Raw genomic sequence first — 461,373 nt, 5'->3', positions numbered from 1 at the left:
GCATGTCAAAGTTTTGTTATTTGCCGATTTTAAAACAATCATTTCAGTGCTTTTATGATGAAAGTTTCAAATGCAAGTTAGATGAAATAAATGAACTGCTAATCATCACCGGCGAAATGAGTTGCTTCATCTGAAACGGCATTTCGAAAATAACTGGCTGATTAGTAGCGGGTTACACAGAAAAGATGCAGTAAACCGATAGCGTTAGACCAGAAGCCTTACCTCTACAACCACAAAAAAAACGCCAGCGACGTTGGGTGAATGTAAAAGATATTTTTCATTCGCGGTCTCAGCCAACCTGAGCATGTTAACGAATAAGAAGGGTTACCTATGAAATTCAAAAAAGCGTTATTAACTTCCCTGTTAGTTTGCATGTTACCTGCCGCCGTGATGGCAAAAGACCTTCAGGTAGGCGTTTCTATGGCGCTGTTCGACGACAACTTCCTCACCATTCTGCGCACCGCAATGCAGAAAGAGATGCAAAAAGACAACATCAAAGGCCAGGTTGAAGACGCCAAAGGCGACGTGGCACAGCAGCTGCAGCAGGTGCAGAACTTCATTGGTCAGGGCGTTGACGCCATCATCGTTAACCCAGTGGATACCAACGCGGTGAAACCGCTGGTGGATGCCGCAGCGAAAGCCGGCGTGCCGCTGGTGTTCGTCAACCGTAAACCGGCAGGCGAGTTGAAAGACAAAATGGCGTTTGTCGGTTCGGATTCTGAACTGGCGGGGCGTCTGCAGATGGAAGCGCTGGCTAAAAAGATGAACGGTAAAGGCAACGTGGCGATTCTGCTGGGTGACCTGGCTAACGAATCCACCCGTGAACGCACCAAAGGTGTGGAAGCGGTGGTCGCCAAATATCCGGGCATTAAAGTTGTGCAGAAACAGACCGCCAAATTCACCCGTAATGATGCGGTGGACGTGGTGAGTAACTGGCTGACCGCGGGCGATGACATTCAGGCGATTGCCTCTAACAACGATGAAATGGCAATCGGTGCGCTGCAGGCGCTGGGTAAAAACCCGAATCACATCCTGGTAGCGGGTGTGGATGGGACACCGGACGCACTGCAGATGATTAAGAACGACAAAATGGTCGCCACGGTCTTCCAGGATGCGAAAGGTCAGGGCGAAGGCGCGGTACAAACGGCGGTCAAGCTGATTAACGGCGAGAAAGTGCAGAAAGTCGTCGATATCCCGTTCCAGCTGATTACCAAAGATAACTACGAAAAATTCGCCAGTCAGAACCAGAAATAAACCGTAACCGACTCAGCCGTACGGAGGTGATGTATGACCGCTTTTGCGCTTGAAGCCGAAGGCATCAGCAAGTTCTTCCCCGGAGTGAAGGCACTCGACAATGTCTCACTGCGTATTAAACCGGGGTCGGTACATGCCCTGATGGGTGAAAATGGCGCGGGCAAATCCACTTTAATGAAATGCCTTATCGGGATGTATCGTCCCGATAAGGGCACCATTCGCATTAAAGGGGAGCCGGTGCAGTTTCAGGACACCATGGATGCGCTGCGTTCCGGCATCTCCATGATTCACCAGGAACTCAATCTGGTGCCTTACATGACCGTGGCCGAGAATATCTGGCTCGGCCGCGAACCGATGAAGTACGGCTTTGTTGACCATGGCAAGCTGAACAAACAGACGCAGGAACTGCTGAACAAGCTCAATATCCGTTTAAAAGCCGATCGTCTGGTTGGCGAGTTGAGTATTGCGTCGCAGCAGATGGTGGAAATCGCGAAAGCGGTGTCATGGAATTCGGACATCGTGATTATGGATGAACCGACCTCCGCACTGACGGAAACCGAAGTGGCGCACCTGTTCACGATCATCCGCGACCTGCGTGAGCAGGGCAAAGCCATCATCTATATCAGCCATAAGATGGATGAGATTTTCACCATTACCGATGAGATCAGTATTTTCCGTGACGGATCGTGGGTCGGCAGCAACAGCACCAGCGAATACACGCGTCAGTCACTGATTACGCAAATGGTGGGCCGTGAATTAACCCAGCTGTTCCCGAAATTCAACGGTGAAATCGGTGGGGATGTGCTGACGGTGCGCAATCTCACCTGCAAAGATCGCTTCACCGACATCAACTTCACGGTGCGCAAGGGCGAAATCCTCGGCGTAGCGGGATTGGTGGGTGCCGGACGCAGCGAAGTGATGGAAAGCCTGTTCGGCATGGAGAGTTTCGACAGCGGTGAAATCCTGATTGATGGCGTGCCGGTCAAGATCGATTCGCCGTCAACGGCGATAGAGAAGGGCATGGCGTTCCTGACCGAAGACCGTAAAAAGTCGGGGCTGTTCCTGGTGTTGTCGGTGATGGAGAACATGAGCATCGTCAACATGCCCGATTACACCCATAAAAGCGGTTTTGTCAGCCACATCAAAATGGCGCAGGACTGCATGGATCAAATTCGCAAGCTGAACATTAAAACCCCCACCATGGATCAGATCATCAATAACCTCAGCGGCGGTAACCAGCAGAAGGTGCTGATTGCCCGCTGGCTGCTGGCGCAACCGAAGATCCTGATTCTTGACGAACCCACGCGCGGTATCGACGTGGGGGCAAAAGCAGAGATTTATCGCTTGATCAGTGAACTGGCGAATCGCGGCGTGGCCATCATCATGGTGTCGTCCGAACTGCCAGAAATTCTCGGCATGAGCGACCGCGTGATGGTTATGCACGGCGGACGTATAACCGGCATCCTCGATAAAGAAGAGGCCAATCAGGAATCCATTTTGTCGTTGGCATCCGAGTGAGGCGTGAGACACCTATGAGTAACGTAAAAATTACGGCCCCGCAGGCCGCAGAACAGAGTTCTTTCTTTGGCAATTTGCGTCACAAGTTGCCAAAAGACACCGGGATTTTTGTCGTGATGGTGGGCATTGCCCTGATTTTTGAAATTGCCGGTTGGTACGTGCGTGACCAATCTTTCCTGATGAACACCAACCGCTTAGTGCTGATTATTCTGCAGGTGGCGATCATCGGTATCATCGCGGTGGGCGTGACCCAGGTCATCATCACCACCGGTATTGACCTGTCATCCGGTTCGGTTATTGCCCTCACCGCGGTGGTGGCGGCCAGTCTGGCGCAAACTTCAGACAGCCTGTCGCCGATGTATCCCTCGCTGGTGAACCTGCCTGCGGTGATTCCCATCGTCGCCGGGATTGGCGTCGGGCTGCTGTGCGGCGTAATGAACGGCGTGCTGATCACCAAAACCGGTATTCCGCCGTTCATCGCCACGCTCGGCATGATGGTGTCGGCACGCGGTCTGGCGCAGTACTACACGCAGGGTAACCCGATTAGCTTCCTGTCAGATGGCTTCACCTCCATCGGCCAGGGCGCGATGCCGGTCATTATCTTCCTGGTGGTGGCGTTCCTGTTCCACATCGCACTGAAACACACCCGCTACGGCAAATATGTCTACGCGATTGGCGGCAACATGACCTCCGCCAAAGTGTCCGGTATCAACGTTAATAAGTACCTGATCATCGTCTACACCATCGCCGGTGCGCTCTCTGGCCTGGCGGGTGTAGTGCTGGCGGCGCGCGTTAGTAGCGGCCAGTCCAGCATGGGGATGGCGTACGAACTGGATGCCATTGCCGCTGCGGTTATCGGCGGCAGCAGCCTGATGGGCGGCGTGGGCCGCATCACCGGTACGCTGATTGGTGCGGTGATTCTTGGCCTGATCAAGAGCGGCTTCACCTTTGTCGGTGTCGATGCCTACGTGCAGGACATCATCAAAGGCATCATCATCGTCGCAGCGGTTTCAATAGATATGCATCGCAACCGTAAAAAACGCTAATACGCTTCATACTTCACGCTGTAGCGGCGTTGGCTGCGAAAATTCCCCCCGGTCACATAGTTAACTATGTGACCGGGGCTGAATTTTCTTGCCGCCTTGCTGCAGCGCGAATTATTTTGCGTAGTGACATTGTGCACGGTCGGTTCCCTCTCCCGCGCGCGGGAGAGGGTTAGGGTGAGGGACGACGCGCACCGCCCGCCACATAAGTTTTCCAACTGGCTAACCTCCTTCTTTCCCGCTCGTTTTGTTCTATTCCCGCCGTTTCTGTTCACTTTCTGTGTTTTCTGCACCAAACCTGCTCATCCAGTCATCACTTTTTTGCACGCCTGACTCGCATTTTCTGCCCCACGGCGGTGCATGCTGTTTAAAGCTCACGCGAATCACGTCATCGCCCACGCTTATTAACTCCTTAGAGGTAATCACAAACGCTTATTTTCCGTGCCGTTAGGAAAAATCTGGCAACGCAATTTTGCATCGCGAACAAACCTGGCCTGCATATTGCAACTTCATTCCCACAAGCCAGCAGGCTGAAACACCCAACTGGGTATTCGGGGATTGACGGAGGCAACATGAATTTAAGACGACTCAAATATTTTGTAAAAATCGTCGATATCGGCAGCCTGACTCAGGCAGCAGAAGTGCTGCACATCGCGCAGCCTGCGCTTAGCCAGCAGGTGGCGACGCTGGAAAATGAACTCGATCAGCAATTGCTGATCCGCACCAAGCGCGGCGTGACGCCCACTGAAGCCGGAAAAATTCTGTATGCCCACGCTCGCACCATTCTGCGCCAGTGTGAACAGGCGCAAACGGCGGTGATCAACGCCGGCCAGGCACTGAACGGCCAGGTTTCGATTGGTTTAGCGCCGGGCACCGCCGCATCTTCGCTCACCATGCCGCTGCTGCACACGGTGCGTGAGCAGTTCCCGGATGTGCTGGTGTATCTGCATGAAAACAGCGGCACCTCGCTCAATGAAAAAGTGATGAACGGCCAGCTGGATATGGCAGTGCTTTACGACCGTGCGCCAACGGCGGGCATTAACAGCATTCCCTTAATGAAAGAAGAGCTCTATCTGGTGGGTGCAACGGCGTGCCCGGGTGCGACGGTCGATCTGGCCGATGTGGCGCAGATGAGCCTGTTCCTGCCACGCGATTACAGCGCGGTGCGTAAACGTGTCGATGAAGCGTTCTCGCTGCGTCGTCTGAGCGCGCGCATCATTGGCGAAATCGAATCCATTTCGACGCTGACAGCGGCGGTGTCCAGCGGCATGGGCGTGACGGTGCTGCCGGAATCTGCGGCGCGGGCGCTGGTGAGTTCAACCCATGCGTGGATGGCGCGCATTAACAGCCCGTCACTCAATCTGCCGCTGTCGCTGAACATCTCGGCGCGTCTGCCGCTGTCGCCATCGGCGCAGGCCGTGAAGAATATTCTGCTGTCGCTGCTGAATAAGCCAGCGGTAGAGGACCGCGAATTGATGCTGGTGGGATGAGTTAAGCGCACTTTTTCCCTCACCCTAACCCTCTCCCATCAATGGGAGAGGGGACCGATCCAGCCTATATTAGCCAAATAAATCACCTTACCAACCAACCGCTCGATCAACTCCCTCGCCCGCTTGCGGGTGTACAGTCCGGGGACATGGTAGACAGGTGTTCGGGGACATGGTGAACACTTTTTAACATCCTTTACCCATGGTGATCGACTTTTTCTTCAGGTCGATCACCCCCACTTTTGTGCTGTACCACCATACCTCGTAGCACCCGTCTTCCTGCATCTCCTTCAGGCCAACGTGCTCTCCCCTGAACGCCTTGCCTGCCTTCAGACTCAGGCCTTTTATAGTCAGCTTCCCACTGATATCTACCTTCCTGACCATCACGCCCTCGTCGTATTCCGCTGACGTTACGCTGGCGCTGTACTGCCGAGCCGATGGCTGATAGCGCGACGCCGGCACCGCCATATCCAGCGCCTCATGCGGGCGTTCAAGGTTATAAACCGTCCGCCAGTGATCGAAGGCGCGCTGCAGCTCACCGTCGTCCGCGAACCACTTCCCCTGCAGCACTTCAGCCTTCAGGCTGCGGTGAAAGCGCTCCAGCTTGCCCTGCGTCTGCGGATGATAAGGCCGGGAGTGCCCCACCCGGATACCCTGTCGCATAAGCCACAGCTCGACGGCCGTCCAGGTCCCGGTAGTGTCGCCCCACGGTGAACCGTTATCCATCGTCATCCGGTCCGGCAGGCCGTAACGTTCAAAGACTCTGACCAGCTGCTTCTGCACCGTCTCACGCCGCTCATCAGCGCAGTGTACGAGGCAAAGCGAGAAGCGGGAGTGATCGTCAAGGAGGGTAAGCGGGTGGCAGCGGCCGCCGCCAAAGGGAAAATGCCCCTTGAAATCCATCTGCCAGAGCTGGTTCGGGGCCGCATGTTCAAACCGGCCCGTGGCCGGGACACCCGGAGCTGAGCCCGGCAGCAGGTCGTGGCGGGCCATCAGGCTGTGGACGGTGCTGAAGGCGGGCATGCGGTGTCCGCGGTCTTCGAGCCAGCGCTTTATCTTGCGCGCGCCCCAGTGCTGATGAAGTTCATGCGCCATACGAAGCAGGTCAGTGATGTCGTCAGACGAGCGGTTGGGAGAGTGATGGGGTATGCAGGGGCGGTCCTCAAGACCGGATTCTCCCTCTTCAGCCCAGCGGCGAAGCCACTTGTAGGCAGTGGCGGAAGAAATGCCGTAGTGACGGCAGAGTGCGCGAATGTTCGCCCCGTCTTGCGAGGCGAACAGAACAAACTCTTTACGTAATGACATGGTATCTCTCGCATCCCAGGACATAAGCGACTCCATAAACGGGTTCTTATGCCTTAGTTGTAAGTGTCTACCATGTCCCCGAACAAGTGTTCACCATGTCCCCGGACTGTACAGCGGGAGAGGGCGGGGGTGAGGGCGTCCTTCAAACTACCCCTTATTACTATTCCGCATAACACACGGTTTTTTATTATTTGTTGCGATGACATCAACTTCATAACATGGACGAAACAGGGGCAGGAACCAGGAGAAAAGGGTGTGAATTTCCAGCAACTTAAAATTATACGTGAAGCGGCCCGTTGCGAGTTCAACCTGACCGAAGTGGCAAATACGCTGTTTACCTCCCAATCCGGAGTCAGCCGCCATATTCGCGATCTGGAAGATGAACTGGGCGTAGAAATCTTTATTCGTCGTGGCAAGCGACTGTTAGGCATGACCGAACCGGGCAAGGCGCTGTTGACCATTGCTGAGCGCATCCTTGATGAAGCGGGCAAAGTACGCCGCTTAGCGGATGTGTTTACCAATGAAACCAGCGGCGTGCTGACCATCGCCACCACGCACACCCAGGCGCGTTACAGCCTGCCGCGCGTGATCAAAGCGTTTCGCCAGCTCTATCCCAACGTGCGCCTTGAGCTCAATCAGGGATCGCCGCAGGAGATCGTCGCCATGCTGCTGGCCGGTGAAGCCGATATCGGTATCGCCTCCGAGCAGCTAGTGAACAACAGCAGTCTTGCAGCGTTCCCGTGGTTTAGCTGGCATCACTCATTGTTGGTGCCGCACGATCATGAACTGCTACAGCAGCAGCCCATTACGCTCGCCAGCCTGAGCCGCTATCCGTTAATCACCTATCGTCAGGGCATTACCGGCCGTTCGCGGGTGGATCGTGCATTCCAGGCCGCCGGTCTGCGCCCGGATATCGTGCTCAGCGCACAGGATTCTGACGTGGTGAAAACCTACGTGGAACTTGGTCTTGGCGTGGGGATTCTCGCCGATCAGGCGTGCGATATTTACGAAGGGGAAGATCTGGTAAAAATCGACACCCATCATCTGTTCGATGCCAATACCGTGTGGCTCGGTCTGAAGCGCGGCCAGCTGCAACGCAATTACGTTTGGCAGTTCCTCGAACTCTGTAATGCCAACCTGTCGCTGGAGGAGATCAAGCGTCAGGCGCTCTCCTACGAAACCGAAAACGAACCGGCCATCGACTTCCAGATCTAAGCCAGCACGGTGCGGCGCAACCCAGCCGCACCGCCACGCAACCGCGTTCCCGCTTTCATCCCCGCCCTGAAATGTGCTAAAGACAAGGGCATTTCCCGCACATCAGGAGCAAACATGATCAGGCTACGCGCTATGACGCCACGCGACATCGATTCCGGCGTTGCCCTCACGCAGCAACTGCAATGGCCGCATCGCCGCGAAGACTGGCAGCAGGCGCTGACGTTCGGCGCAGGCACGGTGGCTGAACATCAGGGCGACTACGCCGGCAGCGCGCTGGGGTTTCGCTGGGGCGAGCAGGCAGCCACCATCGGACTCGTCATCGTCAGCCCACGCTGGCAAGGGCAGGGCATCGGCAAACAGTTGATGCTGGCGCTGCTGGAACAATTCCCTGATTACCGGCTGCGGCTGCACGCCACCGAGAGCGGCAAACCGCTGTATCAGAAACTCGGTTTTGCGGTGACGGGCCAGATCCTGCAGCATCAAACGCGCGCGCTGGCGGCGGTGCCGGCGTTAATGGTGCCAGCCGGTTTCACGCTGCGCCACGCGCTGCCCGCAGAGGCACAACCGTTGACCGCCTTCGATCACCAGGCGCACGGCCTGTGGCGCCCCGCGTTAATCACCCACCTGATTGCCGCTGCACAAACCCGGATATTGCTGGATGCGCAGCAGCGCGTGCAGGGCTTTGCCAGCCTGCGCCGGTTTGGTCACGGTTGGTCGATTGGCCCGGTGATTGCGTTGAATCTGGCGAGCGCGCAAACCTTGATTGCCGCCCTGATGCAGACGCTGCGCGGCGAGTTTGTGCGCATCGATACCGACGCCGCGTTACCGCTGGCGCCATGGCTGAAAACCCTGGGTCTTGAGCAGGTGGATGCGCCCACCATCATGGTGCGCGGCACGCCGTGGATGCCGCAGCCCGGCGCGATGCAGGCTTATGGGTTGATGACGCAGGCAATGGGGTGATGTCGGATGAAGAGGGGATCGCTGCCGCGGCCGTCGCGGCGGATGCGGTGTACCGTGACCACCGCACAACGTAGCGGCGCGATTTATCGCGCAATGCCAGCCGGTGCGCAATGCCCGCCGGGGCGCGGTGCCCGAAGGTTCTGAGTGGGTAAACAACAAAAAAAGCCACCGAATTTCGGTGGCTTTCCAGACAGATAATAGAGGATCTAACCGTTAAATCAGCTCGGTTTTCACCCCCTGCTGCACCAGCAGTTCCGCGTCATCGCCGTGGCTGTACACCTCGTACTCCACGCCCGCGACCGTCACCGTGCCCTGCTGATGCTGCCATTCGCTGATATCGCTGCCTTCCGGCAGAATATCTTTCAGCTGCACCACATCACCGGCATCGCCGTTCACCATCAGCTGGGTTTTACCGTCTTCGATAAACAGATCTTTTTCGCCGTAATGCAGCAGCGCATCAAGATCAATTTTCAGCTTATTATCCCCGCTACCGCGAATATCAAAGATCTCTACCGACTGAATCTCTGCTTTATGCTGAGATAAATCGAGCAGCTGATCTTTACCGGTTAATTGCAGGGTATCCACCTGGGTTTCACTGCCGGTGATGGGGTGATCGATTAACTCGTCGACGCCGTCGAGGAAGTGGACGATGTTTTCGTGGGCATCTATAATTTCATTTTGAGAAACACGAGGCTCTATAATGTTATATATATTATCTAAATATAAATCAGACATTCCTTCTTGAAAAGATATGTAAAGGCTATTATTCACTTCTTCGTCAAAGTTATGCTTATAAATATCTCTGCTAATTCTAATTGTTTCTCCAGGCTTTATAATAAATTGCGTTGTAAACCCCTTAACCTCTATTGAGAAAGTTGCATCATTCTTCCCATTATTAAAGACATCAAATCCACAATCCACTAACCTATGCTTACCACCTACTGCAATAGTAGCTCTCACGTAATTTGAAATGAAACAACGATCTCCAAAGAAATCAGGTGCTCCTTCAGGTTTAGATGCGATGTAACCATTTGGTATATATGGATTCAATACACCAAAACCAAAATCAGTTATATTGCCTTCGAAGCGATAACCAGTTGCGTACAGTGCGCCAATATTTTTATTTTCGAAGTCTAACATTCCTTTTGAACCTGAATATTCTTTTGTAATATTCAACTCGAATGCCTGACTCCAGTTTTCAGCTTCAGAATTTTTTACCTGGAAATCCCAGTCCCCCCTCGCTAGCGCCTTGTCTGGCGTCCAGCTCCACTTTCCATCCGCATCCGCCTTAACGCTGTAAGTTGTCTCACCCGACGAATGCTGCGCACGGATCATCACCACGCTGTCGGCCGGCGCGGTGCCGCGCAGGGTTGGCGTCTGGTCATCGGTGGTGTCGCCGCTGGCGAGGCTGCCGGTCTCGGCACCAAAATCATCAAACGCGTCGGTAATGGTCGGCGCGGGGTTGTTGTACTCCAGCACAAATTTCCCGCTCCAGTCGCTCTCAGCGCCGTCGAATCTGGCTGACGCCCGGAACTCCCAGGTGGTGTTATGGCTGAGCGCCGGCGAGGTCCACTCCCAGCTGCCGTCGGCTTTCACCACGGTGCTGCCGGCGTTTTCCCACGCGCCGTCCCACGTGCCGCTCTGGAAGTAAATCACGCTGCCTGCCACGCCGCGCCCGCGCAGGGTCGGCGTGCTGTCGTCGGTGGTATCACCGCTCGCCAGGCTGCCGGTCACCGCACCAAAATCGTCCCAGGCGCCGTCGATGCTCGGCTTTAGGTCCAGCGCCGGATCGATGGTGAGCTGGAAGCTGCTCCAGCCGCTCTGGCCGGCCTTCTGCACCTCGAAGGTCCAGCTGCCTTTCGCCAGCGCGGACGGCGTCCACGTCCACTTGCCTGCACTGTCCACGTTCACCGTGGTGGAGGCGTAGCTGCCGCCGTCCAGCTTGTAGCGCAGCGTGATGCTGCTGTTGGCCGGGCCGCTGCCGCGCAGGGTCGGCGTGGCGTCGTCGGTGCCGCTGCCGCTGCTCAGGCTGCCGGTGTTGGGGCCCGCGTCATCCCAGGCGCTGTCGATGGTCGGGTAGCGGTCGGCGCTGGAGTCAATGTTCAGCTCATAGCTGCTCCACTCATGCTGCCCCTCTTTTTTCACCTCAAAGGTCCAGTTACCGTCCTCCAGCTGTGGCGCGGTCCACGTCCAGTTGCCGCTGGCGTCCACTTTAATGGTGCCATCAAACAGGGTGGCCAGGCGGAAGTAGCGCAGCAGAATGGTGCTGTTCGCCGGGCCGGTGCCGCGCAGGGTTGGCGTGCTGTCGTCGGTGGTGCCGCCGTTGCTGATGAGGCCGGTGGTGGGGCCCACGTCATCCCAGGCGCTGTCGATGGTCGGTTTACGGTCCACGGTCGGATCGATGGTCAGCGTGAAGCTGCTCCAGCCGTTCTGGCCGGGCTTCTGCACCTCAAAGGTCCACTTGCCGCTGGCCAGCGCGGACGGCGTCCAGGTCCAGTTGCCGGCCGCATCCACGTTCACGGTGGTGGAGGCGTAGCCGCCGCTGCCGAGCTTGTAGCGCAGCGAAATCACGCTGTTCGCCGGGCCGCTGCCGTTCAGGGTTGGGGTGGCGTCGTCGGTGATGCCGCCGTTAGCGATAATGCCCTTAACGGTTCCAAAATCATCGTAGGCGCCGTTAATGGTCGCGTTACGGTCCAGCGTGGGATCGACGGTGAGCGTAAAGCTGCTCCAGTCGCTCTGGCCGGCCTTCTGTACCTCGAAGGTCCAGCTGCCTTTCGCCAGCGCGGACGGGGTCCACGTCCAGTGCCCGCTGCTGTCCACGTTCACCGTGATGGAGGTGTAGCCGCCGTTGCCGAGCTTATAGCGCAGCGTAATTTCGCTGTTCGCCGGGCCGCTGCCGCGCAGGGTTGGGGTGGTGTCGTCGGTGCTGCTGCCGCTGCTCAGGCTGCCGGTCACCGGGCCGAAGTCGTCCAGCGCGCTGTCGATGGTGGCGTTGCGGTCGGCGTCCGGGTTGATGGTCAGCGTGAAGCTGTCGTTCCAGCCGGACTGGCCCTGCGACTTCACGTCAAACGTCCACTGACCGGTGGCCAGGCTGACGCCCGGCGTCCAGCGCCAGTGGCCGGTGCTGTCGGCGTTAACCGTGACGGAGGCGGCCGCGCCGCCCGCCAGCGTGTAGCGAATCACCACCTGACTGTTGGCCTCCGCGCGGCCCTGGAAGGTCGGCGTGGCGTCATCGGTCATCGCGCCGTTTGCCAGCGGGCCGGTGACGGGGCCGAAGTCGTCCGTCACGGACTCAATGCGGGTGCGCTGGGCGATGCCGGCGGTGCCGGCGATTTCCAGTTCGAACAGCACCGAGGCGACCTCGCCGGTGCTGGCCTGGAACTCATAGCGGCCGTCCGACAGGTTGCTGCCCGGCGTCCAGCTCCAGCTGTCGCCGCTGACGGTGGCGGTGGCGCTGCCGGCCCAGGTCGGGCTGCCGGCGAGGCGGTAATAGACGATAACGGTGCTGCCGGCGGAGACTTCGCCGCGCAGGGTCGGGGTGGCGTCGTCGGTGAGCGCGCCGTGGCCGAGCGAGCCGGTGAAGCTGCCCGCGTCGTCAAGCGCGTCGGTGATGGTGACCCTGACGTCCTCGCCGGCAATCACGATGTCAAAGGCCGCTGAAGGCGTGCCGGCGCGCAGCTTTCCGCCGAAGGTCTCTTCGGCCATCAGGCGCAGGCTGTTAACGCCGTCGTTAAGGTCCTGAGACGGCTCCATCACCCACTTGCCGGTGACCTTGTCCGCCACCGCGCTGCCGATTTTTTCATTTTTGTCGTTGAGCAGGTAAACGGTGCTGCCTTTCTGCGCGATGCCGGTCAGCGTCGGGCGTTTATCGTCGGTGGCTTTGCCGGCGTCAAAGCTGCCGGTCACGGCGCCCTGGTCGTCGTAAAGGTTAATCAGGTCGGGCGCGGCCGGCGGGGTAGTGTCGACAATCACGGTGCCGAGGGTCGGCGTGCTGCGGTTGCCGGCGGCGTCAAAGTGGCGGATGGAGAAGCTGTATTCGCCGTCGGCGTAGGGCGTCGGCGCCTCCCAGCGGTAAAAGCCCTTGTCGTCCACCGGGACGCGGAAGGTGTCGGTGCCAATCACCAGCTCGATAAAGCCGCCGGGCTCGAGCGCGGTTTTGTTGCCGAACACCAGTCTGCCGTCGGCGCTTTCGCGATAGAACACCGGGCTGCGGGCTAATAAGTCATTCATAGGTATCGTCCATAATTGTGTTGTCAAAGGTGGTGCGGCGCGGACTGCGCGACATCGCACGGCGGCGGGAATGGTAGAGCAGCGCGTAACGGGCCCGTATCAAGAACCGTCTGCAAAGGAGGAAAATTCCTGGAGCGGCGCAGTGCCGGGCGGGGCGCAATGCCCAAACCCCTGAACGTGCTGATAAACGGCAAAAAAAAAGCCACCGAATTTCGGTGGCTTTCCAGACAAACCTGCAACGATCTAACCGTTAAATCAGCTCGGTTTTCACCCCCTGCTGCACCAGCAGTTCCGCGTCATCGCCGTGGCTGTAAACCTCGTACTCCACGCCCGCGACCGTCACCGTGCCCTGCTGATGCTGCCATTCGCTGATGTCGCTGCCTTCCGGCAGAATATCTTTCAGCTGCACTACGTCGCCGGCATCACCGTTAACCATCAGCTGAGTTTTACCGTCTTCGATAAACAGATCTTTTTCGCCGTAATGCAGCAGCGCATCAAGGTCGATCATCAGCGTATTATCCCCGCTGCCACGAATATCAAAGATCTCCACCGATTGAATCTCTGCCTGATGCTGAGACAAATCGAGCAGCTGATCTTTGCCGGTCAATTGCAGGGTATCAACCTGGGTTTCACTTCCGGTGACGGGATGATCGGTTAATTGGTTCACGTATTGTGTGGCATGATGATTTTCAACGTAAGTTATCTCACTTTCTGCTCCAGCTACTTCAGTGTGGTTTGATGTGCTGACAGATTTCTGTCCCCATTTTATATCGTCTATAGATAAACCCGCAGAATCTTTAGTCGAAAGTGTAACATACGCTATATTCTGACCTTCCATTGCGACATATCTATAATGAACACTCCCTATAGATGAAGGATCTGAGCCTAATGCTTTATCTGAGTGAATCTTTACGCCTTCCGCATTAAAGAAATCTATAACGAGCTCGCCATAATAATTACCGCTTCCGTCTCCCCAGCCTCCTATATCCATCTGGAAACTATCAATAACATTGTCTTTTCCAAAAGATAATTTAAAAAATTGATCGTTTAGTATTATAAGATATGGAGAAATAATTTTCCCGCCCGCTCCATTCGATTCTTGAATTCTTATTCCTTTAGGCCGAGTGGTTGTATCTTCGATAAGGAGCCCGCTGGGGAAATCCATATAAGCGCCATGTTTGCCAATTGCACTCGCATTAAAATTTTCTACTCCTTCAACAAAATTGACATCACCAGTAAAATTGATAATGAAATATGGTGAAAATTCACTCTGATTTCCTGCTTTATCAACAGCACTAACCCTAAAATTATGTATGCCAATGGTTAAGTCGTTACTAGGGGTGAACGTCCAGCTTCCATTTGCATCAGCTATGACAGTTCCTAATTCATTTACACCATCATATATCGTGATGACACAACCGGCGTCTGCTTTTCCAGACAATTCAGGGCGAGCATCATCGGTTTTGCCTCCATTACTTATCAAGCCCGTCACACTACCGACATCATCTACGATGCTTGTGATCACTGGTGTATTAGGCACTGCTGAAGCATATTCAAGCACAAATTTCCCGCTCCAGTCGCTCTCGGCGCCGTCGAGTCTGGCCATCGCCCGGAACTCCCAGGTGTTGCTGTGGCTCAGCGCCGGCGAGGTCCACTCCCAGCTGCCGTCGGCTTTCACCACGGTGCTGCCCGCGTCGTACCACGCGCCGTCCCACGTACCGCTCTGGAAGTAAATCACGCTGCCTGCCACGCCGCGCCCGCGCAGGGTCGGCGTGCTGTCGTCGGTGGTATCACCGCTCGCCAGGCTGCCGGTCACCGCACCAAAATCGTCCCAGGCGCTGTCGATGCTCGGCTTCAGGTCCAGCGCCGGATCGATGGTGAGCTGGAAGCTGCTCCAGCCGCTCTGGCCGGCCTTCTGCACCTCGAAGGTCCAGCTGCCTTTCGCCAGCGCGGACGGCGTCCACGTCCACTTGCCTGCACTGTCCACGTTCACCGTGGTGGAGGCGTAGCTGCCGCCGTCCAGCTTGTAGCGCAGCGTGATGCTGCTGTTGGCCGGGCCGCTGCCGCGCAGGGTCGGCGTGGCGTCGTCGGTGCCGCTGCCGCTGCTCAGGCTGCCGGTGTTGGGGCCCGCGTCATCCCAGGCGCTGTCGATGGTCGGGTAGCGGTCGGCGCTGGAGTCAATGTTCAGCTCATAGCTGCTCCACTCATGCTGCCCCTCTTTTTTCACCTCAAAGGTCCAGTTGCCGTCCTCCAGCTGTGGCGCGGTCCACGTCCAGTTGCCGCTGGCGTCCACTTTAATGGTGCCATCAAACAGGGTGGCCAGGCGGAAGTAGCGCAGCAGAATGGTGCTGTTCGCCGGGCCGGTGCCGCGCAGGGTTGGCGTGCTGTCGTCGGTGGTGCCGCCGTTGCTGATGAGGCCGGTGCTGGGGCCGACGTCATCCCAGGCGCTGTCGATGGTCGGTTTACGGTCCACGGTCGGATCGATGGTCAGCGTGAAGCTGTTCCAGCCGCTCTGGCCGGGCTTCTGCACCTCAAAGGTCCACTTGCCGCTGACCAGCGTGGACGGCGTCCAGGTCCAGTTGCCGGCCGCATCCACGTTTACGGTGGTGGAGGCGTAGCCGCCGCTGCCCAGCCTGTAGCGCAGCGAAATCACGCTGTTCGCCGGTCCGCTGCCGTTCAGGGTTGGGGTGGCGTCGTCGGTGATGCCGCCGTTAGCGATAATGCCCTTAACGGTTCCAAAATCATCGTAGGCGCCGTTAATGGTCGCGTTACGGTCCAGCGTGGGATCGACGGTGAGCGTAAAGCTGCTCCAGTCGCTCTGGCCGGTCTTCTGCACCTCAAAGGTCCAGCTGCCCTTCGCCAGCGCGGACGGGGTCCACGTCCAGTGGCCGCTGCTGTCCACGTTCACCGTGATGGAGGTGTAGCCACCGTTGCCGAGCTTATAGCGCAGCGTAATCACGCTGTTCGCCGGGCCGCTGCCGCGCAGGGTTGGGGTGGTGTCGTCGGTGCTGCTGCCGCTGCTCAGGCTGCCGGTCACCGCGCCGAAATCGTCCCAGGCGCTGTCGATGGTCGGATAGCGGTCCAGGTCCGGGTCGATGGTCAGCGTGAAGCTGTTCCAGCCGCTCTCGCCAGCGTTCTGCACCTCAAAGGTCCAGCTGCCTTTCGCCAGCGCGGACGGCGTCCACGTCCAGTGGCCGGTGCTGTCCACGTTCACGGTGGTGGAGGCGTAGCTGCCGCCGTCCGTTTTGTAGTGCAGCGTGATGGTGCTGTTCGCCGGGCCGCTGCCGCGCAGGGTTGGCGTGGTGTCGTCGGTGCTGCTGCCGCTGCTTAGGCTGCCGGTCACCGGGCCGGCGTTGTCCAGCGCGTCGGTGATGGCCGGCGCCTCCGCGGCGGTGTATTTAAGGATGAACTTGCCGGTCCAGGTGCTGTCGACGCCGCCGTGGCTGGCTTTGGCGCGGAACTCCCAGGTGCCGTTTCTGCTCAGCGCCGGCGAGGTCCACTCCCAGCTGCCGTCGGCTTTTACCACGGTGCTGCCCGCGTCGTACCAGGCACCGCCGGACGTGCCGCTCTGAAAGTAAATCACGCTGCCGGCCACGCCCTTGCCGCGCAGGGTTGGCGTGCTGTCGTCGGTGGCGTCACCGCTCTTCAGGCTGCCGGTCACCGCGCCAAAATCGTCCCAGGCGCCGTCGATGCTGGGCTTCAGGTCCAGCGCCGGATCGACGGTGAGCGTGAAGCTGCTCCAGCCGCTCTGGCCGGCTTTCTGTACCTCGAAGGTCCAGCTGCCTTTGGCGAGCGCGGACGGCGTCCACGTCCAGTGGCCTGAATTGTCCACGTTCACCGTGGTAGAGGCGTACTCGCCCGAACCCAGCTTATAGCGCAGCGTGATGGCGCCGTTCGCCGGGCCGCTGCCGCGCAGGGTCGGCGTGGTGTCGTCGGTGCTGCTGCCGCTGCTCAGGCTGCCGGTGACCGGGCCGAAGTCGTCCAGTGCGCTGTCGATGGTGGCGTTGCGGTCGGCGTCCGGGTTGATGGTCAGCGTGAAGCTGTCGTTCCAGCCGGACTGGCCCTGCGACTTCACGTCAAACGTCCACTGACCGGTGGCCAGGCTGACGCCCGGCGTCCAGTTCCAGTGGCCGGTGCTGTCGGCGTTAACCGTGACGGAAGCGGCCGCGCCGCCCGCCAGCGTGTAGCGGATCACCACCTGGCTGTTGGCCTCCGCGCGGCCCTGGAAGGTCGGCGTGGCGTCATCGGTCATCGCGCCGTTAGCCAGCTGGCCGGTGACGGGGCCGAAGTCGTCCGTCACGGACTCAATGCGGGTGCGCTGGGCGATGCCGGCGGTGCCGGCGATTTCCAGTTCGAACAGCACCGAGGCGACCTCGCCGGTGCTGGCCTGGAACTCATAGCGGCCGTCGGGCAGGTTGCTGCCCGGCGTCCAGCTCCAGCTGTCGCCGCTGACGGTGGCGGTGGCGCTGCCGGCCCAGGTCGGGCTGCCGGCGAGGCGGTAATAGACGATAACGGTGCTGCCGGCGGAGACCTCGCCGCGCAGGGTCGGGGTGGCGTCGTCGGTGAGCGCGCCGTGGCCGAGCGAGCCGGTGAAGCTGCCCGCGTCGTCAAGCGCGTCGGTGATGGTGACGTTGACGTCCTCGCCAGCAATCACGATGTCAAACGCCTGAGAAGGCGCGCCGGCGCGCAGCTTGCCGCCGAAGGTCTCTTCGGCCATCAGGCGCAGGCTGTTAACGCCGTCTTTCAGGTCCTGCGCCGGCTCCATCACCCACTTGCCGGTGACCTTGTCCGCCACCGCGCTGCCGATTTTTTCATTTTTGTCGTTGAGCAGGTAAACGGTGCTGCCTTTCTGCGCGATGCCGGTCAGCGTCGGGCGTTTGTCGTCGGTGGCTTTGCCGGCGTCAAAGCTGCCGGTCACGGCGCCCTGGTCGTCGTAGAGGTTAATCAGGTCGGGCGCGGCCGGCGCGGTGGTGTCGACAATCACGGTGCCGAGCGTCGGCGTGCTGCGGTTGCCGGCGGCGTCAAAGTGGCGGATGGAGAAGCTGTACTCGCCGTCGGCGTAGGGCGTCGGCGCCTCCCAGCGGTAAAAGCCTTTGTCGTCCACCGGGACGCGAAAGGTGTCGGTGCCAATCACCAGCTCGATAAAGCCGCCGGGCTCGAGCGCGGTTTTGTTACCGAACACCAGTCTGCCGTCGGCGCTTTCGCGATAGAACACCGGGCTGCGGGCTAATAAGTCATTCATAGGTATCGTCCATAATTATGTTGTCAAAGGTGGTGCGGCGCGGAATGCGCGACATCGCACGGCGGCGGGAATGGTAGAGCAGCGCGTAACGGGCCCGTATCAAGAACCGTCTGCAAAGGAGGAAAATTCCTGGAGCGGCGCAATGCCGGGCGGGGCACAATGCCAAAACCCCTGAACGTGCTGACAAACAACAAAAAAAAACCACCGAATTTCGGTGGCTTTCCAGACAAACCTGCAACGAACTAACCGTTAAATCAGCTCGGTTTTCACCCCCTGCTGCACCAGCAGTTCCGCGTCATCGCCGTGGCTGTACACCTCGTACTCCACGCCCGCGACCGTCACCGTGCCCTGCTGATGCTGCCATTCGCTGATATCGCTGCCTTCCGGCAGAATATCTTTCAGCTGCACCACGTCGCCGGCATCGCCGTTGACCATCAGCTGGGTTTTCCCGTCTTCGATAAACAGATCTTTTTCGCCGTAATGCAGCAGCGCATCAAGATCAATTTTCAGCTTATTATCCCCGCTACCGCGAATATCAAAAATCTCCACCGACTGAATCTCTTCCTGATGCTGAGTTAAATCGAGCAGCTGATCTTTACCGGTCAATTGCAGGGTATCAACCTGGGTTTCACTGCCGGTGATGGGGTGATCGGTTAATTCGTCGACGCCGTCGAGGAAGTGGACGATATTTTCGGGTTCGTCAGAATCCATTAAAGAAATGGGCATGGGGTGTTCAACCGTAAATATATTATCAAAATAAATTCCATCATGATAATTATTAATTTCCAACATGATAAATCTATAGAGAGTACTAGTGCCTAAATAATCTGCGCTGTCGAATGAAAAGCTTTCCCCAGCCTTGACAATAACATCAAATGCACCATCATTATTTATACCTTGGCCATAATAAACTGTAAATGTAGTATCCTGACTGCTACTATTCCAAATGCTAAATCCAAGCTCCGAAATTTTACCACTTTTCCATGATGGTTTTTCTAGCCAAGCGATCAATTCCCCTTTTCCTGAAAAATAAAGACATTGATCACCCCAGCCATTAGGTGCGTCGTCAGGTGTATTGACTATATGTGCAAAAAAATTTTTAGTGTCTCCGTCAGAGAATGTTATTTTGGAATTTTCATTGAAAGTCAACATTGACCCATGTCTAAAATTACTTTTTGGCAAATTTTCAAAATCAAGTATTCCCCAAACGCCTGAGTAATCTTTTGTGATATTTAGCTCAAATGATTCCTCCCAGTTCTCCGCTTCGGATTGTTTAACCTGGAAATCCCAGTCCCCTTTCGCCAGACCTTTATCCGGCGTCCAGCTCCACTTCCCATCCGCATCTGCCTGCACGCTGTAAATTGTCTCACCCGACGCATGCTGCGCACGGATCATCACCACGCTGTCCGCTGGCGCGGTGCCGCGCAGGGTTGGCGTCTGGTCATCGGTGGTGTCGCCGCTGGCGAGGCTGCCGGTCTCGGCACCAAAATCATCAAACGCGTCGGTAATGGTCGGCGCGGGGTTGTTGTACTCCAGCACAAACTTGCCACTCCAGTCGCTCTCAGCGCCGTCGAGTCTGGCCATCGCCCGGAACTCCCAGGTGGTGTTATGGCTCAGCGCTGGCGAGGTCCACTCCCAGCTGCCGTCGGCTTTCACCACGGTGCTGCCGGCGTTTTCCCAGGCGCCGTCCCACGTGCCGCTCTGGAAGTAAATCACGCTCCCGGCCACGCCGCGCCCGCGCAGGGTCGGCGTGCTGTCGTCGGTGGTGTCACCGCTCTTCAGGCTGCCGGTTACCGCGCCAAAATCGTCCCAGGCGCTGTCAATGGTCGGTTTCAGGTCCAGCGCCGGATCGACGATCAGCGTGAAGCTGCTCCAGCCGCTCTGGCCGGCCTTCTGTACTTCAAAGGTCCAGCTGCCTTTGGCGAGCGCGGACGGGGTCCACGTCCACTTGCCTGCACTGTCCACGTTCACCGTGGTAGAGGCGTACTCGCCCGAACCCAGCTTATAGCGCAGCGTGATGGCGCCGTTCGCCGGGCCGCTGCCGCGCAGGGTCGGCGTGGTGTCGTCGGTGCTGCTGCCGCTGCTCAGGCTGCCGGTGACCGGGCCGAAGTCGTCCAGTGCGCTGTCGATGGTGGCGTTGCGGTCGGCGTCCGGGTTGATGGTCAGCGTGAAGCTGTCGTTCCAGCCGGACTGGCCCTGCGACTTCACGTCAAACGTCCACTGACCGGTGGCCAGGTTGACGCCCGGCGTCCAGTTCCAGTGGCCGGTGCTGTCGGCGTTAACCGTGACGGAGGCGGCCGCGCCGCCCGCCAGCGTGTAGCGAATCACCACCTGGCTGTTGGCCTCCGCGCGGCCCTGGAAGGTCGGCGTGGCGTCATCGGTCATGGCGCCGTTTGCCAGCGGGCCGGTAACGGGGCCAAAGTCGTCCGTCACGGACTCAATGCGGGTGCGCTGGGCGATGCCGGCGGTGCCGGCAATTTCCAGTTCGAACAGCACCGAGGCGACCTCGCCGGTGCTGGCCTGGAACTCGTAGCGGCCGTCCGGCAGGTTGCTGCCCGGCGTCCAGCTCCAGGTCTCGCCGCTGACGGTGGCGGTGGCGCTGCCGGCCCAGGTCGGGCTGCCGGCGAGGCGGTAATAGACGATAACGGTGCTGCCGGCGGAGACTTCGCCGCGCAGGGTCGGGGTGGCGTCGTCGGTGAGCGCGCCGTGGCCGAGCGAGCCGGTGAAGCTGCCCGCGTCGTCAAGCGCGTCGGTGATGGTGACCCTGACGTCGTCGCCGGCAATCACGATGTCAAAGGCCTGAGAAGGCGCGCCGGCGCGCAGCTTTCCGCCGAAGGTCTCTTCGGCCATCAGGCGCAGGCTGTTAACGCCGTCTTTCAGGTCCTGAGACGGCTCCATCACCCACTTGCCGGTGACCTTGTCCGCCACCGCGCTGCCGATTTTTTCATTCTTGTCGTTGAGCAGGTAAACGGTGCTGCCTTTCTGCGCGATGCCGGTCAGCGTCGGGCGTTTATCGTCGGTGGCTTTGCCGGCGTCGAAACTGCCGGTCACGGCGCCCTGGTCGTCGTAGAGGTTAATCAGGTCGGGCGCGGATGGCGGGGTGGTGTCGACAATCACGGTGCCGAGCGTCGGCGTGCTGCGGTTGCCGGCGGCGTCAAAGTGGCGGATGGAGAAGCTGTACTCGCCGTCGGCGTAGGGCGTCGGCGCCTCCCAGCGGTAAAAGCCTTTGTCGTCCACCGGGACGCGGAAGGTGTCGGTGCCAATCACCAGCTCGATAAAGCCGCCGGGCTCCAGCGCGGTTTTGTTGCCGAACACCAGTCTGCCGTCGGCGCTTTCGCGATAGAACACCGGGCTGCGGGCTAATAAGTCATTCATAGGTATCGTCCATAATTGTGTTGTCAAAGGTGGTGCGGCGCGGACTGCGCGACATCGCACGGCGGCGGGAATGGTAGAGCAGCGCGTAACGGGCCCGTATCAAGAACCGTCTGCAAAGGAGGAAAATTCCTGGAGCGGCGCAGCGCCAGCCGGGGCGCAATGCCAAAACTCCTGAACGTGCTGATAAACAGCAAAAAAAAGCCACCGAATTTCGGTGGCTTTCCAGACATATGATAAAGGATCTAACCGTTAAATCAGCTCAGTTTTCACCCCCTGCTGCACCAGCAGTTCCGCGTCATCGCCGTGGCTGTACACCTCATACTCCACGCCCGCGACCGTAACCGTGCCTTGCTGATGCTGCCATTCGCTGATATCGCTGCCTTCCGGCAGAATATCTTTCAGCTGCACTACGTCGCCGGCATCACCGTTGACCATCAACTGAGTTTTACCGTCTTCGATAAACAGATCTTTCTCACCGTAATGCAGCAGCGCATCCAGATCGATTTTCAGCGTATTATCCCCGCTGCCGCGAATATCAAAGATCTCCACCGATTTAATCTCTGCCTGATGCTGAGATAAATCGAGCAGCTGATCTTTACCGGTTATCTGCAGGGTATCCACCTGGGTCTCACTGCCGGTGATGGGGTGATTGGTTAATTCGTCGACGCCGTCAAGGAAGTGGACGATGTTTTCGGGATGGTCATAATCCATTGAAGAGCCATAGATACCTTCTTCTAGCGAATATATATTATCAATATAAACTCCACCATAATAATCACTAAAATCGGTTAACAAATGTAACATCTTATATTGGGTATCAGTTCCAATATAATCTGCGCTATCGAATGAAAAGACCTCACCAGCCTTGACTATAAAAAGTAAAGTTTTCCCTTCGTTAAGACGTTCATCATAACCTAAAGTAAACTTAATATCGCGACCGGTACTATTCCAAATCTCACATCCTAACGCATAATATTTACCATCTTTTCCAGTTCCACTCTTGTTGTCCATAAGTGTTATACGTGCTGGTCGTGAAAAATATAGACACTGCTCACCCCAATTATCAGGCGCATTTTTAGGTTTTTTGACTACATGTGCGACTGGATCAGTGCTGGAACCTCCTAAGAACAATAAATTGGAGTTGTCATTTAAACTTAATACCGACCCACGTACGAGGTTCCGTTCTGACATATTTTCAAAATCCAGCTCCCCCCATTTTCCTGAGTATTCTTTAATAATATTCAGCTCAAACGATTCACCCCAATTCTCCGCTCCGGATTGCTTAACCTGGAAATCCCAGTCCCCTTTCGGCAGGGCTTTGTCCGGTGTCCAGCTCCATTTCCCATCCGCATCCGCCTGCACGCTGTAAGTTGTCTCACCCGATGCATGCTGTGCCCGGATCATCACCACGCTGTCCGCCGGCGCGGTGCCGCGCAGGGTTGGCGTCTGGTCATCGGTGGTATCGCCGCTGGCGAGGCTGCCGGTTTCGGCACCAAAATCATCGAAGGCGTCGGTAATGGTCGGCGCCGGGTTGTTGTACTCCAGCACAAACTTCCCGCTCCATTCGCTCTCAGCGCCGCCCAGTCTGGCCATCGCCCGGAACTCCCAGGTGTTGCTGTGGCTCAGCACCGGCGAGGCCCACTCCCAGCTGCCGTCGGCTTTCACCACGGTGCTGCCCACGTCGTACCACGAGCCGTCCCACGTACCGCTCTGGAAATAAATCACGCTGCCGGCCACGCCGCGCCCGCGCAGGGTCGGCGTGCTGTCGTCGGTGGTGTCACCGCTGTTCAGGCTGCCGGTCACCGCGCCGGCATCGTCCCAGGCGCTGTCGATGCTCGGCTTCAGGTCCAGCGCCGGATCGACGGTCAGCGTAAAGCTGCTCCAGCCGCTCTGGCCGGCCCTCTGCACCTCAAAGGTCCACTTGCCGCTGGCCAGCGCGGACGGCGTCCACGTCCAGTGGCCGCTGCTGTCCACGTTCAACGTGGTGGAGGCGTACTCGCCCGATCCCATTTTATAGCGCAGCGTGATGGTGCTGTTCGCTGGGCCGCTTCCGCGCAGGGTAGGCGTGGTGTCGTCGGTGCTGCTGCCGCTGCTCAGGCTGCCGGTGACCGGGCCGAAGTCGTCCAGTGCGCTGTCGATGGTGGCGTTGCGGTCCAGGTCCGGGTCGATGGTCAGCGTGAAGCTGCTCCAGCCGCTCTGGCCAGCCTTCTGCACCTCGAAGGTCCAATTGCCTTTGGCGAGCGCGGACGGCGTCCACGTCCAGTGGCCTGAATTGTCCACGTTCATCGTGGTGGAGGCGTAGCTGCCGCCGTCCAGCTTATAGCGCAGCGTAACGGTGCTGTTGGCCGGGCCGCTGCCGCGCAGGGTCGGCGTGGTGTCGTCGGTGCTGCTGCCGCTGCTCAGGCTGCCGGTGTTGGGGCCCGCGTCATCCCAGGCGCTGTCGATGGTGGCGTTACGGTCGGCGTCCGGGTTGATGGTCAGCGTGAAGCTGTCGTTCCAGCCGGACTGGCCCTGCGACTTCACCTCAAACGTCCACTGACCGGTGGCCAGTTCAGTGCCCGGCGTCCAGCGCCAGTGGCCGGTGCTGTCGGCGTTAACCGTGACGGAGGCGGCCGCGCCGCCCGCCAGCGTGTAGCGAATCACCACCTGGCTGTTGGCCTCCGCGCGGCCCTGGAAGGTCGGCGTGGCGTCATCGGTGATGGCGCCGCTGGCCAGCGGGCCGGTAACGGGGCCAAAGTCGTCCGTCACGGACTCAATGCGGGTGCGCTGGGCGATGCCGGCGGTGCCGGCGATTTCCAGTTCGAACAGCACCGAGGCGACCTCGCCGGTGCTGGCCTGGAACTCGTAGCGGCCGTCCGGCAGGTTGCTGCCCGGCGTCCAGCTCCAGCTGTCGCCGCTGACGGTGGCGGTGGCGCTGCCGGCCCAGGTCGGGCTGCCGGCGAGGCGGTAATAGACGATAACGGTGCTGCCGGCGGAGACCTCGCCGCGCAGGGTCGGGGTGGCGTCGTCGGTGAGCGCGCCGTGGCCGAGCGAGCCGGTGAAGCTGCCCGCGTCGTCAAGCGCGTCGGTGATGGTGACCCTGACGTCGTCGCCGGCAATCACAATGTCAAAGGCCGGTGAAGGCGCGCCGGCGCGCAGCTTGCCGCCGAAGGTCTCTTCAGCCATCAGGCGCAGGCTGTTAACGCCGTCGTTCAGGTCCTGCGATGGCTCTATCACCCATTGGCCGGTGACCTTGTCCGCTACCGCGCTGCCGATTTTTTCATTTTTATCGTTGAGCAGGTAAACGGTGCTGCCTTTCTGCGCGATGCCGGTCAGCGTCGGGCGTTTGTCGTCGGTGGCTTTGCCGGCGTCGAAGCTGCCGGTCACTGCGCCCTGGTCGTCGTAGAGGTTAATCAGTTTGGGCGCGGCCGGCGCGGTGGTGTCGACAATCACGGTGCCGAGCGTCGGCGTGCTGCGGTTGCCGGCGGCGTCAAAGTGGCGGATGGAGAAGCTGTACTCGCCGTCGGCGTAGGGCGTCGGCGCCTCCCAGCGGTAAAAGCCCTTGTCGTCGACCGGGACGCGGAAGGTGTCGGTGCCAATCACCAGCTCGATAAAGCCGCCGGGCTCCAGCGCGGTTTTGTTACCGAACACCAGTCTGCCGTCGGCGCTTTCGCGATAGAACACCGGGCTGCGGGCTAGTAAATCATTCATAGGTATCGTCCTTAATGTGTTGTCAAAGGTGGTGCGTTACGGTTTACACGACATCGCACAGCGGCGGGAATGGTAGAGCAGCGCGTAACGGGCCCGTATCAAGAACCGTCTGCAAAGGAGGAAAATTCCTGGAGCGGCGCAATGTTTTGCGCCATGCGGGGCGGGGCGCGGTGCGGCCGTCAGCATGCGCGATGAATCGCGCCGCAACGGAAGGTACGGTGATTTGCTACGGCGCTTAACTGATCGGCATTAAACCCTACTCACGCGCACTTCATTTAACGCCGCCCAAAAACAAAAAAGCCATGCAGCAAAGGCGGCATGGCTTGGTTAATACGGCTCTCACTTAATGCCGATTAAACGGCGTGTTGCACCAGTAATTCTGTCTCATCTGTGTAGTGGTAAACATCATATTGAACACCTGCAACGGTGAGGGTGCCTTGCTGCTGTTGCCAGCCGTCAATATCGTTGCCGGATAAAATATCCTCCAGCTTCACCACGTTACTGGCGTCGTTGTCCAGCATGTACTGCGTTTTACCGTTATCAATCAAAACGTCACTATCAACAACCGACAACAGGTCGCCAAAACTCAGTGACGTTAACCCGTTGCTGAACGCGTCATCACCGCTTGCCGTATCAGTCGAGGTATCAATGGTGATCGCGAAGCTCTGGCTCCAGCTCGGTGCGTCCTCCACCTGCACCTGGAATGTCCAATAGCCGTCTTTCAGATTCTGCCAGGGCGTCCAGCTCCAGTTGCCCTCGTTGTCGGTGAAGGTGCTGTTGGTGCGCACCTTGCCGCCATCGGTATACAGAATATCGATCAGCGTATTCGCCGGACCGGTGCCGTGCAGGGTTGGCAGCGCGTCGTCGGTGATGCTGCCGCTGAAGCGGTCGCCCTGATCGCTGCCGACGTTATCGGTGATATGGGTGATCTCGGCATCGCGCAGCGCGATACGGCCTTCCGGCGTATCAATGGTGATCGCGAAGCTCTGGCTCCAGCTCGGTGCGCCTTCAACCTGCACCTGGAATGTCCAGTAGCCGTCATTCAGATTCTGCCAGGGCGTCCAGCTCCAGTTGCCCTCATCGTCGGTGAAGGTGCTGTTGCTGCGCACTCTGCCGCCATCGGTATACAGGATATCGATCAGCGTATTGGCCGGACCGGTGCCGTGCAGGGTTGGCGTCGAGTCATCGGTGATGCTGCCGCTGAAACGCTCACCTTGCTCGCTGCCCACGTTATCGTGGATGTGGGTAATCAGCGCTTCCGGTGCCGCCGGAGTGTCGATGATCAACGTGAACGCATTGCTCCACGTCTCCTGGCCGTCGGCCTGAACGGTAAATGTCCAGGTGCCGTCGGCCAAATCGGCGCGTGGCGTCCAGCTCCAGTTACCGTCAGCGTCGGTTGTGATGCCGTTGTAGCGGGTTACGCTGCCGTTGGTGAACATAATGTCCATGTAAGTGTTGGCCGGGCCGGTGCCGCGCAGAGTCGGGGCGGCATCGTCGGTGCGGTTGCCGCTGGCGCGCATGCCTTGCTCTTGTCCAACGTCATCCCAGGCATAGCGAATAACCGGGGTGACGGCTTTTACGCCGTAAGCGTAGGACGAAGGCGGGTGCGCGTAGCTTACCGGTGTGTCACTGACGAGGCTTTCAGGGAGACTACTCAGGGATTTGGTGGCGGTTTGCTCAATCACATAAGTTGAATTATCGAGCGCGATATAGGCGGTTGAACCGTTTTCACGCGACGCGCGGTCGGTGTCGAGGGTGTAATCCGGATAGCGTGTTTTCATCTGTGGTTCCTTAACAGAGTAAAAGAAGGGATCGACGCCTGCTTAGCAGGCGCACAGACGAGAGAGTGGGTTAAACGCGTTAATCAGGGTACGAGAATGGTCCCGATGCGCATGTGGCTTTTCAATGCGTTAGCGAGAAAAGCGCGGCAGTCGGCGGCCGCCGCGCGGGGGCGTTAAGGGCGGGAAGCGGACGGCAACATGGTTAAAATGTCATCCAGCGGCACCGCGTGACTAAACAAATAGCCTTGCAGCTGATTGCAGCCTGCATCGGCCAGCGCGTTTTTCTGGCCTTCGGTTTCCACGCCTTCGGCAGTCACCGTTAAGCCCATCGCGTGACCCAACCGCACCACCGATTCCACAATCGCGGTAGAGTTCTGCGCCACGCCCAGCGACTGAGTAAACGAACGGTCAATCTTGATTTTGTCCACCGGGAAGCTGCTGAGGTAATTAAGGCTTGAATAGCCGGTACCGAAATCATCCAGCGCAATCCGGAAGCCGGCTTCGCGCAGCGCAATGATGCTGTTGCGCGCCTCGTGTTCATCTTCGATCAGCACGCCTTCGGTGATCTCCAGCTCCATGCGCTGCGGATCGGCACCTTCTTCCTGCACGATATGGATGATGCGCTCAACAAAATTCACCGCGCGGAACTGCACCGGCGAGACGTTCACCGCCACCACAATATCCGGCAGCTTGAGCGACGTTTTACAGGCTTCGCGCACCACCCATTCGCCGAGCGGGATGATCATGCCGGTCTCTTCGGCGATGGCGATGAAATCACCCGGTGAAACGTCGCCGCGCATGGCGTGATGCCAGCGCAGCAGCGCCTCCAGGCCCACCACCTGCTGGCCGCTAATATCCATTAGCGGCTGATACCACACCGCTAACCCGTCAAACTTCACCAGCGCCTGACGCAAATCCGCCGCCATCTGCTGACGGGTGCGCAGCGATTCATCCATCACTTTTTCGAACTGGCGATACTGGCCGCGTCCGTGGTTTTTGGCATCATAAAGCGCGATATCCGCTTTGCGCATCAGCTCCAGCCGATCAATGCCGTCTTTTGGCGCCAGCGCCAGACCGATGCTGACGCCCACCCACAGCTCGCTGCCCACCAGCTGATACGGCTCGCTCAGGCGGCTGATAATGCGTTTCGCCAACGATTGCACCTGACCAATATTCTCCACCTCCGGCATCACGATGATGAACTCGTCGCCGCCGATGCGGCCCACGGTGTCGCTGGTGCGCACAATCTCATTGAGGCGGCGCGCCACCTCAATAATCAACTCATCGCCGGCGTGATGGCCGTAGGTATCATTGATATTTTTGAAGCGATCAAGATCCAGCAGCAGCAGCGCCACGCGCTGATCTTGGCGTCCGGCCAGAGCCAGCGCCTGGGTTAAGCGATCTTCCACCAGGGAACGATTGGGCAAACCGGTTAACACATCATGAAAGGCCAGATGCTGCGCCTGCGCTTCACTGGCACCGAGTTTCAGCAGCGACTGCGACAGCTTGAGTGACGAGGTCCAGATGCGGCGCACCATCACCAAACACAGCACGGTAATCAGGATCACCGACAGCAAGGTAGACGGGCCGAGGGTGCGTAACATCTGAGCGCCGGGCTTATCGGGATTCCAGCTGAGATAACCGACCGGTTCGCCCTGTTGTGAATTCAGCAGATAGCGCGCTTTGGTTTTCCCCGCTGGCTCGCTGTCGCTGAAATGCAACTGACGCAGCTGGCTGCGATCGGCGAGGTTGCGCAGATAGCCATCATCGAGAAACTTAATGCTCACCAGACGATAGCGCCCGGCCTGTTTAGTACTGCTGATATCGCCCACCGCCAGCGCGGCGGCGCGTTGACCGATGCGCACGAAATCGGCGTGATCGGTGGGGCCCGCCACCACATCGCTGTTTTGCACCAGCGGACTGTTCAGCATGTCCTGCAGATAAGGGCCGATGCGCTTGTCCGGCACCGGCTGGCCGTTGCGCCACACGTTGATCAGCTGGTTGTCGCGGTCCAGCAGCACCACCAACTGGTGATCAAACATGTCATAGAGCCAGCCGCCGACATTTTGCGTCAGCCAGCGTTGATCGGGATGTGACGACGCCAGCTGATCGGCCAGCGGTGACCAGCGCGTCAGGCTGCGCAGCTGGCGCAGATGTTCCGTCAGGCTCTGGGTAAACGAAGCCTGGATCATGCGCTGTTGCTGATCGCGCGCTTCGTTATTGCTTAACGCTGTGCCCCAGAACAGACCCACGCCCGCGCCGACAAAGGTAAGAAGCAAAATTGCCAGCAGCGGCAAAATAACTTCACGCACAAAGTTGCGGCGAAAACCATCCGATAGTTTTATTGCGTTAATCATTTTAAAAGTTGGCCTGACAAGAAGGGTTCATCCTTTAACCTAGCAGAACATCCGCAGGCTGTATTCTGTAGGGGAGGTGAAAGCGTGATGTAAATTAGCGTTAATTTTTTGAATGCTGTCACAAACAGAACAGTTAAAAATAATTTATTAAAAATGCCGTCCGTTTCGCTGCAATTCTGCTGCCCTAAAACAAATTCATCCGCCCGTCATTGAGCCGTCACGGCGCTGTCATCTGACATGCGCAATGTAATCGCCATCCCGCAGCAAGCCCGCTGCGTTCCTCAACCAATGCGAATGAGGTATTGAGCGTGATGGAGATATCCAGACATCCGACCACTGTTTATCAGGCCGTTGCCGCCCAGCTGGAGCAGGCGCTGCAGGAGCGCTATCGCTGCGGTGATTATCTGCCTTCTGAACAGCAGCTGGCCGATCACTACGCAGTGAATCGTCACACCTTGCGGCGCGCGGTGGATGAGCTGGTCAACAAAGGCCTGCTGCAACGGCGTCACGGCGTGGGCATTTTGGTGCTGATGCGGCCGTACGATTATCCGCTGCATGCGCAGGCGCGCTTCAGCCAGAACCTGATGGAGCAGGGCAGCCATCCCACCAGCGAGCGTCTGCTGGCGGTGTTGCGTCCGGCGAGCAGCGATGTGGCGAGCGCGCTGGGCGTCAACGAAGGCGACAACGTTATCCACTTGCGCACGCTGCGCCGCGTCAATGGCGTGGCGGTGTGCGTCATTAACCACTTCCTGGCGCAACTCAGTTGGTGGCCGGCGCTGCAACAGTTCCACAGCGGTTCACTGCACGACTTTATGCAGCAACAGCTTGGCCTGAGCCTGACGCGCAGCCAAACCCGTATCAGCACGCGTCGCGCACAAGCCAAAGAGTGCAAGCAGCTGGAGATTGCGCTGCAGTCGCCGCTGCTGTGTGTGCGCACCCTGAATAAACACAGCGACGGTCAGGTAGCGGAATACTCCGTCAGTCTGACGCGTGGCGACATGATTGAACTGACTCTGGAGCACGAATGACACAGCAAACCGCCCGCCAGCATTGGCTCTCGGTGCTGGCGCACAGTGAAGCCAGCCAGCTTGAAGCGCACTGGCAGCCGTTACATATCAATACTGATTTTGAACGCATCCGTCCGGCAGAAACCGGCTTAACCCGCCTGCAGGCGCGCATGGGCGGCCGCGGTAAGCGCTTCGTGATGGGCGATGCCACGGTGACGCGTGCGGTGGTGAAGCTGCACGACGGTACGCTCGGCTTTAGCTACGTGCTGGGGCGCGACAAAGCGCACGCCGAACGCTGCGCGCTGATTGATGCGCTGCTGCAACAGCCGGAAACCCAGGCGCTGTTGCAGGAAAAATTGATTGCCCCGCTGGCGGCTCTGCGTGAAGAGCAGCGACAGCTGCGTGCGCGTGAAATCGCCAGCTCCAAAGTGGATTTCTTTACGCTGGTTCGCGGAGATAACTGATGACTTTACTGGCAAGTTTTACCCATCCGGTGGCCGATGCCCAACGAGCTTTCCGCCGCATCCTCAAAGCGATGAGCGAGCCGGGTGTGATGGTATCGCTGCCGCTGCAACAGGGCTGGGGCGATCTCTCGCCGGCGGCCACGGCGGTGCTGCTGACGCTGGTCGATCAGGAGAGCGCGCTGTGGCTGGATGGCCGCATCGATAATGACGTGGTACGCAGCAACCTGCGTTTCCACACTGGCGTGCCGATTGTCGATGAGCGCGATGCCCCCTTTGCGCTGACGCACGCGGCGGCCAATCCCGATCCGGCGCTGTTTGCTTCTGGCGACAACATGTCCCCGGAAAAAAGCACCACGCTGATTGTGGAAGTGCCGTCACTGAGCGGTGGCTTAACGCTGCGCCTGTCGGGTCCCGGTTTACGTGAGCCGCGCGCCATTGCGCCGCAGCTGCCGGAAGCGATTCTGCACTATCTGCGTGAGCGTCCGCATCCGTTCCCGCAAGGTGTGGATCTGATTTTCACCTGCGGTGAAGCGATGATGGCGCTGCCACGCACCACCGACGTGGAGGTGTGCTGATGTACGTTGCGGTCAAAGGGGGCGAAAAGGCGATAGCCAGCGCCCATCAGCTGCAGGCCGATCTGCGTCGTGGCGATCGCGAGGTCGCCGAATTGGGTTGCGATCAGGTGGCGCAACAGTTGGGTTTAGCTGTCGATCGCGTGATGACCGAAGGCGGCATCTACGATCCGCAGCTGGCGGCTTTAGCAATTAAACAGGCGAGCGGCGATCTGGTGGAAGCGATTTTCCTGCTACGCGCCTATCGCACCACGCTGCCGCGCCTCGCCGATAGCCTGGCGCTGGCAACCGATGAGATGCGCCTCGAACGCCGCATCTCAGCGGTTTACAAGGATTTGCCGGGCGGCCAGGTGCTCGGCCCAACCTACGATTACAGCCATCGTCTGCTCGATTTCACCCTGCTGGCGAATGGCGAAACGCCCGCCGCGCCGCGTGACGATCAGGCGCTGCCACAACGTTGTCCGCACGTGTTCAGCATGATGACGGCTGAAGGCTTGGCGGCACGCGAAGAGGATGACGGCAGCGAGCCGTGCGACATCACCCGTGAACCGCCAGGCTATCCGGCCACGCGCGCCGCACGGCTGCAACAGCTGGTGCGCGGCGACGAAGGTTTTCTGCTGGCGCTCGGCTACTCGACGCAGCGCGGCTACGGCCGGAACCATCCGTTCGCCGGTGAAATTCGTACCGGTTATCTCAGCGTGTCGATCTGCCCGGAAGAGTTGGGCTTTGAGATTGAGATTGGCGAAATCCTGCTGACCGAATGCGAGATGGTGAATGGCTTCACCACCGAAACCGACAGCGCGCCGCACTTTACGCGCGGTTACGGTTTGGTGTTTGGCCGTTCCGAGCGCAAAGCGATGGCGATGGCGCTGGTGGATCGCGCGCTGCAGGCGCCGGAGTACCACGAACGCATTGCCGGCCCGGCGCAGGATGAAGAGTTTGTGCTGTCGCATGCCGACAACGTCGAAGCGGCGGGCTTTGTCTCGCATCTGAAACTGCCGCACTACGTCGATTTCCAGGCGGAGCTTGAGCTGCTGAAACAACTGCGCCAACCGCATCAGGAGCAGAACCATGAGTGAGTTAACCGGCTACAACAACGGTTATCTGGATGAGCAGACCAAACGCACCATCCGCCGCGCCATTCTGAAGGCGGTGGCGATTCCCGGTTATCAGGTACCGTTCGCCGGACGCGAAATGCCGATGCCTTACGGTTGGGGCACCGGCGGCATTCAGATCACCGCCAGTATTATTGGCGATGCCGATGTGTTGAAAGTGATCGATCAGGGCGCGGATGACACCACCAACGCGGTATCCATTCGTCGCTTCTTCCAGCGCGTCAGCGGCGCGGCCACCACCGAAGCGACCCGTGATGCCACGCTGATCCAGACGCGTCACCGCATTCCGGAAACACCGCTCGAAGAAGACCAGATTTTGATTTTCCAGGTGCCGATCCCCGAGCCGCTGCGCTTTATCGAGCCGCGCGAGACCGAAACCCGCACCATGCACGCGCTGGAGGAGTACGGCATCATGCAAGTGAAACTGTATGAAGATATCGCCCGCTACGGCCATATCGCCACCACCTATGCCTATCCGGTGAAGGTCAACGATCGCTACGTGATGGATCCATCGCCGATCCCCAAATTCGACAACCCCAAAATGCACATGATGCCGGCGCTGCAGCTGTTTGGTGCCGGACGTGAGAAACGCATCTATGCGCTGCCGCCGTATACCAAAGTGGAAAGCCTCGACTTCGACGATCACCCGTTCAGCGTGCAGCAGTGGGAAGAACCCTGCGCGCTGTGCGGTTCGCGCCACAGCTACCTCGACGAGGTGGTGATGGATGACGCCGGTACGCGCATGTTTGTCTGCTCCGATACCGATTTTTGCCACCAGCAGCAGGAACAACAGCATGCACAGTGAACAGCCGCTGCTTGCGGTCAACCATCTCACCCACCTTTACGCGCCCGGCAAAGGGTTTGAAGAGGTGAGTTTTGAACTCTATCCTGGCGAAGTGTTAGGCATTGTTGGGGAATCCGGATCGGGCAAAACCACCTTGCTGCGCAGCCTGTCGGCACGCTTAGCGCCGCAGCAGGGCAACATTCTCTATCGCGCGCAGGATCTCTATCAGCTGAGCGAGAGCGATCGCCGCCGCTTGCTGCGCACCGAATGGGGCGTGGTGCATCAGCATCCGCTGGATGGTTTGCGTCCGCAAGTCACGGCGGGCGGCAACATCGGCGAGCGGCTGATGGCGGTAGGCCAGCGGCATTACGGTGATATTCGTCAAGAGGCGATGCGCTGGCTGCAGGATGTGGAGATCCCCGCCAATCGCATCGATGATCTGCCCACCACCTTTTCGGGCGGCATGCAGCAGCGTTTACAGATTGCGCGCAACCTGGTGACGCAGCCGACGCTGGTGTTTATGGATGAGCCAACCGGCGGGCTGGATGTGTCGGTGCAGGCGCGCCTGCTGGATCTGCTGCGCACGCTGGTACGTGAGCTGAATCTGGCGGTGGTAATTGTAACGCACGATCTCGGCGTGGCGCGTTTGCTGGCGCATCGCCTGCTGGTGATGAAGCAGGGGCGCGTGGTGGAGAGCGGATTGACCGACCGGGTGCTGGACGATCCGCATCATCCGTATACGCAGCTGCTGGTTTCATCGGTGCTTAACTAATGGCGGACATCACTATGCAATCTTTATTGCGCGTAGAGCATCTGAGCAAAACCTTTGTGCTGCACAACCAAAGCGGCGCCGCGCTGCCGGTATTGCAGGACGCCAATCTTGACGTCAGCGGCGGCGAATGCGTGGTGCTGCATGGCCGCTCCGGCAGCGGCAAATCCACGCTGCTGCGCGCGCTGTACGGCAACTATCAGGCCAACAGCGGTCACATCTGGCTGCAACATCAGGGCGAATGGATCGACATGGCCAACGCGCCCGCCCGCCAGATTCTGGCGATTCGCCGCCACACCGTCGGCTGGGTCAGCCAGTTTTTGCGTGTCATCCCACGCGTGCCCACGCTGGAGATCGTGATGCAGCCGCTGCTGGAGCGCGGCACCGAGCGCGCCTTCTGCGAAAAGCGCGCCAAAGAGCTGCTGACGCGCCTCAACGTGCCGGAGCGTTTATGGTCACTGGCGCCGTCCACCTTCTCCGGCGGCGAACAGCAGCGCGTTAACATCGCACGCGGCTTTATCGCCGACTATCCGGTGCTGCTGCTGGATGAGCCAACCGCCTCGCTCGACAGCGCCAACAGCGCTGCGGTGGTGGAACTGATTGAACAGGCGCGCGCCCGCGGTGTCGCCATTGTCGGTATTTTCCATGACGAAGCGGTGCGCGCACGCGTGGCCGATCGCCTGCACGTCATGCAGCCAATGCAAGCAGGAGCAGAAGCATGATCGTCAACAACGTCCAGCTGGTGCTGGAAAACGAAGTGGTAACGGGATCGCTGGAAATCCGTGACGGGTGCATCGCCAGCTTTAGCGACAGCGTCAGCCAACAGCCGGGCGCGCTGGATGGCGAAAACGCCTTCCTGCTGCCGGGTTTGGTGGAGCTGCACACCGATAACCTCGACAAGTTCTTTGCGCCACGTCCGAAGGTGGATTGGCCCGCCTATTCGGCGATGAGCAGCCACGATGCGCTGATGGCCGCCAGCGGCATCACCACGGTGCTGGATGCGATTGGCGTCGGCGACGTCCGCGATGGCGGCCATCGTCTGGATAATCTCACCAAAATGATCGACGCGATTCAGGACAGCAATCGCAAAGGGATTAACCGCGCCGATCACCATTTGCATCTGCGCTGCGAGCTGCCGCACAACACCACGCTGCCGCTGTTCGAAGCGCTGATCAACACGCCGGAGCTGTCGCTGGTGTCGCTGATGGATCACTCGCCGGGCCAGCGCCAGTACGCCTCGCTGGAGATGTATCGCACCTATTATCAGGGCAAATATCAGCTCAACGACGAGCAGATGGATCAGTTTGAGCGTGAGCAGCTGGCGCTGGCCGCCGAGTTCTCCACGCCTAACCGCAACGCCATCGCCAGCTTGTGCCGTTCACGCGGCATTCCGCTGGCCAGCCACGATGATGCAACGGCGGCGCACGTTGCCGAATCCCATGAAGTCGGCAGCGCCATCGCCGAATTCCCCACCACGCTGGAGGCGGCACGCGCATCACGCGACTGCGGCATGCAGGTGCTGATGGGCGCGCCCAACATCGTGCGCGGCGGTTCGCACTCCGGCAACGTGGCGGCGGCAGAACTCGCCAGCCACGGCCTGTTGGATATTCTCTCCTCCGACTACTATCCCGCCAGCTTGCTCGACGCGGTGTTTCGGCTGGTGGCCGATGAGCGCAACACGCTGACGCTGCCGCAGGCGGCCGCGCTGGTGACCCACAATCCGGCGCGGGCAATTGGCCTGCAGGATCGCGGGCGCATCTCCGAAGGACTGCGTGCCGATTTGGTGCTGGTGCATACCGATCATGGTCATTCGCACATTCGTCACGTCTGGTCGCAAGGCAAGCGGGTGTTCTGATGGCGCGCCTGATCTGGCTTACCGGGCCTTCGGGCGCGGGCAAAGACAGCCTGCTGAACGCGCTGCGCGAAGCGCCGCCGGAGAATCTGCTGATCGCCCATCGCTACATTACGCGCGCCGCCGATGCGGGTGGCGAGAACCATGTGGCGCTAAGCGAAGCCGAGTTTCGACGGCGCGAGGCGCTGGGGTTGTTCGCCGTCAGCTGGCAGGCGCACGGCATGTATTACGGGCTGGGCGAGGAGATCGATCTGTGGCTGGCGCGCGGAATGAACGTGCTGGTGAACGGTTCGCGCCTGCATCTGCCGATGGTGCAGCAGCATTACGGCACGCAGCTGCTGCCGCTGGTATTGCAGGTTTCACCAGCGGTGCTGGAGGCGCGTTTGCGGCAGCGTGGGCGCGAAACAGAAGCGGAGATCGCGCAACGGCTGGCGCGTGCCGCCGAACCGCTGCCCGCGCACTGTTATGCATTGAATAATGATGGTGCGTTGAGCGAAACACTGCTAACGCTGCGCCAGTTGCTGACCGATCCAGCCGCTGTCACCGTTTAATCATTTTACTGTCATCAAGCTTTCATCCGTTTTGCCCGTAATAGCGTGCAATTAACAGCTCAGAAGAGATGGAGTGCAACATGGCACAGGCATTACTGAAAACCGTTGTCGACAATCCCTTCCCGCACGTTAGCGGGCAGGGCAACAAGGTGCTGTCGGTGCAGGGATTGTGCAAAGCGTACGGTGCCAACCAGGTGCTGGATAATGTCAGCTTCGATCTGCATGCGGGCGAGCTGGTGGCGGTGATTGGCCGCTCGGGCGCAGGCAAATCGACACTGTTACACATGCTCAACGGCACGATCGGCGCTTCGCAGGGCGCGATCCTTAGCAATCGTCACGGCGAAGTGGATCGCGATGTGGTGACGCTGAACAGCCGCCAGATGCGTGAGTGGCGCAGCGAATGCGGCATGATCTTCCAGGACTTCTGTCTGGTGCCGCGCCTCGACGTGCTGACCAACGTGCTGCTCGGTCGTTTAAGCCAAACCTCGACGCTAAAATCGTTCTTCAAAGTCTTCTCCGCAACCGACCGCGCCCGCGCTATCGAACTGCTGCAGTGGATGAACATGTTGCCGCAGGCGCTGCAGCGTGCGGAAAATCTCTCTGGCGGCCAGATGCAGCGCGTGGCGATTTGCCGGGCGCTGATGCAGAACCCGCGCATCCTGCTGGCCGACGAACCGGTGGCGTCACTCGATCCGAAAAACACCAAGCGCATCATGGACGTGCTGCGTCAGGTGAGCGAGCAGGGCATCAGCGTAATGGTGAACCTGCACTCAATTGAATTGGTAAAAAGCTACTGCACCCGCGTGATCGGTATTCAGCGCGGCAAAGTGCTGTTTGATGGACATCCTTCCCGGTTGACCGACGGCCTGATGCATGAGCTGTACGGCGACGAAATTAACCAACTCCACTAACTCCCACGGCAAGAGAAAACCTAAGAATGAAACTGACTTCTTTAGCTTTACTGACTATTGCGATGGCATTTGGCGCAAACGCAGCGGATGCACCAAAAGAGTTGAACCTCGGGATTCTTGGCGGCCAGAACGCCACGCAGCAGATTGGTGATAACCAATGCGTGAAAGATTTCTTCGATAAAGAGCTGCAGGTGGAGACCAAACTGCGCAACTCGTCTGACTATTCAGGCGTGATTCAGGGCTTGCTGGGCAACAAAATTGACCTGGTGCTGAGCATGTCGCCAGCCTCGTTTGCCTCGGTTTACCTGCAGAACCCGAAAGCGGTGGATGTGGTGGGCATCGTGGTGGACGACAAAGACGGTTCGCAGGGTTATCACTCAGTGGTGATCGTGAAAGCCGACAGCCCGTACCAAAAGCTGGAAGACCTGAAAGGCAAATCGTTCGGCATGGCCGATCCGGATTCCACTTCCGGCTTCCTGATGCCGAACCAGGCGTTCAAGAAAGAGTTTGGCGGCACGGTGGACGATAAGTACAACAACACCTTCTCCAGCGTCACCTTCTCCGGCGGTCACGAGCAGGACATCCTCGGCGTGCTGAACGGCCAGTTCGAAGGCGCAGTAACCTGGACGTCGCTGATTGGTGACCGCGAAACCGGTTATACCTCGGGTGCCTTTGGTCGTTTAATTCGTATGGATCATCCGGATCTGATGAAGCAGATCCGCATTATCTGGCAATCGCCGCTGATCCCGAACGGTCCGATTCTGGTGAGCAACAATCTGCCCGCTGACTTCAAAGCGAAAGTGGTGGCCACCATCAAGAAACTGGATAAAGAAGATCACGGCTGCTTTGTTAAAGCGGTTGGCGGTGCCCAGCACATCGGCCCGGCTACCGTGGCGGATTACCAGAATATCATCGATATGAAGCGTGATTTGATGAAGGGTACGCGCGGTTAATTTAGTTGGGGTGCTTGCTGTCACCTTCCTCGGTCGGTGCTCGCTGTCCCCCTCCTCGGTCCTCCCCCACAAGTGGGGGAGGAAGAGGGTGCAAAATGCAGCTCTGAAGTCGCATGTGGCAGCATCTCCTTCCCCCACTTGTGGGGGAAGGCCGGGATGGGGGACAGCGAGCACCATCCCGCGAGCACCATCCAGCACGAACCCTCCCAACCAACAGGAATCCCCCCTTGACCGATTTCGAACACTACTACCAACGCATCCGCCGCCAGCAAAAGCGCGACTCGCTGCTGTGGTCGCTGCTGTTACTGGCGCTCTATCTGGCCGCGGGCAAGATGGCGGAATTTAACCTGCTCACCGTCTGGCAGTCGATGCCACACTTTTTCGATTACATTGGCGAAACGCTGCCGGTGCTGCATCTCCCGCTGCTGTTCGCCGATGGCAAAACCGAGGGTTCGCTGGCCTATTGGGGCTATCGCCTGCACTACCAGCTGCCGCTGATCTGGGAAACGCTCCAGCTGGCGCTGTCGTCCACCATCATAGCGGTGGCGGTGGCTGGCGTGCTGGCGTTCTTCGCCGCCGACAACACCCAAACACCGCGCAGCCTGCGCATGGCGATCCGCGCGTTTGTCGCCTTCCTGCGCACCATGCCCGAACTGGCGTGGGCGGTGATGTTCGTGATGGCGTTTGGCATTGGGGCCATTCCCGGCTTCCTCGCCCTGGCGCTGCACACCGTCGGTAGCCTGACCAAACTGTTCTACGAAGCGATTGAGAGCGCCTCGGATAAACCGGTGCGCGGCCTCGCGGCGTGCGGTGCCAGCAAACTGCAGCGCATGCGCTTTGCCTTCTGGCCGCAGGTCAAACCAACGTTTCTCTCCTACAGCTTTATGCGTCTGGAGATCAACTTCCGTTCCTCCACCATCCTCGGGTTGGTCGGTGCGGGCGGTATCGGGCAAGAGCTGATGACCAATATCAAACTCGATCGTTACGATCAGGTCAGCATCACGCTGTTGCTGATCATTGTGGTGGTGTCGCTGCTGGATACGCTGTCCGGCTGGCTGCGTCGCCGCGTAGTGGAAGGAGACGTATCATGATCGCCTTAGCGCCGGATGTCGCCAAACTCAAGCAGGAGCATGCCGCCCTGTTTGCTGCGCAAAATCGCTATCTGCGCCGCGTTGCGCTGGTGGCGCTGGCCATCGCGCTCTATTACCTGTTCTTTTTCGAGTTCTTTGGCATTGAGTGGAGCCGTTTTCTCATCGGCTGCCAGCAGCTCAGCCGCTATTTCCTGCGTATGTTTGTCTGGCAGGACTTCCTCAACTGGCCGTTTGCTTACTACTTCACGCAGGTCGGGATTACGCTGGCGATTGTGTTTTCCGGCACGCTGACCGCGTCACTGATCGCCTTGCCGGTCTCGTTCCTGGCGGCACATAACGTGATGCACGATCCGCTGACGCGTCCGATTGCGCTGGTGGTGCGTCGCGTACTGGATGTGCTGCGCGGCATCGACATGGCGATTTGGGGGCTGATCTTCGTGCGCGCCGTCGGCATGGGACCGCTGGCCGGCGTGCTGGCGATCGTGATGCAGGATGTCGGCCTGCTCGGCAAACTCTACGCCGAAGGGCACGAAGCGGTGGAGCGTTCGCCGAGTCGCGGCCTTAGCGCAGTGGGCGCGAACAGCCTGCAAAAACATCGCTACGGCATTTTCACCCAATCGTTCCCGACCTTCCTCGCGCTCAGCCTGTATCAGATTGAGTCCAACACCCGCTCCGCAGCGGTGCTGGGCTTTGTTGGCGCGGGCGGCGTCGGCCTGGTGTATGCCGAGAACATGCGTTTATGGAACTGGGATGTGGTGATGTTCCTGACCCTGATTCTGGTGGCGGTGGTGATGATCATGGATGTGGTCTCCAGCAAGCTGCGTAAACGTTACATCACGGGGAAAGGGGTGCCGTTGTGGCAGCCTGCCGCGCGCGACTGAGCCGTTCACTGCGCTGCCAGGCGCGTTCCAGCGCCTGCACCAGCTGCGCCTGATGCCAGGGTTTCGCCAGCCGCTCACACAGCGGCAGCGTCACCTGCGTCTGGCGCAGATCCTGGCCGCTGATCAACACCGTTGCCAGATGCGGCCACTGCGCCTGCGCCTGGCGAATCACATCCGCGCCGTTAATGCCGCCCGGCAGCATCAAATCACTGATTAACAGATCGATATCCGGCGTCTGTCGCAGCAGCCTCAGCGCGCTTTCGCCGTCGCCACACTCCAGCGTCAGATAACCCAGTTGATGCAGATGTTCGCACAGCGTTTGTCGCACCGTCGGTTCATCATCCAGCACCAACACCAGCCGATCGTTGCTGGCCTGCGGTACCAGCGGCGGCGGCACGCTGAGCGGTTGCGCCGCTTCGGGCGCGCGCGGTAATAACAGCCGCACGGTGGTGCCTTGTCCTGGCGCGGTTTCCAGCTCAATCTGGCCGCCGGATTGCCGCACAAAGCCATACACCATTGATAAGCCCAAACCGCTGCCGCTGCCGATGGCTTTGGTGGTGAAGAACGGCTCAAACACCTGTTCACGCACCTCGGCCGACATGCCGCAGCCGTGATCGATCACTTCAATGGTAACGCGATCGCGCTTGCCGTCGGCTTCCTGTTTACGCTGATTCCAGATACGCAGGCGGATTTCGCCGCTCTGCTGAGCCATGGCATCGCGCGCGTTGACCACCAGATTGATCAGCGCGTTCTCCAGCTGTCCGGCATCGATCCACGCTGGCCAGCCGGGTCGCTGCGCATCGATCACCAGTTGCTGGCCGGGCAGCAGCGCGTGCTGCAGCAGCGAATGCAGATTATCCACCAGCTCCACCACCGACACCGCGCGCGGATAGAGCGCCTGCTTACGTGAGAAGGCCAGCAAGCGCTGCGTCAGCTGCGCCGCACGGTCGGCGGCCTGACGCGCGCGTTCGATGCGGCTGGCGAGCGTGCCGGGCGGCAGCTGATCGACGGTTAACGCCAGGCTGCCAATGATCACCGCCAGCAGATTATTGAAGTCGTGCGCCAGTCCGCCGGTCAGCTGTCCCACCGCTTTCATCTTCTGGCTGTGCAGCAGCGCTTCCTCCAGCGCCTTGCGCGTGGTGCGTTCCAGCACGGTATTCACCATGCCGCGCCGTGGCACCGGACTGAAGCGCAACTCCAGCGTGCGTCCATCCGCCAGCCGCACTTCCTGCGCATCGGCTAATCCGTTGAGCTCGACATCAACGCGTTTTAATAGCTGCTGATAGTGCAAACCGCGGTGCAGTTCGCGCGGCGCGATGCCGAGCAGCTCGGCATATTGCGCATTCCACACCACCAGCTGACCGCTATTATCGAACAGCGCAAAGCCGTCGCGCATGGCGAGAAAGGTCGATTCCAGCTGGTTGCTTTTCTCTTTTAGCAGGCGCGAAGTGTGCGCCAGCGACGCCGTATTGCGGGCAAACACGTTAAAGGCGCGCGCCAGATCGCCCAGCTCATCGCGCCGCGCCAGGCCCGGCACGTTGACGCTCTTTTCACCCTGCGCCAGCCGCGTCATGGCGTGGGCGATGGCGGTCAGACTCGAACCGAGATTGCGGTAAATGTAGTAACCGGCGTAACCGGTGATCAGCAGCGCCAGCAACATAAACAGGCCGATAAAGCCGATGATCGAATCCAGCTCTTCATGCGTCACCGCGCTGCGTGCGTCACTCTGTTGCGCCACCAGCTGCACGTAATGGGTGATGTCATCGTTGAGCATCGCCACCAGCGCTTTGATGCGATAAGTCGCGTAGGCGATGGCGATATCACTCTGCTCCAGCTGCTGCGCCACCGGCTGCAAATCCGTGCTGGTGGCGATCAGCCGCTGCACCTGGGTATTCAGCGCGCCGTTGAGCCTTAACCCTTGCCACTGACGCAGCACCGATTGCAGCTGCTGCACCGCGGCCTGTGGCGCGCTGGATTGAATCGCCACGCTGAATAAGCTGTGGGTTTGCTGACGCAGCGCGGCAGAAGGGGAATCGGTGCGCGTAAGCAGGTCAATGCGATTGAGTAACAGCTGCGATTGCCACAAGCCGCTCAGCATCACGTTGCGCTGCAGATGGCGCTGATGCCCGGCGCGCAGCAATTGATTAATGGTTTGTTCCAGCGTCTGGCTGCGCTCACGAATACGCGCTAGCAGCTGCGGCTGCTGTGCCGCCAGCGGCGCACTTGCCAGCAAGCTCAGCGACTGTTGCAGTTCCCGCTGCGTTTGCTGCAGGCGCGCCGATTCGCTCTGATACTCCAGCGCGCCGACCACCTGCGATAACCGCACCGCCGCAATGGCCACATTGGCGGTGTCGCGCGCCAGCGCCAGGCTGCCGTTCATATCGGCCAGCGTTTGTGCCTGCGCCTGTTCCTGAATGTGACCTGCGTGGCGAAATCCAAAAATCGCGACCAGGCTCACCGCCAGCGTCACTGACATCACCAGCAGATTAAACAGCAGCAGGCGACTGCGCGCGCCCGCGTGCCAGTGCAGACTGTGACTCATAGCTGCCACTCCTTACCGCTCAACTGCTGGCGAGTATAGAAGCGCGATCGGGGCGAAATATGACAAATATGAATGGCCGCTGACATTTTCCATTTATCTAAGCAGGTTTTACTCGCTGCAACCTTTGCCAGCAGGAGTCTGTAAATGGATGCCACACCGATACTCTCCATGCGGGGAATCACCCGACGCTTCGGCAACTTCTATGCGCTCAAGGGCGTCGATCTCACGGTCTGGCCCGGTGAAGTGCATGCGCTGATGGGCGAAAACGGCGCGGGCAAAAGTACTTTGATGAAAATTCTGGCCGGCGCCTATACCGCCAGCAGCGGGGAAATTCTTATCGACGGCCAGCCGTATGTCATAAAAGGCCCAAAAGAGGCGTTGGCGGCGGGCATCACCCTGATTTATCAGGAGATCAATCTGGCACCCAATTTGACGGTGGCGGAGAACATCTTTCTCGGCAGTGAAATCACGCGTGGAGGCCTGGTGAAGCGTCGCCAGATGGCGGAAGAGGCGCAGCGGGTGATTGATCGCCTGGGTGCGCAGTTCAGCGCCACCGATCTGGTGAGCCGCCTGAGTATTGCCGAGCAGCAGCAGGTGGAAATCGCCCGCGCGCTGCACCGCAACAGCCGCATTCTGGTGATGGATGAGCCGACTGCCGCACTCTCGAACCGTGAAACCGAGCAGCTGTTTGCGCTGATTAAACGGCTGCGCAGCGAAGGTATGGCGATCATCTACATCAGCCATCGCATGGCGGAAGTGTATGAGCTGTCGGATCGCGTGAGCGTGCTGCGTGACGGGCAGTACGTCGGTAGCCTGACGCGCGAGCAGCTTAACGCCAGCGAGCTGGTGCGCATGATGGTCGGGCGGCCGCTCAGCGATCTGTTCAACAAAGACCGCAACATTCCGCTCGGCGATATCCGTCTCGCCGTCAATCACCTGTGCGACAAACACAAAGTGCGTCCCAGCTGCCTGTCGGTGCGTGCCGGCGAGATTGTCGGGCTGGCGGGGCTGGTCGGCGCCGGGCGCAGCGAACTAGCGCAGCTGATTTTTGGTGTGCATCAACCGAGCGGCGGTGAGATCTGGATCGACGGCGTGAAAGTGCAGATTCACTCGCCGCGCGACGCCATCGCACGCGGCATCGGTTTTCTCACCGAAAACCGCAAAGAGCAGGGTTTGTTCCTCGAACTGGCGGCGCAGGACAACATTGTGATGGCGACGCTGGAACGCGACGCCAGCTACGGCCTGCTCAATCGGCGCAAAGGGCAGAAGATTGCCAGCGAGGCGATTGATGCGCTGAACATCCGCGTGCCGCATGCGCAGGTGCGCGCGGGCGGCTTGTCCGGCGGCAATCAGCAGAAGCTGCTGATATCACGCTGGGTGGCGATTGCGCCGCGCATCCTGATTCTTGATGAGCCGACGCGCGGCGTTGATGTCGGCGCCAAGAGCGAAATCTACCGCATGATGCAGCAGATGGCGCAGCAGGGCGTGGCGATTTTAATGATCTCCAGCGAGTTACCGGAAGTGGTGGGCATGAGCGACCGCGTCTATGTGATGCGTGAAGGCGCCATCGCCGGTGAGTTGAGTGGGGCAGAGATTAGCCAGGAAAACATTATGACACTGGCCACCGGCGCGCAGCCGGTTCAGGCCTGAGGAGAGCGCAATGACCAGTGAATCCGCACGCGTAAAAAGTCCCACCCTCAAGCGCGCGTTAATGAGTGACCTGCTGCAAACCGTCGGCATCCTGCCGATTCTGATCCTGATCGTGGCGGTGTTCGGCTTTGTCACGCCGAACTTCTTCACCGAGGGCAATCTGCTCAACATTACGCGTCAGGCCTCGATCAACATCGTGCTGGCGGCGGGCATGACCTTTGTCATTCTCACTGGCGGCATTGATTTGTCGGTCGGCTCGATGCTCGGCACCACGGCGGTGGTGGCGATGGCGGTGTCGCTCGATCCGGCATTTGCGTCACTGACGATCCCGGCGGCGTTAGGTGCCGGGCTGATTATGGGGTTATTCAACGGCATTCTGGTGGCGTGGGCGGGGCTGCCGCCCTTTATTGTCACGCTTGGTACCTACACCGCGATGCGCGGCGCGGCTTATCTGCTGGCCAACGGCACCACGGTGATCAACTCCGACATCAACTTTGAGTGGATAGGCAACGGCTATCTCGGGCCGGTGCCGTGGCTGATCATCATCGCCTTTGCGGTGATCGCGCTGTGCTGGTTCATTCTGCGCCGCACTACCTTAGGCGTACACATTTATGCCGTTGGCGGCAACGTGCAGGCGGCGCGCCTGACCGGCATCAAAGTCAGCGTGGTGCTGCTGTTTGTCTACGCCATGAGCGGCTTGCTGTCGGGGCTGGCCGGATTGATGAGCGCCTCGCGGCTCTACAGCGCCAACGGCAACCTTGGCGTCGGTTACGAGCTGGATGCGATAGCGGCGGTGATCCTCGGTGGCACCAGCTTTGTCGGCGGCATCGGCACCATCACCGGCACGCTGATTGGTGCGCTGATTATCGCCACGCTGAATAACGGGATGACGCTAATGGGCGTCTCCTATTTCTGGCAGTTAGTGATTAAGGGCGCGGTGATCATTATCGCGGTGTTGATCGATAAGTACCGGACGCGGCATCACGTGGGTTGAGTAACAAGGTGCTGGCTGTTTTAGACCGTGCTTGCTGTCCCAGACTGTGCTGGCTGTCCCCCATCCCGGCCTTCCCCCACAAGTGGGGGAAGGAGACGCTGCCACATGCAGCTTCCACACTCACATTTTGCAGCATCTTCCTCCCCCACTTGTGGGGGAGGACCGAGGAGGGGGACACCGAGCACACCCCACCATAAAAACCAAAAAGCAGGAGAACATCGACTATGCGTTTTAATCCGATTCTAACCGGACTGCTGGCGGCTACGCTTCTGAGCGCGCCATTGGTGCAGGCCAAAGAGCTGAAATCCATTGGTGTGACCGTCGGCGATCTCGCCAACCCGTTCTTCGTGCAGATCACCAAAGGTGCGGAGCTGAAGGCACGTGAACTGGCGGGCGACAAGGTCAACGTGACGCTGGTCTCCAGCGGCTACGATCTCGGCCAGCAGGTGGGGCAGATTGACAACTTCATCGCCGCTAAAGTGGACATGATCATCCTTAACGCCGCCGATTCCAAAGGTATCGCGCCCGCGGTAAAACGTGCGCGTGATGCCGGGATTGTGGTGGTGGCGGTCGACGTGGCGGCAGACGGCGCTAACGCCACTATCACCTCCGATAACACCGCCGCTGGCGCCATGGCGTGTAAATACATCTCCGACCGCCTGAAGGCCAAAGGCAACGTAGTGATCATCAATGGACCGCCGGTTTCTGCGGTGCAGAACCGTGTTGAAGGCTGCATGACCGAGCTGAAAACCCATCCGGACATCAAGCTGCTCTCCTACAACCAAAACGCCAAAGGCAGCCGCGAAGGTGGCCTCGAAGTGATGACCGGCCTGCTGTCGGCCAATCCGAAGATTGATGCAGTGTTCGCGATTAACGACCCAACGGCGATTGGTGCCGATCTGGCGGCGAAACAGGCGCAGCGCAATGAGTTCTTTATTGTCGGCGTCGATGGATCGCCAGACGGTGAAGAGGCGCTGAAACGCAAAGGCTCGCTGTTCGTGGCCACGCCAGCGCAGGACCCGCAGGTGATGGCGGCGAAAGCGGTGGAGATCGGCTATGACATCCTGCAGGGCAAGCCCGCGCCAGATAAGCCGGTGCTGATTCCGGTGACGATGATCGATCGTAACAGCGTCAGCAGCTATAAGGGCTGGACGGTGAAGTAAGCAGCCGCTGTCCCTCACCCTAACCCTCTCCCATAAATGGGAGAGGGGACAAATAGCGCCCTCTCCTGCTGCGCGAGAAGGCTGGGGTGAGGGCCAGCGTGGAAAGGAGGAGAAGATGCAACGCTCAGAAGTGAATGCGATCCTACAACGCACCCGCGAATTCTTTATGCGTCAGGATGTGCATCTGCCGCCGTGGGCCGATTACGGCCTCAGCCAGTGGCGCGCGCTCGATAAACATGACGCCGATGAACTGCTGGCGCTGCATCTTGGCTGGGATGTCACCAGCTTCGGCGCTGACGATTTCAATCAAACCGGTTTAACCCTGTTCACACTGCGCAACGGTTCGCGGGGTGGACAGCCGTGGGCCAAACCTTATGCCGAAAAAATCATGCATGTGCGCGAAGGGCAGGTCACGCCGATGCATTATCACCCGCAAAAGATGGAAGACATTATCAATCGCGGCGGCGGCAATCTGATCGTCACGCTGCATAACCGTGCGGGCAATCAGCTGGCTGATACGGCGGTGAACGTCACGCTCGATGGCATCCGCCAAACCCACGCCGCCGGTTCGCAACTGCGTTTATCGCCGGGTGAAAGCATTACCTTGCTACCAGGCATCTGGCACAGCTTTTGGGGCGAAGAGGGCTACGGCGATGTGCTGGTGGGTGAAGTCTCGATGCCCAATGACGACGAACATGACAATGTGTTTCTCACGCCGCTGGCGCGCTTCAATCCGCTGGATGAAGATGAAGCACCACGCTGGCTGCTGTGTAACGAATATCACCGCTGGCTGGCCTAAAGGAGCCTGATATGGCACTGATTTCACTGGCGCAGGGTTTGGCCCATGCGCAACAGAACGGCTACGCGCTTGGCGCGTTTAACGTCCTCGACACCCATTTCCTGCGCGCGCTCTATCAGGCCGCTGAGCGGCAGCGCTCGCCGTTTATTATCAGCATCGCTGAAGTGCATTTTAAGTATGTCAGCCTCGAGCATTTGGTCGCCGCGGTGCGTACCGAAGCGGCGCTGCACGCTATTCCGGTGGTGCTGCATCTCGATCATGGCCTGCATTTTGAGGCGGTGATGCAGGCGATTCGCCTTGGCTTCACCTCGGTCATGTTCGATGGCTCGACGCTCAGCTATGAGGAGAACGTGCGCCAGACGCGCGAGGTGGTGAAGATGTGTCACGCGCTCGGCGTGTCGGTGGAGGCTGAACTCGGTGCGGTGGGCGGCGATGAAGGCGGTGCGCTGTTTGGCGAGGCCGACAGCGATAAATTTACCGATCCGGCGCAGGCCGCTGATTTTGTGCACTCCACCGGCATTGATTGCCTGGCGGTGGCGATTGGCAATGCGCACGGCAAATACAAAGGCGAACCCAAACTCGACTTTGACCGGCTGGCAGCGATTCGCGCGACGGCCGGCATTCCGCTGGTGCTGCATGGCGGTTCCGGCATTAGCGACGCGGATTTCCGCCGCGCCGTCAGCCTTGGCATCAACAAAATCAATTTCTATACCGGCATGTCGCAGGCGGCGCTCGGGGCGATTGAAGCGCAGATCGCCCAACGCGATGCGCGCTACGACGCCTTTGCTGAGTTGTTGATGGCGGTAGAGCGCGACATCGCCAACGTGGTGGCGCAGCAGATGCAGGTATTCGGCAGCGCCGGGAGGGCATAATCGCATGGTGCGTAACGGAATCATCGGTGCCGGCAGCATGCTGGTGGATCACGTGCAGCGCATCAGCCATTGGCCGGAACAAGGCTGGCTAACCGAGATTCAGCACAGCGAGAAGTGCAGCGGCGGCGCGGCGCTCAACGTGCTGTTTACGCTGGCGCGCATGCAGCTGAATCTGCCGCTGGCGGGCGTCGGCATAGTAGGCGAGGACAGCGACGGCGATTACATCCTGCAACTGCTGGATGATCATCACATTGACCGCCAGTTTGTGCAGCGCATCGCAAGCATCAATACGGCGATGACGCAGGTGATGACCACGCCGGATGGCCAGCGCACCTTCTTCCATGCGCGCGGCGCCAATGGCAAGCTCGATCTGGCGCACTTCGCCGACGTCTTCACGTCCCATCGCATCTTCCATTTCGGGTATTTACTGCTGCTGGATAGCCTTGATGTGCCGGACGATCAATACGGCACGCGCAGCGCACGGCTGCTGGCGCAGATGCAGCAGCGCGGCTATCTCACCTCCCTCGATTTGGTGTCGCGCGTGGGCGAATATCGACCGCTGGTGGTGCCTGCGCTGCGCTGGCTCGATTATCTGGTGATCAACGAACTGGAGGCGCAATCACTCACCGGCATCAGTTTGCGCACGCCGCACGGGCTTGCCGCCCCCGAAGCTTTTGCCGAGGCGGCTACCTGGCTAATGCAGCAAGGCGTACGTCAGCGCGTGGTGATCCACGCACCCGAAGGCGCGTGGGGCCAGCAAGCGGACGGCGAAGAGCGCTGGCAACCGGCGTGGTGCTTAGCGCCAGAAGAGATCGTTGGCAGCGTGGGGGCAGGCGATGCGTTTTGCGCCGGTGTGCTCTATGCCAGCCATGAAGGCTGGTCGCTGACGGAAACGCTGAAGCTGGCGCACACCTGCGCCTGTTTTAATCTGCATGCCGCCAACGCGCTGGACGGCACGCGGCCATTAGCCGAGATGCAGCGCTGGATGGATCAGGCGATTTGCGTTTCACGTGCCGAAGAGGCAGGACGCATCACGTCGGCGGAGAAAACATAGCCGAGACCGCGAATGGTGCGGATCAGGCTCGGTTGATGCGGATTGATTTCTATCTTGCGTCGCAGCCGCATAATCAGTACATCAATAGTGCGATCAAACACCTCAAGGCTTTCGCTGTGCGTCAGTTCGAGCAGTTGATCGCGGGTTAATACTTTGCGCGCATGCGCCACCAGCGCGCGCAGCAGCGTGTATTCACCTTGCGTTAGCGGCACGCTTTCACGCTGCGGATTGAACAGTTGGCAGCGCGCATCGTCGAGGCGCCAGCCGTTAAATTGCCAACCTTCATCTGCTAACGCTTCCGGCTGCGCCAGCCGTCCGCAGCGTCGCAGCGCCGCGCGTGCCCGAGCCACTACCACGCGCGGGTTGAACGGCTTGGCGATGTAATCATCCGCGCCCATCTCCAGCCCCACCACCATATCCGCTTCCGAACCCATGCCGGTCAACATGATCACCAGCAGATCGGGACGCTGCCGCTGCATCTGTTGCAGCACCAGCAAGCCGTTGGTGTCTGGCAGCATCATATCCAGCATCACCAGTGAAATTTCCGGGTGCAGCGCCAGCAGAGCCAGCGCATCTTTCCCCTGATGGCAGCAATAAACGGTAAATACATGTTCATTCAACACATCGTGCAGCAATTCGCACACTGCACGATCATCATCGACCACCAGAATCGCGGGCTTCATGGATGCGCCTCTTTTGTTACGAAAGGGTTAAAAGCAGTGTAACCCGATGTTTTTTACCTGCTGATTAAGGCAACAGAAACGTGAGCGCCATCGCCTGGCAGAGTGCGGAAGCGTGCAGTGCCGCACTCTTTTTGCCAAACCATCGTCAGGTAGGAAAACGATTGCGCGGCGCTGGTGCAATGCACCATAATCGCGCCTCATTCTGGTTCAGAATAATCTTAGCCGCAGCCGCAAATGAAAACGTAATCGATTGCGTAGGGGAGTGGCATAGCTATTGCTATATGGACAGGGGAAAGCGCAAGGTTTCACAACCTGTTGTCCAGTTTGCTTCGCTTTCAAAACAACAATAAGCATGTAAACCACATTGGCAAGGAGCGCGCGCATTCGTGCCGACTCCGCTCATGAGAGATGATGATGTTAGACAAACTCTTCAAACTAAAAGCGCACAACACCACGGTTCGCACCGAAATCATTGCGGGTATCACCACCTTCCTGGCAATGGCTTACATCCTGTTTGTTAACCCGAGCATTCTCGGCGCAACCGGCATGGATAAAGGTGCGGTCTTCGTGGCGACCTGTCTGGCGGCGGCGATTGGCTGTGTGTTAATGGGCCTGATCGCTAACTATCCGATTGCACTTGCACCGGGCATGGGCCTCAACGCCTTCTTCACCTACACCGTGGTGCTGCATATGGGTTACACCTGGCAAGTCGCGCTGGGCGCGGTGTTCTTGTCGGCGGTGATCTTCTTCGCCATGTCGCTTTTCAAAATTCGTGAGTGGATTATTAACAGCATTCCGCTGCCGCTGCGTGCCGGTATTGGTGCCGGTATCGGTCTGTTCCTGGCGATTATCGCGCTGGAAGGCGCGGGTATCGTGGTGGATAACCCAGCAACGCTGGTTGGCCTGGGCGACCTGACTAAACCGGGTCCGCTGCTGGCGCTGCTCGGCTTCTTCATCATTGTGGTGCTGGAAGCGCGTCGCGTTACCGGTGCGGTGCTGATCGGCATTCTGGTGGTGACCTTCATTTCTATGGGCATTGGCCTGACGCCGTTTGGTGGCGTGTTCTCCGCTCCGCCCTCTATCGCGCCAACCTTTATGCAGCTGGATATCGCCGGTGCCTTTAACGTCGGTTTGGTGAGCGTAATCTTCGCTTTCCTGTTCGTGGACGTGTTCGATAACACCGGCACCTTGCTGGGTGTGACCAAGCGCGCCGGTCTGGCAGATGAGCAGGGCAACGTGCCGAAAATGGGCCGTGCGTTGATCGCAGATAGCGCCGCCGCGCTGTTCGGCTCGCTGCTTGGTACTTCAACCACCACCAGCTATGTGGAATCTGCTGCCGGCGTCAGCGCCGGTGGCCGCACCGGCCTGACGGCGATTGTGGTGGCGATTCTGTTTCTGCTGAGCCTGTTCTTCTCGCCGCTGGCGGGCAGCGTACCGGTTTATGCCACCGCACCAGCGCTGCTGTTTGTGGCGGTGCTGATGGCGTCTGGCCTGGCGGATATTGACTGGAAAGATATCACCACCGCCGCGCCGGTAACCGTGACCGCGCTGACCATGCCGCTGACTTACTCGATCGCCAACGGTATTGCGTTCGGCTTCATCACCTGGACGGTGGTGAAACTGCTGAGCGGCCGCACCAAAGAGGTCAACCCGGCGCTGATCATTTTGTCGATTCTGTTTGTTATCAAACTGGGCTGGCTGAGCGCGTAAATGTTGCTTAACGGAAGCCCGCTCGGGCTTCCGTGTCTGCTGTTGCATCCCTTCGTTTATTTTCTGCGTGACACTTCGCAATCCTTTTTGATACTCACTTTCCTTACCTCTCAAAACAGCCCAGGCTGTGCGTGTTATTTGAACCTGCCCGCAAAAAATGTGCTGTGAATGGCGGGATCGTGGAATGTTAACGCTGCGCAAATCTGTTTCACTAACAGTGTGGTGGAAAGATTGAGCTGCGCGATGAAAGAGGATTCGGTGATGGATTACCCCATTAGCAATACAACTCGAGTGTTCCCACCGCTTATTTTTGACGTTGGTAACAAAGGAGATCATCAAATGGAACAACTCACCAAACGCGTTGAAGAGCTGGAAAAAACCACGCAGCAGATTCAGATGGATGTTGCTGTGCTAACCGCGCGTTCAGAGCATTTTGCGACTAAAGCGGATATCGAAAAGGTCAGAGCCGAGCAGGGCGTGATGCGTGTGGAGATTATGGGCGAGCTGGGGGCGCTTGAACAACGTCTCGATAAAAAGTTTGAGCGGATGGAAGACAAATTCGATAAAAAGTTCGAAAAGATAGATGAGAAGTTTGGAAAGATAGATGAGAAGTTCGAAAGAGTTGATCAGAGATTCAATCAGCTGGAAGATAAAATATCTGCCTTCAACAACAGCATCACCTGGAAAATCATGATACCGACCGGCCTTCTGGTGCTGGCGTGGTTTGTGCAGAATATCGTTTTGAAAATGTCATGACGCGCTTTACTGCACGGTTCCGGCCCTTCATGGGCCGGAACTCATCATGATTACCTAAACGGCGGCTCGTTAAAGGTTCTCAGCTTCCTCGAATGCAGCTTGTCGCCTTCAGCTCGCAGCAGTTCTACCGCGCAGATGCCAATCTGCAGGTGCTCAGAGATTGCGCCCTCATAGAAGCGGTTTGCCTGGCCCGGTAGCTTGATCTCGCCATGCAGCGGTTTATCGGATACGCATAGCAAGGTGCCGTAAGGCACGCGGAAGCGATAACCCTGCGCGGCGATGGTGGCGCTCTCCATATCAACCGCTACGGCGCGGCTCAGGTTGAAGCGCAGCGCCGAAGCGGAGTAGCGCAGCTCCCAGTTACGGTCATCGGTGGTGACCACGGTGCCGGTGCGCAGGCGCTGTTTAACTTCTTCGCCGGGCATGCCGCTGACCGCTTTGGTGGCGTCATACAGTGCGCGCTGCACTTCGGCGATGCTCGGGATTGGGATATCTGGCGGCAGTACGCTATCCAGTACGTGGTCGTCGCGCAGGTAGGCATGCGCCAGCACATAGTCGCCGATGGTCTGGCTTTCGCGCAGTCCACCGCAGTGGCCAATCATCAGCCAGGCGTGCGGACGAATCACCGCCAGGTGGTCACAGATTGTTTTGGCATTGGATGGCCCCACGCCGATGTTCACCAGCGTAATGCCGCGACGATTCGGTGATGTCAGGTGCCATGCCGGCATTTGGTGCTTCTTCCACGCCAGATCGGACATCATCGCCGTCGGGTCTTGCGTATCGGCGGTGATCACCACTTCACCGGCGCAGGCCAGGCTGTCGTAAGGCGTGGTGGGATCCTGCACCTGCTCAATCGCCCAGCGCACGAACTCATCGACGTAGCGCGTGTAGTTGGTAAACAGCACGAACGGCTGAAAGTGCTCTACGCTCGTGCCGGTGTAGTGGCGCAGGCGTGCCAGTGAGAAATCGGTGCGCAGGGCGTCAAAGTGCGACAGCGGGAAAATCGCATTGGCGTGGAACAGGCCGTCGGCGGTTTCATCACCGATTTGCGACAGTTCGGTGGTGGGGAAATGGCGTGCGATGCTGGCGCTCATTGAGCGGTCCAGTGACAAGCCGTCAATCACATAAGGATAAGGAATTTCCTGCTGTGAAGGCGCGACCTCAATCAGCACGTCGTACTCTTTCTCCAGCATCTGCAGCTGCTCGCTGAGATAGTGGCGCAGCAGCGCCGGGCGCGTGATGGTGGTGCTGTAGCTGCCGGTATGGGTAAAACGTCCCCACGCGCGGGTGCGATTTTGCTGCGGACCTTCACCCAGCCAGGTGATGCGCAGCTGCGGATAAACAAACAGCCCTTGCTGACGCGCGGCCTCATCCGGCAACTGTCCGGTGGCGGTAAAATCGCGAATGGCGTTGCGCAGCGCGTCAACGGCTGCGTCGTACAGGCGTTCTAGTTCGTCCAGCGCTTGCTGGCTGCTCAATCCGTTCCGTTGTGTATTCATGGGTTCTCCTTCAGAAACATGGACCGTTTTCACCAGAGCATAGCGGATAAACCCTTCGCTACGATGAAGAATCTGTGATCGACCGCATTCTGCACCATCACGGTGCTGGTGCGTGGCGTAACCGCGGCTATGTTTATGATCAGCAGGGATGTTACATCGCGTGTCTCCTGTTCTGGAGCGATGCCCGAGTAATAAATCGTCCACCTTCGCGGTATTGGCGAGCTTATTGCTTAGTTTTCAACCGTGGCCTTAATGAATCTATCCGGTTCTCAAAGCAGGTTGCCATAAATGGCGACTCTTCGGGTGTTGGAGGCCGCACTCTGTTCTGCCGAAGTTTCAGAAATTGATTTCTCCCAGGCCGTGGTATGGCTCCGTTCCTGACCCGTTGAGGATTGAAAGCATGTCTTTGAAATTCATAAAACACCCAATGAAGGTGGCGATTGCAGGTTGTTTAAGCGTGGCCTTTTACGCTCAGGCAGATATTAAAATTGGTGTGGCGGGTCCGTTCTCTGGGCCTAATGCGACGTACGGCGCGCAATACTGGAAAGGCGCAAGCCAGGCCGCGGAGGATATCAATGCGTCAGGCGGCATCAACGGCGAGAAAATCGTGCTGGTGCAGGGCGACGACGCGTGTGAACCGAAGCAGGCGGTATCCGTCGCTAACCGACTGGTCGATCAGGATAAAGTGATGGCGGTGGTCGGCCACTTCTGCTCCTCATCCACCATGCCCGCCTCGGAAGTCTATGATGAGGCCGGCGTTTTAGCGATCACGCCCGGATCCACCAACCCAAAAATTACCGAACGCGGCATGAAAACCCTATTCCGCATGTGTGGTCGTGATGACCAGCAAGGCGCCATCGCCGCGGATTACATCATCGACAAGCTGAAAGCGAAGAAAGTGGTCATCATTCATGACAAAGACACTTACGGCCAGGGTTTGGCGGATGCCACCAAAGCCTCACTTGAGAAGCGCGGCGTAAAAGAAGTGCTGTATGAAGGATTGTCTCGCGGTGAGAAAGATTTCAATGCGCTGGTAACCAAGATCGGCGCGCTGAAACCGGACGTGGTCTATTTCGGAGGCTGTCATCCCGAAGCCGGTCCGCTGGTGCGTCAGATGCGTGAGCAGGGCGTTAATGCGGCTTTCTTCTCCGGTGACTGCATTGTGACGGAAGAGATGGTGACGGCAGCAGGCGGCCCGCAATACACCAAAGGCGTCTACATGACCTTCGGCAACGATCCGCGCACCATCGCCGATGGCAAAGCGGTTATCGACAAATTCCGCGCCGGCGGATTTGAGCCAGAAGGTTACACCCTGTATGCCTACGCCTCCGTGCAGACGCTGGCCGCCGCTTACAAAGCAGCCGGTAAAGACAACGCCAAGGCCAGCGACTGGCTGAAAGCCAACAGCGTCGATACCGTCATGGGCAAAAAAGGCTGGGACAGTAAAGGCGATCTCAAGGTGTCGGATTACGTCGTGTATCAATGGGACGACAAAGGCAAGTATCACCAGCTGTAATGTGCCACGCGGCCCCGCGCAGTGCGGGGCCATTCGCGATTGCGCGCGAGGTGTGCGCTCCTATTGAGTACGAGACGACATTATGGACGCCTTTTTCTTACAGCAGCTGATCAACGGTTTAACGCTCGGTGCCGTGTATGGCCTGATCGCCATCGGCTACACCATGGTTTACGGCATTATCGGCATGATCAACTTCGCCCACGGCGAGGTGTATATGATCTCCGCCTATCTGTGTGCCATTGGCTTATCGCTACTCAGCTTTTTTGGCATTCACTCCTTCCCGCTACTGATATTCGGCACCTTAATCTTCACCATTATCGTTACCTCGGCTTACGGCTGGGCGATTGAGCGCATCGCCTATCGACCGCTGCGCAATTCGACGCGCCTTGCGCCGCTGATTTCAGCGATCGGCATGTCACTGATTTTGCAAAACTATGTGCAACTCAGTCAGGGGCCAAATCAGCAGGGCATTCCGACGTTGCTGACCGGCGTGTTGCGCATGGAATTTGATGGCGGCGTGGTGCAAATCACCTGGACCAAAATCTTCATCCTGATCGCGGCGTTTTGCGGCATGGCGCTGCTGACCTGGATTATCCAGTACACCAAACTCGGGCGTATCTGCCGCGCAGTGCAGCAGGATCGGCGCATGGCTTCCATTCTCGGCATCAATACCGATCGCGTTATCTCGCTGGTGTTTGTGATTGGTGCGGCGATGGCGGGATTGGCCGGCGTGCTGGTGACCATGAATTACGGCACCTTTGATTTTTACGCCGGATTTATCATTGGCATCAAAGCGTTCACCGCTGCGGTGCTCGGCGGCATCGGTTCACTGCCGGGCGCGATGCTTGGCGGATTATTGCTGGGCGTCGCGGAAGCGCAGTTCGCCGGGATGGTGAATTCTGACTATAAAGATGTGTTCTCGTTTTCGCTGCTGGTGGTGATTTTGATCTTCCGCCCGCAAGGACTGCTGGGACGACCGCTGGTCGCTAAAGTGTGAGGAAGCCCCGATGAATGCAATGACGCAAAATCCTGTGCGCCAGGCGCTGCTCGATACGCTGCTGGCGGGGTTAGTAGCGCTGGTGGTATTTGGTCCGATTGTTGGCGTGGTGCTCGACGGTTACAGCTTCAAACTGTCGCCACAGCGCGTGGCGCTGCTGGTGGCGGTGGTGATGGCGGGGCGTTTGCTGTTCAGTTTGTTTCTGCACGCGCCTGTTGGTCAGCGCATCATGCGCAAGTTTGCCAGCAGCGATGACGGGGTTTACGTGCGCGAGCCCGGCTATCGTTCGCGTTTGCGCTGGATATTGCCGCTGCTGCTGATCGTGGCGCTGGCCTTTCCGTTTCTCTCCAGTAAATATCTGCTGACGGTGGCGATTCTCGGCCTGATTTATGTGCTGCTCGGGTTGGGCTTGAATATTGTGGTTGGGCTCGCCGGATTACTTGATCTCGGCTACGTGGCTTTTTATGCCATCGGTGCGTACGGCCTGGCGCTTGGCTATCAATATCTCGGATTGGGTTTCTGGAGCATGCTGCCGCTGGCGGCGCTGCTGGCCGCTTTTGCTGGCGCGCTGCTCGGGTTCCCGGTGCTGCGCATGCACGGCGATTATCTGGCGATCGTTACGCTCGGCTTTGGTGAAATCATTCGTCTGGTGCTGACCAATTGGGTCGCCTTTACCGGCGGCCCGAACGGGGTTTCCGTGCCGTCGCCGACCTTCTTTGGCCTCGAGTTTGCCCGCCGCGCGCGCGATGGCGGCGTGCCGTATCACGAGTTTCTGCACGTCACTTACAACCCGAATATGAAATTTATCTTTATCTATGTTGTGCTGGTTCTGGTGGTGTTGCTGGTGCTGTGGATCAAGCATCGCCTGACGCGTATGCCGATTGGCCGCGCCTGGGAAGCGCTGCGTGAAGATGAGATTGCCTGCCGCGCGATGGGCCTTAATCATGTGTTGGTGAAGCTTTCAGCCTTTATGTTGGGCGCGTCAACCGCGGGCATCGCCGGGGTGTTTTTTGCCAGCTATCAGGGCTTCGTTAATCCCACCTCCTTTACCTTTTTTGAGTCGGCGCTGATTCTCGCCATTGTGGTGCTCGGTGGGATGGGATCGACGCTCGGCGTGGTGCTGGCGGCGTTTGTGCTGACGGTGGCACCGGAACTGCTGCGCAGCTTTGCCGAATACCGCGTGCTGCTGTTCGGCATGCTAATGGTGCTGATGATGATCTGGCGGCCACGTGGGCTGGTGCGCACCGCACGCGTTGGCGTGCCGCTGCGAAAAGGAGTGCGCCATGAGTGATGCCATCCTGCAAGTGGACAACCTGATGATGCGCTTTGGCGGCATCAAGGCGCTGAATGACGTCAGCCTGGCGGTGGAGCGCGGTTCGGTGACCTCATTAATTGGTCCTAACGGTGCCGGTAAAACCACGGTGTTCAACTGCCTGACCGGTTTTTATCGCGCCAGCGGCGGACGCATTGTGCTCAACGCCAATCAGCGCAGCACCGATGTGATTCAGGTGCTGGGGCAAAAAATTCACGCAGGTGACTGGATCAATCCTACACGGCTCGGCTCGCGGCTCTGGTACAAGATGTTTGGCGGCGCGCATTTGGTGAACCGCGCCGGGCTGGCGCGTACCTTTCAAAATATCCGGCTGTTCCGCGAAATGTCGGTGATTGAGAATCTGCTGGTGGCACAGCATATGCAGGTCAATCGTCAGCTGCTGGCGGGCGTGCTGAACACGCGCGGCTACCGCGAAGCAGAAAATCGCGCGCTGGATCGCGCTTTTTACTGGCTGGAAAACGTCGATTTGGTCGCCAGCGCCAACCGCCTGGCGGGCACGCTCTCTTACGGTCAGCAACGGCGGCTGGAGATCGCGCGCGCCATGTGTACGCGACCGGAACTGATTTGTCTGGATGAACCGGCGGCTGGGCTGAATCCGGTGGAAACGGAGGCGTTGAGCGCGATTTTGCATCGTCTGCGCGCCGACCATCGCATCAGCGTGTTGCTGATTGAACACGACATGCCAATGGTGATGCGCATTTCCGATCACATCGTAGTGCTCGATCATGGCGATGTGATTGCCCAGGGCACGCCGCAGCAAATTCGTCACGATCCCAAAGTGATTGCCGCCTATCTCGGCGCAGAAGAGGAGAGCGATCATGGCTGAACCGATGCTGGCTTTTGAGCAAGTCGATGTGTTTTACGGTCCTTTGCAGGCGTTGAAACAGGTGTCGTTGACGGTGAATCAGGGCGAAACCGTGGCGCTGATTGGTGCTAACGGCGCGGGAAAATCCACGCTGCTGATGTCGATCTTTGGTCAGCCGCGCATTGCCAGCGGCGAGATACGTTTGCGCGGCGAAGCGATCAGCCAGCGTTCGACGCACTTCATCGCCGCCAGCGGCATTGCGCAGGCTCCGGAAGGACGACGCATCTTTCCTGATATGACGGTGGAAGAGAACCTGCTGATGGGCACCATCGCTATCGGCGAACGTTTTGTTAAACAGGACAAAGATCGCATGTATCAGCTGTTTCCGCGCCTGCTGGAGCGGCGTAAGCAGCGCGCCATGACGCTCTCCGGCGGCGAGCAGCAGATGCTGGCGATTGCCCGCGCGCTGATGAGTCGACCTAAACTGTTGCTGCTCGACGAACCCAGTCTTGGCCTCGCGCCGATCGTGGTGAAGCAGATCTTTGGCATTCTGCGCGAGTTGACCCAGCAAGGCATGACGCTGTTTCTGGTGGAGCAGAATGCCCGCCATGCATTGCAGCTAGCCGATCGCGGCTATGTGATGGTGAACGGTGAGATTCGCCTGAGCGGCAGCGGCGCAGAGCTGCTCAATAATGACGACGTGCGCAGCGCCTATTTGGGCGGCGCAGCCGATCCTGCGGTGGTGGCGACAAAAAGTTTGTAATAATGATTAAATGGTGAGGGGAAACACTTTGCATAATTCTTAGTGGCCTATCATCATTATTACTCTTCTTCCTCTCCAAAGTGATTTGGTAATCCCTTGCAAAATCCTGGCGTAGCAGTGATGCGGGCGGTCAGAAACACGGCGTGGTATCCCAAGCGCCGCGCTTACCGTACGTTGTTCTGGCGAGAAATCACCCCATTAGCCGTGCCCATCTTTATCGAAAACCTCTGCGTGATGCTGATGGGCGTCCTTAGTACCTTTTTAGTGAGCTGGCTGGGTAAAGAAGCGATGGCGGGCGTCGGTTTGGCCGACAGCTTCAACATGGTGATCATCTCCTTCTTTGCCGCCATCGATCTCGGTACCACGGTGGTGGTGGCGTTCAGCCTGGCGAAACGCAACGGCAAACGTGCGCGAGCCGCCACCAGACAGTCGCTGGGATTGATGACCGCGCTGGCGTTTGTGCTGGTGATCGCCATCGAGTTTTGGGGGCATCTGATCATTGATGTGATTGCCGGCAGCGCCGATCCCAAAGTGAAAGAGCTGGCGCTGAGCTATCTGCAAACCTCGGCGTGGAGCTATCCTGCAGCGGCAATTGCGCTGATTGGCAGCGGCGCGCTGCGTGGCGCGGGCAATACTAAAATCCCGATGCTGATCAACGGCGGCATGAACATTCTCAACATCGTGATCAGTAGCGTGCTGATTTACGGCTGCCTCGGTTGGGAAGGTATGGGTTTTGTTGGTGCCGGATTGGGCTTAACCATTTCGCGCTATATTGGTGCGGCGGCGGCGATTTATGTGCTGTATCGCGGCATTACGCCAGCCCTGAAAATCTCCATCGCCAGCTATTTCCGGCGCTGGGATCGCAATATTCTGATGGAAGTGTTGGGCATTGGGGTGCCCGCCAGTATTGAATCGGTGCTGTTTAACGGCGGTAAGCTGCTGACGCAGATTTTTGTTGCTGGCATGGGTACCAATGAGATCGCCGGTAACTTTATCGCCTTCTCGATTGCTTCGCTGATTAACCTGCCGGGTAATGCGCTGGGTTCGGCGTCGACCATTATTACCGGCCGCAGGCTGGGGCTGAATCAGGTGATGCAGGCTGAACGCCAAATCAAACACGTGTTCTGGCTGGCGATGATTGGATTATGTTCGCTGGCGCTGATCACCGTGCCGCTTGCCGGAACACTCGCGCAGTTTTACAGCCGCGATCCGGAAGTCATTTCAGTTACCAAGCATTTGATTTGGCTGAATGCCGCCTTTATGCCGATCTGGACCGCTTCATGGGTGCTGCCCGCTAGCCTGAAAGGCGCGCGCGATGCGCGTTACACCATGTACGTGTCGATGTTCAGTATGTGGGGCGCACGCGTCGTAGCCGGTTATTTCCTTGGGATTGTATTGGGAATGGGCGTGATAGGCGTGTGGCTCGGCATGTTCCTCGACTGGACGGTGCGCGGCGTATTTTTCTGGTGGCGACTCAACAGCGGCAAATGGCTGAACAATTACCGCAAGATGATGGCGAAGAGCAGGGGATAGGGCATTGGCTGGTCCCCATTGTGGGCTTTACATATGCATTAATTGGCAAAGAAGCGCACAACTAATCGGTTTGGTTATAGGAGAGAATACGGTTTACTGTCAGCGTCAATCATTTGTGGAGAAGCTGACAATGAAACACCTCTTGCAGCAGTGGTTTAACCAACTGATCAATGGCGAGACTGGACCCGCAGAAGAGCGCGAATTCGATCTCAGTAATCATATCGACCTGCTGATTCCCATCAGCCAGCTGTACGGTGTTGAGTTCCATCCTTCGGTGTATCGTTACTATGAGAGATGAGCGCCTGCACCATGTCATCCGCTACAGCTACTGGAATGAGCTGTGCGCTGTTGAATAAAGAACCCGCTCTAGCCAGCGGGTTTTTTTATGCCTGAAATTTGACCCTTCGTTCAAAAAAATTCATCAGATTTTCACACTCTCTATCAATTGTCTTGATTCCGTAATTTTCTCGTAAAGAAATGTATTCCTAACTCGCGGCGTGCGTGTAAGATACAAAAGTAAATGATAACCATTGGCGTTATCATTTAGGTGTCACGCCAGCTCAACGCCTTGCCGCCGGAATGCTTCTGCGCCAGGGCATCCGCTGATGTGATGTGCGCGTCAATCATTACAAGAAACTCACTCCCTTAAAAATGGATAAAAATCGCACCCTGCCGTTTGGCAGCTTCAATTCGTTGACCCTGTTCACCGGGCTTTGCATTGGTATTTCTCCTGCTGCCGCATTAGCGGCAGAAAATTCCAACAAAAAATCTGACGATACCTTAGTGGTTGAAGCGCATACGCCATCACTGTATGCGCCCAACGCATCTGCCGATCCGAAATTCAATCGTCCGCTGGTGGATACCACCCGCACCATGACGGTGATTCCGGATCAGGTGATTAAAGATCAGGGCGTAACCAATCTTACCGACGCGCTGAAAAACGTGCCGGGCGTGGGCGCGTTCTATGCGGGGGAAAACGGCAGTTCTACTACCGGTGATGCGGTGTATATGCGTGGCATTGATACCTCCAACAGCATTTACGTTGATGGTATTCGCGATATTGGTAGCGTGACGCGCGATACCTTCAACACTCAGCAGGTTGAAGTGATTAAAGGGCCATCGGGCACCGATTACGGACGCAGCGCGCCGTCAGGTTCGATTAATATGATCAGCAAACAGCCGCGCCTCGATAGCGGGCTCGACGCCTCAGTCAGCGTTGGCAGCGCGTGGATGCGTCGCGGCACGCTGGATTACAACCAGGCGATCAATGACAACGCCGCGTTCCGCCTCAATCTGATGGGTGAGAAAACGCACGATGCGGCGCGTGATAACGTGCAGAACGAGCGTTATGGCGTAGCGCCATCGCTGGCGTTGGGTCTGGATACTGCAACGCGCTTGTACCTCAACTATCTGCATGTGCATCAAAACAATACGCCCGATGGCGGCATTCCAACCATTGGCCTGCCGGGCTATTCGGCGCCGAATGCGGCGACATCGGCACTGAACAATTCTGGCAAAGTCGCGACCAGTAACTATTACGGCACCGATTCTGACTTTGATAAATCGACCACCGACAGCGCCACCATACGCTTCGAGCACGATATTAACGACAGCACCACCATCCGCAACACCACGCGTTGGTCACGCGTGAAGCAGGAATATCTGCTGACGGCGGTGATGGGCGGCGCCACCAATATCACTGCGCCGAACCGGAACGATGTGAATAGCTGGAGCTGGTCGCGCCTGGCGAACACCAAAGACATCAGCAACCGCATTCTCTCCAACCAAACCAACATCACCTCGAAGTTTTACACCGGTTCGGTTGGTCACGATGTCAGCGCGGGCGTGGAGTTTACGCGTGAAAATCAAACCAACTACGGCGTCAATGCGATCACGCCGCCATCGGTTAATATTTACCATCCTATCAGCAGCATTTCGGTGGGTGGATTGGACAGGAATGGTGCCAATGCTAACGGGCAAACCGATACCGCAGGCATTTACGCCTTTGATACGCTCGCCATTACCAACAGTTTTGAGCTGAACGGCGGCATTCGTCTCGATAACTATCACACCGAGTATGACAGCGCGACCGCCTGTGGCGGCACCGGACGCGGTGCGTTGACGTGCCCAGCTGGCGTGCCGCGCAATACGCCGGTTACCACCGTGGATACCGCGAAATCGGGCAATCTGGTGAACTGGAAAGCCGGTGCGCTTTATCGTCTGACCGAGCAGGGCAACGTCTATGTTAACTATGCCATTTCTCAGCAACCGCCAGGTGGCAGCAGCTTTGCACTGGCCGCGGGCGGCACCGGCAACAGCGCCAACCGCACTGACTTCAAACCGCAGAAAGCCAAGTCCAGTGAAGTGGGCACCAAATGGCAGGTGCTGGATAAACGTCTGTTGCTGAATGCGGCGCTGTTCCGTACCGATATTGAAAATGAAGTCACCGCTAACGACGACGGCACTTATTCGCAAGCCGGTAAAAAACGTGTGGAAGGTTATGAGCTCTCAGCCACTGGCAACATCACGCCAGATTGGGAAGTGATCGCCGGCTATACCCTGCAGCATGCGTCAGTGACCGAAGGCGATAGCGTATCGCAGGATGGATCTTCTGCGCTGGCTTACACGCCGAAGCACGCCTTTACGCTGTGGACCAACTATCAGGCAACCGATGCGATTTCAGTCGGTGCCGGTGCGCGTTATGTGGGCAGTCTGCGTCGCGGCAGCGATGGTGCGGTCGGTACGCCGGATCACACCGAAGGTTATTGGGTCGCCGATGCTAAGTTGGGCTACAAGGTGAACAACAACCTCGATCTGCAGCTCAATGTGTATAACCTGTTCGATACCAACTATGTTGCGTCAATCAATAAGAGCGGTTATCGCTACCATCCAGGCGAGCCACGGACTTTCCTGCTGACGGCAAACGTGCATTTCTAAGTTAACGTCGTGGGGCGTGCGCGCCCCACAATTTTTGAGAGAACAACGCGATGATGTATCACATTCCTGCTGTACTGACGCCGGAAGAGGTAGCGAGTTTTAGCACGCTGCTGCAACAGGCCGAATGGATCGACGGAAGGGCGACGGTCGGCAGCCAGGGCGCGACGGTGAAAAACAATCAGCAGATCGATACCCGCACGCCACTGTACGATCAGCTGCAAACCGCGGTGATGCAGGCGCTGAACAACAACCCGCTGTTCTTTTCCGCTGCATTACCACGATCGATTTCCACGCCGCTGTTTAACCGTTATGAGCAAGGCGAAACCTACGGTTTTCATGTCGATGGCGCGGTACGCCATAACGGCGCGGCGGGCTGGATGCGAACCGATCTCTCCGCCACGCTGTTCCTCAGCGAACCTGAAAGCTACCAAGGTGGCGAGTTGGTGATTGAAGACACGTATGGTCAGCACAAGGTGAAACTGCCAGCGGGCCATCTGGTGCTGTATCCGTCGAGCAGCCTGCATTGCGTCACGCCGGTTACCCAGGGGGCGCGCGTCGCTTCATTCCTGTGGATTCAGTCGATGGTACGCGATGATAAACAGCGCGCCATGCTGTTCGAGCTGGATCGCAATATTCAAAGCCTCAAAGCGCGTCACGGTGATAGCGCAGAGCTGTTGTCGCTGCTGAACATGTATCACAACCTGCTGCGCGGCTGGACGGAAGTGTAAAAGCAAAAAGCCCGCTTAGTTTCCTAAGCGGGCTTCTCTAAATATGGCTCCTCTGACTGGACTCGAACCAGTGACATACGGATTAACAGTCCGCCGTTCTACCGACTGAACTACAGAGGAATCGTGTGAACGAGGCGAATATTAATGGCGCCCCTTGCAGGTGTCAACAGCTTAAAACACATTTGTATTCAACTGGCTAGCATTAGTACAAAGCGATCGCGATTTAAGCAGGTTCTGCTGTTAGCATCGCCAGTCGCGCCAGGGGATCCTGACGATAGAACTGCTGCAGATGGCGATACATCGCCGGGAAACGGTTAGCCAGTAAATCCGGTGCGCTGAAGAAATACTCCGACAGCACCGCAAAACATTCAGCCGCATCGCTGGAGGCGTAAGGATCGATGGTCGCCGCCTGTTCACCGACTAACTCAACTTCCGCTTCAATCTCCGCCATTGCCTGCAGCAGGTCTTTCTCCCAACTGGCGACATCGCGCAGCGCCATCACCGGAATGCCGCTGGTATAGCCGCTGCCGCGCGCGTCGAGTTTATGCGCCACTTCGTGGATCACCAGGTTAAAACCGGAGAGATCGAGCGAATCCTGAATATCCAGCGCATTCAGCACCACCGGACCTTGCGTCCAGCTTTGTCCAGCGTGCACCGCCGGCGCGTGATGCACCAGGCCGTTATCATCTTCCCAGCGATCGTCGACATTGAAAGGTTCAGGATAGATCAGCACTTCATGAAAGCCATCAAGCCATTCGAGACCGAGCTTCAACACTGGCAAACAGAACAGCAGCGCCAGACGCGTCAGTAATAGTTCATCGAGTTGCAGGCCTTGCAGCGGCGAGATTTTTTTCTGCTGCAGGAAGCGTTGCGCCAGCGTAACCAGCGCGGTTTTTTCATCAGGATCGAGCAGTGAAAAGATCGGCTGCGCCAGCGCCTGTTGCCAGGGCAGCGCCAGTACTGAAGTCTCTATTTGCGCATGCCACGGCCATTTGAACATTGCGTCACTCACTCTTCAGACGAAAACAGTATCCTGGCGCGGCAAAGGGGAAATTACCAGCGCGGAATCAAAGCCGGAGATTCAACCAGTTAATGGGGGATTTGTCTGTGATTGGCGTGGCAAAGCGGGAAAGTAAGTTTGCCTTCACCCCAACGCTCTCCCGCAGGCGGGAGAGGGAGCTTGCTGTGCAAATCTTCACGTGAACCCCCAAACTTCTACATCGCTAAGAACGGTTCCCTCGCCCGCCCGCGGGAGAGGGTTAGGGGGAGGGGACGTCTTATCGTTCAACCCGCTGGAACGCGATCACCCAAACCCACGGGTTCACTTCCCAGCTGGTGGCGCCGTACTGTTTCTGCCACGCTTTGCGGTACGCTTCTTTTGGCGATTCGGAATTCATATTCATGGTGAAAAAGTTATTCAGGAAGTGCGAATCGGTCTGCACGCCTTCCGCCATGATGTCATCTTCACTAATGTCCTGAATCTTCTCGGCTCGAACCGAGGTGATTTGCAGGTCGATGCGGCTGGCCCAGCGCGGCATATGAATCGCGGTTTGCCAGCCAAACTGCTCGGCATTCTGCATATTCTCATCCAGCTGTCCTAATTCATTACTGTCAGCGCGATATTGGCAGTAAGCCGCATTGCGGAACGGCAGAGGATCGCGTTCGTAATCCGCCAGCATCGCCTCCGGCACGATCGGGCCGCGCCAGGTTTCACGTACCCACAAACCATCGCCCGCCTGACCAAATGGGCAGTGCGAACTGACATCGGTCATCGACATCAATTTATAGCCGTGCAGATGATTGGCACTGACATCAAATGCGTGTACGCCTTCATGATGATCCTGACCCGGACCAAAGGCTTGAGTTTTCATAATGCGCCGGGTCTGCGTTTGCTGGCCAACCAGCAGGGCGCGTACCCGCTGTTCGGAAAAAAGAATCGGCCGTTCTTTCATTGCATACCTCTTAATGTGTCACAAACCCGGAAACTGCGAAGAATCCCCTAACATCCGTAGATGTGAGAGCTAGCATAATGGGTTTGAATCAGTTTGCTTAATAATTTGTCGACTTAGTATCAGGCTATTCTGGCAATTTTAGATGTAAAAAATGGTTCATAAGCAAAATGTGTGCTGAAAAGGACTTTGCAAGGGATCAGAAGCCATAAATTTTCCAGATACAGTACGTTATAAAGGCCATTATGGGAACCTTTTCAGATTATGCCGTGTTGATCTGCCTCTAAGAAGCCCCATTTATCAGCACAGATAACTGGAATTTATCCCTAAAGCGAAATTTGTTGATGACGCGAATATATTAAACCTATTGAACAGAGTTATTTAACTAAAACGCACTAAGGAAATACCGAAATCGCAATGGCTGCTGTGCAAGCGGCGTTAACAGCGTTATAACAAGATCGGGATCTCATTTTTTACGCCTGGCACCGCCTGGACGGATGTAAAAAAAGTGTCATGACCAGGCCGCTATGATGTCCGCAGGAACGTAGATAACAGCAATAACAGGAGAAGCACGATGTCACTTACTCACTGGCAACAACGCTACGAGAATTGGCTGCAGCTCAACTGGCTGCATGACGACAAAGCCCACGATATCGCGCACCTGCGCCGCGTCTGGATGAGTGCTAAGCGCATCATGCAGCACAGCGACGCCGATCCTATGGTCGTGATGACCGCCTGCTATTTTCACGATGTGGTCAACCTGCCGAAAAACCATCCCGAACGTCATTTAGCGTCAACTTATGCCGCGGAAGAGACGCGCCGCATACTGCAGCAAGATTTCCCCGACTTCCCGTTCGAACGGCTGGATGCCGTTGCGCACGCGGTGCAGGCTCATAGCTTTAGTGCGCGTATCGCGCCGCAAACGCTGGAAGCGAAAATCGTGCAGGATGCCGATCGTCTCGAATCATTAGGTGCTATCGGCCTGGCGCGCGTTTTCTATACGGCGGGCGCGTTAGGTCGTCCGCTGTTTGATAGCGAAGATCCGTTAGGAAAGGATCGCGAACTGGATGATGTGAAGTGGACCTTGGATCACTTCCAGAAAAAGCTATTGGGTTTACCGCAAACCATGCAAACCGAAGCTGGACGCCTGTTGGCGGAACATAACGCCGATTTTCTCGTCCACTACATGGGCAAACTTTGCGCCGAGCTGCAGGGCAATTTGACCTCCATCGATGAGTCGGTGTTAAGAGATTTCAGCCCTATACACTCGTAATATTAAATTTTTATGACAGTCTGTTAAGTTTCATCTGCTTCCGCTACGTTGTTGTAAATCAAAAGGGAGTATGAAAATGACCGAGACAGTTAACTTAACCATCAAAATTGACCCGGCACTGAAAGAGCACATCAAACAGTTAGCCGCCGATAACCAAATCTCCATGAGTCAGGAGATCGTTAATCGCCTGCAGGCCAGTTTAGATGCGGGTGCGCAACCGGCCATTGACAGTCTGGATACTCAGGAAGCGGTGGAAGATCAGCTCTCCGCTGCGGAACTGAAGCAGATTCGTGCACTGCTGAAGAAAAGTAAGAAGAAGAAATAAGCAGAAAACCCGTCACTGACGGGTTTTTTTATGCCTGCAGATTAAATACGGAACTGCTGCGCGCGCTGCGCCAGGCGGTCCGATAAGGCGCGCAATTGCACTGCCGATTGCACCTGATGGGCGTTAAGCGCTTCGTTCTGCTGCAGCTGTCCGCTCATCTCCACCACTTCCAGCGCAATCTTTTTCACCCGATGACTCTGCGCAGCACTGTTGTGCTGTAGCTCGTTCAACTGCGTCACCACGCCAGACACCGCGCTGCTGATCTGCGCGAATAGCACTTCCAGCGCTTTCACCTTATCGAAGCCAGCATGCACATGTTGCTGCGTATGCTGAATCAATCCGTCAATCTGGCGCGTCGAGGCACCGCTTTGCTGCGAGAGCAAACCCATCTCTTTGGCGACCACCGAGAAGCTGCGGCCGTAAGCGCCGGCATGTGCCGACTCGATCGCGGCATTTAGCGACAACAAACGCGTCTGCATCGACAAGTCATCCAGCATGCCAACAATCCCGGCGATATCATCCGACGCGGTGACAATTTGCTGCATCTGGGTTTCCATCTTATCGACTTCCAGTGCGCAGTTACGCATCAACGCATCGGCAGATTGCGCTTCCTGCGTCGCCTGCTGCGAGAACTGGGCACCAATCTCCACCTCTTCAGAGACGCGATCTAAGCGCTGCGACAGATGATGGAAGCTGGCATTTTGCTGCTGGTGTTGCTGCATCACTTTCTCATTATGCTGCTGCATATCTTCTGCGCCGGCGGCCACGCTGACCGCCACCGTGTTGATGTCGCGCACAATCTGCTGCAAGCCGCGTCGCATGGTCTCAATTGACTGGAACAGCTGGCGCGTTTCCAGCGACTGACGACGCGGAAGGTTTTGCGCATCGACCAGATCACCGGTGGCGATCTGTTCCAGCTGCGCATTGGCGCGACGCAGCGGCAACAATACGCCGCGCATCAGCAGGCTGGACGCCAGCACTAACAGCGTCATCAGCACCGCGCTGACCATCAGCGACAGATTGCGGCTCTGCTTCAAGGTGCTGAGGGTGTTTTGATTCACGCTGCTGAGCTGCTGATTGGCCTGCTCGATTTCACTGAACCAGGCATCATTAAACTGCTGTTGAAATGCCTGCATCGGCACCATAAAAAAGGCGTTGATGTCGTTGGCCGCTAATCCTTTCAGCTGCTCCTGCAATCCTGCTGCCAGCATGGCGAAGCCTTGCGCCAGCGGGCTATCCGCATGGGCGTGGTAGGCGGTGAACTGTTGTTGCGCATGCTTCAACGAGTCATCGGCTGCCGCCGCCAGACTTTTCCAGCTATCCACCGAGCCACTTTGTTGATCCTGCATCAGATAAATACCGGCGCGGTGGCTGTTATCACTGGCGGTGAGCAGTTCGATGCGCGCTTTATCCAGCAGGGCCAGACGTTCGCGCAGTTGATTCGCCTGCTGCAACGAGATCTGTGTCTGGTTAACGTGGGTGTTCAGTAGCAGCACGCCGGCAAACTGCAGCAAGCAGAACAGCGCAATGAACAGCAAAAACTGGCTACGTAAACTGGTGAGCCACAGCGGAATACGCGGGGAGAACCGCGCGCGTAACCGCAGCGGCAGAGTGATAACAGACAGGAGTGACATCACACGCCTCCAAAAAATAAAACAGGAGTATTGGCAGCACGCGTGACAGTTTGGTGACAGCGGGCGCGATTAGGCGGAAAACAGCATAAAGCGCGGCCCTAAATAAAATTGTGGTCCTGAATCGCTACGCCTTTTGCGCGGCATACTGTTCAATTAGCGGCAATAACAGTTGCGCCACCGCAGCAAATACCGGCACCACCACCGAGTTGCCGAACTGCTTGTAGGCCTGCGTATCGGAAACCGGAATGCGCAGTTTGGCCTCGCCCGGCGCTTCAAACCCCATCAGGCGGGCACACTCTCGCGGGGTTAAACGACGCGGACGGCGCGCCATATTCTCCGCCTGCTGGAAATCCGCTTCGCCTTGCGCGTGATTCCAGCCGCGATCGATGAGGATTTCCGAACCATCTTTGTAATAGCGCGCCGATAAAGTACGCACGCAAATGTTCAGATTACGCGGATCGTTAAGGCCAAAGCCGAAGCCGTTACCTTTGGCTTTATGCTTTTTCGCGTATTGATACAGATAGTTCCACAGCGTTGGCGACAGCGTATATTTTGCTTCTGGCTCGGGTTCCAGCAGGCTGTGTAACGACGGCACCTTTTGTGGATAGAGCGCGGGCAGGGCGCGCAACGAAAAACCGTTGCTGAGCCCGCTATCACGGCGAATGCCCACCAGCACGATGCGCTCACGATGCTGCGGCAGGAAGTGGCGCGCATCGATGATTTTCGCATCCGGCAAACCGCCGTCATTGGCATCGGCCACGTCATAACCGAGTTCATCCAGCGTGGCCATGATGATGGCGAAGGTGCGGCCTTTATCGTGGCTCTTAAGGTTTTTCACGTTCTCCAGCACGAAGAACGGCGGCTTCTTGGCGGCGAGAATGCGCGCCACATCGAAGAACAGCGTGCCTTGCGCTTCGCACTCAAAACCGTGCGCGCGACCCAACGCATTCTTCTTGCTCACGCCCGCCAGCGAGAAGGGCTGACAAGGAAAACCGGCCAGCAGCACCTGATGATCGGGAATGGTGCGATCGATATGCTGATAAATTGCCTGCTCATCGCTGATGCCCGCGGGCTGCGTTACCAGACGAATATCACTGTTGAAGTGATGCAACTGTGGATCGCTATACAGATTGGCTTTATAGGTGCGCACCGCTTCTTTATTCCATTCGCTGGTGAACACGCATTGACCGCCAATCTGCTCGAAGCCACGACGAATGCCGCCGATACCGGCAAACAGATCGACAAACTGGAATTTGGCGTCGTCATAGTGCGCCGGACGCTGCGGCAGCAAGGCCTGCAGGCTGGCCACTTCGCGGCTGGAGAGCGCCGGCGCGGCACTTTTACCGGCGCGGATGCGATTCAAACGCGGCACGCTCCAGTCGCGGCCACCGGCTTCAGTTAAGGTGATAACCACATCGCGTGCGGCATAGATATCGAGCACCTGCAGTAACAGCGACGTCGCGTCATCCTGATCGGCGGTTAACGGGGAGGGCGAGACGGGGTCGATAGCGAGCATGCGTTTTTCCTTAACAGTGAAGCGGCTATGCTAACACTCATCACGCAACGAGGAAATTGGCGTGCGGTGTGCTTTCGCTTTTGGCTTAAACCGCTAAAGTTGTAGAAGCGCTAATACAAGGAGACGCCATGGCAGACGTTCACTCGCAAGCCATTCGCAGCAAAAACATGCGCGCGATTCGCAATCAGGATACCGCGATTGAACAGCGTATTGCGTTGATTCTCAAAGATCGTGGCTTCACCTACCGCGTACAGGATAAAGCGCTACCGGGCCGCCCGGATTTTGTCCTGCCCGCCGAGAAAGCGATCATCTTTGTTCATGGCTGCTTCTGGCATCGTCATCACTGCTACTTATTCAAAATGCCGGCCACGCGTACCGAATTCTGGAGTGGCAAAATTAACAGTAACGTTGAGCGCGACCGGCGTTACGTCGAACAACTGCGCGAAGGAGGTTGGAAAGTACTGATTGTTTGGGAGTGCGCGCTGCGCGGCAAACTGCAGCTGCAGGACAGCGCGCTGATTGAACGTTTAGAAGAGTGGCTGCTGGCCGCAACCGACAGCAGCGAAATCGACCATCAGGGCTTGCATCACTATCGCGTTGAATAGTGCGAGATTGTTGCTTTTAGCCGCTATAACAGTTTAGATCTCCCTTTTCTCTGGGACGCGGAATTGAGCCATGAGCAGCATCAAACTTACCGTTAAGCGCCTGTATCAACTCCGCGATGAGCGGATGGTGACAACCCAAGCCACGGCGCGCATTTATCTTGGCGACCGGCTGGTAGCCACCGAAGAGATCAGCGGCATGACGGAAAGTCCGGTGAGCAAGTATTTGCACGCCGGGGATCTGACGGGGCCGTTACGCGTCGAATGGGACTGTGCGGGCATCGCCGATATGTCAGTAACGGCGATTGAGCGTTGCCCCTGTTGTCAGGATCACGAACCGGAATAATAAGGAATACCACTTTGGCAGGAACCAGTTTACTCACCCTTCTGGATGATATTGCAACACTGCTCGACGATATCTCGGTCATGGGCAAAGTTGCGGCAAAGAAGACCGCAGGCGTATTGGGTGACGATCTGTCGCTGAATGCGCAGCAGGTTAGCGGTGTCAAAGCCAACCGTGAATTGCCCGTTGTATGGAGCGTTGCAAAAGGCTCCTTTCTTAATAAATTCATTCTGGTGCCGCTGGCGTTATTGATCTCGGCGTTTGCGCCCTGGTTGATTACGCCGCTGCTGATGATTGGCGGTGCCTATCTCTGCTACGAAGGCGTGGAGAAAGTGCTGCATAGCCTCAATCACGATAAGGCCGAGCAGAGTCCGGAGGCGCGTCAGCAGCGTCTCGACAAACTGGCGCAGCAGGATCCGCGGGCGTTTGAAAAGGACAAAGTAAAAGGCGCAGTGCGCACTGACTTTATCCTCTCGGCGGAGATTGTCGCCATCACGCTGGGCATCGTCTCAGAGGCGCCGCTGCTGAATCAGGTGCTGATTCTCGCCGGTGTCGCCATTCTGGTGACCATTGGCGTGTACGGCATCGTGGCGATGATTGTTAAAATTGACGATTTGGGCTTTTGGTTAAAAGAGAAATCTTCCACGGTCGCGCAGGCCATTGGCGGCGTATTGCTGGCCTTTGCCCCCTGGTTGATGAAAGCCTTAACGTTAGTCGGCACGCTGGCGATGTTTTTGGTTGGTGGCGGCATTGTGGTGCACGGCATCACGCCGCTACATCACGCTATTACGGAATACAGCGCCGGATTCAACGGTTTGGTCTCGGCACTGCTGAGCAACGGCGCCAATTTGGTGATCGGCTTTATCATTGGGTCGATCGTGCTGTTGGGCGTAAATCTGATTGCTAAGCTGCGCGGCTAGCAGTTATAAAGCGCTGTAAATTTTTAATCACGGTCAGGAGAACGATGATGAACGACGATATGTTTGAATTTGATATCGATGCACAGCTGGAACAGGCTGAAGCCAAAGCGGCAGAAAAAGCCAACGAAGTGCCTGCGGATATCAGCGACGAAGCGGATTGCGAAGGCTGCAAAATCTAATTTTCCTGTCCAGGACGTGCTATCAAAGCCGACAATAAATTTTGTCGGCTTTTTTTATTTACAGAGTTTTTAACTGCTTATTCTGATTTAGTAGCAGTAATAGATTAATCGTATAGGAAAAAATCGGTCACAGCTGCTATACCTAAATTCGGTCATTTAACGATGAAAGAGGGAGGTGCGGTATGATCTTTGCAATCAGTGACGAAGTTCAGCACAAACAGGGCGGACCCACCATGGTGGTCACCGGCTATGCCAGCGGAATGGTAGAGTGTCGTTGGTATGATGGTTACAGCGTGCGACGTGAGGCGTTTCGCAGTGATGAACTCAGTCACGTATCGAGCGCGCAACAGCTGGCCAGTTAAAGACATTCGGGACGATGCCCGTCGTCCCGAATGTGGTTCAACCCTGCATTACACCTTGCCGTCGTTATCCTCTTCCACCGCCTGATAAATCCGCTGCAGAATATCCGGGAAAGCAGATTGCACGCGGCTCCAGCTGGGAATAAAGGGTTTCTCATTCGGACGCTCAATAAAGGCTTGTCCGGCGTCAAGAATCGCCTGAGTGAACATCTCTACCGCCGCTTCTTCGATGTGCTGATCAAACTTGAGGCCGTTCATGGTGGCCTCGTGGTTGTAGATCTCCATCATGTCCAGCGCATTACGGTAGTAAGTGGCTTTCAACACCCGGAACGAATCGCTGGTGAGCGGCACGCCCATGGTGGCCAGCTTACGCAGCAGTGACTGCACGATGTCATTGCTCATGCGTTTCAATCCGCCGGTACCATCATCTTCGGCCAGCGGCTGATGCTTGTGGTCGTAGTTATCGGCGATCTCAACCTGGCAGGTCTGACGCGTGGTGTAGTTACGATAAATCTCCGACAGCACGCCAATCTCTAATCCCCAATCGCCGGGAATCTTGATGCCGTTGAGCACATGCGTGCGCATGGCAAACTCGCCAGAGAGCGGATAGCGGAAGCTGGTGAGGTAATCGAGATATTCCGAGTGACCGTAGACTTTCTGCAAGGAGCGCAGCAGCGGACCGACCAGCAAACGCCCGACGCGGCCATTCAGCTTGCCGTCGGCGACGCGCGCGTAGAAACCTTTGCAGAACTCATACTGAAACGACGGATTGGCCAGCGGATAGAGCAAACGCGCCAGCATGCCGCGTTCATAGGTGACGATATCGCAGTCGTGCAGCGCCACGCACTGAGTGCGGTCGGAAGCCAGCGTGTAGCCAGTGCAGAACCACACATTGCGCCCTTTGCCGGGTTGGCTCGGCGATAAACCCTCTTTATCCAGTTCGGCATCCAGCGCTTTCAGGCGCGGCCCGTCATTCCATAAAATGCGATGGCGCTGCGGCAGGCGGGAGAAGAACTCACGCGCAAACAGAAACTGGTCGCGATCGGCGCGGTCGAGGCCAATCACAATCTCCTCCAGGTAAGGTACCTTCGCCAGTTCGTTAACGATATTATCCAGCGCCGGGCCTTCCAGTTCCGAGAACAGCGACGGCAATATCAGCCCCATTTTGCGTTTGCGTGAGAAGCGCACCATCTCTTTTTCCAGCGATTCGACGCTGCGGTGGGTGAGATTATGGAAATTAGTAATGACACCATTCTGGTAAAAATCACTCATCGTCTCATCCTTTTGGTTAAAGGCCGTTACTCATTCGGCGCAAGAAAATAGTCCAGACCTTCACGCCAGCCCTGCGGACCGACGTGCGCGGTGTGGTAAACGTTCTCAGTATCGGTGCGTTGCAACGCCACCGGCGTTTTACTGAAGCCTTTTATCACCACGGCATAATCAACGCGCTCCAGCATCGGCACATCGTTGGGGCCATCGCCCAGGCCGAGTGTGGTGCGCGCTTCTCCTTCCTGCGCGGCGAGATGCTGCTGAATGTCCGCCAGCGCGATACCTTTGCCGGTGCCGGCGGGCATCACATGCCAGAAACGCCCGCCCTGGGTTAACGCCAGATTGTGTTCGGCCAGCGCCGCGCGGAATTCCGGTAAACGCTGTTCGTCATCGCGCCACAACACCACTTCCGACGCTTCGCGCAGGCGGCTTTGGCTGGCTTCGGCAAGGGTTAAACCGGTAAAACGTGCGACTTCGGCATCACTAAATTCATGAAAGCCGTTGAAGCGAAATCGTGCCTGCAACGCCTGCAGCGTCTGGCACAGCGCATGATAGCTGGCGCTGGTTTCGATCGGCGGTGTATGTTCACCGCCCAATACCACGCGCGCACCGTTTTCAGCAATAAAAGGGGCACCGACAATGCCTAACTTCTTTTGTAGTGGAATAATCTCGGCCTCCGTTTTGCTGGAACAAATCACCAGCGGGATCTGATGTTGTTTCAGACGCGCCAGCCATTCACTGGCCGCATCCCAGTTATAGTCATGATGATCCAGCAATGAGCCATCCAGATCGGTAATGATCATCAGGGAAGAGTTAAGACTCAGCATCATCACACTCCTTACGCCAGTGGCATCCGTAAAGCGAAGAGTAATCAGTATAATAGCGGAATCGCGATCACACTTTTTCCCGCGACCCGGCCAGCGACATCCAGGATAATTCTTAAATGGCAAACGTGACGGAAGGCGCGATGCACATTTCGTGCACAGCTGAAACCAGCAGTGACGCGGCGCGTAGGACGATTCACATGAATGCTTATACAAAATTGTTCGATTTACATGCAGGGATGAGTCTTGTCTTAATCAGACTAAGGCGTAATCTGACAGGGTGTTAAGAATTCCCTGGTGTAACGAACTTACTGATTTACTTTACCCGGCCATCCCGCCGGGTATTTTTTTGAAATCGATTTCAGCGGTTAACTTCGCTGCTGGCGAAGTCGCGAATGTCGAGTTCGAAAGCTTCCGCTAGCTCGGAGTAAGAGTCATAGGCTGCGCCATTTACCGTAACGCGATGCGCGTCTTCGGCTTCCATAAACTCTTTTACCTCGCCCGACGTTCTCTTCTGAATCGCTTCCAGCAACGCATCAACATCGACATTCACTTCGCGCTGAACTCTCTCACTGTACTCTTTTGCAGTGCTCATGGCGGCCTCCCGGAGGCAATCGGATCTACACCAGTATAGTCGTTGGTGAAAAGAGGGCGCGGAGGGCAAAGGGCAGGCAAAAAAAAGCCCGCGCTGCGCGGGCAAAAATCCTTGTTACTTTTAGGTTGACTGCGCCTTTGGGGTTGGTGCAGTACTGAGAAGTGTACGAGCAGCCTGCGTCAAAAGTCTCTCTGCGAAACGTTAAGAAAGCGAAAAAGCGCATCTTGACAGAGTTTTACCTGCCTTTAAGTGCACAGTGCGTAACAGCGACTATGCTTAGCGATTGATTGTTAAGTGATATCAGGGAGTGAATATGGACTTTTTACGTATTGTCATCGCCATTTTGGTTCCACCACTGGGCGTATTCTTGCAAGTCGGTTTTGGTGGGGCTTTCTGGCTCAACATTCTGCTGACGCTGTGCGGCTACATTCCGGGCATCATACATGCGGTGTGGGTTATCGCCCGACGCTGATCGCGATCAGGCAGTGTTGATTATCTTCCGTTAAACTGTGTCGCAGGACAATTTGTGGAGAGTAATCAATGAAGGTGAACGATCGCGTTACGGTTAAAACCGACGGCGGCCCGCGCCGTGTGGGTACGGTGCTGGCAGTGGAAGCATTCAATGAAGGCATCATGTATCTGGTGGCGTTAGAAGATTACCCGCTGGGGATTTGGTTCTTTAATGAAAGCGATCATGCTGAAGGGGTTTTTGTGGAGCCGTATGAAGAGGCTTGATTAATTTTCCCCTCACCTTAACCCTCTCCCGTAAGCGGGAGAGGGGAAAGATCGGCGCAACATCCACTTCTTCGCCCATGTGTGGGAGAGGGCCGGGGTGAGGGGCTTCGCGCACTACCTCAAATCAAAATGTCTCCCAGTTATCATTCCCTGACGTCGCCAATGCAGGACGCGGCGCCAGATTTGGCGTACGCAACGCAGACTGCGCCGCTTTAGCCACGTGCGCCACCGGTGCGTCATTCAAACGGAACACCGCCACCGCCTGCGTCAATCTGCCGGCCTGATCTTCCAGCGAAGCCGCTGCCGAAGAGGCTTCCTCAACCAGCGAGGCGTTCTGCTGCGTCACGTTATCCATCTCGGTCACCGCCAGGCTCACCTGCTGAATGCCACGGCTCTGCTCATCCGACGCGGCGGCAATCTCCGCCATAATGTCCGTCACGCGCCGCACCGCTTCAACAATCTCGCCCATGGTATTACCGGCTTCACCGACCTGGCGTGAACCGTTGGTGATCAACCCCACCGATTCAGCAATCAGCGTTTCAATCTCTTTCGCCGCCTGCGCACTGCGTTGCGCCAGGTTACGCACTTCGCTGGCCACCACGGCAAAACCACGGCCTTGCTCACCGGCACGCGCCGCTTCCACCGCGGCATTCAGCGCCAGAATATTGGTCTGGAAGGCGATGCTGTTGATGACGTTGGTGATCTCGGCAATCTTTTTCGAGCTGCCAGAAATATTGTTCATGGTTTGCACCACGCCGCTCACCAGATCGCCACCGCTGCGCGCTTTGCCTGAGGCATCGGCGGCCAGCTGGCTGGCGTGATGGGCATTCTCGGCGTTCTGTTTCACCGTGGCGGTGAGCTGCTCCATGCTGGCGGCGGTTTGCTCCAGTGCGGAGGCCTGCTCTTCAGTACGCGATGAGAGATCGGTGTTACCGGCGGAAATCTCGCTGGAACCCTGATAAATCGCTACCGCGCCTTCTCGCACCGTACCGACGGTGCGCACCAGCGAGGCCTGCATTAGCTGCAGGTTATGCAGCAAGCTACCAATCTCGCTGCGGCCATAGGCTTGTTCCGGCGCGGTGAGATCGCCTTGCGCGATACGCTCGATGCGATCAACGGACTGACGTAGCGGGGTGATCACCACGCGACGCAGGAACACGAAGGTCAGCAGCACCAGCAGCAAGGCGGCAGCAAACGCCACCGCCATAGCAATAAAGCCAATGCGTGATTGATGCGCGGCTTCGGCATTAATCGCTTCAGCGCGGTCAGTACGGATTTTAATCGCCTTCAGCAGCACGGCATTATAGGCATCATCCAGTTTGCGCGTGACGTCAGTTTCCTGCGCCACAATGCCTTCGAAGCTGCCCTGTTTAGCCGATTCAATCATCGGCTTGAGACCTTTATCAATATAAGCATTGAAGCTGGCGGTCAGCGGTTCATCGAGGGCAATATCCGCCGGCGTTTTCGCCTTGCGATCCATATAGAGTTTAAAACCTTCGCGCGCTTGTTTAATACGCGTCTCGGTGCGCGCTAAATCGGCACGATAACCATCCATTTCACCAATACGCGCGGCGGCACCGGATTGCAGCACATTGAGTCGCGCAGTACGCAGATGGTTAGAACTGTTAGAGATGCCCATACGAATTTGAATTTCTTCGGTGGCATCGTTTAGGGAATTATTACTCTGAATCAAAAAGTAGCTGGCGAGTCCAATGCACAGGGCAAAAAGCAGCAGAATGCCACCAAAGATCATACTGAACAAAGGCATCAGGCGCAGGTTCTGCCAGATGCTGAGCTTATATTGCTCATCAATCGATGCTGTTTTCATATCCTTGCTCTCATGTAGGTAGGTGTTATGAGAATAAGCATCGGCAGGCAGGGAGAAAGGATTAGGCAGGAAAGTGGGATCAAACTCTCAAAACGTGAAAAGGGCCAATCAGATGATCAGCCCTTTTATTCACTGTAGGTAATTATCGCACGTTAACATAAATCCCTGAGGTGACATTATCAGTCAAACGGACGACATGATAAATAACCTGCTTATTATGGGTTTTAATTTTACGTTTAATATTACCTTTATGTGACGATACGGTTTTGGCTTTAATTTGCATGTTCTCAGATATCTGAATGGTGTCATGACCTGACATCCACATTTTCAGCATATTTGATTCAGTCTGACTTAATGTCAGTGGATGCACGTCGAGCCCGGCAGAAATACGCGGCGAAGCGTTGAGTTTCTTTTGCAAATAGGTGCCTAATAACGAATCCAACGTCGAAGTTTTTATCGATTTTGATGTAATAATCAGGTTCTTACGAACGTAGAGGTATTCCTCAAAATGGATATTCGAGATCGCCATGAAAATAAAGAATAAGGTATCAGGATGCTGCATGATAATAGCACGAATACGATCGCTAGAATCAGATTCGTGAATAAAGCACTCTTCGTTGATAAACACAACACCCGGCTTAATTTGCTCACATCTTTGTTGCAATTGGTCGATATCCGAGACAGGAGTAATATTTTTCTTTTTAACTCCTTTCGCAGACATATAGTCAGACAAACCCAGGCGTGTGTAATTACATGAATCCATAATAATCGTTGGCATTATAGCGACCCTCACCAATTTGTTATCCGTTTAAATCAACGATGAATACGCGTTTGCGGTACGAGAGAAATTTCCAAAGACACTTTTTTATTCTGCTCAGCAGATTGGCGATAGTTATCCATGCGCCATCATGACTCTTCCCTGAACCGTGCTGCGAAGTTTTTTTTATAGTACATCCACGTCACTCTCATCTCAGCCATAGTGGGAATGGCTGAGGATTTGCATTAAGTGTTTTATTCGCTCTGTTTTGAGAGCCCTGTCACTATCGCGCAGATCACAGACAAATCTGATAGGACAAATCTTAAAAACATTTGTGTGGCGAAAGTATGACGCTTCAGCGAGCGTTGACAATGCCGGAAAAAAGGGATTTAGACAAGAAAAATCGCTGTGAAATTTTTTTTGTTTAAAAACAGCCCTTTGAGCATTTAATCAACCGATTCAGCAGGTTTAACCCCTTAGGAATCGTCTGACTAAAATACGCGAAGCGCGGTTTAATAAGAATAATTTTCACCAAAAATGCGCACTTATCAGAATTTCCTCAGTTGATTTCTGAGAAATATGGTTCAGAAAATGCACTAACAGATTTTGAATGCTTAACTATTACTTAAGGGCGTCTACAGAATAGTTAATCAACGGGCGCGGGAAAGTTCTGACACAAACTGGGCGAGTAAATCAAAGACTTCGCTAAACAGATGTTCGCAGAAGGGAGCAAGCAGCGGCATCATCAACCCTACGCTGAGGATGCCCACCGTTAAGGTAATCGGGAAGCCAACCGCGAAAATAGAGAGTTGTGGTGAAACACGGTTTAACAAACCTAGTGCCATGTTTAGCGTGAGGAGCAGAACTATTAAGGGCAGCGCTAACATCATGCCATTAAGGAAAATTAATCCCGCTGATTTCACCAACGCCATAAAAGCATTGGCGTTGAGCGGCTGATCGCTGATTGGCAACGTATGAAAACTGTCCACCAGCAGTGAAATTAGCCACAGATGTCCGTTGAAGGTAAGAAACAGCAGCATGGCCAGCATATCGAGAAAACGAGCCAGCACCGGCATGTTCAGGCGGCTGCCCGGATCGAAGAAGGTGGCGAAGGACAATCCCATCTGCAAACCAATCACTTCCCCCGCCATGCGCACCGCCGCAAAGGCGAACTGCATGGTCAGGCCGATGCTCACGCCAATCAGCAGCTGTTGCAGTAGCAACCAAAATCCCGCGGGCGTAAACAGGGTCGCCTCCACCGGCGGTAGCACCGGCAGGATGATCCAGGTGGTCAATACCGCGAGGCCAATCTTGACGCGTTTGGGAATTGATTTTTCGCTCAGCACCGGCGCGCTGGCGAACAGCGCCAGCAAACGCACCATCGGCCAGAAGAATTGTGCGACCCAATGGATCAGCTGGCTGCTGTCGAGGTTAATCATTAGCCAATAATGTACGGCAGATTGCTAAACAGCGTGCGAATGTAATCCAGCATCAGATTAAGCATCCACGGACCTGCGATTACCGCCGTAGCGGCAACGGCCAGAATCTTGGGGATAAAGGAGAGCGTTTGTTCGTTAATCTGGGTCGCGGCTTGCAGCACGCTGATGATCAACCCGCTGATCAACGCCACCAGCAACATCGGCGCGGCCATCAGCAGGGCGACACGCATTGCTTCCTGGCCCATAACCATCACTGATTCAGGTGTCATGCTGCACTCCTCGAGAAAGAAAGGTGAGGGCAAACGCCACTCAAGAGTAGAAACTTTGCGCCAGTGAACCCACCAGCAGCTGCCAGCCATCCACCAGCACGAACAGCATCAGCTTGAACGGCAGGGAAATGGTCGCCGGCGGCACCATCATCATCCCCAGTGCCATCAGTACGCTGGCGACCACCAGATCGATGATCAGGAACGGAATGAACACGGTGAAACCAATCTGGAAGGCGGTTTTCAGTTCACTGGTGACATACGCCGGCAGCAGAATACGCATCGGAACCGCTTCCGGACCCTGAATCGGTGCGGTGTTAGCCAGACGGGCAAACAGCGCTAAATCGGCTTCGCGCGTTTGACGCAGCATAAATTCACGCAGTGGCTGAGCACCTTTATCGATCGCGTCCGCCATGCTGATTTTGTCCTGGCTGAACGGCAGATAGGCGTCGGAGTAAATCTTGTCGAAGGTCGGCGCCATGATAAAGAAGGTCAGAAACAGCGCCAGGCCGAGCAGCACCTGGTTTGGCGGCGCCGACGGCGTGCCGAGGGCGTTACGCAGCAAACCAAACACAATAATGATGCGCGTGAAGCTGGTCATCATCAGCAGCACCGCCGGAATAAAGGTCAGCGAGGTGATGAACACCAGCGTCTGTACCGGCAGCGACCAGCTCTGGCCACCGTTCGCCAGCGGCTGGCTGATTAAACCTGGCAGCTGCGCATGGGCAACCGGTGCCAGCAACAGCAGCGGCAGAAGAGGAAGTAATCGACGCATCATTGTGGTTTTCCGGGACGTTTAACCAGGTTCTGGAACAGCTGACGAAAATCCTGTGGCGCAGCGCTGTGATTTGCCCGTTCTTCCGGCGGCAGCGGCGGTAACGAGTGCAGATGGGTGATCTGCTGGGCGGTCACGCCCAACACCAGACGCGCATCGGCGGTATCGACAATGACCACACGCTCACGCTGGCCAACCTGCACCGTCGCGCTGACTTTCAGCGCCTGGCCGGTCACCGTTTTCGGTGCAAAGCCAAGGCGTTTGGCCAGCCAGCCGCAGCCGAGAATCAGCAGAACAATTACTGCCAGCACGCTGCTGACCTGGCCAATCACCGAACCGGTTGAGACCACCGGCTGGCTGGGTACCGGTTGTTCGGCTTGCGTGTGTTTTAACATGCTTAACGGCTCAGACGACGCATACGTTCAGACGGGGTAATGATGTCGGTGATGCGCACGCCATATTTGTCGTTCACCACTACCACTTCACCCTGCGCGATCAGATAACCGTTGATCAGAATATCCAGCGGTTCCCCGGCCAGGCCATCCAGCGCCACCACCGAACCCTGCGTCAAGCGCAGCAGCTCTTTGATGGTCATCTTGGTGCGACCCAGTTCCACGGTCAGTTTGACCGGGATATCCATGATCAGATCGATATCCTGCAGCGAGCCGCTGATGCCAGGATTTTCCAGCGATTTGAACACATTTTCAGTTGGATCTGGCGCGCTGGTGGTGGTTTGTTCGTTCATAGCTGCAGCCCACAGATCGTCCGCGGAGATGTCGTCGTCGGACGGTTTCTTGCTGTCACTCATCGGGCTGTTCCTCGTTCAGCGAATTCAAAATCGGGTTAATCAAATGTTCTACACGCAGCGCGTACTGGCCATTGATGGTGCCGTATTGGCTGGTCAGCACCGGCACGCTATCGACGTGAGCGATGATGCGGTCCGGCTTCTCAATGGGCAGGACGTCACCGGGTTTCAGCTGCAAAATACGTGACAGGCGCAGCGATGTTTCGGCGAAATGGGCAATCAGCTCCAGCTCCGAGTGCTGCACCTGTTTCACCAGATTGTCGCGCCAGTGATTATCTTCCCGGCGTGAGTTTTCCAGTGGGGGATTGACCAGCAGCTCGCGCAGCGGCTCAATCATCGAAAACGGAATACAGATATTGAATTCACCGACCAGGTTTCCAATCTCTACCTGGAACGGCGTGTTCACCACGATGTCATTCGGTGAAGTGGTGATGTTGGTGAACTTCACCTGCATCTCGGAACGCACATACTCCACTTCCAGCGGATAAATCGCTTTCCACGCGTCGCTGTAGCCATCCAGCGCCAATTTCAACATGCGGCGAATCACGCGCTGTTCGGTATGGGTAAATTCACGTCCTTCAACTTTGGTCGGGAAACGACCGTCGCCGCCAAACAGGTTATCGACAGCAATAAAAACCAGGCTCGGTGAAAACACCACCAGCGCCGTGCCGCGCAGCGGCTTCAGGTGAATCAGGTTCAGGTTGGTTGGCACCGGCAGGTTGCGGGCGAACTCGTGGTACGGCTGAATCTTGATCGCACCCACACTAATATCGGGGCTACGGCGCAGCAGGTTAAACAGCGCCATACGGAAATGACGGGCAAAGCGCTCGTTGATGATCTCCAGCGCCTGCAGACGCTCACGTACGACGCGGCGCTGAGTATTGGGATCATAGGGACGGATATCGCCATCGGTCCCTTTGGAACTGTTCTCTACTTCCGCACTGTCACTGTCGCCATTAAGCAGCGCGTCAATCTCAGCCTGGGAGAGAATGCTATCGCCCATTAAATCACCTCAAAATGAAGGCGGTAAACAGCACGTCATTGACAACCTGAGCCGGTTGACCTTTTACCAGCGGCGGCGCCAGCACCTGTTTGATCTGCTCAACCAGGGCCTGTTTGCCTTGCTCTGTAGCCAGAGCCGTCGCGCTTTGACGCGAAAGCAGTAACAGCAGACGGCTGCGCACTTCCGGCAGGTAATCGTTCAACCGACGACGGGTATCCTCATCGGGCAGACGCAGGGTGAAACCCACGTACAGCACACGGTCGGGATCGTTGTCAGGATTGACCAGGTTTACTGTAAACGTATCCATTGCAAAAAATACGGGAGCAGCCGGTGGCTCGACTTTCGCCGCGTCCGGTTGGCTGCCTTCGTGTTTATTCATCATTCGCCAGACTGCATAGCCTGCCACGCTGCAAGCGGCCAGCGTTACAATCAGTAACACCGGTAGTAGTAGTGAACGTTTGCGGCCTTTAGCTTTCGCGTTATCAGACATCTTGCAGTTACTTCCTGTGAATTATGGGCAAGCCTCTCGGCTTACCTGGACAGATTATCCCGCGTCTTAAGTCAAACAATGGGAAGAAAAGACGCGGGTTTTACGCTTACCTTCAGCGTTTAGCGGCTATCAGGCAAAGATATCGACAGCGCCGTTACCGGCCGCGCGCGCTTGAAGGGCTGCCGGGACGGCAATAGGCGTTATCTCGTTGTCACTGTCCTGGGAGAGGGTAAAGCTGCCGTGCTGTCCGTCACGACGTCCTTCCTGCTGGCCCTGATAACTCTGGCCCTGTGCGAAGGCGTCGCTGCTGACGTTACTCTGTCCCAGGTTTATTCCGCTCTCCGCCAGCGCGCTACGCAGCTGAGGAAGAGCCGCTTCCAGCGCGGCCCTCACTTGGCTGTGGCTGGAAACCATATTTAACTGTGCCTGATCCTTATCAAGGGTCAGGCTGATCTGGATAGCGCCCAGATCCTGCGGATGTAGACGCAACTCGGCGTTCTGCTGCCCGTTGCGGCTAAACATCACAATCTGCTGACTCAGCGCCTGCTGCCACTCGCTGCTGCCGAGCTGCGCATTCAGCATGGGCGTCGACGGCGTGGTGCTGGTCGAGGCGGTGCTGCTTACCAGCGAGCTGGTGGCGCTGAGCGGTGCGCTGGTGAATGGCGTCACCGGGTCATCACTGCTCTGCGCGGCGCTGCGCGCTTCCGGCTTACTCAGCGCATTCATCACCTGCTTAAAACTCTCATCCAGCGTCAACCCGCTGCTGTTACTGGCGGTGGTGCTGACGCTGCTGCTCTGCGTGCTGCTGGCCGTTTGCGTTAAGAGCGTTACAGCATCGCTGGATTTCTTCTGTGCGCCATCCGGCTGCGCGTGCTCTTCTTTTACTGCACCGTCCAGGGAACCCCTTAACAGTGCGGTATTAAGCGAAGCGCGAGTGTCGGTTTTCACTTCGCCTGCGCTACTACTTACGGTGGTTGGGCTGGTGCGGTTCTCTACCGCCACCGGCAACATGGCGAATAACGCCTGCACATTCTGTAAGTCGCTGGCAGTTAACGAACTTGCCTCACTCTTGTCTTTATCATCGGCTGATTTCAGCGTGGCTTTAGTGTTTTCCGGCTGTAAAAGTGCGTTTAACGCATCGGGTTTCTCCAGCGCCTGTAATAACGCGCTTAGCGAAGCCTTACTGACGTCTTTTTCATCAACTTCTGCTGTCAGATCAGTCGATTGCGTGTTAACAGCTTGTTGCTTTACCAGCGTCAGCAAGCGGTTGCCGAGTTCAGTAATAAATCCCTGCGGCAGCGACTCCGCGCCCTGCAAAACATCTGATGAAACTGAAGTGTCAGCGTCTCCCAAAACCGAGGTTTGCGTAGCAACTGTTGGCAGCGTAATCATTCGCCTTTCCTCAATGCGGCCCGTTGGGCAAATTCATCCATCCGTTTCTGATCGAGACGGTTTTCTTGTCGTAATGCGTTTTCCTCAGCGCGCGTAATCAGCGTTTGATAAGCATTGAGCCGCTTATGCTTTTCACGCCAGTTGCTCAGCGCGCTGTCGAGGCGCTGATTCCACTGGGAAAGCTGTTGGCGATGCTGTTCGATGGCTTTTTCCAGCGTCTGAATAAACTGGTGATAATTGGTCCAGCGCGTGCTGGCGATGCCGCCGGACATATCCTGATTGAGCTTGTTGCGATACTCATCCTGATAATCCAGCAGCATGCTGAGTTGTTCGTCGGCCTGCTGCACACCCCGGCGCATATCGCCAAGGTGAATCACCGCACTCTCCAGTTCCTGCTCCGCCATATCGCGTAGCTTGTTGATCGCACTGGCCGTTTTCATCACTTAACCTCGTTTGGCGTTAACCGAACATCGCCTGCAGATGCAAACAGGCATCGTCGTAATCGCTGCGTTCGAAAATGCCCTGATGCAGGAAGGCTTCCATCTCGGGATAGAGCTTGATGGCGCGGTCCAGCATCGGATCGCTGCCTGCGGCATACGCACCCACACTCACCAGATCGCGGTTACGCTGGAAGCTGGAGAGCAACTGTTTGAACTGACGCACGCGCGCGTAGTGTGTCTCATCAATTAATGAGGTCATGGCGCGGCTGATTGACGCTTCAATATCAATTGCCGGATAGTGGCCAGCTTCCGCCAGACGACGCGACAGCACGATGTGGCCGTCGAGAATGGCACGCGCCGAGTCGGCAATCGGGTCTTGCTGATCGTCGCCTTCGGTTAACACGGTATAAAAGGCGGTGATTGAACCGCCGCCGTGCGTACCGTTACCGGCGCGTTCCACCAGCGCGGGCAATTTGGCGAACACCGAAGGCGGATAACCTTTGGTCGCCGGCGGCTCACCGATGGCCAGTGCGATTTCACGTTGCGCCATGGCGTAGCGGGTGAGGGAATCCATAATCAGCAGCACATGCTGGCCGCGATCGCGGAAATCTTCAGCGATACGCGTGGCATAGGCGGCACCCTGCATACGCAGCAGCGGCGAGACGTCCGCCGGCGCGGCGATCACCACCGAACGCGCACGGCCTTCGGCACCGAGAATATTTTCAATGAACTCTTTAACTTCACGACCACGTTCACCAATCAACCCCACCACGATCACGTCGGCTTTGGTGTAACGCGCCATCATGCCGAGCAGCACGCTTTTACCGACGCCGGAACCGGCGAACAGGCCCATACGTTGACCGCGACCCACGGTGAGCAGGGCGTTGATGGCACGCACGCCGGTATCCAGCACATCTTCAATCGGCGTACGTTGCAGCGGGTTGAACGGCGCGGTGATCAGCGGGGCGCGATAGCCGGTTTCCGGCGCGGGTAAACCGTCGAGGGGTTTGCCGCTGCCGTCCAGTACGCGACCCAATAACTCCGGGCCCAGCAGCATCTGTTTGCCGCTGTGGCCGCTGTCGCCACTGACGCGCGCATAAACGCGTGCGCCCGGCAAAATACCGTCGACTTCTTCCAGCGGCATCATCAGCAGTTTCTGGCCGTTGAAGCCGACCACTTCACTTTCAACTTCAGTGATCTTGCTGCCATCGGTACGTTCAATAATGCAGGTAGCACCGAGCGGCAGCTGCAGGCCGGTGGCTTCCAGCACTAAGCCGGTGGCGCGCGTCAGGCGACCGTAACGACGCACGGTTTGTACCTGTGAAATGCGTTCTTCGAAGGCGTCGAGCGCGCCGAGCCAGCGTGAAAGGCGTGAGGAGGTCATTACAGTGTCCCCGGAGCGGCCAGGCGGCACAGCTCCTGCCAGCGCGTTGCCACGCTCGCATCAAGGTCGCCATCTTCGGCGCTAAGCTTACAGCCGCCAGGATGCAGCGTGCTGTCGGCCAGCAAGCGCCAGCCGTGCAGATCGAGCGTTGGACCCAGCGTCTGCTCGATGCGCTGCAGATCGTCCGGATGGACGCGCAGCTGCGGTTTGCCGCTGAACATCGGTTCCTGCTGAATCAGCTGCTGGATTTGACGCAGCAGGGCGGTGCCGTCCACCTGCGTGGCCTGGCCAATCACCGTGCGCGCGGCTTCCAGCGCCAGCTGCATCAGACGTGAAGCGATCACGCTGTCGAGCGCTTCGAGCGTGTGATGGAACTCGGTCACCAGCTGCTGCATGCGTGCCTGCAGCGGCGCTTGCTGCTGCTGCGCATCGGCTAAGCCTTGCTGGAAACCGGCGTCGTAACCGTTCTGTTGCGCTTCGGCGAAACCTTTCTGATAGCCTTCGCTGTAGCCTTGCGTCTGCGCATCTTTGCGCATCTGCTGCTGCATGCGTTCCAGCTGTTGCTGCTGTTCCGCTTCGGCGCTCAGTTCGACATCGATCTCCGGTTCATCTAACTGAGGTTCCGGTTCGGCACCGAACGGGCTGCCTAAATCATCAGGCTGCCAGCGCTGCCACGCGCGGGCGGAAAAGGCATCAGACATAGGTTTCCTCGCCACCACCAATCACCATCTCGCCGGATTCTGCTAAGCGGCGCACCACCAGAAGAATGGCCTTCTGCTCGTTCTCCACCGCCGACATACGTACCGGACCACGGTTGGCCAGATCGTCGCGCAGAATATCGGCCGCACGGGCAGACATGTTTTTGAGGAACTTCTCGCGCAGCGGCTGTTCGGCACCTTTCAATGCCACCAGCAACTGTTCGGATTCCACTTCCTGCAACAGACGCTGGATGCTGCGGTCGTCCACTTCCACCAGGTTTTCGAACAGGAACATCTCGTCGATGATCTTCTGTGCCAGCTCGCCATCGAAGTCGCGTACTGCTTCGATAACCGCTTCTTCCTGCTGGGTTTTCATCAGGTTGATAATTTCTGCTGCGGTTCTCACGCCGCCCATCTTCGCGCGCTTGAGGTTGGTGCCGTCGAGCAGGCCATTCAGTACTTCGGTCAACTCCGCCAGCGCCGCCGGCTGGACACCGCCGAAGGTGGCGATACGCAGCATCACATCGTGACGCAGACGCTCGTCGAACAGCGCCAGAATATCCGCCGCCTGACCACGTTTGAGGTGGACAAGGATGGTGGCGATAATCTGCGGATGCTCGTCGCGAATAAGGTCGGCGGCCGCCTGTGGCTCCATGAAGTTGAGCGTTTCCATGCCGCTGGTGGTCTCGTTTTTCTCGAGAATATCTTCCAGCAGGCTTGAAGCTCGCTCCTCGCCCAACGCTTTGATCAGCACCGAACGCAGGTAATCGTTGGAGTTGAGGCTCAGCGCCGCAAACTGTTCGGCATCGGCTTCGAACTCGCGCAGCACTTCGGTCAGCTGTTTATGTGAAACCTGGCGCATGTTGGCCATGGCACCACTCAGGTGCTGAACTTCACGCTGGTTAAGGTGTTTGAACACCTCCGCCGCGCGCTCTTCGCCGATGGTCATCATCAGAATGGCGCTTTTTTCTGTACCGGTCAGACTCATAGTTCTTTACTCATCCATTCGCGGATAACCAGCGCGACGACGCGCGGATCGTTTTCAGACATGTCGCGGATACGCTGGCTCATCACCTCGGCGCTCATGCGGTTAGTAGATTTACGCTCCTGATCCAGCTCGTCTTTGCTGAGCTGAACGTTAAAGGCTTCTTCTTCTTCCATGGCCGCAGAGCGTGCCGCCAGCGCTTCAGCCGCTGCCTTCTCCTGCTCTTTCTTACGCATCAGCTGTGGACGAACCAGCTTGCGATAGAGGATGAAGCCAACCAATGCCACCAGCAGCCAGCGACCGGCAGTCATCAGCTGATCGAAGAACGATTGCTGCTGCCAGAATGGCAGGTCGCCACCGCTTGGCTCGGTCATGTTGAACTGAGAGTTCACCACGTTGACGCTGTCGCCACGGGTTTGTGAATAGCCCATCGCTTCACGGGTTAAATCTTCAATCTGCTTGATCTGCTGCTCGTTAAGCGCCACCGCTTTGCCTTTACCGTCGTCGCGGTAGTTCACCACCACGGCAACCGACAGGCGCTGCACATCGCCGACGTTCAGCTTGGTATGACGAATGGTGCGGTCCAGCTCGTAGTTCACCGTGTCGTTGCGCGTTGAGCTGCTCGGACCAGAAGGCTGTGCGGTACTGGTGGTGCTGCCGTTATTCTGCGCATTGGCGGTTTGCGCGTTGGCGTTTTGGCCGTTGGCATTATTGTTGTTATTCGTTGGCGGATTGGTCACCGGCGCGGTATTGGCTGGCGCAGGCTGATTCGACAATGCACCCGGCACGCCGCCTGGATACGGGCTGCCATTCTGTTCGGAGTTGCTGGTCTGGCGTGAACGCACCGCGCTGTTGTTAGGATTGGCGTTCGGCTGGTATTTCTCGTCGGTCTGCTCGCTGCGGTCGAAGTTGATCTGCGCCGTCACCTGCGCATGCACATTGCCCTGACCGACAATCGGATTGAGGATCGCTTCGATACGCTGCTGGAAGCGCGCTTCCACTTCAGACGCATATTTCAGTTGCGCGTCATTCAGGTCGCGACCTTCGCTGTCAGAGCGGGTCAACAGACGACCGGCCTGATCGACAACGGTAACGTTGCCCGGCGGTAAACCGGCCACGCTGCTGGAAACCATATGCTGAATGGCCTGAATCTGGCCTTCATCTAATGCGCGGCCTGGCTGCAGGTTCAGCGTCACCGAGGCGGAAGGGGCTTTCTGCTCACGCACGAATAAGGTCGGTTTCGGCATTGCCAGATGCACGCGTACGCTCTTCACCGGACCGAGCGTTTCGATGGTGCGCGACAGTTCACCTTCCAGCGCACGCTGATAGTTGATCTGCTCGCTGAACTGGCTGATCCCGAACTTCTCTTTGTCCATCAGTTCGAAGCCAACGTTGCCGCCTTTCGGCAAGCCTTGTTGTGCCAGACGCAGACGCAGCTCATGCACTTTATCGGCGGGCACCATCAGTGCTCCACCGTTATCGGCGAACTGGTAAGGGATGTTCATTTGCGTCAGCTGCGTGACGATCGCGCCACCATCCTCATCGGAGAGGTTGTTATAAAGCACGCGATAGTCTGGCGCTTTTGCCCACAGCACCAACGCAAACACCACCGCGATAACCGCAGCAGCAGCGATAATTAAGGGAATACGCGGGTTGGCGCGCAGGCGGGCGAGAAGGTCATTGAAGCCTTTCTTAGCTGTATCCTGTGTAGCGGCTGCACTCGCATTCATGACCGATTCCTGCCTGACATTATTGATCGGGTGTGGTGTTGTGGTGACAAAACGTACTCCCTGAAGACTTCTCCCCTAAAATCGGGAGAGGAGAAAAATTAAATTCCACTTAATGGCAGGCATTATTTGTTGAAAGCCGCGACATCGATGGGTGGATAAGCCGGGTTTTTTGCGGTCATTTAGCGCCTTTGTCCTATTGACAGTGTGTTAACTTTCTCATCGTGAAAATTTAATCACTTCTTCATTAGGGGTCAGGCAATGTCAATTCAGGCGATTGAGGGTGTGCTGCAGCAGCTGCAGATGACGTCTCTGCAGGCCAGCGGTAAGCAAGCGGAGTCCACTAATCAGGTCGATTTCAGTGCCACCATGAAAGCAGCACTCGACAAGATCAGCGAAACCCAGACAACGGCCCGCGCTCAGGCGCAGGATTTCGAAATGGGTAAACCGGGCATCCAGTTAAATGATGTGATGGTCGATCTGCAAAAATCCTCTATTTCCATGCAGATGGGTGTACAGGTGCGCAACAAACTGGTGTCGGCGTATACCGATATCATGAGCATGCAGGTTTAGTTTCTTTCGGGTATTTCTTTCGGGTATAGTCCAGCGCGGTAATGGTGTTATATCAGGCGGGAAGGTTGCTGCATCACTGTGAGTACACCGCCAAACGCGCTGCCTTATTTTGAGAAGAGGATTCTCACGTGAAGAAAACCCTGCTGTTTTTAATCGCTATTGTCCTGCTCACGGGATGTGACAAGGATGACGCGACTTACTACCCGCAAATGAAAAATTTTGCCTATCTGTATCAATTCGAAGCGCTGCCCGGCAACGTCAAAACGACCCATCAAACGCTGTTTACCGCCGACGGCCAGCAGATCTTCGAAGTGAATGTCGATTTCGACCGCAACGGCTGTCCGACGCACGTGAAATCGATGCGCAAACAGGGCGAAGTGATTGATGTCACGCGCGATGGCGACCAATTAAAAGGCAGTGAAAACGGTCAGGACGTGGTGGTGACGCTGGATAAGAACTGCGCCATGGTGAAGAAAGTCACGCCGACCATGACCGTGGATATTGCCTATAACAAACAGGGTTTGGTTGAGCAGATCTCATCGCCCGCCTCCGATGCCGCGTTTCACCTCGCTTATAACAGCGCCGGTGAAATGGCGGTATTGAGTATTACCCAGGCCGGAACGGAAGTGTCGCGTGCTACCGCGGTGCGAGCAGAAGATAAGAAAAAGATCTCTGACGTGGTCACCACGGTGAAGCGAAATGACCAAATTAAAACCGTCAGCAATGTCTGCAAATACAAACATGACGTTCCCTATTATTGCGACATTATTAGCGTTGACGCGGCAGGCAACGTGATTGATAAGCAGTATGGCAATATTGAGGTAACGTATTACTGATTGGTGGGGTCGCCATGCATGGCGACCAACACTATTTAATCTCCGGCCACGCCACAGCCGGGAATCCATTCAGCAGCGGATAAGCAAACAGGAAACCCTGGAACTGGCTAATGCCTGCGGCTTCCAGCCACATCCACTCTTCAGCTTGCTCGACACCTTCGGCAATCACCGCAATCTCCAGCGATGCGCAGCACTTAATGATGGCGTGCATGATCGCCTGCTTCGGGCCGCTTTTGTGCACATCGCGGATCAGCTCGCGATCGATTTTGATTTTGTCCGGCTGGAATTTTGATAACAGCGACAAGCCAGCAAAACCGGCACCAAAATCGTCCAGCGCGAGGCTGATACCCGCCGCTTTCAACTTTCTCACTTCGGCAGCAAACTCATCTGAGCGCGAAATGATCTCATTTTCGGTCACTTCGACAATCACCTGTTGCGGCACCAGCCCGCTGGCGTTGATCTCAGTAAGCAGGAATTCCACCGCGTTTGGCACCGTCACCAGTGACATCGGCAGCAGGTTGATCGACAGACGATGCTCGCCAATGCCCAGTTTGTTCGCCACGCGAAAGGCCAGACGTTTCGATTTGATATCCGCGTGATAAATCGCTTCGCCGCCAAACGCGGAGAAATACTCATCGGGTGAGCCACCGTTTGGCGTGCGGATCAGCGCTTCAAACGAAGTGACGCGGCGCGCGAAGGGATCGATGATGGGTTGAAAAGCAAAGCGGCAATCCTGCAGGCTCTGATCGATACCCTCCAGATCGTTCTGCCATTCAATATCCGGAACAAATTCCCAGGTATTAGCTGGCGGGATCTCGAAGTAGTTCTCTTTGTCGCGCGCCACCACGAAGGTACGCAAAAACTGCAGCGCGCGATCTTTGTAGGTGAGCTGATAACGCGAGGTGCCTTTATCCAGCACTGCTTGCAGCACAGTGTCTTTGTCATGCTCGCGCAGATCGAACAGCTCCATGCCGACTTTGCCAAAACGGCGTTCAGGCGCGAAGTCGTGCATTAACTCCACCAGATTATGGTGGCGTGCGTCCTGACAAATACGCTTGTATATGCCCTGAACGGACTCGCGCGGTCCTTCCAGCAGCTGGAAGAAGTGCAGGCCGTCGAACAGCAGGATGCCAGTAACGTCGAAGTTTTTGTTTTTGCTATTGGCTTTAGCAACCATATCTTCGAGCGTTTTGATTGGCACGTGATCGTGCAGATGGCTGCGGTAAATAATTGTGGTGAGCATCGAGATTGTCCGGATAATTTATTATTTTGCGGCTAGATTAGCAGCCTTACCGCGGGGTCTGTCCATAGCTTCCCGCGATCAGGCTAAACTTTTTTTATTATAACAGCTTAAGCGAAGCGGCTAGCCGCTTCGGTAACGTCGCAACTCCATCAGCGTGCCGATAATTTCTAGCGCCGATTCCGCCGAATGCAGCTGCGGAAAATCATCATTCAACGCGCGCAATGTGAAGATCTGCTCATCCTGCTGTTGCGTTTGCAGGCGATAAATGCGCACTCGTGCCACGCCATCCACCAGCGCCAGCACCACATCGCCCGGCTGCGGCTGAACGTCAGGATCAAAAATCACTTTGTCACCGGGCCGGTAATCGGGCTGCATCGCCTGATCGTCTATCGTGACCGCCAGCGCGCCATCGCCCAACTGACTCTCGCTATAGAGAAAATGCGCAGCCTGCTGTTTGAGCAACAACCGTTCCTCGCTCAACCACGCTGACGCTTGCGCCAGGCTAATCAATGGCACCGCCGCAACCGGTGCGGCTTTGGCGTGGGTGGCAAACACTTCGCCATCCCCGTCGATAATCCATGCCGCCGTGCATTGCAGCCACTGCGCGAGCCGCAGCAAATTCTCGCCACGCGGTACGGTTTCCTCTTTTTCCCACTGCGATACAGCCACATGCGACACCCCAATGCTTTTGGCCAGCGCCTGCTGCGTCAACTGTAGTGCTTTACGTCGTGCCCGGATGCGCTCACCGGAAGATTCTTTTTTCATCATCTTGACATCTCCTGAAGTAACGACTTAAGTATACTTAAATTCATAAGTTAAAGTAAACTTAAATTCAGGCGTTGACCGCGAAGCTGGCAAGGGTGGTCAGCGTGCTTATGGGGCACATCCCTTGCCAGGGGTGAGAGGTGAAGCATGGAAAGTAGTTTAGTCACCAGCGTAGGTGCGTTGCTTCTCGGCGGCGGCGCAGCAGCTGTGTTCTGGAAACCGTTAATGGCGGGTATCGCCGCTATCGTCACCAGCAATCGTGCCGGTGGGGAGATCATCACCAGTTACAAAGAACAGGTGATGCTGCTCAAAGAAGGTCACGCCTTGATGCGCCAGGAAAACGATGAATTGCGCATCCGACATGACAAAAACCTGCGGCGTATCTCTTCGCTGGAAACCGATCTGCGGCTGATAAAAAACGCCCTGAGCATTTTGCTGGCCACCACGGAAGCCGAGCACAGCGATAAGTTTCGCAGCCAGGTTAACCAACTGATTACCACTCTGGAGGAGAGTCGTGATGATGCAGATAAACAGTGAGTACGTAGTGAAAAACCATCGGCGCCAACTGTTCTTCGGCGGCTTTTTGCTGATGTTGTCGTTGATGTGCGTGGCGATGACGGTGCTATTCCTGTTCGTCAGTAACAGCGCCAATCAGCGTGTTGAAGAGATTCGACAGCAATATCGAACCATATCGGAACGACGTGAAGCGCGCGTGGCGGAGCTTACCAGCCAGCTGGTGGCGCTGCAGAACAAGCTCGATGGCACCGTGAAGCACCCGGTCAGCAATCCGGCTGACAAAGGGAAACCGGCAGAAGGAGATAAGTCGCCACCTCAACCCAAGCGTTGAGGAGGGCATCATGCGAATTACCCCGTGGATTGCAGCCAGTCTTGCCCGACTGCGATCTTTATTCAGTAAGAAGGAGAGCATTATGAGCGATCAAACTGTCATCAATCCAACCAGCACCATCGCATCGTCACCAGCGGAAGATTTCGCCAACGAAGTCGCCACGCCCGTTGCTGCACCGACGACCGCCGTAGCACCTGAAGCGACGCCCGCCGTCGTCGCAGAAGCAGCACCTGAAGTTGCGCCCGCAGTGGTAGCGGCAGCGGCACCGGCTGAAGTACCACCGGCTATGGCACCCGACGCGATAACCGCTGCACCCGCGCAGGCGGCGGCCACTGCCGCGCCTGAGGCGGCAACGCCTGCGCCTGCCGAAGTTGCGCCGCCCAACGAACCGGACATCGCTGCTCCCGCTGCAGCCGATGCGCCGCCAGCCGCCACAACGGCGCAGAGCCACGACGGGACTCAGGCGTTCTCAGAAGGCGTGAAGGATTTCGTCAGAGCGTTTAGCTTTGTCGAGCAGGGCGTAATCAAACTGGGCGATGCCGCGAAGGATGAGCTGATTGATCTGGCGAGGAAGTATCTGTAATGCCTGACGACTCAGCATCGGGGGACCGGGATGTCCCCTGTTTACTAACAGGTTTTAGTCACTTCCGATTATTCCTAAGGCAGCTTCGATATTTTGCACTACCTTTAATCATTCAAGCGTTATTTAAATCGTCTTATTAAGCGAAAAGGAAGATAGCATGAGTGATACAGAAACTGTAAAAACCAAAACTGAATACTTGCGTGATGTCACCTCCCAGCTTAAAGAGATGCGCCACTACGCGCAGACCAACACTGAGACGCTATCTGCCCACTGGCTGGCGTTTGATGCGGGTGAGTATAAAGACACCGAATACGCGGGACGCTTCGACACCTTGCTGAACAAGCAGGGCAAGCTGCTGGATGACATTGATGAGGCGATTCAGGATCTCGAAATCGCCATCAACCATGCTGAGCAGGAAAGCTAAGCGCCTAGCGTACTGGTGGCCTAATCGGCCACCAGCCACATTTCTGCCTCATCGAACATCTCTTCAACAATCCGCGCAACTGTCGCTTTATCGTTCTTACTCATATCGGTATCTATCGCGTTACGCTCCATCGGTTTGACGCGCACCTCAATATCGGGAAAGACGCGCTGTACACGCTTTTCCAACTCCTGCAAAATCATCTCGCGTGCACCCGGTAATCCGGCCACGTTACGCTTATCGTAAATCAACTCCACAAACATCAGGGTCGTTCCATTCATTGGATCGGGTGCGATATAGTACTGTAAATAAAAACAGGGGTAAATATGCGCCAACTGGTTATCGATATCTTATTGAAAATGGCAAAAATGGATGTGGAAGCAAAAGAGCTGGTGGCGCAGGTAGAGGCGCAGTCGTTATTGATTGCCGCGCTGCTGATTCAGGCGAAAGAGAATAACTCGTTGACTATTTCCGATACGGTGCAGGAGGCGATTGTTACCGCTTCGCGCGCATCGCAGGAATTTTTACAGTCCGATGTTGATCTGCTGCTGACCCACGTCAATCGTCTGCTGGCGGTGGCAAGTTACATCGAAGTAAAAGGGATTGAGCGGGAAGGGTAAGAAAAAATATTACCTCTGGAAGTGGAAATCCAGCAACACTTCCAGAGGCGGTGCAACAGCACCATTCGTTCAAGGACAATCTACGACTGACGTCGTGATGAGTAAGTTATACAAGTTTTCTCAACTTGTACAACTTTTTCCTGAACATTTTGTGTGGTTGGCGATGTATCTTTGATGCCGTTTCAGTAAGTGGCCGATTACAACTCGTTTTTGATGCAGAACTCTTCCCACGTCATGCCTAAGGCTTCCGCGTGGGATTTCAGATACTTTTCAATGGCATCCGCGGCAACGGCTTTATCGGGTTCCGCCAGCTGAATGGAAAACAGCATGCCATCCAGCTTCTTCTGACGCAAAAAAGCGGCATAAATACGTTCTGCATGCCAGTCGCGTAACTGCGCTAATGACAGGTTCGCCTGGCGGGCATCGCTTTCGGTGAGTTCATCCAGTGCAGACTGGAAATCGGGGTGAGCGGCGAAAAACATCGTGCGCGCCTGAGCGTAATACTCTTCTGGGGTTTTCATTCGGTGTTCCTGCGTATCAACTTGCGCGCTAGTGTAACGCGCGCATGTGGCCTTGTCAGTTTCCGATCTTACAGAACATGGGCGTCGTAGCGGCGCAATTTATTGCGCGATAAAGCGCGCCGCTACGGTATGTGCAACTTGTGATCACAGCCTATCAATGCATCTGCTGATAAATCCGCGTCACATCTTGTTGGTTCTTTGCCAGCGTTTCATCCAGCGTCAGTTTACCGCTCAGCATATCCGCCAGATTCTGCCCGACGGCGTTACCCATCTGATCAAACCCGGGAATACTCACGTACTGCACGCCCTGATAAGGCACCGGATTGAGCGTCGGCTGCTCGACGGTGGCCGAATCAATCGCCGCACGCACCTGCGCGGCATACGGCGCCAGGCGCTGATAGCTCGCCTGCTGATACGTCGAATTGCGACTGCCCGGCGGCACCGCGCCCCAGCCGACGGTATCGGCCACTTGCTGGATATACTGTTTTGACGTCGCCCAGCTAATAAAGGCAATCGCCGCCTCGCGATTCGGCGTATTCGCCGGTACCGCCAGCGCCCACGACCACAACCAATTGGAGCCGTTGCGTGTAATACCGCCCGGCGCAGGCGCAAAGGCCAGCTTATCGGCGACTAATGAGATCTGCGGATTCACTAGCAAACCGGCTGCCACCGTACTGTCGATCCACATCGCGCATTTACCTTGCGCGGTCAGGCGCAGAATCTGGCCGAAACTGTTTTTCACCGTATCCGGCGGTCCATCCTGCTTCACCACCTGCAGATAATCACCCAGCGCCTCGCGCCACTCCGGCGAGTTGAGCGTCGGCTGCCAGGTTTCATCGAACCACTGCGCACCATAGGCATTCGCCATGGTGGTCATGAACGCCACGTTATCGCCCCAACCAGGCTGGCCGCGCAGGCACAAACCGTAAATCCCTTTTTGCGGGTCAGTCAGTTTGGCGGCGAAGTTTTTGATATCGGTCCAGTCGGGATTGTCGGGCATGGTTAACCCTTGCTGCGCAAACAGATCTTTGCGGTAGTAGGTCATGCTGCTTTCGCCGTAGAACGGCAGGGCGTAGAGTGTCTGCTGGAACGACAGTGCTTTGCGCACTGGCGCGATGAGATCATCGCTGTCGTAATCGGCGGGCAGCTTATTAAGCGGCGCCAGCCAGCCTTTTTCACCCCACAGCGGCGCTTCATAGGTGCCAACGGTGATGACATCGAACTGTGCCTGGCCGCTGTTCATCGCCGACAACACCGCCTGACGCAGCGCGCCATCGTCCATCACATGCCATTGCAGTTTAACGTCAGGATGCTCCTGTTCGTAGCGCGTGGCGAGCTGCTGCATGATGGTCATATCGCCGTTGGCGATGGTGGCGATATTCAGCGTGGTCGCCGCGTGGCTCAGTAGCGGCAACGCCGCCAATAGCGCGAGAAGTTTACGCATCATCTCGCTCCTTAGCGCTGTTGCAGGCGGAAGAAGGCCATCTTCTCCACCAGCAATCCGGCATGTTCGCTAACGGTCTGGCTGGCGGCGCTGGCTTCCTGCACCAGCGAGGCGTTCTGCTGCGTCGCGCCATCCATCTGAATCACTGCGGTGTTGACCTGCTCAATGCCGCTGGATTGCTGGCGGCTGGCCACGGCAATTTCACCGACAATGTCCACCACGCGCGCTACACCCTGATTGATGTCATTGAGCATTGCGCCGGAACGCTGCACCAGCGCACTGCCGGCTTCCACTTTACCCACGCTGGCATCGATTAACGCTTTGATCTCGTGGGCGGCCCCGGCGGACCGCTGCGCCAGCTGACGCACTTCGGACGCCACCACGGCAAAGCCGCGTCCCTGTTCACCGGCGCGTGCCGCTTCAACCGCTGCGTTGAGCGCCAGCAGGTTGGTCTGGAAGGCGATCTCATCGATCACCCGGTTGATATCCGCGATGCGCTTGCTGGAAGATTCGATCTCCTCCATAGCGCTGACCGCATCGCGCAGCACGCTGCTGCCACGTTCGGCCTGATGACGCACGTCGGTGGCCAGTTCGTTGGCCTGTGCAGCGTTATCGGCGTTGTGTTTCACCGTGGCGGTCATCTGCTCCATGCTGGCGGCGGTCTGTTCCAGCGAGCTGGCCTGCGAATGGGTGCGTTCAGAGAGATCGTCATTGCCATCGGCCATCTGACGCGCCGCATCACTCAGCGCAGTGGCGCTTTCGCCCACGTCGCGCACGATCTCCGCCAGACGTACATCCATGCGCAGCAGCGAATGCATCAGTTCGCCCATCTCATCGCGTGAAACGCTGCCAATATCGTGGTTCAGTTCACCGGCCGCAATCGATTCGGCCAGCTCGCGCGCCTGAGCAATCGAGCGGTTGATCGAGCGGATCAGCAGCCAGCCGAACACCAGCGCCACGCTCAGCCCGACCAGCAAAATGATAATCAGGCTGTTACGCGCCAGCTGGTAATCGCTATTGCTCTGCTGATAGGTGAGTTCCGCATGCTGGCGCATTAACGCATCAAGCTGATCGATGTCCTGTTGCAGCAGCTGACTGCCGCTGCGCAGGCGGGTTTCAATCACCACCAGCGCGCCGGACGGGTTGCCGCCCTTCAGCAGTTCACCGGCATCTTTCAGCGCGGTTTGCCAGCCATCGAGATGGCTGATGAATTGCTGGCTAAGCGGTTTGGTTTGCGCATCAAACGACAGCTGCTGCCAGGTTTGGCGGTCTTTGGCAATCTGCTCGCCGTACTGCGCGATGCGCGCCAGACGTTTCTCCACTTCGCTGCTGTCGGTCCAGTAGCGCAGGGCATCGAACAGGGTCGCGGATTGTTCCTGCACCATGCGGTACAGGCGGGATGAATACTGCAGCGGTAACAGCTCATTCTGGTAGGCGTTTTGCGCCCGTTGATCGGCGGCGCGCAGGCCGATGATTCCCCAGATGGCGGCAACAATCAGTAAAATGCACAGCAGGCCAACAATCGATGTCAGACGCGCGCGAAGGGTCAATCGCATAACGGGATTCTCCGTAACGAAGGTGAGTGTGTAATCGGTCATTATTGTTTTTACAGGCACTTTTAACTCCAGAAGAGTTATCGGCGCAGAAGTGAGCAGCTTGAGGAAAATCATGTGGCGCGCAGCAGATACCTTGCGCAACCCGCGGGAAAAATTATAACGTAGCCGCCATTGATGCGAGTGTAGGGACCGAGAATGAAAAAGTGGATGATAGTGGCCGCGCTGGCGCTGAGTGGCTGTGCGCAGATCAGCAATTATGACCAGGCGGTGAAAACCCCGGCGCCGCTGGAGCTGCAGGGCAACTGGCAAACCGTAGGGCCGCAAAGCAAGCTGATCAGCAAGCAAGCGATGGGCAGCCTGATTATTGGTGCCGAGGGCGACACGCTGGATTGCCGTCAGTGGCAGCGCGTGATTGCCAAACCCGGCAAATTAACGCGTCTGGGCGATGACTGGGTTAACGTGACGCGTCAGGTGCGCGTGATGCCGCTGGTGCTAGAGAACGGTGAGCTGCGTTACGATGGATTGAGACTGCGTAAAGTGGATCGCCCAACCGTTGAGTGCCAGCAGGCGCTGGAAGAAGTGGCGAAGCGTCCGAATGAGGCGGTGATTCAGAATATCGAGCCAGAGATTATGCGTCCGGTTTCGACGGCGACGCAGAAGTAGCTTTCCCTCACCCTAACCCTCTCCCAGTGGGAGAGGGAACCGATCGAGCCCATCAGGTATATTGCAGCATCTCCCTCTCCCTGTGGGAGAGGGCCGGGGTGAGGGCATCAGCGCGCAGAGTCCTAAATCTAACTCTGCGGCAAATACACGCTACCTTGCTTACCATACGCGCTCATCACCGATTTCTGCATCGATGACTGGCCCACCAGCTGAGTCAATTCGTCCATACGCAACTGCAACAGACGTTTCACTTCGCTCTCATTATCGAGAATATGGCGTAACACCGGACGCAGCTGCTCTTGCAGCTGGCGCGACGGTGCGGCGGCTGCGGTTGTTTGCGCCAGTCTTTGCACCGCACTGACATAGTCCACTTCCTTGGTGATCAAATCATCCCATTCGCCGTCTGCTGCCAAACGCAGCATTCCGTGGCTGAGGTCGAGTAACTGTTGGTAAACGGTAATCAGTGGCGGTGCAATATTCATTAAACGGCGTCCTGAAGGTGTTGAGGTTGTACGACTTCTTTCCAGGCATCAGCGATATTGCGCAGAAGACCTTCAACTTCTTCGAGGGCTTCGACATCATTTCGCAGATTAGCCTGAACCAGACGGCGAACCATGTAGGAGTAGAGTCCTAACAGGTTATCGGTCAGGTCATCGCCTGATTGCTCATCGAGGCCCTGCTTAAGTCCGCCCTCGATAATATTAATGGCCTTGGAAATCGAGTTACCTTTTCCCTGGATATTGTTGTCCTGCATAAACAGGCGGGCGCGGACCAGTGCGCTGATCGCACCGTCAAACAGCAGCGTAACCAGCTGTTGTTGATTGGCGCTCATCACTGAGCTCTCCACCCCGATTTTTGCGTAGGCTTGTGTGCCTGTAGCGCTGTACATGGTCACTCCTTACTATTTAGAACTGCTGCTCGAAGTCATGCTATCGAACTGCTGTGTCAGGTAATCGCTGGTGCTGTTCAGCGAGCTCATGGTGACGTCGAGTTGCGTGAACTGCGTCTTATAACGCGCAATCAGGGCGTTTATACGCGTGTTCATGTTGTTGTACTGCTCAGTCAGGTTATTCAGCGTCTTGCTGACGCCATCTTTCGCTGACTGAATGCTGCCGGTTGATGAGAGCCAACTGGTCAGGTTAGTCGCCAGTTTGGTGGTGATACCGGTAGTTTTACCGTCACCCACAATCATCTCTTTCACGCCCGCCGGATCTTTGGTCAGCTCGGTTTTCAGCTTGTCGGAATCCAGCGACAACTCACCGGTGGTTGGGTCGGTGGTGATACCGATTTGCGCCAGCGTTTTGTAGGTTGAAGAGCTGGCCGTGTTGGTAAGCAAACTTTTAATCTGGGTTTGAATGCCGCGCAGCGTGCTGTCGCCCACCAGCGCACCGTTGCTGGAGTCTTGTGTATCTGAGCCGACATCCACAGCGGTGTATTTGGTCAGGCTGGTGAACTGATCCAGCAGATTGTTGTAAGCATCCACAAAGTTGGAAATCGCGGTGGAAGCTTTAGAGGTATCTTGCGTGATGGTCAACGTCTGATTACCGCTGGTGACATCATTCAGATTCAGCGTAATCCCTTCCAGCGCATCGCTAATGGTGTTGGTGCTGCTGGTGATGGCGACGTTATTTACCGTTAACTCGGCATCTTGCGCGGCGACGCTGACGTCCAGCGGGTTGTCGGCATCGGTTTTAGTTGAATCAAAGCCGACAATGCCTTGCAGCGTGTCATCGCCAGTCACGGTAACGGAAGAAACCGCATTGGCCTCTCCGGTTTTCGACGCGGTTAGCGACAGACGATAAGCGCCATCACCGGTTTTGATAATGCTTGCGCTGACACCTGCATTGGCACCGTTAATCGCGTCACGCATGCCGGTTAGTGAGGTTTGTGCACTGGTCAGCGTAATGTCTTTACTGGTGCCGTCGGCCAGTTTGATCGACAGCGTGCGGCTGGCATCGGAGCTGCCCAGCGCAGTGGTGTTGCTGGTCTGTACGCCCGAAGTTAGCGTCTGTGCCTGTGCCAGTTGCGTCACGCTAATGCTGTATTTACCGGCAATGGTACTGCCAGACGTGGTGGCGCTGAACGCAGTGGTGCTGCTGGCTGCGCTGGTTGCGGTGAACAAATCAGCGCTGTTTAATGCCGTGTTGGCGGTTTGGAAGGTGGTTAACGCGCTCGACAAGGTGCCGTAAGCGCTCAGCTTCGCGGTATAAGCCGTCTGCTGATTAGAGATAGGCGTTAAAGACGCTTTCTCAGCCGTACTCAAGTTATCCAGGATGGTACTTAAATCGAGGCCTGAACCGATACCGAGGGTAGAAATGGTGGTCATGTTGTTTCCTTTCTATGTCGACACGGAGAATCAATACCGCGGGTTATCGGCTCTTTATGGGCAAAGTTTAGAATTATTTACCGGCGGGTAATAAAGCGAATAGCGTATATAGAGAAGGGTATTTCGGACGCTAGAAAAAAGATCAGGTTGGCCTAAAGAACACTGCGGGCAGGGCGATAAAGATAAACGTGACAGGTTGAAGGGAAAAATTTTCACCTGGTCCTAAAAAAAATCTAAAGGTTGTTTAAGGGCAGACGATAACAACATTGACGGCGCTGAAGCCGGCGGGTTGAAGCCCACACCTTAACCGAAAGACTTGATTAACAGGAAAATTATCATGGCCCAAGTCATTAATACCAACAGCCTCTCGCTGATCACTCAGAATAACATCAACAAGAACCAGTCTGCTCTGTCTACTTCTATCGAGCGTCTGTCTTCTGGTCTTCGTATTAACAGCGCTAAAGATGACGCAGCGGGCCAGGCCATTGCTAACCGCTTCCAGTCTAACATCACCGGCCTGACTCAGGCGGCGCGTAACGCCAACGACGGTATCTCTGCTGCGCAGACCACTGAAGGCGCGCTGTCAGAAATCAACAACAACTTACAACGTGTTCGTGAACTGACCGTTCAGTCTCAGAACGGCACCAACAGCCAGTCTGATCTGGACTCAATTCAGGACGAAATCAAATCACGTCTGGACGAAATTGACCGCGTATCGGGTCAGACTCAGTTCAACGGCGTGAACGTACTGTCTAAAGACGGCTCCCTGAAAATTCAGGTTGGCGCGAACGATGGCCAGACCATCTCTATCGACCTGAAGAAGATTGACTCTTCTACTCTGGGTCTGAACGGCTTCAACGTGAATGGCACCGGCACTGTTAACAACAAATCTGCGACTATCAGCGATTTGACTGCGCAAAAAGCTGTTGATAATGGTGATGGTACTTACAAAGTAACAACTAATAACTCTGCTCTGACCGCATCTCAAGCATTAGATAAGCTGAGCGATGGTGACACTGTAGATGTTCAAACCTACGCTGGCGGTACTAGCTCAACTGTTAGCTATAAGTTTAATGCAGCATCTGGCAACTTTAGCTATAACAACAAATCTAATGACACTTCTGCAAAAGCAGGCGATTTAGCTGATACCTTGCTGCCAGCAGCAGGCCAGACAAAAACCGGCACATATAAAGCTGCTTCTGGCGACGTTAACTTCACAGTTGATGCTACAGGTAACCTGACTATCGGTGGACAGCAGGCATATCTGACTGATGATGGCAACCTGACTACAAACAACTCAGGTTCTGCATCAGCTAAAGCCTCATTGAACTCACTGTTCACTAAAGCTGCTGATGGTAAATCCCTAGGTAACAACGGTACAGCTTCAGTTACTCTGGATAGCACCACTTATAACTTCAAAAACGCCGCTGATGTTACCGATGCTACTGCCGTTACTGCAGCTGAAGGCGTAACTTACACTGCGACCGCTTCAAAAGATGTTGTATTGGCTCAGGTTCAGTCTGCTAAACAAGCAGCTGGCGCTGCCGCCGCTGATGGTGACACCGTTGCTACCATTAACTACAACTCTGGTGTGATGACTGGTTCAGCCACCTTTGCTAATGGTAAAGGTACTGCAGATGGTGAAGCTGCTGATGCTGCAACTATTGCAACCGCTAAAGCTGTTTATGTTGACGGTAATAACGCTCTGACTTCAACCAAGTCTTATGACACTAATTATTCAGTGAATGCTGATACTGGTGCAGTCAAAGTGGTATCTGGAACAGGTGTTGGTAAATTTGCAGCAACGGCTGGAGCTGATGTTTATGTTAGCAGCGCTGGTAAACTGACCACCGACACCACCAGCGCCGGTTCTGCAACTACCGATCCACTGGCCGCTCTGGACTCAGCTATCAGCAGCATCGATAAGTTCCGTTCAAGCTTGGGTGCGATTCAGAACCGTCTGGATTCAGCGGTAACTAACCTGAACAACACCACCACTAACCTGTCTGAAGCACAGTCTCGTATTCAGGATGCTGACTACGCAACTGAAGTTTCAAACATGTCTAAGGCACAGATAATCCAGCAGGCGGGTAACTCAGTGTTGGCGAAAGCTAACCAGGTTCCACAGCAGGTTCTGTCTCTGCTGCAGGGCTAATCGCTCTAAGCTCCTTGCTTATCAAACCCCGCTTCGGCGGGGTTTTTTTTGGAGAGAATACAATGACTAAACTTCTGATCCCACATGTTGGTGAATTACTCACTTTTAAGGAGATTGATGATAAGTATCGTCAGGATATTAAGGACCAAACGGGCTTGCAGAATAGCGGGTTTCTCAGGCCCAACGGCAGACACAAATTACCTCGTGCCATTTTCGCGGAAGCTTCGCTGAACGGTGACATTGATGAACTGTTATTTGTTGGTGATGGTAAAGGTAACTATAGAACGAACTTTGTAAATCTTCTCACTAACAAAAAGAGTATTTGGGTTTTTCGCCGAACAAATTCACGGCAAAATAAATGGCGGGTTGCTGGCGAAGCCAGAGTGGAAGCATTATTAAAACCCGATGATGGTGAATTAAAGAAACTCTTAAAGAAAATAGGCCATAAGTTGATCGAACAAGATCAAGGCTGGCAGCTTATAAATGCGCAGGGCGAACCGCAGTTTAGTGCCGCCCGAGATTTCACTTATGCAGTGAAACTTATCTATAACCAACAGGTTGAAATGCCTGAAGAGGGGGATAGTGAGGATATTGGCAGACGGATTGAGCGTGAAGTTTTGGTAAGAATGGATCAGCAAAAGCTTCGGAACACATTACTCAACTATTATCCAGGCTGTGTGGTCACTGGGTTACCCCATAATAAACAAGCAGCCTCCTGGCTTGAAGCTGCGCACATCGTAGATGATAAAAATAACGACAAACATTTCCGTCACAATGGTCTGGACAATGGCTTGCTGCTGCGCAGTGATCTGCACCGCTTATTTGATGCAAAAATTCTCACCATTAATCCTGACAATGGTACGGTTGAACTGTTAACCCATGATGCCGCATTACTGAAAACATATAAAAAAATTAACGGTAGAATCTGTAAAAATTGGGATGAAATTAAATGTTTCGCCAAAATACCGTTTTTGAAGCGACACTATCTCGCTTGTCATGATAAATTTAAGAATTTGAGTTAAAGTTCATCCTTCTTTACTTGATAACTGTATATAAATAATATGCAGCTATAGTTGTTTTAAATAACTGTCACAGGACGTGATGTATGCGCATTCTTATTTTCGTAGTTCTGCTGTTGTCCGGTTGTGCCGCACCTAAACATCCACGTAATCATGTTAACGTTCCGCCGCCGCCAGTGGTGACCGATCTCCACAGCTATATCGTCGGAATCAACTATGCCATCACGACGCAGTTATTTGATGCCGATACCTACGCAGGCAAAACCTGTGATGTGCGACTTGATTTAGACGAGAAAGGACAACTGACGGGCTTGCATGTTCTAACCGGCGATCCCAGCTTATGCACGGCTGCCTCGGATGCCGTCAGAAATGCCAAATTACCGGCACCGCCGTCGCAAGAGATAAACAAGATGCTCATGCATCCGGTATTACATTTCGCGCCAGAGAAATAATCGGTCGTCATTTATGGTGATGCTGCCTACCGTGCGTCCGTTTGCACAAAGCCAAGTGCCGCGACAATTCCCAGCAGCATCCCAACGAGAAAGAGCTCACAGCACGCGGGTTGCTGAGCCCGTCGACCAAGCGGTTCTCTGCTTTTGGGCGCAACGCTCAAGTACGCAAAGAAGGGGGCAACGAATTGCGTGACCCAAACCCGCCACCGCCACCCATTCCCCTTGAAGCTTCCCCCGCTTATCGCTAAGGTAAGCGCGTTTTTTCACCGCCAGGAAACCTCATGACCACCATCGCGCTCATCGACGACCATGTGATCGTCCGTTCGGGTTTTGCCCAATTGCTGGGGCTGGAACCGGATTTCCAGGTTGTTGCCGAATGCGGTTCCGGGCGGGAAGCGCTCAATATGCTGCCGGGGCGCGGCGTGCAGGTGTGCATCTGCGATATCTCGATGCCGGATATTTCCGGGCTCGAGTTATTGAGCCAATTGCCGAAAGGCATGGCGACCATCATGCTATCGGTGCACGACAGTCCGGCGCTGGTGGAGCAGGCGCTGAATGCGGGCGCGCGCGGATTCCTCTCTAAACGTTGCAGCCCCGATGAACTGATCGCCGCGGTGCATACCGTGGCCAAAGGCGGCTGCTATCTGACGCCCGATATTGCTATGAAGCTCGCCTCCGGACGTCAGGACCCGCTCACCAAACGCGAACGCCAGGTGGCGGAGAAACTGGCGCAAGGTTTAGCGGTAAAAGAGATCGCGGCCGAACTGGGTCTGTCGCCGAAAACCGTTCACGTTCATCGCGCCAATTTGCTGGAAAAGCTCAACGTCAGTAATGACGTTGAACTGGCACGCCGCATGTTTGATGGCTGGTAATGCAGCCACTCTTTTCGCGGCTGATCGCCGTCATCGCCAGTTTTTGTATCTTCTCTGCCTCGTGGTTTTGCCTGTGGAGCATCAGCCTGCATCTGGCGGATCGCCCTGAGCTGGCGGTGTTGCTGTTTCCCTTTGGCCTGCGCCTTGGCCTGATGTTGCAATGCCCGCGCGCCTACTGGCCGGTGCTGCTCGGTGCCGAGGGATTGCTACTTTATTGGCTGTCGCGCGAAGTGGCGCTGGCGCATCTACCGCTGCTGATGCTGGGCAGCGTGCTGACGCTGCTGCCGGTGGCGCTGATCTCCCGTTATCGTCATCAACGCGACTGGCACACCTTGCTGTGGCAGGGCGGTGCGATGGTGTGCGCGGCGCTGCTGCAGGCATTGCCGTGGATCGCTGAACCCGCCGCGCTGAATGCGGTGCTGCTCACGCTCACCGGCGCGCTGACCGTGGCACCAACCTGTTTGGTGATCTGGCATTACCTCACCAGCACGCGCTGGCAGCCGCTCGGCCCGTCGCTGGTCGGTCAGCCGGTTAACTGGCGCGTGCGCCATCTGTTTGGTTATGTGCTGCTGTTTATGGTCAGCCTGTGGTTGCAGCTGGGTCTGCCCGCAGAGCTGTCGCGCTTCACACCGTTTTGTCTGGCATTGCCGATTATTGCGCTGGCGTGGCATTACGGCTGGCAGGGCGCGCTGATTGCCACACTGATGAACGCCATCGCGCTGATCGCCAGCCAGACCTGGCACGATCACGCGGTTGATCTGCTGCTCTCCCTGCTGGCGCAAAGCCTGACCGGGCTGCTGCTCGGTGCGGGGATTCAGCGTTTACGTGAACTCAACCAGTCGCTGCAAACCGAGTTGGTGCGCAATCGCCGTCTGACGGAGCGCCTGCTGGAGACCGAAGAGAGCGTCAGACGCGAAGTGGCGCGCGAGCTGCACGATGATATCGGCCAAACCATCACCGCGATTCGTACCCAAGCCGGGATCATGCAGCGCATCAGCCCGGAAAGTGGCGTGAAGCAGAGCGGCATGTTGATTGAGCAGCTGTCGCTGGGCATTTACGATTCGGTGCGCCGTTTGCTGGGACGCTTGCGTCCGCGCCAGTTGGACGATCTTTCGCTCGAGCAGGCAATCCGTTCGCTGATGCGGGAAATGGAGCTGGAAGGGCACGGCATTATCAGCCATCTCGACTGGCAGATTGATGAAGCGCGACTGAGTGAAGCGCAGCGCGTCACGCTGTTTCGCGTTTGTCAGGAAGGACTCAATAACGTGGTGAAACACGCCAGCGCCCGTGCGGTGACGCTGCAAGGCACATTGCAGGACGAGCGGTTGCAGCTGGTAATCGAAGACGACGGCTGCGGCTTACCGCTGGGTTCCCCGCAGCACGGTTTTGGCCTTGCCGGCATGCGCGAACGCGTGACGGCACTCGGCGGCTCGCTGGGGATCTCCTGCACCCACGGCACGCGCGTTAGCGTCACGTTACCGCTGCGCAAGGGATAACCAATATGATGTTCAGATTTCTCAAAGCGCCCGCCAGCGCGGAGCCGATCAGCGATAAAGCGGCCATTGATGCACGCTATCGCTACTGGCGTCGCCATATCATGATCACCATCTGGCTCGGCTATGCGCTGTTCTATTTCACCCGTAAAAGCTTCAACGCCGCGTCGCCGGAAATTCTGGCGGCGGGCGTGATGACGCGCACCGACATCGGCCTGCTGGCGACGCTGTTTTACATCACTTACGGCCTGTCGAAGTTTTTCTCTGGCATCGTCAGCGACCGCTCTAACGCGCGCTACTTCATGGGCATCGGGCTGATAGCGACAGGCGTGGTGAATATTCTGTTTGGCTTCTCCACATCGCTGTGGGCTTTCGCCGTGTTGTGGGTGTTAAATGCCTTTTTCCAGGGATGGGGATCGCCGGTCTGTGCGCGTCTGCTGACCAGCTGGTTTTCCCGCACTGAACGCGGCGGCTGGTGGGCGCTGTGGAACACAGCACAAAACGTTGGCGGTGCGCTGATCCCGATGATCGTCGGTACCGCCGCGCTGCACTATGGCTGGCGCGCTGGCATGATGATCGCGGGCGGACTGGCGATCGTCGCCGGTATTTTTCTCTGCTGGCGCCTGCGCGATCGCCCGCAAACCGTGGGTTTACCGCCGGTCGGTGACTGGCGCCACGATGCGCTGGAGATCGCCCAGCAGCAAGAGGGCGCAGGGCTGACTCACAAACAGATCCTTGCCAAATATGTGCTGCTCAACCCTTACATCTGGCTGCTGTCGCTGTGTTACGTGCTGGTTTACGTGGTGCGTGCCGCGATTAACGACTGGGGCAATCTCTATATGTCCGAGACGCTGGGCGTCAATCTGGTGACGGCCAACTCGGCGGTGACCATGTTTGAACTCGGTGGCTTTGGCGGTGCGTTAGTGGCGGGATGGGGATCGGATAAATTGTTCAACGGCAATCGCGGGCCGATGAACCTGATCTTTGCCGCCGGCATTTTGCTGTCAGTGGGATCGCTGTGGCTGATGCCCTTTGCCAGCTACGTGATGCAGGCTGCGTGTTTCTTTACCATCGGCTTTTTTGTCTTCGGCCCGCAGATGTTGATTGGCATGGCGGCGGCGGAGTGTTCGCACAAAGACGCGGCAGGCGCGGCGACCGGATTTGTTGGCCTGTTTGCCTATCTGGGCGCATCGCTCTCCGGCTGGCCGCTGGCGCGGGTAATCGATGTCTGGCACTGGAACGGTTTCTTTGCGGTCATCGCCTGCGCGGCGGGCATTTCGGCCTTGCTGCTGCTGCCGTTCCTGCATGCTCAAACGCCGCGCCAGCGCGAGGAAGTGTGATGCATCCCCGCTTTTTACCCTTACATCGACAAAACTAAGAAATTTTCCCGGTTGCGCCGGGCGGTTGTCTCAGGCCGAAACCGCTGCTGATTTTTACAATGCCTGCCATCACGCAGGTCATTAATCAGGAGCACTCCATGCTGGCTTTCTTAAATCAGGTGCGCAAGCCGACCCTGAATTTGTCGCTCGAAGAGCGGCGCAAGATGTGGTTCAAACCCTTTATGCAGTCCTATCTGGTGGTCTTTATCGGCTACCTGACCATGTATCTGATCCGCAAAAATTTCAACATTGCGCAGAACGACATGATCACCACCTACGGACTCAGCATGACGCAGCTGGGGATGATTGGGCTCGGCTTCTCCATTACGTACGGCGTCGGTAAAACGCTGGTCTCCTATTACGCCGATGGGAAAAATACCAAGCAGTTCCTGCCGTTTATGCTGATCCTCTCGGCCATCTGCATGCTGGGCTTCAGCGCCAGCATGGGCGCGGGCTCGGTGAGTTTGTTCCTGATGATCGCGTTTTATGCGCTGAGCGGCTTCTTCCAAAGTACCGGCGGATCCTGTAGCTACTCCACCATCACCAAATGGACGCCGCGGCGTAAACGCGGCAGCTATCTGGGGATGTGGAATATTTCGCACAACCTGGGCGGCGCAGGTGCGGCAGGTGTGGCGCTGTTTGGTGCCAATTACCTGTTCGATGGGCACGTGGTCGGCATGTTTGTGTTCCCGTCACTGATCGCGCTGGTGGTCGGTTTTATCGGTCTGCGCTACGGCAGCGATTCACCCGAATCTTACGGTCTGGGTAAAGCCGAGGAACTGTTTGGCGAAGAGATCAGTGAAGAGGACAAAGAGACCGAAGATCAGGCGATGACCAAATGGCAGATCTTTGTCGAGTACGTGCTGAAAAACAAAGTGATTTGGCTGCTGTGCTTCGCCAACATCTTCCTGTACGTGGTGCGCATTGGTATCGATCAGTGGTCGACGGTGTATGCCTTCCAGGAGTTAAAACTGTCAAAAGAGGTGGCGATTCAGGGCTTCACGCTGTTTGAAGTCGGGGCGTTAGTCGGCACGCTGCTGTGGGGCTGGTTGTCGGATCTGGCGAATGGTCGTCGTGCGCTGGTGGCATGCGTGGCGCTGGCGTTGATTATCGCCACGCTTGGTATCTATCAACATGCCAGCAATCAGTATGTTTATCTGGCGTCGCTGTTTGCCTTGGGCTTCCTGGTGTTTGGTCCGCAGTTGTTAATTGGCGTTGCCGCTGTCGGCTTTGTGCCGAAAAAAGCCATTGGCGCCGCCGATGGCATCAAAGGCACCTTTGCTTACCTGATTGGTGACAGCTTCGCCAAGTTAGGCTTGGGAATGATCGCCGATGGCACGCCCATCTTTGGCTTAACCGGTTGGGCCGGGACCTTTGCGGCGCTGGATGCCGCCGCGATCGGCTGTATCGCCTTAATGGCGATGGTGGCGGTGTTTGAAGAGCGTAAGATTCGCCGTGAAAAGCGTCTGCAACGGTTGAAAGCAGCATGATGTCTAGCCCCGGTTTTCACCGGGGCTTTTTCGGGCGATAAATCCTGCTGACCTAAAACAAATTCATACGCAGGGGAATGGACGATTTTAGCTGCTGCACTACTTCCTCAGAAAAGTAACCACCTTGTTACAGTCCTCGCGCAGATTGCCGATAACTCCCCTCAGAATCATTCCAATTTTTGAACCACATTTTTCCGTTTCTGGGGTGTCTATGCGCTTCAATTATGACTTGTTACCGGGTGAGCTACTGACCTTCGAAGAGATTGCCCTGCGCTACACGCAGCAGCATCCCGACGAGAAAGAGCTTACCGCACGCGGGTTGCTGAGCCCATCGACCAGCTTTCGCAATTTGGTGATCCGCGCGCTGTTCGCGCAGGAGGAGATCAACAGCCCGATCGAGGATCTGCTGTTTGTCTCGGACGACAACGAGCGCAAAAATTATCTGCGTCGCTTTGAGCACTACCTGAAAAACCAGCAGGCGTTTCTCTACTTCCGGCGCAACGACGAAGCGCGCAAAGAAGGGCGCTGGAAAGTGGTCGGCGAAACCCAGGTGTTCGCCATGCTCGATCCCAATTCAGCAGCGGCACAGAATCTGCTCAACAGCCGGGGCTTTAAGCTGGTGCTGATGCGGCAGACCGAAGAGGATGAGTATTGGCAGCTGTTCGATGCGCAGGCGCATCCGTGCTTCCCGCTGTCGCGCAAAATCCAGTTTCTGGTGGTGTTGAGCACGCCGCAATACAAAGTGCCGAGCGGCGTGATGCCCGGCACAGAAGTCGGACGCCGCGTAAAAGCTAAAGTGCTGCAGCGCTCCAGCCAGGCGGAGTTTACCTCGGCGGTAAAAGCGCGCTACGGCGCCTGCATTATCACCGGCACGCAGCTAACCGAACGTCACAGCTGGCCGTGGGTGGAAGCCTGCTACATCGACACGCAAGAGAACGAAGAGGGCTTTCTGGCGGATAACAGCGCCGATAACGGCTTATTCCTGCGCAGCGACCTGCAGCGGCTGTTTATCAACAAAATGATAAGCATCAACGCGGAAACCGGTCAGGTGCTGTTTAATCCTGCGCTGGAAACTGAAGCGTTGATTACCCCTTTTTATCAGGCACTTGAGGGCAAAGTTTGCGCATTATGGGACGCGGTGCCGCCTGGCACGCGGGAAAGACTGCGTAATTTGCGCTAACGCCCGCGCGGATGGCGGTGCGATCCACCGCCATCCATAACAAATTTGAAATAACCTCGCTTTTGCCCGCCTATTCTGCCAATCAAAACCCCTACAGAATTGGATAATCATGCCGATAACTTTACTAACGCAGGGTAGTCAACGTGAACGATCTCTATACCGCCGATGGCGTGATGGATAAACATTCGCTCTGGCAGCGCTACGTTCCTCTGGTGCGGCATGAAGCGCTGCGCCTGCAGGTTCGTTTGCCAGCCAGCGTTGAGCTTGACGATCTGCTGCAGGCCGGTGGCATTGGCTTATTAAATGCCGTGGAGCGCTACGATGCGCTACAGGGCACCGCCTTTACTACCTACGCCGTGCAGCGTATCCGGGGAGCAATGCTGGATGAGCTGCGCAGTCGCGACTGGGCACCACGCAGCGTACGCAGAAATGCGCGCGAAGTGGCAGGTGCCATGCATCAGGTAGAACAAGCGTTGGGGCGCTCGGCTACTGAGCAGGAAGTGGCTGAGCGACTGAATGTTTCGCTGGAGGAGTATCGGCAGATTCTGCTCGATACCAACAACAGCCAACTCTTTTCCTACGACGAGTATCGGGAAGAACATGGCGACAGTGCGGAGCTGGTGACGGAGGGGCATGAGGAAGCCAACCCGCTTCATCAGTTGTTGGAAGGAAACCTACGTGACCGCGTGATTGAAGCGATTGAGGCCTTGCCTGAACGTGAAAAACTCGTGCTCACACTGTACTACCAGGAAGAACTGAACCTGAAGGAGATTGGCGCGGTGCTGGAAGTGGGGGAATCCCGCGTCAGTCAACTGCACAGTCAGGCGATCAAACGCCTGCGTGCCCGATTATCGGGGGCGCGCTAACAGTCTCAGTTCCTGGCGATCGAAAAAAACAATAAAACCGGGGACTCAGCAATGGGAGCCAAAGTTAAAGCCAGACCGTTAAGTCGCTATCTTAAAGACTATAAGCACAGCCAAAGCAATTGTTCACACTGTGGCAAAGTTTTAGATCGTATGGCGTTAGTCTTTCGCGGCCAGATCATCAATAAAGAGGCCATCGCACGCATGGACCAAATGATTGACGATCAGGTGTGGATGAAACTCCAGCCAGAATTGACCGCCTTGTGTCGTTTCTGCAGCGATATATTTTGTAATACCCATCCGAATTACTTCGACATTATGGCGTTTAAGCAATACCTGTTTGAGCAGACCGAGATGAGCCACAGTACCATACGTGAGTATGTAGTCCGTTTGCGTCGGCTTGATGACATGCTGAAGGCGAAAAATTTCCCGGCCGATCGTTTACGGGGCAATAGCTGGCATGAATGTCTGGAGAACGATCTGCCTGATGCGGGCAATAACAATTACCGCATCGCACTGCGCAAATATGACCAGTTTTTAGGCTGGCAGCAGGGCTGAGGGAGATCCCACCCTTGTTGTTGTCGAGCATGACAGCAACAAGGGCAGCACGCGGTGAATTCCGGGTGCGACTTTTCTCATCTTCTGCAACACTGTATGGATAACTGCACATTGCCCGAATGGAGGCTGCATTGTCCTTACATCTTCTGCACCAGTTCCCCCGTCTTGAATTACTCGGTGCGCCTACGCCGCTTGAGCATTTGCCCCGGCTTTCTGACTATCTTGGTCGCGATATCTTTATTAAGCGCGATGACTTCACGCCGGTGGCCCTCGGCGGTAACAAACTGCGTAAACTCGAATTCCTGGCTGCGGATGCGCTGCGCGAAGGCGCGGATGTGCTGCTGACGGCGGGCGCCATTCAGTCTAACCATGTGCGTCAAACCGCCGCCGTGGCGGCGAAGCTCGGCCTGAAGTGCGTGGCGCTGCTGGAAAACCCGATTGGCACCACGTCAGAAAACTACCTCAGCAACGGCAATCGCCTGATGCTTGATTTGATGGATGTGGAAATCGTCATGGTTGATGCGCTGCACAATCCCACTGAACAGCTGGCCGCTCAGGCCGAACACCTCGAAGCGCAGGGATTCCGCCCGTATATTGTGCCGGTCGGCGGTTCCAATGCGCTCGGTGCGCTCGGCTACGTTGAGTGCGCGCAGGAGATTGCGCATCAAAGCGAAGGCGTGGTGGATTTTGCCGCGGTGGTGGTCGCTTCCGGCAGCGCCGGCACGCACGCGGGCCTGGCGGTGGGTCTGGAACAGCTGCTGCCCGAAACCGAATTGGTCGGCGTTACCGTGTCGCGCAAAGTTGAGGCGCAGTTGCCGGTGGTGGAGCGCATTCGCAGCGCGCTGGCTGAGCAGCTGGAAGTGCAGGCCAAAGCGCCGATCACCTTGTGGGATGATTACTTCGCGCCGCGTTACGGCGAGCCAAACGATGAGGGCATGGCGGCGGTGAAACTGCTGGCGCGCCTGGAAGGCATCATGCTCGATCCGGTCTACACCGGCAAAGCGATGGCGGGATTAATTGATGGCATTGCGCAAAATCGCTTCCGTCGTGAAGGTCCGTTGCTGTTCGTGCATACCGGGGGATCGCCGGCGTTATTTGCTTATCACCCTTCGGTCTGAGACAGAACGTAAAAACGGTTTATAATCCAGCGGTTATTCAAACGGTCGCCGTCGATGGCGGCCTGACAAAGCACACAACAACACATCACAATAAATGGGGTAAACATGACTTTCTCTCCAATTCGTCGCCAAATGGTGATGGGCATGATGGCGGTCGCGCTGGTCGCGGGCGTTAACGTTAAATCCTTCGCCGCAGAAGATTTGCTGGCAAAAGTAAAGAGTAAAGGCGAGTTGCGCGTCGGTCTGGAAGGCACTTATCCGCCGTTCAGCTTCCAGGACGAAAAAGGTAAGCTGACCGGCTTCGAAGTAGAGTTCGCTCAGGCGCTGGCTCAACACCTTGGCGTGAAAGCCGATCTGCGTCCGACCAAATGGGACGGCATGCTGGCGTCGCTGGATTCCAAACGCATCGACGTGGTGATCAATCAGGTCACCATTTCCCCTGAGCGCAAGAAAAAGTATGACTTCTCTACGCCGTACACCATTTCTGGCGTGCAGGCGCTGACGCTGAAGAAAAACGCAGCGACCGTCACCAAGCCAGACGATCTGGCCGGCAAGAAAGTCGGCGTCGGTCTCGGTTCCAACTACGAGCAGTGGCTGAAGGATAATGTGCCGAAAGCCGATGTGCGTACCTATGATGATGACCCAACCAAGTATCAGGATCTGCGTTCAGGCCGTTTAGACGCCATTCTGGTTGACCGTTTAGCGGCGCTGGATCTGGTGAAGAAAACCGGCGACACCATGGCGGTAGCAGGCCCGGCCTTCTCCCGTCTGGAATCGGGCGTGGCGCTGCGTAAAGGCAACGACGATCTGCTGAAAGCGATCGACTCCGCCATTGCGGACATGCAGAAAGATGGCTCGCTGAGCAAACTGTCTGAAAAATGGTTCGGCGCGGACGTCACTAAATAATGCAGGAAAGCTTACAACTGGTGCTGGATTCAGCACCATTTTTACTGAAAGGCGCGCTGTTCACGCTGCAGCTGAGTATCGGCGGGATGTTCTTCGGCCTGATACTCGGCTTCGTGCTGGCGCTGATGCGCCTGTCACACTTCTGGCCGATCAACTGGCTGGCACGCATCTACGTGTCGATTTTCCGTGGCACGCCGCTCATCGCCCAACTGTTTATGATCTATTACGGTCTGCCGCAGTTTGGTATCGAGCTGGATCCGATTCCGTCGGCGATGATTGGTCTGTCGCTGAATACCGCTGCTTACGCCTCTGAATCACTGCGTGGTGCGATTGCCGCGATTGAGCGCGGGCAGTGGGAAGCCGCTGCCAGCATCGGCATGACGCCGTGGCAAACGCTGCGTCGCGTGATCCTGCCGCAGGCCGCGCGCACCGCGTTGCCGCCACTGGGCAACAGCTTTATCAGCCTGGTGAAAGATACCTCGCTGGCCGCCACCATTCAGGTGCCGGAGCTGTTCCGTCAGGCGCAGCTGATCACCTCACGGACGCTGGAAGTGTTCACCATGTATCTGGCGGCCTCGCTGATTTACTGGGTGATGGCGACCGTGCTGTCGGCGTTGCAAAATCGCCTGGAAGCGCATGTGAATCGACAGGATCGGGAGGGCAAATGAGTGCAATTGAAGTCCGTCAGCTGGTGAAGCAGTTTCACGGCCAGACGGTGCTGCACGGCATCGATCTCGACGTGGCACCAGGCGAAGTGGTGGCCATTATCGGGCCAAGCGGCTCCGGTAAAACCACGCTGCTGCGCAGTATCAATTTGCTGGAAGTGCCGGAAAGCGGACGTATCAAAGTTGGCGATATTGCCATTGATGCGGCGCTCGGCCTCAACAAGCAGAAGCAGTTGGTGCGCCAGTTGCGTCAGCAGGTTGGCTTTGTGTTCCAGAACTTCAATCTGTTCCCGCACCGCTCGGTGCTGGAGAACATCATTGAAGGACCGGTGATCGTCAAGGGCGAGCCGAAGGCGGAAGCCATCGCACGTGCGCGCAGTCTGCTGGAAAAAGTGGGATTGCACGGCAAGGAAGAGAGTTTTCCGCGTCGTCTCTCCGGCGGACAGCAGCAGCGTGTGGCGATTGCTCGCGCGCTGGCGATGCGTCCGGAAGTGATTCTGTTTGATGAGCCGACCTCGGCGCTTGATCCTGAGCTGGTGGGCGAGGTGCTCAACACCATTCGCGCGCTGGCGCAGGAGAAACGCACCATGGTGATCGTCACCCATGAGATGAGCTTTGCGCGCGATGTCGCGGATCGCGCCATCTTTATGGATCAGGGACGCATCGTGGAGCAGGGCGCAGCAAAAGCGCTGTTCAGCAATCCTCAACAGGCGCGTACCCGGCAATTTCTCGACAAGTTTCTTAACCAATAATCCCAAGCGTCGCCTGATAAGGGCGACGCTTTTCTTATCTCTCCCGGTATTTTTCTTCTCAGTATTTTCCTAAAGTCAATTCGCCTGGCTTTAATAACCTTCTGAATTTTAACGTTTAAATTTCACCAGTATCCTGCGCGAACTAGGGTGATTTCTTATTAGGAAAGTCCCGATTGAGACATCTTTGTAAATATAAATAATTCTTTACAAATTCATGGCGCAATTAGGACATAGCAATGACAACTGCCAGGAAAGAGGTCCTCTGGATCAACACGCTCAAAGGGGGCTGCATTTTGATGGTGGTATTACACCACTCCATCATCACCACGTTCGCGCCTTCGCTGCATCATCTCACTGTTGGGCTGCTGCCAGCGCACTGGTGGGTGGCGTTTAACACCTATCTGTCGCCGCTGCGCATGCCGGCCTTCTTTTTTGTCTCCGGTTTGCTGGCTGCCAGTTCAATCACCAAAAAGAGCTGGAAAGAGGTGTTCACCAAGAAGTTCAGCAACATCGTCTATCTCTACCTGCTGTGGGGCGTCATTCAGTGGCTGAGCATTCACTACATCTCCACCCATCTCGGGGAACGGCTCTCCAGCACTAAAAACGCCGCCTATGCGGACACGCCGTTTGAGTTCGTTAAGCTGCTGATGACCTCAATGACGAGCCTCTGGTATCTCTACGCGCTGGCCGGATTCTTCCTGTTCACCAAGCTGTTCCACAAACAGAAGATGGCCTTGATGGCGCTGGCGATCGTCGCGACTTACGCCGCGCAGTTTAGCCTGATTCCCGGCTGGGGACCCGCCAGCGTGGCGCAGAACTATCTCTATTTCCTGCTCGGCGTGTTCTTCAGCCAGGCGTTGATCGAGTTGAGCGAACTGAAGCGTCAGCACTGGTTGATGCTGGGCGGCATTGCGCTGATTGGCCTGCTGCACCATGTCGGCGGCATCTATAAGAATCCGTTCTACAGCTTGCTGACCATCGTGTTTGGCATTGTGCTGTGCCGCTTGCTCAATGAACATTTCAATATGGCGTGGCTTAACTGGATTGGCCGTAACACGCTGCAAATCTACGTGCTGCACCGTATCTTTATTGAGCTGCTGGGGCTGAGTGCGATTGTGCTGGCGGTGCATTATGGCTGGTTTGACCATACCGTCTTTAGCTGGGCATGGGCGCTACTGATGCCAATTATCGGCGTTGCGTTGTGTACCAGTATTTCGCTGCTGGTGTGGACGCTGCTCAATCGTGGTCCGGGCCGCATGCTGTTTCTCTATCCGCGCCTGCTGCGCAAACCTGCGCTTGAAAGCAAAAGCGCGCCGCTGCAGTAATTCTTTTGGTCAAGCGCCGCACATTCCGTAGCGGCGCAATTCATTGCGCGATAAATCGCGCCGCTACGGAATGTGCGGTAATAAATCGCCTAGCACAACGCTAATATTCCTGCTTATCCATTTGCCACATTAAATAAACCCACACTTAGAATTTGAATTTAATCTGGCATAAGAAAGGGGGGATTGTTCTTAAATTCCCTGCGCGACAACGATCACACTTATTTTACTTAATTATCTTTTAGTGACTCAAATTAAGACAAATTTCCTTAGCCTACTCAGGGTTCTATTTTTGTCTGGATCTGTAAAGTATTGTTATATCAGGACCACAAAAAAACATTTAGGACTTTCGCTACATCATGCCCGCCCCGCCTGTTGAATAATCGTTTAATAATCATAAATGCTACAACGCTTATTTCCTCATCCTTCTTCTTTAAGACCTACACAGCAACAGCAGCGGGAGTCATCATATGAATAACGCCAGGAAAGAAGATATCGCATGGATAAATACCCTCAAGGGAGCCTGCATATTACTGGTGGTGTTGTATCACACCGTATTACCTGGATTCGAAGGCACGGTGAAATTATTGACGGCTGGTTGGATCCCGGCAGAAATATGGGTGCAGTTTAATACCGTATTATCGCCGCTGCGTATGCCGGCGTTTTTCTTTGTTTCGGGCTTATTAGCCACTAACGGTATTTTAAATCGGCCGTGGAAACAGGTGTTTACCAGTCGCATCACCAACCTGTTTTATCTCTATATTTTGTGGGGCTTTATTCAGTGGTGGTCGATTGTTGGCATCTCCACCGAGATCACCGGGCAGCGTATTTCACAGAACCTCAACGCGGCGTATGCCGGTTCGCTGCTGGAGTTCTTAAAGCTGACATTCCTCGCCATGAGCACCTCGTGGTATCTCTACGGCCTGGCGCTCTATTTCCTGTGCGCCAAGATCTTTAAACAGCAGAAAGTGGCGTTGCTGGTGGTGGCGATTGCGCTCAACTATCTGGCGGTGGAGAAGATCATTCCGTATTGGGGGCCACAAAGTGTGGCGCAGTATTTCCTGTTCTTCCTGCTGGGGGCGTTCTGGAGCCCAATGATGCTGCGTCTCAGTGAATGGCGTCGTGACAACATTGTGCCGTGGGCGATATTGGCGGCGGTCTCGGGCCTGCATATCATCTTTGGTCTGGATAAGAGCCTGTTCCTGTGCATCCTTGCGGTGCTGGGTAGCGTGGCGGCGTGTCGCTGGCTGAACGCGCGTTTCAAGATGAGTTATTTGAATTGGGTTGGGCGCAACACGCTGCAAATTTACGTGATTCACCGCATCTTCATTGAGTTCTTCGGTATGTCGGCGATTCTGTTCGCCCAGCGCCATCACCTGTTTGAGCAAGCATGGTTCTCCATTCTGTGGGCCTGTTTCTATCCGCTGGCGATTGTTGGCATCTGTTCGCTGTGTTCGGTGGCGGTGTGGCAGGTGACTAATCGTGGATTGGGGCAGTCGCTGTTTGTGTTTCCAACGCTGATCGGGTTGAAGCGGAATAAGTCTGCGGCCTGAAAATTCACGCGATGAATCGCGCCGCTACGAAGTCATGCACTGACTGTAGCGGCGCACTTTATTGCGCGTCTTAACCGATGGTCATCAAACTCGCATTACCGCCCGCAGCGGCGGTATTGACGCTGAGTGAACGCTCAATGAGCAAACGCTCCAGCAGCAGATTGGTTTCACCGCGGGCGAAGCCCTGCACCGAGACAATCGCGCCATCGCGTGCCGCGACCTGCTCACACAGGCTGCGCAGCTGATCGGCATCACCGTGATAAATCACCGCATCAAACTCCGCCGCCAGCGCATCCTTCACCAGCTTGACGTGCGCTTGCACTGCAGCAGGCAAAGACGTACGCAGCGCACGATGCAGCTCATCATCCTGCCAGATGGCCTGACTGCCGACGCTGGTCACCGCCGCCAGTTGCGTCAGCGCGTCTTCCGCGTTATCGGCGATGCACAGCACATGTTCGCGCGGCAGCAGGGTGAAGGTATTGCGCTCGCCGGTTGGGCCCGGCAGCAGACGCACCGTACCGGCCTGCGCCAGCTCGTCGTAACGCTGACACAGCGCCAGCAGCTCAGGCTTATCCTGCGCCCACTGCTGCAATGCCTGATGCGCACGCATCAGCTCGGCACGCACCGTGCTATCCACCGGGCGCTCGGCATCCTGACGATCAAAGGTGATACGCAGCGCGCCATCTGGACGGTTGGCCAGCAGGCGATAGAGATAGAGCGGACCGCCGGCTTTTGGACCAGTGCCCGACAAGCCTTCGCCGCCGAACGGCTGCACGCCGACGACCGCACCCACCATATTGCGGTTTACATACAGGTTGCCGACTTTAGAGCTCGCCGTAACCTGCGCGATGGTTTCGTCGATGCGCGTATGCACGCCGAGCGTCAGGCCGTAACCCGACGCATTAATCTGCTCAACCAGCTGCGGCAAGTTATTGCGCGAGAAACGCACCACGTGCAGCACCGGACCAAACACCTCTTTATCCAGATCGCTCACCTGATCCAGCTCGATCAGCGTCGGCTTGATAAAGGTGCCGCTGTTCCACTCTTTGCTGTCCTGCGGATTCTCCTGCGCCGCCTGATAGACGGTGAAGCCCTTATTGCGCAGCGCCTGAATGTGACGTTCGATGTTGGCTTTCGCTTCGGCATCGATTACCGGACCAATGTCGGTCGAGAGACGTTCCGGGTTGCCCATGCGGCACTCGGCCATTGCACCACGCAGCATTTTCAGCGTGTGATCGGCCACATCGTCCTGCACGCACAGCAGACGCAGCGCCGAGCAGCGTTGACCGGCACTATCAAAGGCCGAAGCCACGATATCCACCACCACCTGTTCGGTGAGCGCTGAGGAATCCACGATCATCGCGTTCATGCCGCCGGTTTCGGCAATCAGCGGCGTCGGACGACCCTGAGGATCGAGACGACCGGCCAGATTACGCTGCAGCAATGTCGCCACCGCGGTTGAACCGGTGAACATCACACCGCGCACGCGCTCGTCGCCGGTCAGTTGCGCACCCACGGTTTCGCCCTGACCCGGCAGCAGTTGCAACACGCCAGCCGGTACGCCGGCATCCAGCAGGATGTGCACCGCCTGCGCGGCAATCAGCGGCGTTTGCTCCGCCGGTTTTGCCAGCACGCTGTTACCCGCCGCCAGCGCTGCGGCAACTTGTCCGGTAAAGATCGCCAGCGGGAAGTTCCACGGGCTAATGCACACCACCGGACCAAGCGGACGATGGGTTTCGTTATCGAAATCGTCGCGCACCATGCCCGCGTAGTAGTAGAGGAAATCAACCGCTTCACGCACCTCGGCGATGGCGTTGTTGTAGGTTTTACCGGCTTCACGCACCAGCAGGCCAATCAACTGCTGCATCTGGCCTTCCATCGCTTCGGCGGCACGCTCCAGAATCGCGGCACGCTCCTGCGGTGGCGTCGCGAACCAGATTGGACCGGCATTGACTGCCGCATCCAGTGCAGCCGAGACTTCGGCTTCGGTAGCTTCACGCACGCTGCCCACCACATCTGTTGGTGCAGAAGGGTTAAGCACCGGGCGGCTGACGCCTTCGCCCAATTCACCTTCTACCAGCGGCTGGGCAATCCACGGCTGGCTGGCGCTGTTGAGCAGGGCACTGGAGAGCGACGCCAGACGATGTTCGTTGGCCATATCCAGACCGGCGGAGTTAGCGCGTTTGGCGCCATACAGATCGCGCGGCAGCGGGATTTTCGGATGCGGTAAACCAATCGCGCCTTCCGCAATGCCCATTTTCTCCACGGCGGCAACCGGATCGGCGACCAGCTCATCCAGTGGCAAGGTGTTATCAGCGATGCGGTTAACGAAGGAGGTATTGGCACCGTTCTCCAGCAGACGACGCACCAGATACGCCAGCAGCGTTTCGTGGGTACCGACCGGCGCATAAATGCGACACGGTCGGTTCAGTTTGCCATCGGCCACTTTACCGACAACCTGCTCATACAGCGGTTCACCCATGCCGTGCAGGCACTGGAATTCGTACTGGCCTGGATAATAGTTATTGCCCGCCAGCTGGTAGATCGCCGCCAGCGTGTGCGCGTTGTGGGTAGCAAACTGCGGATAGATCAGGTTCGGCACCGCGAGCAGTTTGCGCGCGCATGCCAGATATGAGATGTCGGTGTACATCTTGCGGGTATAGACCGGATAGCCTTCCAGACCTTCAATCTGCGCGCGTTTGATTTCGCTGTCCCAATACGCGCCTTTCACCAGGCGAATCATCAGACGGCGACGGCTGCGCTGCGCCAAATCAATCAGCGAATCAATCACGAACGGACAGCGCTTCTGATACGCCTGAATCACAAAGCCGATGCCGTTCCAGCCTTCCAGCTCCGGTTCAAAGCAAAGTTTTTCCAGCAGATCGAGCGACAGCTCAAGGCGATCGGCTTCTTCCGCATCGATGTTAATACCGATGTCATACGTGCGCGCCAGCAGCGTCAGGGATTTAAGGATCGGGTAGAGTTCGTCCATCACGCGCTCATACTGCGCGCGGCTGTAGCGCGGATGCAGCGCTGACAGTTTGATGGAGATGCCCGGACCTTCATAAATACCGCGACCGTTCGACGCCTTGCCGATGGCGTGAATCGCCTGCTGATAAGAAACCAAATAGGCTTTGGCATCGCTGGCGGTCAGCGCCGCTTCGCCCAGCATGTCGTATGAGTAACGGAACCCTTTCTCTTCCAGTTTGCGCGCATTGGCCAGCGCTTCGGCGATGGTTTCACCCGTAACAAACTGCTCGCCCATCAGGCGCATCGCCATGTCCACGCCTTTACGGATCAGCGGTTCGCCGCTTTTACCGATGATGCGATTGAGCGAGCGCGACAGATTAGCCTCATTATGGGTAGAGACCAGACGGCCGGTAAACAGCAAGCCCCAGGTGGCGGCGTTAACAAACATCGACGGGCTGCGGCCAAGATGCGATTGCCAGTTGCCATTGCTGATTTTGTCGCGGATTAACGCATCACGCGTCGGCTTATCCGGAATACGCAGTAGCGCTTCCGCCAGACACATCAGCGCCACGCCTTCCTGCGAGGAGAGTGAGAACTCCTGCAGCAAGCTTTGCACCATGCCGGCGCGGCCGGTTGCACCTTTCTGGTGCCGCAATTTATCGGCAAGGCTGTAAGCCAGCTGATGGGTTTTCTCGGCCAGCGGGGCAGGGAGACGCGCTTGTTCCAGCAGCATTGGCACCGCATCCGTTTCCGGACGACGCCATGCGGCGGTGATCGCTGAGCGGCTGACTGACTGCGGTAAAATATGTTCGGCGAAGTCGAGGAAAGGCTGCAGCGCCTCGTCGGGCACGCTTTCATCACCGGCGGCATCAATCAGCAACTGCGGAATTTCCGGCACGGATTCACCGGCTTCCAGCTGCTCCAGATAATTAAAAATGGCCTGCTTGATCAGCCAGTGTGATGTGCGGTCAAGCTTCTGCGCCGCCAGTTTAATGCGATCGCGGGTGGCTTCATCCAGCTTCACCCCCATGGTAGTCGTTCCCATGATGTCCTCGTCCTCAAAAGTAGTGATTCAACGCTTGCGTGGCAGCAATATCACCTATGTTGCAACTTTGTGCAACCAGGTTAAATGTGACCTCGGTTGCACGCTTTGAACCGCCGAAAGTGTTAAATCGATAAATGCGGCATGAAAATTGCTGCAAGAAACTCGCCAATGTTGCAACCGCCAGCAACAAGACGGTTCCTGAACCCGATGAGGTGCAACTCAAACTGTGAGCAGGCGCAACCTGCTGGCATTAAAAAAGCGAAGGAAGGTGAAACCGGTGTAACAGCTGTGTTAAATGCATTGTGCGCGCCGACCCTTTGCGGCAGGATACCGCGCCTTAAGAGAAATCGCTTTCTCTGGATGCGGTGAAACCAGGCTGCTGTCCCGTTCCGACAGCGCTGATCAAAAAGATTTCTCTTGATGGATCAAATAATAAGTGGAGAGACTCATGAGTGTAAGTACACCGATGTTGGTGACCTTTGTAGTGTATATCCTTGGGATGGTGCTGATAGGTTTCATCGCCTGGCGATCAACCAAAAGCTTCGATGACTATATTCTCGGCGGGCGCAGTTTAGGGAGCGTCGTGACCGCGCTCTCTGCGGGTGCTTCCGATATGAGCGGCTGGTTATTAATGGGCCTGCCGGGCGCCATTTTCCTGTCCGGGATCTCCGAAAGTTGGATCGCCATCGGCCTGATCATCGGTGCCTGGCTGAACTGGCGCATTGTAGCGGGCCGTCTGCGTGTGCAGACCGAGCATCACGATAATGCGTTAACCCTGCCAGACTTCTTCTCCAGCCGTTTCGAAGATAACAGCAAACTGCTGCGCGTTATCTCGGCGGTGGTGATTCTGATCTTCTTCACTATCTATTGTGCGTCTGGCGTGGTTGCCGGTGCGCGTCTGTTTGAAAGTACCTTTGGCATGGATTACCAAACCGCGCTGTGGGCAGGTGCTGCTGCCACCATTCTCTACACGCTGGTGGGCGGTTTCCTCGCGGTGAGCTGGACCGATACCGTGCAGGCCAGCCTGATGATTTTTGCGCTAATTCTGACGCCAATTATCGTGATTGTCGCCGTCGGCGGCCTGGATGATTCACTGGCGGTGATCAGGGCGAAGAGCCTCGAAAACCTCGATATGCTGAAAGGGCTGAACTTTGTCGCGGTGATTTCGCTGCTCGGTTGGGGACTTGGCTACTTTGGGCAGCCGCATATACTGGCGCGCTTTATGGCGGCCGATTCGCATCACACCATCCGCAGCGCGCGTCGTATCGGTATGATTTGGATGATCCTGTGCCTGGGTGGCGCGGTGGCGGTGGGCTTCTTTGGTATCGCCTACTTCGAGAACCATCCTGATCAGGCGGCGGGCGTAAGCCAGAACGGCGAGCGTATCTTTATCGAACTGGCGCGTATTCTGTTCAATCCGTGGATTGCCGGTATCTTGCTCTCAGCGATTCTCGCCGCGGTGATGTCGACCTTAAGCTGCCAGCTGCTGGTGTGCTCCAGCGCCCTGACCGAAGATCTCTATAAAGGCTTCCTGCGTAAAAACGCCAGCCAGAAAGAGCTGGTGTGGGTAGGGCGCTTAATGGTGCTGGTGATTGCCCTGATTGCTATCGCGTTGGCAGCCAACCCGGAAAACCGCGTGTTGGGTCTGGTGAGCTATGCGTGGGCAGGCTTCGGTGCCGCCTTTGGTCCGGTGGTGCTGTTCGGCGTGTGCTGGAAACGCATGACGCGCAACGGCGCGTTGGCCGGTATGGTGATTGGCGCGCTAACCGTACTGCTGTGGAAAGATTATGGCTACGCCGAGCTGTATGAAATCATCCCAGGCTTCGCGTTCGCCAGTATCGCGATTGTGGTATTTAGCCTGCTGGGTCGCGGCCCATCAGAAGCGGCACAGCAGCGCTTTGCCGCCGCCGAAGCCCAATACCACAGCAAGTAACCTCTATCGCCGTTGATGGCGACATGTTTGATGAACCCCCGGGTGCGCAGGAGTGCGCACCCTCTAAAACCCGCTCCCCCATCCGCAAAACAAAATTAATTTCCTGCAGTGACTTGTATTTCTCTCTTCAGTAATGATAATCACTATCGTTCGCACTTTACGTTTTTTTACCTAAGGTTTACCCTTCTTAAAATTCAAGAGGTTGGTGATGTTCGTTCCCTTTCTCATTATGCTGCGCGAAGGTCTGGAAGCAGCGCTCATCGTCAGCCTGATTGCCAGCTATCTCAAACGAACCCAGCGCACCCAATGGTTTCCCGCCATGTGGGCCGGCGTATTTATCGCTGCCGCGCTCTGCTTAGCGTTGGGCATCTTTATTAATGAAACTACCGGTGAGTTTCCTCAGAAACAGCAGGAGCTGTTCGAAGGCATTGTCGCGGTGATTGCCGTGGTGATCCTGACGTCGATGGTGTTCTGGATGCGCAAAGTTTCGCGCAATATCAAAGCCACGCTGGAAAAATCGGTCGATCAGGCGTTGCAGAAGCAGGGCAGCAGCGGCTTCCCGCTGGTGCTGATGGTGTTTCTGGCGGTGGCGCGTGAAGGGCTGGAATCGGTGTTCTTCCTGCTGGCCGCGTTCACGCAAGATGTGGGTTATGCGCCGCCGCTCGGCGCGGTGCTCGGCCTTGCAACCGCCGTGGCGCTGGGCTTTTTGCTCTATTACGGCGGCATTCGCCTGAACCTGGCGCACTTTTTCCGCTGGACCAGTTTGTTCATTCTGTTTGTCGCAGCGGGGTTGTCCGCCGGCGCCATTCGCGCCTTCCATGAGGCCGGTTTGTGGAATCACTTCCAGGATGTAGCGTTTGATATGAGCAACACGCTCTCAACGCACTCGGTGTTCGGCACGCTTTTGGAAGGGATTTTAGGTTACCAGGAAACGCCAAGCGTCAGCGAAGTGGCGGTGTGGCTTGCCTATCTCATCCCGGCGCTGCTGCTGTTTTTCTTCCCGGCCCGGCCTGCAGTCAACGCGGCACGTACCACACGCTGAAATTTAATCAGGCGCGATTGCGCGCCTGTTCTTCCATGTAACAGGGATATCACTATGACGATTCGCTTCCGCCGCAAGGCGCTGTTGGTTGCTATGCTGGCGCTTTCCGGTGCGGCTACTGCTGCCGTCCCGCAAGTCACGGTCACCGTGACGGACAAACAATGTGAGCCGATGTCGCTCAACGTGCAGGCCGGTAAAACCCAGTTCATCATCAAAAACAACAGCCAGAAAGCGCTGGAGTGGGAAATCCTGAAAGGGGTGATGGTGGTGGAAGAGCGTGAAAACATCGCGCCTGGCTTCAGCCAGAAACTCACCGCCAATCTGGAAGCGGGCGAATATGACATGACCTGCGGCCTGCTCAGCAACCCGAAAGGCAAGCTGGTGGTGAGCGGCGATGCGAAGAAAGCGGCAAACGGTAAACCGGATGTGCTGGAGCTGGTTGGCCCGATCGCCGACTACAAAGTCTACGTGATGAATGAAGTGAAAGAGCTGGTAGCGGGCACCAAAGCGTTTACCGATGCGGTGAAAGCCGGCGACATTGAGAAAGCCAAAGCGCTATTCGCACCTACGCGCGTGCATTACGAGCGTATTGAACCTATTGCTGAGCTGTTCTCAGATCTGGATGGCAGCATTGATGCGCGTGAAGATGACTTCGAGAAGAAAAATGAAGATCCGAAATTCACCGGTTTCCACCGCCTGGAAAAAAGCCTGTTCGCCGATAACACCACCAAAGGTGACGAAGAGTTCGCCAGCAAGCTAAATCAGGATGTGCTCGATCTGCAAACCCGCATCAGCGAACTGGCGTTTCCACCGGCGAAGGTGGTTGGCGGCGCAGCCGGTCTGATTGAAGAAGTGGCCTCCAGCAAGATCTCTGGTGAAGAGGATCGTTACAGCCGTACCGATCTCTCCGACTTCCAGGCCAACATCGATGGCGCGCAGAAAATCGTTGATCTGCTACGTCCGCTGCTGCAGAGAAACAACCCGCAGCTGCTGGCGAAAGTGGATGCTAACTTCAGGAAAGTCGACGGCATTCTCAGCAAATATCGCACCAAAGATGGCTTTGAATCGTACGAAAAACTGACTACCGCTGACCGTAACGCGCTGAAAGGCCCGATTACCACGCTGGCGGAAGATCTCTCACTGCTGCGTGGAACCTTGGGTCTCGACTGATCATGAGTGATAAAAATGACGCGGCGCAGCCGTCGCGTCGTCGATTATTGCAGGGATTAGGCATGTTGGGTGGCGCAGCCGCCCTCGGCGGCGGTTGTCCGTTCCATACCGCAGCCGCCGATAGCTTCTCTCCCGGCACGGTTGCACCCAACTCGCGCCAGCAGGCGCAACCTTTTTACGGCGCCCATCAGGCCGGTATCGTCACGCCGCAGCAGGCATCCATGATGCTGGTGGCGTTTGATGTGCTGGCGAGCGACAAAGCCGAGCTTGAACGTCTGTTCCGCTTGCTAACCGATCGCTTCGCTTTTCTCACGCAAGGTGGACCGGCGCCGGCGGTCACCAATCCGCAGCTGCCGCCGATGGATTCGGGGATTCTCGGTGCCGATATCGCGCCCGACAATCTCACCATGACGTTATCGGTCGGCACCTCGCTGTTTGATGAGCGCTTCGGCTTAAGCAAACACAAGCCTGCGCAGCTGCAAACCATGACGCGTTTTCCCAACGATTCGCTGGATGCGGAACAGTGCCATGGCGACCTGCTGCTCCAGATTTGCGCCAACACCCAGGATACGGTGATTCACGCGCTGCGCGACATCATTAAACGCACACCCGATCTGCTGGCGGTGCGCTGGCGTCGCGACGGTTTTATTGCCGACCACGCGGCGCGCAGCAACGGCAAAGAAACGCCGATTAACCTGCTGGGCTTCAAAGATGGTACCGCCAATCCCGATACGCATAATCTGGCATTGATGGATCAACTCTTGTGGGTCACGCACGAACAGCAGGAACCGGCGTGGACGCACGGCGGCAGCTATCAGGCGGTGCGTATCATCCGTTTTCACGTAGAGATGTGGGACCGTACGCCGCTCGGCGAGCAGCAAACCATCTTTGGTCGTGAGAAGTTATCAGGCGCGCCGCTGGGTATGAAAAACGAGCATGACGTACCGGATTACAGCCAAGATCCCGATGGCGATTTGATTGCGCTGGATGCGCATATTCGTCTCGCCAATCCACGCACGCCAGAAACCGACAGCAGCTTGATGCTGCGGCGCGGTTACAGCTATTCCAGCGGTATTACCGGCTCGGGTCAGCTGGATATGGGTTTATTGTTTGTTTGCTACCAGCATGATTTAACCAGGGGCTTTATTACCGTACAGCAGCGTCTCAATGGCGAAGCGCTGGAAGAATATATTCGCCCGATTGGCGGCGGATACTTTTTCGCGCTGCCGGGCGTGGCGGATAAAAACCATTATCTCGGGCAATCTTTATTGCAGGCCTGATTAATAAATGTGCAGCGCCTGCGATGGTCACCGCTTCGCAGGCGCATTTGTTAAGTCTTCCTTAAACTTTCCGCTGGAAGTAATCACTTCCGAATGTTCTTAAAAAGTTATGTTACCCGTTAATAAATCATCTATATGATAAACATGAGAAATTTAATTTAAGGTAAAAGACCTTAGGCTTCGCTTATCTTTTTTTCTTTACTGCTACGTAAAAATAATGTTGCAAACCACCGCAAATATGATGCACTTTATTCATAAGCGTTGTCAGTTGTGTGGCTAAGCCACTGGAGTTCGCGCATGATTCGTCTCTCTTTGGGACAGTTAAATAGTTTCACCACACGCAGTCCACTGCGGGGGATTTCTTCCCTCCAACGTAACCTCGCTACTTTTCAAACATCGTTCTTGTTCAATCTCATTTTCTCTACCGGTGCGCGCCTGCGTCTCGGCGCTGATGCACACCATTCTCACTGGCTCGACACGGCTTACAAGGAAGCCAACTAAACCTCTAAAGCGTTCAAGTCATCGCCGCGGGTGATCCGCCGCGATAAATGAAACCAACTGTAAGGTGCCACTATGGGAAGACAGAAAGCAGTGATCAAAGCACGTCGTGAAGCAAGACGCGTTATTCGTAGCGACTCTCGCAGTCACCGTCAGCGTGAAGAAGAATCGGTCACTTCGCTGGTGCAAATGGGTGGGTTGGATTCGATTGGTATGGCACGTGATGCACGTGACCGCGGGCCGATTGAAGCCAGAAATGAAGCTCAGGCACACTATCTCCATGCCATAGAAACGAAACAGCTTATTTTCGCCACCGGTGAAGCCGGCTGCGGAAAAACCTGGATTAGCGCAGCCAAAGCGGCTGAGGCCCTGATCAATAAGGATATCGAAAGGATTATCGTAACGCGCCCGGTTCTGCAGGCGGATGAAGATCTCGGTTTCCTCCCCGGAGATATTTCCGAGAAATTCGCGCCTTATTTCCGACCGGTCTATGACGTTCTGGTTAAACGTCTCGGCGCTTCCTTTATGCAATACTGCCTGCGGCCCGAAATTGCCAAGGTAGAGATCGCGCCCTTCGCCTACATGCGTGGACGTACCTTTGAAAATGCGGTGGTGATCCTTGATGAGGCACAAAACGTCACCGCCGCACAGATGAAGATGTTCCTGACTCGCTTGGGGGAAAACGTGACGGTTATCGTCAACGGCGATATTACCCAGTGCGACCTGCCATCCCACACCAGGTCTGGCCTTGCCGATGCGTTAGCGCGCTTCGAAGAGGATGAGATGATTGGCGTGGTGCGTTTCGGCAAAGAGGATTGCGTCCGTTCAGCGCTGTGCCAACGCACGCTGCACGCTTACAGTTAACCGTTTGATTGAGAATGTAGCTGAAGTAAAACCCGGCGCGAGCCGGGTTTTTTATTGTGTCCCCCCTCGGCTCGACACCATCCCCTGCGGTAACAATTAGCGCCATTGTATTATTGATACCTGTAAAAGTATTTTTGGTGATAAATGGCACTCCCGGTCAAAAATAATTTTAAGAACAATCCTAGTCACTTTATCAGGGTTCATCAGGGGCTTAACTCAAATCATAAGAAATTTCCTATATAAATCAGACCGCAAAGATCATCTCGCTTTATTGCCTTCCTAAAATTCCAGCTATATATTCGCGCGGTAACACACAGGGAAAGTGTGCCTACGCGTGCTTTCCGCGCCATTTTTACAAGGAGTAAACATGAGCAACTCTTACCAGAATGAAATCCCTAAAGCCCGTATCAACCTCAAGCTAGACCTGCACACCGGTGGAGCGGCGAAGAAAACCGAGCTCCCTCTCAAATTGCTGGTGACCGGCGATTTCAGTAACGGCGCGGAAGACCGCCCGCTGTCTGAACGCGAAAAAATCAACGTCAACAAAAACAACTTCAACAGCGTGCTGGCCGATATCGCGCCTGCGGTGTCATTTGCCGTGCCAAACACCCTGGCCGGTGACGGCAGCGAAGAGAATGTTCAGCTTAACTTCCGCGACATGAAGGACTTCGAGCCGGAGCAGGTTGCCCGCCAAATTCCTCAGCTGCGCGCCATGCTGGCGATGCGCAACCTGCTGCGCGACCTTAAATCCAACCTGCTGGATAACGTCACTTTCCGCAAAGAGCTGGAAGCCATCTTGAAAGATCCGGCACTCAGCGATGAACTGCGCAGCGAGCTGTCTGCGTTAGCCACCGATCAAGCCTGATCATCCCCGTAACGGACTATAGAGAGAGAATGCTGATGTCAGTTCAGAATGAAACCCATGCCAATGGTGCAACCACCGTGCTGGATCGCCCGGCTGCGGGCGGCGTCTACGCGTCGCTGTTTGAAAAAATCAACCTCAATCCGGTGTCAGAGCTGAGTGATCTCAACGTCTGGCAGGACAATCAGGCGATGTCTGATGCCACCGCCGACGAGCGCGTCACCGCCGCGATGCAGGTATTCCTGACGCGCCTGAAAATCAGTGGTGCGAAAGTGGAGAAGCTGGATAAAAACCTGCTGGATCACCACATCGCCGAACTGGACCGCCAGATAAGCCGCCAGCTGGACGCGGTGATGCACCACGACGAATTCCAGAAAGTGGAGTCGGCGTGGCGCGGCCTGAAGTCGCTGGTGGATAAAACTGACTTCCGCCAGAACGTGAAAATTGAAGTGCTCGACGTATCGAAAGACGATCTGCGTCAGGATTTCGAAGATGCGCCGGAAATCATCCAGAGCGGCCTCTATCTGCAAACCTACGTCGCCGAATACGACACGCCGGGCGGCGAGCCGATTGGCGCGGTGATTTCAGCATACGAGTTCGATGCGTCTGCACAGGACGTGGCGCTGCTGCGCAACCTGTCGAAAGTCGCGGCCTCTGCGCACATGCCGTTTATCGGCTCGGTCGGCCCGCAGTTTTTCCTCAAAGAGTCGATGGAAGAAGTGGCGGCGATCAAAGATATCGGCAACTACTTTGACCGCGCCGAATACATCAAATGGAAGTCGTTCCGTGACACCGACGACTCGCGCTACATCGGCCTGACCATGCCGCGCGTGCTCGGTCGTCTGCCGTACGGCCCGGACACCGTGCCGGTGCGCAGCTTCAACTACATCGAAGAAGTGAAAGGTCCGGATCACGACAAATACCTGTGGACCAATGCCTCGTTCGCCTTCGCCGCCAACATGGTGCAGAGCTTTATAAGCAACGGCTGGTGTGTGCAAATTCGCGGCCCGCAGGCCGGTGGTGCGGTGCAGGATCTGCCGATCCATCTGTACGATTTGGGCACCGGCAACCAGGTGAAAATCCCGTCCGAAGTGATGATCCCGGAAACCCGCGAATTCGAGTTCGCCAACCTCGGCTTCATCCCGCTTTCTTACTACAAAAACCGCGATTACGCCTGCTTCTTCTCGGCCAACTCAACGCAGAAACCGGCGCTGTATGACACCGCTGATGCGACGGCTAACAGCCGCATCAACGCGCGTCTGCCTTACATCTTCCTGCTGTCACGCATCGCGCACTACCTGAAGCTGATCCAGCGCGAGAACATCGGCACCACCAAAGATCGCCGCCTGCTGGAGCTGGAGCTGAATACCTGGGTGCGCACGCTGGTGACCGAGATGACCGATCCGGGCGACGAGCTGCAGTCTTCACATCCGCTGCGCGATGCGAAAGTGCTGGTGGAAGATATCGAGGACAACCCGGGCTTCTTCCGCGTTAAGCTGTTCGCCATCCCGCACTTCCAGGTGGAAGGCATGGACGTGAACCTGTCGCTGGTTTCTCAGATGCCGAAAGCTAAAGCGTAAGGCGCAGGAGGCGCGATGAAAATCTACCGACCGTTATGGGAAGACGGGGCGTTTCTGACTCCGCAGCAGTTTCAGCAGCAGTCACTGTGGGACGCCCACGTCGCCGACACCGTGGCGCGCATGGGCCTGGCGTATCCGTGGGGCGTATTACACGCGGAGTTCGACGACGGCGCGCTGGCGCTGTCTCGTCTTAACGCCACCCGCTTGACGGTGCGCTTTCCCGACGGGACGCTGACGGACACCGCGCTCTCCGACAACCTGCCACCGGCCTGCGACCTGTCTGTTGCAGCCGGTCAGGAACTGGTTGAAGTGGTGCTGGCTTTGCCGTTGCTGAGCGCCAATGGCGGTAATCTCGACGACGGCAGCGACAGCGAACGTCCGCGCCGCTGGGTGGCCGGTCGTGAAGAGGTGCAGGAGCTGGCGGGGCAGGAGCGCACCGGCATTGCCGTGCAGCGTTTTGCTCTGCGTCTGCGTCTCTCTAATCAGGAAAACGGTGCGTATCTCACCTGTCCGGTGGCGCGCCTGGTGCGTAACGCGCAGGGACAGTGGACACGCGACGCGTCATTCATTCCGCCGATGCTGTCGCTGTCGGCCAGTCCGGCGGTGCTGACTGCACTCGGCGATCTGCTGCATCGCCTTAGCGCGCGCCGTCAGCGGCTAATGGCGCTGCGACGCGAAAGCAACGAGCGCATGGCCGATTTTGCTGTCGCCGACGTCTCGCTGTTCTGGCTGCTCAACGCGCTGAACAGCGCCGAGCCGGTGTTGCTGGAGTTGTTCCAGTCGCCAACCCGCCATCCTGAACTGCTGTACCGCGAGCTGGCACGTCTTGCTGGCGGTCTGTTGACCTTCTCACTCGAACACGATGCCGGAGATATTCCGGCCTATCGCCACGACGCACCGGAGCAGGTGTTCCCGCCGCTGTTTGCGCTGCTGGATTCACTGCTGGAAGCCAGCCTGCCGTCACGCGTGGTTGCCATCGACCTCAGTCGTGAAGGCGTGCTGTGGAAGGGCCGATTCCACGATGCGCGGCTGCGCGAAGGGGCCGACTTCTATCTGTCGGTGCGCTCCTCGCTGCCGAATCACGAGCTGCAGAGCCGCTTCCCGCTGCTATGTAAGGCAGGCAGCCACGACGACGTGTCGGAGGTGGTCAACATCGCGCTTAGCGGCATGACCATCCGCCCGCTGCCGCACGTGCCTGCCACCATCCCGCTGCGCCTGGAGAACCAGTATTTCGCGCTCGACCTGTCAACGGGGGCTGCGCGCGCGATGCTCGACTCCGGCGGCTGCACCTTCTACACCCCGGAATCACTGGGCGAACTGAAACTTGAACTCTATGCGGTACTGCGCTCATGAACAGCAATAATGCGCTGACCGAACGCCTTTTCTTCGCTGGCTGGCTGATGGTCAGCCAGCTACGCTGCGGTCAGCAGATTGACAACGGCGATGCGCTCTACCGCCGCGCTACCGGCTGGGTAAACGACGCCCGGCAGGCGCTGACGGAGGCGGGTTTTAGCGAAGCCAATCGCGACCACATGCTTTACGCCTTTTGCGTGCTGCTGGACGAAGCGGTACTGAACCGTGGCCAGCAGGACGACGGCTGGCTGCGCTGGAGCCGAGACCCGCTGCAGGTGCGTTTCTTTAACTCGCTTAACGGCGGCGAAGCACTGTGGGAGCGCATTCGCGAAATGCTGCGCGAACCCGCAGCGGACGAGACCGTGCTGACCTGCCTGTATCGCACGCTGCAACTGGGTTTTGTTGGCCATTACCGCGCGCAGGATGACGAGCGTCGCGAGGACGTGGTGCGCGAACTGGCCGCACGCGTGCCACCGTTTGCCCTGGCGCAGGATGCGCCGCTGGTAGTGCGTCCGGCAGGCATGCGCACCGGACGCCGTTTTTACTGGATGAGCTGGGTGGCCGCCGCCGTGCTGCTTGGCGGCCTGTGGTTCGTCCTCGACGGCTGGCTGGCGCAGATGGTGTCCGGCATATCGGGGATGGGCAAGTGAGACGCGGCATCGGTAATTATGCGCTGATCGTGCTGGCCCTGGTGCTTACATTGTGGCTGATCCTCGGCTTCTGGCCGCTGTCTGGCATCACGGCAGCAGCACTGTGCCTGCTGGCGCTGCTGGTCGCCGGACTGATGCTGTGGCGGCAGTCACGCCAGCGTGATGTGGAAATCGCGGTGGCCGATGATCGTCTGCCGCCGGAAGATTTTCGCGGCGCGGTAGTGCTGGTGTGTGGCGACAGTGCATCGCTGTTCTCAGGCAACCAGCCGCGTGAAACCGCGCAGGGCTGGTATCTGCCGGTTGATGCACCCGGGCAACTCGCTGCGATGGCTGACTACATCACCACTCAGCGTCCGGCACTGCTGCCACAGGTCTCGCTGCTGCTGGCAGTGGTGCCGGAGCAGCACACGTCTGCTGAAGACTTCACTTCCCAATTTCACAGCTGGCAGCGTGCGCTGCTGCAGTGCCGCCGCGTGCTGAAGTGCGCGCCACCGCTGTGGACTGCATGCTGGGTATCACACCCGAACCACGAAGCTGAATGGTTCAGCATCATACCGGACCAGAGTGCGCTGCAGGCGTGCATCGTCGGCAACGACATGATGCCGCTGGCTGAATGGTTCCGGGAGCAGCCGCCACGCCTGGTGCAAATGCAGTGGCTAGACAGCCTGCTGATGTGGCAGGAAAAGCACATCACGCCACTGACGCAGATGAAGCCATGCCGCGCCGGGATTTGCCTGACGCCGGTAACGGCGCTTGCGGACAACCTGTGGGCGCAGCATCTTACTGGGCTGACCACGCTGCCTTATGCACCCGCAGGCACCGATGTCGCGCTGCCATTGCCGGATGCGCTGCTGGCTGGCTTGCCGCGCAGGCAGGGCGTCAGCCGATGCCTGAGGCTGGCGCGCGCGGCGGGCATGATTGTGGTGGTATTTCTGGCGCTGGCGCTGCTGGCGTCGTTCCTCAACAACCAGCGGCTGATCCGCACTATTGGTGACCACCTGACGCTGTGGGCACAGCTGTCTGGGGAACCGGCCGAGCCGAAGGTTCACGCGCGCGCGCAGTTAATCGCCGATCGCACACTGCTTGATGACTGGCAGCACGGCGGTGAACCGCTGCGCCTCGGCCTCGGACTGTATCAGGGCATGCGTCTGTTCGCGCCGGTCGACGCCGCCATCAACAGCTGGGCGCCTCCTCCGCCACCGCCGCCGGTTATCCAGCAGATTGTTGAAGGGCCGAAGACCGTGCGCCTCGACAGCCTGTCGCTGTTCGACTCTGGTAAATCCGAGCTGAAAACCGGCTCAACCAAAGTGCTGGTCAACGCGCTGGTCGGCATCAAGGCGAAGCCGGGCTGGCTGATTGTGGTGGCGGGTTATACAGACGATACCGGCAATCCGGCGCTGAACCAGCGCCTGTCGCTGAAGCGCGCCGAATCCGTGCGCGACTGGATGCGTGACACCGGCGACGTTGACGAAAGCTGCTTCGCGGTGCAGGGCTTCGGTCAGAGTCGCCCGATTGAAAGCAACGACACGCCGGAAGGCCGCGCGGTCAACCGGCGGGTAGAAATCAGTCTGGTGCCGCAGGCCGACGCCTGCCAGGCAGCGGACGCAATCCCTCCGTCATCACAGGATGGTGACGGCAATCATGAAGAAAAGGAGTAACAACATGGCAATTCCGGTTTATCTGTGGCTGAAGGACGACGGCGGTGCGGACATCAAGGGCTCGGTGGACGTGCAGGACCGTGAAGGCAGCATCGAAGTGGTGGCACAGCAACACAACCTGTACATCCCGACCGACAACAACACCGGCAAGCTGACCGGCACGCGCATTCACACGCCGTTCCTGTTCACCAAGGAAATCGACTCGTCCAGCCCGTACCTCTACAAAGCGGTTACCACCGGCCAGACGCTGAAGTCTGCCGAGTTCAAGTGGTATCGCATCAGCGACGCCGGCCAGGAAGTGGAGTACTTCAACACCAAACTGGAGAACGTGAAGGTGGTGAAGGTCAATCCGGTGATGCACGACGTTAAGGACCCGTCGAAAGAGAAGCACAACCATCTGGAGCAGATTGAGCTGCGCTACGAAAAAATCACCTGGACCTATAAAGACGGCAACATCATTCATTCCGATTCCTGGAACGAACGCGCCACCGCCTGATTACGCGTCATATTTCGCGCCGCAGGTGCGTTGGCTGCGCTCGCGCATCCCGGTCACTTACTTATGTAAGCTCCCGGGGCTGCACTCGCTTGCCGCCTTCCTGCGACACGAACTATTTAGCGTAATCCCTCCGCCGGGCTGTTTTTTTGCAGCCCGGTGGATGCTGGCAACAGGGATTGCAGGGCGCACATTCTGTAGCTGCGCAATTCATTGCGCGGTGTTGACCTTCAAAAATAACTGACGCTATGCGACCAAGCCAGATGCCTGGTGATTCCATCCGAAGCGGGTGAAATCACAAGTCATTTCCCATTTTTCTTGCTGCCTTATGCGCTTTGGTTCACGGCGACGGGCGGTAGCGTGCCCCCAATCAGGAGAATTTTGCTATGGACAGTCAGTCAGCCGCTTTACTGCGTCGCCTCAATCCGTTCTGCGCGCAGGCGCTGGAAGCCGCCGCGTCGCTGTGCCAGACCCGCGCTCACGCTGAAATCCAGCCGGAGCACTGGCTGCTTAAGCTGCTGGAGCAGGGCGAGGGCGACATCACGGTGATTGCGCGCCGCTACGAGTGGGATATGGATGCTATCTGGCAGGATTTGCTGGCGTTTCTCGACCGCCAGCCGCGCGCGGTGCGAGGACGTCCGCAGCTTTCCTCTTCGCTGGAAGCGCTGCTGAAGCAGGCGTGGCTAATGGCCTCCGCATCTGATAATTCCCCGCAAATTCGCAGCATCCATCTGCTGATGGCGCTGTCCGAGCAGCCAAAACTTGCACAGTGCGAAGGTCTCTGGCCGTTGCTGAGCCTGCGCATGAGCCAGCTGGAGCGTTTACAGCCGATGCTGGAAGCGCAGTCCGACGAGCGTGCCGAAGCGGAGCAGCCGGAGATGCCGGTCAGCACTATCGAACAACCTGCCACCGCAGGTGAGACCAAAGCCGCATCCATCGAAGCCCTGACCCGCTTCACCCGCGACGTCACCGCTGACGCGCGTAGTGGCAAAATTGACCCGGTATTTGGCCGCGATAACGAAATCCGCCAGATGCTGGATATCCTGTCGCGCCGCCGTAAGAACAACCCGATTCTGGTAGGCGAGCCGGGCGTGGGCAAAACCGCGCTGGTTGAAGGGCTGGCGCTGCGCATTGCCGAAGGCAACGTGCCGGACAGCCTGAAGCCGGTGAGCGTGCACACGCTTGACCTCGGCATGCTGCAGGCGGGGGCGGGCGTGAAGGGTGAATTCGAGCAGCGCCTGAAGAACATCATCACCGAGGTGCAGGCCGCGCCGAATCCGGTGTTGCTGTTTATCGACGAGGCGCACACCATCATCGGCGCGGGCAACGCAGCGGGCGGCGCGGACGCGGCTAACCTGCTGAAACCGGCGCTTGCGCGCGGCGAGCTGCGCACCATCGCGGCGACAACGTGGAGCGAATACAAACAGTACTTTGAGAAGGACGCCGCGCTGGAGCGCCGCTTCCAGATGGTGAAGGTGGACGAGCCGGACGACGACACCGCCTGCCTGATGCTGCGCGGCCTCAAGTCGCGCTACGCCGACCATCACGGCGTACACATCACCGACGCGGCGGTGCGCGCCGCCGTCACGCTGTCGCGCCGCTACCTTACAGGCCGCCAGCTGCCTGACAAGGCGGTTGACCTGCTCGACACCGCCGCCGCGCGCGTGCGTATGAGCCAGGACACCACGCCGGAGGCGATAACCCGCTTAAGAGCGAAGCTTGATGCGCTGAACATTGAGCAGCGCGCCATCCTTGACGATGAAGCGCTCGGCGGCGCCATCCCGCAGGAGCGGCTGGCAGAAATCGCCGGCCTGATTGCGGTAACCGATGAAGAGCTGGAGGCGCTGGAGCAGCGCTACGGCATCGTGCAGTCGCTGATGCAAGAGCTGCTGGAAGGCCGCAAAGACGCCAGCCAGCACAGCGCCATCGCACAGCTCCAGACCGACCTCGACGCGCTACAGCCTGGCGAGCCGCTGCTTACCGCCGACGTTGACGCGCGCATCGTGGCGGGCGTGATTGCCGACTGGACCGGCGTGCCGCTCTCCTCATTAATGAAGAACGAGCAGGCCGAACTGCTGGCGCTGGAAAGCCAGCTCGCCACCCGCGTGGTCGGTCAGGACGCGGCGCTGAACGCCATCGCGCAGCGCCTGCGCGCCTCGAAAACCGGACTCACCTCGGAAAACGGCCCGCAGGGCGTGTTTCTGCTGGTCGGCACCAGCGGCACCGGCAAAACCGAAACCGCGCTGGCGCTGGCCGACTTGCTGTACGGCGGCGAGAAATCGTTAATCACCATCAACCTCAGCGAATATCAGGAAGCACACACCGTTTCCCAGCTCAAAGGCTCGCCGCCGGGCTACGTCGGCTACGGCCAGGGCGGCATCCTCACCGAAGCGGTGCGCAAGCGCCCGTACAGCGTGGTGCTGCTCGACGAGGTAGAAAAAGCGCACCGCGACGTGATTAACCTGTTCTATCAGGTGTTTGATCGCGGCTTCATGCGCGACGGCGAAGGGCGCGAAATCGACTTTCGCAATACGGTGATTTTGATGACCTCCAACCTCGGCAGCGACGCGCTGATGCAGCTGCTGGAAGAAACGCCCGAGGCCACCGAGTCAGACCTGCAGGAGTGCCTGCGCCCGATCCTGCGCGACCACTTCCAGCCGGCGCTGCTGGCGCGCTTCCAGACGGTGATTTACCGCCCGCTGGCGCGCGAGGCGATGCGGATCATCGTGGAGATGAAGCTCAGCCAGGTCAGCCAGCGGCTGCAACGGCATTACGGCATCCGCACCACTATCGGCGATGGTTTGTATGAAATGCTCACCGACGCCTGTCTGCTTCCCGACACCGGCGCGCGCAACGTCGACAGCCTGCTCAATCAGCAGATCCTGCCGGTGCTGAGCCAGGTGATTTTGCAGCACCGCGCCAGCGGCACCTTAAGCAACATCCTGACGCTGGACACCAATGAAGAAGGCGAAGTGAGTTTTATATTCTGAACACGTGACGTTCTTTTTAATGACAAGGAGTGTGTATGAAAACCCAAAATATCCCCGTTTCACCCGCGTTTATCGCGATTTCATGGATTGCTATGCTCGGTGGCACATTGGTTTATCTGGCGGGCCTGTGGCGCGCAGATATGGAGCTGAATGAAAAAGGCTACTACTTCGCGGTGCTGATCCTAGGACTGTTCGCGGCGGTTTCGCTGCAGAAAACCGTACGCGACCGGCTTGAAGGCATCCCAACCACGCATCTGTATCACATGGTTTGCCTGCTGGCCTTAACCATTGCCGTAGTGCTGTTGCTTGCCGGTTTGTGGAACGCAACATTAATGCCGAGCGAGAAAGGCTTTTACGGCGTGTCGTTCTTTATGGCGCTGTTTGGTGCGGTGGCAGTGCAGAAAAACACCCGCGACAGCATGCACAGTGTGTCTGACAGCGCTGATGAAACCCCGCACGAACCTCAGGCCTGATATTCCCGAACTCTCCCGCTGCCGTCGCGGTGGCGAGAGAACGTTGACGCCATGACGGCGTTGTAATGGTTTTTGGTGAGTAAGCATGACAGATAAAGCTAAAAAAGCGGCTATTAAAGAGGGGAGCCTGCGCTTATTAACCTCAGGTGAGATTGCGCTGGCAAAATCTGTCTATGGTGAAAAGATCAATTACGGTAAGGTCTGGATTCATCACGACAGTTATTTGCCATTTGGCCTCCAGCATGAGCGTGTGGCCATGACACCACAGGGCGAAATCTATTACCGCACATATCTCTATAGAGATGATTATTCTAAAACCTCTTCAGGTGAACAACATACATTCATTCACGAACTCTGTCATGTCTGGCAACGAGACAGGGGAATGTGTGTTATCTGCCGAGGTCTTGTCAGCTGGATAGCATCTTATCGCTATATACTGGACGGGCGATTGCTGAGTGAATATTCGATGGAGCAGCAAGCTCAAATCGTCGCTGATAATTTTATTTTGCATGAATGGGGTTATGAATCATTTTTATGGTTGCATGGTAGAGAATCCGTGACGCTTGATGGCGAATTAAGTCTTCCTGTCATAGAACAACGCTATAAAAATGCACTCAGAGGATTTCCATGGTGAAGTTTTTTATCCTCAAAAAAACTGTAGCTATTTCCACTTTACTCGCAAGCTCGACATTTCTCACTGGTTGTCCGGGCGTTGGTGACAGAGGGTGGCATGATGAAACAACGGAAGCAGTGCGAGAAGGGCAAGAGATTTGCTTTCCCATAAAACAATCACAAGGGTATATCCCGACTTACCTGGCAATTAATCAAAGAGATACCCCGCGAACAGAGCAAAAAAACAGGATTGTTGGTGACGTTGTAATCTCAAATGGCATGCTATGTCTTCCCCCGGATGAGTTCACGCCTGTTGAAGGCAAAGAGTATGTAGTTAAATTTATTCTTAAAAACGGCGGTCGCTTTGAATCAATAAGAAGCTTTGTCATTGCTGTCAAAGTGGTTAATGGAAACGTGGGTAGCTTTCAGTTACAAGATTCTGAAATATCGCGAGGCTATCAATAATTTTGTGTTTGTAGCCAGCGCCTACAATGGCCACAGAGATAAATGGTTTTAATGGTGAAGCAAATGCGAAGCATGATGATCAGCATATTAATATGCTTGCTTTTGACCGGGTGTATGTTAGGGAAAGAGCAGGTTGGATTTGAGCGTGATACTAATGTAAGTCTGGTTGACGACATGCTTTGTATCAGCATGCCCCCAGAGAAAACGTATTATCTGAGCGTCATCTCGATAAAAAATAAGGATGATTCAGGATTTAGAGAAACATATGCGGGAAGTGAATTGTTAGACGTTAACGGCAAACGTTGCCTTTCACCATCACAGTGGTTTCTTGCAGAAAATCATGCCTATACTATTCATTACACTCTGCTGTCTACTTTAAAGATACGTCCATCTTTTAGAAAGGTCGCATCCATTAAGATAAGTAAAGGCCAGATAATATTTTTGCCATTGAATAACGCAGACTATCTTCCCAGCCTTATTCCAAATGATTTTTAGTGTTATAATTACAGATTGAAATCTATTTTATTCTTAAGTATTCATTTGAAAGAAACCATAATGAGATGCTATCAGTTTTATAAAGCAGGTGTTTACTCCACTCTAATAATGAGTTCCGTCTTTCTCACTGGCTGCCTTGGCGATAAGGTGACGTTTTCAGAAACGGCGAATATTACTCAAAGAGAAAATGCAGCATGCTTTGAAGTGCAAGGAGCCAGCGACTACACGCTAAAATCCATGAGTATATTCAGAAGGGGGCATGAAGATGATAGACAATCTTTAATGCCCAACAATACCAATTTAAAGGATGGGCGATTTATCTGTCTTTCCGAATCAGTAATTGACGAGTTTGGCGATGGAGAGTATGTGGTTAGATTTAGTTTGAAGCCAATTAAAAAGCGTCAAAATACAAGGGTGTTTTCAAATGCCATACAAATTGATGGGCTTCAGGTTAAAAACATCCCACTGCAGGAGAATGAAATTACGCATTACCTCGGTAACAATTTCTAAATTAATGGTAACTATTCGTGGTAATGCGGTCTCGTAATAGCATCAAAACAATTTATCCAGCCGCTGTCAGAGAACATTAATAAAGCCCAGAGAAAGTCGTCAACGTCCCCACCAGTGATAGAGACGTTGTGGCCGGCTGTCATCAAGGAGTGAATGACATGAACATAACTGATTTACTGCAAGGTGCACCCTCGTTAATAAACGGGACGTTGAACCGTTACAAGCTTTCTATCCCCTCATGCTCGTCCAGTATTGACGTCGAGAACTTTAACGGCACAGAAGCATTGAGTGAGAACTATCACTACGATGTGCTGTTCACCAGCCCGGATAAAGACATCACGGCCGCACAGATGTTGCGTAAACCAGCAACGCTGACCATGGGCACGGGTGAGTTGATGGTGCTGTCGGGACAGAAGATGGTGCATGGTTACATCACTGATTTTCACCGTCTGACGGGTTCTGCCGATCAGGTGACTTATCTGGTGGTTATTGAGCCACGCCTTGCATTGCTGGATAAGCAATATCGCTCGCACCGTTTCTTTGTGAATAAATCAGTTCCAGAGGTGGTGAGCCAGATACTGGATGAACACGGTTTTCAGGGCTGGGAATATGAATTCAGCCTGAAGCATGAATATCCCAAGCGTGAGCAGATAAACCAGTACCAGGAAAGTGATCTTCAGTTTATTCGCCGCTTGCTGTCGGAAGTTGGCATCTTTTACATGTTCACGCTCCAGCCAGATACCCAAACTGAAGTCGTCCGGTTTGGTGATGCTCAGTCTGCGCTTATTCAGGGTAAGCCGTTGCCACTTAACAGTCCTTCCGGCCTGGAAGATAACGGACAGGAATCTATCTGGGGACTGAATATCACCCACAAAGTGGTTGAAGCGGGGGTAGTCGCGAAAGATTACAACCATCGCGAAGCGCAACGTATTTTACGTTCGGTTCAGGCGGATATGTCGCGCGGCGATGGTGATGAGATCAACTACGGGCAGGTTTATCACTATCGTCCGCGTCATCCTGACGGCGGTGATAAATATGTGCCCGCGCCGGAGACTGCGAACTATTACGCGCGCCTCGATCACGAACGTTTTTTGTGCGGCCAGACGCTGATTACTGGCATAAGCAATGACGCATCGCTGGCTCCAGGTCAGGTGCTGACCATTATAGATGGTCTTTTGCCAACGCTGCCGGAACAGCTTCAGAGTCCGGTCGTCGTCACCCGCATCAACCTCAGTGCCAGCCGCAAGTCGGCGTTACAAATCAACCTTAATGGTGTGCCTTACAGCGAAACGCTGTGCTGGCGTCCAAGGTTGTTACCACGCCCAAAAGTCAGCGGCACCATGACAGCGCGTGTTACTAGCGCAAAAGACAATGATATCTATGCCTGGCAGGATGCCTCCGGTCTGTACCGCGTGGTGTTTGATGCAGATGAAGAGAGCAAAGATCGCGGCCAGGAAAGCATGCCGGTGCGCCTCGCCAAACCTTATGGCGGTGATATGTATGGTTTCCACTTCCCGCTGATACAGGGCACGGAGGTGGCGATCGCCTTCCGTGAGGGTGATCCTGACCAGCCCTATATTGCTCATGCGCTGCATGACTCGCGACACGTCGATCACGTCACAGAGAAAAACAGCACCCGCAACGTCATTCGGACCGCTGGGCTGAATAAGCTTCGCATGGAAGATAAGCGCGGTGAAGAGCACGTCAAGCTCAGCACGGAGTACGGTGGCAAGACGCAGCTTAATTTAGGCCACAACGTCGACGATGACAGGCTGCTCCGGGGAGAAGGCGCGGAATTGCGAACAGATGACTGGGTTGCCGTTCGCGGTGGCAAAGGTGTATTCATCTCGGCTGATGCACAACAAAGTGCACAAGGGCGCATGATGGATATGGAAGAGGCAATACGGCAACTTAAAAACGCGCTATCGCTAGCAAAAAGCTTAAACGAAATTGCTCAAAAAGCTGAAGCAACCCAAGGCGACTCAGATTCTCATGAAGAACTTAATAATGCGCTGGAAGATTTGAAGCAAGCAGGGATTTTGGCTCATGCTCCTGAAGGCATTGGAATTGTCAGCCCCAAATCAGTACGTATGGCTTCAGGTGGAGCAAGCGTTGGTCTGATGTCGGGGAAAAATACGGACATCAGTGCTGGAGAGTCAATCACGCTAGCGGCTACCAAAACTGTCAGCGTGTTTGCGCAGGGAGAGGGAATGCAGTTGATTGCTGGCGCAGGGAAATTGGATATCCAGGCTCAGAAAGGCGAGCTTAACGCAGCAGCACAACAAGACATCACGATAAGCAGCGCCGAAGGGAAAGTCACTGTAAGCGCTAGTCAGGAACTGACTATCACTTGTGGCGGAGCCTATATAAAACTCAGCGGTGGCAATATTGAGATGGGTGCGCCTGGAAATATTCTTTTGAAATGCGCCAATGCGCAGAAAATGGGACCAGCCACGCTAGACTCTCCACCACATACCTTCCCTAAAGGATACGGTGAAGGTTTTACATTAAAAGGTTCAGAAAGTGGTGAAATCCAACCCTTTACATTTTACAGGGTCACCACCGGAGAAGGTGAGGTGTATGAAGGCGTTTCTGATGAACATGGAAAAACAATGCGGATATTCACAGCTATGCCATCAGCATTGAAAATTGAGTTCCCGGATGAAGAAATGACCGATATCAAGGAAGAAAAATAATGAGCACAGCAACTACGTCTCTGGAATGCAAATATCCAGATGCCTGGACAGGTAAACAAAAAAAATACTGGGTTGAGATTCAGCTTCTGGATGAACGTGAAGAACCCATCCCTAATATGCCGTATGTGGCCGAAAATGCCGCTACACGTAGTCAGTGCGCTTCATATATCGGTAAAAGCGACGTCAGTGGCATCATTCGAATCGAGGGTTTACATCCGCTAGAGCTGATTTTACATATTGAAGCAAAGTCGCTTGCAGACGAGATGGAAAAAAGGGCATTGCGTCCCTTTGGACGTGCTGAGGATGATTCAACCGTAAAACCCAAAGCGGTTGTGGAAGGATACGAATATCGTTATCTAAAAATAGGTCATCTATGCGATAGCCTTCCTGATATGATGCCGGAATGGAAAGATAAAGCGAACCCACCGAAATATCACTTTCCGGATTTGCGCTTTTCCGGTCAAACGATAAAAAAGCTAAACTGTCGTTACGTTTTTGAAGTGTGTCCATTCCGGGCCTGGTCACTGATACTGCACCATCAAACAGATTACTCGATAGTTAATGCTTATAATCTAGGGATAATGGCCGATCTTTCTTATTCAACAGAAGAAAAGATCATTCAGTATTTCAAACAGGCATATATTGATCTATCCACGGCCCCAAAATTAAGTGATAAAAACGACTATTATGCCGTGGTTAAAGACGTCCCCTTCAGTCAGCGATACATCAACCCACGCTTCGTTACCACTGCCGGGAATATCATTCAGCATGATACTCAGTTATTTTATGTCTCAAATGATGAACATGTCGTTGTAGCTTGGCGTGGTACTCAAGAGTTGAGAGACTGGTTAACTGACATCACATTTAGCCCACAAAAGTGCCCGTCCTATCTTGCCCCGATGGGTAAAATCCACAAAGGATTTTTAGATGCTTTTGAATATGCTAAAAATAAGGGCAAGGCAAATTTTGAAGAATTAGATTCTTTAATTGATGATAAAGAGCACTTTCTTTGCGGACATAGTTTAGGTGGAGCATTAGCATTAATTCATGCTGCTGAGTTAAAATCGACAAAACCAATATTATACACCTATGGAATGCCGAGGGTTTTCACTGCTGATGCCACCTTACAGCTTTCGGAAGTTACTCACTACCGACACGTTAATGACTCAGATAGCATTACTAGCGTTCCGATGGATGTGAACCTGTATAACTGGTTTTATGAGATTTATGGCCCAGTTGGCACCATGCTGGGTTTTACATGGTCTGTAGCTGAGTTGCTTTCGCAGAAAATCTCTGGTGTAACCGTCGGCGACAGCTTTTGGCATCATGGTGATATTGTGCTGTTCTATTACACCACACAGGTGGTGGAAAGCCTGCAATGCGAAGGCTCTATGAGTGCTCCCAGATGTCGCAGAATAAAGTATAGATTACCTAAAAAAACAAAATATTATTTAATTCCTTCCCTGGCTGAAGATAAAAGTATTTCGGCAAGAAATCACAACTTGCAATTTATTCGATCATTAAATATTGAAAGCATGAAGAAGTTTTTCCCTAAAAATACCAATCCGGATCTGGATTCTATACTTACCGACCCTGGAAATCACTCTATGTCTTCAGCCTATCTGCCATATATTAACAATCAACTGGTGGAGTTGGTGTCTTATGATATCACTCTGAAACGAAAAGAAAGCAGGATCGCATTTGAGAAACAGATGTCAGATTCTGGTATTCCTGATGATGAAAAGGAAAGAAACCGGATGTTCTCTGCATTACAGGGTTTAGTAGCAGAAACCATCAGAGTAACAGAGCGGATGCCAGAGTCAGATGCTATTCTGGATCGTTTCGGCAAGACAAAAAAGGAATTAAACGAATGAATATGATAAATGTATTACTCTTACCATCATTATTATTACTAAACGGTTGTGTGTTTAGCGAAGATTTATCTCCTCCATTTGGAGGTAAGACTGTAAAAGTATCGGTAGTTAAACCTGCCGACGTGGATATTTTACCGATGGATGTTATTTACCGCTCTGAAAAATGCAGAGATAAAGTTTTCACCTCTGCGGGTTCAATAACTACCCGTGCTGGTTATCGCCTACTGACAGTCCCTTTTAAACAAGAGTTCGTTGATGATTTAGTGAGTGGCAATGTCTTCGTTAATGGTGGTGGTAGGTGTGAATGGAAACTCAGTAATATACGATTTCAGTTTAAATTTAGTGATGTGAAGAAATTTGGGGTTGATATTAAAAGTAATATTTCCAATGACATCGTTTTTGTTTTTGATAACAATCCTCCCCCCCCCGGGGAGATGGGCACTATATGAACGTGTCTGGCAACGTTGAAATAAGAGATGATTATTACCCACTCATCAGAAATGACCGCATGATAGACCATGCTAAAATCCTCAGGTTAATAAATGAAGATATGTTAAATTATAGAGTTAGTAATTCTGAACTTATTGTTTTCAAACCCAAGGTTCATTCTAAAAAGATTATTAATGTTTTAGGACCAGAGAAGTTTGGTGAGGACTCGATTACGACTTATCCTGATGGAACTCAAACGACCAATGCCAATGGACCTGACCCGATTAATTTTAAGAAACTAAATTTAATGAATTGAATTTATAAATGTCGAAAAATCACCCGCCACTCGTTTCATTACATTATTCTAAAAATAAATTAACCGGCTGTTTTGTACGTTGCACGGCTTAGTCGTGGGACACCTGAGAGTAACAGAGCAAATGCCTGATGGAAGAGCTGCCCTGGAACGTTTCTGTGCGAAAGTAAGGAATATGAGTAATGAAAATATTAAATATACTATGCCTGATGCCGCTCTTAATCCTGAGCGGCTGTTCGCGAGGCGAGGAACTATCCCCACCAACAAATGGTAAGACGGTTAAAATATCGGTAGTTAAACCAGTAGAGGTAGATATTTTACCAATGGATATAATTTACCGCTCTGAAAAATGCAGAGATAAAATATTCACTTCTTCGGGGGGGATAACGACCCGGGCAGGTTATCACCTTTTGACTGTTCCTTTTTATAAAGAAACGGGAAGCTACAAGGTAAGTAGTAGTATTGCCATAGATGGTGGAGGTAGGTGTGAATGGAAGTTGAGCAATATAAAATTTGATTTTCAATATCATAACATGAAACATTTTGGCGGAAATGTTAAGAATAATATACCAGCAGATATTGTTTTTGTTTTTGATAAAAATGCACCTCCTCGAGGGGATGGAAATTATGACAATGTCTATGGTGCCGTAGAAATTGAAAAAAACTACTTCCCTCTAATTAGGAAGAACTCTGCTGAAGGTACATTAACACTAACTATAAAAGGTCAACCAATGTTGACTTACCGTGTTTATGATGCGAATAGCATTGTTTTTAAGCCTACTTTCCATCCAGATATGCTTGTGACGGCTATTCCTCCTGCAAAAAAAGGAGAGGGTTTTACTCTCATCTATCCAAATGGTGAAAAAATCGTAGACCATCACTTTCCTAATTCAGAAAAAACAAAATATGATTTTGTGAAACAAAAGCTCGCTAAGTAATAAACTGTAAATTTTATGATAAGGAGATATATGTCCAAGGGATTTGTTTTGTTCGGCGATAAAACAACACATGGAGGTCAGGTTATATCGGCATCATCAACCATGATCGCCAATGGTAAAAAAGTAGCTCTCATAGGAGATGAAATAAGTTGTCCGGTAAAGGATCACGGTACTAATCAGATTATTGAAGGCTCTACGGAGTGGTTATCTGATGGTAAAGCGATTGTTGTGGACGGCTGCCATTGTGAATGTGGTTGCCAGGTTATTTCCAGTGCGCCGGATTGCGCAATAGGATAAGTGATGGGCTGGGAACGTCAGAAATCTAATGTTGCAGGTTTACCCAAAGAACCTTCACTTATCATGTGGCTTATTGTTGGTGTTTCTGCTCTAGTCACTGGAGTGCTGTTATTTGTGCTTCATGCTAACCAGATGTTAGGGGAAATCCAAAAGTATAATCTGTGGTTAGTTACTGCAGGTCCTTTATTTGTCTGGTTTGTCCTCATTTGCCTACGCGGTTGGCGTTATAATAATGTTCTTGATAAGTATCAATTTGAATTAGATGAAGCCAATTATGCCCAGCAACAATGGTCTACGTGGGCGAACCGTCATATCGCAGTGTTGCACCACGGTGCCATTCTCCCCCGCTACCTGACATCGGGAACTCTGCTTCAGGCATTTCCGGATGTCGAGCAATTTATTAAGCAAGCCATTCGCATCAATTTTCAGGAAAATACAAATGGGCTTTCTTTATTAATTTGCAGCGTTCGCGATGCGTTAGAAAAACTTCCAACTGATTTACCCCTTAATGTCACACTGTTAACTGATTCACAAAGTGAAGATCTATTGCTGCGGAAAAACTTCTCTGAAGCCTGGCAGAAAAATATGTCTTCTGTTCGTCCGGTTTCTGTGGTGAATATTTTGAAATCAAAGTCTTTTCTCTCTCTCGAAGAGCGGCTTAAATCGCCGACCCTGGATGTGGATCTGATTCTGGTTCATCAGACTCAGGGCAGGGATAAATACAGTGACGCGCTGGCAGCCCTCCTACTGACCTCTGATGATGTGGCTACAAAATACAGGCTTAGCCATCATGCGCGCTTGCTTCGGCCTATGTCGCTTGATACGGGCATAACATTGAAGGCAGAACTCGATACCTTTTTTTCCATTCAGTCACAGGCGATCACTACGGCTGCAATTGTGGGTGACAGCATGAAGTGGGGCGATGACTTTTCTACTCTCTTGGCCTGCGCCAACAAATATGAAGGCTCCTGGAGGCCAGAGCAATGCCACTGGCTGGAGAAGTACGCTGGACTTAGTGGCCCTTTTTCACCTTGGATTCTGGCAGCTGTCGCCGGCGATATTGCTGCGCTGACGAAAGAGAACTGCCTGATGCTTTCAAGGGATAGTGAGAAACGTTTTATAAATACCGTAACTATAGGAAATATGATGAATGGCGAAGGATAGTTCAGTGTGGCGTGGCAACTGGGGACGCCTTAGCCTTACTGTGTTGATTGCTGCGGCAATAGCGCTGGTCATCTGGACAAAGGGCGGGATGATCGGGCTTTACAGCATTGGACCAAAGCTGTTAGGAATTGCTGTAGCGCTGCTCCTGCTTCTGATCGTTTTTCATGGCAAAACAATCGGCCTCGCAATGAAATTACAGTGGTCACGGTTACAGGCAAAACGTAAAAATGTGTTACCCGCTGATGAAGGCCGCGTCAGGCAGACTCCGCCCCACAATGTCACCGTTGATACCATCCGTAACGCCATGCGTAACCTCTACGGTCGGCCCTGGGGACGTAAAACACGCATCCTGCTGATAACCGGTACTGCCGCTGAAGTGGAGCAACTGACTCCAGGTCTTACAACTCAGCTCTGGCAGGAAGATCGCGGCACATTATTACTATGGGGAGGCGATCCCGCATCCTCACTCGATGAAAATTGGCTGACGGCCCTCAAACGTCTGCGTCGTCGTCCGGCTGATGCGATGATCTGGGTTACCTCCGCCGTTGATCATCTTGCCGATACTTCAGTCGTACCTGCCACAGCATTACCTTCTGCCGCCGCGATGGATGCCACCTCCCACGCGTTATCGGCACGCTACGAGAAGCTGGGCTGGCGGTTGCCGCTTTATGTCTGGTCGCTGCATCCGCGCGCCGACAAGCAGCCGGGCCGCATGACTCAGGCGGTGGGCGTTCAGACTCTTACCACAGGCAAAATAGACAAGTTACTGGTGGAGTTGGCAGCGCAGCTCACCACCCAGGGCATTCAGCAGGCGGCAGGTTCGCCGCAGCATCGTTTCCTGCTTAGCCTGGCAGACCAACTGACGCGTGAACCTGAAACACTCAACGCGCTGATTGCACCACTGCAGAATCCGTATCGACCGCTTCCGCTGGCGGGGCTGGTATTTAGTCCACCGTCTGAAGGTGCAGAGCGCGCAGTACCCAATCACTGGGGCCTCGATAATCGCTGGGATGCGCTGCCGTCTACATTCACTTCGTTGCCCGCGCACCTGCGTCCGCAGCGTCGCGGCTTTTCCTGGTCGCGCCTGCTGGCATCCGTGGCGTGCCTGGCGGTGATTGCCTGGGGCGCGGGCCTGCTGGTGTCGTTCACCACCAACAGCAGCGTTATCAGCAACGCTCATACGCAGGCGATGCAGGCGGCCGATACTGGACAACCGCTGCAGCAGCGTCTGATGGCGCTTTCTGATCTGCAGAAAACCATGCAGCGCCTGCAACATCGTGCGGAGCACGGTACGCCTTGGTACAGCCGTCTTGGACTGAATCAAAACGACGCGCTGCTGGCAGCACTCTGGCCGCGTTATGCGCAGGCGGCGCTGCCGCTGCTGCGCGATGCTGCAGCCACGCATCTGCGTAAGGAGCTGCAGACGGTCGCTGACCTGCCGCCTGACAGCCCGCTGCGCGACACGCTCGCCAAACCGGCTTACACCCAGCTCAAGCTGTGGCTGATGCTGGTGCGCCCTGAACGCATGGATTCAGCATGGTTCAGCCAGGCGCTGATGCAGGACTGGGCGCAGCGCGCAGATGTGGCTACAGGTTACTGGCAGGGCACAGCGCCCGGCTTAATGGCGTTTTACGGCGCAGGCCTGGTTGCGCATCCTGAATGGAAACTAAAGGCGGACCCGGAACTGACCGGCCAGGTGCGCGCGCTGCTGGTGCGTCAGCTCGGCGTCAGCAACAGCGAATCGCGCCTGTATCAGCAGGTGCTGGCACAGGTGTCGCGCAACTATGCCGATATGCGACTGACTGATATGACTGGTGATACCGATGCGGCGCAGCTGTTCAGCACCGACGAAGTGGTGCCGGGCATGTTCACCCGTCAGGCGTGGGACGAGGGTGTGAAACCGGCGATTGAGAAAGTGGCCAGCGCGCGCCGCGAGGAGATGGACTGGGTGCTGGGCGATAATCCGCCCGCGACCAGCAAATCCTCCTCGCCCGACGTACTGGAAGCGCAACTCACTAGCCGCTACTTCGCCGATTACAGTGCGGCCTGGCTGAACTTCCTCAACAGCCTGCGCCTGCAGCCCGCGCCGACGCTGTCGGATGCCATTGACCAGCTGACGCTGATAGCCGACGTGCGTCAGTCGCCGCTGGTGGCATTGATGAACACGTTGAACGTGCAGGGGCGTACCGGTCAGACCGGCGGGGCGCTCGCCGACTCGCTGGTGAAGTCGGCGCAGAACCTGTTTAGCAAAGAGAAGCTGCCGGCAATTGATCAGAATGCCGGGCCGAGCGGTCCGCTGGATGCCACCTTTGGTCCGCTGCTGTCGCTGACCGAAGCGCAGGGCAGCTCGTCGTCAATGAATCTGCGCACTTTCCTCACCCGCGTCACGCAGGTGCGCCTGCGTCTGCAGCAGGTCACCAACGCCGCCGACCCGCAGGCGATGACGCAGACGCTGGCGCAGACGGTGTTCCAGGGCAAAACCGTCGATCTGACTGAAACCCGCGACTACGGCAGCCTGATTGCTGCTGGTCTGGGACAGGAGTGGAGCGGCTTCGGGCAGACAGTGTTTGTGCGCCCGATGGAGCAGGCCTGGCAGCAGGTATTAAGTCCGGCGGCGGAAAGCCTCAACGTCCAGTGGCAACAGGCGGTAGTGAGCGAGTGGAACAGCGCCTTTGGCGGTCGCTATCCGTTCAAAAACGTTAGCAGCGAAGTTTCTCTGCCGCTGCTGGCGAAGTATCTCAACGGTGATACCGGCCGCATCACCCGCTTCCTGCAAACCCGACTTAACGGCGTGCTGCACCGCGAAGGCACGCGCTGGGTGCCGGACAGCATCAATGCGCAGGGGCTGACCTTCAACCCGGCGTTCCTGAAGGCGATTAACCAACTTAGCCAGATTTCCGACGTGGTGTTCACCACCGGTGAAGCGGGACTGCACTTTGAGCTGCGTCCCGGCACGGCGGCAGGCGTATCGCAGACGACGCTGACCATCGACAGCCAGAAGCTGGAATATGTGAACCAGATGCCGGCCTGGAAGCGTTTCACCTGGCCGGCGGATACCGAAGCGCCGGGCGCAACGCTGAGCTGGGTCAGCACCGAGGCGGGTACACGATTATATGGCGACATGCCGGGTGGCTGGGGCTTGATTCGTTTGCTGGACAAAGCGCAGGTCACCGCTAATCCAGGCATCAGCAGCAGCTGGCAACTGAGCTGGGCCGCGCCCGATGGCCGCACGCTGAATTACATTCTGCGCACCGAAGCCGGTGATGGCCCGCTGGCGCTATTGCGGCTGCGCAACTTCACGCTGCCATCCGATATTTTTCTCCAGAGCGCCACAACTATCGCGCCGGAAGACCTTAACGTCACGGAGGACGAATAATGCCGCTTAAATCTCTTATCAGCGCCTGTGGTGAAGACGCTGAGACGCTGCGCGCCCAGGCAAAACAGCAAATCGCACTGTGGAATAACTGGCTGCAGCCGGTATCGGCGGACAATCCCGCCGGTGAGGACCCGACCTATCACGACGGTTTTCAGCAGATGCAGGAGGAGGTTAACCGCCTTTCCGGGGCGGACACCACGCTTATCTGCGAGCTGGCGGAGAATCTGCTCACCACCACTACCAAAGACATCCGCGTGGCGGCCTGGTATAGCTGGGCACGCCTGCAGCTTGATGGCGAAGCCGGGCTGGCTGATGGCTTGTCATTAATGGCCGGGCTACTGACGCAGTTTGGTAGCAGCCTGCATCCACAACGCGCGCGCAGCCGTGAAGCGGCACTGCGCTGGCCCGCCGGTTCGCGAATGCTCGACACACTTTCACTTTATCCAGAAGTCACCAAACAGGATGCGTTGCGTATCGCTGGCGCACTGTTGTTGATTGAGGACGCGAGCCTGGAGCACGGCGGTGCCGGGCTGGGCAGTCTGTATGCGGCGCTGGAAAATCGCCTGCTTAAAGCGGGTGGCCCGGATGCGGTGGTGCCACAGGCGGCGGGTGAGGGTGATAAGCATCAAACCAGCGGTCCGGCTGCGCCACAGATGGGGGCGATAGCCTCCGGACGCGAGCTGCTGGATCAGGCGCGCACGCTGTCGAAATACCTGCGTGATCAACCCGGCGGCTGGCTTGCTGCGCACCGTCTGATGAAATCCCTGCGCCACGATACGCTGCTGCAACTGCCGCCGCTTTCCGGCGACGGTAAAAGTCGTATCGAGCCGCCAAAAGCCGACCAGCGCGCGCAGCTTAAACGTCTTTGGCTGCAGCAGAGCTGGCAGGAACTGACCGAGCAGGCCGACAGCCTGTTTTCGCGTGGTGGTAATCATTTCTGGCTTGACCTGCAGTGGTACATCCATCAGGCGCTGACGCGCGCCGGCAACACCACGCTTGCCGCCATCGTGCAGGACGATCTTAAAGGACTGTTGTCGCGCCTGACCGGCCTGGAAACGCTGGCGTTCAGCGACGGCACGCCGTTTGCCGATGAGGTGACGCTCGGCTGGATACAGCAGCAGGTGATGAACACCGAACCCGGTTGGGGCGAAGGGTCGTCAGCTTCTCCCGGTGCCAGCAATGAAGATGACATTCTGCAACTGGAAAGCGAAGCCGTAGAGCTGGCCGACCGGGAAGGCATCGAAACCGCGCTGAACTGGCTGCAGCATCGGCCGGGAACTGCTTTACCGCGACAGCAGTGGCTGCTGCGTCTGCTGATGGCGCGCGTCGCTGAGCAGTTTGGCCGTCAGGAAATGGCGTTACATCTGCTTAGCGGGCTTGATAGCAGCGCAGATGACATGACGCTTGGCCAGTGGGAACCGTCGCTGCTGTTTGAAGTGAAATCAAGAAGGCTGAAATTAATGCGCGCCCGCGCTGGGCGCAGTGAAGCGGATAAAGCGCGAGTGCAGCCGGAAATGGAACAACTGCTGGCCGGGCTGGTTGATATTGATGCAGCGCGAGCTGTGGTGCTGTTGGGTTAATAATTCAAAAGGATGTTGCAATGTTATCTATTCGTGTACTCGCTCTGGTTATGGTGTGTTTATTAACCGGTTGTACTCAGCTCTTATGGACTTTAAATGACTATCAATCAAAAGGATATAACCGAGAAATAAAAATCGCAGACAGGGTTAATGGCATATTTAAATATAACAATATCAGCCTAACTGTAAGTGGTGGGGAAGGTGAAAAGGACATCATCAGACTACCAGAAAACGGTATTGGATTTGTGGGGGAGAAAAATATTTACTTCGTGACGGTCAATGGTAATGAGTTGCTTGCATTAGATGCGATCATAAAAAATATCCCATTGAAAATGAATAATCATGATAAATACATAAATATCGGCGTGAATGGCTATTATGATAAAAATGTTAATGCTGCCTTTCAGCAAGTAATGAATGTCATGACCAGACAGTCCGTGGCTGAATTAACGGCATCGCAAAAAATATTGCTGGAAAGCAATGGCTTTAAATCTTCTAATGGTTACTATCATCGACTGGTAAGCATCGAAGGAATTATCATAAACAGACAGCGCTTAGGAGATTCATTCCCGGATGCTTCATCTCTAAATGATAGTTATCAAGTCCGTTTTTACTCTGATTATTTGTCCAATAACGTTGATGCTGGAAAGCTGGCATTCAACCTTGCAATGACACCTGTTACTTTGATAGGTGATATCATTCTCAGTCCTCTTTATTTAATTTCAGTGATGCAGTGATTATCACTGTTAATTATTAAGTGTTATGTCTATGAGTTGGATTTGAAATGTTCAAAACCATTGTTCGATGTTACATTTCTGGCTGGCGCAATACCTTTAATTATAGGGGATGTGCGAGCAGGAAAGATTTTTGGATTTTCATTCTTGTTAATTTAATAATTTTGAACTTATATTCAGCAATAACTGGAATGCTGACTCTAACCGGAAGTAGCATAGTTGATGTCTTATTGTTCCTTTCGATGGGGTCTTCTCTCCAACTGTTATTTATAAGCATCCTGATCATCCCTGTAATCTCATTAGGCGTAAGAAGAATGCATGATATCGGCAGGAGTGGCAGGTGGTTTAGTAGCCTGCTACTCAGCAATATTTTTATTATTCCTGTATTTCTTGGTGCTATGGTCAACAGTATTGCAAATCACTTTTCATAGGATATCGCACTCTCAATATCTATCTGGGCAAGCCTGGTGTTGAATTTAAGCGTTATTTTTTACCTGACATATCTGTGCTGTAAACCTTCAGTAAGACCATCACCGCTTCCACATTAACGCAATAAAAAAACAATCAGAGTGCTGTAATGAAAGATCTCACCCTGCGCTATTACGACACCGAAATGCGCTAGCTGCATAATGCCGCTAAGGAATTTTCCGCCACGCAACCTGATAGCACTAAGAAGGACAAAATAGACCGGGCTGGCGCGCCGGATCCGATAGGTGGGTTAACTGTTAGGGATTAAATGATGAACGACCGCTTAGCGGAATGTTACGCCGGAGCCTGGCGTAAAACATTCGATTATAAAAACTGCGCCACGCGCAAGGAATTCTGGTCATTTATTCTGGTCAGCACGCTCCCATCTTTATGCTCAGGCGCCGTGCTTCTTATTGCTCTTATTAGGGTTGATTTATGGGTGGTTATATTTTGTGGAATTGGTCTTGCGACTGTTATGTCATTTTCCAGCGTAATCATTATTTTTCTTTTATGTCGCTGGGAATTCGACGCATGCACGATATTGGCCGCTCAGGTTGGTGGTTTGGCTTCCTGTTTATAGGAAGTGTTTTTTTCTTTCCTGTAAGTCTGTTTTTATTATACCTATGCAGTAAGCCTTTGCTCCATCTGCATCCGGTTTATCTCTGAATAAATAATTAGAGCTCTGTGTAAGATTTTTAAGATTCACTATTAAACTTAATTATTAGTATCTTTACGTCATGGAGGACATGATGAATACATCCGGTATTCTACAGAAAGTTTTGTCGGTCTCATTAAATCGCTATTATCTCGATTTACCGGGCAGCACCTTTAGTACTGATGTTGAAGAGATTGAGGGAAAGGAGGAGATGAGCGAACTGTATCGTTACACAGTTCGTTTCACCAGCGATGCTGGCGACATACAGCCTCAGCAGATGCTGCGGAAAAAAGTCTGGTTAAATATGCAAGCTACCTCAGATGAGCTGAAATCGGTATTGCCTGAAAAAATCGTTAAAGTCATACACGGAGTGATAACTCACTTTCGGCGATTGCAAGGTTCACGCGATCAAGTAAGCTATGAAATTATTATTGAGCCATTTGTTTCACTGCTAGGTAAACAATTCCACAGTCATCGATTTTTCGTCAATAAATCAGTGCCTGAAGTGGTAACGAAAATACTTACTGAACATGGTCTGGAAGCCTGGCAATACCAATTTAGCCTGAAGCAAAGCTATCCAAAGCGCGAACAAATTAATCAGTACCAGGAAAGTGATCTAAAATTTATTCAACGTTTACTGGCTGAAGTAGGAATTTTTTTCTACTTTCGCTTACAGGAGGATGCGCGCACTGAAGTAATCCATTTTGGTGACAGTCAGGTGTCATTTAATACTGTCAAATCGCTGCCGCTTAACAGCCCTTCAGGTATGGGTGATGGCGGAAAAGATTCGATCTGGGAACTAAATCTTAATCATCAGGTTGTGGAAGCTAGCGTATCCGCTAAAGATTATAACCATCGTGAGGCGCAATATATTTTACGGTCTGCGGAAGCGGATATGACACGGGGCGATGGCGATGAAACTAATTATGGCAAGGTTTATCATTATCGACCTCGCCATCCGCAATCTGGTGACAAGTACACACCAGCTGCAGAAACCGCAAACTTCTATGCACGTTTGGATCATGAACGCTTCCTCGCTAGCCGAACATCCATTACAGCAATAAGCACCGATCCCTCTCTGGCTGCTGGGCAAACGCTGATAATAACCGACAATAGTGTTCCTTCAACCTTGCCAGAGTTGCTGCATAACCCACTGCTAATTATAAAGTTGAAGTTCGTTGCCAGTCGGGAATCAGCCATGCGAGTGACGATTGGCGCCGTGCCATACAGTGAAACAATTTGCTGGCGTCCAGCAATGCTTGTACGCCCTAAAGTCAGCGGCACCATGACAGCGCGAGTCACTAGCGCAAAAGATAATGATATCTACGCCTGGCAGGACGCTTCAGGTCTTTATCGTGTGGTGTTTGATGCGGATGAAGAGAGCAAAGATCGCGGGCAGGAGAGCATGCCAGTGCGACTCGCCAAACCTTATGGCGGCGATATGTATGGCTTCCACTTCCCACTGATTCAGGGAACGGAAGTAGCGATAGCCTTCCGCGAAGGTGATCCTGACCAGCCTTATATTGCTCACGCGCTTAATGATTCGCGCCATGTCGATCACGTCACCGAAAAGAACAGCACACGCAACGTTATCCGCACCGCAGGTTCAAACAAACTGCGCATGGAAGATAAGCGCGGTGAAGAGCACGTCAAACTCAGCACCGAGTATGGTGGTAAATCACAGCTAAGCCTGGGGCACCTGGTTGATTCCTCGAGAGCCAAACGCGGTGAAGGTTTTGAACTGCGCACGGACAAGTGGGGCGGGATTCGTGCTGGAAGCGGTATTTTTATAAGTGCAGATAAGCAACCTGGCGCTGGTGCAGAAGTGCTTGAGATGCAGGATGCACTTAACCGCTTGCACAATGCAGGCAATCAAATGCAGCAGTTAGCTGATGATGGAAAAGCCGCAGGCGCAGAACCTGCGCAAGTGGAAACTCAACTTAATTTCATGCGCGAAGAGTTAGAACAGCTCAAGCAAGCAGTCGCACTGCTTAGTGCGCCGCAGGGAATCGCGTTAACCAGCGGTAAACATTTACAGCTTGCAGCGGCAAAGAACTTAATCGCCACCGCAGAGGCAGACGCTGATGTTGGCATCGTCAAACGCATGTTTATCGGTGTGGGCGAGGGACTGAATGTATTTGTGCGCAGGATGGGTATCAAGCTATTAGCAAATCAGGGGCCGGTTTCGATTCAGGCGCAGAACGATCAATTGCAATTGCTTGCAAGGCAAGGACTGGAAATTACCAGCACCGAAGAAGAAATTCATATCATTGCTAAAAAGAAAATCGTGCTGAATGCCGGGGGAAGCTACATTACGCTGGATCCGTGCAAAATTGAGTTGGGCACCGATGGTGACTTTGCGGTGAAATCAGCAGATTTCGCCTATAGCGGACCGGCAAGTATGACGGCGGAACATCCTGAATATCCCGAAATCCAATCCACCGCTAAGCAATTATTGAATCTCAAAGTACCAATGTCACCTGATGCAGAAGCCGGAAGCTGGGCTGGCATGCCGTATACGTTGTACGCCGATGGAGCAGCGATAAAACAGGGCGTGCTGGATAACACCGGCAATTTACCGGTTGAACATCAAACCGTGACGAAATCTTATCGCTTGGTAATGGCAAACGGTGTTAGCTACCAGATTCCCGTCGCCGCCACTTATCGCAATCCAGAGCAAGGTGTTCTAGCGAATCGCGGCATTCATCATCATCACTCGCAACCTGCAGAAGAAATTAATGCTCCGGATTCGCACACCGGGCACCGTTCGCTCTATGCCGCATTACTTGATGGTATTAATGACAGGGAAAAAGACGCATGAGTCAGTCAGATATCGTTTCACCTATTGCAACTGATATAACCCATCAATGTGTGATTACACCGCCGTGGTTTGTACAGGGCAGCGAATATCAACCTTTACCGGCGACCTATTTTCCGCTGATTAATGGTGAGGAAGCATTTGGTGCGGTGCATCATGCCATCGAAAATGCGCGAAAATCAGTGGATATTATTTGCTGGGGTTTTCAACCTTCAATGTATTTTGTGCGTGATGGTCAAGCCCCCTGTATTGGGCAACTATTAGAAGATCTTGCACAGAAGCGTGACATTGAAGTGAGGATCCTAGGTTGGGAAATGCCGTTTAATACCGCTGGATTTGGTGGTGAAGCTAATTTGCCGGGTAAATTTATTACTGGAGTTAAAAATAGAGCGGGTCAAACCTCGACTAATGATCAATTTTCTTTTGATCAGGATTGGTTTGAAAAATATGCGCTTGCTAACACCATTAAAGAGATATCGCGTGGAATAGGAACTACACCAAAAAAACTGCAGCAGTTCCCACAATTTGTCAGCCGTGGCTTTAATGTAGATGAGCGTGCGGAAATTGCTTATCAGATTAAGTTCAATAGCCTTGATAAAAATCTGAGCAATATGAGCACTGCTACTATGGCAGCGAGTGTTACACACCATCAAAAAACAGTGTTAGTGGATTATGAACTGCCGGAGAGAGCGGTTGGTTTTGTAATGGGTCACAACATGCTGGATGAATACTGGGACACAGACGCGCATTCAGCTGCTAATCGAGGTGAGAATAGACTCCCACCGAATAAAGGTGCGACTGGTGCACTGCCACGTCAGGACATTTCCAGCCGGGTAACCGGACCAATACTAGAGCATTTGCATCATAATTTCGCGACTGCATGGAAGAGAGAAACCGGGCAGGATCTCTTGTTGCAGCGTCACGCCAGTGAAGTGGCTAAAAAAATGAAGCCGCAAAGATCGCTTGGTGCTCCATTAATGGCACAATTGCTGCGCACTCAGGCGCAGGAAGGTAAGCGAGATATTGAGAAACTCTATTTGCAGGCAACAAACAATGCAACGCAGTTTATCTATATTGAGAACCAGTATTTCCGCTGGCCTCCACTGGCAGAATTGATCAAGAAAGTCGCAGCAGATCAGACTCGTGAAGGACGCGATCCAGGAAAACACGGATCACTATATCTTTTTGTTACAACCAATGTGAGTGAGCAGGGAATTGGGCCTGGCAAAGTGAATACGCAACGTATGCTCGAGAGTTTGGGGCGTGCTGATACTATACCTGGAATTACCAAATTAAGACGTAAAGAGATGTTGTGGAATGAAATGCCAACTCCACCATCTATTGATGCAACCTACGCTGATAAATTAAAATATATTCAGGGGCGAGATAAGAAAAAAGCTGAAATCAGAGCAAAAGAAAAGGAAGTTGATAATAGTGTGGTTGTTTCAGTAGAACATCCCGGGTTAAAAATTCATGTCTGCTCTTTAGTTGCACCTGACTCTGATCCAAATGATTGGATGCCAGTATATATTCACTCTAAGTTAATGATCATCAATGATGTATTTACCACGCATGGGTCGGCCAATATCAATACTCGAAGCATGCAGGTTGATAGTGAAATGAATATTGCTCATTGTAATACATCAGTAACAAAGGTGATGCGGAAGAGATTGTGGAATTTGCATACTAATAATTTAGGTGGGCAGGATGATGCAGGGGAAGCATACATAGAATGGGATAGATTAATTCAAAGTAATAAGGTTTTTGAAGGTGAACATCACCCTCCAGAAGTTTCTCTTATTGAGTTTTACTATGCTGAAACAAAGTTAACCGATTTGGATTAATCATGAAAAATATTTTGTGTTTTATTTTACTGCTTATTGCCTGCGATCAGAGCAGGGGACATGCTTCATTGATAGGTAAAGGCACCATGGATTCATTGTTAAATTTAAATTATAAAAAAGAGTTTGTTTGCAGCCGGCAAAAAATGATTGAGTCATCGCCTGATGCAGAGGTTATATTTAACTATGCGCGTTGGATGCAAAAAAATAATCAACTTAAACAAGATGAGAACGTGTACTCTCAAGTAGAACGCCTTTATCGTATTGCTTCAGAGAATGGTAATGCTAAAGCTAACATAAACTTACAAAATGGTTCACTTAGAGGATATTTTTATTTAAAAGATGATGAGCGTTTGCGTATGAGTCAGGAGTTAATTAATCATGGCATTGGTGCTGGGTATTATTTTGTTGCGATCTATCTTCAGCATGGTGTTGCAGGTTTACAGAAAGACCAAGAGATGGCTTTACGATATATGCGTAAAGCTGCTGATGAAGGAAATCCACAAGCGCAGGCTTATGTTGGTGATAAATTAGCACCAAAAGATATTGCTCCTGAGATTGGTTTACAACTCCGCCGTTGTGCAGCAGAGCAAGGAGAAGGAAGGTCTGCGCTTTCCTTAGGGATTTACTATCAATTAAACAAGCAATTTGAGGCTGCCATTGAAGCATTCCAATTAGGCGTTTCTGCAGGTGATGCAGCATCTGCAAGCTTCCTAAAACATGGTTTTGACGGTCCGACAATATCAGAAAAAATTAATTATTTAGGGCAACAAAAAGATACTGAACGTACTAAAAGATATGAAATTATAAGTACAATTCTGAATGATTATTCTTATGCAAACCCTTCCATTCCAGAAATAGATGAAATTGTGCCACTTCCACCCGCACCGTTACCCGCCTGGGATGGAAAATTGAAATGGCTGGAAGAAAGAGAAGCCAATATTCCACCTGAAAAGCCCAGTGAAGCACTGATTAACCAAATGGCACGAGATAAACAACTCGATCCTGCTACCGGCAAACCATTACCAGAGTCACCACATTTTGTTCGTGATGATTCCATCAAGCTATCATGCCGTAATGGTGAGGTGTGTCCCGTGAGTGGATATTGGGAAATGGAATGGTGGGATTACAATAGCCTTAATACTCAGAGGATAGTGCGTTTTAATCAGGGAGATATTCTGCCTGCTGACAGAGTACGGCGCGTGGTCACTCGTCCCTGGCCATTCGAGGACAAAATTGTGATTGAAGAGAAAATGATGGCGTGGCGTTTAATCGCTGAAGCTTAAGGTGTTCTTTTAAAAGTTCTGATGTTACCTAACTTTGACGTCCGAAGTCTGGCGGCATGCCATAAACGTTACATTTTAATTCTTCAGTAATAAAGAGGGTCATGCTGGCAAATCGCGGCATTCATCATCATCACTCGCAACCTGCAGAAGAAATTAATGCTCCGGATTCGCACACCGGTCACCGTTCGCTCTATGCCGCATTACTTGATGGTATTAATGACAGGGAAAAAGACGCATGAGTCAGTCATATATCGTTTCACCTATTGCAACTGATATGACCCAGCAATGTGTGATTACACCGCCGTGGTTTGTACAGGGCAGCGAATATCACCCTTTGCCAGCAACATATTATCCATTGATTAATGGTGAGGAAGCATTTGGTGCGGTGCATCATGCCATCGAAAATGCGCGTAAATCAGTGGATATTATTTGCTGGGGGTTCCAGCCTTCGATGTATTTTGTGCGTGATGGCAAAGCACCCTGTATTGGGCAATTGTTGATTGATATTGCTGAAAAGCGTGGCGTTGAAGTAAGAATACTGGCCTGGGAAATGCCGTTTAATACTGCCGGATTTGGTGATGAAGCAAACTTACCTGGAAAGTTTTTGCCGATTGTAAGAAACCGCGCAGGTCAGACTTCTACCGATACACAATTTGATTATGACTGCTGGTGGTTTAAAACCTCTGCGCGCTTTAATACCATGAAGGAGATGGTCCGGGGAAAAGAAACCACGCTTGAGAAACTTTATCCTTTTCCTCATTTTGTTAGCCGTGGTTTTAATGCGAGGGATCGTGCTGAAATTGCATACCAGGCAAAATTTCAGGCTCTTGATAAAAATCTGAGTAACTCAACGATTGCTACTATGGCAGGAACTGTCACTCATCATCAAAAAACCGTATTAGTGGATTATGAACTGCCGGAGAGAGCGGTTGGTTTTGTGATGGGACATAACATGCTGGATGAATACTGGGATACTGATGCACACTCAGCCAGAAACCGGGGTGCACATGCACCCGAACCGAATAAAGGTGCGACCGGTGCACTGCCACGCCAGGATATTTCAAGCCGGGTAACCGGGCCAGTCCTGGAACATTTACACCATAATTTCGCGACTGCCTGGCAGAAAGAAACCGGGCAGAATCTTCTGTGGCAGCGTAATGCCAGTGAGGCGGCTAAAAACATGCGGCCGCAAAATCACTTGGCACGCCGATTATGGCGCAATTGCTGCGCACCCAGGCGCAGGCAGGTAAGCGCGATATTGAGAAACTCTATTTACAGGCAACAAATAACGCCACACAGTTTATCTATATTGAAAACCAGTATTTCCGCTGGCCACCACTGGCAGAATTGATCAAGAAAGTCGCTGCGGATCAGACCCGTGAGGGACGCGATCCAGGAAAACACGGATCACTTTACCTCTTTGTTACGACAAATGTGACTGATGGCGGTATTGGAGCAGGTACAGTAAACACGCAACGTATGCTGGAGAGTTTAGGCCGGGCAGATACCATTCCAGGTATTACCAAATTAAGACGTAAAGAGGCGCTGTGGAATGAAATGCCAAGTCCGCCATCGATTGATGCCTCACTTGATGAAAAAATAAAATATATTAAGGAAAGGAAGGATAAAGAGGCGGAAGTCAAAGCGAAAATGCAGGAAATAGACAATAGTGCCGTTGTCCCCGTAGAGCATCCGGGATTAAAAATCCACGTCTGTTCGCTGGTGGCACCTGATTCAGAGGGAAATAACTGGATGCCAGTATATATTCATTCAAAACTGATGATTATCAATGATGTTTTTACCACCCATGGTTCAGCCAATATCAACACACGAAGTATGCAGGTCGATAGTGAAATGAATATTGCGCATTGTAATGCGCCAGTAACCAAGAAGATGAGGAAGCGATTATGGAATCTGCATACGAATAATTTGGGTGGGCAGGATGATGTTAAGGTAGCCTTTAAGCAATGGGAGGATTTAATGGCGCAAAATTCTGATCGAATTAAATCAAGTCAGCATGGCGAAGGCTTGATGAATCCATTATGCTCAATTATTGAATTTCAATACAATGAAAATACATTAAGCGATCTAGATTGATGATGAGACTAATTCTTTGTGTTGTTTTTTTTCTTACGGCATGTGATGAAATAAATATTAACTCAGCTTTCAATGAGACTAAGAAAATGAATGCATTAAGTTCAGTTAAGATGAAATTAGAATTCACATGTAAGCATCAGATGATTTCTGATTCAAAAAATGAATCAGAAAAATTGTTTGCATATGCTCGTTGGTTACAGAAAAATAATCAACTTAATCAGAATGTTTCAATTGAGGCTGAAGTATCTCGCCTTTATCGTATAGCATCTGAAAACGGAAATTTAAAAGCAAATATAAATCTTCAAAATGGTGCATTACAAGGCCGATTTATTATTAATGACGAAGAACGACTGCGTTTGAGCCAGCAGTTGATAGACGCAGGTGTAGGAGTTGGGTATTACTTTATTGCAATCTATCTTCAACATGGCATAGCTGGGTTGCAGCGGGATCAAGAGATGGCATTACGTTACATGCGTAAAGCTGCAGATGAAGGTAGCCCTCAGGCTCAAGCATATGTCGGAGAGAAATTAGCACCAAGTAATGTGGCACCTGATATTAGTATTCAATTTCGCCGTTGCGCAGCTGAGCAAGGTGAAGGTAAGACTGCTCGTAATTTAGGTATTTATTACCAGAATCGTGCAGATTTTAATTCTGCACTGAAATTTTTTCAACTTGGAGTTAAAGCAGGAAACTCGAGTGCAGCTAGCTTTCTATCAAGTGGTTTTGATGGGCCAGAGTTAAATAATGAACTTTACTATATGGGGCAGGAGATGGATAAGGAGCGAGTAAGGCGCTACGAAATAATATGGGATGTTCTTGAGAGATACTCCTATACCAATCCTACAGTCCCAGAAATAGATGAAATTGTGCCACTTCCACCCGCACCGTTACCCGCCTGGGATGGAAAGTTGAAATGGCTGGAAGAAAGAGAAGCCAATATTCCACCTGAAAAGCCCAGTGAAGCACTCATTAACCAAATGGCGCGGGATAAACAGCTCGATCCTGCTACCGGCAAACCATTACCAGAGTCACCACATTTTGTTCGTGATGATTCCATCAAGCTATCATGCCGTAATGGTGAGGTGTGTCCCGTGAGTGGATATTGGGAAATGGAATGGTGGGATTACAACAGCCTAAATACTCAGAGGATAGTGCGCTTTAATCAGGGAGATATTCTGCCAGCTGACAGAGTACGGCGCGTTGTCACTCGTCCCTGGCCATTTGAGGACAAAATTGTGATTGAAGAAAAAATGATGGCATGGCGTTTAATTGCTGAGATTTAAATATTATGGTTTGTTTTATTTAAATGTATTGCCGCAAAAAAATGTTGGCGTTTTCTCAGTTTAAAGGAGTGATTTAATGAAAGGAATTATCCGTTTAGGCGATAGCCATAATGGTGGCGGCACGGTGTTGGAAGGTTCAACCACAATGAAATTTTCTGGTATCGGCGCAGCACGTAAGGGGGATGCGGTTATTTGTCCTATTATTGGTCACGGTAAGAATTTTATTGCTGAGGGCCATGCTACGTTTAAAGATAATGGTGTGCCAGTGGCATTTCAGGGGCATCGGTGTGCGTGTGGTTGTGAATTAATCTCCAGCCTGACACAAGCTGTGGCAGAGTAATTATGGCAATCAACCTCAGGCAGGTACCTACTGCGCTCAAACAACCTGAATTACCAAGATGGTGGATCTGGCTATTATTACTCGCTCTGTTTTTGGTATCAGGCACCGCATATCAAATGTCAGTAAACCTGGAAAATAAAGCCATCGATGCTGAAGCCTTTTGGGAAAAAGCATTAGTGATTCCAGCCGCTATTTGGTTGACTCTGTTAGTCTTGCGAATGGTTTATTATTCCTGTGATATTGCAACAGTGGATAAACTGAATGCTAAAAGAGAAAAGGCTATTCAGCAACAAGTGCAATTGGGTCAGCGCTACCTCAACATCTTAGACGTCAGCCTTCATACTGCATTGCGTTTTCCTGATGATCAGGATGGTAAAAAACAATGGCAGGCGATCCAACAAAAACAGCAGGCACTGAAAACCCAGCCTTCATGGCAAAGCGAACGTGGTATTAGACATAGCCGGTTAAATGCCACGGCTGATCAATCGCCGGAGCAAATACTTAACCAAACAATGAGCGCAACAATTAATCAATTGAGTAAGACGTTAGCATCGTTTCCATCTGATTTACCGCTGCATCTACTACTGGAAAATCACATCGGCATGCCGGATATCAATTTTCAAAAAATGTGGCAGCAACATTTTAACGATGCTCACATCCAGCAAGCGATTGAATGGCTGCATGGTTCTGGACTTCAAGCTATCGATGAGTGGCTTGATCATCGCAGCAATAAATCCTCATTGCTTTTAGTATTAGCCGTCAATTTTTCCCCTATACAGCTGGAAGGATCGGCTGAATCGCTAGTTTATTTACTGCTGGCAAATCCGGGTTTGCCAGATTCGCCCAAACCGCTAGCGCAATTGCATCGACCTGAACAGGCTTACAGTGTGACTGAGGAGGATCTGAACTATGCGGTGCAACATGCTGCGCTGTGGGGAGATGCCACGACTGAACAAATCAAAAGCGGATGGTTGGTTGGCATACATTCTTCATGGCAGCAGAGGGTGGCAATGGCTCTTAAAGCGCTATCGTTACCGCTCAATATTGGACAGGATCTGCACGACATTAACAGCACGTTGGGTTATCCGGGGCCTGCTGCATGCTGGCTTACTATCGCTTGTGCCAGTTCCTCCTTAAATGAAGGCCCACAGATTATGCTGAGTGGAACGGGATTAGAAACCGAGCAATTGTGGGCCACGCTGATCGTGCCAGCTAAAGACCAAAACTCTAATACTTAACGCAACAACTCATGGCTCAATAATGAAAGATCTCACCCTGCGCTATTACGATACCGAAATGCGCTACCTGCGTGATGCCGCGAAAGAATTTGCCGCCACGCATCCCGATCGCGCTGCGATGCTTAACCTTGATCGCGCTGGCGCGCCGGACCCGTTTGTTGAACGTCTGCTGGAGGGCTTTGCCTTTTCCGTCGGTCGCCTGCGTCAGAAAATTGATGACGACCTGCCGGAACTGACTGAAGGGCTGGTCAGCATGCTGTGGCCGCACTACTTGCGCACCATTCCGTCGCTGTCGGTGGTGGCGCTGACACCAGACCTGCCAAAAATGAAAATGGCGGAGGTGGCGCCAGCCGGACTGGAGGTCTATTCGCGTCCGGTTGGCCCGAAAAATACCGTATGCCGCTACCGCACCACGCAGGCGCTGACGCTGAATCCGCTGGAAGTCGCTGGCGTGACAATGGCAACCGAGCCGGACGGGCGGTCGCTGCTGCGTATCCGCATCAACAGCAGCGGTCAGGCTGACTGGAATCAGACCGACCTGAGCCGCCTACGCTTCTGGCTGGGTGAAGACGTACCGGTCAGTAACGCGCTGCACCAGATGCTGACGCGTCGCCAGGCGGCGTTGTATATCCGCCTTGCGGGTCAGGAAGAGCGTGCGCGGCTCGACGGCTGGTTCAGCCCCGGCGGATTTGGCGACGATGACCGGCTGTGGCCTAAGGGCGACAGCGCCTTCAGTGGCTATCAGCTGCTGCTCGAATACTTCACCTTCCCGGAGAAATTCCGCTTTGTTCATCTCAACGGGCTGGAGAAAATCACGCTGCCGCCGGGCCTTGCATATTTCGATATTGAGGTGGTGTTTAGCGCGCAGTGGCAGAGCGATCTGCCGGTGACGGATGAGTCTCTGCGGCTGCACTGTGTGCCGGTGATCAACCTGTTCACGCTGGAGGCCGATCCGCTGACGGTGAGCGGACTGGAGAGCGAATCCCTGCTTCGTCCGAAGCGACTGCAGGACGGCCATACCGAAATCTACGCGGTGGATGCGGTTAACGGTTCGGGCATTGGCGGCAGCGCAGATTACGTGCCGTTCTCGAGTTTCCGCCACAAGGGCGGCATGATGCGTCGACAGGCACCTGAGCGCTACTTCCATACCCGCGTGCGTAAAGGCGTGAGCGGGCTACACGATACCTGGCTCATTCTCGGCGGCCAGCAATGGGAAGCGGGGCAGGAGCTGGCCAAAGATACGCTGTCGCTGCGCATCACCGGCACTAACGGTCAGCTACCGCGCCGGGCGCTGCAGAGCACGCTGCTGGATCGCTGCGAACAGGTATTACAGACGCCGGTAACGGTGCGCAACCTGTGTCGTCCAACGCTGCCCGCTTATCCACCGGCAGAAGATCGCTTTCACTGGCGCGTGCTGAGCCATCTCGGCTCTGGCTTCATCAATATGATGAGCAGTGCAGAAGTGCTACGCGGCACGCTTGCGCTCTACAACTGGCAGGATGACGAGCTGTGTAACCGCAAGCTCGACGCCATTCTTGACGTGCAGCATCACCGTCTGCAGCGCTTTGAAAACGGTTATCTGCTGCGTGGTCTCGAAGTGGAAATCACGTTGGACAGCAATGGCTTCACCGGTGACGGTGACATCAACCTGTTCGGCGAGATACTCAACCGCTTTCTGTCTCTTTACGCCGACATGAATCAGTTCATTCAGCTCTCCCTCATCATCCGGCCAGAAGGAAAATGCATCCGGTGGAAAGAGAATCACAGCCAGCGCCTGCCCGGCTAATTGCGCAGCTGGGTGACCGGCTGCCGTACATGAACTTTTACCGCTTCTGCCAGCTGCTTGAGCAAAGCGATCCCGACGCGCCAGTGTCCGGCAGCGGCTGGCAGGTGCGCCATGAGCCGGTGCGCTTCCGTCCGCATCCGGGCATGGGCTTCCCGGCGGGCGAAATCCGCGGCTATGAAAATCCTGCCCGTCCCGGTTTGCCGCCGACTGTGCGCGTCAACTTTATGGGGCTGTACGGCACCGAATCGCCGCTGCCAACGCGCTATATCGATGACATCGCTCAGCGCCGCGATGGCCATGAGGCGATGCAGGATTTTCTCGATATCTTTAATCATCGCCTGACCACCCAGTTCTATCGTATCTGGCGCAAGTATTCCTATCCGGCAACCTTCGCAGAAGGCGGTCGCGATAATACCTCGCAGTATTTGCTGGGACTGGCCGGACTCGGCATTAAAGGCTGTGCAGAAAACGTCGCCACGCCGGTATCGCGTTTCCTGGCGCTTCTGCCAGTGATGTTGCTGCCGGGGCGCACCGGTGAGGGTGTGAGTTCGCTGGTCACCCTGCTGGCGCCGGATACGCGAGCGGAGATAAAGCCTTGGGAGCCGCGCCGCATTGAGCAGCGAAACGTCCTGGCGATGAGTGTACGTAAGCCGGTGAGCATGAAGAATCGCCCGGTGATGGGCACGCACGCCACCGACGTCAACGGCCAGGTGCTGATTCGGCTGTTCACGCGCAATCGCGACGAAGTCAGCGGCTGGCTGCCGGGTGGACAACTGCACGGTGATTTTATGGCGATGCTGCACGTTTACCTCGGAGCAAAGCTCGATGCGCGACTGGAGCTATGCGTGGAGCGCAGCCTGCTACCCGATGCACAGCTAAGCTGCCGTGAAGCTGATGCAGTGCTGCTGGGACGCACTGCCGTGCTGCCCCAGTTGAGCGCATCACATTCTAAAAGAGATGACGTTATTACTATTCAGCTCGGCCGCTATGAGCGCGTCCGGGTCAACACATCAAGGATTGAGACCGATGAAGAAGGCGATTACCGCTGGTAAAACCCTGCTCCCTATAATATTCGCGCTGGCCGTCAGCGGATGCGGACTGACGCAGAAAGTGTCGGACGGCACTGTTTCGATGACCAGAGCCATTTTCTACAAACAGATTAAAACGCTGCACCTCGACTTTGTCGCGCGCGAAGGTGTTAACCGCAATGCTCAGGGCGCAGCGCTGACAACCGTGGTGCGCGTCTGGCAGTTGAAGGATCGTAAAGCGTTCGACAACTCGGACTATCCATCGCTGCTGGCCGCCGACAGCCAGGCGCTGAAGACCGATTTAGTGGCGGAGAAATCGGTGAGCGTGCGTCCCGGCGAGTCAGTGAGTATTGATGTGCCGATGGAAGAGAATGCAAAGTTTGTCGCAGTAGCGGGCATGTTTTTGTCACCGGACCAGCAGAATGAGAAATGGCGGCTGGTGCTAACGCGTGACGACCTCGATCCCGACAAGGCGCGCATTATTGAACTGGGCGACGGTACGTTGACGTTGCTGGCCGTGAAGAAGGAGTAATCATGACACCTTCACTTTACGACATTCTGTACGGCAATTTTGAAGGTGATCTGGAGCTGGAACGTGTTGGCGAAGAGAACCAAGTGATTTTGTCGGTGCTGGATAACATGCAGCGCATTCTCAACAGCCGCGCCGGTTCGCTGGCGCACCTGCCGGATTACGGCCTGCCGGATATGACGCGCATCCTGCAGGGCATGCCCGGCACCGCGCACCAGTTGATGCACACACTTTCCGGCGTGCTACTGAAATATGAGCCGCGTCTGAAGCGGGTTGACATTGTGATGTTGGAGCAAACGCAGCCCGGCGAATTGCGCTACGCGATTGATGCCGAGTTAAAGGAAGTAGGACTGGTGCGCTTCGGCACCGAATTTATGCCGGAAGGGCGCGTGATGATCCGTCACATGAAACAGCAGCAATATCTGGATGCCAGGGCATCTGTTTAATTTTTTTGCCTGATTAAGGCTTTTCGGAACACAGCAATGACTTCATCTCAACCTCGCTACGTTAAAACCGGCGGCGATCCACGTGCGTTTGCCGAATATGCCGCGCTGCGCCAGGAAATGCAGAAACTCACGCATCCGGCGCGTCCGGATGTCGATTGGCCGCACGTCTCCATGCTCTGTTTAACGCTGTTCGAAAAAAACGGTGTCGAGCTGCAAAGTGCGGTCTGGTACACGCTATCGCGCGCGAACACGGCAGGAACGGCAGGTATAACGGAAGGCCTGGCGGTGCTAGTAGCATTGATTACCCGCGATTGGCCGACGTTATGGCCGCAACCGGCACATTCACGTATCGAACTGCTGGCGGGACTGAGTCGTCGGTTGCAGCAATTCCTGCGTACTCAAACGATAACCGATGCAGACTTGACGGCGCTGAGCCAGGCGGCGCGCTTGCTCAGCGAAGCCGGCGATCATCTGCAACGTCTTGAACTGCGTCAGCTTAGTCAGATTGATCCGCTGCTGGACCGCATTCGCAGTGCGGTGGTGATGCTGGAACACTGCGATGTTTCAACATCTGATGCTGTGGCTAAGCTGCCTGAAGTCGTTCCGATTGAGAAGCCCGCAATGGCGTTAGCTAGTGCAGAAGTCAGTGGCTGGGTGTACGTTCCGTCTCCGGGTGTGCCTGCACAGGATGTGAGGCGGCTGCGCCGTCGGGCATTTGTGAGTGGCGTTGGCGCGACGCTGCTGAGCGTGTCACTCATCGTCGCCACTGGCTATTTCGTTGAGCAAAATACTGAGCAGGAATCTCCGTTGCAGCAGGCATTACAGGCTTCAGTATCACCAGTTGCTGCGCCTCTCACACCGGAAATGATGGCTGAGCTCCAGGCGAATCCCCCCGAATGGCTGAACGACGGAGCATGGCTGGAGCAAATGCAGCAGCAACTGAACTGGCTGCAGGGCGCATCGCCGGACTGGAATCTGCAGCATGGTAATGCGTTAGTGATGCAGGCCAGCCAGTTGTTGCCTGATTCGGATGCGGTTAAAACGATGAGCGCACGCTGGAACAAGCAGCTTAAAGCGGCAGCAATACCAGCAGATAAAATGCAGGGATGGCAACAGGGCATGGAGCAGCTCAACATGTTGTCGCAGCGCCTGAACGGACTTGACGAGCAGCGCGGCAAATACCTGACGGTGAGCGAACTGAAAACAGCGGTCTACAATATGACGCAGGCGTTCAACGGAACGGTGCCACTGGAAGAGGAACTGCGCGTGTTGCTGCAATCGGACGATGACGCTACACAGAATCAGCTATCACAAGCGGAAATGCACCTGAAGCAGCTTATCGCCAGTTACCAAACGACAGCTACATCGTCAAAAAAGCAGGACTAACAAAATCCGCAGCCAACCGGTATTCGCAGCTATCAAACTCTGCGGGGGTTTGAATCCCCCTTGCAGAAAACAGGCAAAAAAAAAGCCTGAACTTTCGTTCAGGCTCTTCTTTAGAATGTGGCGGTGAGAGGGGGATTCGAACCCCCGATACGTTGCCGTATACACACTTTCCAGGCGTGCTCCTTCAGCCACTCGGACACCTCACCACATTTTTTTTGTCAACCGCGCTGGGTCAACGGGGCGCTACTATAGGGAGATCGCTGAAAAGGGTCAAGCGCTATTTTCTCCTTTTGTTCTATTCGCTTAAGCTCTGAGCGTATTGCCGTTGGCCTGCTCATCATGGCGATTCTGTCATCAAATCATTCCCTCTCTGTCACAAAAATGTCACCGCACTGTCGCAGACTTGTCCGCGGAAACATTTGGTTATATCTATGGAAAAGGATGCTTATAAATGAAACAGATACCTCTCTTAACGGTTACTCTGCTGGCTTCTCTGGTCGCGACATCGGCAGTGGCAGACGATGCACACTATTCCCGCGCTGCTACCGGCGATGTCACCGAGCACGGCGGCGCGCGTCGTCTCACCGGCGACCAGACCGAAGCGCTAAGAGCGTCATTAAGTAATAGCACCGCAAAAAACGTGATTCTGCTGATTGGTGACGGCATGGGAGATTCGGAAATCACCGCCGCGCGTAATCAGGCGCGGGGCGCAGGCGGTTTCTTCCCCGGCCTTGATGCGCTGCCGCTCACCGGTCAATACACGCACTATTCACTGGATAAGAAAACCCACAAGCCGAATTACGTGACGGATTCCGCCGCGTCGGCCACGGCGTGGGCCACCGGCACCAAATCCTATAACGGTGCGATTGGCGTCGACGTGAACGGCAAAGATCAGGTAACGATTCTTGAGCTGGCGAAAGCCGCCGGTAAAGCCACCGGCAACGTTTCCACTGCTGAACTGCAGGATGCCACGCCAGCAGCGTTGATCGCGCACGTCACTTCGCGCAAATGCTACGGCCCGGAGAAAACCAGCGAATTGTGCCCGACTAACGCGCTGGAGCAGGGCGGTAAAGGATCGATTACCGAGCAGATGCTAAAAACCCGTGCGGACGTCACGCTGGGCGGCGGCGCGAAATCCTTTAGCGAAACCGCCAAAGCTGGCGAGTATCAGGGTAAAACCCTGCGCGAACAGGCACAGGCGCTGGGTTATCAGTGGGTTGATAATCTCGATGGCATGAACGCCATTCAGCAGGCCGACCAGAGTAAACCGGTGCTTGGCCTGTTTGCCGACGGCAATATGCCGGTGCGCTGGCAGGGACCGAAAGCCAGCTATCACGGCAACATTGATAAGCCGGTGGTGACCTGTGAAGTGAATAAAGAGCGTCCGGCTTCGGTACCGACGCTGGCGCAGATGACCAAAAAAGCCATCGATCTGCTAAGCACTAATGAGAAAGGCTTCTTCCTGCAGGTGGAAGGCGCGTCAATTGATAAGCAGGATCATGCGGCCAATCCATGCGGTCAGATTGGTGAAACCGTTGATCTGGATGAAGCGGTGCAGCAGGCGCTAGCCTTTGCGCGCGAACATGGCGACACGCTGGTGGTGGTGACCGCCGACCACGCGCACAGCAGCCAGATCGTGGAGAATGGCACCAAAGCGCCGGGTCTGACGCAAGCGGTGAATACCAAAGATGGCGCGGTGATGACCATCAGCTACGGCAATTCAGAAGAGGATTCGCAGGAACACACCGGCACGCAGGTGCGCATTGCGGCGTACGGCCCGCATGCGGCTAACGTGGTGGGCTTGACCGATCAGACCGATCTGTTCTTTACCCTGAAGGATGCGATGGGGTTGAAGTAGCCAGGATAACGGTCGCCATTAACGGCGACCGTTATACCTTATAACCCGCGTTTTGCCATCAACCGCGCTAAATCCACCAGACGATTGGAGAAGCCCCATTCGTTATCGTACCAGGCGAGAATCTTCACCAGATTGCCGCCAATCACCAGCGTAGAGAGACCATCAATAATCGATGAACGGGCATCGCCCTGATAATCGCTTGATACCAGCGGCTCGTCGCTGTATCCAAGAATCCCCTTCAGCGGACCTTCTGCCGCCGCGGCTTTAAACGCGTCATTCACCTCTTCTGCGGTCACGTCGCGTTTCAGCGTTACGGTCAAATCCACAATCGACACCACCGGCACCGGCACGCGCAGGGAATAGCCGGTCAATCGACCCTCCAGCTCCGGAATCACCCGACCGAGCGCCTTCGCCGCCCCGCTTGAGTAAGGCACAATCGACAACGCCGCCGCCCGTGCACCGCGCAGATCTTTCTCCGGCTGATCGTGCAGCACCTGGCTGTTGGTATAAGCATGCGTGGTGTTCATTAAACCGTGCTCGATACCAAACGCCTGGTGCAGCACTGCCGCCGCTGGCGCTAAGCCGTTGGTGGTGCAGCTGCCGTTACTCACCACAAAGTGCTGCTGCGGATCGTAACGTTGATCGTTCACGCCCAGCACAATTGTCAGGTCATCGTTTTTGCCCGGCGCGGAGATAATCACGCGCTTAGCACCGCCGCTGGTGATGTGCACTGCGGCTTTGTCGCGTTCGGTGAAGAAGCCGGTGGCTTCAATCACGATATCCACGCCGACATCGCGCCAGCGAATATTCGCCGGATCGCGCTCGCTGAACACGCGCACCGCTTTGCCATCAATGCGCAATTCGCCTTCACCGGCTTCCACTTCCGCCGGTAGCCTGCCGAGCAGGGAGTCGTGTTTCAACAGATGCGCGAGGGTTTTACTGTCGGTGAGGTCGTTAATGGCGACGATTTCAATATCATCGCTGCCCAGCGCTGCACGAAAAACGTTACGTCCGATACGGCCAAAGCCGTTAATGCCGATCTTAGTCATGATTGACTCCTTTTCCGAAGATGCTGGAGTCACTCTAAGCCGATGGTGTGATGGCGTAAACGCCAAAAAAGGATCACTTTACGCCAATTTCCGACAGTGGAAGCGCTGGCGATATTCGCCCGGCGTGAGATGCAGCTGACGCTCAAAGCTGCGGCGTAAATTGATGCTGCTGCCAAAACCGGTCTGTTGCGCGATGCGATCCAGCGTGTCGTTGCTTTGTTCCAGTTGTTCACGCGCGGCGGCGAGACGCGCTTCGGCCACATAGCGCGCGGGCGGCGCGCCGGTTTCACGGGTGAACACGCGGGTAAAGTTGCGCGGGCTCATGGCGACGCGCTCCGCCAGTTTCTCGACTGAGAGATCTTCGGCGAGGTTGGCGCGGATCCAGCGCTGCAGTTCACCAATCGGGCCAATGCCGCTCGGCGTTTGCAGATGAAAACGGCTGAACTGCATCTGTCCGCCGGGACGGCGCAGATACATCACCATGTCCTGCGCAATATCACGCGCCACGCTAAAGCCGAAATCCTCTTCCACCAGCGCTAATGTCAGGTCAAAGCCCGAGCTGACGCCGCCGGAGGTCCAGATCGGTCCGTCCTGAATAAACAGCGGACCGCCTTCCACCTGAATCGCTGGATAGCGCGATTGCAAGGTATCGAGCAAGCGCCAGTGCGTGGTGGCGCGGCGACCTGCCAGCAAGCCGGATTCCGCCAGCAGCATCGCGCCGCCACATACCGACACCACGCGACGCGCCTGCGGAGCCGCCAGCTTGATGAAATCGACCACCATATTGCCTTCTTCCACGCTGTCGCCGCGCCCGGTGATCATGATGGTGTCCCACGCAGTGCGCGGATCGAGATCGGCCAGTTTGAGGTCGGCTAATAGATTGAGGCCGGATTGGCCATGGATCACCTGATGCGATTGGGTGGTGGCGAGGCTGACGCGATAGCGCTGCTGATCGACGCCAACCGGCAGATGCTGATTGGCGCGCATCAGGATATCGGCGATACCCGCCGCTTCAAACAGCATGCCGCCGTCGGGCACAATAATCAGAAAGGTTTTCATGGCGTGAAATAGATATTTTGACAGGATGAGCCAGAGTGTCTCATGGCATCTGGATTATTTCCAGGCATAGCAGATCACGATATGCGGCAACTTTGATTAATGATTTTCCTCCCTGGCGCAACGTCATTTCACGCCATTATCTTCACAATCACATCCGCTAACATGGATGAATTCGATCTCGCTGGAATTCAACATGGATCACGCCTCAATGCGTACGTAATCCTTTACCGTCAAGTCGAGTGGTTTGCCGTTTATCCTCATTCTGAGTGGGTTAATGGTGATCACTTCGTTTTCCACGGATATCTATCTGCCCGCCATGCCGATCATGGCGCGCGAGCTGCACGGCGATGCGGAACTTACAGAGTGATTGTTGAACGTTATCCTGCTGCTCTGCAGGAGCGGGTTAGCGGCTAAGCCAGACTAACGTTTGCGGCGTGACGTTCAGCTGCCGCAAGCGTTGTATGTCGAAGCATTTTCGATTGCATCGACATTTTTTTGTATTTGACGTTTTTTTCTCAGTGGGTATGCTCAGCCACGTCAGGATCCCCCGGCCAGGGTTGGTTGAGACGATTACAGAGAGCCCATGAAAAACAGTAATGACAAACAGTTATGCGACATCGCGATTGGTGATGCGGTGATGGAATTATTTAACCAGGATGCGCCGGTTTCGCGTACCACGCTGCTCGCGCAATTAGAGAAGATGATACATGCGGGTGTGACGGCGGAAGAGGTACGGATCGCCAGACTGGCTTTAGAGCTGGTGACGAACAGCAGCACAGCAGACAAGGTCGAGCAATCGGAAGAGAACGTGATGAGCTTTAGGGCGAAAAACGTTTCGGCGGATGACTCAACGCAGCACTGATCGCTGTATGCCGGACAAAGGTTGTCCGGCATAACGGCGCGGCGTTACCAGCGGTACTTATTCGAATCTTCCCACTCTTTAACTTCTTTCTCCGCACGGTCTTTTTCATAACCGTAGCGTTCCTGGATTTTGCCGACCAGCTGATCGCGTTTTCCTTCAACCACGGTCATGTCATCATCGGTCAGGTCGCCCCATTTTTCCTTCACTTTCCCTTTGAACTGCTTCCAGTTGCCGCTAATACGATCTTCGTTCATGTTGATCTCCCTATTTCGTGGTGACTGTGTGCTGCCGTTCGCTGGCCTGATGCCAGCGGGTGAATTAATCCTGGCACAGGATTTGCGCTTTGCTTGCCTGAGCTGTGAGCTGACTCATAAATTTGCGATTGTGTGAGCCAGCGTGGAGAAAAAAAGCCGTTAATAGCAAAAAGTAATTCTCTAACTCTTTGCTATATAAGGAATTATGTTTGCCCGGCTATACAGGCAAGGGTGGGTTGCGATATAGTAACCGTCGATAAGACATTTCCGTCAACTTTTGGAAACCCGCATTCCCTGATGCCATCCGTATGAGTAAAACGCAACCCACCGACATGAAAAGCAGAGAACGTGGCCGCCCAAGAGAGTTCGATATCGAACAGGCTCTGGACAAAGCCATGATTGTTTTTCGTCAGAAGGGGTTTCATGCGGCTTCACTTAACGATCTGGGCGAAGCGATGGGGTTGACAGCGGGCAGCATCTACAAGGCTTTTAAAGATAAGCGCAGTTTGTTTCTGCTGGTGTTTGAACGCTATCTTTCGGTGCGCAATGCCGATCTGCGCCAGCGTCTGGCACAGTTCACCAGCGGCCGTGAGAAGCTAGGCGAGCTGCTGCAGTTTTACCTTGATTCCGCGCGGGCGGTGGAAGGTCGCACCGGCTGTTTAGTGGTGGGCAGCGCGGTGGAGCTGCAGGTGCTGGATGACGATCTTTCGCAACTGGTGAGTGAAGCGGTCATTCGTAATAAAAACTTCCTCGCCTCGCTGCTCAAACTGGGCCAGGAAGATGGCTCAGTGACGCCCAATCTGGATGTGGACACCGCTGCGGGATTAATCCTCTGCATCGCCTTTGGCATGCGCGTTGTGGGCAAGATCACCGATGTAAAAGATGAACCAGAAACCATCAAGTTAGTTATGAAGCTGCTGGACTAAAATTTGTCTAATTAGGAGTCGGATACTTCCTAAATAAGCGAAGCGTAAAGACGGAGGGCAAGTGAAAGACGAAGATTCAGATATTACGGAAGAGATTCGCGCATTGGTGGGCAGGGTAGTGACACGTATCCTGCGTCCTGATGAAGCGCTTACCGTTCAGGAACTCATAGGTGCGTTGTATCGCCTAAGTTTGCGCTCCACCGACAGCAAAACCAAAGTCGCCTGCGAGAAAGCCATTCGTATCCTGGCGAAAAAACTGCACTAATAGGGTCGCGCGTGCCGCGCCTTGTTGTTCTCCTCTGCAGAAGTCTGGCAATCCCTCGCCAAACACCTCTCTGATTAAAGCGGGCGATGCGCGGTCTCTTTCGCCTTCCACAGCGCAAACAGCGTGATCAGCAACGCCAGGCTGACATACAGCGATACCCACAGCGTGCTGCCCATCTCTTTATACAAGGTCGTGATGATCAGGGGCGCAAAGCCACCGCCAATGATTCCTGCCAGCGTGTAAGCCAGTGACGATCCGGCGTAGCGCACGTGGCTGGGGAACTGTTCGGTGACAAACGCCGCCTGCGGCCCGTACATCACCGCATGAATCAGCAAGCCGCCAATGACCGCCAGCACAATCAGCACCGGCTGCGAGCTATCCAGCAGCACAAAGAACACAAACGACCAAACGATTGCCAGCAGCGCACCGGCAATGTAGACCGGACGACGGCCGAGCTTGTCGGAGAGCGCACCAAACATCGGCACCGTAATCGCATTGCCAATTGCGCCGAGCATAGTGGCCATTAACGCCAGCGGACGCGGCAGTTGCAGCACGGTGGTGACGTAGGTGAGGGTAAACACCACCACCAACGCGTACAAAACGTCGGAGCCGATACGTGAACCGCCAGCGATCAGTAGCTCACGCGGATAGCGAACAAACACCTCTTTCAGCGGCGTATGCGTGGTTTTCTCCGCCTGCTGCATCGCGACAAAGGTTGGCGTCTCTTCTACGCCGCGACGCAGCCATAAGCCAAACATCACCAGCAGCAGACTCAGCAGGAATGGAATGCGCCATCCCCACTCCTGAAACTGCTCGCCGCTCAACGCTACCGTTACCAGCGTGATAAATCCGGTGCCAATCAAGGTACCGCACGAGGGACCTACCTGCGCAAACGAGGCGTTACGGCCACGTTTGTCGGCATCGCCATGCTCCATCGACAGCAACACTGCACCGGCCCATTCGCCGCCTAATGCAATACCCTGAATAAAGCGTAAGGCCACCAACAGCACCGGACTCCAGATGCCCCACACCGCATAGCCCGGCAGCAGGCCCATCAGTGCGGTGGTAACGCCCATAATCACCAGGGTGGTGATCAATACCGCTTTACGCCCGGCGACATCGCCGAGATGACCAAAGATAAAGCCGCCAACCGGACGGGAAATGTAGCCGACCGCATAGGTGGAAAACGCCAGAATGGTTCCGACCAGCGGATCAAAGCTGGGGAAAAACACGTGGTTAAACACCAGCGCCGCCATGATGTTGTAGACCGTGAAGTCATACCACTCCAGCGCGGTACCGATGGAGCTGGCCGCCGCGAGGCGACCGGTTTTGCTGTGGCTGGCGCGCGCGCCTGACGCGTGCGGCAACGTTGAATCGGTATTAGCCATGAGCCATCTCCTGTTGGGTTAACTGCCAGCTGAGGGAGTAGAGCTGTACGTCCGCGTTGAGTGCCTGCGCGGCATCGGCGGCGAGGGTTTTACACACCTGGGCGTCGCGGCAGGTCAGCAGCAGCATCGGATGCATTGGTCGCGTTGCGCTGGTTTCCCGTGGCAGCGGCGAGCTCAGCGTGGTGTCAGGCGTCAGCAAACGTGAGGCGATATAGCCGGGCGTTTGCTGTACGCTGCTTTGCCAGCTGCCCAGCGATGCAACATCTGTACCCGCTTTTAAGGTCAGCACCGCCAGATGGCTACCGGTGCCTTGTCCATGCTGATGCGATATGGCGCAGACGCGGCGCATCGGATTGACCATTTTGCTGAGGTTCTTCACCGACCATTCGGTCTGGCGCGTGAAGGCGGCGTGATAATCGGCGCTGGTAAAGGCTTCCAGCGATACGGTTTCATACAGGCCGAGGTATTTGCGTTCGGCATCCACCGCCTGATAACGCGTGCCGCTAAGAAAGCCGCTGATGGCCACGCGCTCTTCAACGTGTTCGTGGTCGTACCATTGGTTGAAATCCGCTTCATCTACAGCATCGATATTGGTGGCGACAAACAGCATGCCGTGGGGTTGAGTCATGATCAGCTACTCCGTTTCAGGGTGGTTTCAATCGCGGCAGCCCAGCTGAGTAATGCAGCATCGTTGCCATGGGTGGAAGAGAGCATCAGGCCAACCGGCGCAGCGCCGGGCTGATGGCAAGGCAGAGAAATTGAACAGCCATCCAGCATGTTGATCACGCTGGTGTTGCGCAGCATCAGCAGATTGACCTGCATATAACGCGCGGGATCCTCGAGCTCAGTCAGCGTGGGCGCGATCAACGGCACCGTCGGCATCAGGATGCCGTCGAAGGGCGCAACCGCCTGCTCGACGCGCTGTTTCCAGTCGGCGCGCAGTTGGTAAAGTTCGGCGGCATCCTCTTCGTTCAGTAAGCTGCCGCGATTAATGCGCGTCAGAACCTGCAGATCGTAGGCTTCTGGCTGGGATTGGGCGTAATGCTGATGCCATTGCCAGGCTTCCCACGCGGTAATGCCGCCGCGCGCGTTAATGGAGTCCAGTTCTGCCAGCTCTGGCAGCGGCAGCTCGGTGATTTTCACGCCCTGCGCGCGCAGCACATCGAGCGCATGCAGCCAGGCGGCGCTGACGTGTTCGTCAAGGTCAGCCAGCACGCGCGTCTGCGGGATGACGAAATGCGCTTCTGAAAGATTCCGCTCATCGATTGTGAGGGGCCGATCGGCGATCACGCTATCGAGCAACCAGCAGCTGCGCACGTCGTGAGCGATCACACCGATGCTGTCGAGCGATGCCGCCAGCGGCAGCGTTCCGCGTTGATCGATGCGGCTGGCGCTCGGTTTGAAGCCGGTTAAGCCGCACAGCGCCGCCGGAATGCGCACCGAACCGCCGGTATCGGTGCCAACCGCCGCCAGACACATGCCGTCGCTCACCGCGACTGCCGCACCGGAAGAGGAACCGCCCGGAATGCGCTGCTGCGCGCGCTGCCACGGATTGGCGGGTGTGCCGTAATGCGGATTGACGCCGAGGCCGGTGAAGGCGAACTCGCTCATATTGGTTTTGCCAACGATGACGGCACCGGCCTGCTGCAGCCGATCCACCATGCTGGCGTTCGCCGTGGCTGGGCTGGCGCTACTGAGCAAGCGGGAGCCGGCGGTGGTGACTTCTCCGGCGACATCAAACAGATCTTTAATGCTGATGGGCAGACCATCAATCGCGCTGCGTGGCTGTTGCTGCTGCCAGCGCGCGCCGGCTTGTGCGGCCTGCTGCTGCGCAGCAGCGGTATATACCTTGGTGTAGACGCGTTTGCCTTCTCCGCTTTCCGCTGCAATGGCACTCAGTGCATCCTGGGTCAGGGTTTCAGGGCTGATTTGCCCGGCGAGCAGCTGCTGGCTCGCTTGCCATAACGTTGTCATAGGGAACCTCAGGCGATAACCGGCAGCGAGCCAGTGATGTAGGTGTGTTCCAGCGTGCGGTTCAGCACCGGATCGTGCAGCGCCATACGGAATTCACTGGCAGGACGAATCCCGCCGATGGCGCTGAGCGTGCCGCACGACATGGCGAAACCTTCCTCAACCTGGCCCGCGGCAAAATAGCGGCTCAACAGATCGATCGGCGTCAGCAGCGAGGAGAGGGCGCCTTGCTGATAAGTCACCCAATCACCGTTGACGTTGATCCAGGCGCGCAGCTCCAGTTGATCCCAGTGCGCTTTGACGTCCGCCATGCGCCACGCGTGACCGGCCACCGGTTTGATGCACGCCTGTTTAGATAGCGCTACGCTGAACGTTTCCAGATGACGATCGGTATGATCAGAAATCAGCGAAACCCAATATTCGCCGCGATGGAAAAACACAAAGGGTTCAGCTTCACCGGACGTCTGATCGCCGACCACCTCCAGCTGAGTTTGCTGAGTTAATTGATTGGTTGCGACGCGATAAAACAGCGGCACTGCACCAGGAGCGGGCACGCCCAGCGCTTCCAGCTCCCTGATATGGTGCAGCACCGCTTTCTGATCGCGTCCTACCCAGCCCGCGATAACAAGTTGATTAATCTCAACATCCAGCACTGCCGCATCGGCGTAATCTGTTGTAAACCGTAATTGCATGGGATCGAACTCCAGGTGAGAAATGCGTGTGAAATTTCACTGTGATTTCAATCTAGCCATTTTCATGCCAGGTTTTTGTGTAATATGTCTCAGTTACCTAATAAGGATTTGCGTGATGAGTAATGTGATGGCTGAAAATGTGAGCTCGCCGACGACCCCGAAGAGCATTTCGCTTAACGAGCGCGCCTATCTGGCGTTCAAGCACCGGCTGATCACGCTGCGCTACAAACCGGGCGACTATCTCAATATCGCGCAGGTGATGGATGATCTTGAGATGGGCAGAACGCCGGTGAATCAGGCGGTGCATCGACTGGAGACGGAAGGGCTGTTGCAGATTATCCCGCGCAAGGGCGTGATGGTGTCGCCGCTGTCAATTGATGATGCGCTGGAGTTAATTGAGGTGCGTCTGGTGAATGAGGCGCTGTGCTTGCGGCTGGCTTCGCAGCGGGTCAATGCGGCGCAGATCATCTATCTGCGGGAGATGAATCAGCGCATTGCCAATGCCAGCGCCTCACGCGATCGCGAACAGATGATGCTGCTGGACCGCGAATTTCATCAGGTACTGGCGGACATCGCCGCCAACGGTCGGCTGGCCGATATTCTCAGCATTATCCACGCGCAGGCGCAGCGCTTCTGGGCCACCACGCTTTCCAGCGCTGCGCACATGAACGAAGTCATCGCCGAACACGAAGCGATCATTGCGGCGCTGGAGCAGGGAAATGCCGAGCTAGCGGAAGAGGCGGCGCGGGTGCATATCTATTCGTTTAAACAGGCGCTGCTGAATAATTAATATTCGGCTTCTTCACCCGGCAGCGGAATAGAGGGTTCCATGCCCTCAACCCCAGCGTAGAAAATAATCAGCTCGGCACGCTGATCCGTGGTGAAACCACGATGGGCAATGTCGATGGATTCATTAAAGGCTTCGCCAGCGTTAAACGTTTTAGTCTCGCCGCTGGCTTTGTCTTCGATAGTCAGCGATCCCGATAAAATATACGCGGTATTCGGCATAGGATGCGTATGCCACGGCAGCTCGGAATGTGCAGGAATGGTCATCTTCATCACCGTGATCTCGGGCTTACCGGCTGGATAGTGTTCAATATGCTGGCCATTCCAGGCTTGCCCGCTTTGCAGTAGCGTTTCTGCACTGTTTTCATGTGCGTTATCGGCGCTCATCTCATTCCCCTGAATCGTCATTAAAATCTCTACCGCACAGGATAGTGCAAATCAGCAAGGCTGCGCGTGCAATCACTGTCAGCCTAAGCCGTTCGGTGATGCTCGGGTCACTTGTAAAAGAATTGTGATCGGTCACCAGGAACTGTTTAAAGTAATCGATTACTTTGTTTCTCACTGTGGAATGTAATCGATTTCTTTTTGGCGCGAGGTCAGCATGGTTTCGACAACTACAGGTTCTGAGATCGCGGCGAGGCAGCAGCGTCTGCTGATTTCCCGCTTGTCATTGATGATGTTCATGCAGTTTTTCATTTGGGGAAGCTGGTCCGTAACGCTCGGGCTGGTGATGACGCAGCACAACATGTCATTGCTGATTGGTGATGCTTTCTCAGCAGGGCCGATCGCCTCAATACTGTCGCCGTTTGTGCTGGGCATGTTGGTTGACCGCTTCTTCCCTTCACAGAAAGTCATGGCGGTGATGAACCTGGCGGGCGCGGTGATTTTATGGTTTGTCCCGGGCGCGCTGGTGGCCGAAAACGGCGCGCTGCTGATTGGCTTGCTGTTTGGCTATACGCTGTGTTTTATGCCGACGCTGGCGCTCTCTAACAACATTGCCTTTCACAGCCTGGCCAGCAGTGACAAAAGTTTTCCGGTGGTGCGGGTGTTCGGCACCATTGGCTGGATTGTGGCGGGCATCTTTATTGGTGTTACCGGCATCGCCTCCAGTACCGCGATTTTCACCCTGGCCGCAATCTGCTCGGTGGCGTTGGCAATTTACAGTCTCACGCTGCCGCATACGCCTGCACCGGCGAAAGGCATGCCGCTAAAAGTGCGCGATCTGTTCTGCGCGGATGCCTTTGCGCTGCTGAAAATCCGTCACTTCTTCGTCTTTGCTCTCTGCGCCACCTTGATCTCCATCCCGCTCGGCACCTATTACGCCTACACCGCGTCCTGGCTGGCGGATGCGGGCGTGAGTAACGTCAGTACCGCGATGTCATTTGGTCAGATGTCGGAAATCGTCTTCATGCTGGTGATCCCGCTGCTGTTCCGCCGCCTTGGCGTCAAATACATGTTGCTGGTCGGCATGGTGGCGTGGTTTGTGCGCTACGCGCTGTTTGCCATGGGCATGAACGATGAAAGCCGCGCACTGATCTACATGGGCATTCTGCTGCACGGTGTCTGTTATGACTTCTTCTTTGTGGTGGGCTTTATTTACACCGACCGCATCGCCGGCGAGAAAGTGAAAGGGCAGGCGCAGAGCATGGTGGTGATGTTCACCTACGGTATTGGCATGCTGCTGGGTTCGCAGATCTCGGGCGCGCTGTATAACCGCCTGATTGCCGGACAGGGCACGGCGCAAAACTGGGCAACATTCTGGTGGATCCCCGCGATTGCCGCGGCGGCGATCGCCGTTCTTTTCCTCTTCACCTTTAAATACCGGGATGAAGCGGTTTGATTGACGGGAGGTGTAGGTGAAAACGTTAAAAGGACCGGGAATTTTTCTCGCGCAGTTTATTGGGCAACAGCCACCATTTAATTCGCTGGCAGGGTTGGCGCAATGGGCCTCTGCGCTCGGTTACAAGGCGCTGCAGATGCCTTGTAATCACCCGCTAATTTTTGATCTGCCGCGCGCCGCAACCAGTCAAACCTATTGCGATGAAGTGACGGGTTTGCTGGCCAACTACGGCTTGCAGATCAGTGAATTATCGACGCACCTGGAAGGCCAGCTGATTGCCGTCCATCCGGCGCACGATCGCGCCTTCGACGGTTTTGCACCCCCCGCTTTGCGTGGCGACAAAGAAAAGCGCACCGCGTGGGCGATTCAGACGGTGAAGCAGGCAGCTGCCGCGTCAGCCAACCTGGGATTGCAGGCCCACGCGACGTTCTCCGGTTCGCTGGCCTGGCCATATCTCTATCCGTGGCCGCCACACAATCCTCAGCTATTGAGTGAAGCTTTCTCGGAGCTGGCGCGGCGCTGGTTGCCGGTGCTGGACGAGTTTGAGCGCTACGGCATTGATGTCTGCTACGAGATCCATCCCGGTGAAGATCTGCACGATGGCGTGACGTTTGAACGCTTCCTGACGTTGGTGAACAATCACCCGCGCTGCAACATCTTGTTCGATCCCAGCCACTTGCACTTGCAGCATATCGATTATCTGCAGTTCATCGATATCTACCATCAGCGCATTAAGGCCTTTCACGTTAAAGATGCCGAATATCTGCCGAACGGACGTAGCGGCGTGTATGGCGGTTATCAGCGCTGGATAGATCGTGCTGGTCGCTTCCGCTCACCCGGTGACGGACAGATCGATTTTCCGGCCATTTTCAGCAAGCTGGCGCAGTACGATTATGCCGGGTGGGCGGTGCTGGAGTGGGAGTGTTGCCTGAAAGAGGCGGAAACTGGCGCGCGTGAGGGCGCCGACTTCATTCGTCGCCACATCATTCCGGTGGCCGATCGGGCATTCGATGACTTTGCCGCACAACCGCAGCAGGCGGCCAGCATCCGCGCCCAGTTGGGGTTAAATGCGGCAGATTCACATGATTAAGGCGGGCGCGAAATTATGCTAGCCTCCGTAGTATCTGACTGAGCAAGAGTTGCAAGCATGTCCATCCAAAAAATCGCCCGCTTAGCGGGCGTTTCTGTGGCAACAGTTTCACGGGTGCTGAATAACAGCGATACGGTAAAAGCGCTGAATCGTGAGAAAGTCCTGCACGCTATTAAAGCGAGTAATTACCAGCCAAATTTATTAGCGCGTCAGTTGCGTACTGCGCGTAGCTCAATGATTCTCGTGATGGTGTCGGATATCTCCAATCCCTTTTGCGCCGAGTTGGTGAAAGGCATTGAGGAGCAGGCGGAGAAAAACAGTTATCGCATTCTGTTGTGCAATTCTGGCTCAGACATCGAGCGCTCCCGCTCCAGTTTGCAATTGCTGGCCGGGAAAATGGTGGATGGCATTATCACTATGGATGCGTTCAGTAAGTTGCCAGAACTGGCGCAGCTGATTGGCGAAACGCCCTGGGTGCAATGCGCGGAATACGCCGATGCCGGTGATGTCTCCTGCGTGGGCATTGATGATGTGCAGGCATCAAAGCACGTCGTGGCGTTTCTGGCGGGCAGGGGACGACAGCGTATTGCCTTAATCAACCACGATCTCAGCTATAAATATGCGCAGCTGCGGCAGGCGGGTTATCAGCAGCAACTTATCCATGAAGCACGCAGCTGGCAGGCCATCACGTACGCCACCGAGCTGAGTTTTAATGCCGGTAAACAGGCGATGGAAGCCTTGCTGAGAGCGCCCGAGCGTCCAGATGCCGTGTTTGCCGTGTCGGATACCTTAGCGGCGGGCGCGCTGTCAGCCATTCACGCCGCCGGGCTGCGCGTGCCGCAGGATATAGCGGTGACGGGGTTTGATGGATCCGACCTCGCCGAAATGGTCACGCCGCCGCTGAGCACGCTGGCGCAGCCGTCGCGCGCTATGGGACGCAAGGCGTTTACCTTGCTGCTGAATAAGATCGATCAACCTGATTCGCCGGCTCAACGCATTATGATGGACTGGCACTTTGTGGCGCGCGCCAGTACTTAATCGGCGTTTACGAAGGTTGCGAAGTTGATGGTCTGATGATGTAAAGGTGCCGCTCAGAGCTTCAGGTCCGTATTTTTCAACCAAACAGGCGCTGGCGGTTTTGCGTCAGCGCGTGCGCCACATCAGGCAGCATCGGGAAAGAACTCTGACCGCCATATTTCTGGATTGAGCAGGAACTGATTTCAGCCGCGAAAGGAATCGCTTCTTCCAGATCGATGTTGTTCACCAGGCAATAGGCGATACCGCCAATAAAGGAATCTCCTGCGCCGGTGGTATCCACCACATCCGGACAGAACACGGCAGGATAATGTCTGGCACCGGCATCACCGGATAACACCGCGCCTTTCTCGCCCAGCGTGATAATCACCCGGCCATTCACCTTCTGCTGTAGCGCTGCCGCACAGGCCATCGCCTCTTTAACCGAAGTGACAGCGGTTTTACTCATAAAGCTGGCTTCGGTCTCATTCACCACCAGTAAATCGACCTGACTCAGCGCCTGCGGAGAGATTTCGCGCGCCGGCGCGTTGTTGAGCAAAATCTGGCAATCATGACGGCGTGCCACGCTGATGGCTCGTTCAACCACACGATCGGGAATTTCCGACTGCAGGATTAACAGAGGCCGATCGCTAAATAATCCATCGTGAATATCGGGTTCGCTAATCAGGTAGTTTGCGCCCTTAATAATGGTGCTGCAATAATCGCCGGATTCCAGAATCTGCACGATGCCAATGCCGGAGGTTTTTCCGCGCTGGCTAATGTTATCTACCGATACCCCGTTTTCATTCAGCGATTTTATGAGTTCGCTGCCATAAATATCATTGCCCACACAGCCCACCATATTGACGTTCAGCCCCAGCTTGGCGCACTGAACCGCCTGGTTTGCCCCTTTACCGCCCGGCATCAACATTAATTCGTTGCCGGTAAACGTCTCCCCAATTTCCGGCAGGCGATCCTGCTGGACAAGAATGTCGTAGTTAAGACTGCCAATAACAACAATATTATGTTTCATCATTTCGGCCCTTAATTGGCGGTGCGCTTGGACGCAACCGCATTTCTGGTGTTGTGTAAACTGGTCTGACTTTTTTCGCTGGTCTTGCTGGCGATAAGGGTAAAGATGGCATCCAGAATATTCAGATGCACAATGCGCGTGGTGGCGTTCTCTCCGGTAATTGGATTGTTTTTAACCGACGAGATAATCGAGTGCCGGGCAATTAAACTCAGTGGGCTGTTGGGATAATTGGTCAGGCAGATGGTTTCTGCGCCGTTCTCATTCGCCGCTTTTACCATCTGAATAATGTCCGTGGTTTGGCCGGAGTGAGAAATCGCCAGCAGGATATCGCCGGGTTGCATCAATGAGGCGGTCATCAGCTGCTTGTGGCTGTCACTAAACACCGACGAGAAGATGCCGATCTTCAGCAGCTTATGATTGAAGTCATCACAGATAGAACCTGAACCACCGCACCCGGCAATAACTATGCGTGCGCTTTCTGGTTTATTAATAAACAGATACGCCACTGCTTTTATCACGGCACTGTTAATCACGCTCAGGGAATCCTGCAGTGCCAGCACCGAATTTAAAAAGGTGCTTTCAATCACCTGCTCGACATATTTTTCTGAATCCGGGATTACCGGAATATCGATGATATCTTCCTGCGTGCTGACTTGCCGGGCGATATTGATTTTCAGATCGTGAAAACCGGTAAAACCGAGTTTCTTCGATACTTTAGTAATGCTCGAGACGCTAACATTCAGATAATTCGCAATATCAGTGATGCACATTTTAGATAAAGACTGCGGATTGTCGTCAATAAAACGTGCAATTGAACGTTCCTTTTTTCCCAGCTCAGGCGCAAGGGTACGAGCCAGCAGGAATATCTCATTGCCTTTAAGTCGATTATGCATTTTGCGCGCCCATTAAAAAAGTTGTCGCTAAGCTAGCATGGCATTTAGGGGAAAAGTGTTAACTGGATCACACACTGTAAAACGTTTTACTGATGCATTTTACTGTTAGTAAAATAAAAGTATCCTTATTGCGACTGTTATTTCATTAACAGTAAAATAGCTATTTAACATATTGTATTGCAATGATTTTTCTAGCAGTAAAATTTTTACTATTATAAATCTATCGTTTATTTTATTAGCGGTAGTATTTAGCTGATCGCATTTACCTGATGAATATTCTCATTTATAAGGAAATGGAAATCCCATTAAAGGTAATTTAAAAAATGAAATTCTCATCACGTATAAATTCATTTCGCTCCAGAGCCGATCTGTTTGCGGCGAAGAACAAAATGGATACTTGCGATCTTATTACGCGTATGGGTAGCGTTGCGGGCTTGACGCATATTGAGCTGAATTATCCGGAGCACTTTATTGGTCAGGATAAAGCGCTGATTAAACAGACCATCGCTGATAACAATTTGCAGGTGGGCGGCATCGCTCTGCGTTATAACAAAGAGTTCATCGAGGGTGAATTCACCAATCCTGATGCCGCACTGCGTAAAAAAGCGATCGAAATTACCCTCGAAGCCGCAGAGATGTGCAAATACCTCGGCGGCAATACCGTCACGCTGTGGTTTGGCTATGATGGTTACGATTATCCATTCCAGCAGGATTACTTCCGCGCCTATGAGTGGCTGGTCAGCGCACTACAGACCGTGACCCAGGCACACGCGGATATGCAATTCAGTTTTGAATATAAGCCGTATGAACCGCGCACCTTCTCCTTTATTGGTGATGTCTCTTCAACGCTGATGCTGATTGATGATGTAGGCTCCGACAATCTCGGTATTACCCTCGATTTCTGTCACATGATCATGAAGAAAGAGAATCCCGCTTTCTCACTGTTCCAGTCGGCACGCAAAAACCGTTTGGTGGGCTTCCACCTGAATGATGGTTATGGCCATTTTGATGATGGATTGATGCTGGGTTCCGTGCACCTGATGCAGACGCTGGAATACATCTATTACGCAAAACGCGTTAACTTCAGCGGCCTGATCTATTTCGATACCTTCCCAAGCCGTGAAGATCCGGTTGCCGAATGCGCGCAAAACATTCGCATGTATAAAGCGCTCTCCAGCTTTATTGATCGCCTGAGCATTGATGAAATCGATCAGCTGATTAAAAGCCAGGATGCGCTGAAAGTGCAGGGCATGCTGATGAAAATCATCGCTGAATAAAAACAAAATCAAAACTTACCTCTATTAACTACCACCAGTCAGTGTCTGACACGGGGGAAACTATGTTCGACAAAATAGGTTTGCCTAAAAACTTGCTTTGGGGCTATATCGGCCTCGCGATATTCATGATCGGCGATGGCGTAGAACAAGCGTGGATTGCCATCTGGCTGGTGGATAAAGGGCTGCCTGTCGCGCAAGCCTCTTATCTGATCACCGCATACGGTGTCACCGTGACGCTGGCGGCCTGGGTGACCGGCGTACTGGTGCAAACCCTCGGCCCGCGCAAAGTGATGCTGTATGGGTTGATCACCTTTGTTATCGGCAGTATCGGGTTTATCGGCGTTGGCCTCAAGACCATGCACATGGCCTGGATGCTGCCGTTTTATGCCATTCGCGGCATCGGTTATCCACTGTTTGCCTACTCGTTTCTCATCTGGATTAACTACAGCACGCCGGTGGAGCGCCGTTCTACCGCAGTGGGTTGGTTCTGGTTTACCTTCTCGCTGGGTTTGAGCGTCATCGGTCCGTTCTTCTCCTCGCTGGCATTGCCGGTGATGGGCGAAATTCATGTGCTGTGGGTCGGCATGGTATTTGTGGTCGTCGGCTCCGTGTTAGGCATTTGGGTGAACCGCGACGTGGTTCCGGCATCTGAAATTCATCCCTTCAGCGCGGCGGAGTTAATTAAAGGCATCACCATTTTGCAGCGTCCGGTGATTGCGATGGGATTGGTGGTGAAATCGGTCAACGGCATCGCCCAATATGGTCTGGCGACCTTCCTGCCGCTCTATCTGATCAGTTTCGGCTACAGCAAAACCGAATGGCTGCATATGTGGTCGGCGGTGTTCCTGGTGGCGATTTTCGCCAACCTGTTCTTTGGCTTTTTCGGCGATAAGTTTGGCTGGCGAACCACCATCATGTGGGTTGGTGGCTTTGGCTATGCCGCGGTGCTGATTTTGGTCTGGGCCGTGCCGCAGCTGCTGGGCCACAACTTCTATGCGATGGCATTGGTGCTGTGCCTGTGCGGTATTACCATGGCCGGTTATGTGCCGCTGTCGGCGCTGTTCCCACTGCTGGCCCCGGACAGTAAAGGCGCGGCCATGTCGGTGCTGAATCTGGGCGCAGGTTTGGGCGCATTTATCGCACCTGCCATCACCGCGCTGTTCTACTCATCGCTGGGCGCGGGCGGGGTGCTGGGGATTTATGCCGGGCTTTATGTTTTGAGCGGGGTATTGACGCCATTCCTGAAAACGCCTGAAGAGTTGGATGCGCGGGTGGCGATGACGGACAAAGCGGCCTGAAAGACGTGAGATTTTGGTTATAAAAAAAAGCCCAGTTAATTAACTGGGCTTTTTATTGCGGTTAAGAGATTAGACGTTGAACAAGAAGTTCATCACATCGCCATCTTTTACAATGTACTCTTTACCTTCTGAGCGCATTTTACCGGCTTCTTTCGCGCCTTGTTCGCCTTTAAACGCGACGAAATCTTCAAATGCGATGGTCTGAGCGCGGATAAAGCCTTTCTCGAAGTCAGTGTGGATTTTACCCGCCGCCTGTGGCGCGGTGGCGCCAACAGGAATGGTCCATGCACGCACTTCTTTCACGCCTGCGGTGAAGTAGGTTTGCAGGTTGAGCAGCGCATAACCGGCGCGGATCACGCGGTTCAGGCCCGGCTCTTCCAGACCCAGTTCAGCCATGAACTCGTCGCGTTCGTCATCTTCCAGCTCAGCGATATCAGATTCAACGGCAGCACACACTGGCACCACCACCGAACCTTCGGCTTCGGCAATCGCACGCACCTGATCGAGGTACGGATTGTTTTCGAAACCGTCTTCGTTGACGTTAGCGATGTACATGGTTGGCTTCAGCGTCAGGAAGCTGAGGTAGCGGATTGCCGCTTTCTCGTCAGCATCCAGATTCAGTGCGCGCAGCATGCCCGCTTCTGACAGGTGCGGCAGGCACTTCTCCAGCGCAGCCAGTTCTGCTTTAGCATCTTTGTCGCCGCCTTTGGCTTTCTTCTGGCAACGCTGAATCGCACGTTCGCAGGTGTCGAGATCCGACAGCGCCAGCTCGGTGTTGATCACGTCAATATCTTCCGCCGGGTTAACTTTACCCGCAACGTGGATGATGTTGTCGTTTTCAAAGCAGCGCACCACGTGACCGATGGCTTCGGTTTCACGGATGTTAGTCAGGAACTGGTTGCCCAGGCCTTCACCTTTGGACGCGCCTTTCACCAGACCGGCGATATCGACGAATTCCATGGTGGTGGGCACGACGCGCTGTGGCTTAACAATCTCGCTCAGCTGATCGAGGCGCAGATCGGGCATTGGCACCACACCGGTGTTTGGCTCGATGGTGCAGAACGGAAAGTTGGCTGCTTCGATACCCGCTTTAGTCAGCGCGTTGAACAGGGTGGATTTACCGACGTTCGGCAGGCCCACAATACCGCATTTAAATCCCATGGTCTGATTACCTTTCTCACTGAGTGCGCAGCGCTATTGGATAGCGCCGACAGATTCAAAAAATTTCGCGCATTATACACAGAATTGCCTTCTGCGGCGCGGGAATTGGCCTTAGCCCGCCTTGAACGCGTGCAGGCGGTTCATCGCCTTAATCTTGTCTTCTTTCAGCCACAGTTCGGTGCAGCGCACCGCTTCGTCTACGGCATCATCAATCAGCTTTTGTTCGCTGGCTGGCGGCTTACCCAGCACGAAACCAGTCACTTTATTGCGGTCGCCAGGATGACCAATACCCACGCGTAAACGGTGAAAATTATTGTTGTTGCCCAGCTTGCTGATGATATCTTTCAGGCCGTTATGGCCGCCGTGGCCACCACCTTGCTTGAATTTCGCCACGCCCGGCGGTAAATCCAGCTCATCGTGCGCTACCAAAATCTCTTCTGGCGCAATGCGATAAAAAGTCGCCATCGCCGCCACCGCTTTGCCGCTGAGATTCATAAAAGTGGTGGGCACCAGCAGGCGCACATCTTCTCCCGCCAGCGACAGGCGCGCGGTATAGCCATAAAACTTTGGCTCGTCTTTTAAGGACTGATTGTTGCGGCTCGCCAGTAAATCGACATACCAGGCGCCAGCGTTATGGCGGGTTGCGGCGTATTCAGCGCCGGGATTGGCCAGCCCCACAATCAGTTTAATGCTGCTCACGATGTTTATCCTGTCTTGCTGCGGAAAGGGCGATAGTTTACTGCCTGGTGGCACGGATGACAAAGGCCACGCGCCACAGATAATGTCTCTACGTGACTAATCATTTTCTATCGAAATCAAGGCGCTGGCGGTAAAGATTTGTCAAAGGTTGTGAAGGATATGTGATCCTGTACGCAATTTAAGCGGCAGGTATTGCCTAAGCTTATGGCTAGTTAACCATACGTGCTGTTTTGCTTTTAAAAGGATGGAGGTGGATCATGAAACGTCAAAATTGCCGCTTTGTAGGTAACGGTTTGATGTGTTTGGGTTTACTGACGATGGTATTAGGCGTCGGCTATTCCATTATCAACCAGCTTCCTTCACTCAACCTGCCGCAATTCCTTGCGCACGGTGCGATGTTCAGCATCTTCGTTGGCGCTTTACTGTGGCTGGTGGGCGCGCGCGTCAGCGGACGTGAGCGCGTGGAAGATCGTTATTACTGGTTACGTCATTACGGCGATAAGCGTTGCCGTCGCAATCACTCATCACATTAAGTGAGTACGGTTTGCTGCAGCGGCTGTAACTGCGCGAGATAACGTTCGATGCGGTTACGGCCGCTGGCTTTTGCACGGTACAATGCTTCATCGGCCAGCGCCAGCAACAGCGGGAAGGGTTCGCCAGGCTGCAGCGCGGTGGCATAACCGATGCTGACGGTATAACGCACGTCGTTGGGTTGCGACAGCTGTGTCGCTAAACGAATACGTTCACACACCCGCTGCGCCTGCTCGGCATCGCCGGGAATGATCGCCGCGAACTCCTCGCCACCCAAACGGGCAAAATGGCCACTCTCCGGCATCAACGCCTGCACCACCTGACAAAAATCGATTAATACCTGATCGCCTTGTTGATGGCCGAAACGGTCATTGATGCTTTTAAAATGGTCCAGATCGAACAGCACCGCGCTATAGACAAAGTGTTGTGACTGTCGCGCGCTGCGCAATATCATTTTATCGGCCTGCTCGAACAGCGCGCGGCGGTTCCACACGCTGGTGAGCGGATCGTGCATTGATGCTAGCTTGTGGGCGATTTGCGTGCGTTCGTTGACCATCGCCAGAATGGTGAAACTCAGGCCAATAACAAACAGGATCGATTCAAGAATCACATACACCGAGAAGCTGGAACCGCCAATCGCACCGCGCACCGGCGTCGCCACCGCATCGTCCAGAAAGATACGCGCCACGTGAAACAGCAAATGGATCCATAGCAGGATTTGCGCCGGCCAAAAGGTGACGGTCAACGACGCGCGCACGCGCCACAGCAAGCGGATTAGCGCGCCGGTATAGATGATGCACAGCAGGCAAACCACCAGCACGCGCTTCGGCTGGCTGTGATAAAACGCGGGGAACAGGCACAAAATCGCCCACAACAAACCGCCGCCTAACCAGCTGAGGCCAATTGCTTTTCCGCAGAAGATGCGGAAGGCATTGAGCAGATTGCCATAAGCCAGCAACAGCATGACGTTGCCGACCGCGACCGGTAAAAAATGGAATCCCGCACTGCGTAAGCTGCTAAGGAACACCGCCGCCAGGGTTAAAACCAGCGCCAGCGTGGTGCAGCCCAATACGCGATCGTACTGCGCACCGACCCAGGCAAAAATCAAAATGATACTCAAAAACCCCAGCACAAAGAGCTCGCAAACAAACAGCGTGTAGAGGTCGAGAGTCATAGTGGTCGGAGCTCGGGGAAAAAGTGGGAAGAAAATAGCATTAAACATTGGACCGCTAAAGGGCGGCAATGCGAGTCACCAGAAAAGAGTGGATGGCAGCGAGAATAGCGAGATTTAACGAAATTTATCGCGCAAATATCAATGGCGAAAGTGGCTTAATCGGTGAGTCAGATTGAGGGCAGGGTGCAAAGAAAAACCGGGCACGAGGCCCGGTTTCACGCGATGAATTAATGCTCAAACATCGCGGAGATTGATTCTTCGTTGCTGATACGACGAATCGCTTCGGCCAACATGCCAGACAGCGTCAGAGTACGCACGTTTGGCAGAGATTTCATCTCTTCAGACAGCGGAATGGTATCGCAGACAATCACCTGGTCAATCACCGACTTACGCAGGTTTTCCACCGCATTACCGGAGAAGATTGGGTGAGTAGCGTAAGCGAAAACACGTTTCGCGCCGCGCTCTTTCAACGCTTCAGCCGCTTTGCACAGCGTACCGCCGGTGTCGATCATATCGTCGACCAGTACACAGTCACGACCCGCAACGTCACCAATAATGTGCATCACCTGCGAAACGTTCGCGCGCGGGCGGCGTTTGTCGATGATAGCCATATCGGTATCGTTGAGCAGTTTGGCGATGGCGCGCGCACGCACTACGCCACCGATGTCTGGGGAAACTACAATAGGATTTTCCAGGCCAATTTGCAGCATATCTTCCAGCAGGATTGGGCTGCCGAAGACGTTATCCACCGGGACATCAAAGAAGCCCTGAATCTGTTCAGCATGCAGGTCAACGGTGAGAACACGGTCAACGCCCACGCTAGAAAGGAAATCGGCAACCACTTTGGCGGTGATCGGTACACGAGCAGAACGCACACGGCGGTCCTGACGCGCATAGCCAAAGTAAGGAATGACAGCAGTAATACGACCAGCAGAAGCCCGACGCAAGGCGTCGACCATCACAACCAGCTCCATCAGATTATCGTTGGTGGGGGCACAGGTGGACTGGATGATGAAAATATCACCACCGCGTACATTTTCGTTAATCTGTACACTTACTTCACCATCACTGAAACGGCCAACAGCGGCGTCTCCGAGGCTAGTGTAAAGGCGGTTGGCAATACGTTGTGCTAGTTCCGGGGTGGCGTTACCAGCAAATAGCTTCATATCAGGCACGAGAAGAACCTCAGGCTTGGCGTCCAGAGAATGAACGGCTCTAGAGTAACCGGCGAATACCAAAGAGCATGTTCATACGGGTGTGTTAATGCGCAACATGCAGTGTCTGGAACGGGTGACACTGTCACGTAGACGCTTTTAGCCCAGAAAGTGTGCGCTGCAACGGCGAGAGGTTAAGCCCGCGCGCCACAAATCCGCAAATCCATTTCGGGGCAAGCTCCAGCACCTGACGTGCGTCGGATTCGGTGTCAAATTCAGCAAACACACAAGCTCCGGTCCCAGTCAGGCGCGACGGCGCGTATTCTAGCAGCCAGGAAAGCAGCTCATCAACCTTACGAAAACGTTTTCTTGCCACAGCCTCACAATCATTGTGAAAAGGACGCTGTAACAGTTCATCTAATGTGCGGATTGGTGAATCGCGCGTCAGTTCGGGATCGCGGAACAGATCAGGCGTCGCGATGCTCACGCCTGGATGCGCCACCAGATACCATTTTTCTGCCGGTTCAGCCGGCTGCAATAGTTCGCCCACGCCTTCTGCAAAGGCCGCGTGACCTCCAATAAACACTGGCACATCCGCGCCCAATTTGATGCCAATCGTCGCCAGCTCAGCAACACTTAATCCGGTTTGCCACAGATGATTCAGCGCCACTAACACCGTTGCCGCATCTGAAGAGCCGCCGCCAAGCCCGCCGCCCATCGGCAAAAGCTTCTCCAGCGCGATGCTGGCACCGGCCTGCGCGGGCAAGGTGCCACGCGCAGCGGCAACGGTTTTTAACGCCTGCGCAGCACGCACAATCAGATTCTCGTCATCCGGCACGCCAGTCAGCGGCGTCAGCAGCGTTATCTTGCCGCTGCTGTCCGGTGTGATTTCCAGCGTGTCACCGTAATCGAGGAACTGAAACAGCGTTTGCAGATTGTGGTAGCCGTCAGCACGACGGCCAGTGATATACAGGAACAGATTCAGTTTTGCTGGCGCGGGCCACGTGGTGATCATTGGGTGGTCCAGCTATCCATGCGTAATTTGATGCGCTGACCGCCTTCAGACAGCTCCAGATTGGCCGGCAGCGGCGGATTCACTTTGCTGTCGTAATCAGAAATGTTCACTTTCCACTGCTGACCGTTGCGGCTGTAGTTAAGGCTTTGCAACTGGTAATTGTTATTCAGCTGATAATCGCTGGCATCGCCCGGCAACCCCATCATCCACTGACGCAGATTGGCGAGCGGGATATCCATGCCGGTAAGCTGTGAAATCATCTTCTCGGCATCGTTACTCACGTAGCGCTTGCCTTTGTTATCCACGATCTGCACCACGGATCCTTGTGCATCCAACTGCAATTCGGTGCTGCCAAGCGGATTGGTCAGCAGCAGGCGATAGCGATCCGCAGCGGTTTGCTGCCAGTTAAAGCGTGCATACACTTTTTGCTTATCCGACAGGTAAGCGAACGCACCGCGCGTCTGATACTGGCTGATTTTCGCCACGGCTTGCTGATGCTGCTGCCATTGCGGTGACGTGGTGCTTGGGCCCGGACCTTGTGGTTTGTTAATGGTACATGCAGCCAGTAACACGCTGGCAAGGGGTAAAAGGCGCAGTAACTTGCGCGGGGGCAAATGCATCACGTGGTCATCTCCTCAGACACGTTTTTACTTCGTAACCGGTAACGCTAACCATCCGCATGTAAGCCGTCAATGCTGTTATGGCAATAATTGCGCACGATCAGTTTAATCTTATTACTGTCATAGGCTTTGTATGGCTTTTCTTGACCTGTGGCATCTTGTAGAATGCGCTGCACAAAACCCTGACAACACTTGGGATATCCCAACCCGAATCACATGACGCTGCTTGCACTCGGAATCAACCACAAAACTGCACCTGTTGCGCTACGCGAACGCGTTGCGTTTACACCAGACACGCTGGAACTGGCGCTGAATAGCCTGCTGTCCCAGCCGATGGTGCAGAGCGGTGTGGTCCTTTCGACCTGCAACCGTACGGAACTCTACCTCAGTGTAGAGCAGCAAGCCGACCTGCAGGAGAAGCTGGTGCGTTGGCTGTGTGACTATCACGATCTGCGTGAAGAGGATGTGCGCAACAGCCTCTACTGGCATCAGGATAACGCGGCGGTCAGCCATCTGATGCGCGTGGCCAGCGGGCTGGATTCACTGGTGTTGGGTGAACCACAGATTTTAGGTCAGGTAAAAAAAGCTTTTGTTGATTCGTCACGCGACCACGCGCTGAGCAGTGAACTGGAGCGCATGTTCCAGAAAACCTTCTCGGTGGCCAAGCGTGTGCGCACCGAAACCGAGATTGGCGCCAGCGCCGTATCGGTCGCCTTCGCTGCCTGTTCACTCGCGCGTCAAATTTTTGAATCGCTCAGCACCGTTAACGTGCTGCTGGTCGGCGCTGGTGAAACCATCGAGTTAGTGGCGCGTCATCTGCGCGAACACTCCGTCAAGAAGCTGATGATCGCCAACCGCACCCGCGAACGCGCTCAGCTGCTGGCCGATGAAGTGGGGGCAGAAGTGATTGGCCTCGGCGATATCGAAACCCGTCTGGCCGATGCCGACATCATTATCTCTTCCACCGCCAGCCCGCTGCCGATTATCGGTAAAGGGATGGTGGAGCGCGCGCTGAAAGCGCGTCGCAATCAGCCGATGCTGCTGGTGGATATCGCCGTACCGCGCGATGTCGAGCCGGAAGTGGGCAAGCTGGCGAACGCCTATCTCTACAGCGTTGATGATCTGCAAGCGATCATCGAGCAGAACATGGCGCAGCGCAAAGCCGCCGCCGTGCAGGCTGAAAGCATTGTGGTGCAGGAGAGCGGCGAATTTATGGCCTGGCTGCGCGCGCAAAGCGCGGTTGAAACCATCCGTGAATACCGTTCGCAGGCCGATCAGGTGCGCGCCGAGTTACAGGAACGCGCGCTGGCCGCGCTGCAGCAGGGCGCTGACGCCGAAAAAGTGCTGCAGGAACTGGCACACAAGCTGACCAACCGTTTAATTCATGCACCAACCAAATCACTGCAGCAGGCCGCGCGCGATGGCGACAGCGAACGCCTGCAGATCTTACGTGACAGCCTCGGTTTAGAGTAATCTGGTCAGTCACGACCTATCACTGGGATACCCGCTATTACATGAAGAGCTCTATTGTTGCCAAGCTGGAAGCGCTCCAGGAACGCCACGAGGAAGTGGAAGCGTTGCTGGGCGATGCCGGCGTGATTGCCGATCAGGATCGTTTCCGTGCGTTATCACGTGAATATGCCCAGCTTAGCGACGTCACCCGTTGTTTCCGCGAATGGCAGCAGGTGCAGGAAGACGTTGAAACTGCCGAAATGATGCTGGAAGACCCGGAAATGCGCGAGATGGCGCAGGAAGAATTAAAGCTGTCACGCGAGAAGCGTGAAGCGCTGGAACAACAGCTGCAAGTGCTGCTGCTGCCGAAAGATCCCGACGATGAACGTTCGTGCTTTGTCGAAGTGCGCGCCGGTACCGGCGGTGATGAAGCGGCGATTTTTGCCGGCGATCTGTTCCGTATGTACAGCCGTTACGCCGAAGCGCGTCGCTGGCAGGTTGAGATCATCAGCGCCAACGAAGGTGAGCACGGCGGCTATAAAGAAGTGATCGCCCGCATCATCGGCGATGGCGCGTATGGCCGCTTTAAGTTTGAATCGGGCGGCCATCGCGTACAGCGCGTGCCAGAAACCGAATCGCAGGGCCGTATTCACACCTCGGCTTGTACCGTTGCGGTCATGCCGGAACTGCCCGAAGCGGAAATGCCGGAAATCAACGCCGGCGATTTGAAAATCGACACCTTCCGTTCTTCCGGTGCCGGTGGTCAGCACGTTAACACCACCGATTCCGCGATTCGTATCACCCACTTGCCAACTGGCATTGTGGTGGAGTGTCAGGACGAACGTTCACAGCACAAAAACAAAGCCAAAGCCTTGGCGGTGTTGGGGGCGCGTATTCACGCGGCGGAAACGGCAAAGCGTAATGCCGCTGAAGCTTCGACGCGTCGTAACCTGCTCGGCAGCGGCGACCGTTCGGATCGTAACCGCACCTACAACTTCCCGCAGGGCCGCGTCACCGATCACCGCATCAACCTCACGGTTTACCGTCTCGATGAGGTGATGGAAGGCAAGCTGGATGCGCTGATTGAGCCGATTGTGCAGGAGTATCAAGCCGATCAGCTGGCCGCGCTGGCTGGACAGGACTAATGATCATCCGTCGCTGGCTACAGCAGGCTGTGGTAGCGCTCTGTGGCGGCGACAGCCCGAAGCGCGATGCGGAAATATTGCTGGGTTTTGTGACGGGCAAAGCGCGCAGTTGGCTGATTGCCTTTGACGATGCGGAACTGGACGCGCAGCAGCTGGAACAACTGAATGCGCTGCTGGCGCGCCGCGTCAACGGCGAGCCGATTGCGCATCTGGTCGGCGAGCGTGAATTCTGGTCGCTGCCGTTGCGCGTCAGTGATGCCACGCTGATCCCGCGTCCGGACACCGAAGTGCTGGTGGAGCAAGCGCTGGCACATCTGCCGGCCGCCGCGACGTCTCTGTTGGATTTAGGCACTGGCACCGGCGCGATTGCGCTGGCGCTGGCCAGCGAACGGCCAGGCTGCCAGGTTATCGGCTGCGATCGCATCGCGGCGGCGGTGGAACTGGCGCAGGACAATGCGCAGCGTCTGCACATTGATAACGCCCGCTTCATCCTCAGCAACTGGTTTAACGATCTTCCCGCCCAACGTTTTGATCTGATTGTCAGCAATCCGCCCTATATTGATGCCGCCGATGAACATCTGCAGCAGGGCGACGTGCGCTTTGAACCGCGCAGCGCGTTGGTGGCGGACGATCAGGGTTTGGCCGATTTACGTTTTATCATTCACACCGCACCGCGCTGGCTGCACGCTGGCGGCTGGCTGCTGCTGGAACATGGCTGGCAGCAAGGTGCAGCCGTGCGCGCCATCATGACGCAGCACGGTTATCAGGCGGTGAGCACCGTTGACGATTACGGCGGTAATCCGCGCGTCACACTAGGACAATTTTTTAATAAGGAATAACGATGGCGAGCTGGTATCCCCTAATTAAACATTTTCACTTGCTGACCGTCGCGCTGACGATTTGTCTGTTTTTGCTGCGCTTCTACTGGCAAACCACCGGCTCAGCGATGCTGCAACGCCGCTGGGTGCGCATTGCGCCGCACGTTAACGACACCTTTTTGCTGTTAAGCGGTGCGCTGCTGGTGATGATTACGCATTTTTATCCGTTCACACCGCAAGGAAGCTGGCTGACGGAGAAGCTGTTAGCGGTTATTATCTACATCGCCTTAGGTTCCGTGGCATTGAGCCGTCGCCCACGTAAAATGGGGACACGTTGGATCGCCTTCCTGATTGCAATCGTAGCGTTGCTGTTTGTGATTAAGCTGGCGATGACCAAAATGCCGTTATTGGGGATTGTATGACCTCGCCAGAGCAACTCGATTACAGTAAAACACCGTTGAGTGAAGCGGTGATTGGCGCCACATGCGCCATACGCAATGATTTTTCCGCGCCTTCTGTGCAACAACAGTTGGCGGCGCTGGTAGATGAAGCCCGTGAGTACGTCAGCAGCGAACAGGACGCCGATTTGCAGCTGGGTAAGCTGCTGGAGCTGTTCTATCGTCAGTGGGGATTTGGCGGCGCCAGCGGCGTCTACAATCTCTCCGACGCGCTGTGGATCGACAAAGTCCTGAAGAGCCGTCAGGGCACGGCGGTGTCGCTGGGCGTGATCCTGCTGCACATCGCCGATGAGCTGGAATTGCCGCTGATGCCGGTGATTTTCCCGACACAGCTGATTCTGCGTGCCGACTGGTTAGATGGCGAAATGTGGCTGATCAACCCGTTCAACGGCGAAACGCTGGATACGCATACGCTGGAAGTGTGGCTGAAAGGCAACATCAGCCCAACCGCCAAGCTGTATAACGACGATCTCGACGAAGCCAAGACCATCAACGTGATGCGCAAGATGCTCGACACCTTGAAATCCGCGCTGATGGAAGAGAAGCAGATGGAGCTGGCGCTGAACGTCAGCAAAGTGCTGCTGCAGATCGATCCTGACGATCCTTACGAGATTCGCGACCGTGGTTTGATCTACGCGCAATTAGAGTGTGAACACATCGCGCTGAATGATTTGACCTATTTCGTTGAACAGTGTCCTGAAGATCCGGTCAGCGAGATGATTAAAGTGCAGATTCACGCAATTGAACAGAAACAGGTAACGCTGCACTAAGCGTTACCCGATAAAAGGAAAGGAAAGGGCATGACACAGAAAGTAGTGAATATCGGCGATATCAAGGTCGCAAACGATCTGCCATTCGTTCTCTTCGGCGGCATGAACGTGCTGGAATCGCGCGATCTCGCCATGCGCATCTGCGAACACTACGTTGAGGTCACCGACAAACTCGGGATCCCTTACGTATTCAAAGCCTCTTTTGATAAAGCGAACCGCTCTTCAATCAAATCTTATCGTGGTCCTGGCCTGGAAGAGGGCATGAAGATTTTCCAGGAGCTGAAGCAGGCTTTCGGCGTGAAAATCATCACCGATGTGCATGAAGCATCGCAGGCGCAGCCTGTGGCTGACGTGGTTGATGTGATTCAGCTGCCGGCCTTCCTCGCGCGTCAGACCGATTTGGTGGAAGCGATGGCGAAAACCGGCGCGGTAATCAACGTCAAGAAGCCCCAGTTTGTTAGCCCAGGCCAGATGGGTAACATCTACGACAAATTCGTCGAAGGCGGCAACGATCAGGTTATCCTGTGCGATCGCGGCAGCAACTTCGGCTATGACAACCTGGTTGTCGATATGCTCGGCTTCAACGTGATGAAGAACGTCACCCAAAATAGCCCAGTGATCTTCGACGTTACCCACGCGCTGCAAACGCGCGATCCGTTCGGCGCTGCGTCAGGCGGTCGTCGTGCGCAGGTCGCCGAGCTGGCGCGTGCCGGCATGGCGGTTGGCATTGCTGGCCTGTTCATCGAATCGCACCCAGAGCCAAACAGCGCCAAATGCGACGGTCCATCCGCGCTGCCGCTGGATAAGCTGGAACCCTTCCTGGTGCAGATGAAAGCCATCGACGATCTGGTGAAGAGCTTCCCAGAGCTGGATACCAGCAACTGATTGTTTTCAAATGTGAAAAAGGCGCCGATGGCGCCTTTTTTATTGGCTGGTCGCCATTAATGGCGATCCTACAACATGCACGATTTCCGTATGGTTGGCATTTATGCCGACCGCTAGTCTCACAGCATAATCGTCAACAAATACCCGGCAAACAGCGCCAGATGCGCGGCACCGTTCAACACGTTGGTGCGGCCCGTTGAGAACGAGATGTGACACAGGATCAGCACGGCGCTCATGATCACCATCTGCGGTGGCTCAAGGCCGAACACCAATTGCTGGTCGGTCAGGGTAGCGATGATGGTCACTGCAGGCACCGTCAACGAAATGGTCGCCAGCACCGAACCGAAGAACAGATTCATTGCGCGCTGCACCTGATTCATCAGTACCGCTTTGATTGCACCTAAACCTTCCGGCGACAGGATCAACAGCGCCACCAGGAAGCCGGTGAACTGCGCCGGGGCGTTCAGTTCTGTCAGCAGACTCTCCAGGGGATTGGCGTTCATCTTGGTCACGCTAATCACCGCAATCAGATGCACGATCAGCCATGCGGTGTGCCACAACGAGCTGTGCGCAGAAGGCTTACCGTGGTGCGGATCGTCGCCATCATCTTCATGCTCATAAACGAACAGGCTTTGGTGGGTTTTGGTTTGAATCAGCAGGAACACGCCGTACATGGCCGCAGAAATCGCCGCGATGATCAGCGCCTGCGTGGTCGTGAAGTTACCGCCAGGTAACGCATTGGGGAACACCAGCACCAGAATCGCCAGCGGGAAAATGGCGATCATGTACTGTTTTACGCCCGCCAGATTAACGTACTGCGTGGCAAACTTGCGTCCGCCCAGCAGCAGGGCAAAGCCGACTAAACCGGCGGTCACAATCATGATGATCGAGTAGAGCGTGTCGCGCATTAGCGCGGGCGCGGCATCACCGGTGGCCATCAGCGCGGAGATCAGACTCACTTCAAGTATGACGACGGAAAGACTGAGAATCAGCGAGCCATAAGGTTCGCCTAAACGGTGTGCCAGCACGTCGGCGTGACGCACGACGCTGAAGGCGCTAAACAGAATGGCAACTAATGCCAACAGGTTGATGCCGATAACCGGCAGAAGCGCTGTCTGGTTGCCGAAGAAGCTCAGCACCGCCAGCGCAGCAACGGGGAAAATCAGTGAGTACTCGGTATGGCGGGTTTTCTCATGTCCAGGCATTTACCATCCTCTCCGGAAAAAGTACAAAGCAGGCAATCATTGCCTGATAAATATAATGAGTTTTCTGACGTAACGCAGTGTAACTTTTCATCAGCTGTGCTGCTGTGACTTTACGCGATTTTACCAAAAGCGTTTATTATGCATAACACGGCAAAAGAGTGTGTTATCGCTGGATTAACGCCTGTATTCATTATGTTGCATGAGTCACTCACCCAATTAAAGATGAGATTGGTCTGGTTAATCGTCGTATAGGGTGAAGTTTATAGAGGTTTAAACCTGTTTTACGCCATCTGCCAGTGAAAGTACCAGTTTGCGTTTTGACCCAGATGATCCAGACTTAAACCTTGGGTATGAAACAGGAGGAAATATGCCTTATTCATCAAACAAAGAGCTGCCAGACAGCGTGCGTCATGTCCTGCCGGCTCACGCACAAACCATCTATCAAAAGGCCTTTAACAGCGCCTGGGACCAATACAAAGATCCCGACGACCGGCGTGGCGATGAGTCGCGCGAAGAGGTGGCACACAAAGTCGCCTGGGCAGCAGTCAAGCATGAGTACTCAAAAGGTGACGATGACAAGTGGCACCCTAAAAACTAGTTTGTCTTGCGGGCCGGTGCGGCCCGCCTCGCACTTTTCCCTTCGCCATTCAAGTTCCTCACCAGGCAGCCGATGCTATTTACACAGAATTTCCCTTTTGTGATCGGGGTCAATCTTGAATGTTTTGTTAAAAATGAATTAATGTCTTCTCTTAAGACGATGCAATGAGCGTCGCCTGTAGACATCAGTTTTGAGGAACCACACCGGCAAGATGTCAGCGTAGTAGAGGAGACCACAGTGTTAACGCGGGAATTTTTGTTAAAAGCAGATTGTAAAACATCGTTTGGCGATATTGATGAAGCGTTGTTCTGGAGCTGTGAAAAGCGTGCGGCATCGCTGTCCGCGACGCTGGCCTGTCGTCCTGACCAAAGCCCGGTGTGGATTTTTGGCTACGGCTCGCTGATGTGGAATCCCATTTTTGAAGCGGCCGAAGTGGCGCCGGGTCGTTTAGAGGGCTGGCACCGTGCGTTTTGCCTGCGTCTGATTGCCGGTCGCGGCACCGTAACCGCGCCTGGCCGTATGCTGGCGCTGAAAGAGGGCGGTTCCACCAGCGGACTGGCGTTCCGTTTACCGGAATCGCGTTTGCATGATGAGCTGGAGCTGCTGTGGAAGCGTGAAATGATCACCGGCTGCTATCTGCCAACCTGGTGTGAACTGGAGCTGGAGGATGGACGCAACGTCACCGCGCTGGTGTTTATCATGGATCCGCGTCATCCGCTGTATGAAACCGATTCCTGCCGCAGCACCATTGCGCCGTTGATTGCCCAGGCCAGCGGTCCGCTCGGCACCAACGCACAATACCTCTACGCGCTGGAGCAGGAGCTAGGCAAACGTGGCATGCAGGAAGCGGCATTGACGCGCCTGGCAGCAGATGTCAGAGCGCTGCAGAGTCATTCGGCAGCGCGCTGATACGGATTACTGCGCCGGATTAATCAGCCAGGTTCCCGGCTTATCGATGGTCAGCGATTGGCTATGCACCTGGTTGCCGTTACGCACCTCAATGCGATAGTTCCCCGCCGCCAGATTCAGTGAAGCGAATCCGCTGGAGGAGGGCTTCACATCGCGGGCTTCGCCATTCAGCATCACATTCTCACCCGCCTGCAAACGCAGATAAACCGTCGCCACCGTCGGTGCGCTGCTCGCTACACTGTTGCCTGCTGCGGCAGGCGCAGCGGGCGCAGTGCTGGCGGCGACCGGTGGTGCTTCGCTGTGATGATTCGCTTTCCAAACCACCACCACAACCGCCAGCACCGCAATCGCAGCGGCCACCACTAAACCTGGCGACAAACGACGCACGTTGCGCGGCGTCAAAGGTTCAACGGAGGCAGCAGCATGATTGACGGCCAACACTTGCGGTTCCGGCGTTGCAACACTCGGCTCCACCGGCACAACCGGCTCAGCCACGAGCGGAATAGTGGTGGAGAGCGCTTCGACATCGCTGACCGGCAGATCGATCAAGCTGGCAAAGGCATCAATGCTTTGCGGACGATCTGCTGGCTTCATGGCTAACGCGCAGTCAATGGCGTGCAGCAGCGGCAGCGAATAGCCTTCCGGCTTGCGCTCCACCAGCGGCTGATAGTTATCCTCAATGCAGCGCACCACGCTCACCGGCGGTGCATGGCCGGTGATCAGGTTGTGCAGCACTGCGCCTAGCGCATAGATATCGGTCCACGGACCTTGCTCTATTTCGCCTTCTTCGCTGTACTGCTCAATCGGCGCAAAGCCGGGCTTCAGCATGATCTCGGTTTCATCCGAGAGGTTGCCGATCTCTTTGCGCGCCGAGCCAAAATCAAGCAGCACCGGCAGCTGGTTTTCCTGAATCTGGATGTTATCCAGCGAGATATCGCGATGCAGATAACCGGCGGCGTGGATAGTATCAATGGCGCCAAACAGCGGCGGTAGCAGACGACGGATCCAGCTCTCGTCAATGCTGTCCGGACTGGTGATCTGCCACTCTTTCAGCGTCATGCCGCTGTAATAGAGCGTGCCCATGTAGGCGGTGCCGTTCTCTTCCCAGAAGCGCAGCACGTGCAGCAAGCCGGGATGATTGAAGCGTGCCAGCAGGCGCGCCTCCTGAATAAAGCTATTACGACCGGCGGTAAACAGCTTATGGAAACGCTCTCCGCGCAGTTCCAGCGACATATCCGCCGCACGCACCGCCAACGAGACGGGCATGTACTCTTTGATCGCGATGGTGCGTTCCAGCTGATGGTCCCAGGCACGATAAACAATGCCGAAGCCGCCGCCGCCAATCACTTCCTTGATTTCAAATTCATTAAACCGGTAGCCCGCAGGGAGGGCGTTAGGTGTATGGTTTTCGTTTGCCGACATAGTGAACTCTCTGAACACGTCCTGTAGCGCCCCGTCATCACGATGACGGCAGGCAACGACCGCTAATTAATTAATGTTACGCCAGGCACCAATCGCCGGATCGGCGAGATCCGCATGCAGGGTGTCAATCAGTAACACAGTCACTTTTTGCTGTGGCATAAATTGCGGCGACCAAACGCCGCGTAACGTCTCAACCCGCTTTTTCAGCACATCGCTGCCCTGATCGGCGGTTTTGTCCATCTTGACCAGAAGTGTGCCGCTAAAACGCCACACATGCTGTTGTGCATCAAACGGCAGCACTAACCAGCTATCATCGGCATCCGGACGCGTAACAATCATGCGCTGGTTATTCACCGAGACCACTTCCAGCGGCGGACCGCTCATTTTCAAATCTGCAATCGGGTAGCCCTGATAGAAGTTCAGCGCCAGATTATGGGTTTTGCCAGCGCTCATCAGCGTCATTTCGCTCGGGCCTTCCAGCCAGCCTTCGGTGGAGCAGTGCTGATTCGGGTTATCCGGGATAAACAGCGATTCGCCTTTGTCATCCCACCAGGTACGGAAATGGCAGCCGCCCGGCAAGGCAAAGTGCTGCAGCGGCGTGCTATCCGCCGGGCGTGACAAATCGAGCGGCGCGGCGTTGCTGGTGGTGGCGCTGGCGGTGGCATCGTTCAGCACGATCGGGCGCCAGTTCTGTAATTTGGCTGCGCTGCCGTTAGCCAGCACGCTGCCCTCTTTATTGGTCATCTGCCACGGCAGTTCATCCAGCAGGCCGCACTGATTCGCCAGCAGCGTACCGACGCGCGGCAGGAAGCTGGTCAGGATGCTGGAGTCGGTGCTTTTGCCCGAGACGATGCGCAGCGGCAGCGTCTCTTTGCACCAGTCGTTGGGCGCTTTGCTCGCCACGTCATCAATGTAGACTTCTAATGACAGGCTCGGGGAATACACCACGCGATAATCTTCTGCCTGCGCATTTACGGCCAGCAACAGGGTTGCGAAGCCCGTCAACCACACTTTCATAAGCATCCTTGGATCAATAACGTGACGGCAGAAAACGTGCCGCATCAGCCTGGGAATAAAGCAGCGTCGCTTCCTGCGGTTCGCCAATCCAGACGGCCAGAGCGCTGAGATTGTCGCTTTTAACACTGCGGTTAACGGCTTGTTCCATCAAAGTCAGCCACTCTTCGCAGGCATTCACCATGCGCAGGGCCAGTTCCATTTCGTGGGTGGTGAGATTGAGCCAGAATCCATCGCTGCAAACCAGAAACGCATCGCCATCGGCCAGCGTAATCACCTCGCTAAAAGTGGCCGGACGGGCAGGCTCAACACCGAGCGCATTATAGAGTAAATTACTGTTAATGCCGGTATTTTCATAGCCCGCCTCGCGTAACTGCTGGGCCAGACTGTGGTCACGCGTCACCTGATTTAGCACCCCATGACGGAAGTGATAAACCCGGCTGTCGCCAGCGTGCGCCCACCATGCGCGCTGTTTTTCGCGGTCGATAAACAGCGCGGCGAGCGTGGTGCTCATACGTGAAAAATTCGGATTGTTTCCCTGTGCCTCAATCAGCACCTGCTGGCAGTGTTCAATGGCGGCGCGCGTGCTTTCAGGGGTGAACGTCGCGCTGTGCTGCAGCTGCGTTAGCAGCGTATCGCGCACCAGCTGCGCGGCGATATCACCGCCAGGCAAACCGGCGACGCCGTCACACACCAGAAAACAGGCTTTATGATCGTCCAGCTCGGCGCCGGTACGATCCTGATTTTCGTCGCGCATGCCTTGCTGGCAGCGGCTGGCAAACATCATCTTCATGCGTCTTCGGTCCGCGTTTGAGAATCTTTATATTGATTCACTTCCATATCATAGGCATGCAGGAAGGCTTCGCCGAACAGCGTATGGAAGTCATCCTCAATTTCGCCAGCGGTACGTTGATAGTGGCGTGAGAAGTAATCCCACAGCGCCGCTTTGCGTCCGGTACTGAACGCCATTTTGGGCAGCACGCCATCTTTGCGTGCTTCTTCTTCTAAGCGCTGCGGGTTAAACGACTGCAGCATGGCGGCAATAATGGCGCGGATACCGGCAATCATGCCGAGCTGATGCGCCTGCAAATCCACCAGCGCATCGCGCACCGCCGGTTCCGGCGGCATAAAGCCCGGCATCTGGCTTTGATACATCTGCATCAATACGGTTTTACCGGACGGCAGAATTTTGAACGGGTTATTCGCCTCATTGAGAATCATCGTCATGTCGGCTTTCACGCCGCGCTTGAGGATCGAGCGCGAGGAGAGCAGGGCGACGGTGCCTTGCGAAAACAGGCTCAGCATGCGACCGGTTACGCGCATCTGCTCTTCGGTGATGGTGGTTTGATGGCCGTTATTCAGGCCCATCCCTTCCAGCAGCGCGGCAATCAGTTTGTCCTGAGAGACGCCCGGCAACGTGGCGGGCAGTGTCGGCGCATCACTTTGCGGATCGATAGCGAGACGCGGATCGTTGCGGCGCTCCTGACGCACAACCGGCTCGGGAATCACCTCCGACTCCTGCATCATACCGAGCGGGTCGTCGCTGCTGTCGGCAAAGAACGCCAGCGGATCGTCCTGGCGGGCTTTCAGGTTGTTAGGATCGCGGACTTCGAGCCCATACTCACCGATTTGCAGCGTGTCGCCATCCTGCAACGCCACTTGCGAGCCGCGTTGCAACGCGACGCCGTTCAATACCACCGACGTGACGCTGCCCTGATTGGTCAGGCGGCACTCGCCCTCCGGCGAAAGATGCACCAGCGCCTGCAGACGCGATATGGCGCGCGATTCGTCAGGCAGCACCAGATCGTTATCCTGACTGCGGCCGATGGTGCCGCCGGGCGGTTTAAAGGCTACCGTCTTGGCGGGCACATCCGTATTGCACTGCACAATGGTAAATTGCATGAGTCATCCCGTTAACAAGGCAAACGCCACGGCCTATTCAAACATCGGTGGATAGAGGCCGTTGCGGCCCGGCTGTGCACCAGACGCCGGGTTAAACAATAATGAAAAAAGTTGCGCAGTCAGCGGGCCACTGTGTTTATGGGTGGCATGGCTAAAACCGTCACTGCGATTACTCCACCAGTAGCTCATGTGCTGCTGCGGATCGAATCTGTCAGCCACTTCACGCCAGCTCAGCGTGCAGGGTAAATCATCAAAACCAATCACATCCATGATGTCGCTGCGCTGCGTATCCGGCACCAGCAGCGGTGACAGGCGCTGCATCTGCTGCTCCAGCGCATCGGGATTGAGCCGATCGCGCACCGCGTGCAGCAGCAACGCGCCCAGTTCCTGGAACCAGTCACCGGACATCGCCAGCTGCGCGCTGTGCCAGTGGCTCAGCGGGAAGCTGCGCAGCGCCAATAGCGGCCAGCTGCGGCCCACGCGATCGCAAGACGGCAGCAGGCAGCCCATCTGCACCTGCTGACGCAGCGGCGAAAGCGGTAACACAAAATTCCACACCGGCGCACGTAAAAACTGTGCGGTGCTGGCATCGGCTTGCTGATGCCAGTGCAGTAATCCTTGCTGAAACCAGTGGCTCCACGGCGTCACGGTATTTTCGCTCAGACGCTGGCGCAAAAAATCGCCGGTGGCCGGTAACTTGCCGTACCAGCCCGGCGCAGTGTGTGTCGGCATGATTACCTCACCATTACTCACTGTGTCTGGTCAATCGCTGCGAAACAACGTGCGGCGCAATCGCCAGCGTGTTGCTGCTGTCACCGGCATTTTTCAGATTCTCCGCAAGCTTGCGCATCATCAACGCATTGTCACGTGCATACGGCGAAGACTGAATTTGCTGATCCAGCAGCTGGCTCAGATGCCAGTCGAGCTGCTGCAAATCGCGCGCGCTGACATCATCCGGCAGCGTGCGCTGCAGGTTTTGCATCAGCCAGCCACGCAGGAACTCGCCGTCATAATTGCGCGGCTGATAGAGCATCTGATAGGCCCGCAACGCATTGCGACTGTACTCGTTATCGGTGCCCGGATCGTCACGCAGCAAATTGGTGATCTGCTGCGCCACGCGCGGCAGCAGTAAAGACTTAAGCGCATTTTGATAAAGCGCCCAAGCCGCATCGCTGACCTGGTTGCCGCGATACAGCCCAACGCGCATGGTAAGCGGTGGATTGTCGAGGGAAAAACGCTCGGAGAGCGGCAGTTTCACCAGGTTATTTAAGAAGGGTAGCAGATCAAAAATATTATCGGCGGGCTGATGGATCACCTGCTGACTCTGCGTGGTGATCGGCGCGAGGCGTTCGGCAACCTGGTCCAGATAACGCTGATTCTGAATATAGCTGGTGAGCCACAAACAGGAGAGCAGCAGCAGCGCGCCGGTCAGCACGCCATAACCGATCCAGTGGAACAGGCGGTTGCGGTATTCCCAATGGCGATTGCTGCCCGCCAGGCCGCTTTCGCGGAACACTAAATCGCTCAGCAAATCGCGGATAAAGAAACTCTGTCCTTTGTTGCCGGGGATCGGACTGCTGCGATCGACGCTATTCCACGCCGCGAGGCTGCTTTCGCCGGTATGCGGCAGCTGCAGCTTGCGGTTCAGCTCGCCCATGATGCGGTCAAACGGTAAACCTTCCTGCGTGCCGCTGGTGAAGAACAGGCCGCGCGCCGACCAGGCGATCGGCTCCTGATGGCTGGAAAACACCACATCGAGATACTCATTCAGCAGCGGACGCAGCGAACTGAACTCTTGCGGGAACAGGAAGCTGTCGGCGCGCTGGGTGAGATCGCGCTCGCCAGCCATGACGTCGGCCAGCTGCTGCTGTAAACGCTGTTCTAAGTGCTGATATTGCTGGCTGAAGCTGCGGTGCCAGTCGTCTTTATGCGGTTTGCCCGGTTCCCACGGGAAAGTGAAGCCCCAAATCGCATCGCGCTGCGGCTTGCTGAGCGTGCCGTAAAAACTCATAAACCCTTTCAGCAGGTCGGTTTTGGTCACCATCACATACACCGGGAAGTGAATGCCGGTGTGCTGATGCAGCTCCGCCATGCGTTCACGTAGCGCGCTGGCCTGCGCATGGCGCGCTTCGGCTGAATCGGTCAGCAGATCGGAGACGCTGATGGTCATGATCACGCCGTTGATCGGCTGACGGGTGCGATAGCGCTTTAGCAGATTGATAAAACTGTGCCACTCCGCGCCATCGCGCGCGCGTTGGCTCTCCTGCAACGCGTAACGTCCGGCGGTATCGATCAGCACCGCGCTGTCGGTGAACCACCAATCGCAGTGGCGCGTGCCGCCCACGCCGCGAATTGCCGCTTTGCCGAGGCTGTCAGTGAGCGGGAATTGCAGGCCAGCGTTGAGTAGTGCGGTAGTTTTACCGGCGCCCGGCGCGCCAATCATCACGTACCACGGCAGCTGATAAAGGTAGTGACTTTGAAAACGTGCCAGCCAGCTCTGCTGATGACGACGACCAAACTGGGTGCGCTTTAAACGCAGCGCTGCTTCACTAAAGCGCTGCGCCAGCAGGGTTTCGGTGGCCTGACGATCGGATAACTCTTCCTGGCTCATCTGCTGCAGACGGTTGAGCAACTTGCTATTAAACCAGCCGCGCCACAGTGCAGGAATAAACTGGAACAGCAGCCAGAGCAGATAGAGCAGACCCACCACTAACTGGCGCGGCAATACCGGCTCGAGCGGGCGCGTATCGCCCCAGCTCCACAGCGGTCCGAGCATCCACAGCACGCAGCTCAATGCCGTGACGCCAATCAGGCTCCACAGCAGGCGATGGGTTAACAGATGTTGCAGTGATGCGCGCATCATTGGCCTCCCTGATGATTGCCGAGGGTTTCCGGTGTCACAAACAGGGTGATTTCCACCCGACGATTGCGGGCGCGGTTTTCATTACTGTCGTTCGGCAGCAGCGGATTGCTGTCGCCGCGACCTTCCGCTTTCACGCTGTGACCTTCCGCGAGCTGCGGATTAAGCAGCTGCATGATGGCGCGTGCGCGCGCAGAGGAGAATTCGTAGCTGGAGGCGAAACGGCCATCGACCGGGCTGTTATCGGTATACACCGACACCAACACCGTGCCTTTAACGGTTTTCATTGCGCTGGCGACATGCGCCAGCAGCGCCCGTCCCACCTGATTCACCACCGTGCCGTCGCTGGAGAACAGTTTGTCAGCGGGGATGATCACTTTGCTGCCGAACGCGCCGTCGCTCACTTCCAGCTGTCCGGCGGCAATCACATCATTCAGACGTTGATGCAGATCGAGCAGCGCTTGAGGGGAAGTAGGGCGACGTCCTGGCGTGATTTGTGGCAGCGGGGTTTGATAGATGGTGCGCAGCAGCGGTTCGGCGGCGTTGCCGAGCCGCCAGTTCAGCCCGCTGTAAATCAGGCTCGCCACCAGCGTGGCCAGGGTAACGCAGGCCCAAAGCGGCACCATCGGACGCGTCAGGGTGCTGACCAGCGGATGCACTTCCACCAGCGGCACCGCCGGATTGGCGCTCGCCGGGCGATGTTCCGTAATGAGTTGTGCCAGGCGTTTGCGGATGGCTTCACACTGCGCGCGGCCGCTGTCACTGCCGCGATAACGGCCTTCATAACCGAGCAGCAGGCAATAGTGGATCAGTTCCAGCAGCCACAGATGCTGCTGCGGGCTTTGCGATACGCGCGACAACAGCTGGAACACTTTCTCACCGCCCCAGCTTTCATTGTGAAAAGTGACCAGCATGCCGTTGCCGGACCACACGCCGCGCGTGCCCCACGGCGTTTGCGCTGCGGCTTCATCCAGCACGCTGCACAGGCAGTAGCGCGCGCCGATAATCATCTCAAAAGGTAAGCCCGCTTGTTTACAGCGTTGTTCGAATTGGCGGATCTCTTCGATCAGTAACTGGCGCAATCCGGCAGGATCGTCATGTGTCGCGGCCTGCCGTATACGTACCACGGCATTCAGGATGGGTGCTGCGGCATTAAGCAAAAGGTTATCATTGCCCGCGACAATGCCATCGCGAGCAAGGGAATCCTGAGTCATTAAATCTTGGTTATCCAGGCAAGGGCGAAAATCACAGCCCGCAGAGCAAGCGCTTCTGCGGGCATTGTGCGCCGGATTGCATTATCAGTCTAAAATCCAGGTCGCGGTATCGTTAGTGCGACAAGCCTTGCTGGCGCCGCCAACGGCCACACAAACCTGTTTGCTGTTGCGGCGGGGGCGCGGACGATCGCTTCGAATGGTCGCGTCGTAACGGCTGCTCTCCACGCCCGCTTTCGGCGGAATATAGCCAATTAACTGGCCGTTAGGCTCATCAGCCACTGCCAGCCAGCTGTGTTCAACACGGCCGAGCACTTCAAACGGTTTGGCGTTATCAAGATAGCGCACTACCTTGCCACCATAATCAGGCGTGGTCATTACCGAGGCAGCATACAGCGCGCGATAACTCTCATTGACCGGCGTGAATTCGCCAGGTGCTGCCACCGCATGACGATGGACCAGTTGGACGCCATTCACTTCACTGGTTACCAGCGTGTCATCTGTAACGGGTGGCGGTGGCGCTTTGCAAGCAGCCAGACTTAATACCGCCAGCAACACAAGCACGAGACTCTTATTCACCATGATCCTCAAATTTCATCAGATTAGCTGCAGAGTAATCTGCGGCACGGGCCGTTAAGGCAGGCAGATTAAGCAGCGAGAAAGCCATCAAAAAAACAGACAGATTACAGAAAGATAGTGCTGAACTAAGTCTACCTAAGACTTTTGAGAATTCAAACCATTGCACCATGAGAAATCCCGTGCTAGCGGGCGAAAAAGCAGCGCAGGCCGATGATATAAAACACATAGTCACGGTGATAGATAAGCTGAGTTAATTTATTCGGTGCAGTTAACGATGCGAGGCAGCGCAACGGCATTTGGTCGCTGTTAGTACCAAACGAAAATGGTAAATAAGATTAATCTATTTGTATGAAGCAAAAAAGATTGCCTTGCGAAACAATTTTCTCAATTTCGGAATTTCCGGGCCCAATTCTGCCACGTTTAAACGCAGCACGGCATGGCTTTTGCTTGACCCTCTGTTTACACCGCTAAACCGCTGGAGAAAGCAATGAATCGGGCTTTGAACTATCTACGTGCTAGCCGCGCCAGCGAGATTGCGAGCCTGCAACGGTTGCTGCGGACCGGCGAACAGATTACCGCCATCAGTGAATTGATCCATGTGCTGCAGCGTGAACGTGGAGCCAGCAATATCTGGCTGTGCTCGGCTGGTCGACTGTTTGGTGAAGAGCTAGCACAGCGCGCTGCGGAGGTAGAACTGCGCGAACAGCGTGCAATGGCGGTGCTGCCGGAAGCAGAGGCGCAGCCCGGCTATAGCCGATTTTGCATGCTGATCGCGACTGCGCTTCAGGCGCTGGACAGTCTGCCGGCGCTGCGTCAGCAAGTATACAGCCGCACCGTGACGCAGGCGCAGGCGATGGATGCGTTTAATCACATCATCTGCACCTTACTCAATCTGGTATTTGAAGCGGCGGATACCGCCAGTGAGCCGGACATCTCGCGTGCGTTAATCGCGCTATTTAGCTTTATGCAAGGCAAAGAGCTGGCCGGACAGGAGCGCGCCACCGGTTCAGCGGGATTCGCTGCCGGTGAATTTACCGAGACGCAACGGCAGCGCATTCAGGTGTTGATCGCTGCGCAGGAGCAAAGCTTTGCGACTTTCAGCCAATTTTCTGATGCGGAAAATCTACAACGCTGGCAGGCGATAGCCGATGCCGGCAGCCAAATTGAGCGGCTAAGACGCATCGCCTGCACCGGCGCACAGTGCGGTGAAAATGGCGTGTTGCAGTGGTTTAGTCTGCTCAGTTCGCGTCTCGATCAGATGAAACAGATTGAAGATACGCTGTGCGCCACGCTGATGAATCGCTGTCAGTGTGCGATTGCGGCTGCCCAGCACAGTGAATCTCCGCCGATAGCCATCGGAGAAGAGGCCAGTTTCTCGCTTTATATCGCGGGTGCCAGCTGGCTGTCAGGCGTTGAAACCACGCTGGACAGCAATGGCCTCGCGCCCCAGCTCGGGCGTTCGGTGCTGGCGTTGATCCGTGAGCAGTCGCAGCGTCTGCAGACGCAGGCCGATGAACTCGCCTCGATGCGCGCGTCACTGGATGAACGCAAAATTATCGATCAGGCGAAAAGCTGGTTGATGCAGCAGCACGGTTTCAGCGAGCAGGATGCGTGGCAGGCGCTGCGTAAGAGCGCCATGAACCAGAACAAACGGGTGCTGGAAATAGCCCTGGCGGTGCTGGCGGTTGCCGCCACGCTCAAGGCATAACTCGAAGGAGGTAGCTGCACAAACCCTGTGCGTAGAGTGCGTCAGCGCAGTGCAAAAACGACGCATCATCAGCGCATTTATAGCGCCAGCCTTGATAAAACGGCCTGATATTTTTGGCACAGGCTTTGCAATACCTTACAGACATTGCGCATTTGTTTCGCCAACGGCGGTGAAGCGAGTGCTTTGGATAAAGGCGTCCGGCCCCATGTTTTTGCGACATGCGGGAGGACGCCTTTTTTTATTCTTTTTTTCAGGATGCGCATGATGAGCAAAACGCGGTTCACATTGTCACGACGTCAATTTCTCCTGGGTAGCGCGGCGGTCGGTGGCAGCTATCTACTGCCGGGATTACGCAATGCGGTATGGGCTGCCGGTTCCGATGCGCCCGAAAAGAGCAACATTCGCGTCGGCTTTATTCCGCTCACCGACTGCGCGCCGGTGGTGATGGCGTCAGTAAAAGGCTTCGATAAAAAATACGGTCTGACGCTGCAACCGAGTAAAGAAGCCAGCTGGGCGGCGGTGCGCGACAAGCTCACCGCTGGCGAATTGGATGCCGCGCACGCGTTGTACGGCATGATTTATGGTCTGCAGTTGGGCATTGCCGGGCCTCAGCATGAGATGGCTAACCTGATGACGCTCAACAACAACGGGCAGGCCATCACCCTGGCGAATCAGCTTAAAGATCAGAAAGTTACTGATGCGGCCAGCCTGCAAAAATTAATCGCCAGCCAAGCCAAAGGCAGCTTTACCTTCGCGCATACCTTCCCAACCAGTACACACGCCATGTGGCTCTATTACTGGCTGGCCAACGCCGGTATCGACCCGTTTGAGGATGTGCGCACCGTGGTGGTCCCGCCACCGCAAATGGTGATGAACATGAAGATGGGCAACATGAGTGGCTTCTGCGTTGGCGAGCCGTGGAACCAGCGTGCTATCAGCGACAACATCGGTTTTACCGCCACCACCACACAGCAAATTTGGCCGGATCATCCGGAAAAAATTCTCGCCACGCGCGCCGCCTGGGTGCAAGAGAACCCCAATACCGCCCGTGCGCTGACCGCCGCAGTGCTGGAAGCCGCGCGCTGGATCGATGCCTCCGACGCTAACCGCAAAGAGACCGCGCAGGTGCTGGCCGGACGCGCGTGGATCAACACCAAAGTGGAAACGCTGGAAGGGCGCATGCTCGGTCAGTACGAAAATGGCCTCGGTCAGCGCTGGCAGGACGCGCACGGTATGCGCTTCTTCCGCGACGGTGAAGTGAGCTTCCCGTGGATTTCCGACGGCATGTGGTTCCTGACGCAGATGAAGCGCTGGGGCATGCTGCAAACCGCGCCTGATTATGCAGCAGTGGCGCGTCAGATCAACCGTATTGATATCTACAAACAGGCCGCCAGCGCGGTGGGCGGCATTAGCGTCCCAGCCGGCGAGATGCGCAGCAGCACACTGTTCGACGGCAAAGTATGGGACGGCAGCAATCCAGCCGCTTATGCCGACAGTTTTGCCCTTAAACGCCGTTAAGTGAGGTCATGATGAAATCTGAAGCACGCTCGCTCAATACCGCGCCGATCGCCGCGCCACCGGCGCAGGTGATTGCACTCAAGGTAACGCCCGCACCGCGTCGGGGTCAACGCTGGCTCCGTCCCCTGCTGCAGCGGCTAATCCCCGCCAGTTGCGGCCTGATTCTGCTGCTGTTTGTCTGGCAACTGGCTTCAATGTCCAGTAAAGGCTTCCCCACGCCATATGCCACCTGGCAAGCCGCCGTCACGCTGTTTGCCGATCCGTTTTACAACAACGGGCCCAACGATCAGGGCATCGGCTGGAACGTGGTCGCCTCGCTGCAGCGGGTGGCAATCGGCTTTGGTCTGGCGGCGCTGGTGGGCGTTCCCGCCGGATTCCTGATTGGCCGTTTTACCTTTATCGCGCACATGCTCAACCCGATCATCGCGTTGCTGCGTCCGGTCAGTCCACTTGCCTGGTTGCCGATTGGCCTGCTGCTGTTCCAGCGCGCTGAACCGGCATCAAGCTGGACCATTTTCATCTGCTCCATCTGGCCGATGGTGATCAACACCGCCGAAGGCGTACAGCGAATTCCGCAGGATTATCTCAATGTGGCGCGCGTGCTGCGGCTCAATGAGTGGACAGTGATGCGCCGCATTCTGTTCCCGGCGGTGCTGCCTGCAGTGTTAACCGGTATGCGTTTATCGATGGGCATCGCATGGCTGGTGATTGTCGCTGCGGAAATGCTAACCGGTGGGCTCGGTATCGGTTTCTGGATTTGGAACGAGTGGAACAACCTCAATGTGGAAAACATCCTGATTGCCATCGTGGTGATTGGCGTGGTCGGTTTACTGCTCGAACAGGCGCTGATGTTACTGGCACGCCGCTTTAGCTGGGAAAAATAAGGAGCCGATGATGAATCCAATTATTCGCGTACAGCAGGTCAGCCAGCGCTTCAATACCGCAGGCGGCGAGTTCCTCGCCCTCGATAACGTCAGTTTTGATATCCACGAAGGTGAAACCCTCAGCCTGATTGGTCACTCCGGCTGCGGAAAGTCCACGCTTCTCAATTTGATAGCCGGGCTGACGCAGCCGAGTAGCGGCGTGTTGCTGTGTGACAACCGCGAAATCAGCGGTCCCGGTCCGGAGCGTGCGGTGGTGTTCCAGAACCATTCGTTGCTGCCGTGGCTGACCGCCTACCAAAACGTGGAGCTGGCGGTGCAGCAAGTGTTCAAAGGAAAAATGAGCAAAAGAGAGATGAGCGAGTGGATCGAACACAACCTCAATCGCGTGCAGATGAGTCACGCGCTGCATAAGCGTCCGTCGGAGATCTCCGGCGGCATGAAGCAGCGTGTCGGGATTGCGCGTGCGCTGGCCATGCAGCCGCGTGTGCTGCTGCTGGATGAACCGTTCGGTGCGCTGGATGCGCTAACGCGCGCTCATCTGCAAGACAGCGTGATGCGCATCCAGCAGGAGCTCAATACCACCATTGTGCTGATTACGCACGATGTCGATGAGGCGGTGTTGCTGTCAGATCGCGTGTTGATGATGACCAACGGCCCCGCCGCGCAGGTCGGTGACATTCTCAACATCGACCTGCCGCGTCCACGTTCACGGGTAGCGTTAGCCGACGAGCCGCGCTATCACCAGCTGCGTCAGCGGATTCTGCATTTCCTGTATGAAAAGCAAACGGCTGTGGCGTAAGGGGACAACCATGTTGCAGCGACTGGTAGTGATCGGGAACGGCATGGCGGCGATGCGCATGGTGGAAATCTTGCTGCAACGTGCACCGGGTCGCTACGCCATCACGGTGATTGGCCGTGAGCCGCACGGCAATTACAACCGGGTGCTGCTGTCGCCGGTGCTGGCGGGCGAAAAAGCCTTCGCTGACACGGTGATCCACGAACCCGCATGGTATGCGGCACATCAGGTGCAGTTGCTGATGGGGGAAGAGGCGCTGCAGGTGGATATCCCTACGCGCACAGTACTAACCGACCAGCGCACCCTGCACTGGGACAAGCTGGTGTTCGCCTGCGGTTCGAGGCCGCGCATGCCGGATCTGCCCGGCATCCATCGCCCACAGGTGCAGGGTTTCCGCACGGTGCGAGACGTGGAGGCCATGCTCGCGCAGCAAGGTCCGGTGGTGCTGCTGGGCGGCGGATTGATTGGCGTGGAAGCCGCAGCGGCGCTGCGTCAGCGTGGACGTGACGTCACGCTGCTGCATCATCGTCCGTGGCTGCTTGATCGCCAGCTGGATGCCAAAGCGGGTGCGCTGTTGCAGCAGCATCTGGCACAGCGCGGTATTCGCTGTCGGCTCGGCGTCACTTTGCAGGCCATTGACGCCGAAAGCGTCACGCTCGGCGATGGGGCGGTTATCGCAGCGGAACAGGTGGTGATCGCCATCGGCGTGCTGCCGGAGATCGCGCTGGCGCAGGCGGCGGGCGTGCCTTGCCAGCGCGGCATTCTGGTTAACCGTCAACTGCAAACCGCGCTTCCGCATGTGTATGCGCTGGGTGAGTGCTGCGAAATCAGCGGCGAAACCTTTGGCTTGATTGCGCCTTGTCTGGCGCAGGCCGCCGTGCTGGCAGCACAACTGGCGGGTGAACCCGTGGCCGACTTTCACTATCAGGAAAACGGTACGCGGCTGAAAGTCAGCGGCATTGAGATGTTCAGTGCGGGCGATATCAGCGAAGGCGACGCCATCAGCAGCTTTGACCCGCTGCACCAGCACTATCGCCGACTGTTTTTGCGCAATGGCGCACTGCGCGGCGTGCTGCTGTTTGGCGACAGCCAGGCGGCAGGCACGCTGCTACCACAACTTCAACAGGCCGCGCAGGTGGGCATTAACGCGCTGTTCGGTCTTGACGACAACACAACGCAGCCAAGCGCTGCAGGAAGCCAGATGATGAGCAAACCTCTTCTCGCCGTGGTTGGACATGGCATGGTCAGCCACCATTTTCTCGAACAGCTGGTGAGTCGTGAACTGCATCAGCACTATCACATCGTGGTATACGGCGACGAGCCGCAGATGGCCTACGATCGCGTGCACCTTACCGAATACTTCAACGGCAAAAGCGCGGACGATTTGTCACTGGTCAGCGATAACTTCTTTCAGCAACACGGCGTCGAACTGCGCAGCGGTTGTGAAGTGGTGGCGATTGACAGTGCAAAACGCAGCCTGCGTGATGCCAGCGGCGCGGAATTGACCTGGGATAAACTGGTGCTGGCGACCGGCTCGGTGCCGTTTGTACCGCCGGTTCCCGGCCACGATCACGCGCGTTGTTTTGTATACCGCACACTGGCCGATCTGGATGCGATTGCTGACTGTGCCCGTAATGCGACGCGCGGGGTGGTGATTGGAGGCGGGCTGCTCGGACTGGAAGCCGCCAACGCATTGAAACAGCTCGGTCTGGAAACCCATGTGGTGGAGTTCGCGCCGCGTCTGATGGCGGTGCAATTGGATGACGGCGGCGCGCAGATGCTGCGCGGCAAAATCAGCGCGCTGGGCGTTCAAGTTCATACCAGCAAGCAAACTGAAGCGATTGAGAGTCTGCCGGATGGCAGCCTGCAGCTGCGTTTTGCCGATGGCAGCCTGCTGGCAACGGACCTGCTGGTATTTTCAGCGGGTATTCGTCCGCGTGATGCACTGGCGCGCGCCGCCGGTCTGCAACTGGGTGAACGCGGCGGCATTCTGATCAACGACGCTTGCGCCACCAGCGCCGCAGATGTCTATGCGATTGGTGAATGCGCGCTGTGGCAAGGGCAAATTTTCGGTTTGGTTGCGCCGGGATATCAAATGGCGCGCGTACTGGCGGCGCAGCTGGCGCAGGAAGAACTGGCGTTCAGCGGTGCCGACATGAGCACGAAACTGAAACTGCTCGGCGTGGAAGTGGCGTCATTTGGCGATGCGCACGGGCGCACCGCTGACAGCCAAAGTTATCAGTGGATCGATAATCCAAAGGGCATCTACAAAAAACTGGTGGTGTGCAAAGATCGCAAAACGCTGCTTGGCGGCGTGCTGGTGGGCGACAGCGCAGATTACGCCAGCCTGCTGCAGATGATGCTGAATCAGTTACCGTTACCAGAAGAGCCGGAAAGCCTGATTTTGCCCCAGTTAGCGGGTGCGCCGGCTAAAGCGCTGGGTGTCGCGGCGTTGCCAGACAGCGCGCAAATCTGCTCGTGCCATAACGTCAGCAAGGCGGACATTTGCGGGGCAGTGCAGGGCGGCTGCGGTGACATGGCGGCGATCAAAAGCTGCACCAAAGCGGCAACCGGCTGCGGTGGGTGTAGCGCATTAGTCAAACAGGTGATGGAGTTCCAGCTCGCCAGTCAGGGCGTGGAAGTGAAGAAGGATATCTGTGAACACTTTGCCTACTCGCGTCAAGAGCTATATCACCTGATCCGCGTCGGCAACATCACCACCTTTGAGCAGCTATTGCAGCTCAACGGACGCGGACAGGGCTGTGAAGTGTGCAAGCCGCTGGTGGGATCATTGCTGGCATCATGCTGGAATGACTACTTACTGAAGCCCGAACATCTGCCGCTGCAGGATACCAACGATCGCTACTTCGCCAACATCCAGAAAGATGGCACCTATTCGGTGGTACCGCGTGTGCCAGCCGGTGAAATTACGCCGCAAGGGCTAATTGCGATTGGTGAAGTAGCCGCTCGTTACGATCTCTACACCAAAATCACCGGCGGTCAGCGCATCGATCTGTTCGGTGCGCGGCTCGATCAGTTACCGGATATCTGGGAACACTTAATCGCGGCGGGTTTTGAAACCGGTCACGCTTATGGCAAATCGCTGCGCACGGTAAAATCCTGCGTGGGGTCAACCTGGTGCCGTTACGGCGTGCAGGATTCTACCGCCTTCGCCATCGCATTAGAGAATCGCTACAAAGGGCTGCGCGCCCCGCACAAAATTAAAATGGCGGTTTCCGGCTGCACGCGTGAATGCGCTGAAGCGCAGAGCAAGGACATTGGCGTAATCGCCACGGAAAAAGGCTGGAACCTGTATGTCTGCGGCAACGGCGGGATGAAACCGCGTCATGCCGATTTGTTCGCCAGCGATCTCGATGATGAAACGCTGCTGCGCTACGTTGACCGCATCTTGATGTTCTATGTGCGCACCGCCGATCGTCTGCAGCGCACCAGCGTGTGGATGGATAACATGGAAGGCGGACTCGACTACCTGCGTCAGGTGGTGATCGAAGATTCACTCGGTATAGCCGTGCAACTGGAGCAGGAGATGCAGCGCGTGGTGGAGCGCTATCAGTGCGAATGGCACAGCACGCTGCAGGATCCTTCGCGTCGCGCCTTGTTTACCGCCACCGTCAACAGCGAGCAGCCTGACGAGACGCTCAACTATGTGCAGGTGCGCGGTCAGCGTCAGCCCGCGACGGCGGACAGCATTCCCGTTACCACGTTGCCGGCAGAACCCTGGAGTGCCATTTGCCTTGTCGACGCTATCCCGCCGTCTGCGGGCATGGGTGCGCGGTTAGGCGGTCAGCGTGTGGCCTTGTTCCGCTTGGGCGAGGCGATTTATGCGCTGGAAGATATTGAGCCCGGCACGCAAGCCAGCGTGCTGTCGCGTGGCATTCTCGGCGACGTAGCGGGCGAGCCGGTGGTGATATCACCGCTCTACAAGCAGCGCGTGCGGCTGCGCGACGGACAAAGTCTCGATAACGCCGAGCATCAGCTGCGCTGCTGGCCGGTGCGCGTGGAGGGCGGCAAAGTGTGGCTCGGGCATCAGCCGATTATTGCGCTGGCGGCGGCCTCATGAAAACCACCTGTCCGTACTGCGGCGTGGGCTGTGGCGTGGAGGTGAAAGCCCTCGATGCGCCGGTGAGCGGCGACCGCCAGCATCCGGCTAATTTCGGTCGGCTGTGCGTCAAAGGTTCAGCGCTGGGCGAGACCCTGATGCATGACGGTCGTTTGCTCTGGCCGCAGATTGATGGTCAGCGCGTCAGTATCGATGCCGCACTGGATCATGTGGCGGCGGGTTTCCGGCGCATCATCGATCAACATGGCCCGCAGGCGGTGGCCTTTTACGGCTCCGGTCAACTGCTAACGGAGGATTATTACACCGCCAATAAGCTGATGAAGGGCTTTATTGGCTCTGCCAACATCGATACCAATTCACGGCTGTGTATGGCTTCGGCGGTGGTGGGTTACAAACGCGCTTTCGGTGCCGATGCGGTGCCGTGCTGCTATGACGATCTTGAACAAGCCGATGTTGTGGTGTTAGTCGGCTCCAACGCGGCATGGGCGCATCCAGTGGCGTGGCAGCGGCTGGTGCAGGCCAAAGCCGAACGCCCTGAGATGCAGCTGGTGGTGATCGATCCGCGTCGTACTGCCAGCTGTGACCTTGCTGATGTTCATCTGGCGCTGCAACCGGGATCTGATAGCGCGCTGTTTGCCGGGCTGCTGAACTGGCTGGCGCACCATGAGGGTATCGATGCCAGTATGTTGCCGCATCTGGCCAATGTGGAAGCGACCTTAGCCGCCTGTGAGGCGTGGGATGTGGCGACGGTCGCCGCTGCCTGCCAGCTGAGTGAGCATGACATTGTGGCATTTTGGCAGCTGTTCGCAGCGCAGCCGCGCGTGCTGACGCTGTGGTGCATGGGCATCAATCAGTCACAAACCGGCAGCGATAACAACAACGCCATCCTCAATGCGCATCTGCTCAGCGGCAAAATCGGCCGTGCGGGCTGCGGACCGTTTTCGCTGACCGGACAGCCCAACGCCATGGGCGGCCGTGAAGTGGGCGGCTTAGCCAATCAGCTGGCGGCGCACATGGGCTTTAGCGCAGCAGAGGTTGATCGTGTTGCGCGCTTTTGGCGGAGCGATCGTGTTGCGCAGCAGCCGGGACTGACGGCAGTTTATCTGTTCAATGCCATCGAACGCGGCGACGTCAAGGCAGTGTGGATCATGGGTACCAATCCTGCCGTTTCGATGCCGGAAGGTAACCGCGTGGCACACGCGCTGGCGAAATGCGAGCTGGTGGTGGTGTCGGAAGTCAGCGCCCACAGCGACACGGCACAATTTGCTGATGTGCTACTGCCGGCGCAGGCATGGGGCGAGAAAAACGGCACCGTGACCAATTCGGAGCGGCGTATCTCACGCCAGCGCAGTTTTATTGCGCCAGCCGGTGAGGCCAAAGCGGATTGGTGGCTGCTGGCGCAGGTGGCGCAGCGACTCGGTTTTGGCGCGGCCTTTGCCTGGCAGCATCCAGGCGAGATTTTCGCCGAGCATGCCGCGCTGTCTGGTTTTGAGAATCGCGGCACGCGCGCCTTTGATATCAGCGCGCTGGCAACCATCACGCGTGAGCAATATGACCAGTTAGCCCCGGTGCAGTGGCCGATCACTGCCGCGTCACCCAACGGCACCGCGCGGCTGTTTGCCGATCGCCGCTTTTACCATGCCGATGGAAAAGCGTGTCTGCTGCCGCCCGCGATACCGGTTAAAACCATCATGACCACTGATTATCCGCTGCTGATGAATACCGGCCGCATCCGAGATCAGTGGCACACCATGACGCGCACCGGCAACGTGCCGCGACTGATGCAGCATTACGATGAACCCTTTGTCGCGCTAAATCCGCTGGATGCGGCGGCGTACGGCTTGAGCCACGGCGATGTGACGCGCGTGCAGTCGGCGCTGGGCTGGTGCAGTGGACGCGTCACCCTCGACAGCGGCCTGCAGCGTGGGCAAATCTTTGTGCCGATGCACTGGACAAGACAGTTCAGCGGGCAGGCCAACGTCGATGGATTAGTCGCGGCCAGCTGTTGTCCCGATTCCGCTCAGCCAGCGTTAAAACAAACGGCGGTGCGCTTGCAACTACTGCGTCCAGCGTGGCAAGGCTGGCTGTGGCTGCCGGACATCATCACGCCGCCTGCACTACTCTACTGGTCGCGAGCCCCACAGCCCGGCGTGCAGCGCTATGTGCTGGCGGGCAGCGCTCATGCTGGCGAATGGCTGATGCAACTGCCGGGCATGTCCGCATTGCAATGGCAGCAGGCGCAGGCGGGACAGCAATTGCACTGGCTTGGCTGGCGCGAGGGCAAGTTGGCATGCGCCTTTTATGCCGCGCCCTGGCTACCAGACATCGATCACCCATTTATCGCGCGGGCCTTCAGCCAGCCGCCCGATTTGCCGCAGCAGCGACATGCGCTGTTGGGCGGGCGACCGGCGCAGGGCGGCAGCCACGGACGTACCCTTTGCAGCTGCTTTGGCGTCGGTGAAGTGGCGATTCGCCGGGCCATCGCTGAGGGCTGTGATTCCCCGGCAGCGCTCGGCGCGGTGTTGAAATGCGGCACCAACTGTGGCTCCTGTATCCCGGAGCTCAAACAACTGCTCTCATCTCTGCGCGTGGCGCAGTAACGGAAAACATCATGACGCAAGCCAGTGAATCCCTCGACAAGCTGTTTAATCCGCGTGACGGCGAACACGCGCAAGGTGGCGTCTGGCTGGTTGGGGCTGGGCCGGGAGACGTAGAACTGCTCACCTTAAAAGCATGGAGGCTGATCAACAGCGCCGACGTTGTGGTGTATGACCGGTTGGTGAGCGAGGCGATCATGGCGGAAGTGCCGCCGGAGACGCTGGCGATTGATGTCGGCAAGAAGCCCGGCAGCCACGGGTTAAAGCAGGCGCAAACTAATCAGCTGCTGGTGGATTTAGCCCGCAGCGGGCGGCAAGTGGTGCGGCTCAAAGGCGGCGATCCCTTTATTTTCGGGCGCGGCGGTGAAGAGATGCTCTATCTGCAACAGGCGGGAATAGCCTGCCAGATCGTGCCGGGTATTACCGCCGCCGCCGGATGCGCGGCAGCCAGCGGCATTCCGCTAACGCACCGTGATTGCGCACAGTCGCTGCGGTTAATTACCGGTCACGGCAAAAGCGGTGAACCGCAGCTGGATGATGCCAGCCTCGCCGCCAATAACCAGACGCTGGTGTTTTATATGGGGCTGAAGTGGAGCGCCAGCATCAGCGCACAGCTGCAGGCGCAGGGCCGCAACGCGCAGACGCCGGTGGCAATCATTGAGAATGGCACGCGTGCCGATCAGCGGGTGATGATCACTACGCTGGCTGAGCTGGCACACACTGTTGAGGTGCAACAAGCCCAATCGCCGGCGTTATTGTTGGTGGGTGACGTGGTGCACTTTTATCGCCAACCGGTCAGGATTAATGCACATTCGAGCAATGTAGCGGCGCCATTTATGGCGACCAATCAGCCCGCAATTTCACTTATGGCTAAATAAGCTCACATTTCCCCCCTTTAATCCGCGCTTTAGCCTGTCAGGGTTTTGGCATTCTATGCTCAGAATTCCTGCCAGCTGAGGTAAGTCGTGGCTGAAGAGAGTAACGAGGACAAAACAGAATCGCCCACGCCCCACCGACTTGAAAAAGCGCGTGAGGAGGGGCAGATTCCGCGTTCGCGCGAGCTGACTTCAGTGATGATGCTGTTGATTGGATTGCTGATCCTGTGGGTCGGCGGCAACAGCATGGCGGAGCGTCTGGCCAGCATGGTCGCCACCGGATTTCGTTTTGATCACGGCATGGTAAACGATGACAAAGTGATCATTGGTCATATCGGCAGCCTGATTAAGCAGGCGGTGATCGCGCTGCTGCCGCTGATGGGCGGCTTAGTGGTGGTGGCGATTGCCGGGCCGATGGCGCTGGGCGGCCTTAACTTCAGCGGCAAATCCATTAAGTTCGATCTCAAAAAGCTCAACCCGCTCACCGGTATTGGCCGCATGTTCTCCGGCCAAACCGCTGCAGAGCTGGTGAAATCGATCATGAAAGCGGTGCTGGTTGGGCTGGTGGCCGGTTGGTACATCTGGAGCCATTGGGAAGAGATGCTGCGTTTGATGAGCGAATCGCCGATCAACGCGCTACATCATGGTTTGTCGATGATCGCCGCCTGCTGTGGGCTGATCATGCTGGGCCTGTTCCCGATGGTGGGTTTTGATGTGTTCTGGCAGCTCTACAGCTACTTCAAAAAGCTGAAGATGACGCGCCAGGAAATTCGCGACGAACACAAACAAAACGAAGGCGACCCGCACGTTAAAGGGCGTATTCGCCAGGCGATGCGCGCGGCGGCACGCCGTCGCATGATGGCCGATGTACCGAAAGCCGACGTTATCGTCACTAACCCGACGCACTACTCGGTGGCGCTGAAGTATCAGGAAGGCAAGATGAGCGCGCCCAAAGTGGTGGCAAAAGGCGCGGGCGATATCGCCCTGAAGATTCGTGAGCTCGCCAAAGAGCACCGCATCCCGATTCTTGAAGCACCGCCGCTGGCGCGTGCGTTGTATCGACACACCGAAATTGGTCAGTTCATCCCCGGCGCGCTGTATGGCGCGGTAGCGGAAGTGCTGGCCTGGGTTTGGCAGCTGCGACGCTGGAAGCGCGAAGGCGGCCTGATTCCAAACAAACCAAAAAACCTGCCGGTTCCGGCAGACATGGACTTTGCAGGAGAGAACACTAACGATGGCTAATTTAGCCGAGAAGCTGCGTTTACCGGGCAACTTTAAAGACACGCAATGGCAAGTGCTGGCGGGCCCGGTACTGATCATGTTGATCTTGTCGATGATGGTGCTGCCGTTACCCGCATTCATTCTTGACCTGCTGTTCACCTTTAACATTGCGCTGTCGATCATGGTGCTGCTGGTGGCAATGTTCACCCAGCGCACGCTGGAGTTCGCCGCCTTCCCGACCATTCTGCTGTTCTCGACGCTGCTGCGTCTGGCGCTGAATGTTGCGTCAACCCGTATCATTCTGTTGGAGGGCCATACCGGCGCCGATGCGGCCGGACGCGTGGTGGAAGCCTTCGGTCACTTCCTCGTTGGCGGTAACTTCGCCATCGGTATCGTGGTGTTCATCATCCTCGTTATCATCAACTTCATGGTTATCACCAAGGGTGCGGGACGTATTGCCGAAGTCGGCGCGCGTTTTGTGCTGGATGGGATGCCCGGTAAGCAGATGGCGATTGATGCTGACCTCAACGCCGGCTTGATTGGCGAACAGGAAGCCAAGCAACGCCGTACCGAAGTGACGCAGGAAGCCGATTTCTACGGCTCAATGGACGGTGCGAGTAAGTTCGTTCGTGGTGACGCCATCGCCGGCATCCTGATCATGGTGATCAACATCATCGGCGGCCTGTTGGTCGGCGTGGTGCAGCACGGCATGGATCTCGGTCACGCCGGTGAAACCTACACGCTGTTGACCATCGGTGACGGCCTGGTAGCACAGATTCCAGCGCTGGTGATCTCCACCGCCGCAGGTGTCATCGTAACGCGCGTGGGCACCGATCAGGACGTCGGCGAGCAGATGGTAACGCAGCTATTCAAGAACCCGCGCGTGCTGATGCTGAGCGGCGGCGTGATTGGTTTGCTCGGCCTGGTGCCGGGCATGCCAAACCTGGTGTTCCTGCTGTTTACCGCTGCGCTATTAGGACTTGCCTGGTGGTTACGCGGTCGCGAAATGCAGCCGAAGAAACCAACCGAAGCCTCAAGCCTGGTGAAAACCCAGGAAACGCCGGCCACGGTGGAAGCGTCGTGGACCGATGTGCAGCTGGAAGATTCGCTCGGTATGGAAGTGGGTTATCGCCTGATTCCGATGGTCGATCACCTGCAAAACGGCGAACTTTTGGGGCGTATCCGCAGTATTCGTAAGAAGGTGGCACAAGAGGTGGGCTTCCTGCCGCCGGTGGTGCATATTCGTGACAACATGGAACTGCCACCCGCGCGTTACCGCATCCTGATGAAAGGCGTAGAAATTGGCAGCGGCGACGCTTATCCGGGCCGCTGGATGGCGATCAACCCTGGCACGGCTGCTGGTTCGCTGCCGGGCGAGCCAACCGTCGATCCGGCCTTTGGTCTGGCGGCGATCTGGATCGACAGCGCCCTGAAAGAGCAGGCGCAGATTCAGGGCTTTACCGTGGTGGAAGCCAGCACCGTGGTGGCGACGCACCTCAATCACCTGATTGGCCAATACGCCAGCGAGCTGTTTGGCCGTCAGGAAGCGCAGCAGCTGTTGGATCGCGTCACGCAAGAGATGCCGAAGCTGACCGAAGATCTGGTGCCGGGTGTCATCACGCTGACTACGCTGCACAAAGTGCTGCAAAACCTGCTGACCGAGCGCGTCTCGATTCGCGATATGCGCACCATTATTGAAACGCTGGCGGAACATGCGCCGGTGCAGAACGATCCGCAAGAGCTCACCAGCGTTGTGCGTGTGGCGCTGGGACGGGCGATTACCCAACAGTGGTTCCCGGGCAACGGCGAAGTGCAGGTGATCGGCCTCGATGCCACGCTGGAACGCCTGCTGCTGCAGGCGCTGCAAGGCGGCGGTGGACTCGAGCCAGGTCTGGCAGATCGCTTACTGGTGCAGGCGCAAGGCGCACTGCAGCAGCAAGAGATGGCAGGCGCGCCGCCGGTGCTGCTGGTCAATCATCCGCTGCGTGCGTTGCTGGCACGCTTCCTGCGGCGCAATCTGCCGCAGCTGATTGTGCTGTCGAATATGGAGCTGACCGACAACCGTCAAATCCGCATGACCGCCACCATTGGAGGCAAGTAATGCGTCGCTGGTGCTGGGCAGTAATGCTGATGCCGTTGATGGCGCTGCCGCTGGCTGTTGATGCGTCCAGCGGTGCCTGGACAGCCAACGCCAGCGGCCCAAGCCTTGGCGTGCGCGGTAACTGGCTGATGACGCCTGCGCTGCGTGCGCCTTCCAGCGCGCCGGGCAATATTTCGCTGGTGTACTGGCGTTATCAGCTCAGCCGTCCTGCGCCCTCGGGTTTGGTGGTGCGCTTGTGTGCGGGCGATCGTTGTGTCGAGATTGAAGGCGCCAGCGGCAGTACGCGCGGCTTAGCCAACGTGGCGGCGGAAGAGACGCTGCATCTGGCATTTGGCTTCCAGGGGAAGGGCGCTTTGCCGCCCGGCTTACGCGTGGTGAGCAGTGAAGTGACGGTGAATTATCAGTAACGCGTGCTACCTCGGCGACGCGCCCTGCGCCGCCGAGTGCAGTAATTAAGGCTTATCTCCCTGACCGTAAATCGGGGGTGAAGCCAGTTTTGCATCCTCTCTTAACCCTTTTACCTGCTTCGCATCCACTTTGGCCGCCGCCGGATTACCAAACTGCTGGGTAACAAAGTTACTGACATCCGCCACCTGCTGGTCACTCAGCTCAGGCGCAAAAGGCGGCATAAAGACTTCGCCCTCGCGCATATGGCGATGCACACCGTTGAGGACCACCGATACCACGTTCAGCGCATCTGCCGCGCCGGTGCTGGTGTGATGGAACAGCGATGGGTAGGCATGGAAACCGCTACCCGATCCCGCACCTTCCGCGCCGTGACAGCTGGCACAGTTACCGGCAAACACCACCGCACCGGGCTGAGCATGGCGGGTCGCGTCATTGGCGCCGCGCAGTGCAATCAGCGCGGTGGAAGGTTGTCCCCAGCTGTCGCGCGCGCGGGTTTGCTGCGCGTCCGGCTGCGGCTTAACGCTGCGCAGATAGGTGGCGATGTCCTGCAGATCACTCTCGGGCAGATATTGCAGGCTGTGCTCAATCGCTTCGGCCATCGGCCCGGAGGCGCTGGCTTTGTTGGCGACAAAGCCGGTTTTCAGGTAGGTCACCAGCTGCTGCTGGCTCCAGTCACCGATGCCTGCCTGCTTATCGGGTGTGATGTTGTACGCCATCCAGCCGCCGAGATCGCCGCCGGCCAATGCTTTATCGTTGTCCATGCCCATGGTCAGATTACGCGGCGTATGGCAGGTGCCGCAGTGCGCCAGCGCTTCAACCAGATAGCGGCCGTTATTCCACTGCGCGCTCTGCTGCGTATCGTTCTGCAATTCGCCTTTATCGAAGTTAAACCACTTCCAGAAGCGCATGCCCCAGCGTTGGTTGAATGGGAACGGCAGGTCGGTTTGCGGTGAAGCCTGATGCACCGGCGGCATCGACATGAGATAGGCTTTGATTGCCAGCACATCGTCGCGCTTCATTTTGGTAAAGGAGTCATACGGCATCGCCGGATAGAGCTGCTCGCCATTTTTGCCAATGCCGTCGCGCACCGCAGCAACGAACTGATCGTCACTCCAGCTGCCGATACCGTACTGCTTATCAGAGGAGATATTGCTGCCCCAGATCTGGCCGAAAGGCGTACTGACCGCAAAGCCGCCGCCAAACAGCGGGCCGTTGGTGGCGGTATGACAGGCGGTACAGTCACCGGCGCGCGCCAGATATTCGCCGCGCTTAATTTGAGCGGCATTGTCTGCCGCCTGCGCCACGGCGCACTGCATCAGGACCACCGCGATAGCGGCCTGAATCAATACAGGTTTCATCGGGTGCTCCTTACAAGCTTGCCAGAACGCTATCGGCCATACGCAGCGCCAGCGCGGTTCCGGTCAGCGTTGAGTTGACCGTCGAGGCCGACGGCATAATACCGGTACCGGCGATAAACAGGTTCGGGTGATCGTGGGTGCGACAGTGACCATCCACCACCGAATCCTGCGGATTGCTGCCCATGATCATGGTACCGGTGATATGTTGGTTGTTGTCGTAGACGCCGCGTTTGCTGTAGACCGCCTCGGTGCCGCCCATCTCTTTCACCATGCGCTGGAAGTCGATCATCGACTGGTCATAGCCGCGATGCACGTAGTCCGGGAAGCGGTAGTAAACCTCGAGGCGGGGAATGCCCCAGGCATCCTTCTCGGTTTTGCTCAGCGTGACGCGGTTCTGCGGCTCCGGCAGCATCTCCAGCAGACACTTGAGCTGAACAAAACGCTCGGCCTGGAAGGCCAGCTTGTCGTTAAGCGCCTTGCCGTAATAGCCCTGACGCACCAGACGTTCGGTGAGATAACGCACCGGCGAGGTGTTGGCGAGGTCGATACGCAGCGCCGAGCGCTCACCACGGAAATCGCCGTCGCGCATATTGTTGATGCTGCCAGGACGCATCGGCCCACGGCCAAACCACACCGGCTCATCGGCGTAGAACTCCACTGACGATCCGGGATGGTCCATCAGGTTGCGGCCCACCATGCCGGAACTGTTGGCAATGCCGTTCGGGTAGCGATCGCTGGTGGAGAGCAGCAGGATTTTCGGGCTTTCGATGCCGTTGGCGGTCAGGACAAACTGTTTGCCAGTGACGCGATGGCGCGCTTTGTTCTGATCGAGATAGTGCACCGCCTGAATGGTGCCTTTGTCGTCAGCCTCAATGCGGAACACCACCGCATTAGTGACGATTTTGACACCGGCATCCAGCGCCTTACGCGCGGCGATGCCGCCGTGGTACTGCGCATCGATCGGGCAAACCGGCATGCAGTTGTTGTTGCCGCAGCAGGCCGGGCGACCGTCATAGGCGATACTGTTACGCGCCTGCGGACCAATGCCCACCTCATAACCCAGCGGACCGAGTCGCTGCTTCAGACGATCGAAGCCATACGGCAGCGGAATGCCCGGCAGCGGATAAGGGCGCGAACGCGGCGAAGCCAGATCGCTGTCACCGGACACGCCCATCTGGTATTCGGCGTCGCAGTAATAGGGTTCCAGCTCGTCATAGCTGATCGGCCAGTCGCGGCCAATACCGTACAGCGACTGAATGCGCATATCGTTCGGCAACAGGCGGAACGCTTGTCCAGCCCAGTGCCATGTGGTGCCGCCGGTGCCGCGCAGATATTGGGCGCGATAGGGATCCGGGCCTTTTTGAATCAGGTAATTGTTATCGCTGGGAATGAATTTAGGCTGCGGTGCCCACGGCTGCGGCGGATACGGTTCGGTGAAGTCGCCCTTAAACGGCGAGTTGCGGAAATACTCCACCGCCTGATCGCGCTTAATCTCCGGGCCGGACTCCAGCATCAATACCGAAGCGCCTGCTTTGGCCATCTTCAGCGCCGCCAGTGAACCGGCAATGCCGGCGCCAATCACCACCACATCGGCGCTTAATGAATCAGACATGTGCTCTCCTTGCAGGCGGCTGCGTCCAGAAGTTAGGTTGCCCCGGCGCGTAGCTCGGTGGTAACAGGGAATCACGCACCAGCTGATAGCTGACGATATTCTCAAAAGCGATACATTGCGGACGCGGCAGCGGGCCGACAATGCCGAGATACCAGCCGGAAACCAGCGCCTGATAAAGATCGTCGAGTGCTTTGGGTTGGGTACTCAGCAGCGCCAGCAGGCTGCTGCCGTTGGCGGCAGGTTGTTGCTGCAGCAGCGCGCTGAGCGTATCGAGCTGGCTGTCCAGCTGCGGAAAACGTGCGTGCAGCCAGCTGTAGAGGCGCTGTGCCAGCAGGGCATCCGGCTGGTCCAGTCCGGTTAATCGGGCGGAAATCGCAGTAAAACTGGCGGACGGTGCCACTGCGGCGGCCAGCGGTGGCGAGGCGAAAGCCAAACTGCCGGGGAGCGCCTGCGTCAGGACGCCAGCCACCATCAGGCCCGCCGTGCCGGTCAGCAACCGGCGGCGTGAAAGAGTCATCATGGAAATTCCCGAAAGTTATTTCAGCGCCTGAGCGGCAACCTCTGAAGCCTGGTTATCCAGATCCTGTTTGGGGGTACTGACGCCGACGGCGCCGACCACTTCATTCTGCAGCGTGAGCGGGAAACCGCCGCCGAGCGCCACCGCGTGCGGGATGGCGAGTACCGTGGTTTCGCCGCTCTGCAGACGCTGCATAAATTTCAGGGAAGGGGCGTGATACAGCGCCGAGGTGCGCGCTTTACCAATGGCGGCATCGACGCAGCCCGGCGATGCGCCGTCAAGGCGCTGGAAGGCCAGCAGCGTACCGCTGGCATCAACCACCGCTACACAGCCGGTGCTGTGCTGCGCGCTGATGCTGTTTTTGACACTGGTCATTACCTGGTTGGTGTGGCTGGCGTCCAGCGCGGCGGCGCTGGCCTGGCCAATACCCGCTGCCAGCAGCAGGGAAAGGGCGACAGATGCTCTAATCTTCATGTTTTGCTTCCGATAGTTATTGTTTTAAAACCTGCTTCTCGTCTCGCTTACTCTACGCTGTTACAAAAATGTAAACAATTGCCGATAAACAAAACGCATACCTCTATGCATATAACTCATTGAGGTGGATAGATCTTATCCAGCGTCTGTTGCCAGACGAACGGCTTCAGTTGTTGATAGCGCAGAGAGCGGGCGTTTAACGCATCAATCAGCCCTTGCTGCGTGGCAACAATCGCTGCGCTCATGGCGGCCGGTACCTTGACGTCCTGCAGCGTTTTCACCACTTCCTGCATCTCTTCGGCGCGTCGCTGGCCGTGCTCCGCCACGCGGCTAATCAGGTAGTGCGGCAGCTGATCGTCCCAGCCCAGCGACGGGAAACTGGCGTGCAGCGAGTCGAGCACCGCTTGCTCTACGCCATACTGGCGCGCCGCGCTCAAACATTCGGTGGTCAGCGCCTCGAGGCCTTTGATCATCACGCTGCGGCACATCTTAATCGCTGAAGCTTCACCCACTTCGCTACCCAGCAGGCGGCTGTTGAGGCCCAGCTGTTGCAGCAGCGGCTGCACCTGTGCAGACTGAGCGCCGCCAATCAGCAGCGGCGTCACCAGCCGCTTGGGCGGCACCGGCGCCATCACCGCCACGTCGATATAGCTGGCACCCGCAGCGTGAATCACTTCAGCCGCGGCGCGTTTGGTGTGCGGTGCCACCGAGTTGAGATCGAGAAAGTGCTGCCCGGCCTGTAACCGCGCTGCCGCCTGCTGCGCCACGTTGAGGGCCTGCGACGCGGTAACGGTGGAGAACACCAGCGCGGCGTCCTGTAATGCATCCGCCAGCGAAGCGGCCAGCCGCACGCCGCTCTGCTGCGCTTTTTGCTGCAGCGCGGACAGGGTTTCCGCCGCCAGGGCTTTGCGATCCCATACCGTCACCGCATTGCCCTGCGCCTGTAAATCATGGGCGAGAATGCCGCCCGCTTCGCCAAAACCGATAAAGGTGATGTTCATCAATTACTCCTTGCTGAAGGGCCAGACCGCCGCCGGAATCATGACTTCACCGACGAAAATGGCACGCGCGGTGCGCAACAGACCGCAGCCCGCCAGCGGGTTATCGCCTTCGCGCTGTAGCAGCACGCTAAATTCACCGCTGGGATGTTCCACGCTCAGGCGCTGTTGAGGTTGCTGGCTGGTGCGTGCCAGTCCGTCGGCGACGCTGCCGGGGATCAGGCAGGCGCTGGCGACACTCACCGCGCCAAGCACGCCAATCGAGGCGTGGCAGCGGTGCGGAATAAAGGTGCGTGAGCTGATGGCGCCACCGTGACGCGCTTCGGCCAGCAACGTGACTTTGGGCACTGTTCGCTGGCTGACATCCCCTAAATTCATCCGCGGCCCGGCCTGCAGGCGGATCGACTCCAGCCGCTGCTTGAGCTCGCTGTCGTTATCTAACGCGTCGCGGCTTTCATAGCCGCTGCGATTGACATCCGCTGCACGCACCAGGATCACCGGCATGCCGTTGTCGATGCAGGTGACGTCGATGCCATCAAAACGATCGCGCGGCTGACCGGTTGGCAACAGCGCGCCACAGCTCGATCCGGCAATATCTTTGAAGGTGAGGGCGATTTCGCCTGCGCTGCCCGGTACGCCATCAATGCGTAAGTCGCCGTCATAGTCGACTTCACCGTCGGGCGTGGCGAACACCGCCTCGGCAATCTGCCCGGTGTTCTGCATGAAAATGCGCACACGGGTGCGTTCGCTGCCTGCCTTGACCAGCCCGCGTTCGACGGCGAAAGGGCCGACGGCGGCGAGGATATTGCCGCAGTTTTGCCCGTAATCGACGCGGGCTTGATCGACGTTGACCTGGGCAAACAGGTAATCGACATCGGCATCGTCACGGTGTGAAGCGCTGACGATCGCCACTTTGCTGGTGAGCGGATCGGCCCCGCCGAGGCCGTCAATTTGACGGATATCGGGCGAACCCATCACCGCCAGCAGTACCCGATCGCGGGCCGCCGGTTCGGCTGGCAGATCCTGTGTCAGAAAGCAGGCGGCTTTGGAGGTGCCGCCGCGCATCAGTAAGCAGGGAATGCGACGCTGGCGCATGGTTTATTCCTCCAGTTGATCGAGCGTGTCGAGATAGCGCAGTCCTTTTTCCGCCAGGCGCGGGCGCATCTGATAGATATCCAGGCCCAGCTCACCGGCCGCTAAACGCAGGCGTTTGCTCTCTTCCAGCTCTTCACGCTGACGCGCTTTGGCCGCCACGCTGGCAGCTTCATCGCGTGCCACCACCACCACGCCGTCGTCATCGGCGACGATAACGTCACCCGGCCAGATCAGCTGCCCGGCACACACCAGCGGCACATTCACCGAGCCGAGCGTCTCTTTCACCGTGCCCTGCGCATATACCGCACGCGACCAGACGGCAAAGCCCATCTCACGCAACGTGCGGCTATCGCGCACACCGACATCCGCCACCAGCCCGCGCACGCCGCGCGCCTGCAGCGAGGTCGCCAGCAGATCGCCGAAGAAGCCGTCGCTGCACGGCGAGGTTGGCGCGACCACCAGCACATCGCCCGGCTGGCAGAGCTCCACCGCGACGTGAAACATCCAGTTATCGCCGGGTGCGACCAGCACGGTGACCGCGCTGCCCGCGATGGCACAATCCTGCTGAATCGGGCGAAGGGCGGGATCGAGCAAGCCTTTGCGCCCCTGCGCTTCATGCACGGTGGCGACGCCAAAGCGCGCCAGCGCGTCGATATCGGTGGCTGCCGCACGCGGGATGTGGCGCACCGCGACGCCTTTTTTCGCGATGATGCTCATGCCAGATCCTCCGTCACGCGCGGGAAGATGCTCTGATAACCTTCGCCATAAATGATGTCGCGGCGGGTGGTAATGCCGACGTTACGCTTGGCCTGCACGCCGCGCTGCTGCGCCACGCGCGTGTAGTATTCCCACAGATGTTCCTGCCCGGCCATGCACTGAATCGCCTGATATTTTTTGTCCCACACTGAGGTGATATCCAGCAGCACATCCGGCTTCCAGTTGCACTGCTCAGGCTGGTGCGGTTCGAAGCAGTACACCGGCGGCGCACCGACGATTTTTTCGCCCGGACGGTAGCCTTCGGCCTGGGCGATAATGCGCGCCTCCTGCGCCAGATGCGTGGCCGTCGGGTGATCGTAGTTGTAGGGATCCTGCAAGGAATGGGTAAGAACAAAGTGCGGCTGCACCTGGCGATAGACGTCCGCGAGGCGGAACAGGGTTTCTTTATCGGCACGCAGCGGATAATCGCCGAGATCAAAAAATTCAATGCTGGCACCGAGGATCTCGGCGGCGGCCTGCGCCTCGCTGCGGCGGGCGGCTTTGACTTTCGCCTCGCTCATCTCCCCCTTGCGCCACAGCTTGGCCGATTCGCCGCGCTCACCAAATGAGAGGCAGACAACATGGACGTCATAGCCCTGAGCATGGTGCAGCGCGATGGCACCGCCGGCGCGCCAGACAAAATCCGCTGAGTGAGCGCTGACCACCAGCGCGGTTTTTTTTGGGGTGTTGTTAGTCATGGCATACTCCTCCGCTGTTTTTTTCCATGCTGTCACTGCCCACCTGGCGGCGATAATTCATTTCATTGCAGCGGGTATGCGTTTTATTTATATTGCGACATCGATCGGTAGTGAAAACAGGCAGGGAAAAATGGCGGAAAAGGGCACGCAGGAGCTGACAAATCTGATGCAAATCAGGGCATTTAGTCAGGTGGTAGCACAAGGCAGTGTCTCACGGGCAGCGGATGAATTATTTCGCACCCAGTCGGCCATTACCCGCGCTATTCGCGAACTGGAACTCACCTTAGGCGTCACGCTATTTGAACGTCACGCCGGCGGCATGATGCTGACTGACTTCGGTAAATGTGTGCTGCCGCGTGCGCTGCGGGCGATTGAGGAACTGCATCAGGTACCGCAGCGGCTGGCTAAATTGCAGGGACGCGGTGCGCAGCGTAGCGATGCGGAACCGCTGTGGCTGTTTAACGTGCGTCGGCTGCAAATTTTTATCACGCTGTGCCAGACGCGGCATATGCAGACGGTAGCGGCACGTCTCGGACTGAGCCAGCCGGCGGTGAGCGCCGCGCTGCGCGTGCTGGAAAACGGCGCGGGCATCGCGCTGCTGGAGCGCACGCCGCACGGCATGATGCCTTCGCTGGCCGGACGTGAAATCGAAGCCAACGTGCGGCGTGCGCTGAATGAATTGCGCCATATTCCGGCCGATATTGCTGCCCGCAGCGGAATACTTGAGGGAACGGTGCGCGTGGGCGCATTGCCGCTGGGACGCACGCGTATCCTGCCGCAGGCGATCGTGATGCTGACGGCGCGCTATCCGGGCGTGCGCGTGGTCACCAGTGAAAGCGCCTTTGGCGTGCTGGCCTCGGAGATGCGCTCGGGCGATATCGATTTTATTTTTGGCGCGCTGCGCCGCGATGAAGATGCGCTGGACGTCACGCGCGAGACGCTGTTCTCCGAACGCATGGTGCTGCTGGCGCGTCACGATCATCCGCTGGTGGGACGTGAGCTCTCTACCGATGATCTGCGCGCGGCGCGTTGGGTGCTACCGCGTTCGGCCACGCCGGCACGTTATCTGCTGAATAACAGTTTTCAGGCGATGGGCATTCCGGCACCCGATCCGGTGGTGGAGACCGGCGATCTGGCGTTGGTGCGCGGCTTGCTGATGCAGTCGGATATGCTGGCGGCGGTCTCCGCGCACCAGCTGGAAGTGGAACTGGCGTCCGGCGCGCTGGTGGCGTTGCCGGTGCCTTTGCCGGATACCGATCGCGCTATCGGGCTAACGGTGCGGGCGGGCTGTCTGCACTCACCGGCAGCGGATGCGTTGATCCGCTGCCTGCGTGAAGTGTGCGGACAGGACCAATAATCAACCTGCGCGCGCCGCTTCCATCAACGCATAGCGGTAACCGCGAATGCCGTAGCCGCAGATCACGCCTTGTGCGACGTCGGAAAGATAGGAGTGATGACGGAACGGCTCACGCTTGTGCACGTTGGTGATGTGCACTTCCCACAGCGGCAACCCCACGCCGGTGACCGCATCGCGGATCGCCACCGAGGTGTGCGTCCACGCTGCCGGGTTGATCACCAGCGCCTGCGCTTCGAGACGCGCCTGCTGAATCCACTCAATCATTTCCCCTTCGTGGTTGGTCTGGCGAAACTCAATCGTCACGCCCAGCTCTTCCGCCGTTGCGCGGCACAGCGCTTCGACGCTTTGCAGTGTGTCGGAACCGTAAGTTTCTGGCTCGCGGGTGCCCAGTAGATTGAGGTTCGGGCCGTTCAGTACATAGATGGTTCTCATCGTGACTCCTGTAATTCAGTAAAACCAAACAGCCGCTGTGGCGTGTGCCAAAGCACCTGACGGCGGCTCTTTTCATCGGGGATCAGCTGTTCGATCAGCAGCAGTTGCGTGCCCATATCCATGCGTTCACTGGCGCGCAGGAAAGGCCAGTCCGATCCCCACATGCAGTTTTCCGCGCCGAAAGCGTCCAGCAATGCCAGCAAATAGGGATGTCCATCGCTGAAGGGATAGGGCTGCCGGGAGAATTTCGCCAGCCCGGAGAGCTTGACGCTGGTGCGCTGCTGGCCGGCCAGCGACAGCAGCGCCTGAAAGGCTGGTTGTGCTACGCCCGCGCTGACGTCAGGCCGACCGGAGTGATCGATCAGCAAACGCGTGCGGGTGCGTGACAGCAGCGGCATCAGCGCCAGTAGCTGATCGTTTTGCACCTGAATCTGGGCAAAGAGATCCAACTCCGCCAGCCTGCCCATCAGGGCATCAAGCTGGAGAAACGGCTCGGTGCCCAGCATCGCCACGTTAAGCGCAATGCCGACGATGCCTTGATCTTTCAGGCTGGCGAGCGTGTCGCTCTCCACGTCACGCGGCGTGACGGCAATGCCCTTGAAACGGCCCTCACCGCGCTTGATGGTATCCAGCAGGCAGCGGTTATCGGTGTTATATCCCGACGTCGGGCCGACAATCAGCGAGTGGCGGATGTTGTACGCCTGCATCACAGCACGATAGTAATCCGGCGTCGCCAGCTCGTGTCCGTCCGGGTTATAGGCGCTCTCGGGCGCCCAGGGAAAGTTTACTGGATCAACAACGTGGTGATGGCAGTCGATGACCGGTTGCGTAAACATCAGTCTGCTTTCCCCGCCACCGAGTAAAGTACCTGCTGATTGCGCGTCTGCTGGAACTGTTCCAGCGTTTCACCGCGCATCGCTGAGTAGATATGCAGGTTAGAGACGCCTACCACCGCACCCAGTTTTTCCAGCAGGAAGAAGCTGACGCCGTAATGGATCATGCCGCGCCAGTCGAGCTGGGTAATCAACGTTTGCTCTTCAGCGCTCAGCCCGGCCTCCTGATACAGCACCTGCGGAGCTTCGCGGAATCGCTTACGCCATTCTGGCTGAATCATGCGGTGCAGGAAGCGGTTGATGCGCAGCGCTTTCAGGCTGCGCGCCTGGGTGAACGGATAGGTGCCGGGCAGTTTTTCCACGCCGCTGAGCTGCAGGTTGATCTTATCGCGCTGACGCTGGTGCACATCGACCGGCGCTTCGCGTGACTGATTTTCGAGGATCAGCGTGGCGATCCCGGTCATCGAAGGCAGATAGTAATCCTGATGCAGTTTCTCGACATTGGCCGACAGCGCACCGCGCATGATCAGCCACATAATCACTTCCGCACCTTCCAGGCCGCCGAGCGTGGCGTATTCAGCCAGCGTTATTTCGGTCAGACGTTCGGGATCGTTAATCAATAGATCGATAAACTGCGCATCCCATTCGGGATTGTTGAAGCCGCAGCGCTCGCCGTGTACCTGATGTGAAACGCCGCCGGTCGCGACCACCGCAACGTTCAGATCCTCCGGGAAACTTTCTACCGCGCGCTTCAGCGCCTGGCCGAGTTTATAGCAGCGACGCGCCGTCGGGATCGGGAACTGCAACACGCCGACCGCCAGCGGAACCACCTGCATCGGCCAGCCGCCTTGCCACGGTGCCAGCGCCGACAGCGGCGAAAACAGGCCGTGATCCAGCGCTTTGTCCTGGAAGAATGACATATCGAACTCATCCGCCATCAGGCTGGCACCAATATGTTGTGACAGCGCCGCATGGCCTTTTACCGGCGGCAGATCGCGCGGGCCGCCGCCTTCATCCGCAACGGCATATTCGTCATCAATGCCCAGCACAAACGCCGAGTAGTGATCAAAAAAGAAGGAGGTGACGTGATCGTTAAACACATACAGCAGCACATCCGGTTTTTTCTCCTCCAGCCAGCGCTGCATCGGGGCAAAGCCATCGAAAATCGGGGCCCATGCGCCTTCCTGCTGCTTGTTGTGATCGACCGCAAAGCCAATGGTGGGAGTATGCGAAACCGCTAAACCGCCTATGATTTTAGCCATAATTTTTTGACCTCTACTTCATCGATTATTGAGGGTACGCGACAGGGACGGCAGGTCGTTAAGGTCGATGCCTTTAACCTGACGGGCCACCTGTGCAGGGTGATGTCGGGTGATGGAAAGTGCCGCCAAAACTGCCGGGAGCGACAAAACGATAAAAATGGCTGTTTGCCCAGGAAACACGCCGAGCAGCACGCCGCCCAGCGACGAGCTGATAATGGCGCCGCTGCGACCAATGCCGTGCATCCAGCACACGCCGGTGGCGCGCATTTCGGTGGGATAAAAGGCCGGGGAGAAGGCCTGCAATCCGGTTTGCGCACCGTTGATGCAGACGCCAGCGAAGAACACCAGCAGCGCCAGCACATTCGGGCCAAAGCTCCAGATGCCCTGCGACACCAGGCAGAAGCTGCCCAGCAGATAGAACAGGGCGATAACATATTTCGCTTTGAAACGGTCCATCAGCCCACCCACCATCAGGCCGCCAAAGGTGCCGCCCAGCTGGAATAAGCCCGCCACAATTGCCGCACGCTCCAGCGTTACGCCGCCAGAACGCAGGATGGTTGGCAGCCAGCCGTTAAGCAGGTAGATGACAAACAGCCCCATGAAGTAGGTGAGCCATAACACCACCGTGCCGCCTGCATAGCCGCGGCTGAACAGCTGCAGCACCTGCGCTTTTTTCGGGATGATTGGCGCATTGAGTACAAAGGCGGTGCCAGCGGAGAATTCGCCGCCCAGACGTTTGAGCACGGCGGCAATCTTGTCGCGACTGACTTTGCGCACCACCATATACATCGCCGATTCCGGCAGCAGCCACAGCAGCAGCGGCAACATCAGCAGCGGCAGCAAGCCCCCTAAACCCAACACCGCTTGCCAGCCAAAGTGTGGCAGCATGCCGGCGGCAATGAATCCGCCCAACCCGGAACCGATATTAAATCCGCTGTACATCACGGTGATCATCAGGCTGCGACGGCGTTCCGGCATATATTCCGACACCAGCGTGACGCAGTTGGGCATCACCGCACCGAGACCGAGACCGGTGAGAAAACGTAACACACCCATTTCCAGCGGCGTGCGCGCGAAGGCGCTCATCAGGCTGAAGCAGGCGAAGACGGCAATCGACAGCAGCAGCACGCGTTTGCGGCCAAATTTGTCGGACCATGGACCGGCAATCAGCGCGCCAATCGCCACGCCAAACATCGCGGCACCGAGAATCGGCCCCATTTCCGCATGGCTGATGCCCCAGTCTTCAATCAGCGCGGGCGCAATGAAACCCATCGCTGCCGCGTCGTAGCCATCAAACATGATGATGATGAAGCACAGGCTGAGGGTCAGCCACTGGTATCCGGTGATCGGGCGGGCGTCGATCCAGCCTTTTACATCGATAATGTCGTGATTGCTCATAGGATACGCTCTGATTTTTTTATTAATAACGTTATCGGGTTGAGATTTTTTTCTGCCCTGACATTGGCCGGGGGCATCACTTTAACCCGATTGCAGGGGGTGAGTTTTATAGTTTTTAGCTGTTAAAACAGCTTGTTGCATGTTTTTGTGTTCTTGCTTCCATAACCAAATTAGGGATGGCGTGCGAGTTTGTCTGCCATAAAATGGTTATGAAGGTATGAGTTTTGTTTATTTGGTGAGCTGTGTCGGAAAAATGAGAAAGCGTATTGAGGCTGAAGAATGGCGGGTATTGGGCACGGCAGCAGCGCTATTCAGAGCGGGCTGAAGAACAGAATTTTGTCAGAGGGGAAAAAAGGGGGAAAGCAAGCGGAGAGCCGTTTGTGGCGCTCTCCGCCAGAGGTATTACATGCGTTCGACGGTTTTAATGCCCAGCGTATCCAGACCTTGCTTCAGCGTTTTCGCGGTTAACGCGGCCAGCTGCAGGCGGCTCTGACGAATGTTCTCGTCCTCGGCGGAGAGAATAGGGCAGTGTTCGTAGAAGCCAGAGAACTGACCGGCCAGATCGTACAGATAAGCACACATCACATGTGGCGTACCGTCGCGCGCGACCTGCGTTATCACTTCTTCGAACTGCAGCAGACGCGTAGCCAACTGCGCTTCACGCTCTTCAGTCAGCACGATGTCACCGCTCAGGCTATCGGCATCAATGCCGGCTTTACGGAACACCGACAGCACGCGCGTGTAGGCGTATTGCATGTAAGGCGCCGTGTTGCCTTCGAAGGCCAGCATGTTGTCCCAGTCGAAGATGTAATCGGTGGTGCGGCTTTTTGACAGGTCAGCGTATTTCACTGCGCCGATGCCGACCACTTCCGACAGATCTTTCAGCTCCTGCGCGGACATCTCTGGATTCTTTTCGCTGACCAACGCATGCGCGCGTTCAACCGCTTCATCCAGCAAATCGGCGAGACGAATAGTGCCGCCGCTGCGGGTTTTAAATGGACGACCATCTTTACCCAGCATCATGCCGAAGGCGTGATGCTCAAGCGGTACCGATTCCGGCACGTAACCGGCTTTACGCACGATGGTCCACGCCTGCTGCAGATGCTGGTGCTGACGGGAATCGATGTAATAGAGCACGCGATCGGCATGCAGGGTTTCGAAACGGTATTTGGCGCAGGCGATGTCGGTGGTGGTGTAGAGATAGCCGCCATCTTTCTTCTGAATGATCACGCCCATCGGTTCGCCTTCCTTGTTTTTGAACTCATCAAGGAAAACCACCGTGGCGCCTTCGCTGGTCACCGCCAGGCCTTTTTCGCGCAGATCGGCGACGATGCCCGGCAGCATGTCGTTGTACAGGCTTTCACCCATCACATCTTTGCGCGTCAGCGTCACGTTAAGGCGGTCATACACCTGCTGGTTCTGGCTCATGGTGATATCAACCAGCTTCTTCCACATGCTGCGGCAATATTCGTCGCCACCCTGCAGCTTCACCACGTAATTACGCGCGCGCTCGGCGAAGGCTTCGTCGGCATCGTAGGTCACTTTGGCTTCGCGGTAGAAAGCTTCCAGGTCAGCCAGTGCGATCTCTTCGTGATGTTCGTTCTGCTGCTTTTCCAGATAGGCAATCAGCATACCAAACTGCGTGCCCCAGTCGCCGACGTGGTTGGCGCGGATCACGTTATGGCCAAGGAACTCCAGCGTACGCACTGCGGCATCACCAATGATGGTGGAGCGGACGTGACCGACATGCATCTGCTTCGCCACGTTAGGCGCGGAGTAATCCACCACGATAGTTTGTGGCGCAACCGCACTCACGCCAAGACGCGGCAGCTGCAGCGCCTGCGCGGTTTGCGCCGCCAGCCATGCACGATCGAGGAAGATATTGATAAAACCGGGACCGGCGATTTCGACTTTGCTGGCGATGCCGTTAAGATCCAGATGCTGAATCACCTGCTCAGCCAGTTGTCGCGGTGCCTGACCGAGCTTTTTCGCTACGGCCATCATACCGTTTGCCTGGTAATCACCGAACTGTACCTTCGCAGACTGGCGAACCTGAGGTTCGCAATCGGCAGGCGCACCCGCCGCAATCATTGCCTGACTGACTTTGTCGGAAAGAAGAGCCTGAATATTCACCGCGTTACCTTCATATGCTGAAAAGGCCCGCCTGTAGGCGGCGAGCCGATGTCGTCATCCCGCAACTGCGCGGCGGGACGGAAAAATAAGAGGGGAAGTATACGTGAAATGTTAAAGTGAGTCAGCTATTCGGTATCTGATGACAGGCAACATCGGGCCCCCAGCGCCGATTAACGGCGCCGCGGGTGACGACGAGGATTTTTAACGCTTTTGTCTTCACGCACCTTCCAATGGCGGGAAATTGCAAATCCCATTAATGCAATCAGGACCGCGACAACAATGAGCATAGACATAAGGCCGTTCCTTGTAGTTGTGAAACCCAAATTTATAAGAAAGGGTATCAAGCTGCAATTGTTTGCAACCTAAATAAGAGTTATCTCATTGTATTAACTATTGTTATTAATAACAGATAGTTAGGTCACTTTCATAAAGTTACTGCTGGACCTGATTTAGCGATAAATCTGAAATGAATGGTCTATTTATGCGGTTTTTAGCCTTTTTGGCGCCTAAATCGGATGAATCCGACAATTTTGTCAAACGGAATCAACGGTTAGCAAATTTCATATTGATTAATAAACCTGAACTGAATTAGAGGTAAGGCAAGATGGAGACCCACTTTCCTGTGGAATTGGATGATTTAAAACAAGACATGGCGCGTTTTGAACAGTCGCTGATGAATTTTTCTGAACGTTTAGGCATTAACCTGGCTGAACATGAAGCCGATCACGTCGCGGTGCGCTGCCACCAGTTTGCAACGGCAGAACGCTGGAAATCTGGCTTATTGCAGATCGGCACACAGTTTTCCGAGGCAATGATCAATGGTCGCCCGATTTGCCTGTTCAAACTGCATCAGCCACTGAACCTGGCGGGCTGGCAAATTGATGTGATTGAACTGCCGTGGCCAGGCGAAAAGCTGTATCGCCACGAAGGGTGGGAACATGTAGAGATTGTACTGCGTGGAGAACCGGAAACGCTGGGCATGCGGGCGATGGCGCTACTTTCTGATGATGCGCTGACACAGCCGGGCATCTCGTTTAAAACCAGCGCGCCCAAAGGCGAGAACGAGCGGTTGCCCAATCCGACGCTGGCGGTGACGGACGGGCAAACCACCATTAAGTTTCATCCATGGCGACTGGAAGAGATTGTCGCCAGTGAGCAGGCTTAACGCCGCGCCGCGACCGCTTTTTGCAAACGCGTGACCGCCTGTTCTAGCGTGGCGCGCGTACAGCCAAAGTTGAAGCGCACGAAATTATCATCGCCAAAATCGTGGCCCGGTGAAAAACCGAGGCCGTGCTGCTCGAAATACGCCATCGGATTGGCGACATCCAGTTTGCTGGCGTCGATCCATCCCAAATAGGTCGCTTCCGGCGCGGCCATCTGCAATTCTGGCAGTGCATTCACCTGCGCCACCAGCCAGTCGCGATTGGCGCGCAGATAATCCAGCTGCGCTGCCAGCCATGCATCGCCATCGCGCCACGCCGCTTCGGCAGCTACCAACGCCAGAATATCCACGCCAGGCACGATGCCTTCACGTACGCGTTTGAACCGCGCACGCAACTCCGGATTGGGAATGATCGCCAGCGACGCGCCCAATCCGGCAATATTGAAGGTTTTCGACGGCGACAGCAGCGTGATGCTCCGCTGTGCGGCATCTTCACTTAACGCCGCAAAGGGAATGTGCTGTGCGCCGGGTGACAGCAATAAATCGCAGTGGATTTCATCGGAGCAGACGATCAAATCATGCTGCTGCGCAAACGCCAGCTGCGCTTCCAGCTCGTCACGACGATAAACCGTGCCGCCCGGATTCTGCGGATTACACAGCATCAGCAGGCGTTCATTGCCCTGCATCGCGCTATTATCCAGATTCATCACCCAGCGATCGTCTTGTAAACGCAGCGGTAAATTTACCTGTGCGCGGTCGGCCAGCTTTGCTGCACCGCGAAACGGCGGATAGATTGGCGTCGGGGAAACGGTGGATTCGCCAGACTCCGTGAATGCGCGGACCGAAAGATTCAAACCGCACACCACGCCGGGCAATAACACAATCCAGTCCGGCTCAATCTGCCAGTTGTAGCGCTGCGCTAAACGCGAAAGGGTGATATCAATCAATCCGGTTGGCGCTGAGCCATAGCCAAATACACCGTGCTCAGCGCGCTGTTTAATGGCCTCAATCACACTCGGCGGCGAACGAAAATCGCTGTCTGCGACCCAGAGCGGCAGCACATCGCGCTCACCATATTTGTGCCATTTCAAACTATCGCTGTGACGACGGTCTATCCATTGATTAAAATCGAATGCCATAGTGCGAGTTCCACGTAAACTGTCCAATTAAGTAGACTAACGGAAGCATTCATCCCGAGCCAGAAGTCATGAGAAGGAGCATGGTATGACGAAACTGGAAATTTGTTGCTACGGCATCGACTGCGCAATGACTGCGCAGCTGTCCGGTGCCGATCGCGTGGAGCTGTGCAGTGCACCGCGCGAAGGTGGGTTGACGCCTTCAGCCGGCGTGCTGGAAGCGGCACGACGTGAAATTTCGATCCCGGTACATCCTATCGTCCGTCCGCGCGGCGGCGATTTTTGCTACACCCACTTTGAGTTTGAGTCGATGAAATCGGACGTTGCGCTAATGCGTGAACTCGGTTTTCCCGGCTTAGTGATTGGCATGCTGGATGAAGATGCGCATGTCGATATTGCTCGTATGCAGCAGATTATGAAGCTGTGTGACGGCATGGACGTCACCTTCCATCGCGCCTTTGATTTATGCCACAGCCCGAAACGCTCACTTGAGGTGCTGGCTGATTTAGGCATCGCGCGGATCCTGACGTCTGGTCAGCAGCAGAGTGCCGAAGCAGGAATTGCATTATTAAGGGAACTAAATGAATACAGCACAGGTCCAATTATTATGGCCGGTGCGGGCGTACGTTTGAGCAACATCCAGAAGTTCATCGACAGTGGATTGCAGGAAGTCCACAGCTCCGCCAGCCGTTTAGTCGCTTCGCCGATGCGCTACCGTAAAGCCGGTGTTTCCATGTGCTCCGAAGCGGAAACCGATGAATTCAGTCGCTATTGCGTTGATGGTGATGTGGTTGAAGCCATGAAAAGCATGACGCAGTTGAGCGCCGTCCGGGTAGCCTGAATTCACCCCGATTTTGCCGCGCAGCACGCCAGCTCAAATGACGTGATGTTTGCAAGTACCAACCCCAGTTCTTCTAACTGGGGTTCTTTTTATCTGCAATTCCCGCGGAGATAGCGTGATCGCGTAAATGATGCTTTGATTACTCTATGGCTTCGTACGGATAACCTTCATGAAATCCATCCCTTATACCGTTTTAATGCTGCTACTCCCGTACTGCGGCGTCGCGCTGGCGGTCAGCACCGCGTGTCCGCCGATGAGCAAAAACATCACCAGCAGCAACAACTGGATCATGCTGGGCGGCGATGCCAAAGGCGCGGTGCGTCAGGTGGTGGCGGGCGAATTTGGCAAAGATGTGAACTCGCAAAAGCGCGTACTCGGCCAGTTTGATCAGTGCGGCGATTTGATGGTGGCCGATATCTCCTACGACAAAAATGAAGGCAATGTTCTATTGACGATGGAACAGCATATCGCCCGCGTTCAACGCGGCTGGGTGGCGGAATATGCCTACATGGTTAAAGTGATCAAAGCTGGGCAAGAGGAAGTGGTCGACAACCGCCAGGGCACCATCAGCTGGCAAATCGGCCAGCATGGCAACATCATCAGCTCATCCGATAAATTCACCAGCATGGGCAAAGATGGCTTTACCGATACCACTTATCGCTATGACAAACAGTTCAGAGTGGAAAAAAGCGTGGCGCGCGGCAGCGATAATATGACCAACGGCGAAAGCAGCTGGCGCTGGAATCCACAAGGATTGGTAACCCTATCCACCAGCGCGCGCAGCAAAGATACTTATAGCTATGATAACCAGTGGCGGGAACTGCGTTTGAACAGCACCGCGACCACGCCAGTCAGCACGCTGCGCTCGGTGGATGAGTGTCAGCTGTGGGATGAAGTGGGCAACTGCACGCTCAGTTATCTGCATGAAACCGAAGTGTTCGCCAAAGGCACCATTGAACGCCATCTCAGCTCCGCTTATAAATACCAATACTGGAACGCACCCAACGAAACCGCCGCACAAGATTAAAGCAAAACGAACAAAACCCACAAAACCCACAAAACCCACATAAAGGCTGGAAACAAGGGCCGCGAAGTAAAGCTTCCGCCGCATGGATGCGGCGGCAGAGTCCACAGGGAAGTGTCCACGACGCCTTTACGCAGCGGCCCTTGTTTTCAGCCTGAAACGCACCGGAGCAATTGAGAACATCGCATGACACTAATTTTATCTTTCCTCTTCGCCATCACCATCCTCACACTCACGCCCGGTTTTGATACTGCATTAGTGTTGCGTTCCGCCGCCGCGCAAGGCTGGAAACGTGCCTGGGCTACGGCATTTGGCGTTACGCTGGGTTGTCTGGTGTGGGGCGTTGCGGTGGGTTTAGGCTTGGGCGCGCTGCTGCTGGCCTCGGAAATGGCGTATAACCTGCTGAAATGGATCGGTGCGGCCTATCTGCTCTATCTCGGTGTCAAATTACTCATCAACCCACGCACCCAAGCGGAAGAAGGGCAGCACGCGCAGAGTAAAGAGCAAAGTTATGTTGCCTGCTTCACGCGCGGACTCTTTGGTAACCTGTTAAATCCTAAAGTCGGCGTATTCTACGTTACCTTTCTGCCGCAGTTTATTCCGGCGGGCGCGTCGGTGCCGCTGTGGTGTACGCTGATGGCGCTCACGCACATGGTGATTGGTTTGGTGTGGAATGCGGTGCTAATTGGCAGCAGCCAATACTTTGCGGCGCATCTGCGTCGCCCAGCGGTGCTGAAAGTGATGGATCGCCTGACGGGCTGCGTGTTTATTGGCTTCGCCGCGAAGCTGGCGCTATCGCGGCGTTAAACATTACGGCTTGCGCGCGACTAGCACGGCGCGCAGCGGGGCGGGATAACCTTCCACGGTTTTGGTGCTGTCGTTAGGATCAAGAAACTCAGCCAGCGACTCGCTGGTCATCCAGCTGGTGCGACGCTGCTCTTCCACGGACGTCACCGCGTAATCCGCGATGCGCACATCGACAAATCCGCACTTCTCCAGCCAGCTCTTGAGCGCTGCGGCAGAAGGGATAAAGTAGACGTTACGCATCTGCGCGTAACGCTCACCCGGCACCAACACCGCGTTTTCATCACCTTCAATCACCAGCGTCTCCAGCACCAGCTCGCCGTCACTGACTAACTGATTTTTCAGCTGCATCAAGTGGTCGAGCGGCGAACGGCGGTGATAAAGCACGCCCATGGAAAACACGGTATCAAACGCTTGTAACGCCGGCAGTTGCTCAATGCCCAGCGGCAGCAAATGCGCCCGACGATCGTCACCCAACAGCTTACGCACCGCTTCGAACTGACACAAAAACAGCTGCATTGGATCGATGCCGACCACCAGCTTCGCGCCCGCGCCAATCATGCGCCACATGTGATAGCCGCTACCGCAGCCGACATCCAGCACCGTGCGATGCTGCAACGGCGAAATGTGCGGCAACACGCGATCCCATTTCCAGTCGGAACGCCATTCGGTATCGATCTCGGTACCGTACAGCGAATAAGGACCTTTGCGCCACGGCATCAAATTGCGTAACAGATTCTCAATGCCCAGACGCTGACGATTGGTCAGATCCTCAACATCGGCGCTCACGCTATGCAACAAATCCAGCTTCTGCGGCGTCAGCAGCGGCAGATAATCAACTGACTTCTCCCAGTCGCGGAACTTACCGTGCAAATTTTCACGCTGCCAGGCGGCGACTTGCGCCGGTAACACTTCCAGCCAACTGGCGAGCGGGCCGGTGGCAATCTGCTGATAAAAACGGCCAAACTCAATCATTTCAACGCCACCAACGAACCAAAGTTAAAGCACTGGAACCACAACTCCGCATGTTTGAAACCGGCGGTTTTCAGGCGCGCTTTGTGCGCTTCAACGCTATCGGTCAGCATCACGTTCTCCAGCATGCTGCGTTTCTGGCTGATCTCCAGCTCGCTGTAACCGTTAGCGCGTTTGAAATCGTGATGCATGTTAAACAGCAAGTCGCCGACATCGGCATCTTCAAAACTGAACTTCTCCGACAACACCAGCGCGCCGCCCGGATTTAATCCGTCAACAATCTTCTTCAGCAGTTCGAGGCGTGCCGGTGGCTCAAGGAATTGCAGGGTAAAGTTCAGCACCACCAATGAGGCGTTCTCAATGTGGATGTCCTGAATATCTGCTTCGATCACCTGCACCGGCGTATCCGCGCGGAAGGCGTCGATATGGCGACGGCAGCGCTCCACCATCGCCGGTGAATTATCCACGGCAATAATCTGGCAGCCCGGCACATGAATATTGCGGCGCACCGACAGCGTGGCGGCACCCAGTGAACAGCCGAGATCGTAAACCTGGCTATTCGGCTGAACGAAGCGTTCCGCCAGCATGCCAATCATCGAAATGATGTTGGAATAACCCGGCACCGAGCGCTGAATCATATCGGGAAAAACTTCAGCTACGCGCTCGTCAAAGGTCCAGTCGCCCAGCTTATCGATGGGCGCGGAAAATAGCGTATCGCGATCAGACATAATGAAAAGGTCCGGAGAGAAAACGGAAAGGGCGCTATTTTGGCAGAAACGCGGGCAGGCTGCACCCTTTGCGTTGCGTCTAGAACAGGCTCGATTGCTGCGGCCAGTCGGGCAGATCGCGTAAGGTTGGTTCCAGCTGCTGCAACTGTGGCCACAACGCCTGAAGCAGCGGAAACACCTCGCCCATATCCGGCGTATGGATAAACAGCAGCGGATCGCTATCACGCTGCCACGCTTGCAGCTTGCTGTGCCATGGCTGAAACAGCGGCACGCTCTCCGCCACGCTATCACTGCCAATGAAACGCACCATCGGTTGCGCACCGGTACGCACCACATGCAGCGGTACACGCGGCTTTTGCGATCGGGCGTGCACCGCTGCGGCCGACTGTGAGGTGGAGGCATGCACCGGACGACTATCCAGCATCACCCGATTAATTTGACGCTCCAGCAAACCGCGATTCAGCGCGCGTTCAGCATCTCCTTTGGCGAAAAATGCCTGATGCCGCACCTCGACGCCATAGCGGAAATTGCGCGGCAAACTATCGAGAAAAGACCACAAATCGCCGAGCTGAGCCGGTGAAAACGCCGCCGGCAGCTGCAGCCATTATTGACCGATGCGCGTGCTGAGCGGATCGAACAGGCGGAAAAACTCATTCAGCAACCCATCACAGTCGCGCAGCGCCGCTTTATGGCTGATGCTTTCGGGAAACTTGAAGCAGAAACGGAAATCGTCGTGCGTCATGTCGCGCCAGCGCAGCACCACTTCCGGCTTTGGCAGCGCATACAATGTGGTATTGCCTTCCACACAACCAAACAGCTGCGCGTAGTCGGCTAAGGTCTCAATACCGAACTGTTTCCATTGCGGGTGCTGCCATTGCGGTAATCCAAGACGAAGTGTCAACGCGAACTCCTGAATCCTTTAGGGCGGGAAAGGGCGGCTTAATGTAACCTGTTTTGATGTCGGCAGGAAAAACAGCGCGATAAAGCATAATGTTTTGTCCGCTTTGATCGGGCTCCACTTATCCTGCCTGGGTTTTTCCATTATAATAGCCGCCTTTTTTGCGACAGCATCTCAGAAGGTTACGCGGCCTGATGCTGTCTGGCAGCAGCGGCGAAGTTAAAAGGATACGTTATGCGTACAGAATATTGCGGACAGCTCAATCTGTCTCACGTGGGTCAGCAAGTCACTCTCTGCGGCTGGGTAAATCGCCGTCGCGATCTGGGTAGCCTGATTTTTATCGATATGCGTGACCGTGAAGGTATCGCGCAGGTGTTCTTTGATGCCGATCGTCAGGACGCTTTCCAGCTGGCATCTGAGCTGCGTAACGAATTCTGTATCCAGATCACCGGCACCGTGCGTGCACGTGACGAAAAGAACAAAAACAGCGATATGGCGACCGGCGAAGTGGAAGTGTTTGCCCACGAGCTGAATATCATCAACCGCGCTGAACCGCTGCCGCTGGACTCTAACCAGGTCAACAGCGAAGAAGCGCGCCTGACCTATCGTTACCTGGACCTGCGTCGTCCGGAAATGGCGCAGCGTTTGAAAACCCGCGCTAAAATTACCAGCTTCGTGCGTCGCTTTATGGACGACCAGGGTTTCCTCGATATCGAAACGCCGATGCTGACCAAAGCCACGCCTGAAGGCGCGCGTGACTATCTGGTGCCAAGCCGCGTGCATAAAGGCAAGTTCTACGCGCTGCCGCAGTCGCCACAGCTGTTCAAACAGCTGCTGATGATGTCGGGTTTTGACCGCTACTATCAGATCGTTAAGTGTTTCCGTGACGAAGATCTGCGTGCCGATCGTCAGCCAGAATTCACCCAGATCGACGTGGAGACCTCTTTCATGACCGCAGAGCAGGTGCGTGAAAAGATGGAACGTCTGATTCGTGAACTGTGGATCGATATCAAAGGCGTGGATCTCGGTGACTTCCCGCAGATGACTTTTGCGGAAGCGATGAACCGTTACGGCTCAGATAAGCCAGACCTGCGTAACCCAATGGAGCTGGTCGACGTTGCCGATCTGCTGAAAAACGTAGAATTCCAGGTGTTTGCTGGCCCAGCCAATGATGCCAAAGGCCGCGTGGCTGCCCTGCGCGTACCGGGCGGTGCAGCGCTGACGCGTAAGCAAATTGATGAGTATGGCGAATTTGTCAAAATCTATGGCGCCAAAGGTTTGGCGTGGATGAAGATCAACGAACGCGCGAAAGGCTTCGAAGGCGTACAGAGCCCGGTTGCCAAGTTCCTCAGCGCAGAAATCGTTGAAGACATTCTCAACCGTACTGGCGCCCAAGATGGCGACCTGATCTTCTTCGGTGCGGACCGCGCCAAAGTGGTGGCGGATGCGCTGGGTGCGCTGCGTCTGAAAGTGGGTCGCGATCTGCAGATTACTGATGACAAAGCCTGGGCGCCGCTGTGGGTGATCGACTTCCCAATGTTTGAGGAAGATGAAGAGGGCGGCCTGGCAGCGATGCACCATCCGTTCACGTCGCCGAAAGACTTGAGCGCGGAACAGCTGGCAACCGATCCGGTACTAGCGGTAGCGAATGCCTACGATATGGTGATTAACGGCTACGAAGTGGGTGGCGGTTCCGTACGTATTCATAATGGTAAAATGCAGCAGACGGTATTCAGCATCCTCGGCATTACCGAAGAAGAGCAGCGTGAGAAGTTTGGCTTCCTGCTCGACGCACTGAAATACGGTACGCCGCCGCACGCCGGCCTGGCGTTCGGCCTGGATCGTCTGACCATGCTGTTGACCGGCACCGATAACATCCGTGATGTGATCGCGTTCCCGAAAACGACCGCCGCCGCATGCATGATGACCGAAGCCCCAAGCGAAGCGAATCCCGCTGCGTTGCTGGACCTCGGCATTTTGGTGGCACCGAAGAAAGAAAAAACAGAGAACAAATAATGGGCTTTAAACATCCGGTTTCGGTGCTGGTGGTGATTTTTGCCCGCGATACCGGCCGGGTGTTAATGCTGCAGCGACGTGATGACGACAGCTTCTGGCAATCGGTCACTGGCAGCCTGGAAGCGGGCGAAACCCCGCGCCAGGCAGCTCAGCGCGAAGTGTTAGAAGAACTCGCCATCGATATTGCGCACGAAAAGCTAGTGCTGGACGATTGCCACAAGCAAATCGAGTTTGAGATCTTCCCGCACTATCGTCATCGTTACGCACCGGGCACCACGCACAATCGCGAACACTGGTTCAGGTTGGCTATACCCGCAGAACGCGACCTGCTGCTCACCGAGCATCTCGCCGCGCGCTGGCTCGAACCCGCCGCTGCTGCTGCCCTCACCAAGTCCTGGAGTAACCGCCAGGCGATTGAAGAATTTATCTGAATGCTTGCCGCCGCGCGTTTTTCCGGTGGCGAATGCATTAAGTTTTATGAATCTGGTGAGTTTTCAATGAACGCACCGAACAATATCGAACAGTCAGGCGTAATCGGCGCCGCGAGGTTGTTCACCGCCAGCGCACAGCAACCGGAGCGTACTTATGTACGTGAGGATTGCGAGCACTGCCGGGGGACAAGATCGCAAGTAAGATAGCCTGCACCCAGTAAAAGATCGGAGAATATGTAAGATGGCTGGACACAGTAAATGGGCGAATACTAAGCATCGTAAAGCTGCTCAGGACGCTAAGCGCGGTAAAATCTTCACCAAAATCATTCGTGAGCTGGTCACCGCCGCGAAACTGGGCGGTGGCGATGCGGGTTCTAATCCACGTCTGCGCGCAGCGATGGACAAAGCGCTGTCTAACAACATGACGCGCGACACCATGAACCGTGCCATCGCACGCGGCGTGGGCGGTGAAGATGATTCCAACATGGAAACCATCATTTATGAAGGTTACGGCCCGGGCGGCTCAGCAGTGATGATTGAGTGCCTGAGCGACAACCGCAACCGTACCGTGGGCGAAGTGCGTCATGCCTTCACCAAAACCGGCGGCAACCTCGGTACCGACGGTTCGGTTTCTTACCTGTTCAGCAAGAAGGGCGTAATCTCCTTCGCGCCAGGTCAGGACGAAGATGCGGTGATGGAAGCGGCGCTGGAAGCAGGTGCAGAAGACGTTGTGGCCTATGACGACGGCGCGATTGATGTCTTTACCGCGTGGGAAGAGATGGGTGCGGTGCGTGATGCGCTGGAAGCGGGCGGTCTGAAAGCCGACTCGGCTGAAGTCTCGATGATCCCTTCCACTAAAGCCGAAATGGATGCCGAAACCGCGCCGAAACTGCTGCGCCTGATCGACATGCTGGAAGACTGTGACGACGTGCAGGAAGTTTACCATAACGGTGAAATCTCTGATGAGATCGCAGAAACGCTGTAATGGCGTTGCTTAAAACCCCACTCACCGGAGACGCGCCGTGGCGATAATTCTCGGGATCGATCCCGGCTCGCGCGTCACCGGTTACGGTGTTATTCGCCAAACCGGCCGCCAGCTTACCTATTTGGGCAGCGGCTGTATCCGCACCAGCGTCACCGATCTGCCGACGCGCCTCAAACTGATCTACGCGGGCGTCAGCGAAATTATCACCCAGTTCTCACCCGACTATTTCGCCATCGAGCAGGTATTTATGGCCAAGAATGCGGACTCAGCGCTGAAGCTGGGCCAGGCGCGCGGTGCGGCGATTGTCGCGGCGGTGAATCATGATTTGCCGGTGTTTGAATATGCGGCGCGCCAGGTGAAGCAAACCGTTACCGGTACCGGCGGCGCAGAGAAAAGTCAGGTGCAGCATATGGTACGAACCTTGCTAAAACTGCCAGCCAATCCGCAGGCGGATGCCGCCGATGCGCTGGCCATCGCCATTACGCATTGCCATATGAGCCAAAACGCGGCGCGTATCAGCGATACGAAACTGGTGATGACGCGCGGACGTATGCGATCGGGTTAGCGGAAACGAAACGCAGTATGAGGCTGGATATTCATCCAGCCTTTTTTATGGTATATAAACAGGCTTACTTATCAGATTAAGGAATTGCTCAGGTGATTGGTCGTTTACGAGGCAACATTCTGGAAAAACAGCCGCCGCTGGTGTTGATTGAGGCGCACGGTGTCGGTTATGAAGTGCACATGCCAATGACCTGCTTTTACGAGCTGCCGGAGATCAATCAGGAAGCGATTATCTTTACGCAGTTTGTGGTACGCGAAGATGCGCAACTGCTGTTCGGTTTCAATAACAAGCAGGAACGCACGCTGTTCCGCGAGCTGGTGAAGGTGAATGGCGTTGGGCCAAAACTGGCGCTGGCAATTCTGTCTGGCATGTCAGCCCAGCAGTTCGTGACCGCCGTTGAGCGACAAGAGATTGCCTCGCTGATCAAACTGCCGGGCGTGGGTAAAAAAACCGCCGAGCGTTTGATTGTGGAGATGAAAGACCGCTTTATCGGCATGCACGGCGATCTGTTTGGTGGTGATTCAACCTTTACGTTGACCACGCCATCCGCTGCACAAGACAATAACGATGCTGAAGCCGAAGCGGTTTCAGCGCTGGTGGCTCTGGGCTATAAACCGCAGGAAGCCAGCCGTATGATCAGCAAAGTCGGTAAACCGGATGCGGATTGCGAAACCCTGATTCGTGAAGCCCTGCGCGCAGCTATTTGAGGTAAAGCATGATTGAAGCCGATCGTCTGGTCTCGGGCAGTTCCTTTAATGAAGAAGAAACGCTCGACCGTGCCATTCGTCCCAAGCTGCTCACGGAATATGTTGGCCAGCCGCAGGTGCGCGAGCAAATGGAGATTTTCATCCAGGCTGCGAAACTGCGTGGCGATGCACTCGATCATCTGCTGATTTTCGGCCCGCCGGGACTGGGTAAAACCACGCTGGCTAACATCGTCGCTAACGAAATGGGTGTCAATCTGCGCACCACGTCCGGCCCGGTGCTGGAAAAAGCCGGCGATCTGGCGGCGATGCTCACTAACCTCGAACCGCATGATGTGCTGTTTATTGATGAGATCCATCGACTGTCGCCAGTGGTGGAAGAAGTGCTGTATCCAGCGATGGAAGATTATCAGCTGGATATCATGATTGGTGAAGGTCCGGCAGCGCGTTCGATTAAGCTCGATCTGCCGCCGTTTACCCTGATTGGTGCCACGACGCGCGCCGGTTCTTTAACTTCGCCGCTGCGCGACCGTTTCGGCATCGTGCAGCGCCTTGAGTTCTATAACGTGCCCGATCTGCAGCATATCGTGGGTCGTAGCGCGGCCTGTCTTGGCCTGGCGCTGAGCGAAGAGGGCGCGCTGGAGATAGCGCGTCGTGCACGCGGAACGCCGCGTATCGCTAACCGCCTGCTGCGCCGCGTGCGTGACTTTGCGGAAGTGCGCGCCAACGGCAATCTGAGCGGCGAAGTATCAGCCAGCGCGCTAGATATGCTTAACGTCGACAGTCAGGGTTTTGATTATATGGACCGCAAACTGCTGCTGGCGATTATCGATAAGTTCTCGGGTGGTCCGGTTGGCTTAGATAACCTGGCAGCGGCGATTGGCGAAGAGCGGGAAACTATTGAGGATGTGATTGAACCCTTCCTGATCCAGCAAGGATTCATTCAACGCACGCCGCGTGGCCGGATGGCCACGCAGCATGCTTACAAACACTTTGGTATCAGTCGCGAAGAGTAAACCGGCGTTATGCCGCCGGTTTTTTTGCCATGCTAATGATGAACAATACTGCCGCGCATAACACCACTGAAGGACCGGCTGGCGTATCGTAGCTGGCGGAGAAGGTCAGTCCACCGGTCACTGCGATAATACCGGCAATTACCGCAAAACCGGCCATCTGTTCCGGCGAGCGCGAGAAGCGACGTGCCGTCGCCGCCGGGATAATCAGCAACGACGTAATAATCAAAGCACCGACAAACTTCATCGCTACGCCGATGGTTAATGCGGTGACCAGCATCAACATCAAACGCGTGCGCTGAATGTTAACGCCATCCACCTGCGCCAGCTCCGGGCTAATGGTCATCGACAACAGCGAATTCCACTGCCACGCCATCACCGCCAGTACAATCGCCACGCCGCCGCCCATCATCCACAAATCATCGGGCGTCACCGCCAGCAGATCGCCAAACAGGTAAGCCATCAGATCGACACGCACGCCTTGCATCAGACTGACGACCACTAAACCCAGCGACAGCGCACTGTGCGCCATAATGCCGAGCAGCGTATCAATAGCCAGATGCGGGCGTCGCTCCAGCCACACCAATCCCAACGCCAGACACACGGTCACCAAAATCACCGCATAGTAAGGATTCACGTTGAGCAGCAAACCAAACGCCACGCCCAGTAAGGACGCATGCGCGAGCGTATCGCCGAAGTAAGACATGCGGCGCCAAACCACAAACGAGCCAAGTGGACCGGCCGCCAGCGCCAGCAACACGCCGCCCAGCCAGCCAGGTAATAACAGTTCAATCATGACGGGCCATTTCCTTTGCGCAGAACAATGCGTCCCTGTAAATCGTGACGGTGATTATGATGATGACGATAAATCGCCAGCTGCTGTGCGCCGCGTGGGCCGAACATCGCAATAAACTCGGGATGTTGTGACACCGCTTCCGGCGTGCCGGAACAGCAGATGTGATGGTTGAGACACAGCACTTCGTCGGTTTTCGCCATCACCAGATGCAGGTCGTGAGAAACCATCAGCACACCGCAGTTCAGTTCGCGGCGCAGCTGATCGATCAAATCGTACAGCGCGACCTGGCCGTTGACATCAACGCCTTGTGTCGGCTCATCCAGTACCAAAAGCTGCGGTTCATTGAGTAATGCACGCGCCAGCAAAACACGTTGTGTCTCACCGCCAGAGAGTTTTTGCAGCGTTGCATGCAGCAGGTGCCCGGCCTGCACGCGCTTGAGCGCCGGCAAAATGGCATCGCGTTTGGTGCCGCGCGACAGGCGCATAAAGCGTTCCACGGTGATCGGCAACGTTGGGTCGATGTGCAGTTTTTGCGGCACGTAGCCGATACGCAAATCAGCGGCGCGCTTGACGCTGCCGCTGGTGGGTTTCAGTAGCCCCAACACTGCGCGAACCAGCGTGGATTTACCGGCGCCGTTCGGGCCGAGCAGGGTGAGAATTTTCCCCGGCTCAAGTGCGAGGCTAATACCTGCAAGCACCGGACGCTGGGAGAACTTCACAGAAATGTTTTCAAGGGTAACAAGTGGCGACATGTTATTTACGGGTTGCATTGAATTTCGAATGTTATAATATCACATTCCATCAACGGGTCACGATGGAATGACGTATTATGTTACACAATAAAAAGCGCCTGATTTTCACCCTTACTGCTGCGGCAATTGGCGCGGCAAGCGCATTACCCGCGCACTCCGCAGTTGTCGCTTCAATCAAACCTATCGGATTTATCGCAGCGGCTATCGCAGAGGGTATTACGCCGGTTGAAGTATTGCTGCCTGATGGCGCCTCAGAGCATGATTATGCCTTGCGTCCCTCTGATGTAAAACGTATTAAAAACGCAGACTTAGTTGTGTGGACAGGCCCAGACATGGAAGCCTTTCTTACTAAGTCAGCGGCCGAATTACCCGCCAGTAAAAACCTTGAAATTGCCGCATTGCCGGGCATAAAACCGCTATTGATTAGCGGCGATGATGAAGATGAGGAACATGAGCATGGTCACGATCACGATCATGACTCAGAAAATTCCGAAGACCAGGACGGGTCTCATGCGCATCACCACCACGGACAGTTTAATATGCACCTGTGGATGTCCCCTGACATGGCCTTACAATCTGCGGTTGCAATCCATGGAAAATTATTGGAACTTATGCCGCAAAGCAAAGCCAAACTTGACGCTAATCTGCAGGAATTTAAGGCAGAATTAGCCGATGCAGACAAACACATCGGCGCGCAACTCGCGCCTGTGCGGAACAAGGGTTATTTCGTTTTTCACGATGCTTACAGCTACTTTGAAAAACATTACGGTTTGTCACCTTTAGGTCATTTTACCGTCAATCCTGAAATCCAGCCGGGCGCCCAGCGTTTACATCAAATACGAACACAGTTGGTTGAGCAGAAAGCTGTTTGCGTTTTCGCTGAACCACAATTCAGACCGGCCGTCATCGATGCCGTGTCCCGTGGAACTTCCGTACGTAAAGGCACGTTAGATCCGTTGGGTATGGACATCAGCTTATCCAAAGACAGCTACGTGAAATTTCTTTCACAGCTGTCGAGCCAGTATGCGAGCTGCCTGAATGGAGCATGAGGAATAGGTAAAAGTGCAGCAGATAGCCCGCTCTGTCGCCCTCGCATTTAACAATTTGCCGCGCCCCCACCGCGTTATGCTGGGTTCATTAACCGTTGTCACATTGGCCGTCGCAGTATGGCGGCCTTACGTTTACCATCCGCGTGATGTTGCCCCCATCGTGAAAACCATTACGTTGGATAAAGACGAACTGCGCACGCTGTTGCCCGAAGCCAGCGAGCCGATTGACCAAACAACGGAAGAACCGTCCGACGATATTCCTGCTGACGACATTGATAATGACGTTCCGGACAATCCCAACGTACATGAGTACACCGTCTCTTCAGGTGATACGCTGAGCAGCGCGTTAAATCAGTACGGTATTGAGATGGGCGATATCAACGCATTAGTCAGTAGCGATAAAGATCTGCGCAACATGCGCGTTGGTCAGCAACTGAGCTGGACGCTGGATACTGATGGACAACTGCAAACCTTCAGCTGGGAAATTGATCGTCGTGAAACCCGTACTTATCAGCGCGCCGACAACGGCAGCTTTAAGATGCAGCAGGAGCTGCAAAAGGGTGAGTGGCAAAATAACGTACTGAAAGGTGAAGTGCGCGGCAGTTTTGCTGCCAGTGCCCAGCGTGCGGGTTTAACCAGCGCAGAAACCAGCAACGTCATCAAAGCGATGCAGTGGCAGATGGATTTCCGCAAACTACGCGCCGGTGATGACTTTAGCGTGCTGATGTCACGTGAAATGCTCGATGGCAAAAGTGCCCAAAGCCAATTGCTTGGCGTGCGTTTACGCACCGGCGGTAAAGACTATTACGCGTTCCGTGCGGAAGACGGCAAGTTCTACGATCGCAACGCGTCTGGTTTAGCGCGTGGCTTTATGCGTTTCCCTACGGTTAAGCAGTATCGTGTCTCTTCCAACTTCAATCCGCGTCGCCTTAATCCGGTAACCGGCCGCATTGCACCGCATAAAGGTGTCGATTTCGCGCTGCCTATTGGTACGCCTGTGTTAGCCGTGGGCGATGGTGAAGTGGTGATGGCGAAAAACGGCGGTGCTGCAGGGAATTACGTAGCAATTCGTCACGGTCGTCAGTACATGACGCGTTATATGCACCTGAGTAAAGCGTTGGTGAAACCGGGGCAAAAAGTGAAACGCGGCGATCGTATTGCGTTGTCGGGTAACACCGGACGTTCGACCGGTCCGCATTTGCATTATGAAGTATGGATCAACAATCAGGCGGTGAATCCATTGACGGCAAAACTGCCGCGCATGGAGGGTCTGACGGGTAAAGATCGCAGCACTTACATGGCGCAAGTCAAAACCTGGTTGCCGCAGTTGACGCTGAAATAGCGCATTATTGCGCGAACACTTAAAAACCGACGGATTCTTCGTCGGTTTTTTGCTATCTGGCGCATGAAGATTGCAAAATTAACCACCGTCACTATTATTGACCGGTCATTGTCAGAGGCGAGTGCATGGAAACCCGAAAGAAAAATAACAGCGAGTTTATTCCCGTTTTTCAACGTTCTTTTTTAAAGCCGAAATACTGGGGAAGTTGGTTGGCGGTGGGCGCGCTGGCCGGCATGGCATTGCTTCCCGCTAAAGTGCGCGATCCGATTCTGGGCGGATTGGGCAAGTTCGCCGGTAAGCTGGCGAAAAGTGCGCGCCGCCGTGCGCTGATCAATCTCTATTATTGCCTGCCGGAATTGAGTGAAGCGCAGCGCGAAGAGATTGCTGATCGTATGTTTGCCACCGCACCGCAGGCGATGGCGATGATGGCCGAATTGGGCATGCGTAATCCCGAGCATGTGCGCAAGCGTGTTGACTGGCACGGCCGGGAAATCATTGAGCAACTGCAGGCCAACAAAGAAAACGTCATTTTCCTGGTGCCGCATGGCTGGGGCGTGGATATTCCAGCGATGCTGCTGGCGTCTGAAGGCCAGATGATGGCGGCGATGTTCCACAATCAAAGCGATCCGTTAATGGATTATCTGTGGAATACCGTGCGACGCCGTTTTGGTGGCCGTATGCATGCGCGAAATGACGGCATTAAGCCGTTTATCGCGTCGGTGCGTCAGGGTTATTACGGCTATTATCTTCCGGACCAGGATCACGGCCCGGAACACAGCGAATTTGTGGATTTCTTTGCTACTTACAAAGCCACATTGCCCGCAGTGGGCCGCCTGATGAAAGTATGTCGCGCTCGCGTTGTACCGCTGTTCCCGGTGTACAACAGTGAAACCCATCGTCTGGAAATCTATGTGCGTCCGCCAATGGATGACCTGCTGGATGCCGATGACAATACGCTTGCGCGTCGCATGAATGAAGAAGTTGAAGTGTTCGTGCGCCCGCATCCAGAACAGTACACCTGGATTCTGAAGCTGCTGAAAACGCGTAAGGAAGGGGATATCGAACCTTATGCGCGCAAAGATCTTTATCCTCGTAGGAAATAAACATGGGGCCGTCTGGCCCCTTTATCATTCTATTGCCGCCACGTGACTGCGACGTTTACGTTCGCGCAGGAACAGGGTCACCAGACCAAACCACAGCACGCCAGCTGCGAAGTTAATCCCGCTAAACCACGGTGTGCCGCCGCTGAAGTAGCCACTTTTCGCCAGCTCAATGCCTACCGCTAAGGTCAGAATACTGATCATCCCGAGCATCGCCGCCACGCTGCCTTTGCCTTCGTTGCTGGAGTAAAGCGTCAAACGGTACAGACCGGCATTCACCATGCCTGCGCCGAAAGCGTACAAGCTTAACCCGGCGGTCAGCAGCAGATAGGTGTGACTATCGAGCAAATTAGCCAGCAGCGAAATACTCAAACCAATCAGAATCGGCCAGGCGGCAAACTTCACCGGCTGCTCAATCGGCACGCGTCCAGCCAGTTTGCCGAGCGTGATGTTGCCGGCAATCATCGCCAGAAACACCGGCAGCTGCAGCAGCGCATACTGCATGCGTGACAATCCTTCATCGTGCATCAGAATCACTGGCGAGAGCGCTACCCACGTCAGGATCGGAATAAACACCAAACCAATGGCAAAGGAGCCGTACATCACCTGACGATCGCGCGCCAAACGCGCATAGCCGCGCGCCAGCGTTGGCAGGGCGATAGAGTGACTGCGATCGCCAGCGGTTTCCGGCATGACGCGCCACAGCAGGGCAAACGCAATCACGCTGCAGATGGCAAACAGCCAGAACATGCTGCGCCACTCGCCAACGGTGAGCCACGCGGCTCCGGCCAGCGGACCAGCGAGCGGTGCCAGCAGCGCGACGTTGGCCATCAGCGCCATCATGCGTACTGCCAGCGCTTCGTCAAAGGCTTCCTGCACCGCTGCGTAGCTGACGGCGCCAATAAAGCACAGGCTAATACCCTGCACAAAGCGCAGCGCGACAAACTCCTCAATGCTGCTCACCCACGTTGTCAGAATACAGGCGGCGGCAAAGAACAGGATGCCAAACAGCAGCACCGGCCGGCGGCCATATTTGTCAGAGAGCGGACCGAGCAGCCATTGCAGCACCACGCCGCCCATCAGATACGCGGTCAGCGAGGTCGAAACCCATTCCGGGCCGACGCTGAATTCAGACGTCACCAGCAGCATGCCGGGCTGAATCATGTCATGCGCGATATAGGTGGCGAACTCGAAGAGTACCAGCGCGAGCGGGAACAGCAGCACGCGCCCGGTGAGTTGAGTGATAGGTTGATAGCGGGCCATCTGGCCTCCTTGTCAAAAAAATAAAAACGCGACTGCCAGGCAGTCGCGTTTGTCCATGTTGTTACAGCCGCTGTGGGTGGTGCGTATTAGTCTACGCGCAGTACACGGCTGGTATTGGTGGTACCAGTGGTCGACATCACGTCGCCCTGGGTGACAATCACCAGGTCGCCTGAAACCAGGAAACCTTTTTCGCGCAGCAAATTCACTGCATCGTGCGCGGCAGCAACACCATCGTTGTTGCTGTCGAAGAACACTGGCGTAACACCACGGTACAGCGCCGTCAGATTCAGCGTACGTTCGTGACGTGACATGGCGAAGATCGGCAAGCCGGACGTGATACGTGAGGTCATCAGCGCGGTACGGCCCGATTCGGTCATGGTGATGATCGCTGAAACCCCTTGCAGATGGTTGGCAGCATACATCGCCGACATGGCAATCGCTTCTTCGACGTTATCGAACTGTACTTCCAGGCGGTGCTTAGAAACGTTAACGCTCGGGATTTTCTCTGCGCCGAGGCACACTTTCGCCATCGCTGAGACGGTTTCAGCCGGATACTGGCCAGCAGCGGTTTCCGCCGACAGCATCACCGCATCGGTACCATCCAGCACGGCGTTCGCCACGTCCATGACTTCGGCACGCGTTGGCATTGGATTAGTAATCATCGACTCCATCATCTGCGTGGCGGTGATGATGGTGCGGTTCAGCTGGCGAGCGCGACGGATCAATGCTTTCTGAATACCCACCAGCTCAGGATCGCCAATCTCCACACCCAAATCGCCACGCGCAACCATCACCACGTCAGAGGCGAGGATGATGTCATCCATCGCTTCCTGTGAGGCAACGGCTTCAGCACGTTCCACTTTCGCCACCAGTTTGGCGTCGCAGCCAGCGTCGCGCGCCAGACGGCGGGCATAATTCATATCTTCGCCGTTACGCGGGAAGGAGACCGCCAGATAATCCACGCCGATTTTCGCGGCGGTAACGATATCAACTTTGTCTTTTTCGGTCAGCGCATCGGCAGAGAGACCGCCGCCGAGTTTGTTGATGCCTTTATTGTTAGAGAGCGGGCCGCCGACGGTGACTTCGGTGAACACTTTTACGCCCTGAACTTCCAGCACTTTCAGCTGCACGCGACCGTCGTCCAGCAGCAGGATATCGCCGGGCACTACATCTTCTGGCAGGCCTTTATAGTCGATACCGACTTTTTCTTTATCGCCTTCGCCTTTGGTTAAATCAGCATCCAGCAGGAAACGATCGCCGACGTTGAGGAACACTTTGCCTTCTTTGAAGGTCGATACGCGAATTTTTGGGCCTTGCAGGTCGCCAAGGATCGCTACGTGACGACCCAGTTTCGCCGCGATTTCACGGACTTTATTGGCGCGCTGCTGATGATCTTCCGGTGTGCCGTGGGAGAAGTTGAGTCGTACAACGTTAGCACCCGCCGCGATGATTTTTTCGAGGTTGTTGTCGCGATCGGTGGCTGGACCGAGGGTTGTAACGATCTTGGTTCTTCTGAGACGTCTGGACATGAAGGACTCCGTTAGCAAAGTATCGTGTCGCTCTCAAGTGACACGTAGTGTTCATCTATTCTATATGATCGATGGGCTGTGATTCGACTCACATTGTGAATGTGATGTTAATTATTTTCCTGCGCCTGTTTCTCCAGGCGTGAATCTTTCAGCGCTTCTTTCACCCGTTTTAAATTTTCACGGAAAGCAGCGCCGCGCTCAAGGGTAAACCCTGTCGCCAGAACATCAATCACGGTTAATTGTGCGAGGCGGGAAACCATTGGCAGGTAGATATCGGTATCTTCGGGTACGTCGAGCGTCAAAGCCAGCGTGGCTTCCGCCGCCAGCGGGGAACCCGGAGAAGTGATAGCCAGCACAGTGGAAGCGTTTACACGCGCCAGGCGAGCCAGTTCTACCATATTTTTGGTGCGACCAGTATGTGAGATGAGAACAAACACATCGTTTGGACCACTATTTATGCAACTCATGCGCTGGATCACAATATCCTCTGACCAGATGACCGGCAGATTAAATCGCAAAAATTTATTGGTGGCGTCATGTGCCACCACGGCGGAGGCACCAAGGCCAAAAAAGGCAATTTTATGCGCCTTTGACAGCGCCTGAACCGCCTGACGAATCACCTGAGAGTCGAGTTGCTGGCGGACGCGGCTGAGGCCGGCTAACGCGGAATCAAAAATTTTGTGGCTATAGCTTTCCACACTGTCATTTTCTTCCACATCGCGGCTCACCCAGTTCGGGCTTTTGACCAGGCTCTGCGCGAGTTGCAATTTGAAGTCAGGAAAGCCGCGCGTGCCCATACGATGGCAGAAGCGATTCACCGTCGGTTCGCTGACGTCAGCGGCGCGAGCCAGCGTGGCGATGCTGGAGTGCATCGCCTGTTGCGGCGCGGCAAGAATCTGCTCTGCGACTTTACGTTCTGATTTGCTTAACGCATCGAGTTGCGCCTGAATCTGTTCCAGCATGGTTTAACCTAATGAGCGTCAATCACTTTTTCGCGTTCATCAATCAATGAAATCGCTGCCAATTCACAAGAATATACCGTGTAATAGCCCCTCGCACGCAGCGGAGGACAAATGTAAACGCGAATTTTTTGCGATACTTTGATCGCTGACGTGTTTTGCCACGACAAATATCGAAACAGAAAATGTGCTCAAATGGCACGCTACAACACACTTAACACCTTTATTACGTTCACAGTTAACGCCAGCAAAACACTGCGTTCGGGTTGTCCTAAACCCGCTAAAAACGTACATTGTGCTGTAAGAAAATTACAATAAGGACCTGGCGTGTTGAGAACGCTCAAGCCGGGTATATCCTGCAACGAGGAGAGGAAAATGGCGGTTACACAAACAGCCCAGGCATGCGATCTGGTGATTTTCGGTGCCAAAGGCGATCTCGCGCGCCGTAAACTGTTGCCATCACTGTATCAGCTGGAAAAAGCCGGTCAGATTCATGAAACCACTCGCATTATTGGCGTGGGTCGCGCGGATTGGGATAAAGCCGCGTATACCAAAGTGGTACGTGAAGCGCTGGAAACCTTCATGAAAGAGAAGATCGATGAAGCGCTGTGGGACACCCTTAGCAGCCGTCTCGACTTCTGTAACCTCGACGTAAATGACACCTCGCATTTCACCAAACTGGGCAAAATGCTTGACCAGAAAAACCGCGTCACCATTAACTACTTCGCCATGCCGCCAAGCACCTTTGGCGCGATTTGCGACGGTCTGGGCGCCGCCAAGCTGAACGCCAAACCGGCACGCGTAGTAATGGAAAAGCCGCTCGGCACCTCATTGGAAACCTCACAAGAGATCAATGACAGCGTCGGCAAATACTTCGAAGAAGGCCAGGTTTTCCGTATTGACCACTATCTCGGTAAAGAGACGGTGCTCAACCTGCTGGCGCTGCGTTTTGCCAACTCCATCTTCGTCAACAACTGGGATAACCGCACTATCGATCACGTGCAGATCACCGTGGCAGAAGAGGTGGGCATCGAAGGCCGTTGGGGTTACTTCGACAAAGCCGGCCAGATGCGTGACATGATTCAGAACCACCTGTTGCAGATCCTCACCATGATTGCCATGTCGCCGCCGTCCGATCTGAGCGCGGATGCGATTCGTGATGAAAAAGTGAAAGTGCTGCGCTCACTGCGTCGTATCGATCAAACCAACGTGCGCGAGAAAACCGTACGCGGTCAGTACACCGCCGGCTTTGTGCAGGGCAAGAAAGTGCCAGGTTATCTGGAAGAAGAGGGCGCTAACAAGCAGAGCGCCACGGAAAGCTTTGTTGCTATTCGCGTGGATATCGATAACTGGCGTTGGGCTGGCGTGCCGTTCTATCTGCGTACAGGCAAGCGCTTGCCAACCAAATGCTCTGAAGTGGTGGTGTATTTCAAGAATCCTGAGATGAACCTGTTTAAAGATTCGTACGCTGAACTGCCGCAGAATAAGCTGACCATTCGTCTGCAGCCGGATGAAGGCGTGGATATCGAAATCCTGAACAAAGTGCCGGGACTCGACCACAAGCATAAACTGCAGACCACCAAGCTGGATCTAAGCTACTCCGAAACCTTCAACCAGTCGCATCTGGCCGATGCTTACGAGCGTCTGCTGCTGGAAACCATGCGCGGTATTCAGGCGCTGTTTGTGCGTCGTGATGAAGTTGAAGCAGCGTGGGGCTGGGTGGATTCGATCATTGATGCCTGGAGCGCCGATGCCGAAGCGCCGAAGCCGTATCAGGCGGGAACATGGGGACCGGTTGCCTCTGTCGCGATGATAACTCGCGATGGCCGTTCCTGGAACGAGTTCGAATAGAAACCTCATGCTGAGCCCGCCAAATGTGCGGGCTTTTTTACGTCCACAATTCATTTTTCTGAAAAGTGAACCAGAGTTTCAAAAAATTCTGATATCCGATGGACGCCGCTCCAGACGATCTTGTATGGTAGAGCCCAATTATTGACAGCGTGGCTAAACGCCGGGCTGATGCAACTAAGGAAACGTGATGAAGAACTGGAAAACAAGTGCTGAACAGATCCTGAAAACTGGCCCGGTCGTGCCGGTTATCGTGGTGAACAAGCTGGAACACGCGGTGCCGATGGCGAAAGCGCTGGTGGCTGGCGGTGTGCGCGTGCTGGAAGTGACGCTGCGTACCCCGGTGGCGATGGACGCGCTGCGTGCCATGATTAAAGAAGTACCGGAAGCGATTGTCGGTGCGGGCACGGTGATCAACACCCAGCAACTGAAAGAAGTCACTGACGCCGGTGCGCAGTTTGTCATCAGCCCAGGATTGACGGAATCGCTGCTGAAAGCCGCGGTTGAAGGTCCGGTGCCATTGATTCCAGGTATCAGCACGGTTTCAGAACTGATGACTGGCATGGATTACGGCCTGCGGGAGTTCAAATTCTTCCCGGCGGAAGCCAATGGTGGCGTGAAAGCATTATCCGCGATTGGCGGTCCGTTCCCGCAGGTGCGTTTCTGTCCAACTGGCGGCATCTCGCCAGCCAACTATCGAGACTATCTGGCGCTGAAAAGCGTGCTGTGCATTGGCGGTTCGTGGCTGGTACCGAATGATGCGTTGGAAAGCGGTGACTGGGATCGTATTACGCGTCTGGCGCGTGAAGCGGTTGAAGGGGCTCGCGCATAAGTTCATGAAGTGGTCGTCATTGATGGCGACCACTTCATCTTACTTAACCTTCGACTTGTACCGCGGCCGCACTCGCCACGGCGCGCGCGATAGCGTCATCGGTGTTTTCACCGGTTGCCAAAGCCACGCCTAAACGGCGCTGACCGGCGATTTCCGGCTTACCAAACAGGCGCAGCTGCAATCCGGCACCCAGCGCGGCTTCGATATTGCCGAACACGACGTTCTGGCTGTTCAGCTCAGGCAAAATCACTGCCGACGCAGCGGGACCGTATTGACGAATGCCGCCAATCGGCAGGCCGAGGAAAGCGCGCACATGCAGCGCGAACTCGGACAGATCCTGCGAAATCAGCGTGACCATGCCGGTATCATGCGGACGCGGTGACACTTCGCTGAACACCACTTCATCACCGCACACGAACAGCTCCACGCCAAACAGGCCGTATCCACCGAGCGCTTTTACCACGTTAGCGGCGATATCCTGCGCGCGTTGCAGCGCCAGTTCACTCATCTGCTGCGGCTGCCATGATTCACGATAATCGCCATCTTCCTGACGATGACCAATCGGCGCGCAGAAGTGAATGCCATCTACTGCGCTGATGGTCAGCAGGGTGATTTCGAAATCAAACTTCACCACGCCTTCAACGATCACGCGGCCCGCACCGGCACGTCCGCCTTGCTGCGCATAATCCCAGGCTTTTTCCAGCTGGCTGGCTTCGCGAATAAAGCTCTGGCCTTTACCTGATGAGCTCATCACCGGCTTAACGATGCACGGGAATCCAATCGCCTCAGCCGCGGCCACAAAATTCTCTTTGCTGTCAGCAAACTGGTAAGTCGAGGTCGGTAAGGACAACTCTTCCGCCGCCAGACGGCGAATGCCTTCGCGGTTCATGGTCAGACGTGCGGCGCGTGCGGTCGGCACCACTTTCTGACCTTGCGCTTCCAGCTCCAGCAGTTTTTCGGTGGCAATGGCTTCAATTTCTGGTACCACGAAGTGCGGCTTTTCCTCGGCAATCAGCGCGGCCAGCGCGTCGCCGTCCAGCATGTTGATCACATAGCTGCGATGCGCAACGTGCATCGCCGGAGCATCGGCGTAACGATCCACCGCGATCACTTCCACACCAAGACGCTGGCACTCAAGTGCCACTTCTTTGCCTAATTCGCCTGAACCTAACAGCATGACACGCGTAGCGGCAGGGCGCAGCGCGGTTCCGAGAGTCGTCATAATTTCACCTTAGCAGTCAAAATGCGCGCGCAGTATAAACGAAAACGTTTGCGTACTCACGCTTTCGCCGCGATCAGGTTTGCCATACTTTTCCCGCTCTGACGTTAACTGACACAGCCTGCGGCAGCATGGAGAACGGAAAAGTAAACAGGAGTTAAACAATGAGCAATTGGCTGCAGCAAATTCAATCGGTGCTAGCGAAAAAGGGTGGAGACGGAAAATCGGGCGGTTTAAGTGACATGCTGGCCCCCGGCGCATTGGGCGGGCTGGCGAGATTGCTGGTAGGCAGCAAATCCACGCGTAAGCTGCTGACCAAATATGGCGGCAAAGCCTTGCTGTTGGGCGGTGGCGCGGCGGCGGGCGCGCTGTTATGGAACAAATACAAACAGCGCATACGTGAAACCCATCAGGACGATGCGGGCTTCGGCCAGCTGCAAACGCCGATGGATCAACGCGCAGAGCGTCTGGTCACGGCGCTGGTGTTCGCGGCGAAAAGTGATGGTCACATTGACGATCAAGAGCGTGCCGCCATTGAGCAAAATATCCAGCAGGCCGGCTACGGCGCACAAGCCGAAGCGCTGATTCAGCAGGCGATGAATCGCCCGCTCGATCCCAACTGGCTGGCCGCTGACGTAAAAAATGAAGAAGAGGCGCTGGAACTCTATTTCCTCAGCTGTGCAGCCATTGATGTCGACCACTTTATGGAGCGTAGCTATCTCTCCGCGCTCGGCGATGCGCTGAAAATCCCCCAGGATGTGCGGGACGGTATCCAGCGCGATATCGACGCGGAAAAAGCTGCTTAATTCCGTGCGAAGGTTGCATCCGCAGCCTTCGCTTTTCATCTTTTGCTTACCCTGCGTAAAGTGATGCTGCGTGTAGCTTGGCATCGTGCGTGATTAGTGCCACGCTTGCTGAATGTTGTCCTTCAGGGAGAAGAGCCTAATGAATCAGCCACACGCGAAAAAAATTCCCCATGTCATGAAGCTGCACGGTGAAACGCGCATCGATAATTATCACTGGTTACGTGATGACGACCGCGAGAATCCAGATGTGCTGGCCCATCTGCACGCCGAAAATGATTACGGCCGTGCGATGATGGCGTCGCAGAATCCGCTGCAGGAACGGGTGCTGAAAGAGATCGTTGACCGTATTCCACCGCAGGATCACTCGGTGCCCTATGTGAAAAACGGTTATCGCTATCAAAGCCGCTATGAAGTGGGCAACGAGTATCCGGCTTATTTCCGGCAGCCCGTTGACGCGCCAGCTGATGAGCCCTGGCAGCTGTTGCTCGATGGAAACCAGCGGGCTGCGCACAGTGATTTTTACACCATGGGCGCGCTGGCGATCACACCGGACAATCAGGTGATGGCCTTAGCGGAAGACTTCCTGTCGCGCCGCCAATACGGCATTCGCTTCCGTAATTTGCAGAGCGGCAGCTGGTATCCGGAAGTGCTGACCAATGCGTCATCCAGCGTTGCCTGGGCCAACGATTCCCGCACGCTCTATTACGTGCGTAAGCATCCGAAAACGCTGCTGGCGTATCAGGTGTGGCGCCATGAGCTGGGCCATCCGCAATCTGACGATCAGCTGGTGTATGAAGAGAAGGATGACTCTTTCCACCTCAGCGTGCATAAAACCACCTCCGAGCACTTCATTCTGATTGCGTTGTACAGCACCAACACCAGCGAGATTCTGCTGATCGACGCCGAATATCCGGATGCGCAGCCGCAAGCCTTTTGTCCACGTCGCCGCGACCACGAATACAGCATCGATCACTACAATCATCAGTTCTATATCCGCTCAAATCGCGATGGCAAAAATTTCGGGCTCTATCGCAGCGCGTGGCTGGCGGAAGCACGCTGGCAATCGCTGATCCCGGCGCGTGACAACGTGGTGCTGGAAGATTTTCAGCTGTTTCGTCATTGGCTGGTAGTCGAAGAGCGTCAGCACGGCGTAAACACCTTGCGGCAGATAAACTGGGAGAGCGGCGAAAGCTTTGGTATCGCCTTCGACGATCCCGCCTATGTCACCTGGCTTGCCTACAATCCTTCGCCAGAAAGCGACACCTTGCGCTACGGCTACTCTTCCATGACCACGCCTACCACCTTGTTTGAACTGAACATGGAAACCGGCGATCGTCGCGTGCTGAAGCGCACGCCGGTGCCGGGCTTCAAATCGGAGGATTACAAAAGTGAGCATCTGTGGATCACGGTGCGTGATGGCACAGAGGTTCCTGTTTCGCTGGTCTATCACCGCGAGCATTTCAAGCGCGGCAGCAATCCGTTGCTGGTGTACGGTTATGGCGCTTACGGCAGCAGCATGGATGCCAGCTTTGGCACCAGCCGCATCAGCTTGCTGGAGCGCGGCTTCGTCTACGCCATCATTCACGTGCGCGGCGGCGGCGAGCTCGGCCAGCAATGGTATGACGGTGGCCGCCTGAAGAATAAAATCAACAGCTTCACGGACTTTATTGATGTCACCGAAGCGCTGGTGGCGAAGGGTTATGGTCATCGCCAGCAGCTCTACGCGATGGGCGGCAGCGCCGGAGGATTACTGATGGGCGGCGTGGTGAACATGGCGCCGGAGCTGTTCCACGGCGTGGTGGCGCAGGTGCCATTTGTCGATGTGGTAACGACGATGCTCGATCCGACAATTCCGCTGACCACCGGCGAATACGATGAGTGGGGCAATCCCGAACAGGCGGAGTTCTATCACACCATTCGCCAATACAGTCCGTATGACAACATCGAGGCCAAAGCCTATCCGCATTTGCTGGTTACCACCGGTTTGCACGATTCGCAGGTGCAGTATTGGGAACCGGCTAAGTGGGTGGCGAAACTGCGTGAGCTGAAAACCAACGATTCACTGCTGTTGCTCTGCACCGAGATGGATTCTGGCCACGGCGGTAAATCGGGCCGCTTCAAAGCGTATGAAGGGGTGGCGCAGGAGTTCACTTTCCTGATTGGCCTGGCGCAGGGCAGCTTGCCAGACCGCGTCGATTACTGATCGCTCTTCACATACTTGCGCAGCGCCTGCCGTAACGGTGGGCGCAAATCACGCACATTTTCCAGCACCCAACGCAGATAGCCGGGATCTTTACGCGCGATACTGCCAATACTCTGACCGCGATATTTGCCGAACGGGAACACATCGCCGCTCACGGGCGCGGGCTGGCACAAATTCGCCATCTGCTCGGCGTTCCAGCCGGAGGTTTCCATAATGCGGATCAGTAGCGCAGCGGTGACGTAGCAGTCATACAATGCGCGGTGCGCATGCAGTTCGGCCGGTGGCGTGACATCCAGCTTCAGGCTGTGGCGCAGCGCCTGATTGCCATATTTGATGCCTGGCCACAGCTGACGCGCCAGCGTCATGGTGCAGATCCATTCGCCCGGCATAGTGGGCAACATGCGGCGATCAAAACTGGCGTTGTGTGCCACGTAATGCGGACTGCCGTGATAGCGGCCAATCGCTTCTTCGATAGTGGGTTTTCCCATCACCATCGCTTCAGTAATGCGATGTACCGCCATCGCCTGACGACTGATTGGGCGATCCGGGCAGATTAAGTCGCTCATCGGATTGACGATCTGACCATCAATGACATCCACCGACGCCACTTCCACCACGCCACCCTGCAGGCCGCAGGTTTCGGTATCAATTACACGTAACATAAATTACTTCTGCTTCGGTTCGTAGGGCAGGCGCGCCAGGCTAAGCGAAGCCTGGCGATAGTTCATTAAGCGCTGACGAAACCAGTCACGCAGCGCTTCGGGCTGCTCGCGTTCCACCATTTCGGCAATCACCGGCATATTGTAGCGCTCTTTGAATGCAACGCCCGCGGCGGCCAGATCGACATTGACTTTGTCTTTCTCTTCCTGCGAGAGCAGGGCAAGGTTTTGGCTCATGCTTTTCTCCTGATAAACAGGGGCAAAAGTAATGGTTTCGGACCCTGGGATCAAGCGGATTGGATCGCACCGCAAGTCTCGACACCTGCGGATCGGCGGCGTATCCTGCTGCCACGTTTGCGGTGGTTTGCCGCATTTAATAGGGAAGAAGTCATGAAGAAAACTGCGTTCAACGCTGTCGTCGCGCTACTTCTGGCGTCATCAACGCTGGCCTTCAGCCAGGTTGCTATGGCACACGCTCACCTGAAAACCCCGGTACCAGCCGACAAAGCGGTGGTGGAAACCTCCCCGCAGAATTTAACGTTGACCTTTACCGAGGATGTTGAAGCGGCATTCAGTGGCGTGGATGTGCTCGATGCACAACATCAACCCATTACGGTCGGGAAAGCCAGACTCAACGATAAACAACACGATCAGCTGATTGTACCGATCAGCCAGCCGCTGCCGTCGGGCAACTATCAGGTAAACTGGCATGTGCTGTCCGTTGACGGACATAAAACTAAAGGCAGCTACACCTTCAGCGTGAAGTGATTGATGAGTTTGAGTACGCTGTGGATTGGCCTGCGAGCGCTGCATTTTTTGTCGGTGCTGCTGCTCGCCGGTAGCGCCTTTTATACCGCGCTACTGGCGCCGCGCCGCTATCGTCCGCTGCTATCACAGCGTTTAGCTTTACTTCTCCGTACCAGCGCGCTGCTGAGTTTGTTTAGCGCCCTGTTGATGCTGGCAACGCAAACCGGCTTGATGAGCGGCGACTGGCGCAATGTCAGTGACAGCGCAACCTGGCAGGCGGTGCTCAGCACGCGCTTCGGCCAGGTTTGGTGTTGGGAAATCGCTTTTGCACTGCTGAGCACGTTAGCGCTGCTGCTGCGTGGCACACTGCGGCAAAATCTGCTGCTATGCAGCGGCCTGTTACAGTTGGTGGCGTTAGCCGGTGTTGGGCATGCCGCGATGCGCGATGGCTGGCCCGGATTGCTGCAACAAGGCAATCACGCGCTGCATTTAATTGCGGCTGCATTTTGGGCGGGCGGATTACTGCCGTTGTTATTACTGATGCGTGAAGCGCGGCAGATCGCTTTTCGCACCGATGCGATTCGCTGCATGATGCGCTTCTCGCGTTACGGTCACCTGGCGGTGGCGCTCGCGCTGCTGACGGGCATCATCAATAGCGTGCTGATTGCCGGTTCGCCGTTGCATTGGCAAGCCACGCTGTGGAGCGAACTGCTGGTGGTGAAAGTGCTGCTGGTCATGCTGATGATCGCTATTGCGCTGACCAATCGCTATCTGCTGGTGCCGCGCTTTCGCCTGGCGGCCAGTAACGCAGCGCATCTGTTTATTCGCCTGACGCAGCTTGAGCTGCTGCTGGCCATTATTGTAATTGGGTTGGTGAGCGTGTTTGCTACGCTGTCACCGGCCTGAATGTGACATTCAAGAAGATGAAATGAGGTCGATATTTTGCTGAAGAAACTGATTCCAGCTTGCGTATTGATGGCGCTGTGCAGCCAGGCGATGGCGGCACAGATTATTACCGTCAGCCGTTTTGAGATTGGAAAAGACAAATGGCCCTTCACCCGCGAAGAGGTGATGTTGACCTGCGAGAAAGACGGCGCGCTGTTCGCGATTAACCCGGGCACTTTGTTGCAGTATCCGCTCAACGATAAAGCCTTTGCGCGCAAAACGGCCGGGCAGGGCACACTGCAATCGATCGACACCATTGTCGCCGTTGATAAAGCCCATCCAGGCCAGAAAATGAGTCTGCAACCGATCATCGACCGCGCGCAGCAACTGTGCGGTAAGTAATCCCTATATTCTCAGGCGTAGCGCACAATTCTGCCGCTACGCTTGCTTCCTCGTTCTGTCACCACGATCACAGAGTTGTCACCTTTCGCAACCAAACCGCATGATTGGCTGGAAAACCAGCAATCCTGGTCTACCTTTAAATGGCAAGGCGTCCTCGCCTGCAAAAATGCCAACTTTTAGCGCACGGCTCCCAAAGAGCCATTTCCCTGGACCGAATATAGGAATCGTATTCGGTCTTTTTTTATCTGCATAATAATGAATTGTCTGCACGCGTTAGGCTTACCTTTATGCTGGCATCTACACTTAATTCTCTTAGCAACTCAGGAGGATTTATGTCTGATAGACCGATTGAAGCGGATGAGCTTGAAGAAGATACTAAGGTGAAGCCGGATGAGCATGAAAAAGACGATGAGAGTCTGGCACCGGAGTCGGGCGACAAGCAGCCTGATTGATGATTAAACCCACTTCGGTGGGTTTTTTTATTTTCTGCTTTTCTTTTTTATATGAAATAAAAAAGTTTTACCTTGCTACCTGGTAAGATAAATGCGTTAATGCGTCGTCGGTCTGAATAGCAGACAGTTAGAAGGTTAGTTCCCATTGTATTTCTCATCCCGGTTAGTGCCGCTTCAAGCCCTTTCTCTTTGAGTCTTATCCTAAGTTCTGATTCGTATCTGCAACTCGGCCCTTACGCCAATAGGCTCATTTAAAAGGTAAAAATTATGTCTAATAAAATTCTTGGAACGGTAAAATGGTTCAACTCAGAAAAAGGCTTCGGCTTTATTTCTCCTGAAAATGGCAGCAAGGACGTTTTCGTCCACTTCTCAGCCATTCAGGGCACTGATTATCGCTCACTTGATGAAGGTCAGCGTGTTGAGTTTTCAGTTGAAGATGGTCCAAAAGGTCCGTCTGCAACAAATGTATTAGGTCTGTAATTATTCGCATTTATAATCGTTTAAGATGTCCGCATTGCCAGAGTTCACAATATCGTACCTCCGCGTTCGATATTACGAAAATGAACCCACATGGCGCTAAATGTATTTTCTGCAAATCATCAATGATTGTGTTGAAAACTGCTTGATAGCGGATGTTCTGCCCTGATAATTATCAGGGCTTATCAGGCAATTGCCTGATATCAGAATCATTAGCACTGCTCAGGCAGTGCTTTTTTATTTTAAATATTCCCGCATATCTTCACTTATTCCCACGTTGAAAATCTTACCCACATGCTACTTTTTCTCTTATTCCGAAATAAATTACCGTCATAGAGAGAATATTGCGAGATGCACAAGCCCGTTATCCTGATCGCCTTGCTGCTGAGTGGTTGCGCATTGAAACAGTATCCGCAGTCCGCCAAAGTGAGCGATGCCGAAGCGCAAACCTATGACTGTGCAGCACTGAATCAGGAGATCGCTAAAAGCCAAAGCGTTAAGCAGCAGATTGATGAAACCGGCGAGTTTGATGCGCTAACGGTATTGGGATTCGTCGGGGATTTTGGTATCGGTAACGGCGTTGCAAAGGCCAGCGCTAACAATAAAGCTGCGGCGCGTTTGCAACAGCTGGAAAATCTCAAAATAGTGCGTTGTGCGCATAACGTGACTTGATCGTTAACGGGTGGCAAATAACCTGCAAAAAAGATGCGGTCATATAGCAGCAGTCAGCCTGTGCGAAAAATGGTATAACGTTGGCGCATCTGATTAATGGCCGGATAAGGATCCTTCATGGCAAATACACAATATCTACTTTGGGTAATGATTGGCACACTCACGCTGCTTTGTATCTTTATTGGTGTGGTGGTTGGCCGCGCCAAAACTCCGCGCATTGGAACGCTGACATTCGCCGGTTTATTAGCCTTCTTCTTGATAGCGATCTTTTTAATCACACGCTAGTACGCAATGCGCGCTCAATGCCGTAAATAGCGCTGCAGAGATTTGTATAAGGCTGCAGTGCGCAGCCTCAATTCAACGTCACAGCGGTTTACGCGCGGCCAGCAAGAACATCATCGGGCGATCGCGTTCTTCCGCCAGCGCGGGATTGAGTGCAACCATCTCTTCGCTCGGGCCCCATTCATCAAGATGCACGATCTCAAATCCTGCGCCAATTAACGCATTGATCCAGGTTGCCAGCTTGCGATGTTGCTTCTTCACGCCATCGGCAAACCAGTTGCTGATGCGTTCCCCTTCCTGCTGGTAATGATTAACTGGCCAGCTGCGCTGCTGCTGTTCATCCACAATCCACTGCTGTTGAGTAGGTGCAGTGTAAATCGGATGCTCACAGGAAAACACCAGCGCGCCGCCCGGCGTTAGCGCCTCAAACACGGTTGCGAAGAGTGCGTCAATATTGCTGAGGTAGTGCAGCGCCAGCGAGCTGTAGGCGAGATCATAGGATTCGTTCAGTTGCAGCGATTCTAAATCGGCGCGCTGATAGCGAATCCCGGTTCCCTGCGTCATGGTCGCGGCTTGCGCTAACATCTTCTCGGAAACGTCCAGACCTAGCACCTCGCGCGCGCCTTGCTGCTGCGCGTAGCGGCAAAACCAGCCGTAACCGCAGCCGAGATCGAGAATGCGTTTATCATGCAGGTCGGGTAGTAGCGCACGCAGTGCAGGCCATTCTGGCGCGCCGTCTAATCCCTTAACGGAACGTGGCAAGGTGGCGTAACCGGCAAAAAAAGTGGGGTTGTCGTAAATATTCTGGCTCATACAGGCTCCTTTATATGATGCGCAAAGGAGTTTAGGCGTTTAGCGCGGAATGTAAAGTCGCGTAATTATCCCACAAATAACAGATGTACCAGACGAGCGAGTGATTCCAGCAGCAGCAAGCTACCGATGAAAATAACGATTAATACACCAATGAATTGCTTCCGTCCGCTCATGCTGTTCCCTCCGCTGGCTAACCTTGCCGGACTATACTTTAAGCCGGGCTCACTAAACTTCCAGTCAACCGGGGAAGATTACATGCTTTACCAAAAGGTGAACGCGCAAATGTGGCGAAATATTTGGGTGGTTGGCGATCTTCACGGTTGCCGCGCCCAACTCGATGCGCAACTGCTCAAGCAGGATTTCGATAAGCAGCAGGATCTACTGCTGTCGGTGGGCGATTTAATCGATCGTGGCCCGGACAGCCCCGGCTGTTTAGCGCTGATGCAGGAGCCCTGGTTTCGCTGCGTGCGCGGCAATCATGAGCAGATGGCGCTCGCTGCGCTGGATGGGCGCGACCAAACCTTGTGGATGATGAACGGCGGCGAGTGGTTCTGGCAGCTCAAAGGCGCAGCGTTGATTGCTGCGCGCCATGCGTTGAAGCGCTGTGCTGAGTTACCGTTGATCCTGCATCTGGATTTCGGCGATCGCGTGGTGGTGATTGCCCACGCCGATTATCCCGCCAGTCATTATGCGTTAGGGCAAGAGGTTGACTGGCAGCAAGTGGTGTGGAGTCGCGATCGACTGGGACGCCATCAACGCGGCAGTTCAGCCCACATCGATGGCGCCAGTGATTTCTACTTCGGCCACACGCCGTTAGAACAACCGCTCAATGTGGCGAATCAGCATTACATCGATACCGGCGCGGTCTTCGGCAATCGCCTCACCCTGGTGCAGTTGCAGTAACGCTTAGCGGAACAGACGTCCGTCGCGCACCAGTTCACGCGGATAACTGTTTTTAATCCGATTACCCACTTTCTTCGCCAATCCCAGCGGCTGCTGCTGGTAAGTGACGATCACCTCATCCCGGCTGGGCAACGTGTCCGGATGAATATCCTGACCGCGATACCAGGTTTCCGCTTCTGCATCGGTGAGTTCGAAATCCAGCGCGCTGCCTGGCTGCGTCAACGCCACGACCGCTTCATGCTGCCAGCGATAGCCTTTCGGGAAGGTCTCGGCCAACTTGAGGCCGATGCGTGAGAAGCGCACTTTACCCAGCCAACCCTCCAGCGCCGCGGGGAACAGCCACAGCTCTTTATCGCGCTGCCACAGCGTGTGATTTTCATCCCACCGCAAGCCGACTTTGGCCGCGGCCTGTTGCACTTCGACGCTCAGCTTGCGGCTGGCCGGAGAGAAGGGCAGTTTGCCGACTTTGTAGGTTGGCGTTGGCAGCGCGGGAATGCTGGCGGTTTTACGCAGACGCGCGACGAAAAAACCTTCACTATCGAAAATCTGCGGGAATACGTGCAGGAAACCTTCGGCGGTTAACGCCTGATCGGCTCCGTCGAATAAACCGTTCAGCGGCACGATTTCAACCGCGTCGGGATAACGCTGCTGCAACCAATGAATCACCTGCTGATTCTCGATTTGATTCAGTGTGCAGGTAGAGTAAATCAGCGTGCCGCCTGGCTGTAAGGCATGGAAAGCGCTGTCGAGCAGATCGCGTTGGGTTTCCGCAATCGCTTCAGTGCTGGCCAGCGTCCAGTTACGCAACGCATCAGCATCTTTGCGCACCACGCCTTCGCCAGAGCAGGGCGCATCGAGCAGAATGGCATCGAAACGCTCCGGCAGCGCGGCGCCAAATACACGGCCATCAAAATGGGTCAGCGCAACATTGCTGACGCCACAGCGGCTGATGTTAGCGTGCAGCACTTTAACGCGGCTGGCCGAGTATTCGTTCGCCAGAATGGCGCCTTCATTGCGCATCAGCGCGGCCATCTGGGTGGTTTTAGAACCGGGCGCAGCAGCCACATCCATCACCTGACGCGCACCGGGTGCGGCGTCAAACAGCGCGGTAACCGGCAGCATCGAGCTGGCTTCCTGAATGTAGAACAGTCCGCTCAGATGCTCCGCCACGCTACCCAGCGGCAGCGATTCGTCGTCACGCTCGATCCAAAACCCTTCGGCGCACCACGGAATGGGCGATAAGCGCCAGCCATAGTCGGCGGTGCGGGCGAGGAAATCATCCACGCTAATTTTTAAGGTGTTGACGCGTAAGCTGCGACGCAGCGGTTGCTGGCTAATGGCGAGAAAGCGCTGCAGTTCGGCGTCGTCAGCAAGGCTGGCGCGCATCAGCGCGAGGAAATCTTCGGGAAAGCGATCGGACACGGGCATCTACCGGGAAACGAAATGAGCGCGAAGTGTAACACGCGAAAAAGAATCGGGCAGCCAGGCTGCCCGATTTGCTTAAGGTTAATGAGGGTCCGGAATCGCCGTGCCCCAGTCGCGCCACGCTTTCGGCGCTTCATCCTGTAGCAGGAAGTGTTTGTTGGCGCCGGCCTGCGGTGCTAATGGCACCGTCGGCGGCGTGGCAAACTGTACGCCGCCGCGAATGAACTGCTGGAAGGTGCCGGTTTTCAACACGCCGCCGATCAGACCAAAATCGAAGTTATAGCCGGAAGCCAGCCAGAACACCGAGTTGTTGCGCACCAGATGTTGGTACTTTTTGCTGATACGCAGCGCAATCTGCACGCGATCCGCCATATTGCCCAGCGACGTTCCGGTGACGGTGCCCACTTCAACGCCCCGGAACAGCACTGGCGTGCCCACCGACAGCGATCCCGCGTCGGCGGCATCGACATATATTGTCAAGCCGTTCAGGTAGCGTGAATCGGTGATGGTGCTTTCCTGCAGTTCAAAGGTGCGCGCCGGCGAACCTTTGCCCGGATCGACGTTGAGATAAGGCTGCAGCAGCGTTTCGATATGGTTAACGCCCGCCGCAGAAATCTCCGGCGACACCACCGAGAAGCGGCTGCCGATGCGCGCGAAGTCCTGCACGTATTCCGGATAAAGCACCGCTTTGGCAACAACCTGATTGTTATCAGAACTCAGCGCCAGTGATTCAACCTGACCAATATTGATGCCGAGATAGCGAATCGGCATGCCCGCCGCCAGTTTGCTGGCATCGAAGGTGTGCAGCGTAATCTGGCTGCCAACTGCACGCGCCGCGGTTTCTGACGAGTAAAGCACGCGTTTCACGCCTTTCGCCGCCTGCGCGCCGGTGAGATTATCGAAACTGATCGCGCCTTTAAGCGCGCGGTTGAGCGGGGACGCTTGCACGGTCAAACCGCTGCCGTTGAGCTGCACTTTCGCGCCACCTTCGGCCCAGAACACGCTCTCGCTGGTCAGCAGCTTGCGATACTGCGGCTGAATATGAATCGAGATTTCAAACGCATCCGCGCGCGGCACTACATCCACCACTTCACCGACCTGGAATTTGCGGTACAGCAGCACTGAACCGGCCTGTACATCCGGCAAGCTTTTGGCGGTAAGTTTCAGCGTGGTTGGCGGCTGTTCACCCACGATGCCTTCTGCGGCACGTTCCGCATCCGCATATAAAGGATAACGACTGGAAGGATTACCTTTCGCGCCAGGAATCAGGCGAATGCCGCCATCTACCCACTCGCGCGCGCTGGCGCCCAGCACTTTCATCCCGTCGAGTCCAAACTTCACATCAAGGCGGCTATTCACCACAAACTTGCTGTCAGCGTGCACCAGATTACGGTGCTCCGGATTGATGGCCGCCACAAAGCTGATGCCATTTTCATCCAGCGTGCGTGAAATCACCTGACCGATTTTCATGCCATACAACATCACCGGCTGGCCGGCATCGATACCGTAGGTTTCCGGCGCGCTGAGTTTTACCGTCAGCACGTCAGGTTTCTGCAGCAATGTTTCGCTGGCTGGCAACACGGTAAAGTGATCCTGCGGTTCGCCTTCGCCTGGCACCAGTTCAAAAGTATTACCGGTTAACAGGCTGCTGAGATTGGTGTCGGTCAGGCTGATCTTCGGCGTGCGCATTTCAATGCGCGTCCCGCTGCGCATCAAACCGGTTACTGAAGGATCGACCGTCAGCTCGCCGGTGACTTTGCCGCCATCCAGCAGGTTGAGTTTGGTTAAGGTGCCGACTTCCAGTCCCTGATACATCAGCGGTGTGCTATCGGCTTTCAGGTTATCGCCGCTCGGCAGGTTCAGTTTCACTTGCACGCCGCGCTGACTGCGCGCCAAATCCGGATAGAGCTGGTAGTTGGCATCCACCTGAGCTTGCTCGCCGTCATTGGGTGAATCGAAGGCAATCGCGCCATTCACTAACGCGGCCAGGCTTTCCAGCTTCACTTTGGCACCGCTCAGGCTGACATCCGCATCAACGCCGGAAACATTCCAGAAGCGGCTCTGCTTTTTCACCAGATTGATAAAGCGGCGCTCAATCAGCACATCAATGGTAACGCCGTCGGTGCTGTTGTTGAGGCTGTAATCGTAAACGCGACCCACCGGAATTTTGCGGTAATAAACCAGCGAACCGGTGTTGAGCGAGCCGAGGTCGGGCGCGCGCAGGTGGATAAGCAGTTCGCCGGTATTAACGCGATACTTCGGTTGGGTATCGAGTGCGGTGAAGTGATCGCTCTCTTTACCTTTACCCGGCATCATGCCGATGTAGTTACCGCCGACCAGCGCATCAAGCCCGGAGACGCCCGCCAATGACGCTTTCGGCGTCACCAGCCAGAACTGAGTGTCTTCACGCAGTGCATCGCGCATGTCGCTTTTGATGCTGGCTTTAATCTGGATGCTGCGATAGTCATCACTCAGCACAATGCCTTGCACCGTACCCACTTCCACGCCCTGATAACGAATCGGCGTACGGCCTGGCACAATCCCGTCGGCAGTCTGGAAGTTAATGGTGATCGTCGTACCGCGCTCCTGATAGTTGGTCCATAGCAGCCAGCCAGCAATCAGCAGGGCGATGATGGGCAATAACCAGAATGGCGAAATCTTGCGCTTGTTGCGCAGATTGGCGCTAGTCGGTGTAGTCGGCGTTTCCTGTTGCATGTGCATCCCAGATCAGGCGGCTATCAAGCCACTCTACAGCCATAATGGTCAGGACAACGGCGGCACCAAAATAGAAGGCGGCCGGTCCCATGGTGAAAGCCAGCAGCTGATCACGATTGACCAGCGACATGGTTACAGCAATGACGAACAGATCCAGCATCGACCAGCGGCCCACCCAGGTGACGGCGCGCAGCAGGCGAATGCGGGTTTTTAAGCCCTGTTCGCATTTAAAGTGAATGCTGAGTAACAGAGTCAACATCACTAACACTTTGGTAAAGGGCACCAGAATGCTGGCGATAAACACCACCGCGGCCACCGGTATATTGCCCGATGCCAATCCCAGAATGCCGGAGAAGATGGTGTCTTCACGGCGTGCGCCATTAACATAGACCACCGAAATCGGCAGCAAATTGGCGGGGATCAGCAGCACAATCGAGGCGATGAGCGCTGCCCAGGATTTCTGCAAACTGTGGCGTCGGCGGTAGTCAAGCGGCGTGTGGCAACGCGTGCAGCGCCCACGCTCATCGGCTACACCGGTTTGATGGCAATTCAGGCACACTTGCCACTCTTCAGGCGGGGAAGTGGGCATCGCTTGGGGATAATAGTGTTCCCACAGTTGCTCGACGTTCAGGTGGATCAGCGTCAGCAGGCTCAGCACCGTCAGCGCAATATAGGCCACTAAACCGTAGCCCACTTCCAGTGAGGCGTAATCCTGCACTTTGATCGATGCCACCGCCACGCCGACCAGATAGATATCCAGCATCACCCACTCTTTGAGCTTGTCCATCATCAGCAGGACCGGGCGCAGGTTCATTCCGAGCGCGTTGCCCACCCACAGATAGAGAATGCCGATGACCAGCGTAACCGGTGCGCCAATGGTGCAAAACGCCACCATTGAAGCGGTGAGGATGTTGCCTTGCTGCGTCATTTGGATTACGCCCTCCAGCAGGCTGGCGTTAATACGCATGCCCAGCAGGCGAATATCAACCAACGGCAAGCTAAAGGCGAACGGCATCAACACGATCATGACCACCGCCATGGCGGTGAGTCGCGTCATCGACCAGTCACGACCGCTCTGAATTTGTGCATGGCAGCGCGGGCAATAGGCTGTCTGATGCGATTTCACATCCGGTAAGGAAAAAAGGGTATCGCATTGCGGACAACGCTGATAACGTGCGTGGGGCAACGTCTGGCTGATAGCGTGAATTTTCATAGGTGACGCAAGTGCCCATCGTTCGTTACGGTTACCGGCATGCTGAGTAGCGCAAAGTTGCCTGCAATATTCGGTGGTACCAGAATACGCTTATCCACCGACTGCTAAGGGTATAGTAACTAACAGAATGATTCACCTTCTGCGCCTGGATTATTAGTGCTTATTTTAACAACTGAGTGACAACAAGGTCACCCCAGTGACGAGTTATGGTTGAACAATGAACAAAAAAGCTTTTTACGAGGATTTGAATCGCGATGTCCGCGCCCTGTTGGCGGGTGAAACCTCGTTCCTGGCCGCGCTCGGCAATTGCAGTGCACTGCTTTTCGAACGCCTTGAAGGCGTGAACTGGGCTGGATTCTATTTACTGACGGAACCGAACACGCTGGTGCTGGGCCCGTTCCAGGGCAAAATCGCCTGCGTACGTATTCCGGTTGGCAAAGGCGTGTGTGGAACCGCGGTAGCCGAGGACAAAGTGCAATTGGTGGAAGACGTGCACGCGTTCCCTGGCCATATCGCGTGTGACGCCGCCAGTAATGCTGAAATCGTGATTCCTCTGAAAGTAAATGGCACCCTCGTGGGTGTTTTAGACATTGATAGTACGGTTTATTCTCGCTTCGATAGCGAGGACGAAGCGGGGCTGATGGCCCTTACCGACGGGCTTTGTGAAGTGCTGGCGGGCAGCGACATCGTAAAATTTATTCAGCTGACGCACAGCTAATCGACTGGATCACATAGCATTTGGCGATGTTGTCATTATAATGTCGCCTGTTCATGCCTGCTCTGGTCGGCAAATCCGTTGTAATCAGGAAATTTCATGGAAAATCAACCTAAGTTGAATAGCAGTAAAGAAGTCATCGCCTTTTTGGCGGAACGTTTTCCGCAATGCTTTAGCGCCGAAGGCGAGGCGCGTCCGCTCAAAATCGGCATTTTTCAAGATCTGGTCGAGCGTGTTCAAGGCGAACTGAGCCTGAGCAAGACGCAACTGCGTTCTGCCTTACGTCTTTATACCTCTAGCTGGCGTTATCTTTATGGCATCAAAGCGGGTGCCATTCGTGTCGATCTCGATGGCAACGCCTGTGGCGTGCTGGATGAGCAACACGTAGAACATGCGCGCAAGCAACTGGAAGAAGCGAAAGCCCGCGTTCAGGCGCAGCGCGATCAGCAGAAAGCGAAGAAGCGTGAAGCCGGTGAAGAGACCGCTGAACGTCGTCCGCGCAAGCCTGCTCCGCGTAAAGCTGCCGAAGGTGATGCCGCGCGTAAGCCACGTCCTCAGGCGCCGCGTGCGGCCGCGACTGAGCATGCAGCCGCACCGCAGCCACCGCGGGCCAAACCTGTCACTGATACCTCAACGTTGCAGCCCGGCCAGAACATCAAAGTGACTGCAGGCAAAGGTGCAATGGACGCTACCATTCTTGAAATTACTAAAGATGGCGTTCGGGTTCAGCTCGCTTCCGGCATGGCTATGATTGTGCGCGCAGAACATTTGCAGTTCTGAAACGGAGGCTGACCCTGGCATGAACAACATTTTAAAGATCGGTATGATCGCGGGCCTGCTTTTAGCAGGCCCCACCTTTGGTGCAGATAATATTACCCGCGCCGACCAGATTCCCCAGCTACACGAAGAGCCACAGCATCCCACCGTCAGCGAACGCGTTACCTCGCGTTTCACCCGCTCTCACTATCGTCAGTTCGATTTGAATCAGGACTTCTCCGCGAAAATTTTTGATCGCTACCTGAATCTGCTCGACTACAGCCATAACGTATTGCTGGCATCGGATATCGCGCAGTTCGCCGATAAGAAAACTACCGTGGGTGATGAGTTCCGCAGCGGTAAGCTGGATGTGTTTTACGATCTCTACAATCTGGCGCAGAAACGCCGCTTTGAGCGCTATCAATATGCGCTGAGCGTGCTGAATCGCCCAATGAATTTCACCGGCAATGACACCATTGACATTGACCGGGCAAAATCGCCATGGCCAAAGAGCGTCGATGAGCTCAACGCGCTGTGGGATGCCAAAGTTAAATATGACGAACTGAGCCTGAAACTGGCCGGTAAAGATGAGAAAGAGATCCGCGAAACGCTGACCAAGCGTTACAACTTTGCCATCCGTCGTCTGGCGCAAAGCAACAGTGAAGATGTGTTCCAGCTGGCGATGACTGCGTTCGCGCATGAAATCGACCCGCACACTAACTATCTTTCGCCGCGCAACACCGAGCAATTCAACACCGAAATGAGCCTGTCGCTGGAAGGTATCGGCGCTGTGCTGCAGATGGATGACGATTACACGGTGATCAACTCGATGGTCGCAGGCGGTCCGGCGGCGAAGAGCAAAGCGATCAGCGTGGGCGACCGTATTGTCGGTGTCGCTCAGCCGGGCAAACCGATGGAAGATGTGATTGGCTGGCGTCTGGATGATGTGGTTTCAAAAATCAAAGGACCGAAAGGCAGCAAAGTACGCCTGGAAATCCTGCCTGCTGGCAAGGGCACCAAAACCCGTACCGTGACGCTGACGCGTGAAAAAATCCGTCTGGAAGATCGCGCTGTAAAAGGCACCGTGCATAACGTCGGCAAACAGAAAGTTGGCGTGCTCGACATTCCTGGCTTCTACGTTGGTCTGACTGACGATGTGAAGGTGCAGCTGCAGAAGCTGCAGAAGCAAAACGTCGACAGCGTGGTGATCGATCTGCGTACCAACGGCGGTGGCGCGTTGACCGAAGCCGTTTCACTTTCGGGCCTGTTTATTCCAAGCGGTCCGGTGGTGCAGGTGCGTGATAACAATGGCCGCGTGCGTGAAGACAGCGATAACGACGGCATCGTCTATTACAAAGGTCCGCTGGTGGTGCTGGTCGATCGCTTCAGTGCTTCGGCTTCTGAGATCTTCGCTGCGGCGATGCAGGATTACGGCCGTGCGCTGATTGTCGGTGAGCCGACCTTCGGTAAAGGCACTGTGCAACAGTATCGTTCGCTGAACCGTATCTACGATCAGATGCTGCGTCCAGAGTGGCCAGCGCTGGGTTCTGTACAGTACACCATTCAGAAGTTCTACCGCATTAACGGTGGCAGCACCCAGCGTAAAGGCGTAACGCCAGATCTGCTGATGCCAACCGGCGTTGAAGCGGCAGAAACCGGCGAGAAGTTCGAGGACAACGCGCTGCCTTGGGACAGTGTGAATGCGGCAAGCTACACCAAAACCGGCGATATCGCGCCGCTGGTACCTCAGCTGACCAAAGAGCACGCCGATCGCATCGCTAAAGATCGCGAGTTCCAGTACATCATGAAAGATATTGCGCGTTTCGATGCGATGAAAGACAAGCGTAATATCGTGTCGCTCAATCTTGCCCAGCGTGAGAAAGAGAACCGCGAAGATGATGCACTGCGTCTGGAGCGCATTAACGCGCGCTATCAGGCGGAAGGTAAAGCGCCGCTGAAGAGCATCGAAGATCTGCCGAAAGACTATAAAGAGCCGGATCCGTATCTGGATGAAACGGTGAAAATCGCTAACGATATGGCGCAGCTGGAGAAATCTCAGCCTGCTGCCGCAACCGCGAAGTAACCGTCTGGCTTGTGAAATAGCACCGCTTCGGCGGTGCTTTTTTTTACGCTAAAATCGTTGTTAAGCCTTACTAACGCAGCGAACTTCGCACTTCATTGCCTAATGTAAAGTTATGTCTTTTTAGGCACTTAAAGATTAAGGTTGCTTGAAATGCGCGGCGATGACCATAGGATAGATATCCGCGCATATGCGCGTGCACAACTGAGGAAGATTAACGTTTATGATGCGTATTGCTCTTTTCCTGCTCACCAACTTGGCGGTGATGTTGGTATTCGGACTGATTTTGAGTCTGACAGGAATCCAGTCAAGCAGTGTTATGGGTCTGATGATTATGGCAGGTCTGTTTGGCTTCGGCGGTGCGTTTGTTTCACTGCTGATGTCTAAATGGATGGCGTTACGATCCGTTGGCGGTGAAGTCATTGAACAACCGCGTAATGAGACGGAACGCTGGCTGATGGATACCGTCGGCCGCCAGGCACAACAGGCTGGCATTGCGATGCCGCAGGTGGCGATTTATCACGCGCCCGACATTAACGCCTTTGCGACAGGCGCACGCCGTGACGCGTCGCTAGTCGCTGTTTCCACCGGCCTGTTGCAAAACATGAGCCGTGATGAAGCTGAAGCGGTGCTGGCGCACGAAATCGCCCATATCGCCAATGGTGACATGATCACCATGACGCTGATTCAGGGTGTGGTGAACACCTTTGTGATCTTCATCTCGCGCATTTTGGCGCAGATCGCTTCCGGCTTCCTGTCGGGTAACCGCGACGGTGAAGAGAGCAGCAACGGAAATCCGATGGTGTATTTCGCGGTCTCGATGGTGCTGGAACTGCTGTTTGGCTTCCTCGCCAGCATCATCACCATGTGGTTCTCCCGTCACCGTGAATTCCACGCCGATGCGGGTTCAGCCAAACTGGTTGGTCGCGAGAAGATGATTGCCGCACTGCAACGTCTGAAAACCAGCTACGAGCCGCAGGAGCCAAGCAGCATGATGGCGTTTTGCATCAATGGTAAAAACAAATCGTTGAGCGAGCTGTTCATGTCGCACCCGCCGCTCGATAAACGTATCGAAGCGCTGCGTAGCGGTGAATACCTGAAGTAGTCGGTAATAGACAGAAAAAAGGGCGCCAGATGGCGCCCTTGCTGTTTCTAGGATTCGGCAGCCTGCCGTGACTGCGTCATGCGCGCCAGGCTCACTACGGCAGCGACGCTGGCAAAGCTACCCGCTAGCAGCAGTGAGGCGTGTGTACCGCTGTCGTTGAACAGATTAAACATTAGCGCCACTAGCGCCGCGCCGCTGCTTTGTCCCACCAGACGCGCGGTACCCAGCATTCCGCTGGCACCACCGCTGCGGTTACGCGGTGCTGCGGTGATGATGGTGTGATTGTTAGGCGACTGGAACAGGCCGAAACCGGCACCGCACAGCATCATGCGCCAGATGATATCCACGTCAGTTGGCTGCGTCGGTAAAAGCGCCAGCAGGAATAGCCCGGCAGCGAACATCGCTAATCCCAATCCGCCTAATAATCCGGCATGGAACTTCTCGATCAGGCGACCTGCAATGGGTGCCATCACCATAGTTGCCAGCGGCCACGGCGTGAGCAGCAAGCCGGTTGCCACTTCATCCCGGCCCAGCACATTTTGCAGGAAGAACGGCAACGCCACCATCGCCAGCATCTGCGCGCAGAACGAGCAAATTGAGGTGCCTATCGACAGCGAAAAGATCGGAATGCGCAGCAAGTCCACCGGCAGCAATGGCACCGGCATCGCTAGCTGGCGACGAACGAAAACAATGCCCACCAACACCAATGCCACCAATTCGGCCACAATCAGCCAGCCGTTTTGTCCCTGCGAGAAACCGCTCAGTGCAGATATGAGCAGGCCAAAGAACAGCGCATTCATCACCGCGCTTGGCACGTCGAATTTCTGTTGTTTGGCTTTCTGGGTGTTATCCGGCAGGAAACGCAACGCCAGCCACAGCGCAACGATGCCGAGTGGAATGTTGATCAGGAACAGCCATTTCCAGCTGGCAACAGACAGGATCGCCGCCGCTACGGTTGGACCGGCCGCGCTGGAGACCGCAACAATCAGCGAATTGATCGCCATACCGCGCCCGAGGAAGCGCTGCGGATAGATGATGCGGATCAGCGCCGTGTTAACGCTCATCAACGCGGCACCACCAAAGCCTTGCAGCACACGCGCCACGGTCAGCGTATTCAACGATGAGGAGAGGGCGCAAAACAGGGAGGTAGCGATAAACAGCGCGAGTCCAACCTGATAGACGCGGCGGTAGCCGAGCATATCGCCGAGAAACGACAGCGACAGCAGCGAAATAACGATGGCGATTTGGTAGGCGTTAACAATCCAGATCGATTCGGCTGGGCTGGCATTCAATTCACGCGCAATGGTTGGTAAGGCCACGTTGGCGATAGCTCCATCCAGCACCGCCATCATAATACCGAGCGCAATGGTGATGATCGCGCCATAGCGCTGTGGAAGGGGTAATCCATCCTGGGCAACAGTAGAAGGCATAAGTAAAGTAAGTAAAGAGAGTGAATATCATCATGCTAATCAATTCGCTGCCGAAAAGCACCGCATTCATTGACATAAAATTACGTGTGGATGTGTCACTTAGCGTCAGTCGTTGCCGCCATCAGGCTGAAACGCATATACTGGCGCTTCTGTTCCGTTTTTTTTGAAACACTGTCAAAAAGGATACGCGCCATGGCGAGCAGTGATAATGATAAACAGCCAGACTCGGTTTCATCAGTGATGAAAGTGTTTGGCATTCTGCAGGCGCTGGGCGAAGAGCGCGATCACGGCATCACCGAATTGTCCCAACGCGTGATGATGTCAAAAAGTACCGTTTATCGCTTTTTACAGACCATGAAATCGCTTGGCTATGTGGCGCAGGAAGGAGAAAGTGAGAAATACTCGCTGACGCTCAAGCTGTTCGAACTCGGCGCCAAAGCGTTGCAGAACGTCGATCTGATTCGTAGCGCCGATATTGAGATGCGTGAGCTGTCGCGTCTGACTAAAGAAACCATTCACCTCGGCGCGCTGGAAGAAGACAGCATCGTCTACATCCATAAAATCGATTCTCTTTATAACCTGCGTATGTATTCGCGCATCGGCCGCCGCAATCCATTGCACACCACCGCGATTGGTAAAGTGCTGCTGGCATGGCGCGATCGCGCTGAAGTGCAGGAGATCCTCAGCGAAGTGGAATTCCGCCGCAGTACCGCGAAAACCATTGTCACTGCAGAAGCGTTGCTAGCGGTGTTGGATCAGGTAAAAGTACAGGGATTTGGCGAAGATAATGAAGAGCAGGAAGAGGGCTTACGTTGCATCGCGGTGCCGGTATTTGACCGTTTTGGCGTGGTGATTGCGGGGCTAAGCATCTCGTTCCCCACCATTCGTTTTTCCGAAGAAGCCAAAAATGAATATGTGGCGATGCTGCATCGTGCGGCGCGCAATCTGTCTGAACAAATGGGCTACCACAACTATCCTTTCTGAAATGAAAAACGGGCTGTTGCCAGCCCGTTTCAACGCTTAATTGTCGACCACTTCGCCACTTTTCTTCAGCAGTGGACAATCCGTTACGCCGACGATACCGCTGTCTGTATGCAGATACTGTGCCGTAATCATACCGCGTGCGGTCAGATAGCTGCATTGCAGCCCCAGTCCCGCCGCATTCTTATTGCTGCCGGTGAGTACGCCATAGCCGGTCAGCAGCATCGCTAACCAAATTAATGCCACCAGCATAATCGTCCGAATAAGTAGTTTCATCTTATCTCCTTGTGATACACAACGCAGCGCATCCAACCTTGCTGCGAATCTACTGTAACAGCATGCCGCGCTTTAGCCATCGAATCGATCAGAGATAACTGAAAGAGAGGGCAGGCGGGATAATCTGCTTTCCGTCGCTACCCATTATCTTTTGCGTCGGCAGCGAGTAGAATCAGCGGCGGAGTAGATGTTTGATTTTTGACTATAGAGGCAGTTATGAACGAATTAGCCGCAAACACCAGCCCGCTGTTTAACTATGGCGTTCTGGCCATCATCATTCTTGTGGCCTTTATTGTCTGGTTCTTTGTCAACCGGGCTAGCGTGCGCGCCAGTGAGCAGATCCGTTTGCTGGAAGCCGTTATCGAAGAGCAAAAGAAACAGAATGCGCTCCTGCGCCGTCTGGTTGACGCACAGCCATCAACAGCAAAACCACCAGCGGATGAAGACGCGGATGAAAAACGCGATTTTATTCGGATGATCCCGGAACGTTAAGCCGTTAAAAGGGGTGAAATAATCGCCATTATGGCAACCGCTGCGCACTGAAATGGTGCGTGGCGGGATAATGACTTTTAGTAAATTCCCTTCTAAGCCAGGTATGAATAGCAACAATCCCTGCCCGAATGAATATCAACTAAGATTTATCCTAAGGAGTTTTTGTTAAATCAAGCTCTTCAATGTTCTTTTTAACATTTAATTGTTGGGTAGATAGTTAAAATTGAGATAAATGCCACCTAATGTTAATGCGTTTATATGGGGCGCATATTATTGGTTTCTCCTGATTTTGGTGCAAAGCAATTAATAACTTATACCTGAGAAAACTATTTGTACAAGATTTGAACGGCGCGCAGTTGTTGTGTGGCGAGCGAAGTTTTCAGTGGAATATCTTATTGATGCCATATTAGTGCAATATTTTTGTCGTACTGTTAACCCCTAAAATTGTACCAATATAGACATTACCGCTGCGCTTGACTAAGCGGCAATTTGACGCTAACTATACTGACTGATAACCCTTTTTTGCGCACCTTCCGCGCTGGGTGTCAATATGTTGATTGATGAAGTGCCGCGCCAATTAACTAATTATGTGCGTCACGTCGATCACCGTTTAAAAATGGCTTGCCATTAATTTACGGATATGTGATAACAAATCGTAGGTCAAACGAGGTACAGTTCTGTTTATGTATGGCATCTTCAGTAAAGAAGTTACGAGTAAAGACGTTGACGTTGAATACCGCTTCCTTGCCGAACCTTAAATTAGTGCCTCATTCAGTAATGTCTCTGGTTTATCTGTAAGTCTGCCTGCGGGCAATATAATCATTGAAAGGAAATTTGCGAAATGGCAAAGATTAAAGGTCAGGTTAAGTGGTTCAACGAGTCTAAAGGTTTTGGTTTTATTACTCCTGCTGATGGTAGCAAAGATGTATTCGTACACTTCTCTGCAATCCAGGGCAATGGTTTTAAAACTCTGGCCGAAGGCCAAAGCGTTGAGTTCGAAATCCAGGATGGCCAGAAAGGTCCTGCTGCGGTCAACGTTACCCCAATCTGATTTCGCCCTCAGGCTCGGTGCCATGCACCACTGAAACGAATCCTAAAGCCCCGTTCACTGAACGGGGCTTTTTCTTTTATCCTTTCTGTAGCCAGATGATCAGGGTAAACTGCGCCGCGAATTGCTAACCCGGAGTTGTCTATGTCTTTGATTTGCCCACTTTGTCATCAGCCTTTATTGCAGCAGGCGAATAGCTTCCGCTGTGATGCAGGTCATCAGTTTGATCAGGCGAAAGAAGGGTACGTCAATTTACTGCCGGTGCAGCACAAAGGTTCGCGCGAACCGGGCGATAGCGCCGAGATGCTGCAGGCACGACGCGCCTTCCTCGATGCCGGACACTATCAGCCGTTGCGCGCGGGTGTCGCCGGGATCCTCGCTCAGCATCTGGGTGAGCAAGGTGCGCAGCTGTTAGACCTCGGATGCGGAGAAGGTTATTACACTGCGGCGATGGCCGATGCGTTACCGCAGGCGCAACTCTTTGGTCTGGATGTGGCGAAAGCAGCGATTCGCATGGCCGCTAAACGCTATCGTGCGGTGAAATTCTGCGTGGCGTCCAGCCAGCGTTTGCCTTTTGCCGATGCTTCTCTGGATGGCGTGGTGCGCATCTATGCGCCCTGTAATGAAGATGAGCTGAGCCGCGCGATCAAAGCGGGGGGTTACCTGCTAACGGTGACGCCGGGACCGCATCACTTGCAGCAGTTCAAGGCACTGATTTATCGCGAAGTGCAGCTGCACGCGGCGGAAGAGAAAGTGTATGCTGGCTTCAGGCAGGTCGATCAACAAAATCTGCATTACAGCATGACGTTGAGCGGAAGTGAGGCGGTGAGCTTATTGCAGATGACGCCATTTGCCTGGCGTGCACGCGAAGAAGTGTGGCAGAACCTGGCGGCATCCAGCGAGTTTAACTGTGATGCCGACTTTATGCTGACGTTATGGCAGCGCGATTAACGCGCTTCCACCAGCGTATTGTAGATCCGTTCCAGGTCATCAAGCTGTTTGACAGCAATCAGCAGGCGGCGCTGCTCCAGCTGCATCACCAGAATGCCATCCTCTGACAGATTCATACTCTGAATGCGACCGTAGTCGATCCACACGCTGCCAAAAAACAGTCCATTTTCTTTCATCAACAGCTTCGGGCTGCGCACCCAGAATAGCCAAATCGCCATAAAGCACAGCACCATCAGCAAATTGGTGGTGAGTTGTGTGCCATGTTTATCAATGTTGTTCCACAGCAGAATCAGCAGCAGCACCACGAAAATGGCGCTATCGATTTTATGGCGACGGCGCAGTGCGACGCGCAGTTTTGTCGGGCCATTGCGGCGCGGCAGGATCGCTTCATCATAGATGGCGAACAGAATGAAGCCTGCAATCAGCAGGGCGATCAGGGCGTCAGTCAGTGACATTAGGTGTTCTTCCTCAAGCGAAATTATCTCAACGTGGGCGCTCAGATAATGCCGCTCAATATTAGCCGGGAGCAGGGCTCCCGGCGGGATGATTACAGACCGAGCAGGCCGATCCAGTAACCGAAGATACCGAGGGCGAAGAAGCCGACGATAATCCATAACGCATTCACCTTACGACGCAGCAGCCACATACAGCCAAAGGTTAGCAGCAGTGGGATCAGGCCTGGCATCAGCTGATCGAGGATAGATTGCACCGTAGTAACCGTGGTTTTACCGGTCTGGTCGGTGATGCGTGACACCACCAGCGGCACATTCACATGCGTCCACTTGTTAACCAGGGCCCCCATGACAAAGAGGCCGAGAATCGACGCGCCCTCCGTCAGTTTCTGCAGGAAACCGCCGCCCATATCGCTGACGATATCCACGCCTTTACGGTAGCCATATGCCACACCGTAATAACGCGTCAACAGACGCACGGCGTTAAACAGGATGAAGAACAGCAATGGACCCAGCAGGCTACCGCTCATCGCGATACCGGCACCCAGCGCAGCAAACACCGGACGCACGGTACCCCAGAAAATCGGGTCGCCCACACCAGCCAGCGGACCCATCAGACCCACTTTGATGCCGTTAATCGCCGCATCATCAATGGGCGCGCCGTTGGCACGCTGCTCTTCCATCGCCATGGTGACGCCCAGCACCGGCGCCGCTACGTAAGGATGGGTGTTGAAGAACTCGAGGTGACGTTTAATCGCCTGTTTACGTTCGTCGTTGTTTTCTGGATAGAGGCGACGAATCACCGGCACCATTGAGTAGCAAAAACCCAGCGCCTGCATACGTTCAAAGTTCCACGAACCCTGAAACAGGTTAGAGCGCAGGAACACACCGCGGACATCGCCGGGGGTGAGTTTCTTTGGAGTGTTAGTTGTATCAACCATGATTTCACCTGTTCCTAGTCGAGTTCGTTATCGAGGTCATTGTTTGCAGGACCGCTGGTTGCAGCACCTGCAACGCGGTTATATTTCGGTGCCAGCTGGATATACAGCACCGCCATCACCACGCCAATCACGCCAAGCGCAACCAGGTTGAAGTTGGTGAAGGCTGCAGTAACGAAGCCAAGGTAGAAGAACGGCATCAGGTAGCCCGCGCGCATCATGTTGATGACCATCGCGTAACCCACCACCACGATCATGCCGCCGGCGATGTTCAGGCCGTTGGTGACCACGTCTGGAATTGAGTTCAGCAGTTCCTGAACCACGTGAGTACCGACAGAAATCGCCACGATCAGTGCTGGGATGGCAATACGCATCGCCTGCAGCACCAGCGCGGATACGTGGATCCAGCTGATGGCCGTCAGGTTACCTTTCTCGGCTGCCTTATCGGCGGCGTGCTGGAAGGCTACGGTGATGGTACGCACGATGATGGTCAGAACCTGACCGGCCGCAGCCAGCGGAATCGCCAGTGCGATACCGGCGCCCACGCTTTGACCACCGGCAATAACCAGAATGGTTGAGATAATCGAAGCCAGCGCCGCATCCGGTGCAACGGCCGCACCGATGTTCATCCAGCCCAGTGCAATCATCTCCAGCGTACCGCCGATGATGATACCGGTTTTCATATCACCGAGGACCGCACCAATTAAGGTACAAGCCACCAGCGGACGGTGGAACTGGAACTCATCAAGAATCGATCCCATCCCGGCAATACAGGCCACAATAAATATCAAAATGATTTGTAGCGTGGTTATCTCCATTGCATTTCTCCTCTGCAAGGTCTCTAAAATTCGCCCACGTATGCAGGCAAAGGGCGAACTACGGATTGACCTTGGCGATCAGGTCCATCATTTTCAGTCGCTGATCGCTGGACACTTTACGTACTTCCAGTTCAATACCGCGCTCATTAAGTTTGCGGAACGCCGTGATATCTTTTTCATCCACCGATACCGCGTTGTTCACCTGCGTTTTGCCCTGACGGAACGCCATGCCGCCAATGTTGACCGACTTAATGTCCACGCCTTGCTCGACAATCCTCACCACATCGGTGGGATTGGTGAACAGCAGCATCACCTTGTCATTGCCATATTTCGGGTTGTTCCACACGCGAACCATCTTATCGATATCCACCACGTGCGCGGTAACGCCTGGCGGGGCCACCTGCGTCAGCAGCGTTTTGCGCACATGGTCGTTCGCCACTTCATCAGATACCACGATGATGCGGGTAACGTTGGTCTCTTTGGTCCAGCGCGTGGCCACTTGCCCGTGAATCAAACGATCATCAATACGCGCCAGGCCGATTTTCATGTGATCGCCTGCAGCCATTGGTTTTTGCGGCTGAGCAGGCGCTTTCGCTGCAACCGTAGCAGGCGCAGCTGCGGCTTGCGCTGGCGTTTCAGTTTTGAGGGCTTTAACGCCTTCACGACCGGCCTCTACCGCGATGTGAATCAGTTCTTCCAGCGATGGGTTGTCATCACGTCCCATCAAGGTTTCAACCAGCATCGGAATGTTGACGCCAGCGATGACATCATAGTCATCCTTATCCACTACAATGCGGCTGGCCGCATTAAATGGACTGCCACCCCAGGTATCGACCAGGAACAACACGCCCTTTGACGTATCGAGATCGGCCAGCCGTGCCTGATACTTTTCGATTAGCGTTTCTGCATTTTCGCCGGGAACGAAATCAATCCATCCGACATTTTCCTGCTCACCCAACAGCATCTCTGCTGTTTTAAGCAACTGTTCTGCCGCCCAGCCATGTGTACCAATTACAATAGCAATGGTCACTTGCTACCTCCGTTCGCGTGAGAGATTCTCTGGCATTGCCGGGAATCATTGAATATTACCGTTAGTGTTTCAGGTGGATCGTTGATGATGTGATAGAGAAAAAGCATCAATAAATAAAACGCAACAATCCGCTGCACAGCGATAAGGTCGCGATTTATTTTAGTGATCGAAAAAATAAATTATGTGATGTTTGTCAGCTATTTCGCGCGTAACGGTGCTAATGTGCACTTTTGTTCGATATTCCTGCGTTAACGTAGATATTTGTAAATGTAATAAATTTTTTTGACGTCGTTGATGTAACTGATACATTAGCGTTCTGTTTTTTATTCAGGAGTACCGGGCTTCAGCTCACCTTTATGGACCGTCACCGACGTCGCTCAACATGTTCTCAGCGCTTTTCCGCGCCCGCTTCCACGCTCTTCAGCGTTATCACCGCCTGTAACGATCTCTCGTCTCGCCCTCTGGTGCAGACTCAATTTCGTGCGCCTTCACGTCCGGTAAGGAGTCATTGATGGAATTTCTCTTCGACCCCTCAATTTGGGCGGGTTTGCTCACGCTGATTGTGCTGGAAATTGTTCTCGGCATTGATAACCTGGTTTTTATCGCCATCCTCGCGGACAAATTGCCGCCGAAGCAGCGCGATAAAGCCCGTCTAATCGGATTGTCGCTCGCCCTGGTGATGCGTCTTGGCTTGCTGTCGCTGATCTCCTGGATCGTGACGCTGACGCGGCCCTTATTCAGCGTAGGCGATTTCAGCTTTTCCGGACGAGATTTAATTCTGTTGTTCGGTGGTTTATTCCTGTTATTCAAGGGAACCATGGAACTGCATGAGCGGCTCGAGAACCGCGGGCTCGAACATCAGGGCAATAAGAGCTACGCCAGTTTCTGGGCGGTGGTGATTCAGATTGTGGTGCTGGATGCGGTGTTCTCACTCGACGCGGTGATTACTGCGGTTGGTATGGTAAACCATCTGCCGGTGATGATGACCGCCGTGGTGATCGCCATGGGCGTCATGCTGCTGGCCTCGAAACCGCTGACGCGTTTTGTGAATGAACACCCAACGGTGGTGGTGCTGTGTCTGAGCTTCCTGCTGATGATTGGTTTGTCGCTGGTGGCCGAAGGCTTTGGTTTCCACATTCCCAAAGGTTACCTGTACGCCGCGATCGGCTTCTCGATCATCATCGAGCTGTTTAACCAGATTGCGCGCCGTAACTTTATCAAGCATCAGGAACATCGCCCGATGCGTGAACGCACCGCCGAAGCGATTCTGCGTTTGATGGGCGGACGCCAGCGTAAGCAAGCGACGACAACTGAAGAAACCTCATTGACCGAAGCGATGCCGCAGGAAGCGTTTAAGGACGAAGAGCGCTACATGATCAACGGCGTATTGACGTTATCGCAGCGTTCAATCCGTAGCATCATGACGCCGCGCGGTAACATTTCGTGGGTGGATGTTTCGCGTCCGCTGGATGAAATTCGTATTCAGCTGCTGGATACGCCACACAGTTTGTTCCCGGTATGTCGCGGTGAGCTGGATGAAATCATCGGCGTGGTGCGTGCCAAAGAGCTGCTGGTGGCGCTGGAACACGGCATGGATGTGGCGACCTTTGCGGCTAACACGCCGGCGATAGTGGTTCCGGAAACCCTGGACCCAATCAATCTGCTGGGCGTGCTGCGCCGTGCTAAAGGTAGCTTTGTAATTGTCACCAACGAATTTGGTGTGGTGCAGGGCTTAATCACGCCGCTGGACGTGCTGGAAGCGATTGCCGGTGAGTTCCCGGATGAAGACGAAACGCCAGATATCATTGCCGATGGTGACGGTTGGTTAGTGAAGGGCGGGACCGATTTACACTCGCTGCAACAGCTGCTGGATCATCACGAGTTGGTGAAAGCCGATGAAGATCACGCCTCGCTAGCCGGTTTGTTGATTGCACAGAAAGGCCAGTTGCCGCTGCCCGGCGAAGTGATTGATTTGCCGCCGCTGCACTTCCAGGTGATTGAGGCGACCGATTACCGTATCGATCTGGTGCGCGTCACCAAAGATAAGCCATTCGATCACGAAGAACACGCCGGGTAAGTCATCGGACTGAAGTAAACAATAACGGCCACGCCAAAAGGAGTGGCCGTTTTTTTATGCGCTTAGCTGCGCCTGATGCTGCTCCAGCCATTGCGGGAAATCCTCAATCGGCATCGGGCGCGCGTAGAAATAGCCTTGCAGATGGTCGACGCCGCGCTCACGTAGATAGTGTGCCTGCTCGGCAGTTTCCACACCTTCCGCCACCAGTGAAATATTCAGGCGCTGCGCCAGCGAGATCACCATATCGGTAACGGTCGCGTTAATCGCATCGGTGCCAATGGCGGCGGTGAAAATCTTGTCGATTTTAAGCACATCCGGTTGGAGGTCTTTCAGATAAGCCAGCGAACTGTGGCCGGTACCGAAATCATCAATCGCCAGACGCACACCAATTTCATGCAGTTGCGACACCACCGATTGATCGATGATGGGCAAAGCGTCACGCTCCGTCAGCTCAACCACTAGTTTTGGCATGGGATTGGCCGGCCACCAGATATTTTGCAGATCTTCCACAATGGCGCGATCGCGAAAATGGCTGGCGGCAACGTTAATCGCAATGTGGAACGACGGACATTGCGGCAGATTGGGCAGCTCAGCCACGACTTTCGCCAGCACGAAGCGGGTCAACGGGGCGATCAGGTTTTGCCGCTCGGCCAGCGGAATAAACACGTCCGGCGCAATCCAGCCCTGACGCTGGTTATGCCAGCGCAGCAGCAGCTCCATGCCGTCACACTCGCCGCTTTTAGCGTTAATCAGCGGCTGGCAATAAACCATAAATTCGTTAGCGGTGATGCCATAACTGATTTGCCAACTGAGGCTCATGCGATTGGCGGTCGCCAGCCAGACGATGTACCCCATCAGCAGGCTGAGCATCAGCGCCAGCGGCAGCTGTGAAGGTAGCGTGTTAAGCGCCAGCCGGGCGGGAGAAGGGCCGTACAAGGTGATGCTAAACGGATAGCGCAGTGATGCCTGATCGTACGCCACTTCATCTTCAGACGGTTCAGTTTGTTCAATCAGCGGATTACCGTATTCAAGGCTCTGACCACCCACGTTGAAAATGGCGCGCTCAACCCACGGCAACTGCGGCTCCAGCAGATAATTGGTCATCAATTCAATATTAATGACTTGCAGCAGACCTTCGCGATTATCCAGCGATTTTGGCGTCCACAGCAGCAGCACCGGCGATCCTTTCAACAGATCACTGTCCGTGGCCAACATCATGCGCTGATTATTGATAGCTAATTCAGGATAGGTTTGGCTGAAGGAGAGGTTTTGCGGGCCAAAAATGCTGGAGCAGTAGAGCGCGTCGTCCTTAACCAGCAGCACGGTGCGCACGGTTTGCAGCGCGGCAATTTTCTCAATCAGCGGATAACGCACTTGCGCACAAGGTACGCCAACCAAACCGAGCGTGTTGTTGGCGGAAACATCCAGCGGCGAGAACATACGATCAAAGCGTTCAATCGCGCGGGTGGCGAAATTCAGCGACTGCTGCTCAATGCGCGATTTCTCTTCGATATAACGAAAAGTTAGCGTCAGGACCAGAACCAGCGAGGCGATCACTAACGCAATAAGCAGTCGCTTACGGCGAAATTGACCCACAAATTGCTGGGGAATGAGCATCAGTAACCACCTTGCAAAACAAAGATTGAAGCCAAATTAACGTGTAGGTTATCGGCATTGAGGCGGCCAGGTTTAGCGCGGCTGAATAAAAAATACGGCACTAAAAAAAGCGCGGCCACAAAGGGCCGCGCTCAAAATCAATGTATCTGTTTTACTCAGTTGGAGGTAGCTACAGATGAATAAAAATAGCCAACTGTTGTTTAAATCACCAGCGAAGCGTTAATCGCACTGGACCTTTATCGCTAATCCGCCGCGAGAAGTTTCACGGTATTTAGCGTTCATGTCCTTACCGGTTTCGTACATGGTCTCAATCACTTTATCCAGCGACACACGTGGTTCACTGGTACGGCGCAGCGCCATGCGCGCGGAGTTAATGGCCTTTACGGAAGCGATGGCGTTACGCTCAATGCACGGCACCTGAACCTGGCCGGCGACGGGATCGCAGGTTAATCCCAGATTGTGTTCCATGCCGATTTCCGCCGCCACGCACACCTGTTCCGGGCTGCCGCCCAGCAGTTCCGCCAGACCGGCGGCTGCCATGGAACACGCCACGCCTACCTCGCCCTGACAGCCCACTTCGGCACCCGAAATAGAGGCGTTCATTTTATACAGCACGCCAATCGCACCAGAAGAGAGGAAGTAGCGGATGAAGATATCGGGCGTAACGGGTTCGATAAAGTGATCGTAATAGGCCAGCACTGCCGGCACGATGCCGCAGGCACCGTTAGTAGGTGCCGTCACCACACGACCGCCGGCCGCGTTCTCTTCATTCACTGCCAGCGCAAACATATTCACCCAGTCGATCACATCCATCGGATCTTTCGAGTGCTTTGAGGATGACACCAGCAGACGGCGCAGTGAAGCCGCACGACGAGGTACGCGCAACGGACCCGGCAGCACGCCTTCGGTATTCAGACCACGATCGATACAGGCCTGCATGGTTTGCCACACGTTGCCAAAATAGGCATAAATCTCGTCGCGAGTATGCAGCGCCAGTTCGTTTTTCATCACCAAACCGGACAGCGACAGCCCACTTTCGCGACAGTGGCTGAGCAGCTCTTTAGCAGAGTGGAAAGGCCACGGCACAGAAACTTCGTTCAACACCGGTTGGCCGAAATGCTCTTCATCGACGATGAAACCGCCGCCGATGGAGTAGTAGGTTTTGCTTAGAATGAGCAGATCACCCGCGAAGGCAAACACCGTCATGCCGTTTTCATGCAGCGACAGGTTTTCACTGCGGAACACCATGCCACCTTCACGCGGGAAATCCACTTCGCGCGCGCCGTTGGCTAACAGCAGGCGTTCGCGCTGCTCCACATCTTTGATGAAGGCGGGAATGCCATCAATATCGACGGTGGCCGGTTCGAAGCCCGCCAGGCCCATGATAATCGCGATATCAGTGTGGTGACCTTTGCCCGTGAGCGACAGCGAACCATAGACGTCAACCGCCACGCGCGTCACGTCCTGCAATTTGCCTTGTTCGGCCAGCAGATCAACAAACTGCTTGCCCGCTTTCATCGGGCCGACGGTATGTGAACTGGATGGGCCGATGCCCACTTTAAACATGTCAAAAACACTAATCACCGGTGACACTCCTCACAAATCTTATTCTGCACGGCATAAGCCGTTTATGCGGCTAATAGTAATCGCCCATGCCGTATAACGAGCAGCTTTTCGCATGAAATAAACTAATTATAAACCCCAGAAATAGTTATCCGTTTGTACAGTTGTGAAGCGGATCGGTTTTCCCGGCGAAAGGCTAACGTTCAGCGCTGCGGATTGCCGGCCCAAAAGTGGCCCCGGCCTGCTCCGAAGCTTCAGTGTGTGCTGCTGAAAAGGGCACCTTTGCCAGAGCTCGCATCAGATCTAAAGCAAAAAGATATTTTAACTGGCAAGCATTAAGTGATTTACGGCAGGGCGATTTGTTGACCGAGCGCACGAATAATCCCGGCGGTCATGCCCCAGATAAAATAATCCTCATACCAGGATAACCAAACCTGATGTTGGCGATGACCACGGCGCAAGGTGAGATCGCTGTAGCGGCTCAAACGCAAAGCTTCCGCCAGCGGCATGGCAAAGGCGCTTTCCACTTCGTCCGGATTGAGCTGCAAAGCAAAATCAGCCGGAATAATGCCCACTACCGGCGTCACAGCGAAACCGGTGCTGCTGGTCACCGGCGGCAGAACACCGATGATCTGCACCTGTTCCGGCTGAATTCCCACTTCTTCCTGCGCTTCACGCAGTGCGGTGTGGATCAGCGAGGTGTCTGTGGCATCCTGCATGCCGCCGGGAAAGGCGACTTGCCCGGCGTGTTTACGCAGGTGTGATGAGCGACGCGTGAGCAGCAAGCCAGGTTCTGCGCCGTCGATCACCGGCACCAGTACCGCCGCACGGCGTCCGCTGATGGCACTTTTCGGCGCATGCAGCGGCGGTTGCAGGACAAAGTGGCTGAGGAACTGCTCAAGGGTTAAATTCATTTCAGGTCCCATCACGCAGGCTGGGCAAAATACGGTTCACCTTATGGAAGGTTTCCTGATATTCGGCATCAAGGTCGCTATCTGCCACTAATCCGCCACCGGCGGCGCAGTAAAGCTGGTGGTTTTCCGCAATCAGCGTGCGAATGGTGATGCTGGTATCCATACGGCCACACAGGCTGATGTAGCCGATGCTGCCACACCACGCATTGCGGCGATGCGGCTCTAACTCTTCGATGATCTCCATCGCGCGGATCTTCGGTGCGCCGGTGATAGAACCGCCGGGGAAGCAAGCACGCAGCAGATCGGTTGCGCTCAGCGCCTCAGGCAAACGTGCACGCACGGTGCTGACCAGATGATGCACCGCCGGGAAAGGTTCAACCACGAACAGTTCCGGTACGCTGACGCTGCCGGGCACGGCCACGCGGCCAATATCATTGCGCAGCAGATCGACAATCATCAGGTTCTCAGCGCGATCTTTCTGCGAGTTGGCGAGCTTCTCTGCCTGCAAACGGTCGGCCTCAGAATCAGCAAGACGCGGCAAAGTACCTTTAATCGGACGCGTTTCAATTTCCTGCTGCTGTAGAGAGAGGAAGCGCTCAGGCGATAAACTCAGCAGGGCGCTGTCTGGCAAACGCAGGAAGGCGCTGAACGGCGCGAGATTCGCCTGCGTAAGACGCAAAAATGCCTGCCACTCATCACCGCGATAGCCCGCCTGAAAACGCTGTGCCAGATTCACCTGATAACAATCACCGGCTTGAATATAGGCCTGCACCGCGTGGAACCGCTGCGCATACTGGTCATAACTGAGGTTGGATTGCCACTCGCTGGTCAAGGCGAAAGGCTCGGCAGGCGGCGCGGTTTGTGCTTGCAGCCAGTGCCAGCGCTGCTCTGCATCGGCGAGCGAAACCAGCGTCAGTTGTTGCAGATGGTGATCGGCGATCAGCGCCCAGTCATAAATGCCTACCGCCATATCCGGCGTGGTGAGATCCTGCAGCGCGCGCTGCGGCAGGTCTTCAAAGCGTCGTCCTAAATCGTAACCGAACAGGCCGAGGGCGCCGCCCTGAAACGGTAACCCGGCATCAAAAGCCGGCGTGACACCCAGCGCGGCACACTGCTGTTGCACCAGCAGCAGCGGATCGGCGGCGGAGTGAATGACGTCATCACCGCAGATAATTTCAGTGCTGGCACCGCGTGTGGTCAGCGTCGCGCGCGGATCGGCGGTGAGGATATCAAAGCGATTATCCGCATGATCGGCCTGGCCGGAGGTCAGCAACATCGCCCAGCGTTGGTGGGCTAGCGGAGCAAAAAGGTGTAACAGCGTTTCGGGCGTATACTTCAGAACGAGGCTTTTTACCATCATGGGACAAATCACTTCAGCAAGCAGGTCGCTAGCCTGACATATTTTTTTGTTGCTGGCACCCGTTTGTTCCACGTGGTAATAATGCGTCCCCCATGCACCAGGAGTGAATTATGTTTACAGGTCTTCCAGCGTTATCCCATGAGCAACAGCAGCAAGCGGTTGAACGCATCCAGGAATTGATGGCGGGCGGTATGTCGAGCGGACAGGCGATTGCGCAGGTGGCGCAGGAGATTCGTCAAACCTATAAAGGTGAAGCCATTCGGGCGATGTTCGAAGACGACGAGGATGAAGAAGACGACAACGAATAACGCCCGAACGGATTTTACAGCGCGGCGATGATTTTAATTTCGACTTTATACTTCGGGTTCATCAAACCGGCCTGCACGGTGCAACGCACCGGCGCATTGCCTGGCGAAACCCACGCATCCCAGGCGCGATTCATCGCCGGAAAATCGCTTTTCTCCACCAGAAAAATGGTGGCGTCGAGGATCTTGCTCTTATCCGATCCCACGCGCGTCAGAATGGCGTCAATCACCGCCAACGCATTGGCGGTTTGCGCTTCCGCATCTTCATCCAGGTTTTCCGGTACGCTGGTGTAATAGACGGTTTGGTTATGCACCACGGCTTCCGACATGCGGTGCTCTGGATCAATACGCGTAATGGTCATGCTGTTCTCCTTTAATTTTGCTGCGCTAGCCTGCCATATCCCAGGGGCGCATGTCATCTGTTGTGGTTGCCCGCCGGGAATCCTGACATAATTACAGTGGTTTTAATTTTTGATGTGAGGAAGTGTGGCAGACGATTTTGCAGCTGATGGCGCACTGGCGCAGGCAATTCCGGGCTTTAAACCGCGTGAAGCACAGCGCCAAATGGCCAAAGCGGTAACCGAGGCGGTGAAAACAGGCGGCGAGCTGGTAGTAGAAGCGGGCACCGGAACCGGTAAAACCTATGCCTATCTGGCGCCGGCATTGCGGGCAAAGAAAAAAGTCATTGTTTCCACCGGATCCAAAGCGTTGCAGGATCAGCTCTATAATCGCGATCTGCCTACCATCGCGCGTGCCCTTAAGTTCAGCGGCAAAACTGCGCTGCTTAAAGGACGCTCCAACTATTTATGCCTCGAACGTCTTGAGCAGCAGAATCAAACCGGCGGCGATCTCAGCGTTCAGGCGCTGGGCGATTTGATCAGCGTGCGCGGCTGGTCGTCAGAAACCACCGATGGCGACGTCAGCAACTGCAACGGCGTGGCCGAAGACAGCCCGATCTGGCCGTTTGTCACCAGCACCAACGATAACTGCCTCGGCAGCGATTGCCCGCTGTATAAAGATTGCTTCGTGGTCAAAGCGCGCAAAAAAGCCATGGACGCCGATGTGGTGGTGGTGAACCATCATCTGTTTCTTGCCGATCTGGTGGTGAAAGAGGGCGGCTTTGGCGAACTGATTCCGGAGGCCGATGTGATGATCTTCGATGAAGCGCATCAGCTCCCCGATATCGCCAGCCAGTATTTCGGTCAGCAGCTGTCGAGCCGTCAACTGCAGGACCTCGCCAAAGACATCATCATCGCCTATCGCACCGAAGTGCGGGATGTGCAGCAGCTACAGAAATCTGCCGATCGTCTGGCGCAGTGCGCGCAGGATTTTCGTTTGACGCTCGGCGAACCGGGTTTTCGCGGCAACCTGCGCGATCTGCTGAGCGATAACAACATCATGCGCATGTTTACCTTGCTGGATGATGCGCTCGAACTCTGTTACGACGTGATCAAACTGTCGCTGGGGCGCTCTGCGCTGCTGGACGCCGCCTTTGAGCGCGCGGCGTTGTATCGCACGCGCCTGAAACGGCTGCGCGCCATTGACGAGCCCGGCTTCAGCTATTGGTATGAGTGCAACAGCCGCCATTTCACGCTGGCGCTGACGCCGCTGTCGGTGGCGGAACGCTTCAGGGAAGTGATGGATAACCGCAAAGCTGCGTGGATTTTCACGTCAGCCACGCTGGCGGTGAATGAGCAGATGAGCCATTTCTCCAGCCGCCTTGGCGTGGATAACGCTACTACGATGATCCTCGATAGCCCGTTCGATTACACCCAGCAAGCGCTGTTGTGCGTGCCGCGCAACATGCCGGAACCCAATCATCCCGGCGGCGCGCGCCAGCTGGCGCGCATGATGAAGCCGCTGATTGATGCCAACAAAGGCCGCTGCTTCTTCCTCTGCACCTCGCACAAGATGATGCGCGAGTTAGCCATCGAATTCCGTGCTTCCATGACGTTGCCGGTATTGCTGCAAGGTGAAACCAGTAAAGGACAGCTGCTAAAGCAGTTCCTGGAAGCCGGTAACGCGCTGTTGGTCGCCACCAGCAGCTTCTGGGAAGGTGTCGATGTACGCGGCGATGCGCTGTCGCTGGTGATCATCGACAAGCTGCCATTTACCTCGCCGGAAGATCCGCTGCTCAAAGCCCGCATGGAAGATTGCCGCCTGCGCGGCGGCGATCCCTTCAATGATGTGCAATTGCCCGATGCGGTAATCACCCTGAAACAAGGCGTGGGGCGTTTGATTCGTGATACCGAAGATCGCGGCGTACTGGTGATTTGCGATCAGCGCCTGGTTTCTCGCCCCTACGGCGGCCTGTTCCTGAACAGTTTGCCACCCACGCCGCGCACCCGCGATATTGCGCGCGCCATCGAATTTGTCCGTCAGCCAGTGGATCACTAATTGTGCCAGGCTGTGATAAGATGCGCGCCATTTTGACTCTCTGAGGTTGTTATGTCCGCCCGAATTTTAGCCCTGGACACGGCGACAGAAGCCTGTTCTGCCGCGCTGCAAAATCTGCAGCAGATTGATGCCCGCTTTGAAATCGCCCCGCGCGATCACACCCAACGTATTCTGCCGCTGGTTCAGGAGCTGTTGCAGGCGCAGCAGCTGGAGCTGACCGCGCTTGACGTGCTGGCGTTTGGCCGTGGACCGGGCAGTTTTACCGGTGTGCGTATCGGCATTGGCATTGCTCAAGGGCTGGCGCTTGGCGCGAATCTGCCGATGATTGGCGTCTCCTCGTTAGCGACCATGGCGCAGGGCGCGTGGCGTTTGACCGGCGCGACGCGCGTGCTGGCCGCAATCGACGCGCGCATGGGCGAACTCTATTGGGCTGAATATCAGCGCGACGAAAACGGTGAATGGCAGGGCGCGGAAACCGAAGCGGTGATCAAACCCGACGTGGCGCAGCAACGTATTGCCGCATTAGGTGGCGAATGGACGGCTGTTGGCACCGGCTGGCAAGCCTATCCGCATCTGCTCACCTCGCCAGGCGCGCAGCTTATCGCCTCAGAGGTATTGTTACCCGCAGCAGAAGATATGCTGCCGCTGGCGCTCAGCGCCTGGCAGCGTGATGAAGCAGTTGCGGTGGAGAATGCCGAGCCGGTTTATCTGCGCAATGAAGTGGCATGGAAAAAGTTGCCGGGACGCTAGGCCGCGCGCAACTTATCTTCGCGTGCTCAGTCTAATCAGAGAAATAACAGGAGAAGTGCTATGCCAATAAGTCGTAAAGGGATGTCTGGCGCTCTGTTAGCCTGCGCAATGCTGCTCAGCGGCTGTGTTTCGGTGCCAGATTCAATTAAAGGAAGTTCTGAGCTTCCACAGCAAGATTTACTGCGCGTGATGAACGCGCCGCAACTGTTTGTCGGTCAGGAATCACGCTTCGGCGGGAAAGTGGTGAAGGTCACCAATCTTAACGGCTTAACGCGCGTGGAAATTGCGACCCAGCCGCTGGATGAGAGCGCGCGTCCGCGTTTAGGCTCAGCTTCGGTTGGCCGCATCTTTGCTGACATCCGCGGCTTTGTCGATCCGGTCGATTTGAATAACCAATACATCACGGTGCTGGGCAACATCAAAGGCACCGAGAAAGGCGATATCGGTAAGGCCAGCTACAACTTTGTGGTGATCGATGTGCGCGGCTATCAGCGCTGGCATCTGACGCAACAGGTGATGACGCCGCCGCAGCCGATTGATCCCTACATCTGGTATGGCCCAACGCGCCATCGTCCGGGATATTGGGGACCCAATCCGTATTGGGGTATGAACCTTGGCCAACCGGCGCAGGTACAAACTATCCTCACCGAATAAGCTATTAATGGTGTTATTTACGGCCCGGTCGCGGTGCGTGCGAACGGGCCTTTTTATTGGGCGCGCAACCGATGCGCGAAATTTAGTGATGCGCTTCGCAACCTGAAAATGCCGAAACAGGCAAACTGGTACAATCAGTTAAAATATTGTTAACAACATTGATTGTCGAGGCGGAGATGGCTACGCAACAGGATTATCGGGGTGATTCTTTGAATAAGGTTTGGCTCAAACGCTATCCGGCAGATGTCCCTGCGGAAATTAATGCGGATCGTTACGCTTCTCTGGTCGATCTTTTCGAGCACGCAACAGAGCAATACGCCGATCAGGTGGCTTTCATCAATATGGGCCAGCCGATGACCTATCGGCAGCTGGAAAAGCAAAGCCGCGCCTTTGCCGCCTGGCTGCAGCAAGGTTTGGGCTTAAAGCAGGGCGATCGCGTGGCGCTAATGATGCCCAATCTGCTGCAATATCCCGTCGCGCTGTTTGGCGTACTGCGCGCTGGCATGGTGGTGGTCAACGTCAATCCGCTCTATACGCCGCGTGAACTCAAGCATCAGCTCGTTGATAGCGGCGCCAGCGCCATAGTGATCGTCTCGAACTTTGCCCACACGCTGGAAAAAGTGGTGGCCGAAACGCCGATCAAACATGTGATGTTAACGCGTATGGGCGATCAGCTGGCGCCGGTGAAAGCCACGCTGGTGAACTTCGTCGTTAAATACGTGAAAAAGCTGGTGCCAAAATACCATCTGCCGGGCGCGGTCCCGTTCCGCAGCGCCTTGTCGCAGGGCGAACAGATGACCTATCAACGCCCAACCGTGACCAATGACGATCTCGCTTTCCTGCAATACACCGGCGGTACCACCGGCGTGGCCAAAGGCGCGATGCTGACGCACCGCAATATGCAGGCTAATCTGGAACAGACTAAAGCTACTTACGGCAAGCTGCTGCGTCCGGGCAAAGAGCAAGTGGTGACCGCGCTGCCGCTCTATCACATCTTCGCGCTGACGGTGAACGGGCTGTTGTTCCTTGACCTTGGCGGCACCAACCTGCTGATCACTAATCCGCGCGATATTCCCGGCTTTGTTAAAGAGCTCAGCAAGTTCCCGTTTACCGCCATTACCGGCGTGAACACCTTGTTCAATGCGCTGCTGAATGATGCCAATTTCAATAAGCTCGATTTCTCTACGCTGCGCCTGTCAGCCGGCGGCGGCATGGCGGTGCAAAAAGCGGTTGCCGAGCGCTGGGAAAAACTCACCGGACACTATCTGCTGGAAGGTTACGGCCTGACCGAGTGTTCGCCGCTGGTGTCAGTGAATCCGTATGACATTACCTGTCATACCGGCAGCATCGGTTTGCCAGTGCCGTCCACCGATGTGCGCATCGTCGATGATGAAGACAAGGATGTGGCGCCAGGTGAAGCGGGCGAGCTGTGTATTCGCGGTCCGCAGGTGATGACCGGCTACTGGCAGCGCGCCGACGCTACCGATGAAGTGCTGAAAAATGGCTGGCTGCATACTGGTGATATTGTTACCGTTGATAGCGAAGGCTTTATTCGCATCGTCGATCGTAAGAAAGACATGATTCTGGTGTCAGGCTTTAACGTGTATCCTAACGAGATCGAAGATGTGCTGATGCAGCATGAGAAAGTGCGTGAAGCCGCGGCGATTGGCGTTCCCAGCGATCTGTCGGGCGAAGCGGTAAAAGTGTGCATCGTGAAGAAAGATCCTTCACTGACGAAAGAAGAAGTGCTGGATCATTGCCGTCGCCAGCTCACCGGCTACAAAGTGCCGAAGATTATCGAGTTTCGTGACGAGTTGCCGAAGACCAACGTCGGCAAAATTTTGCGCCGCGAATTGCGTGATGAGGCGAAGCGAGAAGGGCAGTAACGCGCCATTCTCCTCAGGTTAACGCCGGCACAGTCCGGCGTTTTTATTGCTTTTAACATGGAGCGCTGCGCGTAGTTTGCCGCAGCGAGAAAGACAACGTGAATTACACCCTGATCGACCAAAATGACCAACTGGCCGCCGTGTGCGAGAAAGCACGCCAGCACGCCGCCGTGGCGCTGGATACTGAATTCGTGCGCACCCGCACCTACTATCCGCAGCTCGGCCTGATTCAGCTGTTTGATGGCGACCAGCTGATCCTGATCGATCCGCTTAATATCAGTGACTGGACGCCGTTTGTGGCGCTGTTGCAGGACAAGCAGGTCACCAAATTCCTGCACGCCGGTGGCGAAGATCTGGAAGTGTTCCTGCATCGCTTTAAATGCCTGCCCGACCCAATGATTGATACGCAAATTCTGGCGGCGTTTACCGGCCAGGCGCTGTCGTGGGGCTTTGCCTCAATGGTGATGCATTTCAACCAGATCGAGCTGGATAAAAGTGAATCGCGTACCGATTGGCTGGCGCGTCCGTTAACCGAACGTCAATGTGAATATGCCGCTGCCGATGTCGCCTATCTGCTGCCGATTGCCCATCAGCTGGTGGCGCAAACTGAAGAAGCCGGCAACATGGCGGCGGCGTTAAGCGAATGCAATATGCTGTGTCAGCGCCGCCTGGATGTGCTGCAACCGGAAGAAGCCTGGCGCGACATCACCAATGCGTGGCAGCTACGTCCGCGTCAGCTGGCGGCGTTGCAGCACCTGGCCGCGTGGCGTTTAAACCTCGCGCGTCAGAAAGATATGGCGGTGAACTTCGTGGTGCGCGAAGAGAATCTGTGGAAAGTGGCGCGCTTTATGCCGGGCAGCCTTGGCGAGCTGGATCATTTAGGGCTGAACGGCCACGAAATCCGCTTCCACGGTAAAGCGATGGTGGCGCTGGTGGCTGAAGCGCAGGCGCAGGATGAAGCGACTTTGCCACAGCCGCTGCCCAATCTGATCGATCATCCGCACTACAAACAGGCGTTCAAAGCCATTAAAGCGCTGGTGCAACAGGTGAGTGAAGAGAGTGGTTTCAGCCAGGAACTGCTGGCATCACGTCGGCAGATTAATCAGGTGCTGAGCGTGCATTGGGGATTGAAAAACGCGTCGCGCACACCTGAGTTACAGACAGGCTGGCGGGGCGACTTGCTGAAAGCAGGTATCGACGAGATTCTGCAGGCACTTTAATGCGAGCATTTTCCCCTGCGCAACACCGCAGGGGAAAATCAGGAAACCGCTTTAATCATTTAGGAACGTCTTCCGGCTCCGGCAGTGTCACGTTGAGCTCGAGGATCGAGATATCATCCCCTTTCTGATCCAGCTGAACGGTCACCATATCCGGGTCAATTTTTACGTATTTACAGATCACTTCCAAAATATCGCGCTTCAGCTGCGGCAGATAGTGGGGCTCACTGTCGCCCCTTCTGCGTTCGGCTACGATAATCTGCAGCCTTTCCTTGGCTATATTGGCTGTGTTCTTCTTACGGGATAAAAAGAAATCAAGTAATGCCATTGGTTATCCCCCGAACAGGCGTTTAAGGAAACCCTTCTTCTCTTCTTCGATAAAGCGGAAGGGGCGTTCTTCGCCAAGCAGGCGATCTACGGTATCAGCATAGGCTTTACCGGCGTCAGCGTTTGCGTCGAGGATCACCGGCTCACCCTGGTTAGAGGCGCGCAGGACAGATTGATCTTCCGGGATAACGCCAACCAGAGGAATGCGCAGAATTTCCAGCACATCTTCCATGCTCAGCATATCGCCACGGGTTACGCGGCCAGGATTATAACGGGTCAGCAGCAGATGCTCTTTCACCGGATCCTGGCTGTTCTCTGCACGACGGGATTTCGAAGAGATGATGCCGAGAATACGGTCGGAGTCACGTACTGAAGAGACTTCCGGGTTGGTGGTGATGATGGCTTCATCGGCGAAGTACAATGCCATCAGCGCGCCGGTTTCGATACCTGCTGGTGAGTCACAGACGATAAAGTCGAACTCCATCGCCGCCAGATCGTTCAGCACTTTTTCAACGCCTTCACGCGTCAGTGCATCTTTATCGCGCGTCTGTGAAGCTGGCAGAATGTAGAGTTGCTCTGTGCGCTTGTCGCGAATCAGCGCTTGATTCAGCGTTGCATCGCCCTGAATGACGTTTACAAAGTCATATACCACGCGGCGTTCACAGCCCATGATCAAATCCAGGTTACGCAGACCGATATCGAAATCGATGACGACGGTTTTTTTGCCTTTCTGCGCTAACCCGGTAGCGATGGCCGCGCTTGACGTGGTCTTGCCAACGCCCCCTTTACCCGATGTAACTACAATAATGCGTGCCATAAATGTTGATTTCCTTAACGAAAGAAAAGGGGCTTAATTAAGTGTCTGAATGGTAAGCGCGCCCTCTATCAGGCTGAGGCGCGCCGCTTTACCAAAGAATTCCGCCGGGATTTGATCGATCATCCAATATTCCCCGGCAATAGAGACCAACTCTGCGGCGAGGTTGGTGCAAAAAATCTGGCTGTCGCGTTGTCCGCCGACGCCGGCTAACGCGCGACCGCGCATCATGCCGTAAATATGGATGTTACCGTCGGCGACCAGTTCGGCACCGGCGCTGACGCTGCTGGTGACGATGAGATCGGCATTGCGCGCATAAATTTGCTGGCCCGAACGCACCGGCGTATTAATGATGCGGGTTTTACTGGCGGCATCCGCCACCACCGCCGGAACAACTGGCGCGGCTTCAGCGACCGGCGCCGCGACTTGTTTGCGGCTCTCTTTACCTTCAGAGAGCACCGGCAAGCCCGCGCGGGCAATCATTTTTTTCAGGGCTTCATCTTTGCATCCGCTGACACCCACGATACGCAGACCGGTCGCCATCACCGCTTGTTGCATTTGTTTCCAGTTAATGTCGCCGGTTAACGCTGATACATTTAGCACCACCGGCGCATTCAGCAAAAAGGCCGGTGCCTGATCGATTTTGTCCTGTAGCGCCTGACGAATCACCTCGGGTTGCGAATGATGCAGATGAACGACTGACAGGGTAAAACTGCTTCCCTTGAATTCGATTGGCGTTTGCGACATCTGTGCTGACTCAGTCCTGTTTTACGACCCTTAAATGTACGCCGATAAAATCGGCAATAACATCAAACGGTCAATATTCGAAGTTCTGCAAGCATGTTATAGTTACTGCTATATTCAGGCAAGTGACGCCATCGGTTAATTCGAGTAAAAAATATGTTTTGTGTGATCTACAGAAGCCCGCAACGTGAACAGACTTATCTGTATGTTGAAAAAAAAGACGATTTCTCACGGGTGCCGGAAGAACTGCTGCGTGGCTTCGGCAAACCCCAGCTGGCCATGGTGCTGTCACTGGATAAGCGTGACAAGCTGGCTAACGCGGATATCAATAAAGTTAAGCAAGGTTTAAGCGACCACGGCTTTTATTTGCAAATTCCACCGCCGGTTGAAAGTCTGCTCAACATTCATCTCGATCAGGGTAAAAAAGATTAATTCAGATTCCTCTGTAAATATATCCTGTAGAAATAATCAGTGCTATTTGCGTTAATTAACTGCCCGCTTTAACCCTTTATTGCGGGCAATTATCCCGGCGTTTAGCTGATTTTGTTGTATACGATTAATGACTTTTGACAATTTCCGCCACGCCTGCCGCCATAAACCCGCTAATATATTCCACCTCAGCGTGCCGCGTTCCGGCACTGAACCAGACTTCATCGCCAGATGCACTGGCGGCAAACACAACCAAAGCAGGGGAATAGCATGTATCAGCATCTTAACTGGCAGGGCGCTCTGTTGGATTATCCGGTCAGCAAAGTGGTTTGCGTCGGCAGCAACTATGCAAAGCACATAAAGGAAATGGGAAGTGCCACGCCAACCGAACCGGTAGTGTTTATCAAACCGGAAACCGCGGTGTGCGATCTGCGCCAGCCGCTGTCAATCCCGGCAAATTTTGGTGAAGTGCATCATGAAGTGGAGCTGGCGGTGTTGATTGGCTCGACGCTGAAGCAGGCGAGCGAAGAGCATGTGGCGAAGGCGATTGCCGGTTATGGCGTCGCGCTGGATTTGACCTTACGTGACGTGCAGGCCGGGTTGAAGAAAGCGGGCCAACCGTGGGAAAAATCCAAAGGTTTCGATAACTCGTGTCCGCTGTCAGGTTTTATTCCGGTTGCCGAGTTCAGCGGCGATCCCCAGAACACCGAACTGAAGCTGATGGTTAACGGCGAAGTGCGTCAGCACGGGACGACCGCCGATATGATCCACAAAATTCTGCCGCTGATTGCCTATATGAGCCAGTATTTCACCCTGCGCGCGGGCGATGTGGTGCTGACCGGTACGCCTGAAGGCGTTGGCCCGATGCGTTCTGGCGACAAGCTGGAAGTATCGCTGGCGGGTCACGGTATTTCGACGCGCGTTCTGTAAAACTTGCATCACCGCACCTGAACCTTTATAAGGTGCGGTCTCTTTGCTAACCCGGACCGCCATCATGACTGAACAACCTTTCTGGCAGACTAAACGCCTTGACCAAATGAACGACGCAGAGTGGGAATCCCTGTGCGACGGCTGCGGCCAATGTTGCTTGAATAAGTTGCAGGATGCGGATACCGACGAAATCTACTTCACCAACGTGGCCTGCAATCAGCTGAATATCAAAACCTGCCAATGCCGTAACTACGAGCATCGTTTTGAGTTAGAAGAGAATTGCATCAAGCTGACGCGTGAAAATCTCACCAGCTTTGAATGGCTGCCGCGTACCTGCGCCTATCGCGTGTTAGGGGAAGGCAAAACCTTGCCGGCCTGGCATCCGCTGATCGCCGGTTCTAAAAAGGCGATGCATGCGCAGCGCATTTCAGTGCGTTTTATTGCGGTGCGTGAGAGTGAAGTGCGGGATTGGGAAGAGCATATAATCGATCGACCGGATCGCAACGGTTAAACATAAAACAGGCAGCCAGGGCTGCCTGTTTTTTTGTGTTTAACGTCCGAACAGATCGCGGCGTTTCGGTTTGAACGGTTGTGCAATCAACACCAGCAGCGCCACCAGCAGATAAGCGCCGAATATCACGATCATCCACTGCGGCATGCTCCAGGTCAGGAAAGTCCAGCCGCGCTCGGCGCAGTCACCGCTGGCCACAAACACCGAGGGCAACCATGTATCCAGTGGCAACCAGGTTGGGAAACGTGCGGCAAAGTCGCAGGTGACAAACGGATTGGGATGCAGCTGAATCATGGTGTGATCGTAAGAGAGACGAGTGCCTTCAATCGCGCTATAAATCCAGATGAGGATCGCCGCCCAGCGCAGCGGGGTTTTCGGTGCAATCGCACCCACGATGCCCGCGCCCATCACGCCAAACAGCGCGCAACGCTCATAAATACACATTACGCAGGGTTGCAGCCCCATGACGTGCTGAAAATACAACGCCGTCAATTCAAACGCTAGCGCCGTCAGGGCCAGCAGAAGCCAGGCACCGCGTCCACGCGAGCATTGATTCAAATATCGCAACATATTGCTTTTCCTGTAACCGTTAATGTTTCGCAGTGTAAACCAAAAGCGCAACCGTGCCAGCCAGGTAAAGGGAAAAAATCATGTACAAAAATGACTTAAGTCGCGTTGAGGCCAAAAAAGATCCGGCCATGCGCTTCATCCGATAAGTGCAAGCCACAGGAGCAGCGCAAACGTGTGCTTGCCAGCGTTTTTTCATCTGAATTCACGGCTGAATTTTGCGCCAGCGCGCGCTTTTAATCGGTTGGCAGGCTATTTCCGCTATAGCCGCTCTGGTATGATGAGTCGCATTACGATAAAGAAAGCAACGAGAAATAAATGCTATGGTGATTAAGGCGCAGAGCCCCGCGGGATTTGCGGAAGAGTATATTATTGAAAGCATCTGGAACAGTCGTTTTCCGCCGGGATCCATTCTACCTGCCGAACGTGAGCTTTCTGAACTGATTGGTGTGACCCGCACCACGTTGCGTGAAGTCTTGCAGCGTCTGGCGCGCGATGGCTGGTTGACCATTCAACATGGTAAACCGACGCGCGTAAACGATTTTTGGGAAACCTCCGGTTTAAACATCCTCGAAACCCTGGCCCGACTCGATCACGATAGCGTCCCCCAGTTGATTGATAATCTGCTGTCGGTGCGGACTAACATCTCTTCGATTTTTATCAGCCGTGCGCTGCGTCATCATCCTGATAAAGCGCGCGAAGTGCTGGAAAATGCACTGATCGAGGAAGACAAAGCCGAAGCCTATACCGAGCTGGATTATCGCGTGTTCCGCGGCCTGGCGTTTGCATCAGGTAACCCGATTTATGGTCTGATTTTGAATGGCCTGAAAGGGTTGTATACCCGCGTGGGTCGTCACTACTTCTCCAGTCTGGAAGCGCGTGAACTGGCGCGAAACTTCTATCGCCAGCTGGCTGACCTGTGCGTGGCTAATCCTTCGCAGGAGCAGATTGTCGATAGCGTGCGTGAATACGGACGCCGCAGCGGTGAGATTTGGCACAAGATGCAGAAAAGCATGCCGGACGATTTAGCCAGCAAGCGATAAAAGAAAAACCGGACTTCGACAGTCCGGTTTTTTTTGCCTTATAACGTTGGGCCGCGCGTGGGCGAACGATCCAGCAACTCGACGCTGCCGTCTTCATTCTGCTGTTCCAGAATCACATCAAAGCCCCATAAACGGTGGACATGCTTCAACACTTCTTTGCGGCTCTTATCGAGCGGCGCACGCTGTTGCGGCACATAACGCAGCGTCAGTGAGCGATCGCCACGCAAATCCACGTTGTAGACCTGAATGTTAGGTTCCAGATTGCTCAGATTGTACTGCGCCGACAGCTGCTGACGAATGGCGCGGTAACCCGCTTCATCATGGATCGCCGCAATTTCGAGGAAATTGTTGCGGTCATCATCCATCACCGTGAACAAGCGGAAATCACGCATCACTTTTGGTGACAAGAACTGGCTGATAAAGCTTTCGTCCTTGAATTCACGCATGGCGAAATGCAGGGTTTTCAGCCAGTCGGAACCGGCAATGTCCGGGAACCAGTAGCGATCTTCTTCGGTCGGTGTCTGACAGATGCGTTTAATGTCCTGGAACATCGCGAAGCCCAGCGCATACGGGTTGATGCCGTTATACCACTGGCTGTTATACGGTGGCTGATACACCACGTTGGTATGGCTGTGCAGGAACTCCATCATAAAGCGTTCCGACACTTTGCCTTCGTCATACAGATGATTAAGGATGGTGTAGTGCCAGAAAGTGGCCCAGCCTTCGTTCATCACCTGCGTCTGTTTCTGCGGATAAAAATACTGGCTAACTTTGCGAACAATGCGCAGCACTTCACGTTGCCAGGATTCCAGCAGCGGCGCATTTTTTTCCATAAAATAGAGCAGGTTTTCCTGCGGTTCAGAAGGGTAGCGCGATGCCTCAACGTGCACCGACTCTTTCTCTTTACGCGGCAGGGTGCGCCACAGCGTATTCACCTGACTCTGCAAATACTCTTCGCGGCTCTGCTGGCGCGCCTTCTCTTCCTGCAGCGAAATTTTCTGCGGACGCTTATAGCGATCCACACCGTAGTTCATCAACGCATGGCAGGAATCGAGCAGCCGCTCAACTTCCTCCACGCCATAGCGCTCTTCGCAGTCGGTAATGTAATTTCGCGCAAACAGCAGGTAATCCACAATCGAACTGGCATCGGTCCAGCTGCGGAACAGATAGTTATTTTTAAAGAAAGAGTTGTGACCGTAACAGGCGTGCGCCATTACCAGCGCCTGCATGGTCATGGTGTTCTCTTCCATCAAATAGGCGATACACGGATTGGAGTTGATGACGATCTCATACGCCAGGCCTTGCTGACCATGCTTGTAGCGCTGTTCCGTTTCGATGAATTTCTTGCCGAACGACCAGTGCGCATAGTTGATCGGCATACCCACGCTGGAGTAGGCATCCATCATCTGCTCGGAGGTGATCACTTCAATTTGGTGCGGATAAGTTTCCAGTCCGTAACTTTTGGCTACGCGGTCAATTTCCGCCAGATAATCATCCAGCAGTTCGAAGGTCCAGTCGGGACCATCACTGAGTCGTTTACTGTTGCGGGTTGGCTCGTCAAAGATTGTCGTCATAGCGCACCTCTGTTTTGCAAGCGGCAGGAGTTACCTGTCACGATCGTTTAAGGCCTCATCCTGAGTAAAGATGGCCCAAAAAACTGAGCGAACACTTCAATGATAGTCCACTGTCGCCTATCCGAAACTGAATCTCAATCGAATTCTTTTGGCAGAAAATCATTCAAAAAGCGTTAGTTAAGCTGATACTGATGACAAGTGTTGGTTAGGTTTCATTTTGCAGAATAATGCTCTGTTTATAAGTGGATTGTATGACTGCGGCGCTTTCTCCTGAAAAAAGTCAAAACCGCTGCCCTCCGCATAATAAATTGCTAATTAAGGGATTTAAGGCATAAAAAATCCTGATTTTGCCGCTGTTGCATGATTTCAGTGTGCAGTCAGGTAAAAAACATGTGAAATAAGTCGGTCGAATGTAAGATTTCAATAGCGGTCGGGTTATGCTGTGTTGGGCTGGGTTAATAGTTAATTATTCTTTTGCTGCGACGAGGGGCTTATGCGCGTAGTGATTCTTGGTAGTGGTGTGGTTGGGGTAGCGAGCGCATGGTATCTGGCGCAGGCCGGACATGAGGTCACGGTTATCGATCGTCAACCTGCCGCCGCGCTGGAGACCAGCGCCGGTAATGCGGGACAGATTTCACCGGGCTATGCTGCGCCCTGGGCGGCGCCGGGCGTTCCGCTGAAAGCGGTCAAATGGATGTTCCAGCGTCACGCGCCGCTGGCGGTACGTCTTGATGGCAGCAAATTCCAGCTGGAATGGATGTGGAATATGCTGCGAAACTGCGACATGCAGCACTATCAAGAGAATAAGAGCCGCATGGTGCGCATCGCGGAGTACAGCCGCGACTGCCTGAAAACGCTGCGCGCCAGCACCGGCATTGCCTATGAAGGTCGGCAGGGCGGCACGCTGCAGCTGTTCCGCACTCAGCAACAGTTCGAAAGTGCCAGCAAAGATATCGCCGTGCTGCGCGATGCGGGCGTGCCCTATGAGCTGCTGGAAGCGCATCAGCTCAAAAATGTCGAACCTGCGCTGGCGGCCACGGCGCATAAACTCACCGGCGGTTTGCGTCTCCCTAACGACGAAACCGGCGACTGCCAACTGTTCACCCAACGTCTGGCTGCGATGGCAGCGGCGGCGGGCGTAACCTTCCGCTACAACACCTCGGTTGATCAGTTGTTGCGTGAGGGCAATCGCATTTATGGCGTGAAGTGTGGCGATGAAGTGATCAAAGCCGATGCTTACGTGGTGGCATTCGGTTCCTATTCAACCGCGCTGCTGAAAGACATTCTCGCCATCCCGGTTTACCCGTTGAAAGGCTATTCGCTGACGATTCCAATCAAGAATGCCGACGCCGCACCGGTTTCCACCATCCTCGATGAAACTTACAAAGTGGCGGTGACGCGCTTTGACGATCGCATTCGCGTGGGCGGTATGGCAGAAATTGTTGGTTTTAACACCAAACTGTTGCCAGCACGACGTGAAACGCTGGAGATGGTGGTCCGCGATCTCTATCCTGAAGGCGGATTTGTCGAACAGGCCACGTTCTGGACCGGACTGCGTCCAATGACGCCAGACGGTACGCCGATTGTCGGGCGCACGCCGCTCTCCAATCTCTATCTCAATACCGGTCACGGTACGCTGGGATGGACGATGGCTTGTGGTTCCGGTCAGCTTCTGGCTGATTTAATTTCTGGTCAGAAACCGGCGATTGCCGCAGATGATTTGTCAGTGCTGCGCTACCTGCCAGGTTTTGAGCCACATTCTTCGCCACTGCGTAACGCCAGCGCGGCGCGCTGAGACCTCAGGGAGAGTAAAAGCATGTCACGTCCAACCGGTGCCACCATCAATCAACAGGCACTGCGTCATAATCTGGCCGTTGTTCGCCGGGCGGCCCCGCAATCACGCGTCTGGTCGGTGATAAAAGCCAATGCGTATGGTCACGGTGTGGCTCGCGTGTGGCAAAGCCTGGCAGAAACCGATGGTTTCGCGCTGCTGAATATGGAAGAGGCGATCCTGCTGCGTGAGCAGGGCTGGAAAAAACCGATCCTGCTGCTGGAAGGTTTCTTTCATGCCGAGGATTTAGCGCTAATCGATCGTTACCGCCTCACCACCAGCGTGCACAGCAACTGGCAGATTCAGGCGCTGGCAAAAGCGCAGCTGTCGGCACCGGTGGATGTGTACCTCAAAATCAACAGCGGTATGAACCGGCTTGGTTTCCGTCCTGAGCAGGCTCATGCGGCGTGGCAAAAACTGCACGCTCTGCCGAACGTCGGTGCAATGACGTTGATGGCGCACTTCGCTGATGCGGAGAATCCGCAAGGAGTCGTTGAGCCGATGAAGCGCGTCGAACTGGCGGCGGAAGGGCTCAATTGTCCGCGTTCTCTGTCTAACTCTGCGGCTACGCTGTGGCATCCAGAAACCCATTTTGACTGGGTGCGTCCGGGCATCATTCTCTATGGCGCGTCACCGAGCGGCGACTGGCAGGATATCGCCAGCACCGGATTGCAGCCGGTGATGACGCTCACCAGCGAAATCATTGGTGTGCAGCAGCTGAAAGCCGGTGACGGCGTGGGTTACGGTTATCGCTATCACGCCAGCGGCACCCAGCGTATCGGCATCGTCGCCTGTGGTTACGCCGATGGCTATCCACGTCATGCGCCCACCGGCACGCCAGTCAGCGTGGATGGCATACGCACGCAAACGCTGGGCGCCATCTCCATGGACATGATGATGATCGATTTAGAACCTTGCCCGCAGGCCGGCATCGGTTCAAAGGTGGAGCTGTGGGGCAATCAGGTGAAGATCGATGAGGTGGCAAAAGCCGCCGGAACGGTGGGCTACGAGCTGATGTGCGCGCTCGCGCCACGCGTTCCAGTTGAGGTTATTTAAGCGCGGTCACGCCACCGTGCATTTTCTTACTGCAGCGCCAGGCGGTCAGTGCCAGCGCTGCACCCAGCAGCATCATCAATGCCAGTGACGACTTCTCCGCAACGGGCAATGCTACGATTGCCATGCTGCCGCCCGCACCACACGCCATCTGAATAAATCCCTGCAGTGCTGAGGCCACGCCCGCTTGCTGCTGATACGGCTCTAGCGCGTAGCTGGTGGCGGGACCGACCGTGAACGCCAGGCCGGCAACGGAAACCGCCACGGGAATCATGTACAGCGCCCAATGGTTTTGCCACGCCGCCGGTAACAGCGTGGTGCCCATCATCAGAAGAATTGCGCCGATCAACATGGTGGCGAAACCCATCGCCAGGCAGAAAGGACGTCCCGCTTTGCGAATGGTTTTGTTTACGAACGCGCTAACCAGCATGATCCAAAACCCGTTGGCGCCAAAGGCGAAAGAGAATTGCAACGGCGTCAGGCCGCCTTCGGTCATTAGCACGTGTGGCGCCAGCGACACATAGGTCAGCACCATGCCCAGCGCGCCGGCATTGGCAAAGGCAAAGGCGAGAAAGCGCGGTTCACGGGCGATGGCAGCATACTGCGCCAGCGGTAAACCTTTAACACGTAAGGTGTCCGCCGGGCGCGTTTCCGGCAGCCACAGCAGGACGATCAAGCCGATCACCACCGCATAGCCGCACAGGAACCAGAACGGCATCCGCCAGCCGTAGGCTTCGGCGAGGATCCCACCCAGCAGTGGCGCCAGCGCGGGAACGATATTCAGCGCACCATTGAGAAAGCCGTAAGCGCGTGCGGCATCCTCGCCACTGAGACGGTCACGCACGCCGCTGAAGGCCACCACCGCCGTGCAGCACACCGCGCAACCCTGAATGATGCGGGCGAGGAAGAACACCGGCCACAGCGTGCTCGTAGCGGCAATCGCGCTGCCAATGATGTAAAGCGCAAGACCAATTAACGCGAGCGGCTTACGACCAAAATTATCCACCAGCGGACCGGTAATCAATTGGCCAATGCCCATCACCAATAAAAACAGAGGAATCGTGATTTGGATGAGGCTCACCGGGCTGTTAAGACCTTCGGCGATTTGCGGCAATGTCGGGAGGTAAAGATCAATGCCAAGCGGCGCCAGCAGCACCAGGCTAAGAAGTATTAAGGTGAATTTTTGCATTACGAACCGGACGACCTGTTAAACAATCCGGAAGGGTAATGACTCTTAGGGGAAAAAGAAAGGGATAATAAAAGCGATGCCTGCCGAAGTGCACAGACATCGCCTCGAGGGTATTAGTAAGCGCCGTCGCGACGAACCACTACGCCAGCGGTTTTGAACAGAATCGCAATGTCAGTCCATAACGCCCAGTTTTTCACGTACCAGGAATCGAAGTAGACGCGCGTATCGTAGTCGATGTCGTTACGTCCGCTGACCTGCCACAAGCCGGTCATGCCCGGTTTCGCCATCAGGTAGTAATCCACATCACCGGCATAACGCTCCAGCTCTGCTTCAATCACCGGACGCGGACCGACCAGACTCATTTCGCCACGAATCACATTCCACAACTGTGGCAGCTCATCAAGGCTGGTTTTGCGCAGGAAGTTACCAATTTTGGTCACACGCGGATCGTTTTTCAGTTTGAAATCACGGTCCCATTCGGCACGCGCTTCCTCGCTGGTCGCCAGCAAATTTTGCAGCACTTCCTGCGAGTTGGTCACCATTGAGCGGAACTTCAGGCACTTAAACTTCACGCCATCTTGCCCAACGCGTTCATGACCATAAATCGCATTGCCGCCGTCACGTTTCACCATCGCACACAGCAGTCCAAATACCGGTCCGAGGAACAGCAGCAGCATGGATGCCACCACGATATCGAAGGTGCGTTTCAGGAAGCGCGAAGAGCGTTTCGCCAGGTTGTTGCTGACGCGCAAAATCATCACTTCATGGCTGAAGATGAATGACATATCGGTGCCATACAGCGGCACGCCGCGCAACGTTGGGATCACGGAGATTGAACGGCACTTCATTTTGGACAGGAACTTCAGCCATTTATCGCGCACCACTTGCTGCTCAAATTCGGTGGCGACGATAAATTGGGTGTTGTCACGGTCCATGGTTTGCCAGTTGATGTCTTTCCAGGTGATCACCGGAACGCCATTAACCTTCTCATGCTGTTGGTCATCATCCAGCGAGATAAACGCCTGCACGTTATAACCGAGGATCTCCTCGCTCTGCAGCGCCGCATAAGCTTCCATGGCATTTTTACCGGAACCAATGATGATGGTTTCCTTCTGCCACTGACCTGCGCGGTTGATGGCGCGTTTTACCACGGCACGCATCAGCGGCAGCAGCAGCAGAGCGTAAGTCCAGCTAAATACCCAAACCATGCGCGAGAAGTCCCATTTTGAAAAGGCAATCAACGCCAGATCAAGCAGAGAGAAGACGAACAGGGTTTTAATCACTTCTTTCAGTTCAAACCAAAACGGCTTGCGATAAGTGTAGTGACGCATACGCACCCAGAACCAGGCGGTGCAAAGAATAGAAAGGCTAAATTGGGCAATAAACCGGTATTCAATCTGCTGGGGCGGAATAAAGGTATCCAGTTCGCCCCAAATACCTTGAACGGTGGCGGCAGATAAAAACAATGCCAGATTTAATGCAATTAAATCCGAGAAACTAAGTGCGACTTTTGCGATGAGGTTTTTGCGCAGTCCGCTCCACGAGCGGGTTGCATCATTCATTATCAAAGTACTTGCCATAAAACCTGCTCTCTTTTCTTAAGTAAAAGATGGCCTGACCAGAATCAAGTACGCGCTCAGGAGTGGTCCGCTGAAAAATGGAAAGAAGTATTCTTTCAGCGAGATATAAGTCAGTGCTGCCATAAGCGCTGCAAGGAAAGGACCGTTTGAGACGTGATGCACGTCACGAAAAGCTGCAGCAACGTTTAAGAGTATGCAGGAGTTATTTGACAGAGTTAATATGGAAATAGTCTGAAAAGGAAATAAATGACTAAAGAAATAATTGGCTATTTAATTGAAATGTATGGTTAAAAGTTAATTAATCGCGAATATTACGCTTCATTTTAAGACAGCTTTTCGGAATGACCGCCATTCACATCAATGGCGGCGCCAGCCAATCAGGCGGGTTTTTTTAATACCCACAGGTCCTGCTGCTTGTCATAGTGTCCGATTTGCAGATCGACAGCCTCTTCATCAATCCATGCCGGTACACTGGTATCCACATCCCAGCCGTCGAGTTGGTCACTCAGGCCGGGATTGGTATGGCAGGGAATACTGACAGTGTCGCCATTGTCACTATTGAACTCTGCATCAACGATTTCATATTGACCAATCTTCACCACGCGTCCCATTACATTCTCCCGTATTTGCTGGGTTGAATAGTGAGCATAGTCGTTCACACGCAGTTTACGAGCGATAAAGCCTCGGATTAATCCTTGTCTTCGCTGACGCGCACACCGACCTTCACAATCTGGTTATCTTCTTTCTCTGCCACCGTCCAGGTTAACTGCTTCCATTCCACCTGATCGCCAACCACTGGCGTGCTGCCGAGCAAACTCATTATCAGCTGTCCTAGCGACTGCTGATCGTTGGTCTGTTCATCTAACTCCAGGCCGTAAATTTGCGCCACGTCGCGCAGGCGCGCCTCGGCATCCAGAATAAAGTCGCCGAAGAAGCGTTGATCCAGCGATACCGGCGGCGATTGACTAAACATTTTGCCCAAGGCGGGGAGATCGCGCTCACGGCCAATCACACACAGCACATCGCCTTCTTTCAGGCGCGTATTGCCGTTGGGATGCATTAACGCGTTATCGCGGAACAGGGCGGCGATGCGGGTTTCGCGCGGCATCTGCAAATCACGCAGCGCTGCGCCGACGCACCATTTGTCGGCGCTTAGCTGGTAAATAAATTGTTCCCACGGATTCTCCGGATGGATATCCAGCCCAACCCGGCTAATCGGCGAGGCGGTTGGTGGCACCACCACTTTGGCGCGTTTGGCGGCATAGCCCAGCGAAGTGCCTTGCAGCATCAACGACACCAATACTACAAAGAAAGCGATGTTGAAGTAGAGCTTGGCGTTCTCCAGCCCGGCCATCATCGGAAATACGGCGAGGATGATTGGCACTGCGCCACGTAAGCCCACCCAACTGATGAATATACGTTCGCGTCCGGTGAAGCCTTTGAACGGTAACAGACCAACCAGAATCGACAGCGGGCGCGCCACCAGAATCAACCACAGCGACAGAATCATCGCCGGCACCGCGATGTGCCACAAATCGGACGGTGTCACCAGCAAGCCCAGCACAATGAACATGCCGATTTGGCTCAGCCATGCCATGCCGTCAAAGGTTTGCAAAATACCGTGGCGGTTGCGAATCGGGCTGTTGCCCAGCAGGAAGCCGCACAGATACACCGCCAGAATGCCGCTGCCTTCCATCACGGTGGTGAGCGCAAACACGATGATGCCGCCACTCACCGCCAGCAGCGGATATAAACCCTGCGCCAGATTGATCCGGTTAATCAACTGCTGCAGCGCCCAGCCGCCGCCCAGGCCTAATACGATGCCAAGACCAAACTGCTGCACCAGATGCACCACAAACATCCAGCTCAGGCCGGACTGGCCTTGCTGAATCATGTCGATCAGCGTGATGGTGAGAAACACCGCCATCGGATCGTTGCTGCCGGATTCAATTTCCAGCGTAGAGCTGACACGTTCGTTGAGGCCTTTATCACCCAGCAGCGAAAATACGGCGGCGGCATCGGTAGAACCGATAATCGCGCCAATCAGAAAGCCCTGCATCAGATCGAGCTTAAACAGCCAGGCAGCGGCAACGCCGGTTAACCCTGCGGTGATCATCACGCCAACCGTCGCCAGCGATAATGCCGGGCCGAGCGCCACCTTTAGCGAAGACGCTTTGGTGCGCATCCCGCCATCAAGCAAGATGATGGCTAGAGCGAGGTTTGAGACCAGATAGGCGACGGGATAGTTATCAAACGCGATGCCACCGATACCATCAATCCCGGCCAACATGCCGAGAGCGAGGAAGATCACCAGAATCGGAATGCCAAGGCGTGAGGAAAAGGAACTGAGCAAAATACTTGCTGCTACCAGCACGGACCCAATAATGAACAAACTGTAAATCATGCTGGTATTCAACGGCGTTCTCCTGCGGCGGGGCAAAAAAGACAAACTGCGGGCGATTCACACAGACAAGGTGGAAAGATAATGCCTTATCAATAGCTTGTCAGCGCTTAATTGCACATTTTTTCATTCTGTGGGGCCGCATCCCATATACAGCTAAATTTGTATGAAAAAACAACAGGAAATGGCGCGAAGTGAGCGGGGCTGCTGCAAAGAAAAAGCCGGTCAGTGACCGGCTTATAAACTCAGGCGTCTGCAGCCTGTTTGTGGAAAAGTTCTCTAAATACCGGATAGATGTCTTCTGGCTCGCGAATATGTTGGATTGCGAAGTTATCAAACATTGCCTGCAGATGTTCATACTCGCGCCATAAGGTCTGGTGCGCGCGACGCGTGATCTCGATATAGCTGTAATAACGCACAACCGGCAGAATATGTTTGGCTAAGATCTCGTGGCAGAGTGGCGAATCATCGGCCCAGTTATCCCCATCCGACGCTTGCGCCGCATAGATGTTCCACTGTGACGGGTCATAACGCTCTTTAACCACCTCATCCATTAACTTCAGTGCACTGGAAACAATGGTGCCGCCCGTTTCCTGCGAGTAGAAGAACTCCTGTTCGTCGACCTCTTTCGCCTGAGTGTGATGCCGGATGTACACCACGTCGACGTTCTTGTAAGTACGGCTCAGGAACAGATACAGCAGAATGTAGAAACGCTTCGCCATATCTTTGGTAGCTTGATCCATCGAACCAGACACGTCCATCAGGCAGAACATCACGGCCTGGCTGGAAGGTTCTGGTCGCTTCTCGAAGTTTTTGTAGCGCAGGTCAAAGGTATCGATAAACGGCACGCGGTCGATGCGCGCGCGCAACTCAGCGATCTCTTTACGTAAACGCTCCTCTTCCAGTAACTGCGCCGGTTCGCTGGTTTCCACTTCGGCTAGCGTAGCTTCCAGTTCGTTTAACATGCGGCGTTTACCCGCCGTCATCGCCGTACGACGAGCCAGCGAGTTCTGCAGTGAGCGCACCACGCTGATATTAGCCGGCGTACCGTTTGAGGTGTAGCCCGCGCGATGGGTTTTGTACTCGTTTAACTGCCGATGCTGATTCTTGCGCAGGTTCGGCAACGCCAAATCTTCGAACAGAAGATCGAGATATTCATCTTTAGATATCTGGAAGCTGAATTCGTCCTGGCCTTCACCATCCTGACTGGCGTTGCCCTGGCCGCTACCGCCGCTGCCGCCGCCACCTTGCGGACGTTCAATGCGATCGTTTTGCACGAAATGGTCATTCCCAGGATGCACGCGATGACGGCTGCCGCCGCGGCCCTGATGGAAGCTCGGTTCATTAATATCGTCAATTGGAATCGAGACCGATTCGCCGCTCTCGACATCGGTCACCGAACGCTTGTTGATGGCCTCGGAGATCGATTGCTTGATTTGCGACTTATAACGGCGCAGAAAGCGCTGCCGATTGACGGCGCTTTTGTTCTTACCGTTGAGACGCCGATCGATAAAATAGGCCATAAAAATCCCCCAAACTGCATTGCAAGCTTAGGCCGGGAAAACCCGGCCTCCTGTTGCAGCACCGAAGCGCCGCGACGCTTACAGATAACGATTATGAAGATTTACGCACGCGCAGATACCATTCGCACAGCAGGCGTACTTGCTTGCGGGTATAGCCTTTTTCCATCATGCGATCGACAAAATCATCGTGTTTTTTCTGCTCGTCCGTTGAGGTTTTGGTATTGAACGAAATCACCGGCAGCAACTCTTCGGTGTTCGAGAACATTTTCTTCTCGATGACCGTGCGCAGTTTTTCGTAGCTGGTCCAGTTCGGATTGCGTCCGCTATTCTGCGCACGGGCACGCAGCACAAAGTTGACAATCTCGTTACGGAAATCTTTCGGGTTACTGATCCCGGCAGGTTTCTCGATCTTTTCCAGCTCGGCGTTCAGCGATTCGCGGTCAAACAGCTGTCCGGTGTCAGGATCGCGGTACTCTTGATCCTGAATCCAGAAATCAGCGTAGGTGACGTAGCGATCAAAGATGTTTTGACCGTATTCAGAGTAGGACTCCAGATACGCGGTCTGAATCTCTTTACCGATAAACTCGGCGTATTTCGGAATCAGGTAGCCTTTCAGGTGCTCCAGATACTTCTCGGCTTGATCCTGAGGGAACTGCTCGCGCTCAATTTGCTGCTCCAGCACGTAGAACAGATGCACCGGGTTGGCCGCCACTTCAGCATGGTCAAAGTTGAACACGCGCGACAGGATTTTAAACGCGAAGCGGGTTGAAAGACCGTTCATGCCCTCATCAACGCCCGCGTAATCGTGATACTCCTGCCAGGATTTGGCTTTTGGATCGGTATCTTTCAGGCTTTCGCCATCATAGACGCGCATTTTGGAGTAGATGCTGGAGTTTTCCGGCTCTTTCAAACGCGACAGAATCGAGAAGCGGGCCAGGGTTTCCAGCGTGCCCGGCGCGCATGGCGCCGTGGTCAACTCACTGTGATCCAACAGTTTGTTATAGATCTTAATCTCTTCGGAAACGCGTAGGCAATAAGGCACTTTGACGATGTAAACACGGTCGAGGAAGGCCTCATTGTTTTTGTTATTACGGAAGGTGACCCATTCTGATTCGTTAGAGTGCGCCAGAATGATGCCGTTGAACGGCAGGGCAGAGATCCCTTCGGTACCGTTGTAGTTACCTTCCTGCGTGGCGGTCAGCAGTGGATGTAGCACTTTGATCGGTGCTTTAAACATCTCAACGAATTCCATCACGCCCTGGTTCGCGCGGCAAAGGGCACCTGAATAGCCGTATGCGTCAGGATCGTTTTGCGCGTGATTTTCCAGTTTGCGGATATCCACTTTACCAACCAACGCAGAGATATCCTGGTTGTTCTCATCGCCCGGTTCTGTTTTGGCAATCGCTACCTGCTCCAGAATCGACGGCCACACTTTCACCACTTTGAAGCGGGTGATATCGCCGCCAAACTCATGCAGGCGTTTCGCCGCCCAGGGCGACATGATGGTGCCCAGATAACGCCGTGGCACGCCATACTCTTTTTCCAGAATATTGGCGTCTTCCTGCGGGTTAAACAGGCAGAGTGGATGATCGTTTACCGGGCTGCGCTCGCCGTCGGCGCTCAGCACATAGATCGGCACACGCTGCATCAGCGCTTTCAGGCGCTCGGCCAATGAGGATTTACCGCCACCCACCGGGCCCAGTAAGTAAAGGATCTGTTTCTTCTCTTCCAAACCCTGCGCGGCGTGTTTCAGGTAGGAGACGATTTGCTCAATCGCTTCCTCCATACCGTAAAACTCTTCGAAGGCCGGGTAGCGTCCCATGACACGGTTGGAAAAGATTCGGGAAAGGCGAGGCTCTTGCGCAGTGTCAACCATCACCGGCTCACCGATGGCCATTAATAGTCGCTCGGCAGCGTTGGCGTATGCACTGCGATCCTGTTTACAGATGGCGAGGAATTCCTGCAATGAGAACTCTTCGTCCTTGGCAGCTTCATAACGCTGACGATAGTGATCGAATATATTCATAGCGATGCCCGTCCTTTCGTTTTTAGCACAGGTAAAGGAGCGTAATAAAAGTTTGTAGCAGCTCCCGGAAGATATTCTTTATTGAGTACAGCAACCCTTATGCCAACCTGACGTTTTTTTATCGGGATACACAATTCTTATGGTTACTCTGCTCGTACAAAAAAGTCTCGTCTTACATTTAACTGTAGAAGGCATTCAGAAAACCTGCAGCCACTTTTCTCCTTATTCAGCGATATATCAATAACAAAGTCTCATAAGCACTGAGGCAATCAACCTAAGCCGTGAGAGCGATGAAGCCACTGAGAATATTTCGCTATGCTGGTTAGAGAGCATCATTAAACGTTAACCGATAGCAAAAATTTGGTTAGACTCTGCGTGTGATTGTTATATTAATGGACTGAATAAATTGTGAACCAATTCAAACTTAAAGCGCTTACTCTGGCTATTCCTTGTTATTTTGCGGCGTTCGGCACTCATGCAGAACCCTTATCTCTTGGCGCTTCGGTGATTTATGCGCAGTCACCTTATCGGGGCGGACAAGACCGCTATCTGCCGATTCCGGTGATTAATTATGAAGGCGAAAACTTCTGGTTCCGTAGCCTGCAAGGCGGCTATTACCTGTGGAAAGACCCGCAGAATCAGCTGTCGCTGACGGTGCTGGGATCGCCGCAGCAGTACGATCCGAAAGACAACGATTTGGGTGACATGAAAGCGCTGGATAAGCGCCGTATGACGCTGATGGCCGGCGCCAACTATCGCCACGTTGCCGATTGGGGTATCGTGCGCACCGCTCTGCTGGGTGATGTGCTCAATAACAGCAATGGGTTGATCTGGGATCTCACCTATCTATATCGCTTTGATTTCGGCACATTCAGCCTGACGCCGGGCATTGGTGCCATGTGGAACAGCGCCAATCAGAACCGTTATTACTACGGTGTTTCATCCCATGAAAGCGCGCGAACCGGCATCGCTGAGTATCATCCAGACGACAGCTGGTCGCCGTATGTCGAGATGAATGCCAGCTACCAAATCAGCCAAAGCTGGAACGCCAGCTTGTCTGGTCGTTACACGCGCTTCGACAGCGAAATCAAAGACAGCCCGATGGTCGATAAAAGTGGCCAGTTCACACTCTGGACCGGCATCAGTTACAGCTTCTGACGATTAAATAAACGCCTCGTAATGAGGCGTTTCTCTTGCATTGCACCAATTCAGAGCCCCATATCAGCGCAACAGGAGGAGTGATGAAGACTATCCAATTTCACGGTGAATCAGCTTTACCCGCTATTGGCCAGGGAACCTGGTATATGGGTGAGAATGCAGCGCTGCGCAGCCAGGAAGTGGGCGCACTGCAGGCGGGTTTAGATCTTGGACTTAAGGTTATCGACACGGCGGAAATGTATGCGGAAGGCGCTGCCGAAGAGGTGGTCGGCGAAGCGTTACGCGGCCGTCGCGATCAAGCCTGGCTGGTATCGAAGGTGTATCCCTGGAATGCCGGTGAAGTCGATGCTATCGAGGCCTGCGAGCGCAGTCTGCGCCGTCTGCAAACCGGTTACCTCGATCTCTACTTGCTGCACTGGCGCGGCAATGTGCCCTTAGAAGAAACCATTCGCGCGATGGAATCCTTGCAGCAGCAGGGCAAAATCCGCCATTGGGGCGTCTCGAACTTTGACCATGACGATATGCTGGAACTGTGGCAAGAGCCCGGCGGCAAATCCTGTTTAACCAATCAGGTGCTTTACCACTTAGCGTCACGCGGGATCGAGTACGATCTGTTGCCGCAGTGTCAGCAGCGCGAGATGCCGATTATGGCCTATTGCCCGTTAGCGCAGGCTGGACGACTGCGACAGGCGCTGTTTGACGATGCGCATCTTCAACAGATTGCACAACAGAAGGGCATCAGCGTGGCGCAAGTGCTATTGGCTTGGGTGATCCGTCAGCAAGGCGTTTTGGCCATTCCTAAAGCCAGCAGCGTTGCACATGTGCAGCAAAACGCGGCCGCGCTTAGCATCAATTTGACTGATGAAGAGCTGAGCATCATTGATCGGGCGTTTCCTGCGCCTCAATCTAAAACTGCATTAGATGTGGTTTAGCGGCGCAACGGCGCCGCATCTTATTACTTATTAACGATACGAATTGTGGTGCCCAAACGCGCAGGGGATTCACCCGCGCTTTTTAACGGCTTGCTAATGCGCGCCGTTTCCACGCACACCATGGTTTTATAGCCTTCATTTGGCATGTCCCCCATGCTGCATGATAACTCCGGACCTGGATTCCACGTGACAACGTCACTCTGATAGTGGTGATAGACTTCAATCTGGCGTTTGCCCGCTTTATCGTGAATCACGCTGCAGTCATCCGCTGCGGTGTGAATACGATCCACGCGGTTGGGATAGGTCTGCTTGCCGTCGGATGCGCCAATCGCATTATCGTTAACCTTATCGATAAAGCTGTTACCTAATCCGCTCACTTCGACCTGTGAGATATCCGCAATCTGGAAGTAGCTGTGCAGCGCTGCGGTGGCATCATAGTCGCCGTAAGCTTCCAGCTCAATTTCACAGTGCTCAGCAATTCGGAAGCGAGCGAGCAGGGTGAAATCGTGTGGCCAGAGCTTTTTGGTTTGTGCGTTGCTTTCCAGCGTAAAAGTCAGCATTACCGCATCTTCGTTTTCGTCATGGGCGGTCAGCGTCCACGGCATATTGCGTGCAAAACCGTGCGCCGGTTCACCTGCCAGACCGAACCACGGCCAGCAAATAGGCACGCCGCCGCGGATTGCTTTACCAGAGGTAAATGGGGTCTTTTCACTGAGCCAAATCACCGGTTTTTGGCCGCTAGGCTGCCACGAAAGCAGATGCGCACCTTGCAGGGCAATCGCCGCTCGCACTTTAGGATGGCTGATCACTACAATTGGCAAATCACCCTGCTGACGCTGTGACAGATAAGGGGTGATTTGATTCACTACCGGAAGGGTATAAAGCGTATCTTGCATGGTCAGACCTTCTCTTTTATCCAGTCGAAAAAAAGGGGCGACCGAAGTCACCCCTTGTCCGTTTAGCCGGTTAGCTTACTTAGAAGCAACCAGTGCAATCAGATCGAGAACTTTGTGTGAGTAACCAGTTTCGTTATCGTACCAGGAAACCAGTTTCACGAAGTTGTCGTTCAGAGCGATGCCTGCTTTAGCATCGAATACTGAAGTCAGGGTTTCGCCGTTGAAGTCGGTAGAAACCACGTCGTCTTCGATGTAGCCCAGAACACCTTTCATTTTGCCTTCTGACTCAGCTTTGATCACTGCACAAATTTCTTTGTAAGTCGCTGGTTTTTCCAGGCGAACAGTCAGGTCAACAACAGACACGTTTGGAGTAGGAACGCGGAACGCCATACCGGTCAGTTTGCCGTTCAGCTCTGGCAGAACAACGCCAACTGCTTTAGCTGCACCGGTAGAAGATGGGATGATGTTCTGCGCTGCGCCACGGCCGCCGCGCCAGTCTTTGTGAGACGGGCCATCAACGGTTTTCTGCGTCGCGGTGGTTGCGTGAACGGTGGTCATCAGACCTTCAACGATACCGAAGTTGTCGTTGATAACTTTAGCCAGTGGAGCCAGGCAGTTAGTGGTGCAAGACGCGTTAGAAACGATGTCCTGGCCAGCATATTTGTCAAAGTTAGCGCCACGTACAAACATCGGGGTGCTGTCTTTAGATGGACCAGTCAGAACCACTTTCTTCGCGCCAGCGGTGATGTGTTTACGTGCAGTTTCATCGGTCAGGAAGATACCGGTCGCTTCAGCAACAACGTCAACACCCACTTCATCCCACTTCAGGTTAGCCGGGTCTTTCTCAGCGGTAACACGGATTTTCTTACCGTTAACAATCAGTGCACCGTCTTTCACTTCTACAGTGCCGTCAAAACGACCGTGAGTAGAGTCATACTTCAGCATGTATGCCATGTAATCGGCGTCGAGCAGATCGTTGATCGCGACGATTTCGATGTCAGAACGCTGCTGCGCAGCACGGAAAACGATGCGACCGATACGGCCAAAACCGTTAATACCTACTTTGATAGTCATATATTCCACCAGCTATTTGTTAGTGAATAAAAGGTTGGCTGTAAAATTACAAAAACCTTACCAGGCGTCAAGCGGAATCGTGTCAATTGTTGCGACAGGTCAATTCCAACACCAGGAATAATTCGTTGCGCAATCGCTTACGCAGCACCCTTATTGCGCGCCTATGTTACGCCGAATGCGGGCTGAAAAGGGATGACTTTTATAAAGGGTGATCGCCATCACAAAATCGTGCTGTGGAACAGATGTCGGAGGCGTTAGCACGAAAAAAGACCCGATAGATGTTGTACGTTTGTTAGAATACTAGTCGATTTTTTCAGAATGACACTCCGGAACTCAAAATGGCTAAAGACACCGCACCCGACGCAAAAATTGCGCAGCTTTCCGAAATGCAGCGCTATGTCACTCAGCATCGTGGAACGGAGCCCCCTTTCTCGGGCGCCTTGCTGCACAACAAGCAGGAAGGGATTTACCACTGCTTAGTTTGTAATTCGCCGCTGTTTCTCTCCGAAACCAAATACGATTCAGGCTGTGGCTGGCCAAGTTTCTATCAGCCTTTCAGTGACGACGCTATCCGCTATCTGGAAGATGATTCACACGGCATGCACCGGGTTGAGATTCGCTGTGGCAACTGTGATGCGCATTTGGGACATGTGTTCCCGGATGGCCCACAACCGAGCGGCGAGCGCTACTGCGTGAACTCCGCCTCGCTAAACTTCACTGATGAGCAGGGCAATCAGCAAGAGGGCTAAGCATGAAACAGGAACTGGAAGCGATGCTGGAGGCGATGACGCCGGAAGTGTACGAGCGGCTCTCCACGGCGGTTGAAATCGGCAAATGGCCAGATGGCGTCGCGCTGACGCCAGAGCAGAAAGAGAATTGTCTGCAGCTGGTGATGTTGTGGCAGGCTCGCCACAATGACGATCCGCAACATATGACCATTAGCAAAGGTGGGGATATGGTGATGAAATCGAAGAAACAGCTGAAAGAAGAGTTTGGCATTGAGCCCGACGTCACGCGCATCAACCTGCACTAAAAATCAAAAGGGCTGGTTCTCACCAGCCCCTTATTTTCAGATTAATACCGCACCTTGTGCTTCCATCTGAGCGAAAGCAATTTCACTGTCATCCGGATTCAGGTTCACACCGCGGCAGCCCTCTTTAACCACCTCCACGTTGTAACCTAACTCCAGCGCATCCAGCACGCTGTATTTGACGCAGTAATCGGTCGCAATACCCAGCATCACTAAATCGCTAATGCCGCGCTCGCGCAGCCAACTGTCGAGTTCTGTCTTGCGTCGATGGCCGTTATCAAAGAAGGCGCTGTAGCTATCCACCTCAACATCGCCCCCTTTATGGAACACGGCATCTATCAGAGAGCGATCGAGATCGGGATGAAAATCCGCCCCGACAGAATTCTCAATACCGTGATCGGGCCACCAGATCTGCGCTAAACCGTTTAATTCGCCGAGCGTGTAGACCGGCTCGCCGGAGATCGAGGCGAAGCTGCCGTGATTGGCTGGATGCCAGTCTTGCAATGCCACCACACATTCACCCCGATCGTGAAACTCACGCGCAAATCGATTGGCGACGGCAACCGTTTGGTCACCCTCACGCACCGCCATTGGGCCGCCGGGGCAAAAATCGTTCTGAATATCGATGATTATCAATGCCCGCTTCATTGGTTTCGCTCCGTATCAATCTTCGGTCAGTTCGCCGCGTAAATTCTGCTGCATTTTGGCACGAATTTCCGCGCTGGTAAGGTTCTGACTCAATAAAAAATGCAGTTTGGTTAATGTGGCCTCAACGGTGAGATCAAAGCCGCTGATCACGCCCGCATGCTCAAGCGCATTGCCGGTGGCATAGCCGCCCATATTCACTTTGCCGGACATACACTGCGTCAGATTCACCACCACAATGCCGCGATCGCTGGCCTGTTGCAGTTCCGAAAGAAACTCAGCATTTTGCGGCGCGTTGCCAACGCCGTAAGAGCGCAGGATCAAGGCTTTCACCGGTTGACGCAGGAAATTACCCACCACGTCGGCAGAGATACCCGGATAAATCGTTACCACGCCAATCGGCTGTGGTGTTATTGGATGCACAATCAGCTCGCCGTGACCTTGCGGTGCGGGCGGGGTGTTTAACCGGCGGATATGAATACCCGCTTCCAGCAAGGGCGCCAGGTTTGGCGATGCGAAGGCATTAAAGCCGTCAGCATGTGCCTTAGTGGTACGGTTGCCGCGGAACAGCGTGTTATTGAAAAACAGGGCAACTTCACTGATCGGATAATTGGCCGCCACATACAGCGAGTTCAGCAGGTTTTGCTGCCCATCAGAACGCAATTCTGCCAGGGGAATTTGCGAGCCGGTGACAATCACCGGCTTAGCAAGGTTCTCCAGCATAAAGGAGAGCGCCGAAGCGGTGAAGGCCATGGTGTCGGTACCATGCAAAATTACAAAGCCATCGTAACGATCGTAGTTTTGCTTAATATCGTTCGCAATCGATTGCCAATCCTGCGGCGTCATGTCCGAGGAGTCCATCAGCGGCTGATATTCATGGATGGTGAAATCCGGCATTTCAGGCCGATGGAATTCGGGCATGTTTGCCAGCTGCTGTTGCAGATGGCCCGATACCGGAATATAGCCCTGCGCAGAGCGCTGCATCCCGATGGTGCCGCCGGTGTAGGCTACGTAGATATTTTTCTTTTGCATGAAGGAACTCAGACTTGCCGTAAAACGCGCAGTATAAGGGGATTGCGAACGAAAAGCAGCCCGACCAGCGGCCGGGCTGTAAAGATTAGCGTACGTTGCCGCAGTTCAGGCAGAAAGCGTAGCGATTTTGCGGATCGTTGAGGTTATTCAGTAAGCCAGGTTGCTGTTTCATTGCGCTCATTACGTCCAGCATTGGCGCAGGCAGCCAGACTTTCAGCGCAGCCGGCAACACCGACTGAACCGACGCGTTCATCTGATTCAGCAGCAGATCGATCATGCCCGGATCGTCCTGATACCAGCTCAACTCCGGCTTAGCGACTTTCGCCAGCTCAGCAGCTTTCGCCACGGCATCATCAAAGTCTCCCAACGCATCGACCAAACCATTGGCTTTCGCATCGCTACCGGTCCAGACGTGACCCTGCGCAATCGCATTGATCTCCTCAGGCGTTTTGTGACGCGAGGCCGCCACCAGGCCAACGAAATTACGATAGCCGTTCTCAATGGTCAGCTGCATCAGCTGCTGCACTTCAGTTGGCAGTGCTTTGGTGGTGGCGACGTCCGCCAGCGGTGATGTGGCAACGCCGTCAGTATGCACACCCACCGAACTCAGGCTGTTTTCAACGGTGTTAATCACGCCAAAGATACCGATGGAACCGGTCAGCGTGCTGGGTGCCGCCACGATGTAATCGGCAGGCGTTGAAATCCAGTAACCGCCGGAAGCCGCCATGCCACCCATTGAGACGACCACCGGTTTACCCGCATCGTGGGCTGCCGCCAGCTCTTCACGAATCGCTTCCGATGCCGTGACGCTGCCGCCAGGGCTGTTGACACGCAACACAATGGCTTTGATTTTAGCATCCAGGCGCGCATCGCGGATTTGCGACGCCGTGGTATCACCGCCGACGTTTCCGGCACTCTCTTCACCGTCCATAATCGCACCGCTGGCGAGGATCACGGCGATATTGCCATCCTGGCTCTGCAGCGGCTGTTTAACGGTGTAATCGTAGATACTCACGCTACGGTAATCGTTATTCGCCTTATCCCAGCCGAAGGTTTTCACCAGTTCCTGATCGGCGGCTGCACGCGTATCCAGTACATCCACCAATTTATTATTCAGCGCATATTTCGCGGTATCACCTTGCACCGCTTGCAAGCCGCTAATGATGCCAGCTGCACCTGGGAACAGCTGTTCTGGTGTAATTTGACGATTGGCTGCCAAAGTATTCAGATAATTCTGCCACAGCTGGCCAATCCAGCGCCCATCAGCGTCGCGCGCTTCCGGTGACATATCGTCACGCAGGAACGGCTCAACCGCAGATTTATAAGTGCCTACGCGGAATACATGCGAATTAACTTTCAGCTTTTCCAGCAAAGTCTTGTAGTACAGGCCGTTGGTGGCGAAACCGTGCAGATCGACCGTGCCCTGAGGTGAGAGATACACCTTGTTGGCGTAGCTGGCGATGTAGTATTGCGCCTGGCTGTAGCTGTCGCCGACCGCATAAATAGGTTTGCCGGCGTCACGGAATTCGCGCAGTGCTTTACCCACATATTGCAGCGAAGGTTGATCGCCACCGGCAAAGTCACGCAGCTCCAGCACGATGCCAGTGATGTTTTTATCGGTTTTTGCCTGGCGGATCGCATCGACGACATCGAACAAGGAATTCTCCTGCAGACGATCGCTATTGGCGCCTAACAGTTGACGGCTAATACGACTCAGACGATTGCTGACAGAAGGTTTATCGACCAGCACTCCGCTCAGATCGATTTTCAATGCGCCTTGCTGTACAGGCTCACTGCTATTGGAACTGGAAACCTGCAGCCAAATCCCGACGCCCGCCAGGATCAAAACAATAAGAAATAAATTAAGAATAAATTCCCGAATAAAATTCAGTACCCGCCAGGTCCAGCGGAACAGACCGGAAATAATTCGCCACAAAGTGCGCATAAACTCTCCATATTCACGTAGCAGGGCAGCCAGCACGCGGTCTGCCCCGATGTCGGGTTCATCCTAAAGAGCGGCGTGCGAAAAGTCAGCAGGAAATCGCGCCAGACTGTTACAAAAGATCGTGCTGTGCCAGGATTAGCCCACGCTTTTTATTCACGGGAGAAGAATAATGGATGCATTGGATTTATTAGTTAATCGCCGCTCGGCGTCTCGTCTGGCAGAACCGGCTCCGGCAGGTGAAGCGTTGCAAAATATTCTGCACGCCGCGATGCGCGCCCCCGATCACGGTACGCTGCAGCCATGGCGTTTCATTATTGTCGAAAATGAGGGGCGCGAGCGCTTTGCTAACTTGCTGGAACAGGCCGCGCGTGACAGCAATCTTGAGCAGAAGGCGATTGACAAAGCAGCCTCCGCGCCTTATCGCGCGCCGATGATCATCACCGTGGTGGCGCATTGTGAAGAGAACGCCAAAGTGCCGCAGTGGGAGCAACTGGCGTCTGCCAGCTGTGCAGTGATGGCGATGCAGATGGCCGCCGTGGCGCAAGGTTTTAATGGCATCTGGCGCAGCGGTCCGTGGACCGATCATCCGTCCGTGCGCGAAGCCTTTGGCTGCCGCGAGCAAGATGCGATTGTTGGTTTCCTCTATCTCGGCACGCCGCAGTTGAAAGCCAACACCACCGTGGTTGCGCCGGACACCGCGCAGTTTGTCAGTTATTTCTGACAGACAATGCTGGACTTTTGCGGCAGGTTAGGCGCCGTTGCAAAGATTGCACAGAGCCTGTGCGAAAGATCGAGGTTAGGTCGTGCAACACTTACTCCCAACTAACAGCCAGGCTAACATAGCGCCTTCTGTTCATCGCATAAGGAAGTCGCCATGAGTGAACCTGTTCGTTTAACGCAATACAGCCACGGTGCGGGTTGTGGGTGCAAAATTTCGCCGCAGGTGTTGGAAACCATTCTGCGCAGTGAGCTCAGTCCGTTTCACGATCCGCAACTGCTGGTTGGCAATGAAACGCGTGATGATGCTGCAGTCTACGATCTCGGCAACGGTACTGCGGTGGTAAGCACCACCGACTTCTTTATGCCGATCGTCGACGATCCTTTTACCTTTGGTCGTATCGCCGCCACTAACGCCATCAGTGATATCTACGCCATGGGCGGGAAACCCATCATGGCGATCGCTATATTAGGCTGGCCGGTGAATCTACTGAGTCCGGAAGTGGCGCAGCAGGTGGTCGAGGGCGGGCGTGCCGCTTGTCAGGCGGCGGGAATCGCCCTGGCGGGCGGCCATTCGATTGATGCGCCAGAGCCGATCTTCGGCCTGGCCGTAACCGGTATCGTCGATGTGGCGCGGGTGAAAAAGAACAGCGCGGCGCAGGCCGGTTGTCAGCTTTTCCTCACCAAACCATTAGGCATTGGCATTCTCACTACCGCGGAGAAAAAAGGCCTGCTGCGGCCTGAACACCGTTCGCTGGCTGCCGATGTGATGTGCCAGCTGAATAAAGCCGGAGCGGAGTTCGCCAAACTGGCGGGCATCAGCGCGATGACCGATGTCACCGGTTTTGGCTTGCTCGGCCATTTAAGTGAAATCTGCCAGGGTTCAGGATTGCGTGCCGAAGTGATTGCAGCGCAGGTACCGCGCCTGGCGGGCGTCGATGACTATATCGCTGCGGGAGCGGTGCCCGGTGGCACCAGCCGCAACTTCGCCAGCTATGGCGAGCAGGTTTCACCCTTAGATGATGCCACCCGCGCGTTGCTGTGCGATCCACAAACCTCCGGTGGTCTGCTAGTGGCGGTTCAACCCAGCGCCATTGAGGCATTCCAGCGCTGCGCCTCTGCAGCAGGCGTGCAAGCAACGTCGATTGGCGAACTGTTTGCCGCTAGAGCCGATCGTCCACTGATTACCGTAGTTACCTGACGTTAAGGAACGACGCCATCCATGCGTTTGTTTATTGCCGAAAAACCCAGCTTAGCGCGTGCGATTGCCGACGTGTTGCCAAAACCGCATCGACGCGGAGACGGCTATATTGCCTGCGGGAATGACCAGGTTGTGACCTGGTGTGTTGGGCACCTGCTGGAGCAGGCGCAGCCCGACAGTTATGACAGCCGCTATGCGCGCTGGAATCTGGCTGATTTACCGATTATTCCGGAAAAATGGCGCTTGCAGCCACGTCCATCCGTGGCTAAGCAGTTAAAAGTGATTGAAGGCCTGCTGCAACAAGCCAGCATGGTGGTGCATGCGGGTGACCCCGATCGTGAAGGCCAACTGCTGGTGGATGAAGTGCTGGATTATCTGCAGCTCGCACCAGAGAAACGCAAAGCGGTGCAGCGCTGCCTGATTAACGATCTTAATGCCTCGGCGGTTGAACGTGCGGTTGGGCGCCTACGTGAGAACCGCGAATTCATTCCGCTGTGTGTGTCTGCGTTAGCGCGTGCGCGCGCCGACTGGCTGTACGGCATCAACATGACGCGCGCCTTTACCTTGCTGGGCCGTAACGCCGGTTACGACGGCGTGCTGTCGGTTGGCCGCGTGCAGACGCCGGTGCTGGGTTTAGTGGTGCGCCGCGATGAAGAGATCGAAAACTTTATCCCTAAGGACTATTTCGAAGTTAAAGCGCACATCGTCACGCCAAAAGACGAGCGTTTTGTCGCGACATGGGTGCCAAGCGATGCTTGCGAGCCGTGGCAGGATGAAGAGGGGCGTTTGCTGCATCGTCCGCTGGCGGATCACGTGCTTGAGCGCATTAATGGTAAGCCGGCGCTGGTCACCGGATATAACGACAAACGTGAATCCGATACCGCACCGCTGCTATTTTCGCTTTCTGGCCTGCAGATCGAAGCCGGTAAGCGCTTTGGCCTCAGCGCGCAGAACGTACTGGATTGCTGTCAGCGGCTGTATGAAACCCATAAGCTGATCACCTACCCGCGTTCCGATAGCCGCTATCTGCCCGATGAGCACTTTGCCGGACGCCATGCGGTGCTGAACGCCATTCAGGCGCATCAGCCCAATCTGACACCGCCAGCGGATTTCAATCCCGATCAGAAGAACCGCTGCTGGGACGACAAAAAGGTCGATGCGCACCATGCCATCATTCCCACTGCGCGTGCCAGTAAGGTTAGTCTGACCGAAAATGAGGCCAATATTTACGGATTGATCGCCCGCCAGTATCTAATGCAGTTTTGCCCGGATGCGGTGTTCCGCAAATGCGTTATTGATCTTGATATCGGCGGCGGAAAATTTATCGCCAAAGCGCGTTTTCTGGCCGAAGCCGGCTGGCGTGCGCTGCTTGGCAGCAAAGAGCGTGACGAGGAGAACGATGGCACGCCGCTGCCGGTCGTCGCTAAAGGTGATGAGCTGCTGTGCGAGCGCGGCGAAGTGCTGGCGAAGCAGACGCAACCGCCGCGTCCGTTTACCGATGCGACGCTATTGTCTGCGATGACCGGCATCGCCCGCTTTGTGCAGGATAAAGAATTAAAGAAAGTGCTGCGTGCAACCGATGGTTTAGGTACGGAAGCGACGCGTGCGGGCATTATCGAATTGCTGTTCCGCCGCACTTTCCTGGTGAAAAAAGGCCGTTATATTCATTCGACGGATGCGGGCAGGGCGTTGATCCATGCACTGCCAGAAATGGCCGCCCGGCCCGATATGACGGCGCAATGGGAATCGACGCTTACCCGGATTAGCGAGAAGTCTTGTCGCTATGATGAGTTTATGCAGCCGCTGGTCAGCACCTTGATTGGGCTGATTGGTGAAGCACGCCAGCGACCGTCGTTACAGGCCTTTCGCGGATTGACAGCGCCTGGGGCCAAAAAGAAAGCCAAACCGAAAACGGCTCGTCGCAAAACCAAGGAGACAGAGTGATGCGTTATGCAATGATGTTGCTGGGCGGATTGTTGTTATGCAGCACCTCGGCGCTGGCCAACCGCCAGCCGGAAAACAATCGTATGGGCAATACCGATGTGGTGGTGGATCTGCCGCCAGAAGTGTGGACACAAGGGCAAAACAATCGTCAGAGCAGTTGCATGCAGTGCTGTACCTATGAGAACCGCAGTTATTCTGAAGGTGCGGTAGTCAAAGCGGAAGGCGTGTTATTGCAGTGCGGCAGGGATGAGAAGGTATTGGGAACCAATCCGCTTATCTGGAAGATCATCAAATAAAAGCGCGTGGCGCTAGACGCCACGCTGCTTCATCACAGCTTAAATGTCGACCAAACCGGGGCGTGATCCGACGGTTTCTCCATGCTGCGGATATCGTAATCGATGCCACTCTCAATACAGCGCGAGGCGAGCGGCTGGCTCGCCAGCAGCAGATCGATGCGCAGACCACGATTGTCGTCAAAGCCTTTCGAGCGGTAATCAAACCATGAGAAACGATCGTTGGTTTCCGGGAACTTATCGCGCCAGGTATCAACCAAACCCCACTTAAGCAAGCGATCCATCCACTCGCGCTCTTCAGGCAGGAACGAGCATTTTCCGGTACGCAGCCAGCGCTTACGATTATCTTCACCAATGCCGATGTCAAAATCGGTGCTGCTGATGTTCATGTCGCCCATGATCAATACCGGTTTATCCACGGCTAGCTGTTGCTCAAGATAACTTTGCAGATCGCGATAAAACTTCTCTTTCGCCGGGAACTTGGTGGGATGGTCGCGGCTTTCACCCTGCGGAAAATAACCGTTGATCACCGTGATATCGCCAATCGGACTCGGGATTTCCGCCATGATCAAACGACGCTGTGCATCTTCCTCATCGCCAGGGAAACCACGGTAGACGTTGACAGGCTCAGCTTTGGTCAGCAGCGCGACGCCGTAATGACCTTTCTGTCCGTGATAAAACACGTGATAACCCAGTTTGCTGACGTCTTCGAGCGGGAACATATCGTCATGCACTTTGGTTTCCTGCAAGCCGATGACATCGGGTTGATGCTGTTCAACCAGCGCGGCTAATTGATGAGGACGCGCACGCAAGCCGTTGATGTTGAAAGAGACAAATTTCATTTCGCTGCCATTTTTATCCGCAAAAGTATGGCGCGATGGTAACGAGTTTTTGGGCAAAAGTCATGATGATAAGCGGGAGAAAACAGCGATTAAAACGAAAGAAGAATACGAAGGAGAACATGTGATGGTGGTGGGAGAAGGATTCGAACCTTCGAAGTCTGTGACGGCAGATTTACAGTCTGCTCCCTTTGGCCGCTCGGGAATCCCACCGGGGATATTTCATATTGTGGCTTCAGGCAGAGACGATTCAGATGGTGGTGGGAGAAGGATTCGAACCTTCGAAGTCTGTGACGGCAGATTTACAGTCTGCTCCCTTTGGCCGCTCGGGAATCCCACCACTGGCCTGAATCATTGCGTCTTAAAGCGGGGCGCATCATAACAAATGCGCTCGGTCTGTAAAGCGCCGTCACTGAAAATAAAAACTGTTTGCCCACTTTTTATGCGTGGCGCTGAAGAGTTGTGCAGTTCAGCGCCGAAGTGGTTAAAGAATGATCGTGCGGTTGCCGTAAACGAACACGCGCTGGCCTAACACTTTATACAGTGCGCGGCTCAACACATTCTTCTCAACGTCTCGTCCTGCACGCATCATCTCTTCTGCGGTGTAGCTATGATCGACGTTGATCACGTCCTGCATGATAATTGGACCTTCATCGAGGTTATCGTTCACGTAGTGCGCGGTGGCGCCGATGATTTTCACGCCGCGCTCATAAGCCTGATGATACGGACGCGCGCCAATGAACGCCGGCAAGAAGGAGTGGTGAATATTGATGATCTGGTTTGGATAACGTTGCACAAAGGCGGGCGTCAACACGCGCATATATTTTGCCAGCACCACATAATCAGGCTGATAACGGTCAATTTCATCCGCCATGCGGTTGTCGTGCTCTTCACGCGTGTGGCCTTCGTGGCTCACCATCACAAACGGAATATCGAAACGTTCAACCAGTGAACGCAGCGTTTCGTGGTTACCGATGACTGCAGCAATCTCCATATCCAGACCGCCAAACGCGCTTTTCATTAGCAGATCGCCCAGGCAATGCGCCTCTTTGGTCACCAGAATCACGACACGGCGACGACCGGCACTTTGCAGTTCACGCACTGAACCGACGGGTAGCGCGCTATCGAGATCGGCCAGCAAGGTATTGTCGTTGAAAATGCCTTCCAGCTCGGTGCGCATGAAAAAGCGTCCGGTGCGGTGATCGACAAACTCATTGTTCTGCACAATGTTGAGTTCGTGCTTGTAGCAAATGTTGGTGATCTTGGCGATCAAACCTTTCGCATCAGGGCAAATGGTTCGTAAAACTTTTCGTTGGATGGTTTGCGCTTGCATCTCGATCAGAGTCCTGTCAAAGCGATGAATGGTAAAGCCGTTGTGTATCTGTCCAGATTACCCACAACATTTTTTGTATTTTTTATCGGCGCCACAAGGACAGCGATCGTTACGTCCCAACTCAGGCGTTGTTCCGTCGACATAGTACCAGCGTTGATCCTCGCGAAGAAAGCGCGAACATTCATAGATGGCTGAAGTGCGGCCTTTTTCGAGGTAACGCGCAAAAAACGTCACGAAGGCTTCATTCTCATGGCTTCCATGATTACAACGAGTTACATTCAAGCCCAGCCATTCAGTACCGGCAAAACTTTCGGATAATAACGTCTCAAGGTCGGCCACGCGTTTACTGGAGTGCCAGGTTTTCGCCAGCCACGCGGCATCTTTCACGACGTAGGCGGTGTAGCGTGAGCGCATTAATTGTTCCGCGCTGGACGGGTTCGCTTGGCCATTCAGAAAGGGTTGGCAACATACGCTATACTCCTTTCCGCTGCAGCAAGGGCACTTTTCAGACACGTCATCTCCTGGAAGTGATTAAAGTAAATTTAAGCGTGCGCTATGGTAGCCGACTGTCAGGCGTGATGCTACGTACCATGCCAATCATGAGGTGAGATGAGAAAGGTCAGGATTGGGCTGGCACTGGGTTCAGGTGCTGCCAAAGGTTGGTCCCACATCGGCGTGATCAATGCGCTGGAACGCGCAGGGATTGAAATCGATGTGGTGGCCGGATGTTCTGTTGGCGCGTTGGTCGGTTCGGCTTACGTGAATGGACGGCTGGGCGTGATGGAGAAGTGGGTGAGTGCATTCCGTTATTGGGATGTCATTCGATTAATGGACCTGTCGTGGCAGCGCGGTGGTTTATTGCGCGGCGACCGGGTGTTTAGCCACATCCGCCAGCTGATTCCCAACGACCTCATCGATGAGTGCGATAAGCCATTTGGCGTCGTCGCGACCAATCTCAGTACCGGACGAGAAGTGTGGTTGACCGAAGGCGATTTGCATCAAGCTGTGCGTGCGTCCTGTAGTATGCCAGGCTTATTGCCACCCATTGCTTACAATGGATACTGGTTGGTGGATGGCGCGGTGGTGAATCCCGTGCCGATCTCATTAACCCGCGCATTGGGTGCTGACATCGTTATCGCCGTGGATTTACAGCATGACGCACATCTGATGCAACAGGATTTATTGTCAGTTACGCCGCAGAGCGGTGAAGAAGCGGCGGCAGTAGAAGCGCTGAGCTGGGGAAAGAAACTGCGTCAACGCCTGATTGGCCTGACGCATCGCCGTGCTAATCAAACGCCGGGTGCGATGGAGATTATGTCGACATCAATCCAGGTTCTGGAAAATCGCCTGAAACGTAACCGCATGGCGGGCGATCCGCCGGATGTGCTGATTCAGCCGTTTTGTCCACAAATTTCCACACTGGACTTCCATCGTGCAGAAGAAGCCATTGCGGCTGGCAAGGCCGCCGTTGAGAAAAAAATGGATGAACTATTACCGCTGGTCCGTGGCAGATAGTCAGGTTGTTCATTCACAGGTGTTGCGACTTCAGCCAATTCTGAAAGGCGCAACGGCATTTTATGAACCACTATTGAATTATCTGGTACGCAGGGGGAGAGAATGGAAAAACCGCTAATCGGCAAAAAGATACTCATTGTCGAAGATGAGGTCGTTTTCCGTTCATTGATAGACAACTTATTAACCAGCTTAGGTGCAACAACGCTTGAGGCAGGTGATGGTGTTGATGGCTTAACCTTGTTGTCGGCGCAGTCAGTGGATCTGGTTATTTGCGATCTTGAAATGCCGCGTATGGGCGGTATCCCGTTCGTTGAGCGTCTTCGCACGCGCGGCAACAATGTGCCCATTCTGATTATCTCCGCCACACAAAATATGGCGGACATTGCGCATGTGTTGCGTTTGGGCGTGCAGGACGTATTGCTAAAACCGCTCAAAAATATGGAACGTTTCCGTGAAGCGGTGTTTGAGTGTCTCTATCCATCAATGTTTACCTCCAAAGTCGAGGAGGATGAACAACTGTTTCAGGATTGGGATGCGCTGGTCAGCGATCCGCTGGCGGCATCTAAATTACTTAAACAGCTCCAGCCGCCGGTGCAGCAAACCATTGCCAATTGCCGTATCAATTACCGTCAGCTCACCATGGCGGAACAGCCGGGCTTAGTACTGGATATCGCGGCGCTGTCAGATAACGATTTGGCATTCTATTGCCTTGATGTAACGCGCGCTGGCGATAATGGCGTGTTAGCCGCGCTGTTACTGCGCGCACTGTTCAATGGTTTGCTGCAGGAGCAGCTCTCCGGCCAGAAGCAGCGACTGCCTGAGTTGAATGGGCTGCTGCGTCAGGTCAACATGCTGTTAAGGCAGGCGAATCTGAGCGGGCAGTTCCCATTGCTGGTGGGCTATTATCATCGCCAGTTAAAAAACCTAATCCTGGTTTCAGCAGGGCTCAACGCGACGTTGCATGTCAATACTCATCAAATCCAACTCAGTAATGGTGTGCCGCTTGGTACTATGGGCAGCACTCATCTTAATCAAATCAGCCAACGTGCCGACGCCTGGCAGTGTCATATTTGGGGCGCCGGAGGCAGGTTACGTTTGATGCTATCAGCCGAAGAATAACCGGTTAGATTTAATTTTTCCGTGGGTTAAAGACAGGACCAGGAGCAAGCTTTACACTTGGGTAATAGTCCTAAATTCCGTGGATTAACTTCTTCCAGGATAATTCCACCTGATAGTAACTGATATACTCATTTCGTTTTTAAACCGACATATCAAGTATTAACTTGAACGGCCTATTAAGAGAGGTATTTTTGATGTCTGCCTATAAGACTAAAGTTAAAAAAGCGGTAATCCCAGTTGCAGGCCTCGGCACGCGTATGCTGCCTGCGACCAAAGCTATTCCAAAAGAGATGTTACCGTTGGTCGATAAGCCGTTGATCCAGTATGTCGTGAATGAGTGCATTGCAGCAGGCATTAACGAGATTGTGCTGGTTACGCACTCTTCTAAAAACGCCATCGAAAACCACTTTGATACCAGTTTTGAGCTGGAATCTATGCTGGAAAAACGTGTTAAGCGTCAGCTGCTGGACGAAATCCAGTCAATCTGCCCTCCACACGTCACCATCATGCAGGTTCGTCAGGGTATCGCGAAAGGTCTGGGCCACGCAGTAATGTGCGCACATCCACTGATTGGTGATGAGCCGTTCGCCGTAATCCTGCCAGACGTAATCATCGACGAATACGAATCTGATCCAACCAAAGACAACCTGGCAGAGATGCTGGCTCGTTACGAAGAGAGCGGCCGCAGCCAGATCATGGTCGAGCCGGTTGCTGATGTAACCGCTTACGGTGTAGTTGATTGCCAGGGTGCTGAACTCTCTGCAGGTCAGAGCGCGCCAATGGTTGGCGTGGTTGAGAAGCCTAAAGCTTCAGAAGCTCCATCAAACCTGGCCGTTGTGGGACGTTACGTGTTGTCTGCTGAAATCTGGCCGCTGCTGGCGAAAACGCCTCCAGGTGCAGGTGGCGAAGTTCAGCTGACTGATTCCATTGCGATGCTGATGGAAAAAGAGACCGTTGAAGCTTATCACCTGAACGGTGTCAGCCATGACTGCGGTAACAAACTGGGTTACATGCAAGCGTTTGTTGAGTACGGCGTTCGCCATCCAGTGCTGGGTAAAGATTTCACCCAGTGGCTTGAAGGCGCGGTAGGCAACAAAAAGTAACTCAATAAACACAGGATAATTCAATGAAAGTCACTGTATTTGGTATCGGCTATGTCGGTCTGGTTCAGGCTGCGGTGTTGGCCGAAGTCGGACATGACGTTCTCTGCATTGATGTCGACGAAAAGAAAGTCGAGAACTTAAAGAAAGGCAATATTCCGATCTTTGAACCAGGCCTGACGCCGCTTGTTATGTCTAATTACGAGTCGGGTCGCCTGAAGTTCAGTACGAATGCGGAAGAAGGCGTTAATCATGGCGTGATGCAGTTTATCGCCGTGGGTACGCCACCGGATGAAGACGGTTCTGCCGATCTGAAGTATGTGACTGCCGTTGCGCGCACGATTGCGCAGCACATGAACGATCACAAAGTTGTTATCGACAAATCTACTGTACCAGTGGGTACCGCAGATCGCGTGCGAGCGGTAATGACGGAAACCCTGCAAAAGCGTGATGCAAACATCGCCTTTGACGTGGTTTCAAACCCGGAATTCCTCAAAGAAGGTGCGGCAGTCAATGACTGCATGCGTCCTGAACGTATCGTTGTCGGTACCGATAATGATGAAGTGGTTGAGTTGTTACGCGAGCTTTACGAGCCGTTCAACCGTAATCATGATCGTATGATTTTGATGGACATTCGTAGTGCAGAGCTGACCAAATATGCGGCTAACTGCATGCTGGCAACCAAAATCAGCTTCATGAACGAGATCTCTAACCTGGCAGAACGTCTGGGAGCCGACGTCGAGAAAGTTCGCCAGGGTATTGGTTCAGATTCACGTATTGGTTATCACTTCATCTATCCAGGCTGCGGCTATGGCGGTTCTTGTTTCCCGAAAGACGTGCAGGCGCTGATTCGCACTGCTGAGTCAATTGGTTACACTCCGCGTCTACTGCAGGCGGTTGAAGACGTCAACGATTCACAGAAGAACAAGCTGCCAACCTTTATCAAACGCCATTTTGGCGACGATCTGCGCGGCAAAACCTTTGCTCTGTGGGGACTGGCGTTCAAACCGAACACTGACGATATGCGTGAAGCCTCCAGCCGCGTGCTGATGGAGACGCTGTGGGAAGCAGGGGCAACGGTTCAGGCGTTCGACCCAGAAGCGATGGACGAAGCGCAACGCATTTACGGCCATCGTAACGATCTGAAGTTGATGGGTACCAAGGAAGCAGCGCTGCAGGGTGCGGATGGCTTAGTGATCTGTACTGAGTGGCAAAACTTCCGTGCGCCAGACTTTGACGTCATCAAAAGTGCGTTAAAAGAACCCGTGATTTTTGATGGTCGTAACCTGTATGATCCTGAGCGTATCAGCAAGCGCGGTTTCATGTACTATGCAATCGGCCGCGGAGCGTCAATTAAAATCGTAGAATAATGAGGGATGTATGAAGTTTCTGGTCACCGGCGCGGCAGGTTTTATTGGATTTCACGTCAGTCAGCGTTTGCTGGCCGCTGGTCACCAGGTTGTCGGTATCGATAATCTGAATGACTATTATGATGTCAGCCTAAAACAGGCTCGTTTAGACCAGAACACCCAACATCCTGATTTTATTTTCGTAAAAATGGACCTGGCGGATCGCCAGGCCATTTCCTCTTTATTCGCTGAGCACGCGTTTGAACGCGTTATTCATTTGGGCGCTCAAGCCGGCGTGCGTTATTCAATCGAAAATCCCCATGCTTATGCCGAAGCAAATCTAATCGGCCACCTCAATATTCTTGAAGGTTGCCGTCATCATAAAATCGGCCACCTTTTGTATGCCTCATCCAGTTCAGTTTATGGCCTGAATCGCAAAATGCCTTTTTCAACGGACGATTCCGTTGACCATCCGGTTTCACTTTATGCGGCCACAAAAAAAGCCAACGAATTGATGTCGCATACCTATTCACACCTTTATCAATTGCCCACTACGGGATTACGTTTCTTCACCGTGTATGGCCCATGGGGCCGTCCGGATATGGCATTGTTCAAATTTACACGCGCGATGTTAGCGGGTGAGCAAATTGACGTCTATAACAACGGACAAATGACGCGTGACTTTACGTATATCGATGATATTGCTGAAGCAATCGTGCGCTTGCAGGATGTGATTCCTCAACCGGATGAAAAGTGGACGGTGGAAGCAGGTTCTCCCGCCAGCAGCTCGGCTCCTTACCGCGTTTACAACATTGGTAATAGCCAGCCGACCAGCTTAATGACGTATATTGAGTCGCTGGAAAAAGCATTGGGCATTGAAGCGAAAAAAAATATGCTGCTCATGCAACCTGGCGACGTACTGGGTACCAGCGCTGACACGCAACCTTTGTACGACGCGATCAATTTCCGTCCTCAAACTAGCGTAGAGCAAGGTGTGCAGCATTTTGTTGATTGGTATCGCCGCTTCTATCAACAATAATTAAGCATGAAAAAAGGAAGCCATTGGCTTCCTTTTTCTTACCTGGTCAAAGTGAATTAGCGATGAACTAATTACAATGCTGAGCGCTGGAATGATTACAGTAGGAAATCGTCCAGTTGTTTACCTTGTTCTTCAATTGCTTTTTTAATCACAGCAGGAGTGCGGCCCTGGCCAGTCCAGGTACGGTTTTCACCGTTTTCATCAACGTAAGAATATTTAGCTGGACGCGCAGCGCGCTTAGCTTTGCCCGGAACTTTCGTTTCAGATAATGCCTGTAACAGATCATTTGGGTCAATACCATCGGCAATTAGCATCTCGCGGTATTGTTCAAGTTTGCGTGTGCGTTCTGCATTTTCCGCTTGTGCATGAGTATCATCTTCACGACGCTCATTGACCACAACTTCGAGTTTTTCTAGCATCTCTTCCAATGTTTCCAGAGAGCATTCCCGAGCTTGTGCGCGCAATGTACGGATATTATTAAGAATTTTAAGTGCTTCGCTCATTGTCCTAATCTCAAAATATAATAAATGGGAGTTGTTCTGCCGACTCATAATAATGGTGCAAAAAAATAACTGCAATAGCCAGATTTAAAAGCAAAACGTAAAAATAAAAAAGAAGGGCAGATTGATAACGCTCTTCAGAATATATTTACTTATTTGGTAATCTTTTCTAACTTGCTGACCAGGCTGAACGCTAATCCTGACGCTTCGGCTTTAATTTAAATGAATAAAATATCGGCGTAATCGCTATTTTGTCAAAACGTGCTTTCTTTCTATAGTGACTGTGATATCCATCTTAATGGTGATGTTATTTTGAGCAGATGATAAAAATAATGCATCGCTACAGCTATACAGGTTTATGGTAAACTGCGCCGCAACAGATATAGGCTGCGATGAGATTTTCTAATGGCTCAACTTTATTTTTATTACTCTGCGATGAATGCGGGTAAATCAACGGCTTTGCTACAGTCTTCTTATAATTATCATGAACGTGGTATGCGATCGTTGGTTTATACCGCCGAGATCGACAACCGCTTTGGTGCAGGCAAAGTCAGTTCACGTATCGGGCTTTCGTCTCCTGCATTTTTATATAACGATGAGACAAAGCTCGATGAGGAAATAGCTGCAGAGCATGCGAAGCAACCCGTGCATTGCGTGTTGGTCGATGAAAGCCAGTTCCTTACGCGCGAACAGGTCAAAGCATTATCTGATGTTGTCGACAATCTGGATATTCCGGTGCTTTGCTATGGCCTGCGCACAGATTTCCGTGGAGAGCTGTTTGTTGGCAGCCAATATTTACTGGCATGGGCGGATAAGCTGGTTGAGCTTAAAACCATCTGCCACTGTGGCAGAAAAGCCAGCATGGTGCTTCGTCTTGATGCAAAGGGTAAACCTTTCAGCGAAGGCGAGCAGGTGGTGATTGGTGGCAATGAGCGTTATATATCGGTCTGCCGTAAACACTATAAGCAGGCAATCGATGAGGGTTCACTTCAGGCGATATATGGCTCACAATCGCCGCAGGTTTAACTCATCAGCAAGCCATAAAAAAACCCGCCGTAGCGGGTTTTTTGTTTAAAGCGGTTTAGGCTTTTTTGGTTTTCTTGTCAATTTTCACTTCGGCTTTAACTTCTTGAGCATTCTCACTCAATGACTCAGAGAATTCACGACCGTAGAAGGTATCCAGCATGATTTGTTTTAACTCAGCAATCAGCGGATAGCGTGGGTTCGCACCGGTACATTGGTCATCGAATGCATCCTCAGCCAGTTTGTCCACTTTCGCGAGGAAATCAGCTTCCTGCACGCCCGCTTCGCGGATTGAGGTTGGGATGCCCAACTGCGTTTTCATCTCTTCAAGCCAGGCGAGCAGTTTTTCAATTTTCTGCGCGGTGCGGTCGCCAGCGGCGGAGAGTCCCAGATGGTCAGCAATCTCAGCATAACGACGACGTGCTTGTGGGCGGTCGTACTGGCTGAAAGCCGTTTGCTTAGTCGGGTTGTCATTGGCGTTATAGCGAATGACGTTTGAAATCAGCAGGGCGTTTGCCAGACCGTGTGGAATGTGGAACTCAGAGCCCAGTTTATGCGCCATTGAGTGACACACACCCAGGAAGGCGTTTGCGAACGCAATCCCCGCGATAGTTGCCGCATTGTGAACGCGTTCACGTGCTACCGGATTTTTTGCGCCATCGCGATAACTGGCTGGCAGATTCTCTTTCAACAGTTTCAGTGCTTGCAAGGCCTGACCATCAGAATACTCATTCGCTAATACGGAGACGTATGCTTCAAGTGAGTGCGTTACCGCATCGAGGCCACCGAAGGCGCAAAGTGAACGCGGCATATCCATCACCAGGTTGGCATCAACTATAGCCATATCTGGCGTCAGCGCATAATCCGCTAATGGATATTTCTGGCCGGTCGCATCGTCCGTTACCACGGCAAACGGCGTTACTTCAGAACCCGTACCGGAAGTGGTAGTGATGGCCACCATACGCGCTTTAACACCCATTTTCGGGAACTTATAGATGCGTTTACGGATGTCCATAAAGCGCAGTGCCAGCTCTTCGAAATGCGTCTCAGGATGTTCGTACATCACCCACATGATTTTTGCTGCATCCATCGGTGAACCACCGCCGAGTGCGATAATCACATCAGGTTTAAAGCTGTTCATCTGCTCTGCACCTTTACGGACGATGCTCAGCGTTGGGTCAGCTTCTACTTCGAAGAAGACTTCGGTTTCAATACCGTGAGATTTCAGTACGCGAGTCACCTGATCGGCATAGCCATTATTGAACAGGAAGCGGTCGGTAACGATAAAGGCGCGTTTGGCACCATCAGTTGCCACTTCTTCCAGAGCAATCGGCAGTGAGCCGCGACGGAAGTAAATAGACTTCGGAAGTTTATGCCACAACATATTCTCAGCTCGCTTGGCCACGGTTTTCTTGTTGATGAGATGTTTTGGTCCCACGTTCTCAGAAATGGAGTTACCGCCCCATGAACCACAGCCCAACGTCAGTGATGGAGCCAACTTGAAGTTGTACAGGTCACCGATACCGCCTTGTGACGCCGGCGTGTTAATCAGAATACGCGCGGTCTTCATTTTGTCGCCGAAGTAGTGCACACGCTCAATCTGATTATCCTGATCGGTATACAGACATGAGGTGTGGCCGATACCGCCCATGGTTACCAGTTTTTCAGCTTTATCGACCGCGTCGTGGTAATCCTTCGCCCGGTACATCGCTAAGGTTGGAGAGAGTTTTTCATGCGCGAAAGGCTCTGATTCATCAACCAGTTTCACTTCACCAATCAGAATCTTGGTGGTTGCCGGCACGCTAATTCCCGCCAATTCGGCAATCTTAGTCGCCGGCTGGCCGACAATCGCCGCATTCAGCGCGCCATTCTTCAGAATGATATCCTGAATCGCTTTCAGCTCTTTACCTTGCAACAGATAGCCGCCGTGGCTGGCAAAACGCTCACGTACCGCGTCATAGGCCGAATCAACCACAATTACGGATTGCTCAGACGCACAAATCACACCGTTATCGAAGGTCTTCGACATCAGGATGGATGCGACAGCGCGTTTGATATCCGCTGTTTCATCAATTACGACTGGCGTGTTACCGGCACCAACACCAATTGCGGGCTTACCGGAACTGTAAGCGGCTTTGACCATGCCCGGACCGCCGGTTGCAAGGATCAGGTTGATATCAGGGTGATGCATTAACTGATTAGAAAGCTCGACAGATGGGGTGTCGATCCAGCCGATGATATCTTTTGGCGCACCCGCCGCAATCGCTGCCTGCAGCACAATGTCAGCGGCTTTGTTAGTAGCATCTTTCGCACGTGGATGCGGAGAGAAGATAATGCCGTTACGGGTTTTCAGGCTGATCAGTGCTTTGAAAATCGCCGTAGAAGTTGGGTTTGTGGTAGGAACGATGCCGCAGATCAGGCCAATCGGTTCAGCAATAGTAATCGTGCCGAAGGTGTCATCAGTGGCGAGAATACCGCAGGTTTTTTCATCTTTATAGGCGTTATAGATGTATTCAGAAGCAAAGTGGTTCTTGATGACTTTATCTTCAACAATACCCATACCTGATTCGGCAACGGCCAGCTTGGCCAGTGGAATGCGTGCGTCTGCAGCGGCGAGGGCGGCAGCGCGGAAGATTGCATCAACTTGTTCCTGACTAAAATTAGCGTACTCACGCTGTGCCTTTTTTACACGTTCAACCAGTGCATTAAGTTCGGCAACATTAGTAACGGCCATAGTGCTCTCCTGAAGGAAGTTAAACTCTTTTAGTAAACAAGCCTGAATCCAGAAGTATAGTCACGCTATGCTTATATATTGGGCAGGTTGGCGTCTGTTTTGCCGTTGCTTACTAAAAGGGTTTCCTGGTCAAGATACTTAAGCGTCAGGAAGTTGTTTCGACGGGGTAAGATTACCCCTGATGAGGTAGGTAAATTTTGATGCAGATCAATCCGGATCTAAGCTGACACCTTTCAGCACTAACTTTCGCAAGTAAAGTTAGCGCGATGTGCCATATATTCTGCACGCATCGGCTGCATCGCAATAACCAACGGTTAACAGCAGCTAAATAAACTGGCTCAAAGCCAGACGGATAGCATAAATTTCTGCCGCCACCTCTGGTTTTTCGCCCGGCTTATGCACTACATTAAGCGCGCTTTTCTACTCAGACTTTACCGGAGCCCACTTTGAATCCCGTGCTACTCGATCTTTCCGGCTACATTAAGTTTTTTGTCGGTTTGTTTGCCCTGGTAAATCCGGTAGGTATCATCCCGGTCTTTATCAGCATGACCAGCTATCAGGCGGTGGTTGAACGAAATAAAACCAATCTTACCGCCAACCTGGCTGTGGCCATCATCCTCTGGACGTCACTGTTTCTTGGCGATGGCATCCTGCATCTGTTTGGCATTTCGATAGATTCATTCCGTATTGCTGGCGGTATTCTGGTGGTCACTATCGCGATGTCGATGATCAGCGGAAAACTGGGTGAGGATAAGCAGAACAAGCAGGAGAAGTCAGAGAGCGCTATTCGCGAAAGCATTGGCGTGGTACCGCTAGCGTTACCGTTAATGGCTGGTCCCGGTGCAATTAGTTCAACCATTGTCTGGAGTACGCGTTATCACAGCTGGCAGAACTTAATTGGTTTTAGTATCGCGATTGCCATTTTCGCCTTTTGCTGTTGGCTGCTGTTCCGCGCAGCACCGTTGATGGTGCGGGTGCTTGGACAAACCGGGATTAACGTGATTACCCGTATTATGGGCTTGTTGTTAATGGCGTTGGGCATCGAGTTTATTGTTACAGGTATGAAATCTATTTTTCCTGGTTTGCTGAATTAAACGAAGTTATTTTTTTCTTTTAAGAGATTTCACGATCCAAAATGGTGCATATCTTCATTTTATTGCACCATTTTGGTTAATTTATTCATTAGCCTTAACTGCAAACGTCCAGCATCACTTTTACTACTATCCTCATCCCATCCGAGTAAAACCTCACACTAAACTGTGATAATCGTCACAGATAATTGTTCTGCACATATCTTTGAAATTAGCATTTGAGAAAAGTTGATAAGTTAATCGATGACTCTTTATGCGGATAATGGCTAATTTTATAGTCGAATTCGTAAAAATCATATTGAAAGAACAATAACGAGTAAATTACATGCAGTTATCCTACAAATAACTTTAAAATCATTTGGTTAATCGATAATTCAATAAAAGAATTAACACTTTTCCTACTCACCCGAACGTGATAAAAGAGAATCTGCTAACATTTTTGCAGTTTAGCTTTGGCGTGCGGGCATCTGTTCTGATAATTTTCGGCACATCACAAATTTTTTATATGATAGTGACAAATGTGTACGCTTCTTGCTTACAGGCTATCAGGCTTATGATTAAGGTTGATATTTGTTGATGAAATGCATGGTAGCGAAAACGGCAGTACGTTCAGTGCTTGCCCTCTGCCTTACAGGCGCACTGGCAGCAAGCCAGGCAGCCCAAATTCCCGCGGGCACGCAATTATCTGAATTACAGCGTATCGTGATTAATAATGGCAGTGAGGTGGCAACGCTTGATCCGCAGAAAGCAGAAGGCGTGCCGGAATCCAATGTCATGCGTAATTTACTGGAAGGCCTGGTTGAAACCGATAATAACGGTCAACTCGTCCCCGGTGTCGCTAAGCAATGGCAAAGCGAAGAAGGGCGCATCTGGATTTTCACGCTGCGTGACGATGCGCGCTGGAGTAACGGCCAGGCTGTTACTGCTCAGGATTTCGTCTACAGCTGGCAGCGCCTGGCCGATCCTAAAACTGCTTCGCCTTACGCCAGCTACTTACAGGCTGCGCATTTGGCGAACGTTGACGCCATTCTGTCTGGCAAAGCCGCACCGTCTGAACTCGGCGTTAAAGCCCTCGACGATCGTCATCTGCAAATCACCCTTTCTGAACCCGTTCCCTATTTTGTAGCTATGCTGGCTCACAGCGCGATGAAACCGGTCTATCGTCCGGCGATAGAGCAGTGGGGCGAGCAGTGGACACAGCCGCAACACTATGTTGGCAACGGCGCTTTTACGCTGGCGGAGTGGGTGGTAAATGAAAAAATCGTGGTGAAACGCAATCCACAGTATTGGGATAATGCCCACACGGTGATGGAAGAGGGCGTATTTTTACCGCTCTCCTCAGAGAACAGCGATATCAACCGCTATCGCAGCGGTGGCACTGATATGACCAACAGCGTGGTGCCGCCGGAAATGTTCAAAAAGTTACAGCAGGATCTCGGCGATGAGGTCAAAATTAGCCCACTGCTGTGCACCTTCTATTACGAAATCAATAACAAAAAAGCGCCATTCGATGACGCGCGCGTACGTGCCGCGCTAAAGTTAACCCTCGATCGCGACATCATTGCGCAGAAGATCATGGGCCAGGGCCAGATTCCTGCCTACGGATTGACGCCGCCGTTTACCCACGGTATCACGCTTTCCCCACCGGCCTGGGCGCAACAAACGCAGTCCGAGCGTAATGCCAGCGCCAAACAGTTATTAGCCGATGCCGGCTTTAATCAGCAAAACCCGCTGCGTTTTACGCTGCTGTACAACACCTCCGAACAAAACAAGAGACAGGCGATTGCTGCGGCCTCGATGTGGCAGAAAAATTTGGGGGCGGTGGTGTCATTGCAGAACCAGGAGTGGAAAACGCTGCTGGAGACGCGCCATCAGGCGCAGTATGACGTGGTACGCGCCACATGGTGCGCGGATTACAATGAACCTTCTACCTTCCTGAATATGCTGTTGAGCAGTTCATCCAATAACACCGCGTTTTACCACAGCCCGGCGTTTGACCAGTTGATGAAGCAAACATTAACCAGCGCAGACGAAGCAAAGCGCGCCTCGCTTTATCAGCAGGCGGAAGCGCAACTCGATAAAGACTCGCCAATCGTACCTGTCTATTACCGCGTTAGCGTGCGGTTGGTAAAACCCTGGGTGGGCGGTTTTACCGGCAAGGATCCGCAGGACATGCTGGCGTTGAAATACTATTACATAAAGAAACATTGAGTAATGGGCCGATCCGGCGCTACAGTCGGGCGGCACTTTACCGTGGTAAACCCTGAAGGGTGATTAGGGTCTTCGTTCAGACACGCGAAGATCACCTGGAAACGGGGTACGCCGGGCGTTAAATCGACCCGGTAAAGATAATAAAACTGGAGCGTAATAATGAACAACATCACAAAAAAAAGCCTGATTGCCGTGGGCGTATCAGCCGCAATCGGCGCGCTGGCAGGGAATGCCGCGCTGGCAGCAACAGTGCCAGCAGGCGTTGAATTGGCAGCAAAACAGGAACTGGTTCGCGGTAACGGCGATGAAGTACAGTCGCTGGATCCCCACAAGATTGAAGGTGTACCCGAAGACAACATCGCGCGTGACCTGTATGAAGGTTTAATCACCAGCGACAGCGATGGCAAACCGGTACCGGGCGTGGCAGAAAGCTGGGAAAACAAAGATTTCAAAGTCTGGACTTTCCACCTGCGCAAGAACGCAAAATGGTCCAACGGTGAGCCGGTTACTGCACAAGATTTCGTATATAGCTGGCAGCGCCTGGTCGATCCGAAAACCGCATCGCCTTATGCCAGCTATCCGCAATACGGCCACATCGTCAATGTTGACGACATCATCGCCGGTAAAAAGCCAACTTCCGAGCTGGGCGTAAAAGCCATCGACGATCACACGCTGGAAGTGACGCTGAGCGAGCCCGTGCCGTACTTCTATAAACTGCTGATCAACTCCGTGATGTCTCCGGTGTATAAGCCGGCGATCGACAAATTTGGCGATCAGTGGACCCAGCCGCAAAACTGGGTCGGAAACGGCGCCTTCAAACTTGAATCCCACGTGATCAACGAACGCGTAACGCTGGTGCGTAACCCGCAGTATTGGGATAACGAGCACACCGTGCTGAACAAAGTCACCTTCCTGCCAATTAACTCCGAAGTCAGCGACGTTAACCGTTACTTCTCTGAGAACGGCAGCGATATCACTTACAACAACATGCCTATCGAGCTGTTCAAAAAACTGCAGCGTGACAACGGCAAAGAGTTGATGGTCAAGCCATACCTGTGCACCTATTACTACGAAATCAATAACCAGAAAGCGCCATTCACCGATCCACGCGTGCGTACCGCGCTGAAACTCGGTCTGGATCGCGACATCATGGTGAACAAGGTTCTGGCACAAGGTCAGCAACCGGCTTACAGCTTCACCCCGCCAGCCACCGATGGCATGGAACTGCTGCCGCCGGATTGGTTCAAGTGGGATCAGAACAAGCGTAACGAAGAAGCGAAAAAGCTGCTGGCTGAAGCGGGTTACACCGCGGATAAACCGCTGACCTTCAACCTGCTGTACAACACCTCCGATCTGCACAAGAAACTGGCGATCGCCGCCTCTTCTATCTGGAAGAAAAACATCGGCGTGAACATTAAGCTGGAAAACCAGGAGTGGAAAACCTTCCTCGACACGCGTCATCAGGGCAACTTTGATGTCTCTCGTGCGGCATGGTGTGCGGATTACAACGAACCGACTTCATTCCTGAACATCATGCTGTCTGACAGCAGCAGTAACACCTCGCATTACAAAAGCGCTGACTTCGATAAAGTTATTCACGATGCGGTTAAAGCCACAGACGATAAAGCGCGCGTAGCGGATTATCAGAAAGCTGAGCAGATTCTGGATAAAGACAGCACCATTGTACCGGTTTACTACTACGTCAATGCGCGTTTGGTGAAACCTTACGTGGGCGGTTACACCGGCAACGATCCGCTGGATAAAACCGTCGATAAAAACCTGTATATCATTAAACATTAATAGCACTCAGGCTATCGACAGTGGCGGTGCTGCGGCACCGCCTTTTTACTTTGTGAAGCAACAGCCTGGTAGGTACGGCAATGTTAAAATTCATCCTGCGTCGGCTCCTTGAAGCCATCCCGACGCTGTTTATCCTCATCACCATCTCTTTCTTTATGATGCGACTGGCACCCGGCAGTCCATTTACCGGCGAACGTGTCCTCTCGCCGGAAGTGATGGCGAATATCGAAGCGAAGTACCATCTCAACGATCCCATTGGCAAACAGTACCTGAGCTACCTGGTGCAGTTGGCACATGGCGACTTTGGCCCTTCGTTTAAATACAAAGATTACTCGGTCAATTATCTGGTCGGCCACGCCTTCCCGGTGTCAGCCAAACTTGGTCTGGCTGCCTTCTTCCTCGCCGTGGTGCTGGGCGTAACGGCTGGCGTGATCGCCGCCCTGAAGCAAAACAGTTTGTGGGATTATGCCGTGATGGGGGTCGCGATGACCGGCGTGGTGATCCCCAGCTTTGTCGTGGCACCGTTACTGGTGCTGGTGTTTGCGATTACCTTACGCTGGCTACCAGGCGGCGGCTGGAACGGCGGCCAATGGAATTACATGTTGCTGCCGATGGTGGCGCTGTCGCTGGCCTACATCGCCAGCATCGCGCGTATTACCCGTGGTTCGATGATTGAAGTGATGCATTCAAACTTCATCCGTACCGCGCGCGCTAAAGGACTGCCATTGCGTCGTATCGTGCTGCGTCACGCGCTGAAGCCTGCCATGTTGCCGGTGCTTTCCTATATGGGACCGGCGTTTGTCGGCATCATCACCGGTTCCATGGTGATTGAATCCATCTATGGTTTGCCGGGCATCGGCCAGCTGTTCGTTAACGGGGCATTGAACCGTGACTACTCGCTGGTGATGAGTCTGACCATTCTGGTTGGCGTGCTGACCATTCTGTTTAACGCGATCGTTGATGTGCTGTACGCCGTGATCGATCCGAAAATCCGTTACTGATTGTGGAGCTCGCCCATGATGTTAAGTAAAAAAAACAGCGAAGCTCTGGATGCCTTCAGTGAAAAACTGGAAGTCGAAGGGCGCAGCCTCTGGCAGGATGCGCGTCGCCGCTTTATTCACAACCGTGCAGCCTTCATCAGCCTGCTGGTGCTGCTGGTGATCACTTTGTTCGTGGTGTTCGCCCCGATGTTGTCGCAGTTCAAATATGACGACACCGACTGGGCGATGATGTCTGCCGCGCCGGATACCGTCTCCGGCCACTGGTTTGGCACCGATTCATCGGGTCGCGACCTGCTGGTGCGTGTTGCGATTGGTGGCCGTATCTCGCTGATGGTGGGCATTGCCTCCGCGCTGATCGCGGTGCTGGTGGGCACGCTGTATGGCTCACTGGCGGGTTATCTGGGCGGTAAAATCGACTCGGTGATGATGCGTATTCTGGAGATCCTCAACTCCTTCCCGTTCATGTTCTTCGTTATCCTGCTGGTAACCTTCTTTGGTCGCAACATTCTGCTGATCTTTGTGGCGATCGGCATGGTGTCGTGGCTGGATATGGCGCGTATCGTACGTGGGCAGACGCTGGGCCTGAAGCGCAAAGAGTTCATCGAAGCGGCGCAGGTCGGCGGTGTGAGCACCTTCAAAATCGTGCTGCGTCACATTGTGCCAAACGTATTAGGCGTGGTGGTGGTGTATGCCTCGCTGCTGGTGCCGAGCATGATCCTGTTCGAATCTTTCCTCAGCTTCCTTGGCCTCGGCACTCAGGAACCGCTGAGCAGTTGGGGCGCATTGCTGAGCGATGGCGCCAACTCGATGGAAGTGTCGCCGTGGTTACTGATGTTCCCGGCAGGTTTCCTCGTGGTCACGCTGTTCTGTTTTAACTTTATCGGCGATGGCTTGCGTGATGCCCTCGACCCGAAAGATCGTTAAGGAGTTTCCCGATGACCATTCATGAATTTCAGCCAGCCCTGGCTGCACGTGCGGGAAACAATAACCTGCTGCTTGATGTAAAAGACCTGCGCGTCACCTTCAGCACCCACGATGGCGATGTCACCGCTGTGAACGACCTCAACTTTTCACTGCATGCGGGTGAAACGCTGGGCATTGTTGGCGAATCCGGCTCGGGGAAATCGCAAACCGCGTTTGCCTTGATGGGCCTGCTGGCAAAAAATGGGCGCATTGGCGGTTCAGCGAAATTTAACGGCGCAGAGATCCTCAATCTGCCGGAAAGCAAGCTCAACAAACTGCGCGCAGAGCAGATTGCGATGATCTTCCAGGATCCAATGACGTCGCTTAACCCTTACATGCGCGTCGGCGAGCAGTTGATGGAAGTGCTGAAGCTGCATAAAGGCATGAACAGCGCGCAGGCGTTCGAAGAATCGGTGCGCATGCTGGATGCGGTGAAAATGCCGGAAGCGCGTAAGCGTATGAAGATGTTTCCGCATGAGTTCTCGGGCGGTATGCGTCAGCGTGTGATGATTGCGATGGCGCTGCTGTGTCGGCCGAAGCTGCTGATTGCCGATGAGCCGACTACGGCGCTCGACGTGACCGTACAGGCGCAGATCATGACGCTGCTGAATGAGCTGAAGCGCGAATTCAATACCGCAATTGTGATGATTACCCACGATCTCGGCGTGGTAGCGGGTATCTGTGACAAAGTGCTGGTGATGTACGCCGGTCGTACCATGGAATATGGCCGTGCACGTGATGTGTTCTATCATCCTGCCCATCCATACTCGATTGGCTTGCTGAGTGCGGTGCCGCGTCTGGATGCTGAGGAGGGCGAGTCGCTGACCACCATTCCAGGCAACCCGCCAAACCTGCTGCGCCTGCCGCAAGGCTGTCCGTTCCAGCCTCGCTGCGCCTACGCCATGGACATTTGTGCCAAGGCACCGCCGCTGGAGCCTTTCGCTGAAGGTCGCTTACGTGCCTGCTTCAAGCCGGTGGAGGAGTTAGTATGAGCACCGTAGTCGAAGGGAAAAAAGTCCTGCTGGAGATCGCCGACCTTAAGGTGCACTTTGAGATTAAGGATGGCAAACAGTGGTTCTGGCAGCCACCGCATACCCTAAAAGCAGTCGATGGCGTCAGCCTGCGTTTGTACGAAGGTGAAACGTTGGGCGTAGTAGGCGAATCAGGCTGCGGTAAATCAACGCTGGCCCGCGCCATCATTGGCCTGGTAAAAGCCACAGAAGGGCGCGTTGCCTGGTTAGGACGCGATCTGCTCGGGCAAAGCCAGGAGCAATGGCGTCAGGCGCGCAGCGATATCCAGATGATTTTCCAGGATCCGCTGGCATCGCTCAATCCGCGTATGACCATTGGCGATATCATTGCGGAACCGCTGCGCACCTATTACCCGAAGATGCCGGGCCAGCAAGTGAAGGATAAGGTGAAAACCATGATGATGAAGGTTGGGTTGTTACCTAACCTCATCAACCGCTATCCGCACGAGTTCTCGGGCGGCCAGTGTCAGCGTATTGGCATCGCGCGGGCGCTGATTCTCGAGCCGAAGCTGATCATCTGCGATGAGCCGGTATCGGCGCTGGACGTGTCGATTCAGGCGCAGGTCGTTAACCTGTTGCAGCAATTGCAGCGAGAAATGGGGCTGTCACTGATCTTTATCGCGCACGATTTGGCGGTGGTAAAACACATCTCCGATCGCGTGCTGGTGATGTATCTCGGGCATGCGGTTGAGCTGGGTACTTACGATGCGGTGTATAACAATCCGCAGCATCCGTACACCCGCGCGCTGATGTCAGCGGTGCCGATTCCCGATCCGGACCTGGAGAAGAACAAGCAAATCCAGCTGCTGGAAGGAGAGCTGCCATCGCCGATCAATCCGCCATCGGGATGCGTGTTCCGCACCCGTTGCCCGATTGCCGGACCAGAGTGCGCGAAAACCCGGCCGCTGCTGGAAGGCAGCTTCCGTCATGCGGTCTCTTGTTTAAAAGTCGATCCGCTGTAAATGAAAACGCCGGGCGATTGCCCGGCGTTTTTTGTCTGTCGCTTACTCGCGCCACAGGATGTGGCAGAGTTTGTTATCTTTCTCGCGGCAAAGCAGGACGCGTGCGAACACATCAGTGATCGGCTCGCCGTCGGCTTCACCTAAGCCAATCACCACTTCTGCGAAGAAGTCTGGGTTGAGATCGAAATCAACATGTTCCTGCCAGTCTTCCGCAGGATCGAACAGTTCCGCGCCACCGCGCTCTTCAAACTGCAGATTGAACAGAATAATGTCAGCGGGATCGAGATTGTCGCCAGCCAGCTCAAGAAAAATATCGTAAGCCTGCTCCAGCGTTTCATCTTCAGTAAGGCGATTATTTAAATCCATGGTCATTCCTGCTTGCCCTGAGGCGGTAATATTTTCGCTCGTTTTACAGTAAAGGACTAAAGAAGTAAAACAGTCGTTCAACGATGCGTTGCCACCAGGCACGTTTAGCCCAGCGAGCACCATCCAGTAAGCGTGAGCGGGCGATGTAATCATCCTGCACGGTAGCGAGATCGCTGCCAAAGCCGTCATCATCAACCACCAAGGTGATCTCAAAGTTGAGCCACAGGCTGCGCATATCCAGATTAACCGTGCCGACCAAACTCAGCTGCCCGTCAACCAGCACACTTTTGGTATGCAATAGGCCATCTTCAAACTGGTAAATCTTCACGCCGGCTTCCAGCAGTTCGGTGAAGAAGGCACGACTCGCCCAGCCTACCAGCAGCGAATCATTATGGCGCGGCACAATGATGCTCACTTCCACACCGCGTAACGCTGCGGTACAGATGGCGTGCAGCAGGTCATCGCTCGGCACAAAGTAGGGCGTGGTCATAATCAGCTGCTGACGCGCGGAGTAGACCGCTGTGAGTAACGCCTGATGGATCATATCTTCCGGAAAGCCGGGCCCAGAAGCGATCACCTGAATGGTATGCCCGCTCTCCTGTTCGAAGGGCATCACGTTGCCATCCGGCGCGGGCGGCAGAATGCGTTTACCGGTTTCAATCTCCCAGTCGCAGGCATACACAATGCCCATGGTGGTTGCCACCGGGCCTTCCATGCGCGCCATCAGGTCAATCCATTGGCCCACGCCGGCTTCCTGCTTAAAGAAGCGTGGATCAACCAGATTCATGCTGCCGGTATAAGCGATGTAGTTATCGATCAGCACCACTTTACGATGCTGTCGCAAGTCCATGCGGCGCAGGAAAACACGCAGCAGGCTTACCTGCAATGCTTCAACCACGTCGATGCCGGCATTGCGCATCATGTTGACCCACGGACTGCGGAAGAAGGTGACGCTGCCCGCTGAATCCAGCATCAAACGGCAATGTACACCGCGACGCGATGCGGCCATCAGCGATTCCGCCACTTCATCGGCCAGCCCGCCGGGATGCCAGATATAGAACACCATCTCGATATTATGCCGTGCCAGCTGGATATCACGGATCAGTGCGTGCATCACGTCATCGGAGTTGGTCAGCAACTGCAGCTGATTACCTTTCACGCCGGCGATGCCCTGACGATGGCGGCACAAATCAAACAGGGACCGCGCCACGTCGCTGTGTTCAGTGGCGAAGATATGACGGCACTGTTTGAGATCGTTAAGCCATTTGGCGGTGGAGGGCCACATGGTGCGCGCGCGTTCGGCACGCCTTTTACCTAAATGCAGCTCACCAAAAGAGAGATAAGCGATTATACCCACCAGCGGTAGAATGTAGATGATCAGCAGCCAGGCCATTGCTGAGGTGACTGCGCGGCGTTTCATCAGAATACGTAGCGTGACACCCGCAATCAGCAGCCAGTAACCAAACAGCAGCAACCAACTGATTAGGGTATAAAATGTGGTCATTAAGTGGACGTCCTGTTCGCGCTTTGTTGTGCAAAGTTTACGTGCTGATCACAGGGAGTGAAACCTTTAATCGTGAATGACGTTTCGATGAAGCTTTCGATTTGGCATTTCCTGGCAGATCTTTATAATGCCTGCCGAGTTTAGCCTGTCTGAGAGGATGTGATGAGACGCAGCAAAAATGAAGTGGCGCGCTGGAGAATGTTACGGCAGGTACACCGTCGTCGTTCTCGCTGGCTGGAAGGGCAGTCGCGTCGTTATAAGCGCATCCATACCATTCGTCATCAGGTGGCGCAGCAACATCGCCGCTCCATCCTGTTTATCTCGCAAATGGACTGATGGGTTTACGCGGCCATCATGCGCCGCGTAGCACCCGGATGACATTGACCATCTCTACTGCCGCTGCCAGCACAATTAACATCACAACGTGCTGACGAGCGTTGCGCCAGCCTTGCTGACGCCATAGCCAAAGTGCTCTGCCGATGAAAGCGAATGCTATCACCAGCAGTAAAACTGACAACCACATAGATTAGAAAACGCGTTTGAACGGTTTGACCGCGACTTTCTCATACACGCCTGCGGCAATGTAGGGATCATCCTTGGCCCATGATTCCGCGACTTCCAGCGAAGAGAATTCGGCGATGATCACGGAACCGCTGAAACCGGCCGGGCCTGGATCGTTGCTGTCAACTGCTGGCAGCGGACCCGCAGCAATCAGTCGACCTTCATCTTGCAACAGCTTCAAACGAGCAAGATGCGCGGGACGTACCGAGTTGCGTTTTTCCAGTGAATCAGCGGTATCTTCCGCATAAATGACGTAAAGCACGATGGGATACTCCCGTTAGACTTGCCGAAATTGCGTGACACGTTAAGTGATCGTTAATCAGAGTGCAAACGAAAGATAAATACGCTGTCATTCAGCGCAATCAGGGTTAAAAAAGACCTTTCTGCGGGGCGCTTGCACATCGCTTATTGAAACTGATTGCTATTTGCATTTAAAATCTGCGCTTCACTCAATGAACATGAATGATATGACCACGTTGACTACGCCTTTACCTTCACGTACCCCCATTGCTGTAATTTTATCCGTGGTACTTCACGGTTCGTTGATCGCTGGCATTCTCTATGCATCTTTTCATCAGGTGATTGAAGTTCCAAAAGCGTCCCAGCCTATCAGCGTTTCGCTGGTGGCTCCGGAAGTGCAACCCGAACCTGCGCCTGCTCAGGTCACGCCGCCGCCACCTGAACCTGAGCCGGAGCCTGAAGTGGCGCCAGAGCCGCCGAAGGTTGAGCCGGTACCGATTCCTAAGCCGGAGCCTAAGCCGAAGCCAAAACCTAAACCGAAGCCAAAGGTTGAAAAGAAGGTTGAGCCGAAACCGCGTCAGCAAGTGAAGCCGCAGGAAAATCCGTTTAAGCAGGAAGCGGCAACCACGCAGACGCGTCCAACAACCGCGCCGAAAGCCAATCCGACCGCAACGCCGAGCATCTCAGATGGTCCGAAAGCGATGAGCGTCAGCAAGCCTGCCTATCCGGCACGTGCGTTCGCGCTGCGTGTTGAGGGACGTGTGCGGGTGCAGTTTGACGTTGATAGCGACGGTCGTGTGGATAACGTCCAGATTTTGTCGGCAGAACCGCGCAACATGTTCGAGCGCGAAGTGAAGCAGGCGATGAAGAAGTGGCGTTATCAGCCAGGTCGTCCGGGCAAGAATCTCACCATGAACATCGTATTCCGCATCAATGGTGGCGCCAATATCGAATGAGCACTCGTGGCTGAGAGGTAAAAAGAAAGCGGTCAGATGACCGCTTTTTTAATGTTACAGATCGCTTAAATTGCTTCTGCCGGGCGGCAGCGGGCGAGATTGCCCGGTATTGTCGACGGCGACGTAGACAAACACCGCTTCGGTTGCGCAGTAGGTCTGTCCAATCGGTTCGGACGACACTTTCTTGATCCACACTTCGACGTTTATGGTCATGGAACTGTTGCCGGTGCGGATGCAGCGTGCGTAGCAGCTCACCACATCGCCAACCGCCACCGGTTTAAGGAACGTCATTCCGTCCACGCGCACGGTGACGACACGTCCTTCGGCAATCTCTTTCGCCTTAATTGCGCCGCCCATGTCCATCTGCGACATCAACCAGCCACCAAAGATATCTCCGTTGGCATTGGTATCCGCTGGCATGGCCAGGGTACGCAACACCATCTCGCCTTGCGGCGACTTATGTTTTTCGTCCATTGCTCAGTTCTTCTGCAGGTGAAGAGAAGCCCGACGCTGTCGGGCGGAGTGGCATTATTTTTGTTCTTGTTGCGGCATCTGTCGCCAGATATACACGCCGCTTAACAGGGTAAAGAGTAGGGTCAGGCCGGTCAGACCGAACACCTTAAAGTTAACCCAAAATTCCTGCGATAACCAAAACGCAACATAAATATTCGCTAAGCCGCAGGCGAGAAAGAAGATTGCCCAGGCAATGTTGAGATTGCGCCACACGCCTGAAGGCAGTTGTAACTCTTTGCCCAGCATGGTTTGAATCAGCGGTTGCTTCATAAACCACTGGCTGTAGAGCAGCGCGACGGCAAACAGCGAATAGATCACCGTGACTTTCCATTTGATGAATTCATCGTTATGGAACACCAGCGTCAGCGTGCCGAATACCGCGACCAGCACAAAGGTAAAAATGGTCATTTTTTCCAGCTTGCGGTAGAGCACCCAACTGACGACCAGCGCCAGACCGGTGGCAACGATCAGTGCGCCGGAGGCGACAAAGATGTCGTACAGCTTGTAGAAGATGAAGAAAACCACCAGGGGAAGAAAATCGAGTAACTGCTTCATAGCGTTTCCAAATAGGCAGGAGCGTACAGTTATGGCGCCCGGGTGAGCGCCATAACGATTAACGTAACAGCATATACAGCCGGTACAGATAGATAATCAGCACTGCGGAGACCAGGTTACCCAGCGCGTTCAACACCACGGAGGCGATATTGGCGGGCAGCACGGTCAGCGATGAAAAGAAGAACATCAGCACAATTTTGGCCAGCAGCCACAGCACAATAGCTGGTGCGATAACCTTAATATTCTTCCAGGCGAGACGCATGCTGGCACGCATCGCGCCAATCACGCCGAGCTTCTCATTGGCGAGAATCACCGGTGCCAGTGAAAACAGGATCGCCAGAATCACGCCCGGTACCATCAGCACCATAAAGCCCAATTGAACCAGCAGGGTGATCAGGAAGGTCTGCAGCAGCAGCTTTGGCAGGATGGGCGCAGATGCGCCAATAGCGCGCAGCGCGCTGACGCGTTGTCCGCCCGATACCATTGGGATTAGAAGCAGCATGCCACCCAGCAGCAGCGTGTTGCCAATCAACGCAGCGAACGTGCCTGCAGCGGAAGCGCGCAGCAAAATACGCTGCTGATCCGGAGACATATTTTGTACCAGCTCAAACAGCGACGATGCGCTGTCATCGGACTGGCTCAACAACGAGAGCTGGTCTTCACCTGGCGTTAACGCGTGGCCGACGATCACAGTAATGAACGAGGTCAGCAGCGCCAGCAGTAAAATAGTAACCAGCTGATGGCGCAAAAAATTTCCTGTGTCACGGTATAACGAGCTTGCCGTGATAGACATGTAAACTCCTTGAAAGAACCGGATTAATTAACCCGGCGATTGTACATGTTCTACTGGCGTGCTGGCACCCGCATTGGGATAACTTTCTGTCATAACAGGTAAAGAAGGGTGAAAAAGCGCAGGAAGACCGTAGCGAGCACGGGCGCGATCGCAAGCTTCGTTCTGTTCACCGTTCTCGCCGGACATCGAAAACTCCCGACAGGGCGAAGGGCGCTGCTGATAAATACCGCAGGAGACGCAGCCGCCGACGTCGCCCTGCAGCGCAATACAGCGCGGCTGGCGTTGGTTGGTGCCGCGCATATTGCGCATAAATGGGGTTAACGGTTCTGTTAATTCAACGGGAACAGCACCGGCGCCATCATCGGCTTCGGCCCAGTAAAAAGAGACACGGAAGTGCGCGCAGCATGCGCCACAGGTCACGCAAGGATTTAGTGAATCGCTCATCTGATCGCCCGCCACCTTTAAGGTATCGAACCAAAATCACACAGGGGAAAGTTAAAATAGTCACGGCGAAAAATTTTCGCAAGCGGACTTTTATTACGCGCTGTAAAGCCAAAATTGATCTGAATCAATTCATTGTTTTTTAAGTGATTAATTTAGATTGATGCAGATGATCTTTTACCAAAAAAGGGGTAAATGTTGTGCCGCATTCAACATTGAGACCCATCTTTATTTGGCAAAGGAGTGATTATGAAACTGGCAAAATGCGCACTGCTGATGGCGCTGGCAATTCCGCAACTGGCTCTGGCTCATGAAGCCGGTGATTTCTTTATGCGTGCAGGTAGCGCCACCGTTCGTCCGACTGAAGGCTCTGACAATGTGCTGGGTATGGGCGGCTTTAACGTTAGCAACGATACGCAGCTGGGCTTGACCTTCACCTATATGGCAACGGATAACATCGGCGTTGAGCTGCTGGCTGCAACCCCGTTCCGTCATAAGGTTGGACTGGGCGCCACCGGTAATCTGGCCACCGTGCGTCAGCTGCCGCCGACCTTAATGGCGCAGTACTATTTCTTTGATAGCAAAAGTAAAGTCCGCCCGTACGTTGGCGTCGGTATCAACTACACCACCTTCTACGATGCCAAATTCAACCAAACGGGTGAGGATGCCGGATTAAGCGACCTGAGCGTGAAAGACTCGTGGGGCATGGCGGGCCAGGTCGGTCTGGATTATCAAATCAACCGCGACTGGATGCTGAATGCCTCGCTGTGGTACATGGATATTGATACCGAAGTGAAATTTAAAGCTGGCGGTGAGCAGCAAAACATCAACACGCGTATCGATCCGTGGGTGTTCTTCTTTGGTGCGGGATATCGATTCTAATCGGCAACCAGAAATGAAGCGGGCGACCAGAAGGTCGCCCGTTGTGTTATTTGATCTGCATATTGTTAACCACAGATTTCACGCCCGCCACGCTACGCGTTATGGCCACCGCGCGATTTGCCATCTGCGGTGAGCTGACAAAACCGCTCAGCTGAACTTTACCCTTGAAGGTTTCAACATTGATTTCGGTCGATTTCAGCGACTCGTCATTCAACAGCTGAGCCTTAACTTTGGTGGTTACCACGGTATCGTCGATGTAACCGCCAGTGCCTTCTTTGGTTGCTGTGGGTGCACACGCGCTAAGTGCCAGCGCCATTACCGCAGCCATCATAAATCCTGCAACGACTTTGAAAAATTTCATTGGTTATCTCCCTGTCTTAGATGATGTTTCGCCGCAATGGGGCGGCGCAATTAATTGTGGTCTGGAGATGCGAAATCAGCAAATCGGCGCGCGTGAAAAAGTCAGAAATAGGGCGTTTTTACCACTTATTGATCCAATCGCAGTTTTCGCTGGGCATGAAAATCTGAGAGTAGCCGGGAATTTGAGTTTGGGGATATTTTTGGCAATAAAAAGGCCTTATCCGCACCAGCGAATAAGGCCCTGAAGGATTTTAGCGGGTGGCTGCTTTCAGACTACTCACAAAGGCTTTCAGCTCGCTGAGCAGCGTGGCCGGATCGTTCTGGTTACGCTCAATGATTTTCACAATTGCCGACCCGGAAATGGCACCCGCCGCACCAGCGGCGATGGCTTCTTTCACTTGGCCGGGTTCAGAGATACCAAAGCCCTGCAGCGGCGGCGCAGCGTTAAACTCACGCAGCTTTTCGATCAGGTGATGCAGCGGCAGGCTGGCACGATTTTCCGAACCGGTGACGCCTGCGCGTGACAGCAAATAGGTATAACCGCGACCGTGCGCAGCGATCTCACGCAGCAGTTCATCGTCAGCATTTGGTGGACAGATAAAGATCGGCGCCACATTGTGGCGCAGCGCAGCCTGACGGAAAGGCGCAGACTCTTCCAGCGGCACATCCGCAACCAGCACGGAATCGACGCCCACCGCTTCACACTGTGCATAAAAGTTATCGATACCTTTGCTGAACACCAGATTGGCGTACATCAGCAAGCCAATCGGCAGCTCGGGATATTTCTGGCGCACGGTCGCCAGAATTTCAAAGCACTGCGCCACGGTGGTGCCGGAAGCAAAGGCACGCAGCGTCGCGCCCTGAATGGTTGGGCCGTCGGCCAGCGGATCCGAGAACGGAATACCGAGTTCTAACGCGTCCGCACCGCCTTCCACCAGGGTATCGATAATTTTCAGCGAAAGTTCAGGTGACGGATCGCCGAGGGTAACGAAGGGGACAAACGCGCCTTCTTGCTGCGCCGACAGACGTTGAAACAGATGATTGTAACGTTCCATCAGATCTCTCCCTTGGCTTTCAAAATATCGTGAACGGTGAAGATGTCTTTATCGCCGCGACCAGAAAGGTTAACCACCAGCAGCTGCTCTTTTTCCGGATTTTCGCGGATCATTTTCAGTGCATGTGCCAGCGCGTGTGAGGATTCGAGCGCAGGAATAATCCCTTCAGCACGGCACAGCTCTTTAAAGGCGCTGAGCGCTTCGTCATCGGTAATCGAAACATATTCCGCGCGGCCGATACTGTTCAGATGCGCATGCTGAGGACCCACTGACGGGAAGTCCAGACCTGCAGAGATTGAGTAGGATTCTTCAATCTGCCCCTCTTCGGTCTGCATCATCGGCGCTTTCATACCGAAATAGATCCCCACGCGACCGTGCTTGAGCGGCGCACCGTGTTCTCCGGTTTCGATACCGTGCCCCGCCGGCTCCACGCCGATCAGACCAACGCTTTCTTCTTCGATAAAATCAGCGAACATGCCGATAGCGTTCGAACCACCGCCCACGCAGGCTAACACCGCATCCGGCAGGCGACCTTCGCGCTCCAGAATCTGGGCTTTGGTCTCTTCACCAATCATGCGCTGGAATTCACGCACGATAGTCGGGAACGGGTGCGGGCCCGCGGCGGTGCCGAGCATGTAGTGCGCGGTTTCATAGCTGCCAGACCAGTCGCGCAGCGCCTCGTTACAGGCATCTTTCAGCGTGGCTGAGCCGCTATGCACCGGAATCACTTCCGCGCCCATCAGACGCATACGGAATACGTTTGGCGACTGACGCTCAACGTCCTTGGCGCCCATGTAGATGCGGCACTTCATACCCAGCAGGGCACAGGCTAACGCTGACGCGACACCGTGCTGACCGGCGCCGGTTTCCGCGATGATCTCGTTTTTGCCCATGCGCTTAGCCAACAGCGCCTGACCCAGCACCTGGTTGGTTTTATGCGCACCACCGTGCAGCAAATCTTCACGCTTTAGATAAAGGCGGGTTTTGCTGCCTTTAGTCAGGTTGCTGCACAGCGTTAAAGCCGTTGGGCGTCCAGCGTAGTTTTTCAGCAGGTCAGTAAACTCGGCCTGAAACTCGGGATCGCGCTGCGCTTCAACAAACGCATTTTCCAACTGGCGCAAGGCTGGCATCAGGATTTGTGGTACGTACTGGCCGCCAAACTCGCCAAAATAGGGATTCAATAACGTGGTCATTTTTTCATCTTCCTTATTCGGCCCGCGCCATGGCGGGCAAGCGAAATTAATAGGCGCGCAGCGTGCGGAATACCGCCGCGACTTTGCTGGCATCTTTAATGCCTGGCGCAGATTCTATGCCGGAGTTGAAATCGAGGCCGGCACAGCCCAGCTGCGCGGCCTCAACGCAGTTGTCAGCGCTTAGGCCACCGGCCAGCAGCACATTGCTGAGATCCTGGCCTTGCAGCAGTGACCAATCGAAACGCTGGCCGGTGCCGCCCTGGCCATTATCAAACACGTAACGATCGACGTGCGGCCAGTCGCGCGCAGGTAACTGCTCTTTAATGCTCAGCGCTTTCCAGATTTTGGTGTCTGCTGGCAGCGCCTGACGCAATTCTGCGACGAACGCCTGATCTTCATCGCCGTGCAACTGCACCGCATAAAGTTTTAAACTTTCCGCTAGCGTGACAATGTCACTTGCCGCATTGTTGCAGAACACGCCAACATACTTCAGCGGGGCAGCAGCCTGCACAACCTGCGCTTGGTCGCGGCTGATTTTACGCGGCGAGCCTTCAGCGAAGATCAATCCACCATAGATTGCGCCAGCTTCCAGCGCTGCGCGTGCATCTTCGGCGCGGGTCAGGCCGCAGACTTTGTTATCACCGAGCAATACGCGACGCACGCCAGCGGTGAGATCGGCTTCTTCCATCAGCGCGGAGCCAATCAGGAAGCCGTTAGCGAAGTGGCTTAGCTCACGAACCTGGGCATAATTGTGAATGCCAGATTCGCTAATGACGGTGACGCCATGTCCGAGGCGCGGGGCTAACTGACGCGTGCGATTCAGGTCGATGGACAGGTCGCGCAGGTCGCGGTTATTAATGCCGACAACTTTGGCTTCCAGCGCAATCGCGCGTTCCATCTCTTCTTCATTACTGACTTCGGTCAGCACGCCCATTTTCAGGCTGTGCGCCACGGCGGCGAGCTGACGATATTGCTCATCATCCAGCACTGACAACATCAGCAGAATGGCGTCGGCCTGATAATGTCGTGCCAGATAGATCTGGTAGGGATCGATGATGAAGTCTTTGCACAACACCGGTTGCGTGATGGCGGCGCTAACAATCGGCAGGAACGCAAAATCGCCCTGGAAGTATTTCTCATCGGTTAACACCGACACCGCAGAAGCGTAATGACGATATACGCCAGCGATGGTGGCGGGATTGAAATCCTCGCGAATCAGCCCTTTGGAGGGCGAAGCTTTTTTGCATTCCAGGATGAATACCGTGCGCGATCCACGTAGTGCATCGTAAAAATGACGTTCCGCAGGCTGCAAATCGTTCTGGAAGGTGGCCAGCGGCTGCTGTGCTTTGCGCGCTTCAACCCAGACGGCTTTATCTTGTACGATTTTCTCTAAAACAGTGCCCTTAATACTCATCTCATCCTCTCGCTGCCAGAGCGACAACGCGCTCGTAGGCCTGTCCGCTGCGAATGGCAGCGATGGCGCGCTGTGCGTTGTCGCGCAAATCTTCATTTCCGAACACTTTCAGTAACATTGCGACGTTCACCGCCACCGCCTGCTCATGGGCGGGCTGGCCTTTACCCTGGAGTAAACGGGTCAGAATGTCACGGTTTTCTTCCGGCGTGCCGCCTGCCAACGCGTCTTTATCATGGAAGCCAAAACCGAAGTCTTCTGGTGTCAGCTGATAGCCAGTGATTTCGCCATCACGCAGCTCGGCGACCTGCGTTGGGCTGTGCAGCGCCACTTCATCCATGCCACCGCCGTGAACCACAGCCGCACGTTGATAGCCGAGCACTTTTAGCGTTTGGGCGATTGGCAGTACCAGCTCCGGGCTGTACACGCCAATCACCGCCAGCGGTGGACGCGCAGGGTTAATCAGCGGACCCAGCACGTTAAAGATGGTACGGGTTTTCAACTGCTGACGTACCGGCATCGCGTGACGAAAACCGCTGTGATACTGCGGAGCAAACAGGAAGCAGACGTTGAGATCGTCCAGCGCCTGGCGTGCTTGTTCCGCAGGCATATCCAGATTGATGCCAAATGCCGCCAGCAGATCGGAAGAACCCGACTTGCTGGAGACGCTGCGATTACCGTGCTTTGCCACTTTCAGGCCGCAGGTTGCCGCAACAAAGGCGCTGGCGGTCGAGATATTGATGCTGTTGCTGCCGTCACCACCGGTACCGACGATATCGGCAAAGGTGTAATCCGGGCGCGGGAACGGTTTTGCATCGGCCAGCAGCGCGGAAGCGGCACCGGCGATCTCTTCCGGACGCTCGCCACGGACTTTCATGGCGATCAGCGCGGCGGCTAACTGCGTCGGCTCCAGCTGACCGGTAATAATAGCGCTAAATAGCTGGTGGCTTTCGCCCTGGCTCAGCGTCTCAGACTGATAAAGTTTTTCCAGAATAGTTTGCATCATAATCTCCCTATTACTTCGCCAGCGCCCAGGCCAACGTTTGTTCTAATAAGCGCGCGCCCTGAGTGGTGAGAATGGATTCGGGGTGGAACTGGAAGCCACACACGCGGTCGGCATCGTGGCGCACAGCCATCACCATGCCGTTGTAGCTGGCGTTAACGGTCAATTCGGCTGGCGTATTGCTGCCGACCAGCGAGTGATAGCGCGCCACCGGCAGCGGATTGCTCAGGCCAGCGAACATGCCTTCGCCATCGTGGGTAATAGAAGAGGCTTTGCCGTGCAGGATCTCGCCGGCCTGGCCGACATGGCCGCCGTAAGCTTCAACAATCGCCTGATGACCGAGACAGATGCCGATAATTGGCAGACGACCGCGCAGCGCTTGCAGCAAATCTGGCATGCATCCGGCATCTTTCGGCGCGCCCGGACCCGGCGACAGCATCAGAATCGGATTTTCCATCTGCTGCAGGCGTTCAATCAGCACCTCAGCGGGCACGTTGTTGCGGTAAATCACCACGTTATGGCCAAAGGTACGCAGCTGATCAACGAGGTTGTAAGTAAAGGAGTCGATGTTATCGAGCAGCAGGATATCGGCCATCAGAAAATCTCCTTGCAGTGATGGGCTGTTGCGATGGCACGCAATACCGCGCGCGCTTTGTTGCGGCTCTCGTCCGCTTCTGCCTGTGGCTGGGAATCAAGAACCACACCGGCGCCAGCTTGTACGGTGGCAACGCCGTCTTCAACCCACGCGGAACGAATAACGATGCAGGTATCAAGGTCGCCGTTAGCGGTGAAATAGCCGACTGCGCCGCCGTAGCTGCCGCGACGTGTGCCTTCTTTCCCGGCAATCAGTTGCATCGCACGCACTTTCGGTGCGCCGCTCAGCGTGCCCATGTTCATGCAGGCGCGGTAGGCGTGCAGCACGTCGAGATCTTCGCGCAGCGTGCCGACCACGCGTGATACCAGATGCATCACGAACGAGTAGCGGTCAACTTTAGTCAGGTCTGCCACGTAACGGCTGCCCGGCACGCAGATACGCGCCAAATCGTTACGCGCTAAATCCACCAGCATCAGGTGCTCAGCCATCTCTTTATGGTCGGTGCGCATTTCCAGTTCGATGCGGCTGTCGAGATCGCGATCCAGTGAGCCATCGGCATGGCGGCCGCGTGGACGCGTACCCGCAATCGGGTAGATCTCAATCTGACGCGACGTCGCGTCATATTTCAGTGAGCTTTCTGGCGAGGCACCAAACAGCGCGAAATCCTGATCCTGCATAAAGAACATGTAAGGACTTGGATTGCTGTTTTTCAACGTGTCGTAAGCGGCCAGTGGAGAAGGGCACGGCAGCGAGAAGCGACGTGAAGGGACAACCTGGAAGATTTCGCCAATGCGAATCGCTTCCTGCATCTCACGCACCACGTTGCAGTACTCTTCATCGCTCTGACTGGTGCTCAGCGTCATGTGCTCGACGCGCTGTACCGGCAATGCGGGCGCTGCTTGCGTCATCTGGCCGCGCAGTTGTTCGATGCGGCCTTGCAGACGCTGGAACTCGCTGGTCGATGGGCTGAATAAGCTGGCCTGCAGGCGAGCAGTGCGCTGCTGATGGTCGATCACCAGTAAGGTTTCGGCCAGATAGAAGCAGTAATCCGGGCAACGCTGTTCGTTGCGCAGTTGCGGCAGATCTTCGAAACCGGCCACTAAGTCATAAGCGAACAAGCCGCCAAGTAGCATCGCTTCACGCTCCTCTTCCGGGCTGTTCACCAGCTGCGGGATCAGGCGCAGCGCATCAAATACGGAAAAGGCCTTCAGGCGGGAATCTTCGTCCTGCATGCCTTGCTGCTGGGTGAAATGCAGCTCGCGGCCATCAGGGCGCACCTCAATACGCACCTCAGAGGGCAGCGCCTCGTCCAGCAGCGGCAAGATGGCGCGACCATTTTCCGACAGCGCTTTGATGGTGACGATGTTACCCAGCGCACTGACGCGCAGCGCGCTATCCACGATTAACAGGCTTTTCAGGTTTTGTTTGCTGTCGATATCTGCGGATTCAAGCAGCAGAGTTGCTGGACGTGCGCCGCATAACTGATGAAACACTGCGGCCGGATCTTCGCGGTAGGGCGCGGTACCGGTTATCAACTTCAATGTAGGTTTCGCAATAGCCATAATGGATTCTCTGAATTTCGCTCAAAAAAAAGCCCGCTCGGTGGCGGGCTTAGGTATCAATCTGCACTGCGGTTACGCAAATTGTGCACGACGACGTCGCCCGATAAAGGGATCATCGTGCCACCAACCATTTAAATGCGTACCAAAAATAGTCATGATTAAATACCCGTTACGTGTGAACTTGTGTACTAGTTAACTGGTTCGGGCGAAAAATGTCAATACCCTTTTTCAGCCAGGGGCAAAATCGTTATCATGCCTGCCGGTTTATGTAGTTGCTGGAGTTATCTTGTCGGACATCGCTCGTTTTCCCCTTTACGATTTACACAGCCATACGCTGGCTTCTGACGGCTTATTGACGCCGACCGCGCTGGTGCAGCGCGCGGTTGAGATGAAAGTCGGTGTGCTGGCGATTACCGATCACGACACGGTGGCGGGCGTGCCAGAAGCGCAGGCGGCAGTGATGCAACAGGATCTACCGATCCGCGTGCTAGCCGGTTTAGAAGCATCAACCTTATGGGAAAATCACGAAATCCACATTGTGGGGCTGAATGTCGATTGCCAGCATCCCGCGCTGACTGAATTCCTTGCGCTTCAGTATCAGACACGCCTTGATCGTGCGCAGCAGATTGCCGAACGCCTCGAGCGCGCTCGCATTCCTGATGCGCTAGCCGGTGCGCAGCGACTGGCGCAGGGCGGCTTGATCACGCGTGGCCACTTTGCGCGTTATCTGGTGGAGATTGGCAAAGCCGACAATATGGCGCAGGTATTCAAGAATTATCTGGCGCGCGGGAAAACCGGCTACGTGCCGCCGCAATGGTGTACAATTAAACAAGCCATTGATGCTATTCATCATTCTGGCGGCTATGCCGTTTTGGCGCATCCCGGTCGTTATGGTTTGTCGGCTAAATGGTTAAAGCGGCTGATTGCGCATTTTGCCGACGTGGGCGGCGATGCCATGGAAGTCGCGCAGTGCCAGCAAGCGCCCAACGAGCGCACGCAGCTGGCAACCTATGCGCGTGACCATCAGTTAGCCGGGTCGCAGGGATCAGATTTCCACCAACCTTGTCCGTGGATAGAACTGGGACGCAAGTTATGGCTACCGGGCGGCGTGGAGCCGGTTTGGGAACGCTTCCCCGCATTGGCGCCCAGCAGTGCTGTTACAGACAGGTGATATGAGGTTTTTATGAGTCAATATTTTCACATTCATCCCGACAATCCGCAGCCGCGCCTGGTAAATCAGGCCGTTGATTATCTCAATAAAGGCAGCGTGATTGTTTATCCAACCGACTCTGGCTATGCGCTGGGGTGTCGTCTGGAAGAGAAAAATGCCATGGAACGCATTTGTCGCATTCGCCAGTTGGATGGCAATCACAACTTTACGCTGATGTGCCGCGATCTGTCGGAGCTGTCGACTTACGCGCAGGTGGATAACTCCGCGTTTCGCCTCCTGAAAAACAACACGCCGGGCAACTACACCTTCATTTTGAAGGCGACGAAAGAAGTGCCGCGTCGTCTGATGAATGACAAACGTAAAACCATCGGGCTACGCGTGCCGTCCAACCCGGTGGCGCTGGCGCTATTGGAGCGCCTTAACGAGCCGATGATGTCGACTTCGCTGATGCTGCCCGGCAATGATTTCACCGAGTCCGATCCGGAAGAGATTCAGTACAGCATTGGCAAGCTGGTGGATCTGATCATCGATGGCGGCACGCTGGGACAGCAGCCGACCACGGTGATCGATCTCACCAGCGATGCGCCGGTGGTGGTGCGCGAAGGTGTCGGTGACACGCGCCCGTTCCAGTAATCATGCATGGTCAGGCGTGGCTTTCTGCGTCTGACCAATATTGGATTCCAGCCAGGTTTTGAAATCCCCGTACGGAATATACAGCGAGACATCTTTTAAGATGACTTTCTTGCTGCGAACGTTAGATATTTCATGGCTGTAACCGACAATCACCCCGCCAATAGTTTGGTCGGCATTATATACCGCGCCACCCGACATCCCTTGCACCACGCCAGCATTTGATGCCATTGCCATGCAGGGCTTTTTATTCCATTTATTGGTAATGGCGGTACGCGCTAAATTAACGCCGCTCGATTCCACCGGCATAGCGGAAATAAAGCTGTAACCGTACATTTTAATCGGTTCGCCAACAGCACCGTTGCGGAATTTCGCCAGCGTTTCTGGACTGTTTTTATGATAAATAATCGCGACGTCGCAATAAGGATGATAGGCCTTGACACGCTGCACGGCCGTTTTTGCCACGTGCGCCGCCGTCAGGCTGTATTCTGGCGTCAAAGGAATGGTTGTACCGAGAATGCCCAAACCTAGCACGGTCGGGATGCCTGTCACGCTCATATCAACGTGTTGCATCGCAGTACGACTGTACTCAGTGTGGCCCACGGAACAACCGCTCAGAGCCAGCGCAGCGAGCGCAGGCCAAAGCAGAGAGGTTTTCATGGCTGTGATCTTCTTTAAAGCATGTCCGTAAAATCCCTGGTGAAGACTTTCGACATGCAAATTAAATTCATTCCGTAAATGAATAAACGCGTCTAATCCCGCGCGCGCCGGTTTGTAATATCAGTGAAATTACACAGTGGTTCGTTAATGATTTGTAAGTTGAACGAATATAAATAGTAAATGAAAGCTATGTTATTATGACGACGCACTGGATTTCAGGCTTAAATTTTACACAGTTTTTTCTGCAGAACAATTCATCAAATTTAATATTAATCAAATAATACAAAAATACAGACTTAATCCAACCTGTAGTGCCAATAAACTATCAGTTTGCATTTATTACGGTAATGGACCTTATTTAATGCTGTTAAATAGTTTTTTATGCTGTTTTATTGTTTTTACTTAGATTTAAAGTTTGTGATTATCCTTAAGCGTGGCGAGCAATAGCGGTTAAGCAGTCTTGCAAAGCGCTAATGTATCAGTTGTCTTAAGTTGATAATAGGCTCAGGCGGGAAAGGTTAGGGGCAAGTGATAATAATTCAGTCACTTGGCGTGGTTGCTGCGGATGCAAATAAGATCGATCTATCAGCCAGCTGAATGTTTATCGTCATGGTCTTAATGGCTACGTTTTTACCAGACCCTCTGTTATCGGCAGCAAAGGAAAAGGTGTTAACAAAACTTGCGTTAGTGTAAAATCGCGGGCCGTCTGAGATTGCAGCAGCGATGCAGAGCGGTAACAGATTCTGATATGGGAATTGGTAATCCCTGTATCGCACCTCTTCTTACCACGACGCCTGGGAAGGCGACAATGAGGCTCCATGAGCGAAAAATTACAGAAAGTATTAGCGCGCGCCGGTCACGGTTCGCGTCGCGAAATCGAAACCATGATTTCAGCCGGACGCGTCAGCGTTGACGGCAAACTGGCGACGCTTGGCGATCGCATCGAAAGTGATAAATCCCTGAAAATTCGTATCGATGGCCATCTGGTTTCTATCGCTGAGTCGGCGACCGAAGTGTGTCGCGTATTGGCGTACTACAAACCAGAAGGTGAACTCTGCACGCGTAACGACCCGGAAGGGCGTCCAACCGTATTTGATCGTCTGCCGCGTCTGCGTGGTTCACGCTGGATTGCCGTCGGTCGTCTGGATGTGAATACCTGCGGTTTGATGCTGTTCACCACCGATGGTGAACTGGCTAACCGTTTGATGCACCCAAGCCGTGAAGTGGAGCGTGAATATGCGGTTCGCGTGTTTGGCGAAGTGGATGACGATAAAATCCGTCAGCTGAGCAAAGGCGTGCAGCTGGAAGATGGCCCGGCATCGTTCAAAACCATTAAGTTTGCCGGTGGCGAAGGCATTAACCAATGGTACAACGTGACGCTGACCGAAGGACGTAACCGCGAAGTGCGCCGTCTGTGGGAAGCGGTTGGCGTGCAGGTTAGCCGACTGATGCGTGTGCGTTACGGTGATATCCAGTTACCGAAAGGCCTGCCACGCGGCGGCTGGATCGAGATGGAATTACCGGCAGTCAACTATCTGCGTACGTTAGTTAGTATGCCGGAAGAGACGGTAACGAAAGTGGCCGTTGAAAAGGATCGTCGTCGCACCAAGGCTAACCAAATTCGTCGTGCGGTAAAACGTCACGGTGTGGTGAGCAACAATCCGCGTCGGAATAACACTAAACGCGGTTCCTGATCCTAAGCCTGACGCCGCGCTCTGCGGCGTCAGCGTGTTACCAATCTATTCCTTGCTGTGCCTGAATTCCCGCATCAAACGCATGTTTCACCGGACGCATTTCCGTTACGGTATCTGCCAAATCCAGCAACGTACGATGACAGCCGCGACCGGTAATGATTACGCTTTGCTGAGCAGGGCGCTGTTGCAACAAATCGACCAGCTCCGCTAAATCCAGATAATCCATGCTCACCATGTACGTGATTTCATCCAGGATCACCAGGTCGACGCGGCTATCGGCCAACATACGACGCGCCTGCTGCCACACTACCTGGCAGGCGGCAGTGTCGGTCTCGCGGTTCTGCGTATCCCAGGTAAAACCGGTGGACATCACCTGAAATTCGACGCCGTGCTGTTCCAGTAAGTTACGTTCACCGTTGGGCCATTCGCCTTTAATGAACTGTACCGCCGCCACTTTTTTACCGTGTCCGCAGGCGCGCAACGCGGTGCCAAAAGCCGCGGTGGTTTTCCCTTTGCCGTTACCGGTGAACACCATCAAAATGCCGCGCGTCTCGGTGGCGGCGGCGATTCGGGCATCAACCTGCTCTTTTAGTCGCTGCTGGCGTTGCTGATGGCGATCGTTCATGCGGTTGCCGGCCCCGCTTTGCGTCCCGGCTGCGCATCAAAGCTGGTGCCGGTTTTACGTCGGCTGTCATCACCCATCAAATAGAGGTAGAGCGGCATTAAATCCGCGGGGGTTTTGAGTAAATTGGCATCCTCATCCGGGAAAGCACTGGCGCGCATTTTGGTGCGCGTACCGCCAGGATTGATACAGTTGACCCGCAAGTGACGGTTTTTATACTCGTCGGCCAGCACCTGCATCATGCCTTCAGTGGCAAACTTCGAAACCGCATACGCGCCCCAGCCTGCACGGCCGGTGCGGCCCACGCTGGACGTGGTGAACACCAGCGAACCGGCATCTGATTTCAGCAGCAGCGGCAGTAATGCCTGGGTTAAATAGAAGGTGGCATCAAGGTTAATCTGCATCACGTCACGCCAGATCTGTGGATCGAGCTCCTCCAACGGTACGATTTCGCCCAGAATGCCAGCGTTGTGCAGCACGCCATCCAGACGCGGCACCAGCGCAGTAACCTGGTCAGCTAACTGCTGGCAGCTTTCTGGCGTGGCTTCAGCCAGATCCAGTAATAAAGAAGCGGCTGGCTGCTTGTTTAACTGTTTGATGGCCTGCTCCGTTTTCTGCAGGGTGTCGGCGTTGCGGCCCAACAGGATGACGCGCGCGCCGTAGCGCGCATAGGTCAGCGCCGCTTCACGGCCAATGCCATCGGAAGCGCCGGTGACGAGGATGATGCGATTTTCCAGCAGATCGCTTTTCGGTTGATAATGCACAGCGATGTCCTTTGCTCGGGTCAGAAGGTTTTTGGCTTTATGCCTGAATTTGCCGCGCGGTGCAACGCTTGAGCCTCGCATTCTGTGCCGCCTGCGGGCATTTCAGGCGACGACAGCGCGTAAAGCGGGTAAACTTATAGCTGTTGTAATTTACTGTTTAATAAGGCGGCAGAATGGATTTTTTCTCCAGTTATGGATTATTTCTGGCTAAGGCCGTCACCGTGGTGGTGGCGATCGCAGCTATTGTTCTGATTGTGCTAAATGCCGCGCTGCGTAAACGTCACAGCAGCGGTCAGCTGCGTTTGACGCATCTTGATGATGATTATCGTGAGATGAAGGAAGATCTGCAGCTCGCCAAAATGAAGCCACAGGCGCAAAAAGTGTGGCTCAAGCAGCATAAGAAAGAAGAGAAGCAAAAGGCGAAAGCTGATAAACGCAATGCTAAAGCGGGCGTGAGCGAGACGCTGAAGCCCACGCTGTATGTGCTGGAGTTCAAAGGCAGCATGGACGCGAGTGAGGTCACCTCATTGCGTGAAGAGATCTCCGCGGTGCTGGCAGTTGCGGTGCCGGGCGATGAAGTGCTACTTCGCCTGGAAAGCCCCGGCGGCGTAGTACACGGCTACGGTTTGGCGGCTTCGCAGCTGCAACGCCTGCGCGATGCCGGTCTGCAATTGACGGCGGTGGTGGATAAAGTCGCTGCCAGCGGTGGTTACTTGATGGCATGCGTGGCGGATCGCATTGTGGCCGCACCGTTTTCTATTATTGGTTCAATTGGCGTGGTCGCGCAGATTCCCAACTTCAACCGCCTGTTAAAGCGTAACGATATTGACGTCGAGCTGCATACCGCCGGTCAGTACAAACGGACTTTGACGCTGTTTGGTGAAAACACCGAAGAAGGGCGCGAGAAATTCCAGGAAGATCTTAATGAAACGCATCAGCTGTTTAAAGATTTCGTGCAGCAGATGCGTCCGTCGCTTGATCTGAACAAAGTGGCGACCGGCGAGCATTGGTATGGCCGTCAGGCGCTGGATTTGGGTTTAATTGATGAAATCGGCACCAGCGATGCGTTGATTATCCAGCATATGGATCGCTTCACCGTGCTGGGCGTCCATTACGCACGTAAGCGTAAAATGATGGATCGCTTTACCAACAGCGCCAGTCTGGCGGCAGAACGGTTGATTCTGAAAATATGGCAGCGCGGCGAGAAGCCGCTGTTGTAACCGGGCCCGGCAATTGCCGGGCTTTTTTATGCCAGATGATATTGAGAGGAGAGTTCCACCGCGAGGTGTTTAAACACGTTAAATACCGTGGTGGTTTTGGCGGTGGGCAAGCCTTCATCATCGAGAAAATAGGGACCGCGAAACACCAAAACATCACCTTGCTGAATCACATCATTGGCTTCTAATCCGACAAAATAATTTTCGTGCTGCGTGATTATCTGATTGGCTATTTCCAGTAACGCGTGGCGTGAAATAGATTCCGTTGGCACTGACATTTTTCACCTCTTTTTTGACAGCCATTTTTCTCCTTCTATATTACTTGCGAGCTATCGCGTTCAGCAAATCAGCATGGCGTCACAAAACTGGCGCAAAATTAGGCAGAATGCTAATTAAGTTGCGTAACGGATTTTATCAGGTAGAGTGTGGGCGATTCAGCTTTCAGGGAGATCACACCCGGATGTGTGGTTCTGTCAGATGGAAAACTCGCTCCTAATCATAAAGTTGCAGAAGTCGACGCAATCTGACCTGAGATTATCCCTGCTGCCTTGAAATGCGAAATGCCGGCAGCAATATTGAACCCATTGGGTTTTGGGACCTCCAATTCTCTCCCGTTTATCAGGACGTTTCATTTAGGTAAAGGTACATATGGGTAAATCACTCGTAATCGTTGAGTCCCCGGCAAAGGCCAAAACAATCAATAAATACCTCGGTAATGACTACGTGGTGAAATCCAGTGTCGGTCATATCCGTGATTTGCCGACCAGCGGTTCAACTGCCCGTAAAAGTGCCGACGGGGAAAAAGCGAAACCTGGAAAAAAGGTTAAAAAGGATGAGAAAGCCGCACTCGTAAACCGCATGGGTGTAGATCCCTGGCATGGTTGGGAAGCGGATTATCAAATTCTGCCGGGCAAAGAAAAAGTTGTCGCTGAGCTGAAAAACCTGGCTGCCGATGCAGACCACATCTATCTCGCAACCGACCTTGACCGCGAAGGGGAAGCCATTGCCTGGCACCTGCGGGAAGTGATCGGTGGGGACGATAAGCGCTTTAGCCGCGTAGTATTTAACGAAATTACCAAGAATGCGATTCGTCAGGCGTTTGACAAGCCTGGCGAGCTTAATATTGAACGTGTCAACGCACAGCAAGCGCGCCGCTTTATGGATCGCGTGGTGGGTTACATGGTGTCGCCACTGCTGTGGAAGAAAATTGCCCGCGGCCTGTCAGCCGGTCGCGTTCAGTCGGTTGCGGTGCGTCTGGTTGTTGAGCGCGAGCACGAAATCAAAGCCTTCGTGCCAGAAGAGTATTGGGAAATCGATGCTGATTTCGCCACGCCGAAAGGCGCCGATCTGGCCATGCAGGTGACGCATCAGAATGACAAAGCGTTCCGTCCGGTCAATCGTGAGCAAACTCACGCGGCGGTAGCGATTTTGCAGAAAGCGCGTTACGAAGTGCTGGATCGTGAAGACAAGCCGACCAGCAGCAAGCCTTCTGCACCTTTTATTACCTCAACGCTGCAACAGGCGGCGAGTACGCGTTTGGGCTTCGGCGTGAAGAAGACCATGATGATGGCGCAGCGTTTGTATGAAGCGGGCCACATCACCTATATGCGTACCGACTCCACCAACCTGAGCCAGGATGCCGTGGCGATGGCGCGCGGTTATGTTGAGAGCAGCTTTGGTAAAAAGTATCTGCCAGAAGCGCCGAATACCTATGCCAGCAAAGAGAACTCACAGGAAGCGCACGAAGCGATTCGTCCTTCTGACGTGAATATCGTGGCTGAGCAGCTGAAAGATATGGAAGCTGATGCGCAGAAACTCTATCAGCTGATTTGGCGCCAGTTTGTTGCCTGCCAGATGGTTCCGGCTCAGTACGACTCCACCACGCTGACCGTGGGCGCGGCTGAATTTAAATTGAAAGCCAAAGGCCGCACGCTGCGTTTCGATGGCTGGACGCGCGTGATGCCTGCGCTGCGTAAAAATGATGAAGATCTGACGCTGCCGCCGGTAGATGTTGGCGACATGCTGGATCTTAAAGAGCTGATGCCAAGCCAGCACTTCACCAAACCGCCGGCGCGCTTCAGTGAAGCATCGCTGGTGCGTGAGCTGGAAAAACGTGGCATTGGTCGTCCATCAACGTATGCCTCGATTATCTCCACCATTCAGGATCGTGGTTACGTGCGTGTTGAGAACCGCCGTTTCTACGCTGAAAAAATGGGTGAAATTGTTACCGACCGTCTGGAGTCTAATTTCCGCGAGCTAATGAACTATGACTTCACCGCGCGCATGGAAAATAGCCTCGATCAGGTGGCGAATAATGAAGCCGAATGGAAAGCGGTACTCGACTCCTTCTTCAGTGATTTCAGCCAACAGTTAGATGATGCTGAGAAAGATCCGGAAGAGGGCGGCATGCAGCCCAACCAGATGGTGTTGACGTCAATTGATTGTCCAACCTGTAGCCGCCCGATGGGGATTCGCACCGCCAGTACCGGCGTGTTCCTGGGTTGCTCGGGTTATGCTTTGCCGCCGAAAGAGCGCTGCAAGCAGACCATCAACTTGATCCCGGAAAATGAAGTGCTCAACGTGCTGGAAGGCGATGATGCTGAAACCAATGCGCTGCGCGCTCGTCGTCGTTGCCAGAAGTGTGGCACCGCGATGGACAGCTATCTGATCGATAACCAGCGCAAGTTACACGTCTGCGGTAATAACCCAGAGTGCGACGGCTACGAGATTGAGCAGGGCGAATTCCGCATCAAGGGCTACGACGGTCCGATTGTTGAGTGCGAGAAGTGTGGTTCTGAAATGCATCTGAAAATGGGTCGTTTCGGTAAGTACATGGCGTGTACCAACGACGAGTGCAAAAACACCCGTAAGATTCTGCGTAACGGTGATGTCGCGCCGCCAAAAGAAGATCCGGTGCCGCTACCAGAATTGCAGTGTGAAAAGTCGGATGCTTACTTTGTGTTGCGTGATGGTGCAGCGGGCGTGTTCCTTGCTGCGAATACCTTCCCGAAATCACGTGAAACGCGCGCGCCGCTGGTGGAAGAGCTGCAACGCTTTGCCGACCGCCTGCCAGAAAAGCTGAAATATCTGTCAGAAGCGCCAGCCGCCGATCCAGAAGGGAATAAGACGATGGTGCGTTTCAGTCGTAAGACCAAACAGCAATACGTCTCTTCCGAAAAGGATGGCAAAGCCACCGGCTGGTCAATGTTCTATATTGATGGCAAATGGCAGGAAGCGAAAAAGTAATTCCCCGCAAGGCCAGCATTCGCTGGCCTTTCTCTTATCCTTATAGCTAATCGTTCTACATTCTTCCTTTAACTGATATAGTAGTTATAGAACTCTTTTCGTTTCGCTGATTCGCTTTCCCTCCCTCACCGCAATTAAAGCGGAAACACGCCTGCCGGGAATGCACCTCTGTCGCTACCAGGAAGATATAACTATGAAATTGCAGCAGTTGCGTTACATCGTCGAAGTGGTTAATCACAACCTTAATGTCTCATCGACCGCCGAAGGCTTATATACCTCGCAGCCGGGCATCAGTAAGCAAGTCCGTATGTTAGAAGATGAGCTGGGCGTGCAGATATTTGCACGCAGTGGTAAGCATCTGACGCAAGTAACGCCTGCAGGTGAAGAGATTATTCGGATTGCGCGCGAAGTGCTGTCCAAAGTTGACGCGATTAAATCTGTTGCTGGTGAACACACCTGGCCAGATAAAGGCTCGCTGTATGTAGCAACTACCCATACGCAGGCACGTTATGCGCTGCCAGGCGTGATTAAAGGCTTTATTGAGCGCTATCCTCGCGTTTCTTTGCACATGCATCAGGGATCGCCGACGCAAATAGCTGAGGCGGTTTCAAAGGGCAATGCAGACTTTGCCATTGCCACAGAAGCCCTGCATCTGTATGACGATTTGATTATGCTGCCGTGCTATCACTGGAACCGCGCCATTGTGGTAACGCCAGATCATCCGTTGGCGGGTAAATCAAATGTGACGATTGAAGAGCTGGCGGATTTCCCGTTAGTGACTTACACATTTGGCTTTACAGGCCGTTCAGAGTTGGACACCGCGTTTAATCGCGCCGGATTAACGCCACGCATCGTCTTCACTGCGACGGATGCTGACGTCATTAAGACGTACGTGCGTTTAGGCCTGGGCGTTGGCGTAATTGCCAGTATGGCGGTTGATCCGGTTGCAGACCCCGATTTGGTGCGTATTGAAGCTTCAGAAATCTTTACGAATAGTACGACCAAAATTGGCTTTAGACGTAGCACCTTCCTCCGCAGCTATATGTATGATTTTATTCAACGTTTCGCGCCACACCTGACGCGTGATGTGGTGGATGCGGCGGTCGCATTGCGCTCCAATGAAGACATCGAAGCTATGTTCCGCGACATCAAGTTACCCTTCAAGTAAATTCCTAACTCATTCTTTTGCCAAGGTGTCCAGTGGGCACCTTCGGAATCCCCTAGCGCTTAGCGCCACGAGTACTTCAAAAAAAATCATTATTTTTTTGTAAATGAAACATGGGTCACATGTTTTTTCATTGTTATCTATTAAATGCGAATCAGTACACAATTTTTACGATGCTGCTTTGCAGCTCGCCAGGAATATTCCCATACTCTAGTTAAGAGTTGATGAAGAAGGGCTTTTTAACTGGCATGGTAAATTAAACTCAAATTTAGATTGGATCTAATTTGCTGTTAACCCAAATTTACAATGTAACGATTTAATTAATAGTTGTGTTGGTAATTAAATTTATCTCATCAATTTTTGGCGTTTTGATAAATAGCGTTAATCGTTGTGCTCAATAAAAATAACTGGATTTTCGGTCTTAACAAGTTTAGGATTCGTCCTAAATCTTAATCGTTGTCATCAATCGTTTTATTGAGAGTGATTATCAAAAACTATGAATACGAGAATAACTGTACAGCCGGGCTTCCGGACTAAAAGCACCAAAGTTGAGCGTACTGGTAATACCCGTCGCAAAGCTTGGATGACTGTCTTCGCTGCTTCAGCACTGTTCTGGGTAGTGGTGGCGTTAATGATTTGGCGTATGTGGGGTTAAGCCATGTGGGCAAATACACTCAGTCGTAAGCATCCGGTTTCTGCACGTCAGCCGCAAACGCCTGCGTGCAAAGTTAAAGACGTTGTATCCACTGAACCTCAGGTCACCATTCCGACTTCGTGGGAACTCAGCGAGAATCAGCGCAATTTTATTGAATCCTTCATGGATATGAAGTCGAAATAACGCAGCATGCGTTCCGTACTATATTTAGTCGTTTAGTCCCTCTTTTTGCCGGATTATCCGGTGGGCAAGTTAAAAGCCCGTCCTTTAACACTCAGCATTAAAAAAACGGTGTCATCAGTACAACGCTGAAGACGGTGGACTTTTTTTGCCCGGAATCCGGGAGGGAGTGAATTATGAGCATCAATACAACGACATTATCCTGGATGAGCGTTTATACCTTTTCCCTGGCTTTTTGGGCCGCCGCCTTCTGGGCGATGATTTAAGCCCTAACTCAAATTACACTGAATTTTATAAATGCCCTGACAAACGTCGGGGCATTTTTCATTGTGTCTTAATGTGTCTATTCGTGTTGTTATCAAAACGTTAACGGCAATGTAGTCTATCTTTAAGTTAAACCTTGCAGTCACTGAGGTTTAAAAAAGATTCACTTACATGGAGGCGCTATGTCGTTAACGTTACGCGAGCAGAGTCAGGACACGCTGGATGTTCGGGCAAAAAAATATCATTACTACAGCTTGCCCAAAGCAGCTCAGCAACTGGGCAATATCGATCGCTTGCCCAAGTCGATGAAAGTCCTGCTGGAAAACCTTTTACGCTGGCAGGATGGTGATTCTGTCACGCTTGAAGATATTGAAGCGCTGGTCGCCTGGCAAAAAGATGCTCACGCCGATCGTGAGATTGCCTATCGTCCCGCGCGTGTATTAATGCAAGATTTTACCGGCGTACCGGCGGTGGTAGATTTGGCTGCCATGCGCGAAGCGGTGAAACGCCTTGGCGGCGACGTCGCCAAAGTCAATCCCTTATCCCCGGTAGATTTGGTTATCGACCACTCTGTCACCGTGGACCATTTCGGTGATGACAAAGCCTTTGATGAAAATGTGCACCTGGAAATGGAGCGCAACCACGAGCGCTACGTTTTCCTGCGTTGGGGGCAAAAAGCTTTCAATCGATTCCGCGTAGTTCCGCCAGGCACCGGGATTTGTCATCAGGTCAATCTGGAATACCTCGGTAAATCTGTCTGGCATGAGACGCTGAATGGGCAAGAGATCGCCTATCCCGATACGCTGGTGGGCACCGATTCGCACACCACCATGATCAATGCGCTCGGCGTATTGGGTTGGGGCGTTGGCGGGATTGAGGCTGAAGCGGCGATGCTTGGCCAGCCGGTCTCAATGCTGATTCCTGACGTAGTCGGTTTCAAACTCACTGGTAAATTGCGTCCGGGCATCACCGCAACGGATCTGGTGTTAACCGTAACGCAAATGCTGCGCAAACATGGTGTTGTGGGTAAATTCGTAGAATTTTACGGCGACGGCTTAGCCGACCTGCCGCTTGCCGATCGCGCCACCATCGCCAACATGGCGCCTGAGTATGGTGCGACCTGCGGCTTTTTCCCTGTCGATGATGTCACCCTGAGTTATATGACGCTCACCGGCCGCGATGCGGAGCAGGTTGAACTGGTTGAGGCTTATGCTAAGCAACAAGGTATGTGGCGTAACGCGGGTGATGAGCCGGTGTTCACCAGCTCTCTAGCGCTGGATATGGGCGACGTCGAGTCCAGCCTGGCCGGTCCAAAACGTCCGCAGGATCGTGTATCACTCGGTGATGTTCCTACTGCCTTTGATGCCAGCAACGAACTGGAAGTTAATCAGGCGCAAAAACCGCATAAAACCGTGAGCTACCGCGATAGCGAAACTGGAGAAAGCTATCAGCTGGATGATGGTGCGGTCGTGATCTCGGCGATTACCTCTTGTACTAATACCTCAAACCCTAGCGTGCTGATGGCTGCCGGTTTACTGGCGAAGAAAGCCGTTGAACGCGGTCTGATGCGCAAGCCCTGGGTTAAGGCCTCACTGGCACCCGGTTCCAAAGTGGTTTCTGACTACCTTGCTGTGGCCCAGCTTACGCCATATCTGGACGAATTAGGATTCAATCTGGTCGGTTACGGTTGTACTACTTGTATCGGTAATTCCGGCCCGTTACCGGACGCGATAGAAAGCGCGATTAAAGAGGGTGATCTCACGGTTGCCGCGGTGCTTTCGGGTAACCGTAACTTCGAAGGCCGTATTCATCCGTTAATTAAAACCAACTGGCTGGCTTCGCCGCCGCTGGTGGTTGCTTATGCCTTAGCGGGTAATATGAAGCTCAATCTGCAATCCGATCCGCTCGGCCAGGATCGCCAGGGCAACGATGTTTTCCTCAAGGATATCTGGCCTTCGCCGGAAGAGATTGCTGAAGCGGTGCAGAAAGTCACCAGCGATATGTTCCACAAAGAGTATGCCGAGGTGTTTAACGGTACGCCTGAGTGGCAGCAGATCAAAGTCAGCGAAGCGGCAACCTACGATTGGGATGGTGATTCTACTTACATTCGTCTGTCGCCCTTCTTTGACAACATGGAGAAAACGCCGAAGCCGGTGCAGGATATCAAAGGCGCGCGCATTCTGGCGATGCTGGGTGACTCCGTCACCACCGACCACATTTCTCCAGCGGGGAGCATCAAAGCCGAAAGTCCCGCCGGACGCTATTTGCTGTCGCATGGCGTTGAGCGCACCGATTTCAACTCTTACGGTTCGCGTCGTGGTAACCACGAAGTGATGATGCGCGGCACCTTCGCTAATATCCGTATTCGTAACGAAATGGTGCCGGGAGTTGAGGGCGGTTATACCAAACACTTCCCAACTAACGAGCAGTTGGCGATTTACGATGCGGCGATGAAGTATCAGCAGGAAGGTGTGCCGTTAGCGGTGATTGCTGGTAAAGAGTACGGTTCCGGCTCAAGTCGGGACTGGGCAGCAAAAGGGCCGCGCTTACAGGGCGTGCGCGTGGTTATCTCCGAATCCTTCGAGCGTATTCACCGCTCTAACCTGATTGGTATGGGGATTCTGCCGCTCGAGTTTCCGGCTGGCGTGACGCGTAAAACGCTGCAGCTTACGGGTGAAGAGTTTATAGATGTGGCAAATCTGTCGCAGCTTAAGCCGGGTGGCACGGTAACCGTAATTCTGACGCGCGCGGATGGCAGCCAGGAGACGCTGGAAACGCGCTGCCGTATCGATACGGGTAACGAGCTAACCTATTACCAGAACGACGGCATTTTGCATTACGTGATCCGCAACATGCTGAACTAAAAGAAAAAGCCGGGATTTCCCGGCTTTTTTTATCTGCTTTAAAATCTGCTTAAGACTTCGGCAACAGATGACCCATTTTTTCGGCTTTCGTATCGAGATAGTGCGCGTTTTTCGGGTTACGCCCGACAACCAACGGCACGCGTTCGACGATATTGATACCGGCTTCACTCAGGATTTCAACCTTGCGCGGATTGTTTGTCAGCAAGCGCACTTCATTGACGCCCAACAGTTTGAACATATCTGCACATAGCGTGAAGTCACGCTCATCAGCGGCGAAACCGAGCTGATGGTTGGCTTCGACCGTGTCGTAGCCTTTATCCTGCAATGCATAAGCACGAATTTTATTCAGCAAACCGATGTTACGACCTTCCTGACGGTGATACATCAGAATGCCACGACCTTCTTCCGCAATCGCCGTTAACGCCGCTTCCAGCTGGAAGCCGCAGTCACAGCGCAAGCTGAACAGGGCATCGCCGGTGAGACATTCGGAATGGACGCGCGCCAGCACCGGATTGTGATCGCTAATATCACCATAAACCAGCGCGACATGGTCGTGGCCGGTTGCCAGTTCTTCAAAACCAACCATCAGGAAATCTCCCCATGGCGTGGGCAGTTTGGCTTCTGCTACCCGTTTAAGCTGCATGTGACTCTCCAGAACCTTCAGAGGATGCGCTATCATCATGATAACGCACGGGCCATGTGGCCCGATGAAACTTAGGCTATTGTGCCACAACCCGAACGGCTGCCGTTAATCGGTCAGAGTGATTGTAGTGATAAAGCACAATTATCCAAGCCGCAATGGGTATGTTATTCTTTTTTCAGCTAAAGTTATGCTAAACGCACCTGTTAATCCGGATCTAAAAGGAAGCGAATGTTAAAAATCATTCAGCGCACCACCTTAGGGGCGTTTTTATTGTTGTTGATGCCGTTGGGCGTATGGATATCTAACTGGCAATGGCAACCCGGGGAAAGCGGCAATCTACTTCGCGTGCTGTTTTGGATGACGGAAACCGTTACCAGTCCGTGGGGCATCCTCACCAGTATCATCCTCAGCGCCTGGGTGTTGTGGTGTTTACGCTTTCGGCTCAAACCCGCGATTCTACTCATTCTTATCATGAATGGTGCGATTCTTGCTGGTCAGTACACCAAATCCTCAATCAAAGAGCATGTGCAGGAACCGCGCCCCTACGTCATCTGGCTGGAAAAAAGTCATGGCATTAACGGTGATGAGTTTTATCAGCTTCATCGCCAGCAGCGCGGCGAAATGGTCTCAACTTTGCTGGCCAATGACACTCAGCTGCCGCAATGGCTGAAGAATCATTGGGCATTTGAAACCGGTTATGCGTTTCCTTCCGGGCATACCATGTTTGCCGCTAGCTGGGCGCTTTTAGCCATCGGCCTGTTATGGCCGCGCCGTCATTTTGCCACCGTTGCCGTATTATTCGTTTGGGCGACCGCGGTGATGGGCAGCCGTTTAGTGCTGGGTATGCACTGGCCGCGTGATTTAGTGATGGCAACGCTGATATCCTGGTTATTGGTGACCGTTGCTACGCTGCTGGCCCAGCGTTTTTGCGGCCCGCTCACCATTCCTCCAGAGGAACATCGTGAGATCGCGCAACGTGATGATGGATTGTAATCAGCCTATTCATCCCCATATGATTGATTGTGCTTGCAGAAAAAAGCGCTAACTGATGTGGGGATAAGCAGCATCGACGGCGGTTTTTTGGCATACTTCTATTGGATAACCTCTCGACAGGACGCATTGTGAAATATTTGCTTATTTTTCTCGTGGTATTGGTCATTTTCATCATCTCCGTCACGCTCGGAGCGCATAACGACCAAATCATCACCTTTAACTATCTGCTAGCGCAGGGCGAATTCCGCATTTCAACACTGCTCGCCAGCTTGTTTGGCGCTGGATTCCTGCTGGGATGGGCGATTTGCGGTCTGTTCTGGTTACGCTTACGTGTTTCTCTGGCAAATGCACAGCGTAAGCTTAAACGTATGCAGGCACAGAATGAACAATCTACTGCAGTGACCCCATCACCAACTGCCAGTCGTCGGGATTAATTTTCGATGCTTGAATTGCTGTTTCTGCTTCTTCCTGTTGCTGCGGCGTATGGCTGGTATATGGGCCGCCGCAGTGCACATCAGGATAAGCAACAGGAAGCGAACCGCCTGTCGCGCGATTATGTGACCGGCGTAAACTTCCTGCTCTCCAATCAACAGGACAAAGCGGTTGATCTCTTTCTCGACATGTTGAAAGAGGACAGCGGCACGGTTGAGGCGCATCTGACGCTTGGCAATCTGTTCCGTTCGCGTGGTGAAGTTGATCGCGCCATTCGCATTCACCAATCCCTAATGGAAAGTGCGTCGCTCAGCTACGAGCAGCGCTTGCTGGCGATCCAGCAACTCGGCCGCGATTACATGGCAGCCGGATTGTACGATCGTGCCGAAGATATGTTTGGGCAACTGGTTGAAGAGACCGATTTCCGTATTGGCGCGTTGCAGCAGTTATTGTTGATTCATCAGGCAACCAGCGACTGGCAAAAAGCCATCGACGTGGCGGAAAAGCTGGTTAAGCTCGGCAAAGATAAGCAGAAAGGGGAAATTGCCCATTTTTACTGTGAGCTGGCGTTGCAGGCATTAAGCAGTGATGACCTTGATCGGGCGATGAGCTTGCTGAAGAAGGGCGAGTCAGCCGATCATCAAAGTGCGCGCGTCTCAATCATGATGGGCCGCATTTTGATGGAGCAGGGCGAGTACGCTAAAGCCGCCAGCCGACTGCAGCGCGTGCTGGAGCAGGACAAAGAGCTGGTGAGTGAAACGTTACCCATGCTGGAAACCTGCTACCAGCGCCTGAACCAACCCGAAAACTGGGCGCAATTTTTACAGCGTTGTGTCGACGAGAATACCGGCGCCGCAGCAGAGCTTTATCTCTCCGATATTCTTGAGCAACAGCAGGGACCGGAAGCGGCACAGCTGTATATCAATCGTCAGCTTCAGCGTCATCCGACGATGCGTGTGTTTCATCGTTTGATGGATTTCCACTTACACGAAGCGGAAGACGGACGTGCGAAAGAGAGCTTGATGGTGCTGCGCGATATGGTCGGCGAGCAGATCCGCACTAAGCCGCGATATCGCTGCCAGAAATGTGGCTTCACTGCCCATGCTCTGTATTGGCATTGCCCATCTTGTCGCGCCTGGTCTTCAGTTAAACCCATCCGTGGACTCGACGGCCAATAAATGGGCGCATCACGCGTCTGGTTACATCTATTTAGTTACAACATACTTTTAAGTTTGATTAAGAAACTGCCTTGACATCGTGCAGCTAGCAGTCAAACAGGCAAGTTCTGGCGGTAGCGTGATTGTCGGCACCGGCCTGCGCAGGTAGAATGCTTGCCGTTTGTCCATTGCGCCTGCGGGTGCCAGTTACTGAGGAAACGTTATGCCTGTAACCACTTCACCTATTCTGGTGGCACTCGACTATCATGATCTCAACAGCGCGCTGCAGTTTGTAGACCGCATCGATCCAAGCCAGTGTCGCCTGAAAGTGGGCAAAGAGATGTTCACACTGTTTGGTCCATCGCTGGTGAAAACGCTGCAGGAACGGGGTTTTGAAGTGTTCCTCGATCTCAAGTTTCATGACATCCCAAACACCACCGCACATGCAGTCGCGGCCGCAGCCGATCTTGGCGTGTGGATGGTGAACGTGCACGCCAGCGGTGGTGCTCGCATGATGAACGCGGCTCGTGAAGCGCTGGTACCATTCGGCAACGATGCGCCGCTGCTGATTGCTGTCACCGTATTGACCAGCATGGATGAAGACGACCTCAAAGGTTTAGGCATTACCTTATCTCCAGCCGCGCAGGCTGAGCGGCTGGCACGTTTGACCCGCGATTGCGGCCTGCACGGCGTGGTTTGTTCGGCGCAGGAAGCCGCGCATTTTAAGCAGGTGATAGGTCAGGATTTCGCGCTGGTTACGCCAGGCATTCGTCCGGCTGGCAGCGATGCGGGCGATCAGCGCCGCATCATGACGCCGCAGCAGGCAAAACTCGCGGGCGTGGATTATATGGTCATCGGGCGCCCGATCACCCAATCCGCCGATCCGGCCGCCACGCTGCAGCAAATCCTGCAAAGTTTACAGGAGGCTTAATGGCTCAGGACAATCGATTGGTGTATTCAACCGATAGCGGTCGTATCACCCATGAACAAGAGAAAGCGCCACGACCGAAAGGCGATGGCATCGTGCGTATCCAGCGCCAAACCAGCGGACGTAAAGGTAAGGGCGTGTGTCTGATTACCGGTATCGATCTGGATGATAGCGCTCTCGAAAAACTGGCTGCTGAACTGAAGAAAAAGTGTGGTTGCGGTGGAGCAGTAAAAGAGGGTGTGATTGAGATTCAGGGCGATAAACGCGATTTGATAAAAACGCTGCTGGAAGCCAAAGGCATGAAAGTCAAACTGGCGGGCGGTTGAAGCAGTTCGGGCCACTTTTATGTGGCCCGTTGTTAAGTAGATGCGCCGCGTAGCCTGATAATTATAATTTATTTGCTGATCTGGTGGCCGATGATGCCGCCGACAGCTGCGCCACCAACGGTACCAAGTCCGCTACCGTTGGTCAGTACTGAACCACCAATGGCACCCGCACCCGCACCGATTGCGGTATTACGGTCGCGTTTAGACCAATTCGAACAGCCGCTCAGCGCGACAACTAGTGTTGTTGCCAATACGGCAGCAGTAAGACGTTTCATTGTTGTAGTCATTAACTTCTCCTTGATTGTTAACACCGTGGTAACCATATAAGTATAGATGTTACACCGCACTCGGCAGGGTAAAACGGTCCTAAAATGCGAGTTTGCAAGCCACTTCTTGTTTAATCATCAAAACCAACCCGCGCCACACATTTAACGCCTTAGCCACTTTCCGCAGCTTTTACAGCCGTTCCATCCATAACGCTTTTTCTTCCTGCTCCGCACAATTCAGCTATCACAGTTCGCAGGAGAAAAAAGATGCTGGAAGCGTTAAAGCAGCAGGTGCTGGAAGCCAATCTCGATTTACCCCGTTACAACCTGGTCACCTTTACCTGGGGCAACGTCAGTGCGGTGGACCGCGATCGGGGTTTAGTGGTGATCAAGCCGTCGGGCGTGAAGTACGAGCAGATGCAGCGCGACGATATGGTGGTCGTCGATCTCGCCAGCGGCGAGGTAATAGAAGGGAAAATGCGCCCATCCTCGGATACGGCCACCCACCGCGCGCTTTATCTCGCCTGGCCAGAGATCGGCGGCATCGTGCATACGCACTCGCGCCATGCCACCATTTGGGCTCAGGCTGGACGTGAAATCATCGCGTTAGGCACCACGCACGCCGATGATTTTTACGGCACCATTCCCTGCACGCGGCAGATGAACCGCGAAGAGATTGAGCAGGAATACGAGTGGAATACCGGCCAGGTGATCATTGAAACTTTTGCGCAGCGCGGAATTGAACCAACGGCAATCCCCGCCGTGCTGGTGAACTCCCACGGCCCGTTTGCCTGGGGTAAAGACGCGCATGCTGCAGTACACAGCGCGGTGGTATTAGAAGAGGTGGCCTATATGGCATTGCATACCGAGCAGCTGCGCACTGAGTTACCGCCGATTTCGCAAACTTTGCTTGATCTGCACTACCTGCGTAAGCACGGTAAAAATGCCTGGTATGGGCAGAATTAAAGTCAATTCTGAAACATATACGCCTGCTGGCGTAATGCCAGTTAATTAAGCTAATGGTGAGCGCGCAGGCCTGGGGCACTTTTGGTCCGGCGGTCCTCGCGCCGCTAGCGCGGTACCTTCACTTCGTTCGTCTGCCTGACGGACCGGCGGAGACGGGACATCCTTGTCCCGGCTCCGCCTTTCGCCTGCGTCCTGCGGGCTCTCCTGGCCTCCTCGCTTCGTTCAGCGCTGCGGATTGCCGGCCCAAAAGTGTCACCGGCCTGCTCACGAGCTTCAATACGAGTTGTTGACAAGGGCAGATGCGTCAAAGCCCGCACAGATAATCCATCCCTACAGAAAAAACGCCTCCGGGTGCCTCTCATTTAACTTCCAATCATCTGGTATGGCGATTCACGTCATAAATACAAAATGATCGATCAATAAAAATAAAACAGCGTTTTATAAATGCATTTGCGATCACTTTTTTCCTTTCTGCCAATCGTTATCTTGCTCGCCATGCCATCTGGCAATTCATAAAAACACCTCCCTCTGGCTCAGTTAAGGTGACACCTTTATGCATATCAAACGTGCAATCGATAAAATTCCTGGCGGCATGATGCTGATTCCGCTGTTTTTGGGCGCGCTGTGCCATACGTTCTCTCCGGGCGCAGGTAAATACTTTGGTTCGTTCACCAATGGGTTGATGACCGGCACCGTCCCGATTCTTGCGGTGTGGTTCTTCTGCATGGGCGCATCCATCAAACTCAGCGCCACCGGCACAGTACTGCGTAAATCGGGCACGCTCGTGCTCACCAAGATTGCGGTGGCGTGGGTGGTCGCGGCGATTGCTTCACGTGTGATGCCGGAAAATGGCGTGGAAGCGGGCATGTTTGCCGGTCTCTCGACGCTGGCGTTAGTGGCGGCGATGGATATGACCAATGGCGGTTTATACGCATCCATCATGCAGCAATACGGTTCGAAAGAGGAGGCCGGTGCGTTTGTCTTGATGTCGCTGGAGTCCGGGCCGCTGATGACGATGGTGATTCTCGGCACCGCAGGCATCGCATCGTTTGAGCCACATGTCTTCGTTGGCGCGGTACTGCCGTTTATCGTCGGGTTCGCGTTGGGTAATCTCGATCCCGAACTGCGCGAGTTCTTTGGCAAAGCGGTTCACACGCTGATTCCGTTCTTTGCTTTCGCGTTGGGTAATACCATTGATTTGACCGTCATCGCGCAAACTGGCCTGCTGGGCATTATGTTGGGTGTCGCAGTGATCATTGTCACCGGCATTCCGCTGATTATTGCCGATCGCTTGATTGGCGGTGGCGATGGGACAGCGGGGATTGCGGCATCCAGCACCGCAGGCGCTGCCGTAGCCACGCCAGTGTTGATTGCCGAGATGCTGCCACAGTTTAAACCGGTCGCACCCGCCGCAACGGCATTAGTTGCTACTTCGGTCATTGTCACCTCCGTCATTGTCCCCATCATCACCGCGGTTTATTCACGACGTGTTAAGCGTTCTCATGTTGCTGTGGGGCAACGCGCTGCCATCAAGTAAGCCCGCTAATGCTTCCCCGGCCGCTGGTCGGGGATATCTCTGGATTTTGCTTTATAAATCAATCTCTCATTTGGTCTGGCCTCACTCTGGATTACGCTGATGTGGCGTTTAACGCACTACATAAACATAAACAGAGGATGAGACAATGACAGTAATTAACCAACCAACATGCAGACTGTTCACCGAAGTTGGACAAACCACACAGCTCGCGGCCTACTATGAAGAGGGTCGCCGCACCATGTGGATGATGCTGCGTGCGCAACCCCGTCCGAGTTTTAACCACGAATTAATTGAGGAGATCATGAACCTGAGCTATTCCGCTCAACGTTCCGGTTTGCCGATTGATTTCTGGGTGACGGGTTCGTTAGTGCCACAGATGTTTAACGCCGGAGGCGATTTGCGTTTCTTTGTGGAATGCATTCGCAACAACCGTCGTGAAGCACTGCGCGCTTATGCGCGTGCCTGTGTCGACTGCATCCACTCCGCAGCGCGGGGTTTCGATACCGGTGCGGTTACGCTGGCAATGATTGAGGGCAGTGCGCTCGGCGGTGGCTTTGAAGCGGCGCTGGCACATCACTTCATTCTGGCGCAGAACAGCGCGCGCATGGGTTTCCCGGAGATCGCATTCAACCTGTTCCCCGGTATGGGCGGCTACTCGTTAGTGGCGCGTCGGTCTGGCATGAAGCTGGCCGAAGAGCTGATTATGGAAGGTGAGTCACACAGCGCGGAATGGTATGAAACGCGTGGTCTGGTCGACAAGGTGTTCCAGCCGGGCGATGGTTATCGCACCACACGCACCTTCATCGATACGTTACGTCCAAAACTGAACGGCGTGAGGGCAATGCTGAAAGCGCGTCAACGCGTATTGCAGTTATCACGCGCTGAGCTGATGGATATCACGGAGGATTGGGTCGATTATGCCTTCACACTGGAACCTAAAGACATTGCTTACATGGAACGACTGGTACAACTGCAGAACCGTCATAGCGCATCCTTGCGCAAAGCCGGCTAATCTCGCAGACCAGCGTTAAACGCGGGCAGGATGCTTAGCCAGCCAATGCCCGAGCTGTTCTGCGGGCATTGGTTTTGCATAATAATAACCTTGACGCCCATCAACACCGTTGGCCATAACAAACTTCTCTTCGGCTTTGGTTTCAATGCCCTCGGCAATTACCTGCAGCTTCAGGGCTTTGGCCACCGCGACAATCGCACGCACCAGCGACTGCGCCACGGGTTGTTTGTTGATATTACGTACAAAGCTCTGATCCAGCTTAATGGCATCAATCGGGACGCGCGCCAGCTGAGAAAGTGAGGAGTAACCGGTACCAAAGTCATCGAGATGCACCTGCGCACCCAGCTCCTGAAACTGTTTCATCAGCATCAGCGCACCGGCTTCGTTCTCAATCAAACAGCTTTCCGTCAGTTCGATATCAATCGGACAATCGGTCAAACCGGCTTCATTCAATGCCTGTTTCAGATCGGTGTAAATGCTCTGGTCGATCAGCTGCTTAGCCGAGACGTTAACCGCGACGCGCAGAAAGATGCCTTCGCTGCGCCACTTAATGATCTGCTGCAGCACGTTGAGCATTACCCAGCGGCCCAGGGGCACAATCAAACCGGACTCTTCGGCGTAGGAGATAAAATCGCCCGGCGGCACCAGACCACGCTCTGGAGAATTCCAGCGCACCAGCGCTTCGGCGCTCAGCACTTCGCCTTCGGCATTGAGTTTTGGCTGGTAATGCACCACCAGATGATCCAGCTCGAGCGCTTTGCGCAGGTTGGTATCGAGCCACAGATATTCAAACACGCGCTGATTCATCTCATTAGCGAACACGCAAAATTTGCCGCGGCCGTTTTCTTTGGCGTGATACATCGCGGTATCGGCGTTACGAATCAGGCTTTCACGATCTTCACCATGCAGCGGGGCGAGGGCGATACCCAGCGAGCAGCCGCTGTAAACCTCAATCAGGCCAATGCGGAATGGCTGACGCAGCCGCTCAAGAATACGCGACGCCATCGCTTCCAGCGCTGCCTGGCTGGTGTTTTCCGCCAGCACCACGAACTCATCGCCGCCAAGGCGCGCCAGCGTCTGGTCTTTGCCAAGACAGCTGAGGATGGCCAGCGACACGGCTTGCAACAGCTGATCGCCAAACATATGGCCGTAAGCGTCATTTACCTTCTTAAAATTGTCTAAATCGAGGTACACCACACCGGTCTGACTGCCATTCGCCAGCTCCAGTGCCAGACTAATCTGCTGATGGATCGCGTTGCGATTGGGCAAGCCGGTGACGGTATCGGTATTGGCCAGCACGCGCAGACGTTCCTGAGCGCGGCGCTCTTCGGTTATGTCGGTTCCGGAACAGATGAGGAAAATTTCATTTTTCCCGCTGCCGCTGTGAACGAACTTATTACGAAACAGAAACAGTCGCTGACCTTTACGGGTTTTTATCCAGCGTTCAACTTCGTAAGAACTGCCTTCACGGAAGAAACCGGCGATATTACGGCGTGATGCCTGCGCTTCCTGCTTGGTCATAAACAGCTGGAATACGTTGCGGCCAATCACTTCCTGCTCTTTCAGCCCGGTGTACTCTTCACTCAAACGGTTGAAACGCTGGATATTGCCGCGTTGATCGAGGATCACGATGACGGAATTCGCCTCAGAAACCACTTGCTCGGCGAAGGATAAACCCAGCGTCAAATCGCGCGCGACAGACGACGTATCGCCCCAGGCTGACGAGGTGCCTGCCCAGGTAGATTGATTGACTTTACGGCCGACAAAATGCATCGGAACAGGTTCGCCATGCAGCGACAGCGTGAGGTTAATACTTGAGGTAATGACCGTCATCGCACGTAATAAACTGGCTTGTGCGGGAGTCAGCGGCACCGCCATATTGGTGTTTGCGTTCTCATCTTCGGCAAAATGCAGAGCATCACTATCTGAAGTTAAACGCCAATGAGGGCTGGTGGTGCCAAACAAGGTATATAGCAATGTTTGCCCTTGTTCATCGGTCATGGAAACTTCCTCCGGGGGAATGCTCAGCGGGCGGTATCTCATTATTTTAGCAACAGTATTCAACCTCCTGCGTCAGCACAAGATGCAATCCAAATATATTTTTGTTTTTATTAAAGAATGGCACGAAAAAGCCCCGACAAGCGGGGCTAATCTCTGTTAGCAAGGGCACTTACCGAGTTTTCCGGCCTGGCTGGGAAAGCGGGCATCGAGGCAGTGACGGTGAAAAGCGCGCTCATCCATGGGGGCGATCGTTGGATGATGTTCGCGCATATGCTTCAGATAAGTTTGATAGTCATGAACGCCGACCATTAAACGAAAACTTTGCTGCAATCCCTGCCAGATGCGCTGCCAGCGCGTAAGATTTTGCCCAGCCGTGGCGGGGGCGATTGGTAAGCACTGCTGAATGTGCCACGGCCCGTTGGGTTTTCTCCAGTGATAAATGGACTCAGACATTTCGCACCTCTTTGCGCAGTGAGATCTCAGATTCATGGGTGGTTGGCACCGTGCTGTTGAGCGCCCGACGAATCACGAAGAAGGCCGCCACCAGCATGGTCACCGCCACCAGCATGAAGAAGGCGCACAGGGCCGCATTAATTTGATTGCTGAAGACGATGGTTTGCATGTCAGCAACACTCTTCGCCGGGGCGATGACGATGCCGTCATCAATGCCTTTGCGGAACTTGTTGGCCTGCGCCAGGAAACCAATCGAAGGTTTTTCGTGGAAAATCTTCTGCCAGCCCGCGGTCATCGAGGTAATGAACAGCCAGGCGGTTGGAACAATCGTCACCCACGCATAACGCTGCTTCTTCATTTTGAACAGCACCACGGTGCCGAGAATCAGCGCCATTGACGCCAGCATCTGGTTGCCGATACCAAACAGCGGCCACAGCGTATTGATGCCGCCGAGCGGATCGACCACGCCCTGATACACGAAGAAACCCCATCCCGCCACCGCGACGGTGGTTCCCGCCATGTTGCCCAACCATGAACGGTTATTCGCCATCGACGGTACCACGGTGCCCACCAGATCCTGCACCATAAAGCGACAGGCGCGGGTGCCGGCATCCACAGCGGTCAGGATAAACAACGCTTCAAACAAGATGGCGAAGTGATACCAGAACGCCATCATGGCCCGGCTGTTAAACACTTCGGTAATGATATGCGCCATGCCGACCGCAAAGGTTGGTGCACCACCGGCACGCGAAAGAATGGTGCTTTCGCCGACGTCGCGCGCAATGCCGCTCAGCATCTCTGGCGTCACCACGAACCCCCAGCCATTAATCACCTGCGACGCATTTTCCACCGTGGTGCCAATCAGCGCGGCAGGGGAGTTCATGGCAAAGTAGACGCCCGGATCGAGCACCGAGGCACAAATCAGCGCCATGATCGCCACAAAGGACTCCATCAGCATCGCGCCGTAGCCGATGAAGCGGATATGGCTTTCGCGCTCCACCAGTTTCGGCGTGGTACCGCTGGATACCAGCGCATGGAAACCTGAAATGGCGCCACAGGCGATGGTGATAAACAGGAACGGGAACAGCGCACCGGAGAAGACCGGCCCGGTACCATCAATAAATTTGGTCACTGCGGGCATCTTCATCTCGGGCATGGCAAACACGATGCCGATGGCCAAACCGATGATCACGCCAATTTTCAGGAAGGTGGAGAGATAATCGCGTGGTGCCAACAGCAGCCACACCGGCAGCGAAGAGGCGACAAAACCGTAGATCACCAGCACCCACGTCAGCTCCGTGCCTTTCAGCGTGAACAGCGGGCCCCAATAGGGATCGGCCGCCACATTGCCGCCGTAAATAATCGCCGCCATCATCAGCACGAAGCCAATGATCGACACTTCCGCGATTTTTCCCGGACGCAGGAAGCGCATATACACGCCCATAAACAGCGCAATCGGAATGGTTGCGGCAATGGTGAACAAACCCCATGGACTGTTGGCCAGCGCCTTCACCACCACCAGCGCCAGCGCGGAGAGGATGATGATCATCACACCCAGCGCGCCCAGCATAGTGACCACGCCAGCGAATGAGCCGAGCTCCTGACGCGCCATCTCACCCAGCGAGCGGCCATCACGACGCGTTGAGATAAACAGGATCAGGAAATCCTGCACCGCACCGGCAAACATCACGCCAACCAAAATCCAGATGGTGCCGGGCAGGAAGCCCATCTGTGCCGCAAGGATCGGACCGACCAGCGGGCCCGCACCGGCAATCGCCGCAAAATGGTGGCCGAACAGCACCCATTTATTGGTCGGCACATAATCGAGGCCATCACTTAAGCGCTCCGCCGGCGTGCGACGGCGATCGTCCAGTTCGAAAATACGCTTAGCGATAAACAGGCTGTAAAAGCGATAGGCAATGCTGTAGCAGGCGACGGAGGCAATCACCAGCCACACCGCGTTGACGTGTTCGCCACGGCTGAGGGCCAGCATGGCAAATGCGCCCGCGCCAATTAACGCCACCGCTAACCAGATGAGACTGGTTTTGACGTTGTTCATGAGTTAACTCCTTGTAGGGACCGGGAAAAGAGGCGATCGAATACAACAAGTTAAAAGTAATGTAATGAATTGTTAACGACAGACAAAGGCATTAGAAATGTGAAGCGGAAAGCAAATTTAACATTTGCTGAAGCGGGCGGAGAGAAATGCGGGATAACGGCTGTTATCCCGCGAGTTTTCATGCTCAGGCGGCCGGACGCGCGACCACGCTGCGGGTTTCCATACGCACTTCGGCGATGGTCACGTCGATGATGTCAGTGACACGGTAAGCGACTTCACCTTTTATCTGCACGGTGCCGCTTTCCTGCGAGCACACCAGCTCATCACGCACCGCGTGGATGAACGGCGCAGGAATGAAGGCTACCGCGCCATTCTCCAGCAGACGAACGCGCATGCCGCCGCGAGACACGTCGATGATCTCGGCGCTGAACTTGCGATCGGTAGCGGCAAACGGTGCGAGGAAACGTGCATACAACCAGTCCCCAACATCGCGCTCGGCCATGCGGTTCAGGCGACGACGTTCGCTCATGATGGTGGTCAGCTCATCCTGCGGACGGCCAGTGCTTTCACCGCGCACGATCGCCTTCAGCAAGCGATGGTTGATCATGTCGCCGAACTTACGAATCGGCGAAGTCCAGGTCGCGTAGGCTTCGAGGCCAAGACCAAAGTGCGGGCCCGGCTCGGTGCCGACTTCTGCAAATGACTGGAAGCGACGAATGCGGCTATCCAGATACTGGGTTGGCTGCGCATCGAGTTGACGACGCAGCTGGCGGAAGCCTTCCAGCGTGGTAATCGCCTGCGGATCCACGGTGATGCCATGCCCTGCCAGCACGCCAGCGGCCTGCTCAGCATTGGCCAGATCGAAACCGGTGTGCAGGTTATAGATACCGAAGCCCAGCTTCTCCTGCAGCACTTTCGCGGCACAGACGTTAGCCAGAATCATTGACTCTTCCACGATGCGATTGGCGATGCGACGTGGCTCGGAGATGATATCCAGTACTTCGCCTTTTTCGCCCAACACAAAGCGGTAGTCCGGACGATCTTTAAACACCAGCGCGTGGGTTTGACGCCATTCGCTGCGCGCCAGGCAAACCTGATGCAGCAGGCGAATCTGCTGAGCAATGGCGTCGTTTTCAGGCTGCCAGCTGCCGCTGTTTTCCAGCCAATCGGAAACTTCGTCATAAACCAGCTTGGCTTTCGACTCGATCCACGCAGCAAAGAAATGCACGTCATCAGCCAGGCTGCCATCTTTCAGCACGGTAACGCGACAAGCCAGCGCGGGACGACGCTCGTTCGGACGCAGGGAACAGACGTCGTCAGAGAGTTCGCGCGGCAGCATCGGTATGTTGAAGCCCGGCAGATAGTTGGTGAACGCGCGTTTCGACGCCAGCTTATCCAGCTCGCTGCCTTCTGCCACGTAAGCGGTTGGATCAGCGATAGCGATGGTCAGGATCCGATTGCCGTCGGCAGCCTCTTCCACGTACAGCGCATCATCCATATCCTGGGTGCTGGCGCTGTCGATGGTGACGAAGTTCAGTGCGGTCAAATCTTCACGCTGCAGATGTTCGTCGAGCATCTCACCAAAACCGACGTCCGGAGCCTGACGTTCGAGGTTATGGCGCGACAACGTTACCCACCACGGCGCGAGGTGATCGTCCGCAGTGACAATGAATTCGGTCAGTTCAGCATAGAAACCGCGATCGCCTTTCAGCGGGTGACGACGCATCTCTGCTACCGCCCAATCGCCGTTCTGGAAATCGTGGGTCACGCCACGTTCGGCGCGGCACTGAATCGCCTCTTTCAGCAGCGGATGATCCGGCACAATTGACAGGCGATCGTCTTTCTTCTGCACGCGGCCGACAAAGCGGGTCAGGAACGGCTCAACCAGGGTTTCCGGCTCGGCACTCTCGCGGTCTTTATCGGTGTGGATCACGGCCGAAATACGGTCGCCGTGCATCACTTTCTTCATCTGCGGTGGCGGAATGAAGTAGCTTTTCTGGGCATCAACTTCGAGGAAGCCAAAGCCTTTTTCCGTACCTTTAACAACACCTTCGACGCGCGGAGTCTGCGCGTGAAGCTTCTCTTTAAGCTGCGCGAGCAGCGGATTATCCTGGAACATAATTTATATAGTTTCGTGGCCTAAGAGCGGCTGACAGTTTTACGCGAATCGGGTCCGCGCGGCAAGGCCAAAACAGGCTAAAAAGCCGCTTTACGCGGCTTTTTACCTTCTGATAACGCTTTGGTCAGGCGATACGTTGTGACGGTGTGGCGGCGCTTAATGCCAGCTTCACCGGCACCGATTTTGAGGTCGGCGTACCGCTGCCGTCGCCAAAACTCGAGAGCGGCACCAGCGGGTTGGTTTCCGGATAATACGCCGCGAGGTTACCGCGCGGAATGTTATACGGCACCAGCTTGAAACCGCTGACGCGACGGGTTAAACCGTCATTCCACAGCGTCTCGATATCCACCAACTGGCCTTCAGTGAAGCCCAGCGACGTCATATCATCCGGATGGATAAACACCACTTCGCGCTGACCGTACACGCCACGATAACGGTCATCGAGGCCGTAAATCGTGGTGTTGTACTGATCGTGTGAACGCAGGGTTTGCAGCGTGAACGGCACCGCGACATCGCCCAACTGCGGGAACAGCGACGTTGGCAGGGCGGCGGCGCTGAACTCAGCACGTTTGCTTGGCGTATTGAAGCGCAGCTCGGCGGCAGCGCTACCCAGGTAGAAACCGCCCGGAATTTCGCACTTGTTATTGAAATCAGCAAAGCCGGGAATCGTGGCGGCGATGTGATCGCGAATCAGATCGTAATTGCCTGCCATCGCCAGCCAGTCGATTTTATCGCTGCCTAATGTCGCATGGGCTATGCCAGCCACAATCGCGGTTTCAGAGCGCTGCGTCTCCGCCAATGGAATGCCGACGCCTTCTGAGGCGTGCACCATGCTGAACGAGTCTTCCACGGTGATGTACTGATTGCCGCTTGCCTGGCGATCGCGTTCGGTACGGCCCAGCGTTGGCAGAATCAGCCCTTCGCGGCCTGGCACCAAATGGCTGCGATTGAGTTTGGTGCTGATGTGCACGGTCAAACCGCAATGCTGCAACGCTTCTTCGGTGACCGGTGAATCCGGTGCGGCCGCCGCAAGGTTGCCGCCCAGCGCAATCAGCACTTTCACTTCGTCACGCAGCATCGCGTTCAGCGCTTCAACGGTGTTGTGACCATGCTCGCGCGGGGGTTCGAAATCAAAGTGCGCGCCGAGCGCATCGAGGAACGGCTTGCCCGGTTTCTCATCGATGCCCATGGTGCGGTTGCCCTGCACATTACTGTGGCCGCGCACCGGACACAGGCCTGCGCCTTTCTTGCCCAACTGACCAAACAGCAGCTGCAGGTTGGTGATCTCGCGAACGGTATCCACCGAGTGTTTATGCTGAGTAATGCCCATCGCCCAGGTGACAATCACGCGTTCAGCACTTTGATAGATCGCCGCCGCTTCACGAATCTGCACTTCGCTGAGACCGGATTGGCGCACGATATCGTCCCAGCGGGTGTTATCAACGGCGGCAAGATACGCGTCAATGCCATGAGTGTTGGCATCGATAAACGCCTGATCGAAAATGCCTTCTTCACCGACAGCTAAACGTGCACGCTGTAGCTCAAGCAGGGCTTTCACCATGCCGCGCACCGCTGCCATATCGCCGCCCAGATTAGGTTGGTAATAGGCGGAACTGATGGTGCCCGCCATCGACGTGACAATCTCCAGCGGCTTTTGCGGGTCGGCAAAACGCTCGAGGCCGCGCTCGCGCAGCGTGTTAAAGGTGACAATTTTCGCGCCGTGATCGGCAGCGTGCCGCAGGCTGTGCAGCATGCGCGGATGGTTGGTGCCCGGATTCTGACCCAACACGAAAATCGCGTCGGCATGATCAAAATCATCCAGACGAATGGTGCCTTTACCCACGCCGATGCTGCGTTTCAGGCCGGTGCCGCTGGCTTCGTGGCACATGTTGGAGCAGTCGGGAAAGTTGTTGGTGCCCATCACACGGCCAAAAAGCTGATAGAGCCAGGATGCTTCATTGCTGGCGCGGCCGGAGGTGTAAAGCTCCATTTGATTTGGATGATCCATCGCCTTCAAATGGCGAGCAATCAAGGCTAACGCATCGTCCCAGCTGATCGGTTCGTAGTGGTCGGTCTCGCTGTTGTAGCGCATCGGATGGGTCAAGCGTCCCTGATACTCAAGGAAGTAATCGCTCTGCTGGTAAAGGGTGCTGACGCTGTGCTGGGCAAAAAATTCCGGCGCAACCACACGACGCGTGGCTTCCCACGTCACCGCTTTTGCTCCGTTTTCACAGAAGCTGAAGGTGCTTTTGTTGTCATCGCCCCATGCGCAACCTGGGCAGTCGAAACCGCGCGCTTTATTCATGCGCATCAGGTTTCGCATGTTCTTCAGGGCAGCTTTACTATCAAGGACGAAACGGGTGGTGGCTTCCAATGAACCCCAGCCGCCCGCAGCAGCGCGATAGGGTTGAATCTTACGTTTAAATTTCATAGTTGCAGGCTTATTTGTTTATGAGTTGTTATCAGAATATGTCTTCTGTTAGCGGGAAGTGTGCGACTCTCCTTAAAAGTTGTCTAATTGATTGGTTTAATGGTGCGATAGGCGGCGTTTATCGTGAAACGCACGCAAAGCGTGACCTAAGTCAAACTTCCCCGGCTGTTAAGGGGCGGCAGTTACGTGCTGCTGAGATAACTGACTAATAATTGCTCTTTCCATTCTGAAAAGGGCACGCAGCATGAAGAATCTGGCAAGCCAAATTCACGCCTTCGGTAAAGCCTTAATGATGCCCATCTCGGTGATTGCTGCCGCAGGGATCTTTCTTGGCCTGGCCGCCGCAATGCAAAATCCGGCCATCACCGGCGATGCCTTCGCCAGTCTGCAGGTGCCACAGCTGATTATCGGGTTTATCCGCAAGGTGGCGGGCGCGCTGTTCGCCAATTTGCCGCTGTTCTTTGCGGTGGCCAGCGCCATCGGGCTGGCGAAAGCGGAGAAACCGACCGCCGCCTTTGCCGCCGTAATTGGCTATATCGCCATGAATGTTGGTATCAGCTCCACGCTGGCGTCGAAAGGTTTGACAGCCGCTACCACCACGCCAGAAGCGCTGCAGAAAGCGGGTATGGATCAAACCGCAGCGATGATGACGTCGGCCGAATACATCGACATGCTCGGCATCTTTACTTACAACATGAGCGTGCTGGGCGGCGTGATTGCTGGATTGATTACCGTGCTGCTGCATAACCGTTTTTACACTCAGCAACTGCCGACGGCGATCAGCTTCTTTGGTGGACGCCGCTTTGTGCCGATCGTGACCGTGGTGGTGCTGCCGCTGGTGGGCGTGCTGCTGGCGTTGATTTGGCCGACCATCGGCGAAGGCATCGCGTGGGTGGGTTTGATGATTGGTAAAAGCGGGCAATACGGCGCCTTCCTGCTTGGCACCAGCGAACGCTTACTGATTCCCACCGGTTTGCACCATATCCTCAACGAAACCGTGCGCTTCACACCGATTGGCGGCATGGCAACGGTTGATGGACAAAGCATCGTCGGCGCGCTGAACATCTTCAACACCTCGCTAACGCATCCCGGCGCCATCCCGGACGATACGGTGCGCGGCGCGACGCAGTTCCTCGCGCAGGGCAAAATTCCGGTAATGATGTTTGGCTTACCAGCCGCCGCGCTGGCGATCTACCACACTGCGCGCCCTGAGCATAAGCAGCGCGTTAAAGCGCTGGTGCTCGCCTGTGCACTGACTTCCTTTACCACCGGCATCACCGAGCCGCTGGAGTTCTGTTTCATCTTCGTGTCGCCGGTGCTGTATATCCTGCATGCGCTATTAACCGGCCTGTCATTTATGTTGATGTCGATGCTGCATTTGATGATTGGCAACGTGCAGGGCGGCGCCATCGATCTGGTGGTGTTCGGCATTCTCGGTGGCAGCAAAACGCATTGGTGGTGGACGATTGTGCTCGGCGTAATTTATGTGCCGATTTACTACTACGGCTTCCGTTTTGTCATCACGCGGATGCGGGTTGAAACGCCGGGACGGGAATCCGATGAGGAGCACAAACCCGAACAGGTGGCGGCGGATGAGCGCACCAAAGTGATCATCAGCGGGCTGGGCGGCGAAGCCAATATAGAGGACGTCGATTGCTGCTTCACCCGGCTGCGCGTGCGGGTCAAACAGATGAATGAGGTGGTCGATCAAACGTTACTGACCACCGGCGCGAACGGCATCAATCGCGTCAGCGAACATGATATCCAGGTGATTTACGGCCCGCAGGTCGAGAAGATCGCCAACGACGTAAAAAGTGCCTTGGGTGTGGCGTAACACAATAGCCGCTGCGCGTGGACGCAGCGCAGCGGCAACCGCCATGATACACTGCTGTTTTCCAGCCAATTCTGCTTTCCATGGACATCAAACAATTAATCTATCTGACAAATCTTGAACGCGAACGCCACTTTGGCCGCGCGGCAGAGGTCAGCTTTGTCAGCCAGCCGACGCTATCGATGCGCCTGAAAAACCTCGAACGCGAATTAGGGCTGTCGCTGATCAACCGCAGTAATAATTTCGATGGCTTTACGCCGGAAGGCGAGCGCGTACTGACCTGGGCGCGGGAAATTGTTTCGGTGTACCAGGGATTGAAGCTGGAAGTGGAGTCGCTCAAGCATGGCGTCAACGGCACCTTGCGGCTTGGCGTGATGCCGCAGTGCAGCGTGGCGCTGCCAGCGTTGTTGAAAGCGGTTGAAGCGCGTTATCCACAGCTGGATTATCGCGTGGCCGCGATGAGCGCCGATCAGCTGCTGGAAGCGCTCAACAGCCACACCGTGGATGGCGGTATCGGCTTTTTTGAACTGACGTCACTGCGCGAGCTGCATTTTCAAACTGCGCTGTTGAAAGATCCGGGTGTCGAGGCGCTGTTCAATCCGGCGCACTTTCCGGCGCTGCTCGAGCAAGAGAACATCTCGCTCGCCACGCTTGCCTGCCAGCCGCTGTGTCTGGCAGAGCCCACGCGCTATTTTCGACGCTATCTTGATGGGCAGCTGCGGGAAACCGGCTTGATTCCACGTGTGATTGTTGAGAGCGCGTCGATCATGCAACTGCTGCAAAGTGCGCAGGTTGGTTTGGGCGTGATGGTGTCGCCATGCGGACATCTGTTGCCGGAGCTGATGCAGAATCTGGCGCGGCGGCCGATTGAGATGGCGCCGATGGGCCGGCAGGCGGCATTAGTGATTGCCGAGCCGGGCAGAGCATCGCCGCTGGCTCAGCATTTCTTTGATGAAGCGCGGCGACATCTGCCCGATTAACGGGTTTCGCCGAGCGCCATCAGCAGGCGATCCTGCCAGCTGGCGAAAGCCACCGCTTGCAACAGCGTGAAGATACGTTCGCTGCCCCAGCCCGCGTTCAGCAGCGGCTGCAAATGTGCAGCGCTGAAGCGGTCGGGCAGGCGCGTGAGCTGGGCGCTGAGTGAAATCACCGGCGATGCTGCGCCAGCGCTTTCGACATCCTGCAGCAGTGCGTCACGCCATTCATCGGTAACAAAATCAAACTGACGTCGACAACCCAGCACGCGTGCGCTAACCGCCTGCGCCAGCGCTTCATCCCCGGCAAAATGTTCACTCAGCCGCTGTTTTAGCGTGGCGAAGCCATACAGCACTTGCGCATCGTGCACCAGCAGCCAAATGGCATCATCTAATCCCTCAATACCCTGACAGAAAGTAACCGCCGCCAGTTGATCGGCGCTGGCATAGCGCAGTTCAACCGGTTTCAACGCGTGCTGCCAGCCGTCGTTGCCGGTAAACAGCGCTGCGCTGGCGTCCGGCGGCGGTGTTACGCCCGGAATCCAGCGCACCGGCAAGCCCATCATCGCCTGCAGCGATGCCACCACGCGTGACTGATAGCTGACATACCCCACCAGTTGATTCAGCGTGACGATATCGGGCTCGGTTAAGCCCACCGCGTCCAGCGCGCTGATGCTGCTGGTGGTGATCAGTTCCGGCTGCATCGCCAGCTGACGCGCATATTGGGTGATTTGCGTCAGGCGATTATTACTTTCACGTGACGAGTCCGGACCCGGCAACGGATTGAGCCGGGCTGAGTAGTGATTGCACAGGCGCTGCACGCCGGCGACCTGCGCCACCGTTAGCGCGGTGCTGAGACGATCGTACAGCGTTAAGGTGTGGGTCAAACTGGTGGCAAGCGTATCGGGAAACAGAATCTGGCTGAGATCGCGCGCGGCCAATAACGCAGGCTGAAAACGCGACAGCAGCGGCTTTAACGCGGTCGCTTCCTGTTGCAAACCGAGTAAGAAACGATCGTCGATATAGGCGGCTTCGGGCACCAGCGGCGCAGTGGCGGTGCTATTCGGGCGAGTCTGGCTTTCATAAAACCAGTGGTCATGGCCGGGAGAACGGCGTTGTTCCATGGTCATTCCTTGCGCTAAAAACGGACTTGCTGCACAGCGTGCGAATCTGAAAAGCAGGCATGCAACAAAGGGCTAGCTTATCGTCGCTGAACGGCTGTCCACGGCAAAAGAATGTTGGGGAATAATTAATAGCTTACGAGTATAAGGAGGGCGTTATTTGAAGAGGAGGTCGCCATGAAAGGCGACCTTAGGTAAATCTTATTTCAGTTCCAGCTCGTTCATTGCGGCAATGCTGAAGCCGCCATCAACGTGTACCACTTCACCGGTGATACCACCCGCCAGATCAGAGCACAGGAATGCAGCTGAGTTACCCACGTCTTCGATGGTAACGGTACGACGAATCGGGGTAACCGCTTCGCAGTGCGCCAGCATTTTACGGAAATCTTTGATGCCTGATGCAGCCAGCGTACGGATTGGACCGGCAGAAACGGCGTTAACACGCGTGCCTTCTGGACCCATCGCGTTCGCCATGTAGCGCACGTTAGCTTCCAGTGACGCTTTCGCCAGACCCATCACGTTGTAGTTCGGGATAGCGCGCTCTGCACCCAGGTAAGACAGGGTCAGCAGGGCAGAATTCGGGTTCAGCATTGCACGGCACTCTTTCGCCATCGCCACAAAGCTGTACGCGCTGATGTCGTGAGCGATTTTGAAGCCTTCACGGGTCACGGCATTCACGTAGTCGCCATCCAGCTGATCGCCAGGTGCGAAACCGATGGAGTGAACGAAACCGTCAAATTTCGGCCAGGTTTTTGCCAGTTCGGTGAACAGCGCAGTGATGCTCTCGTCTTCAGCCACATCGCATGGCAGAACAATGTCTGAACCCAGATCTTTAGCAAACTCTTCCACACGACTTTTCAGTTTGTCGTTCTGGTAGGTGAAAGCCAGTTCTGCGCCCTGTTTGTGCATCGCCTGCGCAATACCGTAGGCGATTGAGAGTTTACTGGCAACGCCAGTAATCAGAATGCGCTTACCGGAAAGAAAACCCATAGCTGTAATCCTTTTGGTCATTGTTGTTGGCGGTCGCGGTGGTTGAAAAACAGGCGACCGACGTTAATCTCGTGCGAAGTCTAGCACGTCTCTATAAATGCGGTAAATCGCACCGCGTTTTCGGCGCCTTAACGCTCGCGGCGCCAGGCTTCAGCGGTTAAGGCTTCACCAAAGTGGCTGGTGATCAGGCGCTTGGTGAGATCGTGCAGCGGCGAGGCCAATACATCGGCGGTGCCGCCGCGCTCGACCACTTCGCCCTGATGCATCACCAGCACCTGATCGCTGATGTGCTTCATCATGCCGAGATGCTGCGTGACATAAATATAGGCGATGCCGTGCTTCTCCTGCAGTTCCAGCATCAGGTTTACCAGCTGTGAACGCATGGTCATATCCAGCGAGGCGAGGGCTTCATCGGCGACGATCACTTTTGGCTGCAGAATCAGCGCTCGCGCCAGCGCCAGGCGCTGCTTCTGGCCCGGCGCCAGCATGTGCGGATAGTATCCGGCGTGGTCGCGCAGCAAACCGACCTGACGCAGCGTGGCGATAATGCGTTTTTCACGCGCGTCATCATCCAGCTCGGTATTCAGGCGCAGCGGGAAATCGAGTATCTGGCTGATGCGCTGGCGCGGATTCAGCGAGGTTGAGGGATCCTGAAAAATCATGCGAATGCGCTGGCTGCGATAACCATAATCACCGTACTCCAGCGGATGATCGTCAATCAGCATCTCGCCCTCGCTCGGCTCGACCATGCCGCTGAGCATTTTTGCCAGCGTCGATTTTCCCGAACCGTTTTCACCAATCACCGCCAGCGTCTGTTTTTCACGCAGGGTAAAACTGACGCCTTTCACCGCCTCAACGTGCTGACGACGGAACAAACCGGTGCGATAGCGGTAGGTTTTACTCAGGTTGCGCACTTCCAGCAGCGTTTCCATGTTTACTGGCTCTCCATATTCAGCGGGAAGTGACAAGCAAACAGATGCGCTTTATTGCCGGTCAGGCGCGGTGTTTCGATGCACTTACGCTGCGCATACGGGCAGCGCGGCCCCAGACGACAGCCAATTGGCAGATGTTCCAGTGAAGGAATAGCGCCAGAAAGCGTGTTGAGGCGGCTTTTGTGCGGCAGCGCGCTACCGAAATCGGGCATCGCCCGGATCAGCGCCTGCGTGTAAGGATGATGCGGTGACTCCATTAACTCTTCGCTTTGCGCGATCTCCACCGTCTGGCCGCAATACATCACATTAATGCGGTCGGCCCAATGGCTCATGGTGCGCAGATCGTGGCTGATCAGCAAAATAGTGGTGTTATTATTCTGATTGAGGCGGCTCAGCAGGCGGAAAATTTGCGCCTGCGTGGTCGGCTCCATCGCATTGGTTGGTTCATCGGCGATCAGCAAACGCGGCTGATTGGCCAGCGCGATGGCGATCATTACCTTTTGGCATTCGCCGTCGGTGAGTTCATACGGGAAACTGCGCATGATGTCTTTATGATCTTTGATGCCGACGCGATGCAGCAGCTCAACGGCGCGCACTTTGCGCCAGAACCACAGCCGTTTATACCAGCGGCCTTTGTGCGTCCAACGCGGAATCGCCTGCATCAGCTGGCGACCAATACTTTCTGACGGATCAAGACAGGATTGCGGCTCCTGAAAAATCATCGACACGTTATGGCCGACGATCCGACGGCGTTCGCGCGGTGACAGGCGCAGCAGATCAATATCATCAAACACCATGCGATCGGCGGTGACGCGCCAGTTATCTTTGGTGACGCCGCAAATGGCTTTGGCGATCAGACTTTTGCCTGAACCCGATTCACCCACTAAACCGCGGATTTCGCCTTCGCTTAGCGTCAGGTTGATGCGATCAACCGCTTTGACCGGACCGTCAGCGGTCATAAATTCGATGGTCAGGTTACGGATATCCAGTAGCGGCATTATTCAACTCCCGCTTCTACAGCGCGACGAATGCCATCGCCCAGCAGGTTAACGACCAACACGCTGACCATCAACGCCACGCCCGGCAGCATGACCGTCCACGGCGCAACGTAGATCAGCTCCAGCGCGTCACCCAGCATCGCACCCCATTCGGGCGAGGGCAGCTGCGCGCCAAGATCGAGGAAACCGAGTGCGGCGATGTCCAGAATCGCCATCGACAGCGAGCGGGTAAATTCGCTCACCAGCAGCGGCAGCACGTTAGGCAGCACCGCATTCCACAAGATATTCAGGTTGCGCGCGCCATCAAGACGCAGCGCCACCACATACTCTTTTTCCATCTCATCATGCACAGCAGTATAGATCTCGCGCACCAGACGTGGGATCAGCGCGAGAAACACCGCCAGCATCGCGTGTTCCAGGCGCGGGCCGAGAAATGCCACCACGATAATCGCCAGCAGCAGCGAGGGAATCGACAGTAAGGTATCCAGCACGTGATTCATCACCGCCGAGCGCATGCCGTGCGTGATACCGGCAAACACGCCAAGCACCAGCGCACAAATTGCCGCCAGCACCGTCACCAAAATCGCCGATCCCACGGTCGGCGCTACGCCGCTCAGCAGGCGGCTCAGCACATCGCGGCCTAAATCGTCGGTGCCGAGGAAGAAGGAGACATCGCCGTAGCGCGACCACGATGGCGGCAGCAGCTGATAACCGAGGAATTGCTGATCGATACCATACGGCGCCAGCAGGCCGCCAAACAGGCACAGGAACAGCAGCAGGCCAAAGCCGTACAAGCCGACCATACCGCTGGTATCGCGATACAAGCGCTGCCAGCTGCGACGCAGCGTGCTGGGCAGCCGCTTCTCGTCGTAGACATTATCTAAGGGCATACCATTCCTTATGTTTCAGCGGGTTAAGCGCCGCACCCAGAATATCGGATAACACGCTGACCAGAATCACCAGACCGCCCACCACCATCACGCCAGCGGAAATCGCCGCGTAATCCTGCTGGCGAATGGCGTTAATCAGCCAGCGGCCGAGGCCCGGCCAGTTGAACACCACCTCGGTGATCATCGCCAGCGTCAGCATGGTGGAAAATTGCAGCCCAAGACGCGGAATCACCGGCGGCAGCGCATTGTGCAGCACGTGGCGGCGAATCACCGTGAAGCGCGACAGGCCGCGCGTGGCGGCGGCTTTGACGTAGTTTTTGTCCATCACATCGCTGGTGCTGCTGCGCAGTAAGCGGATCATCTCGGTAGCAGGCGCAACGGCGAGAACGACCACCGGCAAAATCATGTGCGTTAAGGCGCTGACCAGCATTTCATGACGCCACGGCGACGGGCTCAGCCATGCATCAATCAGCGCAAAGCCGGTAACGTTTTGCACCGGATAGAGCAGGTCGAAACGTCCGGACACCGGCAACCAGCCAAGCGTTAACGAGAAGAACAGCGTAAACAGCAGCGCCAGCCAGAATACCGGCATCGAGAAGCCAAGCAGCGCCAGCGCGCTAATGGCTTTATCCTGCCATTTTTTGCGCATCACGCCGGCGCAAATTCCCAGCGGAATGCCCACCAGTAGCGCCAGAATAAATGCCATTACGCATAGCTCCAGCGTGGCGGGAAACACTTCGCGCAGCTGAAGATCAATCGGCTGGCCGTTGGTGCTGGAGACGCCAAAATCGAACTGCAGCAAGCCCTTGAACCAGAACCACCACGCATCAAACAGCGATGCGCCTTCGAGCGGGGCATTTGGTGTGAAGTAGCTCAGACTGAAGCTCACCAGCGACAGCAAAAACAGGGTGATGAGCAGCAGCACCACGCGACGCAGAATATAGATAATCATGCTTACTCCTCGCTGCTCTCATCGCGGTAAACGCCAGCGAACGAAGCGTTACCAAACGGGCTCAACACCAGGCCTTTGATATCATGCCGATAGGCTTGCAAACGCAGCGATGACGCCAGCGGCAGCACCGGCAACTCCTGCGCCAAAATCTGCTGCGCCTTGTCATAGCTGTCAATGCGCGCCGATAGCTGCTGGGACAACAGTGCATGCTGCAAAGCCTCATCAAAGGCGGGCGAGCACCAGTGTGCGTAGTTGGTTTGCGAACGGATCGCCGCGCAGCTTAACAGCGGACGGAAGAAACTGTCGGGATCGTTACTGTCGGTTGCCCAGCCGGTGAGCGTGAGGTCATGGTTCATCTCCATCAACTGCGCTTCCTGGAAGCGGCCTTCCACCGGCGCGATAGTGACGCGCACGCCAACCTGAGCCAAATCCGCTTGCAACAATTCAGCGGTCTTTAGCGGGCTGGGATTCCACGACTGCGAGGAAGAGGGCACCACTAAACGTAAATGTAAATCTTCCAGCCCCAGCGCTTTCAACTCTTCACGCGCTTTAGCCGGATTGTATTCGGTGACGCGCGCATCGTTGTCATACGCCCAGGACGCACGCGGCAAAATGGAGGCGGCAGTTTCGGCGGTGCCGTAATAGATCGACTCCATCAGGCGTTCGTTATTGATCGCCAGCGCCAGCGCGTGACGCACTTCCGGGCGATTCAGTGGCGGTTTGCGCGTGTTGAACGCCAGATAGGCGATGTTCATGCCGGGACGCAGCGTCATGCGCAGGCGCGGATCGTCACGCAAAATGCTCAGCTGGCTGGCGGCGGGATAGGCCAGCACATCGCATTCGCCGGTCAGCAGTTTGGATAACCTTCCGGTGCCGCCGACGCCCAAATCAATCACCACCTGCTGCAGACGCGGCACGCCTTTCCAGTACTGCGGATTACGCGCCAGGCGGAGATATTGTCCGGTGCGATATTCGCTCAGCTGGAACGGGCCGGTGCCGACCGGTTCGCGGTCCAGCTGTTCCTGCTGGCCTTTAGCGCTGAGTTTGTTGGCGTACTCCTGCGACAAAATCGGCGCGTAATGCGTCGCGATATGCCACAAGAAAGAGGCGTCCGGGCTGTTCAGGCGGATTTCAACCGTATCGCTATCGAGCTTTTTCACGCTCTGCACCGAATCGGCAAACTGCAGGCTATCAAAATAGGGATAGCTGCCGCCGTTGACGTTGTGCCACGGATGCTTGCGATCAAACATGCGTGCAAAACTGAACACCACATCATCGGCGTTCATTTTCCGCGTCGGTTTAAACCAGTTGGTGTGCTGGAAGGCGACATCTTTACGCAGGTGAAAACGGTAGGTTGCGCCGTTATCACGCACTTCCCAGCTCTGGGCGAGGTCGGGAATCAGCCGATAAGTATAAGGATCCACGTCCAGCAGCCGGTCATACAGCTGCGCCGCCAGCGTATCAACGACTAAGCCGCTGCTAACCATTTGTGGATTGAAGGTATTAACCGTGCCGTTAACGCAATAGACAAAACCGCTGTTGCGGATGTTGTCCGTTGGCGCGGCCCACGCTGACGCGCTCATCATGCTGAGACCCAGCAGCAGAGAGGGGAATAATTTTGGCATAGAACTCAACGATTCTGAGGCAATAGCGTGAGTGTATCTTAAACGCCACGTACTCCCCAAATTCGCGACGCTTCTGCTGTGTTTTTCGCCAAACTGGCGATGGGGTAATCACAATCTCTGTGTGGAGATGAGAAAAATTCTCAATTAGGGCTTTACAGATGATAATAAGAATGATTATTATTCTTCTGCGCTTCGACGGTGGCTCTACCGAAGAAGAGCACGACATTGCTCACATTGCTTCCAGTATTAGTTGCCCGCGTTAACCCGCGGGCCTTTTTTCGTCCTGTTTCGAGCGCCTGCCGCGTTGGCTGCGCTCGTCCACCCTGGTCACATACTTATGTATGCTCCCAGGGATGTCCTCGCTTGCCGCCTTGCATCCACTCAAAACAGTTAGAAAAAAACACCGTGCGATTTGCTTTAAAAAAGAAAAATCAAATGAACATGTACAGGCGACGTTATGGCGATTTGGCTAATCCTCGTCGCGTGCCTGAATCCCGTGCTTCTTCATCATGGCGCGCAACTGATGGTAGGTCACACGCAATAACTCGGCGGCGCGGCGCTGGTTGTATTTGGCTTGCTGCAAACTCGCTTCAACCAGCTCGCGTTCCTGTTGATTTTGCCACTGACGCAAATCCAGCGGCAGGGAAGGCAAGGCAGATACGTCCGCCTGGGCAATGACGTCGGCGGGCGGCGTGCGGGGGGCGAACGGGTTAATGATAATGTTATCCAGCTCATCGTCGGCGCTGTGATGGCGATAAACCGAACGCTCGACCACGTTCTTTAGTTCACGCACGTTGCCGGGCCAGCTGTGATTGAGCAACGTCAGCTGAGCGCGATCGCTGAAGCCAGGGAACAGCGGCAAGCCCAGTTCGCGGCACATCTGAATGGCGAAATGGTTGGCCATCACCAGTATGTCGCTGCGGCGTTCACGCAGCGGCGGCAGCTGCACCACATCAAAGGCGAGGCGATCGAGCAGGTCGGCGCGGAATTTACCGGCGGCGGCAAGCGCCGGCAGATCTTCATTGGTGGCGCACACCAAACGCACATTCACCTGCAAAGATTGATTACCGCCAACGCGTTCCAGCTGTCCGTATTCAATCACGCGCAGCAATTTCTCCTGCACCAGCATCGGCGCGGTGGCGAGTTCATCCAGAAACAGCGTGCCGCCATCGGCGCGTTCGAAGCGTCCCAGATGGCGTTTTTGCGCCCCGGTAAACGCGCCGGCTTCATGACCGAAGAGTTCGGAATCGAGCAGGTTTTCATTTAGCGCGGCGCAGTTCAGCGAAACAAACGGACCTTCCCAGCGGTTTGACAGATAATGCAGGCGGCTGGCAATCAGCTCTTTACCGGTGCCGCGCTCGCCAATCACCAGCACCGGTTTTTCCAGCGGCGCTAAGCGCGAAACCTGTTCCAGTACCTCCAGAAAGTTATTCGATTCGCCTAACAGGTTGTCTGAACTGTTCGCCATGATGAAATTCGCCACTGATTAATCAATTTCACTACCTTAAGCGATGTTCTGGCGGATGTAAAATAAACAAATAGCGTAAAATCAATAAATTAAAAGTTGGCACGCGAATTGTATTAGTTAAGAGCGCCTCGCGCACCTACATACAAAATTTGAGGAACATCATTATGGGTATTTTTTCTCGTTTCGCCGACATCGTGAACGCTAACATCAACTCTCTGCTGGAGCGCGCCGAAGATCCGCAGAAACTGGTACGCCTGATGATTCAGGAAATGGAAGACACGCTGGTAGAAGTCCGTTCAACCTCAGCCCGTGCGCTGGCCGAAAAGAAACAGCTGCTGCGCCGCAGCGAGCAGGCTGAAATTCAGCAGGCCGAATGGCAGGAAAAAGCGGAGCTGGCGATTAATAAAGGTAAAGAAGATCTGGCGCGTGCTGCTTTAATTGAGAAGCAGAAGCTGACCGATTTGATTGCTGCGCTGCAGCAGGAATCGACTCAGGTTGAAGAGACGCTGGACCGCATGAAAGGCGAGATCGGTGAGCTGGAGAAAAAACTCACTGAAACCCGTGCGCGTCAGCAGGCGTTAACGCTGCGCCATCAGGCAGCATCGTCATCACGTGATGTGCGTCGTCAACTCGACAGCGGCAAAATTGATGATGCGATGGCACGTTTCGAATCCTTTGAACGTCGCATCGATCACATGGAAGCAGAAGCAGAAAGCCAGCGTTTTGGTAAACCAAAAGGTCTGGATCAGGAGTTCGCCGAGCTGAAAGCCGATGATGAAATCAGCCAGCAGCTGGCCGCGCTGAAAGCTAAAATGAACCGCCCTGAGTGATCGCCACGGGCCTGATTGCGGGCCCGAGTTAAAAATGGTGTTAGTGATTAAGGAGAGTCAATGAGCGCACTTTTTTTAGCCATACCTTTAACGATTTTCGTGCTGTTTGTCGCACCAATTTGGTTATGGCTGCATTACAGCAACAAACGCAACGGCGGCGCCGATCTATCGTCGAGTGACCTGCAGCGTTTGCAACAAATTACCCAGGATGCGCGCCGCATGCGTGAGCGTGTTGAAGCACTGGAAGCCATTTTGGATGCCGAACATCCAAACTGGAGGCAACCATGATGAATGGCCGTAAACTGTGGCGCATTCCGCAGCAGGGCAAAGTACGCGGCGTCTGCGCGGGTATCGCCGAATATCTCGACATTCCGGTACGCTTGCTGCGTGTGATTGTGGTGTTGTCGCTGTTCCTTGGGCTGTTTATGTTCACCATCGTCGCCTATTTTATTCTGGGCTTTGTGCTGGACGAGAAACCCGTTGATGCGACATCTGAACGGGCACCCAGCGCACGTGAACTGCTCGACGAGCTGGAAACAACGCTGCAAAGCGATGAGCGAAAGGTGCGTGAAGTTGAACGCTACGTCACTTCAGAGACGTTTAGCGTGCGCAGCCGCTTTCGCCAGATCTAAATTCCCGGGCTTTCGGGCCCACTTCTTCTATTGTGATAAGAGGCTCTATGCAAACTCAACGTTTTACTGCTCTGCGCCGTCGCGCGACACCTGCGTTGATGTCGGCGGGGAAATTTATCATCATTAGTGCAGTAACTTACGGGCCCGGCGGTATCGCTGGCTGGGCGGTGAAATCGGTGGCGCGCCGTCCGCTGCGCCTGTTGCTGGCGGCCGCCCTGGAACCGTTGCTGAGCAAAGCGTTTAAACGCTTATCGGCACGATTCATCAGGGAGAACGATGAAAAGACTGCAAAATGAATTTGTGGCGTTGATGAACCGCGGTGTTGACCGCCATCTGCGCCTGGCTGTAACCGGTTTAAGCCGTAGCGGCAAAACCGCGTTTATCACTTCGCTGGTTAACCAGCTTCTCAATGTTCACAGCGGCGCACGTTTGCCGCTGTTTTCCGTGGTGCGCGAAGATCGCCTGCTGGGCGTCAAGCGCGTGCCGCAGCGTGAACTCGGCACGCCGCGTTTCACCTACGACGAAGGTCTGGCGCAACTGTACGGCACTCCGCCGATGTGGCCGACGCCGACGCGTGGTGTGAGCGAAATGCGTCTGGCGCTGCGCTATCGTCCGGATGAATCGCTGCTGCGCCATTTCAAAGATACCGCCACGCTCTACCTTGAAATTGTCGATTACCCCGGCGAATGGCTGCTGGATCTGCCGATGCTAGCGCAGGATTATCTCAGCTGGTCACGCCAGATGGTGGGCTTGCTGCAGGGCGATCGCGCAGGCTGGTCAGCGCACTGGCGCAGCTTGTGCGCCGATCTCGATCCTTTTGCGCCCGCCGATGAAAATCGTCTGGCAGCGATTGCCGCTGCCTGGACCGACTATCTGCACCAATGCAAAAGCGAAGGCTTGCACTTTATCCAGCCGGGCCGCTTTGTATTGCCGGGCGATATGGCCGGCGCGCCCGCGCTGCAGTTCTTCCCGTGGCCGCAGGTCGACGAGATGCAGGTTAGCAAGCTGGCGCAAGCGCCAGCAGGCAGCAACTTCGCCATGCTGCAGCAGCGTTTCAACTATTACTGCCAGCACGTGGTGAAAGGATTCTATAAAAATCATTTCCTGCGTTTCGATCGCCAAATCGTGCTGGTCGATTGTCTGCAACCGCTTAACAGCGGGCCGCAAGCGTTCAACGATATGCGTCTTGCCTTGACGCAACTGATGCAGAGTTTCCACTACGGTCAGCGCACGCTGTTCCGCCGTCTGTTCTCTCCGGTGATCGATAAGCTGCTGTTTGCTGCCACCAAAGCCGATCATGTGACTTCGGATCAGCACGCCAATATGGTGTCCCTTTTGCAGCAGCTGGTGCAGGACGCGTGGCAAAACGCGGCGTTCGAAGGCATCAATATGGATTGCCTCGGTTTAGCCTCGGTGCAGGCCACAGAAAGTGGGCTGGTTGATCATCGTGGCGAGAAATTACCGGCGTTGCGCGGTCATCGTCTTGCCGATAATGAAGCGCTGACGTTCTATCCTGGCGAAGTGCCGCCGCGCTTGCCTGGCCACAATTTCTGGCAGCAGCAGGGATTTCAGTTTGAACAGTTCCGGCCGCAGCAGCTGGATGTTGATCGCCCGCTGCCGCATATTCGCATGGATGCCGCGCTGGAATTTTTACTGGGAGATAAATTGCGATGAGCGACGAAACACCTTTGAAAGGACGCATTGATTTTGCCCGTCCGCTGACGGTGGAAGCGGAAAAACCGCTGCGCGCCGCACAAACCTTTAGCGCGGACAGCGAGAAAGCCTTTCTCGCCACGGCGGAAGCCGAGCCGTTGGAAGAGGGCGAAGGCGAAAAAGTGGTGGAAGCCGCGCTGCGGCCGAAGCGCAGCCTGTGGCGTAAAATGGTGGGCGTTGGCCTCGCTATTTTCGGCGTCAGCGTGGTGGCGCAGGGCGCGCAAACGCTGCACGATGCGTGGCTGCTGCGCGACTGGTTTACCCTCGGCACCGGCGTGGCGGGCACATTGATTGTCGCCGCGGGGGCGGGTGCGCTGATTGGCGAATGGCGGCGTTTATATCGTCTGCGTCAGCGGGCCGAAGAGCGCGATATTGGCCGCGAATTGCTGCACAGTCACGGCGTCGGCAAAGGTCGTGCGTTCTGTGAAAAGCTGGCGCAACAGGCGCAGCTTGATCAGGCGCATCCTGCACTGCAGCGCTGGCATGCGGCGCTGCATGAAACCCACAACGATCGTGAAATTGTCACCTTATATGCCCAACTGGTGCAGCCGGTGCTGGATCGTCAGGCGCGCCGGGAAATAAGCCGTCACGCCGCCGAATCGACGTTAATGATCGCCGTTAGCCCGCTGGCTTTGGTCGACATGGCGTTTATCGCCTGGCGCAATCTGCGGCTGGTCAATCGCATCGCGGCGATCTATGGCATTGAGCTGGGCTACTTTAGCCGCATCCGCCTGTTCCGCTTAGTGCTGCTCAATATGGCGTTTGCCGGGGCTTCCGAACTGGTGCGCGAAGTCGGGATGGATTGGATGTCACAGGATCTTGCCGCACGCCTGTCAACCCGCGCTGCGCAAGGGATTGGTGCCGGTTTGCTCACCGCACGTCTCGGCATTAAAGCCATGGAGCTGTGTCGCCCGTTACCGTGGCTGGAAGATGATAAGCCGCGTCTGGGCGATTTCCGTCGCGAGTTAATCGGTCAGCTGAAAGAATCCCTGGTAAAAAGTGGGGATAAAGCAGGGCAGGCTGCTAAATAATCAGCACTTGCGTACCTTTCACGCTGCAACTGGCGTGAAAGGTAAAATTATCTGTGTTACCACGCATATTCGGCGGGATTTTTGTTGGTCGCTCCGTTACACTTCCCTTTATCACCTGCCTCTGGCTGTCAACTTTTCCTGACAGGCCTCTTCTGAGGCGCTGCAAGTTAGCGTATTATCACTAAAATCAAAACCTGACTAAGGCTCATCGCAATGCGTTTGGAAGTTTTCTGCCAGGACCGAATCGGTCTGGCGCGCGAGTTGCTCGACCTGCTGGTTGCCCGCAATATCGACCTGCGCGGCATCGAAATTGCGCCACTCGGTCGCATTTATCTCAATTTTACCGCACTGGAGTTTGAACCCTTCAGTAATCTGATGGCGGAAATCCGCCGTACACCTGGCGTGACAGATGTACGTACCGTTTCGTTTATGCCCTCTGAACGCGAGCATCGCGCATTGAGCGCGCTGCTGGTGGCGATGCCAGAACCGGTGTTATCCATCGATCTGAAATGCAAAGTCGAGCTGGCCAATCCGGCAGCACAGAATCTGTTCACCCTTGATGAGCAGAAGCTGCGCAATCAAAACGTTGGCACCCTCATCACCGGCTTCAATTTCCAGCGCTGGCTGGAGAATGATCGCGTTGACGCACAGGCGCAGCATGTGGTGATTCAGGGGCGCGATTTCCTGATGGAAGCGCGACCGATTTATCTGGCAGAAGAAGAGGGCCAGAGCGACCTGCCGGTCGGCGCGATGATCACCCTGAAATCGACGGCGCGTATGGGCCGACAGTTGCAGAATCTTACCGTTACCGATGAATCGGAGTTCGATCATATCGTGGCGGTTACGCCAAAAATGCGTCAGGTGATCGATCAGGCGCGCAAGCTGGCGATGCACGATGCGCCGCTGTTAATCGTGGGCGATACCGGCACCGGCAAAGATATGCTGGCGCGCGCCTGTCATTTGCGTAGCGCGCGCGGCAAAAAACCGTTCCTGGCGCTGAACTGCGCCTCATTGCCGGATGATGTGGCGGAGAGCGAGCTATTTGGTCACGCTGCCGGTGCTTATCCCAATGCGCTGGAAGGCAAGAAAGGCTTCTTCGAGCAGGCTAACGGCGGTTCGGTATTGCTGGATGAGATTGGCGAAATGTCGCCACGCATGCAGACCAAACTGCTGCGTTTCCTTAACGACGGCACGTTCCGCCGCGTGGGCGAAGAGCACGAAGTGCACGTTGATGTGCGCGTGATTTGCGCCACGCAGAAGAATCTGATTGAGCTGGTGCAGCGTGGTGAGTTCCGCGAAGATCTGTTTTATCGCTTGAATGTGCTGACGCTCAATCTGCCGCCGCTGCGTGAACGTCCACTGGATATTCTGCCGCTCACCGAAATGTTTGTTGCGCGTTTCGCCGATGAACAAGGCTTGCCGCGTCCGCGCCTCTCATCGCAGCTAACGCCATTCCTGACGCGTTATAACTGGCCCGGTAACGTACGCCAGTTAAAGAATGCGCTGTACCGTGCGCTGACGCAGCTGGAAGGTTACGAGCTGGGACCACAAGATATTGTGTTGCCAGAGCAGGCGCTGGATGTGTCATTGGGCGAAGAGGCGATGGAAGGTTCGCTGGACGATATCACCAGCCGTTTCGAACGTTCGGTGCTGACGCGTCTCTATCTCTCTTATCCCAGCACGCGCAAACTGGCGAAACGCCTCGGCGTGTCGCATACCGCGATTGCCAATAAGCTGCGTGAATATGGGTTAGGGCAGAAGCGCAACGAGAGCGAGTAATAGAGCGCGTGCATCTCGCAACGCTGTTCTACGTTTACGTTCAACATTCATGGCGTAATGCCTGTTAGTTAAGCCAACGACGAGTGCGCTGGCCGGAGCTTCCGTGCGTGTTGAAAAGGGCACATTTGCCAGAGGCGCTGGCGCGTCTGCTGCGGCAAAAGGGCCATTCGCAGCGCTGAGGCTTTTACGTTGGGCCAGGAGCCTCACGCATGGATGCGTGAGGCAGTTCGGGGCCGGCCAGGACGGCCGATCCCCGAATGGTCCGTTGGCACAATGTGAAAGCCGAAGGTACCGCGCTAGCGGCGCGAGGACGGCCCGTGACGCAGCAGATGTGTCAGTGCCCGCACCAGATTTAAAGCAACATGCTCTCTAACTGACAAGCATTACGCCATTCATGGCGACCTATCGTAAATGTGCATCTACTCTGGCACGCGGATGTCTACCTGACTTCCTGCTCTCGTAAACACTGGAATTTCACTCAGTGGTGCGGCGACGCTGATGCGTTGGCCGCCTTGATAGCACTCACCATTGCGGGTAATCCATTGTTCACCAGCAGGTAACCACACTTCACGTTCACGCTGCCCGGCGTTTAGCACCGGCGCCACCAGAAGGTCGCAGCCCAGCAGATACTGATCTTCCACTTGCCAGCTCTCTGGCTGCTGCGGGTAGTGATAGAACAGCGGCCGCATCACCGGATCACCTAGCTCATGCGCTTCGCGCATCAGGCCATCAATATAGGGGCGAATCTGCTCACGTTGCAGCAGGCAGCTTTTCATCAGCGCGTAATTCTCCTCACCGTAACTCCATACCTCATTGGGTGAGCCGCTGTTACACTGCGCAATGCCATCGCGCCAGGCTTCTTCAGGTGCAATTTGTGGCTCGCGGTAACCATGCAAACGCATCACCGGACAGAATACCGCCCATTGGAACCAACGGATCAACAGTTCATGAAACGCAGGATCATGAATATTCCCGCCCTGAAAACCGCCGATGTCGGTGGTCCACCATGGAATACCTGCCATCGCCATATTCAGCCCGGCAGTGAACTGATTACGTAAGGCATGGAACGAGGAGTGAACGTCGCCCGACCAGGCAAGCACGCCGTAACGCTGGCTGCCCGCCCAGGCGCAGCGCACCAGATTGACGATCTCGCTCTCGCCCTGTTGTTGCAGACCTTCATAAAATCCGCGGGCAAACAGCTGCGGATAGATATTGCCCACTTCCTGTACCGGGCCGAGATGATAGCGGTAATTATCAAAATCGTAGGCGCGGTATTCTGGCTCTGCTTCGTCGAGCCAGAAAGTGCGGATGCCGTGGTCATAATAGTTGCGCTTAACTTCCTGCCAGACGAACTCGCGTGCGGCGGGATGCGTGGCGTCAAAAAAGGTGGTGTTGCCCATAAAATCAAGGTTCACCGATACGCCGCGCTCGCTGTTAACCAGCAAGCCTTTGGATTTCATCAGACGATAGTTATCACTGCGGCTATCCACCGTGGGCCACACCGACACCATGGTTTCGATGCCCATCTCTTTCAGCTCCTGCACCATGGCACGCGGATCCGGCCAGTCGCGCGCATCGAAACACCAGGTTCCCTGATTTGGCCAGTGGAAAAAGTCGATGACGATCACCGAGAGCGGCAGCTGCTGGCGGCGATATTCGCGCGCGACCTCCAGCACTTCCTGCTGAGTGCGATAGCGCAGTTTGCATTGCCAGAAACCGGTCGCGAAGCTGGGCATCATCGGTGCTGTGCCAGTGGCGCGGCCATACTGACGCACGATCTCAGCGGGTGTGTCGCCTGCGGTGATCCAGTAATCCATCTGATCGGTTACTTCGGCTTGCCAGCGCGTGCCGTTTTTACCAAAGGTCACCTCGCCGATGGCCGGGTTATGCCACAGCAAGCCGTAGCCGAGATTGGATACCATAAACGGCACGCTGGCCTGCGAATTGCGCTGTGCCAGCTCAAGCGTGCAGCCTTTCAGATCGAGACAATCCTGCTGATACTGGCCCATGCCATAGATTTTCTCTTCGGCACGCGCTTCAAAGCGCACGCTCAGCTGATATTTCCCTCCCGGAATCGGTCGAAAGGCGCGCGCATCCAGCTTCAGGGCGCTGATGTATTTGTCCTGGCTCTTTTCGCTGGCACCGATGCCCACGGTGCTGCGCTGACGCCAGAACTCCTCGAGCAGCAATTCACCGCGCTGATTATAGAAAGCCAGCTGGCCGCGAATATTCAGCGTGGCGGTGATATTGCCGTTACGCAAGCTGAGAGATTCATGCTCGCGCTGGATCTCCACCTCGCAAGCCGCAGGCGATAACAACGCCCAGTCATGGTCGATCAGTTCGGGCTGACAGGTGGCTCGTACTCGCAGGCTATGCGCGCCCCAGGGTTCGATAACCAGCGTCTGACGGTCAAATGTCCAGATAATACGCTGGGATTCGGCGCGTAATTCACTCATGACAACTCCTGTGGTTGTAAAAGGGGGGAAGCAGTGGCAGCCGGTTGGGCTGACACTTTGTGCTGATTGATGGTGCGCATGGTGGCATCGTTAAGTTTGTAGCCGCGCATCGCCAGCGCGCTTAACAGCGACAGCAGGCCGGGAACCACCGAAAACAGCGCCACGATGGCCATCATGGCGGCGGGCTGCTGATGCGGTGCCTGAGCGACGTAACCGCTCAGGCCAAGCGTCCAGCCGACAATCGCGCCGCTAATGGCCATGCCCATTTTCAATACGGCGAGCAGAGTCGAGAAGACGGTGCCATCGAGGCGTTTTCCCTGACGATATTCACCGTAATCCACCACATCGGCCATCATCACCCACATCAGCGTGGTGGTGACTTGATAGAAGCTGGAGACGATGAATGTCATGCCAACCAACAGCGCCAGCGAGCCGGGCAGGAACACGATGCTGATGCTTAGCACGCCAGCAGTAATGGCGCTGAGCGTAAAGGCGGTGATTTTGTTCAGGCGGCGCGTCAGCAGTTTCGCCAGCACGCTACCGACGCTTTTGCCGACAATATGCGCGGCCAGCAGCCACATGAAGAGGCTGGCATCACCCAAAAAATAGGTGACGTAGTACATCATCGCGCCGAGCCGCACCACGCCGAATGAGATATTGCAGAACACCAGCAACGCGACCACGCGCCACTGATCGTTACGCAGCAAATCGCGCAGATCGGCAAGAAAGTTGCCGTGGTTAGCGGGAGCATTGATGCGTTCGCGTGTATTGAGAAAACAGATAAAAAACAGCAGGGTTGCCAGCGTCGCCATTATCGACATTGCTGCGAAATAACCGTCCAGTTTGTTACCGCCGCCTAGCCAGGTGGCGAGCGGGATCATCAGGAAAGTGGACATCGCGCCGCCCAGCGTGGCGAGGAAGAAACGCCATGATTGCAGGGAGATGCGCTGATTATCATCGGCGGTGATAATCGCCCCCATCGAGCAGTAAGGAATATTGATGGCGGTGTACATCAGCATCATCAGGCTGTAGGTCACGGCGGCGTAAATCATCTTGCCAGTCAGCGACAGGCTTTCCGGCACCGCATAAATCAACATACAGCTGACGCCGAACGGTACCGCGAGCATCAATAGCCAGGGACGGAATTTGCCCCAGCGTGAACGGGTTCGGTCAGCCACCATCCCCATCGCCGGGTCGATCACCGCATCGGCGACGCGCGCCAGTAAAAACAGCGTCCCAACAAAGATTGCGGGCAAACCCACCACATCGGTGTAGTAAAAGGTGAGGAAAATAATGACGTTATCGATGGCGATATGGCTGGCCATATCACCGAGGCCGTAACTGAACTTTTCTTTAATGGATAAGCTTGCTTGCATAAAGATTCCCGCCTGTCTTTGAATCGCTTAAGTGCAATTGACGGTTAGTTATAGGTAGCGATGTTGATGGGAACAATTGCGGGATTTGTTACGGGTTTTATGTTTTTTAATTAATGTGATACGGGTAACAAGAATCACAGTAAAAATGCAACATGGCGGGAAGAAGTGCTACGTATCGCGATAAATCAACAGGTTGAAAATTGAGCCATCCTGAAGGTGATCATAAAAAAAGCACCGACGCGTTAATCATTCGGTGCTTTTTGTTTCGCCTGGCAGGCGAGAGATTTACTTCAGCGCAGCCAGCGCGGCATCGTAGTTTGGCTCTTCGGTGATTTCATTCACCAGCTCGCTGTAAATCACTTTATCGTTTTCATCCAGCACCACAACCGCACGTGCGGTCAGGCCTTTCAGCGGGCCATCAGCAATCGCCACGCCATAGTTTTCTTTGAACTCAGCGCCGCGCAGGGAAGAGAGCGTGATCACGTTGCTGACGTTCTCTGCGCCACAGAAGCGTGACTGGGCGAAAGGCAGGTCGGAGGAGATGCACAGCACAACCGTGTTGTTCGCTTCACCTGAACGCTCGTTAAACTTACGCACCGATGCCGCACACACGCCAGTATCAATGCTTGGGAAAATGTTCAGAACTTTGCGTTTGCCTGCATAATTAGCCAGGGATACGTCAGTAAGATCTTTTGCGACCAGGTTGAAAGGTTTAGCTTGCTCGCCAACTTGTGGGAACTGGCCTGCAACCGGCACCGGATTGCCCTGAAAGTGAACAGTCTGAGACATGCGATTTCCTTTTTGAACGATGAAATATCTGACTTTTGGAACGTCAGAACAGGTATAGCGCTTGTTTATGACATAATTTTTAAGGGTTTACGAGCGCATTTCCTGGCGATAATCGAGCCGGCTCGCATTTAAGCGACGGATTTAAGGAGAAATAATGAGAACAGTGAAGAGTTATCCGGAAGCCTGGCCGTTACATTCGCCGTTTGTTATTTCGCGCGGCAGCCGCACCGAGGCGCATGTTGTGGTAGTGGAAATCGAGCAGGATGGCGTTAAAGGTGTTGGCGAAGCGACGCCTTACGCGCGCTACGGTGAAAGTGAGGAGTCGGTGCTCAAGCAGATCGCCTCGCAGCTAAGCGCGTTGCAAAGCGGCATGACGCGAGAAGCGCTGCAACAGGCGTTACCGGCAGGCGCGGCACGCAACGCGATTGACTGCGCACTGTGGGATCTGGCACGACAGCAGCAAGGCGAAAGTCTGGTGCAATTGTGCGCGGTGCAACTGGCTGACGAGATTGTCACCGCACATACCATCAGCATCGATACGCCAGATGCGATGGCCAGCAGCGCGCAGGCGCTGTGGCAACATGGCGCGCGTTTATTGAAGATTAAAATGGATGATCACCTGATCAGCGAACGTTTGGTGGCGATACGCAGCGCGGTACCTGACGCGACTTTGATTGTCGATGCCAACGAATCCTGGCATGCCGAAGGCCTGGCGGCACGCTGTCAGCTGCTGGCCGACCTCAATGTCGCGATGCTGGAACAGCCGCTACCGGCCGCAGAAGACAGCGCGCTGGGCAACTTTATCCATCCGCTGCCAATCTGCGCCGATGAAAGCTGCCATACGCGTGAAAGCCTGCCGCAGCTGAAAGGGCGCTATGAGATGGTGAATATCAAGCTGGATAAAACCGGCGGATTAACGGAAGCGCTGGCGCTGGCAGAGGCGGCGCAGCAGCAGGGATTCGCGATTATGCTCGGCTGCATGCTCTGCACGTCGCGGGCGATTCGTGCGGCATTACCGCTGACGGCGCGCGCGACCTTCGCGGATCTCGACGGTCCAACCTGGCTTGCGGCCGATGTTGAACCGTCGCTGCATTTCTCTCACGGCGTACTCAAGCCGCTGGCTGCCAGCGCAGCAGATTGATCATCGCTTCCAGATAGACTTCGGTGGCTTCGTCCACCGAAATCGGCGGCATCTCGGCGGTAATGCATAACAGGCCGAGGTCGTCGCACCAGCTGCCAAACGAACCCGGCGTAGCATAACCCACGCTGCTCACCACCGGCAGCGCGGTCTGCTGCGCCAGCCACTGCGCTAATTCGCTGTGGTGCGGATCGTCAATGCAGGCCAGCGGTTCATGCCACGAAACCACCCAACGCGGTTTGATCTGATGAATCAGCTGGCACAGCGCGCGGGTTTCTGGTTCGGAAGAGGGCGCTGATCCGGTTGAAAGCACCACATCACGCTCATCCGCTTCGCTGTTCCAGCGATACACCGTGTCGCCATGCTGCCAGTTAGCGGCGGGGAAATTACGGTTAAGATCGACGCCGTTGGCGTTGGCGCGCAGCCCCAACTGACAACCATCGGGATTGACCGCCAGAACAACGTGATGACGCCGCAGCGCGTCCGGCAAGGTGCGCATCGCGCCCGATAAGGTGGCAATCGCGGCATTCTCGTCGCCGTGCGTGCCTGCAATAATCAGCCCGCTTTCGGCATCGGCGGCGGGTGCCGGAAACCACAGCAGCGGTGCACCCAGCACCGATTGCCCGTATTGTTGCCAGACAGCGTCCAGCTTGCCGCGCAGCGGACGTGGATGGTATGACGACATGACGTTCCTCTATGAAATGCTTCCAACACCGCCAAAAGCCTTCTGGCGCTCAAGGTAAAAATGTGACCGGGAATCCAGCCTCAACATAACGGTAAATAGCCTGCGGGGAAATAGCTATATATCAATCAGCAATTTGCGATAAAGTGCCAAAAGTTGCTGGCGACACAATCTCTTCGCGGTCGCCATTTTTTTCGCGTAAAGGAGTGGTGATGAAACTAACGTTCCGCAAAACGCTGACTGCCTTAATTGTAGCCAGTGCAGTCTCACCCGCATTCGCCGCCAACGTGCCGTCGGGCGCACAGCTGGCCAGCACCCAGGAAATTGTTCGCCATATTAAAGATGAACCCGCTTCACTCGATCCGATGAAGGCGGTTGGCTTGCCAGAAATTCAGGTGATGCGCGATCTGTTTGAAGGGCTGACCAATCAGGACGCCCACGGAAAAATCGTGCCGGGCGTGGCGCTAAGCTGGAGCAGCAACGACAACAAAACCTGGATGTTTACCCTGCGGAAAGATGCGCGCTGGTCAAATGGTGAGCCGGTTACCGCGCAGGATTTTGTCTACAGCTGGCAACGTTTAGTTGAGCCGAAGAACAGTTCGCCGTTTGCCTGGTTCGCCGCCTTGAGCGGCATTGAAAACGCCGAAGCAATCACCAAAGGACAGATGAGCGCCGATAAGCTGGGCGTGACGGCAACCGATGCGACTCACCTTAAGGTGACATTGTCACGTCCTGTGCCGTGGTTCCCGAGCATGGTCGCCAACGCCGCGATGTATCCGGTATCGAAGCAAGAGATTGAAAAAGAGGGTGATAGCTGGACGTCACCGGGCAAGCTAGTGGGCAATGGCGCTTATCAGCTGCAGGATCGCGTGGTGAACGAAAAAATTGTATTGGTGCGCAACGCTAACTATTGGGATGACCAAAAATCGGTGCTGACGAAAGTCACGTTTATTCCGATTAATGAAGAGTCAAGTGCTACCAAACGCTATCGTGCCAACGATATCGATATCACCGAATCCTTCCCAAAAAACATGTATGCGCTACTGAAAAAAGAGTTGCCTGGTCAGGTGTATACGCCGGATCAGCTTGGCACCTATTACTACGCGTTCAATACCGAGAAAGGGCCAACCGCTGATGTACGCGTGCGCAAGGCGCTGTCGTGGAGCATCGATCGTCGCATCATTGCGGAGAAAGTATTGGGCACCGGCGAAAAACCGGCCTGGCACTTCACGCCGGACGTTACCGCCGGTTTCACCCCGATGAAGAGCTATCTGCAGCAACATAGCCAGCAGGAGCTGAACGCGCAGGCCAAAGCATTGCTGACAGCGGCAGGTTATGGACCGGGCAAACCGCTGCATTTGACGCTGCTCTATAACACCTCGGAAAGCCATCAGAAAATTGCTATCGCGGTGGCGTCAATGTGGAAGAAGAATCTTGGCGTGGATGTCACCTTGCAAAATCAGGAGTGGAAAACCTATATCGACAGCCGTAATAGCGGCAGTTTCGATGTGATCCGTGCTTCATGGATCGGCGATTATAATGAGCCTTCAACCTTCCTCAGTCTGCTGACCTCGACCCACACCGGCAATATCGCGCGCTTCCGCAGTGCCGATTACGATGCGGTGATCACCAAAGCCAGCACTGAAACCAGCGTGGCGGCGCGTAACACCGATTACAACAAAGCCGAGCAGATCATCGCCGATCAGGCACCGATCGCGCCGATCTACCAATACACCAACGGCCGCTTAATCAAGCCGTGGGTGAAAGGTTATCCGATCACCAATCCTGAAGACGTGGCGTACAGCCGCGAGCTGTGGATTGAGAAGCATTAACCCCGCACATCCGCAGGCGGTGATTGTCACCGCCTGTCATCTTTGCTCACAGCCTGATGATTGCAACTGGTCTGCGCCACGCTAGACTGTATCGTATTGATTTTGATAGTGAGGCCAGTTCGTGAACGTCATTGAAGGAAAAGCGTTACAAGTATCCGATGCCATTGTGTCCTGTCAGCTGGATGGCGCAGGCGGCATGATCCCCATCGAAGATAAAGACGTCATCAACTGCGAACGTCCCTGCTGGTTGCACCTCAATTACACCCAACGGCAAAGTGCGGAATGGCTGCAAAACACGCCGCTGATCCCCGATTCGGTGCGTGATGCGCTGGCGGGCGACAGCATGCGGCCGCGCGTGACACGCCTCGGCGACGGCTTCATGATTGTGCTGCGCAGCGTGAACCATAACGCCGATTCACGTCCCGATCAGCTGGTGGCGATGCGCGTATTTATCAACGATAAGCTGATTGTCTCGACGCGCCGTCGCAAAGTGTACGCCATTGATGCCGTGCTGACCGATCTACAACAGGGTAACGGTCCGGTTGATGGCGGCAGCTGGCTGGTGGATGTGTGCGATGCGTTAACCGACCACGCCAGCGAATTTATCGAAGAGATGCACGATAAAATTATCGAGCTGGAAGATGCGCTAATGAATCAGGAAGTACCAGCGCGCGGCGATTTGGCGCTGCTGCGTAAGCAGCTGATTGTGATGCGTCGTTATATGGCACCGCAGCGCGATGTCTATGCGCGGCTGGCTATCGAGAAGATGGCGTGGATGAACGACGACGATCGTCGCCGTATGCAAGAAGTTGCCGATCGCTTAGGTCGCGGATTGGACGATCTTAATGCGGGCGTGGCGCGCACTTCGATTCTGGCGGATGAGGTGGCGTCAATCCTTGCGGAATCGATGAACCGCCGCACTTATACCATGTCGTTGATGGCGATGATTTTTTTACCGGCCACGTTCCTTACCGGCTTATTCGGCGTCAACCTCGGCGGCATTCCGGGCGGCAATTGGGCGCTGGGCTTTACCGCTTTCTGCGTGTTGCTATTGGTGATGGTTGGCGGCGTGGCGATATGGTTGAAACGGCGGAAATGGTTGTAAGGCAGAAAAGCGGATTAAACCTGATCGATATCAATATCCCGCCAGCGCAATCGGGGCAAACTCTTTCCCGCAGGTGAATGCAACGTCAAGCGATGGGCGTTGCGCTCCATATTGTCTTACTTCCTTTTTTGAATTACTGCATAGCACATTTGATTCGTACGACGCCGGCTTATCCGCCGGCTTTTTTTTGTCCGCCTGGCTTGCTCGGCCAACCTTTCCTATGCTTAAAGAACATTCAGCGACAAGGAGAAGGGCATGAAAGAGATCATTGCCAGCGAACCGATTCCTACCGATCCACCACCGATTCCCGAACCGATTCCACAACCGCAGCCGATACCACCCGCACAGCCACCGCACGATCCCGAATTCCCACCGATCCAGGATCCACCCCCGCACCGCTAATAAAAAAGGCGCGTAGCCGAAGCAACGCGCCTTTTTTTACAGCAAAACCGATTACTTAATTTCCAGCACATCAAGACGTACGCTGAGATTCGGCGCATCATCCTCTTCTGGCTGCCAGCCCGCGGGCTGCACCGGCAAGCTTTCGCGATCAAACGCCAAATCACCGCCATCTACCACGGCATCACCGTGTTTGATGCCCTTGAAATCGAACAGATTAATGTCGGCCATATGTGATGGCACCACATTCTGCATCGCGGTAAACATGGTTTCGATACGGCCCGGATAACGTTTATCCCAGTCACGCAGCATGTCGGCAACCACCTGACGTTGCAGGTTCGGCTGCGAACCGCACAGATTGCACGGAATGATCGGGAACTGGCGCGCTTCCGCAAAACGAATGATGTCTTTCTCGCGGCAGTATGCCAGCGGACGAATCACGATATGTTTACCGTCATCGCTCATCAGTTTTGGTGGCATGCCTTTCATCTTGCCGCCGTAGAACATGTTGAGGAACATAGTCTGCAGAATATCGTCGCGATGATGACCTAAGGCGATTTTGCTACAACCCAACTCGGTGGCGGTGCGATACAGAATCCCGCGGCGCAGACGCGAACAGAGCGAGCAGGTAGTTTTGCCTTCAGGAATCTTATCTTTAACGATGGAATAAGTGTCTTCGTTAACGATGTGATACTCAACGCCCTGTTGTTCCAGATAGGCGGGCAGAATATGCTCCGGGAAACCGGGCTGTTTCTGGTCGAGATTCACCGCCACCAGCGAGAAATTCACCGGCGCGCTCTGCTGCAAATTACGCAGGATCTCCAGCATGGTGTAGCTGTCTTTACCACCAGACAGACAAACCATGATGCGATCGCCTTCTTCAATCATGTTGAAGTCAGCAATGGCTTCGCCAACGTTGCGACGCAAACGCTTCTGCAGTTTGTTGAGGTTGTACTGCTCTTTTTTTGTTACTTCTTGATTTTCTGACATTATTTTCACGCTTGAGAGTGAAGGCGAGGGCCGTTAGCGGCTGAAGCAATCTTCAACGGCAATAAACCCTATAAACATGACTGCGTATGGTACGGATTGCGGGCGCGAATGCTAGCCTGAAGTGATCTCTTTTCTGATGATAACTCAATGCGCTTGAGACAAAGGCGCACACTTTGTCAGAACAATCTGGCTATTTATTGATCTGGGCAAATATTTACCTCATCTGGGCCTGACAGGATGGCCGAAGTGCTTTTTTTACTTTCTTTAGGTGAGGAGCGGCAAATGCAAACGTACGATATGGTTTTTGAAGAGGCGTGTCGGCTGGTGGGGCAATGTTATCTGGAGCTGGCACAGCGTGGCGCAGCAACCGAAAAAGAGGTGCTAGCCAGCGAGTTGCGCAATCTACAGTTGCGCTATCGTGAACTCACCGGCTCACCGAATCGGGCGGTAGAGATGGCCATCGTTCAGCTCAAGCCGTGTTAATCCATCAACATTAACCCAGCAAAGAAACGCCCGGCCATCGCGCCGGGCTTTTTCATCTACTCGCTTTTCTCGGTTTTCCCGGCTAACTCGGCCAGCCGCTGATAACGCTGACTGGCGGCTACCGTTGCATCACGCCACAGCTGCGACGCTTCTTCTGGCCGCTGAGTTTGCAATTGGCGGAAACGCTGCTCGTTCATTAATGCTTGTTCGAGTTCCGAGGTCGGCGGACGCGAATCCAGCGCCAGCGCGGCTTTACCTTGCTCGGCGCGTCGAGGATCAAAACGATAAAGCGGCCAGAAACCGCTGGTGGTCAGCAGGCGCATCTGCTCGTGGCTATAAGCCAGATCGTAGCCATGCTCTTCACACGGGCTGTAAGCGATGATCAGCGAGGGTCCCGGCCAGGCTTCCGCTTCCTGAATCGCTTTCACGGTTTGATTGAGCTGCGCGCCCAGCGAAATCTGCGCCACATACACATGCCCATACAGCAGCGTCGACATGCCGAGATCCTTGCGCGCCTTGCGTTTCCCCTGTTCGCCAAACTTAGTCACCGCGCCGAGCGGCGTCGCTTTTGATGCCTGGCCGCCGGTATTGGAGTAACACTGCGTATCCAGCACCAGCACGTTGACGTTTTCGCTCAGGCTCATCACGTGATCGAGGCCGCCGTAGCCAATGTCGTACGCCCAACCATCGCCACCGATCAGCCAGACCGATTTCGCCACCAGCGCATCCGCTGTGTCGTTTAGGGCTTTGGCTTCAGGCTGCGGTGAAGCCGCGAGCAGGGCTCGCAGCTGTGTAATCTGCTCGCGTCGTTGCGCAATGGTGACGTTGTCACTTTTTAATGCGTCAACCAATGCCGCCGGTAGCTGCGCAGCGCATTGATCCAGTAATCTGAGCGCGCGCTGTTTCTGCTGGTCGACGCTCAAGCGGAAACCCAGACCAAATTCGGCATTATCTTCAAACAGCGAATTCGCCCACGCCGGACCGCGACCTTCGGCATTGGTGGTGTAAGGCGTGGAAGGCAGATTACCGCCATAAATGGAGGAGCAGCCGGTGGCATTGGCAATCAGCAAGCGATCGCCATACAGCTGCGTCAGTAGTTTGATATAGGGCGTTTCCCCGCAGCCCGAGCAGGCACCGGAATATTCAAACAGCGGCGTAATCAGCTGCGAGGTGCGGATATCAATACGTTCCAGCTGCTCGGCGGTGATCTCCGGCAGCGCAAGGAAGGCAGCGTAATTGACCTTTTCCGTCTCAACATGCTCCAGGCGTGATTTCATGTTGATGGCTTTGATTTCCGGATGCTGGCGATCGCTGGCCGGGCACACTTCCACGCAAAGATTGCAGCCGGTGCAATCTTCCGGCGCTACCTGCAGCACGTATTTCTGTCCGCGCATATCGCGCGATTTCACATCGAGTGAAGCGAGCGAAGGTGGCGCATCTTCCAGTGCTGCAGGATCAACCACTTTGGCGCGAATCGCCGAGTGCGGGCAGGCGGCGACGCAATGGTTGCACTGCGTACAGAGATCGGGCTGCCAGATCGGCACGGCTTCGGCGATATTGCGCTTTTCCCATTGCGTGGTGCCAACTGGCCAGGTTCCATCAGGCGGCAGCGCCGAAACCGGCAGTTTATCGCCAAGGCCGGCCAGCATCGCTGCGGTGACGGTTTTGACGAAATCGGGTGCGCTATCGGCTACCACCGGCGGGCGATGCGGACTGCGATCGTCTACCGGTTGCAGCGGCACCCTCTGTAGCGCTTGTTGTGCCATCGCTAGCGCTTGCCAGTTGCGCTGCACCAGCTCTTCGCCTTTGCTGCTGTAGCTGCGCGCAATGGCGTTTTGCAGTTCAGTTAATGCGCTATCGCCTGGCAAAATCTGGGTCAGCTGGAAAAAAGCCATCTGCATCACGGTGTTGATGCGTGCGCCCAACTGGCATTCGCGCGCGATACGCACAGCGTTGATCACATAAAATCGCGCCTGTTTATCGTTGAGCTGGCTCTGCACTTCCTGCGGCAGGTGCGGCCACACCTCCTCAGCGCTGTAGGGCGTATTGAGCAGAAAAATCCCACCCGGCTTAAGCTGATCGAGCATCGAATACTTATCGATAAACTGCAGCTGATGGCAGCCAATGAAGTCGGCTTGCTGAATCAAATAGGCGGATTGAATCGGATATTCACTGACGCGCAGATGGGAAACCGTCAGGCCGCCGGCTTTCTTCGAGTCGTAGACGAAATAGCCCTGCACCTGCCACGGTGTGGCGTTACCGATTATTTTCAGGTTGTTTTTACTGGCGCTGACGCTGCCGTCGCTGCCTAAACCATAAAACAGCGCTTCAAGCCGTGCGCGATTCGGCACGATATTGGCTTCCAGCGGCAGCGAAAGATGGGTGACGTCGTCGTAAATGCCGACGGTAAAACGCGCTGGCGGTGTTTCGCGCAGCAAGGCACTAAAAACCGCCAGCACCGCATCGGGTGCGAACTCTTTCGATGACAAACCATAGCGACCGCCGATCACCTTCGGCAGCGACGCCCGCTCGCCACGGCTGTAAGCTTCAGCCAGCGCGGTCATCACATCCAGGAATAGCGGTTCGCCGAGCGCGCCGGGCTCCTTGGTGCGATCGAGCACCGCAATCCGCTGGGCGGAAGCGGGGATCTTTTGCAGCAAATGCGCCGCCGAAAACGGGCGATAGAGGCGCACTTTCACCAGCCCGACTTTCTCGCCGCGCTGCAGCATCTCATCAATCGCCTCTTCAGCCGTGCCGCAGCCGGAGCCCATCATCACCATTACACGCTCGGCCTGCGGATGGCCATAAAACTCAAACGGCTGATAATGGCGGCCGGTATTTTCGCCAAACGCGGTCATTGCAGCCTCAACGTGCTGGGTGCAATCGTCATACCAGCGGTTGGTGGCTTCGCGTGACTGAAAATAGGTATCAGGATTGGCGGATGTGCCACGAATCGTTGGGCGATCCGGCGTTAATGCACGAGCGCGATGGACGTTAATTGCCTCGGCGGGCATCAGCGCCTGCAAGGTTTCATCGCTGATCGGCACGATCTTGTTGATCTCGTGCGAGGTGCGGAAGCCATCGAAGAAGTGGATAAATGGGATGCGGCTATTCAGTGAGGCGATTTGTGCAATCAGGGCAAAATCCTGCGCTTCCTGCACGCTGGAGGCGCAGAGCTGCGCGCAGCCGGTTTGTCGTACTGCCATGACATCGGAGTGATCGCCAAATATCGACAGCGCGTGCGTCGCCACGGTCCGCGCCGCGACGTGCAGCACAAACGGCGTCAGCTGGCCCGCCAGTTTGTAGAGCGTCGGGATCATCAATAGCAATCCCTGCGAAGAGGTGAAGGTGGTTGAGAGTGCACCGGTTTGCAGCGCGCCGTGCACCGTGGCAATCGCGCCGCCTTCTGATTGCATCTCGACCACGCGCGGCACATCGCCCCAGATATTACGGCGGCCTTCGCCGGACCAGCTATCCGCCAGCTCGGCCATGGTTGAGCTGGGCGTGATGGGATAAATGGCAATCACTTCGCTGGTGCGGAAGGCGACTGAAGCCACTGCACCGTTACCGTCGACGGTAATCATAAATCGTCCTTTGCTACGCGGAGAAACCCGCAAACTTTACGGGGGTTATCAGTTCAGTTTAGCAAAGGGCTTGGACGCGACTTTTTCATCTGTGTGCTAGCGAGATGGCAGCGCACCGCAATCTAACATTGATGATTTTTACATCATCTCTAGCGATTGAACGCCTTTGATTTCCATCACTTTGTCATAGATATTATGCATTGGTGTACGTCGTGACAACGTCACCTCAACGCTCAGTTCGCACAGACCAACCTCTTCATCACGGTTAACTACGGCGATGTGACCGTAACGCACATTTTCGCGTTGCAGCACCAGCAGCACCAGCGGCACGCTTTTGGGTTTGAGGTGCACCAGCAGCGTATGGTGACGGCCAATCAGCCAGTGACTGATGCGACGGAACGTCTCCAGCACCACCAGCGCCAGCACGGTGCCGTAGATACCGATTTCATACATGCCGCTACCGATCACCAGACCAATCGCCGCCGTCACCCATAAACCGGCGGCGGTGGTGAGACCTTTCACCACTTGCTTTTGAATGATGATGGTACCGGCGCCGAGGAAGCCCATGCCGCTCACCACCTGCGCCGCAATACGGCTGGGATCGAGCGCTACATGGTCGCTGACTAACATATCGGCAAAGCCATATTTCGATACCAACATAAACATCGCGCTACCGATACCGACCAGGATATGGGTGCGCAAACCGGCCTCTTTAGCGCGCAGCTGCCGCTCTAGACCAATCAGTCCGCCGAGAATTCCCGCCAGCGCGATGCGGATAAGCATATCCGTCAACATCGTTCTCTCCTTAGTTATTGAAAAACAAACCCTCCGCCGGGTGAAAAGGGCGGAAACATCTCAAACAGGATAATTCTGCTTGCAAACAATGAAATTAAATTTTGTAAAAAGCTGTGTCGCCTATCGATCCCTCAGCGCACCTGACATATGCTGGTGCGACTTTTTCGCTCAATCCCCGGAGCCCCATCGATGAAAGCCGCTCTCTTCCTGCTGGCTGGCGCTACCTTGTTACTTTCTGCCTGCAGCAGCAACAGTGACAACGAACCGCCGCAACAAGCTACTGCCGCCCACGTACAACCGCGCGTTGTGATGTCATCAATGGCTGAAGTGAATTGCAGTAATGCCGGGGGATCGCTGGCGTTTTCGCGTCAGTTAGACGGTTCACGCATCGGTATGTGCCAGTTGGCGAATGGTCGTCGCTGTGACGAACAGGCGCTAATGGGTGGAAGCTGCGCCCGCTAAGGCAGGCGCAGAAGGGTTAAGCGGTGACCTGATTCGGGCTGATTTCGCCGCGTTCCAGCTGTTGCAAGTTGCTGAGCGTGGTTTCTGAAATTGCCGTCAAGGCTTCGGCGGTCAGGAAAGCCTGATGGCCGGTGAACAGCACGTTGTGACAGGCCGACAGACGACGGAACACATCATCCTGAATCACGTCATTCGATTTGTCTTCAAAGAACAGATCGCGCTCGTTTTCATACACATCCATTCCCAGCGAACCAATCTTCTGCTGCTTAAGCGCATCAATTGCCGCTTGTGAATCAATCAAACCGCCACGGCTGGTGTTGATGATCATCACGCCATCTTTCATTTGGCTGAACGCCTGCGCGTTGAGCAGATGGTGGTTTTCCGGCGTAAGCGGACAGTGCAGCGTAATCACATCGGCTTCAGCGAACAGCGTTTTGAGATCGACATATTCCGCGCCCAGCTCCAGCGCCGCCTGGCTTGGATAGGGATCGAACGCTAACAGGCGCATGCCAAATCCCTTGAGAATACGCATCGCCGCGATACCAATCTTGCCGGTTCCGACCACGCCCGCGGTTTTGTTATGCATGTTGAAGCCGGTTAAGCCATCCAGCGAGAAGTTAGCGTCGCGCGTGCGTTGATAGGCGCGGTGAATGCGACGATTCAGCGTCATCATCAGGCCAACCGCATGTTCCGCCACCGCTTCTGGCGAATACGCCGGGACGCGCACCACGTTTAAGCCGAGCGCTTTCGCCGCCGCCAGATCGACGTTATTGAAACCGGCACAGCGCAGCGCAACGTGCTTCACGCCCAGCGCCGCCAACTCTTCCAGCACCGCTTTGCTGGCATCATCGTTGACGAAAATACACACCGCATCACAGCCCGCGGCGTTCTTTGCCGTCGCCGGTGTCAGCAGGAAGTCAAAAAACTGCAGCTCAAATCCGTAGCTGTCGTTGACGTGTTCAAGGTATTTTTGGTCGTAATGCTTGGTGCTGTAAACCGCAACTTTCATTGTTTCGCTCCTGAAAAATGCAACGTCGGTATCACAACAGGATAACGTTTTCCGCGTCATTTTGCTGAGCTTCAGCCAGACTATGTCGCTAACACCTTCATTTGCCGGACGTAACATGCCATCATTTGGCTCCTCGTCAGGATTGTGTAAAGAACAGGAACGTTAACTGCCATGACGCGTGGCCTTCGCCGAACACTTGCTGCGCTGCTGGCGCTGATACTGCTGCTATTGGGATTGCTGCTGACGCTCACGCAATGGTTGCCGCGTCTGGCCGGTATCTGGCTGCCTGAAAATACTCGCGTGGAACTCAACGGCACGCCGCGCTGGCAGCAAGGCGCGCTGCATTTCCCGGCGGTGCGCTATCTGGCGGGCGATTGTGTACTGGCAAACGTCAGCGATGCGGCGCTCGGCTGGCAGCAAAAGCGCTGGCAACTTAGCGCGGGAGAAGTCCAACTCAATAGCGACTGCCTGCAATCGCTGCCGCATAGCGAAGCGAGCGATGCGCCGCGCAGCCTGGCCGACTGGCAGAAGATGTTGCCTGGCGCCGATGTCCACCTGCAAAAAATCACCATTCTGCCGTGGCAACAATATGCCGGACGTTTCGATCTCACCTTAAATAACGATGTGCAGCAGCTGCATTATCAGGGCGACAACCTGAGTGTGGATGCGCGGTTGCAAGGCCAGCTGCTGCAGATTGCCCAGCTGCAGCTCAGTCATCCTTTACTGCCCAAACCGCTCAACCTGCATGGCGATGTCACCTTGCCAACCTTTGCCGATGGTTTGCCGGTAGCGGGCGAACTCAGCGCTGACCTCAATATTGTGCAGTGGCCACAGCCGCTGGCGCTGGCGCTCAACTGGCAGCAACAGCAAGGCACCCTGACGGTGACACAGCAGGATGACGATCAGCCGCTGCTGCAGCTGCCGTGGCAGGTCGATGAGCGGCAGATTCGTATTACGCAAGGTCAATGGCGCTGGCCGCAGGCCGATCAGCCGCTATCGGGTGGCGTGGCAGTAACGCTGGAAAACTGGCAGCAAGGACTGGAAAACACGCTAGTCAGCGGGCGATTTAATTTGCTGACGCAAGGGCGCGGCGGTAAAGGCAATCTTGTATTAAGCGTTGGCCCTGGCAAACTGAGCATGGTCGATAGCGCCTTGCCGTTCCAGTTGACCGGCGAGAGCAAATTCGCCGATCTGCAGCTGTTTGGCAGCATGCCGGGCTTACTGCACGGCATGCTGACCGATCCGCAATTGACCCTGAAACAAGGCGCGCTGCTGCGTTTGCGCGGTCGCTTGCTCTCAACGCTGGAAGTGGATGAAGCGCGCTGGCCGCTGGCGGGCGTGACGGTGGCGTCGAGCGGAATTAATGGTCGCCTGCAGGCAATACTTAAGGCACACGATCCCAGCTTTGGTCGTTTCAGATTGCATCTCGATGGCCGCGCCAGCGATTTCTGGCCCGACAGCGGCGTGTGGAACTGGCGTTATTGGGGGGACGGCCTGATCGAGCCGCTCACCGCCAAATGGGACGTGAAGGGCACCGGCAGCTGGCAGGACACTTTGATCAGCCTCGACACGCTGAATACCGGTTTCGATCAGCTGGCGTACGGCATGGTGCAAGTGGCTAAACCGCGCCTGACGCTCAATGCGCCGGTGCGCTGGCAGCGCGATCCCTCGCATCCGGCGTTTAACGGTGGCTTCACGCTCAAATCCGGTCAAACCCAGTTCAGCTACGGCGGCTGGCTGCCGCCATCAGAACTTAATTTTGAAGCCAAAGGCAGCGATCCCAGCCAGTTTATCTGGCGCGGTCAGCTGACGGCGGAGGATATTGGCCCGGTACGCGTGCATGGCCGCTGGGACGGCGAACGTCTGCGCGGCGAAGCCTGGTGGCCGGCGCAATCTTTGACGGTGTTCCAGCCGCTGCTCAGCAGCGATTTAAAAATGCGTATCCAGTCGGGTGAACTGCGCGCGCAGGTGGCATTCTCGGCGGCCAGCGAGCAGGGCTTTGAAGCGGGCGGTCACTGGACGGTGAAAAACGGCAGCCTGTGGATGCCGGACAGTGAAATCAACGGCATCGATTTCTCGCTGCCGTTCCGGCTGAAGGATCATCAATGGCAGCTTGGACGGCGCGGCCCGGTTTCACTGCGTATCGCCGAAGTAAAAAATCAGTTCTCGCTGCAAAACATCACCGCCGATTTGCAAGGTCACTATCCATGGCAGGAGCGCCAGCCGTTAACGCTCAGCAACGTCAATCTCGATCTGTTAGGCGGACACGTCAGCATGCCCGAACTGCGCATGCCACAGCATCAAGCGGCGCGCGTCTCGCTGAAGGAGATCAATCTCAGCAAGCTGGTCAGCGCGATCAAACCCAAGCAGTTTGCCATGTCTGGCAAGGTCAATGGCGAATTGCCGCTATGGGTGAATAATCCGCAATGGCTGGTTGAAAAGGGCTGGATCGCCAACAGCGGTCCGCTCACCTTCCGGCTGGATAAAGATATGGCGGACGCGATTGTCAGCAATAACTTTGCGGCCGGAGCGGCGCTGGATTGGCTGCGCTACATGGAAATCTCGCGTTCATGGGCCACTATCGATCTGGATAACTTCGGCAATCTAATCATGCAATCTGAAGTGAAAGGCGTTAGCCAGTTCAGTAACCGCCGACAGACCGTTAATCTGAACTACCGGCATCAGGAAAATTTGTTCCAGCTGTGGCGCAGCCTGCGCTTTGGCGATAATTTGCAATCCTGGGTGGAGCAAAATGCCACCTTACCCTCGAAGAAGGATCCCCAACCATGAGCCTCAGGGCATTACTGGTGCTGGCAGCCTGGCTGCCGCTGATTGGCTGCGTGCCGCGCATTGAAGTTGCGGCGCCGAAAGAGCCCATCACCATCAATATGAACGTCAAAATTGAGCATGAGATTCACATCAAGGTGGATAAAGATGTGGAAGCGCTGCTGAAGAATCAGAGCGGACTGTTTTGAGGAGAAGCATGATGAAACGCAAGGGGATCGCGCTGCTTGCGGCGCTGCTGCTGATGCCGTCTGCCTGGGCGCTCACGCTGGATGAGGCGCGTCAACAGGGGCGCGTGGGCGAAACGCTCAGCGGCTATGTGGCGGCGCGTCAGCAGGACGAAGAAACGCTGGCGCTGGTCAAGCGCATTAACGATGGCCGCCTGCAGCAATATCAGCGCGTGGCGCAGCAAAATAACCTGACTGCCAGCGAAGTGGCGCGCATCGCCGGCGAAAAGCTGGTGAACCGCGCAGGGAGCGGCGAGTATGTGCGCGGCATCAATGGGCAGTGGCTGCGTAAGTAAGGTTTATCCGCAGATAATCTTTTTGGGAGCTTAAAATGCCAATGCCGCAAACGACAACGGATGCACAGAAGCGCGCCTTAATCGCCGGTTCAGTGGGCAATTTCATTGAATGGTACGAGTTTGCGGTTTATGGCTTTCTCGCGACGGTGATCGCGCAGAACTTCTTTCGCCTGCAAGGCGAAGCCGAGCTGACCGGCATTATTTTGACCTACGCTTCCTTCGCCATCGCCTTTTTCTTCCGTCCGCTGGGCGCAATATTTTTTGGCCGCATGGGCGATCGTATTGGGCGCAAGCCGACGCTGATTTTTGTCTTGATCATGATGACGCTGGTGACGACCGCGATCGGCATTATTCCCACCTATGCCAGCATTGGTGTGGCGGCGCCGCTGATCATTACCGGTCTGCGTATTCTGCAGGGCTTGTTTGCTGGGGGGGAATACGGCGGTGCGGTGTCACTGATGACAGAGTTTGCCCCCAAAGGGCAGCGAGGACGTTACGGTGCCTGGCAATCATTCACCGTGGCGTTGGGCCTGCTGGCGGGCGCTGGCATTGTCGCGTTGCTGTCGGCGGTGTTGAGTGTGGATCAGATGCACAGTTGGGGCTGGCGCATTCCCTTCTTCCTCGCCTTGCCGATGGGGATGGTGGCGCTGTGGCTGCGCTACAGCATGGAAGAAACGCCCAGCTTCGTGCGTCAGCAGCAAACGCAAAAAGCGCATCAGCCAATGGCGGTCAGCGACAGTTTTGGCGCGACGCTCAGGATTATCTTGCTGGCAATCAGCCGCGTGATGGTGTGGTCAGCGGCGGGCTATACCTATCTGGTGATCATGCCAACCTATCTGCAATCTTCGCTGCACACCGGCTTTAACCAGGCGCTATTGATTGCGGTGATCTCCAATCTTGGCTTTGCCGCCACCATCATTCCAGCGGGCATGCTTAGCGATAAAATCGGACGCCGCAGCGTGATGGTTATCGCGGCATGTTTGTTGCTGGTGCTGGCATTACCGTTATTGAAAGTGTTGCAGGCCGAGTCCTCAACGCTGTTGATCAAGGCGCTGGTGGTGTTTGTGGCGGGTGGAATTGTGGGATTGCTGGCAGGACCGGGCCCGGCAATGTTAGCTGAAATGTTCCCCACGCGCGTCCGCTATACCGGGCTGGGGCTGGCCTATTCACTCTCTAACGCGGTTTTCTCGGGGTGTGCCGGACTGATTATCACCTCCCTGATTAAGCAAACGGGGAATCTGGATATCCCCGCCTGGTACATCATGGTCACGGCTGCAATCAGTATTCCGGCGCTGATGACGCTAAACAAAAAAGACCATCTGCGTTCGCTGGATGAAGCAGATGGTTGAAGACGCTAGCGTGTTGCCAGTTGCTTAACTGCTTCATGCACCGGCACTTCACCGCCGGTTAACTCAATGATCACCCGGCTGACCGCCGGTTGATCGATGATTTCAGCCAGCGTCGCCGCCACGTCATCGCGAGGAATATCGCCATACGGGATGGCCAAACCAGCACGCACCCGGCCTTGGCCTTGCTCATCCGTTAGCGTGCCGGGGCGTAAAATCACCCAATCCAGATCGCTTTGCGCCAGCTCGACATCTGCTGCTTTCTTCACGCGCATGTAGTTTTCGAAGCTGGCGGAGAGGTTTTTGTTTCTGCCGGCTTCAGGGAAAGCCGAAACCAGCAGAAAGCGTGAGATGCCGGCCTGCTGCGCGGCAGCAACTGCGGTAGTTAATCCTTTGCCATCAATGGCGTTCGTCATCTCTTCACCGCCTTTGCCACCGGCACCGGCGGTGAAGACCACCACATCGCTGCCCTTCATCAGCGCGGCCAGCGATGTTGCGTCCAGCGCGGTTAAATCGCCGTTAACCGGCTCCGCACCCCGTTCACGCAAAGGCTGCTCCTGTTCCGCTTTGCGAAACAGCGGGCGCGCAACGTGCCCGTTTGCGGCCAGCAGTGATGCCAGACGACGGCCAATGTTGCCTGCGCCGCCAATGATAAATACCTTGGACATGAGTACCTCTTAAATTGCGTGGATAACAGCGGGTCAGTATAGACAACGTCAATCTGCGGAGAAAAAGCAGCGCAGCTTTTGCCTTTCGCGTCCGTGCTGATCCATATTCTCCACCGCCAGCCATTGGCTTAAAGCCTGCTGAATCGGCGGCCATTCACCATCAATGATCGATAACCAATCGGTATCGCGATTGCGCTGTTTGCGCGTCATGGCCTGACGAAAACGACCTTCAAAGGTAAAGCCGATACGTTCAGCGGCGCGTCGGGAAGCCAGATTTAGGGAATCACAACGCCAAGCCACGCGGCGATAACCGAGCGCGAAGGCCTGCTGCAACAGCAGATATAACGCTTCAGAGCCCAATACGTTGCGCTGCATCAGCGGCGACCAGGTCACATGGCCAATCTCAATCGCGCCGTTCTGCACGTCGATATTGGCGAAACAGACCGCGCCAACCGCTTGCTGATTAGCCTGATCGATCACCGCATAACTGACCAATCCACGGTCACCTATTTTGTTAGCAATCCAATCGTTCATCTCGGCTAACGATTGCGGCTGCGATGCGCCAAGCCAGGTCCAGTCGCGATCGTCGGGTGCCAGCAAAAAGGCGGCAAACAGGGCGGGCGCGTGATTGAGTTGAAGCGGTGTGAGATGGCAAAAGCGGCCAGTGAGAATAGCAGCGGGCGGGAAGATTGCGGGTTGCCAGTCGTGTAGCGCAAAACCGATAGGCTGACCATATTGATTGTGTTGTGTCACTTCATCTCCTTTCGCTGTGCTGAAAAATAACAGCAAAAAAAATGCCCGCCAGTTAAGCCTGGCGGGCATTGATCATGCGAAAAAAATGATTACGCAGCAACGATTTGTTTGATGGCGTCTTTTGCATCGTTAGCCGCTTTGGTCGCCACTTCTGGACCATAAGCGATGCCTTCCGCGAACACGAACTCCACGTCAGTGATACCGATGAAGCCGAGGAACAGCTTCACGTATGGCGTCAGCAGATCGCTGGCAGTATCTTTATGGATGCCACCACGGCTGGAGAGGATCACCGCACGTTTGCCGGTCACCAGACCTTCCGGGCCTGCTTCGGTGTAACGGAAGGTCACGCCAGCGCGGGCAATCAGATCGAAGTAATTTTTCAACTGAGTTGGAATGTTGAAGTTGTACATGGGTGCGGCAATAACCACGGTGTCATGGGCTTGCAGTTCAGCAATCAGCTCATCGGAGAGAGACAGCGCTTCCTGCTGACGTGGTGACAGTGGGGCATCGGATGGGCGCAGCGCGCCAACCAGCTCACCATCCAGCACCGGAATCGGCTGCGCGGCTAAATCACGTACGTTAACCGAGTCACCTTTAGCGCGTGCTTCGTCAGCGTAGAAGTCAGCCAGTTGATTTGACTGAGAGTAACCAGCGAGGATGCTTGATTTCAGAACTAAAACTTTGCTCATGGTATTTTCCTGTGCGTTACGCGGTTGGCTTACCGCTCAATGCTTTACACTGTACGGAGTTAGCCCGTGAGGTAAAAGCGCAATATTTCGAGATCAATGTTCGAAATAATTGAATAACCTCGCACGTCCCGTTCAGGCAGGTATTCCAAATTGTGCTATGATGCCGACCATTAATTGCTTGAATCCGCCGGGAAATCATCTGCCCGCTGCAACAACAGGTACGCATCGCTATGTCATCATCCGACTCTTCACCTTTAGCCTCCCTCTGGCCGCGGCTCGATAATCTGACGCTGCGCGACAGTCAACGTCTGCGACGTCGACTGCTGGGCGCTGCAAAGGTGAAAAATCCTGCGGCGCAGCAGGGCATTGTGGCTGAACTGGAGCCGGAATTTGTCGCGGCGGAGCAACGCCTGGCGCAGCGCACGGCGGCGACACCGCGCATCACTTTCCCGGACAACCTGCCGGTAAGTCAGAAGCAGCAGGACATTGCCGATGCGATCAGTCAGCATCAGGTGGTGATCGTTGCGGGTGAAACCGGATCGGGTAAAACCACGCAGCTGCCGAAAATCTGCCTGGCGCTGGGGCGCGGGGTTAAAGGGCTGATTGGTCATACTCAGCCGCGTCGTCTGGCGGCGCGCACCGTGGCCAACCGCATTGCCGATGAGCTGGAAACCTCGCTCGGCGGCACCATCGGTTACAAGGTGCGCTTTAACGATCAGGTGAGCGAAACCACCCAGGTTAAGCTGATGACCGACGGTATCCTGCTGGCGGAAATCCAGCAGGATCGCCTGTTGCTGCAGTACGACACCATCATTATCGATGAAGCACACGAACGCAGTCTCAACATCGATTTCCTGCTCGGCTATCTGCGCGAACTGTTGCCGCGTCGTCCCGACTTAAAAGTCATTATCACGTCAGCGACCATCGATCCGCAGCGCTTCTCACGCCATTTCCACAATGCGCCGGTGATTGAAGTGTCCGGCCGGACGTATCCGGTCGAAGTGCGTTATCGCCCAATGGTGGAAGAGGCTGACGACACCGATCGCGATCAGCTGCAGGCGATTTTCGATGCGGTCGATGAGCTGGGCCAAGAGAGCCGCGGCGATATCCTGATCTTTATGAGCGGCGAGCGCGAAATCCGCGATACCGCCGATGCGCTGATGAAGCGCGATATTGCGCACACCGAGATTCTGCCGCTGTATGCGCGCCTGTCGAACGCCGAGCAAAACCGCGTGTTCCAGTCGCACAGTGGACGCCGCATCGTGCTGGCGACCAACGTGGCGGAAACCTCGCTGACCGTGCCTGGCATCAAATATGTTATCGATCCTGGCACCGCACGTATCAGCCGCTACAGTTTCCGCACTAAAGTGCAACGCTTGCCGATTGAGCCGATTTCGCAGGCTTCCGCTAATCAGCGAAAAGGGCGCTGCGGCCGCGTTTCGGAAGGTATCTGTATTCGCCTCTATTCCGAGGATGATTTCCTCAGCCGCCCGGAATTTACCGATCCCGAAATTCTGCGTACTAACCTCGCCTCGGTGATTCTGCAGATGACCGCGCTGGGACTGGGCGATATTGCTGCCTTCCCATTTGTCGAAGCACCGGACAAGCGCAATATTCAGGATGGCGTGCGCCTGCTGGAAGAGCTGGGTGCCATCACGCTGAGTGAAGACGAAACCTACAAGCTGACGCCTTCGGGCCGCCAGCTCGCGCAGTTGCCAGTCGATCCGCGTATGGCGCGCATGGTGCTGGAAGCGCAAAAATTTGGCTGCGTACGCGAAGCGATGATCATCACCGCGGCGCTATCGATTCAGGACCCGCGCGAGCGTCCTTCGGATAAAAAGCAGGCATCTGACGAAAAACATCGTCGTTTTGAGGATAAAGAGTCTGATTTCCTCGCCTTCGTCAATCTGTGGAATTACCTGCAGGAGCAGCAAAAAGCGCTCTCCAGCAATCACTTCCGTCGCCTGTGTAAAACCGAGTTCCTTAACTATCTGCGCGTGCGTGAATGGCAGGATATCTACACGCAACTGCGTCAGGTGGTGCGGGAACAGGGGATGCCGGTCAACAGCGAACCTGCGCCGTATCGTGAAGTGCACTGCGCTTTGCTTACCGGTTTGTTGTCGCATATTGGTCAGAAAGATAACGACAAGCAGGAGTTTACCGGCGCTCGCAACGCGCGCTTCGCCATCTTCCCCGGTTCCGGGCTGTTTAAGAAGCCGCCGAAGTGGACCATGGTGGCGGAACTGGTGGAAACCAGCCGTTTATGGGGCCGCGTTGCCGCCCGTATCGATCCGGAATGGATCGAACCGCTGGCGCAGCATCTGATTAAACGTAGTTACAGCGAACCGCACTGGGAAAAAGCACAGGGCGCGGTGATGGCGACGGAAAAAGTGACGCTTTACGGCCTGGCAATTGTGCAGGCGCGTAAGGTTAATTACAGCCGCATCGATCCGCAACTGAGCCGCGAGCTGTTTATCCGTCATGCGCTGGTGGAGGGCGATTGGCAGACGCGTCACGCGTTCTTCCGCAATAACCTGAAACTGCGCAACGAAATTGAAGATCTGGAGCACAAATCGCGTCGTCGCGACATTCTGGTCGATGATGAAACGCTGTTCGCTTTCTAC

The 461,373-nt window shown here is 55.0% G+C and carries 424 protein-coding genes, 4 tRNA genes, 3 pseudogenes and 1 other annotated feature (1 of these 432 cut by a window edge); of the genes and pseudogenes, 254 read left to right on the top strand and 177 right to left on the bottom strand.

Annotation, left to right across the window (positions count from 1 at the left end; genetic code table 11):
• Window positions 1–330: 330 nt before the first annotated feature.
• From ACYAC5_RS12415 to nac, 4 genes are all read left to right on the top strand, one after another.
• A complete protein-coding gene (locus ACYAC5_RS12415) occupies window positions 331–1,254 on the top strand; it encodes a sugar ABC transporter substrate-binding protein (RefSeq protein WP_101763419.1) in 924 nt (307 codons plus the stop codon).
• A 33-nt stretch (window positions 1,255–1,287) separates the two neighbouring features.
• Window positions 1,288–2,772 carry a sugar ABC transporter ATP-binding protein gene (locus ACYAC5_RS12410; protein WP_101763420.1) on the top strand — a complete coding sequence of 495 codons (1,485 nt, stop codon included), beginning with the start codon at window positions 1,288–1,290 and terminating at the stop codon, window positions 2,770–2,772.
• 14 nt (window positions 2,773–2,786) lie between these two features.
• The gene (locus ACYAC5_RS12405) at window positions 2,787–3,818 is read left to right on the top strand and encodes an ABC transporter permease (RefSeq protein WP_101763421.1); all 1,032 of its coding nucleotides are present in this window, start codon (window positions 2,787–2,789) and stop codon (window positions 3,816–3,818) included.
• 569 nt (window positions 3,819–4,387) lie between these two features.
• On the top strand, window positions 4,388–5,305 hold the full coding sequence (nac, locus tag ACYAC5_RS12400; RefSeq protein WP_101763422.1) for a nitrogen assimilation transcriptional regulator NAC: 918 nt from the start codon (window positions 4,388–4,390) through the stop codon (window positions 5,303–5,305).
• 183 nt (window positions 5,306–5,488) lie between these two features.
• Here nac and ACYAC5_RS12395 read toward each other — a convergent pair whose 3' ends face one another.
• Window positions 5,489–6,631 (bottom strand): IS481 family transposase, encoded by a 1,143-nt coding sequence (locus ACYAC5_RS12395; protein ID WP_462061836.1) that lies wholly within the window; start codon window positions 6,629–6,631, stop codon window positions 5,489–5,491.
• Between the two features lie 231 nt (window positions 6,632–6,862).
• Between ACYAC5_RS12395 and cbl the strand changes: the two genes are divergently transcribed.
• Both cbl and ACYAC5_RS12385 read left to right on the top strand, forming a co-directional pair.
• On the top strand, window positions 6,863–7,822 hold the full coding sequence (gene cbl / locus ACYAC5_RS12390) for an HTH-type transcriptional regulator Cbl (RefSeq protein WP_101762578.1): 960 nt from the start codon (window positions 6,863–6,865) through the stop codon (window positions 7,820–7,822).
• A 114-nt stretch (window positions 7,823–7,936) separates the two neighbouring features.
• Window positions 7,937–8,782: a GNAT family N-acetyltransferase gene (locus ACYAC5_RS12385; RefSeq protein WP_462061835.1), complete on the top strand. Its 846-nt coding sequence runs from the start codon at window positions 7,937–7,939 to the stop codon at window positions 8,780–8,782.
• Window positions 8,783–8,995: 213 nt separating this feature from the next.
• On the opposite strand, the gene ACYAC5_RS12380 is transcribed toward ACYAC5_RS12385, so the two are convergent.
• The 6 genes from ACYAC5_RS12380 to ACYAC5_RS12355 form a co-directional block, all read right to left on the bottom strand.
• Window positions 8,996–13,012 carry an Ig-like domain-containing protein gene (locus ACYAC5_RS12380; RefSeq protein WP_462061834.1) on the bottom strand — a complete coding sequence of 1,339 codons (4,017 nt, stop codon included), beginning with the start codon at window positions 13,010–13,012 and terminating at the stop codon, window positions 8,996–8,998.
• Window positions 13,013–13,262: 250 nt separating this feature from the next.
• On the bottom strand, window positions 13,263–18,254 hold the full coding sequence (locus tag ACYAC5_RS12375; RefSeq protein WP_462061833.1) for an Ig-like domain-containing protein: 4,992 nt from the start codon (window positions 18,252–18,254) through the stop codon (window positions 13,263–13,265).
• Window positions 18,255–18,503: 249 nt separating this feature from the next.
• A complete protein-coding gene (locus ACYAC5_RS12370; protein ID WP_462061832.1) occupies window positions 18,504–21,629 on the bottom strand; it encodes an Ig-like domain-containing protein in 3,126 nt (1,041 codons plus the stop codon).
• A gap of 249 nt (window positions 21,630–21,878) precedes the next feature.
• Window positions 21,879–25,319, bottom strand: coding sequence for an Ig-like domain-containing protein (locus ACYAC5_RS12365; RefSeq protein WP_462061831.1), 3,441 nt, complete (start codon window positions 25,317–25,319; stop codon window positions 21,879–21,881).
• Between the two features lie 353 nt (window positions 25,320–25,672).
• Entirely contained in the window at window positions 25,673–27,100 is a 1,428-nt protein-coding gene (locus ACYAC5_RS12360) for an Ig-like domain-containing protein (protein ID WP_462061830.1), read from the bottom strand.
• 173 nt (window positions 27,101–27,273) lie between these two features.
• Window positions 27,274–29,457: a bifunctional diguanylate cyclase/phosphodiesterase gene (locus ACYAC5_RS12355; RefSeq protein WP_462061829.1), complete on the bottom strand. Its 2,184-nt coding sequence runs from the start codon at window positions 29,455–29,457 to the stop codon at window positions 27,274–27,276.
• A 311-nt stretch (window positions 29,458–29,768) separates the two neighbouring features.
• Here ACYAC5_RS12355 and phnF point away from each other — a divergent pair, with 311 nt between their 5' ends.
• The 13 genes from phnF to phnE (ACYAC5_RS12290) all read left to right on the top strand — a co-directional run bounded on the left by phnF (window position 29,769) and on the right by phnE (ACYAC5_RS12290) (window position 40,407).
• A complete protein-coding gene (phnF, locus tag ACYAC5_RS12350) occupies window positions 29,769–30,485 on the top strand; it encodes a phosphonate metabolism transcriptional regulator PhnF (RefSeq protein WP_192233472.1) in 717 nt (238 codons plus the stop codon).
• Complete coding sequence (gene phnG / locus ACYAC5_RS12345; protein WP_462061828.1) at window positions 30,482–30,928, top strand: phosphonate C-P lyase system protein PhnG; 447 nt, start codon at window positions 30,482–30,484, stop codon at window positions 30,926–30,928. The genes phnF and phnG overlap by 4 nt, the downstream gene beginning before the upstream one ends.
• Window positions 30,928–31,503, top strand: a complete 576-nt coding sequence (phnH, locus tag ACYAC5_RS12340) for a phosphonate C-P lyase system protein PhnH (RefSeq protein WP_101762821.1) — start codon at window positions 30,928–30,930, stop codon at window positions 31,501–31,503. The genes phnG and phnH overlap by 1 nt, the downstream gene beginning before the upstream one ends.
• Entirely contained in the window at window positions 31,503–32,579 is a 1,077-nt protein-coding gene (locus ACYAC5_RS12335; RefSeq protein WP_309834099.1) for a carbon-phosphorus lyase complex subunit, read from the top strand. The genes phnH and ACYAC5_RS12335 overlap by 1 nt, the downstream gene beginning before the upstream one ends.
• The gene (locus ACYAC5_RS12330) at window positions 32,572–33,420 is read left to right on the top strand and encodes an alpha-D-ribose 1-methylphosphonate 5-phosphate C-P-lyase PhnJ (RefSeq protein WP_008105508.1); all 849 of its coding nucleotides are present in this window, start codon (window positions 32,572–32,574) and stop codon (window positions 33,418–33,420) included. The genes ACYAC5_RS12335 and ACYAC5_RS12330 overlap by 8 nt, the downstream gene beginning before the upstream one ends.
• Complete coding sequence (phnK, locus tag ACYAC5_RS12325; protein WP_101762819.1) at window positions 33,410–34,171, top strand: phosphonate C-P lyase system protein PhnK; 762 nt, start codon at window positions 33,410–33,412, stop codon at window positions 34,169–34,171. The genes ACYAC5_RS12330 and phnK overlap by 11 nt, the downstream gene beginning before the upstream one ends.
• Before the next feature lie 14 nt (window positions 34,172–34,185).
• Window positions 34,186–34,890: a phosphonate C-P lyase system protein PhnL gene (gene phnL / locus ACYAC5_RS12320; RefSeq protein WP_462061827.1), complete on the top strand. Its 705-nt coding sequence runs from the start codon at window positions 34,186–34,188 to the stop codon at window positions 34,888–34,890.
• A complete protein-coding gene (gene phnM, locus ACYAC5_RS12315; RefSeq protein WP_462061826.1) occupies window positions 34,887–36,023 on the top strand; it encodes an alpha-D-ribose 1-methylphosphonate 5-triphosphate diphosphatase in 1,137 nt (378 codons plus the stop codon). The genes phnL and phnM overlap by 4 nt, the downstream gene beginning before the upstream one ends.
• Window positions 36,023–36,571, top strand: coding sequence for a ribose 1,5-bisphosphokinase (gene phnN, locus ACYAC5_RS12310; protein WP_137386065.1), 549 nt, complete (start codon window positions 36,023–36,025; stop codon window positions 36,569–36,571). The genes phnM and phnN overlap by 1 nt, the downstream gene beginning before the upstream one ends.
• An 80-nt stretch (window positions 36,572–36,651) precedes the next feature.
• A complete protein-coding gene (phnC, locus tag ACYAC5_RS12305) occupies window positions 36,652–37,482 on the top strand; it encodes a phosphonate ABC transporter ATP-binding protein (protein ID WP_462061825.1) in 831 nt (276 codons plus the stop codon).
• Window positions 37,483–37,508: 26 nt separating this feature from the next.
• On the top strand, window positions 37,509–38,435 hold the full coding sequence (phnD, locus tag ACYAC5_RS12300; RefSeq protein ID WP_210082084.1) for a phosphonate ABC transporter substrate-binding protein: 927 nt from the start codon (window positions 37,509–37,511) through the stop codon (window positions 38,433–38,435).
• Window positions 38,436–38,662: 227 nt separating this feature from the next.
• The gene (gene phnE, locus ACYAC5_RS12295) at window positions 38,663–39,526 is read left to right on the top strand and encodes a phosphonate ABC transporter, permease protein PhnE (RefSeq protein WP_277973761.1); all 864 of its coding nucleotides are present in this window, start codon (window positions 38,663–38,665) and stop codon (window positions 39,524–39,526) included.
• Window positions 39,523–40,407 (top strand): phosphonate ABC transporter, permease protein PhnE, encoded by an 885-nt coding sequence (gene phnE, locus ACYAC5_RS12290; protein ID WP_462061824.1) that lies wholly within the window; start codon window positions 39,523–39,525, stop codon window positions 40,405–40,407. The genes phnE (ACYAC5_RS12295) and phnE (ACYAC5_RS12290) overlap by 4 nt, the downstream gene beginning before the upstream one ends.
• On the opposite strand, the gene ACYAC5_RS12285 is transcribed toward phnE (ACYAC5_RS12290), so the two are convergent.
• Window positions 40,361–42,949, bottom strand: a complete 2,589-nt coding sequence (locus ACYAC5_RS12285) for an ATP-binding protein (RefSeq protein ID WP_462061823.1) — start codon at window positions 42,947–42,949, stop codon at window positions 40,361–40,363. The two genes, phnE (ACYAC5_RS12290) and ACYAC5_RS12285, sit on opposite strands and share 47 nt — an antisense overlap.
• Window positions 42,950–43,093: 144 nt before the next feature.
• Here ACYAC5_RS12285 and ACYAC5_RS12280 point away from each other — a divergent pair, with 144 nt between their 5' ends.
• From ACYAC5_RS12280 to ACYAC5_RS12255, 6 genes are all read left to right on the top strand, one after another.
• Window positions 43,094–44,599, top strand: coding sequence for a sugar ABC transporter ATP-binding protein (locus ACYAC5_RS12280; RefSeq protein ID WP_462061822.1), 1,506 nt, complete (start codon window positions 43,094–43,096; stop codon window positions 44,597–44,599).
• Between the two features lie 10 nt (window positions 44,600–44,609).
• Window positions 44,610–45,593 carry an ABC transporter permease subunit gene (locus ACYAC5_RS12275; protein ID WP_101762809.1) on the top strand — a complete coding sequence of 328 codons (984 nt, stop codon included), beginning with the start codon at window positions 44,610–44,612 and terminating at the stop codon, window positions 45,591–45,593.
• A gap of 224 nt (window positions 45,594–45,817) precedes the next feature.
• The gene (locus ACYAC5_RS12270) at window positions 45,818–46,756 is read left to right on the top strand and encodes an ABC transporter substrate-binding protein (protein ID WP_101762808.1); all 939 of its coding nucleotides are present in this window, start codon (window positions 45,818–45,820) and stop codon (window positions 46,754–46,756) included.
• A gap of 115 nt (window positions 46,757–46,871) precedes the next feature.
• A complete protein-coding gene (locus ACYAC5_RS12265; protein ID WP_101762807.1) occupies window positions 46,872–47,555 on the top strand; it encodes a D-lyxose/D-mannose isomerase in 684 nt (227 codons plus the stop codon).
• An 11-nt stretch (window positions 47,556–47,566) separates the two neighbouring features.
• The gene (locus ACYAC5_RS12260) at window positions 47,567–48,427 is read left to right on the top strand and encodes a ketose 1,6-bisphosphate aldolase (RefSeq protein WP_101762806.1); all 861 of its coding nucleotides are present in this window, start codon (window positions 47,567–47,569) and stop codon (window positions 48,425–48,427) included.
• A gap of 4 nt (window positions 48,428–48,431) precedes the next feature.
• Window positions 48,432–49,481 carry a carbohydrate kinase family protein gene (locus tag ACYAC5_RS12255; RefSeq protein WP_462061821.1) on the top strand — a complete coding sequence of 350 codons (1,050 nt, stop codon included), beginning with the start codon at window positions 48,432–48,434 and terminating at the stop codon, window positions 49,479–49,481.
• On the opposite strand, the gene ACYAC5_RS12250 is transcribed toward ACYAC5_RS12255, so the two are convergent.
• On the bottom strand, window positions 49,418–50,164 hold the full coding sequence (locus ACYAC5_RS12250; protein WP_176972902.1) for a response regulator: 747 nt from the start codon (window positions 50,162–50,164) through the stop codon (window positions 49,418–49,420). The two genes, ACYAC5_RS12255 and ACYAC5_RS12250, sit on opposite strands and share 64 nt — an antisense overlap.
• An 80-nt stretch (window positions 50,165–50,244) precedes the next feature.
• Between ACYAC5_RS12250 and ACYAC5_RS12245 the strand changes: the two genes are divergently transcribed.
• The 3 genes from ACYAC5_RS12245 (at window position 50,245) to ACYAC5_RS12235 (ending at window position 52,630) form a co-directional block, all read left to right on the top strand.
• Window positions 50,245–50,514 (top strand): hypothetical protein, encoded by a 270-nt coding sequence (locus tag ACYAC5_RS12245; protein ID WP_137386057.1) that lies wholly within the window; start codon window positions 50,245–50,247, stop codon window positions 50,512–50,514.
• A 61-nt stretch (window positions 50,515–50,575) separates the two neighbouring features.
• Entirely contained in the window at window positions 50,576–51,874 is a 1,299-nt protein-coding gene (locus ACYAC5_RS12240; RefSeq protein ID WP_462062978.1) for an NCS2 family permease, read from the top strand.
• Window positions 51,875–52,135: 261 nt separating this feature from the next.
• Window positions 52,136–52,630 carry a hypothetical protein gene (locus ACYAC5_RS12235; protein WP_245250932.1) on the top strand — a complete coding sequence of 165 codons (495 nt, stop codon included), beginning with the start codon at window positions 52,136–52,138 and terminating at the stop codon, window positions 52,628–52,630.
• Between the two features lie 50 nt (window positions 52,631–52,680).
• Here ACYAC5_RS12235 and ACYAC5_RS12230 read toward each other — a convergent pair whose 3' ends face one another.
• A complete protein-coding gene (locus ACYAC5_RS12230) occupies window positions 52,681–54,129 on the bottom strand; it encodes an AMP nucleosidase (RefSeq protein WP_110868358.1) in 1,449 nt (482 codons plus the stop codon).
• 400 nt (window positions 54,130–54,529) lie between these two features.
• Here ACYAC5_RS12230 and ACYAC5_RS12225 point away from each other — a divergent pair, with 400 nt between their 5' ends.
• The 9 genes from ACYAC5_RS12225 to ybiX all read left to right on the top strand — a co-directional run bounded on the left by ACYAC5_RS12225 (window position 54,530) and on the right by ybiX (window position 64,741).
• Entirely contained in the window at window positions 54,530–55,645 is a 1,116-nt protein-coding gene (locus ACYAC5_RS12225; RefSeq protein WP_462061820.1) for a branched-chain amino acid ABC transporter substrate-binding protein, read from the top strand.
• 82 nt (window positions 55,646–55,727) lie between these two features.
• The gene (locus tag ACYAC5_RS12220; protein WP_008105462.1) at window positions 55,728–56,642 is read left to right on the top strand and encodes an ABC transporter permease subunit; all 915 of its coding nucleotides are present in this window, start codon (window positions 55,728–55,730) and stop codon (window positions 56,640–56,642) included.
• Between the two features lie 10 nt (window positions 56,643–56,652).
• The gene (livM, locus tag ACYAC5_RS12215; RefSeq protein ID WP_101762800.1) at window positions 56,653–57,933 is read left to right on the top strand and encodes a high-affinity branched-chain amino acid ABC transporter permease LivM; all 1,281 of its coding nucleotides are present in this window, start codon (window positions 56,653–56,655) and stop codon (window positions 57,931–57,933) included.
• The gene (locus tag ACYAC5_RS12210) at window positions 57,926–58,801 is read left to right on the top strand and encodes an ABC transporter ATP-binding protein (protein WP_137386054.1); all 876 of its coding nucleotides are present in this window, start codon (window positions 57,926–57,928) and stop codon (window positions 58,799–58,801) included. Before livM ends, ACYAC5_RS12210 begins: the two co-directional genes overlap by 8 nt.
• Window positions 58,794–59,543: an ABC transporter ATP-binding protein gene (locus ACYAC5_RS12205; protein WP_101762798.1), complete on the top strand. Its 750-nt coding sequence runs from the start codon at window positions 58,794–58,796 to the stop codon at window positions 59,541–59,543. Before ACYAC5_RS12210 ends, ACYAC5_RS12205 begins: the two co-directional genes overlap by 8 nt.
• Before the next feature lie 120 nt (window positions 59,544–59,663).
• Window positions 59,664–61,076, top strand: coding sequence for an EmmdR/YeeO family multidrug/toxin efflux MATE transporter (locus tag ACYAC5_RS12200; RefSeq protein ID WP_110868362.1), 1,413 nt, complete (start codon window positions 59,664–59,666; stop codon window positions 61,074–61,076).
• 130 nt (window positions 61,077–61,206) lie between these two features.
• Window positions 61,207–61,374 (top strand): hypothetical protein, encoded by a 168-nt coding sequence (locus tag ACYAC5_RS12195; RefSeq protein WP_167391193.1) that lies wholly within the window; start codon window positions 61,207–61,209, stop codon window positions 61,372–61,374.
• Window positions 61,375–61,727: 353 nt separating this feature from the next.
• Window positions 61,728–64,013: a catecholate siderophore receptor Fiu gene (locus tag ACYAC5_RS12190; RefSeq protein ID WP_462061819.1), complete on the top strand. Its 2,286-nt coding sequence runs from the start codon at window positions 61,728–61,730 to the stop codon at window positions 64,011–64,013.
• Between the two features lie 50 nt (window positions 64,014–64,063).
• Window positions 64,064–64,741, top strand: coding sequence for a PKHD-type hydroxylase YbiX (ybiX, locus tag ACYAC5_RS12185; RefSeq protein ID WP_101762795.1), 678 nt, complete (start codon window positions 64,064–64,066; stop codon window positions 64,739–64,741).
• 44 nt (window positions 64,742–64,785) lie between these two features.
• Here ybiX and ACYAC5_RS12180 read toward each other — a convergent pair.
• The 3 genes from ACYAC5_RS12180 to ACYAC5_RS12170 all read right to left on the bottom strand — a co-directional run bounded on the left by ACYAC5_RS12180 (window position 64,786) and on the right by ACYAC5_RS12170 (window position 66,693).
• Window positions 64,786–64,861 (bottom strand) — tRNA-Asn (locus ACYAC5_RS12180).
• A gap of 103 nt (window positions 64,862–64,964) precedes the next feature.
• Window positions 64,965–65,741 (bottom strand): DgsA anti-repressor MtfA, encoded by a 777-nt coding sequence (gene mtfA, locus ACYAC5_RS12175; RefSeq protein ID WP_462061818.1) that lies wholly within the window; start codon window positions 65,739–65,741, stop codon window positions 64,965–64,967.
• Between the two features lie 277 nt (window positions 65,742–66,018).
• Window positions 66,019–66,693, bottom strand: coding sequence for an ASCH domain-containing protein (locus tag ACYAC5_RS12170; RefSeq protein ID WP_101763938.1), 675 nt, complete (start codon window positions 66,691–66,693; stop codon window positions 66,019–66,021).
• 571 nt (window positions 66,694–67,264) lie between these two features.
• Between ACYAC5_RS12170 and ACYAC5_RS12165 the strand changes: the two genes are divergently transcribed.
• A complete protein-coding gene (locus ACYAC5_RS12165; protein WP_110868365.1) occupies window positions 67,265–67,963 on the top strand; it encodes a phosphohydrolase in 699 nt (232 codons plus the stop codon).
• Window positions 67,964–68,039: 76 nt separating this feature from the next.
• Window positions 68,040–68,288: a hypothetical protein gene (locus ACYAC5_RS12160; protein ID WP_008105442.1), complete on the top strand. Its 249-nt coding sequence runs from the start codon at window positions 68,040–68,042 to the stop codon at window positions 68,286–68,288.
• A gap of 41 nt (window positions 68,289–68,329) precedes the next feature.
• Here ACYAC5_RS12160 and ACYAC5_RS12155 read toward each other — a convergent pair whose 3' ends face one another.
• Together ACYAC5_RS12155 and dcm are read right to left on the bottom strand one after the other, a co-directional pair.
• Window positions 68,330–69,922, bottom strand: coding sequence for a methyl-accepting chemotaxis protein (locus tag ACYAC5_RS12155; protein ID WP_462061817.1), 1,593 nt, complete (start codon window positions 69,920–69,922; stop codon window positions 68,330–68,332).
• Window positions 69,923–70,046: 124 nt separating this feature from the next.
• On the bottom strand, window positions 70,047–71,438 hold the full coding sequence (gene dcm, locus ACYAC5_RS12150) for a DNA (cytosine-5-)-methyltransferase (RefSeq protein WP_462061816.1): 1,392 nt from the start codon (window positions 71,436–71,438) through the stop codon (window positions 70,047–70,049).
• A gap of 128 nt (window positions 71,439–71,566) precedes the next feature.
• On the opposite strand from dcm, the gene ACYAC5_RS12145 reads away from it, so the two are divergent.
• The 5 genes from ACYAC5_RS12145 to ACYAC5_RS12125 all read left to right on the top strand — a co-directional run bounded on the left by ACYAC5_RS12145 (window position 71,567) and on the right by ACYAC5_RS12125 (window position 73,844).
• Entirely contained in the window at window positions 71,567–72,043 is a 477-nt protein-coding gene (locus ACYAC5_RS12145) for a very short patch repair endonuclease (protein WP_101763942.1), read from the top strand.
• A gap of 70 nt (window positions 72,044–72,113) precedes the next feature.
• Entirely contained in the window at window positions 72,114–72,386 is a 273-nt protein-coding gene (locus ACYAC5_RS12140; protein ID WP_008105433.1) for a hypothetical protein, read from the top strand.
• 14 nt (window positions 72,387–72,400) lie between these two features.
• On the top strand, window positions 72,401–73,303 hold the full coding sequence (locus ACYAC5_RS12135; RefSeq protein WP_101763943.1) for a DUF808 domain-containing protein: 903 nt from the start codon (window positions 72,401–72,403) through the stop codon (window positions 73,301–73,303).
• Between the two features lie 44 nt (window positions 73,304–73,347).
• Window positions 73,348–73,482 (top strand): hypothetical protein, encoded by a 135-nt coding sequence (locus ACYAC5_RS12130; RefSeq protein ID WP_255253243.1) that lies wholly within the window; start codon window positions 73,348–73,350, stop codon window positions 73,480–73,482.
• 182 nt (window positions 73,483–73,664) lie between these two features.
• On the top strand, window positions 73,665–73,844 hold the full coding sequence (locus tag ACYAC5_RS12125) for a YodC family protein (RefSeq protein ID WP_101763944.1): 180 nt from the start codon (window positions 73,665–73,667) through the stop codon (window positions 73,842–73,844).
• A 48-nt stretch (window positions 73,845–73,892) separates the two neighbouring features.
• Here ACYAC5_RS12125 and ACYAC5_RS12120 read toward each other — a convergent pair whose 3' ends face one another.
• The 3 genes from ACYAC5_RS12120 to yodD form a co-directional block, all read right to left on the bottom strand.
• Window positions 73,893–75,113, bottom strand: a complete 1,221-nt coding sequence (locus ACYAC5_RS12120) for a glycosyltransferase family protein (protein ID WP_101763945.1) — start codon at window positions 75,111–75,113, stop codon at window positions 73,893–73,895.
• 26 nt (window positions 75,114–75,139) lie between these two features.
• Window positions 75,140–75,937 carry a mannosyl-3-phosphoglycerate phosphatase-related protein gene (locus tag ACYAC5_RS12115; RefSeq protein ID WP_462062977.1) on the bottom strand — a complete coding sequence of 266 codons (798 nt, stop codon included), beginning with the start codon at window positions 75,935–75,937 and terminating at the stop codon, window positions 75,140–75,142.
• A 358-nt stretch (window positions 75,938–76,295) separates the two neighbouring features.
• Window positions 76,296–76,529, bottom strand: a complete 234-nt coding sequence (yodD, locus tag ACYAC5_RS12110; RefSeq protein WP_462061815.1) for a YodD family peroxide/acid resistance protein — start codon at window positions 76,527–76,529, stop codon at window positions 76,296–76,298.
• Window positions 76,530–76,842: 313 nt separating this feature from the next.
• Here yodD and ACYAC5_RS12105 point away from each other — a divergent pair, with 313 nt between their 5' ends.
• Together ACYAC5_RS12105 and dsrB are read left to right on the top strand one after the other, a co-directional pair.
• Window positions 76,843–77,001 carry a YqaE/Pmp3 family membrane protein gene (locus ACYAC5_RS12105; RefSeq protein WP_192411592.1) on the top strand — a complete coding sequence of 53 codons (159 nt, stop codon included), beginning with the start codon at window positions 76,843–76,845 and terminating at the stop codon, window positions 76,999–77,001.
• 68 nt (window positions 77,002–77,069) lie between these two features.
• Window positions 77,070–77,264: a protein DsrB gene (dsrB, locus tag ACYAC5_RS12100; RefSeq protein WP_101763947.1), complete on the top strand. Its 195-nt coding sequence runs from the start codon at window positions 77,070–77,072 to the stop codon at window positions 77,262–77,264.
• A gap of 124 nt (window positions 77,265–77,388) precedes the next feature.
• Here dsrB and ACYAC5_RS12095 read toward each other — a convergent pair whose 3' ends face one another.
• From ACYAC5_RS12095 to fliF, 15 genes are all read right to left on the bottom strand, one after another.
• On the bottom strand, window positions 77,389–79,092 hold the full coding sequence (locus tag ACYAC5_RS12095; protein ID WP_137386044.1) for a methyl-accepting chemotaxis protein: 1,704 nt from the start codon (window positions 79,090–79,092) through the stop codon (window positions 77,389–77,391).
• 142 nt (window positions 79,093–79,234) lie between these two features.
• The gene (rcsA, locus tag ACYAC5_RS12090; protein ID WP_008105413.1) at window positions 79,235–79,870 is read right to left on the bottom strand and encodes a transcriptional regulator RcsA; all 636 of its coding nucleotides are present in this window, start codon (window positions 79,868–79,870) and stop codon (window positions 79,235–79,237) included.
• Window positions 79,871–80,499: 629 nt separating this feature from the next.
• Complete coding sequence (fliR, locus tag ACYAC5_RS12085) at window positions 80,500–81,288, bottom strand: flagellar biosynthetic protein FliR (RefSeq protein ID WP_101763949.1); 789 nt, start codon at window positions 81,286–81,288, stop codon at window positions 80,500–80,502.
• The gene (fliQ, locus tag ACYAC5_RS12080; RefSeq protein WP_008105408.1) at window positions 81,288–81,557 is read right to left on the bottom strand and encodes a flagellar biosynthesis protein FliQ; all 270 of its coding nucleotides are present in this window, start codon (window positions 81,555–81,557) and stop codon (window positions 81,288–81,290) included. The genes fliR and fliQ overlap by 1 nt, the downstream gene beginning before the upstream one ends.
• 40 nt (window positions 81,558–81,597) lie before the next feature.
• Window positions 81,598–82,329, bottom strand: a complete 732-nt coding sequence (gene fliP / locus ACYAC5_RS12075; RefSeq protein WP_061723562.1) for a flagellar type III secretion system pore protein FliP — start codon at window positions 82,327–82,329, stop codon at window positions 81,598–81,600.
• Window positions 82,329–82,724 (bottom strand): flagellar biosynthetic protein FliO, encoded by a 396-nt coding sequence (gene fliO, locus ACYAC5_RS12070; RefSeq protein WP_101763950.1) that lies wholly within the window; start codon window positions 82,722–82,724, stop codon window positions 82,329–82,331. Before fliO ends, fliP begins: the two co-directional genes overlap by 1 nt.
• Window positions 82,725–82,726: 2 nt before the next feature.
• The gene (gene fliN / locus ACYAC5_RS12065) at window positions 82,727–83,137 is read right to left on the bottom strand and encodes a flagellar motor switch protein FliN (protein WP_008105402.1); all 411 of its coding nucleotides are present in this window, start codon (window positions 83,135–83,137) and stop codon (window positions 82,727–82,729) included.
• On the bottom strand, window positions 83,130–84,137 hold the full coding sequence (gene fliM / locus ACYAC5_RS12060; RefSeq protein WP_064739115.1) for a flagellar motor switch protein FliM: 1,008 nt from the start codon (window positions 84,135–84,137) through the stop codon (window positions 83,130–83,132). Before fliM ends, fliN begins: the two co-directional genes overlap by 8 nt.
• Before the next feature lie 4 nt (window positions 84,138–84,141).
• Entirely contained in the window at window positions 84,142–84,627 is a 486-nt protein-coding gene (gene fliL / locus ACYAC5_RS12055) for a flagellar basal body-associated protein FliL (RefSeq protein WP_101763951.1), read from the bottom strand.
• A 129-nt stretch (window positions 84,628–84,756) separates the two neighbouring features.
• A complete protein-coding gene (locus ACYAC5_RS12050) occupies window positions 84,757–86,019 on the bottom strand; it encodes a flagellar hook-length control protein FliK (RefSeq protein WP_280171820.1) in 1,263 nt (420 codons plus the stop codon).
• Window positions 86,016–86,459, bottom strand: coding sequence for a flagellar export protein FliJ (gene fliJ / locus ACYAC5_RS12045; protein ID WP_064739112.1), 444 nt, complete (start codon window positions 86,457–86,459; stop codon window positions 86,016–86,018). Before fliJ ends, ACYAC5_RS12050 begins: the two co-directional genes overlap by 4 nt.
• Before the next feature lie 19 nt (window positions 86,460–86,478).
• Complete coding sequence (gene fliI, locus ACYAC5_RS12040; protein WP_008105395.1) at window positions 86,479–87,843, bottom strand: flagellar protein export ATPase FliI; 1,365 nt, start codon at window positions 87,841–87,843, stop codon at window positions 86,479–86,481.
• On the bottom strand, window positions 87,843–88,544 hold the full coding sequence (gene fliH / locus ACYAC5_RS12035) for a flagellar assembly protein FliH (RefSeq protein WP_101763954.1): 702 nt from the start codon (window positions 88,542–88,544) through the stop codon (window positions 87,843–87,845). The genes fliI and fliH overlap by 1 nt, the downstream gene beginning before the upstream one ends.
• On the bottom strand, window positions 88,537–89,529 hold the full coding sequence (fliG, locus tag ACYAC5_RS12030; RefSeq protein ID WP_101763955.1) for a flagellar motor switch protein FliG: 993 nt from the start codon (window positions 89,527–89,529) through the stop codon (window positions 88,537–88,539). Before fliG ends, fliH begins: the two co-directional genes overlap by 8 nt.
• On the bottom strand, window positions 89,526–91,256 hold the full coding sequence (gene fliF, locus ACYAC5_RS12025) for a flagellar basal-body MS-ring/collar protein FliF (RefSeq protein WP_192411595.1): 1,731 nt from the start codon (window positions 91,254–91,256) through the stop codon (window positions 89,526–89,528). The genes fliG and fliF overlap by 4 nt, the downstream gene beginning before the upstream one ends.
• A gap of 258 nt (window positions 91,257–91,514) precedes the next feature.
• On the opposite strand from fliF, the gene fliE reads away from it, so the two are divergent.
• Both fliE and ACYAC5_RS12015 read left to right on the top strand, forming a co-directional pair.
• Complete coding sequence (fliE, locus tag ACYAC5_RS12020; protein WP_008105389.1) at window positions 91,515–91,826, top strand: flagellar hook-basal body complex protein FliE; 312 nt, start codon at window positions 91,515–91,517, stop codon at window positions 91,824–91,826.
• Between the two features lie 128 nt (window positions 91,827–91,954).
• Window positions 91,955–92,662 (top strand): YnfC family lipoprotein, encoded by a 708-nt coding sequence (locus tag ACYAC5_RS12015; protein ID WP_462061811.1) that lies wholly within the window; start codon window positions 91,955–91,957, stop codon window positions 92,660–92,662.
• Window positions 92,663–92,693: 31 nt separating this feature from the next.
• Here ACYAC5_RS12015 and ACYAC5_RS12010 read toward each other — a convergent pair whose 3' ends face one another.
• Both ACYAC5_RS12010 and ACYAC5_RS12005 read right to left on the bottom strand, forming a co-directional pair.
• Window positions 92,694–93,905, bottom strand: coding sequence for a diguanylate phosphodiesterase (locus ACYAC5_RS12010; protein ID WP_217546278.1), 1,212 nt, complete (start codon window positions 93,903–93,905; stop codon window positions 92,694–92,696).
• Between the two features lie 120 nt (window positions 93,906–94,025).
• Window positions 94,026–94,673, bottom strand: coding sequence for a S24 family peptidase (locus ACYAC5_RS12005; protein WP_110866416.1), 648 nt, complete (start codon window positions 94,671–94,673; stop codon window positions 94,026–94,028).
• A gap of 144 nt (window positions 94,674–94,817) precedes the next feature.
• On the opposite strand from ACYAC5_RS12005, the gene ACYAC5_RS12000 reads away from it, so the two are divergent.
• The 4 genes from ACYAC5_RS12000 (at window position 94,818) to ACYAC5_RS11985 (ending at window position 96,524) form a co-directional block, all read left to right on the top strand.
• Complete coding sequence (locus tag ACYAC5_RS12000) at window positions 94,818–95,207, top strand: hypothetical protein (protein WP_007891426.1); 390 nt, start codon at window positions 94,818–94,820, stop codon at window positions 95,205–95,207.
• Complete coding sequence (locus ACYAC5_RS11995; protein WP_192233531.1) at window positions 95,188–95,517, top strand: hypothetical protein; 330 nt, start codon at window positions 95,188–95,190, stop codon at window positions 95,515–95,517. The genes ACYAC5_RS12000 and ACYAC5_RS11995 overlap by 20 nt, the downstream gene beginning before the upstream one ends.
• A gap of 82 nt (window positions 95,518–95,599) precedes the next feature.
• The gene (locus tag ACYAC5_RS11990) at window positions 95,600–96,100 is read left to right on the top strand and encodes a hypothetical protein (protein ID WP_462061810.1); all 501 of its coding nucleotides are present in this window, start codon (window positions 95,600–95,602) and stop codon (window positions 96,098–96,100) included.
• 157 nt (window positions 96,101–96,257) lie between these two features.
• Window positions 96,258–96,524: a hypothetical protein gene (locus ACYAC5_RS11985; protein ID WP_101764034.1), complete on the top strand. Its 267-nt coding sequence runs from the start codon at window positions 96,258–96,260 to the stop codon at window positions 96,522–96,524.
• A 20-nt stretch (window positions 96,525–96,544) separates the two neighbouring features.
• On the opposite strand, the gene ACYAC5_RS11980 is transcribed toward ACYAC5_RS11985, so the two are convergent.
• Window positions 96,545–96,784, bottom strand: a complete 240-nt coding sequence (locus ACYAC5_RS11980) for a DinI-like family protein (RefSeq protein ID WP_101764035.1) — start codon at window positions 96,782–96,784, stop codon at window positions 96,545–96,547.
• A gap of 63 nt (window positions 96,785–96,847) precedes the next feature.
• Here ACYAC5_RS11980 and iraP point away from each other — a divergent pair, with 63 nt between their 5' ends.
• Window positions 96,848–97,141, top strand: coding sequence for an anti-adapter protein IraP (iraP, locus tag ACYAC5_RS11975; protein ID WP_061717593.1), 294 nt, complete (start codon window positions 96,848–96,850; stop codon window positions 97,139–97,141).
• 197 nt (window positions 97,142–97,338) lie between these two features.
• Here iraP and ACYAC5_RS11970 read toward each other — a convergent pair whose 3' ends face one another.
• The 3 genes from ACYAC5_RS11970 to ACYAC5_RS11960 form a co-directional block, all read right to left on the bottom strand.
• Entirely contained in the window at window positions 97,339–97,662 is a 324-nt protein-coding gene (locus tag ACYAC5_RS11970) for a DUF6388 family protein (RefSeq protein ID WP_101764036.1), read from the bottom strand.
• A 154-nt stretch (window positions 97,663–97,816) separates the two neighbouring features.
• On the bottom strand, window positions 97,817–99,109 hold the full coding sequence (locus tag ACYAC5_RS11965) for an ABC transporter substrate-binding protein (protein ID WP_225614348.1): 1,293 nt from the start codon (window positions 99,107–99,109) through the stop codon (window positions 97,817–97,819).
• 8 nt (window positions 99,110–99,117) lie between these two features.
• Window positions 99,118–100,662, bottom strand: coding sequence for a methyl-accepting chemotaxis protein (locus ACYAC5_RS11960; RefSeq protein ID WP_462061809.1), 1,545 nt, complete (start codon window positions 100,660–100,662; stop codon window positions 99,118–99,120).
• Window positions 100,663–100,857: 195 nt separating this feature from the next.
• Here ACYAC5_RS11960 and yedD point away from each other — a divergent pair, with 195 nt between their 5' ends.
• A complete protein-coding gene (gene yedD / locus ACYAC5_RS11955) occupies window positions 100,858–101,325 on the top strand; it encodes a lipoprotein YedD (RefSeq protein WP_137386035.1) in 468 nt (155 codons plus the stop codon).
• A gap of 128 nt (window positions 101,326–101,453) precedes the next feature.
• On the opposite strand, the gene fliT is transcribed toward yedD, so the two are convergent.
• From fliT to fliD, 3 genes are read right to left on the bottom strand one after another with little or no spacing between them, the layout of a single operon-like run.
• Complete coding sequence (gene fliT / locus ACYAC5_RS11950; protein ID WP_192411601.1) at window positions 101,454–101,807, bottom strand: flagella biosynthesis regulatory protein FliT; 354 nt, start codon at window positions 101,805–101,807, stop codon at window positions 101,454–101,456.
• Window positions 101,807–102,214: a flagellar export chaperone FliS gene (fliS, locus tag ACYAC5_RS11945; protein WP_137386033.1), complete on the bottom strand. Its 408-nt coding sequence runs from the start codon at window positions 102,212–102,214 to the stop codon at window positions 101,807–101,809. The genes fliT and fliS overlap by 1 nt, the downstream gene beginning before the upstream one ends.
• Window positions 102,215–102,226: 12 nt before the next feature.
• Entirely contained in the window at window positions 102,227–103,651 is a 1,425-nt protein-coding gene (gene fliD / locus ACYAC5_RS11940) for a flagellar filament capping protein FliD (RefSeq protein WP_192411602.1), read from the bottom strand.
• Between the two features lie 337 nt (window positions 103,652–103,988).
• Between fliD and ACYAC5_RS11935 the strand changes: the two genes are divergently transcribed.
• From ACYAC5_RS11935 to ACYAC5_RS11860, 16 genes are all read left to right on the top strand, one after another.
• Window positions 103,989–105,806 (top strand): FliC/FljB family flagellin, encoded by a 1,818-nt coding sequence (locus tag ACYAC5_RS11935; protein ID WP_192411603.1) that lies wholly within the window; start codon window positions 103,989–103,991, stop codon window positions 105,804–105,806.
• Window positions 105,807–105,868: 62 nt separating this feature from the next.
• On the top strand, window positions 105,869–106,828 hold the full coding sequence (locus tag ACYAC5_RS11930) for an HNH endonuclease signature motif containing protein (protein ID WP_137386030.1): 960 nt from the start codon (window positions 105,869–105,871) through the stop codon (window positions 106,826–106,828).
• A gap of 83 nt (window positions 106,829–106,911) precedes the next feature.
• Complete coding sequence (locus ACYAC5_RS11925; protein WP_137386029.1) at window positions 106,912–107,277, top strand: cell envelope integrity TolA C-terminal domain-containing protein; 366 nt, start codon at window positions 106,912–106,914, stop codon at window positions 107,275–107,277.
• A 281-nt stretch (window positions 107,278–107,558) separates the two neighbouring features.
• Window positions 107,559–108,149: a transcriptional regulator UhpA gene (gene uhpA, locus ACYAC5_RS11920; RefSeq protein WP_271461429.1), complete on the top strand. Its 591-nt coding sequence runs from the start codon at window positions 107,559–107,561 to the stop codon at window positions 108,147–108,149.
• Window positions 108,149–109,645 (top strand): signal transduction histidine-protein kinase/phosphatase UhpB, encoded by a 1,497-nt coding sequence (gene uhpB / locus ACYAC5_RS11915; RefSeq protein WP_462061808.1) that lies wholly within the window; start codon window positions 108,149–108,151, stop codon window positions 109,643–109,645. The genes uhpA and uhpB overlap by 1 nt, the downstream gene beginning before the upstream one ends.
• 8 nt (window positions 109,646–109,653) lie before the next feature.
• Window positions 109,654–110,982 carry an MFS transporter family glucose-6-phosphate receptor UhpC gene (gene uhpC, locus ACYAC5_RS11910; RefSeq protein ID WP_462062976.1) on the top strand — a complete coding sequence of 443 codons (1,329 nt, stop codon included), beginning with the start codon at window positions 109,654–109,656 and terminating at the stop codon, window positions 110,980–110,982.
• A 137-nt stretch (window positions 110,983–111,119) separates the two neighbouring features.
• Complete coding sequence (uhpT, locus tag ACYAC5_RS11905; RefSeq protein WP_110866402.1) at window positions 111,120–112,511, top strand: hexose-6-phosphate:phosphate antiporter; 1,392 nt, start codon at window positions 111,120–111,122, stop codon at window positions 112,509–112,511.
• Window positions 112,512–112,722: 211 nt separating this feature from the next.
• Window positions 112,723–113,691 carry an HNH endonuclease signature motif containing protein gene (locus ACYAC5_RS11900; RefSeq protein WP_101764045.1) on the top strand — a complete coding sequence of 323 codons (969 nt, stop codon included), beginning with the start codon at window positions 112,723–112,725 and terminating at the stop codon, window positions 113,689–113,691.
• 143 nt (window positions 113,692–113,834) lie between these two features.
• Window positions 113,835–114,557: an RNA polymerase sigma factor FliA gene (locus tag ACYAC5_RS11895; protein ID WP_007891379.1), complete on the top strand. Its 723-nt coding sequence runs from the start codon at window positions 113,835–113,837 to the stop codon at window positions 114,555–114,557.
• A 51-nt stretch (window positions 114,558–114,608) separates the two neighbouring features.
• Window positions 114,609–115,112: a flagella biosynthesis regulatory protein FliZ gene (gene fliZ / locus ACYAC5_RS11890; protein WP_007891377.1), complete on the top strand. Its 504-nt coding sequence runs from the start codon at window positions 114,609–114,611 to the stop codon at window positions 115,110–115,112.
• 131 nt (window positions 115,113–115,243) lie between these two features.
• Window positions 115,244–116,230, top strand: coding sequence for a D-cysteine desulfhydrase (locus ACYAC5_RS11885; protein WP_137386027.1), 987 nt, complete (start codon window positions 115,244–115,246; stop codon window positions 116,228–116,230).
• Between the two features lie 105 nt (window positions 116,231–116,335).
• Complete coding sequence (tcyJ, locus tag ACYAC5_RS11880; protein WP_309834218.1) at window positions 116,336–117,136, top strand: cystine ABC transporter substrate-binding protein; 801 nt, start codon at window positions 116,336–116,338, stop codon at window positions 117,134–117,136.
• Window positions 117,136–117,804 (top strand): cystine ABC transporter permease, encoded by a 669-nt coding sequence (tcyL, locus tag ACYAC5_RS11875; RefSeq protein WP_064739084.1) that lies wholly within the window; start codon window positions 117,136–117,138, stop codon window positions 117,802–117,804. Before tcyJ ends, tcyL begins: the two co-directional genes overlap by 1 nt.
• Window positions 117,801–118,553, top strand: a complete 753-nt coding sequence (tcyN, locus tag ACYAC5_RS11870; protein WP_064739083.1) for an L-cystine ABC transporter ATP-binding protein TcyN — start codon at window positions 117,801–117,803, stop codon at window positions 118,551–118,553. The genes tcyL and tcyN overlap by 4 nt, the downstream gene beginning before the upstream one ends.
• 236 nt (window positions 118,554–118,789) lie before the next feature.
• Complete coding sequence (locus ACYAC5_RS11865) at window positions 118,790–119,878, top strand: acyltransferase family protein (RefSeq protein ID WP_280171809.1); 1,089 nt, start codon at window positions 118,790–118,792, stop codon at window positions 119,876–119,878.
• A 467-nt stretch (window positions 119,879–120,345) separates the two neighbouring features.
• Window positions 120,346–121,428, top strand: coding sequence for an acyltransferase family protein (locus tag ACYAC5_RS11860; protein ID WP_101764049.1), 1,083 nt, complete (start codon window positions 120,346–120,348; stop codon window positions 121,426–121,428).
• A gap of 70 nt (window positions 121,429–121,498) precedes the next feature.
• On the opposite strand, the gene putA is transcribed toward ACYAC5_RS11860, so the two are convergent.
• Window positions 121,499–125,443, bottom strand: coding sequence for a trifunctional transcriptional regulator/proline dehydrogenase/L-glutamate gamma-semialdehyde dehydrogenase (gene putA / locus ACYAC5_RS11855; protein WP_462061806.1), 3,945 nt, complete (start codon window positions 125,441–125,443; stop codon window positions 121,499–121,501).
• A gap of 448 nt (window positions 125,444–125,891) precedes the next feature.
• On the opposite strand from putA, the gene putP reads away from it, so the two are divergent.
• The 45 genes from putP (at window position 125,892) to ACYAC5_RS11630 (ending at window position 174,973) form a co-directional block, all read left to right on the top strand.
• Window positions 125,892–127,376 carry a sodium/proline symporter PutP gene (putP, locus tag ACYAC5_RS11850; RefSeq protein WP_101764051.1) on the top strand — a complete coding sequence of 495 codons (1,485 nt, stop codon included), beginning with the start codon at window positions 125,892–125,894 and terminating at the stop codon, window positions 127,374–127,376.
• Window positions 127,377–127,584: 208 nt separating this feature from the next.
• Window positions 127,585–128,418, top strand: a complete 834-nt coding sequence (gene efeU, locus ACYAC5_RS11845; RefSeq protein ID WP_101764052.1) for an iron uptake transporter permease EfeU — start codon at window positions 127,585–127,587, stop codon at window positions 128,416–128,418.
• Between the two features lie 54 nt (window positions 128,419–128,472).
• Window positions 128,473–129,588: an iron uptake system protein EfeO gene (gene efeO / locus ACYAC5_RS11840; protein WP_280171807.1), complete on the top strand. Its 1,116-nt coding sequence runs from the start codon at window positions 128,473–128,475 to the stop codon at window positions 129,586–129,588.
• A gap of 2 nt (window positions 129,589–129,590) precedes the next feature.
• Entirely contained in the window at window positions 129,591–130,868 is a 1,278-nt protein-coding gene (efeB, locus tag ACYAC5_RS11835) for an iron uptake transporter deferrochelatase/peroxidase subunit (RefSeq protein ID WP_462061805.1), read from the top strand.
• Between the two features lie 297 nt (window positions 130,869–131,165).
• On the top strand, window positions 131,166–131,369 hold the full coding sequence (locus ACYAC5_RS11830) for a hypothetical protein (protein WP_462061804.1): 204 nt from the start codon (window positions 131,166–131,168) through the stop codon (window positions 131,367–131,369).
• Between the two features lie 72 nt (window positions 131,370–131,441).
• Window positions 131,442–132,230: a phosphate starvation-inducible protein PhoH gene (gene phoH, locus ACYAC5_RS11825; protein ID WP_462061803.1), complete on the top strand. Its 789-nt coding sequence runs from the start codon at window positions 131,442–131,444 to the stop codon at window positions 132,228–132,230.
• 367 nt (window positions 132,231–132,597) lie between these two features.
• Window positions 132,598–133,095, top strand: a complete 498-nt coding sequence (tssB, locus tag ACYAC5_RS11820) for a type VI secretion system contractile sheath small subunit (protein WP_101764057.1) — start codon at window positions 132,598–132,600, stop codon at window positions 133,093–133,095.
• A 29-nt stretch (window positions 133,096–133,124) separates the two neighbouring features.
• On the top strand, window positions 133,125–134,672 hold the full coding sequence (gene tssC / locus ACYAC5_RS11815; protein WP_154157405.1) for a type VI secretion system contractile sheath large subunit: 1,548 nt from the start codon (window positions 133,125–133,127) through the stop codon (window positions 134,670–134,672).
• A 15-nt stretch (window positions 134,673–134,687) separates the two neighbouring features.
• A complete protein-coding gene (gene tssK / locus ACYAC5_RS11810) occupies window positions 134,688–136,025 on the top strand; it encodes a type VI secretion system baseplate subunit TssK (protein WP_192411617.1) in 1,338 nt (445 codons plus the stop codon).
• Window positions 136,022–136,675 (top strand): type VI secretion system protein TssL, short form, encoded by a 654-nt coding sequence (gene tssL, locus ACYAC5_RS11805; RefSeq protein ID WP_192411618.1) that lies wholly within the window; start codon window positions 136,022–136,024, stop codon window positions 136,673–136,675. The genes tssK and tssL overlap by 4 nt, the downstream gene beginning before the upstream one ends.
• A 134-nt stretch (window positions 136,676–136,809) precedes the next feature.
• The gene (locus tag ACYAC5_RS11800; protein WP_370581416.1) at window positions 136,810–138,333 is read left to right on the top strand and encodes an OmpA family protein; all 1,524 of its coding nucleotides are present in this window, start codon (window positions 136,810–136,812) and stop codon (window positions 138,331–138,333) included.
• Between the two features lie 4 nt (window positions 138,334–138,337).
• The gene (gene hcp / locus ACYAC5_RS11795) at window positions 138,338–138,829 is read left to right on the top strand and encodes a type VI secretion system effector Hcp (protein ID WP_064741351.1); all 492 of its coding nucleotides are present in this window, start codon (window positions 138,338–138,340) and stop codon (window positions 138,827–138,829) included.
• Window positions 138,830–139,212: 383 nt separating this feature from the next.
• Window positions 139,213–141,816 carry a type VI secretion system ATPase TssH gene (gene tssH, locus ACYAC5_RS11790; protein ID WP_192411619.1) on the top strand — a complete coding sequence of 868 codons (2,604 nt, stop codon included), beginning with the start codon at window positions 139,213–139,215 and terminating at the stop codon, window positions 141,814–141,816.
• 35 nt (window positions 141,817–141,851) lie between these two features.
• A complete protein-coding gene (gene yiaA, locus ACYAC5_RS11785) occupies window positions 141,852–142,289 on the top strand; it encodes an inner membrane protein YiaA (RefSeq protein ID WP_192411620.1) in 438 nt (145 codons plus the stop codon).
• A gap of 85 nt (window positions 142,290–142,374) precedes the next feature.
• Entirely contained in the window at window positions 142,375–142,923 is a 549-nt protein-coding gene (locus ACYAC5_RS11780; RefSeq protein WP_192411621.1) for a type IV secretion protein Rhs, read from the top strand.
• Complete coding sequence (locus ACYAC5_RS11775; protein ID WP_192411622.1) at window positions 142,917–143,366, top strand: putative T6SS immunity periplasmic lipoprotein; 450 nt, start codon at window positions 142,917–142,919, stop codon at window positions 143,364–143,366. Before ACYAC5_RS11780 ends, ACYAC5_RS11775 begins: the two co-directional genes overlap by 7 nt.
• A gap of 72 nt (window positions 143,367–143,438) precedes the next feature.
• On the top strand, window positions 143,439–143,861 hold the full coding sequence (locus tag ACYAC5_RS11770; RefSeq protein ID WP_192411623.1) for a putative T6SS immunity periplasmic lipoprotein: 423 nt from the start codon (window positions 143,439–143,441) through the stop codon (window positions 143,859–143,861).
• A gap of 60 nt (window positions 143,862–143,921) precedes the next feature.
• On the top strand, window positions 143,922–144,371 hold the full coding sequence (locus tag ACYAC5_RS11765) for a putative T6SS immunity periplasmic lipoprotein (RefSeq protein WP_280171800.1): 450 nt from the start codon (window positions 143,922–143,924) through the stop codon (window positions 144,369–144,371).
• Window positions 144,372–144,529: 158 nt separating this feature from the next.
• Complete coding sequence (locus ACYAC5_RS11760) at window positions 144,530–147,067, top strand: type VI secretion system Vgr family protein (protein WP_462061801.1); 2,538 nt, start codon at window positions 144,530–144,532, stop codon at window positions 147,065–147,067.
• Complete coding sequence (locus ACYAC5_RS11755) at window positions 147,067–148,941, top strand: lipase family protein (protein ID WP_462061800.1); 1,875 nt, start codon at window positions 147,067–147,069, stop codon at window positions 148,939–148,941. Before ACYAC5_RS11760 ends, ACYAC5_RS11755 begins: the two co-directional genes overlap by 1 nt.
• Window positions 148,938–149,390, top strand: coding sequence for a hypothetical protein (locus ACYAC5_RS11750; RefSeq protein WP_462061799.1), 453 nt, complete (start codon window positions 148,938–148,940; stop codon window positions 149,388–149,390). Before ACYAC5_RS11755 ends, ACYAC5_RS11750 begins: the two co-directional genes overlap by 4 nt.
• On the top strand, window positions 149,387–149,686 hold the full coding sequence (locus tag ACYAC5_RS11745) for a hypothetical protein (protein ID WP_462061798.1): 300 nt from the start codon (window positions 149,387–149,389) through the stop codon (window positions 149,684–149,686). The genes ACYAC5_RS11750 and ACYAC5_RS11745 overlap by 4 nt, the downstream gene beginning before the upstream one ends.
• A 179-nt stretch (window positions 149,687–149,865) precedes the next feature.
• Window positions 149,866–150,621 carry a hypothetical protein gene (locus ACYAC5_RS11740; protein ID WP_280171796.1) on the top strand — a complete coding sequence of 252 codons (756 nt, stop codon included), beginning with the start codon at window positions 149,866–149,868 and terminating at the stop codon, window positions 150,619–150,621.
• A gap of 30 nt (window positions 150,622–150,651) precedes the next feature.
• Entirely contained in the window at window positions 150,652–150,918 is a 267-nt protein-coding gene (locus tag ACYAC5_RS11735) for a PAAR domain-containing protein (protein WP_280171795.1), read from the top strand.
• 3 nt (window positions 150,919–150,921) lie between these two features.
• Window positions 150,922–152,082 (top strand): hypothetical protein, encoded by a 1,161-nt coding sequence (locus ACYAC5_RS11730; RefSeq protein WP_280171794.1) that lies wholly within the window; start codon window positions 150,922–150,924, stop codon window positions 152,080–152,082.
• A complete protein-coding gene (locus tag ACYAC5_RS11725) occupies window positions 152,069–155,458 on the top strand; it encodes an ImcF-related family protein (protein ID WP_462061796.1) in 3,390 nt (1,129 codons plus the stop codon). The genes ACYAC5_RS11730 and ACYAC5_RS11725 overlap by 14 nt, the downstream gene beginning before the upstream one ends.
• On the top strand, window positions 155,455–157,038 hold the full coding sequence (tssA, locus tag ACYAC5_RS11720) for a type VI secretion system protein TssA (protein ID WP_462062974.1): 1,584 nt from the start codon (window positions 155,455–155,457) through the stop codon (window positions 157,036–157,038). The genes ACYAC5_RS11725 and tssA overlap by 4 nt, the downstream gene beginning before the upstream one ends.
• Before the next feature lie 20 nt (window positions 157,039–157,058).
• Entirely contained in the window at window positions 157,059–157,775 is a 717-nt protein-coding gene (locus tag ACYAC5_RS11715; RefSeq protein WP_462061795.1) for a YidX family protein, read from the top strand.
• A 47-nt stretch (window positions 157,776–157,822) separates the two neighbouring features.
• The gene (locus tag ACYAC5_RS11710) at window positions 157,823–158,203 is read left to right on the top strand and encodes a DUF805 domain-containing protein (protein ID WP_462061794.1); all 381 of its coding nucleotides are present in this window, start codon (window positions 157,823–157,825) and stop codon (window positions 158,201–158,203) included.
• Between the two features lie 305 nt (window positions 158,204–158,508).
• Window positions 158,509–158,820, top strand: a complete 312-nt coding sequence (locus tag ACYAC5_RS11705; RefSeq protein WP_462063005.1) for a DUF805 domain-containing protein — start codon at window positions 158,509–158,511, stop codon at window positions 158,818–158,820.
• Window positions 158,751–158,906: a DUF805 domain-containing protein gene (locus ACYAC5_RS11700; RefSeq protein ID WP_225614389.1), complete on the top strand. Its 156-nt coding sequence runs from the start codon at window positions 158,751–158,753 to the stop codon at window positions 158,904–158,906. The genes ACYAC5_RS11705 and ACYAC5_RS11700 overlap by 70 nt, the downstream gene beginning before the upstream one ends.
• 80 nt (window positions 158,907–158,986) lie before the next feature.
• Entirely contained in the window at window positions 158,987–161,716 is a 2,730-nt protein-coding gene (locus ACYAC5_RS11695) for a type VI secretion system Vgr family protein (protein WP_462061792.1), read from the top strand.
• Window positions 161,713–163,557 carry a phospholipase D-like domain-containing protein gene (locus ACYAC5_RS11690; RefSeq protein WP_462061791.1) on the top strand — a complete coding sequence of 615 codons (1,845 nt, stop codon included), beginning with the start codon at window positions 161,713–161,715 and terminating at the stop codon, window positions 163,555–163,557. Before ACYAC5_RS11695 ends, ACYAC5_RS11690 begins: the two co-directional genes overlap by 4 nt.
• Before the next feature lie 2 nt (window positions 163,558–163,559).
• Entirely contained in the window at window positions 163,560–164,840 is a 1,281-nt protein-coding gene (locus ACYAC5_RS11685) for an SEL1-like repeat protein (RefSeq protein WP_192411638.1), read from the top strand.
• A 101-nt stretch (window positions 164,841–164,941) separates the two neighbouring features.
• Complete coding sequence (locus ACYAC5_RS11680) at window positions 164,942–165,079, top strand: hypothetical protein (protein WP_192411639.1); 138 nt, start codon at window positions 164,942–164,944, stop codon at window positions 165,077–165,079.
• Window positions 165,076–166,191, top strand: a complete 1,116-nt coding sequence (locus ACYAC5_RS11675; RefSeq protein ID WP_462061790.1) for a phospholipase D-like domain-containing protein — start codon at window positions 165,076–165,078, stop codon at window positions 166,189–166,191. The genes ACYAC5_RS11680 and ACYAC5_RS11675 overlap by 4 nt, the downstream gene beginning before the upstream one ends.
• Window positions 166,188–166,937, top strand: coding sequence for a phospholipase D-like domain-containing protein (locus tag ACYAC5_RS11670; protein WP_462061789.1), 750 nt, complete (start codon window positions 166,188–166,190; stop codon window positions 166,935–166,937). Before ACYAC5_RS11675 ends, ACYAC5_RS11670 begins: the two co-directional genes overlap by 4 nt.
• 86 nt (window positions 166,938–167,023) lie before the next feature.
• The gene (locus ACYAC5_RS11665; RefSeq protein WP_277973719.1) at window positions 167,024–168,220 is read left to right on the top strand and encodes an SEL1-like repeat protein; all 1,197 of its coding nucleotides are present in this window, start codon (window positions 167,024–167,026) and stop codon (window positions 168,218–168,220) included.
• A gap of 76 nt (window positions 168,221–168,296) precedes the next feature.
• Window positions 168,297–168,560 (top strand): PAAR domain-containing protein, encoded by a 264-nt coding sequence (locus ACYAC5_RS11660; protein WP_277973718.1) that lies wholly within the window; start codon window positions 168,297–168,299, stop codon window positions 168,558–168,560.
• A 2-nt stretch (window positions 168,561–168,562) separates the two neighbouring features.
• Window positions 168,563–169,798 carry a hypothetical protein gene (locus tag ACYAC5_RS11655; RefSeq protein ID WP_309834274.1) on the top strand — a complete coding sequence of 412 codons (1,236 nt, stop codon included), beginning with the start codon at window positions 168,563–168,565 and terminating at the stop codon, window positions 169,796–169,798.
• A gap of 22 nt (window positions 169,799–169,820) precedes the next feature.
• The gene (tssF, locus tag ACYAC5_RS11650) at window positions 169,821–171,584 is read left to right on the top strand and encodes a type VI secretion system baseplate subunit TssF (RefSeq protein WP_462061788.1); all 1,764 of its coding nucleotides are present in this window, start codon (window positions 169,821–169,823) and stop codon (window positions 171,582–171,584) included.
• Window positions 171,539–172,636 (top strand): type VI secretion system baseplate subunit TssG, encoded by a 1,098-nt coding sequence (gene tssG, locus ACYAC5_RS11645; RefSeq protein ID WP_192411647.1) that lies wholly within the window; start codon window positions 171,539–171,541, stop codon window positions 172,634–172,636. Before tssF ends, tssG begins: the two co-directional genes overlap by 46 nt.
• A complete protein-coding gene (tssJ, locus tag ACYAC5_RS11640) occupies window positions 172,611–173,144 on the top strand; it encodes a type VI secretion system lipoprotein TssJ (RefSeq protein WP_462061787.1) in 534 nt (177 codons plus the stop codon). Before tssG ends, tssJ begins: the two co-directional genes overlap by 26 nt.
• A 2-nt stretch (window positions 173,145–173,146) precedes the next feature.
• A complete protein-coding gene (gene tssE, locus ACYAC5_RS11635) occupies window positions 173,147–173,587 on the top strand; it encodes a type VI secretion system baseplate subunit TssE (RefSeq protein ID WP_192411649.1) in 441 nt (146 codons plus the stop codon).
• A gap of 36 nt (window positions 173,588–173,623) precedes the next feature.
• Complete coding sequence (locus ACYAC5_RS11630) at window positions 173,624–174,973, top strand: VasL domain-containing protein (RefSeq protein WP_462061785.1); 1,350 nt, start codon at window positions 173,624–173,626, stop codon at window positions 174,971–174,973.
• A gap of 118 nt (window positions 174,974–175,091) precedes the next feature.
• On the opposite strand, the gene ACYAC5_RS11625 is transcribed toward ACYAC5_RS11630, so the two are convergent.
• Window positions 175,092–175,179, bottom strand: a tRNA-Ser gene (locus ACYAC5_RS11625).
• 245 nt (window positions 175,180–175,424) lie between these two features.
• On the opposite strand from ACYAC5_RS11625, the gene phoA reads away from it, so the two are divergent.
• On the top strand, window positions 175,425–176,831 hold the full coding sequence (gene phoA / locus ACYAC5_RS11620; protein WP_462061784.1) for an alkaline phosphatase: 1,407 nt from the start codon (window positions 175,425–175,427) through the stop codon (window positions 176,829–176,831).
• Between the two features lie 38 nt (window positions 176,832–176,869).
• Here phoA and gap read toward each other — a convergent pair whose 3' ends face one another.
• Window positions 176,870–177,880 carry a type I glyceraldehyde-3-phosphate dehydrogenase gene (gene gap, locus ACYAC5_RS11615; RefSeq protein ID WP_210080819.1) on the bottom strand — a complete coding sequence of 337 codons (1,011 nt, stop codon included), beginning with the start codon at window positions 177,878–177,880 and terminating at the stop codon, window positions 176,870–176,872.
• A gap of 78 nt (window positions 177,881–177,958) precedes the next feature.
• Window positions 177,959–178,939 carry a GlxA family transcriptional regulator gene (locus tag ACYAC5_RS11610; RefSeq protein ID WP_354466288.1) on the bottom strand — a complete coding sequence of 327 codons (981 nt, stop codon included), beginning with the start codon at window positions 178,937–178,939 and terminating at the stop codon, window positions 177,959–177,961.
• Window positions 178,940–179,183: 244 nt separating this feature from the next.
• Between ACYAC5_RS11610 and ACYAC5_RS11605 the strand changes: the two are divergent.
• Window positions 179,184–179,300 (top strand): annotated as a pseudogene (locus ACYAC5_RS11605) (Bcr/CflA family drug resistance efflux transporter); the annotation flags it as partial.
• Window positions 179,301–179,522: 222 nt separating this feature from the next.
• On the top strand, window positions 179,523–179,801 hold the full coding sequence (locus ACYAC5_RS11600) for a hypothetical protein (protein ID WP_101764090.1): 279 nt from the start codon (window positions 179,523–179,525) through the stop codon (window positions 179,799–179,801).
• Between the two features lie 44 nt (window positions 179,802–179,845).
• Here ACYAC5_RS11600 and ACYAC5_RS11595 read toward each other — a convergent pair whose 3' ends face one another.
• Window positions 179,846–180,055, bottom strand: a complete 210-nt coding sequence (locus ACYAC5_RS11595) for a CsbD family protein (protein ID WP_007892931.1) — start codon at window positions 180,053–180,055, stop codon at window positions 179,846–179,848.
• Between the two features lie 332 nt (window positions 180,056–180,387).
• On the opposite strand from ACYAC5_RS11595, the gene ACYAC5_RS11590 reads away from it, so the two are divergent.
• Both ACYAC5_RS11590 and ACYAC5_RS11585 read left to right on the top strand, forming a co-directional pair.
• Complete coding sequence (locus ACYAC5_RS11590; RefSeq protein WP_277973711.1) at window positions 180,388–180,981, top strand: TetR/AcrR family transcriptional regulator; 594 nt, start codon at window positions 180,388–180,390, stop codon at window positions 180,979–180,981.
• 61 nt (window positions 180,982–181,042) lie between these two features.
• Window positions 181,043–181,246 (top strand): hypothetical protein, encoded by a 204-nt coding sequence (locus ACYAC5_RS11585; RefSeq protein WP_101764092.1) that lies wholly within the window; start codon window positions 181,043–181,045, stop codon window positions 181,244–181,246.
• Between the two features lie 74 nt (window positions 181,247–181,320).
• On the opposite strand, the gene ACYAC5_RS11580 is transcribed toward ACYAC5_RS11585, so the two are convergent.
• From ACYAC5_RS11580 to ACYAC5_RS11565, 4 genes are read right to left on the bottom strand one after another with little or no spacing between them, the layout of a single operon-like run.
• Window positions 181,321–182,634 carry an MFS transporter gene (locus tag ACYAC5_RS11580; RefSeq protein WP_137385988.1) on the bottom strand — a complete coding sequence of 438 codons (1,314 nt, stop codon included), beginning with the start codon at window positions 182,632–182,634 and terminating at the stop codon, window positions 181,321–181,323.
• Complete coding sequence (locus ACYAC5_RS11575) at window positions 182,627–183,262, bottom strand: hypothetical protein (RefSeq protein ID WP_462061783.1); 636 nt, start codon at window positions 183,260–183,262, stop codon at window positions 182,627–182,629. The genes ACYAC5_RS11580 and ACYAC5_RS11575 overlap by 8 nt, the downstream gene beginning before the upstream one ends.
• A 2-nt stretch (window positions 183,263–183,264) precedes the next feature.
• Window positions 183,265–184,608: an amidase gene (locus ACYAC5_RS11570; protein ID WP_462061782.1), complete on the bottom strand. Its 1,344-nt coding sequence runs from the start codon at window positions 184,606–184,608 to the stop codon at window positions 183,265–183,267.
• 8 nt (window positions 184,609–184,616) lie between these two features.
• Window positions 184,617–185,297 carry a DUF2848 domain-containing protein gene (locus ACYAC5_RS11565; protein WP_462061781.1) on the bottom strand — a complete coding sequence of 227 codons (681 nt, stop codon included), beginning with the start codon at window positions 185,295–185,297 and terminating at the stop codon, window positions 184,617–184,619.
• A 115-nt stretch (window positions 185,298–185,412) separates the two neighbouring features.
• On the opposite strand from ACYAC5_RS11565, the gene ACYAC5_RS11560 reads away from it, so the two are divergent.
• A complete protein-coding gene (locus ACYAC5_RS11560; RefSeq protein ID WP_110866359.1) occupies window positions 185,413–186,087 on the top strand; it encodes a GntR family transcriptional regulator in 675 nt (224 codons plus the stop codon).
• Here the strand turns inward: ACYAC5_RS11560 and ACYAC5_RS11555 are convergent.
• Both ACYAC5_RS11555 and ACYAC5_RS11550 read right to left on the bottom strand, forming a co-directional pair.
• A complete protein-coding gene (locus ACYAC5_RS11555; RefSeq protein WP_462061780.1) occupies window positions 186,084–186,470 on the bottom strand; it encodes a cupin domain-containing protein in 387 nt (128 codons plus the stop codon). The genes ACYAC5_RS11560 and ACYAC5_RS11555 overlap by 4 nt on opposite strands.
• A 171-nt stretch (window positions 186,471–186,641) precedes the next feature.
• Complete coding sequence (locus ACYAC5_RS11550; protein WP_255527663.1) at window positions 186,642–186,767, bottom strand: hypothetical protein; 126 nt, start codon at window positions 186,765–186,767, stop codon at window positions 186,642–186,644.
• On the opposite strand from ACYAC5_RS11550, the gene ACYAC5_RS11545 reads away from it, so the two are divergent.
• From ACYAC5_RS11545 to ACYAC5_RS11535, 3 genes are read left to right on the top strand one after another with little or no spacing between them, the layout of a single operon-like run.
• Window positions 186,748–187,923 carry an MFS transporter gene (locus ACYAC5_RS11545; protein ID WP_370581417.1) on the top strand — a complete coding sequence of 392 codons (1,176 nt, stop codon included), beginning with the start codon at window positions 186,748–186,750 and terminating at the stop codon, window positions 187,921–187,923. The two genes, ACYAC5_RS11550 and ACYAC5_RS11545, sit on opposite strands and share 20 nt — an antisense overlap.
• Before the next feature lie 16 nt (window positions 187,924–187,939).
• Window positions 187,940–189,013, top strand: a complete 1,074-nt coding sequence (locus ACYAC5_RS11540) for a sugar phosphate isomerase/epimerase family protein (protein ID WP_462061779.1) — start codon at window positions 187,940–187,942, stop codon at window positions 189,011–189,013.
• Window positions 189,014–189,070: 57 nt separating this feature from the next.
• Entirely contained in the window at window positions 189,071–190,051 is a 981-nt protein-coding gene (locus ACYAC5_RS11535) for a LacI family DNA-binding transcriptional regulator (RefSeq protein ID WP_137385980.1), read from the top strand.
• A 76-nt stretch (window positions 190,052–190,127) separates the two neighbouring features.
• Here the strand turns inward: ACYAC5_RS11535 and ACYAC5_RS11530 are convergent, their stop codons facing one another.
• Window positions 190,128–191,060 carry a ribokinase gene (locus ACYAC5_RS11530; RefSeq protein ID WP_192411964.1) on the bottom strand — a complete coding sequence of 311 codons (933 nt, stop codon included), beginning with the start codon at window positions 191,058–191,060 and terminating at the stop codon, window positions 190,128–190,130.
• Window positions 191,061–191,071: 11 nt separating this feature from the next.
• Complete coding sequence (locus tag ACYAC5_RS11525) at window positions 191,072–191,953, bottom strand: SIS domain-containing protein (RefSeq protein WP_137385979.1); 882 nt, start codon at window positions 191,951–191,953, stop codon at window positions 191,072–191,074.
• A 323-nt stretch (window positions 191,954–192,276) separates the two neighbouring features.
• On the opposite strand from ACYAC5_RS11525, the gene ACYAC5_RS11520 reads away from it, so the two are divergent.
• Both ACYAC5_RS11520 and ACYAC5_RS11515 read left to right on the top strand, forming a co-directional pair.
• Complete coding sequence (locus ACYAC5_RS11520) at window positions 192,277–193,230, top strand: sugar phosphate isomerase/epimerase family protein (protein WP_312463311.1); 954 nt, start codon at window positions 192,277–192,279, stop codon at window positions 193,228–193,230.
• Between the two features lie 62 nt (window positions 193,231–193,292).
• Window positions 193,293–194,528, top strand: a complete 1,236-nt coding sequence (locus ACYAC5_RS11515) for an MFS transporter (RefSeq protein ID WP_462061778.1) — start codon at window positions 193,293–193,295, stop codon at window positions 194,526–194,528.
• A 69-nt stretch (window positions 194,529–194,597) separates the two neighbouring features.
• Here the strand turns inward: ACYAC5_RS11515 and ychF are convergent, their stop codons facing one another.
• Both ychF and pth read right to left on the bottom strand, forming a co-directional pair.
• Entirely contained in the window at window positions 194,598–195,689 is a 1,092-nt protein-coding gene (ychF, locus tag ACYAC5_RS11510; RefSeq protein WP_008107633.1) for a redox-regulated ATPase YchF, read from the bottom strand.
• A 111-nt stretch (window positions 195,690–195,800) separates the two neighbouring features.
• Window positions 195,801–196,388, bottom strand: coding sequence for an aminoacyl-tRNA hydrolase (gene pth / locus ACYAC5_RS11505; RefSeq protein WP_008107639.1), 588 nt, complete (start codon window positions 196,386–196,388; stop codon window positions 195,801–195,803).
• 257 nt (window positions 196,389–196,645) lie between these two features.
• Here pth and ychH point away from each other — a divergent pair, with 257 nt between their 5' ends.
• Window positions 196,646–196,921: a stress-induced protein YchH gene (gene ychH / locus ACYAC5_RS11500; RefSeq protein WP_061723496.1), complete on the top strand. Its 276-nt coding sequence runs from the start codon at window positions 196,646–196,648 to the stop codon at window positions 196,919–196,921.
• On the opposite strand, the gene ACYAC5_RS11495 is transcribed toward ychH, so the two are convergent.
• The 4 genes from ACYAC5_RS11495 to lolB form a co-directional block, all read right to left on the bottom strand.
• Window positions 196,918–198,093 (bottom strand): GGDEF domain-containing protein, encoded by a 1,176-nt coding sequence (locus tag ACYAC5_RS11495; protein ID WP_309834302.1) that lies wholly within the window; start codon window positions 198,091–198,093, stop codon window positions 196,918–196,920. The two genes, ychH and ACYAC5_RS11495, sit on opposite strands and share 4 nt — an antisense overlap.
• Window positions 198,094–198,320: 227 nt before the next feature.
• On the bottom strand, window positions 198,321–199,268 hold the full coding sequence (prs, locus tag ACYAC5_RS11490; RefSeq protein ID WP_006118899.1) for a ribose-phosphate diphosphokinase: 948 nt from the start codon (window positions 199,266–199,268) through the stop codon (window positions 198,321–198,323).
• Window positions 199,269–199,392: 124 nt separating this feature from the next.
• Entirely contained in the window at window positions 199,393–200,262 is an 870-nt protein-coding gene (gene ispE / locus ACYAC5_RS11485; protein WP_280171779.1) for a 4-(cytidine 5'-diphospho)-2-C-methyl-D-erythritol kinase, read from the bottom strand.
• The gene (lolB, locus tag ACYAC5_RS11480; RefSeq protein ID WP_101764109.1) at window positions 200,259–200,882 is read right to left on the bottom strand and encodes a lipoprotein insertase outer membrane protein LolB; all 624 of its coding nucleotides are present in this window, start codon (window positions 200,880–200,882) and stop codon (window positions 200,259–200,261) included. The genes ispE and lolB overlap by 4 nt, the downstream gene beginning before the upstream one ends.
• A gap of 216 nt (window positions 200,883–201,098) precedes the next feature.
• On the opposite strand from lolB, the gene hemA reads away from it, so the two are divergent.
• The 6 genes from hemA to kdsA are packed head-to-tail and all read left to right on the top strand — an operon-like array spanning window position 201,099 to window position 206,410.
• Window positions 201,099–202,355 carry a glutamyl-tRNA reductase gene (gene hemA, locus ACYAC5_RS11475; protein ID WP_061718543.1) on the top strand — a complete coding sequence of 419 codons (1,257 nt, stop codon included), beginning with the start codon at window positions 201,099–201,101 and terminating at the stop codon, window positions 202,353–202,355.
• A 41-nt stretch (window positions 202,356–202,396) separates the two neighbouring features.
• A complete protein-coding gene (gene prfA / locus ACYAC5_RS11470; protein WP_101764110.1) occupies window positions 202,397–203,479 on the top strand; it encodes a peptide chain release factor 1 in 1,083 nt (360 codons plus the stop codon).
• Entirely contained in the window at window positions 203,479–204,318 is an 840-nt protein-coding gene (gene prmC, locus ACYAC5_RS11465; protein WP_462061776.1) for a peptide chain release factor N(5)-glutamine methyltransferase, read from the top strand. The genes prfA and prmC overlap by 1 nt, the downstream gene beginning before the upstream one ends.
• 2 nt (window positions 204,319–204,320) lie before the next feature.
• Window positions 204,321–204,719: a SirB2 family protein gene (locus ACYAC5_RS11460; RefSeq protein ID WP_101764112.1), complete on the top strand. Its 399-nt coding sequence runs from the start codon at window positions 204,321–204,323 to the stop codon at window positions 204,717–204,719.
• Window positions 204,716–205,525 (top strand): invasion regulator SirB1, encoded by an 810-nt coding sequence (sirB1, locus tag ACYAC5_RS11455; RefSeq protein WP_110866346.1) that lies wholly within the window; start codon window positions 204,716–204,718, stop codon window positions 205,523–205,525. The genes ACYAC5_RS11460 and sirB1 overlap by 4 nt, the downstream gene beginning before the upstream one ends.
• Window positions 205,526–205,555: 30 nt before the next feature.
• Window positions 205,556–206,410, top strand: coding sequence for a 3-deoxy-8-phosphooctulonate synthase (gene kdsA / locus ACYAC5_RS11450; protein ID WP_462061775.1), 855 nt, complete (start codon window positions 205,556–205,558; stop codon window positions 206,408–206,410).
• A gap of 119 nt (window positions 206,411–206,529) precedes the next feature.
• Here kdsA and chaA read toward each other — a convergent pair whose 3' ends face one another.
• Complete coding sequence (chaA, locus tag ACYAC5_RS11445; protein ID WP_101764115.1) at window positions 206,530–207,615, bottom strand: sodium-potassium/proton antiporter ChaA; 1,086 nt, start codon at window positions 207,613–207,615, stop codon at window positions 206,530–206,532.
• 367 nt (window positions 207,616–207,982) lie between these two features.
• Between chaA and chaB the strand changes: the two genes are divergently transcribed.
• Window positions 207,983–208,213, top strand: a complete 231-nt coding sequence (chaB, locus tag ACYAC5_RS11440; RefSeq protein ID WP_101764116.1) for a putative cation transport regulator ChaB — start codon at window positions 207,983–207,985, stop codon at window positions 208,211–208,213.
• A 237-nt stretch (window positions 208,214–208,450) separates the two neighbouring features.
• Window positions 208,451–209,122, top strand: coding sequence for a gamma-glutamylcyclotransferase (locus tag ACYAC5_RS11435; protein ID WP_168197458.1), 672 nt, complete (start codon window positions 208,451–208,453; stop codon window positions 209,120–209,122).
• A 6-nt stretch (window positions 209,123–209,128) separates the two neighbouring features.
• Here the strand turns inward: ACYAC5_RS11435 and ACYAC5_RS11430 are convergent, their stop codons facing one another.
• From ACYAC5_RS11430 to ACYAC5_RS11395, 8 genes are all read right to left on the bottom strand, one after another.
• Window positions 209,129–210,544, bottom strand: a complete 1,416-nt coding sequence (locus ACYAC5_RS11430; protein ID WP_192411665.1) for a serine/threonine protein kinase — start codon at window positions 210,542–210,544, stop codon at window positions 209,129–209,131.
• A gap of 66 nt (window positions 210,545–210,610) precedes the next feature.
• A complete protein-coding gene (locus tag ACYAC5_RS11425) occupies window positions 210,611–211,561 on the bottom strand; it encodes a hypothetical protein (protein WP_110866342.1) in 951 nt (316 codons plus the stop codon).
• Between the two features lie 13 nt (window positions 211,562–211,574).
• Complete coding sequence (locus tag ACYAC5_RS11420) at window positions 211,575–212,351, bottom strand: PP2C family protein-serine/threonine phosphatase (RefSeq protein ID WP_137385968.1); 777 nt, start codon at window positions 212,349–212,351, stop codon at window positions 211,575–211,577.
• On the bottom strand, window positions 212,348–213,460 hold the full coding sequence (gene tagH / locus ACYAC5_RS11415) for a type VI secretion system-associated FHA domain protein TagH (RefSeq protein WP_192411666.1): 1,113 nt from the start codon (window positions 213,458–213,460) through the stop codon (window positions 212,348–212,350). Before tagH ends, ACYAC5_RS11420 begins: the two co-directional genes overlap by 4 nt.
• Window positions 213,461–213,493: 33 nt before the next feature.
• Window positions 213,494–214,192 (bottom strand): type VI secretion system-associated protein TagF, encoded by a 699-nt coding sequence (tagF, locus tag ACYAC5_RS11410; RefSeq protein WP_110866339.1) that lies wholly within the window; start codon window positions 214,190–214,192, stop codon window positions 213,494–213,496.
• A 13-nt stretch (window positions 214,193–214,205) separates the two neighbouring features.
• The gene (gene tssM, locus ACYAC5_RS11405; RefSeq protein ID WP_462062971.1) at window positions 214,206–216,320 is read right to left on the bottom strand and encodes a type VI secretion system membrane subunit TssM; all 2,115 of its coding nucleotides are present in this window, start codon (window positions 216,318–216,320) and stop codon (window positions 214,206–214,208) included.
• Entirely contained in the window at window positions 216,320–217,534 is a 1,215-nt protein-coding gene (icmH, locus tag ACYAC5_RS11400) for a type IVB secretion system protein IcmH/DotU (protein ID WP_101764124.1), read from the bottom strand. The genes tssM and icmH overlap by 1 nt, the downstream gene beginning before the upstream one ends.
• An 84-nt stretch (window positions 217,535–217,618) precedes the next feature.
• Entirely contained in the window at window positions 217,619–218,113 is a 495-nt protein-coding gene (locus tag ACYAC5_RS11395) for an SH3 domain-containing protein (protein ID WP_192234148.1), read from the bottom strand.
• A gap of 484 nt (window positions 218,114–218,597) precedes the next feature.
• Here ACYAC5_RS11395 and ACYAC5_RS11390 point away from each other — a divergent pair, with 484 nt between their 5' ends.
• The 10 genes from ACYAC5_RS11390 to flhE all read left to right on the top strand — a co-directional run bounded on the left by ACYAC5_RS11390 (window position 218,598) and on the right by flhE (window position 234,298).
• Window positions 218,598–219,818, top strand: coding sequence for a nitrate- and nitrite sensing domain-containing protein (locus ACYAC5_RS11390; RefSeq protein WP_462061773.1), 1,221 nt, complete (start codon window positions 218,598–218,600; stop codon window positions 219,816–219,818).
• Between the two features lie 264 nt (window positions 219,819–220,082).
• Window positions 220,083–221,336, top strand: coding sequence for a CmpA/NrtA family ABC transporter substrate-binding protein (locus ACYAC5_RS11385; RefSeq protein WP_277974927.1), 1,254 nt, complete (start codon window positions 220,083–220,085; stop codon window positions 221,334–221,336).
• Between the two features lie 11 nt (window positions 221,337–221,347).
• A complete protein-coding gene (gene ntrB / locus ACYAC5_RS11380) occupies window positions 221,348–222,220 on the top strand; it encodes a nitrate ABC transporter permease (protein ID WP_101764127.1) in 873 nt (290 codons plus the stop codon).
• A gap of 10 nt (window positions 222,221–222,230) precedes the next feature.
• Complete coding sequence (locus ACYAC5_RS11375; protein WP_101764128.1) at window positions 222,231–223,019, top strand: ABC transporter ATP-binding protein; 789 nt, start codon at window positions 222,231–222,233, stop codon at window positions 223,017–223,019.
• Window positions 223,020–223,029: 10 nt separating this feature from the next.
• Window positions 223,030–227,097, top strand: coding sequence for a nitrite reductase large subunit NirB (gene nirB / locus ACYAC5_RS11370; RefSeq protein WP_462061772.1), 4,068 nt, complete (start codon window positions 223,030–223,032; stop codon window positions 227,095–227,097).
• A complete protein-coding gene (locus ACYAC5_RS11365; RefSeq protein WP_462061770.1) occupies window positions 227,094–229,697 on the top strand; it encodes a nitrate reductase in 2,604 nt (867 codons plus the stop codon). Before nirB ends, ACYAC5_RS11365 begins: the two co-directional genes overlap by 4 nt.
• Window positions 229,698–229,708: 11 nt before the next feature.
• Window positions 229,709–230,572 carry a uroporphyrinogen-III C-methyltransferase gene (gene cobA / locus ACYAC5_RS11360; RefSeq protein WP_137385963.1) on the top strand — a complete coding sequence of 288 codons (864 nt, stop codon included), beginning with the start codon at window positions 229,709–229,711 and terminating at the stop codon, window positions 230,570–230,572.
• Window positions 230,573–230,659: 87 nt separating this feature from the next.
• Window positions 230,660–231,811 carry a flagellar biosynthesis protein FlhB gene (gene flhB, locus ACYAC5_RS11355; protein WP_101764132.1) on the top strand — a complete coding sequence of 384 codons (1,152 nt, stop codon included), beginning with the start codon at window positions 230,660–230,662 and terminating at the stop codon, window positions 231,809–231,811.
• Window positions 231,804–233,891 carry a flagellar biosynthesis protein FlhA gene (flhA, locus tag ACYAC5_RS11350; protein WP_008110540.1) on the top strand — a complete coding sequence of 696 codons (2,088 nt, stop codon included), beginning with the start codon at window positions 231,804–231,806 and terminating at the stop codon, window positions 233,889–233,891. Before flhB ends, flhA begins: the two co-directional genes overlap by 8 nt.
• A complete protein-coding gene (gene flhE / locus ACYAC5_RS11345; RefSeq protein ID WP_192411668.1) occupies window positions 233,891–234,298 on the top strand; it encodes a flagellar protein FlhE in 408 nt (135 codons plus the stop codon). Before flhA ends, flhE begins: the two co-directional genes overlap by 1 nt.
• Window positions 234,299–234,343: 45 nt before the next feature.
• Here the strand turns inward: flhE and ACYAC5_RS11340 are convergent, their stop codons facing one another.
• The 8 genes from ACYAC5_RS11340 to galB form a co-directional block, all read right to left on the bottom strand.
• On the bottom strand, window positions 234,344–235,657 hold the full coding sequence (locus ACYAC5_RS11340) for a c-type cytochrome (protein ID WP_462061768.1): 1,314 nt from the start codon (window positions 235,655–235,657) through the stop codon (window positions 234,344–234,346).
• 10 nt (window positions 235,658–235,667) lie between these two features.
• Window positions 235,668–237,269 carry a GMC family oxidoreductase gene (locus ACYAC5_RS11335; protein ID WP_192234142.1) on the bottom strand — a complete coding sequence of 534 codons (1,602 nt, stop codon included), beginning with the start codon at window positions 237,267–237,269 and terminating at the stop codon, window positions 235,668–235,670.
• On the bottom strand, window positions 237,262–237,789 hold the full coding sequence (locus ACYAC5_RS11330) for a sugar dehydrogenase complex small subunit (RefSeq protein ID WP_462061767.1): 528 nt from the start codon (window positions 237,787–237,789) through the stop codon (window positions 237,262–237,264). Before ACYAC5_RS11330 ends, ACYAC5_RS11335 begins: the two co-directional genes overlap by 8 nt.
• A gap of 15 nt (window positions 237,790–237,804) precedes the next feature.
• Window positions 237,805–238,260, bottom strand: a complete 456-nt coding sequence (locus tag ACYAC5_RS11325; RefSeq protein ID WP_462061765.1) for a GlcG/HbpS family heme-binding protein — start codon at window positions 238,258–238,260, stop codon at window positions 237,805–237,807.
• 116 nt (window positions 238,261–238,376) lie between these two features.
• Window positions 238,377–239,261, bottom strand: coding sequence for an NAD(P)-dependent oxidoreductase (locus ACYAC5_RS11320; protein ID WP_462061764.1), 885 nt, complete (start codon window positions 239,259–239,261; stop codon window positions 238,377–238,379).
• A 3-nt stretch (window positions 239,262–239,264) separates the two neighbouring features.
• Window positions 239,265–240,353: a 4-oxalomesaconate tautomerase gene (locus tag ACYAC5_RS11315; protein ID WP_462061763.1), complete on the bottom strand. Its 1,089-nt coding sequence runs from the start codon at window positions 240,351–240,353 to the stop codon at window positions 239,265–239,267.
• A 3-nt stretch (window positions 240,354–240,356) separates the two neighbouring features.
• Window positions 240,357–241,070, bottom strand: coding sequence for a 4-carboxy-4-hydroxy-2-oxoadipate aldolase/oxaloacetate decarboxylase (locus ACYAC5_RS11310; RefSeq protein WP_217546389.1), 714 nt, complete (start codon window positions 241,068–241,070; stop codon window positions 240,357–240,359).
• On the bottom strand, window positions 241,067–241,807 hold the full coding sequence (galB, locus tag ACYAC5_RS11305) for a 4-oxalmesaconate hydratase (protein WP_462061761.1): 741 nt from the start codon (window positions 241,805–241,807) through the stop codon (window positions 241,067–241,069). Before galB ends, ACYAC5_RS11310 begins: the two co-directional genes overlap by 4 nt.
• Before the next feature lie 130 nt (window positions 241,808–241,937).
• Between galB and ACYAC5_RS11300 the strand changes: the two genes are divergently transcribed.
• Window positions 241,938–243,164 carry a LysR family transcriptional regulator gene (locus ACYAC5_RS11300; RefSeq protein ID WP_462061759.1) on the top strand — a complete coding sequence of 409 codons (1,227 nt, stop codon included), beginning with the start codon at window positions 241,938–241,940 and terminating at the stop codon, window positions 243,162–243,164.
• Here ACYAC5_RS11300 and aroQ read toward each other — a convergent pair whose 3' ends face one another.
• From aroQ to ACYAC5_RS11270, 6 genes are all read right to left on the bottom strand, one after another.
• The gene (aroQ, locus tag ACYAC5_RS11295) at window positions 243,165–243,596 is read right to left on the bottom strand and encodes a type II 3-dehydroquinate dehydratase (RefSeq protein ID WP_101764144.1); all 432 of its coding nucleotides are present in this window, start codon (window positions 243,594–243,596) and stop codon (window positions 243,165–243,167) included. It abuts the gene before it with no gap.
• A complete protein-coding gene (locus ACYAC5_RS11290) occupies window positions 243,593–244,432 on the bottom strand; it encodes an amidohydrolase family protein (protein WP_462061756.1) in 840 nt (279 codons plus the stop codon). Before ACYAC5_RS11290 ends, aroQ begins: the two co-directional genes overlap by 4 nt.
• Window positions 244,432–245,691, bottom strand: a complete 1,260-nt coding sequence (locus ACYAC5_RS11285) for a gallate dioxygenase (RefSeq protein ID WP_462061754.1) — start codon at window positions 245,689–245,691, stop codon at window positions 244,432–244,434. Before ACYAC5_RS11285 ends, ACYAC5_RS11290 begins: the two co-directional genes overlap by 1 nt.
• 18 nt (window positions 245,692–245,709) lie before the next feature.
• Window positions 245,710–247,089, bottom strand: a complete 1,380-nt coding sequence (locus ACYAC5_RS11280; RefSeq protein ID WP_110866319.1) for an MFS transporter — start codon at window positions 247,087–247,089, stop codon at window positions 245,710–245,712.
• A 402-nt stretch (window positions 247,090–247,491) separates the two neighbouring features.
• Window positions 247,492–249,222, bottom strand: coding sequence for an arginine--tRNA ligase (argS, locus tag ACYAC5_RS11275; protein WP_210080787.1), 1,731 nt, complete (start codon window positions 249,220–249,222; stop codon window positions 247,492–247,494).
• 170 nt (window positions 249,223–249,392) lie between these two features.
• Entirely contained in the window at window positions 249,393–249,515 is a 123-nt protein-coding gene (locus ACYAC5_RS11270; RefSeq protein ID WP_007889544.1) for a hypothetical protein, read from the bottom strand.
• 311 nt (window positions 249,516–249,826) lie between these two features.
• Between ACYAC5_RS11270 and ACYAC5_RS11265 the strand changes: the two genes are divergently transcribed.
• Window positions 249,827–250,387, top strand: a complete 561-nt coding sequence (locus ACYAC5_RS11265) for a VOC family protein (protein ID WP_462061752.1) — start codon at window positions 249,827–249,829, stop codon at window positions 250,385–250,387.
• On the opposite strand, the gene ACYAC5_RS11260 is transcribed toward ACYAC5_RS11265, so the two are convergent.
• Window positions 250,384–251,523, bottom strand: coding sequence for a MalY/PatB family protein (locus ACYAC5_RS11260; protein ID WP_462061750.1), 1,140 nt, complete (start codon window positions 251,521–251,523; stop codon window positions 250,384–250,386). The two genes, ACYAC5_RS11265 and ACYAC5_RS11260, sit on opposite strands and share 4 nt — an antisense overlap.
• 85 nt (window positions 251,524–251,608) lie before the next feature.
• Here ACYAC5_RS11260 and cutC point away from each other — a divergent pair, with 85 nt between their 5' ends.
• The 3 genes from cutC to ACYAC5_RS11245 all read left to right on the top strand — a co-directional run bounded on the left by cutC (window position 251,609) and on the right by ACYAC5_RS11245 (window position 254,192).
• The gene (gene cutC / locus ACYAC5_RS11255) at window positions 251,609–252,361 is read left to right on the top strand and encodes a copper homeostasis protein CutC (RefSeq protein WP_192411682.1); all 753 of its coding nucleotides are present in this window, start codon (window positions 251,609–251,611) and stop codon (window positions 252,359–252,361) included.
• Window positions 252,362–252,530: 169 nt separating this feature from the next.
• Entirely contained in the window at window positions 252,531–253,388 is an 858-nt protein-coding gene (locus tag ACYAC5_RS11250; RefSeq protein WP_192234120.1) for a hypothetical protein, read from the top strand.
• A 183-nt stretch (window positions 253,389–253,571) separates the two neighbouring features.
• On the top strand, window positions 253,572–254,192 hold the full coding sequence (locus tag ACYAC5_RS11245; RefSeq protein WP_192234118.1) for a LysE family translocator: 621 nt from the start codon (window positions 253,572–253,574) through the stop codon (window positions 254,190–254,192).
• Between the two features lie 3 nt (window positions 254,193–254,195).
• On the opposite strand, the gene cmoB is transcribed toward ACYAC5_RS11245, so the two are convergent.
• The 3 genes and pseudogenes from cmoB to ACYAC5_RS11230 form a co-directional block, all read right to left on the bottom strand.
• Complete coding sequence (gene cmoB / locus ACYAC5_RS11240; RefSeq protein WP_192411683.1) at window positions 254,196–255,164, bottom strand: tRNA 5-methoxyuridine(34)/uridine 5-oxyacetic acid(34) synthase CmoB; 969 nt, start codon at window positions 255,162–255,164, stop codon at window positions 254,196–254,198.
• Window positions 255,161–255,889, bottom strand: a complete 729-nt coding sequence (cmoA, locus tag ACYAC5_RS11235) for a carboxy-S-adenosyl-L-methionine synthase CmoA (protein ID WP_192411684.1) — start codon at window positions 255,887–255,889, stop codon at window positions 255,161–255,163. The genes cmoB and cmoA overlap by 4 nt, the downstream gene beginning before the upstream one ends.
• 79 nt (window positions 255,890–255,968) lie before the next feature.
• Window positions 255,969–256,790: pseudogene (locus ACYAC5_RS11230) on the bottom strand (DUF72 domain-containing protein).
• A gap of 231 nt (window positions 256,791–257,021) precedes the next feature.
• Between ACYAC5_RS11230 and aspS the strand changes: the two are divergent.
• The 6 genes from aspS to ruvB all read left to right on the top strand — a co-directional run bounded on the left by aspS (window position 257,022) and on the right by ruvB (window position 262,504).
• Window positions 257,022–258,803, top strand: a complete 1,782-nt coding sequence (gene aspS / locus ACYAC5_RS11225; RefSeq protein WP_192411686.1) for an aspartate--tRNA ligase — start codon at window positions 257,022–257,024, stop codon at window positions 258,801–258,803.
• Window positions 258,803–259,234 carry a dihydroneopterin triphosphate diphosphatase gene (gene nudB / locus ACYAC5_RS11220; protein ID WP_008110490.1) on the top strand — a complete coding sequence of 144 codons (432 nt, stop codon included), beginning with the start codon at window positions 258,803–258,805 and terminating at the stop codon, window positions 259,232–259,234. Before aspS ends, nudB begins: the two co-directional genes overlap by 1 nt.
• Before the next feature lie 241 nt (window positions 259,235–259,475).
• A complete protein-coding gene (locus ACYAC5_RS11215) occupies window positions 259,476–260,219 on the top strand; it encodes a YebC/PmpR family DNA-binding transcriptional regulator (protein ID WP_007889557.1) in 744 nt (247 codons plus the stop codon).
• Between the two features lie 37 nt (window positions 260,220–260,256).
• Complete coding sequence (gene ruvC / locus ACYAC5_RS11210) at window positions 260,257–260,784, top strand: crossover junction endodeoxyribonuclease RuvC (RefSeq protein WP_008110486.1); 528 nt, start codon at window positions 260,257–260,259, stop codon at window positions 260,782–260,784.
• A 92-nt stretch (window positions 260,785–260,876) separates the two neighbouring features.
• Complete coding sequence (gene ruvA / locus ACYAC5_RS11205; protein ID WP_007889559.1) at window positions 260,877–261,491, top strand: Holliday junction branch migration protein RuvA; 615 nt, start codon at window positions 260,877–260,879, stop codon at window positions 261,489–261,491.
• A gap of 8 nt (window positions 261,492–261,499) precedes the next feature.
• Complete coding sequence (ruvB, locus tag ACYAC5_RS11200) at window positions 261,500–262,504, top strand: Holliday junction branch migration DNA helicase RuvB (RefSeq protein WP_007889560.1); 1,005 nt, start codon at window positions 261,500–261,502, stop codon at window positions 262,502–262,504.
• 7 nt (window positions 262,505–262,511) lie between these two features.
• On the opposite strand, the gene znuB is transcribed toward ruvB, so the two are convergent.
• Together znuB and znuC are read right to left on the bottom strand one after the other, a co-directional pair.
• The gene (znuB, locus tag ACYAC5_RS11195) at window positions 262,512–263,297 is read right to left on the bottom strand and encodes a zinc ABC transporter permease subunit ZnuB (RefSeq protein WP_101764158.1); all 786 of its coding nucleotides are present in this window, start codon (window positions 263,295–263,297) and stop codon (window positions 262,512–262,514) included.
• A complete protein-coding gene (znuC, locus tag ACYAC5_RS11190; RefSeq protein ID WP_101764609.1) occupies window positions 263,294–264,049 on the bottom strand; it encodes a zinc ABC transporter ATP-binding protein ZnuC in 756 nt (251 codons plus the stop codon). Before znuC ends, znuB begins: the two co-directional genes overlap by 4 nt.
• Before the next feature lie 77 nt (window positions 264,050–264,126).
• On the opposite strand from znuC, the gene znuA reads away from it, so the two are divergent.
• The 3 genes from znuA to lpxM all read left to right on the top strand — a co-directional run bounded on the left by znuA (window position 264,127) and on the right by lpxM (window position 267,543).
• Window positions 264,127–265,098 (top strand): zinc ABC transporter substrate-binding protein ZnuA, encoded by a 972-nt coding sequence (gene znuA, locus ACYAC5_RS11185; RefSeq protein WP_280171766.1) that lies wholly within the window; start codon window positions 264,127–264,129, stop codon window positions 265,096–265,098.
• Window positions 265,099–265,111: 13 nt separating this feature from the next.
• Complete coding sequence (gene mepM / locus ACYAC5_RS11180; RefSeq protein WP_271459670.1) at window positions 265,112–266,440, top strand: murein DD-endopeptidase MepM; 1,329 nt, start codon at window positions 265,112–265,114, stop codon at window positions 266,438–266,440.
• 125 nt (window positions 266,441–266,565) lie between these two features.
• Window positions 266,566–267,543, top strand: a complete 978-nt coding sequence (gene lpxM, locus ACYAC5_RS11175; RefSeq protein ID WP_101764161.1) for a lauroyl-Kdo(2)-lipid IV(A) myristoyltransferase — start codon at window positions 266,566–266,568, stop codon at window positions 267,541–267,543.
• A gap of 24 nt (window positions 267,544–267,567) precedes the next feature.
• On the opposite strand, the gene ACYAC5_RS11170 is transcribed toward lpxM, so the two are convergent.
• The 3 genes from ACYAC5_RS11170 to ACYAC5_RS11160 all read right to left on the bottom strand — a co-directional run bounded on the left by ACYAC5_RS11170 (window position 267,568) and on the right by ACYAC5_RS11160 (window position 271,294).
• Window positions 267,568–268,803, bottom strand: a complete 1,236-nt coding sequence (locus ACYAC5_RS11170) for an MFS transporter (RefSeq protein WP_101764162.1) — start codon at window positions 268,801–268,803, stop codon at window positions 267,568–267,570.
• A gap of 86 nt (window positions 268,804–268,889) precedes the next feature.
• Window positions 268,890–270,332: a pyruvate kinase gene (pyk, locus tag ACYAC5_RS11165; protein ID WP_101764163.1), complete on the bottom strand. Its 1,443-nt coding sequence runs from the start codon at window positions 270,330–270,332 to the stop codon at window positions 268,890–268,892.
• A 107-nt stretch (window positions 270,333–270,439) separates the two neighbouring features.
• The gene (locus tag ACYAC5_RS11160) at window positions 270,440–271,294 is read right to left on the bottom strand and encodes a MurR/RpiR family transcriptional regulator (RefSeq protein WP_101764164.1); all 855 of its coding nucleotides are present in this window, start codon (window positions 271,292–271,294) and stop codon (window positions 270,440–270,442) included.
• A 372-nt stretch (window positions 271,295–271,666) separates the two neighbouring features.
• Between ACYAC5_RS11160 and zwf the strand changes: the two genes are divergently transcribed.
• Entirely contained in the window at window positions 271,667–273,142 is a 1,476-nt protein-coding gene (zwf, locus tag ACYAC5_RS11155; RefSeq protein ID WP_064738913.1) for a glucose-6-phosphate dehydrogenase, read from the top strand.
• 187 nt (window positions 273,143–273,329) lie between these two features.
• The gene (locus ACYAC5_RS11150) at window positions 273,330–273,971 is read left to right on the top strand and encodes a bifunctional 4-hydroxy-2-oxoglutarate aldolase/2-dehydro-3-deoxy-phosphogluconate aldolase (RefSeq protein WP_008110463.1); all 642 of its coding nucleotides are present in this window, start codon (window positions 273,330–273,332) and stop codon (window positions 273,969–273,971) included.
• Window positions 273,972–274,014: 43 nt separating this feature from the next.
• Here the strand turns inward: ACYAC5_RS11150 and purT are convergent, their stop codons facing one another.
• Window positions 274,015–275,193, bottom strand: a complete 1,179-nt coding sequence (gene purT, locus ACYAC5_RS11145; RefSeq protein WP_110866306.1) for a formate-dependent phosphoribosylglycinamide formyltransferase — start codon at window positions 275,191–275,193, stop codon at window positions 274,015–274,017.
• Window positions 275,194–275,354: 161 nt separating this feature from the next.
• On the opposite strand from purT, the gene ACYAC5_RS11140 reads away from it, so the two are divergent.
• Both ACYAC5_RS11140 and ACYAC5_RS11135 read left to right on the top strand, forming a co-directional pair.
• Entirely contained in the window at window positions 275,355–275,996 is a 642-nt protein-coding gene (locus ACYAC5_RS11140; RefSeq protein ID WP_462061743.1) for a tellurite resistance TerB family protein, read from the top strand.
• Between the two features lie 139 nt (window positions 275,997–276,135).
• Complete coding sequence (locus tag ACYAC5_RS11135; RefSeq protein ID WP_462061741.1) at window positions 276,136–278,199, top strand: S9 family peptidase; 2,064 nt, start codon at window positions 276,136–276,138, stop codon at window positions 278,197–278,199.
• On the opposite strand, the gene exoX is transcribed toward ACYAC5_RS11135, so the two are convergent.
• A complete protein-coding gene (gene exoX, locus ACYAC5_RS11130; RefSeq protein WP_101764169.1) occupies window positions 278,193–278,861 on the bottom strand; it encodes an exodeoxyribonuclease X in 669 nt (222 codons plus the stop codon). The two genes, ACYAC5_RS11135 and exoX, sit on opposite strands and share 7 nt — an antisense overlap.
• A gap of 3 nt (window positions 278,862–278,864) precedes the next feature.
• Window positions 278,865–279,095, bottom strand: a complete 231-nt coding sequence (locus ACYAC5_RS11125) for a DNA polymerase III subunit theta (RefSeq protein ID WP_217546444.1) — start codon at window positions 279,093–279,095, stop codon at window positions 278,865–278,867.
• Between the two features lie 153 nt (window positions 279,096–279,248).
• On the opposite strand from ACYAC5_RS11125, the gene copC reads away from it, so the two are divergent.
• From copC to ACYAC5_RS11090, 7 genes are all read left to right on the top strand, one after another.
• Window positions 279,249–279,626 carry a copper homeostasis periplasmic binding protein CopC gene (copC, locus tag ACYAC5_RS11120; RefSeq protein WP_210080778.1) on the top strand — a complete coding sequence of 126 codons (378 nt, stop codon included), beginning with the start codon at window positions 279,249–279,251 and terminating at the stop codon, window positions 279,624–279,626.
• A 3-nt stretch (window positions 279,627–279,629) separates the two neighbouring features.
• On the top strand, window positions 279,630–280,511 hold the full coding sequence (gene copD, locus ACYAC5_RS11115) for a copper homeostasis membrane protein CopD (protein WP_192411692.1): 882 nt from the start codon (window positions 279,630–279,632) through the stop codon (window positions 280,509–280,511).
• A 33-nt stretch (window positions 280,512–280,544) separates the two neighbouring features.
• A complete protein-coding gene (locus ACYAC5_RS11110; RefSeq protein ID WP_061718597.1) occupies window positions 280,545–280,892 on the top strand; it encodes a YebY family protein in 348 nt (115 codons plus the stop codon).
• A gap of 719 nt (window positions 280,893–281,611) precedes the next feature.
• The gene (gene cspE, locus ACYAC5_RS11105) at window positions 281,612–281,824 is read left to right on the top strand and encodes a transcription antiterminator/RNA stability regulator CspE (protein WP_007889586.1); all 213 of its coding nucleotides are present in this window, start codon (window positions 281,612–281,614) and stop codon (window positions 281,822–281,824) included.
• A 2-nt stretch (window positions 281,825–281,826) separates the two neighbouring features.
• Window positions 281,827–281,970: a cold shock small protein YmcF gene (ymcF, locus tag ACYAC5_RS11100; protein ID WP_101764610.1), complete on the top strand. Its 144-nt coding sequence runs from the start codon at window positions 281,827–281,829 to the stop codon at window positions 281,968–281,970.
• A gap of 202 nt (window positions 281,971–282,172) precedes the next feature.
• Window positions 282,173–282,493 carry a hypothetical protein gene (locus ACYAC5_RS11095; RefSeq protein WP_280171764.1) on the top strand — a complete coding sequence of 107 codons (321 nt, stop codon included), beginning with the start codon at window positions 282,173–282,175 and terminating at the stop codon, window positions 282,491–282,493.
• Between the two features lie 117 nt (window positions 282,494–282,610).
• A complete protein-coding gene (locus ACYAC5_RS11090; RefSeq protein WP_210080775.1) occupies window positions 282,611–282,778 on the top strand; it encodes a hypothetical protein in 168 nt (55 codons plus the stop codon).
• A 78-nt stretch (window positions 282,779–282,856) separates the two neighbouring features.
• Here ACYAC5_RS11090 and ACYAC5_RS11085 read toward each other — a convergent pair whose 3' ends face one another.
• Window positions 282,857–283,588: a class I SAM-dependent methyltransferase gene (locus ACYAC5_RS11085; protein ID WP_101764176.1), complete on the bottom strand. Its 732-nt coding sequence runs from the start codon at window positions 283,586–283,588 to the stop codon at window positions 282,857–282,859.
• Between the two features lie 255 nt (window positions 283,589–283,843).
• Here ACYAC5_RS11085 and ACYAC5_RS11080 point away from each other — a divergent pair, with 255 nt between their 5' ends.
• On the top strand, window positions 283,844–284,491 hold the full coding sequence (locus tag ACYAC5_RS11080; protein WP_462061736.1) for a metallophosphoesterase: 648 nt from the start codon (window positions 283,844–283,846) through the stop codon (window positions 284,489–284,491).
• A gap of 3 nt (window positions 284,492–284,494) precedes the next feature.
• Here the strand turns inward: ACYAC5_RS11080 and rsmF are convergent, their stop codons facing one another.
• The 3 genes from rsmF to yebS all read right to left on the bottom strand — a co-directional run bounded on the left by rsmF (window position 284,495) and on the right by yebS (window position 289,844).
• Complete coding sequence (gene rsmF, locus ACYAC5_RS11075) at window positions 284,495–285,919, bottom strand: 16S rRNA (cytosine(1407)-C(5))-methyltransferase RsmF (RefSeq protein ID WP_192411695.1); 1,425 nt, start codon at window positions 285,917–285,919, stop codon at window positions 284,495–284,497.
• 78 nt (window positions 285,920–285,997) lie between these two features.
• Window positions 285,998–288,631, bottom strand: coding sequence for a PqiB family protein (locus ACYAC5_RS11070; RefSeq protein ID WP_462061734.1), 2,634 nt, complete (start codon window positions 288,629–288,631; stop codon window positions 285,998–286,000).
• A complete protein-coding gene (gene yebS / locus ACYAC5_RS11065) occupies window positions 288,600–289,844 on the bottom strand; it encodes a membrane integrity lipid transport subunit YebS (RefSeq protein ID WP_137385925.1) in 1,245 nt (414 codons plus the stop codon). Before yebS ends, ACYAC5_RS11070 begins: the two co-directional genes overlap by 32 nt.
• Before the next feature lie 217 nt (window positions 289,845–290,061).
• On the opposite strand from yebS, the gene ACYAC5_RS11060 reads away from it, so the two are divergent.
• The 4 genes from ACYAC5_RS11060 to htpX all read left to right on the top strand — a co-directional run bounded on the left by ACYAC5_RS11060 (window position 290,062) and on the right by htpX (window position 294,500).
• Entirely contained in the window at window positions 290,062–290,562 is a 501-nt protein-coding gene (locus ACYAC5_RS11060) for a GAF domain-containing protein (RefSeq protein ID WP_101764180.1), read from the top strand.
• Between the two features lie 96 nt (window positions 290,563–290,658).
• On the top strand, window positions 290,659–291,339 hold the full coding sequence (proQ, locus tag ACYAC5_RS11055) for an RNA chaperone ProQ (RefSeq protein ID WP_312463965.1): 681 nt from the start codon (window positions 290,659–290,661) through the stop codon (window positions 291,337–291,339).
• 19 nt (window positions 291,340–291,358) lie between these two features.
• The gene (gene prc, locus ACYAC5_RS11050; RefSeq protein ID WP_101764182.1) at window positions 291,359–293,398 is read left to right on the top strand and encodes a carboxy terminal-processing peptidase; all 2,040 of its coding nucleotides are present in this window, start codon (window positions 291,359–291,361) and stop codon (window positions 293,396–293,398) included.
• 220 nt (window positions 293,399–293,618) lie between these two features.
• Entirely contained in the window at window positions 293,619–294,500 is an 882-nt protein-coding gene (gene htpX, locus ACYAC5_RS11045; RefSeq protein ID WP_101764183.1) for a protease HtpX, read from the top strand.
• Window positions 294,501–294,547: 47 nt separating this feature from the next.
• On the opposite strand, the gene ACYAC5_RS11040 is transcribed toward htpX, so the two are convergent.
• Entirely contained in the window at window positions 294,548–295,930 is a 1,383-nt protein-coding gene (locus tag ACYAC5_RS11040; protein WP_462061732.1) for an MFS transporter, read from the bottom strand.
• A 192-nt stretch (window positions 295,931–296,122) separates the two neighbouring features.
• Here ACYAC5_RS11040 and kdgR point away from each other — a divergent pair, with 192 nt between their 5' ends.
• Complete coding sequence (kdgR, locus tag ACYAC5_RS11035) at window positions 296,123–296,914, top strand: DNA-binding transcriptional regulator KdgR (RefSeq protein ID WP_101764185.1); 792 nt, start codon at window positions 296,123–296,125, stop codon at window positions 296,912–296,914.
• Window positions 296,915–296,950: 36 nt separating this feature from the next.
• Here kdgR and ACYAC5_RS11030 read toward each other — a convergent pair whose 3' ends face one another.
• Window positions 296,951–297,187, bottom strand: a complete 237-nt coding sequence (locus ACYAC5_RS11030) for a YobH family protein (protein ID WP_008110416.1) — start codon at window positions 297,185–297,187, stop codon at window positions 296,951–296,953.
• Window positions 297,188–297,403: 216 nt separating this feature from the next.
• Here ACYAC5_RS11030 and ACYAC5_RS11025 point away from each other — a divergent pair, with 216 nt between their 5' ends.
• The 4 genes from ACYAC5_RS11025 to rlmA all read left to right on the top strand — a co-directional run bounded on the left by ACYAC5_RS11025 (window position 297,404) and on the right by rlmA (window position 299,678).
• Entirely contained in the window at window positions 297,404–297,679 is a 276-nt protein-coding gene (locus ACYAC5_RS11025) for a YebO family protein (protein ID WP_008110415.1), read from the top strand.
• Window positions 297,680–298,362: 683 nt separating this feature from the next.
• Window positions 298,363–298,437, top strand: coding sequence for a DUF2627 domain-containing protein (locus ACYAC5_RS11020; RefSeq protein ID WP_110866451.1), 75 nt, complete (start codon window positions 298,363–298,365; stop codon window positions 298,435–298,437).
• Between the two features lie 83 nt (window positions 298,438–298,520).
• Window positions 298,521–298,730 carry a transcription antiterminator/RNA stability regulator CspE gene (gene cspE / locus ACYAC5_RS11015; protein WP_008110414.1) on the top strand — a complete coding sequence of 70 codons (210 nt, stop codon included), beginning with the start codon at window positions 298,521–298,523 and terminating at the stop codon, window positions 298,728–298,730.
• A 141-nt stretch (window positions 298,731–298,871) separates the two neighbouring features.
• On the top strand, window positions 298,872–299,678 hold the full coding sequence (gene rlmA / locus ACYAC5_RS11010; RefSeq protein WP_192234070.1) for a 23S rRNA (guanine(745)-N(1))-methyltransferase: 807 nt from the start codon (window positions 298,872–298,874) through the stop codon (window positions 299,676–299,678).
• Here the strand turns inward: rlmA and ACYAC5_RS11005 are convergent.
• From ACYAC5_RS11005 to manX, 4 genes are all read right to left on the bottom strand, one after another.
• The gene (locus ACYAC5_RS11005) at window positions 299,675–300,133 is read right to left on the bottom strand and encodes a DUF986 family protein (protein WP_110866290.1); all 459 of its coding nucleotides are present in this window, start codon (window positions 300,131–300,133) and stop codon (window positions 299,675–299,677) included. The two genes, rlmA and ACYAC5_RS11005, sit on opposite strands and share 4 nt — an antisense overlap.
• Window positions 300,134–300,225: 92 nt before the next feature.
• Complete coding sequence (locus ACYAC5_RS11000; RefSeq protein ID WP_008110411.1) at window positions 300,226–301,071, bottom strand: PTS mannose transporter subunit IID; 846 nt, start codon at window positions 301,069–301,071, stop codon at window positions 300,226–300,228.
• A gap of 14 nt (window positions 301,072–301,085) precedes the next feature.
• A complete protein-coding gene (locus tag ACYAC5_RS10995; protein ID WP_064738889.1) occupies window positions 301,086–301,886 on the bottom strand; it encodes a PTS mannose/fructose/sorbose transporter subunit IIC in 801 nt (266 codons plus the stop codon).
• A 58-nt stretch (window positions 301,887–301,944) separates the two neighbouring features.
• The gene (gene manX, locus ACYAC5_RS10990) at window positions 301,945–302,916 is read right to left on the bottom strand and encodes a PTS mannose transporter subunit IIAB (RefSeq protein ID WP_280171756.1); all 972 of its coding nucleotides are present in this window, start codon (window positions 302,914–302,916) and stop codon (window positions 301,945–301,947) included.
• A gap of 511 nt (window positions 302,917–303,427) precedes the next feature.
• Between manX and ACYAC5_RS10985 the strand changes: the two genes are divergently transcribed.
• Window positions 303,428–304,993: a TerC family protein gene (locus ACYAC5_RS10985; protein WP_101764189.1), complete on the top strand. Its 1,566-nt coding sequence runs from the start codon at window positions 303,428–303,430 to the stop codon at window positions 304,991–304,993.
• A 54-nt stretch (window positions 304,994–305,047) separates the two neighbouring features.
• Here ACYAC5_RS10985 and ACYAC5_RS10980 read toward each other — a convergent pair whose 3' ends face one another.
• The 4 genes from ACYAC5_RS10980 to pabB all read right to left on the bottom strand — a co-directional run bounded on the left by ACYAC5_RS10980 (window position 305,048) and on the right by pabB (window position 310,447).
• Window positions 305,048–306,610, bottom strand: a complete 1,563-nt coding sequence (locus ACYAC5_RS10980; RefSeq protein WP_192234061.1) for an EAL domain-containing protein — start codon at window positions 306,608–306,610, stop codon at window positions 305,048–305,050.
• 219 nt (window positions 306,611–306,829) lie between these two features.
• The gene (locus tag ACYAC5_RS10975; RefSeq protein WP_101764191.1) at window positions 306,830–308,194 is read right to left on the bottom strand and encodes an L-serine ammonia-lyase; all 1,365 of its coding nucleotides are present in this window, start codon (window positions 308,192–308,194) and stop codon (window positions 306,830–306,832) included.
• Window positions 308,195–308,517: 323 nt separating this feature from the next.
• Window positions 308,518–309,087: a CoA pyrophosphatase gene (locus tag ACYAC5_RS10970; RefSeq protein ID WP_462061731.1), complete on the bottom strand. Its 570-nt coding sequence runs from the start codon at window positions 309,085–309,087 to the stop codon at window positions 308,518–308,520.
• Window position 309,088: 1 nt separating this feature from the next.
• Window positions 309,089–310,447: an aminodeoxychorismate synthase component 1 gene (gene pabB, locus ACYAC5_RS10965; RefSeq protein ID WP_462061730.1), complete on the bottom strand. Its 1,359-nt coding sequence runs from the start codon at window positions 310,445–310,447 to the stop codon at window positions 309,089–309,091.
• 110 nt (window positions 310,448–310,557) lie between these two features.
• Between pabB and ACYAC5_RS10960 the strand changes: the two genes are divergently transcribed.
• Window positions 310,558–310,755, top strand: a complete 198-nt coding sequence (locus ACYAC5_RS10960) for a YoaH family protein (RefSeq protein ID WP_008110398.1) — start codon at window positions 310,558–310,560, stop codon at window positions 310,753–310,755.
• A gap of 14 nt (window positions 310,756–310,769) precedes the next feature.
• Here ACYAC5_RS10960 and ACYAC5_RS10955 read toward each other — a convergent pair whose 3' ends face one another.
• The gene (locus ACYAC5_RS10955) at window positions 310,770–311,114 is read right to left on the bottom strand and encodes a RidA family protein (protein ID WP_061718729.1); all 345 of its coding nucleotides are present in this window, start codon (window positions 311,112–311,114) and stop codon (window positions 310,770–310,772) included.
• Between the two features lie 124 nt (window positions 311,115–311,238).
• Between ACYAC5_RS10955 and ACYAC5_RS10950 the strand changes: the two genes are divergently transcribed.
• The 5 genes from ACYAC5_RS10950 (at window position 311,239) to rnd (ending at window position 317,659) form a co-directional block, all read left to right on the top strand.
• Entirely contained in the window at window positions 311,239–313,149 is a 1,911-nt protein-coding gene (locus ACYAC5_RS10950) for an ATP-dependent DNA helicase (RefSeq protein ID WP_176970030.1), read from the top strand.
• Between the two features lie 51 nt (window positions 313,150–313,200).
• Window positions 313,201–313,899, top strand: coding sequence for a tRNA (adenosine(37)-N6)-threonylcarbamoyltransferase complex dimerization subunit type 1 TsaB (gene tsaB / locus ACYAC5_RS10945; RefSeq protein WP_101764196.1), 699 nt, complete (start codon window positions 313,201–313,203; stop codon window positions 313,897–313,899).
• A 60-nt stretch (window positions 313,900–313,959) separates the two neighbouring features.
• Complete coding sequence (locus ACYAC5_RS10940; RefSeq protein ID WP_280171753.1) at window positions 313,960–314,553, top strand: Slp family lipoprotein; 594 nt, start codon at window positions 313,960–313,962, stop codon at window positions 314,551–314,553.
• 209 nt (window positions 314,554–314,762) lie between these two features.
• Window positions 314,763–316,439 (top strand): long-chain-fatty-acid--CoA ligase FadD, encoded by a 1,677-nt coding sequence (fadD, locus tag ACYAC5_RS10935; RefSeq protein WP_309834402.1) that lies wholly within the window; start codon window positions 314,763–314,765, stop codon window positions 316,437–316,439.
• A gap of 98 nt (window positions 316,440–316,537) precedes the next feature.
• Window positions 316,538–317,659 (top strand): ribonuclease D, encoded by a 1,122-nt coding sequence (gene rnd / locus ACYAC5_RS10930; protein ID WP_462061729.1) that lies wholly within the window; start codon window positions 316,538–316,540, stop codon window positions 317,657–317,659.
• Window positions 317,660–317,714: 55 nt separating this feature from the next.
• Here the strand turns inward: rnd and minE are convergent, their stop codons facing one another.
• The 3 genes from minE to minC are packed head-to-tail and all read right to left on the bottom strand — an operon-like array spanning window position 317,715 to window position 319,544.
• Window positions 317,715–317,984, bottom strand: a complete 270-nt coding sequence (minE, locus tag ACYAC5_RS10925; protein ID WP_007889661.1) for a cell division topological specificity factor MinE — start codon at window positions 317,982–317,984, stop codon at window positions 317,715–317,717.
• Between the two features lie 3 nt (window positions 317,985–317,987).
• Window positions 317,988–318,800 carry a septum site-determining protein MinD gene (gene minD / locus ACYAC5_RS10920; RefSeq protein ID WP_007889662.1) on the bottom strand — a complete coding sequence of 271 codons (813 nt, stop codon included), beginning with the start codon at window positions 318,798–318,800 and terminating at the stop codon, window positions 317,988–317,990.
• 33 nt (window positions 318,801–318,833) lie between these two features.
• Window positions 318,834–319,544 (bottom strand): septum site-determining protein MinC, encoded by a 711-nt coding sequence (gene minC, locus ACYAC5_RS10915; RefSeq protein WP_110866281.1) that lies wholly within the window; start codon window positions 319,542–319,544, stop codon window positions 318,834–318,836.
• A 153-nt stretch (window positions 319,545–319,697) separates the two neighbouring features.
• On the opposite strand from minC, the gene ACYAC5_RS10910 reads away from it, so the two are divergent.
• The 3 genes from ACYAC5_RS10910 to ACYAC5_RS10900 all read left to right on the top strand — a co-directional run bounded on the left by ACYAC5_RS10910 (window position 319,698) and on the right by ACYAC5_RS10900 (window position 321,411).
• Entirely contained in the window at window positions 319,698–319,973 is a 276-nt protein-coding gene (locus ACYAC5_RS10910; protein WP_110866280.1) for a YcgL domain-containing protein, read from the top strand.
• Window positions 319,974–320,240: 267 nt separating this feature from the next.
• On the top strand, window positions 320,241–320,900 hold the full coding sequence (locus ACYAC5_RS10905) for a fumarylacetoacetate hydrolase family protein (protein WP_462061728.1): 660 nt from the start codon (window positions 320,241–320,243) through the stop codon (window positions 320,898–320,900).
• A gap of 64 nt (window positions 320,901–320,964) precedes the next feature.
• The gene (locus ACYAC5_RS10900) at window positions 320,965–321,411 is read left to right on the top strand and encodes a YcgN family cysteine cluster protein (protein WP_008110381.1); all 447 of its coding nucleotides are present in this window, start codon (window positions 320,965–320,967) and stop codon (window positions 321,409–321,411) included.
• 39 nt (window positions 321,412–321,450) lie between these two features.
• On the opposite strand, the gene dsbB is transcribed toward ACYAC5_RS10900, so the two are convergent.
• Window positions 321,451–321,981: a disulfide bond formation protein DsbB gene (gene dsbB / locus ACYAC5_RS10895; RefSeq protein ID WP_462061727.1), complete on the bottom strand. Its 531-nt coding sequence runs from the start codon at window positions 321,979–321,981 to the stop codon at window positions 321,451–321,453.
• Window positions 321,982–322,301: 320 nt separating this feature from the next.
• Between dsbB and fadR the strand changes: the two genes are divergently transcribed.
• Window positions 322,302–323,021 (top strand): fatty acid metabolism transcriptional regulator FadR, encoded by a 720-nt coding sequence (fadR, locus tag ACYAC5_RS10890; RefSeq protein WP_101764204.1) that lies wholly within the window; start codon window positions 322,302–322,304, stop codon window positions 323,019–323,021.
• A gap of 38 nt (window positions 323,022–323,059) precedes the next feature.
• Here fadR and ACYAC5_RS10885 read toward each other — a convergent pair whose 3' ends face one another.
• Complete coding sequence (locus tag ACYAC5_RS10885; protein WP_101764205.1) at window positions 323,060–324,595, bottom strand: SpoVR family protein; 1,536 nt, start codon at window positions 324,593–324,595, stop codon at window positions 323,060–323,062.
• 493 nt (window positions 324,596–325,088) lie between these two features.
• Between ACYAC5_RS10885 and ACYAC5_RS10880 the strand changes: the two genes are divergently transcribed.
• Together ACYAC5_RS10880 and dadX are read left to right on the top strand one after the other, a co-directional pair.
• On the top strand, window positions 325,089–326,390 hold the full coding sequence (locus ACYAC5_RS10880) for a D-amino acid dehydrogenase (protein ID WP_101764206.1): 1,302 nt from the start codon (window positions 325,089–325,091) through the stop codon (window positions 326,388–326,390).
• Between the two features lie 21 nt (window positions 326,391–326,411).
• Window positions 326,412–327,482, top strand: coding sequence for a catabolic alanine racemase DadX (gene dadX, locus ACYAC5_RS10875; RefSeq protein ID WP_462061725.1), 1,071 nt, complete (start codon window positions 326,412–326,414; stop codon window positions 327,480–327,482).
• Here dadX and ACYAC5_RS10870 read toward each other — a convergent pair.
• The 6 genes from ACYAC5_RS10870 to yeaG form a co-directional block, all read right to left on the bottom strand.
• A complete protein-coding gene (locus ACYAC5_RS10870; protein WP_462061724.1) occupies window positions 327,475–328,668 on the bottom strand; it encodes a multidrug effflux MFS transporter in 1,194 nt (397 codons plus the stop codon). The two genes, dadX and ACYAC5_RS10870, sit on opposite strands and share 8 nt — an antisense overlap.
• 113 nt (window positions 328,669–328,781) lie before the next feature.
• Complete coding sequence (wbaP, locus tag ACYAC5_RS10865; protein ID WP_008110368.1) at window positions 328,782–330,248, bottom strand: undecaprenyl-phosphate galactose phosphotransferase WbaP; 1,467 nt, start codon at window positions 330,246–330,248, stop codon at window positions 328,782–328,784.
• 377 nt (window positions 330,249–330,625) lie between these two features.
• Entirely contained in the window at window positions 330,626–330,859 is a 234-nt protein-coding gene (locus tag ACYAC5_RS10860) for a DUF1480 family protein (RefSeq protein ID WP_110866277.1), read from the bottom strand.
• A gap of 77 nt (window positions 330,860–330,936) precedes the next feature.
• A complete protein-coding gene (locus ACYAC5_RS10855) occupies window positions 330,937–332,664 on the bottom strand; it encodes a potassium/proton antiporter (protein WP_192411703.1) in 1,728 nt (575 codons plus the stop codon).
• A 230-nt stretch (window positions 332,665–332,894) separates the two neighbouring features.
• Window positions 332,895–334,172, bottom strand: coding sequence for a YeaH/YhbH family protein (locus ACYAC5_RS10850; RefSeq protein ID WP_462061723.1), 1,278 nt, complete (start codon window positions 334,170–334,172; stop codon window positions 332,895–332,897).
• 91 nt (window positions 334,173–334,263) lie between these two features.
• Window positions 334,264–336,198: a protein kinase YeaG gene (gene yeaG / locus ACYAC5_RS10845; RefSeq protein ID WP_008110364.1), complete on the bottom strand. Its 1,935-nt coding sequence runs from the start codon at window positions 336,196–336,198 to the stop codon at window positions 334,264–334,266.
• 408 nt (window positions 336,199–336,606) lie between these two features.
• Between yeaG and ACYAC5_RS10840 the strand changes: the two genes are divergently transcribed.
• The gene (locus ACYAC5_RS10840) at window positions 336,607–337,356 is read left to right on the top strand and encodes a MipA/OmpV family protein (RefSeq protein WP_309834426.1); all 750 of its coding nucleotides are present in this window, start codon (window positions 336,607–336,609) and stop codon (window positions 337,354–337,356) included.
• Between the two features lie 80 nt (window positions 337,357–337,436).
• A complete protein-coding gene (locus ACYAC5_RS10835) occupies window positions 337,437–338,288 on the top strand; it encodes an aldo/keto reductase (protein ID WP_462061722.1) in 852 nt (283 codons plus the stop codon).
• Between the two features lie 23 nt (window positions 338,289–338,311).
• Here ACYAC5_RS10835 and ACYAC5_RS10830 read toward each other — a convergent pair whose 3' ends face one another.
• The gene (locus ACYAC5_RS10830; protein WP_462061721.1) at window positions 338,312–339,184 is read right to left on the bottom strand and encodes a D-hexose-6-phosphate mutarotase; all 873 of its coding nucleotides are present in this window, start codon (window positions 339,182–339,184) and stop codon (window positions 338,312–338,314) included.
• Window positions 339,185–339,259: 75 nt separating this feature from the next.
• Window positions 339,260–340,258: a glyceraldehyde-3-phosphate dehydrogenase gene (gapA, locus tag ACYAC5_RS10825; RefSeq protein WP_007889697.1), complete on the bottom strand. Its 999-nt coding sequence runs from the start codon at window positions 340,256–340,258 to the stop codon at window positions 339,260–339,262.
• A 338-nt stretch (window positions 340,259–340,596) separates the two neighbouring features.
• On the opposite strand from gapA, the gene msrB reads away from it, so the two are divergent.
• The gene (gene msrB / locus ACYAC5_RS10820; protein ID WP_110866272.1) at window positions 340,597–341,007 is read left to right on the top strand and encodes a peptide-methionine (R)-S-oxide reductase MsrB; all 411 of its coding nucleotides are present in this window, start codon (window positions 340,597–340,599) and stop codon (window positions 341,005–341,007) included.
• A 2-nt stretch (window positions 341,008–341,009) separates the two neighbouring features.
• The gene (locus ACYAC5_RS10815; RefSeq protein ID WP_101764217.1) at window positions 341,010–341,291 is read left to right on the top strand and encodes a YeaC family protein; all 282 of its coding nucleotides are present in this window, start codon (window positions 341,010–341,012) and stop codon (window positions 341,289–341,291) included.
• A gap of 36 nt (window positions 341,292–341,327) precedes the next feature.
• Here the strand turns inward: ACYAC5_RS10815 and pncA are convergent, their stop codons facing one another.
• The 3 genes from pncA to sppA form a co-directional block, all read right to left on the bottom strand.
• Window positions 341,328–341,936, bottom strand: a complete 609-nt coding sequence (gene pncA / locus ACYAC5_RS10810) for a bifunctional nicotinamidase/pyrazinamidase (RefSeq protein ID WP_101764218.1) — start codon at window positions 341,934–341,936, stop codon at window positions 341,328–341,330.
• 15 nt (window positions 341,937–341,951) lie between these two features.
• The gene (ansA, locus tag ACYAC5_RS10805) at window positions 341,952–342,965 is read right to left on the bottom strand and encodes an asparaginase (RefSeq protein ID WP_101764219.1); all 1,014 of its coding nucleotides are present in this window, start codon (window positions 342,963–342,965) and stop codon (window positions 341,952–341,954) included.
• Between the two features lie 85 nt (window positions 342,966–343,050).
• Window positions 343,051–344,910 carry a signal peptide peptidase SppA gene (sppA, locus tag ACYAC5_RS10800; protein ID WP_462061720.1) on the bottom strand — a complete coding sequence of 620 codons (1,860 nt, stop codon included), beginning with the start codon at window positions 344,908–344,910 and terminating at the stop codon, window positions 343,051–343,053.
• A gap of 169 nt (window positions 344,911–345,079) precedes the next feature.
• Here sppA and ACYAC5_RS10795 point away from each other — a divergent pair, with 169 nt between their 5' ends.
• From ACYAC5_RS10795 to ACYAC5_RS10780, 4 genes are all read left to right on the top strand, one after another.
• Entirely contained in the window at window positions 345,080–345,631 is a 552-nt protein-coding gene (locus tag ACYAC5_RS10795; RefSeq protein ID WP_110866269.1) for an NAD(P)H nitroreductase, read from the top strand.
• Between the two features lie 153 nt (window positions 345,632–345,784).
• A complete protein-coding gene (gene selD, locus ACYAC5_RS10790; protein WP_217546479.1) occupies window positions 345,785–346,828 on the top strand; it encodes a selenide, water dikinase SelD in 1,044 nt (347 codons plus the stop codon).
• Between the two features lie 21 nt (window positions 346,829–346,849).
• Complete coding sequence (locus tag ACYAC5_RS10785) at window positions 346,850–348,772, top strand: DNA topoisomerase III (RefSeq protein ID WP_309834438.1); 1,923 nt, start codon at window positions 346,850–346,852, stop codon at window positions 348,770–348,772.
• The gene (locus tag ACYAC5_RS10780) at window positions 348,772–349,068 is read left to right on the top strand and encodes a YnjH family protein (protein ID WP_309834440.1); all 297 of its coding nucleotides are present in this window, start codon (window positions 348,772–348,774) and stop codon (window positions 349,066–349,068) included. The genes ACYAC5_RS10785 and ACYAC5_RS10780 overlap by 1 nt, the downstream gene beginning before the upstream one ends.
• A gap of 32 nt (window positions 349,069–349,100) precedes the next feature.
• Here the strand turns inward: ACYAC5_RS10780 and xthA are convergent, their stop codons facing one another.
• The 5 genes from xthA to ACYAC5_RS10755 form a co-directional block, all read right to left on the bottom strand.
• Window positions 349,101–349,907, bottom strand: coding sequence for an exodeoxyribonuclease III (xthA, locus tag ACYAC5_RS10775; RefSeq protein WP_192234037.1), 807 nt, complete (start codon window positions 349,905–349,907; stop codon window positions 349,101–349,103).
• A 125-nt stretch (window positions 349,908–350,032) separates the two neighbouring features.
• A tRNA-Tyr gene (locus ACYAC5_RS10770) sits at window positions 350,033–350,117 on the bottom strand.
• Between the two features lie 42 nt (window positions 350,118–350,159).
• Window positions 350,160–350,244 (bottom strand) — tRNA-Tyr (locus ACYAC5_RS10765).
• A 144-nt stretch (window positions 350,245–350,388) separates the two neighbouring features.
• Window positions 350,389–351,237 carry a formyltetrahydrofolate deformylase gene (gene purU, locus ACYAC5_RS10760; RefSeq protein WP_101764236.1) on the bottom strand — a complete coding sequence of 283 codons (849 nt, stop codon included), beginning with the start codon at window positions 351,235–351,237 and terminating at the stop codon, window positions 350,389–350,391.
• A 57-nt stretch (window positions 351,238–351,294) separates the two neighbouring features.
• Complete coding sequence (locus ACYAC5_RS10755; protein ID WP_101764237.1) at window positions 351,295–351,750, bottom strand: YchJ family metal-binding protein; 456 nt, start codon at window positions 351,748–351,750, stop codon at window positions 351,295–351,297.
• A 96-nt stretch (window positions 351,751–351,846) separates the two neighbouring features.
• Between ACYAC5_RS10755 and rssA the strand changes: the two genes are divergently transcribed.
• The 5 genes from rssA (at window position 351,847) to ACYAC5_RS10730 (ending at window position 357,359) form a co-directional block, all read left to right on the top strand.
• Window positions 351,847–352,752, top strand: coding sequence for a patatin-like phospholipase RssA (gene rssA / locus ACYAC5_RS10750; protein WP_101764238.1), 906 nt, complete (start codon window positions 351,847–351,849; stop codon window positions 352,750–352,752).
• Between the two features lie 102 nt (window positions 352,753–352,854).
• Window positions 352,855–353,871: a two-component system response regulator RssB gene (gene rssB, locus ACYAC5_RS10745; RefSeq protein WP_101764239.1), complete on the top strand. Its 1,017-nt coding sequence runs from the start codon at window positions 352,855–352,857 to the stop codon at window positions 353,869–353,871.
• 194 nt (window positions 353,872–354,065) lie between these two features.
• Complete coding sequence (gene galU / locus ACYAC5_RS10740) at window positions 354,066–354,974, top strand: UTP--glucose-1-phosphate uridylyltransferase GalU (RefSeq protein ID WP_101764240.1); 909 nt, start codon at window positions 354,066–354,068, stop codon at window positions 354,972–354,974.
• Between the two features lie 23 nt (window positions 354,975–354,997).
• The gene (locus ACYAC5_RS10735) at window positions 354,998–356,341 is read left to right on the top strand and encodes a UDP-glucose dehydrogenase family protein (RefSeq protein WP_462061719.1); all 1,344 of its coding nucleotides are present in this window, start codon (window positions 354,998–355,000) and stop codon (window positions 356,339–356,341) included.
• A 10-nt stretch (window positions 356,342–356,351) separates the two neighbouring features.
• Window positions 356,352–357,359, top strand: coding sequence for an NAD-dependent epimerase (locus ACYAC5_RS10730; RefSeq protein WP_462061718.1), 1,008 nt, complete (start codon window positions 356,352–356,354; stop codon window positions 357,357–357,359).
• Between the two features lie 95 nt (window positions 357,360–357,454).
• Here ACYAC5_RS10730 and hns read toward each other — a convergent pair whose 3' ends face one another.
• Complete coding sequence (gene hns / locus ACYAC5_RS10725) at window positions 357,455–357,862, bottom strand: histone-like nucleoid-structuring protein H-NS (protein ID WP_101764243.1); 408 nt, start codon at window positions 357,860–357,862, stop codon at window positions 357,455–357,457.
• 402 nt (window positions 357,863–358,264) lie between these two features.
• On the opposite strand from hns, the gene tdk reads away from it, so the two are divergent.
• Window positions 358,265–358,885: a thymidine kinase gene (gene tdk / locus ACYAC5_RS10720; protein WP_101764244.1), complete on the top strand. Its 621-nt coding sequence runs from the start codon at window positions 358,265–358,267 to the stop codon at window positions 358,883–358,885.
• Window positions 358,886–358,940: 55 nt separating this feature from the next.
• On the opposite strand, the gene adhE is transcribed toward tdk, so the two are convergent.
• The gene (gene adhE / locus ACYAC5_RS10715; protein ID WP_101764245.1) at window positions 358,941–361,616 is read right to left on the bottom strand and encodes a bifunctional acetaldehyde-CoA/alcohol dehydrogenase; all 2,676 of its coding nucleotides are present in this window, start codon (window positions 361,614–361,616) and stop codon (window positions 358,941–358,943) included.
• A 446-nt stretch (window positions 361,617–362,062) separates the two neighbouring features.
• Between adhE and ACYAC5_RS10710 the strand changes: the two genes are divergently transcribed.
• From ACYAC5_RS10710 to oppF, 7 genes are all read left to right on the top strand, one after another.
• Entirely contained in the window at window positions 362,063–362,710 is a 648-nt protein-coding gene (locus ACYAC5_RS10710) for a YchE family NAAT transporter (protein WP_008106584.1), read from the top strand.
• A 573-nt stretch (window positions 362,711–363,283) separates the two neighbouring features.
• Entirely contained in the window at window positions 363,284–364,918 is a 1,635-nt protein-coding gene (locus tag ACYAC5_RS10705; RefSeq protein WP_462061717.1) for an ABC transporter substrate-binding protein, read from the top strand.
• 159 nt (window positions 364,919–365,077) lie between these two features.
• On the top strand, window positions 365,078–366,718 hold the full coding sequence (oppA, locus tag ACYAC5_RS10700) for an oligopeptide ABC transporter substrate-binding protein OppA (RefSeq protein ID WP_462061716.1): 1,641 nt from the start codon (window positions 365,078–365,080) through the stop codon (window positions 366,716–366,718).
• A gap of 80 nt (window positions 366,719–366,798) precedes the next feature.
• Window positions 366,799–367,719 carry an oligopeptide ABC transporter permease OppB gene (oppB, locus tag ACYAC5_RS10695; protein WP_007892378.1) on the top strand — a complete coding sequence of 307 codons (921 nt, stop codon included), beginning with the start codon at window positions 366,799–366,801 and terminating at the stop codon, window positions 367,717–367,719.
• Window positions 367,720–367,734: 15 nt separating this feature from the next.
• A complete protein-coding gene (oppC, locus tag ACYAC5_RS10690) occupies window positions 367,735–368,643 on the top strand; it encodes an oligopeptide ABC transporter permease OppC (RefSeq protein WP_008106577.1) in 909 nt (302 codons plus the stop codon).
• 11 nt (window positions 368,644–368,654) lie between these two features.
• Window positions 368,655–369,674: an ABC transporter ATP-binding protein gene (gene oppD, locus ACYAC5_RS10685; protein WP_101764249.1), complete on the top strand. Its 1,020-nt coding sequence runs from the start codon at window positions 368,655–368,657 to the stop codon at window positions 369,672–369,674.
• Window positions 369,671–370,675, top strand: coding sequence for a murein tripeptide/oligopeptide ABC transporter ATP binding protein OppF (oppF, locus tag ACYAC5_RS10680; RefSeq protein WP_462061715.1), 1,005 nt, complete (start codon window positions 369,671–369,673; stop codon window positions 370,673–370,675). The genes oppD and oppF overlap by 4 nt, the downstream gene beginning before the upstream one ends.
• Window positions 370,676–370,717: 42 nt before the next feature.
• Here oppF and ACYAC5_RS10675 read toward each other — a convergent pair whose 3' ends face one another.
• Both ACYAC5_RS10675 and cls read right to left on the bottom strand, forming a co-directional pair.
• Window positions 370,718–371,047 (bottom strand): HI1450 family dsDNA-mimic protein, encoded by a 330-nt coding sequence (locus tag ACYAC5_RS10675; RefSeq protein ID WP_206098230.1) that lies wholly within the window; start codon window positions 371,045–371,047, stop codon window positions 370,718–370,720.
• A 37-nt stretch (window positions 371,048–371,084) separates the two neighbouring features.
• Window positions 371,085–372,545 carry a cardiolipin synthase gene (gene cls, locus ACYAC5_RS10670; RefSeq protein WP_101764252.1) on the bottom strand — a complete coding sequence of 487 codons (1,461 nt, stop codon included), beginning with the start codon at window positions 372,543–372,545 and terminating at the stop codon, window positions 371,085–371,087.
• Between the two features lie 162 nt (window positions 372,546–372,707).
• Between cls and ACYAC5_RS10665 the strand changes: the two genes are divergently transcribed.
• Entirely contained in the window at window positions 372,708–372,881 is a 174-nt protein-coding gene (locus tag ACYAC5_RS10665; RefSeq protein WP_137385893.1) for a YciY family protein, read from the top strand.
• A gap of 190 nt (window positions 372,882–373,071) precedes the next feature.
• Here the strand turns inward: ACYAC5_RS10665 and ACYAC5_RS10660 are convergent, their stop codons facing one another.
• Complete coding sequence (locus ACYAC5_RS10660; RefSeq protein ID WP_101764253.1) at window positions 373,072–373,368, bottom strand: YciI family protein; 297 nt, start codon at window positions 373,366–373,368, stop codon at window positions 373,072–373,074.
• A 205-nt stretch (window positions 373,369–373,573) separates the two neighbouring features.
• Here ACYAC5_RS10660 and tonB point away from each other — a divergent pair, with 205 nt between their 5' ends.
• Window positions 373,574–374,302 carry a TonB system transport protein TonB gene (gene tonB, locus ACYAC5_RS10655; protein WP_192411714.1) on the top strand — a complete coding sequence of 243 codons (729 nt, stop codon included), beginning with the start codon at window positions 373,574–373,576 and terminating at the stop codon, window positions 374,300–374,302.
• A 54-nt stretch (window positions 374,303–374,356) separates the two neighbouring features.
• On the opposite strand, the gene yciA is transcribed toward tonB, so the two are convergent.
• Genes yciA through ACYAC5_RS10635 form a run of 4 tightly spaced genes read right to left on the bottom strand, consistent with a single transcriptional unit; the run spans window position 374,357 to window position 376,607 of the window.
• Window positions 374,357–374,776: an acyl-CoA thioester hydrolase YciA gene (gene yciA / locus ACYAC5_RS10650; RefSeq protein WP_007892397.1), complete on the bottom strand. Its 420-nt coding sequence runs from the start codon at window positions 374,774–374,776 to the stop codon at window positions 374,357–374,359.
• A gap of 54 nt (window positions 374,777–374,830) precedes the next feature.
• The gene (locus ACYAC5_RS10645) at window positions 374,831–375,370 is read right to left on the bottom strand and encodes a septation protein A (protein WP_008106564.1); all 540 of its coding nucleotides are present in this window, start codon (window positions 375,368–375,370) and stop codon (window positions 374,831–374,833) included.
• Between the two features lie 58 nt (window positions 375,371–375,428).
• Window positions 375,429–376,163, bottom strand: a complete 735-nt coding sequence (locus ACYAC5_RS10640) for a YciC family protein (RefSeq protein WP_101764255.1) — start codon at window positions 376,161–376,163, stop codon at window positions 375,429–375,431.
• Between the two features lie 27 nt (window positions 376,164–376,190).
• Entirely contained in the window at window positions 376,191–376,607 is a 417-nt protein-coding gene (locus tag ACYAC5_RS10635; protein ID WP_101764256.1) for a YkgJ family cysteine cluster protein, read from the bottom strand.
• Window positions 376,608–376,853: 246 nt separating this feature from the next.
• Here ACYAC5_RS10635 and ompW point away from each other — a divergent pair, with 246 nt between their 5' ends.
• Window positions 376,854–377,486, top strand: a complete 633-nt coding sequence (gene ompW, locus ACYAC5_RS10630) for an outer membrane protein OmpW (protein ID WP_064738828.1) — start codon at window positions 376,854–376,856, stop codon at window positions 377,484–377,486.
• A gap of 46 nt (window positions 377,487–377,532) precedes the next feature.
• On the opposite strand, the gene ACYAC5_RS10625 is transcribed toward ompW, so the two are convergent.
• The 6 genes and pseudogenes from ACYAC5_RS10625 to ACYAC5_RS10600 form a co-directional block, all read right to left on the bottom strand.
• A complete protein-coding gene (locus ACYAC5_RS10625) occupies window positions 377,533–377,847 on the bottom strand; it encodes a BON domain-containing protein (RefSeq protein ID WP_192411715.1) in 315 nt (104 codons plus the stop codon).
• A gap of 250 nt (window positions 377,848–378,097) precedes the next feature.
• Entirely contained in the window at window positions 378,098–378,901 is an 804-nt protein-coding gene (trpA, locus tag ACYAC5_RS10620) for a tryptophan synthase subunit alpha (RefSeq protein WP_192411716.1), read from the bottom strand.
• Window positions 378,901–380,094 (bottom strand): tryptophan synthase subunit beta, encoded by a 1,194-nt coding sequence (gene trpB / locus ACYAC5_RS10615; protein WP_101764259.1) that lies wholly within the window; start codon window positions 380,092–380,094, stop codon window positions 378,901–378,903. The genes trpA and trpB overlap by 1 nt, the downstream gene beginning before the upstream one ends.
• 46 nt (window positions 380,095–380,140) lie before the next feature.
• Complete coding sequence (gene trpCF, locus ACYAC5_RS10610) at window positions 380,141–381,508, bottom strand: bifunctional indole-3-glycerol-phosphate synthase TrpC/phosphoribosylanthranilate isomerase TrpF (RefSeq protein ID WP_192411717.1); 1,368 nt, start codon at window positions 381,506–381,508, stop codon at window positions 380,141–380,143.
• Between the two features lies 1 nt (window position 381,509).
• Window positions 381,510–383,103: pseudogene (gene trpD, locus ACYAC5_RS10605) on the bottom strand (bifunctional anthranilate synthase glutamate amidotransferase component TrpG/anthranilate phosphoribosyltransferase TrpD).
• Window positions 383,103–384,665 carry an anthranilate synthase component 1 gene (locus ACYAC5_RS10600; RefSeq protein WP_192411718.1) on the bottom strand — a complete coding sequence of 521 codons (1,563 nt, stop codon included), beginning with the start codon at window positions 384,663–384,665 and terminating at the stop codon, window positions 383,103–383,105. The pseudogene trpD and the gene ACYAC5_RS10600 overlap by 1 nt, the downstream one beginning before the upstream one ends.
• 23 nt (window positions 384,666–384,688) lie before the next feature.
• Window positions 384,689–384,797, bottom strand: a sequence feature (Trp leader region).
• A 154-nt stretch (window positions 384,798–384,951) separates the two neighbouring features.
• On the opposite strand from ACYAC5_RS10600, the gene rnm reads away from it, so the two are divergent.
• Both rnm and ACYAC5_RS10590 read left to right on the top strand, forming a co-directional pair.
• A complete protein-coding gene (gene rnm, locus ACYAC5_RS10595) occupies window positions 384,952–385,836 on the top strand; it encodes an RNase RNM (RefSeq protein ID WP_309834476.1) in 885 nt (294 codons plus the stop codon).
• Window positions 385,837–385,848: 12 nt separating this feature from the next.
• A complete protein-coding gene (locus ACYAC5_RS10590; RefSeq protein WP_110866253.1) occupies window positions 385,849–386,469 on the top strand; it encodes an L-threonylcarbamoyladenylate synthase in 621 nt (206 codons plus the stop codon).
• Here ACYAC5_RS10590 and ACYAC5_RS10585 read toward each other — a convergent pair whose 3' ends face one another.
• Complete coding sequence (locus ACYAC5_RS10585; protein WP_312463734.1) at window positions 386,470–387,126, bottom strand: serine protease; 657 nt, start codon at window positions 387,124–387,126, stop codon at window positions 386,470–386,472.
• An 818-nt stretch (window positions 387,127–387,944) separates the two neighbouring features.
• Between ACYAC5_RS10585 and rluB the strand changes: the two genes are divergently transcribed.
• The gene (rluB, locus tag ACYAC5_RS10580; RefSeq protein ID WP_101764266.1) at window positions 387,945–388,820 is read left to right on the top strand and encodes a 23S rRNA pseudouridine(2605) synthase RluB; all 876 of its coding nucleotides are present in this window, start codon (window positions 387,945–387,947) and stop codon (window positions 388,818–388,820) included.
• A 37-nt stretch (window positions 388,821–388,857) separates the two neighbouring features.
• Here the strand turns inward: rluB and cobO are convergent, their stop codons facing one another.
• A complete protein-coding gene (gene cobO, locus ACYAC5_RS10575; RefSeq protein WP_462061714.1) occupies window positions 388,858–389,445 on the bottom strand; it encodes a cob(I)yrinic acid a,c-diamide adenosyltransferase in 588 nt (195 codons plus the stop codon).
• The gene (locus tag ACYAC5_RS10570) at window positions 389,442–390,206 is read right to left on the bottom strand and encodes a YciK family oxidoreductase (protein WP_462061713.1); all 765 of its coding nucleotides are present in this window, start codon (window positions 390,204–390,206) and stop codon (window positions 389,442–389,444) included. Before ACYAC5_RS10570 ends, cobO begins: the two co-directional genes overlap by 4 nt.
• 173 nt (window positions 390,207–390,379) lie before the next feature.
• Here ACYAC5_RS10570 and sohB point away from each other — a divergent pair, with 173 nt between their 5' ends.
• Complete coding sequence (gene sohB / locus ACYAC5_RS10565) at window positions 390,380–391,426, top strand: protease SohB (RefSeq protein ID WP_462061712.1); 1,047 nt, start codon at window positions 390,380–390,382, stop codon at window positions 391,424–391,426.
• Between the two features lie 26 nt (window positions 391,427–391,452).
• On the opposite strand, the gene ACYAC5_RS10560 is transcribed toward sohB, so the two are convergent.
• Window positions 391,453–391,701, bottom strand: coding sequence for a DUF2498 family protein (locus ACYAC5_RS10560; protein ID WP_192411722.1), 249 nt, complete (start codon window positions 391,699–391,701; stop codon window positions 391,453–391,455).
• 370 nt (window positions 391,702–392,071) lie between these two features.
• Between ACYAC5_RS10560 and topA the strand changes: the two genes are divergently transcribed.
• From topA to acnA, 5 genes are all read left to right on the top strand, one after another.
• The gene (gene topA / locus ACYAC5_RS10555) at window positions 392,072–394,669 is read left to right on the top strand and encodes a type I DNA topoisomerase (protein WP_008106525.1); all 2,598 of its coding nucleotides are present in this window, start codon (window positions 392,072–392,074) and stop codon (window positions 394,667–394,669) included.
• Window positions 394,670–394,862: 193 nt separating this feature from the next.
• On the top strand, window positions 394,863–395,837 hold the full coding sequence (cysB, locus tag ACYAC5_RS10550) for an HTH-type transcriptional regulator CysB (protein WP_064738814.1): 975 nt from the start codon (window positions 394,863–394,865) through the stop codon (window positions 395,835–395,837).
• A gap of 493 nt (window positions 395,838–396,330) precedes the next feature.
• On the top strand, window positions 396,331–396,489 hold the full coding sequence (locus ACYAC5_RS10545) for a YmiA family putative membrane protein (RefSeq protein WP_071531660.1): 159 nt from the start codon (window positions 396,331–396,333) through the stop codon (window positions 396,487–396,489).
• 3 nt (window positions 396,490–396,492) lie between these two features.
• A complete protein-coding gene (locus ACYAC5_RS10540) occupies window positions 396,493–396,672 on the top strand; it encodes a hypothetical protein (RefSeq protein WP_064738813.1) in 180 nt (59 codons plus the stop codon).
• 443 nt (window positions 396,673–397,115) lie between these two features.
• On the top strand, window positions 397,116–399,797 hold the full coding sequence (gene acnA / locus ACYAC5_RS10535) for an aconitate hydratase AcnA (protein WP_462061710.1): 2,682 nt from the start codon (window positions 397,116–397,118) through the stop codon (window positions 399,795–399,797).
• 49 nt (window positions 399,798–399,846) lie between these two features.
• Here the strand turns inward: acnA and ribA are convergent, their stop codons facing one another.
• The gene (ribA, locus tag ACYAC5_RS10530) at window positions 399,847–400,440 is read right to left on the bottom strand and encodes a GTP cyclohydrolase II (protein ID WP_097097212.1); all 594 of its coding nucleotides are present in this window, start codon (window positions 400,438–400,440) and stop codon (window positions 399,847–399,849) included.
• Window positions 400,441–400,668: 228 nt separating this feature from the next.
• On the opposite strand from ribA, the gene pgpB reads away from it, so the two are divergent.
• The 5 genes from pgpB (at window position 400,669) to yciH (ending at window position 404,276) form a co-directional block, all read left to right on the top strand.
• Window positions 400,669–401,433 carry a phosphatidylglycerophosphatase B gene (gene pgpB / locus ACYAC5_RS10525; RefSeq protein ID WP_101764272.1) on the top strand — a complete coding sequence of 255 codons (765 nt, stop codon included), beginning with the start codon at window positions 400,669–400,671 and terminating at the stop codon, window positions 401,431–401,433.
• Between the two features lie 128 nt (window positions 401,434–401,561).
• Window positions 401,562–401,867: a LapA family protein gene (locus ACYAC5_RS10520; protein ID WP_137385878.1), complete on the top strand. Its 306-nt coding sequence runs from the start codon at window positions 401,562–401,564 to the stop codon at window positions 401,865–401,867.
• A gap of 6 nt (window positions 401,868–401,873) precedes the next feature.
• Window positions 401,874–403,043, top strand: a complete 1,170-nt coding sequence (gene lapB / locus ACYAC5_RS10515) for a lipopolysaccharide assembly protein LapB (protein WP_110866246.1) — start codon at window positions 401,874–401,876, stop codon at window positions 403,041–403,043.
• Between the two features lie 202 nt (window positions 403,044–403,245).
• Window positions 403,246–403,953, top strand: coding sequence for an orotidine-5'-phosphate decarboxylase (gene pyrF, locus ACYAC5_RS10510; RefSeq protein ID WP_462061709.1), 708 nt, complete (start codon window positions 403,246–403,248; stop codon window positions 403,951–403,953).
• Window positions 403,953–404,276, top strand: coding sequence for a stress response translation initiation inhibitor YciH (gene yciH / locus ACYAC5_RS10505; protein ID WP_462061707.1), 324 nt, complete (start codon window positions 403,953–403,955; stop codon window positions 404,274–404,276). Before pyrF ends, yciH begins: the two co-directional genes overlap by 1 nt.
• Before the next feature lie 68 nt (window positions 404,277–404,344).
• Here yciH and osmB read toward each other — a convergent pair whose 3' ends face one another.
• Window positions 404,345–404,563: an osmotically-inducible lipoprotein OsmB gene (gene osmB, locus ACYAC5_RS10500; RefSeq protein WP_008106509.1), complete on the bottom strand. Its 219-nt coding sequence runs from the start codon at window positions 404,561–404,563 to the stop codon at window positions 404,345–404,347.
• A 246-nt stretch (window positions 404,564–404,809) separates the two neighbouring features.
• On the opposite strand from osmB, the gene araD reads away from it, so the two are divergent.
• The 3 genes from araD (at window position 404,810) to ACYAC5_RS10485 (ending at window position 408,057) form a co-directional block, all read left to right on the top strand.
• Window positions 404,810–405,508 carry an L-ribulose-5-phosphate 4-epimerase gene (araD, locus tag ACYAC5_RS10495; RefSeq protein WP_110866243.1) on the top strand — a complete coding sequence of 233 codons (699 nt, stop codon included), beginning with the start codon at window positions 404,810–404,812 and terminating at the stop codon, window positions 405,506–405,508.
• Between the two features lie 553 nt (window positions 405,509–406,061).
• Window positions 406,062–407,045 carry a 2-keto-3-deoxygluconate transporter gene (kdgT, locus tag ACYAC5_RS10490; protein ID WP_110866242.1) on the top strand — a complete coding sequence of 328 codons (984 nt, stop codon included), beginning with the start codon at window positions 406,062–406,064 and terminating at the stop codon, window positions 407,043–407,045.
• A 145-nt stretch (window positions 407,046–407,190) separates the two neighbouring features.
• Window positions 407,191–408,057, top strand: a complete 867-nt coding sequence (locus ACYAC5_RS10485; protein ID WP_007892438.1) for a crotonase/enoyl-CoA hydratase family protein — start codon at window positions 407,191–407,193, stop codon at window positions 408,055–408,057.
• 15 nt (window positions 408,058–408,072) lie between these two features.
• Here ACYAC5_RS10485 and pdeR read toward each other — a convergent pair whose 3' ends face one another.
• The 5 genes from pdeR to ACYAC5_RS10460 all read right to left on the bottom strand — a co-directional run bounded on the left by pdeR (window position 408,073) and on the right by ACYAC5_RS10460 (window position 417,120).
• Window positions 408,073–410,058, bottom strand: coding sequence for a cyclic di-GMP phosphodiesterase (gene pdeR / locus ACYAC5_RS10480; RefSeq protein ID WP_462061706.1), 1,986 nt, complete (start codon window positions 410,056–410,058; stop codon window positions 408,073–408,075).
• A gap of 156 nt (window positions 410,059–410,214) precedes the next feature.
• Window positions 410,215–410,511 (bottom strand): YbdD/YjiX family protein, encoded by a 297-nt coding sequence (locus ACYAC5_RS10475; RefSeq protein WP_101764280.1) that lies wholly within the window; start codon window positions 410,509–410,511, stop codon window positions 410,215–410,217.
• On the bottom strand, window positions 410,504–412,570 hold the full coding sequence (locus ACYAC5_RS10470; RefSeq protein ID WP_110866240.1) for a carbon starvation CstA family protein: 2,067 nt from the start codon (window positions 412,568–412,570) through the stop codon (window positions 410,504–410,506). Before ACYAC5_RS10470 ends, ACYAC5_RS10475 begins: the two co-directional genes overlap by 8 nt.
• Before the next feature lie 184 nt (window positions 412,571–412,754).
• Window positions 412,755–414,689 carry an exoribonuclease II gene (locus ACYAC5_RS10465; protein ID WP_462061705.1) on the bottom strand — a complete coding sequence of 645 codons (1,935 nt, stop codon included), beginning with the start codon at window positions 414,687–414,689 and terminating at the stop codon, window positions 412,755–412,757.
• A gap of 124 nt (window positions 414,690–414,813) precedes the next feature.
• Complete coding sequence (locus ACYAC5_RS10460) at window positions 414,814–417,120, bottom strand: FdhF/YdeP family oxidoreductase (protein WP_462061704.1); 2,307 nt, start codon at window positions 417,118–417,120, stop codon at window positions 414,814–414,816.
• Window positions 417,121–417,364: 244 nt separating this feature from the next.
• On the opposite strand from ACYAC5_RS10460, the gene ACYAC5_RS10455 reads away from it, so the two are divergent.
• A complete protein-coding gene (locus ACYAC5_RS10455) occupies window positions 417,365–418,954 on the top strand; it encodes a PTS transporter subunit EIIC (protein ID WP_462061703.1) in 1,590 nt (529 codons plus the stop codon).
• Between the two features lie 80 nt (window positions 418,955–419,034).
• Complete coding sequence (locus tag ACYAC5_RS10450) at window positions 419,035–419,931, top strand: LysR family transcriptional regulator (protein ID WP_110866237.1); 897 nt, start codon at window positions 419,035–419,037, stop codon at window positions 419,929–419,931.
• Here ACYAC5_RS10450 and ACYAC5_RS10445 read toward each other — a convergent pair.
• The 8 genes from ACYAC5_RS10445 to pspF all read right to left on the bottom strand — a co-directional run bounded on the left by ACYAC5_RS10445 (window position 419,928) and on the right by pspF (window position 428,901).
• Window positions 419,928–421,049 carry a CMD domain-containing protein gene (locus tag ACYAC5_RS10445; RefSeq protein WP_277973652.1) on the bottom strand — a complete coding sequence of 374 codons (1,122 nt, stop codon included), beginning with the start codon at window positions 421,047–421,049 and terminating at the stop codon, window positions 419,928–419,930. The two genes, ACYAC5_RS10450 and ACYAC5_RS10445, sit on opposite strands and share 4 nt — an antisense overlap.
• A gap of 198 nt (window positions 421,050–421,247) precedes the next feature.
• Window positions 421,248–422,036 (bottom strand): enoyl-ACP reductase FabI, encoded by a 789-nt coding sequence (gene fabI / locus ACYAC5_RS10440; RefSeq protein WP_007892455.1) that lies wholly within the window; start codon window positions 422,034–422,036, stop codon window positions 421,248–421,250.
• A 128-nt stretch (window positions 422,037–422,164) separates the two neighbouring features.
• Window positions 422,165–422,968 carry a putrescine export ABC transporter ATP-binding protein SapF gene (gene sapF / locus ACYAC5_RS10435; RefSeq protein ID WP_110866235.1) on the bottom strand — a complete coding sequence of 268 codons (804 nt, stop codon included), beginning with the start codon at window positions 422,966–422,968 and terminating at the stop codon, window positions 422,165–422,167.
• A gap of 2 nt (window positions 422,969–422,970) precedes the next feature.
• Window positions 422,971–423,966, bottom strand: a complete 996-nt coding sequence (gene sapD, locus ACYAC5_RS10430) for a putrescine export ABC transporter ATP-binding protein SapD (protein ID WP_462061702.1) — start codon at window positions 423,964–423,966, stop codon at window positions 422,971–422,973.
• A complete protein-coding gene (sapC, locus tag ACYAC5_RS10425; protein WP_462061701.1) occupies window positions 423,966–424,856 on the bottom strand; it encodes a putrescine export ABC transporter permease SapC in 891 nt (296 codons plus the stop codon). The genes sapD and sapC overlap by 1 nt, the downstream gene beginning before the upstream one ends.
• A complete protein-coding gene (gene sapB / locus ACYAC5_RS10420; protein WP_101764290.1) occupies window positions 424,843–425,808 on the bottom strand; it encodes a putrescine export ABC transporter permease SapB in 966 nt (321 codons plus the stop codon). Before sapB ends, sapC begins: the two co-directional genes overlap by 14 nt.
• 2 nt (window positions 425,809–425,810) lie before the next feature.
• The gene (gene sapA, locus ACYAC5_RS10415; protein ID WP_462061700.1) at window positions 425,811–427,433 is read right to left on the bottom strand and encodes an ABC transporter substrate-binding protein SapA; all 1,623 of its coding nucleotides are present in this window, start codon (window positions 427,431–427,433) and stop codon (window positions 425,811–425,813) included.
• A gap of 469 nt (window positions 427,434–427,902) precedes the next feature.
• Complete coding sequence (gene pspF, locus ACYAC5_RS10410) at window positions 427,903–428,901, bottom strand: phage shock protein operon transcriptional activator (protein ID WP_137385865.1); 999 nt, start codon at window positions 428,899–428,901, stop codon at window positions 427,903–427,905.
• 164 nt (window positions 428,902–429,065) lie between these two features.
• Between pspF and pspA the strand changes: the two genes are divergently transcribed.
• From pspA to tyrR, 7 genes are all read left to right on the top strand, one after another.
• A complete protein-coding gene (gene pspA, locus ACYAC5_RS10405) occupies window positions 429,066–429,731 on the top strand; it encodes a phage shock protein PspA (protein ID WP_008106471.1) in 666 nt (221 codons plus the stop codon).
• Between the two features lie 60 nt (window positions 429,732–429,791).
• Window positions 429,792–430,019: an envelope stress response membrane protein PspB gene (pspB, locus tag ACYAC5_RS10400; RefSeq protein WP_007888081.1), complete on the top strand. Its 228-nt coding sequence runs from the start codon at window positions 429,792–429,794 to the stop codon at window positions 430,017–430,019.
• Entirely contained in the window at window positions 430,016–430,363 is a 348-nt protein-coding gene (gene pspC / locus ACYAC5_RS10395; protein WP_101764292.1) for an envelope stress response membrane protein PspC, read from the top strand. Before pspB ends, pspC begins: the two co-directional genes overlap by 4 nt.
• Window positions 430,364–430,410: 47 nt before the next feature.
• Window positions 430,411–430,659, top strand: a complete 249-nt coding sequence (pspD, locus tag ACYAC5_RS10390) for a phage shock protein PspD (RefSeq protein ID WP_007888070.1) — start codon at window positions 430,411–430,413, stop codon at window positions 430,657–430,659.
• Complete coding sequence (locus ACYAC5_RS10385; protein WP_210080730.1) at window positions 430,640–432,037, top strand: YcjX family GTP-binding protein; 1,398 nt, start codon at window positions 430,640–430,642, stop codon at window positions 432,035–432,037. Before pspD ends, ACYAC5_RS10385 begins: the two co-directional genes overlap by 20 nt.
• Complete coding sequence (locus tag ACYAC5_RS10380; protein WP_101764294.1) at window positions 432,034–433,107, top strand: YcjF family protein; 1,074 nt, start codon at window positions 432,034–432,036, stop codon at window positions 433,105–433,107. The genes ACYAC5_RS10385 and ACYAC5_RS10380 overlap by 4 nt, the downstream gene beginning before the upstream one ends.
• 213 nt (window positions 433,108–433,320) lie before the next feature.
• Window positions 433,321–434,886 carry a transcriptional regulator TyrR gene (tyrR, locus tag ACYAC5_RS10375; RefSeq protein WP_101764295.1) on the top strand — a complete coding sequence of 522 codons (1,566 nt, stop codon included), beginning with the start codon at window positions 433,321–433,323 and terminating at the stop codon, window positions 434,884–434,886.
• A gap of 419 nt (window positions 434,887–435,305) precedes the next feature.
• On the opposite strand, the gene ACYAC5_RS10370 is transcribed toward tyrR, so the two are convergent.
• The 3 genes from ACYAC5_RS10370 to tpx all read right to left on the bottom strand — a co-directional run bounded on the left by ACYAC5_RS10370 (window position 435,306) and on the right by tpx (window position 439,507).
• Window positions 435,306–437,342, bottom strand: coding sequence for a glycoside hydrolase family 31 protein (locus ACYAC5_RS10370; RefSeq protein ID WP_462061699.1), 2,037 nt, complete (start codon window positions 437,340–437,342; stop codon window positions 435,306–435,308).
• Window positions 437,339–438,718 (bottom strand): glycoside-pentoside-hexuronide (GPH):cation symporter, encoded by a 1,380-nt coding sequence (locus ACYAC5_RS10365; RefSeq protein ID WP_271459721.1) that lies wholly within the window; start codon window positions 438,716–438,718, stop codon window positions 437,339–437,341. The genes ACYAC5_RS10370 and ACYAC5_RS10365 overlap by 4 nt, the downstream gene beginning before the upstream one ends.
• 285 nt (window positions 438,719–439,003) lie before the next feature.
• Window positions 439,004–439,507 carry a thiol peroxidase gene (gene tpx / locus ACYAC5_RS10360; RefSeq protein ID WP_101764298.1) on the bottom strand — a complete coding sequence of 168 codons (504 nt, stop codon included), beginning with the start codon at window positions 439,505–439,507 and terminating at the stop codon, window positions 439,004–439,006.
• 154 nt (window positions 439,508–439,661) lie between these two features.
• Here tpx and ycjG point away from each other — a divergent pair, with 154 nt between their 5' ends.
• Window positions 439,662–440,648 (top strand): L-Ala-D/L-Glu epimerase, encoded by a 987-nt coding sequence (gene ycjG, locus ACYAC5_RS10355; RefSeq protein ID WP_192233972.1) that lies wholly within the window; start codon window positions 439,662–439,664, stop codon window positions 440,646–440,648.
• Here ycjG and mpaA read toward each other — a convergent pair.
• Window positions 440,617–441,330, bottom strand: a complete 714-nt coding sequence (gene mpaA, locus ACYAC5_RS10350) for a murein tripeptide amidase MpaA (RefSeq protein ID WP_101764300.1) — start codon at window positions 441,328–441,330, stop codon at window positions 440,617–440,619. The two genes, ycjG and mpaA, sit on opposite strands and share 32 nt — an antisense overlap.
• A 209-nt stretch (window positions 441,331–441,539) precedes the next feature.
• Here mpaA and ACYAC5_RS10345 point away from each other — a divergent pair, with 209 nt between their 5' ends.
• The 3 genes from ACYAC5_RS10345 (at window position 441,540) to ACYAC5_RS10335 (ending at window position 444,666) form a co-directional block, all read left to right on the top strand.
• Entirely contained in the window at window positions 441,540–443,159 is a 1,620-nt protein-coding gene (locus ACYAC5_RS10345; protein ID WP_462061698.1) for a peptide ABC transporter substrate-binding protein, read from the top strand.
• Between the two features lie 121 nt (window positions 443,160–443,280).
• Window positions 443,281–444,264, top strand: a complete 984-nt coding sequence (gene zntB / locus ACYAC5_RS10340; protein WP_137385861.1) for a zinc transporter ZntB — start codon at window positions 443,281–443,283, stop codon at window positions 444,262–444,264.
• A gap of 255 nt (window positions 444,265–444,519) precedes the next feature.
• A complete protein-coding gene (locus tag ACYAC5_RS10335) occupies window positions 444,520–444,666 on the top strand; it encodes a hypothetical protein (protein ID WP_462061697.1) in 147 nt (48 codons plus the stop codon).
• 51 nt (window positions 444,667–444,717) lie between these two features.
• Here ACYAC5_RS10335 and ttcA read toward each other — a convergent pair whose 3' ends face one another.
• A complete protein-coding gene (gene ttcA, locus ACYAC5_RS10330; protein WP_101764303.1) occupies window positions 444,718–445,653 on the bottom strand; it encodes a tRNA 2-thiocytidine(32) synthetase TtcA in 936 nt (311 codons plus the stop codon).
• A 282-nt stretch (window positions 445,654–445,935) separates the two neighbouring features.
• On the opposite strand from ttcA, the gene ACYAC5_RS10325 reads away from it, so the two are divergent.
• Window positions 445,936–446,136, top strand: coding sequence for a DUF2767 family protein (locus ACYAC5_RS10325; protein ID WP_008106442.1), 201 nt, complete (start codon window positions 445,936–445,938; stop codon window positions 446,134–446,136).
• Window positions 446,137–446,192: 56 nt separating this feature from the next.
• Here the strand turns inward: ACYAC5_RS10325 and nifJ are convergent, their stop codons facing one another.
• Entirely contained in the window at window positions 446,193–449,720 is a 3,528-nt protein-coding gene (gene nifJ / locus ACYAC5_RS10320; RefSeq protein WP_192411779.1) for a pyruvate:ferredoxin (flavodoxin) oxidoreductase, read from the bottom strand.
• 138 nt (window positions 449,721–449,858) lie between these two features.
• Window positions 449,859–450,515 (bottom strand): MgtC/SapB family protein, encoded by a 657-nt coding sequence (locus ACYAC5_RS10315; protein WP_061718808.1) that lies wholly within the window; start codon window positions 450,513–450,515, stop codon window positions 449,859–449,861.
• Between the two features lie 189 nt (window positions 450,516–450,704).
• On the opposite strand from ACYAC5_RS10315, the gene ACYAC5_RS10310 reads away from it, so the two are divergent.
• Window positions 450,705–450,977, top strand: a complete 273-nt coding sequence (locus ACYAC5_RS10310; protein WP_061718809.1) for a putative hemolysin — start codon at window positions 450,705–450,707, stop codon at window positions 450,975–450,977.
• 16 nt (window positions 450,978–450,993) lie between these two features.
• Here ACYAC5_RS10310 and ACYAC5_RS10305 read toward each other — a convergent pair whose 3' ends face one another.
• A complete protein-coding gene (locus ACYAC5_RS10305; protein ID WP_192233964.1) occupies window positions 450,994–451,986 on the bottom strand; it encodes a 2-hydroxyacid dehydrogenase in 993 nt (330 codons plus the stop codon).
• Window positions 451,987–452,157: 171 nt separating this feature from the next.
• On the opposite strand from ACYAC5_RS10305, the gene ACYAC5_RS10300 reads away from it, so the two are divergent.
• The 4 genes from ACYAC5_RS10300 to ACYAC5_RS10285 are packed head-to-tail and all read left to right on the top strand — an operon-like array spanning window position 452,158 to window position 456,642.
• Window positions 452,158–454,776: a YdbH family protein gene (locus ACYAC5_RS10300; RefSeq protein WP_192411780.1), complete on the top strand. Its 2,619-nt coding sequence runs from the start codon at window positions 452,158–452,160 to the stop codon at window positions 454,774–454,776.
• Entirely contained in the window at window positions 454,773–454,961 is a 189-nt protein-coding gene (locus ACYAC5_RS10295) for a YnbE family lipoprotein (RefSeq protein ID WP_008106429.1), read from the top strand. The genes ACYAC5_RS10300 and ACYAC5_RS10295 overlap by 4 nt, the downstream gene beginning before the upstream one ends.
• Before the next feature lie 11 nt (window positions 454,962–454,972).
• Window positions 454,973–455,293, top strand: coding sequence for a YdbL family probable chaperone protein (locus ACYAC5_RS10290; protein WP_101764307.1), 321 nt, complete (start codon window positions 454,973–454,975; stop codon window positions 455,291–455,293).
• Between the two features lie 35 nt (window positions 455,294–455,328).
• Window positions 455,329–456,642 (top strand): MFS transporter, encoded by a 1,314-nt coding sequence (locus ACYAC5_RS10285; RefSeq protein WP_462061696.1) that lies wholly within the window; start codon window positions 455,329–455,331, stop codon window positions 456,640–456,642.
• 5 nt (window positions 456,643–456,647) lie between these two features.
• Here the strand turns inward: ACYAC5_RS10285 and ACYAC5_RS10280 are convergent, their stop codons facing one another.
• The 3 genes from ACYAC5_RS10280 to ACYAC5_RS10270 all read right to left on the bottom strand — a co-directional run bounded on the left by ACYAC5_RS10280 (window position 456,648) and on the right by ACYAC5_RS10270 (window position 458,749).
• Entirely contained in the window at window positions 456,648–457,307 is a 660-nt protein-coding gene (locus tag ACYAC5_RS10280) for an NAD(P)H-binding protein (protein WP_101764309.1), read from the bottom strand.
• 48 nt (window positions 457,308–457,355) lie between these two features.
• On the bottom strand, window positions 457,356–458,060 hold the full coding sequence (locus ACYAC5_RS10275; protein WP_277973643.1) for a GNAT family N-acetyltransferase: 705 nt from the start codon (window positions 458,058–458,060) through the stop codon (window positions 457,356–457,358).
• A gap of 89 nt (window positions 458,061–458,149) precedes the next feature.
• The gene (locus tag ACYAC5_RS10270) at window positions 458,150–458,749 is read right to left on the bottom strand and encodes an FMN-dependent NADH-azoreductase (RefSeq protein ID WP_280171726.1); all 600 of its coding nucleotides are present in this window, start codon (window positions 458,747–458,749) and stop codon (window positions 458,150–458,152) included.
• A 230-nt stretch (window positions 458,750–458,979) separates the two neighbouring features.
• Here ACYAC5_RS10270 and hrpA point away from each other — a divergent pair, with 230 nt between their 5' ends.
• Window positions 458,980–461,373: the 5' portion of an ATP-dependent RNA helicase HrpA gene (gene hrpA, locus ACYAC5_RS10265; protein ID WP_462061694.1), read on the top strand. 1,503 nt of this gene lie beyond the right edge of the window; only the first 2,394 of its 3,897 coding nucleotides appear in the window; it begins with the start codon at window positions 458,980–458,982; the stop codon falls past the right edge of the window.

This window comes from Pantoea sp. y20, assembly GCF_054903455.1.
The sequence above is the reverse complement of the archived record's forward strand: the minus strand, read 5'-3'. Positions and strand labels throughout refer to the sequence as shown.

Coding starts and splice junctions, on each gene's coding strand:
- ACYAC5_RS10385 (WP_210080730.1), top strand. CDS start 430,640: ATGAAAAGACTGCAAAATGAATTTGTGGCGTTGATGAACCGCGGTGTT.
- yodD (WP_462061815.1), bottom strand. CDS start 76,529: ATGAGCACTGCAAAAGAGTACAGTGAGAGAGTTCAGCGCGAAGTGAAT.
- ACYAC5_RS10335 (WP_462061697.1), top strand. CDS start 444,520: ATGAAAGAGATCATTGCCAGCGAACCGATTCCTACCGATCCACCACCG.
- ACYAC5_RS11760 (WP_462061801.1), top strand. CDS start 144,530: ATGAACATAACTGATTTACTGCAAGGTGCACCCTCGTTAATAAACGGG.
- ACYAC5_RS10455 (WP_462061703.1), top strand. CDS start 417,365: ATGAAGAATCTGGCAAGCCAAATTCACGCCTTCGGTAAAGCCTTAATG.
- ACYAC5_RS12250 (WP_176972902.1), bottom strand. CDS start 50,164: ATGAAGCCCGCGATTCTGGTGGTCGATGATGATCGTGCAGTGTGCGAA.
- fliR (WP_101763949.1), bottom strand. CDS start 81,288: ATGATTAACCTCGACAGCAGCCAGCTGATCCATTGGGTCGCACAATTC.
- gap (WP_210080819.1), bottom strand. CDS start 177,880: ATGACTAAGATCGGCATTAACGGCTTTGGCCGTATCGGACGTAACGTT.
- phnH (WP_101762821.1), top strand. CDS start 30,928: ATGACTTTACTGGCAAGTTTTACCCATCCGGTGGCCGATGCCCAACGA.
- aspS (WP_192411686.1), top strand. CDS start 257,022: ATGCGTACAGAATATTGCGGACAGCTCAATCTGTCTCACGTGGGTCAG.
- sapA (WP_462061700.1), bottom strand. CDS start 427,433: ATGCCAAAATTATTCCCCTCTCTGCTGCTGGGTCTCAGCATGATGAGC.
- efeB (WP_462061805.1), top strand. CDS start 129,591: ATGAGTGATAAAAATGACGCGGCGCAGCCGTCGCGTCGTCGATTATTG.
- ACYAC5_RS11420 (WP_137385968.1), bottom strand. CDS start 212,351: ATGAAGATGATGTTTGCCAGCCGCTGCCAGCAAGGCATGCGCGACGAA.
- ACYAC5_RS11125 (WP_217546444.1), bottom strand. CDS start 279,095: ATGAGCCAAAACCTTGCCCTGCTCTCGCAGGAAGAGAAAGACAAAGTC.
- ACYAC5_RS10885 (WP_101764205.1), bottom strand. CDS start 324,595: ATGACGACAATCTTTGACGAGCCAACCCGCAACAGTAAACGACTCAGT.
- oppC (WP_008106577.1), top strand. CDS start 367,735: ATGATGTTAAGTAAAAAAAACAGCGAAGCTCTGGATGCCTTCAGTGAA.
- cls (WP_101764252.1), bottom strand. CDS start 372,545: ATGACCACATTTTATACCCTAATCAGTTGGTTGCTGCTGTTTGGTTAC.
- pspD (WP_007888070.1), top strand. CDS start 430,411: ATGCAAACTCAACGTTTTACTGCTCTGCGCCGTCGCGCGACACCTGCG.
- ACYAC5_RS11085 (WP_101764176.1), bottom strand. CDS start 283,588: ATGAGCCAGAATATTTACGACAACCCCACTTTTTTTGCCGGTTACGCC.
- lapB (WP_110866246.1), top strand. CDS start 401,874: ATGCTTGAATTGCTGTTTCTGCTTCTTCCTGTTGCTGCGGCGTATGGC.
- ACYAC5_RS10910 (WP_110866280.1), top strand. CDS start 319,698: ATGTTTTGTGTGATCTACAGAAGCCCGCAACGTGAACAGACTTATCTG.
- ACYAC5_RS12105 (WP_192411592.1), top strand. CDS start 76,843: ATGGACTTTTTACGTATTGTCATCGCCATTTTGGTTCCACCACTGGGC.
- phnG (WP_462061828.1), top strand. CDS start 30,482: ATGACACAGCAAACCGCCCGCCAGCATTGGCTCTCGGTGCTGGCGCAC.
- ACYAC5_RS11535 (WP_137385980.1), top strand. CDS start 189,071: ATGTCCATCCAAAAAATCGCCCGCTTAGCGGGCGTTTCTGTGGCAACA.
- ACYAC5_RS11770 (WP_192411623.1), top strand. CDS start 143,439: ATGATGATCAGCATATTAATATGCTTGCTTTTGACCGGGTGTATGTTA.
- fliH (WP_101763954.1), bottom strand. CDS start 88,544: ATGTCTGATGCCTTTTCCGCCCGCGCGTGGCAGCGCTGGCAGCCTGAT.
- ACYAC5_RS10600 (WP_192411718.1), bottom strand. CDS start 384,665: ATGGCTATTGCGAAACCTACATTGAAGTTGATAACCGGTACCGCGCCC.
- ACYAC5_RS11320 (WP_462061764.1), bottom strand. CDS start 239,261: ATGAACATCACCTTTATCGGTTTTGGCGAAGCGGGCGGCATTCTCGCC.
- ACYAC5_RS10860 (WP_110866277.1), bottom strand. CDS start 330,859: ATGGGACGCGTGGTGAAGATTGGTCAATATGAAATCGTTGATGCAGAG.
- ACYAC5_RS11390 (WP_462061773.1), top strand. CDS start 218,598: ATGAATCGGGCTTTGAACTATCTACGTGCTAGCCGCGCCAGCGAGATT.
- ACYAC5_RS11990 (WP_462061810.1), top strand. CDS start 95,600: ATGAGCGATCAAACTGTCATCAATCCAACCAGCACCATCGCATCGTCA.
- ACYAC5_RS11580 (WP_137385988.1), bottom strand. CDS start 182,634: ATGGCTAATACCGATTCAACGTTGCCGCACGCGTCAGGCGCGCGCGCC.
- ACYAC5_RS12240 (WP_462062978.1), top strand. CDS start 50,576: ATGATGTTAGACAAACTCTTCAAACTAAAAGCGCACAACACCACGGTT.
- ACYAC5_RS10880 (WP_101764206.1), top strand. CDS start 325,089: ATGCGCGTAGTGATTCTTGGTAGTGGTGTGGTTGGGGTAGCGAGCGCA.
- ACYAC5_RS10905 (WP_462061728.1), top strand. CDS start 320,241: ATGTATCAGCATCTTAACTGGCAGGGCGCTCTGTTGGATTATCCGGTC.
- phnE (WP_462061824.1), top strand. CDS start 39,523: ATGATCGCCTTAGCGCCGGATGTCGCCAAACTCAAGCAGGAGCATGCC.
- ACYAC5_RS10310 (WP_061718809.1), top strand. CDS start 450,705: ATGAAAGCCGCTCTCTTCCTGCTGGCTGGCGCTACCTTGTTACTTTCT.
- tssC (WP_154157405.1), top strand. CDS start 133,125: ATGCTGATGTCAGTTCAGAATGAAACCCATGCCAATGGTGCAACCACC.
- pspB (WP_007888081.1), top strand. CDS start 429,792: ATGAGCGCACTTTTTTTAGCCATACCTTTAACGATTTTCGTGCTGTTT.
- msrB (WP_110866272.1), top strand. CDS start 340,597: ATGGCTAAAGACACCGCACCCGACGCAAAAATTGCGCAGCTTTCCGAA.
- ACYAC5_RS10730 (WP_462061718.1), top strand. CDS start 356,352: ATGAAGTTTCTGGTCACCGGCGCGGCAGGTTTTATTGGATTTCACGTC.
- oppA (WP_462061716.1), top strand. CDS start 365,078: ATGAACAACATCACAAAAAAAAGCCTGATTGCCGTGGGCGTATCAGCC.
- gapA (WP_007889697.1), bottom strand. CDS start 340,258: ATGACTATCAAAGTAGGTATTAACGGTTTTGGCCGTATCGGTCGCATC.
- yeaG (WP_008110364.1), bottom strand. CDS start 336,198: ATGAATATATTCGATCACTATCGTCAGCGTTATGAAGCTGCCAAGGAC.
- ACYAC5_RS10780 (WP_309834440.1), top strand. CDS start 348,772: ATGCGTTATGCAATGATGTTGCTGGGCGGATTGTTGTTATGCAGCACC.
- tcyL (WP_064739084.1), top strand. CDS start 117,136: ATGCAGGAAAGCTTACAACTGGTGCTGGATTCAGCACCATTTTTACTG.
- ACYAC5_RS11780 (WP_192411621.1), top strand. CDS start 142,375: ATGACAGATAAAGCTAAAAAAGCGGCTATTAAAGAGGGGAGCCTGCGC.
- ACYAC5_RS10345 (WP_462061698.1), top strand. CDS start 441,540: ATGAAACTAACGTTCCGCAAAACGCTGACTGCCTTAATTGTAGCCAGT.
- ACYAC5_RS11590 (WP_277973711.1), top strand. CDS start 180,388: ATGAAAAGCAGAGAACGTGGCCGCCCAAGAGAGTTCGATATCGAACAG.
- ACYAC5_RS11030 (WP_008110416.1), bottom strand. CDS start 297,187: ATGAAACTACTTATTCGGACGATTATGCTGGTGGCATTAATTTGGTTA.
- ACYAC5_RS11555 (WP_462061780.1), bottom strand. CDS start 186,470: ATGAGCGCCGATAACGCACATGAAAACAGTGCAGAAACGCTACTGCAA.
- minE (WP_007889661.1), bottom strand. CDS start 317,984: ATGGCATTACTTGATTTCTTTTTATCCCGTAAGAAGAACACAGCCAAT.
- ACYAC5_RS11865 (WP_280171809.1), top strand. CDS start 118,790: ATGACAACTGCCAGGAAAGAGGTCCTCTGGATCAACACGCTCAAAGGG.
- prc (WP_101764182.1), top strand. CDS start 291,359: ATGAACAACATTTTAAAGATCGGTATGATCGCGGGCCTGCTTTTAGCA.
- ACYAC5_RS12155 (WP_462061817.1), bottom strand. CDS start 69,922: ATGTCACTCCTGTCTGTTATCACTCTGCCGCTGCGGTTACGCGCGCGG.
- ACYAC5_RS11925 (WP_137386029.1), top strand. CDS start 106,912: ATGCGCATTCTTATTTTCGTAGTTCTGCTGTTGTCCGGTTGTGCCGCA.
- ACYAC5_RS11335 (WP_192234142.1), bottom strand. CDS start 237,269: ATGTCTGATTCATTAAGCGCCGATGTGGTGGTGATTGGCGCCGGCATT.
- ACYAC5_RS10315 (WP_061718808.1), bottom strand. CDS start 450,515: ATGTTGACGGATATGCTTATCCGCATCGCGCTGGCGGGAATTCTCGGC.
- ACYAC5_RS11765 (WP_280171800.1), top strand. CDS start 143,922: ATGAGATGCTATCAGTTTTATAAAGCAGGTGTTTACTCCACTCTAATA.
- ACYAC5_RS12220 (WP_008105462.1), top strand. CDS start 55,728: ATGGACGCCTTTTTCTTACAGCAGCTGATCAACGGTTTAACGCTCGGT.
- ACYAC5_RS11425 (WP_110866342.1), bottom strand. CDS start 211,561: ATGAAAGTGTGGTTGACGGGCTTCGCAACCCTGTTGCTGGCCGTAAAT.
- phnK (WP_101762819.1), top strand. CDS start 33,410: ATGCACAGTGAACAGCCGCTGCTTGCGGTCAACCATCTCACCCACCTT.
- trpB (WP_101764259.1), bottom strand. CDS start 380,094: ATGACCACGTTATTGAATCCCTATTTTGGCGAGTTTGGCGGCCAGTAC.
- ACYAC5_RS11715 (WP_462061795.1), top strand. CDS start 157,059: ATGTTATCTATTCGTGTACTCGCTCTGGTTATGGTGTGTTTATTAACC.
- fabI (WP_007892455.1), bottom strand. CDS start 422,036: ATGGGTTTTCTTTCCGGTAAGCGCATTCTGATTACTGGCGTTGCCAGT.
- tssM (WP_462062971.1), bottom strand. CDS start 216,320: ATGCGCGCATCACTGCAACATCTGTTAACCCATCGCCTGCTGTGGAGC.
- copC (WP_210080778.1), top strand. CDS start 279,249: ATGAAGAAAACTGCGTTCAACGCTGTCGTCGCGCTACTTCTGGCGTCA.
- rcsA (WP_008105413.1), bottom strand. CDS start 79,870: ATGCCAACGATTATTATGGATTCATGTAATTACACACGCCTGGGTTTG.
- ACYAC5_RS10470 (WP_110866240.1), bottom strand. CDS start 412,570: ATGAACAACGTCAAAACCAGTCTCATCTGGTTAGCGGTGGCGTTAATT.
- chaA (WP_101764115.1), bottom strand. CDS start 207,615: ATGCCTGGACATGAGAAAACCCGCCATACCGAGTACTCACTGATTTTC.
- ACYAC5_RS11740 (WP_280171796.1), top strand. CDS start 149,866: ATGAAAATATTAAATATACTATGCCTGATGCCGCTCTTAATCCTGAGC.
- ACYAC5_RS11565 (WP_462061781.1), bottom strand. CDS start 185,297: ATGCAATTACGGTTTACAACAGATTACGCCGATGCGGCAGTGCTGGAT.
- ACYAC5_RS12120 (WP_101763945.1), bottom strand. CDS start 75,113: ATGAGTGATTTTTACCAGAATGGTGTCATTACTAATTTCCATAATCTC.
- fliO (WP_101763950.1), bottom strand. CDS start 82,724: ATGTTAAAACACACGCAAGCCGAACAACCGGTACCCAGCCAGCCGGTG.
- ACYAC5_RS12130 (WP_255253243.1), top strand. CDS start 73,348: ATGATGAACGACGATATGTTTGAATTTGATATCGATGCACAGCTGGAA.
- adhE (WP_101764245.1), bottom strand. CDS start 361,616: ATGGCCGTTACTAATGTTGCCGAACTTAATGCACTGGTTGAACGTGTA.
- ACYAC5_RS10815 (WP_101764217.1), top strand. CDS start 341,010: ATGAAACAGGAACTGGAAGCGATGCTGGAGGCGATGACGCCGGAAGTG.
- ACYAC5_RS11025 (WP_008110415.1), top strand. CDS start 297,404: ATGAACGAATTAGCCGCAAACACCAGCCCGCTGTTTAACTATGGCGTT.
- ACYAC5_RS12255 (WP_462061821.1), top strand. CDS start 48,432: ATGGTGCGTAACGGAATCATCGGTGCCGGCAGCATGCTGGTGGATCAC.
- ACYAC5_RS11135 (WP_462061741.1), top strand. CDS start 276,136: ATGAATCAGCCACACGCGAAAAAAATTCCCCATGTCATGAAGCTGCAC.
- ACYAC5_RS12370 (WP_462061832.1), bottom strand. CDS start 21,629: ATGAATGACTTATTAGCCCGCAGCCCGGTGTTCTATCGCGAAAGCGCC.
- galB (WP_462061761.1), bottom strand. CDS start 241,807: ATGACTAACAACACCCCAAAAAAAACCGCGCTGGTGGTCAGCGCTCAC.
- tsaB (WP_101764196.1), top strand. CDS start 313,201: ATGTCCGCCCGAATTTTAGCCCTGGACACGGCGACAGAAGCCTGTTCT.
- ACYAC5_RS11660 (WP_277973718.1), top strand. CDS start 168,297: ATGAAAGGAATTATCCGTTTAGGCGATAGCCATAATGGTGGCGGCACG.
- ybiX (WP_101762795.1), top strand. CDS start 64,064: ATGATGTATCACATTCCTGCTGTACTGACGCCGGAAGAGGTAGCGAGT.
- ACYAC5_RS10585 (WP_312463734.1), bottom strand. CDS start 387,126: ATGAAAACCTCTCTGCTTTGGCCTGCGCTCGCTGCGCTGGCTCTGAGC.
- ACYAC5_RS12235 (WP_245250932.1), top strand. CDS start 52,136: ATGGATTACCCCATTAGCAATACAACTCGAGTGTTCCCACCGCTTATT.
- ACYAC5_RS10640 (WP_101764255.1), bottom strand. CDS start 376,163: ATGTCTATCACGGCAAGCTCGTTATACCGTGACACAGGAAATTTTTTG.
- sppA (WP_462061720.1), bottom strand. CDS start 344,910: ATGCGCACTTTGTGGCGAATTATTTCCGGTCTGTTCCGCTGGACCTGG.
- lolB (WP_101764109.1), bottom strand. CDS start 200,882: ATGCATTTGCCCCCGCGCAAGTTACTGCGCCTTTTACCCCTTGCCAGC.
- ompW (WP_064738828.1), top strand. CDS start 376,854: ATGAAACTGGCAAAATGCGCACTGCTGATGGCGCTGGCAATTCCGCAA.
- ACYAC5_RS12395 (WP_462061836.1), bottom strand. CDS start 6,631: ATGTCCTGGGATGCGAGAGATACCATGTCATTACGTAAAGAGTTTGTT.
- tdk (WP_101764244.1), top strand. CDS start 358,265: ATGGCTCAACTTTATTTTTATTACTCTGCGATGAATGCGGGTAAATCA.
- pdeR (WP_462061706.1), bottom strand. CDS start 410,058: ATGACCGATGAACAAGGGCAAACATTGCTATATACCTTGTTTGGCACC.
- ACYAC5_RS10365 (WP_271459721.1), bottom strand. CDS start 438,718: ATGCAAGCAAGCTTATCCATTAAAGAAAAGTTCAGTTACGGCCTCGGT.
- ACYAC5_RS11960 (WP_462061809.1), bottom strand. CDS start 100,662: ATGCGATTGACCCTTCGCGCGCGTCTGACATCGATTGTTGGCCTGCTG.
- fliJ (WP_064739112.1), bottom strand. CDS start 86,459: ATGAAAACGGCCAGTGCGATCAACAAGCTACGCGATATGGCGGAGCAG.
- rssB (WP_101764239.1), top strand. CDS start 352,855: ATGGAAAAACCGCTAATCGGCAAAAAGATACTCATTGTCGAAGATGAG.
- ACYAC5_RS12195 (WP_167391193.1), top strand. CDS start 61,207: ATGAAACACCTCTTGCAGCAGTGGTTTAACCAACTGATCAATGGCGAG.
- minD (WP_007889662.1), bottom strand. CDS start 318,800: ATGGCACGCATTATTGTAGTTACATCGGGTAAAGGGGGCGTTGGCAAG.
- ACYAC5_RS12050 (WP_280171820.1), bottom strand. CDS start 86,019: ATGATTACGCTGCCAACAGTTGCTACGCAAACCTCGGTTTTGGGAGAC.
- ACYAC5_RS10870 (WP_462061724.1), bottom strand. CDS start 328,668: ATGCAAAAATTCACCTTAATACTTCTTAGCCTGGTGCTGCTGGCGCCG.
- ACYAC5_RS12275 (WP_101762809.1), top strand. CDS start 44,610: ATGACCAGTGAATCCGCACGCGTAAAAAGTCCCACCCTCAAGCGCGCG.
- ACYAC5_RS11325 (WP_462061765.1), bottom strand. CDS start 238,260: ATGAAGATTAGAGCATCTGTCGCCCTTTCCCTGCTGCTGGCAGCGGGT.
- tyrR (WP_101764295.1), top strand. CDS start 433,321: ATGCGTTTGGAAGTTTTCTGCCAGGACCGAATCGGTCTGGCGCGCGAG.
- tagF (WP_110866339.1), bottom strand. CDS start 214,192: ATGCCGACACACACTGCGCCGGGCTGGTACGGCAAGTTACCGGCCACC.
- ACYAC5_RS11260 (WP_462061750.1), bottom strand. CDS start 251,523: ATGGCATTCGATTTTAATCAATGGATAGACCGTCGTCACAGCGATAGT.
- kdgT (WP_110866242.1), top strand. CDS start 406,062: ATGCATATCAAACGTGCAATCGATAAAATTCCTGGCGGCATGATGCTG.
- xthA (WP_192234037.1), bottom strand. CDS start 349,907: ATGAAATTTGTCTCTTTCAACATCAACGGCTTGCGTGCGCGTCCTCAT.
- cmoB (WP_192411683.1), bottom strand. CDS start 255,164: ATGATTGAGTTTGGCCGTTTTTATCAGCAGATTGCCACCGGCCCGCTC.
- ACYAC5_RS10370 (WP_462061699.1), bottom strand. CDS start 437,342: ATGAGTGAATTACGCGCCGAATCCCAGCGTATTATCTGGACATTTGAC.
- tssF (WP_462061788.1), top strand. CDS start 169,821: ATGAAAGATCTCACCCTGCGCTATTACGATACCGAAATGCGCTACCTG.
- ACYAC5_RS11970 (WP_101764036.1), bottom strand. CDS start 97,662: ATGAAAACCCCAGAAGAGTATTACGCTCAGGCGCGCACGATGTTTTTC.
- ychF (WP_008107633.1), bottom strand. CDS start 195,689: ATGGGATTTAAATGCGGTATTGTGGGCCTGCCGAACGTCGGTAAATCC.
- ACYAC5_RS10590 (WP_110866253.1), top strand. CDS start 385,849: ATGAGTCAATATTTTCACATTCATCCCGACAATCCGCAGCCGCGCCTG.
- ACYAC5_RS12380 (WP_462061834.1), bottom strand. CDS start 13,012: ATGAATGACTTATTAGCCCGCAGCCCGGTGTTCTATCGCGAAAGCGCC.
- mtfA (WP_462061818.1), bottom strand. CDS start 65,741: ATGTTCAAATGGCCGTGGCATGCGCAAATAGAGACTTCAGTACTGGCG.
- ACYAC5_RS11280 (WP_110866319.1), bottom strand. CDS start 247,089: ATGAGCAATCACGACATTATCGATGTAAAAGGCTGGATCGACGCCCGC.
- ACYAC5_RS12280 (WP_462061822.1), top strand. CDS start 43,094: ATGGATGCCACACCGATACTCTCCATGCGGGGAATCACCCGACGCTTC.
- nudB (WP_008110490.1), top strand. CDS start 258,803: ATGGGCTTTAAACATCCGGTTTCGGTGCTGGTGGTGATTTTTGCCCGC.
- ACYAC5_RS11800 (WP_370581416.1), top strand. CDS start 136,810: ATGCTGTGGCGGCAGTCACGCCAGCGTGATGTGGAAATCGCGGTGGCC.
- dcm (WP_462061816.1), bottom strand. CDS start 71,438: ATGCTCGCTATCGACCCCGTCTCGCCCTCCCCGTTAACCGCCGATCAG.
- ACYAC5_RS10475 (WP_101764280.1), bottom strand. CDS start 410,511: ATGTCTGAGTCCATTTATCACTGGAGAAAACCCAACGGGCCGTGGCAC.
- ACYAC5_RS10645 (WP_008106564.1), bottom strand. CDS start 375,370: ATGAAGCAGTTACTCGATTTTCTTCCCCTGGTGGTTTTCTTCATCTTC.
- ACYAC5_RS11090 (WP_210080775.1), top strand. CDS start 282,611: ATGGCAAATACACAATATCTACTTTGGGTAATGATTGGCACACTCACG.
- ACYAC5_RS11460 (WP_101764112.1), top strand. CDS start 204,321: ATGGCGAGCTGGTATCCCCTAATTAAACATTTTCACTTGCTGACCGTC.
- icmH (WP_101764124.1), bottom strand. CDS start 217,534: ATGACTCAGGATTCCCTTGCTCGCGATGGCATTGTCGCGGGCAATGAT.
- ACYAC5_RS10970 (WP_462061731.1), bottom strand. CDS start 309,087: ATGAATTTAACCCTTGAGCAGTTCCTCAGCCACTTTGTCCTGCAACCG.
- ACYAC5_RS11755 (WP_462061800.1), top strand. CDS start 147,067: ATGAGCACAGCAACTACGTCTCTGGAATGCAAATATCCAGATGCCTGG.
- fliQ (WP_008105408.1), bottom strand. CDS start 81,557: ATGACACCTGAATCAGTGATGGTTATGGGCCAGGAAGCAATGCGTGTC.
- ACYAC5_RS10625 (WP_192411715.1), bottom strand. CDS start 377,847: ATGAAATTTTTCAAAGTCGTTGCAGGATTTATGATGGCTGCGGTAATG.
- iraP (WP_061717593.1), top strand. CDS start 96,848: ATGCGCCAACTGGTTATCGATATCTTATTGAAAATGGCAAAAATGGAT.
- pncA (WP_101764218.1), bottom strand. CDS start 341,936: ATGAAGCGGGCATTGATAATCATCGATATTCAGAACGATTTTTGCCCC.
- ACYAC5_RS11265 (WP_462061752.1), top strand. CDS start 249,827: ATGGAGACCCACTTTCCTGTGGAATTGGATGATTTAAAACAAGACATG.
- yciH (WP_462061707.1), top strand. CDS start 403,953: ATGGCTCAGGACAATCGATTGGTGTATTCAACCGATAGCGGTCGTATC.
- cspE (WP_008110414.1), top strand. CDS start 298,521: ATGGCAAAGATTAAAGGTCAGGTTAAGTGGTTCAACGAGTCTAAAGGT.
- yedD (WP_137386035.1), top strand. CDS start 100,858: ATGAAAAAGTGGATGATAGTGGCCGCGCTGGCGCTGAGTGGCTGTGCG.
- exoX (WP_101764169.1), bottom strand. CDS start 278,861: ATGTTACGTGTAATTGATACCGAAACCTGCGGCCTGCAGGGTGGCGTG.
- sapD (WP_462061702.1), bottom strand. CDS start 423,966: ATGCCGCTACTGGATATCCGTAACCTGACCATCGAATTTATGACCGCT.
- fliP (WP_061723562.1), bottom strand. CDS start 82,329: ATGCGTCGATTACTTCCTCTTCTGCCGCTGCTGTTGCTGGCACCGGTT.
- pyk (WP_101764163.1), bottom strand. CDS start 270,332: ATGTCCAGACGTCTCAGAAGAACCAAGATCGTTACAACCCTCGGTCCA.
- ACYAC5_RS12160 (WP_008105442.1), top strand. CDS start 68,040: ATGACCGAGACAGTTAACTTAACCATCAAAATTGACCCGGCACTGAAA.
- ACYAC5_RS11900 (WP_101764045.1), top strand. CDS start 112,723: ATGCGCTTCAATTATGACTTGTTACCGGGTGAGCTACTGACCTTCGAA.
- yebS (WP_137385925.1), bottom strand. CDS start 289,844: ATGAAAATTCACGCTATCAGCCAGACGTTGCCCCACGCACGTTATCAG.
- rlmA (WP_192234070.1), top strand. CDS start 298,872: ATGTCTTTGATTTGCCCACTTTGTCATCAGCCTTTATTGCAGCAGGCG.
- cutC (WP_192411682.1), top strand. CDS start 251,609: ATGACGAAACTGGAAATTTGTTGCTACGGCATCGACTGCGCAATGACT.
- ACYAC5_RS12270 (WP_101762808.1), top strand. CDS start 45,818: ATGCGTTTTAATCCGATTCTAACCGGACTGCTGGCGGCTACGCTTCTG.
- ACYAC5_RS12330 (WP_008105508.1), top strand. CDS start 32,572: ATGAGTGAGTTAACCGGCTACAACAACGGTTATCTGGATGAGCAGACC.
- ACYAC5_RS10735 (WP_462061719.1), top strand. CDS start 354,998: ATGAAAGTCACTGTATTTGGTATCGGCTATGTCGGTCTGGTTCAGGCT.
- znuA (WP_280171766.1), top strand. CDS start 264,127: ATGTTACACAATAAAAAGCGCCTGATTTTCACCCTTACTGCTGCGGCA.
- efeO (WP_280171807.1), top strand. CDS start 128,473: ATGACGATTCGCTTCCGCCGCAAGGCGCTGTTGGTTGCTATGCTGGCG.
- kdgR (WP_101764185.1), top strand. CDS start 296,123: ATGGCGAGCAGTGATAATGATAAACAGCCAGACTCGGTTTCATCAGTG.
- ACYAC5_RS10380 (WP_101764294.1), top strand. CDS start 432,034: ATGAGCGACGAAACACCTTTGAAAGGACGCATTGATTTTGCCCGTCCG.
- nirB (WP_462061772.1), top strand. CDS start 223,030: ATGTTGCAGCGACTGGTAGTGATCGGGAACGGCATGGCGGCGATGCGC.
- ACYAC5_RS12000 (WP_007891426.1), top strand. CDS start 94,818: ATGGAAAGTAGTTTAGTCACCAGCGTAGGTGCGTTGCTTCTCGGCGGC.
- yiaA (WP_192411620.1), top strand. CDS start 141,852: ATGAAAACCCAAAATATCCCCGTTTCACCCGCGTTTATCGCGATTTCA.
- ACYAC5_RS10285 (WP_462061696.1), top strand. CDS start 455,329: ATGCCAATGCCGCAAACGACAACGGATGCACAGAAGCGCGCCTTAATC.
- ACYAC5_RS12410 (WP_101763420.1), top strand. CDS start 1,288: ATGACCGCTTTTGCGCTTGAAGCCGAAGGCATCAGCAAGTTCTTCCCC.
- ACYAC5_RS11985 (WP_101764034.1), top strand. CDS start 96,258: ATGAGTGATACAGAAACTGTAAAAACCAAAACTGAATACTTGCGTGAT.
- uhpT (WP_110866402.1), top strand. CDS start 111,120: ATGCTGGCTTTCTTAAATCAGGTGCGCAAGCCGACCCTGAATTTGTCG.
- cysB (WP_064738814.1), top strand. CDS start 394,863: ATGAAATTGCAGCAGTTGCGTTACATCGTCGAAGTGGTTAATCACAAC.
- rsmF (WP_192411695.1), bottom strand. CDS start 285,919: ATGCCCGTGTCCGATCGCTTTCCCGAAGATTTCCTCGCGCTGATGCGC.
- ACYAC5_RS11830 (WP_462061804.1), top strand. CDS start 131,166: ATGATTCGTCTCTCTTTGGGACAGTTAAATAGTTTCACCACACGCAGT.
- ACYAC5_RS10295 (WP_008106429.1), top strand. CDS start 454,773: ATGAGCCTCAGGGCATTACTGGTGCTGGCAGCCTGGCTGCCGCTGATT.
- ACYAC5_RS12010 (WP_217546278.1), bottom strand. CDS start 93,905: ATGCTCACCACAATTATTTACCGCAGCCATCTGCACGATCACGTGCCA.
- pspA (WP_008106471.1), top strand. CDS start 429,066: ATGGGTATTTTTTCTCGTTTCGCCGACATCGTGAACGCTAACATCAAC.
- tonB (WP_192411714.1), top strand. CDS start 373,574: ATGACCACGTTGACTACGCCTTTACCTTCACGTACCCCCATTGCTGTA.
- tssG (WP_192411647.1), top strand. CDS start 171,539: ATGCATCCGGTGGAAAGAGAATCACAGCCAGCGCCTGCCCGGCTAATT.
- fliG (WP_101763955.1), bottom strand. CDS start 89,529: ATGAGTCTGACCGGTACAGAAAAAAGCGCCATTCTGATGATGACCATC.
- ACYAC5_RS11395 (WP_192234148.1), bottom strand. CDS start 218,113: ATGGTGAATAAGAGTCTCGTGCTTGTGTTGCTGGCGGTATTAAGTCTG.
- pspF (WP_137385865.1), bottom strand. CDS start 428,901: ATGGCGAACAGTTCAGACAACCTGTTAGGCGAATCGAATAACTTTCTG.
- ACYAC5_RS10290 (WP_101764307.1), top strand. CDS start 454,973: ATGAAACGCAAGGGGATCGCGCTGCTTGCGGCGCTGCTGCTGATGCCG.
- ACYAC5_RS11705 (WP_462063005.1), top strand. CDS start 158,509: ATGATGAACGACCGCTTAGCGGAATGTTACGCCGGAGCCTGGCGTAAA.
- ACYAC5_RS11750 (WP_462061799.1), top strand. CDS start 148,938: ATGAATATGATAAATGTATTACTCTTACCATCATTATTATTACTAAAC.
- phnD (WP_210082084.1), top strand. CDS start 37,509: ATGAAACTGACTTCTTTAGCTTTACTGACTATTGCGATGGCATTTGGC.
- oppD (WP_101764249.1), top strand. CDS start 368,655: ATGACCATTCATGAATTTCAGCCAGCCCTGGCTGCACGTGCGGGAAAC.
- ACYAC5_RS10985 (WP_101764189.1), top strand. CDS start 303,428: ATGGAATTTCTCTTCGACCCCTCAATTTGGGCGGGTTTGCTCACGCTG.
- ACYAC5_RS10445 (WP_277973652.1), bottom strand. CDS start 421,049: ATGGAACAACGCCGTTCTCCCGGCCATGACCACTGGTTTTATGAAAGC.
- purU (WP_101764236.1), bottom strand. CDS start 351,237: ATGCAAGCGCAAACCATCCAACGAAAAGTTTTACGAACCATTTGCCCT.
- ACYAC5_RS11550 (WP_255527663.1), bottom strand. CDS start 186,767: ATGAACATCATCAATGACAAGCGGGAAATCAGCAGACGCTGCTGCCTC.
- ACYAC5_RS12260 (WP_101762806.1), top strand. CDS start 47,567: ATGGCACTGATTTCACTGGCGCAGGGTTTGGCCCATGCGCAACAGAAC.
- dadX (WP_462061725.1), top strand. CDS start 326,412: ATGTCACGTCCAACCGGTGCCACCATCAATCAACAGGCACTGCGTCAT.
- ACYAC5_RS11685 (WP_192411638.1), top strand. CDS start 163,560: ATGAAAAATATTTTGTGTTTTATTTTACTGCTTATTGCCTGCGATCAG.
- ACYAC5_RS11285 (WP_462061754.1), bottom strand. CDS start 245,691: ATGGCTAAAATCATAGGCGGTTTAGCGGTTTCGCATACTCCCACCATT.
- ACYAC5_RS11560 (WP_110866359.1), top strand. CDS start 185,413: ATGAGTAATGTGATGGCTGAAAATGTGAGCTCGCCGACGACCCCGAAG.
- galU (WP_101764240.1), top strand. CDS start 354,066: ATGTCTGCCTATAAGACTAAAGTTAAAAAAGCGGTAATCCCAGTTGCA.
- ACYAC5_RS12200 (WP_110868362.1), top strand. CDS start 59,664: ATGCGGGCGGTCAGAAACACGGCGTGGTATCCCAAGCGCCGCGCTTAC.
- araD (WP_110866243.1), top strand. CDS start 404,810: ATGCTGGAAGCGTTAAAGCAGCAGGTGCTGGAAGCCAATCTCGATTTA.
- znuC (WP_101764609.1), bottom strand. CDS start 264,049: ATGTCGCCACTTGTTACCCTTGAAAACATTTCTGTGAAGTTCTCCCAG.
- ACYAC5_RS11520 (WP_312463311.1), top strand. CDS start 192,277: ATGAAATTCTCATCACGTATAAATTCATTTCGCTCCAGAGCCGATCTG.
- tcyJ (WP_309834218.1), top strand. CDS start 116,336: ATGACTTTCTCTCCAATTCGTCGCCAAATGGTGATGGGCATGATGGCG.
- ACYAC5_RS12385 (WP_462061835.1), top strand. CDS start 7,937: ATGATCAGGCTACGCGCTATGACGCCACGCGACATCGATTCCGGCGTT.
- ACYAC5_RS11995 (WP_192233531.1), top strand. CDS start 95,188: ATGATGCAGATAAACAGTGAGTACGTAGTGAAAAACCATCGGCGCCAA.
- ACYAC5_RS12365 (WP_462061831.1), bottom strand. CDS start 25,319: ATGAATGATTTACTAGCCCGCAGCCCGGTGTTCTATCGCGAAAGCGCC.
- sapB (WP_101764290.1), bottom strand. CDS start 425,808: ATGATTATCTATATTCTGCGTCGCGTGGTGCTGCTGCTCATCACCCTG.
- ACYAC5_RS11610 (WP_354466288.1), bottom strand. CDS start 178,939: ATGAAAACCTTTCTGATTATTGTGCCCGACGGCGGCATGCTGTTTGAA.
- ACYAC5_RS10995 (WP_064738889.1), bottom strand. CDS start 301,886: ATGGAGATAACCACGCTACAAATCATTTTGATATTTATTGTGGCCTGT.
- ACYAC5_RS11695 (WP_462061792.1), top strand. CDS start 158,987: ATGATGAATACATCCGGTATTCTACAGAAAGTTTTGTCGGTCTCATTA.
- tssK (WP_192411617.1), top strand. CDS start 134,688: ATGAAAATCTACCGACCGTTATGGGAAGACGGGGCGTTTCTGACTCCG.
- ACYAC5_RS11375 (WP_101764128.1), top strand. CDS start 222,231: ATGAATCCAATTATTCGCGTACAGCAGGTCAGCCAGCGCTTCAATACC.
- ACYAC5_RS10305 (WP_192233964.1), bottom strand. CDS start 451,986: ATGAAAGTTGCGGTTTACAGCACCAAGCATTACGACCAAAAATACCTT.
- chaB (WP_101764116.1), top strand. CDS start 207,983: ATGCCTTATTCATCAAACAAAGAGCTGCCAGACAGCGTGCGTCATGTC.
- ACYAC5_RS10850 (WP_462061723.1), bottom strand. CDS start 334,172: ATGGCCTATTTTATCGATCGGCGTCTCAACGGTAAGAACAAAAGCGCC.
- ansA (WP_101764219.1), bottom strand. CDS start 342,965: ATGCAAAAGAAAAATATCTACGTAGCCTACACCGGCGGCACCATCGGG.
- ACYAC5_RS12230 (WP_110868358.1), bottom strand. CDS start 54,129: ATGAATACACAACGGAACGGATTGAGCAGCCAGCAAGCGCTGGACGAA.
- ACYAC5_RS12210 (WP_137386054.1), top strand. CDS start 57,926: ATGAGTGATGCCATCCTGCAAGTGGACAACCTGATGATGCGCTTTGGC.
- trpA (WP_192411716.1), bottom strand. CDS start 378,901: ATGGAACGTTACAATCATCTGTTTCAACGTCTGTCGGCGCAGCAAGAA.
- fadR (WP_101764204.1), top strand. CDS start 322,302: ATGGTGATTAAGGCGCAGAGCCCCGCGGGATTTGCGGAAGAGTATATT.
- ACYAC5_RS11860 (WP_101764049.1), top strand. CDS start 120,346: ATGAATAACGCCAGGAAAGAAGATATCGCATGGATAAATACCCTCAAG.
- ribA (WP_097097212.1), bottom strand. CDS start 400,440: ATGCAGCTTAAACGGGTAGCAGAAGCCAAACTGCCCACGCCATGGGGA.
- ychH (WP_061723496.1), top strand. CDS start 196,646: ATGAAACGTCAAAATTGCCGCTTTGTAGGTAACGGTTTGATGTGTTTG.
- ACYAC5_RS10485 (WP_007892438.1), top strand. CDS start 407,191: ATGACAGTAATTAACCAACCAACATGCAGACTGTTCACCGAAGTTGGA.
- efeU (WP_101764052.1), top strand. CDS start 127,585: ATGTTCGTTCCCTTTCTCATTATGCTGCGCGAAGGTCTGGAAGCAGCG.
- ACYAC5_RS12205 (WP_101762798.1), top strand. CDS start 58,794: ATGGCTGAACCGATGCTGGCTTTTGAGCAAGTCGATGTGTTTTACGGT.
- ACYAC5_RS11935 (WP_192411603.1), top strand. CDS start 103,989: ATGGCCCAAGTCATTAATACCAACAGCCTCTCGCTGATCACTCAGAAT.
- tagH (WP_192411666.1), bottom strand. CDS start 213,460: ATGCAATTTACCATTGTGCAGTGCAATACGGATGTGCCCGCCAAGACG.
- ACYAC5_RS10785 (WP_309834438.1), top strand. CDS start 346,850: ATGCGTTTGTTTATTGCCGAAAAACCCAGCTTAGCGCGTGCGATTGCC.
- ACYAC5_RS11000 (WP_008110411.1), bottom strand. CDS start 301,071: ATGGTTGATACAACTAACACTCCAAAGAAACTCACCCCCGGCGATGTC.
- flhE (WP_192411668.1), top strand. CDS start 233,891: ATGCGTCGCTGGTGCTGGGCAGTAATGCTGATGCCGTTGATGGCGCTG.
- tpx (WP_101764298.1), bottom strand. CDS start 439,507: ATGTCTCAGACTGTTCACTTTCAGGGCAATCCGGTGCCGGTTGCAGGC.
- ycjG (WP_192233972.1), top strand. CDS start 439,662: ATGAGAACAGTGAAGAGTTATCCGGAAGCCTGGCCGTTACATTCGCCG.
- sirB1 (WP_110866346.1), top strand. CDS start 204,716: ATGACCTCGCCAGAGCAACTCGATTACAGTAAAACACCGTTGAGTGAA.
- zwf (WP_064738913.1), top strand. CDS start 271,667: ATGGCGGTTACACAAACAGCCCAGGCATGCGATCTGGTGATTTTCGGT.
- ACYAC5_RS11215 (WP_007889557.1), top strand. CDS start 259,476: ATGGCTGGACACAGTAAATGGGCGAATACTAAGCATCGTAAAGCTGCT.
- ACYAC5_RS11630 (WP_462061785.1), top strand. CDS start 173,624: ATGACTTCATCTCAACCTCGCTACGTTAAAACCGGCGGCGATCCACGT.
- ACYAC5_RS11300 (WP_462061759.1), top strand. CDS start 241,938: ATGGCGGAAAAGGGCACGCAGGAGCTGACAAATCTGATGCAAATCAGG.
- phnF (WP_192233472.1), top strand. CDS start 29,769: ATGGAGATATCCAGACATCCGACCACTGTTTATCAGGCCGTTGCCGCC.
- ACYAC5_RS11040 (WP_462061732.1), bottom strand. CDS start 295,930: ATGCCTTCTACTGTTGCCCAGGATGGATTACCCCTTCCACAGCGCTAT.
- ACYAC5_RS12005 (WP_110866416.1), bottom strand. CDS start 94,673: ATGATGAAAAAAGAATCTTCCGGTGAGCGCATCCGGGCACGACGTAAA.
- rssA (WP_101764238.1), top strand. CDS start 351,847: ATGAGAAAGGTCAGGATTGGGCTGGCACTGGGTTCAGGTGCTGCCAAA.
- ACYAC5_RS11575 (WP_462061783.1), bottom strand. CDS start 183,262: ATGACTCAACCCCACGGCATGCTGTTTGTCGCCACCAATATCGATGCT.
- ACYAC5_RS10675 (WP_206098230.1), bottom strand. CDS start 371,047: ATGACCATGGATTTAAATAATCGCCTTACTGAAGATGAAACGCTGGAG.
- ACYAC5_RS12335 (WP_309834099.1), top strand. CDS start 31,503: ATGTACGTTGCGGTCAAAGGGGGCGAAAAGGCGATAGCCAGCGCCCAT.
- yciA (WP_007892397.1), bottom strand. CDS start 374,776: ATGGACGAAAAACATAAGTCGCCGCAAGGCGAGATGGTGTTGCGTACC.
- selD (WP_217546479.1), top strand. CDS start 345,785: ATGAGTGAACCTGTTCGTTTAACGCAATACAGCCACGGTGCGGGTTGT.
- ACYAC5_RS10900 (WP_008110381.1), top strand. CDS start 320,965: ATGACTGAACAACCTTTCTGGCAGACTAAACGCCTTGACCAAATGAAC.
- ACYAC5_RS12415 (WP_101763419.1), top strand. CDS start 331: ATGAAATTCAAAAAAGCGTTATTAACTTCCCTGTTAGTTTGCATGTTA.
- ACYAC5_RS10980 (WP_192234061.1), bottom strand. CDS start 306,610: ATGCTCATTCCCCAGCAATTTGTGGGTCAATTTCGCCGTAAGCGACTG.
- phnM (WP_462061826.1), top strand. CDS start 34,887: ATGATCGTCAACAACGTCCAGCTGGTGCTGGAAAACGAAGTGGTAACG.
- ACYAC5_RS11775 (WP_192411622.1), top strand. CDS start 142,917: ATGGTGAAGTTTTTTATCCTCAAAAAAACTGTAGCTATTTCCACTTTA.
- ACYAC5_RS12375 (WP_462061833.1), bottom strand. CDS start 18,254: ATGAATGACTTATTAGCCCGCAGCCCGGTGTTCTATCGCGAAAGCGCC.
- rluB (WP_101764266.1), top strand. CDS start 387,945: ATGAGCGAAAAATTACAGAAAGTATTAGCGCGCGCCGGTCACGGTTCG.
- ACYAC5_RS11310 (WP_217546389.1), bottom strand. CDS start 241,070: ATGAGCATCATCGCGAAAAAAGGCGTCGCGGTGCGCCACATCCCGCGT.
- ACYAC5_RS11965 (WP_225614348.1), bottom strand. CDS start 99,109: ATGATGCGTAAACTTCTCGCGCTATTGGCGGCGTTGCCGCTACTGAGC.
- ACYAC5_RS11690 (WP_462061791.1), top strand. CDS start 161,713: ATGAGTCAGTCAGATATCGTTTCACCTATTGCAACTGATATAACCCAT.
- ACYAC5_RS11170 (WP_101764162.1), bottom strand. CDS start 268,803: ATGGCCCGCTATCAACCTATCACTCAACTCACCGGGCGCGTGCTGCTG.
- ACYAC5_RS12285 (WP_462061823.1), bottom strand. CDS start 42,949: ATGAGTCACAGTCTGCACTGGCACGCGGGCGCGCGCAGTCGCCTGCTG.
- ACYAC5_RS11665 (WP_277973719.1), top strand. CDS start 167,024: ATGAATGCATTAAGTTCAGTTAAGATGAAATTAGAATTCACATGTAAG.
- ACYAC5_RS10955 (WP_061718729.1), bottom strand. CDS start 311,114: ATGACCATTACGCGTATTGATCCAGAGCACCGCATGTCGGAAGCCGTG.
- hns (WP_101764243.1), bottom strand. CDS start 357,862: ATGAGCGAAGCACTTAAAATTCTTAATAATATCCGTACATTGCGCGCA.
- ACYAC5_RS10545 (WP_071531660.1), top strand. CDS start 396,331: ATGAATACGAGAATAACTGTACAGCCGGGCTTCCGGACTAAAAGCACC.
- ACYAC5_RS10325 (WP_008106442.1), top strand. CDS start 445,936: ATGCAAACGTACGATATGGTTTTTGAAGAGGCGTGTCGGCTGGTGGGG.
- sohB (WP_462061712.1), top strand. CDS start 390,380: ATGGATTTTTTCTCCAGTTATGGATTATTTCTGGCTAAGGCCGTCACC.
- ruvB (WP_007889560.1), top strand. CDS start 261,500: ATGATTGAAGCCGATCGTCTGGTCTCGGGCAGTTCCTTTAATGAAGAA.
- dsrB (WP_101763947.1), top strand. CDS start 77,070: ATGAAGGTGAACGATCGCGTTACGGTTAAAACCGACGGCGGCCCGCGC.
- lpxM (WP_101764161.1), top strand. CDS start 266,566: ATGGAAACCCGAAAGAAAAATAACAGCGAGTTTATTCCCGTTTTTCAA.
- ACYAC5_RS11530 (WP_192411964.1), bottom strand. CDS start 191,060: ATGAAACATAATATTGTTGTTATTGGCAGTCTTAACTACGACATTCTT.
- ACYAC5_RS10460 (WP_462061704.1), bottom strand. CDS start 417,120: ATGAAATTTAAACGTAAGATTCAACCCTATCGCGCTGCTGCGGGCGGC.
- ACYAC5_RS11430 (WP_192411665.1), bottom strand. CDS start 210,544: ATGTCGGCAAACGAAAACCATACACCTAACGCCCTCCCTGCGGGCTAC.
- phnL (WP_462061827.1), top strand. CDS start 34,186: ATGCAATCTTTATTGCGCGTAGAGCATCTGAGCAAAACCTTTGTGCTG.
- ACYAC5_RS11600 (WP_101764090.1), top strand. CDS start 179,523: ATGAAAAACAGTAATGACAAACAGTTATGCGACATCGCGATTGGTGAT.
- ACYAC5_RS10465 (WP_462061705.1), bottom strand. CDS start 414,689: ATGTTCCAGGATAATCCGCTGCTCGCGCAGCTTAAAGAGAAGCTTCAC.
- htpX (WP_101764183.1), top strand. CDS start 293,619: ATGATGCGTATTGCTCTTTTCCTGCTCACCAACTTGGCGGTGATGTTG.
- ACYAC5_RS10830 (WP_462061721.1), bottom strand. CDS start 339,184: ATGCAAGATACGCTTTATACCCTTCCGGTAGTGAATCAAATCACCCCT.
- proQ (WP_312463965.1), top strand. CDS start 290,659: ATGGAAAATCAACCTAAGTTGAATAGCAGTAAAGAAGTCATCGCCTTT.
- phoA (WP_462061784.1), top strand. CDS start 175,425: ATGAAACAGATACCTCTCTTAACGGTTACTCTGCTGGCTTCTCTGGTC.
- ACYAC5_RS12125 (WP_101763944.1), top strand. CDS start 73,665: ATGATCTTTGCAATCAGTGACGAAGTTCAGCACAAACAGGGCGGACCC.
- fliM (WP_064739115.1), bottom strand. CDS start 84,137: ATGGGCGATAGCATTCTCTCCCAGGCTGAGATTGACGCGCTGCTTAAT.
- tssE (WP_192411649.1), top strand. CDS start 173,147: ATGACACCTTCACTTTACGACATTCTGTACGGCAATTTTGAAGGTGAT.
- phoH (WP_462061803.1), top strand. CDS start 131,442: ATGGGAAGACAGAAAGCAGTGATCAAAGCACGTCGTGAAGCAAGACGC.
- livM (WP_101762800.1), top strand. CDS start 56,653: ATGAATGCAATGACGCAAAATCCTGTGCGCCAGGCGCTGCTCGATACG.
- uhpB (WP_462061808.1), top strand. CDS start 108,149: ATGCAGCCACTCTTTTCGCGGCTGATCGCCGTCATCGCCAGTTTTTGT.
- ACYAC5_RS11385 (WP_277974927.1), top strand. CDS start 220,083: ATGAGCAAAACGCGGTTCACATTGTCACGACGTCAATTTCTCCTGGGT.
- cobA (WP_137385963.1), top strand. CDS start 229,709: ATGACGCAAGCCAGTGAATCCCTCGACAAGCTGTTTAATCCGCGTGAC.
- purT (WP_110866306.1), bottom strand. CDS start 275,193: ATGACGACTCTCGGAACCGCGCTGCGCCCTGCCGCTACGCGTGTCATG.
- kdsA (WP_462061775.1), top strand. CDS start 205,556: ATGACACAGAAAGTAGTGAATATCGGCGATATCAAGGTCGCAAACGAT.
- topA (WP_008106525.1), top strand. CDS start 392,072: ATGGGTAAATCACTCGTAATCGTTGAGTCCCCGGCAAAGGCCAAAACA.
- ACYAC5_RS10960 (WP_008110398.1), top strand. CDS start 310,558: ATGTTTACAGGTCTTCCAGCGTTATCCCATGAGCAACAGCAGCAAGCG.
- ACYAC5_RS12170 (WP_101763938.1), bottom strand. CDS start 66,693: ATGAAAGAACGGCCGATTCTTTTTTCCGAACAGCGGGTACGCGCCCTG.
- ACYAC5_RS11730 (WP_280171794.1), top strand. CDS start 150,922: ATGGGCTGGGAACGTCAGAAATCTAATGTTGCAGGTTTACCCAAAGAA.
- tssH (WP_192411619.1), top strand. CDS start 139,213: ATGGACAGTCAGTCAGCCGCTTTACTGCGTCGCCTCAATCCGTTCTGC.
- ACYAC5_RS11365 (WP_462061770.1), top strand. CDS start 227,094: ATGAAAACCACCTGTCCGTACTGCGGCGTGGGCTGTGGCGTGGAGGTG.
- ACYAC5_RS11745 (WP_462061798.1), top strand. CDS start 149,387: ATGAACGTGTCTGGCAACGTTGAAATAAGAGATGATTATTACCCACTC.
- ACYAC5_RS11340 (WP_462061768.1), bottom strand. CDS start 235,657: ATGAAACCTGTATTGATTCAGGCCGCTATCGCGGTGGTCCTGATGCAG.
- znuB (WP_101764158.1), bottom strand. CDS start 263,297: ATGATTGAACTGTTATTACCTGGCTGGCTGGGCGGCGTGTTGCTGGCG.
- ACYAC5_RS10560 (WP_192411722.1), bottom strand. CDS start 391,701: ATGTCAGTGCCAACGGAATCTATTTCACGCCACGCGTTACTGGAAATA.
- ACYAC5_RS12145 (WP_101763942.1), top strand. CDS start 71,567: ATGGCAGACGTTCACTCGCAAGCCATTCGCAGCAAAAACATGCGCGCG.
- cmoA (WP_192411684.1), bottom strand. CDS start 255,889: ATGTCTGATCGCGATACGCTATTTTCCGCGCCCATCGATAAGCTGGGC.
- putP (WP_101764051.1), top strand. CDS start 125,892: ATGAGTGTAAGTACACCGATGTTGGTGACCTTTGTAGTGTATATCCTT.
- ACYAC5_RS12405 (WP_101763421.1), top strand. CDS start 2,787: ATGAGTAACGTAAAAATTACGGCCCCGCAGGCCGCAGAACAGAGTTCT.
- phnC (WP_462061825.1), top strand. CDS start 36,652: ATGGCACAGGCATTACTGAAAACCGTTGTCGACAATCCCTTCCCGCAC.
- sapC (WP_462061701.1), bottom strand. CDS start 424,856: ATGCCCTTAGATAATGTCTACGACGAGAAGCGGCTGCCCAGCACGCTG.
- ACYAC5_RS11570 (WP_462061782.1), bottom strand. CDS start 184,608: ATGACAACGTTATGGCAAGCGAGCCAGCAGCTGCTCGCCGGGCAAATC.
- ACYAC5_RS10450 (WP_110866237.1), top strand. CDS start 419,035: ATGGACATCAAACAATTAATCTATCTGACAAATCTTGAACGCGAACGC.
- hcp (WP_064741351.1), top strand. CDS start 138,338: ATGGCAATTCCGGTTTATCTGTGGCTGAAGGACGACGGCGGTGCGGAC.
- fliF (WP_192411595.1), bottom strand. CDS start 91,256: ATGAATGCGAGTGCAGCCGCTACACAGGATACAGCTAAGAAAGGCTTC.
- fliD (WP_192411602.1), bottom strand. CDS start 103,651: ATGACCACCATTTCTACCCTCGGTATCGGTTCAGGCCTCGATTTAAGT.
- flhA (WP_008110540.1), top strand. CDS start 231,804: ATGGCTAATTTAGCCGAGAAGCTGCGTTTACCGGGCAACTTTAAAGAC.
- ACYAC5_RS12265 (WP_101762807.1), top strand. CDS start 46,872: ATGCAACGCTCAGAAGTGAATGCGATCCTACAACGCACCCGCGAATTC.
- ACYAC5_RS10540 (WP_064738813.1), top strand. CDS start 396,493: ATGTGGGCAAATACACTCAGTCGTAAGCATCCGGTTTCTGCACGTCAG.
- ACYAC5_RS11315 (WP_462061763.1), bottom strand. CDS start 240,353: ATGCGCCAGCGTCGCATTCCCTGCTTACTGATGCGCGGCGGCACCTCC.
- osmB (WP_008106509.1), bottom strand. CDS start 404,563: ATGACTACAACAATGAAACGTCTTACTGCTGCCGTATTGGCAACAACA.
- ACYAC5_RS11680 (WP_192411639.1), top strand. CDS start 164,942: ATGCTGGCAAATCGCGGCATTCATCATCATCACTCGCAACCTGCAGAA.
- ACYAC5_RS11150 (WP_008110463.1), top strand. CDS start 273,330: ATGAAGAACTGGAAAACAAGTGCTGAACAGATCCTGAAAACTGGCCCG.
- ntrB (WP_101764127.1), top strand. CDS start 221,348: ATGAAATCTGAAGCACGCTCGCTCAATACCGCGCCGATCGCCGCGCCA.
- fliT (WP_192411601.1), bottom strand. CDS start 101,807: ATGAATATTGCACCGCCACTGATTACCGTTTACCAACAGTTACTCGAC.
- sapF (WP_110866235.1), bottom strand. CDS start 422,968: ATGGAAACGCTGCTGGAAGTGCGCAACCTGAGTAAAACCTACCGCTAT.
- fliZ (WP_007891377.1), top strand. CDS start 114,609: ATGGGAGCCAAAGTTAAAGCCAGACCGTTAAGTCGCTATCTTAAAGAC.
- ispE (WP_280171779.1), bottom strand. CDS start 200,262: ATGATCACCACGTGGCCCGCGCCAGCAAAACTGAATCTGTTCCTGTAT.
- ACYAC5_RS11675 (WP_462061790.1), top strand. CDS start 165,076: ATGAGTCAGTCATATATCGTTTCACCTATTGCAACTGATATGACCCAG.
- ACYAC5_RS12115 (WP_462062977.1), bottom strand. CDS start 75,937: ATGCTGAGTCTTAACTCTTCCCTGATGATCATTACCGATCTGGATGGC.
- ACYAC5_RS11330 (WP_462061767.1), bottom strand. CDS start 237,789: ATGATGACTCTTTCACGCCGCCGGTTGCTGACCGGCACGGCGGGCCTG.
- pspC (WP_101764292.1), top strand. CDS start 430,016: ATGATGAATGGCCGTAAACTGTGGCGCATTCCGCAGCAGGGCAAAGTA.
- pgpB (WP_101764272.1), top strand. CDS start 400,669: ATGTTAAAAATCATTCAGCGCACCACCTTAGGGGCGTTTTTATTGTTG.
- ACYAC5_RS11735 (WP_280171795.1), top strand. CDS start 150,652: ATGTCCAAGGGATTTGTTTTGTTCGGCGATAAAACAACACATGGAGGT.
- pabB (WP_462061730.1), bottom strand. CDS start 310,447: ATGATGGTAAAAAGCCTCGTTCTGAAGTATACGCCCGAAACGCTGTTA.
- prmC (WP_462061776.1), top strand. CDS start 203,479: ATGATCATCCGTCGCTGGCTACAGCAGGCTGTGGTAGCGCTCTGTGGC.
- ACYAC5_RS12355 (WP_462061829.1), bottom strand. CDS start 29,457: ATGATTAACGCAATAAAACTATCGGATGGTTTTCGCCGCAACTTTGTG.
- ACYAC5_RS11710 (WP_462061794.1), top strand. CDS start 157,823: ATGTTCAAAACCATTGTTCGATGTTACATTTCTGGCTGGCGCAATACC.
- ACYAC5_RS11160 (WP_101764164.1), bottom strand. CDS start 271,294: ATGCTGGAACAGATTCAGGCGCAACTCGATGCGTTAAGCAAATCAGAA.
- ACYAC5_RS11060 (WP_101764180.1), top strand. CDS start 290,062: ATGAACAAAAAAGCTTTTTACGAGGATTTGAATCGCGATGTCCGCGCC.
- fliN (WP_008105402.1), bottom strand. CDS start 83,137: ATGAGTGACAGCAAGAAACCGTCCGACGACGACATCTCCGCGGACGAT.
- trpCF (WP_192411717.1), bottom strand. CDS start 381,508: ATGAGTATTAAGGGCACTGTTTTAGAGAAAATCGTACAAGATAAAGCC.
- ACYAC5_RS11725 (WP_462061796.1), top strand. CDS start 152,069: ATGGCGAAGGATAGTTCAGTGTGGCGTGGCAACTGGGGACGCCTTAGC.
- ACYAC5_RS10280 (WP_101764309.1), bottom strand. CDS start 457,307: ATGTCCAAGGTATTTATCATTGGCGGCGCAGGCAACATTGGCCGTCGT.
- ACYAC5_RS12190 (WP_462061819.1), top strand. CDS start 61,728: ATGGATAAAAATCGCACCCTGCCGTTTGGCAGCTTCAATTCGTTGACC.
- phnN (WP_137386065.1), top strand. CDS start 36,023: ATGGCGCGCCTGATCTGGCTTACCGGGCCTTCGGGCGCGGGCAAAGAC.
- ACYAC5_RS11290 (WP_462061756.1), bottom strand. CDS start 244,432: ATGTTTACGCAACCGGTCATCGACTGCCATCACCACGTTGTTGATCCA.
- ACYAC5_RS11700 (WP_225614389.1), top strand. CDS start 158,751: ATGTCGCTGGGAATTCGACGCATGCACGATATTGGCCGCTCAGGTTGG.
- tssB (WP_101764057.1), top strand. CDS start 132,598: ATGAGCAACTCTTACCAGAATGAAATCCCTAAAGCCCGTATCAACCTC.
- ACYAC5_RS11595 (WP_007892931.1), bottom strand. CDS start 180,055: ATGAACGAAGATCGTATTAGCGGCAACTGGAAGCAGTTCAAAGGGAAA.
- minC (WP_110866281.1), bottom strand. CDS start 319,544: ATGTCGCAAACGCCAATCGAATTCAAGGGAAGCAGTTTTACCCTGTCA.
- ACYAC5_RS10665 (WP_137385893.1), top strand. CDS start 372,708: ATGAGACGCAGCAAAAATGAAGTGGCGCGCTGGAGAATGTTACGGCAG.
- ACYAC5_RS12225 (WP_462061820.1), top strand. CDS start 54,530: ATGTCTTTGAAATTCATAAAACACCCAATGAAGGTGGCGATTGCAGGT.
- uhpA (WP_271461429.1), top strand. CDS start 107,559: ATGACCACCATCGCGCTCATCGACGACCATGTGATCGTCCGTTCGGGT.
- aroQ (WP_101764144.1), bottom strand. CDS start 243,596: ATGAGAACCATCTATGTACTGAACGGCCCGAACCTCAATCTACTGGGC.
- ACYAC5_RS10270 (WP_280171726.1), bottom strand. CDS start 458,749: ATGAGCAAAGTTTTAGTTCTGAAATCAAGCATCCTCGCTGGTTACTCT.
- cspE (WP_007889586.1), top strand. CDS start 281,612: ATGTCTAATAAAATTCTTGGAACGGTAAAATGGTTCAACTCAGAAAAA.
- ACYAC5_RS11930 (WP_137386030.1), top strand. CDS start 105,869: ATGACTAAACTTCTGATCCCACATGTTGGTGAATTACTCACTTTTAAG.
- ACYAC5_RS11005 (WP_110866290.1), bottom strand. CDS start 300,133: ATGTCACTGACTGACGCCCTGATCGCCCTGCTGATTGCAGGCTTCATT.
- tssJ (WP_462061787.1), top strand. CDS start 172,611: ATGAAGAAGGCGATTACCGCTGGTAAAACCCTGCTCCCTATAATATTC.
- nac (WP_101763422.1), top strand. CDS start 4,388: ATGAATTTAAGACGACTCAAATATTTTGTAAAAATCGTCGATATCGGC.
- oppF (WP_462061715.1), top strand. CDS start 369,671: ATGAGCACCGTAGTCGAAGGGAAAAAAGTCCTGCTGGAGATCGCCGAC.
- ACYAC5_RS11515 (WP_462061778.1), top strand. CDS start 193,293: ATGTTCGACAAAATAGGTTTGCCTAAAAACTTGCTTTGGGGCTATATC.
- ACYAC5_RS11655 (WP_309834274.1), top strand. CDS start 168,563: ATGGCAATCAACCTCAGGCAGGTACCTACTGCGCTCAAACAACCTGAA.
- ACYAC5_RS12095 (WP_137386044.1), bottom strand. CDS start 79,092: ATGAAAACAGCATCGATTGATGAGCAATATAAGCTCAGCATCTGGCAG.
- nifJ (WP_192411779.1), bottom strand. CDS start 449,720: ATGATTACCGTCGACGGTAACGGTGCAGTGGCTTCAGTCGCCTTCCGC.
- fliS (WP_137386033.1), bottom strand. CDS start 102,214: ATGTACAGCGCTACAGGCACACAAGCCTACGCAAAAATCGGGGTGGAG.
- ACYAC5_RS11495 (WP_309834302.1), bottom strand. CDS start 198,093: ATGACTCTCGACCTCTACACGCTGTTTGTTTGCGAGCTCTTTGTGCTG.
- ACYAC5_RS11250 (WP_192234120.1), top strand. CDS start 252,531: ATGAAATCCATCCCTTATACCGTTTTAATGCTGCTACTCCCGTACTGC.
- wbaP (WP_008110368.1), bottom strand. CDS start 330,248: ATGGCAAGTACTTTGATAATGAATGATGCAACCCGCTCGTGGAGCGGA.
- hemA (WP_061718543.1), top strand. CDS start 201,099: ATGACGCTGCTTGCACTCGGAATCAACCACAAAACTGCACCTGTTGCG.
- fliL (WP_101763951.1), bottom strand. CDS start 84,627: ATGTCTGATAACGCGAAAGCTAAAGGCCGCAAACGTTCACTACTACTA.
- dsbB (WP_462061727.1), bottom strand. CDS start 321,981: ATGTTGCGATATTTGAATCAATGCTCGCGTGGACGCGGTGCCTGGCTT.
- ACYAC5_RS11525 (WP_137385979.1), bottom strand. CDS start 191,953: ATGCATAATCGACTTAAAGGCAATGAGATATTCCTGCTGGCTCGTACC.
- ACYAC5_RS11245 (WP_192234118.1), top strand. CDS start 253,572: ATGACACTAATTTTATCTTTCCTCTTCGCCATCACCATCCTCACACTC.
- ACYAC5_RS10635 (WP_101764256.1), bottom strand. CDS start 376,607: ATGAGCGATTCACTAAATCCTTGCGTGACCTGTGGCGCATGCTGCGCG.
- tcyN (WP_064739083.1), top strand. CDS start 117,801: ATGAGTGCAATTGAAGTCCGTCAGCTGGTGAAGCAGTTTCACGGCCAG.
- oppB (WP_007892378.1), top strand. CDS start 366,799: ATGTTAAAATTCATCCTGCGTCGGCTCCTTGAAGCCATCCCGACGCTG.
- ACYAC5_RS12140 (WP_008105433.1), top strand. CDS start 72,114: ATGAGCAGCATCAAACTTACCGTTAAGCGCCTGTATCAACTCCGCGAT.
- ACYAC5_RS10795 (WP_110866269.1), top strand. CDS start 345,080: ATGGATGCATTGGATTTATTAGTTAATCGCCGCTCGGCGTCTCGTCTG.
- copD (WP_192411692.1), top strand. CDS start 279,630: ATGAGTTTGAGTACGCTGTGGATTGGCCTGCGAGCGCTGCATTTTTTG.
- acnA (WP_462061710.1), top strand. CDS start 397,116: ATGTCGTTAACGTTACGCGAGCAGAGTCAGGACACGCTGGATGTTCGG.
- prfA (WP_101764110.1), top strand. CDS start 202,397: ATGAAGAGCTCTATTGTTGCCAAGCTGGAAGCGCTCCAGGAACGCCAC.
- ACYAC5_RS10940 (WP_280171753.1), top strand. CDS start 313,960: ATGCCAATAAGTCGTAAAGGGATGTCTGGCGCTCTGTTAGCCTGCGCA.
- ACYAC5_RS12165 (WP_110868365.1), top strand. CDS start 67,265: ATGTCACTTACTCACTGGCAACAACGCTACGAGAATTGGCTGCAGCTC.
- ACYAC5_RS11140 (WP_462061743.1), top strand. CDS start 275,355: ATGAGCAATTGGCTGCAGCAAATTCAATCGGTGCTAGCGAAAAAGGGT.
- ACYAC5_RS10705 (WP_462061717.1), top strand. CDS start 363,284: ATGAAATGCATGGTAGCGAAAACGGCAGTACGTTCAGTGCTTGCCCTC.
- ACYAC5_RS11980 (WP_101764035.1), bottom strand. CDS start 96,784: ATGTTTGTGGAGTTGATTTACGATAAGCGTAACGTGGCCGGATTACCG.
- cobO (WP_462061714.1), bottom strand. CDS start 389,445: ATGAACGATCGCCATCAGCAACGCCAGCAGCGACTAAAAGAGCAGGTT.
- ttcA (WP_101764303.1), bottom strand. CDS start 445,653: ATGTCAGAAAATCAAGAAGTAACAAAAAAAGAGCAGTACAACCTCAAC.
- pyrF (WP_462061709.1), top strand. CDS start 403,246: ATGCCTGTAACCACTTCACCTATTCTGGTGGCACTCGACTATCATGAT.
- ACYAC5_RS11080 (WP_462061736.1), top strand. CDS start 283,844: ATGCTTTACCAAAAGGTGAACGCGCAAATGTGGCGAAATATTTGGGTG.
- uhpC (WP_462062976.1), top strand. CDS start 109,654: ATGTTCAGATTTCTCAAAGCGCCCGCCAGCGCGGAGCCGATCAGCGAT.
- fliE (WP_008105389.1), top strand. CDS start 91,515: ATGTCAATTCAGGCGATTGAGGGTGTGCTGCAGCAGCTGCAGATGACG.
- ACYAC5_RS10300 (WP_192411780.1), top strand. CDS start 452,158: ATGACGCGTGGCCTTCGCCGAACACTTGCTGCGCTGCTGGCGCTGATA.
- ACYAC5_RS11270 (WP_007889544.1), bottom strand. CDS start 249,515: ATGTCTATGCTCATTGTTGTCGCGGTCCTGATTGCATTAATGGGATTT.
- mpaA (WP_101764300.1), bottom strand. CDS start 441,330: ATGTCGTCATACCATCCACGTCCGCTGCGCGGCAAGCTGGACGCTGTC.
- tssL (WP_192411618.1), top strand. CDS start 136,022: ATGAACAGCAATAATGCGCTGACCGAACGCCTTTTCTTCGCTGGCTGG.
- ACYAC5_RS11095 (WP_280171764.1), top strand. CDS start 282,173: ATGCACAAGCCCGTTATCCTGATCGCCTTGCTGCTGAGTGGTTGCGCA.
- putA (WP_462061806.1), bottom strand. CDS start 125,443: ATGGGAACGACTACCATGGGGGTGAAGCTGGATGAAGCCACCCGCGAT.
- fliI (WP_008105395.1), bottom strand. CDS start 87,843: ATGACCTCCTCACGCCTTTCACGCTGGCTCGGCGCGCTCGACGCCTTC.
- ACYAC5_RS11070 (WP_462061734.1), bottom strand. CDS start 288,631: ATGCAACAGGAAACGCCGACTACACCGACTAGCGCCAATCTGCGCAAC.
- ACYAC5_RS12360 (WP_462061830.1), bottom strand. CDS start 27,100: ATGAAAACACGCTATCCGGATTACACCCTCGACACCGACCGCGCGTCG.